This is a genomic window from Iodidimonas sp. SYSU 1G8 (assembly GCF_039655775.1).
In the GTDB taxonomy this organism is placed as follows: Bacteria; Pseudomonadota; Alphaproteobacteria; order SMXS01; family SMXS01; genus RI-34.
The window spans coordinates 790,387-1,235,973 of sequence record NZ_JBBYXJ010000002.1; the positions used below are offsets into that span (position 1 = coordinate 790,387).

At 64.9% G+C, this 445,587-nt stretch carries 449 protein-coding genes, 7 tRNA genes, 1 other RNA gene and 3 riboswitches (2 of these 460 cut by a window edge); of the genes, 254 read left to right on the forward strand and 203 right to left on the reverse strand.

The window, feature by feature from the left end:
* On the reverse strand, window positions 1–437 hold the 5' portion of the coding sequence (locus tag WJU17_RS14760) for an iron-sulfur cluster assembly scaffold protein (RefSeq protein ID WP_346328165.1). 31 nt of this gene lie to the left of the window's left edge; 437 of the gene's 468 nt are visible here — the first part of the coding sequence; the start codon lies at window positions 435–437; the stop codon falls past the left edge of the window.
* Between the two features lie 32 nt (window positions 438–469).
* Window positions 470–979 (reverse strand): molybdopterin-guanine dinucleotide biosynthesis protein B, encoded by a 510-nt coding sequence (mobB, locus tag WJU17_RS14765; protein WP_346328166.1) that lies wholly within the window; start codon window positions 977–979, stop codon window positions 470–472.
* A 46-nt stretch (window positions 980–1,025) separates the two neighbouring features.
* Here mobB and mobA point away from each other — a divergent pair, with 46 nt between their 5' ends.
* The 4 genes from mobA (at window position 1,026) to WJU17_RS14785 (ending at window position 3,556) form a co-directional block, all read left to right on the forward strand.
* Entirely contained in the window at window positions 1,026–1,640 is a 615-nt protein-coding gene (gene mobA, locus WJU17_RS14770) for a molybdenum cofactor guanylyltransferase MobA (protein WP_346328167.1), read from the forward strand.
* A 21-nt stretch (window positions 1,641–1,661) separates the two neighbouring features.
* Window positions 1,662–2,198, forward strand: coding sequence for a VOC family protein (locus WJU17_RS14775; protein WP_346328168.1), 537 nt, complete (start codon window positions 1,662–1,664; stop codon window positions 2,196–2,198).
* Between the two features lie 76 nt (window positions 2,199–2,274).
* The gene (locus WJU17_RS14780; protein WP_346328169.1) at window positions 2,275–2,613 is read left to right on the forward strand and encodes a hypothetical protein; all 339 of its coding nucleotides are present in this window, start codon (window positions 2,275–2,277) and stop codon (window positions 2,611–2,613) included.
* A 25-nt stretch (window positions 2,614–2,638) separates the two neighbouring features.
* Window positions 2,639–3,556, forward strand: coding sequence for an SMP-30/gluconolactonase/LRE family protein (locus WJU17_RS14785; protein WP_346328170.1), 918 nt, complete (start codon window positions 2,639–2,641; stop codon window positions 3,554–3,556).
* Window positions 3,557–3,891: 335 nt separating this feature from the next.
* Here the strand turns inward: WJU17_RS14785 and WJU17_RS14790 are convergent, their stop codons facing one another.
* Window positions 3,892–4,839, reverse strand: a complete 948-nt coding sequence (locus WJU17_RS14790) for an OmpA family protein (RefSeq protein WP_346328171.1) — start codon at window positions 4,837–4,839, stop codon at window positions 3,892–3,894.
* Window positions 4,840–5,041: 202 nt separating this feature from the next.
* On the opposite strand from WJU17_RS14790, the gene WJU17_RS14795 reads away from it, so the two are divergent.
* From WJU17_RS14795 to WJU17_RS14855, 13 genes are all read left to right on the forward strand, one after another.
* Window positions 5,042–7,210 (forward strand): molybdopterin-dependent oxidoreductase, encoded by a 2,169-nt coding sequence (locus WJU17_RS14795; protein ID WP_346328172.1) that lies wholly within the window; start codon window positions 5,042–5,044, stop codon window positions 7,208–7,210.
* 17 nt (window positions 7,211–7,227) lie between these two features.
* The gene (locus WJU17_RS14800; protein ID WP_346328173.1) at window positions 7,228–7,995 is read left to right on the forward strand and encodes a glucose 1-dehydrogenase; all 768 of its coding nucleotides are present in this window, start codon (window positions 7,228–7,230) and stop codon (window positions 7,993–7,995) included.
* Window positions 7,995–8,888 carry an SDR family oxidoreductase gene (locus tag WJU17_RS14805; RefSeq protein WP_346328174.1) on the forward strand — a complete coding sequence of 298 codons (894 nt, stop codon included), beginning with the start codon at window positions 7,995–7,997 and terminating at the stop codon, window positions 8,886–8,888. The genes WJU17_RS14800 and WJU17_RS14805 overlap by 1 nt, the downstream gene beginning before the upstream one ends.
* Window positions 8,881–9,669, forward strand: coding sequence for an SDR family oxidoreductase (locus WJU17_RS14810; protein WP_346328175.1), 789 nt, complete (start codon window positions 8,881–8,883; stop codon window positions 9,667–9,669). The genes WJU17_RS14805 and WJU17_RS14810 overlap by 8 nt, the downstream gene beginning before the upstream one ends.
* A gap of 70 nt (window positions 9,670–9,739) precedes the next feature.
* Window positions 9,740–10,621, forward strand: a complete 882-nt coding sequence (locus tag WJU17_RS14815) for an SDR family oxidoreductase (RefSeq protein WP_346328176.1) — start codon at window positions 9,740–9,742, stop codon at window positions 10,619–10,621.
* A 209-nt stretch (window positions 10,622–10,830) separates the two neighbouring features.
* Complete coding sequence (locus tag WJU17_RS14820) at window positions 10,831–11,907, forward strand: type III polyketide synthase (RefSeq protein WP_346328177.1); 1,077 nt, start codon at window positions 10,831–10,833, stop codon at window positions 11,905–11,907.
* 32 nt (window positions 11,908–11,939) lie between these two features.
* Window positions 11,940–12,389 (forward strand): isoprenylcysteine carboxylmethyltransferase family protein, encoded by a 450-nt coding sequence (locus WJU17_RS14825; protein ID WP_346328960.1) that lies wholly within the window; start codon window positions 11,940–11,942, stop codon window positions 12,387–12,389.
* A gap of 59 nt (window positions 12,390–12,448) precedes the next feature.
* Window positions 12,449–13,933, forward strand: coding sequence for a DHA2 family efflux MFS transporter permease subunit (locus tag WJU17_RS14830; protein WP_346328961.1), 1,485 nt, complete (start codon window positions 12,449–12,451; stop codon window positions 13,931–13,933).
* Between the two features lie 57 nt (window positions 13,934–13,990).
* A riboswitch (cobalamin riboswitch) is annotated at window positions 13,991–14,190 on the forward strand.
* Between the two features lie 179 nt (window positions 14,191–14,369).
* Window positions 14,370–16,337, forward strand: coding sequence for a TonB-dependent receptor (locus tag WJU17_RS14835; protein WP_346328178.1), 1,968 nt, complete (start codon window positions 14,370–14,372; stop codon window positions 16,335–16,337).
* Window positions 16,338–16,341: 4 nt separating this feature from the next.
* A complete protein-coding gene (locus tag WJU17_RS14840; protein ID WP_346328179.1) occupies window positions 16,342–17,193 on the forward strand; it encodes an ABC transporter substrate-binding protein in 852 nt (283 codons plus the stop codon).
* A complete protein-coding gene (locus tag WJU17_RS14845) occupies window positions 17,190–18,182 on the forward strand; it encodes an iron ABC transporter permease (RefSeq protein WP_346328180.1) in 993 nt (330 codons plus the stop codon). Before WJU17_RS14840 ends, WJU17_RS14845 begins: the two co-directional genes overlap by 4 nt.
* Window positions 18,179–18,958 carry an ABC transporter ATP-binding protein gene (locus tag WJU17_RS14850; protein ID WP_346328181.1) on the forward strand — a complete coding sequence of 260 codons (780 nt, stop codon included), beginning with the start codon at window positions 18,179–18,181 and terminating at the stop codon, window positions 18,956–18,958. The genes WJU17_RS14845 and WJU17_RS14850 overlap by 4 nt, the downstream gene beginning before the upstream one ends.
* 82 nt (window positions 18,959–19,040) lie before the next feature.
* Window positions 19,041–20,246, forward strand: a complete 1,206-nt coding sequence (locus tag WJU17_RS14855; protein ID WP_346328962.1) for a TIGR04063 family PEP-CTERM/XrtA system glycosyltransferase — start codon at window positions 19,041–19,043, stop codon at window positions 20,244–20,246.
* Window positions 20,247–20,298: 52 nt separating this feature from the next.
* On the opposite strand, the gene WJU17_RS14860 is transcribed toward WJU17_RS14855, so the two are convergent.
* Window positions 20,299–21,948: a TadE/TadG family type IV pilus assembly protein gene (locus tag WJU17_RS14860; RefSeq protein ID WP_346328182.1), complete on the reverse strand. Its 1,650-nt coding sequence runs from the start codon at window positions 21,946–21,948 to the stop codon at window positions 20,299–20,301.
* A gap of 354 nt (window positions 21,949–22,302) precedes the next feature.
* Here WJU17_RS14860 and WJU17_RS14865 point away from each other — a divergent pair, with 354 nt between their 5' ends.
* Both WJU17_RS14865 and WJU17_RS14870 read left to right on the forward strand, forming a co-directional pair.
* Window positions 22,303–22,821 carry a TadE/TadG family type IV pilus assembly protein gene (locus WJU17_RS14865; RefSeq protein WP_346328183.1) on the forward strand — a complete coding sequence of 173 codons (519 nt, stop codon included), beginning with the start codon at window positions 22,303–22,305 and terminating at the stop codon, window positions 22,819–22,821.
* A gap of 66 nt (window positions 22,822–22,887) precedes the next feature.
* The gene (locus WJU17_RS14870; protein ID WP_346328184.1) at window positions 22,888–23,448 is read left to right on the forward strand and encodes a TadE/TadG family type IV pilus assembly protein; all 561 of its coding nucleotides are present in this window, start codon (window positions 22,888–22,890) and stop codon (window positions 23,446–23,448) included.
* Window positions 23,449–23,545: 97 nt separating this feature from the next.
* Here the strand turns inward: WJU17_RS14870 and WJU17_RS14875 are convergent, their stop codons facing one another.
* Complete coding sequence (locus WJU17_RS14875) at window positions 23,546–23,701, reverse strand: Flp family type IVb pilin (RefSeq protein ID WP_346328185.1); 156 nt, start codon at window positions 23,699–23,701, stop codon at window positions 23,546–23,548.
* A 241-nt stretch (window positions 23,702–23,942) separates the two neighbouring features.
* Here WJU17_RS14875 and WJU17_RS14880 point away from each other — a divergent pair, with 241 nt between their 5' ends.
* Window positions 23,943–25,049 (forward strand): tetratricopeptide repeat protein, encoded by a 1,107-nt coding sequence (locus tag WJU17_RS14880; RefSeq protein WP_346328186.1) that lies wholly within the window; start codon window positions 23,943–23,945, stop codon window positions 25,047–25,049.
* Here WJU17_RS14880 and WJU17_RS14885 read toward each other — a convergent pair.
* From WJU17_RS14885 to WJU17_RS14935, 11 genes are all read right to left on the reverse strand, one after another.
* On the reverse strand, window positions 25,046–26,023 hold the full coding sequence (locus tag WJU17_RS14885) for a type II secretion system F family protein (RefSeq protein WP_346328187.1): 978 nt from the start codon (window positions 26,021–26,023) through the stop codon (window positions 25,046–25,048). The two genes, WJU17_RS14880 and WJU17_RS14885, sit on opposite strands and share 4 nt — an antisense overlap.
* Window positions 26,020–27,036 carry a type II secretion system F family protein gene (locus WJU17_RS14890; RefSeq protein WP_346328188.1) on the reverse strand — a complete coding sequence of 339 codons (1,017 nt, stop codon included), beginning with the start codon at window positions 27,034–27,036 and terminating at the stop codon, window positions 26,020–26,022. The genes WJU17_RS14885 and WJU17_RS14890 overlap by 4 nt, the downstream gene beginning before the upstream one ends.
* Window positions 27,033–28,457, reverse strand: a complete 1,425-nt coding sequence (locus tag WJU17_RS14895) for a CpaF family protein (protein WP_346328189.1) — start codon at window positions 28,455–28,457, stop codon at window positions 27,033–27,035. Before WJU17_RS14895 ends, WJU17_RS14890 begins: the two co-directional genes overlap by 4 nt.
* Before the next feature lie 3 nt (window positions 28,458–28,460).
* On the reverse strand, window positions 28,461–29,678 hold the full coding sequence (locus WJU17_RS14900; protein ID WP_346328190.1) for a cellulose synthase operon protein YhjQ/BcsQ: 1,218 nt from the start codon (window positions 29,676–29,678) through the stop codon (window positions 28,461–28,463).
* A 1-nt stretch (window position 29,679) separates the two neighbouring features.
* Window positions 29,680–30,375, reverse strand: coding sequence for a CpaD family pilus assembly lipoprotein (locus tag WJU17_RS14905; RefSeq protein WP_346328191.1), 696 nt, complete (start codon window positions 30,373–30,375; stop codon window positions 29,680–29,682).
* Between the two features lie 5 nt (window positions 30,376–30,380).
* Window positions 30,381–31,778, reverse strand: a complete 1,398-nt coding sequence (locus WJU17_RS14910) for a type II and III secretion system protein family protein (RefSeq protein WP_346328192.1) — start codon at window positions 31,776–31,778, stop codon at window positions 30,381–30,383.
* A 33-nt stretch (window positions 31,779–31,811) separates the two neighbouring features.
* Window positions 31,812–32,663 (reverse strand): Flp pilus assembly protein CpaB, encoded by an 852-nt coding sequence (gene cpaB / locus WJU17_RS14915; protein ID WP_346328193.1) that lies wholly within the window; start codon window positions 32,661–32,663, stop codon window positions 31,812–31,814.
* Window position 32,664: 1 nt separating this feature from the next.
* The gene (locus WJU17_RS14920) at window positions 32,665–33,153 is read right to left on the reverse strand and encodes a prepilin peptidase (protein WP_346328194.1); all 489 of its coding nucleotides are present in this window, start codon (window positions 33,151–33,153) and stop codon (window positions 32,665–32,667) included.
* Window positions 33,154–33,321: 168 nt separating this feature from the next.
* A complete protein-coding gene (locus WJU17_RS14925) occupies window positions 33,322–33,489 on the reverse strand; it encodes a Flp family type IVb pilin (RefSeq protein ID WP_346328195.1) in 168 nt (55 codons plus the stop codon).
* Window positions 33,490–34,077: 588 nt separating this feature from the next.
* Window positions 34,078–34,536: a MarR family transcriptional regulator gene (locus WJU17_RS14930; RefSeq protein ID WP_346328196.1), complete on the reverse strand. Its 459-nt coding sequence runs from the start codon at window positions 34,534–34,536 to the stop codon at window positions 34,078–34,080.
* A gap of 135 nt (window positions 34,537–34,671) precedes the next feature.
* Complete coding sequence (locus WJU17_RS14935) at window positions 34,672–35,592, reverse strand: sensor domain-containing diguanylate cyclase (RefSeq protein WP_346328197.1); 921 nt, start codon at window positions 35,590–35,592, stop codon at window positions 34,672–34,674.
* Between the two features lie 504 nt (window positions 35,593–36,096).
* Here WJU17_RS14935 and WJU17_RS14940 point away from each other — a divergent pair.
* From WJU17_RS14940 to WJU17_RS15005, 14 genes are all read left to right on the forward strand, one after another.
* A complete protein-coding gene (locus WJU17_RS14940; RefSeq protein WP_346328198.1) occupies window positions 36,097–37,326 on the forward strand; it encodes an EAL domain-containing response regulator in 1,230 nt (409 codons plus the stop codon).
* A gap of 51 nt (window positions 37,327–37,377) precedes the next feature.
* Window positions 37,378–40,131, forward strand: coding sequence for a PAS domain S-box protein (locus WJU17_RS14945; protein WP_346328199.1), 2,754 nt, complete (start codon window positions 37,378–37,380; stop codon window positions 40,129–40,131).
* 46 nt (window positions 40,132–40,177) lie between these two features.
* Complete coding sequence (locus WJU17_RS14950) at window positions 40,178–40,417, forward strand: hypothetical protein (protein ID WP_346328200.1); 240 nt, start codon at window positions 40,178–40,180, stop codon at window positions 40,415–40,417.
* A gap of 91 nt (window positions 40,418–40,508) precedes the next feature.
* A complete protein-coding gene (locus WJU17_RS14955; RefSeq protein ID WP_346328201.1) occupies window positions 40,509–41,963 on the forward strand; it encodes a 3-oxoacyl-[acyl-carrier-protein] synthase III C-terminal domain-containing protein in 1,455 nt (484 codons plus the stop codon).
* A gap of 2 nt (window positions 41,964–41,965) precedes the next feature.
* A complete protein-coding gene (locus WJU17_RS14960) occupies window positions 41,966–43,165 on the forward strand; it encodes an acetyl-CoA acetyltransferase (protein WP_346328202.1) in 1,200 nt (399 codons plus the stop codon).
* A 113-nt stretch (window positions 43,166–43,278) separates the two neighbouring features.
* Window positions 43,279–44,460, forward strand: coding sequence for a cytochrome P450 (locus WJU17_RS14965; protein WP_346328203.1), 1,182 nt, complete (start codon window positions 43,279–43,281; stop codon window positions 44,458–44,460).
* A 99-nt stretch (window positions 44,461–44,559) separates the two neighbouring features.
* A complete protein-coding gene (locus tag WJU17_RS14970; protein ID WP_346328204.1) occupies window positions 44,560–45,309 on the forward strand; it encodes an SDR family oxidoreductase in 750 nt (249 codons plus the stop codon).
* Window positions 45,310–45,425: 116 nt separating this feature from the next.
* Window positions 45,426–46,496, forward strand: a complete 1,071-nt coding sequence (pdhA, locus tag WJU17_RS14975) for a pyruvate dehydrogenase (acetyl-transferring) E1 component subunit alpha (protein ID WP_346328205.1) — start codon at window positions 45,426–45,428, stop codon at window positions 46,494–46,496.
* Window positions 46,489–47,469 carry an alpha-ketoacid dehydrogenase subunit beta gene (locus WJU17_RS14980; protein ID WP_346328206.1) on the forward strand — a complete coding sequence of 327 codons (981 nt, stop codon included), beginning with the start codon at window positions 46,489–46,491 and terminating at the stop codon, window positions 47,467–47,469. Before pdhA ends, WJU17_RS14980 begins: the two co-directional genes overlap by 8 nt.
* Entirely contained in the window at window positions 47,466–48,581 is a 1,116-nt protein-coding gene (locus tag WJU17_RS14985) for a dihydrolipoamide acetyltransferase family protein (RefSeq protein ID WP_346328207.1), read from the forward strand. The genes WJU17_RS14980 and WJU17_RS14985 overlap by 4 nt, the downstream gene beginning before the upstream one ends.
* A 98-nt stretch (window positions 48,582–48,679) precedes the next feature.
* Complete coding sequence (locus WJU17_RS14990; RefSeq protein ID WP_346328208.1) at window positions 48,680–49,243, forward strand: HPF/RaiA family ribosome-associated protein; 564 nt, start codon at window positions 48,680–48,682, stop codon at window positions 49,241–49,243.
* A gap of 84 nt (window positions 49,244–49,327) precedes the next feature.
* Window positions 49,328–50,329, forward strand: a complete 1,002-nt coding sequence (locus WJU17_RS14995; protein ID WP_346328209.1) for an LLM class flavin-dependent oxidoreductase — start codon at window positions 49,328–49,330, stop codon at window positions 50,327–50,329.
* A gap of 64 nt (window positions 50,330–50,393) precedes the next feature.
* Entirely contained in the window at window positions 50,394–51,614 is a 1,221-nt protein-coding gene (locus WJU17_RS15000) for an MFS transporter (protein ID WP_346328210.1), read from the forward strand.
* 178 nt (window positions 51,615–51,792) lie between these two features.
* Complete coding sequence (locus tag WJU17_RS15005) at window positions 51,793–52,548, forward strand: PEP-CTERM sorting domain-containing protein (RefSeq protein ID WP_346328211.1); 756 nt, start codon at window positions 51,793–51,795, stop codon at window positions 52,546–52,548.
* Window positions 52,549–52,651: 103 nt separating this feature from the next.
* Here WJU17_RS15005 and WJU17_RS15010 read toward each other — a convergent pair whose 3' ends face one another.
* Window positions 52,652–53,650 carry a UDP-glucuronic acid decarboxylase family protein gene (locus tag WJU17_RS15010; RefSeq protein WP_346328212.1) on the reverse strand — a complete coding sequence of 333 codons (999 nt, stop codon included), beginning with the start codon at window positions 53,648–53,650 and terminating at the stop codon, window positions 52,652–52,654.
* 383 nt (window positions 53,651–54,033) lie between these two features.
* Between WJU17_RS15010 and aqpZ the strand changes: the two genes are divergently transcribed.
* Window positions 54,034–54,726, forward strand: coding sequence for an aquaporin Z (gene aqpZ, locus WJU17_RS15015; protein ID WP_346328213.1), 693 nt, complete (start codon window positions 54,034–54,036; stop codon window positions 54,724–54,726).
* A gap of 30 nt (window positions 54,727–54,756) precedes the next feature.
* Here aqpZ and WJU17_RS15020 read toward each other — a convergent pair whose 3' ends face one another.
* On the reverse strand, window positions 54,757–55,410 hold the full coding sequence (locus WJU17_RS15020; RefSeq protein ID WP_346328214.1) for a glutathione S-transferase family protein: 654 nt from the start codon (window positions 55,408–55,410) through the stop codon (window positions 54,757–54,759).
* A gap of 263 nt (window positions 55,411–55,673) precedes the next feature.
* Between WJU17_RS15020 and phaZ the strand changes: the two genes are divergently transcribed.
* Window positions 55,674–56,891, forward strand: a complete 1,218-nt coding sequence (gene phaZ / locus WJU17_RS15025) for a polyhydroxyalkanoate depolymerase (RefSeq protein ID WP_346328963.1) — start codon at window positions 55,674–55,676, stop codon at window positions 56,889–56,891.
* A 616-nt stretch (window positions 56,892–57,507) separates the two neighbouring features.
* Here the strand turns inward: phaZ and WJU17_RS15030 are convergent.
* The 6 genes from WJU17_RS15030 to WJU17_RS15055 all read right to left on the reverse strand — a co-directional run bounded on the left by WJU17_RS15030 (window position 57,508) and on the right by WJU17_RS15055 (window position 64,409).
* Window positions 57,508–57,645, reverse strand: coding sequence for a hypothetical protein (locus WJU17_RS15030; RefSeq protein ID WP_346328215.1), 138 nt, complete (start codon window positions 57,643–57,645; stop codon window positions 57,508–57,510).
* 224 nt (window positions 57,646–57,869) lie between these two features.
* A complete protein-coding gene (locus WJU17_RS15035; RefSeq protein WP_346328216.1) occupies window positions 57,870–58,721 on the reverse strand; it encodes a crotonase/enoyl-CoA hydratase family protein in 852 nt (283 codons plus the stop codon).
* A gap of 62 nt (window positions 58,722–58,783) precedes the next feature.
* Window positions 58,784–60,949 (reverse strand): 3-hydroxyacyl-CoA dehydrogenase NAD-binding domain-containing protein, encoded by a 2,166-nt coding sequence (locus tag WJU17_RS15040; RefSeq protein ID WP_346328217.1) that lies wholly within the window; start codon window positions 60,947–60,949, stop codon window positions 58,784–58,786.
* Window positions 60,950–60,960: 11 nt separating this feature from the next.
* Window positions 60,961–62,166, reverse strand: coding sequence for an acetyl-CoA C-acetyltransferase (locus WJU17_RS15045; RefSeq protein WP_346328218.1), 1,206 nt, complete (start codon window positions 62,164–62,166; stop codon window positions 60,961–60,963).
* Window positions 62,167–62,193: 27 nt separating this feature from the next.
* A complete protein-coding gene (locus WJU17_RS15050; RefSeq protein WP_346328219.1) occupies window positions 62,194–63,984 on the reverse strand; it encodes an acyl-CoA dehydrogenase C-terminal domain-containing protein in 1,791 nt (596 codons plus the stop codon).
* The gene (locus WJU17_RS15055; RefSeq protein ID WP_346328220.1) at window positions 63,981–64,409 is read right to left on the reverse strand and encodes a MerR family DNA-binding transcriptional regulator; all 429 of its coding nucleotides are present in this window, start codon (window positions 64,407–64,409) and stop codon (window positions 63,981–63,983) included. The genes WJU17_RS15050 and WJU17_RS15055 overlap by 4 nt, the downstream gene beginning before the upstream one ends.
* Before the next feature lie 103 nt (window positions 64,410–64,512).
* On the opposite strand from WJU17_RS15055, the gene WJU17_RS15060 reads away from it, so the two are divergent.
* Window positions 64,513–65,400 carry a glycosyltransferase family 2 protein gene (locus WJU17_RS15060; protein WP_346328221.1) on the forward strand — a complete coding sequence of 296 codons (888 nt, stop codon included), beginning with the start codon at window positions 64,513–64,515 and terminating at the stop codon, window positions 65,398–65,400.
* On the opposite strand, the gene WJU17_RS15065 is transcribed toward WJU17_RS15060, so the two are convergent.
* On the reverse strand, window positions 65,401–65,625 hold the full coding sequence (locus WJU17_RS15065; RefSeq protein WP_346328964.1) for a sulfurtransferase TusA family protein: 225 nt from the start codon (window positions 65,623–65,625) through the stop codon (window positions 65,401–65,403).
* Between the two features lie 6 nt (window positions 65,626–65,631).
* Window positions 65,632–66,135 carry a flavin reductase family protein gene (locus WJU17_RS15070; protein WP_346328222.1) on the reverse strand — a complete coding sequence of 168 codons (504 nt, stop codon included), beginning with the start codon at window positions 66,133–66,135 and terminating at the stop codon, window positions 65,632–65,634.
* 128 nt (window positions 66,136–66,263) lie between these two features.
* On the opposite strand from WJU17_RS15070, the gene WJU17_RS15075 reads away from it, so the two are divergent.
* Window positions 66,264–66,830, forward strand: a complete 567-nt coding sequence (locus WJU17_RS15075) for a DUF2889 domain-containing protein (RefSeq protein WP_346328223.1) — start codon at window positions 66,264–66,266, stop codon at window positions 66,828–66,830.
* Between the two features lies 1 nt (window position 66,831).
* Here the strand turns inward: WJU17_RS15075 and bioD are convergent, their stop codons facing one another.
* From bioD to WJU17_RS15090, 3 genes are read right to left on the reverse strand one after another with little or no spacing between them, the layout of a single operon-like run.
* A complete protein-coding gene (gene bioD, locus WJU17_RS15080; RefSeq protein ID WP_346328224.1) occupies window positions 66,832–67,494 on the reverse strand; it encodes a dethiobiotin synthase in 663 nt (220 codons plus the stop codon).
* Window positions 67,491–68,645 (reverse strand): 8-amino-7-oxononanoate synthase, encoded by a 1,155-nt coding sequence (gene bioF, locus WJU17_RS15085; protein ID WP_346328225.1) that lies wholly within the window; start codon window positions 68,643–68,645, stop codon window positions 67,491–67,493. Before bioF ends, bioD begins: the two co-directional genes overlap by 4 nt.
* A gap of 33 nt (window positions 68,646–68,678) precedes the next feature.
* The gene (locus WJU17_RS15090) at window positions 68,679–68,837 is read right to left on the reverse strand and encodes a hypothetical protein (protein WP_346328226.1); all 159 of its coding nucleotides are present in this window, start codon (window positions 68,835–68,837) and stop codon (window positions 68,679–68,681) included.
* A 197-nt stretch (window positions 68,838–69,034) separates the two neighbouring features.
* Between WJU17_RS15090 and WJU17_RS15095 the strand changes: the two genes are divergently transcribed.
* From WJU17_RS15095 to WJU17_RS15115, 5 genes are all read left to right on the forward strand, one after another.
* Entirely contained in the window at window positions 69,035–69,508 is a 474-nt protein-coding gene (locus tag WJU17_RS15095) for a DUF2975 domain-containing protein (RefSeq protein ID WP_346328227.1), read from the forward strand.
* Window positions 69,509–69,518: 10 nt separating this feature from the next.
* Window positions 69,519–69,734, forward strand: coding sequence for a helix-turn-helix transcriptional regulator (locus WJU17_RS15100; protein ID WP_346328228.1), 216 nt, complete (start codon window positions 69,519–69,521; stop codon window positions 69,732–69,734).
* A gap of 124 nt (window positions 69,735–69,858) precedes the next feature.
* A complete protein-coding gene (gene bioB, locus WJU17_RS15105; RefSeq protein WP_346328229.1) occupies window positions 69,859–70,845 on the forward strand; it encodes a biotin synthase BioB in 987 nt (328 codons plus the stop codon).
* 8 nt (window positions 70,846–70,853) lie between these two features.
* Window positions 70,854–72,137 carry an adenosylmethionine--8-amino-7-oxononanoate transaminase gene (locus WJU17_RS15110; RefSeq protein WP_346328230.1) on the forward strand — a complete coding sequence of 428 codons (1,284 nt, stop codon included), beginning with the start codon at window positions 70,854–70,856 and terminating at the stop codon, window positions 72,135–72,137.
* A 70-nt stretch (window positions 72,138–72,207) separates the two neighbouring features.
* Entirely contained in the window at window positions 72,208–74,196 is a 1,989-nt protein-coding gene (locus WJU17_RS15115; RefSeq protein WP_346328231.1) for an aminopeptidase P family protein, read from the forward strand.
* Here the strand turns inward: WJU17_RS15115 and WJU17_RS15120 are convergent.
* From WJU17_RS15120 to WJU17_RS15140, 5 genes are read right to left on the reverse strand one after another with little or no spacing between them, the layout of a single operon-like run.
* On the reverse strand, window positions 74,193–74,957 hold the full coding sequence (locus WJU17_RS15120) for a hypothetical protein (RefSeq protein WP_346328232.1): 765 nt from the start codon (window positions 74,955–74,957) through the stop codon (window positions 74,193–74,195). The genes WJU17_RS15115 and WJU17_RS15120 overlap by 4 nt on opposite strands.
* A complete protein-coding gene (locus WJU17_RS15125; RefSeq protein WP_346328233.1) occupies window positions 74,954–75,868 on the reverse strand; it encodes a M48 family metalloprotease in 915 nt (304 codons plus the stop codon). Before WJU17_RS15125 ends, WJU17_RS15120 begins: the two co-directional genes overlap by 4 nt.
* Window positions 75,865–76,656, reverse strand: coding sequence for a hypothetical protein (locus WJU17_RS15130; RefSeq protein ID WP_346328234.1), 792 nt, complete (start codon window positions 76,654–76,656; stop codon window positions 75,865–75,867). The genes WJU17_RS15125 and WJU17_RS15130 overlap by 4 nt, the downstream gene beginning before the upstream one ends.
* 15 nt (window positions 76,657–76,671) lie before the next feature.
* On the reverse strand, window positions 76,672–76,932 hold the full coding sequence (locus WJU17_RS15135; RefSeq protein ID WP_346328235.1) for a hypothetical protein: 261 nt from the start codon (window positions 76,930–76,932) through the stop codon (window positions 76,672–76,674).
* Window positions 76,933–76,980: 48 nt separating this feature from the next.
* Entirely contained in the window at window positions 76,981–77,145 is a 165-nt protein-coding gene (locus WJU17_RS15140; protein ID WP_346328236.1) for a DUF1289 domain-containing protein, read from the reverse strand.
* 225 nt (window positions 77,146–77,370) lie between these two features.
* Here WJU17_RS15140 and WJU17_RS15145 point away from each other — a divergent pair, with 225 nt between their 5' ends.
* From WJU17_RS15145 to WJU17_RS15160, 4 genes are all read left to right on the forward strand, one after another.
* Window positions 77,371–77,658, forward strand: coding sequence for a hypothetical protein (locus WJU17_RS15145; protein WP_346328237.1), 288 nt, complete (start codon window positions 77,371–77,373; stop codon window positions 77,656–77,658).
* A complete protein-coding gene (locus WJU17_RS15150) occupies window positions 77,658–78,329 on the forward strand; it encodes a response regulator transcription factor (RefSeq protein WP_346328238.1) in 672 nt (223 codons plus the stop codon). The genes WJU17_RS15145 and WJU17_RS15150 overlap by 1 nt, the downstream gene beginning before the upstream one ends.
* A complete protein-coding gene (locus WJU17_RS15155) occupies window positions 78,313–79,665 on the forward strand; it encodes an ATP-binding protein (protein WP_346328239.1) in 1,353 nt (450 codons plus the stop codon). Before WJU17_RS15150 ends, WJU17_RS15155 begins: the two co-directional genes overlap by 17 nt.
* 112 nt (window positions 79,666–79,777) lie before the next feature.
* The gene (locus tag WJU17_RS15160) at window positions 79,778–80,251 is read left to right on the forward strand and encodes a glycine zipper domain-containing protein (RefSeq protein ID WP_346328240.1); all 474 of its coding nucleotides are present in this window, start codon (window positions 79,778–79,780) and stop codon (window positions 80,249–80,251) included.
* Between the two features lie 109 nt (window positions 80,252–80,360).
* Here the strand turns inward: WJU17_RS15160 and WJU17_RS15165 are convergent, their stop codons facing one another.
* Genes WJU17_RS15165 through WJU17_RS15175 form a run of 3 tightly spaced genes read right to left on the reverse strand, consistent with a single transcriptional unit; the run spans window position 80,361 to window position 81,945 of the window.
* A complete protein-coding gene (locus tag WJU17_RS15165) occupies window positions 80,361–80,561 on the reverse strand; it encodes a hypothetical protein (protein WP_346328241.1) in 201 nt (66 codons plus the stop codon).
* On the reverse strand, window positions 80,561–80,932 hold the full coding sequence (locus WJU17_RS15170) for a DUF423 domain-containing protein (protein WP_346328242.1): 372 nt from the start codon (window positions 80,930–80,932) through the stop codon (window positions 80,561–80,563). The genes WJU17_RS15165 and WJU17_RS15170 overlap by 1 nt, the downstream gene beginning before the upstream one ends.
* Window positions 80,929–81,945: an LLM class flavin-dependent oxidoreductase gene (locus WJU17_RS15175; protein ID WP_346328243.1), complete on the reverse strand. Its 1,017-nt coding sequence runs from the start codon at window positions 81,943–81,945 to the stop codon at window positions 80,929–80,931. The genes WJU17_RS15170 and WJU17_RS15175 overlap by 4 nt, the downstream gene beginning before the upstream one ends.
* 653 nt (window positions 81,946–82,598) lie before the next feature.
* Between WJU17_RS15175 and WJU17_RS15180 the strand changes: the two genes are divergently transcribed.
* Complete coding sequence (locus tag WJU17_RS15180) at window positions 82,599–83,594, forward strand: LysR family transcriptional regulator (protein ID WP_346328244.1); 996 nt, start codon at window positions 82,599–82,601, stop codon at window positions 83,592–83,594.
* On the opposite strand, the gene WJU17_RS15185 is transcribed toward WJU17_RS15180, so the two are convergent.
* Window positions 83,591–84,016, reverse strand: coding sequence for a PaaI family thioesterase (locus tag WJU17_RS15185; protein ID WP_346328245.1), 426 nt, complete (start codon window positions 84,014–84,016; stop codon window positions 83,591–83,593). The two genes, WJU17_RS15180 and WJU17_RS15185, sit on opposite strands and share 4 nt — an antisense overlap.
* Before the next feature lie 187 nt (window positions 84,017–84,203).
* On the opposite strand from WJU17_RS15185, the gene WJU17_RS15190 reads away from it, so the two are divergent.
* A complete protein-coding gene (locus tag WJU17_RS15190; RefSeq protein WP_346328246.1) occupies window positions 84,204–85,562 on the forward strand; it encodes an aromatic ring-hydroxylating dioxygenase subunit alpha in 1,359 nt (452 codons plus the stop codon).
* Window positions 85,563–85,638: 76 nt separating this feature from the next.
* On the opposite strand, the gene WJU17_RS15195 is transcribed toward WJU17_RS15190, so the two are convergent.
* The gene (locus tag WJU17_RS15195) at window positions 85,639–86,877 is read right to left on the reverse strand and encodes a nucleoside transporter C-terminal domain-containing protein (RefSeq protein ID WP_346328247.1); all 1,239 of its coding nucleotides are present in this window, start codon (window positions 86,875–86,877) and stop codon (window positions 85,639–85,641) included.
* 139 nt (window positions 86,878–87,016) lie between these two features.
* On the opposite strand from WJU17_RS15195, the gene WJU17_RS15200 reads away from it, so the two are divergent.
* The 4 genes from WJU17_RS15200 to WJU17_RS15215 all read left to right on the forward strand — a co-directional run bounded on the left by WJU17_RS15200 (window position 87,017) and on the right by WJU17_RS15215 (window position 92,244).
* A complete protein-coding gene (locus tag WJU17_RS15200) occupies window positions 87,017–87,787 on the forward strand; it encodes a tyrosine-protein phosphatase (RefSeq protein WP_346328248.1) in 771 nt (256 codons plus the stop codon).
* Window positions 87,788–87,988: 201 nt separating this feature from the next.
* Window positions 87,989–88,645 carry a hydrolase gene (locus WJU17_RS15205; RefSeq protein ID WP_346328249.1) on the forward strand — a complete coding sequence of 219 codons (657 nt, stop codon included), beginning with the start codon at window positions 87,989–87,991 and terminating at the stop codon, window positions 88,643–88,645.
* Between the two features lie 166 nt (window positions 88,646–88,811).
* The gene (locus WJU17_RS15210; protein ID WP_346328965.1) at window positions 88,812–90,665 is read left to right on the forward strand and encodes an amidohydrolase; all 1,854 of its coding nucleotides are present in this window, start codon (window positions 88,812–88,814) and stop codon (window positions 90,663–90,665) included.
* A gap of 1 nt (window position 90,666) precedes the next feature.
* The gene (locus WJU17_RS15215) at window positions 90,667–92,244 is read left to right on the forward strand and encodes an MFS transporter (protein WP_346328250.1); all 1,578 of its coding nucleotides are present in this window, start codon (window positions 90,667–90,669) and stop codon (window positions 92,242–92,244) included.
* 49 nt (window positions 92,245–92,293) lie between these two features.
* Here the strand turns inward: WJU17_RS15215 and WJU17_RS15220 are convergent, their stop codons facing one another.
* The gene (locus WJU17_RS15220) at window positions 92,294–92,992 is read right to left on the reverse strand and encodes a pirin family protein (RefSeq protein WP_346328251.1); all 699 of its coding nucleotides are present in this window, start codon (window positions 92,990–92,992) and stop codon (window positions 92,294–92,296) included.
* A gap of 105 nt (window positions 92,993–93,097) precedes the next feature.
* Between WJU17_RS15220 and WJU17_RS15225 the strand changes: the two genes are divergently transcribed.
* Entirely contained in the window at window positions 93,098–94,054 is a 957-nt protein-coding gene (locus WJU17_RS15225) for a LysR family transcriptional regulator (RefSeq protein ID WP_346328252.1), read from the forward strand.
* A gap of 8 nt (window positions 94,055–94,062) precedes the next feature.
* Here the strand turns inward: WJU17_RS15225 and WJU17_RS15230 are convergent.
* Window positions 94,063–94,137 (reverse strand) — tRNA-Thr (locus tag WJU17_RS15230).
* 40 nt (window positions 94,138–94,177) lie between these two features.
* Window positions 94,178–94,909, reverse strand: a complete 732-nt coding sequence (gene rlmB, locus WJU17_RS15235) for a 23S rRNA (guanosine(2251)-2'-O)-methyltransferase RlmB (protein WP_346328253.1) — start codon at window positions 94,907–94,909, stop codon at window positions 94,178–94,180.
* A 113-nt stretch (window positions 94,910–95,022) separates the two neighbouring features.
* Between rlmB and WJU17_RS15240 the strand changes: the two genes are divergently transcribed.
* The 54 genes from WJU17_RS15240 to WJU17_RS15505 all read left to right on the forward strand — a co-directional run bounded on the left by WJU17_RS15240 (window position 95,023) and on the right by WJU17_RS15505 (window position 138,476).
* Window positions 95,023–95,108: transfer RNA gene (locus WJU17_RS15240), tRNA-Tyr, on the forward strand.
* Between the two features lie 50 nt (window positions 95,109–95,158).
* Window positions 95,159–95,232 (forward strand) — tRNA-Gly (locus tag WJU17_RS15245).
* Between the two features lie 56 nt (window positions 95,233–95,288).
* Window positions 95,289–96,479 (forward strand): elongation factor Tu, encoded by a 1,191-nt coding sequence (gene tuf / locus WJU17_RS15250; RefSeq protein WP_346328254.1) that lies wholly within the window; start codon window positions 95,289–95,291, stop codon window positions 96,477–96,479.
* A 159-nt stretch (window positions 96,480–96,638) separates the two neighbouring features.
* Window positions 96,639–96,714 (forward strand) — tRNA-Trp (locus WJU17_RS15255).
* A gap of 52 nt (window positions 96,715–96,766) precedes the next feature.
* Window positions 96,767–96,964, forward strand: coding sequence for a preprotein translocase subunit SecE (gene secE, locus WJU17_RS15260; protein WP_346328255.1), 198 nt, complete (start codon window positions 96,767–96,769; stop codon window positions 96,962–96,964).
* 16 nt (window positions 96,965–96,980) lie between these two features.
* Complete coding sequence (gene nusG, locus WJU17_RS15265) at window positions 96,981–97,511, forward strand: transcription termination/antitermination protein NusG (protein ID WP_346328256.1); 531 nt, start codon at window positions 96,981–96,983, stop codon at window positions 97,509–97,511.
* A 117-nt stretch (window positions 97,512–97,628) separates the two neighbouring features.
* Window positions 97,629–98,057: a 50S ribosomal protein L11 gene (rplK, locus tag WJU17_RS15270; RefSeq protein ID WP_346328257.1), complete on the forward strand. Its 429-nt coding sequence runs from the start codon at window positions 97,629–97,631 to the stop codon at window positions 98,055–98,057.
* A 4-nt stretch (window positions 98,058–98,061) separates the two neighbouring features.
* Complete coding sequence (gene rplA, locus WJU17_RS15275) at window positions 98,062–98,757, forward strand: 50S ribosomal protein L1 (protein ID WP_346328258.1); 696 nt, start codon at window positions 98,062–98,064, stop codon at window positions 98,755–98,757.
* A 328-nt stretch (window positions 98,758–99,085) separates the two neighbouring features.
* Entirely contained in the window at window positions 99,086–99,601 is a 516-nt protein-coding gene (rplJ, locus tag WJU17_RS15280; RefSeq protein WP_346328259.1) for a 50S ribosomal protein L10, read from the forward strand.
* Window positions 99,602–99,641: 40 nt separating this feature from the next.
* Window positions 99,642–100,016: a 50S ribosomal protein L7/L12 gene (gene rplL, locus WJU17_RS15285; protein WP_346328260.1), complete on the forward strand. Its 375-nt coding sequence runs from the start codon at window positions 99,642–99,644 to the stop codon at window positions 100,014–100,016.
* Window positions 100,017–100,136: 120 nt separating this feature from the next.
* A complete protein-coding gene (gene rpoB / locus WJU17_RS15290) occupies window positions 100,137–104,231 on the forward strand; it encodes a DNA-directed RNA polymerase subunit beta (RefSeq protein ID WP_346328261.1) in 4,095 nt (1,364 codons plus the stop codon).
* Window positions 104,232–104,315: 84 nt separating this feature from the next.
* Window positions 104,316–108,518: a DNA-directed RNA polymerase subunit beta' gene (gene rpoC, locus WJU17_RS15295; RefSeq protein ID WP_346328262.1), complete on the forward strand. Its 4,203-nt coding sequence runs from the start codon at window positions 104,316–104,318 to the stop codon at window positions 108,516–108,518.
* Window positions 108,487–109,155 (forward strand): 2-hydroxychromene-2-carboxylate isomerase, encoded by a 669-nt coding sequence (locus WJU17_RS15300; protein WP_346328263.1) that lies wholly within the window; start codon window positions 108,487–108,489, stop codon window positions 109,153–109,155. The genes rpoC and WJU17_RS15300 overlap by 32 nt, the downstream gene beginning before the upstream one ends.
* 693 nt (window positions 109,156–109,848) lie before the next feature.
* Window positions 109,849–110,220 (forward strand): 30S ribosomal protein S12, encoded by a 372-nt coding sequence (gene rpsL, locus WJU17_RS15305; RefSeq protein WP_346328264.1) that lies wholly within the window; start codon window positions 109,849–109,851, stop codon window positions 110,218–110,220.
* Between the two features lie 12 nt (window positions 110,221–110,232).
* Window positions 110,233–110,703 carry a 30S ribosomal protein S7 gene (gene rpsG, locus WJU17_RS15310; protein ID WP_346328265.1) on the forward strand — a complete coding sequence of 157 codons (471 nt, stop codon included), beginning with the start codon at window positions 110,233–110,235 and terminating at the stop codon, window positions 110,701–110,703.
* 21 nt (window positions 110,704–110,724) lie between these two features.
* Complete coding sequence (fusA, locus tag WJU17_RS15315) at window positions 110,725–112,800, forward strand: elongation factor G (protein ID WP_346328266.1); 2,076 nt, start codon at window positions 110,725–110,727, stop codon at window positions 112,798–112,800.
* Window positions 112,801–112,826: 26 nt separating this feature from the next.
* Entirely contained in the window at window positions 112,827–114,017 is a 1,191-nt protein-coding gene (gene tuf / locus WJU17_RS15320) for an elongation factor Tu (RefSeq protein WP_346328254.1), read from the forward strand.
* 62 nt (window positions 114,018–114,079) lie between these two features.
* A complete protein-coding gene (rpsJ, locus tag WJU17_RS15325) occupies window positions 114,080–114,394 on the forward strand; it encodes a 30S ribosomal protein S10 (RefSeq protein WP_346323997.1) in 315 nt (104 codons plus the stop codon).
* Window positions 114,395–114,409: 15 nt separating this feature from the next.
* Window positions 114,410–115,156: a 50S ribosomal protein L3 gene (gene rplC, locus WJU17_RS15330; protein WP_346328267.1), complete on the forward strand. Its 747-nt coding sequence runs from the start codon at window positions 114,410–114,412 to the stop codon at window positions 115,154–115,156.
* Between the two features lie 5 nt (window positions 115,157–115,161).
* The gene (rplD, locus tag WJU17_RS15335) at window positions 115,162–115,782 is read left to right on the forward strand and encodes a 50S ribosomal protein L4 (RefSeq protein WP_346328966.1); all 621 of its coding nucleotides are present in this window, start codon (window positions 115,162–115,164) and stop codon (window positions 115,780–115,782) included.
* The gene (locus tag WJU17_RS15340) at window positions 115,779–116,084 is read left to right on the forward strand and encodes a 50S ribosomal protein L23 (RefSeq protein ID WP_346328268.1); all 306 of its coding nucleotides are present in this window, start codon (window positions 115,779–115,781) and stop codon (window positions 116,082–116,084) included. Before rplD ends, WJU17_RS15340 begins: the two co-directional genes overlap by 4 nt.
* Window positions 116,085–116,087: 3 nt before the next feature.
* Window positions 116,088–116,921, forward strand: coding sequence for a 50S ribosomal protein L2 (gene rplB, locus WJU17_RS15345; RefSeq protein ID WP_346328269.1), 834 nt, complete (start codon window positions 116,088–116,090; stop codon window positions 116,919–116,921).
* Window positions 116,922–116,931: 10 nt separating this feature from the next.
* Window positions 116,932–117,210: a 30S ribosomal protein S19 gene (gene rpsS / locus WJU17_RS15350; RefSeq protein ID WP_346328270.1), complete on the forward strand. Its 279-nt coding sequence runs from the start codon at window positions 116,932–116,934 to the stop codon at window positions 117,208–117,210.
* A gap of 1 nt (window position 117,211) precedes the next feature.
* The gene (gene rplV / locus WJU17_RS15355) at window positions 117,212–117,592 is read left to right on the forward strand and encodes a 50S ribosomal protein L22 (protein WP_346328271.1); all 381 of its coding nucleotides are present in this window, start codon (window positions 117,212–117,214) and stop codon (window positions 117,590–117,592) included.
* On the forward strand, window positions 117,592–118,290 hold the full coding sequence (gene rpsC / locus WJU17_RS15360) for a 30S ribosomal protein S3 (protein ID WP_346328272.1): 699 nt from the start codon (window positions 117,592–117,594) through the stop codon (window positions 118,288–118,290). The genes rplV and rpsC overlap by 1 nt, the downstream gene beginning before the upstream one ends.
* A gap of 24 nt (window positions 118,291–118,314) precedes the next feature.
* A complete protein-coding gene (gene rplP / locus WJU17_RS15365) occupies window positions 118,315–118,731 on the forward strand; it encodes a 50S ribosomal protein L16 (protein WP_346328273.1) in 417 nt (138 codons plus the stop codon).
* 13 nt (window positions 118,732–118,744) lie between these two features.
* On the forward strand, window positions 118,745–118,948 hold the full coding sequence (gene rpmC, locus WJU17_RS15370; RefSeq protein ID WP_346328274.1) for a 50S ribosomal protein L29: 204 nt from the start codon (window positions 118,745–118,747) through the stop codon (window positions 118,946–118,948).
* A 17-nt stretch (window positions 118,949–118,965) separates the two neighbouring features.
* Complete coding sequence (gene rpsQ / locus WJU17_RS15375) at window positions 118,966–119,202, forward strand: 30S ribosomal protein S17 (RefSeq protein WP_346328275.1); 237 nt, start codon at window positions 118,966–118,968, stop codon at window positions 119,200–119,202.
* Between the two features lie 22 nt (window positions 119,203–119,224).
* Window positions 119,225–119,593 carry a 50S ribosomal protein L14 gene (gene rplN / locus WJU17_RS15380; RefSeq protein ID WP_346328276.1) on the forward strand — a complete coding sequence of 123 codons (369 nt, stop codon included), beginning with the start codon at window positions 119,225–119,227 and terminating at the stop codon, window positions 119,591–119,593.
* Window positions 119,593–119,910 (forward strand): 50S ribosomal protein L24, encoded by a 318-nt coding sequence (gene rplX / locus WJU17_RS15385; protein ID WP_346328277.1) that lies wholly within the window; start codon window positions 119,593–119,595, stop codon window positions 119,908–119,910. Before rplN ends, rplX begins: the two co-directional genes overlap by 1 nt.
* Window positions 119,903–120,460 carry a 50S ribosomal protein L5 gene (gene rplE / locus WJU17_RS15390; RefSeq protein ID WP_346328278.1) on the forward strand — a complete coding sequence of 186 codons (558 nt, stop codon included), beginning with the start codon at window positions 119,903–119,905 and terminating at the stop codon, window positions 120,458–120,460. Before rplX ends, rplE begins: the two co-directional genes overlap by 8 nt.
* A 40-nt stretch (window positions 120,461–120,500) precedes the next feature.
* Window positions 120,501–120,806 carry a 30S ribosomal protein S14 gene (gene rpsN, locus WJU17_RS15395; protein WP_346328279.1) on the forward strand — a complete coding sequence of 102 codons (306 nt, stop codon included), beginning with the start codon at window positions 120,501–120,503 and terminating at the stop codon, window positions 120,804–120,806.
* 13 nt (window positions 120,807–120,819) lie between these two features.
* Window positions 120,820–121,218: a 30S ribosomal protein S8 gene (gene rpsH, locus WJU17_RS15400; protein ID WP_346328280.1), complete on the forward strand. Its 399-nt coding sequence runs from the start codon at window positions 120,820–120,822 to the stop codon at window positions 121,216–121,218.
* A 23-nt stretch (window positions 121,219–121,241) separates the two neighbouring features.
* Window positions 121,242–121,775: a 50S ribosomal protein L6 gene (rplF, locus tag WJU17_RS15405; protein WP_346328281.1), complete on the forward strand. Its 534-nt coding sequence runs from the start codon at window positions 121,242–121,244 to the stop codon at window positions 121,773–121,775.
* Between the two features lie 34 nt (window positions 121,776–121,809).
* Window positions 121,810–122,175, forward strand: a complete 366-nt coding sequence (gene rplR, locus WJU17_RS15410; protein WP_346328282.1) for a 50S ribosomal protein L18 — start codon at window positions 121,810–121,812, stop codon at window positions 122,173–122,175.
* Between the two features lie 31 nt (window positions 122,176–122,206).
* A complete protein-coding gene (gene rpsE / locus WJU17_RS15415) occupies window positions 122,207–122,785 on the forward strand; it encodes a 30S ribosomal protein S5 (RefSeq protein WP_346328283.1) in 579 nt (192 codons plus the stop codon).
* A 26-nt stretch (window positions 122,786–122,811) separates the two neighbouring features.
* Complete coding sequence (gene rpmD, locus WJU17_RS15420) at window positions 122,812–123,003, forward strand: 50S ribosomal protein L30 (protein WP_346328284.1); 192 nt, start codon at window positions 122,812–122,814, stop codon at window positions 123,001–123,003.
* 28 nt (window positions 123,004–123,031) lie between these two features.
* Window positions 123,032–123,514 carry a 50S ribosomal protein L15 gene (gene rplO, locus WJU17_RS15425; protein WP_346328285.1) on the forward strand — a complete coding sequence of 161 codons (483 nt, stop codon included), beginning with the start codon at window positions 123,032–123,034 and terminating at the stop codon, window positions 123,512–123,514.
* 30 nt (window positions 123,515–123,544) lie between these two features.
* Complete coding sequence (gene secY / locus WJU17_RS15430; protein ID WP_346328286.1) at window positions 123,545–124,879, forward strand: preprotein translocase subunit SecY; 1,335 nt, start codon at window positions 123,545–123,547, stop codon at window positions 124,877–124,879.
* Window positions 124,876–125,541: an adenylate kinase gene (locus WJU17_RS15435; protein WP_346328287.1), complete on the forward strand. Its 666-nt coding sequence runs from the start codon at window positions 124,876–124,878 to the stop codon at window positions 125,539–125,541. Before secY ends, WJU17_RS15435 begins: the two co-directional genes overlap by 4 nt.
* Window positions 125,542–125,626: 85 nt before the next feature.
* Window positions 125,627–125,995: a 30S ribosomal protein S13 gene (rpsM, locus tag WJU17_RS15440; RefSeq protein WP_346328288.1), complete on the forward strand. Its 369-nt coding sequence runs from the start codon at window positions 125,627–125,629 to the stop codon at window positions 125,993–125,995.
* A 12-nt stretch (window positions 125,996–126,007) separates the two neighbouring features.
* Window positions 126,008–126,397: a 30S ribosomal protein S11 gene (gene rpsK, locus WJU17_RS15445; protein WP_346328289.1), complete on the forward strand. Its 390-nt coding sequence runs from the start codon at window positions 126,008–126,010 to the stop codon at window positions 126,395–126,397.
* Between the two features lie 73 nt (window positions 126,398–126,470).
* The gene (locus tag WJU17_RS15450; protein ID WP_346328290.1) at window positions 126,471–127,490 is read left to right on the forward strand and encodes a DNA-directed RNA polymerase subunit alpha; all 1,020 of its coding nucleotides are present in this window, start codon (window positions 126,471–126,473) and stop codon (window positions 127,488–127,490) included.
* Between the two features lie 33 nt (window positions 127,491–127,523).
* Window positions 127,524–127,952 carry a 50S ribosomal protein L17 gene (gene rplQ, locus WJU17_RS15455; RefSeq protein WP_346328291.1) on the forward strand — a complete coding sequence of 143 codons (429 nt, stop codon included), beginning with the start codon at window positions 127,524–127,526 and terminating at the stop codon, window positions 127,950–127,952.
* 107 nt (window positions 127,953–128,059) lie between these two features.
* A complete protein-coding gene (locus WJU17_RS15460) occupies window positions 128,060–129,544 on the forward strand; it encodes a DegQ family serine endoprotease (protein WP_346328292.1) in 1,485 nt (494 codons plus the stop codon).
* Between the two features lie 24 nt (window positions 129,545–129,568).
* Window positions 129,569–130,897, forward strand: coding sequence for a replication-associated recombination protein A (locus tag WJU17_RS15465; protein ID WP_346328293.1), 1,329 nt, complete (start codon window positions 129,569–129,571; stop codon window positions 130,895–130,897).
* A complete protein-coding gene (locus tag WJU17_RS15470; protein WP_346328294.1) occupies window positions 130,894–131,775 on the forward strand; it encodes a hypothetical protein in 882 nt (293 codons plus the stop codon). Before WJU17_RS15465 ends, WJU17_RS15470 begins: the two co-directional genes overlap by 4 nt.
* On the forward strand, window positions 131,775–132,161 hold the full coding sequence (gene crcB, locus WJU17_RS15475; RefSeq protein ID WP_346328295.1) for a fluoride efflux transporter CrcB: 387 nt from the start codon (window positions 131,775–131,777) through the stop codon (window positions 132,159–132,161). Before WJU17_RS15470 ends, crcB begins: the two co-directional genes overlap by 1 nt.
* Window positions 132,158–133,126 carry an RluA family pseudouridine synthase gene (locus WJU17_RS15480; RefSeq protein ID WP_346328296.1) on the forward strand — a complete coding sequence of 323 codons (969 nt, stop codon included), beginning with the start codon at window positions 132,158–132,160 and terminating at the stop codon, window positions 133,124–133,126. The genes crcB and WJU17_RS15480 overlap by 4 nt, the downstream gene beginning before the upstream one ends.
* On the forward strand, window positions 133,119–133,796 hold the full coding sequence (locus WJU17_RS15485) for an HAD-IA family hydrolase (protein WP_346328297.1): 678 nt from the start codon (window positions 133,119–133,121) through the stop codon (window positions 133,794–133,796). The genes WJU17_RS15480 and WJU17_RS15485 overlap by 8 nt, the downstream gene beginning before the upstream one ends.
* Window positions 133,793–134,494, forward strand: a complete 702-nt coding sequence (locus tag WJU17_RS15490) for an ATP12 family protein (protein WP_346328298.1) — start codon at window positions 133,793–133,795, stop codon at window positions 134,492–134,494. Before WJU17_RS15485 ends, WJU17_RS15490 begins: the two co-directional genes overlap by 4 nt.
* 155 nt (window positions 134,495–134,649) lie before the next feature.
* Window positions 134,650–136,182 (forward strand): acyl-CoA carboxylase subunit beta, encoded by a 1,533-nt coding sequence (locus WJU17_RS15495; protein WP_346328299.1) that lies wholly within the window; start codon window positions 134,650–134,652, stop codon window positions 136,180–136,182.
* Window positions 136,183–136,203: 21 nt separating this feature from the next.
* Window positions 136,204–138,189 (forward strand): acetyl-CoA carboxylase biotin carboxylase subunit, encoded by a 1,986-nt coding sequence (gene accC, locus WJU17_RS15500; RefSeq protein ID WP_346328967.1) that lies wholly within the window; start codon window positions 136,204–136,206, stop codon window positions 138,187–138,189.
* Between the two features lie 32 nt (window positions 138,190–138,221).
* On the forward strand, window positions 138,222–138,476 hold the full coding sequence (locus WJU17_RS15505) for an acylphosphatase (protein ID WP_346328968.1): 255 nt from the start codon (window positions 138,222–138,224) through the stop codon (window positions 138,474–138,476).
* Window positions 138,477–138,485: 9 nt separating this feature from the next.
* Here the strand turns inward: WJU17_RS15505 and WJU17_RS15510 are convergent, their stop codons facing one another.
* From WJU17_RS15510 to WJU17_RS15525, 4 genes are all read right to left on the reverse strand, one after another.
* Entirely contained in the window at window positions 138,486–140,006 is a 1,521-nt protein-coding gene (locus WJU17_RS15510) for a lipopolysaccharide biosynthesis protein (protein WP_346328300.1), read from the reverse strand.
* On the reverse strand, window positions 139,969–140,784 hold the full coding sequence (locus WJU17_RS15515) for a glycosyltransferase family 2 protein (RefSeq protein ID WP_346328301.1): 816 nt from the start codon (window positions 140,782–140,784) through the stop codon (window positions 139,969–139,971). Before WJU17_RS15515 ends, WJU17_RS15510 begins: the two co-directional genes overlap by 38 nt.
* 164 nt (window positions 140,785–140,948) lie before the next feature.
* Window positions 140,949–141,593 (reverse strand): lipoyl(octanoyl) transferase LipB, encoded by a 645-nt coding sequence (gene lipB, locus WJU17_RS15520; protein WP_346328302.1) that lies wholly within the window; start codon window positions 141,591–141,593, stop codon window positions 140,949–140,951.
* 31 nt (window positions 141,594–141,624) lie between these two features.
* Window positions 141,625–142,050 (reverse strand): nuclear transport factor 2 family protein, encoded by a 426-nt coding sequence (locus tag WJU17_RS15525; RefSeq protein WP_346328303.1) that lies wholly within the window; start codon window positions 142,048–142,050, stop codon window positions 141,625–141,627.
* Window positions 142,051–142,288: 238 nt separating this feature from the next.
* Between WJU17_RS15525 and WJU17_RS15530 the strand changes: the two genes are divergently transcribed.
* The 7 genes from WJU17_RS15530 (at window position 142,289) to WJU17_RS15560 (ending at window position 147,453) form a co-directional block, all read left to right on the forward strand.
* Window positions 142,289–142,849: an NAD(P)-dependent oxidoreductase gene (locus tag WJU17_RS15530; RefSeq protein ID WP_346328304.1), complete on the forward strand. Its 561-nt coding sequence runs from the start codon at window positions 142,289–142,291 to the stop codon at window positions 142,847–142,849.
* On the forward strand, window positions 142,846–143,568 hold the full coding sequence (locus WJU17_RS15535) for a phosphoadenylyl-sulfate reductase (RefSeq protein WP_346328969.1): 723 nt from the start codon (window positions 142,846–142,848) through the stop codon (window positions 143,566–143,568). The genes WJU17_RS15530 and WJU17_RS15535 overlap by 4 nt, the downstream gene beginning before the upstream one ends.
* A 60-nt stretch (window positions 143,569–143,628) precedes the next feature.
* Window positions 143,629–143,715 (forward strand) — tRNA-Leu (locus tag WJU17_RS15540).
* Between the two features lie 79 nt (window positions 143,716–143,794).
* Entirely contained in the window at window positions 143,795–145,195 is a 1,401-nt protein-coding gene (gene mgtE, locus WJU17_RS15545) for a magnesium transporter (RefSeq protein ID WP_346328305.1), read from the forward strand.
* Window positions 145,196–145,205: 10 nt separating this feature from the next.
* Window positions 145,206–145,784, forward strand: a complete 579-nt coding sequence (locus tag WJU17_RS15550; RefSeq protein WP_346328306.1) for a hypothetical protein — start codon at window positions 145,206–145,208, stop codon at window positions 145,782–145,784.
* 75 nt (window positions 145,785–145,859) lie between these two features.
* Window positions 145,860–147,041, forward strand: coding sequence for an acetyl-CoA C-acyltransferase (locus WJU17_RS15555; protein WP_346328307.1), 1,182 nt, complete (start codon window positions 145,860–145,862; stop codon window positions 147,039–147,041).
* A gap of 7 nt (window positions 147,042–147,048) precedes the next feature.
* Window positions 147,049–147,453, forward strand: coding sequence for a DUF1489 domain-containing protein (locus WJU17_RS15560; protein WP_346328308.1), 405 nt, complete (start codon window positions 147,049–147,051; stop codon window positions 147,451–147,453).
* A gap of 27 nt (window positions 147,454–147,480) precedes the next feature.
* On the opposite strand, the gene panC is transcribed toward WJU17_RS15560, so the two are convergent.
* The gene (gene panC / locus WJU17_RS15565) at window positions 147,481–148,332 is read right to left on the reverse strand and encodes a pantoate--beta-alanine ligase (RefSeq protein ID WP_346328309.1); all 852 of its coding nucleotides are present in this window, start codon (window positions 148,330–148,332) and stop codon (window positions 147,481–147,483) included.
* Between the two features lie 138 nt (window positions 148,333–148,470).
* Here panC and WJU17_RS15570 point away from each other — a divergent pair, with 138 nt between their 5' ends.
* From WJU17_RS15570 to clpA, 9 genes are all read left to right on the forward strand, one after another.
* Window positions 148,471–149,232, forward strand: a complete 762-nt coding sequence (locus WJU17_RS15570) for a tetratricopeptide repeat protein (RefSeq protein ID WP_346328310.1) — start codon at window positions 148,471–148,473, stop codon at window positions 149,230–149,232.
* Window positions 149,233–149,367: 135 nt separating this feature from the next.
* On the forward strand, window positions 149,368–150,072 hold the full coding sequence (locus WJU17_RS15575; RefSeq protein ID WP_346328311.1) for a VWA domain-containing protein: 705 nt from the start codon (window positions 149,368–149,370) through the stop codon (window positions 150,070–150,072).
* A gap of 205 nt (window positions 150,073–150,277) precedes the next feature.
* Window positions 150,278–150,958, forward strand: a complete 681-nt coding sequence (locus tag WJU17_RS15580; protein ID WP_346328312.1) for a DnaJ domain-containing protein — start codon at window positions 150,278–150,280, stop codon at window positions 150,956–150,958.
* 135 nt (window positions 150,959–151,093) lie between these two features.
* A complete protein-coding gene (gene galU, locus WJU17_RS15585) occupies window positions 151,094–151,966 on the forward strand; it encodes a UTP--glucose-1-phosphate uridylyltransferase GalU (RefSeq protein WP_346328313.1) in 873 nt (290 codons plus the stop codon).
* 15 nt (window positions 151,967–151,981) lie between these two features.
* The gene (locus WJU17_RS15590; protein ID WP_346328314.1) at window positions 151,982–153,307 is read left to right on the forward strand and encodes a UDP-glucose/GDP-mannose dehydrogenase family protein; all 1,326 of its coding nucleotides are present in this window, start codon (window positions 151,982–151,984) and stop codon (window positions 153,305–153,307) included.
* The gene (locus WJU17_RS15595) at window positions 153,304–154,683 is read left to right on the forward strand and encodes a phosphomannomutase/phosphoglucomutase (protein WP_346328315.1); all 1,380 of its coding nucleotides are present in this window, start codon (window positions 153,304–153,306) and stop codon (window positions 154,681–154,683) included. The genes WJU17_RS15590 and WJU17_RS15595 overlap by 4 nt, the downstream gene beginning before the upstream one ends.
* Before the next feature lie 215 nt (window positions 154,684–154,898).
* Window positions 154,899–155,735, forward strand: a complete 837-nt coding sequence (locus tag WJU17_RS15600; RefSeq protein ID WP_346328316.1) for a phasin family protein — start codon at window positions 154,899–154,901, stop codon at window positions 155,733–155,735.
* Between the two features lie 198 nt (window positions 155,736–155,933).
* Window positions 155,934–156,260 carry an ATP-dependent Clp protease adapter ClpS gene (gene clpS, locus WJU17_RS15605; RefSeq protein ID WP_346328317.1) on the forward strand — a complete coding sequence of 109 codons (327 nt, stop codon included), beginning with the start codon at window positions 155,934–155,936 and terminating at the stop codon, window positions 156,258–156,260.
* Between the two features lie 14 nt (window positions 156,261–156,274).
* Window positions 156,275–158,590, forward strand: coding sequence for an ATP-dependent Clp protease ATP-binding subunit ClpA (gene clpA, locus WJU17_RS15610; RefSeq protein WP_346328318.1), 2,316 nt, complete (start codon window positions 156,275–156,277; stop codon window positions 158,588–158,590).
* 71 nt (window positions 158,591–158,661) lie between these two features.
* Here the strand turns inward: clpA and WJU17_RS15615 are convergent, their stop codons facing one another.
* The 6 genes from WJU17_RS15615 to WJU17_RS15640 form a co-directional block, all read right to left on the reverse strand.
* Entirely contained in the window at window positions 158,662–160,422 is a 1,761-nt protein-coding gene (locus WJU17_RS15615) for a flotillin domain-containing protein (protein WP_346328319.1), read from the reverse strand.
* A 19-nt stretch (window positions 160,423–160,441) separates the two neighbouring features.
* Window positions 160,442–161,098 carry a YqiJ family protein gene (locus WJU17_RS15620; RefSeq protein ID WP_346328320.1) on the reverse strand — a complete coding sequence of 219 codons (657 nt, stop codon included), beginning with the start codon at window positions 161,096–161,098 and terminating at the stop codon, window positions 160,442–160,444.
* Between the two features lie 12 nt (window positions 161,099–161,110).
* On the reverse strand, window positions 161,111–161,788 hold the full coding sequence (locus tag WJU17_RS15625; RefSeq protein WP_346328321.1) for a PspA/IM30 family protein: 678 nt from the start codon (window positions 161,786–161,788) through the stop codon (window positions 161,111–161,113).
* 5 nt (window positions 161,789–161,793) lie between these two features.
* The gene (locus tag WJU17_RS15630) at window positions 161,794–162,315 is read right to left on the reverse strand and encodes a hypothetical protein (protein ID WP_346328322.1); all 522 of its coding nucleotides are present in this window, start codon (window positions 162,313–162,315) and stop codon (window positions 161,794–161,796) included.
* A 76-nt stretch (window positions 162,316–162,391) separates the two neighbouring features.
* Window positions 162,392–163,546 (reverse strand): GNAT family N-acetyltransferase, encoded by a 1,155-nt coding sequence (locus tag WJU17_RS15635; RefSeq protein WP_346328323.1) that lies wholly within the window; start codon window positions 163,544–163,546, stop codon window positions 162,392–162,394.
* A complete protein-coding gene (locus WJU17_RS15640) occupies window positions 163,543–164,010 on the reverse strand; it encodes a RidA family protein (protein ID WP_346328324.1) in 468 nt (155 codons plus the stop codon). The genes WJU17_RS15635 and WJU17_RS15640 overlap by 4 nt, the downstream gene beginning before the upstream one ends.
* A gap of 117 nt (window positions 164,011–164,127) precedes the next feature.
* Here WJU17_RS15640 and WJU17_RS15645 point away from each other — a divergent pair, with 117 nt between their 5' ends.
* Entirely contained in the window at window positions 164,128–164,535 is a 408-nt protein-coding gene (locus WJU17_RS15645; protein ID WP_346328325.1) for an MAPEG family protein, read from the forward strand.
* Here the strand turns inward: WJU17_RS15645 and WJU17_RS15650 are convergent.
* The 4 genes from WJU17_RS15650 to rpmG are packed head-to-tail and all read right to left on the reverse strand — an operon-like array spanning window position 164,532 to window position 166,585.
* Window positions 164,532–165,416, reverse strand: a complete 885-nt coding sequence (locus tag WJU17_RS15650; RefSeq protein WP_346328326.1) for an ROK family protein — start codon at window positions 165,414–165,416, stop codon at window positions 164,532–164,534. The genes WJU17_RS15645 and WJU17_RS15650 overlap by 4 nt on opposite strands.
* Window positions 165,417–165,421: 5 nt before the next feature.
* The gene (locus WJU17_RS15655; RefSeq protein ID WP_346328327.1) at window positions 165,422–166,087 is read right to left on the reverse strand and encodes a hypothetical protein; all 666 of its coding nucleotides are present in this window, start codon (window positions 166,085–166,087) and stop codon (window positions 165,422–165,424) included.
* Window positions 166,088–166,091: 4 nt separating this feature from the next.
* Entirely contained in the window at window positions 166,092–166,370 is a 279-nt protein-coding gene (locus WJU17_RS15660) for a DUF3572 domain-containing protein (protein ID WP_346328328.1), read from the reverse strand.
* Between the two features lie 47 nt (window positions 166,371–166,417).
* Window positions 166,418–166,585, reverse strand: a complete 168-nt coding sequence (rpmG, locus tag WJU17_RS15665; RefSeq protein ID WP_346328329.1) for a 50S ribosomal protein L33 — start codon at window positions 166,583–166,585, stop codon at window positions 166,418–166,420.
* Window positions 166,586–166,810: 225 nt separating this feature from the next.
* Here rpmG and WJU17_RS15670 point away from each other — a divergent pair, with 225 nt between their 5' ends.
* On the forward strand, window positions 166,811–167,128 hold the full coding sequence (locus WJU17_RS15670) for a multidrug efflux SMR transporter (protein ID WP_346328330.1): 318 nt from the start codon (window positions 166,811–166,813) through the stop codon (window positions 167,126–167,128).
* Between the two features lie 4 nt (window positions 167,129–167,132).
* Here WJU17_RS15670 and WJU17_RS15675 read toward each other — a convergent pair whose 3' ends face one another.
* Window positions 167,133–167,333, reverse strand: a complete 201-nt coding sequence (locus WJU17_RS15675; RefSeq protein WP_346328331.1) for a hypothetical protein — start codon at window positions 167,331–167,333, stop codon at window positions 167,133–167,135.
* A gap of 10 nt (window positions 167,334–167,343) precedes the next feature.
* Entirely contained in the window at window positions 167,344–167,745 is a 402-nt protein-coding gene (locus WJU17_RS15680) for a hypothetical protein (RefSeq protein ID WP_346328332.1), read from the reverse strand.
* Between the two features lie 129 nt (window positions 167,746–167,874).
* On the opposite strand from WJU17_RS15680, the gene WJU17_RS15685 reads away from it, so the two are divergent.
* The 3 genes from WJU17_RS15685 to WJU17_RS15695 are packed head-to-tail and all read left to right on the forward strand — an operon-like array spanning window position 167,875 to window position 169,612.
* A complete protein-coding gene (locus WJU17_RS15685; RefSeq protein WP_346328333.1) occupies window positions 167,875–168,303 on the forward strand; it encodes a limonene-1,2-epoxide hydrolase family protein in 429 nt (142 codons plus the stop codon).
* A complete protein-coding gene (locus WJU17_RS15690; protein WP_346328334.1) occupies window positions 168,300–169,022 on the forward strand; it encodes an SDR family NAD(P)-dependent oxidoreductase in 723 nt (240 codons plus the stop codon). Before WJU17_RS15685 ends, WJU17_RS15690 begins: the two co-directional genes overlap by 4 nt.
* The gene (locus tag WJU17_RS15695; protein ID WP_346328970.1) at window positions 169,022–169,612 is read left to right on the forward strand and encodes a 2-hydroxychromene-2-carboxylate isomerase; all 591 of its coding nucleotides are present in this window, start codon (window positions 169,022–169,024) and stop codon (window positions 169,610–169,612) included. Before WJU17_RS15690 ends, WJU17_RS15695 begins: the two co-directional genes overlap by 1 nt.
* A gap of 110 nt (window positions 169,613–169,722) precedes the next feature.
* Here the strand turns inward: WJU17_RS15695 and WJU17_RS15700 are convergent, their stop codons facing one another.
* Window positions 169,723–170,481: an SDR family oxidoreductase gene (locus WJU17_RS15700; protein WP_346328335.1), complete on the reverse strand. Its 759-nt coding sequence runs from the start codon at window positions 170,479–170,481 to the stop codon at window positions 169,723–169,725.
* 83 nt (window positions 170,482–170,564) lie between these two features.
* Here WJU17_RS15700 and WJU17_RS15705 point away from each other — a divergent pair, with 83 nt between their 5' ends.
* The gene (locus WJU17_RS15705) at window positions 170,565–171,629 is read left to right on the forward strand and encodes a hypothetical protein (RefSeq protein ID WP_346328336.1); all 1,065 of its coding nucleotides are present in this window, start codon (window positions 170,565–170,567) and stop codon (window positions 171,627–171,629) included.
* A 4-nt stretch (window positions 171,630–171,633) separates the two neighbouring features.
* Here the strand turns inward: WJU17_RS15705 and WJU17_RS15710 are convergent, their stop codons facing one another.
* From WJU17_RS15710 to WJU17_RS15735, 6 genes are all read right to left on the reverse strand, one after another.
* Entirely contained in the window at window positions 171,634–172,707 is a 1,074-nt protein-coding gene (locus WJU17_RS15710; protein WP_346328337.1) for a sulfate ABC transporter ATP-binding protein, read from the reverse strand.
* 10 nt (window positions 172,708–172,717) lie between these two features.
* Window positions 172,718–173,575, reverse strand: coding sequence for a sulfate ABC transporter permease subunit CysW (cysW, locus tag WJU17_RS15715; protein WP_346328338.1), 858 nt, complete (start codon window positions 173,573–173,575; stop codon window positions 172,718–172,720).
* Window positions 173,568–174,410, reverse strand: coding sequence for a sulfate ABC transporter permease subunit CysT (cysT, locus tag WJU17_RS15720; protein ID WP_346328339.1), 843 nt, complete (start codon window positions 174,408–174,410; stop codon window positions 173,568–173,570). The genes cysW and cysT overlap by 8 nt, the downstream gene beginning before the upstream one ends.
* A gap of 97 nt (window positions 174,411–174,507) precedes the next feature.
* Window positions 174,508–175,887, reverse strand: coding sequence for a porin (locus WJU17_RS15725; RefSeq protein WP_346328340.1), 1,380 nt, complete (start codon window positions 175,885–175,887; stop codon window positions 174,508–174,510).
* 27 nt (window positions 175,888–175,914) lie between these two features.
* Window positions 175,915–176,925: a sulfate ABC transporter substrate-binding protein gene (locus tag WJU17_RS15730; RefSeq protein ID WP_346328341.1), complete on the reverse strand. Its 1,011-nt coding sequence runs from the start codon at window positions 176,923–176,925 to the stop codon at window positions 175,915–175,917.
* Window positions 176,926–176,997: 72 nt separating this feature from the next.
* Window positions 176,998–177,447, reverse strand: coding sequence for an Rrf2 family transcriptional regulator (locus WJU17_RS15735; RefSeq protein WP_346328342.1), 450 nt, complete (start codon window positions 177,445–177,447; stop codon window positions 176,998–177,000).
* Window positions 177,448–177,652: 205 nt separating this feature from the next.
* On the opposite strand from WJU17_RS15735, the gene WJU17_RS15740 reads away from it, so the two are divergent.
* The 3 genes from WJU17_RS15740 (at window position 177,653) to WJU17_RS15750 (ending at window position 180,533) form a co-directional block, all read left to right on the forward strand.
* Window positions 177,653–178,531 carry an LLM class F420-dependent oxidoreductase gene (locus tag WJU17_RS15740; RefSeq protein WP_346328343.1) on the forward strand — a complete coding sequence of 293 codons (879 nt, stop codon included), beginning with the start codon at window positions 177,653–177,655 and terminating at the stop codon, window positions 178,529–178,531.
* 106 nt (window positions 178,532–178,637) lie between these two features.
* Entirely contained in the window at window positions 178,638–179,618 is a 981-nt protein-coding gene (locus WJU17_RS15745; RefSeq protein ID WP_346328344.1) for an aldo/keto reductase, read from the forward strand.
* 129 nt (window positions 179,619–179,747) lie between these two features.
* Window positions 179,748–180,533: a PhzF family phenazine biosynthesis protein gene (locus tag WJU17_RS15750; protein WP_346328345.1), complete on the forward strand. Its 786-nt coding sequence runs from the start codon at window positions 179,748–179,750 to the stop codon at window positions 180,531–180,533.
* A 233-nt stretch (window positions 180,534–180,766) separates the two neighbouring features.
* On the opposite strand, the gene WJU17_RS15755 is transcribed toward WJU17_RS15750, so the two are convergent.
* Window positions 180,767–181,057 carry an HNH endonuclease gene (locus WJU17_RS15755; RefSeq protein ID WP_346328346.1) on the reverse strand — a complete coding sequence of 97 codons (291 nt, stop codon included), beginning with the start codon at window positions 181,055–181,057 and terminating at the stop codon, window positions 180,767–180,769.
* A 51-nt stretch (window positions 181,058–181,108) separates the two neighbouring features.
* Between WJU17_RS15755 and WJU17_RS15760 the strand changes: the two genes are divergently transcribed.
* From WJU17_RS15760 to WJU17_RS15770, 3 genes are all read left to right on the forward strand, one after another.
* Window positions 181,109–181,708: a pyridoxamine 5'-phosphate oxidase family protein gene (locus WJU17_RS15760; protein ID WP_346328347.1), complete on the forward strand. Its 600-nt coding sequence runs from the start codon at window positions 181,109–181,111 to the stop codon at window positions 181,706–181,708.
* A 64-nt stretch (window positions 181,709–181,772) separates the two neighbouring features.
* Complete coding sequence (locus WJU17_RS15765; RefSeq protein WP_346328348.1) at window positions 181,773–182,306, forward strand: VOC family protein; 534 nt, start codon at window positions 181,773–181,775, stop codon at window positions 182,304–182,306.
* A gap of 17 nt (window positions 182,307–182,323) precedes the next feature.
* Window positions 182,324–182,770 (forward strand): EthD domain-containing protein, encoded by a 447-nt coding sequence (locus WJU17_RS15770; RefSeq protein WP_346328350.1) that lies wholly within the window; start codon window positions 182,324–182,326, stop codon window positions 182,768–182,770.
* A 10-nt stretch (window positions 182,771–182,780) separates the two neighbouring features.
* Here the strand turns inward: WJU17_RS15770 and WJU17_RS15775 are convergent, their stop codons facing one another.
* On the reverse strand, window positions 182,781–184,073 hold the full coding sequence (locus WJU17_RS15775; RefSeq protein ID WP_346328351.1) for a hypothetical protein: 1,293 nt from the start codon (window positions 184,071–184,073) through the stop codon (window positions 182,781–182,783).
* Window positions 184,074–184,338: 265 nt separating this feature from the next.
* Here WJU17_RS15775 and WJU17_RS15780 point away from each other — a divergent pair, with 265 nt between their 5' ends.
* Window positions 184,339–185,532, forward strand: coding sequence for a hypothetical protein (locus WJU17_RS15780; protein WP_346328352.1), 1,194 nt, complete (start codon window positions 184,339–184,341; stop codon window positions 185,530–185,532).
* 113 nt (window positions 185,533–185,645) lie between these two features.
* Here the strand turns inward: WJU17_RS15780 and WJU17_RS15785 are convergent, their stop codons facing one another.
* The 4 genes from WJU17_RS15785 to gph form a co-directional block, all read right to left on the reverse strand.
* The gene (locus WJU17_RS15785; RefSeq protein WP_346328353.1) at window positions 185,646–185,993 is read right to left on the reverse strand and encodes a hypothetical protein; all 348 of its coding nucleotides are present in this window, start codon (window positions 185,991–185,993) and stop codon (window positions 185,646–185,648) included.
* A 159-nt stretch (window positions 185,994–186,152) separates the two neighbouring features.
* Entirely contained in the window at window positions 186,153–186,398 is a 246-nt protein-coding gene (locus WJU17_RS15790; protein WP_346328354.1) for a hypothetical protein, read from the reverse strand.
* A gap of 145 nt (window positions 186,399–186,543) precedes the next feature.
* Window positions 186,544–186,619, reverse strand: a tRNA-Val gene (locus WJU17_RS15795).
* A 264-nt stretch (window positions 186,620–186,883) separates the two neighbouring features.
* On the reverse strand, window positions 186,884–187,564 hold the full coding sequence (gene gph / locus WJU17_RS15800) for a phosphoglycolate phosphatase (protein WP_346328356.1): 681 nt from the start codon (window positions 187,562–187,564) through the stop codon (window positions 186,884–186,886).
* Between the two features lie 96 nt (window positions 187,565–187,660).
* Between gph and glmU the strand changes: the two genes are divergently transcribed.
* The 14 genes from glmU to WJU17_RS15870 all read left to right on the forward strand — a co-directional run bounded on the left by glmU (window position 187,661) and on the right by WJU17_RS15870 (window position 205,587).
* Window positions 187,661–189,004: a bifunctional UDP-N-acetylglucosamine diphosphorylase/glucosamine-1-phosphate N-acetyltransferase GlmU gene (glmU, locus tag WJU17_RS15805; protein WP_346328357.1), complete on the forward strand. Its 1,344-nt coding sequence runs from the start codon at window positions 187,661–187,663 to the stop codon at window positions 189,002–189,004.
* On the forward strand, window positions 189,005–190,828 hold the full coding sequence (gene glmS, locus WJU17_RS15810) for a glutamine--fructose-6-phosphate transaminase (isomerizing) (RefSeq protein ID WP_346328358.1): 1,824 nt from the start codon (window positions 189,005–189,007) through the stop codon (window positions 190,826–190,828).
* A gap of 107 nt (window positions 190,829–190,935) precedes the next feature.
* On the forward strand, window positions 190,936–191,232 hold the full coding sequence (locus WJU17_RS15815; protein WP_346328359.1) for a nucleotidyltransferase family protein: 297 nt from the start codon (window positions 190,936–190,938) through the stop codon (window positions 191,230–191,232).
* Window positions 191,233–191,591: 359 nt separating this feature from the next.
* Entirely contained in the window at window positions 191,592–192,986 is a 1,395-nt protein-coding gene (gene gor, locus WJU17_RS15820) for a glutathione-disulfide reductase (RefSeq protein WP_346328360.1), read from the forward strand.
* 84 nt (window positions 192,987–193,070) lie between these two features.
* Window positions 193,071–194,450: a 3-deoxy-7-phosphoheptulonate synthase class II gene (locus WJU17_RS15825; protein WP_346328361.1), complete on the forward strand. Its 1,380-nt coding sequence runs from the start codon at window positions 193,071–193,073 to the stop codon at window positions 194,448–194,450.
* Window positions 194,451–194,612: 162 nt separating this feature from the next.
* Window positions 194,613–196,304: an NAD+ synthase gene (locus WJU17_RS15830; RefSeq protein WP_346328362.1), complete on the forward strand. Its 1,692-nt coding sequence runs from the start codon at window positions 194,613–194,615 to the stop codon at window positions 196,302–196,304.
* Window positions 196,301–197,620, forward strand: coding sequence for a glutamate--tRNA ligase (gene gltX, locus WJU17_RS15835; RefSeq protein WP_346328363.1), 1,320 nt, complete (start codon window positions 196,301–196,303; stop codon window positions 197,618–197,620). Before WJU17_RS15830 ends, gltX begins: the two co-directional genes overlap by 4 nt.
* A gap of 106 nt (window positions 197,621–197,726) precedes the next feature.
* A complete protein-coding gene (gene cysS, locus WJU17_RS15840; RefSeq protein WP_346328364.1) occupies window positions 197,727–199,112 on the forward strand; it encodes a cysteine--tRNA ligase in 1,386 nt (461 codons plus the stop codon).
* Between the two features lie 114 nt (window positions 199,113–199,226).
* Window positions 199,227–200,837 carry a citramalate synthase gene (gene cimA / locus WJU17_RS15845; RefSeq protein ID WP_346328365.1) on the forward strand — a complete coding sequence of 537 codons (1,611 nt, stop codon included), beginning with the start codon at window positions 199,227–199,229 and terminating at the stop codon, window positions 200,835–200,837.
* A gap of 300 nt (window positions 200,838–201,137) precedes the next feature.
* On the forward strand, window positions 201,138–202,496 hold the full coding sequence (locus WJU17_RS15850; protein ID WP_346328366.1) for a porin: 1,359 nt from the start codon (window positions 201,138–201,140) through the stop codon (window positions 202,494–202,496).
* A 121-nt stretch (window positions 202,497–202,617) separates the two neighbouring features.
* Window positions 202,618–203,184 carry an N-acetyltransferase gene (locus WJU17_RS15855; RefSeq protein ID WP_346328367.1) on the forward strand — a complete coding sequence of 189 codons (567 nt, stop codon included), beginning with the start codon at window positions 202,618–202,620 and terminating at the stop codon, window positions 203,182–203,184.
* Window positions 203,181–203,759 (forward strand): DUF1285 domain-containing protein, encoded by a 579-nt coding sequence (locus tag WJU17_RS15860; RefSeq protein ID WP_346328368.1) that lies wholly within the window; start codon window positions 203,181–203,183, stop codon window positions 203,757–203,759. Before WJU17_RS15855 ends, WJU17_RS15860 begins: the two co-directional genes overlap by 4 nt.
* An 83-nt stretch (window positions 203,760–203,842) precedes the next feature.
* Window positions 203,843–204,376: a CoA pyrophosphatase gene (locus WJU17_RS15865; RefSeq protein ID WP_346328971.1), complete on the forward strand. Its 534-nt coding sequence runs from the start codon at window positions 203,843–203,845 to the stop codon at window positions 204,374–204,376.
* A complete protein-coding gene (locus WJU17_RS15870; protein WP_346328369.1) occupies window positions 204,376–205,587 on the forward strand; it encodes a CCA tRNA nucleotidyltransferase in 1,212 nt (403 codons plus the stop codon). Before WJU17_RS15865 ends, WJU17_RS15870 begins: the two co-directional genes overlap by 1 nt.
* A 1-nt stretch (window position 205,588) precedes the next feature.
* Here WJU17_RS15870 and hemF read toward each other — a convergent pair whose 3' ends face one another.
* The gene (gene hemF, locus WJU17_RS15875) at window positions 205,589–206,440 is read right to left on the reverse strand and encodes an oxygen-dependent coproporphyrinogen oxidase (protein WP_346328370.1); all 852 of its coding nucleotides are present in this window, start codon (window positions 206,438–206,440) and stop codon (window positions 205,589–205,591) included.
* Entirely contained in the window at window positions 206,437–206,901 is a 465-nt protein-coding gene (locus tag WJU17_RS15880) for a tRNA (cytidine(34)-2'-O)-methyltransferase (protein WP_346328972.1), read from the reverse strand. The genes hemF and WJU17_RS15880 overlap by 4 nt, the downstream gene beginning before the upstream one ends.
* A 179-nt stretch (window positions 206,902–207,080) precedes the next feature.
* Here WJU17_RS15880 and petA point away from each other — a divergent pair, with 179 nt between their 5' ends.
* From petA to WJU17_RS15910, 6 genes are read left to right on the forward strand one after another with little or no spacing between them, the layout of a single operon-like run.
* Window positions 207,081–207,638, forward strand: coding sequence for a ubiquinol-cytochrome c reductase iron-sulfur subunit (gene petA / locus WJU17_RS15885; protein ID WP_346328371.1), 558 nt, complete (start codon window positions 207,081–207,083; stop codon window positions 207,636–207,638).
* A 10-nt stretch (window positions 207,639–207,648) separates the two neighbouring features.
* Window positions 207,649–208,875 carry a cytochrome b/b6 gene (locus tag WJU17_RS15890; RefSeq protein ID WP_346328372.1) on the forward strand — a complete coding sequence of 409 codons (1,227 nt, stop codon included), beginning with the start codon at window positions 207,649–207,651 and terminating at the stop codon, window positions 208,873–208,875.
* A gap of 17 nt (window positions 208,876–208,892) precedes the next feature.
* Entirely contained in the window at window positions 208,893–209,702 is an 810-nt protein-coding gene (locus WJU17_RS15895; RefSeq protein ID WP_346328373.1) for a cytochrome c1, read from the forward strand.
* 32 nt (window positions 209,703–209,734) lie between these two features.
* Window positions 209,735–210,394, forward strand: a complete 660-nt coding sequence (locus WJU17_RS15900) for a hypothetical protein (RefSeq protein WP_346328374.1) — start codon at window positions 209,735–209,737, stop codon at window positions 210,392–210,394.
* Window positions 210,395–210,406: 12 nt separating this feature from the next.
* On the forward strand, window positions 210,407–211,300 hold the full coding sequence (locus WJU17_RS15905) for an S-methyl-5'-thioadenosine phosphorylase (RefSeq protein WP_346328375.1): 894 nt from the start codon (window positions 210,407–210,409) through the stop codon (window positions 211,298–211,300).
* Window positions 211,297–211,830: an adenine phosphoribosyltransferase gene (locus WJU17_RS15910; protein WP_346328376.1), complete on the forward strand. Its 534-nt coding sequence runs from the start codon at window positions 211,297–211,299 to the stop codon at window positions 211,828–211,830. Before WJU17_RS15905 ends, WJU17_RS15910 begins: the two co-directional genes overlap by 4 nt.
* 4 nt (window positions 211,831–211,834) lie before the next feature.
* On the opposite strand, the gene WJU17_RS15915 is transcribed toward WJU17_RS15910, so the two are convergent.
* The 9 genes from WJU17_RS15915 to lgt all read right to left on the reverse strand — a co-directional run bounded on the left by WJU17_RS15915 (window position 211,835) and on the right by lgt (window position 219,064).
* Entirely contained in the window at window positions 211,835–212,518 is a 684-nt protein-coding gene (locus tag WJU17_RS15915) for a dienelactone hydrolase family protein (protein ID WP_346328377.1), read from the reverse strand.
* Window positions 212,508–212,984: a MaoC family dehydratase gene (locus WJU17_RS15920; protein WP_346328378.1), complete on the reverse strand. Its 477-nt coding sequence runs from the start codon at window positions 212,982–212,984 to the stop codon at window positions 212,508–212,510. Before WJU17_RS15920 ends, WJU17_RS15915 begins: the two co-directional genes overlap by 11 nt.
* Before the next feature lie 6 nt (window positions 212,985–212,990).
* The gene (ychF, locus tag WJU17_RS15925) at window positions 212,991–214,088 is read right to left on the reverse strand and encodes a redox-regulated ATPase YchF (protein ID WP_346328379.1); all 1,098 of its coding nucleotides are present in this window, start codon (window positions 214,086–214,088) and stop codon (window positions 212,991–212,993) included.
* A 1-nt stretch (window position 214,089) separates the two neighbouring features.
* The gene (gene pth, locus WJU17_RS15930; protein ID WP_346328380.1) at window positions 214,090–214,677 is read right to left on the reverse strand and encodes an aminoacyl-tRNA hydrolase; all 588 of its coding nucleotides are present in this window, start codon (window positions 214,675–214,677) and stop codon (window positions 214,090–214,092) included.
* A 31-nt stretch (window positions 214,678–214,708) separates the two neighbouring features.
* On the reverse strand, window positions 214,709–215,320 hold the full coding sequence (locus tag WJU17_RS15935; protein WP_346328381.1) for a 50S ribosomal protein L25/general stress protein Ctc: 612 nt from the start codon (window positions 215,318–215,320) through the stop codon (window positions 214,709–214,711).
* Between the two features lie 90 nt (window positions 215,321–215,410).
* Window positions 215,411–216,343, reverse strand: coding sequence for a ribose-phosphate pyrophosphokinase (locus tag WJU17_RS15940; RefSeq protein WP_346328382.1), 933 nt, complete (start codon window positions 216,341–216,343; stop codon window positions 215,411–215,413).
* 72 nt (window positions 216,344–216,415) lie between these two features.
* Complete coding sequence (pgeF, locus tag WJU17_RS15945; RefSeq protein WP_346328383.1) at window positions 216,416–217,192, reverse strand: peptidoglycan editing factor PgeF; 777 nt, start codon at window positions 217,190–217,192, stop codon at window positions 216,416–216,418.
* Window positions 217,189–218,253, reverse strand: a complete 1,065-nt coding sequence (locus tag WJU17_RS15950) for an SAM-dependent methyltransferase (RefSeq protein ID WP_346328384.1) — start codon at window positions 218,251–218,253, stop codon at window positions 217,189–217,191. The genes pgeF and WJU17_RS15950 overlap by 4 nt, the downstream gene beginning before the upstream one ends.
* Window positions 218,237–219,064 carry a prolipoprotein diacylglyceryl transferase gene (gene lgt, locus WJU17_RS15955; RefSeq protein WP_346328973.1) on the reverse strand — a complete coding sequence of 276 codons (828 nt, stop codon included), beginning with the start codon at window positions 219,062–219,064 and terminating at the stop codon, window positions 218,237–218,239. The genes WJU17_RS15950 and lgt overlap by 17 nt, the downstream gene beginning before the upstream one ends.
* Before the next feature lie 100 nt (window positions 219,065–219,164).
* On the opposite strand from lgt, the gene WJU17_RS15960 reads away from it, so the two are divergent.
* The 4 genes from WJU17_RS15960 (at window position 219,165) to WJU17_RS15975 (ending at window position 221,793) form a co-directional block, all read left to right on the forward strand.
* Entirely contained in the window at window positions 219,165–219,431 is a 267-nt protein-coding gene (locus WJU17_RS15960; protein WP_346328385.1) for an accessory factor UbiK family protein, read from the forward strand.
* Window positions 219,432–219,567: 136 nt separating this feature from the next.
* Window positions 219,568–220,086 (forward strand): YbjN domain-containing protein, encoded by a 519-nt coding sequence (locus tag WJU17_RS15965; RefSeq protein WP_346328386.1) that lies wholly within the window; start codon window positions 219,568–219,570, stop codon window positions 220,084–220,086.
* A gap of 13 nt (window positions 220,087–220,099) precedes the next feature.
* Window positions 220,100–220,933 (forward strand): pyrroline-5-carboxylate reductase, encoded by an 834-nt coding sequence (gene proC, locus WJU17_RS15970; RefSeq protein ID WP_346328387.1) that lies wholly within the window; start codon window positions 220,100–220,102, stop codon window positions 220,931–220,933.
* 89 nt (window positions 220,934–221,022) lie between these two features.
* Window positions 221,023–221,793, forward strand: coding sequence for a glucose 1-dehydrogenase (locus tag WJU17_RS15975; protein ID WP_346328388.1), 771 nt, complete (start codon window positions 221,023–221,025; stop codon window positions 221,791–221,793).
* On the opposite strand, the gene WJU17_RS15980 is transcribed toward WJU17_RS15975, so the two are convergent.
* A complete protein-coding gene (locus tag WJU17_RS15980; RefSeq protein ID WP_346328389.1) occupies window positions 221,790–222,302 on the reverse strand; it encodes a MarR family winged helix-turn-helix transcriptional regulator in 513 nt (170 codons plus the stop codon). The genes WJU17_RS15975 and WJU17_RS15980 overlap by 4 nt on opposite strands.
* Before the next feature lie 93 nt (window positions 222,303–222,395).
* Between WJU17_RS15980 and WJU17_RS15985 the strand changes: the two genes are divergently transcribed.
* Window positions 222,396–223,274 (forward strand): branched-chain amino acid aminotransferase, encoded by an 879-nt coding sequence (locus WJU17_RS15985; protein WP_346328390.1) that lies wholly within the window; start codon window positions 222,396–222,398, stop codon window positions 223,272–223,274.
* Here the strand turns inward: WJU17_RS15985 and WJU17_RS15990 are convergent.
* From WJU17_RS15990 to WJU17_RS16035, 10 genes are all read right to left on the reverse strand, one after another.
* Window positions 223,222–223,656: a gamma-glutamylcyclotransferase family protein gene (locus tag WJU17_RS15990; protein WP_346328391.1), complete on the reverse strand. Its 435-nt coding sequence runs from the start codon at window positions 223,654–223,656 to the stop codon at window positions 223,222–223,224. The genes WJU17_RS15985 and WJU17_RS15990 overlap by 53 nt on opposite strands.
* On the reverse strand, window positions 223,653–224,102 hold the full coding sequence (locus tag WJU17_RS15995; RefSeq protein ID WP_346328392.1) for a molybdenum cofactor biosynthesis protein MoaE: 450 nt from the start codon (window positions 224,100–224,102) through the stop codon (window positions 223,653–223,655). The genes WJU17_RS15990 and WJU17_RS15995 overlap by 4 nt, the downstream gene beginning before the upstream one ends.
* Window positions 224,099–224,356, reverse strand: coding sequence for a molybdopterin converting factor subunit 1 (moaD, locus tag WJU17_RS16000; RefSeq protein WP_346328393.1), 258 nt, complete (start codon window positions 224,354–224,356; stop codon window positions 224,099–224,101). The genes WJU17_RS15995 and moaD overlap by 4 nt, the downstream gene beginning before the upstream one ends.
* Window positions 224,353–224,916, reverse strand: coding sequence for a CDP-diacylglycerol--glycerol-3-phosphate 3-phosphatidyltransferase (pgsA, locus tag WJU17_RS16005; RefSeq protein ID WP_346328394.1), 564 nt, complete (start codon window positions 224,914–224,916; stop codon window positions 224,353–224,355). The genes moaD and pgsA overlap by 4 nt, the downstream gene beginning before the upstream one ends.
* Before the next feature lie 37 nt (window positions 224,917–224,953).
* Window positions 224,954–226,795, reverse strand: a complete 1,842-nt coding sequence (gene uvrC, locus WJU17_RS16010; protein WP_346328974.1) for an excinuclease ABC subunit UvrC — start codon at window positions 226,793–226,795, stop codon at window positions 224,954–224,956.
* A 454-nt stretch (window positions 226,796–227,249) separates the two neighbouring features.
* Window positions 227,250–227,660: a dihydroneopterin aldolase gene (gene folB, locus WJU17_RS16015; protein ID WP_346328395.1), complete on the reverse strand. Its 411-nt coding sequence runs from the start codon at window positions 227,658–227,660 to the stop codon at window positions 227,250–227,252.
* The gene (locus WJU17_RS16020) at window positions 227,653–228,420 is read right to left on the reverse strand and encodes an SDR family oxidoreductase (protein WP_346328396.1); all 768 of its coding nucleotides are present in this window, start codon (window positions 228,418–228,420) and stop codon (window positions 227,653–227,655) included. Before WJU17_RS16020 ends, folB begins: the two co-directional genes overlap by 8 nt.
* Window positions 228,421–228,539: 119 nt before the next feature.
* Complete coding sequence (locus WJU17_RS16025; protein WP_346328397.1) at window positions 228,540–230,090, reverse strand: regulator; 1,551 nt, start codon at window positions 230,088–230,090, stop codon at window positions 228,540–228,542.
* Between the two features lie 36 nt (window positions 230,091–230,126).
* Window positions 230,127–230,789 (reverse strand): isochorismatase family cysteine hydrolase, encoded by a 663-nt coding sequence (locus WJU17_RS16030; protein ID WP_346328398.1) that lies wholly within the window; start codon window positions 230,787–230,789, stop codon window positions 230,127–230,129.
* Between the two features lie 62 nt (window positions 230,790–230,851).
* Entirely contained in the window at window positions 230,852–231,724 is an 873-nt protein-coding gene (locus WJU17_RS16035) for a hypothetical protein (RefSeq protein WP_346328399.1), read from the reverse strand.
* 460 nt (window positions 231,725–232,184) lie between these two features.
* On the opposite strand from WJU17_RS16035, the gene WJU17_RS16040 reads away from it, so the two are divergent.
* Complete coding sequence (locus WJU17_RS16040; RefSeq protein ID WP_346328400.1) at window positions 232,185–232,907, forward strand: GntR family transcriptional regulator; 723 nt, start codon at window positions 232,185–232,187, stop codon at window positions 232,905–232,907.
* Between the two features lie 18 nt (window positions 232,908–232,925).
* Here WJU17_RS16040 and hpxZ read toward each other — a convergent pair whose 3' ends face one another.
* The 7 genes from hpxZ to WJU17_RS16075 all read right to left on the reverse strand — a co-directional run bounded on the left by hpxZ (window position 232,926) and on the right by WJU17_RS16075 (window position 237,436).
* On the reverse strand, window positions 232,926–233,324 hold the full coding sequence (gene hpxZ / locus WJU17_RS16045; RefSeq protein WP_346328401.1) for an oxalurate catabolism protein HpxZ: 399 nt from the start codon (window positions 233,322–233,324) through the stop codon (window positions 232,926–232,928).
* Window positions 233,324–234,718, reverse strand: coding sequence for an AtzE family amidohydrolase (locus tag WJU17_RS16050; protein WP_346328402.1), 1,395 nt, complete (start codon window positions 234,716–234,718; stop codon window positions 233,324–233,326). The genes hpxZ and WJU17_RS16050 overlap by 1 nt, the downstream gene beginning before the upstream one ends.
* Window positions 234,715–234,912 carry a DUF4089 domain-containing protein gene (locus WJU17_RS16055; RefSeq protein ID WP_346328403.1) on the reverse strand — a complete coding sequence of 66 codons (198 nt, stop codon included), beginning with the start codon at window positions 234,910–234,912 and terminating at the stop codon, window positions 234,715–234,717. The genes WJU17_RS16050 and WJU17_RS16055 overlap by 4 nt, the downstream gene beginning before the upstream one ends.
* Before the next feature lie 93 nt (window positions 234,913–235,005).
* Window positions 235,006–235,641 carry a protein-methionine-sulfoxide reductase heme-binding subunit MsrQ gene (locus WJU17_RS16060; RefSeq protein ID WP_346328404.1) on the reverse strand — a complete coding sequence of 212 codons (636 nt, stop codon included), beginning with the start codon at window positions 235,639–235,641 and terminating at the stop codon, window positions 235,006–235,008.
* Window positions 235,641–236,576: a protein-methionine-sulfoxide reductase catalytic subunit MsrP gene (gene msrP, locus WJU17_RS16065; protein ID WP_346328405.1), complete on the reverse strand. Its 936-nt coding sequence runs from the start codon at window positions 236,574–236,576 to the stop codon at window positions 235,641–235,643. Before msrP ends, WJU17_RS16060 begins: the two co-directional genes overlap by 1 nt.
* A 74-nt stretch (window positions 236,577–236,650) precedes the next feature.
* Window positions 236,651–237,118: a Dps family protein gene (locus tag WJU17_RS16070; RefSeq protein ID WP_346328975.1), complete on the reverse strand. Its 468-nt coding sequence runs from the start codon at window positions 237,116–237,118 to the stop codon at window positions 236,651–236,653.
* A 75-nt stretch (window positions 237,119–237,193) separates the two neighbouring features.
* Window positions 237,194–237,436, reverse strand: a complete 243-nt coding sequence (locus WJU17_RS16075) for a hypothetical protein (protein WP_346328406.1) — start codon at window positions 237,434–237,436, stop codon at window positions 237,194–237,196.
* Between the two features lie 81 nt (window positions 237,437–237,517).
* Here WJU17_RS16075 and WJU17_RS16080 point away from each other — a divergent pair, with 81 nt between their 5' ends.
* The gene (locus WJU17_RS16080) at window positions 237,518–238,465 is read left to right on the forward strand and encodes a cobalamin-binding protein (protein WP_346328407.1); all 948 of its coding nucleotides are present in this window, start codon (window positions 237,518–237,520) and stop codon (window positions 238,463–238,465) included.
* Between the two features lie 12 nt (window positions 238,466–238,477).
* Here the strand turns inward: WJU17_RS16080 and rmuC are convergent, their stop codons facing one another.
* From rmuC to WJU17_RS16100, 4 genes are all read right to left on the reverse strand, one after another.
* Window positions 238,478–240,085 carry a DNA recombination protein RmuC gene (gene rmuC / locus WJU17_RS16085; protein WP_346328408.1) on the reverse strand — a complete coding sequence of 536 codons (1,608 nt, stop codon included), beginning with the start codon at window positions 240,083–240,085 and terminating at the stop codon, window positions 238,478–238,480.
* Between the two features lie 98 nt (window positions 240,086–240,183).
* Window positions 240,184–241,077 (reverse strand): hypothetical protein, encoded by an 894-nt coding sequence (locus tag WJU17_RS16090; protein ID WP_346328409.1) that lies wholly within the window; start codon window positions 241,075–241,077, stop codon window positions 240,184–240,186.
* Window positions 241,078–241,214: 137 nt separating this feature from the next.
* Entirely contained in the window at window positions 241,215–241,883 is a 669-nt protein-coding gene (locus tag WJU17_RS16095; protein WP_346328410.1) for an HAD-IA family hydrolase, read from the reverse strand.
* Between the two features lie 29 nt (window positions 241,884–241,912).
* Window positions 241,913–243,115 (reverse strand): pyridoxal phosphate-dependent aminotransferase, encoded by a 1,203-nt coding sequence (locus tag WJU17_RS16100; RefSeq protein ID WP_346328411.1) that lies wholly within the window; start codon window positions 243,113–243,115, stop codon window positions 241,913–241,915.
* Between the two features lie 233 nt (window positions 243,116–243,348).
* Between WJU17_RS16100 and uvrB the strand changes: the two genes are divergently transcribed.
* Entirely contained in the window at window positions 243,349–245,526 is a 2,178-nt protein-coding gene (gene uvrB, locus WJU17_RS16105) for an excinuclease ABC subunit UvrB (protein WP_346328412.1), read from the forward strand.
* A gap of 85 nt (window positions 245,527–245,611) precedes the next feature.
* Window positions 245,612–245,800 (forward strand): hypothetical protein, encoded by a 189-nt coding sequence (locus tag WJU17_RS16110; RefSeq protein WP_346328413.1) that lies wholly within the window; start codon window positions 245,612–245,614, stop codon window positions 245,798–245,800.
* Window positions 245,801–245,910: 110 nt separating this feature from the next.
* On the opposite strand, the gene WJU17_RS16115 is transcribed toward WJU17_RS16110, so the two are convergent.
* The 4 genes from WJU17_RS16115 to WJU17_RS16130 form a co-directional block, all read right to left on the reverse strand.
* Window positions 245,911–246,618: a helix-turn-helix domain-containing protein gene (locus WJU17_RS16115; protein ID WP_346328414.1), complete on the reverse strand. Its 708-nt coding sequence runs from the start codon at window positions 246,616–246,618 to the stop codon at window positions 245,911–245,913.
* Window positions 246,619–247,123: 505 nt separating this feature from the next.
* Window positions 247,124–248,011 carry a LysR family transcriptional regulator gene (locus WJU17_RS16120; protein ID WP_346328415.1) on the reverse strand — a complete coding sequence of 296 codons (888 nt, stop codon included), beginning with the start codon at window positions 248,009–248,011 and terminating at the stop codon, window positions 247,124–247,126.
* A 56-nt stretch (window positions 248,012–248,067) separates the two neighbouring features.
* Entirely contained in the window at window positions 248,068–249,036 is a 969-nt protein-coding gene (gene trxB / locus WJU17_RS16125; RefSeq protein WP_346328416.1) for a thioredoxin-disulfide reductase, read from the reverse strand.
* A 127-nt stretch (window positions 249,037–249,163) separates the two neighbouring features.
* The gene (locus WJU17_RS16130) at window positions 249,164–249,766 is read right to left on the reverse strand and encodes a peroxiredoxin (protein ID WP_346328417.1); all 603 of its coding nucleotides are present in this window, start codon (window positions 249,764–249,766) and stop codon (window positions 249,164–249,166) included.
* A gap of 219 nt (window positions 249,767–249,985) precedes the next feature.
* Between WJU17_RS16130 and WJU17_RS16135 the strand changes: the two genes are divergently transcribed.
* Entirely contained in the window at window positions 249,986–250,453 is a 468-nt protein-coding gene (locus WJU17_RS16135) for an Lrp/AsnC family transcriptional regulator (RefSeq protein WP_346328418.1), read from the forward strand.
* A 67-nt stretch (window positions 250,454–250,520) separates the two neighbouring features.
* On the opposite strand, the gene greA is transcribed toward WJU17_RS16135, so the two are convergent.
* The 3 genes from greA to carA all read right to left on the reverse strand — a co-directional run bounded on the left by greA (window position 250,521) and on the right by carA (window position 255,483).
* Window positions 250,521–250,994 carry a transcription elongation factor GreA gene (gene greA / locus WJU17_RS16140; protein WP_346328419.1) on the reverse strand — a complete coding sequence of 158 codons (474 nt, stop codon included), beginning with the start codon at window positions 250,992–250,994 and terminating at the stop codon, window positions 250,521–250,523.
* Window positions 250,995–251,072: 78 nt separating this feature from the next.
* Window positions 251,073–254,315 (reverse strand): carbamoyl-phosphate synthase large subunit, encoded by a 3,243-nt coding sequence (gene carB, locus WJU17_RS16145; protein ID WP_346328420.1) that lies wholly within the window; start codon window positions 254,313–254,315, stop codon window positions 251,073–251,075.
* Complete coding sequence (gene carA / locus WJU17_RS16150; RefSeq protein ID WP_346328421.1) at window positions 254,308–255,483, reverse strand: glutamine-hydrolyzing carbamoyl-phosphate synthase small subunit; 1,176 nt, start codon at window positions 255,481–255,483, stop codon at window positions 254,308–254,310. Before carA ends, carB begins: the two co-directional genes overlap by 8 nt.
* 238 nt (window positions 255,484–255,721) lie before the next feature.
* On the opposite strand from carA, the gene WJU17_RS16155 reads away from it, so the two are divergent.
* The 3 genes from WJU17_RS16155 to rpoD all read left to right on the forward strand — a co-directional run bounded on the left by WJU17_RS16155 (window position 255,722) and on the right by rpoD (window position 260,290).
* Window positions 255,722–256,177: a GatB/YqeY domain-containing protein gene (locus tag WJU17_RS16155; RefSeq protein ID WP_346328422.1), complete on the forward strand. Its 456-nt coding sequence runs from the start codon at window positions 255,722–255,724 to the stop codon at window positions 256,175–256,177.
* Window positions 256,178–256,248: 71 nt separating this feature from the next.
* Window positions 256,249–258,138: a DNA primase gene (dnaG, locus tag WJU17_RS16160; RefSeq protein ID WP_346328423.1), complete on the forward strand. Its 1,890-nt coding sequence runs from the start codon at window positions 256,249–256,251 to the stop codon at window positions 258,136–258,138.
* A gap of 157 nt (window positions 258,139–258,295) precedes the next feature.
* The gene (gene rpoD, locus WJU17_RS16165) at window positions 258,296–260,290 is read left to right on the forward strand and encodes an RNA polymerase sigma factor RpoD (RefSeq protein WP_346328424.1); all 1,995 of its coding nucleotides are present in this window, start codon (window positions 258,296–258,298) and stop codon (window positions 260,288–260,290) included.
* 7 nt (window positions 260,291–260,297) lie between these two features.
* Here the strand turns inward: rpoD and WJU17_RS16170 are convergent, their stop codons facing one another.
* Together WJU17_RS16170 and WJU17_RS16175 are read right to left on the reverse strand one after the other, a co-directional pair.
* The gene (locus tag WJU17_RS16170; protein WP_346328425.1) at window positions 260,298–261,761 is read right to left on the reverse strand and encodes a TrkH family potassium uptake protein; all 1,464 of its coding nucleotides are present in this window, start codon (window positions 261,759–261,761) and stop codon (window positions 260,298–260,300) included.
* A gap of 80 nt (window positions 261,762–261,841) precedes the next feature.
* Window positions 261,842–262,912 carry an LLM class F420-dependent oxidoreductase gene (locus tag WJU17_RS16175; protein WP_346328426.1) on the reverse strand — a complete coding sequence of 357 codons (1,071 nt, stop codon included), beginning with the start codon at window positions 262,910–262,912 and terminating at the stop codon, window positions 261,842–261,844.
* 237 nt (window positions 262,913–263,149) lie between these two features.
* Here WJU17_RS16175 and WJU17_RS16180 point away from each other — a divergent pair, with 237 nt between their 5' ends.
* The 4 genes from WJU17_RS16180 (at window position 263,150) to WJU17_RS16195 (ending at window position 268,246) form a co-directional block, all read left to right on the forward strand.
* The gene (locus WJU17_RS16180; RefSeq protein WP_346328427.1) at window positions 263,150–265,657 is read left to right on the forward strand and encodes a TonB-dependent receptor; all 2,508 of its coding nucleotides are present in this window, start codon (window positions 263,150–263,152) and stop codon (window positions 265,655–265,657) included.
* Window positions 265,658–265,774: 117 nt separating this feature from the next.
* Window positions 265,775–265,850: transfer RNA gene (locus WJU17_RS16185), tRNA-Ile, on the forward strand.
* Window positions 265,851–266,089: 239 nt separating this feature from the next.
* The gene (locus WJU17_RS16190; protein WP_346328428.1) at window positions 266,090–267,454 is read left to right on the forward strand and encodes an aromatic ring-hydroxylating dioxygenase subunit alpha; all 1,365 of its coding nucleotides are present in this window, start codon (window positions 266,090–266,092) and stop codon (window positions 267,452–267,454) included.
* A 3-nt stretch (window positions 267,455–267,457) separates the two neighbouring features.
* The gene (locus tag WJU17_RS16195) at window positions 267,458–268,246 is read left to right on the forward strand and encodes an enoyl-CoA hydratase-related protein (protein WP_346328429.1); all 789 of its coding nucleotides are present in this window, start codon (window positions 267,458–267,460) and stop codon (window positions 268,244–268,246) included.
* On the opposite strand, the gene WJU17_RS16200 is transcribed toward WJU17_RS16195, so the two are convergent.
* Genes WJU17_RS16200 through WJU17_RS16210 form a run of 3 tightly spaced genes read right to left on the reverse strand, consistent with a single transcriptional unit; the run spans window position 268,243 to window position 272,155 of the window.
* Window positions 268,243–269,292, reverse strand: coding sequence for an acyl-CoA dehydrogenase family protein (locus WJU17_RS16200; protein ID WP_346328430.1), 1,050 nt, complete (start codon window positions 269,290–269,292; stop codon window positions 268,243–268,245). The genes WJU17_RS16195 and WJU17_RS16200 overlap by 4 nt on opposite strands.
* Window positions 269,293–269,312: 20 nt before the next feature.
* On the reverse strand, window positions 269,313–270,497 hold the full coding sequence (locus WJU17_RS16205) for an acyl-CoA dehydrogenase family protein (RefSeq protein ID WP_346328431.1): 1,185 nt from the start codon (window positions 270,495–270,497) through the stop codon (window positions 269,313–269,315).
* Window positions 270,494–272,155: an AMP-binding protein gene (locus WJU17_RS16210; RefSeq protein WP_346328432.1), complete on the reverse strand. Its 1,662-nt coding sequence runs from the start codon at window positions 272,153–272,155 to the stop codon at window positions 270,494–270,496. Before WJU17_RS16210 ends, WJU17_RS16205 begins: the two co-directional genes overlap by 4 nt.
* 190 nt (window positions 272,156–272,345) lie before the next feature.
* Here WJU17_RS16210 and WJU17_RS16215 point away from each other — a divergent pair, with 190 nt between their 5' ends.
* Window positions 272,346–273,419: an AraC family transcriptional regulator ligand-binding domain-containing protein gene (locus WJU17_RS16215; RefSeq protein WP_346328433.1), complete on the forward strand. Its 1,074-nt coding sequence runs from the start codon at window positions 272,346–272,348 to the stop codon at window positions 273,417–273,419.
* 4 nt (window positions 273,420–273,423) lie between these two features.
* Here the strand turns inward: WJU17_RS16215 and WJU17_RS16220 are convergent, their stop codons facing one another.
* Both WJU17_RS16220 and WJU17_RS16225 read right to left on the reverse strand, forming a co-directional pair.
* The gene (locus WJU17_RS16220; RefSeq protein ID WP_346328434.1) at window positions 273,424–274,656 is read right to left on the reverse strand and encodes a cytochrome P450; all 1,233 of its coding nucleotides are present in this window, start codon (window positions 274,654–274,656) and stop codon (window positions 273,424–273,426) included.
* Window positions 274,657–274,679: 23 nt separating this feature from the next.
* Entirely contained in the window at window positions 274,680–276,947 is a 2,268-nt protein-coding gene (locus tag WJU17_RS16225) for a TonB-dependent receptor (RefSeq protein ID WP_346328435.1), read from the reverse strand.
* Window positions 276,948–277,219: 272 nt separating this feature from the next.
* Here WJU17_RS16225 and WJU17_RS16230 point away from each other — a divergent pair, with 272 nt between their 5' ends.
* Window positions 277,220–277,747, forward strand: a complete 528-nt coding sequence (locus WJU17_RS16230) for a nuclear transport factor 2 family protein (RefSeq protein ID WP_346328436.1) — start codon at window positions 277,220–277,222, stop codon at window positions 277,745–277,747.
* A 49-nt stretch (window positions 277,748–277,796) separates the two neighbouring features.
* Here the strand turns inward: WJU17_RS16230 and WJU17_RS16235 are convergent, their stop codons facing one another.
* Window positions 277,797–278,867, reverse strand: coding sequence for an enoyl-CoA hydratase/isomerase family protein (locus WJU17_RS16235; protein ID WP_346328437.1), 1,071 nt, complete (start codon window positions 278,865–278,867; stop codon window positions 277,797–277,799).
* Between the two features lie 205 nt (window positions 278,868–279,072).
* The gene (locus WJU17_RS16240) at window positions 279,073–279,504 is read right to left on the reverse strand and encodes a hypothetical protein (RefSeq protein WP_346328438.1); all 432 of its coding nucleotides are present in this window, start codon (window positions 279,502–279,504) and stop codon (window positions 279,073–279,075) included.
* Between the two features lie 438 nt (window positions 279,505–279,942).
* Between WJU17_RS16240 and otsB the strand changes: the two genes are divergently transcribed.
* The 4 genes from otsB to WJU17_RS16260 all read left to right on the forward strand — a co-directional run bounded on the left by otsB (window position 279,943) and on the right by WJU17_RS16260 (window position 284,385).
* Window positions 279,943–280,704 (forward strand): trehalose-phosphatase, encoded by a 762-nt coding sequence (otsB, locus tag WJU17_RS16245; protein WP_346328439.1) that lies wholly within the window; start codon window positions 279,943–279,945, stop codon window positions 280,702–280,704.
* Between the two features lie 175 nt (window positions 280,705–280,879).
* Window positions 280,880–282,349 (forward strand): trehalose-6-phosphate synthase, encoded by a 1,470-nt coding sequence (locus tag WJU17_RS16250; protein ID WP_346328440.1) that lies wholly within the window; start codon window positions 280,880–280,882, stop codon window positions 282,347–282,349.
* Between the two features lie 94 nt (window positions 282,350–282,443).
* Entirely contained in the window at window positions 282,444–283,736 is a 1,293-nt protein-coding gene (locus tag WJU17_RS16255; RefSeq protein ID WP_346328441.1) for an aromatic ring-hydroxylating dioxygenase subunit alpha, read from the forward strand.
* A gap of 106 nt (window positions 283,737–283,842) precedes the next feature.
* Complete coding sequence (locus tag WJU17_RS16260; RefSeq protein WP_346328442.1) at window positions 283,843–284,385, forward strand: nuclear transport factor 2 family protein; 543 nt, start codon at window positions 283,843–283,845, stop codon at window positions 284,383–284,385.
* On the opposite strand, the gene WJU17_RS16265 is transcribed toward WJU17_RS16260, so the two are convergent.
* Entirely contained in the window at window positions 284,386–285,624 is a 1,239-nt protein-coding gene (locus WJU17_RS16265; protein WP_346328443.1) for an MFS transporter, read from the reverse strand.
* A 104-nt stretch (window positions 285,625–285,728) separates the two neighbouring features.
* Between WJU17_RS16265 and WJU17_RS16270 the strand changes: the two genes are divergently transcribed.
* The 3 genes from WJU17_RS16270 to WJU17_RS16280 all read left to right on the forward strand — a co-directional run bounded on the left by WJU17_RS16270 (window position 285,729) and on the right by WJU17_RS16280 (window position 287,606).
* A complete protein-coding gene (locus WJU17_RS16270) occupies window positions 285,729–286,502 on the forward strand; it encodes a helix-turn-helix transcriptional regulator (RefSeq protein WP_346328444.1) in 774 nt (257 codons plus the stop codon).
* Window positions 286,503–286,594: 92 nt separating this feature from the next.
* Entirely contained in the window at window positions 286,595–286,750 is a 156-nt protein-coding gene (locus WJU17_RS16275) for a DUF3309 family protein (protein ID WP_346328445.1), read from the forward strand.
* 4 nt (window positions 286,751–286,754) lie between these two features.
* Window positions 286,755–287,606, forward strand: coding sequence for a MipA/OmpV family protein (locus tag WJU17_RS16280; protein ID WP_346328446.1), 852 nt, complete (start codon window positions 286,755–286,757; stop codon window positions 287,604–287,606).
* 3 nt (window positions 287,607–287,609) lie between these two features.
* Here WJU17_RS16280 and WJU17_RS16285 read toward each other — a convergent pair whose 3' ends face one another.
* A complete protein-coding gene (locus tag WJU17_RS16285) occupies window positions 287,610–288,875 on the reverse strand; it encodes a DUF445 domain-containing protein (RefSeq protein ID WP_346328447.1) in 1,266 nt (421 codons plus the stop codon).
* Between the two features lie 135 nt (window positions 288,876–289,010).
* Here WJU17_RS16285 and WJU17_RS16290 point away from each other — a divergent pair, with 135 nt between their 5' ends.
* Window positions 289,011–289,220 carry a hypothetical protein gene (locus tag WJU17_RS16290; RefSeq protein ID WP_346328448.1) on the forward strand — a complete coding sequence of 70 codons (210 nt, stop codon included), beginning with the start codon at window positions 289,011–289,013 and terminating at the stop codon, window positions 289,218–289,220.
* A 17-nt stretch (window positions 289,221–289,237) separates the two neighbouring features.
* Here WJU17_RS16290 and WJU17_RS16295 read toward each other — a convergent pair whose 3' ends face one another.
* A complete protein-coding gene (locus tag WJU17_RS16295) occupies window positions 289,238–289,750 on the reverse strand; it encodes a hypothetical protein (RefSeq protein WP_346328449.1) in 513 nt (170 codons plus the stop codon).
* A gap of 150 nt (window positions 289,751–289,900) precedes the next feature.
* On the opposite strand from WJU17_RS16295, the gene WJU17_RS16300 reads away from it, so the two are divergent.
* The gene (locus WJU17_RS16300) at window positions 289,901–290,632 is read left to right on the forward strand and encodes an SDR family oxidoreductase (RefSeq protein WP_346328450.1); all 732 of its coding nucleotides are present in this window, start codon (window positions 289,901–289,903) and stop codon (window positions 290,630–290,632) included.
* Window positions 290,633–290,644: 12 nt separating this feature from the next.
* Here WJU17_RS16300 and WJU17_RS16305 read toward each other — a convergent pair whose 3' ends face one another.
* The 5 genes from WJU17_RS16305 to WJU17_RS16325 all read right to left on the reverse strand — a co-directional run bounded on the left by WJU17_RS16305 (window position 290,645) and on the right by WJU17_RS16325 (window position 293,805).
* Window positions 290,645–291,136, reverse strand: a complete 492-nt coding sequence (locus WJU17_RS16305) for an arsinothricin resistance N-acetyltransferase ArsN1 family B (protein ID WP_346328451.1) — start codon at window positions 291,134–291,136, stop codon at window positions 290,645–290,647.
* A gap of 85 nt (window positions 291,137–291,221) precedes the next feature.
* Window positions 291,222–291,746 carry a lactoylglutathione lyase gene (gloA, locus tag WJU17_RS16310; RefSeq protein WP_346328452.1) on the reverse strand — a complete coding sequence of 175 codons (525 nt, stop codon included), beginning with the start codon at window positions 291,744–291,746 and terminating at the stop codon, window positions 291,222–291,224.
* 3 nt (window positions 291,747–291,749) lie between these two features.
* Window positions 291,750–292,199, reverse strand: a complete 450-nt coding sequence (locus WJU17_RS16315; RefSeq protein ID WP_346328453.1) for a cupin domain-containing protein — start codon at window positions 292,197–292,199, stop codon at window positions 291,750–291,752.
* Window positions 292,200–292,273: 74 nt separating this feature from the next.
* Window positions 292,274–293,179 carry a sulfotransferase domain-containing protein gene (locus tag WJU17_RS16320; protein WP_346328454.1) on the reverse strand — a complete coding sequence of 302 codons (906 nt, stop codon included), beginning with the start codon at window positions 293,177–293,179 and terminating at the stop codon, window positions 292,274–292,276.
* Window positions 293,179–293,805, reverse strand: a complete 627-nt coding sequence (locus tag WJU17_RS16325; protein ID WP_346328455.1) for a glutathione S-transferase family protein — start codon at window positions 293,803–293,805, stop codon at window positions 293,179–293,181. Before WJU17_RS16325 ends, WJU17_RS16320 begins: the two co-directional genes overlap by 1 nt.
* Before the next feature lie 193 nt (window positions 293,806–293,998).
* Here WJU17_RS16325 and WJU17_RS16330 point away from each other — a divergent pair, with 193 nt between their 5' ends.
* The gene (locus WJU17_RS16330) at window positions 293,999–295,081 is read left to right on the forward strand and encodes a LacI family DNA-binding transcriptional regulator (RefSeq protein WP_346328456.1); all 1,083 of its coding nucleotides are present in this window, start codon (window positions 293,999–294,001) and stop codon (window positions 295,079–295,081) included.
* On the opposite strand, the gene WJU17_RS16335 is transcribed toward WJU17_RS16330, so the two are convergent.
* Both WJU17_RS16335 and WJU17_RS16340 read right to left on the reverse strand, forming a co-directional pair.
* Complete coding sequence (locus WJU17_RS16335) at window positions 295,068–296,162, reverse strand: phytase (RefSeq protein WP_346328457.1); 1,095 nt, start codon at window positions 296,160–296,162, stop codon at window positions 295,068–295,070. The two genes, WJU17_RS16330 and WJU17_RS16335, sit on opposite strands and share 14 nt — an antisense overlap.
* Before the next feature lie 35 nt (window positions 296,163–296,197).
* Entirely contained in the window at window positions 296,198–299,020 is a 2,823-nt protein-coding gene (locus WJU17_RS16340) for a TonB-dependent receptor (protein ID WP_346328458.1), read from the reverse strand.
* 267 nt (window positions 299,021–299,287) lie between these two features.
* Here WJU17_RS16340 and WJU17_RS16345 point away from each other — a divergent pair, with 267 nt between their 5' ends.
* Window positions 299,288–300,199: an SDR family NAD(P)-dependent oxidoreductase gene (locus WJU17_RS16345; protein ID WP_346328459.1), complete on the forward strand. Its 912-nt coding sequence runs from the start codon at window positions 299,288–299,290 to the stop codon at window positions 300,197–300,199.
* Window positions 300,200–300,270: 71 nt separating this feature from the next.
* Here the strand turns inward: WJU17_RS16345 and WJU17_RS16350 are convergent, their stop codons facing one another.
* The 4 genes from WJU17_RS16350 to WJU17_RS16365 all read right to left on the reverse strand — a co-directional run bounded on the left by WJU17_RS16350 (window position 300,271) and on the right by WJU17_RS16365 (window position 305,960).
* Complete coding sequence (locus WJU17_RS16350) at window positions 300,271–300,765, reverse strand: 6,7-dimethyl-8-ribityllumazine synthase (protein WP_346328460.1); 495 nt, start codon at window positions 300,763–300,765, stop codon at window positions 300,271–300,273.
* Window positions 300,766–300,843: 78 nt separating this feature from the next.
* Window positions 300,844–300,990, reverse strand: a riboswitch (FMN riboswitch).
* Between the two features lie 66 nt (window positions 300,991–301,056).
* Window positions 301,057–301,617 (reverse strand): TetR family transcriptional regulator, encoded by a 561-nt coding sequence (locus WJU17_RS16355; RefSeq protein WP_346328461.1) that lies wholly within the window; start codon window positions 301,615–301,617, stop codon window positions 301,057–301,059.
* 83 nt (window positions 301,618–301,700) lie between these two features.
* Window positions 301,701–303,563 (reverse strand): nuclear transport factor 2 family protein, encoded by a 1,863-nt coding sequence (locus WJU17_RS16360; RefSeq protein ID WP_346328462.1) that lies wholly within the window; start codon window positions 303,561–303,563, stop codon window positions 301,701–301,703.
* 111 nt (window positions 303,564–303,674) lie between these two features.
* A complete protein-coding gene (locus WJU17_RS16365) occupies window positions 303,675–305,960 on the reverse strand; it encodes a TonB-dependent receptor (protein ID WP_346328463.1) in 2,286 nt (761 codons plus the stop codon).
* A gap of 284 nt (window positions 305,961–306,244) precedes the next feature.
* Between WJU17_RS16365 and ettA the strand changes: the two genes are divergently transcribed.
* On the forward strand, window positions 306,245–307,927 hold the full coding sequence (gene ettA, locus WJU17_RS16370; protein WP_346328464.1) for an energy-dependent translational throttle protein EttA: 1,683 nt from the start codon (window positions 306,245–306,247) through the stop codon (window positions 307,925–307,927).
* A 42-nt stretch (window positions 307,928–307,969) separates the two neighbouring features.
* Here ettA and WJU17_RS16375 read toward each other — a convergent pair whose 3' ends face one another.
* Window positions 307,970–308,647: a hypothetical protein gene (locus tag WJU17_RS16375; RefSeq protein ID WP_346328465.1), complete on the reverse strand. Its 678-nt coding sequence runs from the start codon at window positions 308,645–308,647 to the stop codon at window positions 307,970–307,972.
* 365 nt (window positions 308,648–309,012) lie between these two features.
* Here WJU17_RS16375 and WJU17_RS16380 point away from each other — a divergent pair, with 365 nt between their 5' ends.
* The 20 genes from WJU17_RS16380 to WJU17_RS16475 all read left to right on the forward strand — a co-directional run bounded on the left by WJU17_RS16380 (window position 309,013) and on the right by WJU17_RS16475 (window position 332,782).
* Complete coding sequence (locus WJU17_RS16380) at window positions 309,013–309,480, forward strand: division/cell wall cluster transcriptional repressor MraZ (RefSeq protein ID WP_346328466.1); 468 nt, start codon at window positions 309,013–309,015, stop codon at window positions 309,478–309,480.
* Entirely contained in the window at window positions 309,473–310,450 is a 978-nt protein-coding gene (rsmH, locus tag WJU17_RS16385; RefSeq protein WP_346328467.1) for a 16S rRNA (cytosine(1402)-N(4))-methyltransferase RsmH, read from the forward strand. Before WJU17_RS16380 ends, rsmH begins: the two co-directional genes overlap by 8 nt.
* A complete protein-coding gene (locus tag WJU17_RS16390; RefSeq protein ID WP_346328468.1) occupies window positions 310,447–310,851 on the forward strand; it encodes a hypothetical protein in 405 nt (134 codons plus the stop codon). The genes rsmH and WJU17_RS16390 overlap by 4 nt, the downstream gene beginning before the upstream one ends.
* Complete coding sequence (locus WJU17_RS16395; RefSeq protein WP_346328469.1) at window positions 310,848–312,536, forward strand: penicillin-binding protein 2; 1,689 nt, start codon at window positions 310,848–310,850, stop codon at window positions 312,534–312,536. The genes WJU17_RS16390 and WJU17_RS16395 overlap by 4 nt, the downstream gene beginning before the upstream one ends.
* Window positions 312,533–313,972 carry a UDP-N-acetylmuramoyl-L-alanyl-D-glutamate--2,6-diaminopimelate ligase gene (locus WJU17_RS16400; RefSeq protein WP_346328470.1) on the forward strand — a complete coding sequence of 480 codons (1,440 nt, stop codon included), beginning with the start codon at window positions 312,533–312,535 and terminating at the stop codon, window positions 313,970–313,972. Before WJU17_RS16395 ends, WJU17_RS16400 begins: the two co-directional genes overlap by 4 nt.
* Window positions 313,965–315,386, forward strand: coding sequence for a UDP-N-acetylmuramoyl-tripeptide--D-alanyl-D-alanine ligase (murF, locus tag WJU17_RS16405; RefSeq protein ID WP_346328471.1), 1,422 nt, complete (start codon window positions 313,965–313,967; stop codon window positions 315,384–315,386). The genes WJU17_RS16400 and murF overlap by 8 nt, the downstream gene beginning before the upstream one ends.
* A 10-nt stretch (window positions 315,387–315,396) precedes the next feature.
* Window positions 315,397–316,485, forward strand: a complete 1,089-nt coding sequence (gene mraY / locus WJU17_RS16410; protein ID WP_346328472.1) for a phospho-N-acetylmuramoyl-pentapeptide-transferase — start codon at window positions 315,397–315,399, stop codon at window positions 316,483–316,485.
* 5 nt (window positions 316,486–316,490) lie between these two features.
* A complete protein-coding gene (murD, locus tag WJU17_RS16415) occupies window positions 316,491–317,873 on the forward strand; it encodes a UDP-N-acetylmuramoyl-L-alanine--D-glutamate ligase (protein ID WP_346328473.1) in 1,383 nt (460 codons plus the stop codon).
* Window positions 317,870–319,003, forward strand: coding sequence for a putative peptidoglycan glycosyltransferase FtsW (locus WJU17_RS16420; protein WP_346328474.1), 1,134 nt, complete (start codon window positions 317,870–317,872; stop codon window positions 319,001–319,003). The genes murD and WJU17_RS16420 overlap by 4 nt, the downstream gene beginning before the upstream one ends.
* Window positions 319,000–320,166, forward strand: coding sequence for an undecaprenyldiphospho-muramoylpentapeptide beta-N-acetylglucosaminyltransferase (gene murG / locus WJU17_RS16425; RefSeq protein ID WP_346328475.1), 1,167 nt, complete (start codon window positions 319,000–319,002; stop codon window positions 320,164–320,166). Before WJU17_RS16420 ends, murG begins: the two co-directional genes overlap by 4 nt.
* Window positions 320,166–321,581, forward strand: coding sequence for a UDP-N-acetylmuramate--L-alanine ligase (gene murC / locus WJU17_RS16430; protein ID WP_346328976.1), 1,416 nt, complete (start codon window positions 320,166–320,168; stop codon window positions 321,579–321,581). Before murG ends, murC begins: the two co-directional genes overlap by 1 nt.
* A complete protein-coding gene (gene murB, locus WJU17_RS16435) occupies window positions 321,581–322,507 on the forward strand; it encodes a UDP-N-acetylmuramate dehydrogenase (RefSeq protein WP_346328977.1) in 927 nt (308 codons plus the stop codon). The genes murC and murB overlap by 1 nt, the downstream gene beginning before the upstream one ends.
* Complete coding sequence (locus WJU17_RS16440) at window positions 322,504–323,424, forward strand: D-alanine--D-alanine ligase (protein ID WP_346328476.1); 921 nt, start codon at window positions 322,504–322,506, stop codon at window positions 323,422–323,424. Before murB ends, WJU17_RS16440 begins: the two co-directional genes overlap by 4 nt.
* Window positions 323,412–324,383: a cell division protein FtsQ/DivIB gene (locus WJU17_RS16445; protein ID WP_346328477.1), complete on the forward strand. Its 972-nt coding sequence runs from the start codon at window positions 323,412–323,414 to the stop codon at window positions 324,381–324,383. The genes WJU17_RS16440 and WJU17_RS16445 overlap by 13 nt, the downstream gene beginning before the upstream one ends.
* Before the next feature lie 14 nt (window positions 324,384–324,397).
* Window positions 324,398–325,648, forward strand: a complete 1,251-nt coding sequence (ftsA, locus tag WJU17_RS16450) for a cell division protein FtsA (RefSeq protein WP_346328478.1) — start codon at window positions 324,398–324,400, stop codon at window positions 325,646–325,648.
* Window positions 325,649–325,676: 28 nt separating this feature from the next.
* Window positions 325,677–327,266 carry a cell division protein FtsZ gene (gene ftsZ, locus WJU17_RS16455; protein ID WP_346328479.1) on the forward strand — a complete coding sequence of 530 codons (1,590 nt, stop codon included), beginning with the start codon at window positions 325,677–325,679 and terminating at the stop codon, window positions 327,264–327,266.
* A 172-nt stretch (window positions 327,267–327,438) separates the two neighbouring features.
* The gene (locus WJU17_RS16460; RefSeq protein ID WP_346328480.1) at window positions 327,439–328,323 is read left to right on the forward strand and encodes an outer membrane protein assembly factor BamD; all 885 of its coding nucleotides are present in this window, start codon (window positions 327,439–327,441) and stop codon (window positions 328,321–328,323) included.
* A 39-nt stretch (window positions 328,324–328,362) separates the two neighbouring features.
* Window positions 328,363–330,036, forward strand: coding sequence for a DNA repair protein RecN (gene recN, locus WJU17_RS16465; protein WP_346328481.1), 1,674 nt, complete (start codon window positions 328,363–328,365; stop codon window positions 330,034–330,036).
* Window positions 330,036–332,117, forward strand: coding sequence for an NAD-dependent DNA ligase LigA (ligA, locus tag WJU17_RS16470; protein ID WP_346328482.1), 2,082 nt, complete (start codon window positions 330,036–330,038; stop codon window positions 332,115–332,117). Before recN ends, ligA begins: the two co-directional genes overlap by 1 nt.
* 29 nt (window positions 332,118–332,146) lie before the next feature.
* Window positions 332,147–332,782, forward strand: a complete 636-nt coding sequence (locus WJU17_RS16475) for an HAD-IA family hydrolase (RefSeq protein WP_346328483.1) — start codon at window positions 332,147–332,149, stop codon at window positions 332,780–332,782.
* Here WJU17_RS16475 and WJU17_RS16480 read toward each other — a convergent pair.
* The 4 genes from WJU17_RS16480 to WJU17_RS16495 form a co-directional block, all read right to left on the reverse strand.
* Entirely contained in the window at window positions 332,779–333,237 is a 459-nt protein-coding gene (locus tag WJU17_RS16480; RefSeq protein ID WP_346328484.1) for a GNAT family N-acetyltransferase, read from the reverse strand. The two genes, WJU17_RS16475 and WJU17_RS16480, sit on opposite strands and share 4 nt — an antisense overlap.
* A gap of 42 nt (window positions 333,238–333,279) precedes the next feature.
* Window positions 333,280–333,699 carry a GNAT family N-acetyltransferase gene (locus WJU17_RS16485; protein WP_346328485.1) on the reverse strand — a complete coding sequence of 140 codons (420 nt, stop codon included), beginning with the start codon at window positions 333,697–333,699 and terminating at the stop codon, window positions 333,280–333,282.
* Window positions 333,700–333,792: 93 nt separating this feature from the next.
* Complete coding sequence (locus tag WJU17_RS16490; RefSeq protein WP_346328486.1) at window positions 333,793–334,674, reverse strand: 50S ribosomal protein L11 methyltransferase; 882 nt, start codon at window positions 334,672–334,674, stop codon at window positions 333,793–333,795.
* Window positions 334,671–336,986, reverse strand: coding sequence for a UvrD-helicase domain-containing protein (locus tag WJU17_RS16495; RefSeq protein ID WP_346328487.1), 2,316 nt, complete (start codon window positions 336,984–336,986; stop codon window positions 334,671–334,673). Before WJU17_RS16495 ends, WJU17_RS16490 begins: the two co-directional genes overlap by 4 nt.
* Window positions 336,987–337,111: 125 nt before the next feature.
* Between WJU17_RS16495 and WJU17_RS16500 the strand changes: the two genes are divergently transcribed.
* On the forward strand, window positions 337,112–340,537 hold the full coding sequence (locus WJU17_RS16500; protein WP_346328488.1) for an AsmA family protein: 3,426 nt from the start codon (window positions 337,112–337,114) through the stop codon (window positions 340,535–340,537).
* Between the two features lie 13 nt (window positions 340,538–340,550).
* Here WJU17_RS16500 and WJU17_RS16505 read toward each other — a convergent pair whose 3' ends face one another.
* From WJU17_RS16505 to WJU17_RS16520, 4 genes are all read right to left on the reverse strand, one after another.
* Window positions 340,551–340,766: a ribbon-helix-helix domain-containing protein gene (locus WJU17_RS16505; protein ID WP_346328489.1), complete on the reverse strand. Its 216-nt coding sequence runs from the start codon at window positions 340,764–340,766 to the stop codon at window positions 340,551–340,553.
* Window positions 340,763–342,169, reverse strand: a complete 1,407-nt coding sequence (gene fumC, locus WJU17_RS16510; RefSeq protein WP_346328490.1) for a class II fumarate hydratase — start codon at window positions 342,167–342,169, stop codon at window positions 340,763–340,765. Before fumC ends, WJU17_RS16505 begins: the two co-directional genes overlap by 4 nt.
* 40 nt (window positions 342,170–342,209) lie before the next feature.
* Entirely contained in the window at window positions 342,210–343,820 is a 1,611-nt protein-coding gene (locus tag WJU17_RS16515) for a fumarate hydratase (RefSeq protein ID WP_346328491.1), read from the reverse strand.
* A gap of 68 nt (window positions 343,821–343,888) precedes the next feature.
* Window positions 343,889–344,380 carry a ClpXP protease specificity-enhancing factor SspB gene (locus WJU17_RS16520; protein ID WP_346328492.1) on the reverse strand — a complete coding sequence of 164 codons (492 nt, stop codon included), beginning with the start codon at window positions 344,378–344,380 and terminating at the stop codon, window positions 343,889–343,891.
* Window positions 344,381–344,527: 147 nt separating this feature from the next.
* Here WJU17_RS16520 and WJU17_RS16525 point away from each other — a divergent pair, with 147 nt between their 5' ends.
* A complete protein-coding gene (locus WJU17_RS16525; RefSeq protein WP_346328493.1) occupies window positions 344,528–344,848 on the forward strand; it encodes a metalloregulator ArsR/SmtB family transcription factor in 321 nt (106 codons plus the stop codon).
* Window positions 344,845–345,495 (forward strand): cation transporter, encoded by a 651-nt coding sequence (locus WJU17_RS16530; RefSeq protein ID WP_346328494.1) that lies wholly within the window; start codon window positions 344,845–344,847, stop codon window positions 345,493–345,495. Before WJU17_RS16525 ends, WJU17_RS16530 begins: the two co-directional genes overlap by 4 nt.
* Before the next feature lie 16 nt (window positions 345,496–345,511).
* Here the strand turns inward: WJU17_RS16530 and ssrA are convergent.
* Window positions 345,512–345,835, reverse strand: a transfer-messenger RNA (tmRNA) gene (gene ssrA, locus WJU17_RS16535).
* Between the two features lie 95 nt (window positions 345,836–345,930).
* On the opposite strand from ssrA, the gene WJU17_RS16540 reads away from it, so the two are divergent.
* The gene (locus WJU17_RS16540; protein WP_346328495.1) at window positions 345,931–346,725 is read left to right on the forward strand and encodes a thymidylate synthase; all 795 of its coding nucleotides are present in this window, start codon (window positions 345,931–345,933) and stop codon (window positions 346,723–346,725) included.
* Window positions 346,722–347,219 (forward strand): dihydrofolate reductase, encoded by a 498-nt coding sequence (locus WJU17_RS16545; protein WP_346328496.1) that lies wholly within the window; start codon window positions 346,722–346,724, stop codon window positions 347,217–347,219. The genes WJU17_RS16540 and WJU17_RS16545 overlap by 4 nt, the downstream gene beginning before the upstream one ends.
* Here the strand turns inward: WJU17_RS16545 and WJU17_RS16550 are convergent.
* Both WJU17_RS16550 and apbC read right to left on the reverse strand, forming a co-directional pair.
* On the reverse strand, window positions 347,189–348,172 hold the full coding sequence (locus WJU17_RS16550) for a glutathione S-transferase family protein (RefSeq protein ID WP_346328497.1): 984 nt from the start codon (window positions 348,170–348,172) through the stop codon (window positions 347,189–347,191). The genes WJU17_RS16545 and WJU17_RS16550 overlap by 31 nt on opposite strands.
* A 70-nt stretch (window positions 348,173–348,242) precedes the next feature.
* Window positions 348,243–349,337: an iron-sulfur cluster carrier protein ApbC gene (apbC, locus tag WJU17_RS16555; protein ID WP_346328498.1), complete on the reverse strand. Its 1,095-nt coding sequence runs from the start codon at window positions 349,335–349,337 to the stop codon at window positions 348,243–348,245.
* A 150-nt stretch (window positions 349,338–349,487) separates the two neighbouring features.
* Between apbC and hflK the strand changes: the two genes are divergently transcribed.
* The 4 genes from hflK to WJU17_RS16575 all read left to right on the forward strand — a co-directional run bounded on the left by hflK (window position 349,488) and on the right by WJU17_RS16575 (window position 353,298).
* Window positions 349,488–350,576 (forward strand): FtsH protease activity modulator HflK, encoded by a 1,089-nt coding sequence (gene hflK, locus WJU17_RS16560; RefSeq protein ID WP_346328499.1) that lies wholly within the window; start codon window positions 349,488–349,490, stop codon window positions 350,574–350,576.
* Window positions 350,573–351,445: a protease modulator HflC gene (hflC, locus tag WJU17_RS16565; RefSeq protein WP_346328500.1), complete on the forward strand. Its 873-nt coding sequence runs from the start codon at window positions 350,573–350,575 to the stop codon at window positions 351,443–351,445. Before hflK ends, hflC begins: the two co-directional genes overlap by 4 nt.
* A 6-nt stretch (window positions 351,446–351,451) precedes the next feature.
* Window positions 351,452–351,640 (forward strand): DUF2065 domain-containing protein, encoded by a 189-nt coding sequence (locus WJU17_RS16570; protein WP_346328501.1) that lies wholly within the window; start codon window positions 351,452–351,454, stop codon window positions 351,638–351,640.
* A 149-nt stretch (window positions 351,641–351,789) separates the two neighbouring features.
* Window positions 351,790–353,298: a DegQ family serine endoprotease gene (locus WJU17_RS16575; protein ID WP_346328502.1), complete on the forward strand. Its 1,509-nt coding sequence runs from the start codon at window positions 351,790–351,792 to the stop codon at window positions 353,296–353,298.
* Window positions 353,299–353,369: 71 nt separating this feature from the next.
* On the opposite strand, the gene WJU17_RS16580 is transcribed toward WJU17_RS16575, so the two are convergent.
* Window positions 353,370–355,706, reverse strand: a complete 2,337-nt coding sequence (locus WJU17_RS16580; RefSeq protein ID WP_346328503.1) for a S8 family peptidase — start codon at window positions 355,704–355,706, stop codon at window positions 353,370–353,372.
* 141 nt (window positions 355,707–355,847) lie between these two features.
* On the opposite strand from WJU17_RS16580, the gene WJU17_RS16585 reads away from it, so the two are divergent.
* Complete coding sequence (locus WJU17_RS16585; RefSeq protein WP_346328504.1) at window positions 355,848–356,303, forward strand: heme-binding protein; 456 nt, start codon at window positions 355,848–355,850, stop codon at window positions 356,301–356,303.
* 13 nt (window positions 356,304–356,316) lie between these two features.
* On the opposite strand, the gene WJU17_RS16590 is transcribed toward WJU17_RS16585, so the two are convergent.
* Together WJU17_RS16590 and WJU17_RS16595 are read right to left on the reverse strand one after the other, a co-directional pair.
* Window positions 356,317–357,165, reverse strand: a complete 849-nt coding sequence (locus WJU17_RS16590; RefSeq protein ID WP_346328505.1) for a phytanoyl-CoA dioxygenase family protein — start codon at window positions 357,163–357,165, stop codon at window positions 356,317–356,319.
* Window positions 357,155–357,550 (reverse strand): EthD domain-containing protein, encoded by a 396-nt coding sequence (locus WJU17_RS16595; RefSeq protein WP_346328506.1) that lies wholly within the window; start codon window positions 357,548–357,550, stop codon window positions 357,155–357,157. The genes WJU17_RS16590 and WJU17_RS16595 overlap by 11 nt, the downstream gene beginning before the upstream one ends.
* A 56-nt stretch (window positions 357,551–357,606) precedes the next feature.
* Between WJU17_RS16595 and WJU17_RS16600 the strand changes: the two genes are divergently transcribed.
* From WJU17_RS16600 to WJU17_RS16610, 3 genes are read left to right on the forward strand one after another with little or no spacing between them, the layout of a single operon-like run.
* Window positions 357,607–358,950 carry an aromatic ring-hydroxylating dioxygenase subunit alpha gene (locus WJU17_RS16600; protein ID WP_346328507.1) on the forward strand — a complete coding sequence of 448 codons (1,344 nt, stop codon included), beginning with the start codon at window positions 357,607–357,609 and terminating at the stop codon, window positions 358,948–358,950.
* Window positions 358,950–359,771: an enoyl-CoA hydratase/isomerase family protein gene (locus WJU17_RS16605; RefSeq protein ID WP_346328508.1), complete on the forward strand. Its 822-nt coding sequence runs from the start codon at window positions 358,950–358,952 to the stop codon at window positions 359,769–359,771. Before WJU17_RS16600 ends, WJU17_RS16605 begins: the two co-directional genes overlap by 1 nt.
* Window positions 359,768–360,082, forward strand: a complete 315-nt coding sequence (locus WJU17_RS16610; protein WP_346328509.1) for a cupin domain-containing protein — start codon at window positions 359,768–359,770, stop codon at window positions 360,080–360,082. Before WJU17_RS16605 ends, WJU17_RS16610 begins: the two co-directional genes overlap by 4 nt.
* Window positions 360,083–360,084: 2 nt before the next feature.
* On the opposite strand, the gene WJU17_RS16615 is transcribed toward WJU17_RS16610, so the two are convergent.
* A complete protein-coding gene (locus WJU17_RS16615) occupies window positions 360,085–360,795 on the reverse strand; it encodes an FkbM family methyltransferase (protein WP_346328510.1) in 711 nt (236 codons plus the stop codon).
* A gap of 31 nt (window positions 360,796–360,826) precedes the next feature.
* Window positions 360,827–361,852 (reverse strand): NADP-dependent oxidoreductase, encoded by a 1,026-nt coding sequence (locus WJU17_RS16620; protein WP_346328511.1) that lies wholly within the window; start codon window positions 361,850–361,852, stop codon window positions 360,827–360,829.
* 103 nt (window positions 361,853–361,955) lie between these two features.
* On the opposite strand from WJU17_RS16620, the gene ppk2 reads away from it, so the two are divergent.
* Window positions 361,956–362,741: a polyphosphate kinase 2 gene (gene ppk2 / locus WJU17_RS16625; protein ID WP_346328512.1), complete on the forward strand. Its 786-nt coding sequence runs from the start codon at window positions 361,956–361,958 to the stop codon at window positions 362,739–362,741.
* Window position 362,742: 1 nt separating this feature from the next.
* Window positions 362,743–364,248: a CHAD domain-containing protein gene (locus WJU17_RS16630; protein ID WP_346328513.1), complete on the forward strand. Its 1,506-nt coding sequence runs from the start codon at window positions 362,743–362,745 to the stop codon at window positions 364,246–364,248.
* 3 nt (window positions 364,249–364,251) lie between these two features.
* On the opposite strand, the gene WJU17_RS16635 is transcribed toward WJU17_RS16630, so the two are convergent.
* A complete protein-coding gene (locus WJU17_RS16635; protein ID WP_346328514.1) occupies window positions 364,252–365,520 on the reverse strand; it encodes an MgtC/SapB family protein in 1,269 nt (422 codons plus the stop codon).
* Between the two features lie 141 nt (window positions 365,521–365,661).
* Between WJU17_RS16635 and WJU17_RS16640 the strand changes: the two genes are divergently transcribed.
* Together WJU17_RS16640 and WJU17_RS16645 are read left to right on the forward strand one after the other, a co-directional pair.
* Window positions 365,662–366,816 carry an acyl-CoA dehydrogenase family protein gene (locus WJU17_RS16640; protein WP_346328515.1) on the forward strand — a complete coding sequence of 385 codons (1,155 nt, stop codon included), beginning with the start codon at window positions 365,662–365,664 and terminating at the stop codon, window positions 366,814–366,816.
* A gap of 11 nt (window positions 366,817–366,827) precedes the next feature.
* Window positions 366,828–367,868, forward strand: a complete 1,041-nt coding sequence (locus WJU17_RS16645) for an NADP-dependent oxidoreductase (protein WP_346328516.1) — start codon at window positions 366,828–366,830, stop codon at window positions 367,866–367,868.
* A gap of 6 nt (window positions 367,869–367,874) precedes the next feature.
* On the opposite strand, the gene WJU17_RS16650 is transcribed toward WJU17_RS16645, so the two are convergent.
* Window positions 367,875–369,416 carry a response regulator gene (locus WJU17_RS16650; protein WP_346328517.1) on the reverse strand — a complete coding sequence of 514 codons (1,542 nt, stop codon included), beginning with the start codon at window positions 369,414–369,416 and terminating at the stop codon, window positions 367,875–367,877.
* Between the two features lie 11 nt (window positions 369,417–369,427).
* The gene (locus WJU17_RS16655) at window positions 369,428–370,492 is read right to left on the reverse strand and encodes a histidine kinase dimerization/phosphoacceptor domain -containing protein (RefSeq protein ID WP_346328518.1); all 1,065 of its coding nucleotides are present in this window, start codon (window positions 370,490–370,492) and stop codon (window positions 369,428–369,430) included.
* Between the two features lie 187 nt (window positions 370,493–370,679).
* Between WJU17_RS16655 and WJU17_RS16660 the strand changes: the two genes are divergently transcribed.
* From WJU17_RS16660 to WJU17_RS16670, 3 genes are all read left to right on the forward strand, one after another.
* Window positions 370,680–371,714 (forward strand): NADP-dependent oxidoreductase, encoded by a 1,035-nt coding sequence (locus WJU17_RS16660; protein WP_346328519.1) that lies wholly within the window; start codon window positions 370,680–370,682, stop codon window positions 371,712–371,714.
* Between the two features lie 108 nt (window positions 371,715–371,822).
* A complete protein-coding gene (locus tag WJU17_RS16665; RefSeq protein ID WP_346328520.1) occupies window positions 371,823–372,332 on the forward strand; it encodes an EF-hand domain-containing protein in 510 nt (169 codons plus the stop codon).
* Between the two features lie 122 nt (window positions 372,333–372,454).
* Window positions 372,455–373,339 carry an alpha/beta hydrolase gene (locus WJU17_RS16670; RefSeq protein ID WP_346328521.1) on the forward strand — a complete coding sequence of 295 codons (885 nt, stop codon included), beginning with the start codon at window positions 372,455–372,457 and terminating at the stop codon, window positions 373,337–373,339.
* Window positions 373,340–373,342: 3 nt separating this feature from the next.
* Here WJU17_RS16670 and WJU17_RS16675 read toward each other — a convergent pair whose 3' ends face one another.
* The 7 genes from WJU17_RS16675 to WJU17_RS16705 form a co-directional block, all read right to left on the reverse strand.
* Window positions 373,343–373,864, reverse strand: a complete 522-nt coding sequence (locus WJU17_RS16675; RefSeq protein WP_346328522.1) for a hypothetical protein — start codon at window positions 373,862–373,864, stop codon at window positions 373,343–373,345.
* Window positions 373,861–374,277, reverse strand: coding sequence for a secondary thiamine-phosphate synthase enzyme YjbQ (locus tag WJU17_RS16680; RefSeq protein ID WP_346328523.1), 417 nt, complete (start codon window positions 374,275–374,277; stop codon window positions 373,861–373,863). The genes WJU17_RS16675 and WJU17_RS16680 overlap by 4 nt, the downstream gene beginning before the upstream one ends.
* A 20-nt stretch (window positions 374,278–374,297) precedes the next feature.
* Entirely contained in the window at window positions 374,298–374,987 is a 690-nt protein-coding gene (locus tag WJU17_RS16685) for a hypothetical protein (protein WP_346328524.1), read from the reverse strand.
* Window positions 374,988–375,063: 76 nt separating this feature from the next.
* Window positions 375,064–375,867, reverse strand: coding sequence for a TIGR03084 family metal-binding protein (locus WJU17_RS16690; protein ID WP_346328525.1), 804 nt, complete (start codon window positions 375,865–375,867; stop codon window positions 375,064–375,066).
* Entirely contained in the window at window positions 375,867–376,622 is a 756-nt protein-coding gene (locus WJU17_RS16695; protein WP_346328526.1) for a glucose 1-dehydrogenase, read from the reverse strand. Before WJU17_RS16695 ends, WJU17_RS16690 begins: the two co-directional genes overlap by 1 nt.
* Before the next feature lie 103 nt (window positions 376,623–376,725).
* On the reverse strand, window positions 376,726–378,357 hold the full coding sequence (locus WJU17_RS16700) for an FAD-dependent oxidoreductase (protein WP_346328527.1): 1,632 nt from the start codon (window positions 378,355–378,357) through the stop codon (window positions 376,726–376,728).
* A gap of 142 nt (window positions 378,358–378,499) precedes the next feature.
* A complete protein-coding gene (locus WJU17_RS16705) occupies window positions 378,500–380,944 on the reverse strand; it encodes a TonB-dependent receptor (protein WP_346328528.1) in 2,445 nt (814 codons plus the stop codon).
* Window positions 380,945–381,321: 377 nt separating this feature from the next.
* Between WJU17_RS16705 and WJU17_RS16710 the strand changes: the two genes are divergently transcribed.
* The 3 genes from WJU17_RS16710 (at window position 381,322) to WJU17_RS16720 (ending at window position 385,046) form a co-directional block, all read left to right on the forward strand.
* Window positions 381,322–381,954, forward strand: coding sequence for a helix-turn-helix domain-containing protein (locus tag WJU17_RS16710; RefSeq protein WP_346328529.1), 633 nt, complete (start codon window positions 381,322–381,324; stop codon window positions 381,952–381,954).
* A gap of 87 nt (window positions 381,955–382,041) precedes the next feature.
* Window positions 382,042–382,689, forward strand: coding sequence for a methylamine utilization protein (locus WJU17_RS16715; RefSeq protein WP_346328530.1), 648 nt, complete (start codon window positions 382,042–382,044; stop codon window positions 382,687–382,689).
* The gene (locus WJU17_RS16720) at window positions 382,686–385,046 is read left to right on the forward strand and encodes an EAL domain-containing protein (protein ID WP_346328531.1); all 2,361 of its coding nucleotides are present in this window, start codon (window positions 382,686–382,688) and stop codon (window positions 385,044–385,046) included. Before WJU17_RS16715 ends, WJU17_RS16720 begins: the two co-directional genes overlap by 4 nt.
* A gap of 3 nt (window positions 385,047–385,049) precedes the next feature.
* Here WJU17_RS16720 and WJU17_RS16725 read toward each other — a convergent pair whose 3' ends face one another.
* The 7 genes from WJU17_RS16725 to WJU17_RS16755 form a co-directional block, all read right to left on the reverse strand.
* Complete coding sequence (locus tag WJU17_RS16725; RefSeq protein ID WP_346328532.1) at window positions 385,050–385,454, reverse strand: group 1 truncated hemoglobin; 405 nt, start codon at window positions 385,452–385,454, stop codon at window positions 385,050–385,052.
* A 16-nt stretch (window positions 385,455–385,470) separates the two neighbouring features.
* Window positions 385,471–386,355, reverse strand: a complete 885-nt coding sequence (locus WJU17_RS16730; protein ID WP_346328533.1) for a DUF3034 family protein — start codon at window positions 386,353–386,355, stop codon at window positions 385,471–385,473.
* A 79-nt stretch (window positions 386,356–386,434) separates the two neighbouring features.
* Window positions 386,435–387,214, reverse strand: a complete 780-nt coding sequence (locus WJU17_RS16735; RefSeq protein WP_346328534.1) for an enoyl-CoA hydratase — start codon at window positions 387,212–387,214, stop codon at window positions 386,435–386,437.
* A 7-nt stretch (window positions 387,215–387,221) separates the two neighbouring features.
* Entirely contained in the window at window positions 387,222–388,406 is a 1,185-nt protein-coding gene (locus tag WJU17_RS16740; protein ID WP_346328535.1) for a CoA transferase, read from the reverse strand.
* 46 nt (window positions 388,407–388,452) lie between these two features.
* Window positions 388,453–389,364 (reverse strand): endonuclease/exonuclease/phosphatase family protein, encoded by a 912-nt coding sequence (locus WJU17_RS16745; protein ID WP_346328536.1) that lies wholly within the window; start codon window positions 389,362–389,364, stop codon window positions 388,453–388,455.
* A gap of 14 nt (window positions 389,365–389,378) precedes the next feature.
* Entirely contained in the window at window positions 389,379–390,017 is a 639-nt protein-coding gene (locus tag WJU17_RS16750) for an SOS response-associated peptidase (RefSeq protein ID WP_346328537.1), read from the reverse strand.
* A 10-nt stretch (window positions 390,018–390,027) separates the two neighbouring features.
* Window positions 390,028–390,714 (reverse strand): hypothetical protein, encoded by a 687-nt coding sequence (locus WJU17_RS16755; RefSeq protein ID WP_346328538.1) that lies wholly within the window; start codon window positions 390,712–390,714, stop codon window positions 390,028–390,030.
* Between the two features lie 377 nt (window positions 390,715–391,091).
* Between WJU17_RS16755 and WJU17_RS16760 the strand changes: the two genes are divergently transcribed.
* Window positions 391,092–391,538, forward strand: coding sequence for a hypothetical protein (locus WJU17_RS16760; RefSeq protein WP_346328539.1), 447 nt, complete (start codon window positions 391,092–391,094; stop codon window positions 391,536–391,538).
* A gap of 93 nt (window positions 391,539–391,631) precedes the next feature.
* Window positions 391,632–392,255 (forward strand): glutathione S-transferase family protein, encoded by a 624-nt coding sequence (locus WJU17_RS16765; RefSeq protein ID WP_346328540.1) that lies wholly within the window; start codon window positions 391,632–391,634, stop codon window positions 392,253–392,255.
* A 14-nt stretch (window positions 392,256–392,269) separates the two neighbouring features.
* Here the strand turns inward: WJU17_RS16765 and WJU17_RS16770 are convergent, their stop codons facing one another.
* Window positions 392,270–392,821: a VOC family protein gene (locus WJU17_RS16770; RefSeq protein WP_346328541.1), complete on the reverse strand. Its 552-nt coding sequence runs from the start codon at window positions 392,819–392,821 to the stop codon at window positions 392,270–392,272.
* 147 nt (window positions 392,822–392,968) lie between these two features.
* Between WJU17_RS16770 and WJU17_RS16775 the strand changes: the two genes are divergently transcribed.
* Window positions 392,969–393,598 carry a tetratricopeptide repeat protein gene (locus WJU17_RS16775; RefSeq protein ID WP_346328542.1) on the forward strand — a complete coding sequence of 210 codons (630 nt, stop codon included), beginning with the start codon at window positions 392,969–392,971 and terminating at the stop codon, window positions 393,596–393,598.
* Window position 393,599: 1 nt separating this feature from the next.
* Here the strand turns inward: WJU17_RS16775 and WJU17_RS16780 are convergent, their stop codons facing one another.
* Window positions 393,600–394,319, reverse strand: a complete 720-nt coding sequence (locus tag WJU17_RS16780) for a dienelactone hydrolase family protein (RefSeq protein ID WP_346328543.1) — start codon at window positions 394,317–394,319, stop codon at window positions 393,600–393,602.
* A 146-nt stretch (window positions 394,320–394,465) separates the two neighbouring features.
* On the opposite strand from WJU17_RS16780, the gene WJU17_RS16785 reads away from it, so the two are divergent.
* From WJU17_RS16785 to WJU17_RS16795, 3 genes are all read left to right on the forward strand, one after another.
* The gene (locus WJU17_RS16785; protein ID WP_346328544.1) at window positions 394,466–395,818 is read left to right on the forward strand and encodes an aromatic ring-hydroxylating dioxygenase subunit alpha; all 1,353 of its coding nucleotides are present in this window, start codon (window positions 394,466–394,468) and stop codon (window positions 395,816–395,818) included.
* Window positions 395,819–395,824: 6 nt separating this feature from the next.
* Window positions 395,825–396,340 (forward strand): DUF309 domain-containing protein, encoded by a 516-nt coding sequence (locus WJU17_RS16790; protein WP_346328545.1) that lies wholly within the window; start codon window positions 395,825–395,827, stop codon window positions 396,338–396,340.
* A gap of 94 nt (window positions 396,341–396,434) precedes the next feature.
* Complete coding sequence (locus WJU17_RS16795) at window positions 396,435–396,797, forward strand: hypothetical protein (protein ID WP_346328546.1); 363 nt, start codon at window positions 396,435–396,437, stop codon at window positions 396,795–396,797.
* Between the two features lie 4 nt (window positions 396,798–396,801).
* On the opposite strand, the gene WJU17_RS16800 is transcribed toward WJU17_RS16795, so the two are convergent.
* Both WJU17_RS16800 and WJU17_RS16805 read right to left on the reverse strand, forming a co-directional pair.
* On the reverse strand, window positions 396,802–397,392 hold the full coding sequence (locus WJU17_RS16800) for a peroxiredoxin (RefSeq protein WP_346328547.1): 591 nt from the start codon (window positions 397,390–397,392) through the stop codon (window positions 396,802–396,804).
* A 104-nt stretch (window positions 397,393–397,496) separates the two neighbouring features.
* The gene (locus tag WJU17_RS16805; RefSeq protein WP_346328548.1) at window positions 397,497–398,831 is read right to left on the reverse strand and encodes an aromatic ring-hydroxylating dioxygenase subunit alpha; all 1,335 of its coding nucleotides are present in this window, start codon (window positions 398,829–398,831) and stop codon (window positions 397,497–397,499) included.
* 174 nt (window positions 398,832–399,005) lie between these two features.
* Here WJU17_RS16805 and WJU17_RS16810 point away from each other — a divergent pair, with 174 nt between their 5' ends.
* Window positions 399,006–399,782 carry an enoyl-CoA hydratase gene (locus WJU17_RS16810; RefSeq protein WP_346328549.1) on the forward strand — a complete coding sequence of 259 codons (777 nt, stop codon included), beginning with the start codon at window positions 399,006–399,008 and terminating at the stop codon, window positions 399,780–399,782.
* Here the strand turns inward: WJU17_RS16810 and WJU17_RS16815 are convergent.
* The 3 genes from WJU17_RS16815 to WJU17_RS16825 are packed head-to-tail and all read right to left on the reverse strand — an operon-like array spanning window position 399,779 to window position 401,594.
* Entirely contained in the window at window positions 399,779–400,213 is a 435-nt protein-coding gene (locus tag WJU17_RS16815; protein ID WP_346328550.1) for a VOC family protein, read from the reverse strand. The two genes, WJU17_RS16810 and WJU17_RS16815, sit on opposite strands and share 4 nt — an antisense overlap.
* Before the next feature lie 23 nt (window positions 400,214–400,236).
* A complete protein-coding gene (locus tag WJU17_RS16820; RefSeq protein ID WP_346328551.1) occupies window positions 400,237–400,512 on the reverse strand; it encodes a MoaD/ThiS family protein in 276 nt (91 codons plus the stop codon).
* Window positions 400,512–401,594, reverse strand: coding sequence for a sialidase family protein (locus WJU17_RS16825; RefSeq protein WP_346328552.1), 1,083 nt, complete (start codon window positions 401,592–401,594; stop codon window positions 400,512–400,514). The genes WJU17_RS16820 and WJU17_RS16825 overlap by 1 nt, the downstream gene beginning before the upstream one ends.
* Window positions 401,595–401,731: 137 nt before the next feature.
* On the opposite strand from WJU17_RS16825, the gene WJU17_RS16830 reads away from it, so the two are divergent.
* Together WJU17_RS16830 and WJU17_RS16835 are read left to right on the forward strand one after the other, a co-directional pair.
* On the forward strand, window positions 401,732–402,139 hold the full coding sequence (locus WJU17_RS16830) for a MarR family transcriptional regulator (RefSeq protein ID WP_346328553.1): 408 nt from the start codon (window positions 401,732–401,734) through the stop codon (window positions 402,137–402,139).
* Between the two features lie 180 nt (window positions 402,140–402,319).
* Window positions 402,320–403,057, forward strand: coding sequence for a Crp/Fnr family transcriptional regulator (locus WJU17_RS16835; RefSeq protein WP_346328554.1), 738 nt, complete (start codon window positions 402,320–402,322; stop codon window positions 403,055–403,057).
* Window positions 403,058–403,063: 6 nt separating this feature from the next.
* On the opposite strand, the gene WJU17_RS16840 is transcribed toward WJU17_RS16835, so the two are convergent.
* The 9 genes from WJU17_RS16840 to WJU17_RS16880 are packed head-to-tail and all read right to left on the reverse strand — an operon-like array spanning window position 403,064 to window position 414,482.
* Window positions 403,064–403,378, reverse strand: coding sequence for a rhodanese-like domain-containing protein (locus tag WJU17_RS16840; RefSeq protein WP_346328555.1), 315 nt, complete (start codon window positions 403,376–403,378; stop codon window positions 403,064–403,066).
* 32 nt (window positions 403,379–403,410) lie between these two features.
* A complete protein-coding gene (locus WJU17_RS16845; protein ID WP_346328556.1) occupies window positions 403,411–405,318 on the reverse strand; it encodes a response regulator in 1,908 nt (635 codons plus the stop codon).
* A 1-nt stretch (window position 405,319) separates the two neighbouring features.
* Window positions 405,320–407,074, reverse strand: a complete 1,755-nt coding sequence (locus WJU17_RS16850; RefSeq protein ID WP_346328557.1) for a response regulator — start codon at window positions 407,072–407,074, stop codon at window positions 405,320–405,322.
* On the reverse strand, window positions 407,071–408,108 hold the full coding sequence (gene cheB, locus WJU17_RS16855; RefSeq protein WP_346328978.1) for a chemotaxis-specific protein-glutamate methyltransferase CheB: 1,038 nt from the start codon (window positions 408,106–408,108) through the stop codon (window positions 407,071–407,073). Before cheB ends, WJU17_RS16850 begins: the two co-directional genes overlap by 4 nt.
* Before the next feature lie 26 nt (window positions 408,109–408,134).
* On the reverse strand, window positions 408,135–410,246 hold the full coding sequence (locus WJU17_RS16860) for a response regulator (RefSeq protein ID WP_346328558.1): 2,112 nt from the start codon (window positions 410,244–410,246) through the stop codon (window positions 408,135–408,137).
* Window positions 410,247–410,279: 33 nt separating this feature from the next.
* Window positions 410,280–411,953 carry a methyl-accepting chemotaxis protein gene (locus tag WJU17_RS16865; RefSeq protein ID WP_346328559.1) on the reverse strand — a complete coding sequence of 558 codons (1,674 nt, stop codon included), beginning with the start codon at window positions 411,951–411,953 and terminating at the stop codon, window positions 410,280–410,282.
* Window position 411,954: 1 nt separating this feature from the next.
* Window positions 411,955–412,515 carry a chemotaxis protein CheW gene (locus WJU17_RS16870; RefSeq protein ID WP_346328560.1) on the reverse strand — a complete coding sequence of 187 codons (561 nt, stop codon included), beginning with the start codon at window positions 412,513–412,515 and terminating at the stop codon, window positions 411,955–411,957.
* On the reverse strand, window positions 412,516–413,973 hold the full coding sequence (locus WJU17_RS16875) for a CheR family methyltransferase (protein ID WP_346328561.1): 1,458 nt from the start codon (window positions 413,971–413,973) through the stop codon (window positions 412,516–412,518). It abuts the gene before it with no gap.
* On the reverse strand, window positions 413,970–414,482 hold the full coding sequence (locus tag WJU17_RS16880) for a chemotaxis protein CheW (RefSeq protein ID WP_346328562.1): 513 nt from the start codon (window positions 414,480–414,482) through the stop codon (window positions 413,970–413,972). The genes WJU17_RS16875 and WJU17_RS16880 overlap by 4 nt, the downstream gene beginning before the upstream one ends.
* A gap of 199 nt (window positions 414,483–414,681) precedes the next feature.
* On the opposite strand from WJU17_RS16880, the gene WJU17_RS16885 reads away from it, so the two are divergent.
* The gene (locus WJU17_RS16885) at window positions 414,682–415,251 is read left to right on the forward strand and encodes a hypothetical protein (protein WP_346328563.1); all 570 of its coding nucleotides are present in this window, start codon (window positions 414,682–414,684) and stop codon (window positions 415,249–415,251) included.
* Between the two features lie 4 nt (window positions 415,252–415,255).
* Here WJU17_RS16885 and WJU17_RS16890 read toward each other — a convergent pair whose 3' ends face one another.
* From WJU17_RS16890 to WJU17_RS16910, 5 genes are all read right to left on the reverse strand, one after another.
* On the reverse strand, window positions 415,256–416,521 hold the full coding sequence (locus tag WJU17_RS16890; RefSeq protein ID WP_346328564.1) for a cytochrome P450: 1,266 nt from the start codon (window positions 416,519–416,521) through the stop codon (window positions 415,256–415,258).
* A 32-nt stretch (window positions 416,522–416,553) separates the two neighbouring features.
* A complete protein-coding gene (locus WJU17_RS16895) occupies window positions 416,554–416,937 on the reverse strand; it encodes a hypothetical protein (protein ID WP_346328565.1) in 384 nt (127 codons plus the stop codon).
* A 120-nt stretch (window positions 416,938–417,057) separates the two neighbouring features.
* Entirely contained in the window at window positions 417,058–418,893 is a 1,836-nt protein-coding gene (locus tag WJU17_RS16900; RefSeq protein ID WP_346328566.1) for an asparagine synthase-related protein, read from the reverse strand.
* Window positions 418,894–419,020: 127 nt separating this feature from the next.
* Entirely contained in the window at window positions 419,021–419,254 is a 234-nt protein-coding gene (locus WJU17_RS16905; RefSeq protein WP_346328567.1) for a hypothetical protein, read from the reverse strand.
* Between the two features lie 81 nt (window positions 419,255–419,335).
* Window positions 419,336–420,169, reverse strand: a complete 834-nt coding sequence (locus WJU17_RS16910) for a type 1 glutamine amidotransferase (RefSeq protein ID WP_346328568.1) — start codon at window positions 420,167–420,169, stop codon at window positions 419,336–419,338.
* A gap of 68 nt (window positions 420,170–420,237) precedes the next feature.
* On the opposite strand from WJU17_RS16910, the gene WJU17_RS16915 reads away from it, so the two are divergent.
* The 3 genes from WJU17_RS16915 to WJU17_RS16925 all read left to right on the forward strand — a co-directional run bounded on the left by WJU17_RS16915 (window position 420,238) and on the right by WJU17_RS16925 (window position 424,861).
* The gene (locus WJU17_RS16915; protein WP_346328569.1) at window positions 420,238–421,254 is read left to right on the forward strand and encodes a DUF1206 domain-containing protein; all 1,017 of its coding nucleotides are present in this window, start codon (window positions 420,238–420,240) and stop codon (window positions 421,252–421,254) included.
* A gap of 111 nt (window positions 421,255–421,365) precedes the next feature.
* Window positions 421,366–424,047, forward strand: coding sequence for a DNA ligase D (gene ligD / locus WJU17_RS16920; protein ID WP_346328570.1), 2,682 nt, complete (start codon window positions 421,366–421,368; stop codon window positions 424,045–424,047).
* Between the two features lie 10 nt (window positions 424,048–424,057).
* Window positions 424,058–424,861 carry a Ku protein gene (locus WJU17_RS16925; protein ID WP_346328571.1) on the forward strand — a complete coding sequence of 268 codons (804 nt, stop codon included), beginning with the start codon at window positions 424,058–424,060 and terminating at the stop codon, window positions 424,859–424,861.
* On the opposite strand, the gene WJU17_RS16930 is transcribed toward WJU17_RS16925, so the two are convergent.
* Complete coding sequence (locus WJU17_RS16930) at window positions 424,858–425,724, reverse strand: Ku protein (protein WP_346328572.1); 867 nt, start codon at window positions 425,722–425,724, stop codon at window positions 424,858–424,860. The genes WJU17_RS16925 and WJU17_RS16930 overlap by 4 nt on opposite strands.
* Before the next feature lie 345 nt (window positions 425,725–426,069).
* On the opposite strand from WJU17_RS16930, the gene WJU17_RS16935 reads away from it, so the two are divergent.
* Complete coding sequence (locus WJU17_RS16935; protein WP_346328979.1) at window positions 426,070–427,149, forward strand: HD-GYP domain-containing protein; 1,080 nt, start codon at window positions 426,070–426,072, stop codon at window positions 427,147–427,149.
* On the opposite strand, the gene WJU17_RS16940 is transcribed toward WJU17_RS16935, so the two are convergent.
* The 7 genes from WJU17_RS16940 to WJU17_RS16970 form a co-directional block, all read right to left on the reverse strand.
* Window positions 427,115–428,701 (reverse strand): HD domain-containing phosphohydrolase, encoded by a 1,587-nt coding sequence (locus WJU17_RS16940; RefSeq protein ID WP_346328573.1) that lies wholly within the window; start codon window positions 428,699–428,701, stop codon window positions 427,115–427,117. The two genes, WJU17_RS16935 and WJU17_RS16940, sit on opposite strands and share 35 nt — an antisense overlap.
* A gap of 126 nt (window positions 428,702–428,827) precedes the next feature.
* Window positions 428,828–429,256 carry a hypothetical protein gene (locus tag WJU17_RS16945; protein WP_346328574.1) on the reverse strand — a complete coding sequence of 143 codons (429 nt, stop codon included), beginning with the start codon at window positions 429,254–429,256 and terminating at the stop codon, window positions 428,828–428,830.
* Window positions 429,257–429,381: 125 nt separating this feature from the next.
* Window positions 429,382–430,203 carry a flagellin gene (locus WJU17_RS16950; protein WP_346328575.1) on the reverse strand — a complete coding sequence of 274 codons (822 nt, stop codon included), beginning with the start codon at window positions 430,201–430,203 and terminating at the stop codon, window positions 429,382–429,384.
* Window positions 430,204–430,354: 151 nt separating this feature from the next.
* A complete protein-coding gene (gene flgH / locus WJU17_RS16955) occupies window positions 430,355–431,113 on the reverse strand; it encodes a flagellar basal body L-ring protein FlgH (protein ID WP_346328576.1) in 759 nt (252 codons plus the stop codon).
* A gap of 23 nt (window positions 431,114–431,136) precedes the next feature.
* The gene (gene flgA / locus WJU17_RS16960) at window positions 431,137–431,595 is read right to left on the reverse strand and encodes a flagellar basal body P-ring formation chaperone FlgA (RefSeq protein WP_346328577.1); all 459 of its coding nucleotides are present in this window, start codon (window positions 431,593–431,595) and stop codon (window positions 431,137–431,139) included.
* 5 nt (window positions 431,596–431,600) lie between these two features.
* Complete coding sequence (flgG, locus tag WJU17_RS16965) at window positions 431,601–432,386, reverse strand: flagellar basal-body rod protein FlgG (protein ID WP_346328578.1); 786 nt, start codon at window positions 432,384–432,386, stop codon at window positions 431,601–431,603.
* A gap of 35 nt (window positions 432,387–432,421) precedes the next feature.
* The gene (locus WJU17_RS16970; RefSeq protein WP_346328579.1) at window positions 432,422–433,165 is read right to left on the reverse strand and encodes a flagellar hook-basal body complex protein; all 744 of its coding nucleotides are present in this window, start codon (window positions 433,163–433,165) and stop codon (window positions 432,422–432,424) included.
* 88 nt (window positions 433,166–433,253) lie between these two features.
* Here WJU17_RS16970 and WJU17_RS16975 point away from each other — a divergent pair, with 88 nt between their 5' ends.
* Genes WJU17_RS16975 through WJU17_RS16990 form a run of 4 tightly spaced genes read left to right on the forward strand, consistent with a single transcriptional unit; the run spans window position 433,254 to window position 435,752 of the window.
* Window positions 433,254–433,835, forward strand: coding sequence for a flagellar basal body-associated FliL family protein (locus WJU17_RS16975; RefSeq protein WP_346328580.1), 582 nt, complete (start codon window positions 433,254–433,256; stop codon window positions 433,833–433,835).
* A complete protein-coding gene (fliM, locus tag WJU17_RS16980) occupies window positions 433,832–434,851 on the forward strand; it encodes a flagellar motor switch protein FliM (protein WP_346328581.1) in 1,020 nt (339 codons plus the stop codon). Before WJU17_RS16975 ends, fliM begins: the two co-directional genes overlap by 4 nt.
* Window positions 434,848–435,210, forward strand: coding sequence for a hypothetical protein (locus tag WJU17_RS16985; RefSeq protein ID WP_346328582.1), 363 nt, complete (start codon window positions 434,848–434,850; stop codon window positions 435,208–435,210). The genes fliM and WJU17_RS16985 overlap by 4 nt, the downstream gene beginning before the upstream one ends.
* Window positions 435,207–435,752, forward strand: coding sequence for a hypothetical protein (locus WJU17_RS16990; protein ID WP_346328583.1), 546 nt, complete (start codon window positions 435,207–435,209; stop codon window positions 435,750–435,752). Before WJU17_RS16985 ends, WJU17_RS16990 begins: the two co-directional genes overlap by 4 nt.
* Before the next feature lie 30 nt (window positions 435,753–435,782).
* On the opposite strand, the gene WJU17_RS16995 is transcribed toward WJU17_RS16990, so the two are convergent.
* Together WJU17_RS16995 and WJU17_RS17000 are read right to left on the reverse strand one after the other, a co-directional pair.
* A complete protein-coding gene (locus tag WJU17_RS16995; RefSeq protein WP_346328584.1) occupies window positions 435,783–436,481 on the reverse strand; it encodes a transglutaminase-like cysteine peptidase in 699 nt (232 codons plus the stop codon).
* 57 nt (window positions 436,482–436,538) lie between these two features.
* Window positions 436,539–436,630, reverse strand: a riboswitch (cyclic di-GMP riboswitch).
* 42 nt (window positions 436,631–436,672) lie between these two features.
* Window positions 436,673–437,074 carry a hypothetical protein gene (locus WJU17_RS17000; RefSeq protein ID WP_346328585.1) on the reverse strand — a complete coding sequence of 134 codons (402 nt, stop codon included), beginning with the start codon at window positions 437,072–437,074 and terminating at the stop codon, window positions 436,673–436,675.
* Window positions 437,075–437,154: 80 nt separating this feature from the next.
* Here WJU17_RS17000 and WJU17_RS17005 point away from each other — a divergent pair, with 80 nt between their 5' ends.
* Entirely contained in the window at window positions 437,155–437,382 is a 228-nt protein-coding gene (locus WJU17_RS17005) for a hypothetical protein (protein WP_346328586.1), read from the forward strand.
* On the forward strand, window positions 437,379–439,076 hold the full coding sequence (locus WJU17_RS17010) for a hypothetical protein (RefSeq protein ID WP_346328587.1): 1,698 nt from the start codon (window positions 437,379–437,381) through the stop codon (window positions 439,074–439,076). Before WJU17_RS17005 ends, WJU17_RS17010 begins: the two co-directional genes overlap by 4 nt.
* Before the next feature lie 38 nt (window positions 439,077–439,114).
* Here WJU17_RS17010 and WJU17_RS17015 read toward each other — a convergent pair whose 3' ends face one another.
* Genes WJU17_RS17015 through WJU17_RS17025 form a run of 3 tightly spaced genes read right to left on the reverse strand, consistent with a single transcriptional unit; the run spans window position 439,115 to window position 443,473 of the window.
* Window positions 439,115–440,023 carry a flagellin gene (locus WJU17_RS17015; RefSeq protein ID WP_346328588.1) on the reverse strand — a complete coding sequence of 303 codons (909 nt, stop codon included), beginning with the start codon at window positions 440,021–440,023 and terminating at the stop codon, window positions 439,115–439,117.
* A gap of 11 nt (window positions 440,024–440,034) precedes the next feature.
* Window positions 440,035–442,125, reverse strand: a complete 2,091-nt coding sequence (locus WJU17_RS17020; RefSeq protein WP_346328589.1) for a flagellar basal body rod C-terminal domain-containing protein — start codon at window positions 442,123–442,125, stop codon at window positions 440,035–440,037.
* Window positions 442,126–442,171: 46 nt separating this feature from the next.
* Window positions 442,172–443,473: a flagellar hook protein FlgE gene (locus WJU17_RS17025; RefSeq protein ID WP_346328590.1), complete on the reverse strand. Its 1,302-nt coding sequence runs from the start codon at window positions 443,471–443,473 to the stop codon at window positions 442,172–442,174.
* Window positions 443,474–443,613: 140 nt separating this feature from the next.
* Between WJU17_RS17025 and WJU17_RS17030 the strand changes: the two genes are divergently transcribed.
* The 3 genes in view from WJU17_RS17030 to WJU17_RS17040 are tightly spaced (at most 4 nt apart) and all read left to right on the forward strand, a layout consistent with a single transcriptional unit that may run on beyond the window.
* On the forward strand, window positions 443,614–444,018 hold the full coding sequence (locus tag WJU17_RS17030; RefSeq protein ID WP_346328591.1) for a flagellar biosynthesis repressor FlbT: 405 nt from the start codon (window positions 443,614–443,616) through the stop codon (window positions 444,016–444,018).
* A gap of 4 nt (window positions 444,019–444,022) precedes the next feature.
* Complete coding sequence (gene fliI, locus WJU17_RS17035) at window positions 444,023–445,348, forward strand: flagellar protein export ATPase FliI (RefSeq protein WP_346328592.1); 1,326 nt, start codon at window positions 444,023–444,025, stop codon at window positions 445,346–445,348.
* Window positions 445,345–445,587, forward strand: the 5' portion of a protein-coding gene (locus WJU17_RS17040; protein WP_346328593.1) for a hypothetical protein. 195 nt of this gene lie beyond the right edge of the window; only the first 243 of its 438 coding nucleotides appear in the window; the start codon lies at window positions 445,345–445,347; its stop codon lies beyond the right edge, outside the window. The genes fliI and WJU17_RS17040 overlap by 4 nt, the downstream gene beginning before the upstream one ends.

Sequence of the window (445,587 nt, forward strand, 5' to 3'; positions counted from 1 at the left end):
GCGACGCCGTCCTGTCCCGCGATGATGGCGGCGGCATCGATGGCTGCTTCGAAGGGCAGCATCACCGCGCCATGCCGCGTCTTGTGATCATGCACCGGCGCCAGGATGCCAAGGCTCGACCAGTCGCCATCCGGCGGAACGGCCCCGTCGACCAGCATGGCGCGCAGGGCGCTCGCCGTTTCCCGCAACTCATCCAGGGTTTTACCGACGATCTTCTCCGCCAGGATCGCGGCCGAGGACTGGCCCAGCGCGCAGGCGTGCACGTCCTGGGCATAGTCGCTGACGACGCCCTCCTCCATCTTGATGTCCACGGTGATCCGGCTGCCGCAGACCGGCGAGACACGGGTCACGGACGCGCCGGGCGTCTCCAGCCGGCCGATCCGGCTGATGGTGGCGGCGCGCCGCAGAACATCCTTGCTGTAGAGGGCATCAAGCATGGGTAGTTGATATAGGCGGACCGGCGAAGCCGTCAAACGGTTCCGAGGCCGAGATGCGCCATGATGAAATCCGCCACCTGCGCCGGGTCGGACCGGCTCAGCACGGGAACCGATACGGGCGGCAGCGCCGCCGCGTCGCTAGCGAGGGCGATGACATGCGGATCGTCCAGCGTCAGCAGCCGGCCCTCGAACGCCGCCGGGACGACCTCGATCTTGGCGTGGCGGTCCCGCTTGAAGCCTTCCACGAGCACGATGTCCAGGTCCGGCGACAGGCGTGGCAGCAGGTCGTCCAGTTCAGGCTCCGCCTCGCCGCGCAATTCGTGAACCTGAGCCCAGCGCGCGCCCGAGGCGACGATCACATCGGTCGCGCCCGCTTCCCGGTGGCGGTAGCTGTCCTTGCCGGGATGATCGATATCGAAATCATGGTGGGCGTGCTTGATGGTCCCCACCCGCAGGCCGCGCGCGGTCAGCAGGCGCACCAGTTCGACAACGAGCGTGGTCTTGCCGCTGTTCTTCCAGCCGACGATGCCCATTACGTGCATTGGCGCCGCTCCCCGCTATAGTTGGCCGGTATCTTAGGCGGCGGACATGGAAAATAAAGCTGCAAGCGGTGTGCTGGGCGTCATCCTCGCTGGTGGCCTCTCGCGCCGCATGGGCGGCGGCGACAAGGGCATGCTGCGTCTTGGCGGTCGGCCCGTGATCAGCCACGTCGCCGCCCGTCTGGCGCCGCAGGTAGACGTCGTGGTGTTGAGCGCCAATGGCGAGGCCGCCCGCTGGGCGTCGCTGGGGGTGCCCATCGTACCGGACGGCGTGGCGGGTTATCCGGGCCCCCTGGCGGGATTGCTGGCCGCCATGGAATGGGCGGCCGCGCCATCGCGACGCTTTGGCTGGGTCATGTCCGTGCCATGCGATTCGCCGTTTCTGCCATATGACCTGGTCGCGCGCCTCACCGACGCGCTGGATGGTGGGCCTGCCGCGATCGCCGCGTCCCGTGGACGGCGGCATCCGGTCACGGGCTTGTTCAGCGTCAACCTTCGCGATGATCTCTCGGACTTCCTCGCTGCCGGTGAGCGCCGGGCCGGGGCGTGGGGCGCACGGATCGGGGCGCGCGAGGCGCGTTTCGGGGGCTCCGGCATCGATCCCTTTTTCAACATCAACACGCCCGAAGAACTGGCAGAGGCCGAGCGGCTGGGCGTAGACTGAGGTGGAATCGGGGAGATTGTCATGACTGCTTTGCCGCTGGGCCTTCGGGTATTCCAGAACTCCTATGTCGTGCCTGACATCGACGCGGCGCTGCAGCGCTGGACGGGCAAGCTGGGCGTCGGACCTTTCTACATCTACCGCCATCTGGATCTGGGACCCGTGACCTACCGGGGCAGGCCGTCCACGCTCGATGCGTCCTTCGCGCTGGCGCAGGCGGGCGATATCGAGATCGAACTGATCCAGCAGCACAACGAGGCGCCCAGCGCCTATCGCGACGTGTTCGATGCCGACAAGGGCGGCTTCCATCATGTCGGCGCGTGGGTCGATGATTTCGACGCGGTGAAGGCGCACTACGAGAGCCTCGGCTATCCCGCGGTAACCACCGGCGGCGCCCCCGATATCGGGGGCCGATTCGCGTACATGGACGCCCGCGCCGATCTGGGCGTGATGGTCGAACTGGTGGAAAAGCGTCAGGACCTGCTGGATTTCCAGACCATGCTGATTCGGGAGTCGACCGATTGGGATGGTGTCGATCCCGTGCGCGAGGTCGCGCTCTAGCCTTGCTTGTCAAAGCGGCGGGGCTCGCCTAGGCTCCTGCCGAACCTTCACAGATGAATGAAACGGGAGAGACACCATGGGCAAGCTGGTACTGATCGGTCTGGTCGAGCCGAAGACGCAAGACCACGTTCAGGCGTTCAAGGACTGGTATCTGGATAATCACGTCGAAGACACCTTCAACTGTCCCAACGTGACCGCCGTACGCTGCTTCAAGGCGCTAAAGGGTTTCCTGGGCGAGCCGCCGGCCGGATACATCACGGTTTACGAGTTCGAGGGCGATGACGCCGTCGCGGCGCAGAAGATTCTCGATGCCTATCAGGCCGATCCCAAGGGCTGGGACAAGCGCCAGCCCAACAACCAGTCCATGAAGATCATCGGCGCGGGCTGGTACGAGGAAGAAGTAGTCTTCGGCTGATCGGCGAACACGGGAGGGGATGCACATGAATGTGACGGAAATCGCTTCGGGGCTGCGTTTCCCCGAAGGCCCGATCGCCATGCCCGACGGCTCGGTGATCCTGGTGGAAATCGAACGGGGCACCCTTTCCCGGGTTCAGCCCAATGGCGACATCGAGGTGATCGCGAAGGTCGGCGGCGGGCCGAACGGCGCCGCCATGGGGCCCGATGGCTGGATTTATATCTGCAACAATGGCGGATTCGCCTGGCATAATCTGCCCAATGGCGGGCTCATGCCCGGCAATCAGTCCGATGACTACACGGGTGGCCGGATCGAGCGCGTCAACCCGGAAACGGGCGAGCATGAGGTGGTCTTCACCGAATGCGACGGCGTGCCGCTGAAAGGTCCGAACGATCTGGTGTTCGACCGCAGCGGCGGCTTCTACTTCACCGATCTGGGCAAACGCCGCCAGTGGGACATGGATCTCAGCTCGGTCTACTATGCCCGACCGGACGGCAAGACCATCACCCGGCTCGTCCACGGCGTCATCACTGCCAATGGTTGCGCCCTGTCGCCGGACGAAACCGTTCTGTATTTTGCCGAGACCACGACCGGCCGCCTCTGGGCCGTCGATCTGGACTCGCCGGGCAAGGCCAGGAAGCAGCCGGGCGGCCAGCCGCACCGGCTGGTGCGCGGTCTTGATGGACATCAGCTGCTCGATTCCATGGCCGTCGATGCCGAGGGCAATGTGTGCGTCGCGACCCTGATCAATGGCGGCATCACCAGCTTCGCGCCTGATGGCTCGGGCATCGAACATTTTCCGTTCGACGATATCTTGGTGACGAACATCTGCTTCGGCGGCAAGGACCTGCGGACGGCCTACATCACGCTCTCGACGACGGGCAAGCTGATCAAGTGCGAGTGGCCGCGTCCGGGCCTCGCTCTGAACTTCCTGAACAAATAACATTTCTCTCGGTTTCTCGCGCCTGGCCGGGATCGGTATACGCCGGTTCCGGCCGTTGCCGTTGCGCCGCCGCTCGGATCAGCCGATGGCGGGCCTGTAGACCTCGGAAGCAATCCTGTCGAAGCCAGGGCGCCCTCTATGGGGGCGCCTTTTCGCATGCCTTCCCTGGGCCAAAGCTGGGCCCGATGCCGTGCTGCGCCGTGCAGGGTGCAACGATGCTGCCGGTCACCTCGCCCGCCACCGAGGCAGGGAGCCGCACCGGCGATCGCCCGCGCACAAAGAAAAAGGGCGCGTGCCGAAGCACGCGCCCTCGATCTTGGCGTCAGGACTGGATCCTAGCGGAAGATCCAGATGCCTTCCACACGGCGGTTCTGCGGTTCGCGAACACCGTCGGCAGTCGGGACGAGCGGATCGGATTCACCGCGTCCTTCAACCGTGATGGTCGAACCAGAGATGCCCTGCTTCTCAAGCTCGGCCTTGACCGCATTGGCGCGGCGCAGCGAGAGCCTGTCGTTGTAAGCCGGCGGACCCGAGCGATCGGCGTGACCGATAACCTGGATCGAAACGGCGCCTTCCTGCTTGGCACGGCTGGCGGCCTGCGCGATGACCTGGGCCGATTCCGGCGTGATGTTCGACTTGTCGAAGTCGAAGAACACGAGGAAGGGCTCGGGCTTCTCTTCCGCGGCAGCCGGCGGCGGCGGCGGCGGGGCAAGAGCCTGCTCGACTTCAGCCAGGGCATCGAGGAAGCCCTGACGGCAGCGCGCGATATCCTGCGGCTGGTAGTTCTCTTCCAGCTGCTCCAGCCAGCAATCGAAGTAGGTCTGCGCGCGAGCGGCGGCAGCCGGGGCCTTGTCACGGGCACCCTGATCGAAAGCCGCCATCAGCCGCGCACGGCCGTCGGTGGCTTCGGCAACCGCCTCACCGGGGATCGGACGCGAGTCCGGAACGGCGGTGCACGGTGCGGATTCCTGATCATCGCCACAGCCTTCCGGCGGCAGCGGTCCGGCGACGTTCGTCGGCAGAACGGTCTGACCGGCGGCCGAATCGATGGCCTTCTGCGAGTAGTAGTCACGATCGCGCGGATCGATCACATAGTCGCCGTACGGATTCTGTTCTTCCGTCGCGAGCTGAATGTAGCCATTGAAGAGGCCAACGTTGAACTCCGACCCAGACGGGGTCGTGCCTTTGGCTTTGTTGTAAAGATCGACATTATCTGTCGTTGCGCAGGCGGTGAGCGTCAGAGCGCCCAGCCCGAGCACGACATATTTTCCAATTCGGTTCATACGCACAACCCTCCTTGCGTTTCACCCATAGCCCAGCTCCGTTGATATATATCGCATATATGCGGCAAAAGATGAAAGTGTATTCGCAGCTTGCGACGTTTAGAGTCTTGGTTTCCTTCGGCCCTTGTCAAGGCCCCTGGCGCGTCGTACGCTCACCTTCAAGCTTGCATGTAAGCGTAGGGCCTGAAGCGGGGAGACGGTCATGGCTGAGACGCATACGGCGATATGCCGATTCTGTCACTCGTTCTGTGGCATCAAGGTCACTATCGAGGACGGCAAGGTCGCTAAGGTTATCGGCGACAAGGATAATCCGATGTATTTCGGATATTCCTGCGTGAAGGGGCGGCAGCTGCCGCAGCAACACTACAATCCGGAGCGCCTGCTGCACCCGCACAAAAAAGTTGGCGGCCATCACGAAACCGTGACCTCCGGCGAGGCGCTCGACGATATCGCCGCGACTCTTTCGGACCTGATCGCCCGGCACGGCCCGCGCTCCGTTGCCCTCTACACCGGCACCTACGCATTTCCCTATCCGGCCAGCAGCGCCCTGGCCGGCGCCTTCATGCAGGCCATCGGCTCGCGCATGAAATTCTCCTCCGGCAGCATCGACCAGCCGGGCAAGCCGCTGGCCATCGCGCTCCATGGCCGCTGGAACGCGGGGCCGCAGCCCTTTTCCGAATCCGATACCTGGATGCTCGTGGGCGCCAATCCGGTGGTGTCGAAGTGGGGCGGCATACCCCAGTACAATCCGGCCAAGCGCCTGCATGAGGCGCTCAAGCGCGGCATGAAGCTGATCGTCATCGACCCCCGCAGGACCGAGGCGGCGGAGAAGGCGCACATTCATCTGCAATGCAAGCCGGGCGAGGATCCCACCATTCTGGCGGGCATTGCCAACCTCATCATCGAGGAAGGCCTGTTCGACCGGGACTTCATCGAGCAGGAGGTCGACGGATTCGAGGCGCTGCGCCAGGCCGTCGCGCCGTTTACCCCCGATTACGTGGCCCGACGCGCCGACGTGCCGAGGGACCTGCTGATCGAAGCGGCCCGGACCTATGCACGGAGCACGCGCGGCATGACCACGGCCGGCACCGGCCCCAACATGGCGCCGCGCGGCACGCTGACCGAATATCTGGTGCTGGTCATCAACACCCTGTGCGGCCGCTGGCTGCGCGAGGGCGAGAAGATGCCCAACCCCTTCGTGCTGATTCCCGAGCGCCGCGGCAAGGCCCAGGCCGAGCCCAAGCCGCAGGGATGGGGCTACGGCGAGAAGCTGCGTGTCCGCGATCTCGGCGACAATGCGGGCGGCCTGACGGCGGCGGCGCTGGCCGACGAGATTCTTCTCGAAGGCGAGGGACAGGTGAAAGCGCTGATCAGCGTCGGCGGCAACCCCATGGCGGCCTGGCCGGACCAGCTGAAGACCTACGAAGCCATGAAGGCGCTGGCGCTCAACGTTACGCTCGACATCAAGATGTCGGCGACGGCCAAGCTCGCGGACTACGTCATTCCCTCCAAGCTCGGCCTCGAGACGCCGGCCATGAGCCAGCCGAACGAGTTCATCTGGTTCTACGGCTTCTCCACCGGCTATCCCGAGCCCTATGCCATGTATCAACCCAAGCTGATCGATCCGCCGGCCGGCTCGGACCTGATCGAGGAATGGGAATTCTTCTATGGCCTTGCCCAGCGCATGGGCCTGCAACTCGTGCTGGCTGGTGAGCCGCTCGACATGGTCAACAAGCCGACCACCGATGAACTGTTCGAGCTGCTGGCGAAAGGCTCGCGCATTCCGCTCGACGAGGTCAAGAAGTACGAGCACGGCCACATCTTCGACGATCCGTCGATCACCGTGCTGGCCAAGGACGCCGACTGCGCCGAGAAGCTGGATATCGGCAATGTCCACATGATGGACGAGTTGCGCGAGGTCATCGCCGAACCGGTCACCGATCATGCCGGCTACACCGCCATGCACTTCACCCATCGGCTGGTGAGCCGCCGCATGCATGACGTCTACAATTCCTCGGGCCGGGACATTCCGGCGCTGGTGCGCAACCACAGCTACAATCCGGCCTTCATGAATCCGGGCGACATCGCCGCCCTGGGACTGAACGCGGGTGACGTGGTCAAGATATCGTCCGATCACGCGTCGATCCTGGGCATCATCGAGGAAGCGCCGGATGTGAAGCCGGGCGTGATTTCCATGGCCCATTCCTTCGGCGACGCGCCGGAGTTCGACAACCAGGTGTTCTTCATCGGCTCCAATACGGGGCGGCTGACGAACGTCGAGAAAGACTATGACCCGCGTACCGGCATGCCGCGCATGAGCGCCATTCCGGTGAACCTGACGCGGGTCGACCAGAACATCGCAGCCCAATAAGACCAGGGGAGAAATTAATGGGAATGCACGAGCGGTTCCGCTTGGACGGGAAAGTCGCGGTCGTCACCGGCGGCGGCAGGGGTATCGGCAAGGGCATCGCCCTGGCCTTCGCGGAATGCGGCGCCGATGTGGTCGTCGTCGCGCGCCGCCAGGCGGATGTGGACGAGGTCGCGAGCGAGATCCAGCAGCGCGGCCAGCGCGGCCTCGGCATCTCCGCCGACGTGCTGGACTGGGACGCCATCCCGGCCGTGCTCGACCGGGTGGTGAAGGAATTCGGCCATCTGGACATCATGGTCAACAATGCGGGCGGCAATCTCGATCGCAAAACCTATCCGCTGCCCGAGATTCCGATCGAGAAGTGGGACGAGCAGATCGCCCTCAACATGAAGACCAAGTTCTGGGGCGCGCAACAGGCGGCCAAGCGCATGACCAATGGCGGCCGGATCATCAACATCATTTCCGTGGCCGCCCACAATGCCTCGCTCGGCTTCGGCGCCTATTCGTCGGCCAATAACGGCATGATCGCGTTTACCCGCACCATGGCGGTGGAACTGGCGCCCAAGAAGATCACGGTCAACTGCATCGCGCCGGGCATCATCGTGACCGACATGTTCAAGGAAACCCTGAACATGACCGAGGAACAGGCGCTGAAGATGGCCGCCGACGCGACGCCGCTGGGCCGCACCGGCTATCCGGAAGACGTCGCCGCCGCCGCCGTGTTCTTCGCCTCGCCGGCCGCCGAATGGACGACGGGCCAGTTCCTCGATGTGGCGGGAGGACGTTGATGAGTGTTTCGCTGAAAGGCAGGACGGCGATTGTCACCGGCGCCGCCGTCGGCATCGGCAACGCCTATGCCAAGGCTCTGGCCCGCGAAGGGTGCGACGTGGCCGTGATCGATATCCGCCCGGATATCGCCGATCTCCCCAAGGAGCTCGAGAAGAGCGGGATCAAATCCTTCGCCGTGCAGGGTGACGTGTCCGATGCCCCGACCGTGCGCAAGTTCGTCGATCAGGTCGCCAGCCAGTTCGGCGGCGTCGACATTCTGATCAACAATGCCGGCCAGTGCTGGGTCAGCATGGTGGATGACGACCTGGAGAAGTCCGAGAAGGACTATGACGGCATGGTCGGCACCAATCTGCGCGGCGAGTACCTGATGGGCCGCGCCGTGATTCCGCTGATGCTGAAGCAGGGCAGCGGCGAGATCGTCAATATCGGCACCGATCACGGCGTCACCTGCGGCTCGCCCAACGAGATCTGCATCCATGTGGACTCCACCTGTCCCTGGAACGAGACACCCCGCCCGACCGGCGGCGGCACCGTGCTCGACATCTATGACGCCAGCAAGTACGGCACCTACGCGCTCACCTTCGCGTGGGCCAAGGCGCTGAAGCCGAAGAATATCCGCGTCAATTGCATCTGCATGGGCGCGACCGATTCCCACATGATTCGCGGTTTCTTCGGCGAGCGCGCCACGCCCGAGGAAGTGGCCACCTGGATGACCGCCGAAAACTCGGCCCAGGTCGTGGTCGATATCCTGAAGGAAGGCCCGAAGGGCCGCACCGGCGAGACCATCAATCTGTGCATCGGCCGCCCGACCGTGCTCGAGCCGGAACGCAAGCCCATCTACGTGACGCCCGAGAGCGTCGGTTACAATGCGAGGGAGACCGTCGATGCTTAAGGGAAAGATCGCCATCGTCAGCGGCGCGGCTCAGGGCCTGGGTGAGGCCTTTGCCCGCCGCCTGGCTCACGAAGGCGCGACCGTTCTCGCCTTCGACGTGCAGGACAAGATCAAGGACGTGGCCACGAAGATTGCCGCTGAAACCGGCAGCAAGGTCGTCGGCATGAAGGCCGATGTCTCCAAGCGTGCCGACGTGGAAAAGGTGGTCGCCGCCGCCGCCGACCTGGGCGGCATCGACATCCTGGTCAACAATGCGGGCACCTGGAAGAAGACGCCGGTCGATACGTCCTGGGATCAGGCCGTCGCCGACTGGGACTTCATCATGGACACCAACTTCAAGGGCGTCCTGATGCTGACCCGTGCCAGCGTGCCACACATGAAGGCCCGGGGCGGCGACATCGTCAACATCAGCACCTATTACGTCATGCCGGCCCGCAGCGACGGCACCAACCAGCCGGACACGGACCTCTACAACGCGTCCAAATGGGCGCTGAACGGCTTCACCGATTCCTGGGCCAAGGCGCTCGAGGAATTCAACATCCGGGTCAACGCCCTGTGCATGGGCGCCACCGACACGCCCATGCTGCGCGGCCTGTTCCCTGACAAGCAACTCCCCGCCGACATGGCCAGCGTCGTGATGAAGCCGGAGCAGATCGCCCAGCAGATGATCGACCTTTTCAAGGACGGCCGCACCGGCGAGAACATCGGCGCCTGGGTCGGCTATCCGGTCGAGCTGGGGCCGCGCAAGGCGGCCCACAAGCGTATCTCGGGCGTCGCCTGAGAGTGAAGACGCCGCCGGCGGGGAGGGGATGCCCCGCCGGTGGATTTCAGAATTTGACGGGGATCGCGTGATGACAAATTCGCTTATCGGTAAGACCGCCATCGTGACGGGCGCCGCCATCGGTATTGGCCGGGCCTACGCAAAGGCCATGGCGCGCGAAGGCTGCAATGTGGCGGTCATCGACATTATGCCGGAAATTCAGGACTTGCCGAAGGAACTGGAGCAGCGCGGCGTCACGGCATTCGCCGTGGTTGGCGACGTGTCCGATCCCGCGGTGGTGCGCAAGTTCGTCGATGACGTGATCGCGCGGTTCGGCGGCGTCGACATCCTCATCAACAATGCCGGCAAGTGCTGGATCAGCTCGTCCCACGACGATCTGGACAAATCGCTCGCCGATTACGACGGCATGGTCGGCACCAATCTGAAGGGCGAGTACCTGATGGGGCGCGCGGTGATCCCGAACATGATCGCGCGGGGCGGCGGCAACATCGTCAACATCGGCACCGATCACGGCGTCACCTGCGGATCGCCGCGCGAGCTGTGCCCGAAACTGTCCAGCTGTCCGTGGGCGGACTCGCCCCGGCCGACCGGCGGCAGCATCGTCTTCGATCTTTACGACGCCAGCAAGTACGGCACCTATGCGCTGACCTATGCCTGGGCCAAGGCGCTGCGCCCGCACAACATCCGGGTCAACGGCATGGCCATGGGCGCCACCGATACCTCCATGCTCCGCAACTTCCTCGGCGATGCCGTCACCCCGGAGCTGGCCGCCACCTGGATGCGGCCCGAGGATTCGGCCCAGATCGTCGTCGATATCATCAAGGAAGGCCCCGGGGGTCGCACGGGCGAGACCATCAATCTGTGCCATGGCCGGCCGACCGTGCTGGAGCCGGAACGCGATCCCATTTACGTGACGCCGGCGAGCATCGGCTACGATTCGCGGCACGCCTGACTGGCCGGCGCTCGTCCGGAGCGCCGCTCGCCAGCAGGCCAGGCGGGCACGGGGATAGACCTGCGCGGGGCGACCGGCGTGACCGGTTCGCCCCCCGTTGAAACCGTGCGGCGCTGGAATACGTTTCACTCTGAGCAGGGCATGTTTTCCGTCCCGAATTGACTTAACAATCCTGTCGGCCGCTTGCGGCGCGCGGGCAAAGGCCGCTGATGACGAGATCGACCGGACTGCCGCGCATCGACCGGACCGGCCTGCTTTCGGTGGCGACGGCGGTCCCGCCGCATCTGCTGACCCAGGTCGATGCGGCCCGTATCGCCCGCACCCTTTTCGCCGCCCGTTACCCTGACTTCGACCGCCTGGAGAAAGTATTCGCCACGACCGGCATCCAAACCCGGCACCTGATACGTCCGGTGGACTGGTATCTGGAACAGCGTGGCTGGGGCGAGCGCACGGAAGGGTACCTGGACGGCGCCTGCGACCTGTTCGTCGATGCCGCGCGCCGCGCGCTCGATGCCGCGGGGTGCCAGGCTTGCGAGGTGGATACGGTCATCACCATCTCGTCCACCGGCATCGCCACGCCCAGCATCGAAGCGCGGGTCCACGGCCGCATGGGTTTCCGGCCCGATGTCCAGCGCGTGCCGGTCTTCGGATTGGGCTGCGCGGGTGGTGTTCAGGGCCTTGCCCTCGCCGACCGTCTGGCCCGCGCCGCGGCCGGTTCCACGGTATTGCTGGTCGCGGTCGAGGTTTGTTCCGCGGCCTTCCGCCTCGATACGCTGACCAAGGCCAATATCGTCGCCACCGCGCTGTTCGGTGATGGCGCCGCGGCCGCCGTGCTTCGATCCGGGGCCGTGGGACTGGCCAGCATCGAGGGCGCGGGCGAGCACCTGTGGGCGGATACTCTGGGCATCATGGGCTGGAGCGTGGACGAAGTCGGTCTCGGGGTGATCTTCGACCGCGAGATTCCACCCTTCGCGCGTGACAATGTCGGACCGGCCATCGACGAAATCCTCCGGCGGATCGGGGTCGAACGGAGTGCCGTCGGCCGGTTCGTCTGTCATCCGGGCGGCGCCAAGGTGGTGCAGGCCCTCGAGGCGACACTGGATCTGGGACAGGGCACGCTCGACCATGAACGCGCCGTCCTCGCGGCCCACGGCAACATGTCGGCCCCGACCGTGCTGTTCGTCATGGACCGCGTGCTGAAGGCGGGGATGCCCGGCCGCGCCGTCATGACGGCGCTGGGACCCGGCTTCTCGTGCGGCTGCGTGTCGCTGGAGCGTGCTGCGTGACCCTCGTCCTGGGCATTCTGGTTTTCGTGACGATGCAGCGGCTGGCGGAACTTGTCCTCGCCAGGCGGAACACGGCCCGGCTCATGGCGCAGGGTGCCATCGAAGCCTCGCCCGGCCACTATCCGCTCATCGTGCTGCTGCACGGCGCCTGGTTGGCCGGGCTCTGGTATCTGGCCGTCGGACAGGACGTGAATGTGGGCTGGCTCGCCGTGTTCGCCGCGCTGCAGGCGCTGCGGGTCTGGGTATTGGTCACGCTAGGCCCGCGCTGGACCACGCGGATCATCATCCTGCCCGGCGCGCCGCTGGTGAGGAAAGGACCCTATCGCTTTCTGAGCCATCCCAACTACTGCGTCGTCGCCGGCGAGATGCTGGTGCTGCCGCTGGTCTTCGGGCTGCTCTGGTATGGTGTTGTGTTCAGCCTGCTGAATGCCGCCATCCTCGCCGTGCGTATTTCGGCCGAGAACAAGGCGCTCGCGCGGTGAGCGTGCCGCCGGCCATGGAAAGACCGGTGTCGGTCGCGACATGGGTGGGCTTTGCCGCCATGTGCCTCGGCATGTTCATGGCGATCCTCGACATCCAGATCGTCGTCACGTCCATGCCGGCGATCCAGAGTGCGCTGGGTATTGCGCCCGAGCGCATGAGCTGGATCCAGACCTCCTATCTGATCGCCGAGATCATCGCGATTCCCCTAACGGGACTTCTGACACGCATGCTCACCATGCGGGTGCTGTTCGTGGCCGCGGTCTGTCTGTTCAGCGCCGCCTCGCTGGGCTGCGCGCTCAGTGACGGGTTCGCCGGGCTGATCGCCTGGCGTGTCGTTCAGGGCTTTGCCGGCGGCGTTCTCATTCCGCTGGTGTTCGCCGCCGTCTTCCTGCTGTTTCCCGCGAGGCTGCAGGGCATCGCCACCACCATTGGCGGCGTCCTCGCCGTGCTGGCGCCCACCATAGGTCCGCTGGTGGGCGGCTGGATCACCGAGACGTTCTCATGGCACTGGCTGTTCCTGGTCAATGTGGCGCCGGGGATGCTCGCCGCCATGCTGGCATTTTTCGCTCTGCCGCGTCAGCGACCCGACTGGAAGCATGCGGCCGTGATCGACTGGCCGGCGCTGCTGCTGATGGCGTCGGCGCTGGCCGCGCTGGAGATCGGGCTCAAGGAGGCGCCGCAACGAGGGTGGGTCTCGACCGTGGTCGTCGGATTGCTGATCCTGAGTGTCGTGGCCTCCATCACCTTCGTGCGCCGGACACTGAAGCGATACTGGCCAATCGTCGATCTCAGGACATTCCATGACCGCCTCTTCAGCGTGGGATGCGTGTTGAGTTTCGTGCTCGGCGTGGGCCTTTACGGCTCGGTTTACCTCATGCCGGTGTTCCTGGGATTCGTCCGGGGCTACGGACCGCTGGAGATCGGCACGGTCATGCTGGTAACTGGCCTGGCCCAGCTGGCGACCGCGCCTCTCGTGGTCTGGCTCGAACGGCGGGTCGACGCGAGGCTGCTGACGGCCTGCGGCTTTACCCTGTTTGGCATCGGCATGGGCATGAGCGTCTTCCAGACTCCGCAGGCGGGCTTCGACGAGATGCTTTGGCCGCAGATCGTGCGTGGCAGCGCGATCATGCTCTGCCTCCTGCCGCCCACGCGTCTCGCGCTGGGTCACCTACCGCCCGAGCGCGTGGCGGACGCCAGCGGCCTGTTCAACCTGATGCGCAATCTGGGCGGGGCGATCGGTATTGCCCTCATCGACACGGTGATCTACGGCCGCGCGGCGCATCATGTCACCCAGCTGGCGGCGGATCTGATGGCTGGCAGCCGCGACGCGGCGCAGTTCGTCGGTTTGCCGCTCAAATTCTTCAAGGGCGTTCCGTTGAGCGGCCTGGACAGCGGCGCCATCGACTTCGCCCGTCCGCTGGTCGAGAAGGCCGGGCTGGTGATGGCGATCAACGAGGCGTGGGCCATGCTGAGTGCGATCACTGTTCTGGCCGTGCTCGCCCTGCTGGCGGTCGCTCCGCGCCGTCGGCGCCCGCGCGGCTGATCCGGAACCGCACGGGAGATACGCCTTTCTCGGCAATTGTAATCCGCCTGTAAGCGGCGTAGGTTCCGCCGCGATGGTGCCCGTGAGGGCTTCAAAGGGAACACGGAAAGGCTGAAGCAGGCCCAGGCCGTGGCTGTCCCCGCAACTGTAAGCGGCGAGTTTCGATGCGATTGACCACTGAGGCCTTGTGCCTTGGGAAGGTGCATCGAGGCGGCGACCCGCGAGCCAGGAGACCTGCCATCGCGTCGTCCTTCCAGCTACCGGGGTAGTGGGTGGTGCGGGTTTCCGCTGTGACGACACCGTAACTGGGTCGCACGCTGGTGGAAGCCGTACAATGGGACGTTGCCTGTCCTTCCTTTCAAGACAAACGACGCGAAACGCGTCCGGCTCGCCGTGCCCGTTCGACCTCCTGACCTTGTGGCTGTGGAGGAAACCGATGCCAATCAATAGAACAAGCCGGCGCAACCGGACATTCGTCAGCGCGGTCGCGCTTTTCGCGGTCGCGACTGGTCACGCCGTCGCCGCCGATGGCGTGCTGCCCGGCGATACCATCGTGGTGACCGGGGCCATGACGCCCGCGCCCGCCTCGGAGCTGGGCTATTCCCTGTCGGTGCTCACCGAGCAGGATATCGTGCAGCGCCAGAATCCGGTCGTCTCGGATCTGCTGCGCAGCGTGCCCAGCGTATCGGTCAGCCGCTCGGGCGGCCCGGGACAGCTCACCCAGATCCGCATGCGCGGCGCGGAAGGCAACCATACGCTGGTACTGATCGACGGCGTCGAGGCCAACGAGCTGAACTTCAACGGCGAATTCGACTATGCCTCGCTGCTGGCCGTGGGCGTCGAGCGAATCGAGGTGCTGCGCGGTGCCCAGAGCGCGCTCTATGGTTCAGATGCCTTGGGCGGCGTCATCAACATCATCACCAAGGGCGGCAAGCCGGGCTTCCAGGCGGAAGGCTCGGTCGAAGGCGGCTCGTTCGGGCAGCGCCAGGTGACGGCGCTGATGTCCGGCGGCGTCGAACGCTTCTATGGCGCGGTCTCTGCCGGCTATTTCGGTACTGACGGCATCAACTTGTCCCGCATGGGCACGGAAAAGGATGGATCGCGCGTCTTCACGGTCAGCGGCAAGGCGACAGCTCTGCTCAGTGACAGCTTCCGGCTGGATGGCACCGCGCGGCTGGTCGACAGCCACAGCGAGACCGACCGGCAGGATTTCGATTTTCCGTCGACGCCGACCAACGGCCTGATCATTGATTCCAGCGACGAGCAGGACAATCGCCAGTTCTATGGCCGGCTGGGCGGCGAACTCTCGCTGTTCGAGGGCACGTGGATTCACAAGGCGGCGGTTCTCTATGCCGACACCGAACGTGAATACATCAACGACAGCAGCGATCTCACGGGCAACAGCGGCTCGCGGCTGAAGTTCGAGTACCAGAACACGGTCAACTTCCAGACCCCGTCCTTTCTCGACGCGGACCACCATGTCACTGTCGCGTTCGAGCGCGAGGAGCAGGATTTCCAGAACTACGGCGCCGTCCCGGACGCGCTGGAGAACCAGAAGCGTTCCGACAGCCAGAACAGCTTCATCGGCGAGTACCGCGTCGGCTTTGCCGAACAGGTGTTCCTGTCCGCCGGCGTGCGTCATGACGACAACGAACTGTTCGCCGACGCCACCACCTACCGCCTCGCGGCGTCCTGGCGGATTCCTGGCAGCGGTACACGCCTGCACGGCAGCCACGGCACGGCGATCACCAATCCCGGCTTCTTCGAACTGTTCGGTTACTTCCCGGATTTCTTCGTCGGCAACCCCGGCCTGAGCCCGGAACGCTCGAGCAGCTTCGACGTCGGTGTCGAGCAGAAGTTCTGGGGTGACCGGATCACCGTCGACGTGACCTATTTCGACGCCAATCTGCACGACGAGATCGTCACGGTATTCGACTCCAATACCTTCCTGACCTCGGTGGAGAATCTGGTCGGCAAAAGCCGCCGCAAGGGTCTCGAGCTGATGCTTTCGGCCAATCTGACGGACGAGCTGTCCATCGGCGGCAGCTATACCTACACCAGCTCCAGGCAGCCGGCCGGCGGTCGTGAAGTGCGCCGTCCCAAGCATCTGGGCAATATCAACGTGAACTACGCGTTCGCGTCCGGTCGCGGCAACGTCAATCTCGACCTGTCGTATAATGGCAAGCAACTCGACAATGAATTCGTCGATACGACGCCTGAATTCATGGTGACGCTCGACGATTACCTGTTGGTGACCCTGGCGGCGAGCTATCGCCTGACCGAAGCCGTCGAAATCTACGGCCGGGTCGAGAATATGATCGACCAGGATTACGAGGAAGTGTTCTCCTACCGCTCCCCGGGCATTGGCGCGTTCGCCGGCCTGCGGGTGAAACTGGGAGAGTAAAGGAATGAAGGCGGCGGGTTGGCATGGCGTTTTGTTCTGCCTGCTCGCCGCCTGTTTCTGCCTGCCCGCCGAGGCGGCGCCCCGGCGCATCGTCTCCATGGGTCTGTGCACCGACCAGCTCGTGATGATGCTGGCCGATGAAGACACCATCCAGTCGGTCCACTGGGTCACGCAGGAAGCGGATGACTCCGCCATGGCCGGACGGGCCGCCCGCTACACAGCCAATCATGGCCTGGCCGAGGAGGTGCTGCGCATGCGGCCGGACCTCGTCTTCGCCGATGGTACCACATCGCCCCTCGCCACCGCCCTGCTGCGGCGCCAGGGCATTCCCATCGTCACCGTGCCCGTCGCCGATACGTTCGAGGGGACACGACGTAACATCCGGCAGGTGGCGGCCGCGCTGGGACGGCCCGCGAAGGGCGAGGCGATGGTCGCCGACTTCGACGCCGCGCTGGTTCGCACGAAGGGCGCCTTGGCCGGCGAAAACAGGCGCGCCCTGGTCTATGGCGCGAACGGCTTCTCCGCCGGCGTGCCCAGCCTGTTCAACGACGTCCTGACCCATCTCGGCTTGACGAATATCGCGGCCAGGCCGGGCATGGCCGGCTGGGTCAGCATGTCGGTCGAGGATGTGCTGCGGGCCGATCCGGATCTGCTGATCCTGGGCGAATATCGTCCCGAAGCGCCCTCCCAGGCCAATCTGATGCTGGAGCATCCGGCGCTGCGGGCCTTGCGGCGTGACCGTCCCGTCGTCAGCGTGGCGACCAATCTCTGGAACTGCGGCACGCCCTTCGTGGCCCGCGCGGCCGCCGTTCTTGTCGAACAGGTGCGCGGCATCGACACGGTGGCGCGGCCATGACGGGGGCGCGCGTCATTCGGGGTCCGGTACTGTACGGGCTGCTGGGCGGCCTCGTCGTCGCGCTGTTCGTGCTCTCCATCATGATCGGGCGCGGCGGCGCGTGGCTTCCCGCGGGAAGCGGCCTCGATCCCGCGGTCGCCGATATCATCCTCTACGAGGTGAGGCTGCCGCGCGCCTTGCTCGGCGTGCTCGCCGGCGCGTCGCTGGGGCTTTGCGGGGCCGCGTTGCAGGGGTTGCTGCGCAACCCGTTGGCCGAACCCGGGCTGGTCGGCGCCTCGAGCGGCGCGGCGCTCGGGGCGGTGATCGTGTTCTATTTCGGCCTGTTCGGCGGCGTGCTCGCCGTGCCGCTCGGCGGGTTCATCGGCGCGCTGGGCGCCCTGCTGCTGCTGTACCTGCTGGCCGGCCGGGCGCCCGAGGCCATGACCCTCATCCTGGCGGGCGTTGCCATCAACGCCTTTGCCGGCGCGCTGACCTCGCTGGCCCTCAATCTCGCCCCCAGTCCTTGGGCGGCGCTGGAGATCGTCTTCTGGATGCTGGGCTCCATCGCCGATCGGGGCATGGAACATGTGATGTTCGCCGCGCCCTTCGCGCTGGCGGGCATGGCACTGGTGACGACGGCGGGCGGCGCGCTCGATGCGCTGAGCCTGGGACAGGACACGGCGCGCAGCCTTGGGTTCAGCCCGCGCAATACCACCATACGGGTGATCCTCGGGACAGGACTTGCCGTGGGCGCGGTGGTTTCCGTCACCGGCATGATCGGTTTCGTCGGGTTGGTGGTCCCGCATCTGCTGCGGCCGTGGGTCGGGCACCACCCGAGCCGGCTGCTGCTGCCGAGCGCCTTGGCGGGCGCGGCGGTGCTGCTGGCCGCGGACATTCTCGTGCGGCTGCCGCTGCGGGGGCCCGAGCTGAAGCTGGGCGTGGTGACGGCCCTGATCGGCGCGCCGTTCTTTCTCCACCTCATCCTCAAGATGCGGCGGATCGATCCATGACGTTGCTCGCCGCCCACGATCTCCATGTCTCGTTCGGTGCCTTGCCCGCGGTGCGCGGTGTCGGCTTCACGGCCGATGCCGGAACGCTCATCGGCCTGATTGGTCCCAATGGCGCGGGCAAGACCAGCCTCATCCGCGCCCTGGCCGATCTGGTTCCGTTCACCGGCGCCGTCGAGATCGACGGCCGAGCCTCCAGCCGTTTTGGCCGTCGGGCCTTCGCGCGGCAGGTCGCCTATCTGGCGCAGAACCAGCCGGTGCATTGGCCTTTCACGGTCTCCGATCTGGTGGCGCTCGGCCGTCTACCGCACCGCGCGCCATTCCAGGGCGCCTCGCGAGATGATCGCGCGGCGGTGGAACGGGCGATCGCGCTCGCGGCCGTCGGCGACCTGTCCGCCCGCCGCGTCGATGCGCTGTCGGGCGGGGAACGGGCGCGTGTGCTGCTGGCGCGCGCGCTGGCGGTTCAGGCGCCCATCCTGCTGGTCGATGAGCCAATCGCCTCGCTGGACCCATACCACCAGATCGAGATCATGGAGGTTTTGCGCGCCTATGCCGAGGCGGGCGCGCTGGTCATCGCCGTGCTGCACGACCTGACGCTGGCGGAGCGCTTCTGCCATCGTCTGCTTCTGCTGCGGGATGGCGAGCTGCTTGCCGATGGCCCGCCCGCGACGGTCCTGGTGGATGATAACGTGCAGCGCGCCTATCGGGTCGCCGTCATCCACCACGTCCATGATGGACAGAGGATCACCGTGCCGTGGCAGCGGGTGAACGCGAAATAACCGCGCCGGCAGCGCACGGCCGTTTCGGCCCGCGACGCGCGCCTGTATAACCGGAGGATCCTTCCCGCCCGTCATGGCCCGCATGCGCATCCTGCACGTCTTCGATCACTCCATTCCGTTGCACAGCGGCTACACCTTCCGTAGCCTGGCCATTCTCCGCCAGCAACGGGCGTTGGGCTGGGAAACCCATCATCTCACGGGCCCCAAACAGGGCACGGATGAGGAAGCGACCGAGGCCGTCGAAGGCCTGGTCTTTCATCGCACCCGGCAGCCACCGCCATGGACCCGCTCCCTGCCGCTCATCAAGGATCAGGCCATTGTCGATGTCCTGGCGCGACGTCTCGAGGCGGTGGCGCGCCAGATCCGGCCCGATGTGATCCACGCCCATTCCCCGGTCCTCAACGCCCGCGCCGCGCTGGCGGTGGGCCGCAGACTGGGCATCCCCGTCGTGTACGAGATCCGCGCGTTCTGGGAGGACGCCGCCGCCGCCCATGGCACGTTCCGCGCCAACGGGGCGCGCTATCGTATCGCCCGCCATCTGGAAACCATGGCGGTCCGTCAGGCCGATGCCGTGACGACGATCTGCGAAGGCCTGCGCCAGGATATCGTGGCGCGCGGCGTCCCAGAGGGCAATGTGACGGTGATTCCCAATGCCGTTGACCCCGAAGAATTCGCCCATCCGCTGCCACCTGATCCGGCGCTGAAGGCGTCACTGGGTCTCTCGGACGCGGTCGTGCTCGGGTTCATCGGATCGTTCTATGGGTACGAAGGGCTCGACCTCTTGCTCGAGGCCATGCCGGCAATTGTCGCCCGCGCGCCTCAGGTGCGCTTGTTGCTGGTTGGCGGCGGCCCGGAGGAGCAGTCGCTGCGGGCGCAGGCCGCGCGCCTGTCTCTTGGTGAGTCCGTGATCTTCGCCGGTCGTGTGCCTCATCAGGACGTGGCGCGGTACTACGCGCTGGTCGACGCCTTCATCTACCCGCGCCATCCCATGCGCCTGACCGAGCTGGTCACGCCGCTGAAGCCGTTGGAGGCCATGGCGCAGCGGAAGCCCGTGCTCGCATCCGATATCGGCGGGCACCGCGAGTTGATCCAGCATGGCGCGACCGGACTGCTGTTTCCCGCAGGCCGTCCGGACGCCGTCGCCGATGCGGTCGCGGACTGGGTGGCGCATCCCGCGCGCGCGGCCGCGCTTCTCGACCAGGCCTATCGTTACGTGACCGAAGTCCGGACCTGGGCGAACAGCGTCGGCCGCTACGCGCCGGTCTATGGCCGCCTCGCCAGGCCATGAAAAAAGGGGATGCGCGAGGCATCCCCTTTGATCTCGTCGGTCGTCTTCAGGCCTATTGAGCGATGCGCAGATTATTGATCTCCGTCGCGATGGCGATGAAGGCCGCTTCCAGTTCGTCATTTGACGGCGTGTCGAAGTACTGGTCCGGCCGGCCGGCGCATTCCAGGAAGGTTTGCTTGGTCGCCGCGTTGGGGCTGCCGAACGTGATCGTGTAGAGCGTCACGCCATTATCGCGCAGCTTGGTGCACATGCGTTTCATCTTGTTGTTCAGCACCGTCTGCGCCTGGCTGTTGCTGGTGGTGCCCAGACGGTTCTCGGCGATCCGGCCATAGGCGCCGTAATCCGTATTGTCGGGGACGTTACCCTGGACCACATAGGCGCTGCTGCTGGTCGAGAAGCCAGCCTTGCCGGGCAGGCCGTTGACCGGCGTCTTGCCGTCGTCGCCCTTGGTGCCATTGCCCTCCCAGTCGAACCATTCGTTGACGCCGTCGGTCAGCAGGATCAGGACCTTGTCCCAGTTCTCGGTATTGTAGTCGAGCGGGTACTCGGCCGGCGTGTCGCCGCCCCACAGCCCGCGCCATTCGGGCGACAGGGCGCGCCAGCCCCAGGCGAGGCCCAGATTGGACATGGTGCCACCCCGGTGCCAGGGCTGCATGTTGTTGATCGCGGCGATAGCGGCGGCCTTGGACTGCTGCAGCGGCATGATCGGCGGCGGGCAACCCAAATTCGGGCCGGTGCCGTTGTTCTGCGCGCTGTTGGCCTCGTTGATCGACGGCCAGTCATTGTCGCCCTTGATCGGGCTCCAGGTGCCGTTCTTCTTGACCTGCATCAAGGTGTTGTTCTTGTCCTTGTAGGTGACGTTCTTGGTCGAGGGCCACGACATGACTTCCCACTTCTTGGTCGAGGGCGTGTCGTCCGTTTCGTCATAGGGATCGGGACGCGCCATCACGCAGCCCTTCCAGGTGGTGCCAGCGAAATAGGTGCTGTTCGCCGCGCTGTTCCAGGTGCCGCCACCGGGCGCCTGGACCCAGTCGGTGTGAGTGTTGCCGATGTTCACCATGGCGGCGTAGGGCACCAGCGAGATGTAGAAGTTCTCGATGGTCTCCCGGTCGCCATACAGGATATCGACCAGTTTCTTGGCCGACGACTTCATGGACTCCATCATGCTGACCGACGAGCCGCTGAGATTGCTGCGCATCGAGCCCGTATTGTCCATCACGAGCACGAGCTCGACGCCGCGGCCGTTCCTGACCACGGTGGACGACGCGGACACGGTCATGGCTTCAATACCCAGCAATTGCATGAACGCGGTCGGCATGTCTGCCGAAGCGGTGACTACGACCTGCTGCGCCGTCGGCGTGACGCTGATCGTCGGTTCGGTCATGCCGTGCACGTTGTCGGGCATGTTCGCCTTGAAGAAATTCTGCGCCGCCGTCTTGGCGGCGGTTTCGCGCACGCTGAACGTGCCGGACGTATTCTCGTAGGCGCGGCCGCCCGCGAGAGCCGCGGAATCGAGCGCGTTCTGCATCTCGACCCTTCCGGAATGCATCCGCGCGTAATCCACCGCGACGCCGACGAATCCCAGAAGCGGCACGGCCATCAGGCCATAGATAATGGCCATGGCGCCGCGATTGTCGCTCGCCCACGACCGCACGAGTCTTGTCAGGCGCGTCGATGCCTGGCTCGCGTTGTGACCCACCATCTCACTTCCTCCATGGTATCTCGCACCGCTTTTTCCGCAGCGGTTGGAGCCGCGCCACCATCCGGCGTGACGTGCACGTCCTTTTCGCTTTGGCGGCGGAGTCATTACTATCAAAAAACTAAGTAACGGAGTAGATTTTTATGAAATTACTTAGATTAAAATGAGGTTAAACTGTGAATATAATTTAAATAAAATTTTATCAAAAAGTTAATAACTATTTTTTACTAGAGAATTCATTAATTGCTCGGTATTGTTCGGGCTCTAATGTTGGCGGATGCCGAGATGACCCCGCGAGTTATGCAACCCTTCAGGTCCTGGTTCGGGCGTGCCGCACGTGATCGGCGCGGCTCCGTCATGGTCGAGTTCGCGCTGGTCATCGGGCCGTTCTGTATCCTCGTCATGGGGGTGATTGAACTCGGCCTTGCGTTCTGGGCCAACAGCCTGCTGGACAGCGCGACCCAGGAAACGGCCCGCAAGATTCGCACGGGACAGATTCAGGCCGCCGCTGCCGAGGAAGATGCGCCAACGGCGGACGAGCTATTCAAGACGGAATTGTGCGGGACCCTAAAGGTGCTGCTCAAATGCGACAGCAGTCGTCTCGCCTATGACGTGCGGGAGTCCACGTCGTTCGGAACGGTGGATTTGAGCCCGCCGCCGACCGATGAGGAAGCGGGGGTGGTCATCACCCAGTTCCAGCCTGGAACCCGAGACGAGGTCATCCTCGTCCGCACCTACTACAAGTGGGGCTTGATCACGCCGGGCATGAGGCGCCTGTTGAGCAACCATACAGACGCCGATGGCAATCTTTTGTTGTCGTCGACGGTGGCGTTCCGCAACGAACCGTTCCCTGAAATCGCCAGCTCTGAGGAATAAGGCCGGAGTCGGATAATGTATCAGGTCGCACAAAAGGGCAGGAGCAGTCAGACACGGTTGCAGCGCATGGCCGTTCGTTGGCTGCGAGACCAGCAGGGCGTCGCCGCGGTCGAAATGGCGCTGATTCTGCCGATTCTGGTTCTGATGATCGTCGGAATGTCCGAGACCGTGGACATGATGATGGTCGACCAGAAAGTCACCACCATGACGAACACGACAGCGGACCTGGTGTCGCGCGTGGCGAAGATCGACAATCAGGGGCTGAACGATGTGTTCGCCGCGACCCAGGCGATCATTCAGCCATTCCCGACGACGGGGCTGTCAATAAAACTCACCAGCATCAACAAGAATTCGAGCAACCAGGTGAAGGTCCACTGGTCCGCCGCGACGACCGGCACCACGCCTTACACCAAGGGTGCCAACTATACCAAGGCGCTGCCGACGGGTGTCCTCGGCACCAACGATTTCGTGATCATGGCCGAGATCACCTATTCCTATGCCGGCCCGTCGACCGATTTCATCATCGGTCCCAGCACGCTCACCTCGACGTACTATTCCAAGCCGCGCCGCTCCCGCAGCGTGTTGCGCTGCGACAACCTTTCCCTGAGCGCGCCGACCTGTTACTGACAAATCCCGTGCACCGCCATCATGGCGCCGCGCACCCGCGTTGTTATTCCGTCAAATCCTGAGTTTACGTAAACAGCCTGTCTGGCTGTGGTCGCGTCTATAACGGCGCGGCGATGACCTGTTCGTAAAGCGCCAGCGTCCTCTGGCCAAGAACCTGGATCAGGAACGCGATGGCCAGTCCGATCAGACCGACAAGGAGCGCGTACTCGACGAGAGTCGCGCCCTGCTCGTTCTTGATAAAATGTTTTGTCACCTTGATCACGAAGGATCGCCCAAGCGTTACTAAATCCAGATTCTTATTACATCATGAGGTGGGGTGCGGAGCAATCGAATTACCGCCTCACCGGTCAATAATTCGCTCTGCTAACTGACTGATATTGGTGTTTTAATCCATCATCTTCCCCATGATGCCGGGCCGGTGCCAAGCCGCCTGCTTTCTTGTTCGCGGCAGCCGTAGTACGCTGAGCAGGCATCAGGGATGGAGAACGATTCTGTTGGGTATCGAGGGCTTCGACTGCTCGCGCGCGACTCGCGTCGGTCGGCGATTGATCCTGTGCGGCGCCGTCGCGGCGCTATCCGCCTGTCAGCACGATCGAGCCCCGGCGGCGGTGGATTTGGGGCCGCCGCCCGACACCGGTGTTGTCGCGATGATGGTAGCCGACGCGGCTGATCGGGCAGGCGACACGGCGTCGGCCGCCGATCTCTACGGCCAGGCCATCTCCGAGGGCAAGGCCGGACCACGCGCTTATCTGCGGCGCGGCGAAATCCTTCTATCCATGGGCCGCGCGCAGGATGCGGCGTCCGTGTTCCAGCAGGCGCTAAAGGGGGGAATCGATACGCCGGACATTCGCCGTGGGCGGGCGCGGGCGCTTCTCGCTCTTGGACAGGCGGGACCGGCCCTTCAGGAGTATGATTCGCTGCTGATAGCCGAACCGGCGGATGTCAGATCGATGAACGGGCGCGGGGTCGCGCTGGATATTCTTCAGCGCCACGCCGAGGCCCAGGCCCAGTATCGCGCGGCGGCCGACGCGGCCCCCGGAGACATGTCGGTCCAGAATAATCTGGCGCTTTCCTACGCGCTCACTGGTCGCACGGAGGAGGCCATCGATATCCTGGAAAGGATAGATGCCGCCGGCGCCTCGACCGTTCAGCACCGGCAGAATCTTGCTCTGCTGTACGGTCTGACGGGCCAGGTGCCGCGCGCCGAGGCACTGGCCACGCGCGATCTGGGCGAGGAGGCGGCGCGCAAGAATCTGGATGTCTATGCCCGCATGCGTCACCTGCTGCCTGGTCCCGTCGAGGCCGCATCCGGCAATCCCGTCGCGCCAGCGTTGCAAGACGCGAAGTCGCAGGCTTGGGTCATCGACCTTGGCGCCTTTGCCTTGCCTCAAGCGGCGGCCGACCACTGGAATGACATGCGCCGGATCTATCCGGAGCCGTTCGCCGGACTGGCGCATTATGTCGAGAAACAGGCGGACGAGAGCCATCTGGTCGCCGGCCCCTTCTGGAACGAGGCCCGGGCCCGCGAGATATGCGGTCGGCTCGAGGCCGATGGCCGGGTGTGCGTGATCCGTCTTTCCGACGCGCCGCCGCCAGCCTAGAACGCGGCCATGGACTGAATGATCGCTGGCCCGAGCAGGACGCCGAACAGGCAGGGCATGATGAACAGCACCATCGGAATGGTCAGGGTCGCGGGCAGGCGCGCCGCCTTTTCTTCCGCCTTAAGCATGCGCTGGTCGCGAAAATCGCTGGCGAGCACCCGGAATGACTGCGACAGCGGCGTGCCGTACCGTTCGGTCTGGCTGAGCGTGCTGACGACGGACTCGATGGCGGAAACGCCGGTCCGGTTCAGGAAATTTGTCAGGGCTTCCTGACGCTGCGGCAGGATGTTCAACTCCACGGACGTCAGGGTCAGTTCATCGGACAATTCCGGATGGCTTTCGACGATTTCACCGGCAACCCGGTCGAAGGCGGAATCCAGACCCAATCCGGCCTCGGTGCACACCACCATCAGGTCGAGCGCGTCCGGCAGGCCGCGCTCCAGCTTGGTCTGGCGGCTTTTCGCGATGCGGCCCAGGACATAGTCGGGGGCCTTGAAACCGGCGACGGTGCACAGAACGAAGACACCCAGCTTCATCAGCTGCGACTTCTCGGCGATCGCGGGGACTGTATAGGTCAGGATGAGGGCGCCCACGACCCAGACAAGGGGCGATATGGTGCGGACCATGACGTAGACACCCAACGCCTCGTTCGAGCGCCATCCGGCTTGGGCGAGGGTGAAACGGGATTTTGCCGCCTGCGCGCCCCGCGCGCGGCGAAGATCGGCGGCCACGCGGCTGAACAAGCTCTTCTGCTGAAATGGACGCCGCGTTTTGCCGCCCACCTGCGTATGGCGTTGACGCGCCCTGATCTGATCGCGGTGGGTCGTCATCGCCTTGACGCGCGACCTCATCGGGTCGCGCTCGATGACCGATGCCCACACCACGAAGATGACACTGACGATAATGATGCTGGCGCCGATGGGAATGAGTTCGGCGATGCTCGCCTCGGTGAAGAACTTGATGATCTCGTTCAAAAGTCGAACCTCACCATTTTGGCCATCACCCCGAAGCCTAGCGCCATGCTGAGGCCGGAAAAGTAGAGCACAGTATGGCCGGCATCTTCCTCGAAGAGCACGTTGATGTAGTTGGGGTTGAGGACGAGCAGCGCCGCCATCACGACGAAAGGCAGGGCGCCAATGATCAGCGCCGAGGCTCGGGCCTCCGACGACAGCGCGCGAATTTTCAGGTGCATCTGCTGGCGCGACCTCAGCAGTCGGGACAGATTGGACAGGGCCTCGCTCAGATTGCCGCCGGTTTCCTGGGTGATGGAGAGCGATACGGCCAGGAAGCTGTAATCGGTCAGACCCAGGCGCTGAACCGATTTGCTCAACGCGGCGTTGAGTGGAACGCCGATCTGGATCTGGTCGCTGATCCGCGTGAATTCATCAGCCGCGGGACCGCTCAGATCGCGCGCGATGGCGTGGATGGCCTCCGAAATCGGGAGGCCGGACTTCACGCTGCGCACGATCAGGTCGATGGCGTCGGGCAGGTCCTTGAGGAACAGCTTGGCCCGTCCCTTGCCTCGGGACGAGATGATCACGCTCGGCAAGGTGACGCCGATTGCCACGCCGCTGATCAGCGAGAGCAGGAAACTGAGATGGGCGAACCACATGATGGTGAATGTGGACACCAGCGCCAGACCGCCCGCGATCAGCAGCATGGCGGTCACGCTGATATCGAAACCGGCCCGTTCCAGCTTCAGCCGAAGCAGGCCCATGTTGGGCAGGATGCGGCTAAGCCGCTTGTCGCTGGCGGCCGTGCCGCGGCGACGATTCGCCACCGCGCGCAACGCGGGCGTGCTGGTCACGCCGCCTTCTTCCTTCTTCCCGGCCGCATTGCCCCCCGCCACCATGATCTCGTCGAGCCGCTTGCGCAGGCGGCGCTCGTTCGGCGAGCCATAGGCCATCAGGAATACGGTCGTGACGATCGCGGCGACGCAGAACGCGATGGGGATGATCGGGTGCTCGATGAGAAAATCCATCATCATGCGGCCTCGTTGAGCGCGGACAGCAGGGCGCGGTCGAGGCCAAAATAGGCGGCCTCCTTCAGAAACGCCGGCCGCAAGCCCGAATAGCGGAATTCGCCGACCAGGCGGCCATCCACGACCGCGCCGCCATATTCGTAGGTGAACAGGTCCTGCATCAGGATCACATCACCTTCCAGGCCGACCACCTCGGACACCTGGGTGATGCGGCGAATGCCGTCGCGCATGCGCTCGACCTGCACGATCATGTCGATGGCATTGGCGATCTGGGTGCGCATGCTGCGCTCGCTCAGCGAGTGGCCGCCCATGGACACCATGTTCTCGAGACGGATAAGCGCCTCGCGCGAGGAATTGGCGTGGATCGTGGACAGGGAACCGTCATGGCCCGTGTTCATGGCCTGCAGCATGTCAATGGCTTCGGCGCTGCGGATTTCGCCCAGGATGATCCGGTCCGGACGCATACGCAGCGAGTTCTTCACCAGGTCGCGCATGGTGATTTCGCCCCGTCCCTCGATGTTCGGCGGGCGCGTCTCCAGGCGGACAACATGCGGCTGCTGCAACTGCAACTCGGCCGCGTCCTCGATGGTCACGATGCGCTCGCCCACGTCGATCATGCGCGACATGGCGTTGAGCAGCGTCGTCTTGCCGGAACCCGTACCGCCGGAAATCAGGATGTTGAGGCGCGAGGCGGCGGCGACCTTCAGCACAGTGCACATGGCGGGAGAGATGTTCTTGGTCCGCACCATCACGTCGAGCGTGATCTTCTTCTTGGAGAACTTGCGGATGGAGATGGACGTACCGTCGAGCGCCAGCGGCGGCGCGATGATGTTGACGCGGCTGCCGTCGGGCAAGCGGGCATCGACCAGCGGCACGGATTCGTCGATGCGCCGGCCGACGCGGCTGACGATGCGCTGCGCCACGTTCATCACATGGGCGTTGTTGCGGAACACCACCTCGGTCAGGGTCAGCTTGCCACCCTTCTCCACGTAGACCTTGTCCGGGCCGTTCACCATGATGTCGGTTACCGCCTCGTCCGCCAGGAGTGGCTCCAGCGGGCCGAAGCCGATCATTTCGTCGACCAGCTTCTTGGTCAGCTCCTGCTGTTCGCGCTGACCCAGCACGATGCGGCGCTCCAGCAGAATTTCGCTGACCAACCCGCCCAGTTCTCCCTGCAGTTCCTCGCGCGACATGCGCACGGCGGCCGAGGCATCGATGCGCTCTAGAACCTCGGCCAGAATCTCGTCGCGGCTGTTGTCGGCGCCCTGACGTTTGCTCGCCTTCGCGCCCAGTGCATTCAGATCGTCGGCCGTGTCGGGCAGCGCCGAGATCTGATCGGGGGCGGGACGGGCCGGCTGCGCCACGGGGACGGGCGGCGCGCTGCGGCCGTTGATGTCAACCGAGGGAGACTGCCGGCGGCCGAACATGGGCTATTTCCTCAGGCGGGCGAACAGGGATTTGCGGCGCGGCGCCACCGTCTTCGGCGCGGGGCCGGCGAGACGCTCGGCGACCTGCTCAATGGAGCGCGCCGTGGCGCTTCGGGTTTCGATCAGCGGCTGCCCGAGATTCGCCGCTTGAAGCACGGCGTTGGGTTCGAAGCCGATCTTGAAGTCGATCTTGCGGCCGATCCCCTTCTCGAATTCGGCGACCGGAATTTCCGCCTTTGCGTTTTCGCCCGCGCGGTTCACTGCTACGATGATCTGGCCGCCCGGATTGCTTTCGGTGACGAATTTCAGCAAGCGGACCGTGTCGCGCATGCCAGCCAGCGACAGGTCCGACACGACGACCGTGGTCCCTGACAATTGAAGCGTCCGGTAGACCAGGTCGGACGCGGAGCGCGGCAGATCGATCAGGACAAAATGGAAGCTTCCGCGCAATTCACCCATCAGGGCATCGACCGCGAACCGGTCGACGCCGTTGAGGCCCTGGCTCAGGCTTTCCTCGCCGCCGACCACGAACAGCCGGTCGCCGCACGGGCTCATGACCCGCTCGAGGAACAGGCTGTCGATCCGGTCCGGCTGTTGCAACGCATCCGCCAGGCCTTCGCGGGGCTCGGCCCCCATCAGCAAGCCGAGGTTGCCGAAATGCAGATCCATGTCGACCATCGCGACCCGCCGCTTGCCGCTTCGCGAGATGGCCCAGCCGCAATTGCCGACAAGGGTGCTGACGCCCGTGCCGCCGCGCGTGCCGATGAACGAGATGACCTTTCCCGTTCGTCCGAGGTTGGAGAGGCCGCTGGTGGGATCCTCGAGCGCATTGATGGATCGTAGCAGGCTCTCCTGCTCGACAGGCTTCACCAGATAATCGGCGACCCCCATGCTTAGCAGATCGCGGAACAACGCTACGTCGTTGTCCGTGCCGATGGCGATGAGCCGGGTACCCAGTTCGCAGACATCGGCCAGTTTCATGATCTCGTCGAGCGGGTCGGTCGCGCCATCGATATCGATGATCAGCAAGCGGGGCGAACGGACGTGTTCAAGGTGGGCGCGCGCTTCGAAGATCGACCCCTGCCGGACCAGGTCGTCGGGCAGCAACAATGATTCGGCGATCGCCCGAACAATGGACTCGCTTGAAGCATCACCCACGAAAGCCAGGAAGGGGTCGCGCTGGGCGCTGCTTTCCTCGATGACGACGGGTTTCACCTGCATGCTATTTGGCCTCGCTGGTCTGATCGCGCTCGATTTCCTTGATCTTGTCGAGCCTGTAGCGCTGCACAGCGTCCGCTTCGCGATAGCCGGGACTCGGTGCCAGTTCGCGGTCGCCTGTCAGGTCGCGGGGATCGGCGATCATCAGGCCCAGGTTCCGCTCGTTGGCGCAGCCGAGGGCTCGCTCACCGACCGGTTCATCCGACCATCCCTGGATACCAGTCCGCTTCACGACCTCATGCCCGCAGTCCGGCAAGACTACGGTGTAGCGCAGCAGGGCGACCTCGACGATATCGCGCAACTGCGGCGTCTCGACCACCCGGATGCGCGACGGCGCGTATCCGCCGGCGACGAAACTGCGGTGCAGATCGTCCACGATCGCGCCATTGCGCTGAGGACCGGCCATCAGCGCGGTCCGGATTTCGATGTGGTCGCCTTCTTCCCTGCCCTGCATGGTCAGAAACTGGTTGAGCCGGTCGATCTGGGCGCGGCTCAGACGGGTTTGGACACGGTCCAGATCCATGCGGTGCTGTGACGTGGCCAACGACACCTCGTTTCGCGGTGTCGTGTCCACATAACCGTGACGCGGTGGAAAATAGGTGTTGGTGGTCCGATCGCAGGCGGCGAGAGCGGTGACCGTCAGGCTTGCCGCCAGGATCAGTCTCGCGGAACGGCATGCAATATCGCGGCTTGGTGTCATCGGCATTACTCCACCATGAACCCGACGGGCCCGGCGATCTGGCCGGTGGCGACGGGATTGGTTTCCGCTACCGGGCGCTTCATCTGGCCGATCAGCAATTTCTCGAACTGCCTGTCGGATACGGGCCGGTCCGTGGGCAGCGTCGGCTTCTTGCCCGCGCCGATCGGCCGGACGAGATAGGGGGTCGCGATGATGACCAGCTCGGTCTCGGCCGATTGATAGCGCTTTGACTGGAACAGCTTGCCCAGGATCGGAATGTCTCCCAGCGCCGGCACCTTGTTGATGTCGTTTGCCGTGCGGTTCTGCATCAACCCCGCGATGATAAAGCTCTGGCCGCTTGCCAGTTCTATGGTCGTTTCCGCCCTGCGCGTGGTCAGGCCGGGAATCTGGAAATCCTGCAGGATGATCGCGCCGGTGTCGCTCAGCTGGCTGACTTCCGGGCGCAGGCGCAGACTGATCCTGTTGCCGCTCAGCACGGTCGGGGTGAAGGAAAGGCTCACGCCATAAGGCTTGAACTCGATGCCGATGGTGTTGTCGTCGATCCCGATGGGGACCGGGAATTCACCGCCCGCGAGGAACGAGGCCGTTTCGCCGGAAATCGCCGTCAGATTCGGCTCGGCCAGCAGCGACACCAGGCCCTCTTTCTCAAGCGCCTCGATGGTCGCCTGCAGCGTGGCCGGCCCGAAGCGCTGGCCGATCGTCGCGAAATTGGATTCCGCGCCGGCGCTGGTCTGCGGCGGGCTGGCGATGATGTTGAACTGCGTGTCGCCCGTCAGATCCTGCGCCCGCCAGCTGACGCCGACGATTCGCAGCACTTCCTTGGAGATTTCCGCGAAGCGGATGCGCAGATTGACTTGGGTCGGCGCCGTGACGGATATCCGGTTGAGGACGGTTTCCTTGTCGCCTAGGAACCGTTCGGCGACGCGCTGGATTTCTTCCGCTTCCTGCGCGCTTTCGGTGACGCCCGATATCACCATGCCGCCATCCACCGATGACAGCGTGATCTCGGCATCTGGGGCGATGGCATCGATCAGCTTCTCGAGACGACTCAGATCGTGGCCGACCTTGATGGTGACGTTCACCAGCGGCTTGTCGTCGGCATCGAGGACGAAGAGCGAGGTTTCGCCGGACTTCTTGCCGTAGACGAAGACGGCCTTCTGCGAGCGGCTTTCCACATCCGCGATGCTGGGATCGGCGACGAACACCGTCGCCGCCGGTTGGGTGAGGTGCAGGACCGTGCCCTTGTGGACATCGACGTTCACCATCGTCTCGCCAGGGGAGATGGCGCGGGCCGGGACGGCGCCATAGGCCAGGACGGCGACGGCGCACGCCATGACGAGCATTGATCTGAGTTGACCGGCGAAGCGGCGCGCGGTGGGTGCCTTGGCACGTACGAAAATCATTCAGTAGCCCCCGGTGTGAACTGTCGCCAGTTCCTAGTTCTTGTTGGTCGTGCCGCCGCGTATCACGGCGGGCACGCTGACCTTGCTTGTTTCCGATCCCAGGGCCATCGAGGCATTGAAGTCCCAAGTGGCCATCCGCCCGTGATGATCGTTTTCCGTCGTCTGAATGCTGCGGAGCACCAGGGACAGTTTACCCATCTCTTCGGCGAGAGCGAGCAGTTGCGCATCCCGCGGCGTTACTTCGAGCGTCGCGGTCCGGCCGACTTCCGGCGCGGCGGGATCGCTGGTGATTTTCTGGTCCAGCGCCAGCAGGCGGACGTCGGAGATAAGAATTTCGCTGGCCTTGCGCTTCAGATCCTCTTCCTCGGTTTTGATCTCGATGGTCTGGGTCAGCAGCACGTCGACCCGGTCGCCGGGCAAAATGAGGCCGGCGCCGCTGGAGGACGCCGTAACCGAAATGGCCATGGCGCGCTTGTCGGGCTCGAGAATGGCGGCGAGAAAGCCGCGTTCGCCCGGTTTCACGATAAGGCCGGCGACGAGGGGCTGCCCCTTCGACAGGTTGAAGCGGACGACGCCGCCGACGATGGACGCTTCGGCCTCGGAGACTTTCGCCTCCTCGGTGTCCTTGGTCTTGCTGATGAACGCATCGGACAGATTGTTCTTGGGCCAGGGCGTCCACTCCACGTGGTTCGGCTTCAGCAAGGTGCCGGGAACCAGCGCTTCGGTCGCGGTCAGCACCTCCACCATTTCTGGCGGCGGCGGCATGTTGGCGTTCGCGTCGGTCTGCGTCTTGCTGTTCCTCGCCATCCAGGACTGGGTGAACAGAAGCACGCCCACCACCAGCGCGATGTTGATGGCAAGCAGGATGATGAAGCGCGCTTTCATCTCAGTTGGCCTTTTCCAGAACTGTTTGACCCACGGCTACCACGCTTCCGAAGGCGATGGCGATGCCGTATGGCACGGTGCGCGCGGTTTCGGGGACGGCGCTGGCGCTTTGCGTCGGCAAGCCGAGGCGAAGTGCCGCGAGGATGGTCACGGCGACGGCCGCTCCCGCGATCGCTGTGTAGAACACGAAGACATCGATCTGTCCCGTGCCGACCCACAGGCCCACGGCCGCGATCATCTTCGAATCGCCGCCGCCCATGACCTTGAGGCCGAAAAAGACAAAGCCGGCGACCAGAAAGATGGCCCCGGCGATCAGACCGCTCTGCCAGGACGCGAAGCCGGCGGCGGCATAGGGAATATACAAGGCGGCGATGGACAGGATTGCCCAGTGCGAGATGTTTCGCGACCGGCAATCCTCGATGGCGCAGCAGACCAGCACACCGAGAAATGCTGTCAGCAAGACGAGTTGTGCGCTACCGATGCCCGACATGAATGCGCCACCCTTCGACGGGGGTCTTGAACGTCACGTCGGACGGCAGCGGGTCGGGGAGAGCGCCAATTGTCAATGGGAGATGACCAAATTGACGCGTCCCGATCCGGTCTGCCGTCCGATCCTGATCTCCGAGAACTGGAATGCCAGGATGAGTGACGTCGATTATTAGAGCGCGACCTGGTTGCCGACTTCGTCGAACAGAAGATCGAGGTTGGTGCCGACGGTCTGCAGCGCCACGACGAGAACGACGGCGATCAGGGCGGCGATCAGTCCGTATTCGATCATGGTCGCGCCTTTGGTGTCGCCGATATAGGTCTTGATGAGATTGATCATTGTATAGTCCTCCAGTCCTTGGTTGCTTGTCCGTTTCGGCTGGTGCGTGTTCGCCTTGGTTCCGCCGAGACAAGTAATAAAAGCCACATCCAAAAGTACTTCGCAAAATATTTTTATTAATAAAAACAAATATAAAAATTGAAACAAATTATTGTCTTTGGATTGTTAAAGTATAGTTGGCGCCAGCGGTTCTGCAGGGGCGCCTGGGCCGGCTTTCGCCCCATTTGGCCGCGATCTGGTGCCAAATGTGGCCTGCTATATCCGCGATTATGACACAGGATCGCCACAATATATGGCGGAAAACCCCGGTTCTGACGGCGTCTCGGCGCGCGATGGAGGACTGCTCGCGGCAGCGGTAACGCCAGCCCGAAAGGCATAGGCCGAGGGGATGGGGCGAGGCGAAACAGGGGAGGCCGAGGGGAGATGGGCGGCGCCGCTACGAGGGCCGATCACCCGGGGTGACGGACTTCAGGTCATCATAAATGCGCCGAAAGCGGATTGCGGCGCGAATCGGGCGATGATCGCCTTCGATTCGCCCGAATCGGCGAATCGATCAACGGGAGATGGGACGTGATCGGGAAGGGCCGCTTAGCGGACGGGCATGGTGTGCCGCGAGGAAGACCAGAAGCTTTCCAGTTTCAGAAGAGATTCCCGCGTCTGGGTCAATTCCGCTTCCATCTGCATGCCATCGAAGAGTTGAGAGGAATGCCATTCGAACAGTTTTTCCAGGCGCAGGCAAATCTCGCGGCCGCGTTCCGAACTGCGGACGTGAAAGGAGCGTCTGTCATAGGGAGAACGCGTCTGGATGACGTAGCCGTTCTCGACCATCTTCTTGATGTTGTAGGAAACATTCGAGCCGAGATAGTAGCCGCGCTCGATCAACTCGCCCATCGGCAGCTCGCGCTCGCCGATGTTGAACAGGATCATGGCCTGCGCCGCGTTGAGGTCCCGGATTTCGTGGCGGTCGATTTCCGCCTTGATGACGTCCAGGCAGCGGCGATGCAGGCGTTCGATCAGTCCGATCAGATCAGCATAGGCGTCGGTCACGAAGCATTCCCTAGATGGCCTCCATTCAGGAGCAATGAGAATGCAGTTTTTGGCACGTTCCGCGCAAGTCTACAAGCGCTCGCGCCAGATATAACCGGCCAGTGATAAGGTAATAGCCGCTTCTCGCGGCCATGATCAGGATACGCGCTGGCGAATTTCCGGCATGAGTGTTTCGACCCGGCTCGGGCCGGTGCGCTTGGCCTGGTACAGAAGCGTGTCGGCCGACCGCAGGATCTCGCGCAAATCGGTTTCGGGCGTCATCGCCGAAATGCCGGCGCTGAAGGTCAGGCAGATAGTCAGGTTGTCCCGGTCCATGGTCAGGGTGCGGCTAAGCGAGGCAATCCGCTCCAGAGGCCGGGTTGCTTCGTCCACCGTGGTCTCGGGCATCAGGATCGCGAACTCGTCGCCGCCGATGCGGGCGACCACGTCCACCTCCCGCAGGGTGTTCGTCATCGTCCTCACGAATTTGCGCAGCACCTCGTCGCCGACGGGATGACCGAACGTATCGTTGATGCCCTTGAAGCCATCGATGTCGATGATCGCCAGCGACGCCGGCTTGCCGAAACGGGCGCTGCGCCGTAGTTCCGCGGTCGCGATGGCCTCGAAGCGGCGGACGTTCACCGCGCCGGTCAACGGGTCGGTCTCGGCGAGGCGCCGCAGCTTGTTCTCGGTGCGCTTGAATTCGGTGATATCGATCAGGATGCCCAGGACATCCCGGGTGCCGGTGCGGCCGTCGAACGGGCGCGCCGCCATCTTGACGTAACGGACGCTGCCATCGGCGCGAACGATGCGCGCGTCCAGCTGAAACTCCTCGCCGCGCAGGGCGGCCGCGAGCAGACAGTCCTCGACCAGGCCGCGGTCATCGGCATGCAGATCGCTCAACGCTTCCGCCCGGGGGATGTCGGTCTGCCGGCTCCGGCGTCCGTGGATCCGATAAACCTGCGGCGACCAGCTGAACGTGTCGTCCGCGGTGTGGAACTGCCAGTAGCCGACCTGACCGGCATCTTCGATCATGGCGATCAGGCCTGCGAGCTTATCCCTGTCCAGTTCGATCAAGGTGGTTCTCTCTAGCGTCCCGTATGCGGCGGCCCGGGGCTGCCGCGTCCATTGCTCAAGGTCCCCATTTTGGGGGGCGCCGCGTCCTCCGGGGAGGGCGGCGATGCGTGCCGAAGTCTCTGGTTGTCGCCTAAATTGTACTAGTCCGCAGATCAATTGCCCCCGCGTGCGTCCGGTTGCGTCTGATGCGGGCGGCGCGGGAGAGGTGACGCCCGCTTACCCATGCCAGACTATCGATTCCTGTATTCAGTACAAATCAATTTATTTGATCCAAATTTGACCGACAGAGCGGCCACTATTACTGACACGCAAGTAATATTGCGGATTTGAAATATTTCTCGTCTTTGACCGTAATAACCCGCGGTTTGCCTCATGCCGGCGGCGGAATTTCATGTTTTGCAAAATCAGTCGCAGCGGTTACGATGAGCCCGGATTAACACGCTTGCCGAGAATTTCTGACGTAAGTCGGGGCCGGTAGAACAATTGGCAAGGGGGGCCGTCCGGGTGGGCGACAAAACGCTCGTAGTTATCGACGATGACGATCTTGTGGGCCAACTCGTGGTCGAGGCGGCGCAGCAGGTCGGCTTTTCCGCGTCCGCGGTGCAGGATTTCGAAGCGCTGAAGCTCGTCGTCGATGCCAGCGAACCCGATGTCATGGTGCTTGATCTCGTGCTGCCCAATGTGGATGGCATCCAGGTGTTGCGGTTCCTGGCGGATCGCGGCTGCAAGGCCAAGATCTGGTTGCTCAGCGGTTTCGATCCCAAGGTGGTGCAGACGGCCGAACGGCTTGGCGTCTCGCTCGGCCTCACCATCGTCGGCGCGCTCAACAAGCCGGTCTCGGTGACCACGCTGAAGGACGAGCTGCGCAAGCACCTGCGCGAGTCCGGGGATTTCACCGTTCACGATCTGGAACAGGCGATCACCGACGATCACCTGTTCGTGCATTACCAGCCCAAGGTCCGGCTCGCCGGCGACCGGACGGGCGATTCCGGCGGCGACCTGCTGACGCTGACCGTCGACGATGCTCCTTACGAGGTGATGGGCTTCGAGGCGCTGGCCCGCTGGCGCAATCCGCACGGGGCCATGGTGTCGCCGGTCAAGTTCATTCCCGTGGCCGAGCACTCCCGCATGATCGAGCCGCTGACCCAGTCGGTCTTCCGCCAGGTCATCGAGGCGCTGGCCCACTGGAAGTCGCGCGGTGTCCGGCTCAATGTCGCCGTCAACATTTCGCCATCGACCCTCGCCGATCTAGACCTGCCCGACCGTCTGGCCGAGAAGGCCTATGCGGTCGGCGTCTCGCCCGACCAGATGATCCTGGAGATCACGGAAAATTCGGCGGTGACAGAAGACCCGCACTTCATGGATGTGCTCAGCCGTTTCCGCCTGAAGGGTTTCGGCCTGTCGCTCGATGATTTCGGCACCGGTTTTTCCTCGCTGATCCAGATCTACCGCATGCCGTTCACCGAACTGAAAATCGACCGGTCGTTCGTCAGCGAGATGGATCAGAACGACGAAGCCTTTACCATCGTCCGGTCGATCATCGATCTGGGCCATAATCTGGGCATGCGCGTCTGCGCCGAAGGCGTCGAAACCCTGTCGGCGGCCAACAGATTGATCGAACTGGGGTGCGACTATGCCCAAGGCTTCTATTTCAGCCGGCCTGTCGGGTTGCCGGACATCATGCGCCGGATCGGTACGGCGTCCGCGTTGGATGGCACCCGCAGGATATCATAACAGGCTCTGCCGGGACTCGTCCGGCGGCCTGGTCGCGCAGCGCCCCGCGCCATGAGGCGCCGAGGGGTTCTGGAACGGATCCTGCCGTCCATGGCCGCCAGCCAGCGACGTGAAAAGGAAGCGGCTGCGCTTCGCACCCTGTCGCACGCCCTGATCCGGCACGTTCCCGCCGCCATCGCCATTCTTGACCGTGAGCTGTGCTTCCTCGGCCTCAGTGACCGGTGGCGGGAGGAATATGGCCTTGGCGACGAGGATCTGACCGGCCGGCGCTTTTACGATGTCATGCCCGATTCCGAGGCGTTGTGGCGCGACACGCATGCCCGCTGCCTCAAGGGCGAAACTCTCTCGTCCGAAGACGTCTTCCTTCGCGCCGATGACCGCAAGGAACGGGTGCACTGGGAAGTGCGGCCGCTGCGCGACGAGACGGGGGAAGTGGCCGGGCTGGTCATGATGACGGAAGTCGTCACCCGCCGGCGTCGGACCGAGGAAGAGGCGCGTATCCGCCATGCCGCCATGGCGGCGGCGCTCACGCCTCTGGCGATGTTCGACCTCGATGGTGTTGTCAGCTATGCCAATGGCGCGTTCGCCGACATGCTGGGCTATGACAGGGCCGAGGACCTGGAAGGCCAGCGGACCGAGGCGCTCTGGGGCCAGCCCGGGGAAGCCGCGCGAATCTGGCAGACGCTGATGGATACGGGACGCTGGATCGGTGTCACCAGTGCCACCCGGCTCGACTCCAGCGTCCGCGTCGCCCAGGTTTCGGCCAGCCTGGTGCGCGGCCCGCAGGGCGAGGCCATCGGCGCCATCGCCTCCTGCGTCGATATCACCGCCCAGCGCGAAACCGAGAAGGCGCTGGGCGAGAGCCAGCGGCGTCTGGTCACGCTGATGGACAACCTGCCCGGCGGCTTCGCCTTCCGGTGCCGCAACGATTCGTTCTGGACCATGGAGATCATCTCCAAGGGCTGTTTCGAAGTGCTCGGCTATTCCCCCGAGGCGCTGATCGACAATCGACTGGTCGCCTTCGCCAGCCTGATCCACCCCGAGGACGACAAGCGCGTCCGCCGCGAGGTGCTCGAGGCCATCAATCTGGCGCGGCCGTTCCAAGTGAGCTTCCGCGTCGTCACCCGCAAGGGCGACGTGAAATGGCTGATGCAGCAGGGCACCCCGCAATTCTCCGGCAAGACCGAGGTCCAGGCGCTCGAGGGCGTCGTGATCGATATCACCGACCGGATCATCGCCACCGAGGACCTGCACCGGGAAAAGGCGCGGGCGGAGCAGTATCTCGACGTGGCCGCCTCGATCATCGTGGCGTTCGACCGGCAGGGCAAGGTGACCCGCTTCAACCGCAAGGGGTCGGAAGTCACCGGCTACGCGGAAGAGGAACTGGTGGGGCAGAACTGGTTCGACCTGCTGGTCGACGCGGCCGACCGCCAGGAGGCCAAGCGGGCCTTCGCCGAGATCGTCGCCGGCGACGGCGAGGAATTGCCCTATCTGGAAAACGAGATCCGGGCCCGCAACGGTCAGCGGCGCGTCATCGGCTGGAACCTGGCGCGGATCCGCGACCAGAGCGGGTACGTGATCAGCGTGCTCGGCTCCGGCGAGGATCTGACCGAACAGCGCGAGATCGAGCGGCAGTTGCTGCAGGCGCAGAAGATGCAGGCCGTCGGCGAGCTGACAGGCGGCCTCGCCCATGATTTCAACAATCTGCTGATGGCCGTGCAGGGCAACATCGAGTTCCTGCGCGAGGTGGTGGCCAGCGATCCTTCCGTCGATCGCTATGTCGCCGCGGCGCTGAAAGCGGTCGGCCGCGGCGCCGAGCTGACCCAGCGCCTGCTGGCGTTCTCGCGCAAGCAGCTGCTGAGGCCCGAGCCGACCTCGATCAACAAGCTGGTCGCCGACATGACCGAGCTGCTGACCCGCACGCTGGGGCCGCACATCCAGATTCGGAACGATCTGGCGGAAGACGTCTGGGATGCGCTGGTCGATCCGGCCCAGTTGGAGAACGCGTTGCTCAATCTGGCGATCAACGCGCGCGACGCCATGAAAGAGGGCGGCTCGCTGACCATCGAGACCTCGAACGAGACCATCAGCGAAATGGCCGCCATGCGGCATCCGACCCTGCCGCCGGGCCCTTATGTGGTGATCGCCGTCCGGGATACCGGGACAGGCATGACGCAGGATGTGCTCGACCGGGCGTTCGAGCCCTTCTTCAGTACCAAGGACTCGACGCGCGGCGGCGGCCTGGGCCTGAGCATGGTCTATGGTTTCGTCAAGCAGTCCGGCGGACACATCGAGATTCAGAGCGAGATCAACCAGGGCACCATGGTCCTGCTGCGCCTTCCCCGCGCCTTCCGGGCTGCATCGGCGGCGCTGGAGGAAGAGGATTCCATGGCCACCATCCTGGGCGATGGCGAAACCGTGCTGGTCGTCGAGGATGACGAGGAAGTGCGCAGCGTCATCGTCGGCGCGCTCAAGTCCCTCGGCTATGTCGTCCGGCAGGCGCCGGGCGCCGCCGAGGCGCAGACCATGCTCGATGAAGGGTTGCGCCCGCATTTGCTGCTGACGGATGTGCTGCAGCCCAATGGCAAGGACGGCATCCAGTTCGCGCAGGAGGTCAACGAGGCGTTCCCACAGTGCGCCATCCTGCTCATGTCCGGCTACACCGAGGACGCCATGGACCGGAATCGAAAGCTGGCCAAGCCCTTTGCCTTGCTGCGCAAGCCGTTCGGCAAGGCCGAGCTGTCGCGCCAGCTTCGCACCCAGCTGGACGCACGGGTCGAGAATATCCATCAGGCGACGGTTTAACGCGCGCGCGGCGGCGGTGGGTCGGTTATTCGAAGCGGGGAGCAAGATGCGTGAGAAAGTTTTTGTTCTCTACCACGTTCGTCCGGACGATGAATACGCAGACGACTTCAAGCTGATTGGCATATACAAAACGAAGCGCGGTGCGACGGCCGCGATCAAGCGCGTAGCAGATCAACCCGGCTTCCGAGACTACCCTCTCGGTTTCGAAATTCACCCTTACGAGCTCGGCAAGGATCATTGGACCGAGGGGTTTGGCTTTGTGTCGGACGACGAAATTTCAAACTGACCCACTACCTGTGCGGCGTTTTGGTTTGAAGCTTTCCGTGCGGCACCGTTAAGCTGCGTTCCCAGTCGGGAACAAGGGGAGGACTTACCGCATGGCGGGGATCACGTCGTTCGGCGCTTATATTCCAAGGCTGCGCCTGAACCGGGCCAGCATCGCGGCCGCTCACAAGTGGGCGATGCCCGGCCTGCGCGCGCTGGCGAAGGGCGAACGGGCCATGTGCAACTGGGACGAGGACGCCATCACCATGGCGGTCGAGGCGGCGCGGGACTGCCTGACGGACCGGCCGCGCGAGGACATCGACGGCGTGTACTTCGCTTCGACCACCCTGCCGTTCCTCGACCGGCAAAACGCCGGCGTGATCGCGGCGGCGCTCAATCTGGGCCATGGCATTTCATCTCTCGATGTCGCCGGCTCCCAGCGCGCCGGGACATCGGCGCTGATCGCCGCGCTGCGCGGCGCGAGCGAGGGCGAGACGCTGCTCGCGGCCGCCGACGCGCGGAAGGCGCGGCCGGCCAGCGCCAGCGAGATGCAGTTTGGCCACGGCGCGGCGGCGCTGACGGTCGGCAGCCAGAACGAGATCGCCGTGCTGCGCGGCAGCCACACGGTCACGACGGATTTCGTCGATCATTTCCGCGGTGAAGGCCAGGATTTCGATTATGGCTGGGAGGAACGCTGGGTCCGCGAAGAAGGCTATTCCAAGATCGTGCCGCAGGCGATCAAGGCGGTGCTCGACAAGACAGGCGTGCCGGCCAGCGGCATCGCCCGTTTCGTCATGCCCTGCACCATGAAGGGCATCCCGGACAAGATCGCCAAGGATTTCGGCATTCCCGCCGCCGCCGTCGCCGACACGCTGGGCGAGGTGTGCGGAGACACGGGCGCGGCTCATGCGCTGCTGATGCTGGTCGCGGCGCTGGAAACGGCGGCGCCCGGCGATCTCATCCTGGTGGCGTCGTTCGGCCAGGGCGCCGACGCGATCCTGCTCGAGGTCACGGATGCCATCACCGCGCTGTCCAAGCGGCAGGGCGTCTCCGGCGCGTTGGCGCGGGGCCGACGGGAAGACGACTACATGAAGTTCCTGTCGTTCCAGGACAATGTGCGCCTCGACTGGGGCATGCGCGGCGAAATGGACAACAAGACGGCGCTGACCAGCGAATACCGCAACAAGGACATGGTCACGGGCTTCACCGGCGGCAAATGCACGGTCTGCGGCACGGTGCAGTTCCCGCGCGGCCACTACTGCGTCAACCCGAACTGCCAGGCGCTGGATTCGCAGGAGCCCTATTCGTTCGCGGACTCGCCGGCCCGGGTCATGTCGTTCACGGCCGACTGGCTGTCCTACAATCCGAGCCCGCCCTTCTTCTACGGCCAGGTGCAGTTCGAAACCGGCGGGCGCGTTCTCATGGGCTTCACCGATACCGACGCTGGTCAGATCGAGGTCGGATCGGGCCTCAAGATGATGTTCCGCATCAAGGATTTCGACAAGGACCGGGGATATCGCCGCTATTTCTGGAAAGCGGCACCGCTTTCAACAGGCAAGGAGGCCTGATCATGGCACGGGGAATTCGCGACAAGGTCGCCATCATTGGCATGGGTTGCAGCAAGTTCGGCGAGCGCTGGGACGCGAACGCCGAGGATCTGATGGTCGAGGCGTTCAATGAGGCGCTGACCGACGCCGGCATCGAGAAGCGACAGATCGAGGCGGCATGGTTCGGCACCGCCTTCGACCGGGTGCATGTGGGCGCGTCGGCGTTGCCGCTGTCGACGACGCTGCGCCTGTCGAGCATTCCGGTGACGCGCGTCGAAAACATGTGCGCCACGGGCACCGAAGCCCTGCGCGGCGCGACCTATGCCGTCGCCTCGGGCGCCTGCGACATCGCGCTGGCGCTGGGCGTCGAGAAGCTGAAGGACACGGGCTATGGCGGCCTGCCGGCCGGCTCGCGCGGTCCGCTGCCCGATCTGTGGGTGCCGAACGGGTCGGCGCCGGGCAATTTCGCCCAGCTCGCCACCGCCTATTCGGCCAAGCACGGCGTCAGCGCCCAGGACCTGAAGGAGGCCATCGGCCACGTCTCGTGGAAGAGCCACCAGAACGGCGCCAAGAACGCCAAGGCGCACCTGCAGAAGGCCGTGCCCATGGAGACGATCCTGAATGCCCCGATGATCGCCGAACCGCTCGGCCTGTTCGACTGCTGCGGCGTCAGCGACGGGTCCGCCTGCGCCATCGTCACCACGCCCGATATCGCCAAGGGTCTCGGCAAGCACGACATCGTCACCATCAAGGCGCTTCAGCTGTGCCTGTCGGACGGCGTCGAGAGCGCGTTCAACACGTGGGACGGCAGCCATTTCGCCACCACGCGGGTCGCGGCCAAGAAGGCCTATGAGGAAGCGGGGATCAAGAATCCGCGCGAGGAACTCAGCATGATCGAGGTGCATGACTGCTTCTCCGTCACCGAGCTGGTGACCATGGAGGACCTCTACATTTCGGCGGAAGGCCAGGCGGTGAAGGACGTCATGGACGGCTTCTACGACGCGGACGGCCCGGTGCCGTGCCAGATCGATGGCGGCCTGAAGTGTTTCGGCCATCCCATCGGCGCGTCCGGCCTGCGCATGGTCTACGAGGTCTATCTGCAGCTGCTGGGCCGCGCCGGGCCGCGCCAGCTGAAGAACCCGAACTTCGGCCTCACCCACAATCTGGGCGGCGCGCCGCACCAGAACGTGTCGGCCATCTCGGTGATCGGCCGGTACAGCTGAACGTGCGCCGGGCCTGCGGCATGGTGCCGGGGGCCCGGATCTGAAGACCGTTCATGGAGCGAAGGGCCGATCGGCATCGAGGGCGTTGCCGCGGCAACTCTGGAGAAGATGGCATGACCGATCAGGCCTGCGACGCAGCCCAACTCGACTTCCTGGGGCGGGAGGAAATGGCCGATCCTGGCGTCGCCATCCAGCGCCTTTACGCCGGGGACCGCTGCCGCCTCTATGGGAAGTTCCGGCCGCCCTTTTATGTCGTCTCACGCTTCGAGGATGTGAACCACGTGCTCATGAACCCCACGCGGTTCCTGAGCGGTCATGGCCAGGGGCCGAACTTCGTGCCGCCCAGCGGCATCGTCTCCGACGCGCCGATGCACACCTTCTTTCGCCGCCTGGTGCAGGACGATTTCAAACCCGGCGCGATCGCCAGACTGCGCCCCCGGCTCGAGGGCATCGCCGATGAGCTGCTCGACGCGGTCGAAGGCAAGGAGACCTGGGACCTTCACGACGATTTCGCCTTCCCCTTGCCGGTCACGATCATCTGCGAGATTTTCGGCGTGCCGACCGACGATCTCCGGCAGTTCAAGAAATGGTCCGATACCTCGGTCGCGGCGCTCTCGGCGCAGGACCCGTCCGCTTACGCGGAAGAACTCATGCGCATGCGCGATTACCTCATCGACCTGATGCATCAAAGGCATGACGATCTCGGCGATCAAGGTCTGCTTGCCCGCATTGCCCGAGCCCGCCGGGACGGGGAGGAGCTGAGCGACGCGGAGGCGGTATCGCTGGTTCTGCAGCTGTTCGTGGCAGGCAACGAAACGACCACCTCGCTGATCACCAACGTGATGATGCGTCTGCTGGGCGACGGTTACCAATGGGCGGATTTCTGCGCCGGCAAGATCGATATCAAAAATCTGATCAACGAGAGCTTGCGGTATGACCCGCCGCTGCTCGCCATGTTCCGCACCACGGCCGATGACGAGACGATCGCGGGAACACGAATCCCCGCCGGCACCAAAATCATGATCCACTATGCGGCGGCCAATCGGGATCCCGAAATGTTCGAGAACCCCGACACATTCGATGTGTACCGTCCGATCCGAAAGATCATGTCCTTTGCCCTGGGTATCCACTTCTGCATTGGCGCGGAGCTGGCCAAGCTGGAGGCCGAGGTAATGCTGGAGGCGTTGCGGAAACGTTGCCCGACCCTGGAGATGATCGACGAGGGGGAACGGATCGGACCGTTCCTGTTCTGGGGACGGCGCAAGCTACCCGTCAAGGCCGCCCGCCCGCGCTAGTCATGTCAGGACCAAGCGCGAGGGATTGAGTCAACAGCCCGTTCGATACCGAGACAAATTGGGGAGGACATGATGGACCTGCGCAACAAGAGAATTATCGTGACCGGTGCGGCCCGCGGCATGGGCGCGGCCACCGTTCGAGCCTATGTGGGCGCCGGCGCCCACGTCATCGGCATGGATGTGAGGGACGACGCCGGCGTCGCCGTCGCCGAGGAGGCCAACGCCAGGGGTCCGGGCACGGCGGGCTATCTGCACGTCGACGTCTCCGACGAGCACAGCGTGACGACGGCGTTCGCCGAAGCGGTGAAACGTCTGGGCGGGCTCGACGCGCTGGCGCATCCGGCGGCGATTCAGCGCTCGTCCTCGGCCAGCGATGTCAGCGTGGAGGACTGGGACCTCATGTTCGCCGTCAACGTGCGCGGCACCGTGCTGACCAATCAGGCCGCGCATGGCTACATCAAGGCGGCGGGCGGCGGCGCCATCATCAATTTCGGCTCCATCTCGGGATTGCGGCCCGAACCGTCGGCGGCGGCCTATTCCGCCTCCAAGGGCGCGGTACACTCCTGGACGCGGACGGCGGCAGGCACCTGGGGCGCCGACAACATCCGGGTCAACGCCATCCTGCCGGCGATCGCGACCCCCATGTTCGAGGAAGCCGCGGCCCGCGCCACGGAAGACCAGAAGGCCGCCGGCTATTGGCTGAATGTGAGCACCATCGCCATGGGGCAGCAATATGGCGACCCGGACCGTGATCTGGGACCGGTGATGGTCTTCCTGGCCTCGGATGCCTCGCGCTTCATCACCGGTCAGCTGATTCCGGTCGATGGCGGCCAGACCAACGTCCGCTGATCCCGATCCTCGCGGTGCGTCCCTCTGGAATTTGATCCCGCGCAACCCATTATCAGAACCATGGGAATACGGTGCGCGTTGACGGAGATGGGACGAGCGGAAACGGGAGAGTGCGCATGACGGGTGATTGCCAGGGATATTCTCCGCCGCCCGTCATTGCGTATCTCGACAAGGCCGGCGCCGTTCTCGACTCCATTCCGGCCGAACTCGATGATCGGGACGTTCTCATCGGTCTATACCGGGCGATGGTGCTGACGCGGACCTTCGACCAGAAGGCGGTCTCGCTGCAGCGCACCGGGCGTCTCGGCACCTATGCGTCGTCGCTGGGCCAGGAAGCGGTTTCGGTCGGTCTCGGCGCGGCGATGCAGGCCTCGGACGTGCTGTTGCCCGCGTTCCGGGACCATGGGGCGATGCTGTGGCGCGGCGTCACCATGGTCGAGATCCTGCAATACTGGAGTGGCGACGAGCGCGGCAGCGACTTCAAGGGGCCGCGCGAGGATTTTCCCGTCGCCATTCCCGTCGCCAGCCAGACCACCCACGCCGTCGGCGTCGCCATGGCGTTCCAGTTGCGCGGCGAGGCGCGGGCGGCGGTGTGCGTGCTGGGCGACGGCGCGACCTCGAAGGGCGATTTCTACGAGGCGATCAATGCCTGCGGCGTCTGGAAGCTGCCGGCCGTCTTCGTCATCAACAACAATCAATGGGCCATCTCCGAGCCGGTCAGCATGCAGACGGCGGCGCCGACGTTGGCCCAGAAGGCGGTCGCCGCCGGCATCGACGGCATCAGGGTGGACGGCAACGACGTGATCGCCGTCCGGCATGTGATGGAGCGCGCGCTGGAGCAGGCCCGGCAGGGACGCCCGCAGGTGATCGAGGCGCTGACCTACCGGCTGGGCGATCACACCACCGCTGACGACGCACGCCGCTATCGCGACGACGCCGAGGTCAGCACCCGCTGGCAGGAGGAGCCGGTTCTGCGTCTGCGCCACTATCTGGTCGGCCGCCAGTGGTGGGCCAAGACGGACGAGGAAGCGCTGATCCGCGAAGTACGCGCGCAGGTGGACGAGGCCGCCGAGGCCTATCTCGCCCTGCCGCCGCAGCCCGCGACCGACATGTTCGATTACCTCTACGCGGCGCTGCCGCCCTCGCTCGCCGGACAGCGCGCGCTGCTGGAGGACGCCCATGGCTGAGATCACCCTGGTCGAGGCGGTGGCGCTCGCGCAGGCCCGCGCCATGCGGGACGATCCCTCGGTACTGGCCCTGGGCGAGGACGTGGGCAAGGATGGCGGCGTGTTCCGGGCCACCGATGGCCTGCTGGCGGAGTTCGGTCCCGCGCGCGTGCGCGATACGCCGTTGGCGGAGGGGCTGATCGCGGGCATGGCGGTGGGGCTGGCGGCGCAGGGGTTCCGGCCCGTCGCCGAGATTCAGTTCATGGGGTTCGTCTATCCGGCCGTCGACCAGATCGTGAACCATGCCTCCCGGCTTAGGAACCGGACGCGGGGGCGGCTGACCTGTCCCATGGTGCTGCGCATGCCGACCGGCGCGGGCATCAAGGCGCCGGAGCATCATTCGGAAAGCATGGAGGCCATGTTCGCGCACATGCCGGGCCTGCGGGTGGTGATCCCGTCCTCGCCGGCGCGCGCCTATGGCCTGCTGCTCGCGGCGATCCGCGATCCCGACCCGGTCATCTTCCTCGAGCCCACGCGACTCTACCGGGCGGTGAAGGAGGAGGTCGCCGACAATGGCGAGGCGGCGGCGCTGGACCAGTGCTTCACCCTGCGCGGCGGATCGGACCTGACCTTCGTGACCTGGGGCGCGATGACGCGAGAGACGCTCGCGGCCGCCGAGGCGCTCGCCGGGGACGGCATCGAGGCCGAGGTGATCGATGTCGCCACGCTAAAGCCCTTGGACGAGGCGAGCATCCTCGAGTCCGTCGCGCGCACCGGACGCTGCGTCATCGTCCACGAGGCGGCGCTGACCGGCGGGTTCGGCGGCGAGATCGCCGCGCTGATCGGCGAGAAGGCGCTGCTGTCGCTGGCCGCGCCGGTGCGCCGTGTGGCCGGTTTCGATACGGTCGTGCCGTTGCCGCGCATGGAGGATCTCTATCTGCCCAGCGTCGAGCGTATCCTGGCGGTGGCGCGCGAGACGGTGAGGTTCCAATGAGCCTGTTCAAGCTCCCCGATCTGGGCGAAGGGCTGCAGGAGGCGGAGATCGTCACCTGGCATGTGGGCGAGGGCGATCATGTGGTCGCCGACCAGCCGCTGGTGTCGGTGGAAACCGAGAAGGCGGTCGTCGAAGTGCCGTCGCCCTGGTCGGGCCGGGTGGCGCGCCTGCTGGCGGCAAGCGGTGACACGGTCGCCGTCGGCGCCGATCTGGTCGAGATCGAACGCGAGGCGGGCGCGGATACGGGAACGGTGGTCGGCCAGGTATCCGCCGCGCCCGCGCCACAGGCCGCGCCGGCGAGAACCGAGGCGCCGGTCGCTTCGGCCTCGGGGATCAAGGCGCTGCCCGCCGTGCGCGCGCTGGCCCGCGACCTGGGCGTCGATCTGGCGTCGGTCGTGCCGACCGGCGCGGAGGGGCACGTCACCCGCGCCGATGTGGAGGCCGCGGCAGGCGGGAGCGCGCCGACAGGCGCCGGTCCGGACTGGCGGCCGGTGCGCGGCGTGCGCCGGGCGATGGCCCGGAACATGGCGGCGTCGGGGCGCGCGGTCGTGCCCGCGACGCTGATGGACGAGGCGGACATCGAATGCTGGGCCGACGACGCGGACATCATGATGCGGCTCGTGCGCGCCATGGCGGCGGGCGTGGCGGCCTCGCCCGGTCTCAACGCCTGGTTCGACGGCGCGGGCGAGCGGCTCGCCGTGCACGACAAGATCCATCTGGGCATCGCCGTCGATACGGAGGACGGCCTGTTCGTGCCGGTGCTCAACGATATCGCGGGACGCTCGGGCGACGATCTGAAGGCCGGGCTGGAGGCGCTCAAGGCGGCCGTGCGCTCGCGCCAGATCCCGCTCGAGCATCTGCGCGGCCAGACCATCACCCTGTCCAATTTCGGAACGCTGGGCGGCCGGCATGCCCATCTGGTCATCGTCCCGCCGCAGGTGGCGATCGTCGGCAGCGGCCGGGTCGTGCACAAGGTGGTGCCCGCCGGTTACGCGCCGGCGGTGCACAGAATCCTGCCGCTGTCGCTGACGTTCGATCACCGTGTCGTCACCGGGGGCGAGGCCGCGCGCTTCATGCGCGGCGCCATCGAGGACTTGGAGAAGGAGGGCTGACAGGCGCATGATGAGACCGCCGACTTTCGGTCACAAGCAAAGCGGCGCGGGGAGGTGGATAAAGTTTTTTCAAGGTTGGCATGAAGGAGAGACGCATCATGGAAACACCGCTGGAGATCGCCTTTGAAGGCCTGGAGCCTTCCGAAACCGTGGCGGCCCGTATCCGACAGGAGGCGGCCAAGCTGGAGCACTTCTACCATCGCATCACATCGTGCCGCGTCGTCGTCGACAAACCCCATCAGCATCACGAGGGCAACGCCTTCAACGTCCGCATCCACGTGACCCTGCCCGGCGACAAGGATGTCGTCGTCAGCCGCGAGCCCGGCAACCGCAAGGCGCATACGGACGTCTACCTCGCCATCCATGACGCGTTCGCGGCGGCCAAGCGCCAGTTGCAGGACGCCATGCGCCGGCGCAAGAGCCGCATCAAGCACCACGAACCGGCGCCTCCCGGCATCATCGCCAAGCTGTATCCTTATGAAGGTTACGGCTACATCGCCGTGCCCGGCGGACGCGACCTGTATTTCGACCGGGCGAGCGTCTCCGACGACGCCTTCGACTCGCTGGAGGCCGGGCAGGCCGTCATGTTCGTCGAGGGTCAGGGCGAGAAGGGTGCCCTCGCGGTCTCCGTCCGCCCGCTCGCGCGCCAGCGACTCCACTGATCCAGGCGCGGCCTTTTCCCATGGCCAACGGGCGGCGAAGCCACTAGCCTGCCGCCCGATTGACCATGATGGCAGGAGAGGGCAATGGCGCTGAAGCAACGCATCGCGGTGACGCTTCCGGGCGGACCGAAGATACAGGATACGGTGGACCGTGTCCTCTGGGCCGAAGCCAACGGCTACGACGATGGCTGGTTCGGCGATGGCGGCGCGCCTGACGCGCTGACGACGCTGGCGGCGATCGCGCATCATACCACCCGTCTTCGGCTCGGCGTCGCGGTCACGCCGGTCTTCACCCGGACGCCCGCGGTGCTGGCGGCGACGGCCAACGCCATCGGGCAGGTGCTGCCCGGCCGTTTCGTCATGGGGCTCGGCGCGTCGAGCCAGAACATGATGGATGGCTGGCACGGCGTGCCGCTGCAGAAGCCGGTCACGCGGGTCAAGGAAACGGCGATCATGGTGAAGTCCATGCTGGCCGGCGAGAAGTCCAATTTCGACCTCGAGACGCTGCGCAGCCATGGATACAGCCAGCCGAAGCTCGATGTGCCGGTTCCCGTCTACATGGCGGCGCTGCGCTCGGGAATGATCGAGACGGCGGCCGAGGTGAGCGACGGGGTGATCTTCAATCTGTGGCCCAAGCGCGCTCTGCCGAAGATGATCGAGCATGTGAAGATCGGCGCCCGCAACGGCGGCAAGGATCCCGAGACGGTCGAGGTGGTGAACCGGCACATGGTGCTGGTGACCGACGACAAGGCCATGGCCCGCGACCGTTTCCGCGCCGCCTTCGCGCCCTATTACGCGACGCCGGTGTACAACAATTTCCTCGCCTGGGCCGGTTATGAAGACGCTGCCGCCGTCATCCGCGAGGGATGGGCGCAGAAGGACCGGGGCAAGACCACCGGCGCGATCTCGGACGAGATGGTCGACGAGATCGCCATAATCGGCTCGGAAGAGGAATGCCGCGAGCGTCTGCAATGGTGCGCCGAGACCGGCATCCATACCCATATCATCGCGCCGCTCGCCGGTTCGTCGGACGAGGAGAGCGCGCGGACCTTCGCCGCCTTCACGCCGGACAAGCTGAAGCTTTAGGAAACTGCCGGAACTTGTCGGCGGCAATACCGTTCGCGCAGGCATGACCGGGGACCGGACCAGCATGAAGGCAGTACTGCTTTCCATCACACCGCTCCTGCTGGCGGTGTTTCTGCTGGCGCTCGGTTCGGGTCTTCTGGGAACCTTGCTCAGCGTGCGCCTCGCCGTGGCGGCGGTCGATCCGATGACCGCCGGCGCCGTGATGTCGGCCTATTTCGTCGGCCTGTTCGCCGGGTCGATGATCATGCAGCGCTGGATCGTGTCGGTGGGCTATATCCGCACCTACGCGGCGTTCTCGGCGATTCTCTCGGCCGCCCTGCTGCTGCATCCGTTCGGGCTCGACCCGTTGGTCTGGTCGGCCCTGCGGCTCGTCGAGGGGTTCTGCATGGCCGGGCTGCTGCTGTGCGTCGAGAGCTGGCTCAACGTACGCTCGACACGGGAGAGCCGGGGCCAGATCCTCGCGCTCTATATGGTCGTTTTCTATGCCGCCAATGGCCTCGGGCAGCTGTTCCTGGCGCTCGACGACAGCGGCTTCGGCCTGTTCGTGATCGCGTCCATGATCGTCTCGGTCGCCGCCGTTCCGGTCGCGCTGACGCGGGTCGAAGCGCCGGCCACGGCCGCCTCCGGCAATTTCGGCATCCGGAAGCTCTACGATGTGTCCCCGACCGGGATCGTCGGCAGCCTGATGTCGGGTGTCGTGGTCGGCGCGTTCTATGCGCTAGGGCCGTTCTTTGCGATCGCGGTCGGCTTTTCCCCGACTCAGGCCGCCGGTTTCATGAGCGCCGCCATCTTTGGTGGGCTGGTGGCCCAGTGGCCGATCGGCCGGCTGTCCGACAAGTTCGACCGCAGACGGGTTATCATCTTCGTCAATCTGGCCACGGCGGCCGTCGCCGTGCCCATGGCCGTGCTCGGACCAGCCCACTACGTGTTGCTGCTGGTGCTGGTCGGCGCGTTTGGGGGTCTGGCGTTCACGCTCTATCCCCTCAGCGTGGCCAATGCCAATGACAATGTCGATCCGGCCGACGTGGTCGCGACGGGCCGAGGGCTTCTGGTCGCCTACAGCGTCGGCGCGTTTCTCGGGCCGCTGATATCGGCCGTCGCCATGTACAGCGTCGCACCGGGCGCCCTGTTTCTGTTCATGGCCGGAATCTGCGCCACGACATCGATCTATGTCTGGTGGCGAATCACCCGCAAGGCGCCTGTGCCCGACGACCAGCGCGTGCCCTATCAGATGCTGCCGCGCATGACGCCCGAGGCGATGGAAATGGACCCGCGCGCGGGTTGACGCCCACGGGTTGGATCAAGGCACAAGGCAAGTCGCGCGTCGGTTGTGCCATATCTGCCACACTACGCGCGGTGGTGGCGCTTAATTTCAATCATGGCGAAATCCAGTTGGAATTCTGTCCGCGAATCGGTATTTTAATTTCAAATTTGAAACGAAATTCCGTTCGGAAAGAGAGTTCATGCGCCCGTTCATCATCTCCAGTCGGGTCGTTCAGGCAGTCGCGGTCGCCGCCGCGATGCTCGTTTCTCTGCCGGCGTCGGCGGCCTACTTCCAGACGGATTTCGAAAGCGGCCTACCCAGCGAGATTACCGGCGCTGGCGTGATCGAGGGAACCCAAGGCTATAGCGCTTACGGGTTCGGCAACAATTTCCTGCGCAACACCACCGCGCCGGGGCAGCCGATCACGCTGACCCTGACCAACCTGCCCGCGCATACCAGCTTCAACCTGGATTTCCTTCTCGCCATCATCGACTCGTGGGACGGCAACGGCGACGGCGTCAATACGGTCGCGCCGGATTACCTGAACATTACCGTGGATGGCACGCCGATCTTCTCGCAGACCTTCGAGAACTCCTCGGCCGGCGGTTTCGGCACCGTCCAGTCCTATGTTCCGCCGTCGGGCGTCACGCTCGCGCGCTACGAGGATCTGGGCTTCACCACGGGGAATTACTGGGTCGACTCGGCCTATGACATGGGCCTCGATTCGCTGTTCGACAACATCGCGCACACCGCCTCGACCCTGACCATCCAGTTCTTCGCCAATGGCAGCGGCTGGCAGGGCGGCGCGAATGACGAGAGCTTCGCGCTCGATAATATCGCGATCACGCTGAACGGCCTTGCGACCGAGGTGCCCGAGCCGGCCGCCGCGGCGCTGTTCATGGGAATGGCCATGCTCGCCATGGGACAATATCGACGCCGCCGACGCATCAGCTAAGGCGGTAGATGGGGGCGCGGGGCCGGGCCCGCCTTAAACAATCCGGAAAAAAGGGGCGCCTCGCGGCGCCCCTTTCTTTATGGCCCTGCACCCTCGCAGGGGGCTAGGAAACGGCGCGGATCTCGGGTTCCGCAATGTCCGGCGAGCCGGCGGACAGCAGGGTGTCGAAATAGTCGATGGTGCGCTTCAACCCCTCGGCCAGCGGGACACCCGGCGTCCAGCCAAGGGTGGACTGGGCGCGGCTGATATCGGGCCGGCGTTGGCGGGGATCGTCCTCGGGCAGTGGCTGGAAGACCAGCCTGGAGCGCGATCCGGTCAGCGCCAGCACCAGATCGGCCAGCTCCAGCATGGTATTCTCGACGGGATTACCCAGATTGATCGGCCCGGTCACGCCGTCCGGCGTTTCCGCGAGACTCACCAGCCCCTCCACGAGGTCATCGACATAGCAGAACGACCGGGTTTGCCGGCCGTCGCCGAACACGGTCAGGTCTTCACCGCGCAGCGCCTGGACCACGAAGGTCGAGACGACGCGGCCGTCATTGATCTGCATGCGCGGACCGTAAGTGTTGAAGATGCGGGCAACCTTGATGTCGAGGCCGTATTGCCGCCGGTAGTCGAAGAACAGGGTTTCCGCGCAGCGCTTGCCCTCGTCATAGCATGCGCGCGGTCCGAGAGGATTGACGTTGCCCCAGTAATCCTCGGTCTGCGGATGAACCTGGGCGTCACCATAGACTTCGCTGGTCGATGCCTGGAGGATCGTGCACTTCAGCCGCTTGGCAAGCCCGAGCATGTTGATGGCCCCGTGCACCGACGTCTTGGTCGTGGCGACGGGATCACGCTGGTACTGCACCGGGGAAGCCGGACAGGCCAGGTTGAAGATGCGGTCCACTTCGATATACAGCGGAAACGTGACGTCATGCCGCATGAACTCGAAGCGCGGCTCACCGTGCAGATGGTCGATGTTGCGTTTGCTGCCGGTCAGAAGGTTATCGACGCAGACCACGTCGTGGCCCTTGCCGATCAGTCGGTCGATCAGGTGCGACCCCACGAAACCGGCGCCGCCGGTCACCAGAATCCGCTCCCTGCCCAGATCCACGCCCATTGATATCCCCCAAAGCCCCAGACACCGCGCCCCGGGGACCGCGGCATCCTGAATGTGATGCGTTAGAAATCGTCCGGACCGGCACGGAATATGGTGACGCCGAACGGTGGCCCTCGTGTCCGCCAGCTGACAAAGGTCTGGCTGGGACCGCATGCCGTGATCGCTACGCCATGCCCGGCAAGTCTACCGGTTTCCTTCTCCCGCGTCATCTCGCCCGTGAGTCCGAGCGGGCTTGCATGGGGTGCTTCCCGGTGTCACCTCCGGGGCCAGGGGCGCGTGATTGCGCTAACCAGCGCAAGGAGGCGGTGATAGTCTAGGTATTGAGGTACCATTGTTCTTGGGGAAGCAGATGGTGCCGCGTGGACCTTTGAGGGGGGACTTTCATGTTCAGGAAAATGGCTGCCGAGTTTTTCGGCACGTTCTGGCTCGTCTTCGGTGGCTGTGGATCAGCCGTGCTGGCGGCGAGCTTTCTCGATCTCGGCATCGGACTGGCCGGCGTGTCGCTGGCGTTCGGCCTGACGGTCGTGACCATGGCCTATGCGGTGGGACACATTTCCGGCGGGCATTTCAATCCGGCGGTCACCATCGGCCTCTGGGTGGGCGGCCGCTGTCCGACAGGTGATGTCGCGCCCTATATGGTCTCGCAAGTGCTCGGCGCCATCGCGGCCGCCGGGGTGCTTTACGTCATCGCCAGCGGTGCCGCCGGGTTCGACCTCGTCCAAGGCGGTTTCGCCAGCAACGGCTATGCCGAACATTCGCCGGGCGGCTATGGCCTGATCGCCTGCCTCGTGGCGGAGGTGGTGCTGACCGCGGGATTTCTCATGGTCATCATGGGGGTGACGGACACGCGGGCCCCTGCCGGTTTCGCCCCGCTTGCCATCGGCCTGGCGCTGACCCTGATCCACCTGATCAGCATCCCGGTGACCAACACATCGGTCAATCCGGCGCGCAGCACCGGTCAGGCACTTTTCGTAGGCGGCTGGGCGCTGCATCAATTGTGGCTGTTCTGGGTCGCGCCCATCGTGGGCGGGGCGCTGGGCGCGGGTCTCTACCGCGTGCTGTTCGCCAGCAGGTAGGCAGGCGGGCGGCGTTCCGGCCGCCCCTTGTCAGAACTCGACGTCCAGTTCTTCCAGTTCCTCGGGCTCGGCCTTGGCCGAGTCGAGCCATTCGACCATCAGCGGCCAGGCCAGGATGCGCTGGGCGTAGGCGGCGCATGCTTCGTCCAGCTTCACGTCATAGGTCTTGAAGCGCGTGCAGACCGGCGCGTACATGGCGTCGGCCACCGAGAGCTCGCCATAGAGATACGGGCCGCCATGGGTCAGCAGGCACTCGCGCCAGATGGTGACGATGCGCTCGATGTCCGCCTGGGCGCCGGCCCAAACCTTGAACCCGGGATAATGGGCCTTCAGGTTCATCGGCAGCGCCGCGCGGAGATTGGCGAAGCCCGAATGCATTTCGCCGCAGATGGAGCGGCAATGGGCGCGGGCGACGGGATCGGCGGGGAACAGCCCCGCCTCGGGATTGATCTCATGCAGATATTCGGCGATGGCCAGGGTATCCCACACGGAAATGCCCTTGTGGGTCAGCCGCGGAACCTGAAAGGAGGGAGACAGCAGCAGGAGCTCGGCCCGTGTGGACGGATCGTCGGCGGGCAGGATTTCTTCCTTGAACTCCAGACCGCCCATCTTGGCAAGCAGCCAACCTCGCAACGACCACGAGGAGTAGTTCTTGCTGCTGATCGTCAGTGTGGCTTTGCTCATCGCACTGCTCCGGGGCGTCACCGCCCGCCTGTTTTCCGCCGACTGATTCTGAGCGGTTCCGATGTCTTGTGCAAGTGCGAAAAGAAGGCAATCAATTACGGCTAAATATTGAGCGCCATTGCTTAAATTCAAAGCAATCCGAGCTTTGTTCCGGTGTGCAGAAGTCTCTCGCAGCGCAGCAAAAAATACATTAGCCTCGTCGGTGACGGTTCGCTTTTCGCAGGGCGTCCGTAATGATATCTCACCGGATCGGCTTCTCGCCCATGATCTATCTCGCCTACCAGACGTCCAGCGACCTCATGGCGCCGTTCCGTGCCGTGGCCCAGATGGCCAGCGCGGTGCTGAACCATCCGCCGGCGGGTCTGTCGCAGAACATGTTCTTCCGCACCATGGCGGCGTCGTTCGAGATGCTGGGCAGGACCCAGCTGACCCATGGCCGCCCCCCTTACGGAATCGACAGAGTCACGGTCGGCAACCGGGAGGTCGAGGTGGTGGAGGAAGCGGCGTTCAGCACGCCCTTCGGCACGCTGCTGCGCTTCAGGAAGGACGTGGATACGGCGCAACCGAGGGTTCTCGTCGTCGCGCCGCTCTCGGGGCATTTCGCGACGCTGCTGCGCAATACGGTGGAGACCCTGCTGCCGGAGAACGATGTCTACATCACCGACTGGCATAATGCCCGGGACGTACCGCTGTCGGCCGGCACCTTCGGCTTCGATGATTACGTCGACCATGTGATCCGGTTTCTCGAGGAAATGGGCGAAGGGTCCCACGTCATCGCCGTGTGCCAGCCCTGCGTTCAGGTTCTGGTCGCGGCGGCGGTGATGGCGCAGACGAATAATCCGGCCCAGCCGCGCAGCATGACGCTGATGGCCGGCCCGATCGACACGCGGATCAATCCGACGACCGTCAACGACCTGGCCACCACCAAGCCGATCGAGTGGTTCGAGCAGAAACTGATTTCGAAGGTGCCCTACGGCTTCGCCGGCGCCGGCCGCCGGGTCTATCCGGGATTCGTCCAGCTGACCGCGTTCATGAGCATGAACATGGACCGCCACGTGAAGGCCCATGTGGAGCTGTTCGAGAATCTGGTGAAGGGCGATCTGGACAAGGCCGGGGCGACCAAGACCTTCTATGACGAATACTTCGCGGTGCTCGACCTGCCCGCCGAGTTCTATATCGAGACCGTGCAGCGCGTGTTTCAGGAAGCCCTGCTGGCGCGCGGCCTGCTCGAATGGCGCGGGCAGAAGGTGGACCCCTCGGCGATCCGGCGGACGTCGTTGCTGACGGTCGAAGGCGAGCGGGACGATATCTGTGCCGTCGGGCAGACCATGGCGGCGCAGGACCTGTGCAGCGGGCTGCGTCCGTATCGCAAGCGGCACCACATGCAGGCCGGCGTCGGTCATTACGGCGTCTTCAGCGGCAAGCGCTGGCAGAACCAGATTTATCCGCTGGTGCGCAACACCATCCTGTCCTCCGAATAGTCAGAGGACGTCACACTCGTTGTCGGGCGCGACTCTCGTTTTCGGTTGATGTGGCGTGGGCCCGAAATAAGTGGGGCGGCACAGCTAGAAAATTAACTGTGCCGCCCCGCAACCCCAGTACTGGACCCGGCTATGGGCCGATAGCTCTCCGAGTCCTCACCGCAATAGTGCTTGGGCCGGCAAAACAGCGGTTTGGGTACAGGGGCTGACCAAATTCCTTAACTCCTGATACAGACCCCGCCGGTGTTCGCACCTGCCGGTAACCGGCGCTCAAGCGCCTGGCGTATCCTCGGTATCTTCCTGACGCGGGAGGTCCGTTGGCATCGCCCCTACCAGCAAGACGCGCTCTTGACGCGGTCTATACCCAATCCAAACATGCCGCGATTCCCCCGGTATCGCAAGAGGAGACACGTTCGCCGATGTCAAAAAAGGGCAAAGATAGGGCCGGGCGATGTCGACGAGGGTGCTTTTGCCAGGCGAAAGCGGCGGGCTGTCATGCGCAGCCTGACAATTCCGACAGGTTTCTTGTTCCTAATGACCAGCCATGATCTGCGGGATGTCTTGGCCCGACTGATTCGCCAACGGCGACGGAGAGCCGAAGCCTTGCCGCAGGCCGTCAGTCGCGAAGCATCACGCTGGCGGTAAGCAAATTGTCGTCGAGTGTTTCGTCATCAAGCGACTGGGCCAAAGGCACAGCCCAGAACCCCAGCATGAAGCCGGCCAGCAAGATGAGACCGATCGATTTGAATGGCATCCGTGACCCCCTAGCCCGCGAATAGCCTGTCTTGGCACGAAGCCCATGCTGGCCCGAAGCCCTTGCCCGGATCAACACAAAATAATCGCTTTCGAGGCCGGGCCGTCCGACATCCACTAAGATAAAGGGTGCAAAGAGGAAATCTGCCTGAATGACGGCCTGGGCGATGTCCGGGCGGCGCGGTCCTGACGCGCGCGCCTCGGACGGACGCGAATCGCCGGGACTCAGTCGCCGTGCGGCCGCCGGTTCCTTTCGACGGGAAACAGATTGTCATAGGCGGCATCGCGCTTTTCCCGGAATGCCGTCACGCCCTCGCGCAGGTCGCGCCCGCCGGGGAGGGTCGCGGCTGTCCAGATCGCCACGTAGTTGAGGCTGTCCGCCACGCTGTGGTCGCGGGCATAGTTCATCAGTTCCTTGGAGCCGTGGACGGCCAGCGGCGACTTGGCGGCGATGCCGCGCGCGATCTCCATCACGGCCGCGAGCAGCTCTTCCTGGGTGTCGAAGACGTTGTTGACGTAACCGACCTGCCGCGCTTCCTCGCCATACATGCGCCGACCCGTGAAGGCGAGCTCGCGGGCGATTCCGGCCGGAATCAGACGGGGCAGCCGCTGCAACGTCCCCAGATCAGGCGCCATGCCGATGTTCACTTCCTGGACGACGAAGAACGCGTCCCTGGTGCAATAGCGCATGTCGGCGCACACGGTCATGTCGAGACCGCCGCCGACGCAAGCCCCCTGGATGGCCGCGAGTACCGGATAGCGGCATTTCTCCAGGCGGCCGATGCGGTCGTGCAGGTCCAGCAGGTGGCGGCGGAAGGCCTCGCGCTTGCGTCCCTCGTCTTGGGTGCTCGGCGCGTTCAGGCTTTTGAAGGAGTTCAGGTCCAGCCCGGCGCAGAAGTGCTTTCCGGTCGACGAGAGCACGACGACGCGCACATCGTCCCGGGCCTCGATCTCGTCGAAGACGGCGGGAAATTCCACCCAGAAATCCGGGTTCAGGCTGTTGAATTCGTCCGGCCTGTTCAGGATCACGTGCGCGATCTGATCGGCGACTTCCAGTTTGACGGCCTTGCCTGTCATGGGGCGTTCCTCCAAGGGAAGGGCCGGCGCTTGGCGCCGGCCCCTGACGTTTCCGCGGTGGTTTATTCGGCGGCCTGACGGGCCGTGCGGCCGTAGAAGCTTTCGCCTTTCGCCGCCATGTCGCGCAGCAGTTTCGGCGGTGCGAAGCGGGCGCCATATTGCTGCGCCAGCCGGTCGCATTCGCGCACGAAGGCGTCGGCGCCGACGCTGTCGATCAGGCTGAACGGGCCGCCGGTAAAGGGCGCGAAACCCCAGCCGAAGATGGCGCCGATGTCGCCATCGACGGGATCGGTCAGCACGCCCTCCTCAAGACAGCGGGCGGCCTCGACGGCCTGGCGATACAGGAAGCGCTTCCTGACTTCCTCGACCGGCGGTTGCTCGGCGGCGGACGGCCAGTTCTCGGTGAGGCCCGGCCAGAGGTATTTCTTGCCGCCTTCGGGATATTCGTAATAGCCCTTGCCGGCCTTCTTGCCGAGGCGACCCAGTTCCATGAGCTTGTCGACAATGTGATCGCCAGGGGCGGGCTTGTAGGCGTCGCCCAGATCCTTCTTCGTCTGCTCGCGGACCTTGTAGCCCAGTTCGATGGACACGGCGTCGCCCACGTCCAGCGGGCCGACCGGCATGCCGGCCTGCTTGCCGCCATTCTCGATCAGCGCCGGGACGATGCCATCGGCCAGCATGGCGAGGCCTTCGGCTACATAGGTGCCGAAGCAGCGCGAGGTGTAGAAGCCCCGGCTGTCATTGACCACGATCGGCGTCTTGCGGATCTGGCCGACATAGTCCATGGCGCGGGCCAGCGTCTCCTGCGAGGTGTCCTTGCCCATGATGATCTCGACCAGCGGCATGCGGTCGACGGGCGAGAAGAAATGCAGCCCGATGAAGTCCTGGGGACGCGAGAAGCTTTTCGCCAGGCCCGAGATCGGCAGGGTCGAGGTGTTGGACGCGAAGACGGGCAGGGCGGGTATGGCGGCCTCGGTCTTGCGGGTGACGTCGTCCTTGATCTCGCGGTTCTCGAAGACCGCCTCGATGACGAGGTCGCACGCCTTCAGATCGTCATAGGCGGTGGTCGGCACGATCCGGTCGAGCAGCGCCTGTCCCTTCTCGGCGGTGACCTTGCCGCGCTGGACGCCCTTGTCGACCAGACCCTGCGAATAGGCCTTGCCCTTCTCGGCGGCGTCCATGGTGGTGTCGAGCAGGATCACCTTCATCCCGGCCTGAGCCGAGACATAGGCGATGCCGGCGCCCATCATGCCGGCGCCGAGCACGCCGAGTGTTTTCACCTGGAACTTGTCGACGCCCTGCGGCCGGCGGGCCAGCTTGTCGGCGGCCTGCTTGTTCATGAACAGCGAGCGGATCATGGCCTTTGAGGTCGGATCCAGCATGAGCTGGGCGAAATAGCGGCTCTCGATGCGCAGGCCGGCGTCGATGGGAACCTGATGGCCTTCATAGACCGCAGACAGGATGGCGCGGGGCGCGGGATAATTGCCCAGCGTTTCCTTCTGCACCATGGCGGTGGCGGCGGTGAAGGTCTGCACGATGCCCGGATTGTAGGCGCCTTCGCCGCCGGGAACCTTGAAGCCCTTCTTGTCCCAGGGCTGGACCGGATCGCCCTTTTCCCTGATCCATGCCTTGGCGCGGGCGACCACCTCGGCGACAGGCGCCAATTCGTTGACCACGCCCAGCTTCAGCGCCTGCTGCGGCGTCATGGAATCGCCCTTGATCATGTATTGCAGGGCGTTCTGGACGCCGATCAGGCGCGGCAGTCGCTGGGTGCCGCCGCCGCCTGGCAACAGGCCGACCTTCACTTCCGGCAGGGACAGCTGGATCTTCGGGTCGTCGGCGCAGACGCGGTAGTGACAGGCGAGGGTGATCTCCAGCCCGCCGCCCATGGCGAGGCCGTTGATCGCCGCCGCGAAGGGCTTGCCGCAGGTTTCCTGGCGGCGGCGCTGGCCGTTGCGCACGAACGCGGTATCGAACATGCCCGAGGCGTCGCTGCTGCTGCCGGCGAGCGCGCCGAGGGTGCCGAGGTCGGCGCCGGCGAGGAAAGCGGGCTTGCCCGAGGTGATCACGGCGCCCTTGATCGCGGGATCGCTGGCGACCCGTTCCACGAGGGTGTCGAGGTCCTTGCCCATCTGCGGCGTAATGACGTTCATGGAACGGTCGGGCAGGTCGATGGTCAGCAGGGCGATGCCGTCGGCGTCGACTTCGAACTTGATGGTCTCCGTCATGGTCCGGCTCCTCAGACGCGTTCGATGATGGTGGCGGTGCCCATGCCCGCGCCGATGCACAGGGTGATGAGCGCGGTGTTCAGGTCGCGGCGCTCCAGCTCGTCGAGCACGGTGCCGAGGATCATGGCGCCGGTCGCGCCGAGCGGATGGCCCATGGCGATGGCGCCGCCATTGACGTTGATCTTGTCATGGGGGATGTCGAGCACCTGCATGAAGCGCAGCACGACCGAGGCGAAGGCCTCGTTCAACTCCCACAGATCGATGTCTTCCTTGTTCATGCCGGCGCGCTTGAGCGCCTTTTCGGCGGAGAAGGAAGGACCCGTCAGCATGATGGTGGGCTCCGAGCCGACATCGGCGAAGGCGCGGATGCGGGCGCGCGGCTTCATGCCGGTGGAGGCCGCGATGCCGCCATTGCCGATCAGCACGGCGGCCGAGCCGTCGACGATGCCCGAGCTGTTGCCGCCATGATGGACATGGATGATCTTCTCCACCTCCGGATAGCGCAGCTGGGCCACGGCATCGAAGCCGAGCTCGCCCATATCGACGAAGGACGGCTTCAGCGAGGCCAGCGACTGCATGCTGGTGTCGGGCCGCATGTGCTCGTCGCGGTCCAGCAGGACGGCGCCGAGCTGGTCTTTCACCGGCATGATCGAGCGGGCGAAATAGCCGTTCTCCCAGGCGCGGGCCGCGCGCTTCTGGCTTTCCACCGCGTAGGCATCCACGTCGTCGCGGCTGAAGCCGTATTTGGTGGCGATCAGGTCGGCGCCGATTCCCTGCGGCGCGAAGTGCACCTTGGCGGCGACGGCCGGGTCCATGCTCCAGGCACCGCCCGACGAGCCCATGGGCACGCGCGACATGCATTCGGTGCCGCCGCCCAGGACCAGATCGGACTGGCCCGACATCACCTTCGCCGCGGCGAAATTGGTGGCGACGAGGCCCGAGGCGCAGAAGCGGTTGAGCTGGACGCCGGCGACGTCCTCGGAATAGTCGGCGTTGAGCGCGGCGACACGGGGGAGCACGGCGCCCTGTTCGGCGACCGGATCGACCACGCCCCAGATCACGTCGTCGACCAGCGCGGTGTCCAGATTGTTGCGGTCGCGCACGGCCTGCAGCACCTGGGTGGTCAGCGCGATCGGGGTGATCTCGTGCAGGCTGCCGTCCTTCTTGCCGCGGCCTCGCGGGGTGCGGACGGTGTCATAGATGAATGCGTCTGCCATGGGTCTATCCTCTGGAGATGAATGCGGTCAGAAGGCGTCGGCGGGGATCGCCATCAGGGAGTCGCTGCCAGCCTCGATCTTCTTCAGCAGGCTGCCGGTGTCGGGCAGCATGCGCTCGAAGAAGAAGCGGGCGGTCGCCAGCTTGTGTTCATAGAAGGCGGGGTTGTCGGCGCCGCTGGCGAGCCGGGCCTGCGCGGCCCTGGCCATGAGGCCCCAGACATGGCCCATGACGACCAGCGCCATCAGCCGCAGATAGTCGGCGGCGGCGGCACCGGCGTTATCCGGCTTGGTCATGCCGTTCTGCATCAGCCACATGGTGGCTTGCTGCTGGCGGCCCAGCGCCTTTTCGAGTTCGGCGGCCATCGGGCCGAGCACCGCGTCGGACTTGTTCGCGGCGACGAACTGGCCGACCTCGGCGAAGAATGCCTGGATGGCGCGGCCGCCATTCATGGCGAGCTTGCGGCCGACCAGATCCATGGCCTGGATGCCGTTGGTGCCCTCGTAGATGGGGGCGATGCGGCTGTCGCGCAGGAACTGCTCGACGCCATTGTCCTGGATGAAGCCGTGTCCGCCCCAAATCTGCACCGCCAGGCTGGCCACTTCAACGCCCATGTCGGTCATGTAGGCCTTGATGACCGGGGTCATGAGCGCGACGAAATCATCGGCCTTCTGGCGCACCTTTTCGTCGGGGTGGCGGTGCAGCAGATCGACCTGCAGGCCGGTGATCGCCGCCAGCGCGCGGGCGCCCTCGGTGAAGGCGCGGCCGGTCATCAGCATGCGGCGCACGTCCGGGTGGACGATGATCGGATCGGCCGGGCCATCGGCGTTCTTGGCGCCGCTGATGGCGCGGCCCTGCAGGCGGTCGCGGGCATAGGAGACGGCGTTCTGGTGGGCGACCTCGGCGATGCCCAGGCCCTGGATGCCGACCCACAGCCGCGCCTCGTTCATCATGGTGAACATGGCGGGCATGCCCTTGTTCACTTCGCCGACGAGCCAGCCGGTGGCGTCGTCATAGTTCATGACGCAGGTGGCGTTGGAATGGATGCCCATCTTGTGTTCGATGGAGCCGCACATCACGCCGTTGCGGGCGCCGAGCGAGCCGTCCTCGTTGACCAGGAACTTGGGCACCAGGAACAGGCTGATGCCCTTGGTGCCGGCCGGTCCGCCCGGGATCTTGGCCAGCACCAGATGGATGATGTTCTCGCTCAGATCGTGCTCGCCGGCCGAGATGAAGATCTTGGTGCCGCTGATCCGGTAGCTGCCGTCGGCCCGCGGTTCGGCGCGGGTGCGGATCATTCCCAGATCGGTGCCGCAATGGGGCTCGGTCAGGTTCATGGTGCCGCTCCATTTACCGGACACCATGTTGTGCAGATATTTCTGCTTCAGTGCGTCGGACGCGTGCGCGTCGATCGCCTCGACCGCGCTCTTGGTCAGGCCGGGATACATGGTAAAGCCCCAATTGGCGGCGATCATCATCTCCGACACCATGATGGCCAGCGTCTGCGGCAGGCCCTGTCCGCCATATTCCGGCTTGGCGGTCAGGCTTCCCCAGCCGCTTTCCACGTAGAGGTCATAGGCTTCCTTGAAGCCTTTCGGCGTCGTCACCACGCCATTGTCCCAGTGGCAGCCTTCCTGATCGCCGCTCTGGTTGATCGGGTGCAGTACCTCGGACGCGACCTTGCCGGCTTCTTCCAGAATGGCGTCGACCAGATCGGGCGTCACTTCCTCGAAGCCGGGGAGGTTGGCGTACCTGTCGAGGCCGAGCACATCGTTGAGCACGAATTTGAAATCGGCGATCGGGGCGGTGTAGGTGGTCATTTGGTGACGCTCCTCAGCTTGTCGTTGTGCCTGCGCCGGAGTTCGTCCAGCGGCATGCCGGCCTTCCATTCCTCCAGAAGGCGGCAGAAATTCCTCAGTTCGTCGATGGTGGCGTCGAGATCGTCGCGCTGGGCTTCCAGCGCGGCCAGCCGCTCGCGGCATTTCTCCAGGGTCACAACCCGCTGGGTCTCGCGCTCGTCGCCCAAATCGTAGAGGTCGAGCATCTCGGTGATCTCGGCGAGCGAAAAGCCGACGCGCCGGCCGCGCAGGATCCAGGCGAGACGGGCGCGATCGCGGGCCTCGTAGACGCGATTCTGTCCGTCGCGCTGCGGCGTCAGCAGGTTCTGGTCCTCGTAGAAGCGGATCGTCCGGGGCGTGACCCCGAATTCCTTGGCGAGTTCCGATATGGTCCAGGTCTGCGACACGAAGAGGTTCCCGTTTCGATTCGGTCGGTGCTGACTGTTATAGTTTACCTTTACGTAAACGTCAACTTTTGAGTCCCGCTTTCGTCCGAGGCGCGGCGCTGACATGATGCGCGACGGACCCGACACCGCCAGGCACCGCATGACCCGCTGTTCGCTCGCCATATTCGCTCACAATGAAGAGCGCGGCATCCTGACATGCCTTGAACATGTACCGGCCGGGCCGGGCGGCAACGACATTGCCGTTCACGTCCTCGTCAACGGCTCCACGGACGGAACGGCCGAGAAGGCACGCGCCTTCGCCGCGGGCCGCCCTGGGGTTCACGTCCACGAGATCGCCGAAGGCGGCAAGGCCAATGCCTGGAACCTGTTCGTGCACGAGCTGGCGGGCGAGGCGGATTTTTACGTCTTCCATGACGGCGATTGCTGGATGGCGCCCGAGGCCATCGACCGTCTCGGCGAGGCGCTGTCGGGGCCGCATGCGCCGAACGCCGCCGCCGCCTATCCGGCGACCGGCCGCAGCGCGGCGGCGTGGCACGCGAACCGTCATGGCGTCGCCGGCAACCTCTACGCCTTGTCGGGCCGCTTCGTCCGCCGCCTGCGCGACCGGAGCGTGCGCATGCCCAAGGGCTGGATCGGCGATGACGACTTCGTCGATGCGCTGGCCCAGTGGGACGCCGATCCGCCGGGTGAGATGCGGCGCGAGCGGGTGGTGCAATGCGTGGAGGCGGGTTTCGGTTTCGAATCGCTCAACCCGTTGTCGCCGGCGGACCTCGATCTCTACCGCAAGCGGCTGATCGCCTACAGCCTGCGCCGCTTTCAGGACCGCATGCTGTTCGCGGCCATGCGCGAAGACGGGCTGGCGGCGATTCCGCCGGATGTGGCGACGCTGTACCGGCGCGAGTTGGCGCGCTGCCGTTTGCAGTGGCGGGGGTCGGCGACGTTGTTCGACTGGATCGCGCTGCGGCGCATCAGGCGGATCGCGGCGGCGTGATCAGGTCTTGCGCAGCCTGAAACGCCAGACGCCGGCGGTCTCGGCGGACTCGATCAGCTGGTGGCCGGTCTGCTCGCAGAAGGCGGGAAATTCCGTCGCCGAGGCCTTGTCTGTGGCGAGCACCTCGAGAAGGTCGCCGGCCATCATGTCGCGCAGGGCTTTCTGCGCCTTCAGCACGGGCATGGGACACAGGAGGCCGGTGGCGTCGATGGTCTTCACGCGCAGGCTTTCCTACGCGCCGACCGGCGGCTCCAGCCGGACATAGGCGCTGCGGTGAAACAGCAGCGGCGGCACGTCGGGACCGGCGCCGGTGCGCAGGACCCGGCACAAGAAGATGACATGGTCGCCCGCTTCGACGCGCTCCTCGACGCGGCAGTCGAATACCGACAGCGCGCCGGGGATCACTGGTGCGCCGGTTTCCCAGACGTCGAAGGGAATATCCCCGAAGCTCTTGTCGCCCTGTTTCGAGAAGCGGTTGGAAAGACCGATCTGCTCTTCGGCCAGCACGTTCACCGTGAAGTTGGCGGCCTCCATGAAGTCCTCGTACTGTTCGGACTGTTTGCCGAGACTGAACAGGATCAGCGGCGGGTCGAGCGACACCGAGGTGAAGGAGTTCATGGTCAGGCCGATGGCCGCGCCCTGCCGGTTGAGGGTGCCCACGACCGTGACGCCGGTCGCGAAACAGGCGAATGCGCGCCGCAGCGCCCTAGGATCGATACCGTCGGTGTCGTGCATGTCTCTCCGCCCGGGATTCTCGTCAACGAGCCATTGATTTCAGAACTCGGCGGCAAGCGCAAGGCTTGCGGCGGTTGCGCACGCGCGGCGGCCTGCGCATATTGCAGCGCAAAGCAGGAGAAGAGCCGATGCCGCTGTCAGAGCCGAAACCCGGGCGCAAGCACCTTCACACCCGCACCATCCGCATGGACGCATTCTATCGCGAGGATGGCCTGTGGGACATCGAGGGCGAGGTGACGGACGTCAAGAACTATGCCTATGCCAGTCCGACGCGCGGCAACGTGGAACCGGGCGACCGGGTGCACGACATGTTCGTGCGCATGACGCTGGATGACCGCTTCACGGTGGTGGAGATCGAGGTGAAGATGGACATCTTTCCGTTCTCCATCTGCAATCAGGTCGAGCCCAATTTCCAGGATCTGGTCGGCCTCAAGGTCGGCTCGGGCTGGATGAAGGCGGTGCGCGAGCGGGTCGGCGGCAAGCATGGCTGCACCCATGTGGTGGAACTGTTCGGCCCCATGGCGACCGTGGCGTTCCAGTCCATTCCCAGCTACACGCGCATCCGCGACGCCGACAAGCCGAAGGATCCCGGCAAGCCGAAGCGCAAGCCCTTTGCCATCGGCGGCTGTTATTCCTGGGCCTATGACAGCCCGGTCACCAAGGAACTGGCGCCCGACTGGTACCGGCCCGACTAAATCAGGCGATCAGCGGCGTCAGGTCGGGCGCGTCGGTCCAGCTGGCGACGCGTGGCAGGCAGACAATCGGGATCGGTCCGGTGAAGCGCGCCATGCTGGCCTGGGTTTCCTGCAGAGGCACGGGGCTGTCCTCGGATTCCGAGATGACGATGCCGCTGACCGTGACGCGGCGGGTGGCGAGCGCGGCCACGGTCGCGATGGTGTGGCTGAGGGTTCCCAGATAGGAACCGCACACCAGAAGCGTGGGTATGCCCAGTTCGGCGATCCAGTCGGCGACCACATGGCCCTCGTTCAAGGGGACGAAAGCGCCGCCCACACCTTCGATCAGGACGTGATCGGCCGCGCGCGGCAGTTCGCAGAAGTCGATCAGTTTCAGGAAATCCACCGACCGTCCCTCCCGGATCGCGGCCATGTCCGGCGACAGCGGCGCCTCGAATCGCCACGGCGACACCCGGGCGATGTTCTCCGGTGTCACGGGGTCGCCCAAGGCGTCAAGGATGCGGGCGGTGTCGCTGTCGGCCAATGTCGCGTCGCTGATGCCGCTGATCAGGGGTTTGAGGGCCCGTACCGACTTCTTCTGGCGGCGAAGCTGACGAATCAGCACTTCGGTCAGCAGGGTCTTGCCGATCCCGGTACCCGTCGCCGTGATGAAGGTCCGGTTCATCCCGCCAGTCCCAACTCCCGCATGGCGGCGACCAAGCCGTCGATGTCCGCTGCCGTGTGCGCCGCCGAGAATGTCACCCGCAACCGGGCCGTGCCCTCCGGAACCGTGGGCGGCCGGATGCCCGTCACCAGAAAACCGCGTTCCTGGAGCGCGGTCGATGCCTCCATCACCCGGCGCGCCTCGCCCAGGATGACTGGGACGATCGGGCTGACAGGGACGGCGAGACCCAAGGCCGCGCAGAAGCGGGCGGCGTTCTCGATGGGCCGGGCGCACATGGCTGGATCGCGCTCGATGATCTCCAGCGCCTTGATCGCGGCGGCCAGCGTGCCGGGGGGCAGTCCGGTCGAATAGACGAAGCTGCGGCCCCGGTTGCGAATCAGGTCGATGACCGGCTGGCTGGCGCACAGATAGCCGCCATACGCGCCAATGGCCTTGGACAAGGTGCCCATCTGCAGGGGAACATCGGACTTCGCGGCGCCGAGAAAGCTGCTGCCGCGGCCGCCACCGACCACGCCGAGGCCATGGGCGTCGTCGGTCATGAGCCAGGCTTCGTATTCACGGGCGAGCGCCGCCAGTTCGTCGATGGGGGCGATGTCGCCATCCATGCTGAAGACGCCGTCGACGGCGATGACGCAGGTGCCGTGCGCGGCGCGGTGCTGGCGCAGGATCTGGCGCGCGTGGTCCACGTCGTTGTGGCGGAAGGTGTGCACCGCCGCGCCGCTGATGCGGCCACCGGCGAACAGGCAGGAGTGATTGAGTTCGTCCTGCATAATGAGGTCACCCTTGCCGGCAAGGCAGGGAATGACACCCAGATTGGTGAGGTAGCCGCTGCCGAAGACCATGCAGTCCTCGGTCTGCTTCCAGCGTGCCAGCGTTGCTTCCAGCGTGTCATAGAGCGGCGTGTTGCCCGAGATGAGGCGCGATCCGCCCGATCCGGTGCCATAGCGGGACGTGGCCTCGCGCGCCGCCTCGATCACCTCCGGGTGATGCGACAGGCTGAGATAGTCGTTGCAGCAGAACGAAACCAGGTCCCGTCCGCCGCGCCTCGCGCCGGTCTCGCTGAAGCGGTCGGTCAGGATCATGCGGCGGCGGAGGCCTTCGGTCTCCAGCCGGTCCAGTTTGGTGCGGGCAAAGTCGTCGAGCGATGTCATGGCGGCTGATGTATCACAGCCGGTCGGCGGGGCCTAGTCGCTGCCGGTGCAGGGCTTTTTCTGCTGGCGGCAGACCGATTCTATCCAGTTCTTGCCTGTGGCGCCCCAGTTCCAGTTGGTGCAGCCGCCCAGCACGGCAAGCACGACGATCATGGCGGCGGCCTTTGGCACGATGGTTGTTATCTTTGTCATGAAGTATCTCCGCGGCAGATTTTGACCCTGTAGCGCAGAAAATAATTATTGTACAACAATAATTTTATGGTAATGTCTCGTCATCACGACAGAGGTGAGTCATGCGAAACACATCCGCCGGATCAGAGGGCGATCCGCATCGAGAGGGTCGGATCAGCCGTATCCGGGTTCTTGCCAAGTGCATGTCGGCTTTGTGCATGGTGACGGCGATGTTGCTCGCCGCCGGCATGCTTGCTTACTGGTTCGCCACGCCCGCCGGTACATTGCTGGCGCAAATGGGTGTGCGGTTCGAGAGGGCCGGCGGCCTGGGCCTGGGTGTGCGGCTGATGGGGTTCGCCGTCTGCTTGATACCACTCGGGGTGTTGATTCACGGGCTCTTCGGCGCCCGCCGCTGTTTCCGGGCCTTTGCCTCCGGCCGCATCTTTTCGCCCGAGGCTGTGAGCGGGCTGAGGACGCTAGCGATCGCGGTGGCTGTCTCGACGATCCTGAAGCCGCTGGCCGGCGCCGCCCTTTCCATGGTTCTCAGCGGCGGTCCGGGCGGCAGGGTGCTCTCGTTCAACGTCGGCTCGGACACTCTTGTGGCGCTGATATTCGCCGGCACGGTCGCTGTCATCGCCTGGGTAATGGCCGAGGCGATCGAGATCGCCGACGAGAATGCACAGTTCGTTTGAGGCAGGCGAGATGACGATCAGGGTCAGGCTCGCCGTCATGTTGGCCGAGCGCAACGTGAAGTCGAAGGACCTCGCCGAATTCGTCGGCATCACCGAGGCGAATCTGTCGCTGCTCAAGCAGGAGAAAGTGAAGGGCGTGCGCTTCGACACGATCGACCGGATATGCCAGTTCCTCAATTGCCAACCCGGCGATCTCCTGCGCTATGAACCCGAAGAGGACGACTAGGCGGGCCATTGCCCATGCGGCATTTGTCACTGGACGGCCAAACTGAGAGACTGACATGTGGCGGCGCGGCTTGACAGAGATGGCGGCTGCGTGGAGGGTAGCCGCGAAATCCGGAGATATGCCGATGACCGACACCGCCATCCGTCACGACTGGACCCTGGACCAGATCAAGGCGCTTTTCGACCTGCCGTTCAGCGACCTGATTTTCCGCGCCCAGACGGTTCACCGGCAGAACTTCGACCCCAACAAGGTCCAGCTCAGCACCCTGCTGTCGATCAAGACCGGTGGCTGCGCCGAGGACTGCTCCTATTGCCCGCAGGCCGCGCGCTACAACACCGGCGTCGATGCCGGCAAGCTGTTGCCGCTAGAAGAGGTCCTGTCCGACGCGCGCCAGGCGCGCGACGCGGGCGCCTCGCGCTATTGCATGGGCGCGGCGTGGCGCTCGCCCAAAGACAAGGATCTGGACAAGGTGATCGAGATGGTGCGCGGCGTGCGCGCCATGGGCCTGGAAACCTGCGTCACTCTGGGCATGCTGAAGGCGGAACAGGCCAAGCGTCTCAAGGATGCCGGGCTCGACTATTACAATCACAACATCGACACCTCGGAAGAGTTCTACGGCGAGATCATCACCACCCGCGAGTATGATGACCGGCTGGAGACGCTGGGCCATGTCCGCGACGCCGGGCTCAATGTCTGCAGCGGCGGCATCGTCGGCATGGGCGAGTCGCGCGAGGACCGCGCCAGCATGCTGCTGACCCTGGCGAACATGCCCAAGCATCCGGAAAGCGTGCCGATCAACATGCTGGTGCAGGTGGAAGGCACGCCGCTGTTCGGGACCGAAAAGCTCGATCATTTCGAGTTCGTGCGCACCATCGCCGTCGCGCGCATCATGATGCCGGAGAGCTTCGTGCGCCTGTCGGCGGGCCGGGAGACCATGGACGACGCGCTGCAGGCGCTCTGCTTCCTGGCCGGCGCCAATTCCATGTTCTATGGCGAGAAGCTGCTGACCACGCCCAATCCCGAGAGCAACCGCGACGCCCGGCTGTTCCAGCGTCTCGGCATCTCGCCGCTGGGCACGGAAGACCTTGCGGCGCGCCACGCGGCGGAATGACCGCAACCTTGCCCCGATTGCCCAACACGGCGCCCGAATGGCAGCGTGACGGGTACCAGAACATCTGGATGCCCTATACCCAGATGCAGACCACGCCGCCGCCGATTCCGGTGACGAAGACCGATGGCGTGCGCATCACGCTGGCCGATGGACGCGAGCTGATCGACGGCACCGCGTCGTGGTGGACGGCGTGCCATGGTTACAATCATCCGCACATCGTCGCCGCCATGCAGAAGCAGGTGGCCGAGATGCCGCATGTCATGTTCGGTGGCCTGGCGCACGAACCGGCCTTCCGGCTGGCGACACGGCTGGCGGCGCTGACGCCGGGCGACCTGAACCGGGTGTTTTTCGCCGAAGGCGGCTCGGTGGCCGTCGAGGTCGCCATGAAGATGGCGCTGCAGTACTTCATCAACAAAGGCGAGCCGGGGCGGACCAAGTTCGTCAGCTTCCTGGGCGGCTATCACGGCGACACCTTCGCGGCCATGTCGGTCTGCGATCCCAATGACGGCATGCACACCCTGTTCAAGGACGCCATGCCCCGCAACTACGCCATGCCCTTGCCCGAGACGGCGGCGGCCATGGCCGAATTCCAGGACTTTCTCCGGGAAAATCGCGGGCATGTCGCGGCGGTGATGATCGAGCCGCTGGTGCAGGGCGCGGGCGGCATGAAGTTCCATGGCGCGGACTTGCTGCAAGGCATTCGCGCCGCCTGCGACGCGTCGGGCGTGCTGCTGATCTTCGACGAGATCTTCACCGGGTTCGGCCGGACGGGCGCGCTGTTCGCCGCCGGCGCGGCCGATGTGCTGCCCGACATCATGTGCGTCGGCAAGGCGCTGACCGGCGGCACGACGCCGCTGTCGGCGGCGATCGCCCGCGAGCATGTGTTCGAGGCGTTCCTGAGCGACGATCCGCAGGCCGCGCTGATGCATGGGCCGACCTTCATGGCCAATCCGCTGGCGTGCGCGGCGGCCAACGCGGCGCTCGACCTGTTCGAGGAGGAGCCGTGGGCTGAGAGCGTGGCGCGGATCGAAGCGCAGATGCGGCGGGAGTTGGAGCCATGCCGGGCGCTGCCCGGCGTGATCGATGTAAGGGTGATGGGCGCCATCGCGGCGATCCAGCTCGATGATCTGAGCGACAAGGAAATCCTGAAGGCCCGTTTCATGGAGGCAGGGGTGTGGCTGCGTCCCTTCGCCGACATCGTCTACCTGACGCCGCCCTTCATCATCGGCGAGGATGATCTTCGCCGGTTGACCTCGGCCATTGTCGCGGTACTCTCGGGGCGGGGCTACTAGGGCGCCGGAAAACCCTTTTCCGTTGCGCCCTCGAACCAATATAAATTGCGCAGTACCGGAAGGCGCCCCGATGGACATTCACGCCGACACTCAGCCCAGTCTCGAGGGGCATCTGCCCGCCGACCTGATCGATCGCGCCAAGGCGGTGGCGGCGGCGCCCGTCAGTCTCGTGACCGGCGTGGATGTCGCGCTGGTGACGGGAGAAGGCGGCGACGCGGCCGGCGTGAACGATTTCGTCATCCGCGCGGCGGACCTGTTCGACCGGCAGATCGGCACACGGCACGGCGCCGCACGGGTCGCGGCGCTGCGGGCGGAGCTGGCCCGCCGCGGCATCGACGGCTTCGTCGTGCCCATGGCGGACGAGTACCAGAACGAATTCGTGCCGCGCCATGCGCAGCGCCTGGCCTGGCTGAGCGGCTTCCTGGGTTCGGCCGGGACCATCATCGTGCTGCGCGACAAGGCGGCGATCTTCGTGGATGGCCGCTACACGCTGCAGGTCCGCGACCAGGTCGATCTGGCGGTGTTCGAGCCGTGCTCCTATCTGGAGGTCACGGCCTGGCTGGTCGAGAATTTGGGCGCCGGCCGGACGCTGGGCTACGATCCCTGGCTGCACACGGAAGCCGGTGTCGAGGCTCTCAAGGACGCCTGCGAGAAGGCGGGCGGGCTTCTGCAGCCGCTGGACAGCAACCCGGTGGACGCTGTGTGGGAGAACCGGCCGCCGCGCCCGCTGGCGCGCATCGTGCCCCATGATCTGCGCTATGCCGGCGAGCCGGCCGCCGAAAAACGGGCCCGCATGGCCACTTCGGTCAGGAACGCGGGCGCCAGCGCGCTGGCGCTCTCGACGACGGATTCCATCGCCTGGCTGCTGAATATCCGGGGCGCGGACGTGTCGCGCACGCCGCTGGCGCTGGCCTACGCGCTGCTGCATGAGGATGCGTCGGTCGATCTGTTCGTCGACGAGCGCAAGGTGGATGGCGCGCTGCGCGGGCATCTCGGCAATCAGGTCCGGGTCGAGCCGGAAGAGGCGCTGGCCGGCGCTCTGGCCGCGCTGGGCGGTGCCGGCAAGACGGTGATGATCGATCCCACATCCGCGCCGGCGTGGTTCGTCGCCCGTCTGACCGAAGGCGGCGCGGGTATCGTGCGCAAGACCAACCCGATCCAGAAGGCCAAGGCGCTCAAGAACCCGGCGGAGCTCAACGGCACGCGGGCCGCGCACAAGCGCGATGGCGCGGCGCTGGCCAAATTCTTCCGCTGGCTGGCCGAGAACGCCCCGAACGGCACGGTCGACGAGCTATCCGCCGTGGACCAGTTGCAGGCGTTCCGGCAGGAAGGCGACCTGTTCCGCGACCTGAGCTTCGATACCATCTCGGGCGCCGGACCGAATGGCGCCATCGTTCATTACCGGTCCAGCGAAGAGACGAACCGTGTACTCGGTAGGGGAGAGCTCTATCTGGTGGATTCCGGCGGGCAGTATCTCGACGGCACTACCGACGTGACGCGGACCATCGCCATCGGCACGCCCAGCGCGGAACACCGCGACCGTTTCACCCGTGTGCTGCGCGGGCATATCGCCCTGGCCATGGCCCGCTTTCCCAAGGGGACCACGGGACACCAGCTCGACGTGCTGGCGCGCATGCCGCTCTGGCAGGCGGGCCTGGATTTCAAGCATGGCACCGGGCACGGAGTCGGGTCGTATCTGGGCGTGCATGAAGGGCCGCACAGCATCTCGCCGCGGCCGTCCAGCGTGGCGCTCGAGGCCGGGATGATCGTCTCCAACGAGCCGGGCTACTATCTGGAAGGCGCCTATGGCATCCGGATGGAGAACCTGGTCGCCGTGGTGCCGGCCGAGCCGGGCGAGGATGACTCGCCCTTCTATGAATTCGAGACGCTGACACTGGCGCCCATCGACCGGGCGCTGATCGATCCGGCGGCGATGAGCCCGCGGGAGCTGCAGTGGCTCAATGATTATCACGCGCGGGTGTACCGCGAGGTGGGGCCGCAGCTGGACGACGCCACGCGCGCCTGGCTCGCCGAGGCGACGGCGCCGCTGCACGCTTAGTCCAGGGCGCTGGCGCGCCGCAGCGCGCGCCGTCCTTTCCGGATCAGGACCGCCGCGAGCATGCCGCCGAGGACGATCGCGCCGGCCAGGAACGGCCAGGTCGCGCGGAAGGGCCAGAGCAGGTCGAGATAGACCGTCATCAGGCCCAGCCAGAAGAACGCCAGACCCCAGAAAGCGATGCCGCCGACGCGCAGCAGCACGCCCAGCTTGCCGATCCAGAACGCGGCGACGCAGAAGACGATGCGGTAGACGACCGCGAGCGCGGGCCATGGCAGCAACGCGGCCATGGCGATGAGCTGCAGGCTGATCAGGATCACGAACAGCGCCGCGCCGGTGGCGGCGAATCTGGGCATGGCAACGAACATCTCGTCTTCCTGCGTGCGCTGCGAACGGCGAACGAGCAGGACGCAGCCCAGCACCACGATGGCGCCGAACAGGAAACCGAACCAGCGCGCCGCGGCGGGGTAGGCGGTCCACGCCCGCTCGATGGCGTAAGCGTCCGAGGCGATGTAGACCGCCGCCAGGCCCAGCAGCACCGCATAGCTCTTGCCTGTCCGCGCGAAGAGCCGCGTGGCGCGCCGACCCGCGAGCCGGGCCATCAGTTCGTAAAGAGCGGCGGCGCCGACCAGATAGACGCCCATCAGGGACAGCAGGTTGGGATATCCCGTGCGCCAGGCCGCGTGGATCGCCAGAGCGAGCAGGGGCGCCAGCAGCACATGTGCGGCGACCTGCGGGCCGCTCAGCCGGTTCCGCGATCTCATGGCGTGCCGCCCTCCGGCGTCGGCCGATAGTGGCGCCGGGTCGGGAACGCCAGTTTCAGTGAATCGAAGCCGGGATTGGCGGGCCATTCACCAGTGCCGGACGCGCTGGCGCGCAAGGCGGACACCCGCGCGTCGGTCTGGTCATGTCCGAGAAACAGGCAGGTGGTCCGCCGCGCCTGCGCCGGCGCGAGGGACGCGACCGAGACGAAGATCGACGCGCCGCGCGCGACATCGTGCCCCGTCACGGCGAACAGACGGGCGATCGCGGCGTCGGCGTCGGCCTCCCGTTGCGGGCCGTAGCCAGCGCGCACCGTGTCGAACACCGCCGACTCCAGGGCGCGGGCGATGACGGGGTCGAGCGGGCTGGCGCCGGACTCGCCGTCGAGGCGCGAGAGGATCGCCGCGACCTCGCGCGGGCCGAGCCGCTCGGCGAAGGCCGGCTCCCGCATCATCTGGTCGAGGTGACCGTTTTCGGCGTGTCCCATGCAGTGCGCCACGACGGCGGCCAGTTCATCGGCGGTGTCGATATAGCGTATCAGGCCCTTGTAGAGCGCGAGCCGTCCGCCGGGGAGAATCCACGCGCCGGGCATGTCGTTGTCGATGACCGTCGCCTTCCAGGGCAGCGATGGCCGCGCCGAGGCGGCGAAGAAGGGCTGCACGAACTCGGTGATGGCGGTCTGGACGAAATTGTTTGGATAGGCGCCGCCGGCCCGGGCGAAGAGGGAACGCTCAAGCTGTTCGCCGAAGGCTGCCTGGTCATGAAAGGACATATCGGGCCGCCGGAGCAGCCAGTCGTGGACACGGGCTCTTGCGCTCGCGGTCTCGGCGCGAAGGCCGCCGCTCGCCAGCAGCAGGCCGACGCAGGCCGCGCCCGTCATCACGCCGCGCCGCGTCGGACAGGCGAGGGTCATGGCGATCCGTCTCCGGCGGCGTGGAGCAGCACCAGGCCGTTGATCGGCGCGTTGGAATAGGTCAGGTCGGGGTCGAACGAGAAGACGGCTTCATAGATGGCGCCGTTATCGGGCACGGCGCGGATCAGATAAGGCCGCCCCTGCTGCAAGGGCGGCGCATCCTCGGGATAGCGCGCCGCGCCGCTGTAGATCTTCGCGGCCCAGACTTCGCGGGGCTCGGCATCGTCCAGCTCCGTCAGGCTCAACCGGGCGGCATCCCCGAGGCCGGCGGGCCAGCGGAACACGGGCTCGGCCGCGTTGACGGCGGTTTCCGCCCAGAGCGTCCGGTCGAACGGGCCTTCATCCGCGACGCTGCTGACCGGCGCGTCCGGCAGCAACTGGGGGAGCGGCCGGCATGACAGGGCGCGGCTGCGGACGCTCGATCCACGCCCGGCCTGCGGGCCCGACGGCATGACGCGCAGAACGCCGCCGGCGATGGTCTCCTCGCGGCAGGGCGTCAGGTAGGTCAGGGTGATTTCCCCCTGGCCGCCCAGATCGATCGTCTGCCCGGCACTGACGTAGCTGTAGAGGATGGCCGAGGGGTCGACAACGCCGCGCAGGCCGCTGATCCAGGCCACGGGGCCGTCCGAGGTCACGGTCTCGGCGGCCGGCGGTGGCGGGAGCTGTCGGAGGGACTCGCTTTCCCCGGCGAACAGGCCCAGCAAGCCCCGCGAGGACGCCGCCGTCGCGGGAAGCAGGAGAAGGGCCGCCGCCAGCAGAACGTACAGACCCTGCGACCGACGTTTCATGCCTCGGTTCCGGCGCTAAGGCCGCGTGATGAGAACGGAGTGGTACGGGGTGCCCAGCACCATGGGATCGTCGGTCCTGTAGCAGTCCGCGCGCATGGATTCCCCCTCCGCGAAGCCCTTCCGGACATCCGCGCCAAAGCCCTCGTCCTCGATCAGCCTCTCGCAGGCCAGCGTGGCCGGAATTTTCGCCTCACGCTGGAACGCGGTGTAGTCGCTCACGGTGTAGCTGACCAGATCACCATGCAGCAGGTAGAAGAACGCGATCACGATTTTCATTGGCGCCTCATTATGCCGCCATGGCGGCGCGCTGGCCAGACGCCAGCATCAGGTCGCGTTGGCGGCGACGCGGCGTCCCGGAAGTTGCGCCAGCACCGCCCGCTTCTCGTCGTCGGAATAGCTCGACCAGCCGCCGATTTCGCGAATGGTGCGAAAGCAGCCGATACAATGACGGTCGCCGATCCGGCACACGCCGATACAAGGGGATTCCATGCTCACGATCCTGCCCTTCACAGGCGTACTGGCTTAACATAGCCGGCAGCGGGTGCAAGCGGGAATCCCGATTCGCCGGCTGGCAGCGGCGCGCGGCGCGGCGCCGCCCAGACCCATCTCACGGGAAAAATGCACTATTTCGGCCAGACGCCATAAGTTCGCCGGGATTGTTCATTTGCGGTTTAGGTCCGTCTCGGTACAATCCGGCCCATGCGGTGGATGATCATGACAGTGGCGGTCGTAATGCTCTCGGGCGCGGCGCAAGCCCATGCCTTCAGTGAGCAGGACAGTGCGCGCGACGCCTATCAGCGCGGCGAGATCATGTCGCTGGCGGACATTCGCCGCAATGTGCAGCGCGATTTCAACGGCCAGATCATCGGCACGCAATTCAGGTCGTCCGACAGTCGCGGATACGTCTACAAGTTTCGCGTGCTGTCGCCCGATGGCACCATGATGAGCATCGATGTGGACGCCCGGACATCGAAAGTCATCGGCGTAAAGGGGCAACGATAATGCGCGCGCTCGTGGTCGAGGACGATCCGGATCTGATCCGCCAGCTTTCCGCGACGCTGCGGGATGAAGGCTATGCCGTCGATGAAGCGACGGATGGCGAGGAAGCGACATATCTGGGCGATGTGGAGCCTTATGACATCGTCGTTCTCGATCTCGGGCTGCCGGTCATCGACGGCGTATCGGTCCTCAAGTCGTGGCGGGCCAAGGGCCGCACCATGCCAGTGCTGATCCTGACCGCGCGCGGGCAGTGGAGCGAGAAGGTGGCGGGTTTCGATGCCGGCGCCGACGACTATCTGACCAAGCCGTTCCAGATGGAGGAGCTGCTGGCGCGCATCCGGGCGCTGATCCGCCGGGCTGCCGGCCACGCCTCGCCGGTCATGCGATGCGGCCCGGTCGAGGTCGACACCAACAGCGCGACGGTCCTCGTGAATGGCGAGTCCATCAAGCTGACCGGCCATGAATACAAGCTGCTGTCCTATCTGATCCACCACATGAACAAGATCGTCTCCCGCACCGAGCTGACGGAACATATCTACGATCAGGACTTCGACCGTGATTCCAACACGATCGAGGTCTTCGTCGGCCGGCTGCGCAAGAAGCTGGGCGTGGACGTGATCAAGACCGTGCGGGGTTTGGGCTACCGCATGGAGCCGGATGGTGAGGCGGCCTAGTTCCCTTACCCTTCGCCTCATCGTCGGCGCCGGTCTCTGGACAGTCTTCGCCCTCATCGTCGTCGGCGTGGTGCTGGTCTTCCTGTTTCGCCAGACCGTCGAGCGCAGCTTCGACGCGCGCCTCGACGTGCTCCTGGAAAGTCTGATCGTCTCGGCGGAATTTGACCGCAATCAGGGTGTCTATCTCAGCGGCCCGATGGCCGAGCCGCGCTTCGAGCAGCCCTATTCCGGCTGGTACTGGCAGATCACGCCGCGCCAGGGCCAGGTGCTGATTTCGCGATCGCTCTGGGACCGGGAACTGCGCCAGAACCTGGCGATTCCGGTGCCGCAGCCGCATCATTACTACACCATGGGACCGGACGATCAGGAAGTCCGGGTGGTCGAGCGCGACATCATCTTCCCCGATGCCGAGTCCAGCGTGCGCTTTGCCGTCGCGGCCGTGACCACCGAGAACAAGCTGGAAGTCACGCGCTTCGTGCGGGCGATCGTCATCGCGCTGGGGCTGATGGGGCTGGGCCTGATCGGCGCGGTGATCGTGCAGGTCCGCTACGGCCTGCGGCCGCTGCGCACGCTGCAGCACGAACTGGGCCGCGTGCGCTCGGGCGAGGTCGACCGGCTGGAGGGCCGCTATCCGGCGGAAATCTCGCCCGTCGTCGGCGAACTCAACAAGCTGGTCGAGCATAATTCGGAAGTGCTGGCGCGCGCGCGCACGCATGTGGGCAATCTGGCTCACGCGCTGAAGACGCCGCTCTCGGTGCTGATGAACGACAGCGCGTCGGAGGCGACGCCGCTGGCCATTTCCATCCGCCGCCAGCTCGAGGTCATGCGCCGGCTGGTCGATCATTATCTGGTCCGCGCCCGCACGGCGGCGGCGGGCCAGGTGATCGGCACCCGCACGCCGGTGCAGCCGGCGGTGCACAGCCTGAAATCGACGCTGGAGAAGATCCATGCGGGGCGCGGGCTCGCCATCTCCGTCACCGGCGGCGAGCGCCTCAACTTCCGGGGCGAACGGCAGGATTTCGACGAGATGCTGGGCAATCTCATGGACAATGCCTGCAAGTGGGCGGCGCATCAGGTGCGCGTGTCGATCGACAAGCAGGATTTCGAGCTGGTCTTTCTGGTCGAGGACGACGGTCCGGGTATCAGCGACGAGCAGATCGAAACCGTGTTCAGCCGGGGACAGCGTCTCGACGAGGCGATACCGGGCAGCGGCCTCGGCCTCAGCATCGTCCGCGACATTTCGGGCCTGTACGGCGGTGCCGTCACCCTGGGCCGCTCGGACCTCGGCGGGTTGAAGGCAACTCTCGTCCTGCCGGCCGCTGCCGACGCGTCCTGACCGACCGGAACAATCATCTCGGCGTTTCCGTTCAGGGACTGTTCAGCTTATCGGCGCCATAGTTGCGAACGACGCGGCTCAAGCGACCGAGCGGTCTATCGAGAGGTTCAAAGTGAAGAAAATCATCGCTGTTGTGATGTGTGCGGGCCTTCTGGCGGCGTGCGAAAGCGACGGTTACGGATCGGATAACGAGGCGGTCGGCACCATCGTCGGCGCCGGTCTGGGCGCGGCGCTCGGCTCGACGGCCCATGGCAGCGCGAAGGGTCCGACCATGATCTTGGGCGCGCTCGTGGGCGGCGCCATCGGCAATCGCGTCGGTGCGCGTCTCGATGAACGGGACAGGATGCGGCATGAGCGCGCCTCTTATCAGGCGCTGGAATATGGCCGCTCCTACGAGACGTCGGGCTGGTACGACCCGGACCGCGGCACCCGCGGCGCGATCACGCCGCGCCCGTCCTACCGGAACGACCGTGGCCTGCAGTGCCGCGAGTACCAGCAGGAAATCTGGATCGGCGGCCGCCGCGAGGAAGGCTATGGCACCGCGTGCCGGCAGCCGGACGGCAGCTGGCAGATCATGGGCAGTTAGCCCCGTCATTATCCCGCCGGACATTCGTGTCCTCGTCAGACTTCAGGTCCGGCGGAAAGAGTGGAGCGCAGCCGAATCCCCCCTCGGCTGCGCTCCATCTTTTTCGCGATCAGTAATCGGCTTCCGGCGCTGGGCGTTTGAACTTGATGGTGACCAGCCAGCTGTCGGCGCCGTATTCCGCCGACACGTTTTCGGCGGCGCCGGAGACCAGCAGCGCCCCTTTCGGCAGGGCCTCGGCGGCGATCTCCACCGCGGTCGCGGCATCCCCGGCGCTCACTAGGGATTCGAACGTTCCCCGCAGCCGCGACATCAGCGGTGTCCCCGGCCGAGAAACACGGCGATCCCGAGCAACGCCCAGCCCAGCATCAGCAGCGTCCCGCCAACCGGCGCCAGAAAGCCGAATCCATGGGGGCCGCCAAAGGCGCTGGCGTAAAGCGAGCCGCAAAACAGCATGCTCCCGAGCAGGAACGCCATCCCCGCGCCCTGGGCGACGATCGTACGGGCATGGCCGATGCTGAGCCCGGTGAGCACGAGAGCGATGGCGTGGAAGAAATGATACTGGCTCGCCGTCTCGAACAACTGGCGCGCGTGATCGTCCATGGGCACGGCATGCGAGCCCGCGGCGCCGAGCGCCACGGCGGTGAGCGCGAGGACGGCGCCGGTCGGTGTCCATAATCTCATGACGGCCTCGGCAGGTTGAAAATCTCGGACAGCAATTCGTAGGACCGCAGCCGCGCCTCGAAGTCGTAGCAGATGCTCAGGATCACGAGTTCATTCACGTCGTAGCTGTCCGCGAACGCCTCGAGCTGCTGCTTGACCTGTTCCGGCGCGCCAATGATCGAATGGCTCTTGCGGCGGCCGATCATGGCCCGGTCCAGGTCGGTGTAGGGATAGGCCAGCGCGTCCTCCGGCGAGGGATAGGCCGCGAGTTCGCCCTTCTCGAAGCGCAGGCGCCACAGGTCGCGGCTCGAGGCGATGCGCAGTGCTTCCTCTTCGGTATCCGCGCAGAGCACGAACACGCCGACGCTGACCTTGGGGACCCCGTAGAACCGTGACGGACGAAAATACCGCCGGTACTGATCGACGATCTCGCGGCCGCCATCGGGGGTGATGAAATGGGCGAACGAAAAGGCCAGGCCGAACTGGGCGGCGAGCGCCGCGCTCTGATCGCTCGACCCGAGCATCCAGACCTGCGGCACCGTCTTGGGGCGCGGCGTGGCCCGGACCGAGGACAGCGCCTGGGTCGCGGGCGGCGTGTCGGTCAGGAACGCCAGCGTGTCGGCGACGCGGGTGCCGAAATATTCCACGCCCACCTGCGAGCCATAGGCCAGCGCCGCCGATGTCATCTGGTCTCCGCCGGGGGCGCGGCCGATGCCCAGATCGATCCGGCCGGGCGTCATGGTCTCGATGACGCGAAAGTTTTCCGCCACCTTGAGCGGGCTGTAATGGCTGAGCATGACGCCGCCCGAGCCGACTCTCATGGTCGAGGTCTCGGCGGCGATGCGGGTGATCAGAATCTCGGGTGACGACCCGGCAAAGCCGTTCGTGCTGTGGTGTTCGGCCAGCCAGAAGCGGGTGTAGCCCCATCGTTCGGCTGCCTTCGCCAGGTCGATGGTCTCGCGGATGGCGTCGGCGGCGGTGCCGCCTTCACGGATCGGCGACTGATCGACCACGCTGAGCTTGAGCTGCGACATGATCCCCAAGGTCTGGTTGAAGCTGTCCTAGCACTAGGTAGCTTCCACACCGAACGCAAGGGGAAGGCGCAGGCGGCGGCGAGATGCGAGAGGAGCGCGCCGACCGTGGGCGCCTGCGCACGGCCAAAACAAAAACCGCCCGGCTCCATGGAAGCCGGGCGGTTCTCGCAACGTCCCTTGGGGAGAGGGAAGCGGTTTATCAGGCAAGGAAGGGGCTGGTGAACGTGGCGAACATGACGACGGCGAACACCACATAGGTCGCGACAGTCAGGACGGTCTCGGCTCTCAAGCCATTTTCGGTCGGGTACATCGTTCTGTTTCCTCATCGGCGGGCGGGATGCCCTCGGTGCCGTTGAGAGGAATATATTGCAGGTGCGTTGGTGTTGAAATCATCCGAAAATGCATAATAGTCGTGCATTATCGATCTCGATATGCGTCAACGCGTTGAGGCCCAATGCGGCTCAGGCTGGGTATAAATCCCAATTTGCTGTGCAAAAATAACGCGTAGAGCGCAATTTTCCCGGCATCGTGGAAATGCAAAAACGCCGTGTTTCTGCGGCTTTACGTTGCGATGCGGCATGCTTTCGGTGTGCGATATATTGCGAATGCGAGAGTGCTTCTATGATCGACACTTGCAGGGTAGCCGTGCATTAATGCGGTCTATGATCGACTGGGATGACATCCGCTACTTTCTCGCCGTCGCCCGTCGGGGCTCCATCACCTCCGCGGCGCGCGATCTGGGGGTGAATCATTCGACGGTTTCACGGCGTATCGCCGCCTTCGAGGACAATCTCGGAGTCCGCCTGTTCGACCGGGTCGCGACCGGCTACACGCTGACCGTGGCCGGGCAGGAAATGGTGCCGTCGGCGCAGCGCATGGAAGAAGAGGCGCTGGGGCTGGATCGGCGGCTTTACGGCCGGGATACCGAACTGAGCGGCCAGTTGCGCGTGACCACGGCAGGGGTTTTCGTCAACCCGTTCTTCATGGAGCAGGTGGGGCGCTTCCTGGCGGAATATCCCGGGATCGACATCCAGCTGACCGTGTCCACCGATCTGGCCAACCTGCATGCGCGCGAGGTCGATGTCGCGATTCGCGCCACCGACAATCCGCCTGACACGCTGGTCGGCCGCCGCATCGGCCGCCTGACCGCCATGCTCTACGGACGCAGCACGTTCATCGCGCCGGGTGAGCCGGGCGCCGCGCCGGCGGCCGCCGCGCCGGACGTGGTCGCGTTCGAGGAAGGGCCGCGGGACTTCGTCGAGGCAAGCTGGTTCCGCGACACCTATCCGAACGCGCGCACGCGCGTCAGGCTCAATAGCGTCGACGCGGCCTATCAGGCCATCAAGTCGGGTGTCGGCATCGGCATGCTGCCCTGTCACATGGGCGACACCAATCCCGATCTGCGCCGTCTGCCGCCCTATCACCAGTCGCCGGTCTTCGATGTCTGGCTGCTGACCCATGCCGATCTGCGCCGCACCGCCAAGGTCCGCGCCTTCATCAACTTCATGGCCAATGCGATCATGCCGCACAAGGACCTGATCGAAGGACGCCGTCCGCCGCAGTTCTCCTCCGGCGACCGGCTGGCCATCGACAATGGCTACGCCGCGGCGACCAGCGCCAGCAATCTGGTGGACGATCTGCCGATCTAGGCCTTGCGCCTGCCGAGCTTGGATGTGGACGACGCCGTGACCAGCAGGTCGCCGGCTTCGTTGAAGATGCGGCCCTCCAGAAAGATGATGGACCGCCCCTGGCGCACGATCTGGCCCTCGCCGATCACCGGCCCGATGGGGGCGGGGCCGATGAAGGTCGTCTTCATCTCCAGCGTCTGCACGATCTGGTCGTCCTCCAACCGCTGGACCAGCGCGCGCGACATGACGTTGTCGAGCATGGCGGCGAGAATGCCGCCCTGGATCAGTCCGCTGCCGTTCTCGAAGGCCTGGGTGCCGGTATAGCGGATGCGCATCCAGCCTTCCTGCGCGTTGCCTTCGAGAAATTCGGCGCCCAGCGTGTCGTTGATGCCGGCGCGGCGGCGGCTGGCCGGATAGCCTTCGTCAGGCGGGGTGTCGCTCATGGTGTTTCCTCCCGTTAGGTATCCGCTTCTAGAGAGGGTGCATCCCCCGCGTCAACGCGCCGTCGGAAACGGACCTATCAGAAATGATAGGCTGGACTATTAGAATCGATAGTTCGCGGGATTGCTGGTTTTCTGGTACGTTCGACGCATCTTACGGAACACCGTACGTCGTCAAGGGGAAGATATCATGGCAACCAAATTGAGAGATGTGAACGACTGGCGCAGCCAGCCGTCGCCCAAATGGGCCGAGCCCGAGCTGAAGGGCCACAAGATTCCAGGCTATCGCTACCATTCCGAAGAATTCTGGAAGCAGGAATGGGAGAACATGTGGACGAAGGTGTGGCTGCTGCTTGGCCGCGCGTCCGACATTCCCGAGGTCGGCGATTACCAGATGGAAGAGGTTGGTCCTGAATCCTTCCTCATGGTGCGCCAGGAAGACAATTCGATCCGCGCTTTCTACAATGTCTGCCAGCATCGCGGCGCCCGCCTGATCTTCAACGATCTGGGCACGGTCGACGCCTTCACCTGCCCGTATCATGGCTGGCGCTGGGAAATCGACGGCACCCTGACCTTCGCGCTGGATCCCGAGGATTTCCCCGAGGGCGACCCCTGCGGCAAGCTGACCCTGGAAGAAGTGAAGTGCGAAGAGTTCGCCGGCTTCATCTGGATCAACATGAATCCCGAAGCCGAAACCCTGAAGGAATATCTCGGCCCGATCTGGGACGACTGGAATTCCTACGGTTTCGACACCTGGAAGCGTTATCAGGCGATGCGTGTGCGTGCGCCGATCAACTGGAAGGTCGTGCTCGACAATTTCAACGAGTCGTACCATCTGCCGGCGGTGCATCCGGAATCGGATACGACCATCGAGGAAAACTACAAGTGGACCCAGTTCGACCTGTCGGATGAAGGCCACAACCGCATGATCATGAAGGCGGGCGTGCCGTCGCGTTCGCTGCAGGGCAAGAACGTGCCGCTGCTGCGCGAGCCGCTGATCTCGACCCTGAAGATGTGGGGCCTCGATCCTGCCGATTTCGAGGGCCGTGAATACGAGACCCGCGAAGCGATCCAGAAGGCCAAGCGCGAGGAAGGCAAGAAGCGCGGTTACACGCATTACGACAATCTGCGCGACGACCAGCTGACCGACGCCTATCACTACACGATCTTCCCGAACTTCGCCGTGACGGCCTGGGCGGATGGCTTCCACTTCCTGCGCGCCATTCCGCACCCGACCGACCCGACCAAGTGCGTGTTCGACAACTGGTGGTATGCCAGCCAGCCGGAAGGCGAGACCGCGCCGGTCTTCACCGCTGCTGGTCCGATTGATCGTGACGCCGAGGTCGATCTCGACGTGTTCGATTATGGCGAGAAGAGCCTGGGCTTCGCCATCGATCAGGACATGGGCGTGACCGCCGGCCAGCAGCTCGGCTTCCGCAGCCGCGGTTTCAACGGGGTCTACCTGTCCGGTCAGGAGCGCCGCATCCGCCGCTATCACGAAGTGATCGACGAATATATCGAGGGCAAGCGTCCCCTGAAGGGCAACTAAAGCCTTCCGGGGCCGAGGATCAAAGAGGGCGGCACGAGCGATCGTGCCGCCCTTTCCCGTTTCGGGGACTGCGGGATCAGGCGATCAGCCCGGCGATGGCCGCCGTCATGCAGGTGGCCATCGTTCCCGCGACGATGGATTTCAGGCCCAGGCTCAGGATGTCGCCCCGCCGGTCCGGCGCCATGGCGCTCATGCCGCCGATCATGATGCCGAGGCTGCCGAAATTGGCGAAGCCGCACAAAGCATAGGTCATGATCAGACGCGACTGCGGCGACAGCGCGCCTTCCGGCAGCGCGGTCATTTCCGCATAGGCGAGAAGCTCGTTGAGGATGACCTTGGTTCCGAGCAGCCCGCCGGCCGTCTGGGCTTCGCTCCAGGGAACGCCCATCAGCCAGGCCAGCGGCGCCATGCCCCAGCCCGCGATCCGCTGCAGGGTGAGGGGCGCGCCGCCCACATCGGGCAGCAGGCCGATGATGCCGTTGATCAGCGTGACCAGCGCCACCAGCACGATCAGCATGGCGATGATGTGCAGCAGCAGGGTGATGCCATTGGTCGTGCCGCGCGTGATGGCATCCATGTTGCTTTCCGCCTCGGACCGCGGCACGGCCAGCGTCTGGTCCTGCGGCCTCGCGGACGGCGGCACCATCAGCGCGGCGATCATGATGGCCGCCGGGGCGCTGACGACCGAGGCGGTCACCAGATGGCCCGCCGCGTTGGGCACCATCGGTCCGAGCATGGCCGCGTAAAGCACGAGCATGGTCCCGGCGATCCCGGCCATGCCGCCGACCATCACCAGGAACAGGTCGCCCCGGTCCATGCGCGACAGATAGGGACGGATCAGCATGGGCGCCTCGATCATGCCGACGAAGACATTGGCGGCGGTGCTGAGGCCGACGGGACCGCTGACGCCCAGGGTACGGTTGAGCGCCCAGGCAAAGCCGCCGACGATGACCGGAAGCACCCGCCAGTAGTAGAGGAGGGCGCTGAGCGCGCTGACCACGAGGACGAGGGGTAGGGCATTGAACGCGAGAATGAAGGTCGAACCGCTGCCCGTCGCCGCGAACGGCGATACGCCGCCGCCCAGATAGCCGAACACGAAGCTGGTCCCCGCCGTGGTCGCATCCTGCATGGCATTCACCACGCGGTTCACGCCAGAGAAGGCGTCGCGGGAGCCCGGGAGACGCAGGAACAGCAGCGCCAGCATCACCTGCAGCGCCAGCGCGCCGAGAACCATCTTGGCGCGAAAGGCGCGGCGATCCTCGCTCATCGCCCATGCGAGCGCGGTCAGCACCACGATACCCAACACTGCCTGCACGCCCGTTCCCCCTTGATGTCGGCCCATCCTCATTGGGGATGGGAGACGCGGGGCAGGCAAGGTTTTCTTTCCCCGCGACTTACTTTGTCACGTCCATGGGGTATAAAACCTGCACGCAAGAATGTAGGGAAAACGAGTGATGAGCACGACACAAGACCTGCCGCAACGCCTGGCGCCCCTGACCGGCGCCACCAATTTCCGCGATCTGGGCGGCTATGAAGCCGCCGACGGGCGGACGGTGAAATGGCGGCATCTGTACCGGTCCAATTCGCTGGCGGCGCTGACAGACGAGGATCTGGAGCATGTGGGCGGCCTCAACATCAGGCTGATCTGCGACCTGCGCCGGGACGAGGAGTGCACCGAGGCGCCGACCCGGCTTCCCAAAGTCAACGCACCCGAAATCCTGCAGCTCGCCATCGGGCCGGAGCGCAAGGATTCCAAGCTCTATGAGTATCTGGCGAGCGGCGACGCCACGGAATCGCAGATGCGCGCCGTGATGCAGGACATCTACCGTGAGTTCGCCATCAAGTTCGCGCCGCAATATGCCGAGTTCATGCGCCGGGTGGCCCGTGCCGACCAGTTGCCGCTGCTGTTCCACTGCGCCGCCGGCAAGGACCGTACCGGCTTCGCCGCCGCCCTGATCCTGGAGACGCTCGGCGTCTCGCGCGAGACCATCCTCGAGGATTACGCGCTGACCAATCAATACCTGAAGCGCAACGTCGCCGAGCGCTTCCCGCACCTGAAGTCGCCCGAGCTGTTCCACACCATGATGGCCGCCAATCCCGACTATCTGCTCGCGTCCTATGCCGCGGTGGATGACGCCTATGGTAGCTTCGACGGCTATCTGACGGATGGGCTGGGCGTTTCGGCTAAGACGCGCGAAGAGCTGCGCGGCCTGCTGCTCGAATAGGCAGCTGCCGCCCGCTGGCGGTGCGAAGCCGTCCGGGCAACCGGGCGGCTTTTTCATGTGTGACTTGTTGTTGTAATGGAAACAGTCGGTTTCAACCTTTTCTATTTTTAACTTATCACCAAAACGTCACTGTCATGGTGTCGCGGCGGTAGCACACTGGTCCGGGACGCGCTGTTCACATCCAACGAGGGAGTTCCGCCCATGTCCGTCACCGCAACCATCACGCCCGGCGCCACCCTGCTCGATCCGCAGGACCACACGCTGATCATGATCGACCATCAGTCGCAGATGGCGTTCGCCACCCATTCCATCGACGCCGTCTCGCTGCGCAACAACGCGGCGCTCGTCGCCAAGGCGGCGGCCGGTTTCGGCGTCTCGACCATCCTGACCACCGTGGCCGAGAAATCGTTCTCCGGCCCCATGTTCGATGAGATCGCCGCCGCCTTTCCGGGCCTCGGCGCGCTGGATCGAACCAGCATGAACGCCTGGGAAGACGCGGCCGTCGTCAACCGGATCAACGAGATCGGCAAGGGCCGCATCGTGCTCGCCGGCCTGTGGACCTCCGTATGCATCGTCGGTCCCGCGCTCAGCGCGCTGGACCAGGGCTTCGAGGTCTATGTGATCGCCGACGCGTGCGGCGATGTCTCCGCCGAGGCGCACGAGCGCGCCATGGACCGGATGGTGCAGGCGGGCGTGCGTCCGATGACGTCCCTGCAATATCTGCTCGAGCTGCAGCGCGACTGGGGCCGGGGCGAGACCTACGACATGACCACGGGGATCGCCAAGCAGCATGGCGGGGCATACGGCCTTGGCATCATCTATGCCAAATCCATGTTCGGGGCCCAGGAACACGCCTGAGTCGCCTTGGGCCACGGATTGCGCCGCGCCGCGATCCGTGGCCTGATTTTCCGGGAGAACGCTCATGTCGATACGTCTTACCCGGCGGCAGACTTTGGCGGGCGCATCCGCCCTCGGCCTCGCCGCCGCCCTCGGCCCCAGCTTCAGCCAAACAGGAAACGCCCTCATGCCCGATCGCGACCTGATCCTGGTCAATGGCAAGTTCACCACGCTCGACCGCGCCAATCCCCGCGCCGATGCCGTCGCCGTCCGGGCGGGCCGGTTCCTGGCGGTGGGCGATGAAAAGTCGGTGCGCGCCGCCGCCGCGCCCGATGCGCGGATCATCGATCTGGGCGGCCGGCGCGCTATTCCCGGCCTGATCGACAGCCACATGCACATCATCCGCGGCGGTCTGAACTACAACATGGAACTGCGCTGGGACGGTGTGCCGTCGCTGGCCGATGCCATGGCCATGCTCAAACGCCAGGTGCTGGTGACGCCGCCGCCGCAATGGGTGCGGGTCGTCGGCGGCTTCACGGCGCACCAGTTCGCGGAAAAGCGGCTGCCGACGCTGGACGAGATCAACGCCGCCGCGCCAGATACGCCGGTCTTCATCCTGCACCTTTACGACAGGGCGCTGCTCAACCGCGCGGCGCTGCGGGTCGTTGGCTACACCCGGGACACGCCCAATCCGCCGGGCGGCGAGATCGTGCGCGATGCCTCGGGCGAGCCGAGCGGCCTGTTGCTGGCCCAGCCGAACGCCACCATCCTCTATTCCACCCTGGCGAAAGGCCCCAAGCTGCCGCCGGAATACCAGCTCAATTCCACCCGACATTTCATGCGCGAGTTGAACCGGCTGGGCGTGACCGGCGTGATCGACGCGGGCGGCGGCTTCCAGAACTATCCGGAAGATTACGCGATCATTGAAAAGCTGCATGGCGACGGCCAGCTCACCGTCCGCATCGCCTACAATCTGTTCACCCAGAAGCCGAAGGAAGAGTTGCGCGACTTCGCGTCCTGGGCGGGACAGGTGGCGCCGGGCGATGGCGACGACACCTACCGTCACAACGGGGCGGGCGAGATGCTGGTCTATAGTGCCGCGGATTTCGAGGATTTCCGCGTGGAGCGGCCGGACATGCCGCCGAACATGGAAGGCGACCTGGAGCCGGTGATTCGCCTGCTGGCCGAGAAGCGCTGGCCGTGGCGGCTCCACGCCACCTACAACGAGACCATCAGCCGGGCGCTGGATGTGTTCGAGAAGGTGAACCGGGACATCCCGTTCGATGGCCTGCATTGGTTCTTCGACCACGCCGAGACCATCGACCAGCGCAATATCGACCGGATCGCCGCGCTGGGCGGGGGCATCGCCGTGCAGCACCGGATGGCGTATCAGGGCGAATATTTCGTCGAGCGCTATGGCGCCAAGGCCGCCGAGGCGACGCCGCCGATCCAGCGCATGCTGGCCTCGGGCGTGCCGGTCGGCGCGGGCACCGACGCGACGCGGGTCGCCAGCTACAATCCCTGGGTGTCGCTGTCCTGGCTGGTGACGGGCCGGACCGTGGGCGGGCTGACGCTTTACCCGGCCGCCAACCGGGTGGACCGCGAGACGGCGCTACGGCTGTGGACCGAAGCGAATACCTGGTTCTCCAGCGAGCCGGGCAAGAAGGGCCGGATCGAGGCTGGCCAGCTCGCCGATCTCGCCGTGCTGTCCGATGATTTTTTCAGCGTCGCCGAACCGGAGATCGCCCATCTTTCCTCGGTCCTGACGCTGCTCGGCGGCCAGGCGGTGCACGGCGAAGGGGACTTCGCGTCGCTGGCGCCGCCACTGCCGCCGCCCGCGCCCGACTGGTCGCCTGTCGCCACCTTCGGCGGCTATTACCGCCGCCCGGAGAACACCGCCCATCTGGCGGCGGCCTGCGGCTGTGGCACGGGCTGTGCCGTGCATGGCCACGATCACGCCGCGGCGCTGGGCGTCCGCGCGCCGGCGGCGGACGAGCGCAGCTTCTGGGGCGCGCTCGGTTGCGCCTGCTGGGCGGTCTGAGATGACCACCGCAGGCGAGACCGGACCCCTTCGCCTGCCGCTGTTCCGGGCGCTGTGGATCGCCACCATCGTCTCCAATGTGGGGACGTGGATGCACGATGTGGGCGCCGGCTGGCTGATGACGTCGCTGTCGTCGGACCCGCTGATGGTGGCGCTGGTCCAGGCGGCGACGACCCTGCCCATGTTCCTGTTCGCGCTGCCGGGCGGGGCGCTGGCCGATATCGTCGACCGACGCCGTCTGCTGCTGGCGGCACAGGCCTGGAGCCTGCTGTCGGCGGCGGCGCTGGCGGTGCTGACACTCCTCGGGCTGACCGACCCGCTTGTTCTGCTGGCGCTCACCTTCTCGCTGGCCACGGCGGCGGCGCTCAATGCCCCCGCGTTCCAGGCCATCGTGCCCGAGCTGGTGCCGCGCGAGACTCTTCCCCAGGCGGTGGCGCTGAACAGTCTGGGCGTGAATATCTCCCGGGCCATCGGGCCGGCTTTGGGCGGGCTGATCATCGCGGCGGCGGGACCCGCGGCGGTCTTCGTGCTGAATGCGGTCTCGGTGCTCGGCGTCATGCTGGTGCTGTACCGCTGGCGCCGCACGCCAGCGGCGTCCCACCTGCCGCCGGAACATTTCCTGGGTGCGCTGCGGGCCGGCGCGCGCTATGTGCGCCAATCGCCCGAGCTGCGTGTCGTGCTGGTGCGCAGCATCGCGTTCTTCCTGTTCGCCAGCGCCATCTGGGCGCTGCTGCCCGTGATTGCCCGGCGCGACATGGGGCTCGGCCCGGCGGAATATGGCGGCCTGCTGGCTTTCATGGGTGGCGGCGCCGTGACCGGCGCCATGCTGCTGCCGCGCCTGCGCCGGTATGTGTCCGCCAATGTCCTGACCATCGCGGCCAGCGCCGCCTTCGCGCTCGTCGCGATCGCTCTGTCGCGGGCGACGGACTACTGGATGGCTTGCGCGGTGATGGCCGTGGCGGGCATGGCGTGGATCGCCATGCTGTCCTCGCTCAACGTGGCGGCGCAGATGTCGGCGCCGGCCTGGGTCAAGGCTCGCGCGCTCGCCGTCTACATGGTGGTGTTCCAGGGCGCGATGACGGCTGGCAGCACGCTCTGGGGCGCGCTGGCGGCGCAGACGGACGTGCGCACGGCGCTGACGGTCGCCGCCGCCGGTCAGGTGCTGGCGCTCGCCGTCGCCTTCCGCTACCGGCTGGGCGGCGATGCGCGGCTTGACCTGTCACCCTCCATGCACTGGCCGGCCCCCGAGGTCAGCGGCGACGTGCGGCCGGACAGGGGGCCTGTGATGGTCACCGTCGAATACCGGATCGATCCGCTGCGGGTCCCAGAGTTCACGCGCGCCATGGGCGAGATGCGCCGCATCCGCCGCCGCGACGGCGCCATGAGCTGGAGCCTTTACGAGGACGCCGCTCGACCGGGCCTGATGATCGAGACCTTCGTTCTCGAAAGCTGGCTCGAGCATTTGCGCCAGCATGAGCGGGTGACCCATACGGATCACGCTTTGCAGGACGAGGTGCAGAAATATCATCTCGGACCGGACAAGCCGGTGGTGCGGCACCTGATCGCGCCGGAGACATGAAAAAAGCCCTCGCGGCGGCGTTCCGCGAGGGCTTCTTCCGTTCAGGCGGTCAGGCGCTGTCGACCAGCACCACTTCCGCGTCCTCGATGGCGGTGACGCGGAGCACGTCCACCTCATGGATCGCCGCGCCGTCCCGAGCGCCGACCCTGACGCCGTTGACCTCGACCGCGCCGGTTGAGGGCACCAGATAGCCGTAACGGGCGCCGCCCAGAGCGTATTCGGCCGTCTCGCCCGCCTTCAGGGTCGCGCCGAGGACGCGGGCGTCGGTGCGGATCGGCAGGGCGTCGGTGTCGTCCTCGAAGCCGCTGGCCAGAGCCACGAAGCGGCCCGACCGGTCACCCTTGGGGAAGGGTTTGGCGCCCCAGGACGGCGCTTCGCCCCGGCTGGTCGGGATGATCCAGATCTGGAAGATCTGGGTCTCGTCGCTTTCCCGGTTGTATTCCGAGTGGGCGATTCCCGTGCCCGCCGACATGACCTGGACGTCGCCCGCTTCGGTCCGGCCCTCGTTGCCGAGGTTGTCCTTGTGGGTAATGGCGCCCTTGCGGACATAGGTGACGATTTCCATGTCGGCGTGAGGGTGCGGCGGAAAGCCGCTGTCGGCCGCGATGGTGTCGTCGTTCCAGACACGCAGATTGCCCCAGTGGATGCGGGCGTCGTCATGATAGCTGGCGAACGAGAAGTGATGCTTGGCGTTCAGCCAGCCATGGTTGGCGCCGCCGAGGGTCTTGAATGGACGAAGTTCGATCATGGTCTGTCTCCTTCTGGCCGCATCGCGGCTTGCATGAGACCAAGATAGGTGTTTTTGTCGTTGCTTAAACAGGCATGATCGAAACTCATTGTTTCAGGAAACAGCATGACCAGATTGCCGGACTTCGAAGCCTGGGCCATCTTCGCCAAGGTGGCCGACATGGGATCGTTCTCGGCCGCCGCCAGCGATCTGGGATTGTCCAAGGCGACGGTTTCGAAGGCGGTGACCCGGCTCGAGCTCAGGCTGGGCGCGCCGCTGCTGCACCGGACGTCGCGCAAGCTGGCGCTGACCGATGGCGGCCGGGCCGCGCTGGAGCGGGCGTCGCGAATCCTCGCGGAGGGCGAGGCCGTTGAGCAGGAGATCACCGAGACCGCCGCCGTGCCGCGCGGCACGGTGAAGCTGGCGGCGCCCATGTCGTTCGGGATCGAGCATCTGGGCGATCTGTTGCCGGAATTCCTGGCGCTTTATCCGGAAGTGACCGTCGACCTGCATCTCAGCGACTACGCCATCGATCTGGTCGGGCAGGGGGTCGACGTGGCGCTGCGCATCGGCGCGCTGGCCGATTCGTCGCTGCGGGCGCGGCGCCTGTGCGCGGTGCGCCGGCCGCTGGTGGGCTCGCCCGCCTATTTCGAGCGCCATGGCTGGCCCGCCCATCCACGCGAGCTCGAATCGCACCGGGCGATCCTCTATTCGCATATCGCCTCGCCCAGCCTCTGGCAGTTCCAGCATCCGCTGCACGGCGACGTGACCGTGAAGGTCTCCGGCCAGTTGCTGACCAACAATGGCGACGTGGTCGTCCCGGCGCTGCTGGCCGGCACCGGGGTGGCGCTGCAGCCCGAGTTCCTGATCTGGCGCGAGTTGCGCGACGGCCGGCTGGTCGAGGCCTTGCCCGGCTGGCAGACCACCTCCATCGCGCTGCACGTGGTCACGCCGCCAGGAACATTGCGGCCGGCGCGAGTCACCGCGTTGATCGATTTCCTCTCGGCCCGATTCGCCCACGCGCCCTGGGCCCATGGCGGCGACGCGGGGACGGAGGCGGCGAGCGGCCGCGTGTCGGGATGATGAAGGAATGGTGCCGGATGTCGGACTTGAACCGACGACCTACCGCTTACAAGGCGGTTGCTCTACCGCTGAGCTAATCCGGCCGCGAACGCCGCCTTCGGATACGTCAAATTCGGCCGGTTGTCACGCGTCGCGCATCAGTTCGTAGAGGGCGACGGCGGCGGCGTTGGAGACGTTCAGGCTCTCGACTCGCGGCGAGATCGGCAGCCGGGCCAGGGTGCCGCACAGCTCGCGCGTCAGGTGCCGCAGGCCCTTGCCCTCGGCGCCCAGCACCAGCGCGGCGCGGCCGTCATGGGGCACGTCGCGCATCAGCGCGGGGCCTTCGGCGTCGAGACCGATGCTCAGGAAGTCGTGCTCGTGCAGTTTCTCCAGGAGGCCGGCCAGATTCTGGATCCGGATATAGGGCAGCACCTCGAACGCCCCGGCGGCGGCCTTGACCAGCACCGCGGTCTCCGGCGGCGAATGACGCCAGGTCGTGATCACCGCGCTGGCGCCGAAGGCGGCGGCCGAACGGAGAATCGCCCCCACATTGTGCGGATCGGTGACCTGGTCCAACACCAGGACCACGCGCGTCGCGTCGTCACGAAGCAGGGAATCGAGCCGGAGGTCTTCCAGCGGGTCGACGAGCAGGGCGACGCCCTGATGCACCGCATCGGCCGGCACCAGTCTGTCGATGGCGCGGCGCTCGACGATTTCGGCCTCGATCGTGGTCTCGCCGAGGGTCTGCGCGGCATTGCGCGTGGCCAGCAACCGCCGGATCCTGCGGCGCGGGTTGGCCAGGGCGGCCCGCACCGGGTGCATGCCGTAGAGCCAGTAGGCCTCCTCGTTCTGTCCGGGGCGCTTGTCGCTGTTCATGGGGTGCTCTGTGAACCTTTCGTCAGGAAAAGCGGTTTAACCCCATTTGCTGTTGACAGGATAGGGCAAATTCCCATAGTTCCCCGCACCGTCTTTCGGGGCTGACCCGTTATGGAGGGATGGCCGAGCGGTCAATGGCAGCAGACTGTAAATCTGCCGGAGTAATCCTACGTAGGTTCAAATCCTACTCCCTCCACCAAAGCCCCCGAAAGACCGGCACGAATCGAGGCGTCGCCATCCGGCGGCTGTGCGGGTGTAGCTCAATGGTAGAGCTCCAGCCTTCCAAGCTGGCTACGTGGGTTCGATTCCCATCACCCGCTCCATTGCAGGTAGGTCAGGTCAATCGCGCCCAGCCGGCGCATGAACAGAGGTCGAGCCCATGTCGAAGGGAAAGTTTGAGCGGAACAAGCCGCATTGCAACGTCGGGACCATTGGTCACGTTGACCACGGCAAGACGTCGCTGACGGCGGCGATCACGAAGGTTCTTGCGGAGACGGGCGGCGCGACGTTCCAGGCGTACGACCAGATCGACAAGGCACCTGAAGAGAAGGCGCGCGGCATTACGATTTCGACGGCGCACGTCGAGTACGAGACGACGAACCGCCACTACGCGCACGTCGATTGCCCCGGCCACGCGGATTACGTGAAGAACATGATCACGGGCGCGGCGCAGATGGACGGCGCGATCCTGGTGGTGTCGGCGGCCGACGGCCCGATGCCGCAGACGCGCGAGCACATCCTGCTGGCCCGTCAGGTCGGCGTTCCGGCGATCGTGGTGTTCCTGAACAAGGTGGACCAGGTCGACGATCCGGAACTGCTGGAACTGGTCGAGCTGGAAGTGCGCGAGCTGCTGTCGTCCTACGATTTCCCGGGCGACGACATTCCGATCATCCCGGGCTCGGCTCTGGCGGCGCTGGAAGACAGCAACCGCGAGATCGGCCATGACGCGATCCTGAAGCTGATGGCGGCGGTCGACGAGTACATCCCGCAGCCGCACCGCCCGATCGACCTGCCGTTCCTGATGCCGATCGAAGACGTGTTCTCGATCTCGGGCCGCGGCACCGTCGTGACCGGCCGCGTCGAGCGCGGCATCGTGAAGGTGGGCGAGGAAGTCGAGATCGTCGGCATGAAGGACACCCGCAAGACGGTGTGCACCGGCGTCGAGATGTTCCGCAAGCTGCTGGACCAGGGCCAGGCGGGCGACAACATCGGCGCGCTGCTGCGCGGCGTGGACCGTAACGACGTGGAGCGCGGCCAGGTTCTGGCCAAGCCGGGCTCGATCACGCCGCACACCCAGTTCCAGGCCGAAGCCTACATCCTGACCAAGGAAGAGGGCGGCCGTCACACGCCGTTCTTCTCCAACTACCGTCCGCAGTTCTACTTCCGCACGACCGACGTGACGGGCATGGTGAAGCTGCCGGAAGGCACCGAGATGGTCATGCCGGGCGACAACATCACCATGGAAGTCGAGCTCATCGTGCCGATCGCCATGGATGAAGGCCTCCGCTTCGCCATCCGTGAAGGCGGTCGTACCGTCGGCGCCGGCGTCGTCGCGAAAATCCTGAAGTAGGATTTTTACGGGAAGCTCACGGTTGACAATCGAGCCTGCTTCACAATAGAACGTGCGGCTCGAAACAAATCATGCGGCACCGGGGGCGGCAAAAGCCGTCCCCGGGTGCTTTATGGGCAGCGCAGGCGGCAAGCGATTCAAGACACATAGGATGCTCCTAGGAGTGTAGCTCAATTGGTAGAGCACCGGTCTCCAAAACCGGGGGCTGGGGGTTCGAGCCCCTCCACTCCTGCCACCCTATGATCTGATCGCCGGACGACGACGCAGAAACGGTACGCTGAGGCACAATGGCGCGGACGACACCAGTTCAGTTCATGCGGCAGGTCCGCCAGGAAGTCTCGAAGGTGGTCACGCCTTCGCGCAAGGAGACTCTGGTGACCACGCTGATGGTGTTCATCATGGTCGCGCTCGCGTCCGTGTTCTTCCTGCTGGTGGACATGGGCTTTGCTCAGCTCGTCAAGCTTCTCCTCCCCGGCCGCGGCTGATTGAAACGGGACCGATATGACTTCCAGGTGGTACATCATCCAGACCTATTCGAACTTCGAGAAGAAGGTCGCCGAGTCCATCAAGGAGCAGGCCGCCCTGCAGGGCATGGCTGACCTGTTCGAAGAGGTGCTCGTGCCCATGGAAGAAGTGGTCGAGGTTCGTCGTGGCCAGAAGGTCAATGCCGAGCGCAAGTTCTTCCCCGGCTACGTGCTGGCGAAGATGGAGATGACCGACGAAACCTACCATCTGGTGAAGAACATCCAGAAAGTGTCGGGTTTCCTGGGTTCGGGCAACAAGCCCATGCCGATCACGGACGCCGAGGCGAGCCGCATCCTGAACCAGGTTCAGGAAGGCATCGACCGGCCGAAGCCGTCGATCAGCTTCGAGATCGGCGAGCAGGTGCGCGTGACCGACGGTCCGTTCACCTCGTTCAACGGCCTGGTGGAAGACGTCGACGAGGAGCGCGCCCGCCTGAAGGTGTCGGTGTCGATCTTCGGCCGCGCGACCCCGGTCGAACTGGAATACGGCCAGGTCGAAAAGACCTGACGTCGATGTGCGGACGCCTTGCGCGTCCGTGGTGCGGGAGGTTTGCCATGACCGGACCGCGCATCCCTGGACCGCCCTGATATGGCGGTCCGCTCGTAACGAAAGGACGGGAGTTCCATGGCGAAGAAGATTACCGGCTATATCAATCTGCAGGTCAAGGCCGGCAGCGCGACTCCGTCGCCGCCGATCGGCCCGGCGCTGGGTCAGCGCGGCGTGAACATCATGGAGTTCTGCAAGGCCTTCAACGCGGCCACGCAGGAGATCGAAAAGGGGACCCCGATCCCCGTCGTGATCACGGTGTACGCCGACCGCAGCTTCACCTACATCACCAAGACGCCGCCCGCGTCCCACTTCCTGAAGCAGGCAGCCAAGATCAACTCGGGCTCCAAGACCCCGGGCAAGTCGACCGCCGGCTTCGTGACGCGCGACGACATCCGCACCATCGCGGAATCGAAGATGAAGAATCTGAACGCGAACGACGTGGACGCCGCGATGAAGATGATCGAAGGCTCTGCCCGTTCCATGGGCATCGAGGTCAGGGAGTAGTCCGATGGCAAAGTTGACCAAGCGTCAGAAGGACGCCCGCAAGGCCGTCGACAGCAACAAGAGCTACTCGATCGACGAGGCCGTCGCGCTGCTGAAGCAGCACGCCAAGTCCAAGTTCGACGAGACCATCGAGGTCGCCATGAACCTGGGCGTCGATCCGCGCCATGCCGACCAGATGGTCCGCGGCGTCGTGCTGCTGCCGAACGGCACCGGCAAGACCCTGCGCGTCGCCGTGTTCGCCAAGGACAAGAAGGCCGATGAAGCCCGTGCCGCCGGCGCGGACGTCGTGGGCGCCGAGGACCTGGCCGAACAGGTTCAGGCCGGCAACATGAATTTCGATCGCGTCATCGCGACCCCCGACATGATGGCCCTCGTCGGCCGTCTCGGCAAGGTGCTGGGCCCGCGCGGCCTGATGCCGAACCCGAAGCTGGGCACCGTGACCCCGGACGTCGCCGCCGCCGTCAAGGCAGCCAAGGGCGGTCAGGTCGAGTTCCGCGCCGAGAAGGCCGGTATCGTGCACAGCGGCGTCGGCAAGGCGAGCTTCTCGGACGAGGCCCTGGCCCAGAACATCCGCGCGTTCGCGGATGCGGTGGTCAAGGCGAAGCCGACGGGCGCCAAGGGCACCTATGTAAAGAAGGTCTCCCTCACCTCGACCATGGGTCCGGGGCTGAAGGTTGACGTGGCCAGCCTGACCGCCTAAGCGCGGGCCGGAAGGCCGAACGAGATGTTCCGGACGCTTCGGCGTCCGGAAACAGGACGGCGATCGTGCCGTCCGCCTGTCCAAGACCGTAGGCGCCATGAGAATGGCTTAATCGGATGCACCGGCCTGCACAGACGGGGAATCGAGACTTGAAGCTTTCGGTCCGGCCACGCCGGACCTCTCCTGGCAAGGAGGCCTCGCGGCGAGCGGCAGGTTCACGGCCCTGGGACAGGGGAACCGGGTCCAGACATCGGATGTCGATATCTGGACCTTAATGTGGGTTTGCGGAGCGGCACAAGCCAATCCGCGCTTACACTGGAGAGTGAAAGTGGACCGAGCCCAAAAGGCGGAACTGGTCACCGAACTCAAGGGTGTCTTCGAGCAGACGGGTCTCGTGGTGGTGTCTCACTACTCGGGTCTCACTGTTGCCGAAATGACAGCCTTGCGTGTGCAAATGCGCGATGTCGGTGCTCATTTCCGTGTCACGAAGAACAGGCTGACCAAGCTTGCTCTCGAGGGCACCAAGTGTGAGTCCATCGCTCATCTGTTCACCGGGCCGACGGCAATTGCCTATTCGGACGACCCCGTGGCCGCGGCCAAGGTATCGGTGGAATTCGCCAAGAAGAACGAGAAGCTGATCGTTCTTGGCGGCGTGATGGGCGAGACGGAACTGAATGCGGACGGCGTCAAGGCCCTCGCATCGCTGCCGTCGCTGGACGAACTTCGCGGCAAGCTTGTCGGCATGATTCAGACGCCGGCAACCCGTGTGGCGGGCGTGCTTCAGGCACCCGCCGGACAGCTTGCGCGCGTCTTTGCTGCCTATGGGAAAAGCGAGGCCGCCTGATCGGTGCTTACCGATATGGCCTTAATCTAGGAGATATAAAATGGCTGACTTGCAGAAACTGGTAGACGACCTTTCGAACCTGACCGTCATCGAAGCCGCCGAACTGTCCAAGCTTCTCGAAGAGAAGTGGGGCGTTTCGGCCGCCGCTCCGGTTGCCGTTGCCGCCGCTGGCGGTGCCGCTCCGGCCGAAGCGGTTGAAGAAAAGGACACCTTCGACGTGATCCTGACCGCCGCTGGCGAGAAGAAGATCAACGTGATCAAGGAAGTCCGTGCGATCACGGGCCTTGGTCTGAAGGAAGCCAAGGACCTGGTCGAAGGCGCGCCCAAGCCCGTTAAGGAAGGCGTGAACAAGGCCGAAGCCGCTGACATCAAGAAGAAGCTTGAAGAAGCTGGCGCCACGGTCGACGTGAAGTAATTCACGTGTGAATTGGACAGGCTCTCCACCTGGAGAGCCTGTCCGTTTTGGTTATTTTAGCGATCAATCGCCTGTTATTTTCACGGGCAGCGACACAGAGCGGTCAGAGAAGGATCAAGGATGGCAAACTCGTTCACCGGGCGTAAGCGGGTCCGCAAGTTCTACGGCAACATCAGGGAAGTCGCCTCGATGCCGAATCTGATCGAGGTGCAGAAAAACTCCTACGATCAGTTCCTGCAGAAGGATACGGCGCCGGATCAGCGCGACGATTCCGGCCTGCAGGGCGTGTTCAAGTCGGTCTTCCCGATTTCCGACTTCGGCGAGACCGCGTCGCTGGAGTTCGTTCGCTATGAGTTCGAGCAGCCGAAATACGACGTCGAGGAGTGCCAGCAGCGCGACATGACGTTCGCGGCGCCGCTCAAGGCGACCCTGCGCCTCATCGTCTTCGAAGTCGACGAGGATACCGGCGCCAAGTCCGTGCTCGATATCAAGGAACAGGAAGTCTACATGGGCGACATGCCCCTGATGACCTCCAACGGCACGTTCGTCATCAACGGCACCGAACGCGTCATCGTGTCGCAGATGCACCGCTCGCCGGGCGTGTTCTTCGATCACGACCGCGGCAAGACCCATTCCTCGGGCAAGTTCCTTTTCGCCGCGCGGGTGATCCCGTATCGCGGTTCGTGGCTCGATTTCGAATTCGACGCCAAGGACATCGTCCATGCCCGCATCGACCGCCGCCGCAAGCTGCCGGTCACCACGCTGCTCTATGCCCTGGGCATGTCCAGCGAGGACATCCTGGAATATTTCTACAAGCTGGTCACCTACAGCCGCGCCAAGGACGGCTGGAAGCGCCCCTTCGACGCCAAGACCATGCGCGGCGCCAAGCTGCCCTATCCGATCGCCAACGCCGACACGGGCGAGGTTATCCTCGAGGCCGACGAGAAGCTGACGCCGCGCGCCGCGCGCCAGCTCGAGAAGCAGGGCCTCACCGAGGTGCTCGTGCCCGCCAAGGATCTGGTCGGCCGCTACCTGGCCCGCGATCTGGTGAACGAGCAGACCGGCCAGATCTACCTGGAAGCCGGCGAGGAGATCACCGAGGCGCATATCGCCACCTTCGAGGACGTGGGCATCGAGGACGTGCCGACGCTCGACATCGACCACATCAATGTGGGCGCGCATATCCGCAACACCATGCTCGCCGACAAGGTCGAAGGCGCCGAACACGCGCTGGTCGAGATCTACCGCGTCATGCGCCCGGGCGAGCCGCCGACCAAGGAAACCGCCGAAGCGCTGTTCGATGGTCTGTTCTTCGATCCGGAACGCTATGACCTGTCGTCGGTCGGCCGCGTGAAGATGAACATGCGCCTGGGCCTCGAGGTCGAGGACACCGTGCGCACGCTGCGCAAGGACGACGTGCTCGCCGTCATCAAGACCCTGGTCGAGCTGAAGGACGGCAAGGGCGAGATCGACGACATCGATCACCTGGGCAACCGGCGCGTGCGCTCGGTCGGCGAACTGATGGAAAATCAGTACCGCATCGGCCTGCTGCGCATGGAACGGGCGATCAAGGAGCGCATGAGCTCGGTTGAGATCGACACGGTCATGCCGCACGACCTGATCAACGCCAAGCCGGCCGCCGCCGCCGTGCGCGAGTTCTTCGGCTCGAGCCAGCTCAGCCAGTTCATGGATCAGACCAACCCGCTGTCCGAAGTCACCCACAAGCGCCGTCTCTCGGCGCTTGGGCCGGGCGGCCTGACCCGCGAGCGCGCCGGCTTCGAGGTGCGCGACGTGCATCCGACCCATTATGGCCGTATCTGCCCGATCGAAACGCCGGAAGGCCCGAACATCGGTCTGATCAACTCGCTCGCGACTTTCGCGCGGGTCAACAAGTACGGCTTCATCGAATCGCCCTACCGGAAGATCGTCGACGGCCGCGTCACCGACGAGGTCGTCTACCTGTCGGCCATGGAAGAGGGCAAGTTCACCATCGCCCAGGCGAACGCCGAACTGGACGAAAACGGCCGCTTCACCAGCGATCTCGTCTCGTGCCGCGAGGCAGGCGAGTTCGTGATGGCCGCGCCGGACCAGATCACGGCCATGGACGTGTCGCCCAAGCAGCTCGTCTCGGTCGCCGCCGCGCTCATTCCGTTCCTCGAGAACGATGACGCGAACCGCGCGCTGATGGGCTCGAACATGCAGCGTCAGGCGGTGCCGCTGGTCCGTGCCGAGGCGCCGCTGGTCGGCACCGGCATGGAAGAGGTCGTGGCCCGCGATTCCGGCGTGACCGTGGTCGCCAAGCGCGATGGCATCGTCGATCAGGTCGATTCGACCCGTATCGTGGTGCGCGCCACCTCGGAAGTGGATCCGGGCTCCTCGGGCGTCGACATCTACAATCTGGTGAAGTTCCAGCGGTCGAACCAGAACACCTGCATCACCCAGCGTCCGCTGGTGCGCGTGGGCGATCTGGTGAAGAAGGGCGACATCATCGGCGACGGTCCGTCGACCGATCTGGGCGAACTGGCCCTGGGCCGGAACGTGCTCGTCGCGTTCATGCCCTGGAACGGCTACAACTTCGAAGATTCGATCCTGATCTCCGAGCGGATGGTCAGCGACGACGTCTTCACCTCGATCCACATCGAGGAATATGAAGTCATGGCCCGCGACACCAAGCTGGGTCCGGAAGAAATCACCCGCGACATTCCGAACGTGGGCGAGGAAAGCCTCAGCCATCTCGACGAGGCCGGTATCGTCTACATCGGCGCCGAAGTGAAGGCGGGCGACATCCTGGTCGGCAAGGTGACGCCGAAGGGCGAGTCGCCGATGACGCCGGAAGAAAAGCTGCTGCGCGCCATCTTCGGTGAAAAGGCCTCCGACGTGCGCGACACGTCGCTGCGCGTGCCGCCGGGCGATTCCGGGACCATCGTCGAGGTTCGCGTGTTCAATCGGCACGGCGTCGACAAGGACGAACGCGCCCGCACCATCGAACGCGAGGAAATCGAACGGCTCGCCAAGGATCGCGACGACGAGCTGGCGATCCTGGAGCGCAGCTCCTTCTCGCGTCTCGAGGATCTGCTGCTCGGTCAGCAGGTGGCCAAGGGCCCGAAGGGCTTCCGCGCCGGCGCCGACGTCACCAAGGACCTGCTGCAGGAGTTGAGCAAGGGCCAGTGGTGGCATGTGGCGGTGAAGGATGAGGGCCGCCAGGCCGACATCGAATCGCTGCGCAAGCATTTCGACGACGCCAAGGACCGCCTGCAGAAGCGTTTCGAGGAGAAGGTCGAGAAGCTGCAGCGCGGCGACGAGCTGCTCCCCGGCGTGATGAAGATGGTCAAGGTGTTCGTGGCGGTGAAGCGCAAGCTGCAGCCGGGCGACAAGATGGCCGGCCGTCACGGCAACAAGGGTGTCATCTCGCGGATTTCGAAGATGGAAGACATGCCGTTCCTGGCGGACGGCACGGTGGCCGACATCGTGCTGAACCCGCTCGGCGTGCCGTCGCGCATGAACGTGGGGCAGATTCTCGAGACCCATCTGGGGTGGGCGTCCGCCGGCCTCGGCCGTCAGGTCGCGCAGCTGCTGGAAGACGTCCAGCGTGCCGGATCCACCGAGAACCTGCGCAAGCGGCTGCATGAACTCTATGGCGACAAGCAGTATGACGAGGTGATCCGCGATCTGGACGATGCCCAGATCCACGAACTCGCCAAGAACCTGAGCAAGGGCATTCCGTTGGCCACCCCGGTGTTCGACGGCGCCAAGGAAGCCGACATCGTCGACGCGCTGGTCGCGGCCGGCCTCGATGGCTCGGGCCAGGTCACGCTGTATGACGGCCGTACCGGCGAGTCCTTCGACCGCAAGGTCACCGTCGGCTACATCTACATGCTGAAGCTGCACCATCTGGTGGACGACAAGATCCACGCCCGTTCCATCGGCCCCTACAGCCTCGTGACCCAGCAGCCGCTGGGCGGCAAGGCCCAGTTCGGCGGTCAGCGCTTCGGCGAGATGGAGGTGTGGGCGCTACAGGCGTATGGCGCCGCCTACACGCTGCAGGAAATGCTGACGGTGAAGTCGGACGACGTGGCCGGCCGTACGGGTGTCTACGAGGCGATCGTCAAGGGTGACGACACTTTCGAAGCGGGTATCCCGGAATCCTTCAACGTGCTTGTGAAGGAAATGCGGTCCCTGGCGCTCAATGTCGAGCTGGTCACCGTCGAAGACTGAACCACTTGACACAAGTGGTACACTAGGTCGCGAACATATCTTACCGAGCAGGACCCGTTCCGGGTCCAGTCGAGGAGCAGAAGCATGAACCAAGAGGTCATCAACCTCTTCAGTCCGCAGAGCAAGGCCCAGAACTTCAACGCGATCAAGATTTCGATCGCGTCGCCGGAGCGCATCCGGTCCTGGTCCTTCGGTGAGATCAAGAAGCCCGAGACGATCAACTACCGGACGTTCAAGCCCGAACGCGACGGCCTGTTCTGCGCGCGCATCTTCGGTCCGATCAAGGATTACGAGTGCCTGTGCGGCAAGTACAAGCGCATGAAGTATCGCGGCATCGTCTGCGAAAAGTGCGGCGTGGAAGTGACCCTGTCGAAGGTCCGGCGCGAGCGCATGGGCCACATCGAACTGGCCGCGCCCGTCGCGCACATCTGGTTCCTCAAGAGCCTGCCGTCCCGCATCGGCCTGCTGCTCGACATGACCCTGAAGGATCTCGAGCGCATCCTGTACTTCGAATCCTATGTGGTGATCGAGCCCGGTCTGTCTGCGCTGAAGAAGGGCCAGCTCCTCAACGAGGAAGAGTATCACGACGCCCAGGACACCTATGGCGATGACGCGTTCACCGCCGGTATCGGTGCCGAGGCGATCCGCAACATGCTGGAGAGCCTGGACCTGGCGATGATCCGCGAGGAAATCCGTCAGGAACTGGCCGAGACCAAGTCGGAACTGAAGCCGAAAAAGCTGATCAAGCGGCTGAAGGTCGTCGAGGCGTTCATGGAATCCGGCAATCGCCCGGAATGGATGATCCTGACGGTCGTGCCGGTCATTCCGCCGGAACTGCGCCCGCTGGTGCCGCTCGATGGCGGCCGGTTCGCCACGTCGGATCTGAACGATCTGTACCGCCGCGTCATCAACCGTAACAACCGCCTGAAGCGGCTGATCGAGTTGCGCGCGCCGGACATCATCGTGCGCAATGAAAAGCGCATGCTGCAGGAATCGGTGGACGCGCTGTTCGACAATGGCCGTCGCGGCCGGACCATCACCGGCGCGAACAAGCGCCCGCTGAAGTCGCTGTCCGACATGCTGAAGGGCAAGCAGGGCCGCTTCCGTCAGAACCTGCTCGGCAAGCGCGTCGATTACTCCGGCCGTTCGGTCATCGTCGTGGGTCCGGAACTGAAGCTGCACCAGTGCGGCCTGCCCAAGAAGATGGCGCTCGAGCTGTTCAAGCCGTTCATCTATTCGCGGCTGGATCAAAAGGGTCTGTCGACGACGATCAAGCAGGCCAAGAAGATGGTCGAGAACCAGCGTCCCGAAGTCTGGGACATCCTGGACGAGGTCATCCGCGAGCACCCGGTCATGCTGAACCGCGCGCCCACGCTTCACCGCCTCGGCATCCAGGCGTTCGAGCCGGTGCTGATCGAAGGCAAGGCGATCCAGTTGCATCCGCTCGTCTGCTCGGCGTTCAACGCGGACTTCGACGGCGACCAGATGGCCGTTCACGTGCCGCTCTCGCTGGAAGCCCAGCTGGAAGCGCGCGCGCTGATGATGTCGACCAACAACATCCTCAGCCCGGCCAACGGCAAGCCGATCATCGTGCCGAGCCAGGACATCGTGCTGGGTCTCTACTACATGACCCTGCAGTACGACAACGAGCCGGGCGAAGGCATGATCTTCGCCAATATCGGCGAAATCCGCCAGGCGCTGGACGCCAAGGTGCTCTCGCTGCACGCCAAGATTCACTGCCGTTACGACACGGTGGACGATGAAGGCAACCCGATCACCGTGCGCGTGGAATCCACGCCGGGCCGCATGATGCTGGCGCAGCATCTGCCGAAGAACCCGAAGGTGAAATTCGACGTCATCAACCGCACGCTCGGCAAGAAGCAGGTGTCGGAAGTCATCGACATCGTCTATCGCCACTGCGGCCAGAAGGAGACCGTGCTGTTCGCCGACGCGATCATGGGCCTCGGCTTCCGTCAGGCGGCGCTTGCCGGCATCTCGTTCGGCAAGGACGACATGGTCATCCCGGAAACCAAGACCAAGCTGGTCGACGACACCCGGGCGCTGGCGAAGGAATACGAGCAGCAGTACGCCGAAGGTCTCATCACCCAGGGCGAAAAGTACAACAAGGTGATCGATGCCTGGGCCCAGTGCACCGACCGCGTCGCCGACGAGATGATCAAGCGCATCTCCTCGATCCAGATCGACGAGGAAACCAAGCGCACCAAGCCGATTAACTCGATTTACATGATGTCTCATTCCGGCGCGCGTGGCTCGCCCGCCCAGATGAAGCAGCTTGCCGGCATGCGCGGCCTGATGGCCAAGCCGTCGGGCGAGATCATCGAAACGCCGATCATCTCGAACTTCAAGGAAGGCCTGACCGTTCTCGAGTACTTCAACTCGACCCACGGCGCCCGCAAGGGTCTGGCCGACACCGCGCTGAAGACGGCGAACTCGGGTTACCTGACCCGCCGTCTGGTCGACGTGGCCCAGGATTGCATCATCATCGAGCGCAATTGCGGCACCACGCGCGGCCTGACCATCAGCGAAGCCATCGAAGGCGGTGAAGTGGTCGATCCGCTCGGCGATCGCCTGCTGGGCCGTTCGGCGGCCGAGGACATCCTCGATCCCGTCAGCGGCGAAGTTGTCGTCGGGGCCGGCGAGACGCTGGACGAAATCGCGGTCGAGAAGGTCGAGCGCGCCGGCGTGTCCGTGGTGAAGATCCGTTCCGTGCTGACCTGCGAGTCCGTCGGCGGCGTCTGCGGCGCCTGCTATGGCCGTGATCTGGCCCGCGGCACCAAGGTGAATATCGGCGAGGCCGTCGGTGTCATCGCGGCGCAGTCGATCGGCGAGCCCGGCACCCAGCTGACCATGCGTACCTTCCATATCGGCGGCGCGGCGCAGTTCGCCGAGCAGTCGTCGGTGGAAGCGACCAGCGAGGGCACGATCCGGCTCGAGAACCGCAACGTGGTCGAAGACAGCCAGAAGCGCCTCATCTCCATGAGCCGCAACTGCGAGATCATCGTCACCGATGCCGGCGGCCGCCAGCGCGCCCGCTACAAGGTGCCGTACGGCTCGCATCTGCTCGTCGATGACGGCAGCGCGGTCAAGCGCGGCACCAAGTTGGCTGAGTGGGATCCCTACACCGTGCCGATCATCGTCGAGCGCGGCGGTATCGCCCGCTACGTCGATCTGGTCGACGGCGTGTCGGTCCGCGAAGTGATGGACGAGACCACCGGCATCTCGCAGCGCGTCGTCGTCGACTGGCGTTCGCAGCCCAAGGGCGTCGATCTGCGTCCGCGTATCACGCTGCGCGACGAAGCCGGCGAACTGGTGAAGCTGTCGAACGGTCTTGAGGCCCGCTACATGCTCTCGGTGGACGCGATCCTCACCGTCAATGATGGCGACGATCTCCATGCCGGTGACGTGGTCGCGCGTATCCCGCGTGAAGCGGCGCGTACCCGCGACATTACGGGTGGTCTGCCGCGCGTGGCGGAACTGTTCGAAGCCCGCCGGCCCAAGGATCACGGCATCATCGCCGAAAACTCGGGCTATGTGGAGTTCGGCAAGGATTACAAGAACAAGCAGCGGATCGTGATCAAGCCGAAGGACGGCGACGGCGAGCCGGTGGAGTACCTGATCCCGAAGGGCAAGCACATCAGCGTGCGCGAGGGCGACTTCATCGAATCCGGCGAGTACGTGCTGGAAGGCAATCCGGTGCCGCACGACATCCTGCGCGTGCAGGGCGTCGAAGCGCTGGCCAACTACCTGGTGAACGAGATCCAGGAGGTCTATCGACTGCAGGGCGTGAAGATCAACGACAAGCACATCGAGGTGATCGTTCGCCAGATGCTGCAGAAGGTCGAGATTCTCAACCCGGGCGACACGACCTTCCTCAAGGGCGAGCAGGTCGACAAGACCGAGTTCGACGAGGTCAACGCCAAGGCGGAGAAGGAAGGCGGTCGTCCCGCGACGTCCGAGCCGGTTCTGCTGGGCATCACGAAGGCGTCGCTCCAGACCCGCTCGTTCATCTCGGCGGCATCGTTCCAGGAGACCACCCGCGTCCTCACCGAAGCGGCGGTCAACGGCAAGATCGATCACCTTTACGGTCTGAAGGAAAACGTGATCGTCGGCGGCCTGATCCCGGCCGGTACCGGCAACATGATGAACCGGATGCGCCAGATCGCGCATCGCCGGGATCGGGAGTATCTCGATGCCCAGCGGAGCGAGCAGCCCGAAGTGGCCGGGATGATCCCCGATGCCGGTTCGGCGGCGCCTGCGGCTGAGTAAGATCGAGGGGCCGGTCCTGGGTAATCAGGTCCGGCCCCGTCTCGATTTCTGGTACGAGTTCGCCAGCACCTACTCGTATCTCACCGTATCCCGGATAGAAGAACTGACGACAACGGCCGGCATCGAGCTTCGATGGCGGCCCTTTCTGTTGGGGCCGATCTTCGCGGCTCAGGGCTGGCACACGTCCCCGTTCAGCATCTATGAGGCAAAGGGGCATTACATGTGGCGCGACGTCGCGCGCCGTGCTGATCGATACGGCCTGCCGTTCAATAGACCCGCGACGTTTCCACAGAACGGCCTGCTCGCGGCGAGGCTGGCGCTGACGGGCGTCAGTGCTGGCTGGTGTGGCGACTTCTCCCGTCTGGTCTACCGCGCGCAATTCGTCAATGGGGCGGACATCTCGGATGGCGCCGTGCTCGCGGCGATTCTTCGTGATCTGGGCATTCCGGATGTCCCGGCCATGCGCGCCGCGTCGTCGGATCACAACAAGCAGGCTCTTCGCTCGCAAACGGAAGAGGCCATGGCGCTCGGGATTTTCGGCGCCCCGAGCTTCGTCGCGGACGGCGAGCTCTTCTGGGGAGATGATCGGCTGGAGGACGCCCTGGCGTGGCTCTCGGGTCCGGCCAGCGTGATCTAGAGCCGGCGAGCGTCCCGCATCGGGCGCCCAGCTTCTTCCTCGAATCGGCAATGGTACCCTGGGCGCACGCCTCCCTGGTGAACCGGCCGGGCTGACGCGATTCGGGCGATGTTCCGCGATCCCGCGGGGAGCGCGCCAAGGCGCCGGCTCGTGGGAGCCGCAGGTGGGCGCCAGAGCGTGTCCGGGGATAATTCGCGGCCCGGCGTGTAGAAAGGCGCCTATTCCGGTGATCACACGTGAAGAGGGATCGCCTGTTGTGACAAGAGAACTGATCCTGTTGAGCTACTGCCAATAGAGTACCGCGGCCATCCAAGATGCCATTGTACGCAACACTTCCGGATGCCGGGGAAACACCTCTTCCGCGGCCGCGCGCGAAAGACACGGCGCGGCGCAACACTGCATGAAGCTGGTATTTCTGGCGATAAGGCCCGCATGCCAAAGGTGTCCATAAAGTGTTATCTAACGCTTGACGGGGCGGCGGGGCGCTCGTATGTTCCGCGCCTCTCGAGGGTGCAGGCTGTAGGCTAATTCCTAGACGCTGCGCTGTGACAGTCCCGGTAGTGGATGTCAGCCTCCCCCATCACCCCGAGAACTGAACAGCGGCAACCGTCATGGACGAGGTGCTGTTGGTTTTGTGCTAGTTGAACGCGGCCTCGGTCGTACGCAGTTGAGTCTCGACGCTAAAGGGTAGTCATGCCGACGATTAACCAGTTGATCCGTAAGCCGCGCCAGCGGCCCATCAAGCGGAATAAGGTTCCGGCGCTTGAAGCATGTCCGCAGAAGCGCGGCGTGTGCACGCGTGTCTACACGACGACGCCGAAGAAGCCGAACTCGGCGCTTCGTAAGGTTGCCCGCGTCCGTCTGACCAACGGCTTCGAAGTCACCAGCTACATCCCGGGCGAAGGCCACAACCTGCAGGAGCACTCCGTTGTGCTGATCCGCGGTGGCCGCGTGAAGGATCTTCCCGGTGTCCGCTATCACATCCTGCGCGGTGTGCTCGACACGCAGGGCGTCAAGGATCGTCGCCAGCGTCGTTCGAAGTACGGCGCGAAGCGGCCGAAGTAAGGAGAGCAGTCAATGTCGCGTCGTCGCGCTGCAGAAAAACGTGAAGTTCTCCCCGACGCCAAGTATGGCGACGTGGTGGTGTCCAAGTTCATCAACAACCTGATGTTCCACGGCAAGAAGTCCGCCGCCGAAGACATTGTCTATGGCGCCTTCACCCGTATCGAGAAGCAGGGCAAGAACGAGCCGATCCGCGTCTTCCATGATGCGCTCGACAATGTTCGCCCGCAGATCGAGGTTCGCTCCCGCCGCGTCGGTGGTGCGACCTATCAGGTTCCGGTCGAGGTTCGTAGCGAGCGTGCTCAGGCCCTGGCGATTCGCTGGCTGATCGACGCCGCGCGCAAGCGGTCGGAGAACACGATGGAAGAGCGCCTGTTCAAGGAGCTCCTGGAAGCCAGCGACAATCGCGGCTCGTCCGTCAAGAAGCGTGAAGACACGCACCGCATGGCGGAAGCCAATCGCGCGTTCTCGCATTACCGCTGGTAGGCCAAGGAAGGCTGTTTCAAGATGTCTCGTACTACGCAGCTCGATCGCTATCGCAACATCGGCATCATGGCGCACATTGATGCCGGCAAGACGACCACGACCGAGCGAATCCTTTACTACACCGGCCGCAGCCACAAGATCGGCGAAGTCCATGATGGCGCCGCCACCATGGATTGGATGGAGCAGGAGCAGGAACGGGGCATCACGATCACCTCGGCCGCGACGACCTGCTTCTGGCGCGACCACCGTGTGAACATCATCGACACCCCCGGCCACGTGGACTTCACCATCGAAGTCGAGCGCAGCCTGCGCGTGCTCGATGGCGCGGTCGCGGTGTTCGACAGCGTCGCCGGCGTGGAGCCGCAGTCCGAGACCGTGTGGCGCCAGGCCGACAAGTACGGCGTGCCGCGGATGTGCTTCATCAACAAGATGGATCGCACCGGCGCGAATTTCGAGCGGACGCTCGGCATGATTCGCGACCGTCTGGGCGCGACGGCGCTGGTCATTCAGCTGCCGGTCGGTTCGGAAAGCGACTACAAGGGCCTGATCGATCTGGTGAAGAACAAGGCCGTGATCTGGCGGGATGAGTCGCTGGGCGCCGAGTTCGACTATGTCGACATTCCGGATGATCTCGCCGATGCCGCCGAGGCGGCGCGTCTCGAAATGATCGAGCTGGCCGTCGAACAGGATGAAGCTGCTCTCGAGGCCTATCTCGATGGCAACGAGCCGGACGAAGAAACGCTGAAGCGCTGCATCCGCAAAGGCACCATCGCCGGCGCGTTTGTTCCGGTGTTGAACGGCACCGCGTTCAAGAACAAGGGTGTCCAGCCGCTTCTCGATGCCGTGGTCGATTTCCTGCCGTCTCCGCTGGACGTGCCGGCCTATGAAGGCCTGCTGCCCGACAGCGACGAGACCGTCCAGCGCCATGCCGACGATAGCGAGCCCTTCTCGGGTCTGGCGTTCAAGATCATGAACGATCCCTTCGTGGGCTCGCTGACCTTCGTTCGCGTGTATTCGGGCGTCGTTGAAAGCGGCACCCAGACCCTGAACTCGGTGAAGGGCAAGCGCGAGCGCGTCGGCCGCATGCTGCAGATGCACGCGAACCACCGCGAAGACGTCAAGGAAGCCCGCGCGGGCGACATCGTTGCCTTCTGCGGCCTGAAGGAAACCACCACGGGCGACACGCTGTGCGATCCCGTGAAGCCGGTGATCCTGGAGCGCATGGAATTCCCGGAACCCGTCATCGAGGTGGCGGTGGAGCCGAAGACCAAGGCCGACCAGGAAAAGATGGGCGTCGCCCTGCACCGTCTGGCGCAGGAAGATCCGTCCTTCCGCGTGTCCGTCGATCACGAAAGCGGCCAGACCATCATCAAGGGGATGGGCGAGCTGCATCTCGAAATCATCGTCGATCGCATGCGCCGCGAGTTCAAGGTCGAGGCCAATGTGGGCGCGCCGCAGGTTGCGTATCGCGAAACCATCACCAAGCGCGCTGAAGTCGATTACACGCACAAGAAGCAGACCGGCGGTTCGGGTCAGTTCGCTCGCGTGAAGATCGTCCTCGAGCCGGGTGAGCAGGGTTCGGGCGGCGTGTTCGAGTCCACCATCGTCGGTGGCTCGGTCCCTCGCGAATATATCCCGGGTGTCGAAAAGGGTGTTCACAGCGTCGCCGAGACCGGCGTGCTGGCGGGCTTCCCGGTCATCGACTACAAGGTCCAGCTGATCGACGGCGCCTACCATGACGTCGACTCCAGCGTCCTGGCGTTCGAAATCGCGTCGCGGGCCGCGTTCCGTGAAGCGGCCCAGAAGGCCGGCATCCAGCTTCTCGAACCGATCATGGCCGTCGAGGTCGTGACCCCGGAAGATTACGTCGGCGACGTGATGGGTGACCTGAACAGCCGTCGTGGTCTCGTCGAGGGCACGGACATGCGCGGCAACGCCAACGCCATCAAGGCGTCGGTGCCGCTCGCCAACATGTTCGGTTACGTCAACACGCTGCGGTCCATGACCCAGGGCCGCGCCCAGTACACCATGCAGTTCTCGCACTACGCGCCCGTTCCGAAGGCCGTCAGTGACGAGGTTGTCGCGAAACGCGCGTAAGCAGATAGAGCGGAAGGAAGACTCCCATGTCGAAGGGAAAGTTTGAGCGGAACAAGCCGCATTGCAACGTCGGGACCATTGGTCACGTTGACCACGGCAAGACGTCGCTGACGGCGGCGATCACGAAGGTTCTTGCGGAGACGGGCGGCGCGACGTTCCAGGCGTACGACCAGATCGACAAGGCACCTGAAGAGAAGGCGCGCGGCATTACGATTTCGACGGCGCACGTCGAGTACGAGACGACGAACCGCCACTACGCGCACGTCGATTGCCCCGGCCACGCGGATTACGTGAAGAACATGATCACGGGCGCGGCGCAGATGGACGGCGCGATCCTGGTGGTGTCGGCGGCCGACGGCCCGATGCCGCAGACGCGCGAGCACATCCTGCTGGCCCGTCAGGTCGGCGTTCCGGCGATCGTGGTGTTCCTGAACAAGGTGGACCAGGTCGACGATCCGGAACTGCTGGAACTGGTCGAGCTGGAAGTGCGCGAGCTGCTGTCGTCCTACGATTTCCCGGGCGACGACATTCCGATCATCCCGGGCTCGGCTCTGGCGGCGCTGGAAGACAGCAACCGCGAGATCGGCCATGACGCGATCCTGAAGCTGATGGCGGCGGTCGACGAGTACATCCCGCAGCCGCACCGCCCGATCGACCTGCCGTTCCTGATGCCGATCGAAGACGTGTTCTCGATCTCGGGCCGCGGCACCGTCGTGACCGGCCGCGTCGAGCGCGGCATCGTGAAGGTGGGCGAGGAAGTCGAGATCGTCGGCATGAAGGACACCCGCAAGACGGTGTGCACCGGCGTCGAGATGTTCCGCAAGCTGCTGGACCAGGGCCAGGCGGGCGACAACATCGGCGCGCTGCTGCGCGGCGTGGACCGTAACGACGTGGAGCGCGGCCAGGTTCTGGCCAAGCCGGGCTCGATCACGCCGCACACCCAGTTCCAGGCCGAAGCCTACATCCTGACCAAGGAAGAGGGCGGCCGTCACACGCCGTTCTTCTCCAACTACCGTCCGCAGTTCTACTTCCGCACGACCGACGTGACGGGCATGGTGAAGCTGCCGGAAGGCACCGAGATGGTCATGCCGGGCGACAACATCACCATGGAAGTCGAGCTCATCGTGCCGATCGCCATGGATGAAGGCCTCCGCTTCGCCATCCGTGAAGGCGGTCGTACCGTCGGCGCCGGCGTCGTCGCGAAAATCCTGAAATAAGAAAACAAGCACGGGCCGGTCTGGCCTTCGTCGGACCGGCCTAATTATTTGGTGAGAGTGGCATGGACAATCAAAATATCCGCATTCGCCTGAAGGCGTTTGACCACCGCATCCTCGACCAGTCGACTGGCGAGATCGTGGGGACGGCCAAGCGGACCGGCGCGCGCGTGCGCGGCCCGATCCCGCTGCCGACCAAGATCGAAAAGTTCACCGTGCTGCGCTCGCCCCACATCGATAAGAAGTCGCGCGAACAGTTCGAAATCCGCACCCACAAGCGGCTGCTGGATATCATCGACCCGACCCCGGAAACCGTGGACGCGCTGATGAAGCTCGACCTGGCCGCCGGTGTCGATGTCGAAATCAAGCTGCAGGCTTAAGGCAGGAAGAATCCAATGCGTTCGGGATTGATAGCACAAAAGGTCGGCATGACCCGCGTGTTCGCCGAGGACGGGGCCCATGTGCCCGTGACCGTTCTGAAGGTGGACAATTGCCAGGTCATCGCCCAGAAGACCGAAGAGCGCGACGGCTACACGGCCGTCCAGCTTGGCGCCGGCAAGGCGAAGCCGAATCGGGTCAGCAAGCCGCAGCGCGGCCACTTCGCGAAGTCGAACGTGGAGCCGAAGAAGCGGATCGTCGAGTTTCGCGTCGCCGAAGACGCGCTGATCGACGTCGGTGCGGAACTGACCACCGATCACTTCGTGGTCGGCCAGCTCGTCGACGTGGTGGGTACCACGATCGGTAAGGGCTTCGCCGGTGTCATGAAGCGCCACAACTTTGGCGGTCTGCGTGCATCGCACGGCGTGTCCGTGTCGCATCGTTCGCATGGTTCGACCGGTCAGCGTCAGGATCCGGGCAAGGTCTTCAAGGGTAAGAAGATGGCCGGCCACATGGGTGCAGTGCGTGTCACCACGCAGAACCTGAAGGTCGTCGCCACCGATGCCGAACGCGGTCTGCTGCTGGTGCATGGCGCCGTTCCCGGTCCGGCCAGCGGCTGGGTCCTGGTGCGCGACGCCGTCAAGCGCAAGCGCCCGGACAACGTTCCGTATCCGGCCGGCTTGCGCCAGTCGAACGCCCCGGCCGCCGAACAGGCTGCCCCGGCTGAAGAAACCAGCGGCGATGCCGCCGAGAACCAGGAGTGATGTCGGTGAAGGTAGACGTCATTACCCTTGAAGCGGGCAACGCCGGATCGGTCGATCTGAGCGACGCCATCTTCAGCCTGCCGGCCCGTCAGGACCTGCTGCAGCGCACCGTGCGCTGGCAGCTGGCCAAGCGTCAGGCCGGCACGCACAAGACCAAGGGCCGTTCCGAGATCGCGCTGACCGGCAAGAAGTTCGTGAAGCAGAAGGGTTCCGGCGGCGCCCGTCATGGTGACCGCAAGGCGCCGCAGTTCCGCGGCGGCGGCAAGGCCTTCGGTCCGGTCGTGCGCAGTCACGAACATGATCTGCCCAAGAAGGTTCGCAAGCTCGCGCTGAAGACCGCGCTGTCGGTGAAGCAGGCCGAAGGCAATCTGGTGGTTCTGGATCAGGCCTCGCTGGCCGACCCCAAGACCAAGGGCCTGGTCGGCATCCTGGCGAAGCTGGGCTGGTCGAACGCGCTGATCATCGACGGCGACGCGGTCGAGCAGAACTTCGCCCGCGCCGCGGCCAACATTCCGCACATCGACGTGCTGCCCAGCCAGGGCGCGAACGTCTATGACATCCTGCGCCACAACACCCTGGTCCTGACCAAGGCTGGCCTGGAGCGGCTCGAGGAGCGTCTGAAATGAGCAAGATCAAGGCGAAGAACAAGCACTTCGATCTGCTGCTGAGGCCTGTCGTCACGGAAAAGTCGACCCTCGGTGTGGAGAACAACCAGGTTACCTTCCGGGTGACGCTGGATGCCACCAAGCCAGAGATCAAGGAAGCGGTCGAGAGTGTGTTCGGCGTGAAAGTCAACGCGGTCAACACCCTGCGTCAGCAGGGCAAGGTCAAGCGGTTCCGCGGCGTTGTCGGCAAGCGTCCCGAGTACAAGAAGGCCATCGTGACCCTCGCCGAAGGCGAGACGATCGATATCACGACGGGAGTCTAACCGATGGCGCTCAAGTCATATAATCCGACGACCCCGGGCCAGCGCGGCCTGGTCCTCGTCGACCGTTCCGGCCTCTGGAAAGGCAAGCCCGTCAAGGCGCTGACCGAAGGTCTGAGCAAGAAAGGTGGCCGCAACAATCATGGCCGCGTCACGGCGTTCGGCCAGGGCGGCGGTCACAAGCGGTCCTATCGTCTGGTCGATTTCAAGCGCCGCAAGTTCGACGTGGCGGCGACGGTCGAGCGGCTGGAATACGATCCGAACCGTTCGGCGTTCATTGCTCTCGTGAAGTACGAGGACGGCGATCTGGCCTACATCATCGCGCCGCAGCGCCTGAATGTCGGCGACCAGGTCGTGTCGGGCAAGAAGGTCGACGTGAAGCCGGGCAACGCCATGCCGCTGGGCTCCATGCCGGTCGGCACGATCGTGCACAATGTGGAGCTGAAGCCGGGCAAGGGCGGTCAGATCGCACGCGCCGCGGGCACCTATGTGCAGTATGTCGGTCGCGACGGCGATTATTCGATCCTTCGTCTGGCGTCGGGCGAACAGCGCATCGTTCACTCGAGCTGCATGGCGACGGTGGGCGCGGTGTCCAACCCGGACAACCAGAACACCAATCTCGGCAAGGCCGGCCGCAATCGCTGGCTCGGCAAGCGCCCGTCGGTTCGTGGTGTCGCCATGAACCCGGTCGACCATCCGCACGGCGGTGGTGAAGGCCGTACCTCGGGTGGCCGTCATCCGGTCACGCCTTGGGGCAAGCCGACCAAGGGTAAGAAGACGCGGTCCAACAAGTCCACGGACCGGTTCATCGTTCGCTCGCGCCACGCGCGGAAGAAGTAGGAGACAGAGCGTGCCACGTTCAGTTTGGAAAGGCCCGTTTGTCGACGGCTACCTGCTCAAGAAGGCGGCGACCGTTCGTGACAGCGGCCGCGGCGAGGCGATCAAGACCTGGTCGCGTCGGTCCACCATCGTCCCGCAGTTCGTCGGTCTGAACTTCGCCGTTCACAACGGTCACAAGTTCGTCCCGGTGCACATCGCGGAAGAAATGGTCGGTCACAAGCTCGGCGAGTTCGCGCCGACCCGTACCTACTACGGCCACGCCGCCGACAAGAAGGCGAAGAGGGGCTGAGATGAGCAAGAAAGCCAAAGAGCGCGCTCTGGGCGAAAACGAAGCGAAGGCGATCGCCACCTCGCTTCGGACCAGCCCGCGCAAGCTGAACCTGGTGGCGGGCATGATCCGTGGCCTGAAGGCGGAACAGGCGCTGCACGCGCTGACGTTCTCCAAGCGCCGCATCGCCGTCGAAGTGAAGAAGGTGCTCGAGAGCGCCATCGCGAATGCCGAGAACAACCATCAGCTCGACGTGGACCAGCTGGTCGTCGCCGAAGCGCATGTGGGCAAGGCTCTGATCATGAAGCGTTTCCACGCCCGCGCCCGCGGCCGTGGCGCCCGGATCGAAAAGCCGTTCAGCCGGCTGACGATCGTCGTCCGCGAAGTCGAGGAGGCCGCGTAATGGGTCAAAAAGTAAATCCGATCGGTCTGCGCCTCGGCGTCAACCGGACCTGGGATTCGCGCTGGTACGCGAACCGGGACTTCGCGAAGCTGCTGCACGAAGACATCAAGATCCGCGATTACCTGCAGACCAAGCTGTCGGCCGCCGGTATCTCGAAGATCGTCATCGAGCGCCCCGCGAAGAAGGCTCGTGTGACCATTCACTCGGCGCGTCCGGGTGTGATCATCGGCAAGAAGGGCGCCGACATCGACAAGCTCCGCAAGGAGATCTCGACGATGACGGGTTCGGAAGTGCACCTCAACATCGTTGAAGTGCGCAAGCCGGAAATCGACGCCAAGCTGATCGCCGAGAACATCGCGCAGCAGCTCGAGCGCCGGGTGGCTTTCCGCCGCGCCATGAAGCGCGCGGTGCAGTCGGCCATGCGTCTCGGCGCCAAGGGCATCCGTATCAATTGCGGCGGTCGCCTTGGCGGCGCCGAGATCGCGCGGATGGAATGGTACCGTGAAGGCCGCGTTCCGCTGCATACCCTGCGCGCTGACATCGATTACGGCGAAGCCCGCGCGAACACCGCCTATGGCGTGTGCGGCGTGAAGGTGTGGGTGTTCAAGGGAGAGATCCTGGCCCACGACCCGATGGCGTCGGAAAAGCGGTCTCTGGAGGCGCAGCAAGGCGGCTCCGGCAACCGGTCGATGAACTAAGCGCTGAACTGAGAGTACAAGACCATGCTTCAGCCGAAGAAAACCAAATTCCGGAAGGCCTTCAAGGGCCGCATCCATGGCAAGGCCAAGGGTGGCACCGAACTCAATTTCGGCGCCTTCGGCCTGAAGGCGACGGAACCGGGCCGTATCACCGCGCGTCAGATCGAGGCGGCCCGCCGCGCGATCAGCCGCCACATGAAGCGTGCCGGCCGCGTCTGGATCCGGGTGTTCCCGGACGTGCCGGTCTCGAAGAAGCCGACCGAAGTCCGCATGGGTAAGGGCAAGGGTTCGCCGGAATACTGGGTGGCGCGCGTGAAGCCGGGCCGCATCATGTTCGAGATCGAGGGCGTGTCTGAAACCATCGCTCGCGAAGCATTCGACCGCGCCGCCGCCAAGCTGTCCATCGCGACGCGCCTGGTGTCGCGTCCGGGCGAGCACTAGGAGATTTGAAGCCATGAAGGCGTCGGAAACCAGGGGCATGACCCTCGATCAGCTCACGGACAAGCTCGCCGAGCTGAAGCGTGAGCAGTTCAACCTTCGTGTTCAGCAGGCCACCGGCCAGCTGGAGAAGCCGTCCCGTCGCCGTCAGGTTCGGCGCGACATCGCGCGGATCCAGACCATCATCGGCGAGAAACAGGCCCCCGGGGCCAGCGCTTAAGGCGGAGTACGCGAGATATGCCGAAAAGAATTCTGCAGGGCGTGGTCGTCAGCAGCGCCAACGAAAAGACCGTGGTGGTCCGCGTCGAACGTCGCGTGAAGCATCCGGTTCTGGGCAAGGTCGTGCGCCTGTCCAAGCGCTACCATGCCCATGACGAAGAGAACGCCCGCCAGGTCGGTGACGTGGTGCGGATCGAGGAATGCCCGCCGATTTCGCGCTTGAAGCGCTGGCGGGTGATCGCCGAACAGGCTTGATGAACGCACCGGGAGATACGCCATGATTCAAATGCAGTCGAATCTGGATGTTGCCGATAACTCGGGTGCGCGCCGTGTGCAGTGCATCAAGGTACTCGGTGGCTCCAAGCGGAAGACCGCTTCGGTTGGCGACGTGATCGTCGTCAGCGTGAAGGAGGCCATTCCGAGGGGGCGTGTGAAGAAGGGTGACGTGCACCGTGCCGTCATCGTTCGCACCGCCAAGGAAATTTTCCGGCCGGATGGCTCAAGCATCCGCTTCGACCACAACGCGGCCGTGTTGATCAACAAGCAGGGCGAGCCGATCGGGACCCGCATCTTTGGCCCGGTCACCCGCGAGCTGCGTGCGAAGGCGATGATGAAGATCATCTCGCTGGCGCCGGAGGTGCTGTAATGGCCGCGAAGATTAAGAAGGGCGACCAGGTCATCGTGACCAAGGGCCGCGACAAAGGCAAGAAGGGCGAGGTGCTTCGCGTTATCCCGACGGATAATCGCGCCGTCGTCCAGGGCGTGAATGTGGTGAAGAAGCACAAGCGTCCGAACCAGTTCGATGCGGGCGGTATCAAGTCCGAAGAAGCGCCGCTGGCCCTGGCGAACCTGGCCATCGTCGATCCCAAGACCGGAGAGCCCACCCGCGTCGGCTTCAAGATTCTGGAAGACGGCCGCAAGGTCCGTTTCGCCAAGAAGTCAGGAGATGTGATCGATGGCTGAGTCTGCTGAAAAGGCTCGTTTGCAGGACCATTACGAAGAAAAGGTCCGGCCGCAGCTTATGGAAACCTTCGGGTTGACCAACCGCTATTCGGTGCCGAAGCTCGACAAGATCGTCATCAACATGGGCGTGGGTGAAGGCACCCGCGACGCCAAGAAGATCACGATCGCCGCTGAGGAACTGACCAAGATCGCCGGCCAGAAGCCGGTGGTGACCAAGGCCAAGAAGTCCATCGCCGGTTTCAAGCTGCGCGAGGGCATGCCGGTCGGTTGCAAGGTGACCCTGCGCGGGAAGCGGATGTACGAATTCCTCGACCGCCTGATCACCATTGCGCTGCCGCGCGTCCGGGACTTCCGCGGCGTGTCGCCGAAGAGCTTCGACGGCAACGGCAACTATGCCCTTGGCCTCAAGGAACAGATCGTGTTCCCCGAGATCAACTATGACCAGATCGACGAGATCCGGGGCATGGACATCATCATTTGCACGACGGCGAAAGACGACGAGCAGGCCAAGGCCCTGCTTACCGGTTTTCAGCTGCCGTTCCGGAACTAAGGCGTGTTTGCGCTGGAGCAGGTCTCAGGAGGACTTGATCGTGGCTAAGAAGAGTTCGATTGCTAAGAACAAGAAGCGTGAGCGGCTGGCCGTCCAGTTCGCCGGCAAGCGGCGCCAGCTGAAGGCTGCCGCCAAGGATGAGACGCTGTCGCCGGAAGAGCGGTTTCGTGCTCGTCTGAAGCTGGCGGAGCTGCCGCGGAACGGTGCGGCGATCCGCATCCGGAATCGCTGCGAGCTGACGGGTCGTCCGCGCGCCGTGTACCGGAAGTTCAAACTGTCACGAATTGCATTGCGCGATCTTGGGTCGATGGGGCAAATCCCCGGCCTGGTAAAGTCGAGCTGGTAACGGAGCAACGCCCATGGCGATATCAGATCCAATCGGCGATATGCTGACCCGTATCCGCAACGCCCAGCTGCGTCGCAAGTCCACGGTTCGCGTACCTGCCTCGAAGCTCCGCGAGCGTGTGCTCGAGGTGCTGAAGTCCGAAGGCTACATCCGTGCTTACGAGCGCGTGGAGCTGGACAGCAACAAGGCTGAAATCGAAGTGTCCCTGAAGTACCACGAGGGCGAGCCGGTGATCCGGACCATCGCCCGCGTGTCGACGCCGGGTCGCCGCGTGTATTCCTCCGTTGGGGATTTGCCGCGCGTGGCCAACGGTCTGGGCATCTCGATCATTTCGACGCCCAAGGGCGTCATGTCCGACAACCAGGCCCGCGCGGCCAATGTCGGCGGCGAAGTGATCTGCACGGTCGTCTAGGCCGAAGCGTAAGGAACGAAACGATGTCACGTATCGGAAAAAAGCCTGTCAGCATCCCCAGCGGCGTCAGCGTCGATCTGAGCGGATCCTCGCTGTCGGTCAAGGGGCCGAAGGGTCATCTCGCGATGACGCTGGTCGACGACGTGGTGGCGACGCAGGAAGACGGCAGCATCGTCGTTAAGCCGCGCGGCAACACCAAGCGCGCCCGGTCCATGTGGGGCCTGCAGCGGACTCTGGTCAGCAATCTGGTGACCGGTGTGTCGCAGGGCTTCACCGTGAAGCTGCAGATCACCGGCGTCGGTTATCGCGCCGCCGTCCAGGGCAAGACCCTCACTCTGCAGCTTGGCTTCAGCCATGACGTAGTGTATCCGATCCCCGACGGGATCGAGATCAAGACGGCGACGCCGACGGAGATCGAGATTTCCGGCATCGACAAGCAGAAGGTCGGTCAGATCGCGGCGGAAATCCGTGAATGGCGCAAGCCGGAGCCCTACAAGGGCAAGGGCGTTCGCTATGCTGGCGAATTCATCTTCCGCAAGGAAGGCAAGAAGAAGTAATTGCCGGATACGGCACTACGGTGGGTTTGAAGCCATGAACAAGAGAAAAGAGCTGTTTCTTCGCCGTCAACGGCGGGTGCGCAACGCGCTGCAGAAGAACTCGACCGGGCGCGTGCGCTTGGCCGTGCACCGCAGCGGCAAGCACATCTACGCGCAGGTGATCGACGACAGGGCCGGCCGTACGCTGGTCGCGGCTTCGACCCTGGACAAGGAATTTCGCGGTGACGGCGGCAAGTCCGGCGCCAACGTGGACGCGGCCCGGGAAGTGGGTGTGTTGATCGCCAAGCGCGCGGTCGATGCGGGTATCAAGGACGTGATGTTCGATCGCAGTGGCTTCCTCTACCACGGCCGGATCAAGGCCCTGGCGGACGCCGCGCGCGAAGGCGGCCTGAACTTCTAAGCCGAATAACGGAATCGAATAGGAATACGATATGGCACGGGAACGGTCAGAACGGTCGGAGCGCTCGGAGCGGTCGTCGGAACGGCAGCAGGAGAGCGAATTCATCGATCGCCTGGTGCACATCAATCGCGTCGCCAAGGTGGTGAAGGGCGGCCGTCGTTTCGGTTTCGCCGCTCTCGTCATCGTCGGCGACCAGAAGGGCCGCGCCGGCTTCGGTCACGGCAAGGCGCGCGAAGTGCCGGAAGCGATCCGCAAGGCCACCGAATCGGCCAAGCGCAACATGGTTCGCGTGCCGCTGCGCGAGGGTCGTACGCTGCATCATGACATCGACGGCCGCCACGGCGCCGGTAAGGTCATCCTGCGGACGGCTCCGGCCGGTACCGGCATCATCGCCGGCGGTCCGATGCGCGCCGTTTTCGAGGCACTGGGCATTCACGACGTGGTCACCAAGTCGACCGGTACGTCGAACCCCTACAACATGGTGCGCGCCACGTTCGACGCGCTGAAGAAGCAGATGTCGCCGCGTATGGCCGCCTCCAAGCGGGGCAAGAAGGTGAGCGATATCCTCGTTCGCCGGCCGGAGCAGGCGGGCGAAGTTGTCGAGGGCTAAAAGCCCTTAGCGGAAGGTCAAGAATCATGTCCGAGAAGATGCTGAAGGTTACCCAGATCGGCAGCCCGATCCGCCGCCAGGCGGATCAGCGCGCGACGCTGATCGGGCTCGGCCTGAACAAGATGCACCGCACCCGCGTGCTCGAAGACACGCCGTCCGTGCGCGGCATGGTGAACAAGATTCACCACCTGGTGCAGGTGGAAGAGGTGGACGTTTAATCGTCCGCCCTGAAGGAAGGATACCAAGATGCGGCTGAATCAGATTAGTGACAATCCGGGCGCGACCAAGACGAGCAAGCGCATTGGCCGTGGTATCGGCTCGGGCAAGGGCAAGACCGGCGGTCGCGGCGTGAAGGGTCAGACCTCACGCTCGGGCGTGGCGATCCACGGTTACGAAGGCGGCCAGATGCCGCTGCATCGCCGTCTGCCGAAGCGCGGTTTCAAGAGCATCAACCGCAAGCAGTACGCATCCGTCAACATCGGCCGCCTCCAGGCCGCGATCGACGCGGGCAAGCTGAAGGCCGGAGTCATCGACGGCGCCGCGCTGGTTGCCGCCGGTGTCGTGACCCATCTGCGCGATGGCTTCCGTCTGCTGGCCAAGGGCGAGCTGACGGCCGCGATCGAGATCACCGTCAACGGTGCGTCCAAGACGGCCATCGAGGCGGTTGAAAAGGCGGGCGGTAAGGTCCACTTCGTTGCCGGAGCGACGCCGACGGACGGCGCCGAGTAAAAGCGCTCACGCGCGGAATCGGGAAGACTCATGGCGTCGGCCGCGGAACAACTCGCACAGAGTTTCAACCTCAGTGCCTTCTCGAAGGCGACTGAACTCAAGAAGCGCATCTGGTTCACACTAGGTGCGCTTATCGTCTATCGACTCGGCACCTACATCCCGCTGCCGGGTGTGGACCCGGTTGCCATGTCCCAGCTGTTCTCCGCCCAGGGCGGCGGTCTGCTCGGCATGTTCAACATGTTCGCCGGCGGCTCCATCGAGCGCATGGCGATCTTCGCGCTGGGCATCATGCCCTACATTTCCGCGTCGATCATCGTGCAGCTGATGACCAGCGTCTCGCCGTCGCTCGCGCAGCTGAAGAAGGAAGGCGAATCGGGCCGCAAGCGGCTCAACCAGTACACCCGCTATGGCACGGTCGCGCTGACCATCGTGCAAGGCTACGGCATCGCCGTCCTGCTGATCGGCCAGAACGTGGTACTGGATCCCGGAATATTCTTCTACGTCAGTACCGTGACCACCCTGCTCGGCGGCACCATGTTCCTGATGTGGCTGGGCGAACAGATCACGGCGCGCGGCGTCGGCAACGGCATTTCGCTCATCATCTTCACCGGGATCGTGGCGAACCTGCCCCGTGCGCTGGCGCAGCTGTTCGAGCTGAGCTGGAACCAAGGCCAGATCAGCACATGGTTCCTGCTGTTCCTGTTCATCCTCGTCGTCGCCGTCACGGTCCTGATCGTGTTCGTCGAGCGCTCGCAGCGCCGTCTGATCGTTCAGTATCCGAAGCGCCAGGTGGGTAACCGCGTGTTCCAGGGCGACAGCTCGCACCTGCCGCTGAAGCTGAATACCGCCGGCGTCATTCCGCCGATCTTCGCGTCCTCGCTGTTGCTGCTGCCGCTGACCATCGTTCAGTTCTCCGGCGGCAACATCGAGAATGAATGGCTGGCCGGCACCATCGCCATGCTCAATCACGGGCAGCCGCTCTATCTCGCCTTCTACATGGCGATGATCGTGTTCTTCTGCTTCTTCTACACGGCCGTCGTGTTCAATCCGCAGGACACCGCCGATAATCTGAAGAAGCATGGCGGCTTTCTGCCCGGCATTCGGCCTGGCGAAAAGACGGCCGAATATATCGACTACGTTCTGACCCGGATCACCGTCGTCGGCGCCGCCTATCTGGCGCTGGTGTGCCTTATCCCGGAAATCCTGATCTCGCAGGCCGGCATCCCCTTCTACATGGGCGGTACGTCGCTGCTGATCATCGTGAACGTGACCATGGACACCGTTACGCAGATTCATGGACATCTGCTGGCTCATCAGTATGAGGGCCTCATCAAGAAGTCCAAGCTGCGCGGGAGGAAGGGTTGAACATCATTCTTCTAGGCCCGCCGGGTGCCGGCAAGGGCACTCAGGCCAAGCGGATCGAAGAGCGCCACGGCATGGTTCAGCTCTCGACCGGCGACATGCTTCGCGCCGCCGTCAAGGCTGGCACCGAGGTGGGCAAGATCGCCGACGGCATCATGAAGAGCGGCGCGCTGGTGCCGAACGACGTGGTCGTCTCGATCATCGCCGATCGCATCGATCAGCCGGACGCGCAGAGGGGATTCATCCTCGACGGCTTCCCGCGCAACGTGGCGCAGGCCGAGGCGCTCGACGCCATGCTGGACAAGAAGGGCCTCAAGCTCGACCACGTCATTCAGATGGAAGTGGACGACGAGGCCCTGGTGGAACGTATCACCGGCCGCTATACCTGCGGCAATTGCGGTGCGGGCTATCACGACACGTTCAAGCCGACCAAGGTCGAGGGCCAGTGCGATGTCTGCGGTTCGCATGACATGGTGCGCCGGGCCGACGACAATGAGACCACCGTTCGGTCGCGTCTCGACACCTACTACAAGGAAACGGCGCCGCTGCTTCCCTACTACAAGGAGCGCGGCAACCTGGTGCAGCTCGACGGCATGGCGCCGATGGACCAGGTCACCGAAGAGATCGAAAACGTCCTGGCCGCGGAACAGCGCCTGGGCGGTTGACTGACAGCTACAGCTTTCTATAATCCCGCGTTCCGCGAATCAGGGCGGTTCAGCGCGGAAACGGACGCCTAAGGAGACACACGTCGTGGCACGTATTGCTGGTGTAAACATACCGACCAATAAGCGGGTCGAGATCGCGCTGACCTATATCCATGGGATCGGGCACACGCGCGCGAAGGAAATTTGCGCCAGGCTCGACATTCCCGGCGAGCGTCGCGTGAACGAGCTGACCGATTCGGAGGTCATCCAGATCCGCGAGACCATCGACAGCGATTTCGTCGTCGAAGGCGATCTGCGCCGCGAAGTGGCGATGAACATCAAGCGGCTGATGGACCTGGGTTGCTATCGCGGCCTGCGCCACCGTCGTGGTCTGCCGGTGCGTGGTCAGCGGACCAGCACCAACGCGCGGACGCGCAAGGGCAAGGCGAAGCCCATCGCCGGCAAGAAGAAGTAAGGAAGAAGCGCAATGGCAACCGATACCGGCCGCGTCAAGCGTCGCGAACGCAAGAACATCACCTCGGGCGTCGCGCATGTCAGCGCCACGTTCAACAACACGACGGTGACCATCGCCGATCACCAGGGCAACACCATTTCCTGGTCGTCGGCCGGTGCGCAGGGCTTCAAGGGCTCGCGCAAGTCGACGCCATATGCCGCTCAGCTCGCTGCTGAGGATGCTGGCCGCAAGGCGCAGGAACACGGCATGAAGACGCTGGAAGTCGAAGTCAGCGGTCCGGGTTCGGGTCGCGAATCGGCTCTGCGTGCGCTGCAGTCCGTGGGCTTCACGATCACGTCGATCAAGGACGTGACGCCGATCCCGCACAATGGTTGCCGTCCGCCCAAGCGTCGCCGCGTCTAAGCCTTAAGGCACGCGGAACATCAAGGAGGAAGGCGCCCCGTTGGGGCGCTTGACCTTAACAAGGGGTCTTACGGTGGTAGTACAGAAGAACTGGCAGGAACTGATTCGGCCGAACAAGCTCGAGGTCAAGCCGGGCGTCAACGCGAAGACCAAGGCGACCATCGTCGCCGAGCCGCTCGAGCGTGGATTTGGCCTGACCCTGGGCAACGCGCTGCGGCGCGTGCTGCTGTCGTCGCTGCAGGGCTCCGCCGTCACTGCCATCCAGATCGATGGCGTGCTGCATGAGTTTTCGTCGATTCCGGGCGTCCGGGAGGATGTCACGGACATCGTCCTGAACATCAAGTCGCTCGCCCTGAAGATGCATGTCGAAGGTCCCAAGCGCCTGTCGCTGAAGGCCAAGGGTCCGGGCCAGGTGACCGCCGCCGACATCAGCGAGCACGCCTCGATCGAGATTCTCAATCCCGATCTGGTGATCTGCACGCTCGACGATGGCGCGGAGATCAACATGGAAATGACCGTCAACAACGGCAAGGGCTACGTGCCGGCGGACCGCAACCGTCCGGATGACGCGCCGATCGGCCTGATTCCGATCGATGCGTTGTACAGCCCGGTCGTGACCGTCGCCTACAAGGTCGAGAACACCCGCGAGGGCCAGGTTCTCGATTACGACAAGCTGACCATGGATGTGGTGACCGACGGGTCGATCAGCCCCGAGGATTCCGTCGCCTATGCGGCCCGCATCCTGCAGGACCAACTGCAGCTGTTCGTGAACTTCGAAGAGCCCCGTGAAGTCGTCCGCCGCGAGGAAGAGAAGGAACCGGAGTTCAACCGGAACCTGCTCCGCAAGGTCGACGAGCTGGAGCTGTCGGTGCGTTCGGCGAACTGCCTGAAGAACGACAATATCGTCTACATCGGCGATCTCATCCAGAAGACCGAGGCGGAGATGCTGCGCACGCCGAACTTCGGCCGCAAGTCGCTGAACGAGATCAAGGAAGTGCTGTCCTCGATGGGCCTCAAGCTCGGCATGGAAGTGCCGAACTGGCCGCCGGAAAACATCGAAGAGCTGGCGAAGAAACTGGAAAGTGAATACTGATCGGCCCTAGGCCGTTCATTCGGGAGATGCGCGATGCGCCATGGTATGTCGGGACGGAAACTCAACCGCGATTCTTCGCATCGCAAGGCTATGTTGCAGAACATGGCCACGGCGCTGATCAAGCATGAGCAGATCAAGACCACGCTGCCCAAGGCGAAGGAACTGAAGCCTTACGTCGAAAAGCTGATCACGCTGGGCAAGACCGGCAGCCTGCACGCGCGCCGTCAGGCCCTGTCGAAGATCCCGGAGAAGAAGATCGTCGACAAGCTGTTCTCGGCCATCGCCGAGCGGTATGCCGACCGTCCGGGTGGGTACACCCGCGTCCTGAAGGCCGGTTTCCGCTATGGCGACGCCGCGCCGATGGCGATCATCGAGCTGGTCGATCGCGATCCGTCCGCCAAGGGCACCGACGCTGGCCCGACCGCCGACGAGCGCGAGGACGACGAGGACATGGCTGCATAAGCAGCCTGTTCCGGAGTTTGTCGAAGGGCAGCCCTCGTGGCTGCCCTTTGCGTTTGTGCGTTTGACGCCTAAATAGAACGCGAGGCAATCGAAGGGGAAATCGGCGAATGAGCAAGCGGTTCACGGGATGGCGCATGGCGCTGGCGGCAGGCGGGATTGCGGTGGTGGCGGGCGCGGTGGCCATCGGTCACGCCCAGAACGATCAGCCCGCCCGGCTCGCGGCACAGCCGCCCACTGTGCTCGAGCCCGCGCCGGCTGCCCCGAAAGTTGTACCCCAGACGCCTGCGGTCGTTCAGTACTCCTATGCCCCGCTGATCAGGAAGGTGGCGCCCGCGGTCGTCAATATCTACACGACTCGGACCGTGAAGAACGCCGGTCCGCTGATCTTCAACGATCCCTTCTTTCAGCAGTTCTTCGGCGACCGCTTCGGCCAGCCGCAGGAACAGAGACAGCAATCGCTGGGGTCGGGCGTGATCGTGCGTTCCAACGGCGTGGTGGTCACCAATCATCACGTGGTGAAGGGCGCCGACGAGATCGTCGTCGTGCTCAATGACCGTCGTGAGTTCAAGGCGAAGGTCATCATGGCCGACGAACGCTCGGATCTGGCCGTGCTTCAGGTCGATCCGGGCAAGGCCGACCTGCCGGCGCTGGCGTTCCGTAATTCGGATACCATCGAGGTCGGCGACGTCACCTTCGCCATCGGCAACCCCTTCGGTGTGGGTCAGACCGTAACGCACGGTATTGTCTCGGCCGTTGCCCGCACTCAGATGGGCGTCAGCGACTATGAATTCTTCATCCAGACGGACGCGGCGATCAACCCCGGTAATTCGGGCGGTGCGCTGGTCGGCCTGGACGGCAAGCTGTTCGGCATCAACACCATGATCCTGTCGCGCTCCGGCGGCTCGCAGGGCATCGGCTTCGCCATTCCCGCCAACATGGTCGCGCGGGTGGTCGATGCCGCGCTGACCGACGGCAAGGTCGTGCGCCCCTGGTTCGGCGCGACCGGCCAGGAAATCACCGGCGACCTAGTCGAATCCCTGGGGCTGGATCGCCCCGGCGGCGTACTGGTCAACGGCATCTATCAGGGCGGCCCCGCGGAAAAAGGCGGGCTGAAGATCGGCGACGTGGTGCTTGAGCTCGATGGCCGCCCCGTGCTCGATCCGGCCAGCATGGTTTCGCTGCTGGCCAGCCGGCCCGTCGGCGGCAAGGCGGACATCCTCGTCCAGCGTGACGGGCGCGAGCTCAAGCTGACGGTTCCGCTGGTCGCCGCGCCCGAGGTTCCCAAGCGCGACGAAACCGTTCTGCCGCGCGGACACCTGTTCGCCGGCGCCAAGGTCGCCAACATGTCGCCCGCCCTGGCAGAGGAACTGCACCTGAGCCCGCTCGATAAGGGCGTGATCGTCACCGGTCTCGAACGGGGAAGCTCCGCCCACCGGGCCGGTCTGCGTCCGGGCGACTACATCCTGGCGATCAACAACAAGGATGTGCGCTCGGTGGCCGATCTGAACGCCACCTGGACCGGTTTCACAGGGCCCATGACCGTCAAGGTCAAGCGCGGCGGCGAGGTGATCACCGCGACCTTCCGCCAGTAGGGCAGGGAGCCTAAAGTACCCGGCATGACGGACCTTTTTCACAATGCCGGGCTCGAGGCGGGCGCGCCCCGTCCGCTGGCCGAGCGGCTTCGGCCGGCGCGGATCGAGGATGTGGTCGGGCAGGATCACCTGCTCGGGCCCACGAGCCCGATCGGACGCATGCTCGGCGCGGGCCGCATGGCCTCGCTAATCCTGTGGGGACCGCCCGGCACGGGCAAGACGACCATCGCGCGCCTGCTGGCCGATCACGTGGACCTGCATTTCGAGCAGGTCTCGGCGGTGTTCTCCGGCGTCGCCGATCTGCGCAAGGTTTTCGAGACGGCCAAGGCGCGGCGGCGCGACGGCAAGGGCACGCTGTTGTTCGTCGACGAGATACACCGCTTCAACCGGTCACAGCAGGATGCCTTCCTGCCCTATGTGGAAGACGGCACCGTCATCCTGGTGGGCGCGACCACGGAAAATCCGTCGTTCGAGCTGAACGCGGCGCTGCTATCTCGCGCGCAGGTGATGGTGCTCAACCGGCTGGACGATGCGGCCATGGAAATAATGCTGAACCGGGCCGAGGCGGAACTGGGCCGTCCGTTGCCGCTCGATGCGGATGCCCGGACCGCGCTCAAGGCCATGGCCGATGGTGACGGGCGGTTCCTCTACAACATGGTCGAGGAGATCGAGGCGCTGGCGCCCGAGACCGCGCCGCTCGACACGGCGGCGTTGGCGAACCTGGTGCAGCGCCGCGCCCCGGTCTACGACAAGGCGCAGGAAGGCCACTACAATCTGATCAGCGCGCTGCATAAAAGCCTGCGCGGCTCGGACGTGGACGCGGCGCTCTATTATCTGGCCCGCATGCTGACGGCGGGCGAGGATCCGCTGTACATCACCCGCCGGCTCGTGCGTTTCGCGGCCGAGGATATCGGCATGGCCGATCCGCAGGCGCTGGTCCAGGCGCTGGCGGCCAAGGACATGTACGATTTTCTCGGCTCTCCCGAGGGCGAGCTGGGCATCATGCAGGCGGTCGTCTATCTGGGCACCGCGCCCAAATCGAACGCGGTCTATACGGCGGCGAAGATGGCCAATGCGGCGGCGCGCGAGACCGGCTCGCTGATGCCGCCCAAGCACATCCTCAACGCGCCGACCAAGATGATGAAGACGCTCGGCTACGGCAAAGGCTATGAGTACGATCACGATGCGGAAGGCGGTTTCTCCGGCCAGGATTACTTCCCCGAGGACATGCCCCGGCGCCAGTTCTACCGGCCGGTTGAACGGGGCTTCGAGCGCGACATCCAGAAGCGCCTGGAATACTGGGCCAAGCTGCGCGCCGAGCGACGGGCACGCGAGACCGGCGAGCCATCATGACCGCTTTCGATCTGTTCGTCGGCATCGACTGGTCCGGCGAACGCGGCACCAGACTGCGGCGCCTGCAGGTCGCGGTTTGCGCGCCCGGCGATGGCGCGCCGGTACTGGTGGCCAATCCGCGCGGCGGGCCCTGGTCCCGCCCCGATGTCATCCACTGGCTGCTGGCGCGGTCCTCGGCCGCCCGGGTGCTGTGCGGCCTGGATTTCTCCTTCAGCTTCCCGTGGCAGGATCACCGGGCCTATTTCCCCGGTTTCGCCGACGACCCGGCCGACTACGCCGCCTTCTGGGATCTGGTCGAGGCCATGTGTTTCGACGACGAATGCCTGTTCGGCGGCGCTCTGGCCGATGTCGAACCGTTCGCCGATCATTTTCGCCGGGGCATCATGACCGGAGAGGCCTATCGCCGCCGGCTGCGGGAAACGGAAAGACAGGCGCAGGCCGGCGGACGCGGGACGCCCGAATCCGTGTTCAACATGGTCGGGGCGCGTCAGGTGGGGAAAGCCGCCCTGTCGGGCATGCGGGCGCTGCGCTGGCTGAACTCCCATGACGGCGTCGCCATCTGGCCGTTCGAGCCGGCTGACGACGCGCGGCTGGTGGCGGTCGAGGCATTCCCGACCGCCTTCGTGCGCCTGGCCGGGGAAGGACCCGGCAAGGTGCGCGACCTTTCCCGGCTTGACCGGGTGCTCGCGCATTATGGGTCTCGGGGCGTCGGGGAAGCGTGGGGCGGCGAGGGCGCGGGCCTCACCGACGACATGACGGATGCGCTGGTCGCGGCCGCCGCGTTGCGGGCCCTGGCGGCCGATCCCGCGATGTGGAATCCGCCGGGCTTATCGGATAGTGTGCGCCGCAGCGAAGGCTGGACGTTCGGGATCCTGTGATGAGCAGCTATTATACCTATATGGCGGTGGCGGCCGGCGGCGCGGCGGGCAGCCTCGCGCGGTTCATGCTGGCCGGCCAGGTCATGCGCTGGACCGGACCCGGTTTCCCCTGGGGCACGCTGACGGTCAATGTGCTGGGCGGCCTGATCATGGGCATTCTGATCGAACTGTTCGCCGTGAAATTCTCTCCGTCGCCGGCGCTCCAGGCGGGGCTGACCGTCGGCCTGCTCGGCGGCTTCACCACCTTTTCATCCTTCTCGCTGGAGACCGTGCTGATGATTCAGCGGAACGAGGTGTTTCCCGCGCTCGCCTATGTCGCCGGCTCGGTCGTCCTGTGCGTCGCCGCCGTGTTCTTCGGCATGTTCCTTGTGAGGTCCATCCTGTGAGCATTGTCGAAACCCGCACCGTCAAACCGGCCGATGCCGACCAGCGCCTCGACCGGTGGTTCAAGCAGCATTTTCCCGCGCTGTCCTTCGGTCATCTGCAGAAGCTGCTCCGGACCGGCCAGATCCGCGTCGACGGCAAACGCGCCAAGGCCGACTATCGGCTCTCGGCCGGCGACCAGATCCGTATCCCGCCCATGGGCGACATGGCGCTGCCCATGAAAAAGGCCGCGCCGCCGCCGATCCGCGACGCCGATGCCCGTCTTCTGCAGGATGCCGTGCTGTTCCGGGACGAGCACGTGATCGTCATCAACAAGCCGCCGGGGCTCGCGGTGCAGGGTGGCACCAGCATCGGCAAGCATCTCGACGGCATGCTGGACGCGCTGCGTTTCGGCGCGTCCGAGCGGCCGCGCCTCGTGCACCGGCTCGACAAGGATACCAGCGGCGTGCTGGTGCTCGCGCGCTCCCGGCTCGCGGCCGCGGCGCTGGCCAAGTCTTTCAAGGACCGGACCACCAAGAAAACCTACTGGGCGCTGGTCATCGGCGTGCCGTCGCCGAACGAGGGCGAGATCACCTCGTTCATGGAAAAGGACGGCGAGGAGGACGAGCGCGTCCGCCCCGGCGACAAGGGGCAGAAGGCGATCACCGAATACAAGGTCATCGAGGCGGCGGGCAACGCCATGTCGTGGCTGGCGCTGCGGCCGGTGACGGGCCGGACGCATCAGCTGCGCGTGCATTGCGCCCAGCTCGGCACCCCCATCGTCAGCGACGGCAAGTATGGCGGCGAGGATGCCTTCCGCGACGGCGTATCGGCCAAGCTGCATCTGCATGCGCGTCACATCGCCATTCCGCATCCCGTGCGCGGCATGATCGACGTGACGGCGCCGCTGCCGCCGCATATGCGCGAGACCTGGTCGCTGTTCGAGTTCGACCCGAACATGAAGCAGGACGTGTTCGACGATGACTGATCTGCGTCTGGTCGTGTTCGATTGCGACGGTACGCTCGTCGACAGCCAGCACGTCATCTTCGCCGCCTTGAGTCATGCGTTCGACGGTCACGGCATGACCGTGCCCGATCTCGACGCCGTCCGCCGCGTGGTCGGGCTGGGCCTGGTCGAGGCGGTGGAGACGCTCGTGCCGCATCTGGACCGTGCCGCCCATGTCACCCTGGCCGAATCCTACAAGAACGCGTTCGGTCTGCTGCGCCATGATCCGCTCCATGCCGAACCGCTGTTTCCCGGCGTGCGCGAGGCGCTGGCCACGCTGGCCGATGCGGGCTACCTGCTCGGCGTCGCCACCGGCAAATCCCGCAAGGGCTTGGCCGCGACGCTGAAAATGCATGATCTGACGGACATGTTCGTCACGCTGCAAACCGCCGATGATGCGCCGGGCAAGCCCCATCCGGGGATGCTGGAGAACGCCATGCGGGCCACCGGCGCGCGGCCCGCCGACACGGTCATGGTGGGCGATACGGTGTTCGACATCCGCATGGCCGGCAATGCCGGCACCCATGCGCTGGGCGTGTCCTGGGGCTATCATCCGCCGCACGAGTTGACCGCCGCCGGCGCCCGCCACGTGCTGGCGGGATATGACGGCCTGTCGCCCTGGCTGGAGACGCTCTGGGAGCCCGCGGCGTGAAGCGCTTCTACAAGCATGTCGCCGTGGAGCCCGCGCCAGGCGGTTTCGCCGTGCATCTGGACGGAAAGCCGATCCGCACGCCGGCCAAGGCGCCGCTGGTGCTGCCGTCCCTTGCCCTGGCCAGACAGGTCGCGGCGGAATGGGACGCGCAGGAGACCGAGATCCGGCCTCACCTGATGCCCATGACGGGGCTCTCCAACGCGGCGCTGGATCTGATGCGCCTGCGCCGGGGCGATATCGTCGCCAACACGGCGGCCTATGCGGCGACGGATCTGCTGTGCTACCGGGCCGAGGCGCCGCAGGGCCTGAGAGCCCGGCAGGACCAGAGCTGGCACCCGCTGATCGACTGGGCGCAAGGCGCGCTCGGCCTGCGCTTCGTGGTTACCCAAGGCATCATCCCGGTGGATCAGGAGCCCGGCCTCGTCGAGACGGTCCGGCTGCTGCTCGATGCCTATGATGATTTCACCATGGTCGCGGCCCACAAGCTGACCCACGGCACCGGGTCGGTTGTGTTGGCGCTGGCCGTGGTCGAGGGCCGGTTGACGGCGGCGGAGGCTTTCGACATCAGCGCGATCGACGAGTTCTGGCAGGAAGAGTTCTGGGGGATCGACGAGGAGGCGGCCGAACATCGGGCGCTGCGCCGTCAGGATATTGTCGACGCGGCGGAATTCATGGCCCTGGCCCGCGCCGAGCCGTGAATTTTCGCGCGGCCCGGCCCCAGTAAAGGGCCTGTCACGCAGCTGCGAGATTCTGTTACAAAGGCCGTAACCTTGCTATATGGTCGCACCCGAATTGCCGGTCGCCGGACCGGTCTCTCCATTAATGAACAAACAATCGTTGGGGGTATCCCACCATGCAGGAAATCTTGCACGAGTTGGAACAGCGCCGCGCCCGCGCCCGTCTGGGCGGCGGAGAGGCCCGCATCGAGGCGCAGCACAAGCGCGGTAAACTGACCGCCCGCGAGCGCCTCGAAGTGCTGCTCGATCCCGGTTCCTTTGAAGAATACGACACCTTCGTCGAGCATCGCTGCACCGACTTCGGCATGGCCGAACAGAAGATTCCCGGCGACGGCGTGGTCACCGGACACGGCACCATCAATGGCCGCCTGGTCTTCGTCTTCTCGCAGGACTTCACCGTGTTCGGCGGCGCCCTGTCCGAGACCTTCGCCGAGAAGATCTGCAAGGTGATGGACATGGCCGCCAAGGTCGGCGCGCCGGTCATTGGCATCAACGATTCGGGCGGCGCCCGCATCCAGGAAGGCGTTGCGTCGCTGGCCGGCTATGCCGACGTGTTCCAGCGCAACATCGAGCAGTCGGGCGTGATCCCGCAGCTGTCGCTGATCATGGGCCCGTGCGCGGGCGGCGCGGTGTACTCGCCCGCCATGACCGACTTCATCTTCATGGTGAAGGACACGTCCTACATGTTCGTGACCGGGCCGGAAGTGGTGAAGACCGTCACTCAGGAGACGGTGACCCAGGAACAGCTCGGCGGCGCCATCACCCACACGACCAAGTCGTCGGTGGCGGATCTGGCGTTCGAGAACGACGTGGAAGCCCTGCTGCAGACCCGCCGCTTCTTCGACTTCCTGCCGCTGAACAACCGGGAAAAGCCGCCGGTCCGCGAGACCTACGATCGCGCCGACCGCGTCGAGATGTCGCTGGATACGCTGATCCCCGACAATCCCAACAAGCCCTACGACATGCACGAGCTGATCTCCAAGATCGTCGATGAAGGCGACTTCATGGAGATCCAGCCCAAGTTCGCCGGCAACATCATCACCGGCTTCGGCCGCATCGAGGGCTCGAGCGTCGGCATCGTCGCCAACCAACCCATGGTGCTCGCCGGCTGCCTCGACATCGATTCCTCGCGCAAGGCGGCCCGTTTCGTCCGCTTCTGCGACGCCTTCAACATTCCGATCGTGACCTTGGTCGACGTGCCGGGCTTCCTGCCGGGAACGGCGCAGGAATATGGCGGCATCATCAAGCACGGCGCCAAGCTGCTGTTCGCCTTCGGCGAGGCGACGGTGCCGAAGGTGACCGTCATCACCCGCAAGGCCTATGGCGGCGCGTATGACGTCATGAGCTCCAAGCACCTGCGCGGCGACGTGAACTACGCCTGGCCGACGGCCGAAATCGCCGTCATGGGCGCCAAGGGCGCGGTGGAGATCATCTTCCGCAAGGATCTGGGTGACCCCGAGAAGATCGCGGCGCACACCAAGATGTACGAGGAGCGGTTCGCCAATCCGTTCGTCGCCGCCAGCCGCGGCTTCATCGACGAGGTGATCATGCCGCACTCGACGCGGCGCCGGATCGCCCATTCGCTGCGCATCCTGAAGAACAAGGACGTGCGCAATCCCTGGAAGAAACACGACAACCTGCCGCTCTAAGGCCAGGGGAGGAAGCCCATGCTGTTCGACAAGATCCTCATCGCCAATCGCGGCGAAATCGCCTGCCGGGTCATCAAGACCGCCCGCAAGCTCGGCATCAAGACGGTGGCCGTCTATTCCGATGCCGACCGTGAAGCGCTGCATGTGCAGATGGCCGACGAAGCCGTTCATATCGGCCCGCCGCCCGCCGCGCAGTCCTATCTGATCATCGACAAGATCCTCGATGCGATCCGCCAGACCGGCGCGCAGGCAGTGCATCCCGGCTACGGCTTCCTGTCCGAGAACATCAAGTTCGCCGAGGCGCTGAAGGCCGAAGGCATCGCCTTCATCGGTCCGAACCCGCGCGCCATCTTCGCCATGGGCGACAAGATCGAATCCAAGAAGCTGGCGGCCGCGGCCAATGTGAGCACGGTTCCCGGCTACATGGGCGTGATCAAGGACGAGGCGGAAGCGGCCAAGATCGCCGCCGACATCGGCTATCCGGTCATGGTCAAGGCCTCGGCCGGCGGCGGCGGCAAGGGCATGCGCATCGCCTATAACGACGCCGAAGCCCGCGAAGGCTTCACCTCGGCGACCAACGAGGCGCGCTCCAGCTTCGGCGACGACCGCGTGTTCATCGAGAAGTTCATCGAGGAACCGCGCCACATCGAGATCCAGGTTCTCGGCGACAAGCACGGCAACGTGATCTATCTGGGCGAGCGCGAATGTTCGATCCAGCGCCGTCACCAGAAGGTCATCGAGGAGGCGCCGAGCCCGTTCCTGACCCCCGAACTGCGCAAGGCCATGGGCGAGCAGGCCGTGGCGCTGGCCAAGGCGGTGGATTACGACAGCGCCGGCACGGTCGAGATGATCGTCGATCCGCAGGGCGGCTTCTACTTCCTAGAAATGAACACCCGTCTGCAGGTGGAACATCCGGTGACGGAGTTGATCACCGGCGTCGATCTGGTCGAGCAGATGATCCGCTCGGCCGCCGGGCTGCCGCTCGAGCTGACCCAGGACGACGTGAAGCTGACCGGCTGGGCCGTGGAAAGCCGCATCTACGCCGAGGACCCGCTGCGCAACTTCCTGCCGTCCATCGGCCGCATCACCCGCTACCAGCCGCCGGCCGAGACCGATGGTGTCCGTATCGACACAGGCATCTACGAAGGCTCGGAAATCAGCATGTTCTACGATCCCATGATCGCGAAGCTGTGCACCTATGCGCCGACCCGCGACGAGGCGATCGCCCGCATGCGGCTCGCGCTGGACGAGTATTATCTGCGCGGTATATCACACAACATCAGCTTCCTGTCGGCCGTGATGGCGCATCCGCGCTTTCAGGAAGGCCGCCTGTCCACCAACTTCATCGCGCAGGAATATCCCGACGGTTTCCTGGGCGCGACGCTCTCACCGGCCGCCCGTGATGGTCTGATCGGCGTCGCGGCCGTCGTGCATACGCTCTCGAGCGCGCGCGAGGCGACCATTTCGGGCCAGCTTCCTCACTGGAAGCCCGCCGATGTGAAGGATTGGGTGATCGCCCTCGATGGCGAGTCCCATGAGGCGCGGATCGCCGATGCGACGGCCGGATGGGACATCTTCCTTGATGGGCGTTTCGTCAACATCCAGTCCAACTGGAAGCCCGGCCAGCTCGTGTTCAAGGGCCTGCTGAACGGCGCGCCCTTCAGCGTCGAGGTCGACCGTCTCGCCGATGGTTACCTGCTGACTCATGACGGCGCCTTCCTGAAGGCGGTCGTGCAGTCGCCACTGGTGGCCAAATACGCCGCGCTCATGCCGGTCAAGGTGCCGCCGGATACGTCCAAGTTCCTGCTGTGCCCCATGCCCGGGCTTGTCGTGTCCATCGCGGTCGCCGAAGGCGACGAGGTGTTCCCGGGTCAGCCGCTGGCGGCGGTCGAGGCCATGAAGATGGAGAACATCCTGCGTGCCGAGAAGCAGGCCAAGGTCGCCAAGATCCACGCCAAGCCGGGCGACAGCCTGGCGGTGGATCAGGTGATCATGGAATTCGAATAGGCCGTGTCCTGAGCAGAACCGTCAAATCGACCATCCGGGGCCGCGTCCAGGGCGTCGGCTTCCGGATGTGGGTCCAGCGCGAGGCCGCACGGCGCGGCATTCGCGGCTGGGTGCGCAACAAGCCCGACGGCAGCGTCGAGGCCGTGTTCAGCGGCAGCAACGACGACGTCATCGACATGATGATGGCCTGCTATCTCGGGCCGCCCGGCGCAAAGGTCATCGAGGTGGTGTCCGATCCCTGCAAGGACGTTCCCGGCGATGGCTTCGAGGTTATCGAGACGGCCTGAGGCCTGTCCTCAGACCTCTTTCCAGAAGCGTCTGGCCAGCAGGGTCCGGTTGGGCCAGAGCCACAAGCCGACGATCAGTCCCACGCTGAACACCAGGTAGGCGCAGCGCAGCGCCACGTCCAAGGCGCCCTGAACATGAGCGCCGTGCAGCAGTTCGTAGATCGCCGGCACCGCCATGAGCGCGATGCCGAGGACCGCGTCCCGCGCGGTGAGCTCGTTCGGCTCGCTTTTCGACACCGCGCGCCAGAATAGCAGCAGCCCGACGATGTTGACCACCGGCGCGCCCCAGGCGACGCCGACAAGTCCGAACGCCAGGATCAGGAACGGCGCCGCCGCCAGCATCAGCACCATGGTGGTGACGGAGATCATGGAAATGGTCGCCGTGCGCTTCAGGAACAGCAGCTGGCGCGCCTGGAACTGTCCCAGCAGGGCGATATAGGACGCGAGCAGATAGGGCGCGAGCAGCGGCAGCGTATCGGCGTAGCGGTCGGGCAGGATCAGCTCCACCACCGGCGGCAGGAACAGGATCGCCGCCAGATAGCAGGGTGTGATCGCCGCCAGCAGCATCTGCCGGATCAGGCGCAGCCGGCGCAGCAGACTCTCGCCGCCGCCCGCCATGCGGGTGCGCATGCGCATGTAGACCGGGTTGAACCACATCTCGAACGAGGTGATCAGCAGGCCGAGCGGCGCGATGATCGAGGCGGCGAGAAACAGCAGCCCGACCTGGGCCATGGGCAGGAAGTTCGCCACGATCAGCCGCAAGGCCAGCGTCCGGCCCCAGTCCGCCAACTCGCGCGGGATCAGCGGCACGCCATAGGCCAGCAACTGCCCGATCTCGCCGCGCGGCAGTCTGCCAACCCGCTGCGGCAACAGCCCGGCGATGCTGACGCCGCGAAACACGGCGCCGATGATGGCCGAGAGCACGTTGGCGAGCACGGCGCCCAGGATGCCCATCTCCAGCCAGAACACCAGAACGCCGGACAGGGCCGCGAGCGCGATGACCTGCACGATCCGATAGACCGCGAACTTGCGCGGATGATCGAGCGTGCGCACGACCGCGTCGAACAGCTTGCTCGACCGGTAGACATAGGCGAGCACCAGCACCAGCGGCAGGAACGGCCACAACGGTACCTTGCCGCTGACCAGCGCATCCCAGCCCAAGAGCAGGACGACACCGACGACGGCGAATGTCGCCAGCGCCAGCAGACGGGCGGTGAACACCACGCGGCTGAGATACGCCCGCGCGCCACCTTCCGCCGTGTCCTGGTCGAAGTACCGGCGCACGATGGCATGGGACACACCCAGATCGGCCAGCACGTCGGCCAGCCCGACAAGGCTCATGAAAACGGCGAACACGCCCAGTTCGGTGGGCGACAGCTTGAACGCATAGAGCAGGGTGATGATGCCGCCGATGGCGCGAGCGAAGGCGTTCGTGCCGCCATAGGTCAGAACGGACCGTACGGCTTGATGACGCAGCAACGCCGTGAACGGATTACCCGGCATGGCCGCGCCGTTCGAGGAGGCGCGCACGCCGCCGTTGCCGAACCGTTTCGCGCACGAGGCGCGCCAGCACCCATAGCCAGTCGGCCGGATTGCCGCCCCTGCGCCGGATCGCCCGGACCTGGACCCTGATGGACGAGCGTACATAGCCGCTGGCGGCGGCGAACTTCTGGCCCCCATGGTACCGCTTGGCCAGGCGCACGGCGCTGGTGACGCCCAGGGACCGGCCGGCCAGCATGAGCCGTACCCAGAGATCGTAATCAAAATTGTCGGTGCGTGCCGCGTCATAGAAGCTGACGGCGGCCAGCGCCTCACGGCGGATCACCGAACCGGAATGACAGATCGGGTTGCCGCGGCCAAGCCGCGCCGTGACGTCCCGGGGCGGTGTCATACCGCTGTCCGCCGGCCATTGGGCATCGCCCTGGCCGTAGATGTAGACCCGGCCGCAGCCTATGGCCGCATGCCGAGGATGCGCGGCCATCAGGGCCACCATGTCTTCGATCCATCGGGGATGGGCGATGTCGTCTGCGTCCATGATGGCGAGCAGCGGCGCGTGCGACTGCTTGATCCCGTGGTTGAGGGCGCGGCCACGGCCGCGGATGGGATTGCGCAGAGACACGATCCGGGGATCGGCCGCCGCGGCCCGCTCGGCGATGGTGGCGCTCTCGTCTGTGGAGCCATCATCGACCAGCAGGATCCGGATGCGCGCCTCGGTCTGGCCGGTGAGCGCGTCGATCGTCCGGGGCAATGTGCCCGCCGCGTTGAAGAAGGTGCAGATGATGTCGGCGAGGACCGGCGCGGCGCTCATGCGGTCGCCACCATGACTGCGCGCCTCGCGGCAGGACGCCGACGCAGGTCGCGGATGGCGCAGGATGACTGCATGGAAGGTGGAGTCCGGTTGGCCCTGGATCGGTTCCGCAATCTAGCCGTTGCCCCGCCGGAAGGAAAGGCCGCCGCGCATCGGCGACCCCGTCAGGCGATGGCGCGCGTCTCGTCGAAGACACGGGGGAAAGTGGTGCGCAGCGCCCGGTCGAGATCATCCATCGTGGCGCTCAGCCCCAGATCGGCCAGCGACGTCACGCCGTGCTGGGAAATGCCGCACGGGACGATGCCGGTGAAGTGCTCGAGCGCCGGATTCACGTTGATGGCGATGCCGTGATAGCTCACCCAGCGCCGGACGCGAACGCCGATCGCGCCGATCTTGTCCTCGCGGCCGCCGCCGCGCGCGACCCAGATGCCGACCCGGCCCTCGCGGCGTTCGCCGGAGACCCCGAGCAGGGCAAGGCTGTCGATGATCCATTGTTCGAGGGAGGCGATGTAGCGCCGCAGGTCACGGCCACGCCGGTTCAGGTCCAGCATCACATAGGCCACGCGCTGGCCGGGTCCGTGATAGGTGTATTGGCCGCCGCGCCCGGTCTCGTAGACGGGAAAGCGCCCCGGCATCAGCAAATCGTGGGGATCTGCGCTGGTGCCGGCCGTGTAGAGCGGCGGATGCTCCAGCAGCCAGACCATCTCGGGTGCTGTCCCGTCGCCGATCCCGGCGACGCGCTGTTCCATGAAGGACAGCGCGTCCGGATAGGCGACGGGCGCAGGCGATATCTTCCAGTCGGGTTCCATGCCCGTAAGGATAGAACGCGACCGGCCGCGATCAATCCGCCTGGATGCGCGTGCCGCGCGGCACCAGCTTGTGGCGGGAGATCTTCCACTCGCCATTGACGCGCTTCATGTCGCTCTCATAGGTGGCCCACAGCGTCAGCGTGGTGTTCGGCTTGTCCTTAAGATAGTGCAGGGCCTGCACGTCGGTGCGGCAGTGGGCGGTGTCGCCATCGACGGTCGCCAGTTGCGGGCCGAGCATGTGCTGGGTCGGGCCATAGGCCTCCAGCGCGGTCTTGACGTATGCGGTCCACGCATCCCCGCCATGATAGGTGTCGGCGCCGAAGCCGACCACGTCGACGTCGTCGGTGAACACCGAGCGGTAGAGCGCCATGTCACGGTTGTCCACGCCCTTGGTGTACTTCAGCATGACGTCCATCAGCGCGATGCGGTCCGCCACATACTGCACGTTATCAGCCATTTTTTCTCCCCTTCCGCGGTTCAGTGAGTAGTCCCAGAGGCGCCAGAATAGGGACAGCTCCGGCCCACATCCACCACAACGTCGGCCGATCGGTGGAAGAATCTGATTAAACATAGAATTTATGTATTATATTGGGTTCTACATGTTCCCTTGAGATTTTATCCGTTATCACTAATATATGACGGACAATTAATGGCGCGGTATGCCGTGCCGGTACGAACCGAAGCGGGACTGGCGCATGATACCACTCATGATCGATCCGGCGATGGTGGCGATGGCGGTGGCCGGGAACGGTCCCGCCGCCGAGCGCCGCGTGACCCAGCTTCGCGATGGCGGCGCCCGGCAGGTCCCGGTATTCGCGCCGGGCGAGGTCGATCGGTTTGGCCTGTTGACCGATGGCGCGGTGCATGACCGCCTGCCGGAAATGGCGGATCTGACCGGGATCGGTGTGTTGTATGTAGCCGGCCTCGACCGCGACGCCTCGGCGGCGCTGGCCCTGATGGCCCGGGAGCACGGTGTTCTGGTCAATGTCGAGGATGTCCGCGAGTTCTGTGACTTCCATGTTCCCGGCATGGTGCGACGCGGCGATCTGCTGATCACCGTGGCGACCGGCGGTCAAAGTCCGGGATTGGCGCGTGCCTTGCGGCGCCGCCTTGAAAGCGAATTCGGGCCCGAATGGGCCGAGAGGCTTCGGACGCTGTCGGCGCAGCGCCGGAAGTGGATCGAGGAAGGCGCCGATATGGCGACGGTCGCGCAGCGTACCGATGCCCTGATCGAGAAAAGCGAGTGGTTGATATGACTGCGGCGACACAATTGAAGCAGCAAGGCGGCGTCCCCGACCTGACGTGGTTGCAGGCCGAATACGGCCACCTCGACGGCAAGGATCTGCTCGAGGTCATGATCAAGAAGGTCTTTCCGGGGCGGATCGCGCTGGTCTCGTCGTTCGGTTCCGAATCCGCGGTGCTGATCGAGATGGTGGCGCAGGTCGATCCGTCGACGCCGATCCTGTTCCTGGATACGGGCAAGCTGTTCGGCGAGACGCTGCGCTATCGCGATACGCTGCGCAGCCGGTTCGGCCTGACCGACCTGCGGTCGATCAAGCCTGACGTGGAAGAGGTGAAGGCCGAGGACAAGAATGGCCTGCTGTGGACCCGCAATCTCGACGCCTGCTGCGACCTGCGCAAGACGCGGCCGCTCGACAAGGCGCTGGAGGGCTTCGATGCCTGGATCACGGGACGCAAGCGCTTCCAGACCAGCACGCGCGCGGCGCTGCCGCTGATCGAGGAGAGCGAAGGCCGGATCAAGATCAATCCGCTGGCGAATTTCGGCCTGGAAGACCTGCAGGCCATCGCCAACGAAAAGGACCTGCCGCGCCATCCGCTGGTGGCCGATGGCTACCTTTCGATCGGCTGCATGCCCTGCACCAAGCGCGTTCAGCCGGGCGAGGATTACCGGGCCGGACGCTGGGCCGGGACCGACAAGACCGAGTGCGGAATCCACGTCGCAGAAAACATCTGACGTGAAGGCCCGTTCTGGCCTTGCGGGGCGCAACCGTTTTTGCTACTTGAGCGCCTCACTGCGGTCGTGGCGGAATTGGTAGACGCGCAGCGTTGAGGTCGCTGTGGGCGAAAGCCCGTGGAAGTTCGAGTCTTCTCGACCGCACCAAGTTTTATGGACCTGCAGGTAACCTCAATGCCTGCAGGTCTTTTTTCTTCTGCTATCCTGTAACCGACAGGGGGTGCCCGTGCAGAACGAAGAGGCGGATTTCGACCAACGCCCCGTCGCCGAGGCTCCCGAACCCTCGCCTTATCGCGTGTCCGAGGACGAAGTCGCCCAGGTCGCCGAAGCGCTCCGGACCGACGACACGGCCTTCATCCACGCGCTGCTCGAGGAATATCACGCGGCCGACCAGGCCGATCTCATCGAGCAACTGTCGTCGAAGAACCGGCGCAAGCTGATCGAGGTCGCGCGCGACCTGATCGAGCCGGAAGCGCTCACCGAGCTCGAGGAAACCGTCCGCGACGAGGTCATCGAGCTGCTGGAGCCGCGCGAGATCGCCGCGGCCATGAGCGAACTGGAAGCCGACGATGCGGCGTACCTCATCCAGGATCTGGACGACGAGGACCGGCGTCAGGTGCTCGATGCCATGCCGGTGGACGAGCGCGCCGATGTCGAGGCGGCGCTGGCCTATCCGGAAGAGACGGCGGGCCGCCTCATGCAGCGCGATTTCATCGCGGTGCCGGCCTACTGGACCGTGGGTCAGACCATCGACTACATGCGGGACAACGAGGACCTGCCCGAGGATTTCTACGAGATCTTCGTCATCGACGCCAAGATGAAGCCGATCGGCTCGGTGCCGCTCAACCGTCTCCTGCGCGCCAAGCGTCCGGTGAAGGTCGAGGACATCATGGAACTCGATCCAGTGCTGATCAACGCGACCACCGACCAGGAAGAAGTCGCCTACCTGTTCAAGCAGTACGATCTGATCTCGGCGCTGGTGGTGAACGAGGACAACCGCCTGCTCGGCGTGATCATGGTTGATGACGTGGTCGACGTGATCCATGACGAGGCGCAGGAAGACATCCTGCTGCTCTCGGGCGTGTCCGACGCCTCGGTCCACGAATCGGTGCTGTGGACCGTGCGGACCCGCTTGCCCTGGCTGGTGGTGAATTTGTTCACGGCGGCCATGGCCGCCTCGGTGATCAAGATGTTCGACGCGACCATCGAGCAGATGGTGGCGCTCGCGGTGCTGATGCCCATGGTGGCCAGCATGGGCGGCAATGCGGGCACCCAGGCGCTCACCGTGGCCGTGCGGGCGCTGGGGACCAAGGAACTCACATCGGCCAACGCGCTGCGCACCATCGGCCGCGAAGCGGCGGTGGGCAGTCTCAACGGCGCGGTCATGGCGCTGATGATCGGCACCGCCGTCGGACTGTATTTTTCCAACTGGATGCTCGGCCTCGTCATCGGCAGCGCCATGATCGTGAACCTGATCATCGCGGCCTTCGCTGGCGTCATGGTCCCGCTTGGTCTGACGAAGGCGGGTGTCGATCCCGCCGTCGCCTCGGGCGTGTTCGTCACCACCATCACCGATGTGGTCGGGTTCTTCGCCTTTCTGGGGCTCGCGGCACTCATCCTGTTGTAGGCTGGGCGTCATGGACCTGGTTACGGATGCCCTGAAGAATCGCTATCGCGAGCCACAGCGCCGCTATCATACCTTGCAGCATATCGAAGAGCTGCTGGGGCTGCTGGACGCACATGCCGTTGTCCTGGCGGATCCGGAAGCCGTTCGTCTGGCGATCTGGTATCACGACGCGGTCTATGATCCCAAGGCCGCCAAGGGCGAAAACGAGAGGCTCAGCGCCGCGCTCTTCGATTCCGAATGGCACGCGGCGGGCAAGGCGGAAGACGACCGGTTTCATGCCGTTCGCGCCATGATCCTCGCCACCATCGATCATGACCTGGCGCGCAGCCATCCCCCAGATAGCGCATGGTTTCTCGATTTCGACATGGCGATTCTCGGCGCCGCGGATGCACGCTATCGGCAATATGCGGGGCAGGTGCGGGGTGAATATGAAACGGTGCCGGACGAGCTCTACCGACAAGGGCGAAGCGCGTTCCTGCGCGGTGCGCTGGCGAAACCGGTTCTCTACTGCACCGATGCATTCCGCGATGCGTGTGACGCACGGGCGCGCCGCAATATGACGTGGGAGCTTGAGTCGCTTCTGGGTTGACTCGACGCCCGGTGGCGCAAGACAACTGCGTCCTGTCAATTCGCCGTCCACGGCGCCGCCATGAAGGGAACCTCAATGTCCGCAGATTCGATCGTCATCACCGGTATCGGCCGCACGCCCATGGCCACGTTCCAGGGCGAGCTGTCGTCGCTGACCGCGCCGCAGCTCGGCGCGATCGCCATCGCCAAGGCCGTCGCGGAAACCGGTGTCGCCGGCGCCGACTATGACGAATGCATCATGGGTTGCGTGCTGCCGGCCGGTCTCGGCCAGGCGCCGGCCCGTCAGGCCAGCCTGGGCGCGGGCATTCCCGACACCGTGGGCGCGACCACCGTCAACAAGATGTGCGGCTCGGGCATGAAGGCGATCATGCAGGGCCACGACATGATCGTCGCGGGCGCGGCCGGCATCGTCATCGCTGGCGGCCTCGAGAGCATGTCCAACGCGCCGTATCTTTTGCCGAAGGTCCGCCAGGGCCTGCGCATGGGCCATGGCGAGGTAAAGGATCACATGTTCACCGACGGCCTGGAGGATTTCCGCCACGGCCGCCTGATGGGCACCTATGCCGAGGCGACCGCGCAGCGCTACCAGTTCACCCGCGAGGAGCAGGACGCCTTCGCGGTCACCTCGCTGACCCGCGCCCAGACCGCCAATGTGGATGGCACCTTCCGCCGCGAAATGGCGCCGGTCACGGTGAAGACCCGCAAGGGCGAGGTGGTCATCGATTCGGACGAGCAGCCCCGCACCGCCGACCATTCCAAGATTCCGAACCTGAAGCCCGCGTTCGCCAAGGACGGCACGGTGACTCCCGCCAATTCCAGCTCCATCTCCGACGGCGCCGCCGCCGTGACGCTGATGGCACGCTCCAACGCCGACAAGCGCGGCGTGAAAGCGCTGGCCCGCATCGTCGGCCAGGCGACCTTCGCCCAGGAGCCGGAATGGTTCACCACGGCGCCGGTTGGCGCGGTGAAGAAGGTGCTGGACCGCGTGGGCTGGAAGGTGTCGGACGTCGACCTGTTCGAGGTGAACGAAGCGTTCGCGGTGGTGCCGATGGCGGTGATGCGCGATCTGGGCATCAGCCACGACATCATGAACATCCATGGCGGCGGTTGCGCGCTCGGCCATCCGGTCGGCGCGTCGGGCGCCCGCATCATCGTCGGCCTGATCAACGCGCTGGAAAAGCACGGCCTGAAGCGCGGCGTCGCGGCGATCTGCCTCGGCGGCGGCGAAGCGACGGCGCTCGCCATCGAACTGGCCTGAGCACCCGATGACGGTGCATCTGCTGCGCCCGGCGGTCGGGGTCACGGACCTCGACCACCTGCGGCAGGTGATGAAGTCGCGCGGGGACGAGCGCAGCATTCATACGCGCAACATCCCCAAGCGCGCCGACGAGTTGCTCGACGGCGGCTCGGTCTATTGGATCATCAGCCGCAAGATCCTCGCCCGCCAGCGTCTCACCGGTTTCGAGAGGCTGGAGGACGAGGCGGGCAAGGCTTACTGCCGGCTCTATCTGGATGGCGAGGTGGTGGCGGTACAGCCTTGGCCACGCCGGCCGCATCAGGGCTGGCGCTACCTGAAGCCCGAAGACGCGCCGCCGGACCTGCGCGAGGGTGATTCGGGCGACATGCCGCCCGAGATGATCGCCGAGTTGCGGGAGCTGGGGCTTCTCTAAGCGCCCGAGGTCTCGAGCGCGATCCGCTTACTCAATGGCCCAGTTGTCGATGAGCCGGGTGCTTCCCAGCCGCGCCGCGCCGAAGACCCTTGCCGGCCTGCCGGGCTCGGTCACCAGCTCCAGCGACCAGGGATCGCGCACCTCGACATAGTCGACGGCGTCGAAGCCGGCCTGGAGGATGTCCTCGCGCGCCTTCGCCGAGGCCGCCGCCGGATCGTCGCCGCTCCTTACCGCATCGCGCACCATCCGCAGCGCCACCGACAAGGCCACGGCCGTCTGGCGCTGTTCCGGCGACAGATAGCGGTTGCGCGACGACAACGCGAGGCCGTCCGCCTCCCGTTCGATGGGCGCGCCCATGATGCGCACGGGAATGTTCAGGTCGGCGGTAAAGCGCCGGATGATCTGAAGCTGCTGGTAGTCCTTCTCGCCGAAGATCGCCACATCGGGCAGCGCCGACGTCAGCAGCTTCACGACGATGAGCGCCATGCCGTCGAAATGGCCCGGACGGTGCGCGCCGCACAGAACGTCGCCGAGCCGCTCGATATGCACTCTGGTGGCGAAGCCTTCCGGATACATCTCGCGCACATGGGGCACGAAGGCGGCATCCACGCCGACTGTCGCCAGCTTGGCCACATCCTCGGCTTCGGTACGAGGATAGCGCTCGAAATCCTCGCCCGGCCCGAACTGGGCCGGATTGACGAAGATGCTGGCCACGACCCGGTCGGCCTGGGTGGCGGCAAGCCGCATCAGCGACAGATGGCCATCATGAAGGGCGCCCATGGTGGGAACCAGGGCGATGGACTGACCATCGCGGCGCCAGGTGGAAACCATGGCGCGCAGCTCGGTGACGGTGCGGATAATGTCAGGCCGGTTCAGCATGGCGCGCACCTTACGCAAGCGCGCCGGGCAAGGCAGCAAAAAATCGTCGGCGGCCTATGGAGAAGCAGCACGTGTTGGCAATCGTGACGGTGCTGGGGTATTAAGGACACAAGGTTAATTTCAGCGCGGGATATGCCGATGCCGGCCCTGCTCATTATCTCCATCGCCGCCCAATTTGCCTGCGGACTGCATGCCGTCAGGACGAATCGTGTCAGTCCTTGGCTTTACATCATTGTCTTCGTGCCGGCGATCGGCTGCGCCATCTACGTCGTCACCCAGATGCTGCCGGATTTGCTGCACAGCCGTGCCGGACGTCAGGTCGCCAAAGACATCACGAAGGTCGTCGACCCGCAGCGCGACCTGCGGCGCAGGATGCGGAACCTAAGCGTCGCCGACACGATCGAGAACAAGCGCAGGCTCGCGGAAGAGTGCCTGTCTCTCGAGATGTACGACGAAGCGGCCGAACTCTATGAAAAAGCGCTCACTGGCCATTACGTCACCGACCCTACATTGATGATGGGCCGCGCGCGGGCGCTGTTCGGTCAGGGGCGCTACGATAGCGTGGTGGAAGTGCTCGATGATCTGCGCGCCGCCAATCCGGACTATGCCTCCGCCGACGGCCACCTGCTGTATGCCCGCGCGCTCGAAGAGGCCGGCCATCACGACCTGGCCAAGATGGAATATGCCTACCTGGTCGAGTATTTCCCCGGCGAGGAGGCCCGCGCCCGCTATGCGCGGCTGCTTGACCGAACTGGCGACAGCGTCAAGTCGCGCGAGATGTACCAGAAGGTCGTCGATTTCGTATCGACGGCGCCTAAGCATTATTACCGGGCGCAGCGAGATTGGTACGACATGGCCCGTCAGCGTCTGCGCGAGATGGACCTACCGCCCGGCGCTTAGGACACCGTTCCATGCCTGACCGGATCGTCCGTCCAGGGCATTCGCGGCCTTTCGCCACATCGCCCTTGTCCGCGGAGGTCGGAGACGCCACGTAAACCGACGGGTTCATTGGGCATTACGGGACGATACTCAAGCATGGTGAGCAAGACACCGAAAATTGTCGGCGGCTCGGGCGAGGTCGATGCGTTTCTGCGCACGCTGGCCGTCACGCCGGTGCCTGATCGTGGGCGCAGGGGCCGCCTGATCTTCGCGCTCGACGCGACCATGAGCCGCCAGCCGACCTGGGATCGCGCCTGCCAGATTCAGGGTGACATGTTTCGCGAGGCGGATGCGGTGGGCGGCCTCGATATCAAGCTGGTGTTCTTTCGCGGCTATCGGGAATGCAAGGCCAGCGCATGGTACGGTCAATCGGCCCCGCTGCTGCGCGCCATGACCTCCATCGCCTGCCAGGGCGGCTATACCCAGATCCAGCGGGTGCTGAAGCGGGCCGTCAAGGAAGCGCGCGAAGGCACGGTCAGCGCGCTGGTCTATGTGGGTGACAGCTGCGAGGAAGAGGTCGATCCCATTTGCGCCGTCGCGGGCGAGCTTGGCGTGCTGGGCGTACCCGTCTTCATGTTCCAGGAAGGCGCGGACCCTTATGCCGAGACCGTGTTTCGGGAGGCCGCGCGTCTGTCGGGTGGCGCATGGTGCCGCTTCGATGAAGCCAGCGCCGACCAGCTGCGCGACCTTTTGAGCGCCGTGGCGGTGTTCGCCGCCGGCGGGCGCAAGGCGCTGGCCGACTACGGCAAACGCAAGGGGGGACAGGCCGTCCGCCTGGCAGGCCTGATCGGCGCTCGGTGACCGGTCGTAACGTTTCCGTGACGATGCTGGCTTGCGTCACCTCCATGGGACATTATTTCCGGAAGCAGGGCAGGCCGGGTCGTGCCGTAGGGGAGAGGTGAATGCGCAGGGAAGCACTCGTTCGCGCCATTGAGGCCGTGACACTTGCGCCGGGCCGCCCCGCGCGCCACACTCGGCATCCTGTAAGCGATAGGCGGTAGATCAAGTGCCCTGGCTCTTTCTAGGGGCGATCCTCCTCGTCCTGCTCCTTCTCCTGATCAACTGGGCGTCGAAGGCCGACGCGACATCGGTGCGGCGCGTGGCCCGTTACTTCGGCGCGTTCCTGCTCGTCGTCCTTGCCGTGTTTCTCGCGATGCGGGGGCTGTTCGGACCGGCCGGCGCGGTCGCGCTGGGGGCGCTCGCCCTGGCATCGCGTAAGGCGATCCCCTTCCTTGGCGGGACGAGCAAGTCGAAGGCCCAGCAGTCGCAGGTGGATACCCCATATCTCCGGGTCACGCTGGATCACGATTCCGGCACCATGGAGGGGGTGATCCTGGCTGGCCGTCATGCCGGCCAGCGGCTCGACGAACTGACCCGCGAGGAGCTCGGTGCCCTCTATGACGAACTGAAAGTCGCGGACCCGGAAGGCGCCAGGCTCCTGGACGCCTATCTGGCGCGGACGTTCGAAGGCGAGTGGCAGGAAGATGCTCCTCGCGCCGAGCCGGCCGACGGCCCCATGACCCGCGAAGAAGCCTTTGAGGTTCTCGGGTTGAAGCCTGGCGCGACCGTCGCCGACATCAAGGCGGCCCATCACCGGCTGATGAAGAAATTCCACCCCGATCAGGGAGGCTCCACCTATTTCGCCATGCGCATCAACGAAGCCAAGGATCTGTTGCTGAAGTCGTGAGTTTACGGGCCGCCACCCCGGGTGCAGTGTGCACTGCAACACACTTTCGCCAAGGTTGTCCGATATACAGCAACGCCCCTTCGGGCATACACTCCACCCATCCTGCTACCACCCCAAACAGCAAAAAACGAGCTCATGATCAGACCAGTTCGCAAGGCCGTATTCCCCGTCGGTGGCATGGGAACCCGCTTCCTGCCGGCCACCAAGGCGATGCCGAAGGAAATGCTTCCCGTCGTCGACAAGCCCCTCATTCAGTATGCCGTCGAGGAAGCCCAGGCGGCGGGGATCGACGAATTCATCTTCGTCACCGGCCGCGGCAAGACGGCCATCGAGAACCACTTCGACCGGTCGACCGAGCTCGAGGCGCTGCTCGCCGAAAAGGAAAAGGACGACGCCCTGCACGAGCTGCTCGGCTCCATGCCCAAGGCCGGTCAGGTCTGCTACACCCGGCAGATGGACCCGTTGGGGCTGGGTCACGCGGTGTGGTGCGCGCGCAATCTGGTCGGCAACGAACCCTTCGCGGTGCTGCTCGCCGACGATCTCATCCAGGCGGGCACCGCCTGCCTCAAGCAGATGGTCGATGCCTACAATGACGTGGGCGGCAACATGGTGGCGCTGATGGACGTGCCGCACGAGCACACCTCGCGCTACGGCATCGTGGCGCCAGGCCAGGTGGAAGGCCGGCTGACGGAAGTCAACGGGCTGGTCGAAAAGCCGAAGCCGGCCGACGCGCCGTCGGATCAGGCGGTGGTCGGCCGCTACATTCTGCAACCGGAAGTGTTCCAGCACCTGGCGGGCCAGCAGAAGGGCGCGGGCGGCGAAATCCAGCTGACCGACGCGCTCGCCCGCATGATCGGCGGCGCGCCGTTCCACGGCTACCGGTTCGAGGGCACGCGCTTCGATTGCGGCGACAAGGTCGGTTTCCTCGAAGCCAATCTGGCGTTCGCGCTGGAGCGCGAGGACCTGCGCGACGGCGTGACCTCGTTCATCAAGAAGCTCGGCCTCTAGCACCGGATCCGCCTGATGCACATTACTATGATCGGAAGCGGCTATGTCGGCCTGGTGTCTGGCGCCTGCTTCTCGGAATTCGGCCATGACGTGGTCTGCGTCGACAAGGACCCGGCCAAGATCGGCGCCCTCGAGCGAGGGGAAATTCCCATCTACGAACCCGGTCTCGACGATCTGGTCGCCCGCAACGTGGCCGCCGGCCGCCTGACCTTCACCACCGATCTCGCCTCGGCCGTGCCCGGCTCGGACGCCGTGTTCATCGCGGTCGGCACGCCGTCGCGGCGCGGCGACGGTCACGCGGACCTCACCTATGTGTTCGCCGCCGCGCGCGAGGTGGCCGATGCCCTGAAAGATTATGCGCTGGTCGTGACCAAATCGACGGTTCCCGTCGGCACCGGCGCGCGGGTCCGCGAGATCATCGGCGAGCGGCTGCGCGAGATCGGCTCCGACCTGACCTTCGATGTCGCGTCCAATCCCGAGTTTCTGCGCGAGGGGTCGGCCATCGATGATTTCATGCGGCCCAACCGGGTCGTGGTCGGCTGCGACAGCGCCGAAGCGCGCTCGGTGATGCAGCGTCTCTACCGGCCGCTGTCGCTGCGCGAGACTCCCATGCTGTTCACCGATATCGAGACGGCCGAGCTGACCAAATACGCCGCCAACGCCTTCCTGGCGACCAAGATCACCTTCATCAACGAGATGGCCGATCTGTGCGAGCGCGTCGGCGCGGACGTCCAGGACCTTGCCCGCGGCATCGGCCTCGACCAGCGCATCGGCGGCAAGTTCCTGCATCCAGGCCCGGGTTATGGCGGCAGCTGCTTTCCCAAGGACACCCGCGCCCTGCTGGCCACGGCCGAGCAGGCCAACGTGCCCATGGGCATCGTCAGCGCCGTGGTGGCCACCAACGACCAGCGCAAGATCGCCATGGCCGAGAGGATCGTCGCCGCGTGCGGCGGTTCGGTGGCCGGAAAGACGCTCGCGGTGCTCGGGCTGACCTTCAAGCCCAGCACCGACGACATGCGCGAGAGTCCCAGCCTCGACATCGTCCCGGCGCTGCAGAGGGCGGGCGCGACGATCCGGGCCTATGATCCCGAGGGCATGCGCGAGGCGGCCAAGCTGCTCGACGGCGTCGTGTTCTGCGCCGATGAGTACGACGCCATGGAGGGCGCGGACGCGGTAACGATCATCACCGAATGGAACCAGTTCCGCGCGCTCGATCTCGAGCGGGCCCGCGGTCTGCTCAAGACGCCCGTGATGATCGACCTGCGCAACATCTACCGCCCCGAGGAAATCGACGGGACGGGCTTTACCTATCACTCCATCGGCCGGGGGGCACCGCGATGACCGCTCATCAATTCGATCCGACGGTGCTGCGTGAATACGATATTCGCGGCATCGTGGGCAAAACCCTGTCGGAAGCGGATGCCCGCGCGGTCGGGCGTGGCTTCGGCACCCTGGTGCGGCGCAATGGCGGCACGCGCGTGTGCGTCGGCTATGATGGCCGGATCAGTTCTCCGGCCCTCGAAGCGGCGCTGGTCGATGGCCTGAAATCCACCGGGCTGCATGTGATGCGCGTCGGCCTCGGCCCCACGCCCATGCTGTATTTCTCGGTCTATCATCATGACGCCGATGGCGGCGTGATGCTGACCGGATCCCATAACCCGCCGGACTACAACGGCTTCAAGATGATGATCGGCAAGAAGCCGTTCTTTGGCGAACAGATCCTGGAGCTGGGCCGGCTCGCGGCGGCGGGCGATTTCGAGACCGGTACCGGTGATGCCGAGGAGGCGCCGGTATTCGACGCCTATATCGACCGGCTGCTGCAGGACTACACGGGCGGCCCGCTCAACGCGGCCTGGGACACCGGCAATGGCGCCGCCGGTCCGGTGATCGAGGCGCTGACCAAGCGGCTCGGCGGCCGGCAGGTGGTGATCAACACCGAGGTGGACGGCACCTTCCCCAACCATCATCCCGATCCCACCGATCCGGAGACGCTGCACCAGTTGCGCGCCGCGACCCTCGACAACAAGCTCGATCTGGGGCTGGGCTTCGACGGCGACGGCGACCGTGTCGGCGCGATCGACGGGGCCGGCAACATCGTCTGGGGCGATCAGCTTCTGGCCCTGCTGGCGCGGGACGTGCTCAAGGACGTTCCCGGCGCGACCATCGTCGCCGACGTGAAGTCCAGCAAGGTCCTGTTCGACGACGTAGCAAGCCATGGCGGCAAGCCGCTGATGTGGCGCACCGGCCACTCGCTGATTAAGCAGAAGATGGCCGAGACCGGCGCGCCGCTGGCGGGCGAGATGAGCGGTCACATCTTCTTCGCCCATCGCTGGTATGGCTTCGATGACGCCATCTACGCCGCCCTGCGCCTGCTTGAGGCCATCGGCAATGCCGGCCAGAGCCTGCAGCAGCTGCGCGAGGGCCTGCCGCAGATGATGAACACGCCCGAGTTGCGTTTCCCGTGTCGGGAGGACCGCAAGTTCGCGGTGCCCGGCGAGATTCGCGAACGGCTGGTCGCCTCGGGCGCGGACGTGAACGATATCGACGGCGTCCGCGTCACCGACGCGGATGGCTGGTGGCTGCTGCGCGCCTCCAACACGCAGGACGTGCTGGTGGCCCGTTGCGAATCCGAGACCGCCGAGGGACTGGAGCGCCTCAAGGCCTCGCTCGTTTCCCAGCTGAAACAGAGCGGGATCGAGCCGCCCGCCTCGCTTTAGGGACCGAGGGCGGCCCCGCCGCTCCTTTCATCGAAGCTCTATCACGCGCCGTGGAGCAGTTTTTGCTGCTCTGCGGCGCGTTTTGTTGCAGTGCACAAAAAATTCCTTGACCCTCGCGGGAGCCGTACCCATACTTAAGTTACGTTGCGCTGCAATATCCCTCTCCCCAGGTCCCCGGCAGCGCTGCGTCAGACTTGAGCTATAGAGTGAGGTTGATGATGGCTACCACCCGCAAGAGCACGCCGAAGGCCAAGGCTCCGGTAAAAGCGGTCTCCCCCGCCGCCGAAGCGGCTGCCACCCCGGTCGCCAAGACCGTGAAGGCCGCCGCGCCGAAGTCCCGCGCCAAGGCTGCGACGCCCGCGGCAGCCGTCAAGGCAGTCCCCGCGACCGTCGAGAAGATCGTCGAAGAGACCGCCGCGAAGATCGAGACGGCGGCGGCGAAGGCGGCTCCGGCCGCCAAGGCCGCCGCCTCCGAGATCGAAAAGACCGTCGAGAAGACGGTTGCCGAGGTCAAGACCGAGACGGCCAGGAATGTAAAGGCCGCGGAAGCCGGCATGCAGGCCATGGGAGAGCAGATCGCCCAGACAGCGAAAGCCGGTCAGGAGACTGCCGAGACCGTGGCCAAGGCCGGTGCCGAGACGATCACCCGAAACGTCGAGCACGCGTTCGCAACCAGCAAGGAAAAGTACGAGACTGTCATGCAGAACTTCAGCGATATCTCCGCCGTCGGGCGGGAAAACATGGACGCCGTCGTGACCGCCGGCACCGTATTCGCCAAGGGCGTCGAGGCGGTGAACGCCGAGATCGCCGCCATCTCCAAGCGCAATCTGGAGGACACCATCGCGGCCGTGAAGGCGCTGACCGCCGCCAAGACTCCCAAGGAGTATTTCGAGCTCCAGTCGGACCTGATGAAAACCTCGTGGGATCACATGGTCTCGGATACCACCAAGATCGGCGAGATGCTGGGTGAGTACTCCAAGGATGCCATGGCGCCGATCCAGAGCCGCATCACCGCGGCGATGGAGAAGCTCTCCAAGCCCGTGACGCTGTAGAGCGCAGGAGCGGAAAGATGGAGAAAGGGCCCGGCACAGAGACTGTTCCGGGCCTTTTTATTTGGAAAACCGCCAGAAACAGGCGCTGTAAAATCGCCTTTGAAACAGACCGGAATTGCCTATTTAATAGAGCCGTCAGCCGCTGCGCACCGCAGCCCCAACATCGGCGCGGCGGCAAGAAGAGCGGAAACGGTCTGTATGAGCAACGAGAACGAAGGCGGGAGTGGGGGCACCGGCACGGGCGTGGTCACGAAAGCCAAGCCCAAGACCAAGAAGCCGTCACTCTACAAGGTCCTGCTGCTGAACGACGACTACACCCCCATGGAATTCGTCGTCCATGTGCTGGAGCGCTTTTTCAACAAAAATCGCGAAGAAGCGACCCATATCATGCTGATGGTCCACCAGAAGGGAATCGGTGTCTGCGGCGTTTACACGTTTGAAGTCGCTGAAACCAAGGTGACCCAGGTCATCGACTACGCGCGGCGGCATGAACACCCGCTGCAGTGCACTCTCGAAAAAGAGTAGAAGAGGAACAGACCGTGCCAGCCATTTCGCAGAATCTCGAGAAGACCCTTCATGGCGCTCTGGCGCTTGCCAATGAGCACCAGCACGAATATGCGACGCTCGAGCACCTGCTGTTCAAGCTGACCGAGGATCAGGACGCCATCGCCGTCATGCGCGCCTGCAGCGTCGATCTCGACAAGCTGCGCCAGACGATCCTCGATTATTTCGAGCGCGAACTGGCCAGCATCCACGTGTCGGACAAGGTCGACGCCAAGCCGACCGCCGGTTTCCAGCGGGCGATCCAGCGCGCCATCATCCACGTGCAGAGTTCGGGCCGCGAGGAAGTGACCGGCGCCAACGTGCTGGTCGCGATCTATTCCGAGCGCGAGTCCCATGCCGCCTTCTTCCTGCAGGAGCAGGACATGACACGCCTCGATGCGGTCAACTACATCTCGCACGGCATCGCCAAGGCGGCGAGCCGGACCGAGAGCCGCCCGCCGCGCGGCGCCGAGGAGGAACAGGAAGCCGCGCCTGCGGCGAAGGGCGGCGAGGCGCTGTCCACCTACTGCGTCAACCTCAACAAGAAGGCGCGCGACGGCAAGATTGATCCGCTGATCGGCCGGCACCACGAAGTCGACCGTGTCATCCAGATTCTGTGCCGCCGCCAGAAGAACAACCCGCTGCTCGTGGGCGATCCCGGCGTCGGCAAGACCGCCATCGCCGAAGGCCTGGCGCGCAAGATCATCCGCCATGAAGTCCCCGAGGTGCTGCAGAGCGCCACCATCTTCTCGCTCGACATGGGCGCGCTGCTGGCCGGCACCCGCTATCGCGGCGACTTCGAGGAACGCCTCAAGGCCGTCGTGAAGGAGGTCGAGGAACACGACAACGCGATCCTGTTCATCGACGAGATTCACACCGTGATCGGCGCCGGCGCCACCAGCGGCGGCGCCATGGACGCGTCCAACCTGCTGAAGCCCGCGCTTCAGTCGGGCGGCCTGCGCTGCATCGGCTCGACCACCTACAAGGAGTTCCGCTCCTACTTCGAGAAGGATCGCGCCCTGCTGCGCCGGTTCCAGAAGATCGACGTGAACGAGCCGTCGGTGGAAGACGCCATCAAGATCATGAAGGGCCTGAAGCCCTATTTCGAGGAGCATCACAAGGTCCGCTACACCAACGACGCCATCAAGACGGCGGTGGAGCTGGCGGCCAAGTACATCAATGACCGCAAGCTGCCGGATAAGGCCATCGACGTCATCGACGAGGTCGGTGCCGCGCAGATGCTGTTGCCGGAGAGCCGCCGCCGCAAGACCATCGGCGTGCGCGAGATCGAGGATGTGGTCGCCAAGATCGCCCGCATCCCCCCGAAATCCGTCTCGCGTGACGACCGGGCGGCGCTGGCGAACCTGGATGGCGAACTCAAGCGCGTGGTCTACGGCCAGGACAAGGCCATCGACGCGCTGGCGTCGGCGATCAAGCTGTCGCGCGCCGGGCTGCGCGAAGCGGAAAAGCCGATCGGCTCTTACCTGTTCTCCGGGCCGACCGGCGTCGGCAAGACTGAGGTGGCGCGCCAGCTGGCGACCATCATGGGCATCGAACTGGTCCGCTTCGACATGTCCGAATACATGGAGCGCCACAGCGTCTCCCGCCTGATCGGCGCGCCGCCCGGCTATGTGGGCTTCGACCAGGGCGGCCTGCTGACCGATGCGGTCGACCAGCACCCGCACTGCGTGCTGCTGCTCGATGAAATCGAGAAGGCGCATCCGGACGTGTTCAACGTGCTGCTGCAGATCATGGATCACGGCAAGCTGACCGATCATTCCGGCAAGTCGGTCGATTTCCGCAACGTGGTGCTCATCATGACCACGAACGCGGGCGCGGCCGAGCTCAGCCAGACCTCCATCGGTTTCGGCCGGGGCACCAAGGACGATGCCGACGACGAGGCGATCAAGCGGATGTTCACGCCTGAATTCCGCAACCGGCTCGACTCGGTCATCGCCTTTGGCCACCTCAGCGCCGAGATCGTCAGCCGCGTGGTGGAAAAGTTCATCATGCAGCTGGAGGCCCAGCTCAGCGACCGTCACGTGACGTTCGAGCTGACCCAGGAGGCCATCGACTGGCTGGTGCGCAAGGGCTACGACCGCCTGTACGGCGCGCGTCCCATGGGCCGCGTCATTCAGGAGCACATCAAGAAGCCGCTGGCCGACGCCCTGCTCTTCGGCAAGCTGGCCAAGGGCGGCCATGTGAAGGTGAAGGTGGTCAAGGACGAACTGGACTTCGAGCTGACGCCGCTCGCGCACACGCCGAAATCCTCGTCCGACAAGGAAACCGACGAACCCGCCCTGGCCGACTGAGCCTGAGGCGACAGGTAAAAGAAAGGCCGGCGGGATGACCGCCGGCCTTTTTCGTTGGCGGTGGATGTCGCCTACGCTGCGCCGTTCTTCTTGTCCAACTGCGCTGGCTGGGCGAGACCCGCGAGAGTCTTGCCATCGATGCCGAGTTCGCCGAGCAGCGAGTCGACCAGCGGCGCCTGCGCTCTGTATCGCAGCGCGCCCGACACCATCTGGTCGGCGAGATTGCCGTCGGTCTGGCCGCCGTTGCCGTCATGGCCACCGCCACCGCCCGCGCCGGTGATGCCGTCCACCTGGATGATCTTGATGCTGTCGATATTCTCCATGGGCTTCACGCTCTCGCGGATGATCTGGTCCAGATGCTCGATCAGCTTGATCCTGATCTGCATGGCGACCTGCTCGGCGGACAGCATGTTCGCGGCCTCGTTGATGGCGCGCTTGCCCTCGGCGTCGACCCGGTAAGTGATCTCGGCGGCGGCGGCACGCGCTTTCTGGGCTTCCGCCTCGGCTTCCGCATTGATCTTGATCTGGTCGGCATGGGCTCGGGCCTGCTCTCGCACTGCCTCGGCCCGGTCAGCGGCGGCCAGCTTCTCTGCTTCGGCCGAGACACGGACCGCGATCGCTTCGGTTTCGGCCTGCTTGGCCGCTTCGATCAGGTCGATCTGCTTGTCGCGGGACGCGATTTCGGTCTCGCGCGCGGTGATCACCTGTTCGGCTGCCTGAACCGCCTTGGCGCGCGCGAAATCCGCCTCGGTCGCGGACTCCGACTGGGCCTTCGAGCGTTCGGCAATGGCGATGGCGCGGTCCTGCTCGGCCAGTTCGACCGTCTTCTTGCGCTCTACCTCCTGGGTTTCGATGGTCCGCTCCTTCTCGATCTCACGCTCGCGGATCTGTCGTTCCTTGGTGATCCGTTGTTCCTCGAGCGCGCGTTCGGCGGTGATCTTGGAAGCCTCGACCTGCTGCTTGGCGACGATGCGCGCCTGTTCGGCTTCCTGTTCCTTCGACGCCTGTTCGCGGGCGATCTCCGTGGCCTGCTGGGCGCGCCGGATCTCGATCTCCCGCTGCTGTTCCATGCGCGCATATTCCTGGTCGCGCAGGATGCTCAGTTTCAGCTTCTCGGTTTCCAGATTCTTGTTCTCGATCTGAACCGACGTATCCTGCTCGATGTCGTTGCGGATTTTCTTCCGGCGCTCGATCTCGTCGGTCAGGCGAGTGAGGCCCTCCGCGTCGAAAGCGTTGTCCGGGTTGAAGAATTCGCGGCTCGTCTGGTCGAGCCCGGTGAGCGAGACAGACTCCAGTTCGAGGCCGTTCTTGAGCAGGTCTTCCGTGACCGCCTGCTGTACCTTCTGGACGAAGTTGGTCCGCTGTTCATGCAGCTCGGTCATGGTCATCTCGGCGGCCACGGAGCGTAGCGCATCGACGAACTTGCCCTCGACCAGATCCTTCAGTTGATCCGGCATCAGGGTCCGCTGACCCAGGGTCTGGGCCGCCGCGGCGATGGATTCCACCGACGGCTGCACCCGGACATAGAACTCGGCGACCACGTCCACGCGCATGCGGTCGCGGGTGATCAGCGCCTGATCGGTGGCCCGGTTCACCGCCAGGCGCAGCGTGTTCATGTTGACCCAGATGATCTCGTGCAGCACCGGCAGCACCAGCGCGCCGCCATTCAGGATCACCTTCTGGCCGCCGAAGCCGGTACGGACAAAGGACACTTCCTTTGACGCCCGCCGGTACAGGCGGGAAAAAATCAGCCCGACCGCGAACAGGCCGATGATGATGGCCAGCGCGATGAAAATAATCGTCATCAATCCGACGCCGTCCTCGAAATTCATGCTCAAATCCCCCTCTGCTTCAGTTCAGTAAATTCTCGTTGATCTCGCCAATGGCGAAAAATGTCCCTCCGGCGCGCCGCACAAGCAGCACCTGCTTGCCCTGTGGAAATTCCTCGCCGTCATTGTCGGGCTCGACCATGACGTAATGATCCTGCTGAAAGGCGTCGCGCACCTTGGCCTGGGCCGCCGACCCGTTGCGCGCCGTGCCCAGGACGATGGTCGCGACCCGGCCGACCAGACTGTCGCGGGAGACTGCGCTGGTTTCGTCCTTGGGCATGATCCGTCCGATCACGCCGCCCAGCCCGCGCACGGTGGGCAGGCTGAGCAGGAAGGCGGGAATGACGGCGATCCAGCCGGGCCAGAGAAATCCCAGCGCATCGCTGGTGATGCTCTGCAGCGCGAGGCCGATCACACCGAACGAGGTGAGGAAGATCACCAGCAGGATCAGGATCGGCACTTCGCCCACTCGCAGCCAGGACAGCAGCGCGCCAAGCGTATCGTGTCCGTCGGCGCCGGCATCGACCGAGATGTCGCTCTCCGGGAAAAGCCCCTCCAGGGCCGACGAGATGCCGCTTCCGAAGAAGAATCCGATGGCTTCGGCGAGGGCGATCAGAGTCATGACGCCGAGCGCGACGGTGAAGGGCAGGGTCTGCCAGGCAGTCAGGAATGTCCACATGACCGCATCGGGTCAGGACTGGCGGTTGGACTTGATGCTCGCCAGCCGCTCCTTTACCCGGTTCTCCCGCGCCAGCTTTTCCAGTTCCTGGAGCTGGGCGGCGTTCGCGGTCGACGCCGTGCCGAGCCCGGGCACGCCGCCATTCTTTTCGAGCACACGGTCGAAGGCCGAGCTGGCCTTGTCGATGGCGCGGTTGACCTTGTTGCCCGTATGAGGCGCGCCGTCGGCGCCGGTCTCGCCCGCGGCAATCCGGCGGGAGTCGGCAAAGCGCTTCAGTTCCTCGCGCATTTCCCGGCGCTTGGCCTGGAGGGCGGCGATGAAGCCTTCCAGCTCCTTCTCCCGCTCCTGGCATTCCATGATCGTCTGCTCGAGCACGGGCATCTGGGCCTCGATGTCCAGCTGGCTTTCGACGGCGACCTGAGCGAGGTCCTCCCGTCCGCTGTCCAGGGCGATCTCGATTTTTCCAGCTAGGTCTTCGTGCGCGGCGTTCTTTTCGGCCAGGCGCTTGTTCGCCAGATGCTTCGCCGCGGAAGCGCGGCCCAGTTCCTGGCGGACGTCGTCGATGGCGACGTCGATCTCGCGAATCGCCTGGTCCATCACGGTTTCCGGCGCGGCGCCCTCGACGGCGTCCAGCAATGCATTGACGCTGCCGCTGATGATGCGTCCCACCCGGCTTGCAATCGTATCCATGAGTATCAGACCCCCTTGGTAACTTGACTTGAATGATTGATCGCCGCCGCCAATTCCACGATCGGCCGGGCTTTATCCTTAATAAGAGTCTCGTCGTAGCAGGGCGCTACCCTGGTTATGCCCAACCTTAGCAAACTGGCGAACAGGCGAAAACAGCGTTCGGCCATGCCGGCCTCCAGCGCCACGAGGTCGTTCCTCCGGCTGGCTGGCCGAATACGGCTGGACAGATAGAACGCCAGCATCTCGGGCAAGGCGTGAGCGGTGGCCGCCAGCAGTTCGGACCGCGTCTTTTCCTCATGCTCGGCGATGCGGATGTCGGCGGTCGCGGCGGATGTAAGGTCCTCGGCCAGCCGCAGCCCGTCCGCGTAGCTGGCCGGGCGCTCGCCCCGCTCGCGGGCCAGCCGGATGATGGCGCGCACCTTCTCGCTCGGCGTCACGGCGTCCGGTGCGGTGAAGCCCGCGATGAAATCCGCTTCGTCCTGGGTCAGGCGAACACTGATCTGTACCGACTTGGCCACCGTCATCAACCCTCATCCAGTCTCTGTCGGGGATGATGGTTTCTTTTGAATACATTTGTCAACAGATGTGTTCGAAGTGCGCCGCTCAGTCGTCCTCCGCCTCGCCCACCTTCCTGAACGGGCCGTGCGCCGCCAGGGCTTCCTGGTCGGCGTCCACATAGGCGCCTTCTTCCTTCAGGAAGTGGGCGACGGCGTCGCGGAAGCCGGGATCGGCGATCCAGTGGGCGGAATAGGTGAACTGGGGCAGGTAGCCGCGCGCCAGCTTGTGCTGGCCCTGCGCGCCCGCCTCGACCCGGGACAGGCCGTGGGTGATGGCGAACTCGATGGCCTGGTAATAGCAGGCCTCGAAATGCAGGCAGGGATGATCCTCGATGCAGCCCCAGTTGCGGCCGTACAGCGCGTCGGTGCCCAACAGGTTGATGGCGCCGGCGATATAGCGCCCGCCGCGTTTGCACAGCACCAGCAGGATCTTCTCGGGCATCCGCTCGCCGATCAGCGAGAAGAACCGGCGGTTCAGATAAGGCCGGCCCCATTTGCGCGACGAGGTATCCACATAGAACTGGTAGAAGGCGTCCCAGTGCTCTTCCCTCAGGTCGCCGCCGGTCAGCAGCTCGATGGTGACGCCGTTCTCCACCGCCTGCATCCGTTCCTTGCGGATGTTCTTGCGCTTGCGCGAGCTCAGCGCCGCGAGGAAATCGCCGAAATCCCGGTACCCGGCATTGCGCCAGATGAACTGCTGGTCCTTGCGCAGCAGCAGGCCCGCATCACCCATTTCCTTCCACTGCTCGAAATCGGGAAAGGTGACGTGCAGCGACGAGACGTCCATCTTGTCGGCGATCTGGACGCAGGCACTGAGCAGCAGCGCGCGGGTTTCCCGATCCGGGGCCAGCAGGCGCGGCCCGGTCACCGGCGAGAACGGCACGCTCACCTGCAGCTTGGGGTAATAGTGCCCGCCCGCGCGCTCCCAGGCATGGGCCCAGCTGTGATCGAACACATATTCGCCCTGGGAGTGGGACTTCAGATACATGGGCACGCAGCCGGCCAGCCCGCCGCCCTCCCGCTCGATGGTCACGTAATAGGGTGACCAGCCGGTGCCCGGGCCGACGCAGCCGCTGTCCTCCAGCGACGACAGGAAGGCATGGGACACGAAGGGATTGTCCGATCCCGCGCAAGCATCCCAGTCGGCCGCCGAGACGGCACTGAGCGACGGGATGGCGTTGGCGGTGACGGGCGCGCTCACGTGAAGGCCACGACCGCGTCCACTTCGACCGCCATCCCCAGCGGCAGGGCGTTGACGCCGACGGCGGCGCGCGCATGACGGCCCTTGTCGCCAAACACATCCACCATCAGCTCCGACGCGCCGTTGACCACCTGCGGCTGTTCGGTGAAGCCGTCGATGCAGTTGACGAACCCGCCCAGCTTCATGATCTGCTGGACGCGGTCCAGCTGCCCGTCCAGCGCCGCGTTGAGCTGGGCGAGGATGTTGAGGGCGCACACCCGCGCCGCCTGCTGTCCCTGCGCCACGTCCAGATCCTGGCCCAGCTTGCCGCGAAAGCTGGCCCCGCCGGGCGCGGCCGACACCTGGCCGGAAATGAAGATGAGATTACCGGCGATGGTGAACGGTACATAGGCGGCGACCGGCCGGGGCGGATCGGGCAGCACGATGCCCAGTTCTTCAAGCCGCGCCGCGATCTGTCCGCTCATGCCGTCTCTCCTGTGTTTCCTGCCCAGAGTTTAGCAGACGGCGATGCCGTTCCAAGCGACAGGGCCATGCATTCCTGATTATGCTGATGTGGGGACGATACGAGGGAGAACCAACCGATGACGCCGACACTGCTGGCCATGTTGGGCTATGCGCTCTGGACACTGCTGCTGACCCTGACCATCGCCACCACGCGCACCGTCCTGGTGATGCGGGGCGTGCGCGCGGCCAACGAGTTTTCGCCCACCGGCGAGGATGTGGGCGGTTTTTCGCGGCGGCTTGCCCGCGCCCACGCCAATTGCTACGAGAACCTGCCGGTGTTCATCGGCGTGGTGCTGGCCGCCATCCTCAGCGGCCACAGCGCCGTCGCGGACCAGTACGCGCTGTGGATCCTGTATGCGCGAATCTTCCAGTCGTCGGTGCACATGGCCTCGACCAGCATACTGGCCGTCTATTTGCGTTTCATGTTCTACGGCGTCCAGGCCGCGCTGCTGGTGCTGATCGCGGCGAAGTGCTTCCTGGCCTAGCGTTCGTCCCAGAGCCGCGCCGCACCCCTGACGCCGCTGGAATCGCCGTGGCGCGCCCGCACTATCGGTGTGGCGACGCCGTCGGAGAAGACGAAGCGCGGCAGCAGCGGCGGCACGATATCGTACAGCCGCGCGACATTGGACACGCCGCCGCCCAGCACGATCACGTCCGGGTCCACGATATTGATGATTGTCGCCAGCGATTTCGCCAGGCGCAGGCCATAGCGGTCGATGGCCGCGCGCCTTTCCGGCGTGTCGGCCAGCGCGATAACCTCGCCCGGGGCGTCCTGGCCAGTCACCTCCCGATAGGCGAGAGCGAGGCCCCTTCCATTCAGAAAGGTTTCGATGCATCCGCGCAGCCCGCAATAGCATTCGGGGCCGGGCCGCTCGTCATCCTCGGGCCAGGGCAGCGGATTGTGGCCCCATTCGCCGCGCGTGGCATTGGGGCCGGCCTTCGGCAACTGCCCGTTGATGACGAGGCCCGCGCCGACGCCGGTGCCCAGGATCACCCCGAAGATGGTGCCTGCTCCCGCCGCCGCGCCATCGGCGGCTTCCGACAAGGCAAAGCAGTCGGCATCGTTCGCCATGCGAATCGGACGGCCCAGCGCGCTGGCCACATCATGGTGCAGCGGCCGGCCCGACAGGTTCTCGGCGTTCTGCATGAGGCCTGTATGGGGCGAGACGGACCCCGGCGTGCCGAGTCCCACTGTGCACGGGGTACCGGCGGCCTGTTCGGCCTCGGCGGCGAGGGCCGCCACCGCGCGCACCCGCTCGTCATAGGCGGCGGGCGTGGCGACACGCTTGCGGAAGGTTTCGGCGCCGTCCGGGTCCAGCACGATCGCCTCGATCTTGGTGCCGCCCAGATCGATGCCGATGCGCATGGCGTCTAGTAGCCCAACTCGGCCATGTGCCCGGTCAGCCAGGCGGCCGCGTCGGGCCAGTTGTCGGCCCGGTGCCGGCTGTGCTCGGCCGGCCCGAGCAGGCGGCCCAGCCGTTCGTCGGCGACGAAATGCAAGCAATGCACCCGCTCGCACGCCTGGGCGACCGAGGTGATGTTGGGCGGGATGTCGTCGATGAAGTAGACCGGCGCCTCGACCTTGTCGGCCAGGTGCTTCACGATCGCGCCCTTCAGGCCGACATTGGCGATCAACGGATAGTCCATCCCCAGCTTCTTCAGGGTGCGCACGCGGGCGTCGCGCTGCTGCAGAGGCACGTTGGTGACGATGATGATCTGCGCCTTTTCCGACAGGGCGCGCAGCGCCTCGGGCGCGCCCGGCACGGCGGGCTGAACCTCGGTCTTCTCGACGAAGAACTGGCCGATCAGGGCGCTCACTTCCTCGGCGCTCACCGCCACGTCATCGGCACGGCGCTTGATGTTGCCGGTCAGGGCGAAGGTCGCCATGTCCAGATACATCTGGTTCTCGTGCAGGAACTCCTCGAGCACCGAGGCGAACTGGAGAATCACCTCGTCGGCGTCGGACAGGATGAGGGGGCGCGAGGGATCAAGGTCGATCCGGTCCGCCTGGGCGAGCACGTCGGGATGTACGATCATGCGCTCAGGTATAATGGGGGATATCGCCGCCCGGCAAGTAGGCGCGGGCGCGGGTCGGCTCTTCCGGACGGATGGCGGCGGCCTCGCAGAAGGCGAGCAGCATCGCCTCGTCCTGCAGCAGGTAGTCGAGCACGCCCGCCAGCAGCTCCGGATTGGCGGCGGCGGCGCGGATATCGGGAAGGTCGAGGCCGGTCAGACGCAGAAAGCCGGCCAGCGCCTCTTCGTCGCCTGCCAGGAACCCGAGGGCCTGGAGGGCGATGATCTCGGCGCGGTCGGCGTTCATGAAGCTCCGCTCGAAGGCCGGCGCTCAGGCGCCGGCGGCAGGGAAGATTATTTAATCTTCCCTTCCTTGAACTCGACGTGCTTGCGCACGACCGGATCGTACTTCTTCACCTTCATCTTCTCGGTCATGGTCCGAGGATTCTTCTTGGTGACGTAGAAGTAGCCGGTGCCCGCGGTGCTCTCCAGCCGGATCTTGATCGTGGTCGGCTTCGCCATGGTGACAACTCCTGTTGCGCGACGCGCATCGATTTGAAGGGCGCGACCATAGCGCCAAGCTTTTCTAAGTCAAGCGGGGAGTCTGTTCCGGAGGGCGGCCATGACGAGCCCCGCCTCTGCTTGCTCCCCGCGCGGCGCCGGACTATCTATTCTAGCGACCGGGACGGCCCGGGTCTTTCGGAAAATCGGTGGGGACGGCCCCGCCACAGATCATGGAGGTCTGTGATGGGATGGGTCTATCTTGGCCTGGCGGGCCTGTTCGAAATCGGCTGGGCGCTGGGGCTGAAGGAATCGCGCGGCTTCACCCGGCTGTGGCCCACGCTCTTCACCATCGCCAGCATCATCGTCAGCCTGGGTCTGCTTGGCCTCGCGCTGCGCAGCGTGCCGCTCGGCACGGCCTACGCGGTCTGGAGCGGCATCGGCATCATCGGCACGGTGGTTCTCGGCATCCTGCTGCACGGCGAACCGGCGACGGCGCTGCGGCTGGGCTGCATCTGCCTGATCGCCTGCGGCATCGCCGGGCTCAAGCTGGTGTCGCCGTGACCGCTCAGGCGTAAATCCGCACGGCGGTATAGACCAGCATCACCGTCATCGCCGCGCTGCCGCCGAGCAGCACGACGCCGAAGAAACCCGCGATCCGGCCATACATGCCGGTCATGTGTTCGGCGTTGCGCCGCCGGTACAGGATGAAGCCATAGGCGCCGCACAGCGCCGCGACGAGAGCAAGCTGCAGGATATGCATCAGCACTGGGTTGCTCCTACAGCGGCGCGGGGCCGAGCGCCGGGTCCGATTCGCCGGGCTCCGGCGCGGTCCAGCAATCCTGCATCGCGCGGTCGATGGCTTCCCAGTCGTCGCAGTCGATCGGGCCGGCGCAAATCTCCGGGTCCGCCTGCAGCGCCGCCAGATCCGCCGCGGTGTTGCCGCCCACCTTGGCGCGGCCGCTGCGGCTGTCGATCAGCGCGGCGGTCTCGTCACCCCCGTGCGGAATGACGGCGAACTCGCCACCGGGGAACAGCAGCATGTCGCCGCCCTGGCACGACACCTCGCCGTTCTGATCCCAGGCGCCGAGCGGTCCGGCGCGGTAGGTCCCCGCCTCGGCGACGGCCGGCGCGGCGCAGATCAGGGCGGTCAGAATCCAGAACGTCGCGTTTCGCGTCATTTGCCGTCTCCTCCCTTCGGCCCGCTGGACTTGCGGGCGCAAGCCTTCCTATCATGCGCGCTCACGCGCCGGACGGGAAGGGGAGTGCACCGCGCATCCCGCCGGCACCCAAACGGAGGACCGAGAAAAATGCCGCCCAAGGATCCCAAGGCGCTGACCAATCTTCGCATCATCATCGCGCTGTTCAAGGCGTTCGAGGGCGGCACGCGCCAGCACGTCTGGGACGGCTACGACCTCTATCTGTCCGAGGAAGGCGTCTACAACCTGACCGGCTTTCCCGCCATGACCAAGGCGCAGGTCAAGGAAATCCTGTTCAGCGACATCGGCGGCAATGCGCCTGTGGTGAAGATCGTGCCGAAGCTGGGCACCCAGGAAGCCATTGACGATCTGGTGTTCGTCGAGCACGTGGACAGCTACCGCGACAAGGACGGCAAGGAAGTGCTGAAGCTGCCGGTGTGCAGCGTGTTCCAGCTCAAGGGCGGCAAGATCCGCAAATGGACCGACTATTGCGACCCGCGCGGCCTGCTTGAGCTGTACGGCGACCGGCTGCCGTCATGAACCCGGTCGCGCTGGTCGTCGGCGCCGGCGTCGCCACGGGCGGCGCCATCGCCAGGCGGTTCGCCCGCGCCGGCTACACCGCCTGCGTCGCCCGCCGCAACGAGGAGAAGCTGAACCATCTGGTCGGCGAGATCGTCGCCGAGGGCGGCACCGCCCATGCCTTCGGCGTCGATTCGACGCAGGAGGACCAGATGGTCGAGATGGTCGCCCGCATCGAGCGCGAGATCGGCCCCGTCGAGGTCGCGGTGTACAATGCCGCCATCGGCACCCATTCGCCGATCGCCAGCCATTCCGCCGCCGATTACGAGCGCGTCTGGCGCGTTAACGCGTTCGGCGCGTTTCTGATGGGGCGCGAGGTGGCCAAGTTCATGGAGCCGCGCGAGAAGGGCACCATCATCTTCACCGGCGCCACATCGGCGCTGCGCGGCAAGGCCAACCTGGCGGCCTTCTCGGGCTCCAAGCACGCCCTGCGCGCCCTGGCTCAGTCCATGGGCCGCGAGCTGTTTCCGAAAAACATCCATGTGGCCCATGTGATCATCGACGGCCCCATCGACACGCCGCTGATCCGCAAGATGATGCCCAAGGTGTTCGAGGAACGGCCCGCCGACGGCGTGCTGGCGCCCGAGGCCATCGCCGACGCCTATTACGCGCTTCACGTGCAGCACCGCAGCGCCTGGAGCCACGAAACCGAACTGCGTCCCTGGAAGGAACCCTGGTGATGGCCAAGACCCTCGAATTCTTCTTCGATTTCATGAGCCCGCCCACCTATCTGGCGTGGACCCGCATCCCCGGCATCATCGAGCGCACCGGCTGCGCGGTCGTCTGGCGCCCGATGCTGACGCTGGGCCTGTTCCAGGCAACCGGCAACCGGCCGCCCATGACCGTGCCCAACAAGGGCAAGTATTCCGGCATGGACCTGCAGCGCTTCGCCCGCCGCTACGGCGTCACGCTCAACCCCAATCCGCATATGATGGACCTGAAGATCGTGCCGCCGCTGCGCGGCGCGTTCGTGGCGCAGGAGCGGGGCGAGTTCGACGCCTACGCCCGGGCCATGTTCGAGGGCATGTTCCTCAAGGGCCTGAATATCGGCGCCGACGATGTCTGGCCGAAACTGCTGGAGGACGCCGGCCTCGACGCCGCCGCCTATCAGGCCGGCATCGCGCGCGAGGACATCAAGGACAAGCTGAAGGCCAACGTCCAGGAAGCCGCCGACCGCGGCGCGTTCGGCGCCCCCACCTTCTTCGTCGACGGCGAAATGTTCTGGGGCCAGGACCGGCTGGATTTCGTCGAAGAGGCCCTGAAGCGGTAGAAAATAGTCGTCATTGCGAGGAGGCGACGCCGACGAAGCAACCCAGTCCTCGGTTCAGCGGCACGGCCGGTTCTGGGTTGCCGCTGCGCTCCCCGCAATGACGGGATGGATCAAACCCCCGCCAGCCCATCCACGTAAATCCGCTCCCCCGTCACATAGGAATTCTGCTCCGATACCAGCCAGCGCACCACGTTGGACAAATCCTCGGGCTGGCACACCCGCCCGAAGGGCGCCGTCGCGTCGGCGTCGCGCGGGTCACTGACGCCGCGGGCCTTCAGCAGGCGCTTGCCCATGTCGGTCTCGACCACGCCGGGCGCGACCACGTTGACCCGGATGTTGTTGGCCCGTTCTTCCTTGGCGACGCCGAAGGCGATGGCCTCGATGCTGGCCTTGCCCACATTGTAGGGCGCGCCGTTCGCCATCCAGCGCCGCGTGGCGGCCGACGACACCATGATGATGTCGCCGCGCGGCCGCTTGCGCAGATGCGGAATCACCTCGTGGGTGGCGTAGAACGTGCCGAAGGCATGGGTGCGCACCACGCGTTCGAATTCCTCGGGATCGGTGTCGGCGACCGAGCGGCCCTTGCTGGCGATGCCGGCATTGTTCACCAGGATGTCGATCTGGCCGAAATCGGCGGCGACCTTCGCCACCATGTCGCGAACGGCGGCGTAATCGTCCACGCTGGCCTGATACAGTTCGGCGCGCACGCCCAGCGCGCGGATCTCCGCCAGCGTCGCCCGCGCCTCGTCCTCGTTGCCGCGATAATTGATCGCCAGGCTGGCGCCGTCCTGCGCCAGGCCCAGTGCGATTCCCTTGCCGATTCCCCGGTTGCCGCCCGTGACGATGGCGACACGTCCCTGCAATGACATGCTGATCCTCCCTGTTCCGGCCGGATGATAGCAGCGTTTTCGCGCCGAGGGCGATAGACTGCCTGAAACAGGGGAGACGCGACATGACACGATGGCTTGCCGTCCTCGCGGCGGCATTTCTCGCGGCCAGCACCGCGCACGCCGAACCGATCGACTTCAGCCCGACCAGGCAGGGCGACCCGCTGCGGGAACTGCCCGAAGGAACCCGCCTGCTCAGCGGCTTCGGCGAACGCCCGGTGTTTTCACCCGATGGCACCAGGATCGCCTTCATCGGCAAAAGCTACGGCGATGCGTTCGAATACGACATCGCCAGCGGCAAGGTCCGCAATCTCACCGGACACACCGCCCATTCGGGCTTCCTGCGGGTGCACTATCTGCCCGATGGCTCTTTCCTGCTGCTCGGCCCGCGCCGTATCGAGGCGGACCGGCAGGCCATGCGCATCAGCCGGATCGAGATATGGTGGATGGACAAGCACGCGCAGGGCGCGGTGCTGCCGCTGAACCAGCACGTCTCCGAGGGGATCGCCGTCTCGCGCACGGGCAGCCGCGTCGCCTGGGCGATCCTCCACCCGGAAAGCAGCAAGCCCGAGGATGTCGTCGACGAGTACACCGCCATCATGACCGGCGATATCGAGATGGAGAACGGCATACCGGTCCTCGCCAACGTGCGGGAACTGATGCGCCGGCCGGGCAGTGAGTGCATCCTGGAAGCCCAGGATTTCCGCGACGGCGACCGCGAGGTCACGGCCAATTGCTACGATCTGGGCGGCATCCGCCTGTCGCTGGGCAAGTTCGGGCATATCCGGCACAGCGCCATCCTCGGCGCGCGCGACGACGGGAGGGTCATTTCCTATCACGACGTGCGGGACGGCACCTTCAACGAGATCGAGGGCATCGCGCCCTCGGGCGACTGGTCACTGGTCGATTGCGGCCCGGCCTACGGCAAGGGCCTCGAACTCTGCCGGCTGGAGCTGACGCCCGGCGGTGCCTTGACGCGGGTCACCCGGTTCATGGACTACGGCAATCACCGCATCTCCAACGGCGTCGTCAGCCCCGACGGCAAGTGGATCGCCTTTCAGTTCGGGCGCGGCGGCGACGAGGCCGGCGTCGGCGCAGGCATTCTGCTGATGCCCATGCCGACATCCTGAAGCCTTAGACCTGCGGGAAAACGCGAGCGTTCGTCGCCCGCACGAATATCCCGGCGTTGACCTCGATCTCGCCCGCCTCGAAGAAGGCGCGGGGCACCTCGGCCTGGACAGGCGTGTCGTACCCCTCGACCGCCAGCTCGACCCGGATCGCGCCGCCGAAGGGGAAGACCGCCCGCACGATGGCGGGGATGCCTTCCAGCCGCTCGCGCGACAGCAGCTCGATCTCGTGCGTGCGCACATAGGCGACCGCGGGCCCGTGACGGCGCTGCGGGCCGCCGGTGTCCGGCTGGTCGACCATGGGGAACTCGTTGCCCAGCACGTCGGCGATGCCGTCGTTCAGCGTGCAGGGGAAAGTGTTCACCTCGCCCAGGAACTCGCTGACGAACGACGTCGCGGGATCATCATAGACCTCGGCCGGCGCGCCGACCTGCTCGATCCTGCCCTTGTTCATCACCACGACCCGGTCGGCCAGCTCCAGGGCTTCCTCCTGGTCATGGGTAACGAAGATGGTGGTCAGGCCCAGCCGGTCGTGCAGCTGGCGCAGCCAGCGGCGCAGTTCCTTGCGCACCTTGGCGTCGAGGGCGCCGAACGGCTCGTCGAGCAGCAGCACGCGCGGCTCGATGGCCAGCGCCCGGGCCAGGGCGACGCGCTGGCGCTGCCCGCCCGACAGCTGCGACGGGAACCGGTTCTCCAGTCCGCCGAGCTGCACCAGGTCCAGCAGCTCCAGCGCCCGGCGGCGGATTTCCTCCTTGGCGGGCCGGGTCTTGCGCGGCCGGACCTTGAGGCCGAACGACACGTTCTTCAGCACGGTCATGTGCCGGAACAGGGCATAGGACTGGAAGGCGAAACCGATGCGGCGCTCGCCGACCGAAAGGCCCGAGACGTCCTCGCCGTCAAACAGGATCTGCCCCGACGAGGGATGCTCCAGCCCGGCGATGGACCGCAGCAGGGTGGTCTTGCCCGAGCCCGACGGGCCGAGCAGGGCGACCAGCTCGCCGGAGCCGATTTCCAGGGAAACGCCGTCCAGCGCCGGGAAGCGCTCGAACTGCTTGGTAAGATCGTTGATCGTGATACGCACGCTGGAACTCCTAGTGTCGGCGGCCTGAGGCGAGCTGGTTTCCGTAACGCCATTCCAGGAGTGCCTTGACACCGAGGGTGACGAGGGCGAGGAGGGCAAGGACCGAGGCGACGGCGAAGGCGCCGACGAAACTGTACTCATTGTAGAGGATCTCCACATGCAGGGGCATGGTGTTGGTCTGGCCGCGGATATGGCCTGAAACGACGGACACGGCGCCGAACTCGCCGATGGCGCGCGCGGTGCACAGCAGCACGCCGTAGGCCAGCGCCCAGCGCACGTTGGGCAGGGTCACGTGCCAGAAGGTCTGCCAGCCGCTGGCGCCCAGGCTCAGCGACGCCTCCTCGTCGGTCGTGCCTTGTTCCTGCATCAGCGGGATCAGTTCGCGGGCAACGAAGGGGAAGGTCACGAACATGGTGGCGAGCACCAGCCCGGGAACGGCGAACAGGATCTGGATGTCGTGTTCCTGCAGGAACGGGTAGAGGAAGGAATGCGTGCCGAACAGCAGCACCCAGACCAGGCCCGAGATCACCGGCGAGACCGAGAACGGCAGGTCGATCAGCGACAGCAGCAGGTTCTTGCCGCGGAAGTCGAACTTGGCGATCGCCCAGGACGCGGCGAGGCCGAACACCACGTTGAACGGCACGGCGATGGCGGCGACGGTGACGGTCAGCCTCAGCGCCGACAGGGCGTCCGGCTCCACCAGCGCGTCGAAATAGGCGTCCACGCCATTGCGCAGCGCCTCCACGAACACCAGCACCAGCGGCAGGATCAGGAACAGCAGCAGAAATGTGACCGCGATTCCGATCAGCAGGACGCGGGTGCCCCGGCTTTCATTGACGGGATTGGGACGTGTAAGGGTATCAGCCATTGCCGTACCTCCGGCGTGTCCAGGCCTGCACCGAATTGATGAAGATCAGCAGGGTGAACGAGATCATCAGCATCAGGGTCGCGACCGTGGTGGCGCCCGCGTAACTGTACTCTTCCAGCCGGATGATGATCAGCAGCGGCGCGATTTCCGACACATAGGGAATGTTGCCGGCGATGAACACGACCGAGCCGTACTCGCCGATGGCGCGCGCGAAGGCGAGCGCGAAGCCGGTGATGATCGCGGGCAGGATCGCGGGCAGGATGACGCGGCGAATGGTCGCGAAGCGGCCCGCGCCCAGGGTGGCGGCGGCCTCCTCGACTTCCTTGTCGATGTCCTCCATCAGCGGCTGCACCGTGCGAACGACGAAGGGCAGGCCGATGAAGGTCAGGGCAATGACGATACCCAGCGGTGTATAGGCTGCCTTGATGCCGATCTGGTCGAGGAAGGAGCCGACCCAGCCATTGGGTGAATACAGCGCGGTCAGCGCGATGCCCGCGACCGCGGTGGGTAAGGCGAAAGGCAGATCGACGGCGGCATCCAGGAAGCGGCGTCCGGGAAAGCGGTAACGGACCATCACCCAGGCGACGAGAACGCCGAAGGGTACGTTGATCAGCGCGGCGACCAGGGCGGTCCACACGCTCAGCCACAGGGCGTTGATGGTGCGCTCGTCACTGGCGATGCGGTACAGTTCTTCCCAGCCCAGCCCCGCGCTCGTGACCAGCAGGCCGGCGAGCGGGATGAGAATGATCAGGCTCAGATAGACGAGGGTGAAGCCGAGGGCGATCCCGAATCCGGGAATCACGTTCCTGCGGCGTGAAGTGCGGGCGGCACTCATGAAGTTTTATTCCCCAATGACTTACGGGTTCCTGTCGGCGAAAGGACAGGGGAGCTGCATGCGCAGCCCCCCTATTTGAACTATAAAACCGATAGGATTACCAGTTCACTCCGACACGGAAAGCGAAGGCATCGCCGGCCGTCTGGACACCCTGTCGCTTGGCGTCGAACCGCACGTAGTTGAACGAGGTGCGCAGGTTCGGATTGATCCACCAGTTCAGGGCGACGGTGATGTTGTCTTCCTTGCCGCCCAGGACCGTCAGGTCGTTCAGATCGATGAAGCTGTACCGCGCGGCGATCTGCCAGGCGCCCCAGCCACCGCCCGATGGCGAGAAGTTGGCTTTCGGCTTGATACCCTCGACGACGCCGTTCTTGTAGCTGACCGTTTCGCCGGTGATCACGTAGGACAGCGCGACGTAACCGCCATCGAACGAGACCTTCGGGCCGGCCGTGCGGTCGACCCAGGTCGACATGTATTCGCCCTGGACGCTGAAGGGACCGAACGCCGCCGCCGCTTCCGCGCCGGCGAAATAGTAGCTGTCGGCGGCCACGTTGCCGGTATCGACCGTGCGGACGTTGTCCACGCGGACTTCCGGCCGGTCGCCGAAGCGGATGGCCTTCTGGCCCTTGGTGTCGCGGTAGTAGCCCGACGCACCCAGATGGATCCAGCGGGTCTCTTCCTGGATCGGTGCCCAGGTCACGCGTGCCGCGACGCCGTAGCTTTCGTCCGGGATCGCGGTGGCCCCGACGGGCGCGCCGCTCAGGGCCAGGTTCTGGCCAAACACGCCGGCCGTCGCCGTCCAGTTGGCGCCCTGATAGGTGTAGGAAATACCGAATTTGCGGTCACCGCCGGCCGTGCGGCGATCCAGGAAGGCGCCAGAGGCGTTGGAGCGCTCCAGGAAGGTGAGGTTCGGGCTGGAGGCAAGCTGCTCTAGGCCGTTCGGGGTCTTGTGCTGACCGATGGTCACGAAGTAGCTCGCATCCTTCGGGGCGTAACGGACATAGGCGTCGTTGATGTCGACTTCCTGCGTGTTGCTGTCGTCACGGCCCGCGCCGGCGAAGTCCGCTTCCAGGCGGTACTGCCAGTCGGAGAACATGGTGCCGTCGATGCCCAGGCGTGCGCGGCGCAACTCGGTGCCGCTGTTGAAGTCGCGCGGACCCTTGCGGATGTTGAACGCCGCATAGTCCATTTCGGCGCGGCCGCGCAGACGGAAGCTGAACTTCTTGTCGTCGGAGGTGAAGCGCGGGGCGGGCTTCAACTCGAAGGTGCCGCCGGGCTTCTTGTTCTTCTCCGCGTCCAGTTCGGCGATGCGCTGCTGGACGGCGGCTTCCTTGTATTGGGCAAGCTCGGACTCCAGGATGAGGAGGCGTTCCTCAAGAGCCTGCAGCCGTTCGGCCGGGGTCTGCGCGAAGGCGATGGTGGGGAGGGCGGTGAGGGCCAAAGCGACCCCGCCGCCCAGAATTGCTAGGCGTTTCATTGTTTCCTCCTGGATTTTTTGTTTGGTTTAGCGGCCGGGCTTGTAGATCTGGTCGAAGATGGCGCCCTCGGCGAAGAACTTGGCGCGCGCCTTGGTCCAGCCCCCGAAATCGTCACGAATGTTGACGAGGGTCAGCTTCGGAAAGCGCTTCAGGTCTTCGGCGGTCACCAGCTCCGGCTTGGCGGGGCGGTAGTAGTGCTTGGCGATCAGCTTCTGGGCCGGTGCGGTGTAAAGGTTTTCCAGATAGGCCTGCGCCACCGCCGTCGTGCCGCGGCTCTTGGCGTTCTTCTCGACCACGGCGACCGTCGGCTCGGCCAGGATGCTCAGGCTCGGAACGACGATCTGGAACTTGTCCGGACCCAGTTCCTCGATGGCGAGGAACGCTTCGTTCTCCCAGGCCAGGAGGACGTCGCCGATGCCCCGCTGGACGAAGGTGGTCGTCGAGCCGCGCGCGCCGGTATCGAGCACGGGGACGTTTCTGTAGAGCTTGGAGACGAATTCCTTGGCCTTGTCTTCGCTGCCGTACTTCTTGTTGGCGAAGGCGTAGGCGGCCAGCAGGTTCCACTGGGCTCCGCCAGAGGTCTTGGGATTAGGCGTGATCACCTGGATGCCCGGTTTCACCAGATCATCCCAATCGACGATCTTCTTCGGGTTGCCCTTGCGCACCAGGAAAACGATGGTCGAGTGATAGGGGCTGCTGTGCAGCGGCAGCTTGTTGACCCAGTCGGTCGGCAGCTTCTTGCCAATGGTGGCGACCTGGTCGATATCGCCTTCCAGCGCCAGGGTCAGGACATCGGCGGCAAGACCGTCGATCACGGCGCGTGCCTGCTTGCCCGATCCGCCATGCGATTGTTCGACGGTGACGGTATCGCCGGTCTTCGCCTTCCATTGTGCCGCGAAGACGGCATTGTATTCCTTGTAGAATTCCCGCGTCGGGTCGTACGACACGTTAAGCAGCTTGATATCCTTGGCGGCGGCGGGCGCGATGGCGGCGCCAAGCGCGACGGCGGTGGCCACGGCAAGGGTGCGGATGTTCATTGAGGCGGCTCCTTAGTCAATAGGTGAGATAATTCCTATCGAATAAGTAGTATATATCAACAAAAAAATAGCTCAGGCGCTAAGTGATTGGTTTTCAAGGTTATCGAGGTCCTCGATCGACATATCCGCGAGCGACGTGCCGTCGAGAATCTCCGCGGCGGCATCCCGTACCCGGCGCATCATGATTCGCACCGCGCAGGTCTTCTCATTGCGGCAATCCGCGCATTTGCGGTAACCGGTCAGGCTGGCGCAGGGAATGGGCGCCAGCGGGCCGTCCATGGCGCGGACCACCGCGCCGAAGCTGATCTCGGCGGGGGGCGAGGCGAGCATATAGCCGCCGTGCTTGCCGCGCTGGCTGTGGACGATGCCGTGCTTCTTCAACTCGAGCATGATGAGTTCGAGGAACTTGCGAGGAATGTTCCCTTGCTCTGACAGATCGGCGACCTGAACCGGCACCCCCGGCGCGCGTTCGGCGAGAACAAGGAGCGCCTTCAGCGCGTATTTGGCCTTCTGAGAGAGCATCTAATTCCCAAGTGTTCCAATAGACAATAGGCTGTATTCTCCTACCGTCAAGGGAATGTGTTGCATATCCTCACTCCGGCCATTTGTTGAGTGGTATTTTTACGCATCGGCGTTCCGCCCTGAATTCCTGTCGCCAAGGCAATGCTTGACAGGACCACCACGCGCTCTGAAAAATAGATCGTGCATCAAAAATGGGGAGACCATCATGCGTGTCGGCGTCGTATTTCCGCAAACCGAGATCGCGCCCGACCCTGCCGCGATCCGTGACTGGGCGCAGGCCGTCGAGGGGCTGGGGTTCGATCATCTGATTGCCTATGACCATGTCATGGGCGCCAACACGGCCAGCCGGCCGGACTGGAACATGCCCTACACGCACGATACGCCGTTCCACGAGCCGATTACCCTATTCAGCTTCTTGGCCGGCGTCACGCGGACGCTGGAGCTGGCGTCCGGCATCATCATTCTGCCGCAGCGCCAGGCGGCGCTGTTCGCCAAGCAGGCGGCCAACGCGGATGTGTTCTCGGGCGGCCGTTTGCGGCTCGGCTTCGGCATCGGCTGGAACCAGATCGAATACGAGGCGCTGGGCGCGCCCTTCGCCCAGCGCGGCGCGCGGCTCGACGAGCAGGTGGACCTGCTCCGCAAGCTGTGGACCGGGCAGCCGATCACCTATGACGGCCGTTTCCACAAGGTGACCGACGCGGGGATCAATCCGCCGCCGGTCAGGAAATCCATCCCGGTCTGGTTCGGCGGCACCTCCGAGGCGTCGAAGGACAGGGTGGCGAACACCGGCGACGGCTGGATTCCCGTGTTGCCCGCCGACCGCGCGCAGGAGGCGGTGGCCGACATGCGCGAGCGGGTCACCCGTGCCGGCCGCGATCCGGACAGCGTCGGCATCGACAACATCATCTTCGTCGGCGCGACGCTGGGCGGCCCGGTCCGCACGCCCGAGGACGCCGCCGCCGATCACGCCCAGTGGCGCCAGGCCGGGGCGAGTCACGTCACGCTCCATACGATGGGGGCAGGGCTGAAAACCGGCGACGCGCATATCGAGTACCTTCGGCGCTTCAAGGCCGCCATCGGGTAAGGCGGCACCGCGCGCAGGATTAAGCACGCCCGCTGTTTGGTGGACACTGGTGGGCCCGCATGGCATCGTGCGGGCCACCAGACTCGCAAAATAGGGGAGACCGCAAATGGAATACCGGACGCTGGGCAATTCCGGCCTGAAGATTTCGACCGTCAGCCTTGGCACCAACAATTTTGGCGGCCGCTGCGACATGGCGCAGACCCAGATCGTCGTCGATAAAGCCCTCGAGGCCGGCATCACCATGTTCGACACCGCCGATGCCTATCCGCCGACGCCCGGGCTGCTGGGCAAGTCCGAGGAATTCCTTGGCAAGGCGCTGGGCAATCGCCGTAAGGACGTGGTCATCGCCAGCAAATGGGGCATGGCCATGGACGAGGGTCCGTACATGTCGGGCGGCTCGCGCCGGTACATCTTCAACGCGGTCGAGGCCAGCCTGAAGCGCCTGGGCACCGACTATATCGACCTCTATCAGATGCACTTCCCCGACGCCTCGACCCCGATCGAGGAGACGCTGCTGGCGCTGGGCGATCTCGTGCGTCAGGGCAAGATCCGCTACATCGGCTGCTGCAACTTCAAGGGCCACCAGCTGGTCGACGCCGCGCACAAGGCCAAGCAGCTCGGCGTGCCGCAGTTCATCTCGGTGCAGAACTTCTACAACATCCTGCGCCGCGACGTGGAAGACGAGCGTCTGCCCGGCGCCCGCATGGCCGGCGCCGGCTTCCTGCCGTACTTCCCGCTCGCCAGCGGCATGCTGACCGGCAAGTACAAGCGCGATGAAAAGCCCGCCGCGGGCACCCGCTTCGGCGAAGGCAGCAACATGGCCGGTCTGGGCGGCCTCGAAATGACGCCGCGCAATTTCGACCTGGTCGAGAAGATCGAGGCGTTCGGTAACGAACGCGGTCTCAGCGTGCTGGAAATCGCCGTGGCGTGGCTGCTGGCCCAGCCGGGCGTCACCAGCGTCATGGCCGGCGCCACCAAGCCCGAGCAGATCGACCAGAACGTCGCGGCGGCCGGTGCCGTCCTGTCGGCGGACGACGTGAAGACGCTGAACGACATCACCAAGCCGCAGGGCGGCCTGCCGTTCTGATGGCAGGCTAGTCTTCCGCCCCGTCGCGGGCGAAGACGCGTGAGTTCGGGAGCCGCCCGCCGTTCCGCCACTGCCCTTCGGGGCCGGGCCGGAGCGGCAGGCGGCTCTTTTTATTTTGGGAGAGATCCGATGAAGCTGCCCCTGTTTCAGGTCGATGCCTTCACCGACACCGTGTTCGGCGGCAATCCGGCGGCCGTCTGCCCGCTCGAGGCGTGGCTGCCCGATGGCGTCATGCAGGCGATCGCGGCCGAGAACAACCTGTCCGAGACCGCCTTCATCGTACCTCGCGGCGATGACTACGACCTGCGCTGGTTCACGCCCGCCGTCGAGGTGCCGCTGTGCGGCCATGCGACGCTGGCCAGCGCCTTCGTGGTCTGCCGGCACCTTCATCCGGGCCACGGCGCCGTCACCTTTCATACCCAGAGCGGCCCGCTGCGGGTCCGCGCCGGCGACGGCGGCTTCACCATGACCCTGCCGCGCTGGTCGCCCGAGCCCGTGGCCACGCCGGCGCTGGCCAAGGCGCTCGGCGCGCCGCCGGAGGCCGTGCTGGCGACGGCGCGCGACTATGTGGTGGTGTTCCCGTCGGAGGCGGCGCTGCTGGGTCTCGTCCCCGATTTCCCGGGTCTCGCCGCGCTCGATCGCGATGGAATCCTGGTCACCGCGCCCGGCGACCGCCACGACTTCGTGCTGCGCTATTTCGCGCCCAAGGTCGGCGTCAACGAGGATCCGGTCACCGGCTCCGCCCAGTGCTCCGCCGCGCCCTACTGGGCACGGCGCCTGGGCAAGGATACGCTGGTCTCGCGGCAGATCTCGGCGCGCGGCGGGTTGCTGCGCAGCCGGGTGCTGGACGATGCCGTCGCGGTGACGGGCGCGTGCGCGCTGTATCTGGAAGGAACGATCAGCGTTCCGGACTGAGGCCTTGGCCTAGTACCAGAACACCAGAGTGACAGTCGCGCCAAGAATGGCGACCGCATTGAAGAGTCCGAACAACTTGATCATGTATCTCAAAGCCCCAGACCAGTGCGACAGCACCGGTATCCCTCGAGCGTGTAGATGATCCTGCCGGGCCGGTTTCGCAACAGGAGTCAGGGGGTTCTCCCCTGAATGGGGGAGATGCAGGAAATGCATGACCATTTTGTAAGCTGGCGTCAGCGCCGCCGCGTGCGGGCCGTACGTGTCGCCGCGTGGAAATCCGCCGGCTTGCCCGCCAGCCAGTCGGTGAAGCGCACGATCTCCGGATGCACCCGGAGCGCGGCGATGCTGGCATACGAGCGCGCCAGTTCCGCTTCCGAGAACAGGGCATGGATCTTGCGGTGGCAGATGGGATGGATCGTCACCGTTTCCCGGCCGCCCTTGAGGCGCGGCACCAGATGATGCCGTTCGCGCCGCCGCCCCAACGGCCGCTCGCACAGCGGGCAGATCTCGGTTTCGGTGTCCATCGCCCCGCATTAAGGTCCGGCGACGAGGCACCGTCAATCGGGGAGCGGACCATGACCGGCACGTTGAGCGAGGTGGCACAGGCCTGCTGGGCCGATCTGGCCGCGGCGGCCGCGTCGCGGGAAGAGCCGTTCCGGACCCCGGTGCTGTCCACCGCCGGCCTCGACGGGGCGCCCGAGGCGCGCACGGTCGTGCTCCGAGCGGTCGATCCGGCGCGGCGCGCGCTCACCCTCTTTACCGATTCGCGCTCGGCCAAATGGGCGGAACTGGCCGCCGATCCCCGCGCCGGTCTGGTGTTCTACGATCCGGCCCGCCAGGTCCAGCTTCGGCTCGCCGGCACGGCGGCGCTGCACCGGGACGACGAGACCGCGCGCGCGTACTGGCTTGCGGCGCCGCCCGCCGTGCGGCTGCCCTATCTCTGCCAGCCCGGCCCCGGCGCCGCCCTCGATGCCGCCGGTCCGGGCATCGCCCCGCCCGTCTTCGCCGGCCCGCTGGGCGAGGACACGCTCGCGCCGGGCGCCGCGTTCTTCGCCGTGATCGTGTTGTCCATTCACCGGCTGCAGTGGCTGTCGCTGCGCCGCATGGGCAACATGGCCGCGCGCTTCGACTGGGACGAACGCGGCGCGCTCACCGCCGGCTGGATCGTGCCCTGACGCTTGCCGGGCCCGGCGTCCGGCCTTACGCTGACCGGATAGTCGGAAACGGGAGAGATGTCCGATGAGCAAGCTGTTCGGTCCCATGATCCAGCAGGGATACATCGTGCCCGATCTTCAGGCGGGCATGGCGCACTGGCTGGCCCGCGGCGTCGGCCCGTTCTACGTCATCCCGCCCTTCACGCTGGAGGCGCAGCATTACGGCCAGCCGACCGAATGCCGCATCACCGCCGCCTTCGCCTGCTCGGGCGACCAGCAGATCGAGCTGATCGAGCCGCTCGCGGGCAGCGGCCCGAACATCTATGACGACTACCTGAAGGAGCATCCGGAAGGCGGCTTGCAGCATCTGGCGTCCTGGTCGGACGATGTGGACGCCCAGCTCGCCGACCTGACCGCCCGCGGCGTCGACTACGTGCTCGCCCAGCGTTATCCCGGCTCGCATGCCTATCTCGATCTGCGCGCCGCGCCCGGCGTGATGATCCAGCTGATGCCCACGCTGCAGCGCTATCTCGACCTGTTCGACGTCGCCCAGGCCGAAGCCATCGACTGGGACGGCAGCCACCCGATCCGCGACATGGACTGGACCCATCCGGTCTGACGAGAGGAAAGCCTGCCATGACCCCGATCCGCCTTCTGCTGGTCCTTCTCGCCGTCCTTCTTGCCGGCGCACAGCCCGCCGCGGCCGCCGATTCCTCCTGCGCCTCGGGCGAGCCGCGCGCGGGCATCAAGACCATCACGCTCCTCGCCCGCAAGCCGGGCACCTCGCTGGAGGATTTCAAGCGCCATTACGAGACGGTGCACGTCCCTGGCGCCCGCGCGCGCATTCCGGCGCTGGCCCGCGCCGACTACCGCCGTAACTTCATCGGCGAGGCCCGTCCCGGCGCGCCCATCGATTTCGACGTGGTGACCGAGATGCGCTTCGCCAGCGAGGCCGAATACGCCGAGATGCGCAAGACCACCTCAGATCCGGCCGTGAGCGCCTGGATCGTCGCCGACATCGTCAAATTCGCCGACCCGTCGAAGACCCGCACCTATGTGGTCGAGGAGTGCGTCTCCAAATAGCGCGCCGCCGTCACAGCGGCACCAGGTCGCCATTCGGCAACCCGGCGTCTCCGAGCACGGCCTTGGCCGCCGCGCGGAACGCCGGGAAGTCGCCGATCACCACCAGCCAGGTGAACACGCGCGCCACCCCGTCCACGTCCCGCTCATAGGGCGAGAAGCCCAGCGGCATCACCGCGAACGGGCCGTCCGTGTCGTTGGGCAGATGGGCGGCGCAGAAATCCTGGAAGGCGTCGTACTGGTCCAGCCGGATCAGCTCGAAATACGGCACGGCGTCGCGGCGCGCCTTGTTCACCCGGCGCAGCACCTGCGTCGGGAACAGGCCCGCCGTCCAGCGCGGGTTGATCTCGGTCACCACCACCTCGCCATCCGGGCCGATGAAATAGTCGATGCCCATGCAGTCGCCGGTCTCGCTGCCCAGGCCGAACTTGCGGGCATAGGCGCCCACCTTCAGCAGCTCGGCCGTCTGCGCGTCGGTCAGCGGCGGGTCGGCATGGATGAAATTGCCGATCCACAGCCCGTCGGTCACCAGGATGCGCCGCACATTGTCCAGCGTCACCGCCTTGTCGGTGACCAGCAGGTCGGCGGTCCACTCCACATAGTTTTCCAGCTTCAGCCGTTGCTGCACCAGCACCGGATCGGTCGGGCGATAGGCCTTCAGATACTCGTCGGCCTCGGCGGTGCTGGACACGGCCTTGACGCTGCGCGCCCCCGGCTGGCCGGTCATCTTCAGAATGATCCGCCCCTCGTGCCGGGCGAAGAAGTCCTCCACCGTGTTGTTCCCGCTCAGCGGCTGCTGGGCGATGATGGTCTCGGGAGTCGGAATGCCGAAGGCGGGCGCGTTCTCGGCGAAATGGAACTTGGAATTCAGCTTCAGCATGCGCTCGATGGCGCCCTGGTCCTTGTGCAGCACCTGGTTCGACCGGCTCATCATCAGCAGCGTCAGCAGCGCCACGTCCGGCAGCATGCCCGCGATGGTCTCGTAGTAGGTCTCGACCGGTGCGTAGAGCAGATGATCGAGCGGCACCATCTCGGCGCCGGCCTTGGCCGCCATGGCGTGCTGGCGGCGCAGAAAACCGTCCCACGGCGCGCGCGCGAACGCATCGAACAGCGCCACGTAATCGGCCGGCTTGCTGATCGACAGCAGCGCCGATTGCAGCATGGCCAGCAGCTGGTTCTGCTCGTAATGGTCGGCCTTCTGTTTCTCGGTCAGCGCGTCCATGTCGAAGTGCAGCGGCAGATCGTCGGCCGCCATGGCGTACAGCGTCGGCAGCGGCCGGTCGGGAAAGAACGAGCCGATCTTCATCGTGCGCGTCCCCCGTGGCGCGCGGCCGACTCGGCGTTTTCCGGGCGCGGGGCCCGTGCGTTTGAGCGTGGCATGTGATCCTCCCCAGGACAGTCTCCGCCGCGATCATTCCCGCTCGAACGGGCGGTTGCAAAGGGAATCCGACACGCCCGCCGGTTATTTTCGGCGGTGATGATTGATTTACCGCAATGCTCGGGTTAGACGAATTGGGGAAGGTTTGAACGGGCGGTACGGTCATGCTGCCATTTGCGGGAGAGGATCTGCCATGAACATCGAAGTGAAGACGGCTAAGGCCCAGGCGCAGACGCCGACCAAGGAAGAGATGATCGCCCGCGCCGAGGCCCTGCTGCCCCAGCTGCGCGAACGCTCCGCCGAGGCCGAGAAGAACCGCCGCCTGTCCGACGAGACGGTGCAGGAGTTCCGCGACGCCGGCTTCCCCAAGATTCTCCAACCCAAGCGCTTCGGCGGCTACGAGCTCGGCCCCGACACGGCCACCGAGGTGATCCGCACCATCTCCACCGCCTGCGGCTCCAGCGGCTGGGTGACCAATCTGTTCGTCGTCCACACCTGGCAGGCCAGCCTGTTCCCCATCGAGGCGCAGGAGGAATACTGGGCCGGCAGCGACGACAAGCTGTGCTCCACCGCGTCCTTCGCCATGAACAGCAAGATGGAAGAGGTAGACGGCGGCGTTCGCCTCACCGGCCGCTGGAAATTCTCCTCCGGCTGCGACTTCGCCGACTGGTTCATCATCATGAAGCCCAGCTCCACCTGCTTCGACTGGATGATGATCCCGCGCGAGGACGTGACCTTGGTGGACGACTGGTTCGTCTCCGGCCTGTCCGGCACCGGCTCCAAGGACATCGTGCTCGATAACGTGTTCGTGCCGGCGCACCGCCGCGTGTCGATCATGGACATCGCCACCGGCCAGACCCCGGGCATGAAGGAACTGCAGATCCCCATGGGCCGGCTGCCTTTCGGCTGGCCGGCGATCTGGGGCATTCCCGCCGCGCTGATCGGCATGGCCGAAGGCATGGCCGCCGCCGTGCAGAAAACCCTGATCGGCAAGAAGGCGCTGTTCACCGGCGAAGTGCAGGTGGAACGCGTCGCCAACCAGATGAAGCTGACCGAGTGCTTGACCGACATCCACGCCGCCAAGCTGATCATGCGCAACCGCATGGCCGAGCTGAACGAGTGGGCCGCCGCCGGCGGCGCGCCGAACCCGGCGATCGACGCTTACGTCTCGCACCGCGACGCGTCCTATGTGGCGCGCATGATGGGCCAGACCGCCCTGAAACTGACCCAGATGGCCGGCGCCACCTCCGTCTATCTCGGCAACCCGATCCAGCGCTTCCAGCGCGACATCAACGTGGGCGTCACCCACGTCTCGCTGGTCTGGGAAGAAGCCGCCGAAAATTACGGCCGCGCGGTGTGGGAGCTGGGGCCGAAGCAGCGGGGTTAGTTCCGAAAATATCTTTTGGCATGGCGCCTTAACCATGCCGAACCAGAGCTTGATGGACGTAGGCTGTGCCGGCACCCGCGCCAGATTTGGCGCGGACCGTCGCAGCGTCCCGGTTACTGGATGTTGTTCATACCGCTGCCCCCGCTCCCTTTCGGCTCCGTGTCCGGTTCCTTCTCGGGCGGGGCTGGTTTCTCCGCCGGTTCCGTCTTCTCTGGCGGTTCGGGCTTCTCGGTTGGTTCGGTTTTCTCCGGCGGCGCGGGTTCGGCTCGTGGCGGGTTGCCGTGAAGCTCGACCGGGTCCAGCTCGCAGCGGTTACATTGCGGACTGTCCGGCGACGACGGTAAGCGCCCGCCATCGCCTTCGCCCGTCATCGGCGCGCCCCCGAACAGTTGCCCGCCATAAGCCGGCAAGGCGAGGATGATCAGAACGGCAAAGATGACGGCTGCGTTGGCTCGGTTCATCGGTCTCACCCCAATGTGATGTGCCTTTGGGGTATTATGGTACGCCTGAGGAGCCGCGTTCGATACAGCAATGAAGGTCTCGGCCCTCTGTTTCGCACCGCCATGCTGCTGCTCAACAAATTCCCCCTGCGACGCCTGCCTTCCTCTCGGGGGCAGGTGCTAGTGGGTAGTGCAGGGCGGCAGCTCGCGGGTGATCTCCTGCGCCAGTTGCAGAAACAGCCCCTCGACCCGTTCGGCGCCATAGGCCGACACCAAGCGGGGCAGGATCTCGGTCAGCACGGCGGACAGGATCGAATCCTCGCCGATGCCACGTTCGCGGCACAGCCGGAATGTCACGCGATATGCGTCCAGCGCCTCGTCGAAGCCTTCGGGGCGCGGCTGTTCCGCGTCGGCGTTCTGGTGCATCGGTCTTCCCCCTGACATGGCGCGGCCTGATGAATATAAATGTTATAACATAACATTTTGAACCAGCAAGGCCGTTCAGGCGCGGCTGTCACCCCTGTCTCGGGAACAGGCGGCGCTAAAAAAATCGGTCTGTGCAGGGGAAGGATGGTGGGCGAAGAGGGACTCGAACCCCCGACATCCACGATGTGAACGTGGCGCTCTACCAACTGAGCTATTCGCCCCTCGTCGCCGAGGACGCGTCGTAATACGGTTCTGGATGGCGGGTGTCAAGCGGGCGCGGTGGCCATTCCTTCTGTTGTCCCCCCGGACCCGTTCCGGGACCTGTGCTGGTCCGGGAATGACCGTTCATGAGAGCGCCCCGACGCTGGCGGGCATGCATCACCATCCCGCATGGCCCAGCGGCAGGCCCCGGAACAAGTCCGGGGTGACAGGGAAGAGAAGGGAACCGAGGAAAGGAGTGAAAAGGGAACCAAACGGAAAACGCCCTACCCCCGCGCCCCCATCAACCCCTCCAGCGCGGCGGGCAGTTCGTTGAAATCGTCGATCAGCTGGTCGGCCAGCAGATCCGCGGCGGGTACGGTGGAATAGCCGAAGCTCACGGCGACCACGGGCGTACCGGCGTTGCGGGCGGTGTCCACGTCGGTCTGGCTGTCGCCCACCATCACGGTCGAATTCAGGTCGCCGCCCAGCCGCTCCACCGTGGCCACCAGATGGCCGGCATGGGGCTTCTTCTCCGGCACCGAATCCGCGCCGACGATGGCGCCGAACCAGTGGGTCAGGCCCAGGCTCTCCAGCAGCTGGTCGGTCAGGCGCTGGGGCTTGTTGGTGCACACGCCCAGCTTCACGCCATGATCGCGCAGCAGCCCCAGCGTCTCGATCACGTTGGGAAACGCCGTGGTGCGGTCTGCCACGTGCTGGCCGTAATAGCGCAGGAACACCAGCAGCGCGGCGTCGAATTCGTCATCGGGCAGGGTGGTGCCCGCCGCCGTCAGCGCCTTCTGGATCAGGGCGAGGGCACCGTGGCCCACCATGTGGCGCACGTCGTCGTCGGCGACCTCGGGCAGGTTCAGCGTGCGCATGGTGTGGTTCAGGGCGCCGGTCAGGTCGGGCGCGCTGTCGACCAGGGTGCCGTCCAGGTCGAAGATAACGGTTCCGGGAAAACGCATGGGCCAGGCCCTCCATCCGGCGGTGGCAAACGGGCAGCCTTTGTGGCAGGTTTCGCCGGTAAAGCAAAGACCTGCGCGGAAGCGAGATTGCCCCTGATGACAGCCCGCAAAACCGCCGTCGTCGTCCTTGCCGCGGGCAAGGGAACACGGATGAAGTCCAGCCTGCCCAAGGTGCTGCACCCCATCGCGGGGCGCGCCATGGTGCATCACGTGCTGCATGCGGCGGCCGGCCTGTCGCCCGAGCGCACGCTGGTGGTGCTGGGCAAGGGCATGGAGCCGGTGGCCCGCGCCGTCGCGCCCGCGCTGGTCGCGGTGCAGGACCCGCCGCTGGGCACCGGACACGCCGTGCTCGCCGCCGCCGAGGCGCTGGACGGCTTCGACGGCGACGTGGTCGTGGTGTTCGCCGACACGCCGCTGGTGACGCTGGACACCTTCCGCGCCATGCTCGATCGCCGCCGCGCCGAGGACGATCCCGCTATCGTCGTGCTGGGCTTCCGCCCCGCCAATCCCGGCGCCTACGGGCGGCTGGTGGTCAAGAAGGGCAAGCTCAAGCGTATCGTCGAGGCCAAGGACGCGGACGAGGACGAACGCGCCATCGGCCTGTGCAATGCCGGCCTGATGGTGATCGACGGCCGCCATGCGCTGGACCTGCTGCGCGCCATCGGCTGCGAGAACGCCAACGGCGAATATTACCTCACCGACATCGTCGCCATCGCCCGCGAGCGCGGTCTCGATGCCGCCGTGGTCGAGGCGGCCGAGGACGAGGTGATGGGCGTCAATTCCCGCGCCGAGCTGGCCCGCGCCGAAGCCGTCTGGCAGGCGCGCCGGCGGCTGCATTTCATGGACGAGGGCGTCACCTTGACCGATCCGGCCACCGTGTTCTTCAGCGCCGACACGGTGCTGGGGCGCGACGTCACCATCGGCCCGAACGTGGTCTTCGGCCCGGGCGTGAGCATCGAGGACGGCGTGCGGATCGACGCCTTCTGCCATATCGAGGGCGCGCATGTGGCCTCGGGTGCGCGGATCGGCCCGTTCGCCCGGCTGCGGCCCGGCGCCGACATCGGCGAGGACGCCCATATCGGCAATTTCGTCGAGATCAAGAAATCGGTGATCGGCAAGGGCGCCAAGGCCAATCATCTGGCCTATATCGGCGACGCGCGGGTTGGCGCCCAGGCCAATATCGGCGCGGGCACGATCACCTGCAATTATGACGGGTTCAACAAACATCTGACCGAAATCGGCGAAGGGGCCTTCATCGGCTCCAATTCGTCGCTGGTCGCGCCGGTTAAGATCGGCGACGGTGCGCTCGTGGGGGCGGGGAGCACCATTACCAGCGACGTGGACGCGGACGCCATTGCCGTCACGCGCGCGCCGCAGAAGGCACTCCCCCAGGGCGCGGCGAAATTCCGTGCCCGCAACGCCAGGAAGGTCAAAGGCTGAATGTGCGGCATCGTCGGCATCGTCGGACGGGAAGCGGTCACGCCCCGTCTGGTTGAGGGATTGCAGCGTCTGGAATATCGCGGCTACGATTCCGCGGGCGTCGCCACGCTGGTCGGCGGCGGCATCGACCGGCGGCGCGCGGAAGGCAAGCTGTCCAATCTGCGCAAGGTGCTGGACGGCAATCCGCTGCCCGGCCATGTGGGCATCGCCCATACGCGCTGGGCCACCCACGGCGCCCCCAACGAGAACAACGCCCACCCGCACGCCACCGACAAGGTGGCCGTGGTGCACAACGGCATCATCGAGAATTTCCGCGAACTGCGCGAGGAACTGACCGCGCAGGGCTACACCATGGTGACCGAGACGGATTCGGAGGTGATCGCCCATCTGATCACCGCCGAGATGGACCGGGGCGCGTCACCGCAGCAGGCCGCCTCGCGCGCGCTGAAGCGGCTGGACGGCGCCTTCGCCATCGGCATCCTGTTCGCCGGCCACGAAGGGCTGCTGATCGGCGCCCGGCGCGGCAGCCCGCTGGTCGTCGGCTATGGCGATGGCGAGATGTATCTGGGCTCGGACGCGCTCGCCATCGGGCCGCTGTCCAACCGCATCTGCTATCTGGCCGAGGGCGACTGGGTCGAGCTGACCGCCGACACCGCCGTGATCCACGACGAAAGCGGCGCCGTCGCCCACCGCGAGATCAAGCTGGCCAAGCTGACCGGCGGCCTGATCGAGAAGGGCAACTACCGCCACTTCATGCTCAAGGAGATCTACGAGCAGCCCGCCGTGATCGGCGACACGCTCGGCACCTACTACAACCAGCTCAGCCGCGAAGTGGTCATGCCGGCCATGCCGTTCGACATCGCGTCCGTGCCCAAGATCACCATCGTCGCCTGCGGCACCGCCTTCTACGCGGGCATGGTCGCCAAGTACTGGTTCGAGCGCGTCGCCCGCGTCAGCGTGGAAATCGACGTCGCCTCCGAATTCCGCTACCGCGAGGCGGCGTTGCCGACCGGCGGGCTGGCCATCTTCATCTCCCAGTCGGGCGAGACCGCCGACACGCTGGCCGCGCTGCGCTACTGCCGCGAACAGGGCCAGCACATCCTCAGCGTCGTCAACGTGCCGGAAAGCTCCATTGCCCGCGAATCCGACGTGGTGCTGCCGACCCATGCGGGGCCGGAAATTGGCGTCGCCAGCACCAAGGCGTTCACCTGCCAGCTCGTCGTGCTGGCGTGCCTCGCCGTGGCGACGGCGCGCGCACGCGGCGTCATCGACGGCGCGCGCGAGGCCGAACTCACCCACGCCCTCGTCGAGCTGCCCATGGCGGCGACCGAGGTGCTCAAGCATGACGACCGCATCGAGGTGATCGCCGCCGACATCGCCAAGGCGCGCGACGTCCTTTATCTGGGCCGCGGCGCGCTCTATCCGCTGGCGCTGGAAGGCGCGCTCAAGCTGAAGGAAATCTCCTACATCCACGCCGAAGGATATGCCGCCGGCGAAATGAAGCACGGCCCCATCGCGCTGATCGACCCCGCCGTGCCCGTCGTGGTGCTGGCGCCCAGCGACCGGCTGTTCGCCAAGACCGTGTCCAACATGCACGAGGTGATCGCCCGCGGCGGCCGCATCCTGCTGATTACCGACGTGGCCGGCCAGAAAACCGCCGGCGACGGCGCCGCCTGGACCCTCGTGCTGCCCGACATGCACGAATTCGTCGCCCCGATCCTGCAGGCCATCCCCGTCCAGCTCCTCGCCTACCACGCCGCCGTCAGCAAGGGCACCGACGTCGACCAGCCCCGCAACCTCGCCAAATCGGTGACGGTCGAGTAGCTCAAGATTTCATTTTTGGGTGTCACCCCGGACCTGTTCCGGGGCGACTGGAGAAGGCGCGCTTCCCACCAGTTGAGTTAATCGTCGTCCGACGCCATATTGCGGACATGGACAAGGAAACGGTCATCAGGGTGTTGCGGGACCACGCGGATGAAATCCATGCGCGCGGCGCGGCGGCGCTTTACCTGTTCGGTTCCACCGCGCGCGATGAGGCGGGTCCGGATAGCGACATCGACCTGATGATGGAGATAGGCGAGAGGAAAAAGTTCTCGCTTCTGGATCAGGCCGGGTTGCAGGGCTTCCTGAGCGACATCCTCGGCATCGCCGCGGACCTCTCCATCCGATCTTCCATCCATCCGCTCATCAAGGAGAACGTCGAGGAAGACGCGATCAGGGTGATCTGATGGGCAAAAGGAATCCCTTGCTCCCGCTTGTCCACATTCGGGAGTCCATCGAGAAGATCAACGCCTACGTGTCGGAGAGCGGCAATCTGTACGAGCACCTTGGTGCGGGCCATGTCGGTAACGGTTAAGTAAGTTGTTCGTCTAATCTCATTGTCACCCCGGACTTGTTCCGGGGCCTGTGCTGATATCAGCAAAACCGCATGAAGACGCCACCCGGCGTCCACATCATCACCCCGATCCGTCACGCGGAAACGCAGGCCCCGGAACAGGTCCGGGGTGACAAGATAAGGAGGCACCTCCCGGTGGTTGAGTAATCCCGGCCACCTCTCCATATTGGCGGCAACGGTTGGAGAGAATTCATGGCTGACTACGATTACGATCTGTTCATCATCGGCGCGGGCTCGGGCGGGGTGCGGGCCGGGCGGATGGCGACGTCCTACGGCGCGCGGGTCGGGATCGCGGAAGACAGCCGGGTCGGCGGCACCTGTGTCATTCGCGGCTGCGTGCCCAAGAAGCTGCTGGTCTATGCGTCGCAGTTCGGCGAGGAATTCGAGTGGGCGCACGGCTTTGGCTGGACCGTCGAGGGCGCGCGCTTCGACTGGCAAACCCTGATCGCCAACAAGGACAAGGAGATCGACCGCCTGAACGGCCTCTATCTCCAGACTCTCAAGAACAACAACGTGGTGCTGCACGAGGCGCGCGCCGAGATGGTCGACGCACACACGGTCAGGTTGGTCAAGAACGGCGCCGAGGTCGAGCGGGTCACCGCCGACAAGATCCTCATCGCGACCGGCGGCTGGCCGGCCATGCCCGACATTCCCGGGATCGAGCACGCCATCTCCTCCAACGAGGCCTTCCATCTCGAGGAGTTTCCCAAGCGCGTCGTCATCGCCGGCGGCGGCTACATCGCGGTCGAGTTCGCCGGCATTTTCAACGGCCTCGGCGCGCAGGTGGTGCAGCTCTATCGCAGCGAACAGATCCTGCGCGGCTTCGACCGGGACATCCGCGACACGGTCGCCAACGAGATGCGCAAGAAGGGCATCGACCTGCGGGTCAATTGCTCGCTGATCGCGCGCATCGACAAGCAGGCCGACGGCAGCCTGCTGGTCACCCAGGAAAGTGGCGAGACCATCGAGACCGACGCCGTCCTCTACGCCATCGGCCGCCATCCCAAGACCACGGGCATGAACCTGGCCGAGATCGGCGTGGCGCTGAACGAGATCGGCGCCGTCATCGTCGATGACGATTTCCGCACCTCGGTGCCGAACATCTTCGCGCTCGGCGACGTCACCCACCGGTTCCAATTGACCCCGGTCGCCATCGCCGAGGCCATGGCCTTCACCGCGACCCAGTTCGCGGGCCGTCCGACCAGCATGGACTACCGCGACATCCCGACCGCCGTCTTCACCCAGCCGCCGATCGGCACCTGCGGCCTGACCGAGGAGGAGGCCCGCGCGCGGTATGACGAGATCGACATCTACAAGGCCGATTTCCGTCCCATGAAACACACGCTGGGCGGCGCGTCGGAGCGGACCATGATGAAGCTGATCGTCGACGCGAAAACCGACCGGGTGCTGGGCGCGCATATGGTCGGCGCCGACGCGGGCGAGATCATTCAGGGCGTCGGAATCGCCATCAAATGTGGCGCAACCAAGGCACAGTTCGACCAAACCGTGGCGATTCACCCCACGGCGGCCGAGGAATTCGTGACCATGCGCACGCCGGTGCCCCGGATGCAGCAGGCGGCGGAATAGGCCGGGATTCTAAAAACTGGCCAAAACCGGCCACCGGGCGTATATCAGGCGCCCTCGAATGACTCTAAACTACAAGGCGACGCCATGACCAAGAAATGGTCGCCGGACAGCTGGAGAGCGCTGCCGGCCAAGCACATCCCGACCTACCCGGACCCGGCCGCTTTGGCCGAGGTGGAGACGACTCTGAAGTCGTATCCGCCGCTGGTGTTCGCGGGCGAGGCGCGCAGCCTTAAGCAGGAACTGGCGGAAGTGGCCGCGGGCCGCGCTTTTCTGCTGCAGGGCGGCGACTGTGCCGAGAGCTTCGCCGAGTTCCATCCGGACAACATCCGCGACACGTTCCGCGTGCTGCTGCAGATGGCCGTTGCCCTGACCTGGGCGGCGTCGTGCCCGGTGGTGAAGGTGGGCCGCATCGCCGGCCAGTTCGCCAAGCCGCGCTCCAGCGACATCGAGGAAATCGATGGCGTCACCCTGGAGAGCTACAAGGGCGACAACATCAACGGCATGGAGTTCACGCCGGAAGCGCGCCGTCCCGATCCGCAGCGCCTGGTGCGCGCCTATTCCCAGTCGGCGGCCACGCTGAACCTGATCCGCGCCTTCGCCCAGGGCGGCTATGCCGACCTGCACCGCGTTCATGGCTGGATCCAGGGCTTCGTCGCCAATTCGCCGGCCGGCTCGCGCTACCAGGAACTGGCCGACCGCATTTCCGAGGCGCTGGCCTTCATGGAAGCGTGCGGCGTCACCTCGGAGACCGCACCGGTCCTGCGCCAGACCAGTTTCTACACCTCGCACGAGGCGCTACTGCTCGGCTTCGAGCAGGCCATGACCCGCGTCGATTCGACGACGGGCGACTGGTACGACACGTCGGCCCATATGCTGTGGATCGGCGAGCGCACCCGTGGGCTCGACGAGGCGCATGTGGAATTCATGCGCGGCATCAAGAACCCGATCGGCTGCAAGGTCGGCCCGACCATGCATCCGGACGACCTGATCCGCCTGATCGACGCGCTGAACCCTGAGAACGAGGCCGGCCGCCTGACGCTCATCACCCGCATGGGCGCTGAGAAGGTGGGAGACATCCTGCCCGCGCTGGTGCGCAAGGTGAAGCAGGAAGGCCGTCAGGTCGTGTGGTCGTGCGATCCCATGCATGGCAACACCATCAAGTCGACCAGCGGCTACAAGACCCGTCCGGTCGACCGGGTGCTGGCGGAGGTGCGCGGCTTCTTCGGCGTGCATCAGGCCGAAGGCACCTATGCCGGCGGGGTCCATTTCGAGATGACCGGCCAGGACGTGACCGAGTGCATGGGCGGCGCCCAGGCGATCACGGCCGAGGGTCTGAAGGATCGCTATCACACCCATTGCGATCCACGGCTCAACGGCAGCCAGGCGCTCGAGCTGGCCTTCATCATCGCCGAAGGTATCCGCAAGGAACGCGGCGGCATCGCCCGCGTCGCCGCTGCTTCCTGACCGTTCTTCCGTCATCCCGGTCACTCCGGGAGGCGGTCGAAGGCCTGAAGTGCCGCAGCCATCGCATGATCCCGGCTGGCCCGGGATCATGGCTTTACTTGGTGTGGCCGCCGGTCCAAAACGTCTTGCGGAACCGGCTTCCTCTCGACGGATTTACGTTGCATGACCGACAGTCTCACCATCGCGCTGGCGCAGCTCAATCCCACCCTTGGCGATGTCAGCGGCAACATGGCGAAAATCCGCGCCGCGCGCCGTGACGCGGCGGCGGCGGGCGCCGATCTGGTGGTCTATTCCGAACTGGTCGTGGCCGGCTATCCGCCCGAGGACCTGATGCTGAAGCCGGCCTTCCAGGAAGACGTGGAAGAGGCGGTAAAGGCACTGGCGCGCGATACCGCCGATGGCGGTCCGGCCATGCTGATCGGCACCAGCTGGCGCGAGGACGGCAAGTCGCACAATGCTGCGCTTCTGCTGGATGGCGGCGAGATCGCGGCCCGACGTTACAAACATCATCTCCCCAATTACGGCGTGTTCGACGAAATCCGGATCTTCGAGGCAGGGCCGTTGCCCGGGCCGATGAATTTCCGCGGCGTGCGGCTCGGCGTCATGGTGTGCGAGGACATGTGGTTTCCGGATGTCACGGAATGCCTGCAGGAAACCGGCGCCGAAATCCTGGTCGTGCCCAATGGTTCGCCGTTCGAGCTGGGCAAGATGGATCGGCGCACCCAGCTCGCGGTGCAGCGGGTCACCGAGAGCGGCCTGCCGCTGATCTACGTCAACCAGGTGGGCGGCCAGGACGAGATCGTCTTCGACGGCATTTCCTTCGTCATGAACACCGACCGCACGGTGCCGGTGCGCATGGCCGGCTGGCAAGAGGGCCTGACGCTCACGCGCTGGCGGCGTGACGGGGCTTCGTGGCGCTGCGAGGCCGGCGAGAAGACCCGCTATCCGGAAGGCCTCGAGGAAATCTACCACGCCATGATGCTCGGCCTGCGGGACTACGTGAACAAGAACCGGTTTCCGGGGATCGTGCTGGGCATGTCGGGCGGCATCGACAGCGCCTTGTCGGCGGCTGTCGCCGTCGATGCGCTGGGCGCCGACCGCGTGCGCTGCGTGATGATGCCTTACCGCTACACCAGCTCGGAAAGCGTGCGCGATGCCGAGCTGTGCTCGCGGGCGCTGGGCGCGCAGCATGAGGTCATTCCCATCGAGGCCGCCGTGAACGGCTTCCTTTCCATGCTGGCGCCCGCGTTCGAGGGCCGGCAGGCGGACACGACGGAGGAAAATCTTCAGGCCCGCGCCCGCGGTATCACCCTGATGGCCCTGTCCAACAAGTTCGGTCACATGGTGCTGACCACCGGCAACAAGTCGGAAATGTCCGTCGGCTACGCCACGCTCTACGGCGACATGTGCGGCGGGTATTCGGTGCTCAAGGACGTTTACAAGACGACCGTCTTCGAGCTGGCGCGTTGGCGGAACGCCCATCTCCCCGAAGGCGCGCTGGGATCGGCCCAGATCGTCATTCCCGAGAACATCATCACCCGGCCGCCGTCCGCGGAGTTGCGGGAAAACCAGACCGACCAGGACAATCTGCCACCCTATGACGTGCTGGACGATATTCTCGAGTGCCTGATCGAGAACGAAATGGGCTTCGAGGACATCGTGGCGCGCGGCCATGACGCGGCCATCGTCCAGCGGATCGAGCATTTGGTCTATGTGGCGGAGTACAAAAGGCGGCAGGCGCCGCCGGGCGTCAAGATCACCCGCCGCAATTTTGGCCGCGACCGTCGCTATCCGATCACCAACGGCTTCCGCGACGCGCGGCCCTCCAGCCGACACCGTGAGTTCAGCGCATGAGCGTGCGGCTTCGTTTCGCGCCGAGCCCGACGGGTCATCTCCACGTCGGCAACGTTCGCACCGCGCTGGTCAATTTCCTGTTCACCCGGCAGCAGGGCGGCATCTTCATGCTGCGCATGGACGACACGGACGCGGAACGCTCCACCGGGGCCTTCGCGGATGCCATCGAGGAGGACCTGCGCTGGCTCGGCCTGAAATGGGATACGTCCGCGCACCAGTCGCACCGCACCGAGGCCTATGACGCGGCGGTGGCGCGGCTGAAGGCGTCGGGCCGCCTCTATCCGTGCTATGAAACCGCTCAGGAACTGGAACTGCGCCGAAAGGTTCTGCTGTCGCGCGGCCTGCCGCCTGTCTACGAGCGCACCGCATTGGCGCTGACGGCCGAGGACAAGGCGCGCCTCGAAGCCGAGGGCCGCCGGCCGCACTGGCGTTTTCTGCTCAACCGCGAGCCGGTCACCTGGCAAGACGGGGTGCGGGGCGCTGTGACGTTCGATACGGCGACCCTCTCCGACCCGGTGCTGGTGCGCGAAGACGGGACCCTGCTCTACACACTGCCATCCTGCGTGGACGATATCGACTTCCACATCACTCACGTGTTCCGGGGCGAGGACCACGTCACCAACACGGCGGCCCAGATCGAGATTTTCCGGGCGCTCGGCGGTACGCCGCCACAGTTCGCCCACTTCGCCCTGCTGACCGGCGCCGGCGGCGAGGGTCTGTCGAAGCGGGCGGGGTCGCTGGCGATCCGCGATCTGCGTGCCCGGGGCATCGAGCCCATGGCCATCAACAGCCTGCTGGCGCGCATCGGGACCTCCGAGCCGGTCGAGCCCTTCGCCGACCTAGCGCCGCTGGTCTACAGTTTCGACATGGCCACGTTCGGCCGCTCGGCGGCGCGGTTCGACCCGAACGACCTGGAGTTGCTGAACGCCCGTATCGTGCACCAGCTGCACTATTCGGCTGTCGCCGACCGGCTGCCCGGCGTGACCGAGGCGCTATGGGACGCCGTCCGTGCCAATCTGGGCAAGGTGAGCGACGCGCTGGAGTGGCTGCGGATCGTCGAGGGCCCTATTTCCCCGGTCGTCGAGGATGCGGACTACCTGCGCCAGGCCGCCGAGTTGCTGCCGCCGCTGCCGTGGGATGCATCGTCCTGGGGCGAATGGACCGCCGCCATCAAGCAGGCGACGGGCCGCAAGGGCCGCGACCTGTTCCATCCGCTGCGCCTCGCGCTGACCGGCAAGGAACAGGGGCCGGAGATGAAGCTGCTGTTGCCGCAGATCGGTCCCCGGCAGGTGCGGGAACGGCTTACATCGTCCTGAACGTACCGTCATTTCGCCGGTGGCGCGGCATGACGGGCGGCAGCCATGACTTGCCGCTCTCCGTACAGTGCGTTATAGCCCCCGAACCTGATTTGTTGGCGGACCCATGGACCTGATCCTCTACAACACCCTGGCGCGCGAAAAGCAGCGCTTCGAGCCGATCGACGAGACGAATGTGCGTCTCTATGTCTGCGGCCCGACGGTCTATGATTTCGCCCATATCGGCAATGCGCGCCCCGTGGTGGTGTTCGACGTCCTGTTCCGCCTGCTGCGCGATCTGTACGGCGACGACGCCGTGACGTATGTGCGCAACATCACGGACGTGGACGACAAGATCAATGCGCGCGCCGCCGAGTCCGGCGAAACCATCCGCGAGATCACCGAAAGGACGGCGGCCGCTTTTCACGAGGACATGGATGCGCTGGGCGCGCTGCGCCCGACCATCGAGCCGCGTGCCACCGAGCACATCGCGCAGATGATCGCGATGATCGAAAAGCTGATTGCCCGCGGTCACGCCTACGAGGCGGAAGGGCATGTGCTGTTCTCCGTCGGCAGCGACCCGAACTACGGCACGCTGTCCGGCCGGTCCATGGACGAGATGATCGCCGGCGCCCGCGTCGAAGTGGCGCCCTACAAGAAGGACGCCGCCGACTTCGTGCTCTGGAAGCCGTCCACGCCCGACCTGCCGGGCTGGGAAAGCCCATGGGGTCGCGGCCGTCCCGGCTGGCATATCGAGTGCTCGGCCATGGGCGCGGCGCATCTGGGCGAGGTGTTCGACATCCATGGCGGCGGCATCGACCTGATCTTTCCGCATCACGAGAACGAGATCGCGCAGAGCGCGTGCGCCCATTCGGGTCAGCCGCATGCCAATTACTGGATGCACAATGGCTTCCTGATGGTGGAAGGCGAGAAGATGTCCAAGTCTCTGGGCAACTTCTTCACCGTGCGCGACCTGCTGGCCGACTGGCCAGGCGAGGTGCTGCGCTACACCATGCTCGCCAGCCATTACCGCCAGCCGCTGGACTGGACCAAGGTCGGCATGCAGCAGGCCCGCGAGAGCCTGGACCGGCTTTACCGCACGCTGAAGGCGTTCGAGGATATCGATACCGTCGAGGCCGATGTGCCCGACTCCGTGCTCGCGCCGCTGCTGGAAGATCTGAACACCCCGCTGGCGCTGGCGGCGCTGCACGAGCTGGCGACAAAGGCCAACAAGGCCAAGAACGACCCGACGCGCGGCAAGTACAAGGCGCTGCTGCTCGCGGGCGGTAAGTTCCTCGGCCTGTTCGGCAGCGAGCCGGATGACTGGCTGAAGCGCCGGACCGGGCAGGAAACGGGCCCGTCCGAAGGCGAGATCGAACAACTGATCGCCGACCGCATCGCCGCGCGCCAGAACAAGGATTTCGCCGAGGCGGATCGAATTAGAGGCACCCTTGCCGATCAGGGCATCATCCTGGAGGATGGCCCTCAAGGGACCACTTGGCGGCGGGGTTAGTTTCTGGTCCAAGGCCCCTTCGGGGGTAAACGGAAGCGAGGCGGTGGTGTAAGCTGCCGCCCGTGCCGGGAGGCTGACGGCCTGTCGGCACACGGGGACGAGAAAGACACGAACATGGCCCGCGAGAGGCTTTATCTATTCGACACCACTTTGCGTGATGGCGCCCAGACCCAGGGCGTGGACTTTTCGGTGCACGACAAGCACCGTATCGCGGCGGAACTGGATGCGCTCGGCATCGACTATATCGAAGGCGGCTGGCCCGGCGCGAACCCGACCGACACCGATTTCTTCGCCAGCCCGCCCGCGCTGAAACGCGCCACCTTCACCGCCTTCGGCATGACGCACCGTCCTGGGCGCAGCGCCGCCAACGATCCCGGCCTGTCCGACCTGCTCGACACGACGGCGCCAGCCGTGTGCATCGTGGGCAAGAGCTGGGACTATCAGGTCGATGTGGCGCTGGGCATCCCGCGCGAGGAGAACGTCACGATCATCGGCGCCAGTATCGCCGAGATCCGGAAGCGCGGCCGCGAGCCCATGCTGGACGCCGAGCATTTCTTCGACGGCTACAAGGCCAATCCCGACTATGCCATGCAGTGCGTGCGCGCGGCCGCCGAGGCCGGCGCCCGCTGGATCGTGCTGTGCGACACCAATGGCGGCACCCTGCCGCACGAGGTATTGCGCATCGTCCAGGAGGTGACACGGGAAATCCCCGGCGACCGGCTGGGCATCCATACCCATAACGACACCGAGAACGCGGTCGCCAACACGCTGGCCGCCGTTCTGGGCGGCGTGCGCCAGCTTCAGGGCACCATCAACGGCCTGGGCGAGCGCTGCGGCAATGCCAATCTGATCTCGCTGATCCCGACCCTGATGCTGAAGCCGGAATTCGCCGAGCGGTTCGAGACGGGCATTCCGGCCGAGAATCTGCGCAAGCTCAAGCACGTCTCCCACGTGCTGGATGAAATCCTCAATCGCGCGCCGAACCGGCACCAGCCTTACGTCGGCGACAACGCGTTCGCCCACAAGGGCGGGCTGCACGCGTCGGCTGTCGCAAAGGACCCGCATACCTACGAGCATGTCCCGCCCGAAGCGGTCGGCAATGCGCGCAAGATCCTGGTCTCCAACCAGGCGGGGAAATCCAACATCGTCCAGCGGCTGACCGAACTGGGAATCACGATCCCTGGCAATCATCCGGGCATCGGGCGGTTGCTCGACGAGGTGAAGGAAGCCGAAGCGCAGGGCCTGTCCTATGACGGCGCGGAGGCCAGCTTCGAGCTGCTCGCCCGGCGCGCGCTGGGTCTGCTGCCGCGCTATTTCGACACACAGAGTTACCGGGTGCTGGTCGAGCGCCGATACAATGCGCATGGCGAGCTCGTCACCATGGCCGAGGCCACGGTGAAGGTCTCGGTCGATGGCGAGAACCTGATTTCCGCCGGGGAGGGGAATGGTCCGGTCAACGCGCTGGATCAGGCGCTGCGCAAGGATCTGGGCCGCTACTCCTCGTATATCGAGGATTTGAGGCTGATCGACTACAAGGTGCGCATCCTCAACACGCGCGGCACGGAAGCAACCACACGGGTGTTGATCGAAAGCGGCGATTCGAAAGGCAACCGGTGGTTCACGGTCGGCGTTTCGCCCAACATCGTGGATGCGTCCTACCAGGCCCTGAACGACAGCCTTGTCTATAAGCTGCTGCGTGACGACGCGCCGCCGGCGACAAAATAGGCGGGGCGCTTCCTTTCCATCCAGTGACATGGGCCGGGACTGCGGCGTTTCCGGAACATGGTGTGTTGCGCCCGCGCAACAGCCACCGGCCCTGTCATCAAACAGTCATCATCCATTCACCAAGCAGTAACCTGCCACCCGTAGAGAGGCATGGCTAAACGATGCGGCGCCCGGCGCTTGGGGGAGTCCTTGCAACAGGGGCACCGCATCGATCCATCCACTCAGGGAGTAGGTTCAGCAATGCTAACCGGGAAACGCGCGAAGACGCTGGTAACAGCCGGTCTCGTAGCCGCGGGGACGATGTCCGTCGCGGGCGCCGCGCAGGCGCAGTCCAATGAACAACTGCTACGCATGATTCAGCAGCTGAACGAACAGGTCCAGAGCCTGTCGCAGCAGGTCGAAACCGCCAACATGAAGGGCGAACAGGCCGTCCTGGCGGCGGCGGATGCCTCGAAGAAGGCCTCCAGCGGCGAAGTGAAGTGGAAGTGGGGCCCGAGCCCGACCATCCAGAGCGGCGACGGCAAGTTCGAAATGCACGTCCGTGGCCGCATGCTGATCGATTTCGGCCACCTGTCCGACTCCGCCAACAAGCAGGATCGTACGGGCACCGAATTCCGCGCCCTGCGCCTCGGCATCGAGGGCAAGGCCTGGAAGGACTTCAAGTACAAGATGGAAATCGACTTCGCGACCAATGAAGTCGACATCACCGACGCCTATCTGGAATACGCCGGCTGGGACCCCTTCTATCTCCTGGTTGGTAACGCCAAGACCCCCAACTCGCTGGAAGAGCTGACCAGCTCGCGCCACACGTCGCTGGTCGAACGCGGTGGTTTCACCGACGCTTTCAACTTCGAGCGGCGCCTGGGTATCCAGGCCGGTATCGTGCAGGATTGGTGGCGTGCCGACGCCGCCGTGACGGGCGCCGTGCTGGGTGCTCCGGACTCGAACTTCAACGACGAGGGTTACGCCATGGGTGCCCGCGTCGCCTTCTATCCGGAAATTGGCGACGGCAACATCATTCATGCCGGCGCGTCGGTACTGTACCGCAACTACAATAACGACATCGACACCCGCGAGGTCCGCTACCGCCAGCGTCCACATTCGCACCTGTCGGGCATCCGCTACATCGACACCAACACGCTCGACGCGGGCAGCGACATGTTCTTCGGCGTCGAACTGGCCGCCGTGTTCGGTCCTTTCTGGGCAGAATCCGAGTATAGCTGGCTGAAGGTGAAGGACATTTCCGGCCAGCTTCAGAGCAAGGCCACCTTCGAAGGCGGTTACTTCGGTCTCGGCTGGTACCTCACCGGCGAAAGCCGCGGCTATGACGAAGGCCAGTGGGACCGCATCAAGAAGGTCAACAACCCGGTCTTCGAAGGCGGCTGGGGCGCTTGGGCGCTGGTCGGGCGTATCGACTATGTCGACCTGAACGATGCAATCCCGGGCAGCACCTGTGTCGTCGCCGCTTCCGGTATCTGCGGCGGTAAGCAGCTCACCTACATCGTCGGCGTGAACTGGCACCTCAACCGTCACGTGATGATGAAGTTCAACTACGCGCACTCCGACATCAGCGACGCGTTCGACAATCTGGGCGATACCTTCCCGGACGGAAAGAACAAGGTCGACAGCTTCGTCGCCCGTTTCCAGGTCGATTGGTAAGCATCTCTCCAGGGACTATTTTCGTCCCGCGACGGCCCACCGCGAGGTGGGCCGTTCTGTTTTGGGGGCGGCCCGAGGCGAAATGTTTGGGTTGGGCCGATTTCCTGTATATTGACGGCCCATGATCAGAATTCGTCCCCAGCGCGAGGCCGATCCGGCCGCGGTCGAGCTGCTGCTCGACAAATCCTTCGGTCCCGACCGCTCGAAGAAGACGGTCTACCGCCTTCGCGAGGGCGTGCCGCCCCTGCCCGAACTCTGCTTCGCGGCGTTCGATGGCCGTGAATTGCGCGGCAGCCTGCAATTCTGGCCGATCCAGGTCCGCCCCCTGAGGTCGGATGGCGCGCCCGTGCCGGCGCTGCTGCTGGGACCACTCGCCGTCGATCCGGACTATGCGGGGCGCGGGATCGGCGTCGGCCTGATGCGCGTCGGTCTGCAGAAGGCGGCGGCGCAGGGCCACCGCATCGTCATTCTGGTCGGCGATCTGCCCTACTACGCCCGCGTCGGCTTTGGCCGCAAGGGCGCGGAAGGGTTGCGCCTACCCGGGCCGGTCGATCCGGACCGTCTGCTGATCCGTGAACTGGTCGAAGGGGCCGCGACGGGGCTCGAGGGGCTCATCGAAAAGCCGGCAGCCGAAAAGGCCGTTGCCGATCCGGCCTCCGGCGCCACCAAACGGGAAGCTGCCCCATGACCGACACGCCTGCCGCCCCGCTCAACCTGGCCGACATCATGTCGCGCCTCCAGGACAAGAAGCTGCCGCCGGTCGAGAAGTGGAATCCGGATTTCTGCGGCGATATCGACATGCGCATCGCCCGCGACGGCACCTGGTACTACATGGGCTCGCCCATCGGCCGCAAACGCATGGTGAAACTGTTCTCCACGGTGATTCGGCGCGACGGGGACGATTACTTCCTGGTCACGCCGGTCGAGAAGCTGGGCATCACGGTGGACGATGCGCCCTTCGTGGCGGTCGAGGCCGATCTGGTCGGCGACGGGGATGCACAGGCGGTGGTGTTCCGCACCAATGTGGACGATGAGGTGATCGCCGACGCGGATCATCCAATCCGGGTGGAGACCGATCCCGAAACGGGCGAGCCGTCACCCTATGTCCTGGTGCGGCGTAATCTCTGGGCGCTGATCGCCCGTCCCGTCTTCTATCAGCTGGTGGACGCGGGCGTGGAGCGCCGCATCGACGGACGGACGGTGCTCGGCCTGCCCAGCCGCGGGGAGTTCTTCGTCATAGGCAGCCTCGATTCGGCAGGCTGACCGTGGTGCGGGCGCTGTTTCAGGGCCGTCTTCTGGACGTGCCGCACACCAACGGCGCCGTCGCGGGGGCGAGCGATTACGACATGAATCCGGAAGTGCGCGCCGCGCTCGCTCCTGATCGCGTGCTGCGGCCCGCCGCCGTGCTCGTTCCTGTCATCGAGCGCGAAACCGGCCCCACTATCCTGCTCACACAGCGGACCGACCATCTCAGCCACCACGCGGGGCAGGTCGCCTTTCCCGGTGGACGGGTCGACAAGACCGATGCCGGCCCTGTCGATACGGCGCTGCGCGAGACCGAGGAAGAGATCGGGCTTGATCGGTCCTACATCGACATCATCGGGGCGCTCGACACTTATGAGACCGGGACCGGGTTTTCCATCACGCCCATCGTCGGACTGGTCCGCCCCGGCTTCACCTTGACCCTGCAGGCCGAGGAGGTGGCGCTGGCGTTCGAGGTGCCGCTGGCGTTCTTCCTCGATCCCGCCAACCATACGCGCGAAAGCCGGGAATGGCGCGGCGCGCTGCGCCATTATTACGTCATGCCCTATCAGGGGCACCACATCTGGGGCGCCACGGCGGGCATGCTGGTCAATCTCTACGAAAAGCTCAGGCGCTGATGGAACCCAGCGGCATCGTTATCGATCAGCCCTGGCTGGCCGCGGACGGCGCCGACCGGATCATGCGGGCGCTAACTCAAGGTGGCGGCGTCGTGCGCTTCGTCGGCGGCTGTGTGCGCGACGCGCTGGCGGGCCGGCCCGTGCGCGACATGGACATGGCCACCGACCTGCTGCCCGACGAGGTGGTGCGGCGGCTGGTGGCGGCGGACATCAGGGCGATTCCCACCGGCATCGACCATGGCACGGTCACGGCCGTCGCCTCGGGGCGCCCCTTCGAGGTGACCACGCTGCGCGTCGACGTGGAAACCGACGGCCGCCGCGCCGTCGTCGCCTTCACCGACAGTTGGAAAGAGGATGCGGGCCGGCGCGACTTCACCTTCAACGCGCTCTACTGCGATCCCGATGGCACCGTCTACGATCCGACCGGCGGGATCGCGGACCTGAAGGCGGGGAGAGTCCGGTTCATCGGCGACCCGGCCCAGCGCATCGAGGAGGACGCCCTGCGCATCCTGCGTTTCTTCCGCTTTCATGCCTGGTATGGCGCGGGCGCGCTGGACGCGGACGGGCTGGCCGCCTGTGTCGCGCGGCAGGCCGATCTGGACCGGCTGTCCGTCGAAAGGGTTCGCGCCGAGATGCTTCGTCTGCTGGAGGCGCCGGACCCGTTGCCGACCTTGCGCGCCATGGCCCATGCCGGTGTTCTGGCTCGTGTCCTGCCCGAGGCCTCAAGTCTTCACTGCCTGGAGAGACTGATCGGCATCGGCGTCTCGGCGCCGTTGCTGCGGCTGGCGGCGCTGACCAGCCGGCGGGCCGATATGCTGACGACGCTGGCGGACCGCTGGAAGATGTCGTCGCGCGAGAAGGCGCGGCTGCGCGGCATGGCCGCCGGCGAGGCCTCGGCGCCGGCCGGTCTGCCGGAGGCCGAGGCGCGTCAGCAGATCTATTGGCTGGGCCGCGACCGGTTCCTCGACCTGGTCTGGCTGGACTGGGCGGCGGATGGGCATGACCGCCGGGGTCTGGTCGATCTCGCCGAGGATTGGGCGCCGCCGGCCTTTCCCGTCAAGGGCGCCGACCTGCTGGGCGAGGGGATTGCCCCGGGCGAGCGCATGGGCGCGCTGCTGCGGGCGCTGGAGCGGCAATGGGTGCAGGAGGGGTTCGAGCCGAGCCGGGCCGAATTGCTCGCCCGGCTCGATACGCTTGATCAGGCGCCGTGATTCAGGGCCACTTCACCTCGGGCGGCAGCGACATCAGGATGGCGTCCACGTTGCCGCCGGTCTTCAGCCCGAAGGTCGTTCCCCGGTCGTAGAGCAGGTTGAACTCCACATAGCGGCCGCGGCGGATCAGCTGGTGCTCGCGGTCGGCCGGGGTCCATTCGTCGTTGATGTGACGGCGCACGATCTTGGGATACACGTCGAGGAACGCGCGGCCGACATCCTGGGTGAAGGCGAAATCGGCTTCCCAGTCGCCGGTATTGATCGAATCATAGAAGATGCCGCCGACGCCGCGCGGCTCGTTGCGGTGCTTCAGGAAGAAGTACTCGTCGCACCATTCCTTGAAGCGGGGATAGTAGGCGGGGTCGTGCCTGTCGCAGGCGTCCTTCAGGGCGCCGTGGAACTGGTCGGTGTCCTCGTCATCCGGGAACATGGGTGTCAGGTCGGCGCCGCCGCCGAACCAACCGCGCGTCGTGATGATGTGGCGGGTGTTCATGTGCACGGCGGGCACGAACGGGTTCTGCATGTGCGCGACCAGCGAAATGCCGCTGGCCCAGAAGCGCGGGTCCTCGTCGGCGCCGGGAATGTTCTTGGCGAAATCGGGCGAGAACTCGCCCTGGACGGTGGACACGTTGACGCCAACCTTCTCGAACACGCGCCCCTTCATGACCGACATCACGCCGCCGCCGCCGCCGGGACGCAGCCATTCGATCCGCTCGAAGCGTCCGGCGCGGCGGTCCGAATGCTGGCCGCGCAATTCGTCCTCGATCATCTCGAACGTCGAACAGATCCGGTCGCGCAGGCTGTGAAACCACATTCTGGCCCGCACCTTGTGATCGTCGGAAACGTAGCTCATCGGTCCTCTCCCATTCGCGGAAATCCGCCGGTCTGCCTCAGTGCCTCGCCCAGTACCATCGCCGCCGCGACCGCGACATTGAGCGAGCGCAATCCTTGCGCCATGGGGACGGCGACGCGGGCGTCGGCCCTGTCGTGCACGCCATCGGGCACGCCCGCCGATTCCCGTCCCAGCAACAGGGTGTCACCGGGCGCGAAGGTGAATGCCGTATAGGGCGTGGCGGCGCGGGTCGTCAACAGCACCAGGCGAGGCGGCGGCCGGCGCAGAAAATCGTCCCAGCTGTCGTGAAACGCCACCTCGGCCCGGTCAAGGTAATCCATCCCGGCGCGCTTGAGGGCGCGCTCGCCGAGTGGGAAGCCGCACGGCCCGATAATGTCCACGGCGACGTTGACGCAGGCGGACAGCCGCAGCAGGGTGCCGACGTTCGGCGGGATGTCGGGCTGATAAAGGGCGAGCCGCATGGCGCCGACGTTGGGCGTATCGGGCCGTGCCGTCAAGCCGCCGCATCGGCGTCTTCGGGAGCGCAGATTTGCAAGCGTCATGACTGGACAATTGGCGTTGATGGTGCCAAAACACGCCCTGCCATATCAGGGGCGGGGATGCCCCACGACCAAAAAAGAAGCAGAACAGGTGGGTGTGAATGTCCACGACTGATTCCAAAACGGATCATCACGGTGAAGGTGTCAAACGGCGCGATTTTCTGTTCGTTGCCGCTGGAGGGTTCGGTGCCGTCGGTGCCGCGATCGCGGCGTGGCCGCTGATCGACAACCTCAATCCGTCGGCCGACGTGCTGGCTTTGTCGACTGTCGAAATCGATCTGTCCAAGATCGAGGTCGGGCAGGCGATCCGCGTCAAATGGCGCGGCAAGCCGGTCTTCGTGCGTCATCGCACGCCGGAAGAAGTGGCTGCCGCCAAGGCCGTGCCGCTCTCGGACCTCGTGGACCCGCAGACCGATGAGGAGCGCACCAAGCCCGGCCACGAAGAGTGGCTGGTGATGGTCGGTGTCTGCACCCATCTGGGCTGCATTCCACTCGGCGTGAAAGCCGAGGACACCAAGGGTGATTACGGCGGGTACTTCTGCCCGTGCCACGGGTCGCACTATGATACGGCGGGCCGTATCCGCAAGGGACCGGCGCCGAAGAATCTCGAAGTGCCGGTGTACACGTTCCTGAACGATACACGCGTCCGCGTCGGCTGAGGGTAAGGTCATGAGCGCAACACGTTCCTTCGAGCCGAAGAATCCACTCGTTCAGTGGATCGACCGGCAGCTCCCCATTTTCTCGCTGATGCACGGTACGCTCGTCGCGTATCCGACGCCGCGGAACCTGAACTACTGGTGGAGCTTCGGCTCGCTGGCGGGCTTCATGCTCCTCGTGCAGATCGTCACCGGCATCATCCTGGCCATGCACTACACGCCGCACACCTCGATGGCCTTCGCGTCGGTCGAGCACATCATGCGCGACGTGAACTATGGCTGGCTGCTGCGCTACGTGCACGCCAACGGCGCATCCTTCTTCTTCATCGTGGTCTACATCCACATTTTCCGCGGCCTTTACTACGGATCGTACAAGGCGCCGCGCGAGCTGCTGTGGATGCTCGGCCTGATCATCTTCATCCTGATGATGGCGACCGCCTTCATGGGGTACGTGCTGCCCTGGGGACAGATGAGCTTCTGGGGCGCGACGGTCATCACCAACCTGTTCAGTGCCATCCCGGTGGTCGGCGGCGATATCGTGACGCTGCTCTGGGGCGGTTTCTCGGTCGATAATCCGACCCTGAACCGGTTCTTCAGCCTGCACTATCTGCTGCCCTTCGTGATCGCCGGCGTCGCCGTGCTGCACATCTGGGCGCTGCACATTCCGGGCTCGAACAATCCGCTCGGCATCGACGTGAAGGGGCCGCAGGACCAGATCGATTTCCACCCGTACCACACGGCGAAGGATCTGTTCATGATCTCGCTGCTGATGGTCTTCTTCATGGGTTTCGTCTTCTTCGCGCCGAACTATCTCGGTCATCCGGACAACTACATTCCGGCCGATCCGTTGGTCACACCCGCGCACATCGTGCCCGAATGGTACTTCCTGCCGTTCTACGCGATCCTGCGTTCGGTGCCGGACAAGCTGCTGGGCGTCATCGCCATGTTCGCCGCGATCCTGGTGCTGTTCGCGCTGCCGTGGCTCGACAAGCACAAGGTCCGCTCGGGCACCTTCCGTCCGATCTTCAAGCAGTTCTACGTGTTGCTGATGATCGACGTGGTGGTCCTGACCATCGTGGGCGGCAAGCCGGCGGAGGGCACCTGGGTGCTGGTGGGCCGCATCGCGACCATCTATTACTTCGCTCACTTCCTGATCATTCTGCCGATCCTGAGCCGCATCGAAAAAGCCCGGCCATTGCCAGAGAGCATCTCTCAGGCAGTGCTGACCAAACACGCCTGAGCGTCAGGGAGGTGACAATGAACAAGAAGAACATCCTCGCCGGCATCGCCCTTCTCGCGGGCCTCGCGGTTCCCACGCTCGCCCTCGCGGCGGGTGACGGCAAGCATCCCGAGGCGCCCGCCAAGGGCTGGCCGCACGAGAAGATCATCGGCGCCCATTTCGACCGGGCGGCGGCGCAGCGCGGTTTCCAGGTCTACAAGGAAGTCTGCGCCTCCTGTCATTCGCTGAAGTTGGTCGCGTTCCGCACCCTGACCGGCATCGGTTTCAGTGAACCCGAAGTCAAGGCGATCGCCGCGGGCTTCACCGTTCCCGGCGAACCCGACCCGGATACGGGCGACGTCAAGGATCGGCCCGGCAAGCCGTTCGATCACTTCCCGTCGCCCTATGCGAACCCGGAAGCGGCGGCGGCCTCCAATGGCGGCGCCATCCCGCCGGATCTGTCGCTGATGGCCAAGGCACGGCCCGACGGGTCCAGCTACATCTACTCGCTGCTCCACGGTTACCGGGACCCGACGGCCGAGGAACTGGCGGCGCTTCCGGGCGGCAAGCTCGCCGCCAATGCGCACTACAATCCCTACAAGTCGGGCCACGTCATCGCCATGGCACCGCCGCTCCAGGACGGGATCGTCACCTATGGCGAGGGTCAGCCTGAAGCGACGGTCGAGCAGATGTCCTACGATGTCGCGACCTTCCTGTCGTGGACGGCGGAACCGAAGCTGGAAGAACGCAAGCGGACCGGCTTCTTCTTCATGACCTTCCTGCTGATTATCTGCGGGTTGCTTTTCGCCAGCTACAAACGCATCTCTAAGCGGGTGCTTGGCCACTAGGGGCCGAGCCCGTCCCCCGGGGAGAGGCCGCCGTGATACGCCAGACGCTTTGCGCCACCCTAGTGGCTGCCCTGACGATCCTTTCGTCAGGGCAGGCCGGCGCCGAGACGATTGCCGCGCCTGAGGATCTCAAGGCCGGCACGCCGTTCGCCGAGTTCCTCAAGGGCAAGCAGCACAGCCAGGCCAAGGCGGCGATCGCCCGCCTCGAGGACCGCTCGGTGGGGCGCGAATGCGCCGACGCCTATGCCCTGGGCAATTACATTCTCAAGATCATCACCCCGATCGAAATGGCGAAGGACGCCGTGGTTCCTTCCGCCGGACAGTGGATCGAGCGTTATCCGGTCACGCGTTGCGGCCGTCAGTCCATCTTCAATGCGCTGTTCGCCGTTAACGAGAAGGGCGTGCTTCAGGTCCGCGCGGTCGCCCCGGGTGAAACCGGCCAAAGCGCGCAGCTGGTGCTCGATCTGCGCCCCGTCATGATCAAGAACGCCAAACTGGGCCAGTGCGACAAGCGCGGTCTGCTCGACACGGCCAGAGGCGTGCCCGAAGGCTATGAGGCCAAGGTTCCGGACGGCATCTACGAGACCTGGACGGTTAGCGGCTGCGGCAAGGATGTGGATATGGTCCTGTTGTTCACGGCCACGGAGAACGAGCAGGTCAACGTCCAGGTCGAGAAACAGATTCCCCGATAAAGAGGGCGGCTCGTGGCAGATCAAGCGGCGCGGCCGGTACTCGGCATTATCGGCGGAAGCGGCCTCTACGAGATCGACGGTCTGGAGGACGCCCGCTGGATCGACGTGGAAACGCCGTTTGGTCAGCCCTCCGATCAGTTCTTCACCGGGACCCTCGGCGGCACCGCATTGGTCTTCCTGCCGCGCCACGGCCGGGGCCACCGCATTCCTCCCAGTGACATAAACTATCTCGCCAATATCGACGCGATGAAACGCCTGGGGGTGACCGATATCGTGTCGCTCAGCGCCTGCGGGTCGTTACGGGAAGAGTTGCCGCCGGGCAGTTTCGTGCGTGTCAGCCAGTTCATCGATCGTACCTTCGCCCGTACCAAGAGCTTCTTCGGGACCGGTCTCGTCGCCCATGTCTCCATGGCCGATCCGGTCTGCGGCCGGTTCGGCAATTTGATCAACGCGGCGGCTGCTTCGGCGGACATCAGCCTGCATCAGGGCGGCACCTACCTGGTGATGGAAGGCCCGCAATTCTCGTCGCTCGCCGAATCCAATCTCTACCGGCAGTGGGGCTGCGACGTGATCGGCATGACCAACATGCCCGAGGCGAAACTGGCCCGCGAGGCCGAGATCTGCTACGCGACCGTCGCCATGGTCACGGATTACGACTGCTGGCATCCCGACCACGCGCATGTTCAGGTCAGTGACATCATCCGCGTCCTCGGCCAGAACGCCGACAGGGCGCGGGCCCTGGTGAAAGCGCTGGCGCGGCAGATGATCCATTCGGTACATCCGTGCAGCCAAGGATGCGACCGGGCACTGGACACGGCGCTGATCACCGCGCCCTCGGCCCGGGCGCCCGCCATGGTGAAGAAACTCGATGCGGTGGCCGGCCGCGTGCTAGGGGGAAATTCATGAGCGATTGGGTCAAGTCGCGTATCCGCAGCATCCCGGACTATCCCAAGCCGGGCATCATGTTCCGCGACATCACTACCCTGCTGGGCGACGCCCAGGGGTTTCGCAAGGCGATCGACGAGATGGTCCAGCCCTATGCCGGCTGCGGCATCGACAAGGTGGCGGGCATCGACGCCCGCGGTTTTATCCTGGGCGGCGCGGTGGCGCATCAGCTGTCGGTGGGTTTCGTGCCGATCCGCAAGAAGGGAAAGCTGCCGTGGCAGACCTTCGGCCAGGACTACGCGCTGGAATATGGCTACGACAAGCTAGAGATCCACCAGGATGCCGTGGTGAAGGGGCACCGCGTGCTGATCGTCGACGATCTGATCGCCACGGGCGGTACCGCCGAAGCGGCGGTGAAGCTGCTGCAACGGGTTGGCGCGACCGTGGTCGGCTGCACCTTCGTCATCGATCTGCCGGAGTTGGGGGGCACCCGAAAACTCGAGGCGCTGGACGTGCCGGTGAAGGCGCTCTGCGCCTATACGGGCCACTGATTCCCTATAGAGCCTGCTCGGCCATATGCCGATCGAGGAACGCGAGCGTGCGTTGCTGCGACAGGGCGATGGCGTTGTCGTCGTGATTGGCGGGGCGGTCTGACCAGAAGCCGTGCTCGGCCTGGTAGATGTGGACCTTGACTGCGGGATGCGCTTCCGCCGTGGCGCGGACGCCGTCCAGCGGGATGCTCTTGTCGCGGCTGCCGAAGTGCAGCATCACCGGGCACAGAGGCTGCAAGTCCAGATGCTCGGGGATCAGGCGGCCATAGAAGCCGACGGCGCAGGCCAGCCCTTCGACACGGGCGGCGGCGACCCAGCTGAGCGAGCCGCCATAGCAGAAGCCGGTGATCGCGACCGGCCCCTTCATGCGCAGCGCGTCGGCGCAGGCCTGGATGTCCAGCATGGGGGTCTCGACACCGGAGGTGCCCGCCAGCTTGACCGAGGCCTGCATCTCGTCCGGCGTATAGCCGGCGGCGAAGCCGCGCTCGTAGCGGTCGAAGATCGCCGGCGCCCAGGTCTCGTAACCCAGCGCGGCGAAATGGTCGCACAGCTCCCTGATGTGCGCCGTGACGCCGAAGATTTCCTGAATCAGGATCAGGCCGCCCTTGCGCTCGCCCTGGGCAGGCGCCTGATAGACGGCGAACTCGTGGCCGTCGATGGCCTTCAGCGTGGTTTCGTTACCCATCATTCGTCTCCCCGGGATGCCTGCGACCGAACATGGTGACGGCCTGGAAGGTCATGGCCAGCTCGCCATGCTGGTTGAACACCTTGTAGCTCATGTCGACGGAGCCCCGGTCCGGCTTGCTGCGCGACGCCTTGGCGGTCAGCACCTTGCCTTTCAGGGTCAGCGTGTCGCCAGGGCGCACCGGCCGAATCCAGCGGAGCTGGTCGAGGCCGGGCGAGCCCATGCTGGATGCCTTGAGCATCAGCTCGTCGCAGAGCAGGCGCATGACCATGGCGCCCGTGTGCCAGCCGCTGGCGATCAGGCCGCCAAAGATGGAGGCCTTCGCGGCCTCCTCGTCGATGTGGAAAGGCTGTGGGTCATAGCGGCGGGCGAAGTCGATGACTTCGTCCCGGTCGACGGTCACGGCGCCGAACTCGATCTGCTGGCCTTCGAAGAAGTCCTCGAAAAAGATCGTCGGTCCGGCGGTCATGAAGCCTCAGTTGTTGAAGCGGAAATGCAGGATGTCACCATCCTGCACCACGTATTCCTTGCCCTCAAGCCGGGCTTTGCCGGCCTCCTTGGCGCCGGTTTCGCCATTGTGGGCGACGTAGGCGTCATAAGCGATGGTCTCGGCGCGGATGAAGCCCTTCTCGAAATCCGTGTGGATCACGCCCGCGGCCTGCGGCGCCTTGGTGCCCTTGGCGATGGTCCAGGCGCGTGCCTCCTTCGGGCCGACGGTGAAGTAGGTGGCAAGGCCGAGCAGGTCGTAGCCGGCGCGGATGATCCGCGACAGGCCGGTTTCGGTGAGGCCGATCTCCTCGAGAAACACCGACCGTTCCTCGGCGTCGAGCTGGGCGATTTCGGATTCGATGGCGGCGGAAATCACCACGCAGGGAATACCTTCGGCGGCGGCCTTCTCCGCGACGCGCGCGGAAATCGCGTTACCAGTGGCGGCGGCCGCTTCTTCGACGTTGCACACGAAGAGCACGGGCTTGGCGGTGATCAGCGACAGGCGCTGGAAGGCCAGCTGCTCGTCCTCGTCCAGTTCCACGGCCCGGGCCGGCTTGCCTTCGCGCAGCACCACCACCGCCCGCTCCAGCAGCGCCAGATCCCGCTTGGCTTCCTCGTCATTCCCCTTGGCGCGCTTTTGCAGCGCCGGGATGCGGCGCTCGACGCTGTCGAGGTCGGCGAGCATCAGTTCGGTCTCGATGGTCTCGGAATCCGCCAGCGGATCGACGCGGCCGTCCACATGGGTGATGTCGTCATCCTCGAAGCAGCGCAGGACGTGGATGATGGCATCGACCTCGCGGATATGGGCGAGAAACTGATTGCCCAGGCCTTCGCCCTGGCTGGCGCCGCGCACCAGGCCGGCGATGTCAACGAAGGTCAGCTGAGTCGGGATGATCTGGGCGGACTTGCCGATGCGCGCGCAGTTTTCCAGACGTGGGTCCGGTACCGGCACCACGCCCACATTCGGCTCGATGGTGCAGAAGGGAAAGTTCTCCGCCGCGGCGGCGGCGGTCTGGGTCAGCGCGTTGAACAGGGTCGATTTGCCCACGTTCGGGAGGCCGACGATGCCGCACTTGAAGCCCATGTCAGTTTCCGTCCTTGTGCGTGTCCTGGGTCAGTTGTGCGACCCGGGTCATGAATTTTTCGTCCTGGCCGGTGGCCAGATGGGGCGCCGCGTCGGCGATGGCGTCGAGCAGCGGGTCGAGCCAGGAATCTTCCGAATTGGCGAAATCGGAGAGGACGTAATTGGTCACCCGGCTCTTGTCGCCGGGATGGCCGATGCCGATCCGCACCCGTTTGAAGTTGGGACCCATGTGGCGCTCGATGTCCCGCAGGCCGTTGTGTCCGGCATGGCCGCCGCCCTGCTTCATGCGCAGCTTGCCCGGCGGCAGGTCGAGTTCGTCATGGAAGACGACGATGTCCTCGGCGGACAGCTTGTAGAAGTGGGCGGCCTGACTGACGGCTTGTCCCGACCGGTTCATGAAGGTCTGCGGTTTCATCACCATGACCTTGCCGATCCCCAGCAGGCCTTCACTGACCTGGGACTGGAACTTGGCGCGCCACGGGGGAAAACGATGGCGGCGGACGATCTCGTCCACCGCCATGAAGCCGACATTGTGCCGGTTATCGAAGTACTGGTCGCCCGGATTGCCCAGGCCGACGAGCAGCAGCATGATCTTTCGAGGAAAGGAACCCTAAGGTTCCTTATTCGCCCTCGCCCTCTGCGGCTTCTTCTGTCTCGCCGACGCCGCCCGACGGGGCCGCGATGGTGGCGACGGTGAAGTCGCGGTCGGTGATGCCCGGGGTGACGCCCTTCGGCAGGGGAACGGCGCTGATGTGGACGCTGTCACCAATCTCGAGACCCGTCAGATCGACCTCGACGAATTCGGGGATCGATTCGGCCGGGCAGACCAGCGGCACGTCATGGCGCACGATGTTTAGCACACCGCCGCGCTTCAGGCCCGGCGAGGCTTCTTCGTTCACGAAATGAACCGGCACGTCCACTTCGACCTGCGCGTTGCGATCAAGGCGCAGGAAATCGATGTGGATGGGGAAATCCATGACCACGTCGACCTGCACGTCGCGCGGGATCACCCGCTCAACGGTGCCGTTCACGTCCAGATTGAAGAGGTGACCGGTAAGACGGCCGCGCTTCAGTTCCTTCAGAACGACGTTGAAGGGCAGGGTGATGGAAACAGGGGGTTTGCCCAGGCCATAGATCACAGCCGGGACCAGTCCGTTACGGCGCGCTGCACGGGAGGACCCCTTACCCACCCGATCGCGAGGTTGCGCCACGAGAGTGCCGATTTCTGACATTTCATTCTCCGTCAATAACAGCACAGCGTCCCGCCTCCAGGGGTGCGGGTCCGCAAGATCGCGGGGTTTTAGCGGAAACCCCGGTGAAACTCAATCAAACAAACTGGAGACCGAACTTTCATCGTTGATCCGCTGCATCGCCTCGGCGATGAGCGGCGCGATGGTCACGGTGCGGATGTTGCTGGCCGCTTTCACCGCCTCGGTGGGGCAGATCGAGTCGGTGATGACCAGTTCCTTGAGGACCGATCCCGTCACCCGTTCCACCGCCTTGCCAGAGAGGACGCCGTGGGAGACATAGGCCGAGACCGAGGCCGCGCCGGCTTCCATGATCGCCTTGGCGGCGTTGCACAGGGTGCCTGCCGAATCGACGATGTCATCCACCAGGATACAGTCGCGGCCTTCCACGTCGCCGATGATGTTCATGACCTCGGACACACCGGCCTTCTCGCGGCGCTTGTCGACGATGGCGAGGTCGGCGCCCAGGCGCGAGGCAAGGCGGCGGGCACGCAGGACGCCGCCCACGTCCGGCGACACGAACATCAGATTCCGGTCGTCGTACTGTTCCTTGATGTCGCGCAGCAGCACCGGCTCGGCATAGAGGTTGTCCGTCGGGATATCGAAGAAGCCCTGAATCTGTCCGGCGTGCAAATCCATGGTCAGCACACGGTTGGCGCCGGCCCCGGTGATCAGGTTGGCGACCAGCTTGGCCGAAATCGGGGTGCGGGGACCGGGCTTGCGGTCCTGCCGGGCATAGCCGAAATAGGGTAGCACCGCCGTGATGCGGCGGGCGGACGCGCGGTGCAACGCGTCGATGGACACCAGCAGTTCCATCAGATTGTCGTTGGCCGGATAGGAGGTACTCTGGACCACGAAGACATCCTGGCCGCGCACGTTCTCGTGGATTTCGACCCAGACTTCCTCGTCGGCGAAGCGCTTCATGTCGGCCTTGCACAGGCTCATGCCAAGATAGTCGGCGATATCGGAACAGAGTTGCGGGTTGCTGTTCCCGGCCACGATTTTCATGGGGCGCTTACTCCGTGGATAGTGGTCTTGCCGCTGCGCGAGGCTCGGCGGCTGATTCCGCCGAATTCACTATCAGGACGTCCCACGGGCCACAAGGGCTATCGCCGACAACTGCCGCCCGTAGTCCGGTTCGCCACGATGTGTGGTGCGCCGGTAACTATAGAAATGTTCGGGATCGCTGTAGGTGTCCCGGTTCAGCCGCTCGATCTGGGTCAGCCCGGCTTCGCGCAGCCGGAACTCGACGAAGCCTGTCAGGTCGAACAGAAAATGTCCGGCCCGGCCCGATGGCGCGAAGAAACGCTCGAACGCCTCGTCGCGGCCGAGAAACCGGGTGTGGAAGTCCGGCCCGACCTCATAGGAAGGCTGGGCAATACACGGACCGATGGCGGCGCGGATCGACGGTGCCTTGGCGCCGAGGCGCATCATGGCGCGCACCGTGGATTCGATGACGCCCTTGAAGGCGCCCTGCCAGCCCGAATGGGCCGCGCCGATCACCTTTGCGGCAGGGTCGCAGAACAGGATCGGCGCGCAATCCGCCGCCAGCACGCCAAGGGCGATACCCGGCGCGCGGGTCACCATGGCGTCGGCCTTGGGGCGGGTCGTCGCGGGCCAGGGCTTGGTGACGAAAACGACGTCCTGCCCGTGTACTTGGTGAACCGTGCAGAGCATGGCGTCGGGGACGCCGATCAGGCCGGCGGCAAGCCGACGGTTCTCCGCGACATGCGCCGGGTCGTCGTCCGATCCCACGCCGCAGTTGAGGGATGCATAGATGCCGGTGGAGACACCGCCCTTGCGGGTGAAGAAGCCATGCTCGACCTGCGGCACGCTCAGGGTGTCGGCGCGAATCATGAGGCGAATCCCGTCGGCTGCGGCATGGAAGGATCGGTGATGGCCAGCACCTTGAACAGCGTGCCCATCTGGTCGGGCGCCGTCAATCGGTGCGCGCCCAGGTCGATTTCGCGCGCCTGGGCCTGTGTCGCGTTTCGCTTGAGCGCCTGGGCGCGGTGGAACAGGCCGATGGCGTCGAGAAACAGCGATTGCGGCACCGGGCCGTGCACGGCCGCGCCGCTATCGCGGGCCGCCGCCGCGAGCGAGGCGAAATCCACATGCGCCGTCAGGTCCGCCTCGCCGGGCGCGTCGAGGGGATCGGCGTACTGGTGGCCGCGAACCGCTTGCAGGCTGTCGCCGGTACGGCTTTCCACGCTGCCATAATCGATGAACAGCGCCGCGCCGCCCTGCGCGGAGAGACGGGCGGCGATCTGGCGCACCAGCGCCAGCGCATCGGGGGCGGTCTCAGCGATGGTGCCGGGCGCCGCCTCCTCGAACGCGGGCGCCGTGCCCTCGGCAAGTCCGTCGGATACGGTCCAGGTCAGGGTCTCGCCATCCGGTGACAGGCCGATCATGCGCTCGTGCCAGCCATCTTGCTGACGCACGAACTGGCGGACCGGCAGGGCGTCGAGAAACTCGTTGGCGATCAGTACCATCGGGCCGTCGGGCACCTCGTCCAGATCGTCCACCCAGTGGCCAGCCACCCGGCGCTGCTGGACGGCGCGCAGGGCGGGGCTGGCCTCGACCAGGTAAGGTTCGGGGAGCATGGCCGGCGCGACCTTGAGGGTGCGCAGGATATCGGCCATCAGGGTACCGCGGCCCGGGCCGAGTTCGACGATCTTCAGATGCCGTGGCCGTCCCATGGCGTCCCAGCAATCGGCGATCCAGACGCCGATCATCTCGCCGAACAATTGGCTGATTTCGGGCGCCGTGGTGAAGTCGCCGCCGGCACCCAGCGGGTCGCGGGTGATGTAATAGCCGTGCAGCGGATCGGTCAGCGCGATCCGCATGTACTCGTCGAGACGAAGCGGTCCGCGCTGGCGGATCCGTTCGGCCAGAATGGATCTAAGCGGGTTGCGCACTGGCCGGCAGTGTCTTGCGCGAGCGGGCGATCAGCCAGACGCCGAACAGCACCATGGGGATGGACAGCAACTGGCCCATGCTGGCGCCCATCCACAAGAAACCCAGGAAATCGTCCGGTTCCCGGAAGAACTCGACGGTGATGCGCGAGAGCCCATACCCGATCCAGAAGCAGCCGCACAGGGCGCCCGGGCGAAAGCGCAGGTCGGTACGGGTGAACAGCAGGCGCAGCACGACAAACAGGATCAGGCCTTCGAGCAGGGCTTCGTACAGCTGGCTGGGATGACGGCCAATCGGACCGCCATGGGGGAAGATGACGGCCCACGGCACGTCGGTGGTGCGGCCGTACAACTCGCCATTGACGAAATTGGCGACGCGGCCCAGGCCAAGCCCGATGGGGACCGCGCATCCCGCGAGATCGCCGATGCTGAACATGGACCGCTTCTTGGCCAGGGCGTAGAGGATGATGACCAGTGTCACGCCGACCAGGCCGCCGTGAAACGACATACCGCCTTGCCAGACCTTCAGGATTTCAAGCGGGTGGGCCAGGTATTCGGCGGGCTTGTAGAACAGGACGTAGCCGAGGCGGCCGCCCAGCACCACGCCGAGCATGCCCCAGAAGACCAGATCCTCGGCCTCTTTCTTGCTGACGGGCGGTCCGCCGGGCCACCATTTGTCGGCCAGCATGCGGTTCAGATACCACCAGGCGAGCAGCAGCCCGCCAATATAGGCGAGGGCATACCAACGGACCTGGAAGAAACCGAGATCCAGCGCGACCGGGCTGAAACCCGGGAAGTTGATGGCGGCGGTCAGCATGCGCCTAGAAGCCCCGCTAAGGTGGAATCTGTCAAGCGTCTTGGAAAAGGGTAACGGGATCGCCATATTGGCCGAGCAGCCATGAATGGAGACGGCCATGCAGACGGAAAACCGGATTCTAAACGATTTGGGCAAGCTCGCAACGGGCGCGGCCGGCGTCTTCCAGTCGATCCGCGACGAGGTCGAGACCATGGTCCGCCAGCGTCTGGAACGGGCGATCGCCGATCTGGACGTGGTGACGCGCGACGAGTTCGAGGCGGTCAAGGCCGTCGCCGCCGCCGCGCGCCAGGATGCCGAGCGGCTCACCGCGGAGAACGCGGCGCTGGCCGAGCGGCTCGCCGCCCTCGAGGCCCGGCTGGGCTGAGGCGGCGCGCCCGTCACGGCAAAATCACCGGCACGGCCATTACACTACATCTAGGTACTTGAACCGGCCTAATAACAATGGCAGGCTAGATTTTGTGCTGCATTGCGATGCGGCACTCTAAAAGGAGGACCGAGCTATGACCCAACTAAGCTCCGACCACGACCTTGCCTCCGGCGATCCCCTTGACCTGATCGAACAGATCGTTTCCGCGAACGAATGGCCGTATGACCGCCAGAGCGATCAGGAACTGACGGTGTTCGTGGCCGGTAACTGGGCCGAGTACAATCTGCATTTCGCCTGGAATGGTCCCCATTCGAATACCGACTTCGGTGGCCTGCAGCTGGTCTGCGCGTTCGAGGGCCGCGTGCCGAAGGGCAGCAAGGCTCCCCTCTACGAACTGATGGCCAAGATCAACGCCCAGATGTGGCTCGGCCATTTCGATCTGGTCGAGGACGAGGGCCTGCTCATGTACCGGCACGGTGTCCTGATCTGCGAAGGCCAGACCGCGACCGCGCTGGAATGCGAGAATCTGATCGAGATCGCGATCACTGAATGTGAACGGTTTTTCCCTGCTTTCCAGTTCGTGCTCTGGGGTGGTAAGACACCAGCCGAGGCCATGGAAGCCGCGTTGTTCGAGACTGTCGGCACGGCCTGACGGAAAGACTGTAGTGACCGATTTCGGGGCTGTTGCCGCCAGCGCGCCGCTGGTGCTGGTGGGTGGTGGGCGAATGGGGTCGGCGATGCTCGCCGGCTGGCTGGCCGAGGGCATGGCGGCGGATGCCGTCGTCGTTGTCGAGCCCGACGAGGAATCGGCGGCCCGGCTGCGGCATTATCATCCTGGCGTCCGGCTTATCGCCGATCTGGCCAGCCTCGACGCTGATCCGTCCGTGGTGGTGCTCGCGGTGAAGCCGCAGATCATGAACCAGGTCCTGGCGGCGGCCGCCAGCTATCCGGGTGCCCTGTTTCTCTCCATCGCCGCCGGCAAGACCATCGGGTATTTCGCCGAAGCGTTCGGTCCTTCCGCCGCGATCGTTCGCGCCATGCCGAACACGCCAGCCGCGATCGGCCGGGGCATGACCGTGTGCGTCGCCAACACTCATGTCACTCCGGCCCAGCGCCTGCTCTGCACCGGATTGCTGGAGGCCGTGGGCACTGTCGCGTGGATCGACAATGAAAAGCTCATGGACGCGGTCACCGCGGTGTCGGGCAGCGGGCCTGCCTATGTCTTCTATCTGATCGAGTGCATGGCCGCCGCCGGGCAGGCGGCCGGGCTTCCCGCCGAACTCGCCGACATGCTCGCCCGCCAGACGGTGTCAGGGGCCGGCGCCCTGGTCGAGGCGTCGGAGACCGAATCCGTGGGTACGCTGCGGCGGAACGTCACCAGTCCCAACGGCACCACCGAGGCGGCGATGAACATCCTGATGGGCGAGAACGGCCTCGCGCCGCTGATCCGCCATGCCGTCGAGGCGGCATCCCGCCGTTCCAAGGAACTGTCTGCCTGACCGCGGCGAGGGTGCCGGATCGTTTCCCATGGTGATGGCGCATCGTGCTCGCTAAGGTGCGTCGGACGTATCCTGGGGAGGACACACGCATGGACGGCAAGGTCGTCATCGTCACCGGCGCCACATCGGGGATCGGCGAGGCCGCGGCCGTGCTGCTCGCCGGTCAAGGCGCGAAGGTCGTTGCCGCCGGCAGGCGCGAGGCGCGGGGCACCGCCGTTGTCCAGCGCATCAGGGACATGGGCGGTGAGGCGATGTTCGTGCGCGCCGACATGGCGTCCGATACGGATATCCGTAACCTGGTCGAGACAGCCGTCCGGACCTATGGCGGCCTCGATTGCGCCTTCAACAATGCGGGCATGGGCGGCCAGCAGCAACAGCTGCACGAATATACCGATGAGAACTGGGACGCGCAGATCGCCGTCAATCTGACCGGTGTCTATCGCTGCATGAAGTACCAGATCGCGGCCATGCTCGAGTCGGGCGCCAGAAAGCCTCGCGGCGCGGCCATCGTCAACACGGCCTCGACGCTCGGCCACCGCGCCAGCCCTCTCTCGGGACCGGCCTACACGGCGAGCAAGCACGCGGTGATCGGCCTGAGCAAGCAGGCCGCCATTTCCTATATCCGCCAGAATATCAGGGTCAACGTGGTGTCACCCGGCGCGACTCGCACGGAACTGCTCGAGCCGCTGATGGCCATGGGGCCGGACGTGGTCAAACAGGTCAATGAGATTAATCCCATCGGCCGCATGGCGACGGCGGAGGAAGTCGCGCAGGCGGTCGTGTTCCTGCTGTCGGACGCGGCGGCGATGATCACCGGTCATGCGCTGCCCGTGGATGGCGGGCAACTTGCCAAGCTTTAGGGGGCGGCGTGCGCGCTGTTATGGACCAGGGCAAGGACCAGGTCGCGCTCATCCTCGTTGATCAGGTGCAGCAACATCTCCCGGAACGAGCGCGCCGCGTCGGGGCCCGCCTTTTCCAGCACGCGTCTGAAACGGGCGCGCTGGGGATCCGACAGCGCGGTTTCGAAGGCGCAGCCCTTTTCGGTCAGGTAAAGCAGTCTCTGCCGTGCATCCTCGGGACCGCGCTTCTGCTCGATGAAACCCTCGTCGATGAGTTGCCGCAACACGCGTGCCAGGCTTTGCTTGGTAATCTGCAGGATGGCAAGCAGTTCCGCGACCGTCATGCCCGGGTTGCGGCCAACGAAGTGGATCACGCGGTGATGCGCCCGGCCCAGCGACGCGTTGGGAATTTCGTAGGCGGCGAGAACCTTGTCCGGATCGGCCACGAAGTCCCGATACGCGAAGAACATCAGCTCGATCGCCTGGCTCACATCGTCGTCGCTGGGGAACCGCTTATTTATGTCAGTCATGTTGACATACTTTAGACAGAATGTTACTCAGTGCAACCTTCAAACGTCAGATTATTCCGCGCCACCGCCATCTCCGCTCAAGGATAGATCGCCATGTCACTCATTCCGTTCAACGACCGCGACGGCTTCATCTGGTTCAACGGCAATCTCGTGCCCTGGCGCGAGGCCCAGATTCATGTGCTGTCCCATGGCCTTCACTATGCCAGCGTCGTCTTCGAGGGACAGCGTGCCTACAATGGCGAAATCTTCAAGTTAAAGGAGCATACGTCGCGGCTTTTTAACTCGGGCCGGATTCTCGATTTCGAGATTCCCTATTCCGAGGACGAGATCAACGAGGCGGCCAAGGCGGTGATGAAGGCGAACAATCTGCCCGACGGCTATTGCCGTCCGGTGGCCTGGCGCGGTCCGGAGATGATGGGCGTCGCGGCGCAGGCCACCAAGGTGCATGTCGCCATCGCGGGCTGGGAATGGCCGTCCTATTTCGATCCGATCCTGCGCGACAAGGGCATCCGGCTCGACGTGGCCGAATGGCACCGGCCCGCGCCGAACTGCGCGCCGACCGCCAGCAAGGCGGCGGGTCTTTACATGATCTGCACGCTGTCCAAGCACGCGGCCGAGCGCAAGGGCTACAATGATGCCCTGATGCTGGATTATCGCGGCCAGGTCGCCGAGGCGACCGGGGCGAACGTGTTCTTCATCAAGGAGGGCAAGATCCATACCCCGAAACCGGACTGCTTCCTCGACGGCATCACGCGCCGCACCGTCATGGGCCTAGCCCACAAGCGCGGCATCGAGATCATCGAACGGGCGATTCAGCCGGAGGAAATGGAAGGCTTCGAGCAGTGCTTCCTGACGGGCACGGCGGCGGAAGTCACGGCGGTGGGCGAGATCGGCCCCTACAACTTCGTCGTCGGCGACATCACCAAGTCGCTGCGAAGCGATTACGAACAACTCGTGCGCGGGAACGGCTGAGCCGTTCGGACGGCCGCCAGGGACCGTCGGGCAGCCTGCTGCCTGCCGGTGGCAGGCGGTTGTAGATGTAGACCCAGGCCGACAGCGCCGGCGCGGCCAGCCAGACCGGGCGGCGCAGATATTCCGAGTGCTTGGGCCGCCGGGGCGCGTATGCCTCGAAACCGTCGAGCAGTTTCAGAACTTTCCGGTCGATGATCCGGTACAGCGTCCCTTCGGCCAGCCCCTGGCCGGGACGCAGCGCCGGATAGGTGCCCAGATCATGCAGCCTGCCCGGAATCCGGCAGGGGCCGACCAGTTCCAGCGCCTCGCCGAGACGAAAGGTCTCGAAGGGTCCGTGCCCCGGGTTGAGCAGGCCGTAGAACGCGATGTGGTTCGGGATCATGTGCGCCAGCGGTCGGCGGCGCGATCATCGTCGGCCTTGGCGTCCACCCAGTGCTCGCCCTCGGGCCCGTCTTCGCGCTTCCAGAAGGGCGCCTTCGTCTTCAGCCAGTCCATGAGGAACTCCGCCGCCTCGAACGCCGCCTTGCGATGGGCGCTGGCCGTGATCACCAGCACGATCCGGTCGCCGGGGCGCAGCGTTCCGTAACGGTGCACGATCAGGCTGGCATCCAGTGGCCAGCGGCGGCCAGCCTCCTGTTCGATGTCCGCCAGCATGCGCTCGGTCATGCCTGGATAGTGCTCCAGTGTCATGGCGCCGACCCGGGCGTCGCCCGCGAAGTCGCGGACAAGGCCGGTGAAGGTGACGATGCCGCCGATATGGGTCTTGCCGTCGGTCAGCCGGGCGAGTTCGGCGCCGACGTCGAAATCCTCAGCCTGGACCCGGATCATCCGCGTCCTCCGGTGACAGGCGGGAAGAAGGCCACTTCGTCGCCTGGGGCGACCGATGTGGCCGCTTCGGCGAAGTCCTGATTGACCGCCGCCCGGATGGCGGTGCGGTCCTGGAAGGCGAGGCCATGGCCGGGACTACGGGTCGCCAGCCAGTCCATCAGAGCGCCTACCGTCGTGACGTCGTCCGGTGGGGTCACGCTCTCCTCCCCCGTCCCGATCCGCTCGCGCAGCCAGGCGAAGTACAGCACGTTCATGGCGCGCGCGGTCCCGTCAGGTGCCGCAGTCCGGCCCGCAGGTAGTCATATCCCGTGTACATGGTCAGCACGGCGGCGATCCAAAGGCCGATGATGCCGATATCCACGGCTGGCAGCCATTGCGGGGCATCGCCGGCAAGCAGGAAGGCGATGGCGACGATCTGAACCGTCGTCTTCCACTTGGCGAGCTTGCTGACCGGCACGCTTACCTTGATGTCGGCCAGGACCTCGCGCAGGCCCGATACCAGGAACTCGCGGCACAGGATGATCACGGCGGCGATCAGGTGGACGCCGTCGATCGGCCCCATCGCCGCCAGCATGAACAGCGCCGCCGCCACCAGCAGCTTGTCGGCGACCGGGTCGAGGAACTGGCCCAGCTTGGACTGCACGCCCAGCGCCCGCGCCACATAGCCGTCGAAGAAGTCGGTGATGCCCGCGGCGACGAACAGACCGAGCGCCAGCCAGTTGGCGAGCGGTGCCTGGAGATAGAAGCTGCCGATCAGCGCGGGAATCACGAGGATGCGCGAGAGCGTCAGGAGATTCGGTATCGATGCGATCATGGGTCTCGTCGATGATTTTCGGGACTATAGCGCGGCTTCAACGTTCTGCGTGGAAATAGTCGTGAATGCGGCGCGCGACAGCCTTGCTGATGCCGTCCGCGGCTTCGAGGTCTTCCAGTGCCGCGCCGGCTACCGCGCGGGCGGAGCCGAAATGTGCCAGCAGCGCCTTCTTGCGGCTCGGCCCGATTCCGGGCACCTCGTCGAGTTGTGATTTGCTCATGTTGCCGGCGCGTTTGGCGCGGTGCGTGCCGATGGCGAAGCGGTGCACCTCGTCGCGCAGACGCTGGAGGTAGTACATGACGGCGCCGCGCGGATCGAGCGTGAACGGCTCACGGCCCGGCATGAAGAAACGCTCACGCCCCGCGTTGCGGTCAGGACCTTTGGCGATAGCGACGATCGGCAGGTCCTCGATGCCCAACTCGGCCAGCACGGCCTCGGCGGCGGAAAGCTGGCCGGCGCCGCCGTCGATCAGCACGAGGTCAGGCCATTGCCCGCGGGATCGTTCGGGATCTTCCTTGACCAGCCTTCCGAAGCGGCGCGTCAGCACTTCGCGCATCATGCCGTAATCGTCGCCCGGCGTGAGATCGGCATTGCGGATGTTGAACTTGCGGTAGCTGTTCTTGATGTAGCCATCGGGACCGGCGACGATCATGGCGCCGATGGCGTCGGTGCCGGAAATATGGCTGTTGTCATAGGCTTCGATACGCTTGGGCGGCCCATCCAGGTCGAAGATGTTGGCGAGTTCGGTCAATACCTGTTGCTGCGAGGCGCTTTCGGCCATGCGCAGCGCCAAAGCGTCCTTGGCGTTACGCTGGGCGAGGGCGACCATCCTGGCCTTGTCGCCGCGCTTGGGCACCAGCAGCGAGATCTTGACCGGCGAGCGGAGCGATAGCGCCTCTTCCATCAGCGGACGCTCGGCGAAATCATGGCTCAGCAGGATGGTCGCGGGCGCGGGGCGGCTGTCATAGAACTGCCCGATGAACGCCTCGAGTACTTCCTCGAGGCTCTGCGAGGAATCGTGCTTGGGGAAATAGGCGCGATTGCCCCAGTTCTGTCCGGCACGCAGGAAGAAGACCTGGACGCAGGTATGCCCGCCCTGCTCGTAGGCGGCGATCACGTCCGCGTCCTCCACGTCGCCAGCAGTGACACCCTGATGGCCCTGGATGCTCGCCAGCGCCTTGATGCGGTCGCGGATAGCCGCGGCACGCTCGAACTCCAGCGCCTCGCTGGCGGCGGCCATCTGCTCGGACAGGACGCGCTGGATGCGCTGGCTCTTGCCCGTCAGGAACTGACGCGCGTCATCGACGAGCGATTGGTAGTCCTCCGGCCCCACACGATCGACACAGGGCGCCGAACAGCGCTTGATCTGGTGCAGCAGGCAGGGCCGCGTCCGCGCGTTGAAGACCCCGTCCGAGCAGGAACGGAGCAGAAAGGCGCGCTGCAGCGTGTTGAGGGTGGAATTGACCGCCCCGGCCGAGGCGAACGGGCCGAAATAGTGGCCCTTGATGTTCTGGGCGCCGCGGTGCTTCTTGAGCTGCGGCCATCTGTGATCGGTACGGATCAGGATGTAGGGGAAGCTCTTGTCGTCGCGCAGCAGCACATTGTAGGGCGGCATGTAGCGTTTGATGAGCTGCGCTTCCATCAGCAGCGCCTGGCTCTCGGTGTCGGTGGTGACCACGATCAGGTCGTGCACCCTGCCGATCATCCGCGTCACCCGATTGGTGTGCGCCTTGCCGCTGGCATAGGACGAAACCCTTGCCTTGAGATTGCGCGCCTTGCCCACATACATGACGTCGCCGTGCTGGTCGATCATCCGGTAGACGCCCGCGCCGGTGGGCAGCTTGCGCGCCTTGTCGCGAATCAACGCGCGACCGACGATCGGCGCGACCAAGGCCGGATTACCCGATTCGGGTACTTCCGTGCTGGAATTCGCGTCGTTTTTATCGTGGCCGCTTGACGTCATTTGTTCAGGTAACCCGGTTAAGCAACTGGACTCTAGGACGGATTGGGGAACCGCTCAAACAGCTCCGTCGGCAATCCAGGCAGGCCTTTCGGCCCGGTTTGGCAATATCCACGGAATCTGTGGATAACTCTGTGCAAAACGTCAGGGGAAAAGCGCGTGACCCGCAGAACCCTTGGAGTCTCTACGGGTTGCTCAATATTTATGCAAATAATTTAACCCATTGATAGTAAATAGGTTTTTATTGAGGGAGAGTCACGGAAGCGTCACGGTGCTGTAATGGGACGAGAGTCAAGCCCAGCGTGGCGGTGGTGTGCACAACTTTGTCGGGTTTTGCCGCTGCGGCGCGGAATTCCGCGATCCCCAGCGGATTTCAGGCACTTGTCCGTTCAATTTCAACGCCGACGCTAGCCACATTCGCAAATGCGTCGAGCTTCTCCACCCGGACCCGAACCGTGATCACCTGATTGTTACCAAGGATGGTCTGGGCGATCTCTTCCGCCAGCGTTTCCACCAGGTTCACGTGACCCCGGTTCACGACCGCCGTCGTCGCCTCGACCACCTGCTGATAGCAGACCACATGCTCGATCTGGTCGGCCGGCAGCGGATGGTGGTCGCTGACCGAAAGATCCAGGTTGATGCGCAGCCGCTGACGCACGCCCTGTTCGTGGGCGTGAATTCCGATGTGTCCGTCGAGCATCAGATCGCGCACGAAAACGTGGCGAATCCGGCGCGCCGCGTCGGCGATCCGGAACGGAACGACCGTATTGTCCGCCTTACTCATCCACACCCACCACGTCAGGCGTTTGCCAGGCCAGATGCTGTCCCCCGTCCAGTGCAATCATTTGCCCGGTGAACGAGCCGGCCTCAAGGATAAACGCGACCGTGCGGGTGAATTCTTCCAGCGAGGGGTTTATCTGCAACGGTATCGCCGCGACCTGCCGTTCGAAATCCGCCGCTGACTGGCGCGGACTGGGCAGCGTCGGACCGGGGGCGATGGCGTTCACGCGCACCATCGGCGCCAAGGCCTGCGCCATGGTCTGGGTCAGGGTCCACAGCGCGGCCTTGCTCAGCGTGTAGGACGTAAAAGCCGGGGTCAGACGCCAGACCCGCTGGTCGATCAGGTTGATGATGTTGCCGCGCTGGCCCCGGGGCAGCATGCGCGCCAGATCCTGCATCAGCACGAAGGGGGCGCGCAGGTTCGTGTCCAGATGACGGTCCCAGCTTTCGCGCGTTGCCGTCAGGGCGTCGTCGCGTTCGAACACCGACGCGTTGTTCACAAGGCAGGTGATGGGGCCAAGGACGTCGGTCGCGCGCGCCATGAGGGAGGAGACGTCGCCTTCGCTCGAGAGATCCGCCGCGACCGTCGCCGCCCGGACCCCGCGCCGTTCCACGTCGGCCGCCGTGGCCTGGGCCGCGTCGCCGGACAGGTGATAGTGGATCGCTACGGACCATCCGGCATCGGCCAGGCCCAAGGCGATGGCGCGGCCGATACGCGCGCTGGCGCCGGTGACCAGCGCGGTCTTGATGGGAATGTCACTCATGGGGCCGAGTCGCCGATCCGTCGTTCAGTGTCGCCGGAAGCTATATAGGAAGAATGCCCCGCATTGGAACCCCGCGGGTCGGGCCGCCCCCCGGCGGCCCGACCCTTGCCGGCCCCCCTCTAAACCGTCTCGGTCTTCTGCTGGTAGTGAAAGGCGACGCAGACCAGCGCCACCATCACATAGCCCAGTGCCACCGGCGATGAGTTGCCGAAGCCCAAGGCGGTGCCGTTGATGAAGCCAAAATAGGCCATTACCGCCGCCGCCGCCGAATAGCCGGCCGCTTTCAGGAAACTGCGGTCGATGATGAAGGCGGCGATCGCGCCCAGCATCATGCCGGCCAGCACGGCGCCGCCGCCCAGCAACTCCATGCCATGATAGATGACGCCCGATGCCGCCAATTTTTCGGCGCCCACCTGGGCCGCGGTTGTCCCCGCCGCGTTCAGCGCGCTGTCGACCAGATTGTGCGCCCACGCCGCGATGTTGGGGAGGATGGCCAGAACGACGGCGGGCGCATGCTCGCTCGGCGTCGCCTGGAAGGACTGGGCGCCGATCACGAGGCCGATATAAAGCAGGATCGGGACGATCACGACCAGAGGCACGACAGCCAGCAGCAGGGCGGTCAGGCCGAGGAAGCAGACGATGGCGATCACCACGCCGGTCGCCAGCGAATAGCCGATCCGCCCGCCAACCGCCTTCCAGCCCGGATGGCCGATATAGACCGCGGGCGGGAACGGGCTGCCGAGCGCGGCGCCGACCACAGCGCCCAGACCGTCGGCGATCAGAACCTTGCGCAGGTCGTAATCATCACCGGCCGCCGAGGCGCTCTCCACGTTGTTCATCCCCTCGGTGAAGTTGTAGATGCCCAATGGCACGGCGGTGACCAGCAACGGGCCGATATCGGCGAGACCGGTGAGGAACGAACCCGTGGGGATGGGCGGGTGGATGCTGAACTGGGCCAGCGAGGCACCGACGGCCGAAGGCTCCATCACGGCCTGGATGCCGCTGATCGTCGCGCCCCAGGCGAGCAGGGTGCCAAGCACGACGGCGACCAGACCAGCCGGCGCGTTCCAGGGCAGTCGGACATTGGCGGTCCAGCAGCCCAGGATGATGGCGAGTGTCAGAAAGCCCAGCCAGGGAGTTTCCCAGGTCTGAAACGCCGGCCGCATGGAGATGAAGGCGATGGAGATGCCCGCCAGGGTGCCGAGCATGGCCGCGCGCGGCGTCCATTTGCGGATGGTCGGGCCGGCGAAGGCGCCGAGGAAGACGATGATGCCGATGACGAAAGCCCAGGCAAGACCGGCTTCCCAGGCGATGATCGGGTCGCCGGTCTTGAGATAGACGGGCAGCATGATCAGGAAGACGACGATGAACATGTGCGGCACGCTGGGGCCGTAAGGCAGGGCGGTCACGTCGTCGCGCCCGGTGCGCTGCGCCAGCTTGTAGGCCAGATAGGCGTAGAACAGGTTGCCGATCGGCAGCGCCACGCCCAGCGCGGGCAGGATGCGGCCGAAGACGATGTCGTCCGGCAGCTTGACGACGCCGAGACAGAGCCCGGTCAGCACGATGACGTTCAGCACCACGTTGGTGAACAGCCCGAAAAAGCCGTTCCAGTCGCCCGACACCCACCATTTCGGCTTGTAGCCGGGGGCGCCCATGCTCAGCGTAGACATGTTCCCTCTCCTTGTTATGAACCCTTGCGGGACGGCTCAGGACAGAACGGCGACGACGGCGGGGGACCGGGCCACCCAGCCGAAGATGCCGCCTTGTGCCTTGATCATGCGCAGGCCCATTTCCTGGAATTCGGGGAAGTAGGAGCCGACGCAGTCCTCGAGCACCAGGCAGTCGAAACCGCGATCATTGGCCTCGCGCACCGTGGTGTTGACGCAGACTTCAGTGGTGACGCCGCAGACGATCAGCTTGCCGACGCCGCGATTGCGCAGCACGGAGTCGAGGTCGGTGGCGTGGAACGCGCCCTTGCCGGGCTTGTCGATGATCGGTTCGCCGTCGATGGGCGCCAGTTCGGGAATGATGTCGTGGCCGACCTCGCCGCGCACCAGGATGCGGCCCATGGGGCCGGGATCGCCTATGGTGACGGGAAACCGGCCGCGCCGTTTCTTGGCGGGCGGGAGATCGCCCAGATCGGGGCGGTGCCCCTCACGCGTGTGGACCACCAGCATGCCGGCCGCGCGGGCCGCTGCCAGCAGCGTCCGGGTGGGCTCGATCGTCCCGCGCAGCAGGGAGACATCGTTGCCCAGCGCCTCGCCGAACCCGCCGGGTTCCAGAAAGTCGCGCTGCATGTCGATGATGACGAGTGCCGTACCTGGCACGTCAAAGTCGAAGGTATAGGGGTCTGCGTCGACGCTTAGCATGGCGCGCTCCTGACTGGATTGCATACAATCCTGAATGTCTTGCAATAATCGCGCCGCATGGCTCAGAACCCGAATCCGACGCTGAACGAGCCGACCACGACCTCCTTGTGACCCGGGTCCAGAGGCCCGACCGCGCCGGTCAGGGCCTGCGCATCGCGCAGCTTCCGGTTGAGCAGGTTGTAGTATTGGACGCCAAACGCGGTGTACCAGTTGCCGTATTTGGGCGGGATGAACTGCAGCGGCAGTTTCAGGTTGAGGCCGGTGGTAAAGACGCCGAAATTGGAGGTGCCGCCCCAGTAGGACTTCGGTCCGACCGTCACCCAGGTCGGGGCGCTCAAGGTGGCGGGCGCGCCTAACAGGTCGAAGCTGATGTTCGGCTTCGCGCCGATCTCGACATCGAATGTGTTGCCGCGCTTGCCGGTGACAACGGTGGAATCGCCGGAGATCGCCCAGAAGACCTTCACATAGGGCTGGAGCGAGAAGGCGCGGTCCTTGACGCCGTCATCATAGGACAGCGTGAATTCCATGTTCCGTTCGGTCTTGAAGTAGTTGGGAGGACTGATGAACTCGACATACTGCGCGCCCAGGGTCCAACGGTCGCCAAGGCTGAAATTGGCGCCCACGAACCAGTCGAACTCGTTCCAGGCGCCGACATTGGTGGCTTTCTGCTCGGTCGCGATGTCGTTCCACGTGCCGAAGACCAGCGAGATACCCTTCAGCGTCTCGTCGGGCGCGTCGTACACATTGATGACGAGGCCGTTGAGCACCTGGATGGTGGCGCCGTCATCGACCACCAGCAGACCGCGCGGCGTGATGTAGGCGTTCTTGAGCGAGACATCGACGAAGCCGTGGATGGCCGAGCCGTCCGCGCGCGCCGCGCCGGTTCCCACTACGAGGCCGGCGATAACCAGTAATCCAGCGAAAACTCTGTTCATCCGTTCAGCTCCCGAAATGGTGGCGTCCACGTCCCAAGCAGGCGGCGGTGGCGAAGCGAAGAAGCGGGGCCGCTCCGGAAAAGCGGCCCCGAGGTCCACCCGAGGCAAATATCCGCATGCATTTTAGGACACAAAATTGCATACAAAATTGTATTAGCAATTCGCGTGCCAGTTTCCGGCGTCGGCCGATGCGTGGCCGGGCCGGAGCCAAAGCCATTGCGAGCACGGCATTTAGCGGCCGTCCTTTTGATCGAGGCGCTTGGTCGGCAGGACAGCCGCGACCGAAGTGACGCAGGAAGCGTCAAAATGCGCCTAATTATTGTGCGACTGCGAAGGATGGATAAAAATCAGGCGGAACAAATTTAGCCGTGGCGAGACACAGCCGGTCCACCCGTCCGGGCATTCATGCTACCGTGGAACGTCAGACCTTACCGGGGAGAGGGCTGGAGACAGCCGCCAGATGTCCAATCGCCAGACAGGCCGGGTGACCGGCACCGCGCCGCGAGCACCGCGCGCGCCGCGACGCAGCAAGCCGGCCGCGCCGCCGCCGCGCGGTTCGCTGGTCGACGACCTCATTCAGCGGCTGATCGCCGAGATCGTCGATCGCCGCCTGCTGCCGGGCGTCCGTCTGGAGGAAGTGACCCTGGCGGAACGATTCGGCGTATCGCGAACGCCGATCCGCGAAACCCTGCGGCAACTGGAGACCATCGGCCTTGTCCAGCGACGGCCCAATCGGGGCGTGGTGGTGACGGCCATGCCAGGCGAGCGGCTGGCGGCCTTGTTCGAGACCCTCGTGGAACTCGAGGCGTCCTGTGCGCGCTTCGCGGCCGCGCGGATGCCGATCAAGGACAAGAAGCGTCTGCGCGAAGCGCACCTTCGGGTGCTGGAGGTCGTGCCCGTCGACGACCGTTCAGGCTTCGAGGCGGTGAACGGCGACCTGCACCAGCTGATCTGGGCGGGTGCCCTGAATGATGAACTGGTGGCCCTGGTCAAGACACTGCGGCAGCGGCTCGCTCCCTACAGGCAATCCCGGCTGGCTGCCGACGGGCGGTTGAGCGCGTCGTTCGAGGAACATGAGGCGGTGGTGGAGGCGATCATTTCAGGCGATGGCGACGCCGCGGCCGAGGCCATGCGCGTGCATCTGCGCAGTGCCGGGGAAACCTCCTGGCGCTTCCGGTATTGAACGCGCGGTACGTTCCGCCTAGCTGGTTTCACCGAGCAGCGAGACATGGGCGGAGACGATCCGCCATCCTTCCGGAAATCTGACCCAGGTCTGGCTCTGCCGGCCCAGCCGGTCCGTGTTGGCGCGCTGGAACTCGGTATTGGCGACGCCGAAATCCCGCCCGAAGGTGGTAATGGAGGTTTTCCCCAGCACGCGGCGCGGTGCGCCGCCCGCGCGGTTGGCACGGAACGCGGCGATTTCGGCGTGCCCGTACAGGATCTCGCCGACGCCGTAGCGCAGCGTGTGTGGGGAGGCCCAGAACATGGCGGTCAGCGCGGCCGTGTCGTTGGCCATCAGGGCCTGTTCATAGCGTCGGAACATGGCCGTCACTTCCGCCAGGGTGTCGGGATCGTTCACGATGGTCGTGTCGACGGTCATCATACCTCCGCTAGCGGCGCGGCCACCACGCCGCACCGTTCGAGATGGGCCGCGACCCGCAGCGCCAGCGATTCCTGCCATGGCGCGGCGATGATCTGCACGCCAACCGGCAACGCGGTGGAGGACGGCACCGGTACGGCCACGACCGGCAGGCCGATGAAGCTGATGGGCTGGGTATACACGCCGATATTGGGCCGTGTTGGTACATCCTGACCGCCCAGCCGGATCGTTGGCTGGCCGATCAGCGGCGCCGGACAGGGTGTCGCCGGGGCGAGCACGACATCCACGTCCCGGAAGACCCGCGCGACCTGGTCGCGGAACCAGCGGCGCAGGCGGTGCGCCTGTACGAGGACGGTCGAGGGCAGCAGTGCTCCGGCCAGCAGACGGTCGCGCACGGCGGGATCGAAATCGTCGGCGCGGGTTTTCAGGTTCTCGAAATGCAGATTGGCGCCCTCGGCCGCGGTGATGCAGAACGCGGCGGCGCGGGCCTCGGCCGCGTTATCGAGGGTGATGCTCCGCTCCGCCTTCAACGCGTCCGCGACGAGGCCGACCGCAGTGAGCGCCTCCGGGCCGGCGGTGTCGCGGAACCAGCCGTCCAGCACGGCGACGCGCAGGCCGTCGATGGGCTGCTCCAGGCGCATCAGCGTCTGCTCGATCGGCCGGTTGGCGCAGGCGGGATCGCCCGCGTCCCAGCCCTGAAGCGCGTCGTAGCACAGCGCCAGATCAGCGACGGATCGCGCGAAGGGGCCGAGATGATCGAGGTCGTGAACGAAGGGAAAGCTGCCGGTGCGGGGCAGGCGCCCGAAGGTGGGCTTCAGTCCGAAGATGCCGCAGAAGGAGGAGGGGACGCGGATCGAGCCGTTGGTGTCCGATCCCAGGCTGACCGGACCCAGTCCGGCCGCCACGGCGGCGGCGGATCCGCCCGACGATCCACCGGCGACATGCGCCATGTCGCGCGGATTACGGGCCGGGCCGTAATGGGCGTTCTCGGTAGTGAAGCCGTAGGCGTATTCGTCCATGTGCTGGCCGCCGAGCAGCACCGCGCCCGCCGATTTCATCCGTGCGACCAGCACGCCGTCGGCCGTGGCCGGCGGCAGGTCGCGGTTGATCTTCGAGCCCGCGAGCGTGGGCAGCCCCGCGATATCGAACAGGTTCTTCACGCCGAACGGCACACCGGCCAGCAGTCCGGGCGCCTGACCGTCCGCGAGGCGGGCGTCGACCTCTGCCGCCGATTCCATGGCACTTTCCGCCAGGATGTCGGTGAAGCAGTTGAGCACGGGGTTCAGCCGTTCGACATGGGCGAGTGTGTCGCCCGCAACTTCCACGGCAGTGAAGCGCCTCTCGCGGATCCCGGCCGCGATTTCCGTGGCCGTCAGGCGGTGCAGGTCCGTCATGGCGTGAAGAGGGAGGCCGGTTCGACATCGGCGGGCAGCGGCACCGCCATGACCAGTTCCGCCTGCTGCATCAGCCGGGCCAGGTTTGTCGCCACGCCCGCGCGGTGTTCGGGAATGATCTCCAGGCCGATCAGCGTGGCCATGGCACGGGCGGCGGCCAGTGCATCCTTATCGGGAGCGGGGGGATGAGACATGGATTGAATGAACCTCGATGCGATGCCCCGTCACTGTCCCTGCCGCGCCCGCGCGTGTCAATCCGGCGAATGAAATATTGTATACAATATTGCTCAGAGGTTCGCGGCGGTCTCGGCCGGTCTTTTGCGCGGCCTTTGTCTCAGCGAGCGGAGCGCGCGGTAGCCCAGCAGGATCGCGAGGATGCCGGCATAGATCAGCGGCTCGGTCACGTCGGCCTTCACCATCATGTAGTAGTGCAGCACGGCCAGAGCGGCGGCCGGATAGACCAGCCGGTGGAGCGCCTGCCAGCGCTTGCCGCCGAGCCGGCGCATCATGCCCTTGGTCGAGGTGATGGCGAGCGGCAGCAGCAGGAGAATGGTCAGCATGCCGACGGTGATGAAGTTGCGCTTTACGATATCGGCCCAGATACGCGCCCAGTCGAACAACTGGTCGAGCGCCACATAGGAGCTCAGATGCAGGAAGGCATAGGCGAAGGCGAACAGGCCGATCATGCGGCGAAACCGCATGATGTCGTTCCAGCCGGTCAGCCTGGCCGCGGGCGTGACCACCAGCGTGATGAGCAGGAAGCGCAGCGCCCAGTCGCCCGTGTAGCGGTTGATGGTCTCCACCGGGTTGAACCCGAGATCGTCGGGATAGCGCAGTCCGAGCAGAATGAGCGGCAGCAGGCACAGAAGAAAGGCGACCGGCTTGGCCGCGCCGTGGCGCAGGATGCGGGACGCGGCGCGCATCAATAGTACTTCTTCAGGTCCATGTTGGCGTAAAGCGCGGCGACCTGTTCGCCATAGCCGTTGAACATCAGCGTATCGCGGCGGCGCAGTTCGCCGATCCGGCGCTCGGTGGCCTGGCTCCAGCGCGGATGATCCACCTTGGGATTAACGTTGGAATAGAAGCCATATTCCCGCGCATTGGCGATGTTCCACGCGGTTTTGGGCTGTTTCTCGGTAAAGCGGATCGCGACGATCGACTTGATGCTCTTGAAGCCGTATTTCCACGGAACGACAAGACGCAGGGGCGCGCCGTTCTGATTGGGCAGCGTCTTGCCGTAGAGGCCCACGGCCATCAGGGTCAGCGGATTCATCGCCTCGTCGATCCGCAGCCCTTCCTGATAGGGCCATTGCAGCACGTCGCGTTTCTGGCCGCGCATCTCGGACGGACGGACCAGCGTGTCGAACTGGACGTATCTTGCCTTGGAGTTCGGCTCGAAGCGCCTCAGAAGGTTGGAGAGGACGAAGCCATTCCAGGGGATCACCATGGACCAGCCCTCGACGCAGCGCAGGCGATAGATGCGCTCCTCGATCGTCTGGCCTTTCAGCAGGTCTTCCAGATTATAGGTGCCGGGCTTGCCGCACTCGCCCTCGACCTTCACCGACCAGGGACTGGTCGTCAGCGCCTTGGCGTATTTGGCCGGATCGCCCTTGTCGATGCCGAACTCGTAGAAATTGTTGTAGCCGGTGACCGCATCGAGCGGCGTCGGCGTCTCGGTCGTGCTGAACCGGCTCTTGGGGGCGGCCGAGTAGAGATCGGCCCGGGCACCGAACGGGATGGCGGCGAGTGCCGCGCCCGCACCGGCGCCGATCATCAGCTGCCGCCTGTTCAGGTAGACGGATTCGGGGGTCACGGCCGATTCCGGCAGTGTCCAGTTCGGGCGTAATCGGGTCAGCATGCGGCGCTCCTGTACGAGGTCCTATGATCCTCATACGTTCGGAGCGCCGATTAGGTTACAGAAAAATCCCGGGATCAGGCCAGCAGGCTGCGCAGCATCCAGGCGTTCTTCTCCGATACCTGCATGCGCTGGGTCAGCAGATCGGCGGTCGGTTCGTCATGGGCCGCATCGGCGATGGGAAACACCGAACGGGCGGTGCGCACCAGCGTCTCGTGCGCCGACACCAGATTGCGGATCATGTCCTCGGCCTTCGGGATGTCGTCTTCCTCGCCGATGGCGCTCAGGCTGGACAGAGCCTTGTAGGTGCCGGGGGCGTAGACGCCCAGCGCACGGATGCGCTCGGCCACCAGATCGACGGCCAGCGCCAGTTCGGTGTACTGCGTCTCGAACATCAGGTGCAGCGTCTGGAACATGGGGCCGGTCACGTTCCAGTGGTAGTTGTGGGTCTTCAGATACAGCGTATAGGTGTCCGCCAGCAGGTGGGACAGACCCTCCGCGATGGCCTTGCGCTGGTCTTCAGGAATGCCGGTGTTGATTTCCATTGCCATGACGGGGTGCCTTGTTTGCCGATGTGGAGCGTTCCAAGATAAGGTCCCCCAGTACCAAAGCAAGCGGGTTCAGCCGTCGGCTGGCTTGCCCTGGGGTTGTCTGCGACGCATGAAGCGGTGGAGCGGACCGATCACGCGCGGGAAGCGTCGTTCGAGCCTGACGAAAATCTTCCGTGCCGTGTAGGACTGGCTCAAAATCAGGATCAGACCGGCCGCGACGATGGGGATACCGCCCGGCCCAGGCAACAGGCCGACAAGCGGGCCGATGACCAGCAACAGCCAGCCGATCGCCATCAGGAGAACTTTTTTCACCGGGACTCCGATCGGCGGTTGTGTCGCTGCTGGGTCATGGAGAGAATCTGGTGTCGCTCACCTCATGGAACAAGCAAAGATATGGCACAACCTGTCCGCGAAAAACGAGTCGTCTCCCTGATCGCCAGCGCCACCGAGATCGTCTGCGCGCTTGGCAAACGGGACTGGCTACTCGGCCGCTCCCATGAATGCGATTATCCCCCTTTCATCGAGAGCCTGCCGCGCCTGACGGAACCCAAGCTGGACGTGCATGGCAGCTCCTACGAGATCGACCGCCAGGTCAAGACCCTGCTCAAGGACGGGCTGTCGGTCTATCGGGTGGATGTGGATATGCTGCGCCAGATCGATCCCGACGTCATCGTCACCCAGGACCAGTGCGAGGTCTGCGCCGCCAGCCTGGCGGATGTGGAGGCGGCCATGTGCAACTGGACAGGACGGGATGTGGATATCGTCTCGCTGCGCCCGGATGCCTTGGCCGATGCCTGGACGGACATCGAGCGCGTCGCGGCGGCGCTGGACTGCGCCGAGGATGGGGCCGCGCTGATCGCGGGTCTGAAGGCGCGCATGCAGGCGGTCGTGGATCGCTGCGCCGGTTTGCCCAAGCCGCGCGTCGCCAGCATCGAATGGATCGATCCGCTGATGGCGGCGGGCAACTGGATGCCCGAGCTGGTCGCCATGGCCGGCGGCGACAATCTGTTCGGCGAGGCGGGCAAGCACTCGCCGTGGATGACCTGGGAGCAGTTGCGCGCGGCCGATCCGGACGTGATCGCGATCCTGCCCTGCGGTTTCGATATTCCCCGGGTGCTCGAGGAAATGCCGCTGCTCACGGGCAAGCCCGGCTGGGCGGACCTCAAGGCCGTGCGCGAGGGCCGCGTCTACGTCACCGATGGCAACCAGTATTTCAACCGCCCTGGGCCGAGACTGGCGGAATCGCTGGAGATCATGGCGGAAATCCTGCATCCCGGCCGGTTCGATTTCGGCCATCGCGGCACCGGCTGGATTCCCTTCGAGCGCGAACTGGTGGGGTAGTCCGTTCCAGCGCTATTCCGTCTCGCTTTCGGAATCTTCCAGGTTCTCTTCCGAGAACACCGCGCCGAGCAGGGTCTGCGCGTCGATCCCCGGCAGGGTTTCCACGTCGCGCAGCTTGCGGTTCATGGCCCGGGTGCGCACGCCCAGCTTCTCTACCGAGCGGGCGGCGGTTTCCAGTTGGCTGCTCAGGCGCTTGACCACGTCGTTGTAGTTGCCGAACTCGCCCTTGATGGCGCCCAGCACCTGCCAGACCTCGCTGGACCGCTTCTCCAGCGCCAGCGACCGGAAGCCCATCTGCAGCGCATTCAGCAATGCGCCAAAGGTCGTCGGGCCGGTCAGCGTCACCCGGTAGTCCATCTGCAGCCGCTCGAACAGGCCGGGCTTGCGCAGCAGCTCGGCATAGAGGCTTTCGGTGGGCAGGAACAGGATGGCGAACTCGGTGGTGCGCGGCGTCTCGATATATTTCTCGCTTATCGACTTGGCGAAGGCGCGCACCCGCGTCTCCAGCGCCCGGCTGGCGGCGTTGACGGCCTCCAGGTCGCCGGCTTCGGCGGCGATCACCAGCCGTTCGTAATCCTCCTGCGGGAACTTGGCGTCAACGGGCAGCAACACCTCGTTCTCGCCGTCGCGGCCGGGCAGGCGGATGCAGAATTCGACCCGCTCGGCGCTGTTTTCCTTGATCTGCACGTTCTTCATCAGCTGTTCCGGCGACAGGAACTGCTCCAGCAGCATGGCAGCCTGAACCTCGCCGAAGGTGCCGCGCACGCGCACGTTGGACAGAACCTTCTTCAGGTCGCCGACGCCCGAGGCCAGGGTCTGCATCTCGCCCAGGCCGGTGTGGACCCGTTCCAGCTGCTCGACGACCCGGTTGAACGACTCGCCCAGCCGCGTGTCGAGCGTGGTCTGGAGCTTCTCGTCCACGGTGGCGCGCATCTCGTCCAGCTTGGCGGCGTTTTCCGAGCGCAGGAAATCGAGCCGCCCCTCGACGGTCAGGCGCAGCGCCTCCTGCGCGCCTTCCTGGCGCTGGGTCAGCGCCGCGAGCGCCCCGGTGACGTTCTCCAGCCGCTCGCGCTGCTGCGTGGCGTGGCCTTCCAGCGTCTGGCCGATGGCCGCGCCGAGCTGGCGGAAGCCGCCCAGCATTTCCTCGCGCAGGTTTTTCGCCGCGGTTTCCTGGCGGACGGCCGCCGCTTCAAGCCTGGTGTCGATGGTCTTGTGCAGGGTCTCGCGGCCGGCGCGGGCCTCGTCGCCCATGCGGGCGATGTCCTGGTCCAGTTTCACGCCGATGGCCCGGGAGCGCTCGTCGATCTGGGCGAGGCCCTTGTCCAGGCTGGCGCCGAACTCCTTCACCTGCGCGCCCAGGCTGTCGCTCAGGTCGCGGAACGAGCGGGTCATGGTTTCCTGGAAGGTCATCAGACTCTGGCCCAGCTCCAGCCGCACGCCTCGCAACTGCTCCTCGGCCGAGCGTGTCTGCCGGTCGGTCTCCTCGCGCAGCATCCCGGAAATCTGGTCGCGCGACAGGTCCGTGCCGCCGCCCTTGCCGGCGCGCAGAAAGGCCAGGAACGCGAACAGCGCCGCGAGAGCGGACAGGATGAGCGCGATGACGGGCAGGGCGTCGGCCATGGAATATCCTTGAAGATGACGATGTTCCGGGGCGCGGCCTCGGGGAACGAAACATAAACAGTTGCGTCCCTCGGGGCAATGACGCAGTGCCTCCGGCTTCAGCGGGGATCCGGCCAGTCGAACTCGGCGACCAGCGTCCTGATGTCGTCCGGCTCGAATTCGCCCGCCGCGTGGGCCGCGCGAAGACTGATGTGGACCGGCCCGGCGGCGACGAAGAAGGTTTCGATCCCCCAAAGGGTGCCGTCCCTTTTCAGGTCCGGCCACCTGCGGCGAATGCCGGTGTACCGTCCTGCCGGAAACGTCGCTTCCCGATAGGACGCGTCGCCCAGTTCCATCCACCAGACGACCTCGTCCGCCAACTTGTGCAGCCCCTCCTTCGGGGATCTATCGGTAACGCATATCCTGACGACGACTTCGGTACGGTTAGGGGCGGGTACGTCGTAGAAGACCATGCCGTCGCTGCCGTCGGTCACCTCGAAGCTCAGATAGCGGCGGCGATAGTTTCGGAACGACGGTGGAAAGCAGACGCCGGTTACCCGGTGAATGGCGTCGCCGGTTTCCTCGTCGAACTCCCACGCTTCGCCGGGAATCCTGGCCGTCACATCGAGATGCCGTTGCCGGACCGGTGCCGCTGCGGCCCGTTCAAACCGCATCTCGAGGCTCTTGGCCCACATGTTCAGCGGACTGACCATGCGCGGCAGATCGCCGAGCGCTTCCGCCAGTCGCGCCGTCTCTTCAAAGAGGCGTTCGGCGCCAAGATGGTCGCCCGTATCAAAGGTCGCGGTGGCGAGGAAGTACAGCGTCTGCAGGCGCTCCTCATCCGGCATGTCATCGGTCAGGCACACACTGAACCAGGATATCGCCCGCCATGGCTTGCGCTCGAGCAGGTCATGGCCCGCCGCCATGTACTGTTCCCAGCGATCCCGCTCGAACGCCACCATCGGGGCCGGTTCGCTCCGCCTCAGGATCGATGAAATGAATTTCCTGAACATGAAGTCCCCCAAACAGGCTGCACATTATCGATAGAACGTTTGCAGAACATCGGGGAGTAATCAAGAGGGTGCGAAAGCCGCGCTTGCCGGTGGGCAAGGGAAAGTCTCCGACGGGAGTACGGATCGTCTCGAGAACCCTAAGAATTCAGGCTCAGTAGCCCAGGCACGAGCCGCATGTCGTCGAACGGATGGCCGCCCGAAAGGTCCGCCGGGGCATGCGCGGCGTGGGCCACGTAGGCCATGGCCTTCATGCCGGCGGCCTGCGCCGCCTTCAGGCCGGCGGCGCTGTCCTCGATCACCACGCAGTCGGCGGGCGCCGCGCCCATGGTGGCGGCGGCGTGCAGGAACAGGTCGGGAAACGGCTTGCCCCGTGGCATGTCCTCGCCGCTGAACAGGACGTCGCGCAGCAGCGGCAGCAGGCCGGTAAGGCCCAGGCTCATATGCATCTTGGCAATGGTGCCGTTCGAGCCGACGCAGAAGGGGATGTGCGCGTCACGCAGGGCCGCGAGGAGCTCGGGCACATGGGCGACGGGTCTCAGGTCGCGGCGGAACGCGAGCTCGGTTGCCTCGTGCATCTCGGCGATCCAGTCCGATCCCAGATGAACGCCTTGGCTGTCGGCCACCCGGTCGATCACGGCGGGAATGGTCAGGCCGATGAAGGCGGCGACCACGTCGGCCTCGCTCATCATCACGCCGCGCCGGGCGAGCATGTCGGCGAGCACGGCGTTCTGCAGCTTTTCGGAATCCACCAGAACGCCGTCGCAGTCGAAAATGACCAGCTTCGGCGGCGACAGGAGCGGGAACACGGGTTCCCGCTCCGTCAGGCCATCAGTCGTCAGGACAGGGCCGCGCAGGCGCGCTGGATGCGCCGGCAGGCTTCCTCGAGCGCTTCCGTCGAGGTCGCGTAGGAGATGCGGAAGTGGGGCGACAGGCCGAACGCGGCGCCGAACACCACGGCGACGCCTTCGGATTCCAGCAGATAGTTGGCTACGTCGGCGTCGTTGTTCAGCACGAGGCCGCCCGGCGTGGTCTTGCCGATCATCCCGGCGCAGCTGGGATACACGTAGAACGCGCCTTCCGGCGTCGGGCAGGTGATGCCCTTGGCCTGATTCAGCATGGACACGACCAGGTCGCGCCGTTCCTTGAACACGGCGTTCCGTTCGGCGATGAAGTGCTGCGGGCCGTTCAGCGCCGCCACCGTCGCCGCCTGGCTGATGGACGACGGATTGGACGTGCTCTGCGACTGCATCTTGGCGATGGCCTTGATCAGCGACGCGGGGCCGCCGCCATAGCCAATGCGCCAGCCGGTCATGGCATATGCCTTGGCGACGCCGTTCATGGTCAGGGTGCGGTCGAACAGGGCAGGCTCGACCTGGGCGGGCGTGTAGAACTTGAAGTCGTCATAGACCAGGTGCTCGTAGATGTCGTCCGCGAACATCCAGACATGCGGGTGACGCAGCAGCACATCGGTCAGCGCCTTGATCTCGTCATAGGTATAGGCAGCGCCCGACGGGTTCGACGGCGAGTTGAAGATCAGCCATTTGGTGCGGTCGGTGATCGCCGCCTCGAGCTGGGCGGCGGTCATCTTGAAATTGGTCGCGATGCTCGCCTCGACGATCACCGGCGTGCCGCCGCACAGCTGGATGATGTCCGGATAGGAGACCCAGTACGGCGCGGGGATGATCACCTCGTCGCCGGGGTTCACGGTCGCCATCATGGCATTGAAGATGGTGTGCTTGCCGCCGCAGTTCACGGTGATCTGGTCGGGCGTGTACTTCAGCCCGTTCTCGCGCTCGAACTTGGCGCAGATCGCCTCCTTCAGTTCGCGCGTGCCGTCCACATCCGTGTATTTCGTCTGGCCGTCCCGGATCGCCTTGATGGCGGCTTCCTTGATGTTGTCCGGCGTGTCGAAATCCGGCTCGCCGGCGCCCAGACCGATCACGTCCAGACCGGCTGCCTTGAGTTCACGGGCCTTGGCCGTCACCGCGATGGTGGGCGAAGGCTGGATGCGTCCAATGGCATCGGAGAAGAAGCTCACTGCTCGACCTTTCTTGTTATGGAGCGGGTCGCAAAACGGCCGGACCGTACGCTTGGAAGCGTTCGGGTTCAAGCGGCCATCGCGATCCGGTGAAACTTCCGCGGCCATACTGACGGAGTTTTGAGCCGTGCATCAAACCCGCCTGTCGCCGCCGTATGATCTGTAATGGTGCTCATCGGATATGCTGTCGCCGGGACTCGCAAAAAGGCTCTCTCCGACCATATAACCAATCCATGTCCGATCAGATGCTCGCCGATAACAGCTACCCGTTCGACCCGCCCAAGGTGGCGCGGCCGCCGAAGGGGCAGGGCGGTATTCCGCTCAAGGTGGAAAGCCCGTTCGTGCCCGCCGGCGACCAGCCGCGCGCCATCGCCGAACTGGTGGCTGGCATTCGCGGCAACGAGAAGGACCAGGTGCTGCTGGGCGTCACCGGCTCGGGCAAGACCTTCACCATGGCCAAGGTGATCGAGACGACCCAGAAGCCGGCGCTGATCCTGGCGCCCAACAAGACGCTGGCGGCCCAGCTCTATGGCGAGATGAAGGCGTTCTTTCCGTCCAACGCCGTGGAATATTTCGTTTCTTACTACGACTACTACCAGCCGGAAGCCTATGTGCCGCGCACCGACACCTTCATCGAGAAGGAGTCGAGCATCAACGCCCAGATCGACCGCATGCGGCATTCCGCGACGCGGGCGCTGCTGGAGCGGGACGATGTGATCATCGTGGCGTCGGTGTCGTGCATTTACGGCATCGGATCGGTGGAAACCTATTCGGCCATGACCTGCGAGGTCAGCATGGGGCAGGTCATCGACCGGACCAGCCTGCTGCGTCGCTTCGCCGAGCTGCAGTACAAACGCAACGACCAGTCGCTGGTGCGCGGCACCTTCCGGGCGAAGGGCGACGTAGTGGAGATTTTCCCGAGCCATCACGAGGATCGCGCCTGGCGGATATCGCTGTTTGGCGACGAGGTGGAAAGCATCGTCGAGTTCGATCCGCTGACCGGCGAGAAGACGGCCAAGCTGGAATCGGTCAAGGCGTACCCGAGTTCGCACTACGTCACGCCGCGTCCGACGCTCGATCAGGCGATTCGCCAGATCAAGACGGATCTCGAGGTGCGGCTGGAAGAGCTGCGCGGCGATGGCCGGCTGCTCGAGGCCGAGCGGCTGGAGCAGCGGACCCGTTTCGACATCGAAACCATGGCCGCGACCGGCGTGTGCGCCGGCATCGAGAACTACTCCCGTTACCTGACCGGCCGGCCGCCGGGCGCGCCGCCGCCGACCCTGTTCGAGTATCTGCCGCCCGAGGCGCTGGTGATCGTGGATGAGAGCCATGTGACCATCGGCCAGCTCAACGCCATGTACAATGGCGACTTCCGGCGAAAAACCACCCTGGCGGAATATGGCTTCCGGCTGCCGAGCTGCATGGATAACCGGCCGCTGAAGTTCGAGGAATGGAACGCCATGCGACCGCAGACGGTGTTCGTCTCGGCGACGCCAGGTCCCTGGGAAATGGAGCAGACGGGCGGCGTGTTCGCCGAACAGGTCATTCGGCCGACCGGCCTGACCGACCCGGACATCTTCATCCGTCCCGTGGAAAGCCAGGTCGATGACCTGATCGCCGAGTGCAAGCTGGTGGCGGCCAAGGGCCAGCGGATTCTCGTCACGACGCTGACCAAGCGGATGGCCGAGGACCTTACGGAATATCTGCACGAGAACGGTCTGCGCGTGCGCTACATGCATTCCGATATCGAGACGCTGGAGCGCATCGAGATCATCCGCGATCTGCGCCTGGGTGTGTTCGACGTGCTGGTCGGCATCAATCTGCTGCGCGAGGGTCTCGACATCCCGGAATGCGCGCTGGTCGCCATCCTGGATGCGGACAAGGAAGGCTTCCTGCGCTCGGAAACCGCGCTGGTGCAGACCATAGGCCGTGCCGCGCGCAACGTGGAAGGCCGGGTGATCCTGTATGCCGACAAGGTGACGGGCTCGCTCAAGCGGGCCATCGACGAGACCGAACGGCGCCGCAGCAAGCAGGAAGCCTACAACCGGGAACATGGCATCACGCCGGAAACCATTCGCCGCGAGATCAGCGACGTGATGCAGAGCGTCTACGAGGCCGACTATGTCACCGTGGATACGGGCGACAGCGACGTGGCGCATCTGGTGGGCCACAATCTGAAGGCGCATCTGGAGGACATGAAGAAACGCATGCTGGATGCGGCGGCGAACCTGGAGTTCGAGGAAGCCGCGCGGCTTCGCGACGAGGTGCGTCGGCTGGAGGCGAGCGAACTTGTGGTGGCCGGCGATCCGCTGGCGCGCTCGACGGGTTTCGAGGCCTCATCGGGCAAGGGGCGTTCCATGTCCGGCCGTCCCGGCACCCGGCAATGGCGCGGCAAGGGCAAACGGCGCTAGAACTTTCGGGGTTTTGACCCTGATCAATGGCCGGCCGCGTCGCCGGGGGCATGCTCGCTCCATCGTCCAACCGATGGAGCCGAACATGCCGCACGCTGAAATGGTCCTCGTCATTCCCGTTCTGATCTTCACCTTCGCGGTGATGGGCTGGATCGTCTCGGTCTTCCGCCGTTACCTCAAGCAGCGCGAGGCGATCGTTGCCTCTTGGGCGCGTCAGCCCGCGGCCAATGTCAACGAGGCCGTGCCGGTACCCGAGCACGCCAGGGCCGCCTGAGAGCTTCCGACAGGCGCCGTCCGGCCAGAGAGGCCAGGACGCATGGTGTTGTATAAAAGCCGGGCTCGTCGCGACGAACCCGGCTTTTGCATGGGTGAAGCTCCTCGCGGTCAGGAAATCCGCAGAGTCGTCAGTCGTTGCTGAAGCTCCAGCAGCAAGGCCTGGGTTCGCTCGCGGCTGTCGCCCTTGAGCACCGGGAGCAAGGTCTTGCAAGCCGAATATTTCTGGGCATCCGCCAGATACTCGTCGGGAATGACGCCATTGGCCCAATAAAGCCGGGTGCTGCCTGAATCCAGGATCAGGTCGCGCAGGATGAAGTCGATGTCCGTGCTGTCGAGCAGGTCGCCCTGACGCTGGATATCCATGATCGCCTGCCGGTGAAACTTCTGCCAGATCTCCTCGATCGAGAACTTGCCGGGATTGGGAAACAGGATCGGCTCCAGCGCCCGGGCCAGATTGGGAATTTCCAGGATCGCGGAGGCGGACCGTTCGATCATGTCCATCAGGCGATCGAAACCCGTCTTGCCCGTGGTGCTTCTGTCGATGGCCTCGAACACCAGACGCAGCCGTTCCTCTATGGCCTTGCCCAGCAGGTTGTCCTTGCTGCCGTAGAGGTCGTAGAGGCTCTTGTAAGCCACGCCGCTCTTCTCGGCGAGTTCGCGCATGGTGACGCCGGCATAACCCTTTTCGGCAATCAGTTGACGCGCCACCGAAAGAATATTGGAGCGGCGGCGCAGTTGCCGTTCGGTCAGGCGCTTCAGAATGGCGGCTCTCCCTTTGATCCCGGACGCTGAATGAATCGACGTATTTTTCAGCAAGATTGCGCATCCCGCCGGTGCGAGTCGAGCAGGAATGAAGGGGCGGGCGTGACGGTCCCAAAAAAGAATGCCGGGCTCTTGCGAGCCCGGCAGTATAGGGAAGACTTCACGTCTTGGGGAGACGATGAATGGGAGGACCCTAGAAACGGGGAGGAAATAGGGCCAGCTCCCACGAAAGCCTCAATATGAGGAGGCCTTCGGTGCCGCCACGCTGAACCGTTGCTTCGTGGCGACAAAAATGAAATTAGTTGTGCGCTGCACCACGGTCCAGCAGGAAACCGTCAGATCAGGCATGTTATTTTTGCATATCAAAAAAACAACCTCTTTCTACTCAAGGGCTTATATGGGGCGCGCCTGAAATATGCGGTATTTGTGCGGCGCAACATCGTGGGTGATGACCGTATCGGCGGGCATAGGAGCACGCGTGACCAAGACAACGCAGATGGATCCGCGCGGTCTTGACTTCAAGAGTGACGAGTGACGATCGTGTACGCCGCCGGACGGCTCAGAACTTGCCGCTGCGGACCTGATCGACCAGGAAGTCGCGGAAAACGGTGATTCGGGTCACGTTGCGCAACTCTTCCGGATAGACGAAATAGACCTTGAAGGTTGGCCCTTCGAGATCCGGGAGCACCTGCACCAGATTGGTGCCTGGCGTGGCGATGTAGTCCGGCAGGGCCGCCAGACCCAGACCGCTCTCGACGGCCTTCAGGATACCGTAAATGTTGTTCACGGCGAGCACCGGCTCGCGCACCCGATCGCCCGCGCCCGCGTGGATGATCCAGTTGAGATCCTGCAACGGCCTGGGCGCTTCGGGGCCATAGCTGATGATGGCGTGGTCATCCAGTTCCTGGGTGGTCTTGGGAGCGCCGTGCTTGGCGACGTATTCCGGCGACGCATAGATGTGGTAGTGAACCGTCATCAGCTGCCGCTGGATCAGGTCGGGCTGGTGCGGCGGATGAAAGCGGATCGCCGCGTCGGATTCGCGCATGGCGATGTCGATTTCCGAATCCGACAGCAAAAGATTGATGCCGATATCCGGATAGGCGAGCTGAAACTCCCTCAGATGCGGCACGAGCCACGTGGAGCCGAACCCGACGGTCGTGGTGACGTTCAGCCTGCCGCGGGCCGCCGTGCGGCTGTCCCGCAGGATCGCCTCCGTGCGTTCCAGCTTAACGAAGACCTCGCTGACCGTCTCGAACAGGGTTTCGCCCTGCTCGGTCAGGATGAGGCCACGCGGATGCCGGTGGAACAGCGAGAAGCCAAGGCTTTCCTCAAGACCGGAAATCTGGCGGCTGATGGCCGACTGGCTCAGGTTCAGCTCGTCGCTGGCATGGGTGAAGCTCCCCGCCTTGGCGACCGAGTAGAAAGTGCGCAGCTTGTCCCAATCCATGGCCATCCCCCGCTGATGATGCCGACTAAGGAGAGATCGTCTCTCTCCTTCTATGCTTATTCTGCCGCCTGCTTGCTACGGACCTCATGGGCGGCGATGAACTTTTCCGCCTCAAGCGCGGCCATGCAACCCATGCCCGCCGCCGTAACGGCCTGACGATAGATCTTGTCGGTCACATCGCCCGCCGCGAATACACCCGGCACCGAAGTCGAGGTGCTGTCCGGATTCTTCAGGATATAGCCGCCGTCGTCGAGCGGAAGCTGGCCCTTGAACAGCTCGGTGGACGGCGAATGACCGATGGCGATGAACACGCCATGCGCGGGTACTTCCGAGAGAGCGCCCGTCTTGGTGTCGCGCAGACGCACGCCGGTCACGCCGAGCGGGTCGGTGCCGCCCAGAATGTCGTCAATGGCCGCGTTCCAGATCACCTCGATCTTCTCGTGGGCGAAGAGGCGCTGCTGCAGCATCTTTTCCGCCCGTAAATCGCCCCGACGATGGACCAGGGTCACCTTGGTGGCGAAATTGGTCAGGTACAGCGCTTCCTCGACAGCGGTATTACCGCCGCCGACCACGATCACTTCCTTGCCGCGATAGAAAAAACCGTCGCAGGTGGCGCAGGCGGAGACGCCAAATCCCTGGAACTTCTGTTCGCCGGGGATGCCCAGCCAACGGGCCTGCGCGCCCGTCGCGATGATCAGGGTCTCGCCCACATATTCGTCGCCGCTGTCGCCAATGGCAACGAACGGTCGGCGCGACAGATCGACGCTGACGATGGTGTCGGAGATGAGCTGGGTGCCGACATGTTCGGCCTGCGCACGCATCTGTTCCATCAGCCAGGGGCCCTGGATGACGTCGGCGAAACCCGGATAGTTCTCGACATCGGTGGTGATGGTGAGCTGGCCGCCGGGCTGGATACCCTGCACCATGACGGGTGAAAGGGCGGCGCGGGCGGCGTAGATGGCCGCCGTATACCCGGCCGGACCGGAGCCGATGATGAGAACCTTCGTCTCGATGCGTTGTGCCATGCCTGTTCTCCGCTGGCGGCTGCCGCGCCTGCCTGGTGGGCGTATCGCGGCGCCTCATTTCGCAATTGCACTCTAGAGTGGTTCTCGGTGTGAGGGAATCGAAGAACCACCCCGTTCGTGAAAGTATTTAGAGCGCTTCATGGTGCTTGGCGAGATACTCCGCGACGCCCTCTCGGGTCGGCGGCATCCCGGCGTCGCCTTTCCGCCATCCCGCCGGACAGACATCGCCATGTTCTTCATGGAAGCGCAGTGCCTCGACGATGCGCAACGCTTCATCGGCGTCGCGGCCCAGCGGCAGGTCGTTGACCAGGGCCTGACGGATGGTGCCGCGCCGGTCGATCAGAAACGTCGCGCGCAGAGCGACAGAATCGTCGATCAGCACGCCATAGTCGCGGGCGATCTGTTTGGTGATGTCGGCCACCATGGGAAACTTCACGGGACCGAGGCCGCCCTCCCCGACGGGCGTGTTGCGCCACGCGTAATGGCTGTACTGGGAATCGACGCTCACGGAGATCAGCTTGGTGTCCAGCGCGGCCAGCGCATCCGCCCGATTGTTGTAGGCAAGGATTTCGGACGGGCACACGAAGGTGAAGTTCAGCGGATAGAAGAATAGGATTCCGTAGTGGCCATCAAGGTAACGGTAGAGGTTCAGCGCTTCCTCGATGTCGCCATCGGGCATGACGGCAGCGCTGGTGAAATCGGGCGCTTTACGGCCGACGAGACTGGTCATAGGGGGATGCTCTCTCCGCTGGAGTGCAGGATTGTGGGATTCTCCGGACCACCTCGAGCAAGGGCGCTGCAGGCGTCCGCGGCACAGGAACGCTCGCCGCGCCTTGCGGTTCACGCGTCTGATGCCGACCGGATTTCCTTTTCAAATGTTCCCAACCTTTGTAATTTAATTTCCCGCCGGCAATGGCCGGATCGCCTTTCATTTCATGACGGATGCCCGATGAAGCTGGACGAGATCGACCGGAAAATCCTCCGGCTGCTGCAGGACAATGGCCGCATGACCAATGTGGATCTGTCCCGGCAGGTGGGGATTTCGGCGCCGCCGTGCCTGCGCCGCGTGCGTGCGCTGGAGGAGAACGGCTATATCGAGGGCTATCACGCCAAGCTCAACGCGACCGAACTGGGGTTCGGGCTGACCGTGTTCGCGATGGTCGGTCTTCATTCACAGGCGGAAGCCGACCTGCAGGCGTTCGAGGATCGCGTGAGGTCGTGGCCGATGGTGCGTGAATGTCACATGCTCAATGGCGAGATCGACTTCATGCTGAAGATCGTCGCGCGCGACCTCAACGAGTTCCAGACATTCCTGACCTCGCAACTGACGCCGGCCCCGAACGTGGCCAGCGTCAAGACGGCCCTCACCATCCGCAGCGCCAAGAACGAGCCCGGCGTCCCGTTCGGGATGGCATGAAACGACGAGACCCCGGCATGTGCCGGGGTCGACGCGAGCGGTCCGGGATATCCGAGGGTCGCGGGGCCTAGATGAACCGTACCTTGAGCACCTCATAGGCGCGGTGGCCGCCCGGCGCGGAGAAATCGACCTCTTCGCCTTCGGATTTGCCGATCAGGGCGCGGGCGAGCGGCGAATTGATGGACAGCAGCCCGGATTTGATATCGGCCTCGACCTCACCCACGATCTGGTAGGTGCGCTCCTCGTCCGTATCGACATCGACCAGCGTGACGGTCGCGCCGAATTTCACGGTCGTCCCCGACAGCTTGGAGATATCGATGACCTCGGCCCGGGAGATCATGTCCTCGAGTTCGGCGATCTGCCCTTCGATGAACGCCTGGCGTTCCTTGGCCGCGTGATACTCGGCGTTCTCCGAAAGATCCCCGTGCTCGCGCGCTTCCGAAATCGCGCGGATCACCGCCGGCCGCTCCTCGTGCTTGTAACGCCGAAGATCGCCTTCGATGCGCTCCAGCCCGCTGGCCGTCATGGGAATCTTTTCCATTCTCGTTCCTTTTGGTCGCAGTACCGCAAAAACAGGCAGCCCGGGCGGGATCGACCGACCGGCTGACTGCCTTCAAGACTACTTAGAATAGGATTGCAGGCTCGCGACTTCAAGGCTGCCGGACGCCAGGCTTTCGATCGCCAGCACAGCGGCGATTGCACCGGCCAGCGTCGTGTAATACGGCACCTTTTCCGTCAGTGCCGTCCGGCGGATGGAAAAGCTGTCCTCGATGGCCTGCGCGCCTTCGGTGGTATTGATGACCAGTTGGACATCGCCGTTCTTGATTTCGTCGACGATGTGCGGGCGGCCTTCCAGTACCTTGTTCACGCGGCTGACAGGCAGCCCCTGATCCTTCAGGAAGGTCGCGGTCCCCTTGGTGGCGATCAGCTTGAAGCCCATGTCGATAAGGGTGCGGCAGGGACCGATGATGCTGTTCTTGTCGGCATCCTTGACGGAAATGAAAACGGTGCCCTTCAATGGCAGATTGGTGCCGCTGGCCAGTTGGGACTTGGCAAACGCCTTGCCAAACGTCCAGTCCAGTCCCATGACTTCGCCGGTCGAGCGCATCTCCGGCCCAAGCAGCGTGTCGACGCCGGGGAAGCGCGCGAAGGGGAAGACGGCTTCCTTGACCGCGACGTGCTGGATGCGGTGTTCCAGCAGGCTGAAGCTGGCCAGCTTTTCGCCGGCCATCACCCGCGCCGCGATCTTCGCCAGCGGAATGCCGATGGCCTTGGCGACGAACGGTACCGTACGGCTGGCGCGCGGGTTCACTTCCAGGATGTAGATGGTTTCGCCCTGCACGGCGAACTGCACGTTCATCAGGCCGACGACGTTGAGTCCCTTGGCCAGCGCCTCGGTCTGTCGCTTGATGTCCTCGATGACGTGGGCGGGCAGGGAGTAGGGCGGCAGCGAACAGGCGCTGTCGCCCGAATGCACGCCGGCTTCCTCGATATGCTCCATGATGCCGGCGACAAAGACCGTCTCGCCATCGGCGATGGCGTCCACATCGACCTCGATGGCATTGCGCAGGTAATAGTCGATGAGCACCGGGCTGTCGCCGGAGACCCGGACGGCTTCCGTCATGTAGCGCTCGAGGCCCTGCGCGTCGCCGACGATCTGCATGCCGCGGCCGCCGAGAACGTAGGACGGGCGGATCACCACCGGATAGCCGATACGGGCAGCGATGTCCTTGGCCTCGTCGAGCGAGGTCGCGGTGCCGTTGTCGGGCTGCTTCAGGCCAAGTTCCTGCAGCAGGGCCTGGAAACGCTGGCGGTCTTCGGCGAGGTCGATCGCGTCGGGCGAGGTGCCCAGGATCGGCACGCCCGCGGTCTCCAGCGCGCTCGCCAGCTTCAACGGGGTCTGGCCGCCGAACTGCACGATCACGCCCTTCAGCGTGCCGCGTGACTGCTCCTTCCGGATCAGTTCGAGCACATGCTCTTCGCTCAGCGGCTCGAAGTACAGCCGGTCCGAGGTGTCGTAATCGGTCGACACGGTCTCCGGATTGCAGTTGACCATGATCGTCTCGTAGCCGGCTTCGGCCAGCGCATACATGGCGTGCACGCAGCAATAATCGAACTCGATCCCCTGGCCGATCCGGTTCGGTCCGCCGCCCAGCACGATGACCTTTTCGCGGTCGCTGGGATTGGACTCGCATTCGCCACCGTCGAACCCGACCTCGTAGGACGAGTACATATAGGGCGTGCGCGCCTCGAACTCGGCACCGCAGGTGTCGATGCGGCGGAAGCAGGGATGAACACCGAGCTCCTGTCGCTGTTCATAGACGTCCTCGGCCTCGATGCCGCACAGCTTGGCGATGCGCGCATCGGAAAAGCCCATGGACTTGTAATAGGCCAGTTCCTGGGGATCGGCGGGCAGCCGGCTTTCGCGCAGCTGGTTCTCGGCGCGCACGATCTCTTCGATCTGGGCCAGGAACCACGGTTCGTAATGGGTGGTCTCGTTGATCTGCGCGAGTGTCAGGCCTTCGCGGAAGGCCTGGGCGATATAGAGAATCCGTTCCGGCGTCGGTCTTGCGATGGCGGCGAACACGGCATCCTTGCCGTCATCGTCGGGGTCGTAACCCGGTATCTCGATCTCGTCGAGACCGGTCAGGCCGGTCTCCAGCGAATACAGCGCCTTCTGCAGGCTCTCGGCGAAGGAGCGGCCGATGGCCATGGATTCGCCAACCGACTTCATCGCCGTGGTCAGGCTCGGCTCGCTGTTCGGGAATTTCTCGAAGGCGAAGCGCGGCACCTTGGTGACGACATAGTCGATGGTCGGCTCGAACGACGCGGGCGTCACGCCGGTGATGTCGTTGGTCAGTTCGTCGAGCGTATAGCCGACGGCAAGGCGGGCGGCGACCTTGGCGATGGGGAAGCCCGTGGCCTTGGAGGCCAGGGCCGAGGACCGGGAGACGCGCGGGTTCATCTCGATGACGATCATGCGGCCGTCCTTCGGGTTGACCGCGAATTGCACGTTCGATCCGCCGGTTTCCACGCCGATCTCGCGCAGCACCGCCAGCGAGGCGTCGCGCATGATCTGGTATTCCTTGTCCGTCAAGGTCAGCGCCGGCGCGACGGTGATGGAATCGCCGGTGTGCACGCCCATCGGATCGATGTTCTCGATGGAGCAGACGATGATGCAGTTGTCCGCCTTGTCGCGGACTACCTCCATCTCGAATTCCTTCCAGCCGAGCACCGATTCCTCGATCAGCACCTGGGTGACCGGTGATGCGTCCAGGCCCTGGCGGACGATGGTCTCGAATTCCTCGCGATTGTAGGCGATGCCACCGCCCGTGCCGCCCATGGTGAAGCTGGGGCGGATGATGGCGGGCAGGCCGACGACGGGGAGGGCATCCAGCGCTTCCGCGAACGTCGAGACCATGCGGCTGGCCGGACAACTCAGTCCGATCTTCTCCATGGCCTCGCGGAACAGCAGGCGGTCCTCGGCCTTGGCGATGGCTTCCTTCGACGCACCGATCAGCTGGACGCCGAATTCCTCCAGCGTGCCGTTCTCGTCCAATGCCAGCGCCGTGTTCAGGGCGGTCTGGCCGCCCATTGTCGGCAGCAGCGCGTCCGGACGCTCGGCGATGATGATCTTGCGCACCATGTCGGGCGTGATCGGCTCGATATAGGTGGCGTCGGCCACTTCCGGATCGGTCATGATCGTCGCCGGGTTCGAGTTCACCAGAATGATCCGGTAACCCTCTTCCTTGAGCGCCCGGCAGGCCTGGGTGCCCGAATAGTCGAACTCGCAAGCCTGACCGATGATGATCGGGCCGGCGCCGATGACGAGAATGCTCTTGATGTCTGTCCGCTTAGGCACGCTTGGCCACCATGTCCATGAACCGGGTGAAGAGGTAGTGGCTATCCTGCGGGCCCGGCGACGCCTCGGGATGATGCTGTACGGAGAAGATCGGCTTGTCCTTGACGGCGAGCCCGCAGACGGTGCCATCGAACAGCGAGACATGGGTGATGTCGACGCTGGCGGGCAGGCTGCCCGCATCCACGGTAAAGCCGTGGTTCATGGACGTGATCTCGACCTTGCCGGTACGCAGATCCTTGACCGGGTGATTAGCCCCGCGATGCCCCTGGTGCATTTTCAGCGTCGTGCCGCCCATGGCGAGCGCGAGCATCTGGTGCCCGAGACAGATACCGAATATCGGCAGCCCGGTGTCGATCAGGTCCTTGATCACCGGGACGGCGTACTCGCCGGTGGCAGCGGGGTCGCCGGGGCCATTGGACAGGAAGATGCCATCAGGCTTATGCGCCATGATCTCTTCGGCGGTCGCGGTGGCCGGGACGACGGTCACCCGCGCGCCCTCGGTCGCCAGCGAGCGGGCGATATTATGCTTCAGGCCGTAATCGACGGCGACGATATGCGCCACGGGCGCTTCCTGCCGGCCATAGCCGCCCTCCAGGGACCAGCGGGTCTGGTCCCAGCTGTAGGTCTGCGTGCAGCTGACATCCTTGGCCAGGTCCATGCCTTCCAGGCCGGGCCATGCCCTCGCCTGCTCGTACAGGGCGCGGATGTCGAAATTGCCGTCCGGTGCGTGGCAGATCACCCCGTTGGGCGCGCCGCCGAGACGAATGCGTCGGGTCAGCCGGCGCGTGTCGACGCCCGTGATCGCGATGAGATTGTGGCTGGCGAGCCAGTCATTCAGATGGCTGACCGCGCGGAAGCTGGACGGCTCGGTGATACGCTCGCGCAGCACCAGACCTCGCGCGGCGGCGTTCTGCGCCTCCACATCCTCGAAATTGGCGCCGACATTGCCCACATGGGGGAAGGTGAAGGTGACGATCTGCGCCGCGTAGGACGGGTCGGTCAGGATTTCCTGATATCCGGTCATGGCGGTATTGAAGCAGACCTCGCCGACGGCGCTGCCGGTCGCGCCCGCGCCGTAGCCCCAATAGACAGTGCCATCATGAAGGACCAGAGCCGCCGTGATCCCGCGATGGGGCGGCGCGTCTGGTAGAATGACGTTTTCAGGCATCGTGGTCTCCGGGCTGGGCCTGCGCGGGCGGCAGCGTGGCGGGCAGCGCGCAAATTTGCGGGAACATAAGCGTTGCGGCCGGATGGGTCAAGCGAAACGCGGTCCTAAAAAATCCTTTAGTATCAAAGGTTTAGATCTTCCGAGCCGGTTTGCCATCCGATTGCCTTTGCTATAGAGTCCGCAGGTCCCGGCGTCCAGAGGCCAAATTCACGGCGTCGGCAAGCGAACGAGGTGACACATGCTCCGCGATCAACTTTCCGAGGCGCTCAAGAACGCCATGCGCGCCCAGGAAAAGCGCCGCACGACGACCCTGCGCCTGATTCTCGCCGCCATCAAGGATCGGGACATCGCGGGTCGTGAAAACGGCAGCCGTGATCTGGTGGGTGACGAGGAAATCCTGCAATTGCTGCAGAAGATGGTCCGCCAGCGCCGCGAGTCCATTGAAACCTTCGAACAGGGTGGCCGTCTGGAGCTCGCCGAGCAGGAACGCGAGGAAATCGCGATCATCGAGGACTTCCTGCCCAAGCAGATGAGCGAGGCCGAGATCGTCGCCGCCGTCGACGCGGTCGTGGCCGATCTGGGCGCCGCCGGTGTCAAGGACATGGGACGGGTCATGGCGACGTTGCGCGAGCGTTATCCTGGCACCATGGATTTCGGCAAGGCCTCCGCCGCGGCCAAGCAGCGGCTCTCCTGATCCGGATGCGCGGCCCGGTCGCCCAACGCTCCGCCGTTTCGCGGCGGAGCCGGGCGCGTTAGACTGACGGGATGCGTTTTTCTCCCGAGTTTCTCGACGAACTGCGGCTGAGGACCCGGCTGACCGATGTGGTCGGCCGCAAGGTCAAGCTCGTGCGCAAGGGGCGCGAGCATGGCGGGCTATGCCCGTTCCATAATGAGAAGACGCCGTCCTTCACGGTCAATGACGACAAAGGCTTTTATCATTGCTTCGGCTGCGGCGCGCATGGCGATGTAGTGAAGTTCGTCATGGAGACGGAGGGGCTGGGGTTTCCCGAGGCGGTGGAGCGACTGGCCAGCGAGGCTGGCCTGGCATTGCCGGCGCATTCGGAGCAGGACCGCGCGCAGGACGACCAGCGCAAGACCCTGCACCAGGTGATGGACGCGGCGGCGTCCTGGTTCCAGAGCCAGTTGGCGGGCGCCGCGGGCCGCGAGGCGCGCGAGTATCTCGCGCGGCGGGGACTGAACGCCGACGCGGTCAAGGCCTTCCGGCTGGGGTACGCGCCCGAGTCACGGACCCAGCTCAAGGACGCCTTGCTGGCGCGCAAGCTGACCGAGGCACAGCTGATCGACACGGGCATGCTGATCAAGCCCGAGGATGGCGGCGCCAGTTTCGACCGTTTCCGCCACCGGGTGATGTTTCCCATCGCCGACGCCCAGGGACGGATCGTCGGTTTTGGCGGCCGTGCTCTGGGCGACGCGCCGGCCAAATACCTCAACTCGCCCGAGACGGTGCTCTTTCACAAGGGCCGGCTGCTTTACAACATGACCATGGCTCGTGCCGCCGCGCGCGCCGCCGACCGCGTCATTGTCGCCGAAGGCTACATGGACGTCATCGCGATGGCACAAGCCGGACTGAAGGAAGCGGTGGCGCCGCTCGGTACGGCCGTCACCGAGGACCAGCTTGCTCTCTTGTGGCGCATGGCGCCTGAGCCCATCTTCTGTTTCGATGGCGACGCGGCGGGCCTGCGCGCCGCCGAACGGGCCATGGTGCGCGCGCTGCCGTTGCTGAAGGCGGGGCAGTCACTCCGGTTCGTGGCGCTGCCGAAGGGCGAGGATCCGGATACGCTGATCCGGAACCAGGGTGTCGGCGCGATGCGCGAGATGCTGGACGCCGCCCGGCCGCTGATCGATGTGCTGTGGGACGTGGAACTGGCGCGTCTGCCGACCGATACGCCCGAGCGCCGGGCCGGCTTCAAGGCGCGGCTGCGGGAGCGTTTGAGCGAGATCGCCGATCCGGATGTGCGGGGCTTTTACAAAGAGGAATTCGATGCTCGAATGCGGTCCCTCTGGCAGCCCAAGCAGGATTTCGGCCCATCGAACCGGTTCCGCGACGGGGCGCGCCGGCCGCCAGGCAAGGGGCGGGGGCGTTACGACGCGCCCATTCCCGTCAGCCGGGAATTGCTGCGGACGCCGTTGGCTCAGGGCGCCGGGTTTACCAATCACCGCCGCGAACGGCTGATTCTGATGACTGTCCTCAATCACCCGGAACTTCTGGACCGCTATCAGGAAGAGTTCATGGCGGTCGACCTGGACAGCGACGAGCTTGACAAGCTGCGTGCCGCGATCATACGAATTGCCGCAAGCTGCCATCAGTCTGATGACAAACTTGAAAGTTCAACCGTCCGGAACCACCTGTACCAGGAAGGTTTCGGAAGGGCCGTGCAACGTTTGGAGGGGGATAAAGGGTTGGTGGGCGATCTGTTCGCTAAGCCCGATGCTACAGCCGACTCCGCCGAACAGGGCTTGCTGTCGCTCATGCAGGCAAGCCAGTTGCAGTTGCTGCACACGGAACTGGAAGCGGCCGAAGTGGATGCACTGTCCGACGACATTGACGAGGCTGAACGGGCGACTCGCAGGGCGCGCGACCTTCGCGCGCAGATCGAGTCGCTCGTCGAACGTTTGGCTGGGGTGGAGCGGTAGAAGCAAGGACGGCGGGGCAGGTCTCGCCGGGAGCGGAATTAGATGAACCCTTTGGGCGCTTGATCGCGTACTGAAAGGGCCTACTTGGACACGAATTCAGACAGCGCGGCCGCGCAACACGTTCGGCAAGCGCCTGTCGCAGAGGAGCAGAACGTTCATGGCAAAGGACGCATCCGAATCGGTTAAGGACCGCGACGAGTCAGAGGAACTGGGCGACAGCCCGCTCGTCGATTCGTCCGCCGAGGCCGTCAAGAAGATGATCGCCGCCGCGAAGGAACGCGGCTACGTCACTTATGACGAACTGAATCGGGTGCTGCCGCAGGATCAGCTCTCCTCGGAGCAGATCGAAGACATCATGGCCATGATGTCCGAGATGGGTATCAACGTTATCGAGAACGAGGAGGCCGCCGACGACGTCGAGGAAGTCGACGAGGTGGTGCCCGCCGACGATGATGGCGAGCCGACGGCCCGAACCAAGGAAACCGAGGTCGACCGAACGGACGATCCGGTGCGGATGTATCTGCGCGAAATGGGCAGCGTGGAATTGCTGTCCCGCCAGGGCGAAATCGCCATCGCCAAGCGCATCGAGGCCGGCCGCAACGCCATGATCGACGGCCTGTGCGAAAGCCCGCTGACCTTTGCCGCCATTACCGAATGGCATGACCAGCTGATCAACCAGCAGCTGCTGCTGCGCGACATCATCGATCTGGACGCCACTTATGGCGCCGGCCCGGGCAATGGCGGCCTTCCCGCCGAACTGGGTGGCGAAGACGAAGTTCCTGAAACCGAGGCGAGCGCCGAGGAGGAAGAGGAAGACGAGGAAAGCGCCGCGCCGCCGCCCGGCGTGAGCGGCGAGGAAGAAGAGGAAAATCCAGACGAGGCGGCCGTGTCGCTGTCCGTGATGGAAGAGCGGCTGAAGCCGGAAGTCATCGAGAAATTCGAGCTTATTTCGGCGACCTACAAAAAGCTGGAGAAGCTGCAGCAGGCCCGTCTCGACGCCCAGTTCGGCCAAGGGTCGTTCTCGGCCGCGCAGGAAAAGAAGTACCGCGCGCTGAAGGACGAGATCATCGCCCTCGTCAACATCGTTCATCTGAACAACACCCGCGTCGAGACGCTCGTCGAGGAACTCTACAACTACAATCGCCGTCTGCTGGGCCTTCAGGGCCAGTTGCTCCGCCTCGCCGAGAGCAACAAGGTGAACCGCACCGAGTTCCTGGACCAGTACCGCGGCCATGAACTGGATCCGGACTGGCTGCAGAACGTGGCGAAATTGCCGGGCAAGGGTTGGAAGGCCTTCGCCGAACGCGAGGCCACCCGTGTCGAGGCGATCCGACAGGAAATCGGCGAAATCAGCCAGATCAGCGGCCTGCCCATCGGCGAATACCGCCGGGTCGTCCAGACCGTGCAGAAGGGCGAGAAGGAAGCACGCCAGGCGAAAAAGGAGATGGTCGAAGCCAATCTGCGCCTCGTGATCTCCATCGCCAAGAAATACACCAACCGCGGCCTGCAGTTCCTCGACCTGATCCAGGAAGGCAATATCGGCCTGATGAAGGCGGTGGATAAATTCGAGTATCGGCGCGGCTACAAGTTCTCGACCTACGCCACCTGGTGGATCCGGCAGGCGATCACCCGTTCGATCGCCGATCAGGCGCGCACCATCCGTATTCCGGTGCACATGATCGAGACGATCAACAAGCTGGTCCGCACCTCGCGCCAGATGCTGCACGAGATCGGTCGCGAGCCGACGCCGGAAGAATTGGCGGAAAAGCTGTCCATGCCGCTCGAAAAGGTGCGCAAGGTGCTGAAAATCGCCAAGGAGCCGATCAGCCTCGAGACGCCGATCGGCGACGAGGAAGACAGCCATCTGGGCGACTTCATCGAGGACAAGAACGCCATCCAGCCGCTGGACGCGGCCATTCAGGACAATCTGCGCTCGACGACGACGCGGGTTCTTGCCTCGCTGACGCCGCGCGAGGAGCGCGTGCTGCGCATGCGCTTCGGCATCGGCATGAACACCGATCACACCCTCGAAGAGGTTGGTCAACAGTTCTCGGTCACCCGCGAGCGTATTCGCCAGATCGAGGCCAAGGCCCTGCGCAAGCTGAAGCACCCGAGCCGCAGCCGCAAGCTCCGCAGTTTCCTGGACACCTGAGCGGGCGTCAGACCCGCCAGAAGCGGGGCGTCATCAGGACGAGCACGGTGAACAGCTCGAGGCGCCCCAGCAACATGCCGACGCTCATCAGCAGCTTGGCCGTATCGGAGAAGCTCGAGAAGTTTCCGACAGGGCCGGCGATGTCGCCCAGGCCTGGACCGACATTGGATACGGCCGTAGCGGCGCTGGACATGGCGGTGACGAAATCCAGACCCGTCATGGTCAGGCCGAGGCCGATGAGGAAGATCGTCACCATGAACAGGAACATGAATCCCATCACCGAGGCCAGCGTATCCTCGCTGACCGGTATCTGATTCAACTTCAGGTTCATCACGCCGTGCGGCGTGATCATCCGGAACAAAATGCGCCTGATCGCCTGGATCAGCACCTGATAGCGGAAGATCTTCACCGATCCGGTGGTGGAGCCCGTACACCCTCCCGTGAAATACAGCGCGAAGAACACCATCGTCGCGCCCGCGCCCCATTGCATGTAATCGATCGAGACGAAGCCGGTCGTGGTGATGACCGAAATCACGTTGAAAGTCGCCTGTCGCAGCGCCAGCGGCAGCGGCGTCTCCGTCGTCGCGAAAACCCAGGTCGTCATTGCCAGGGAGGCGACGGCGCAGAGCAGCAGGAAATAACGGATCTGGTCGTCGAATAGTCCCGGGAGCGCCTTGCGGGTGAATTTGCGGCTGGTGATGGCGATGTAAACGGTGAACGGCAGCGCGCCGGCCAACATGAATATGATGGCGACGATCTCCAGATACAGGCTGTCGAAGACCGCGAACGAGGAATCCGAGTTGGCAAAACCGCCCGTCGAGACCGTCGAGAGCGCATGGCAGATCGCATCGAGCAGACTCATGCCGCCCATCAGATACGCCAGCGCGCAAAGGGACGAGAGCGCCAGGTAGACCTTGGTGATGGCGATGGCGAGTTCACCCGTGCTCGGCAGCAGCTTCTGGCTCTTGTCGGATGATTCCGTGCGGAAAAGCTGCATGCCGCCGACGCGCAGTACCGGCAGCAGGGCGAGAGCCACGATGATGATGCCGACACCGCCCATGGCATGCAGCAGGGCTCGCCAGAGCAACAGTCCTGGCGGCATGGAATCGAGGCCGACGATGACCGTGGCGCCGGTGGTGGTCAGGCCCGACATGGTTTCGAAGAAGGCATCCGCGTAACTCAGCCGCGAATGGCCGAACATCATGGGCAGCGATGCGAAGGCGCTGACCGCGATCCAGGTGAGCACGGTCAGCAGGAAGGCCTGACGCACGCCCAGCTCTGCCCGGTGATATCCACGGTTGCTGATCCAGATCAGCGCGCCGGCGAAGCCGGTGATCGCCGCGGACCCCGCGAAGCCATAGCTCTCCTGATGGCCATAGGCGAGATCGACGACGGCGGGAATCAGCATGGTCACAGCGAGAATGCTGAGCAGGATGCCGATGACCTGAAGGATGGGGCGTATGTCGATCACGCCTCGTTCCTTACGCTGCCTTTATCCCGTCTTCAAGGGAGATGGCGGAAAGCATCGGCGATGCCCTCCGCCACGCGATGCTATTCTGCGGCAACCTGCTCTTTGGTGCCGGCGATGTCGGCCATCAGGTGCAGCGCCTCGGTCTGGCGGGTGGAGATGGAGATGCCGGTGGCGCCGGAATCGGCCCACGCCGCCCAGTTCTGCCGGATACGCTTCTCCGGACCGACCAGGTTCTGCTCGTCGACATACTCGTCCGGCACGGCGGCAGCCGCTTCTTCCTTACGGCCCGCCAGGTACAGTTCCTGAATCCGGTCGGCGGCCTCGCCATAGCCGAACTTGATCATGCGGTCCTTGTGGAAGTTCTTGTCCTTGTGGCCCATGCCGCCGGCATAAAGGGCGATCACGGGTTTCAGGGCGTCGAGACCGGCCTTCACGTCGTCGGTGATGTTCACGCCCAGACCGGCCTGGATTTCGAAATTGTCGAAGCTCTTGCCATTGCCGGCCTTGGCGAAGCCTTCCTTCAGCCAGTCGCCATATAGCTCCATGCCGCGCGGAGTCCAGCCCAGCGGCAGCCATCCGTCGGCGAGCTGCGCCGTCAGCTTGACCATGGTCTCGGTGCCCGATCCCGTCCAGATCGGGATATTCGGATTGGTGTGCAGAATCGACTTCAGCGGCTTGCCGATACCCATCGCGCCCGGATAGTCGGCCGGCAACGGCAGCGTCAGCTGCTGGCCGTCATGGGTGACGGGCTCCTCACGCGCGAATACCTTGCGCATGATGGTGATGTAATCCTTCATCCAGTGATAGGGCTTGCCCCACGGACGGCCGTACCAGCCTTCGACGATCTGCGGGCCGGACATGCCGATGCCGGCGATGAAACGGTTGCCGCCGGCCAGCGCGTCCACGGTCGCGGCCTGCATGGCGGCCATGGTCGGCGAGCGGCCGGCCATCTGCATGATCGCGGTGCCCAGGCGAATGCGCTTCGTGTTCGCGGCGATGTAGGCCAGCGGCGTCACCGCGTCCGAGCCATAGGCTTCGGCGGTCCAGACGGAATCATATCCCAATTCCTCGGCCAGCTTGATCTTGTCCATGGGCAGGTTCATCTGCGGCCCCGAATAGCCGATCATCAGGCCCAGCTTGATACGCTTCATGTGGTGTCTCCCTTGTTGCGCCGGCGTGTCCGACACTCGCCTTGTTGCCGAAAGCTAGCGCCTTGGATCACGGGGCGCAACGGAAGGTGTTACCATTCAGTAAGGGCCTGATGCCGACCGGCGACTCCTGGTGTTCGTCCCATTTTTGCTGGTGGCCTCGTTACATAACAGGTGTAAGGTTTTTTTATCGGTTTCATTTTCACGACCGACTTTGGCTCATTTCTGGGGAGGAATGCCATGAACCGCCACCAGGCTGCCCGGCGCGCCGTGTCCACCTTGAACCGGGTGCTGTTCGCTACCGTTCCGCCGGCCCTTTTGTTGACGTCGGCCGCGCTGTCACCCGCCCTCGCACAGATCGAACAAGTGGTCGTCCAGGCCCGCGGCCAGGAAGAATCCGTGCGCGACATTCCGGTCGCCATTACGGCGGTGGGCGAAGAGCAGATGGAGAAATTCGCGGTCAAGAGCTTGGAAGACATCGCCGCCATCGCGCCGCAGCTGACCATCGTGCGGGGAGGATCGGGCAGCGGGGCGAGCATCTCGATCCGCGGTATCCAGTCGAACTCCACCAGTATCGGTATCGAACAATCGGTCGCCGTCATTCTGGATGGCGTCTACTACCCGCAGGGCCGCGTGATCGACGAGGGCCTGTTCGACGTGCGGCAGGTGGCGATCCTGAAGGGACCGCAGGCGCTGTACTTCGGCAAGAACGCCACGGCCGGCGTGCTGTCCATTGAAACCAACGACCCCGGCTCGGAATTCGAATCGATGGCCCGGATCGGTTATGAGCTGGAGCAGGAGCGTCTCGCGGGCGAGGCGATGATCTCGGTGCCGATCACCGATAAGTTCGGCGTCCGCCTCGCGGTGCGGGGCACGAAGATGTTCGGCGGCTACATCGAGAACAACGCGGGCCCGACGACCTATACCACCACCGACGCGGCGACATTCCAGCAGACCGTCCATCCCAATGACGGGCCGACGGAGGACCGGTTCCCGGCCGAGGAATCGATCTATGCGCGCCTCACCATGAAGGGCACGCCCAGCGATCGCTTCACTTACACGCTCAAGGGCTCGTTCGCGGACTACCGGATCTCGACCACCCAGGGCACCGAACTGTTCGCCTGTCCGGCGCTGAACGGGCAGCCTCACGCCAGCGTGGCCGACCCCAACAATCCCGGTTTCAACATGCCGGTACCCAATCTGGACGCGGAATGCGTGCCCGATTGGCGCGGCGCCCAGAATCCCATTCCGCCGGATATCGCCGCGACCGATCCGCTGCTCAGCTGGTTCGGCAACCAGCTGGGCGAGGAGTACCGGTCATGGGCGGTGACCGGCAAATTCGATTTCGACCTCGACCCGGTCGATGTCACGGCGGTGGTCAATTATCACCGGCAGCGCACCAACTGGGTGGGTGATTTCGATGGCGGCGGCGCGACCTCGACCTTCGCGGGCGAGCACAGCACGTTCCAGAACTTTTCGACGGAAGTCCGCGCGGTCACCAAGTTCGACTTCCCGCTGAATGCGGTCCTCGGCGTCTATTATCAGGATACGCACCGGTTCTTTAACCAGGACGTGATCTTCTCCGGCGCCGAGAATTCCGCGGTCACCGACCCGACGCGCCGTTTCGTGGCCTACGACAAGTTTTCCGAGACCGATGGGGAGACGATTTCGGTCTATGGCGAGCTGATCTGGGATATCACGGACCGGTTGCAGCTGACCGGCGGCCTGCGCTACCTGCACGAAACCAAGGATTCCTATTTCATTCAGCCCTATGTGAATCCGTTCTTCACCGGCATTTTCTACCAGGGCTATATGCTGGAGGCGGACCAGACGTTCAATGACGCGTCGCCCGAGGCCACGCTGCGCTGGGAGCCGACCGACAATTTGACGCTCTACGTGGCCTACAAGGAAGGCTTCAAGTCCGGCGGCTTCTCCAACAGCGCCATCCACAGCACGCTCACCATCGTGAATAACGACCCGTCGACCTCGCTGCCCGATTTCGTCTTCGCGCCGGAACATGTGAAGGGGTTCGAGGGCGGCGTGAAGGCGGCGCTGCTGGATGGCACCCTGAACCTGGAGTTCGAGGCCTATCACTACAAGTTCAAGGACCTCCAGATCGACTTCTTCAACTCGCCAACCTTCGCGTTCATCACCGAAAACGCGGGCGGGGCGAAGACCGACGGCGCCGAGCTGCAGTTCACCTGGACGCCGCCGGCCATGACGGGCCTGACCCTGACCGGGTCGCTGGCTTACAACATCGCCAAATACACGGACTTCATCGCTCCGTGCTACGCCGGCCAGAAGCCGTCGGAAGGCTGCGACCTGCCGATCAGCCCCGGCGAGGTCCCGAAGCAGCAGCTGGGCGGCCAGCAGCGGGCGCTGGCGCCGAAATGGGCGGGATCATTCGGCGTGGATTACGAAACCCCGGTCGGCGACGGCTTCCTGATCGGCCTCTCGACCAACGTCAAGTTCAAGACCAAGCACCGGCTTGGCGGCTTCAACAATCCGTACGACGTCCAGGGCAGCTATGCGACGCTCGATGCCTCGGTCCGCTTCGGCAATGAAGGCGGCAACTGGGAATTCGCCGTCATCGGCAAGAACCTGACCAACAAATACGCGCTGCTGTCGGCCGGCGACACGCCCGGCACCGGCGGCAATACGGGCTTTGCCAACGGCTTCGTCGCCGACCGCTACGGCACGCCCATCGTGGGCCGGACCATCGAGTTCCAGTTCACCTGGCGCTATTGACACGCCTCACCGGAAAGGCCGGGCGCGCCACGCGCGCCCGGCCTTTTTCACGTCCTGTTCGCAGGGTCTTTGGCAAGCGCGCCAATAATGCTATCAGAAGCCGTCCTCGCGCTCCGGGGGCCTGTAGCTCAATGGTTAGAGCCGGCCGCTCATAACGGTCTGGTTGCAGGTTCGAGTCCTGCCGGGCCCACCACTCAGTTTGTCGCTGAGCGTAAGCTCAAGGCAGACGCCGGATACCCCGTATCGCCGGCATGCCCGCCCCCTGCTTCTTCAATCCCCGTGCTCCGTCGCCTCGACCAGCGGCGAGGTCGCTCGCCCCGTCGGATTTCTGTCGCTGGATAAGCCAAAATTGTCGCGGCATATCAAGATCGCGGCCCCTGTTGGTCTCTAGTTTGTCCCTGATGTGATGACCGGCCTGACTGGAGAACGCTCATGAGCGACGGCGCCGCGCGCTATGCCGCCGATGAAGTCCGCGATGATTTCGTTCCCAAGGAGGCCTATTTCGCTAGGGACTTCGCCGAGCTCGAGGCTGACCGGCTGTGGCCGTTCGTCTGGCAGGTCGCGTGCAGGCTGGAGGAGATTCCCGAGGTCGGCGACTATGTCACCTACGACATCGTCGACGACTCCATCATCGTCATCCGCACGGCCCAGGACCGGATCAGGGCCTATCACAACGTCTGCCCGCACCGGGCCCGGCGCTTGCTGTCGGGATGCGGCAACACGCGGCAGATCGTGTGTCCGTTTCACGGTTGGCGTTACGGGCTGGACGGCCGCAACATCAAGGTGATCGACAAGGCGGACTGGGGAAACTGCCTCGATCCGGACGATATCCGGCTGTCCGAGGTGCGCTGCGATCATTGGGGCGGCTTCGTCTTCATCAACATGGATGCCCGCGCTGAACCGCTGATGGATTTTCTCGCGCCCATGACCGGGTATTGCGAGAAGTTCGAGTTCGAGAAACTGCGGTATCGCTGGTACAAGACCGTGGTGATGCCGGCTAACTGGAAGACCGTGCTCGGTTTCTTCAACGAGTTCTATCACGTGCAGCAGGCCCATCCCCAGCTGCTGGAATTCACCAACGATTATTCCCGCAGCGGCGAGTTCGGCCGGCACGCTCAGATGTGGTTCGAGGCCGACGGCGCCATGCCGTTCAGCCGCTCGCCGCGTCTGCCGCCGCGTCCCGAGCCGCCGATGAAGGACCACATCGTCGCCTTCGCCGAGCACTACAATGTCGCGCTCAAGGCGATGCTGTCCGAGCGCAACTATGCCGCCGCCATGCGCGTGCGCGATGAAGTGCCGCCCGAGACGCCGCCGCTCGACACCCTGGCCAAATGGGTCGAGTTCCAGGTCGAGGCCGCCATGGAGGACGGTGCCGGCTGGCCGGCCGACCTGACGCCCGAATACATCGAGCGCTCGGGTCTGGACTGGCACGTGTTTCCCAACACCATCTTCCTGCATGGCCTGATCGACGGCGTGTTGTGGTATCGGATGCGGCCCAACGGGCGCGACCCGGAAAGCTGCATCTTCGACGTCTGGTCGCTGGTGCGTTATGCGCCGGGCAAGGAGCCGACGCTCGAGCGCCAGTTCTTCACCGACTGGCGCGACGGTGACTGGGGGCTGATCTACGAACAGGACTTCGCCAACATTCCCGAGGTCCAGAAAGGCTATCACTCGCGCGGCTTCAAGGGCGAGCGGACCAATCCGGTACAGGAGCGCGCGATCTCCAATTTTCACCGGGTGCTGCGGCGATTCATGAAGGATCCCCACGACAACCCACCGATCACCCGGCAACGCTGAGCCATGTATGGCGACTATCGGCATATGGTCGCGAGCCGGCGCGGGCGAATTCTTACCCTGACGCTGGACAACCCGCCGCTCAACGCGGTGAACCGGGCGCTGCATGACGAGTTATCCACTGTTTTCCAGGACGTCGCGCGCGACGACGGCTGCGACGTCGTCGTCCTGACCGGCGCGGGCAAGGCGTTCTCGGCCGGCGCGGACCTGGAAGAGATGAAGCGCGCCACAGAGGACGCGGCGCTGCGCTCGGCGCTGATGTCCCGCGCGCCCCACATCGTCCACGCCATGCTGTCGCTCGACAAGCCGGTGATCGCTCGTCTCAACGGCCATGCCATGGGACTCGGCGCCACGCTGGCGTTGCTGTGCGACGTGGTGATCGCCGCCGACACCGCGCGCATCGCCGATCCGCATGTGGGCATAGGTCTGTCGGCCGGCGACGGCGGCGCGCTGATCTGGCCGCGCTTGATCGGTTATGCCCGCGCCCGACATCACCTGCTGACCGGTGAGCCGCTGACCGCGACCGAGGCCGCCGCCATCGGGCTGATCCAAAAGGCGGTCCCACCCGAGTCGCTGGACGAGGCGGTGAACGCCTATGCGGACCGGCTCTCGGGCGGCGCGATCCTGGCGATCCGCGCCACCAAGCGGTCGATCAACATGGCGCTGGGCCGAGACGCCGTCGCCAGCGCCGAGGCCCATATCGGCCTCGAGGCATTGACCATGGCGTCGAACGACCACCGCGAGGCGGTGATGGCCTTCCTGGAGAAACGCGCGCCGGTCTTCACCAGGACTTAACCGTTCATATACCGCTCCAGGTGAAACTCCACGTCGCCGAAACGGCGCTCGGAAACGATGGCCCGGCGCAGATAATGCCCGACGCGGTATTCGGTGGTGAAGCCGATGGCGCCGTGCAGGTGCACCGCCATGCCGGTGACGCGCTTGGCCGTCTCGAAGGTATTGACCCAGCAGGCCGAGACCGCCTTCTGGCGCTCCACCCTCCCGCGGCTGAACGCCGGAATCGCCCGCAGCACGCTGGAGCGGACGCTGTCGGCATCGATGAACAGGTCGGCCACGCTGTGTTGCAGCGCCTGGAAGCTGGCGAGCTTCTGGCCGAACTGGGTGCGGGTCTTCAGGTATTCGGCGGTCATCTCGATGGCGCTGTCCATGCCGCCCAGCATGTCGGCGCACAGGCAAAGCCGCGCCTCGTCGAGGGCGTCTTCCACGGCATCCAGTGCCTTGGCCGACAGCAGCCGGTCGGCGGGGATCGTCAGGTCCAATCGGAAATCGGCGCAGTCCCTGCCGTCGACCGTCCTGTACGTCCGGCAATCGATACCCGGTTGCTCACGATCCACGAGGAAAAGGCCCACGCCGCCCTCCAGTGACGCCGTGACCAGCAGGCCGTCGGCGGCCGCGCCGTCCATCACCAGCACCTTGGTGCCCGACAGGCGGTAGCCAGCGCCGACGCGCGCTGCGTGGGTGCGGGGCGTCAGCTGGTAGCGGATGCCCGGTTCGTACAGTGCCGGCACGAGGCGCCGTGTGCCGGCGATCATCTCCTGCAGCAGCGCCCCCCGCGCGTCGCTTGCGGCCAGTCGATCGACCAGCCTTGTCGCCAGCACGGCGCCGTCGATGAACGGACCGGGCGCCAGCGCCCGTCCCATTTCCTCGGTCAGGATCGCCAGCTCCGCCATGCCGCCGCCCAGACCGCCCGCATCCTCTGGCGCGGCGATGCCCAGCCATCCCATGTCGGCATAGCCCTGCCAGGAGGCGCCGCCGGCCTGTGCCAGATACCGCCGCGCGCTGTCGCGCAGCATGGACTGTTCGCTGTTCAGGGTGAAATCCAACCGCGCCTCCGACTTCCGCCTCAGCGGTACAGCGTGTTCCAGATGATGGTGCGCTGGACCTCGTCGGACCCGCCGAAGATGGTCGCCGCCCACCAGTACAGATATTGCGTCGAACGGCCTGCCGCGGCCGCCGGCGCGAGGGCTGGCAGCGGCGTGCTGTCTTCCGGCCGAAACGCGGGCGCCACCTGGGGCCCCAGGATCGCCAGCTCCAGATCCGCCGCGTGCAGCAGGCACTGGGCGCCGCGCACCGCCAGGGCCGACGCCGCCGCGCCCAGCGCCGGTCCGGGCTGTCCCGCCAGCACCCGCAATACCGACCATTCCAGCGCTTCCACGTCGATGGCCAGCCGGGCGTGGCGGCGTCGGTATTCGGCCGCCTGCGCCTCCGGCAGCCCATTCGACCGCTCGGCGTCGATCAGCGCCGGGATCCGCGCCATATAGCGGCACAGCATGCCGGCATAGGCGTTGTGCGTTCGCTCGTGCTCCAGCAGGAACTTGGCCTGCGTCCAGCCGCTGTTGGGCTCGCCGATCAGATTGCCCGCCGGCACCCGCACATTGTCGAGGAACACCTCGTTGACATGGTGGTCACTGTCGAGGGTCTCGATGCCGCGCACCGTGACGCCCGGCGCGTCCATCGGCACGATGATCATCGACAACCCCGCCTGCGGCTTCACCGCCGGATCGGTGCGCGCCAGACAGACCATGAAGTCCGCCATGTGGGCGTCGGTGGTCCATATCTTGTGGCCATCGATCACCCAGTCTCCGCCATCGCGCACCGCGCGTGTCCGCAGGCTGGCCAGGTCGGACCCGGCCTCCGGCTCGGAGAAGCCCTGGCAGAACCAATACTCGCCGCTGAGAATCGGCTGCAGAAAACGCTCACGCAGCGCCGGCGATCCAAACCTGCACAGCACCGGCCCGACCATGGACAGGGCGATCAGGCAGATCTCCGGCACATTGGCGAGGCCGCACTCCCGCTCGAAGATGTAGCGTTGCACTGGCGACCAGCCGGTACCACCGAACTCGACCGGCCAGCCCGGTGCGGTCCAGCCGCGGCGGTATAGCGCCGTTTGCCAGGCCGTGACCGTCGCGCGGTCGTTATGGAAGCCCATGGCCTCGCGCCGCGCCAGCGTGGGCGGCAGATTGGCGGCGATGAAATCGCGCACCTCCTGTCGGAAGGCCTCGTCCTCGGGCGAGAAGTCCAGCTTCATGCCATCGCTTTCCGTTCGCGGGAATGAGCCGCGGCCATGTCGCGCAGTCTGTCCTTGCGGACCTTGCCGGACGCGGTCTTCGGCAGCTCGGCCACCAGGATCACGCATTCCGGAGTCTTCTGCCTGGCCAGCCCCGCGTCGCGCACCAACGCTGCCACAAAGGCGAGGTCGACGGACGCACCCGCCACCGGTACGACAAAAGCGCAGATCGCCTCGCCGGTGCGGGCGCTGGGCATGGAGACGACGGCCACCTCGGTGATCGCCGGGTCGCGGAACAGCACGTCCTCGATCTCCCGGGCGCTGATGTTCTCGCCGGCCCGGATGATCAGGTCCTTCTTGCGGCCGGTACACACCAGATGGTCGCCCTCGACCAGCCGGCCCAAATCGCCCATTCGGAAAAACCCGTCCGCGTCATACGCGTCCTGATTGTCTTCCGGGCGGGCATAGCCCAGCGCCATGCTGGGCTCGCGCGAGAGGATCTCACCTTCCTCGCCGTCTCCCGAGGGCGCGCCGGATACCGGATCGACGATGCGCACCTCGCAACGATAAAGCTGCCCGTCGGTCTCTGCCGCCAGCGCAAGATTTTCCCGCGACGACGGCCCTCGCGTCATGGTCGGCGCCTCCGTCGCGCCGAACACCCGGAACGGGATGCAGTTGGGGAAGCAGGCGGCTGCCTCGCGGATCAGGCTGGGCGGCACGGACGCGCCGCCGCACAGAAAATAGCGCAGGCTGTCCAGCGTCTCGCCGCGCTCGCGTGCTACCGCCACGAGGTCCTGCATGAACGGCGTCGCGCCCAGCATGAACGAGCAGCCGTGACGGCGGATCGCGTCGAACGCCTCGGCGGCGTTCCAGACGTCGGTCATCACCACCGGCACGTCGCAGGTCCACGGCGCGTTGAGCGCCCACAGATAGCCGCTGATATGGGTAAGTGGAGACGGCGAGAATGTCCGATCCTCGGGGCCCAGACCCATGGCGGCCGTCATCTTCACCGAATCCGCGTTCAGCGTATTGTGGGAGTGCAGCACGCCTTTCGGCCGCCCGGTCGTCCCCGAGGTGTACATCAGCAGCTTGACCGCGTCAGGATCGACCGTGCGCGTCTCGGCGAGCGGTGCGCCGCTCAGCAGGTCGTCGAAGCACAGGAAGCCGTCGGCCCGGTCGCGCACCGTGACCAGCAGCGGCGCCGCGTCGAACGACGGTGCAAGCCGCGCCATCATCGCCGCATGGTCGAAATTGCGGAACAGGCGCGGCACGAACACCACGCGGGTGCGTGCCTCGTTCAGCATGTAGCCGACTTCGGCGTCCCGGTAGATCGGCACGATCGGATTGACCACAACGCCGGTCATCGCCGCGGCCAGGTTGATTACCGCCGCTTCCCACCAGTTGGGCAGCTGGAACGAGATCACCGCGCCCGGCGCGAGGCCGATAGCGTCGAACCACCCGGCCAGCCGCAGGGCGCGATCGTGGAGCTGGCCGCGGGTCAGCGCCAGGCCGTTGTCGATCATCTGGATCCGGTCCGGCGCCGCATGCACCAGCGCGGCGGCATCGGCGGCGATGGTGCGGTTCAGCCAGTCGCCCGACCGCACCCATTGCTCGGCCAGCGCGCCGTTCCAGCGCACGGTCCACCCGCCAGCATCACGCCGCGATGTCTGCTCGTTCACCCGCCTGCGCTCCCCGCAAATGCAGTCTCCGGTACCCTGATCCTATGGAGGCTGTCCGGCAATATCTTGATATTTGACGACAATCCCCGGATATTCGGCGGCAGGGGTGCGCTCGAGCGTTCATTTTCGCGCTCGCGACGTGGTTCTCAAAAAGGATGCCCGGAATCGGGACCAGCGGGGAGCTATACCAATGCCTACTGTCGCCGTTGATGATCGAGGCCCTGATGTCCATGCCGCGGATGCCAATTCCAGGGCTGCCCTGGTCAGGATCGAATCGCTGAGGCTCTATCCCGAGGTGGTGCGCCGCTTGGGCGGCAACCCGGAGGTGATCCTGGCGCGCGAGCCGCTGGACATCGCGTTGCTCGACCAGCCCGGCACGATGATTCCCTACCGCAAGATGATCCGGCTGCTGCACCGCACGGCCATCGAGCTGGACCGTCCGGATTTCGGGCTGGTATTCGCGTCCCGCCAGGGCGGTGCCGCGGTTCTGGGACCGCTCGAGGTGGCCATGGCCAACGCCGCGACCCTGGGCGACGCCTACCGCTATTGCGCCCAGCACCTGAATGCCTACAGCTCGGTTGGCGACCTGAACATCGATATGGATTCCGACGGGCGCGTTGCCATCAGCTGGGGCATTCATCTCGATCGGCTGCTGCACCATGAACAGGCCATCGAGCACGGTATCGCGCTGATGCACCACGCCATCCTGACCATCTCCGGCGGGGCGGTGCGCGCGAAGGAAATCTGGTTCGCACACGACCACATCTCGCCGCCCGAGCGCTACGCCGGCTATTTCGGCGCGCGGGTGGAGATGAACGCGCCGTTCAACGCCGTCTTCCTCAACCGCAGCGACCTGGCCGTGCCGATCGCCAACCGCAGCCAGCAGCTCTACGAGATGGCGACCTCGTTCATCGATACCCAGTTTCCCGATGCGGCAAAACCGCTGTCAGCCAAGGTTCGGTCCATTGCCACCCGGCTGCTGCCCCATGGCGGCTGCCTGCACCTGGAAGTGGCGTCGGCCCTTGGCATGCACCCGCGCACGCTGCAGCGCCGGCTGCGGGACGAGGGCGTGAACTTCGAGGAGATCAAGGACGAGGTCCGCCGCGATGCCGCGCTGCGCTATCTGGGCCAGCCGAGCATCCCGCTGACCCGCGTCGCCGCGATGCTCGGCTACAGCGAGCCGTCGGTGCTGACGCGCAGCTGCTACCGCTGGTTCGGCAGCTCGCCGCGCAAGTACCGCAAGGCCATCGCCGGCACCGAGTAAGCCGTCACAGCTTGTCGAAGGCGATTTCCAGGCGGCTCGGCCCATAGGCGAAGAAGTGGGTCTGCCAGCCGATGCCATCCTCGCCGCGCGCCAGCCGCAGATTGCCCATGCGCTTCAGGATGCCCGCGATGGCGACCCGCAGCTCGCCGCGCGCCAGCTGGTTGCCGACGCAGAAATGCGCGCCGGTGCCGAACGCGAAATGCTTGCGGGCGTTGCCCCGGTTGACGTCGAGCGTGTCTGGATCGGGAAACACTTCCGGGTCGCGGTTGCCGGCGCCGTAGCGCAGCACGATGATCGCGCCTTCCGGGATCGGCGTGCCGCCGATTTCGGTGGCGCGCGTCGCCCGCCGCCAAAGTCCCTGCACCGGCGCGTCGAGCCTCAGCACCTCCTCGACGAATTTCGTGATCAGCGACGGGTCGGCGCGCAATTGCTGCTCCAGCCCGGGCGTGGTGACGATGCGGTACATGGCGCTGGCCAGCGCGCCCACCGTGGTGTCGCTGCCCGCCGGCAGCATTTGCTCGACGATCTGGATGATCTCCTCGATCGACAGCCGCCTGCCATCGACCTCGGCGTGGACCAGGTCGCTGAGGATGCATTCCCGCGGTGCCGCCCGGTATTCCTCGGCGCGGGCGACGATGAAGTGCTGCAACTCGCAGATGGTATGCGTCAGCTCGATCTGCCGCGCCTCGCCATTGTCCGGGTCGTTCTCCTGCACGATGGCATCGGCCCAACGCTTGAAGTCGGCATAGCGCTCGCGCGGCAGGCCGATCTGGTCCGACAATACGTGGTTGGGAATCTTCACCGCGAGGTTGAAATAGAATTCCACCTCGCCGTCATCGATGATCTCGTCGATCATCTCATCGACCACGCCTTCCAGATATTCCTCCATCCTGCGCACGCGGGTGATGGTGAATACCTTGTCGACCAGGGCGCGGTGGATGGTGTGGATCGGCGGGTCGGACGCCACCAGCGCGGTTACCGGCATATAGCCCTTCTCGCGATAGATGGCGTCGATCTTCGCCTGATAGGGCGCGTTCTTCACCATCAGCTGGCCGGTGACGTTGGAGAAGGTCGCCGGATCGCTGGCCGCCTTTCGGATCTCGTCATAACCGGTGACGATGTAGAAGCCGCTGCGCGGGTCCAGGTAGACCGGCCCCGCCTTGCGCACCTCGGCATAGGCGGCGAACGGGCAGCGCTGGATTTCCGGATCGCTGAAGCTGATCGGTGCCGATGACATCCCCGTCTCCCTGCCCATGTCAGCTAGAAGTCATAATCTATCGTGAGGCCGATTTCGCGCGGTTCTTCATAGGACACGCGCGCCGCGCCCGCCGAGATGGTCGTCGAGCTGTAGGACTTGGTGTTGGTCAGGTTTCGTCCCCACAGCGAGAAGCGCCAATTGCTGCCATCGGGCTGGTAGCTGATCTCGGCCGCCACCCGCGCATAGCCGCCCTGGACCAGCACGCCGAATGGATCGTAGGGCAGGTATTTGCTGGTGTAGTAGAGGCTGGGCGCGACGGTCAGTTCGCCGCCGGGCACGCTGGCCACGTAGTTGAGCGACAGCACGGCGCTGATCTTCGGCGCGCGCATCAGCCGGTCGCCGCTGACGTCACCGATAATGGCGCCGAGGCCGCCAAGCCCGATTGGCGGGCCGAAGCCGGCCGCGTTGGGGAAGTCGGTGAAGTCGGCTTTCGGCATCCAGGTCAGGCCCGCGCGGACCGACAGCCCTTCGGTCAACTGCGCCGTGCCATCGAACTCCAGGCCGTAGATCCGCGCCGAGGCGGCGTTGGTCGGAATGATCGCGGTGCCGGTGAACGACTGAATCTGCAGGTTCTTGTAGTCGTAATAGAAGCCCGCCAGGTTCAGGCTGTAATGGGCCTGGGCCGTCTTGAAGCCGACCTCGTAGGCGGTGACCGTTTCCGGATTCACCGCTGGGCCCACCGTCAGGATTGGCAGGATGCCGCTCTTGAAACCCTTGGAGAACGTGGCATAGACGTTGGTCCGGTCGGATATCTCATAACGGATGCCGACGCGCGGCGTGACGCTGTCCCAGTGCGGGTCGGCGAATTCGAAATACGGCGCGCCGAAAAAGGTGACGAAGCCGGTCTTGCGTTCGTAGCTGTAGCGCACGCCCGCCGTCAGCGTCAGCCCGTCGACCACCTCGTAATCGCCCTGGGCGAAGATGCCGTAGGCCTTGGTCTTGACCTTCGTGGTAGCAATGAGCAGCGGCGGATAGACCACCTGCGGCGCGCCAGGCAGCGCGCCATTGGTGAAATCGTTGATCCATGCCGGGATCTTGCCGTTGCTGATGAACACGTTACCGCCGACCAGGAACGTCATCCGTCCCATGCGCTCCGACGTGAACAGGAAGTCCTGGAAGAAATTGTCGTTCGGCTGTTCGTCCTTGAACGCCAGGCAGGCGAAGGTGAACGGCGCGGCCGCCAGGCACTGCGGCGAATACGCGGCATCGACGTCGACCCGCTCCTGGTAGCGGCTGAGCGTATAGGCGCTGGTCGAGGTGAACGTGCCGATGCCCGTGTCGATGTCGATCTTCAGGCTGCCGCCATAGTTCTGGATTTTGGTGAGCGGATCGGGCGCGTCATACGCGTATTGCCACGGCCGCGTGCCGAAGATCGCGTCCGGGTACAGCGACGCCGCGGTCAGTCCATCGGACGGCAGGCCGACGCTGCCGTGGTCCGTCGAGCGCTGCATGTAATAGGCCGTCGCCAGGATCGTCACCCGGTCGCTGGGCGTGAACAGCAGCTTGCCGCGCAGCGTGTACGAGCGCAGCCAGTCCATCCGGTCGCTGTCGTAATTGTTACCCACCGCCGGCAGTACGCCGGGCACGATGTTGCGCGAATAGCCGTCCACGTTGCGGTAGGCGAACGAGAAGCTGGCCGCCACCTTGTCGGCGACCAGCGGCCCGCTGATGAAGCCTTTGACGCCCAGGTCGTAGGATGACCGGCTCGTCCCCGCGCCGTCATATAGGCCGGCGGTGGCGCTGACGCTGCCCGTGGTCTCGAAACTGGGTGAGCGGGTGAAGATCTGAATCGCGCCGCCGGTCGCGTTGCGCCCGAACAGCGTGCCCTGCGGTCCCTTCGACACCTCGATGCGATCGATGTCCGGCAGGTCGATGGACGCGCCCGCCTGGGTACCTTCATAGACGCCGTCGATATAGAGCGCGATCGGGTTGTCCGAACCCGGGCCGGTGACCAGCGTGGTGATACCGCGCAGGGCCGGCTGGACGAAATTGCCCTGTGCCTGCAGGGTCAGGCCCGGCGTGACCAGCGCCAGGTCGCGCAGGTTGTCGACGCCCGCCGCCTCGAGCTGCGCGCCGGTCTGCACGGTGATCGAGATCGGTACGTCCTCCTGCCGCTCGGCACGGCGCTGCGCCGTCACCGTGACCTCGCCCACGGCCGAAGGCGCCGCCGCCGCAACGGGTGTGCCCGGTGGCGGCGCATCCTGCGCCCAGGCCGGTGCTGCGGCCGACGCGCACAGCATGGCGACCCCCGACAGGTAAAGATGTCTCATTGTCACGCTTCCCATGGCACCCATCCCCTCGTTTCCCCGCAACGCCGCTTCTGTTCCCCGAAGCCGCGATCCCTGGCGTCAGGCAAATAATGGGTGCCGGGTTCGGCGCGCGTCTTTATCTTTGACGACAATTATCCCGGCGGGAGGCGGCGGCTGGCGCGCCGAAGGCGGCGGATTCTGTCGTTCCGAGCACCTGTTTTGTCGCCGCCGGTCAAGATGCCGGCGTGACCGCCGTGATAGGCACGAACCAATGTCCGGGGAGGGACGCGCCGATGCAGGACACGCTCAACGAGGTCATCGCCCATCACTGCATTCGCCAGGTCCTGGAGCGGTATTGCCGCGGCATCGACCGGCTCGACGCGGCCCTGATCGACAGCGTCTACTGGGAGGATGCCACCGACAATCACGGCATCTATGTCGGTCCCGGCAAGGATTTCTCGGCGTTCATCATCTCAATGCTGCGAGACGCGTTCACAGCCACCATGCATTTCATCGGCCAGTCCAACATCGCTGTCACCGGCGACCGCGCCGCGGCCGAAACCTATTTCGTCGCCTACCACACCAGAAACGAGGACGCCGGCGCGGTCGTTGACGTCGCCGCTGGCCGCTACGCTGACATGTTCGAGCGACGCGGCGACGAATGGCGCATCCGTGACCGCACCGTGGTGATGGATTGGGTGGAAACCCGCCACGGCCTGGACCGCGCGGCGCTGGCCCTGGGCAGCTTCACCAACGGGACGCGGGACACGGCCGATCTCAGCTACCACGCCTATGGCTGGGCGCTGAAACAGGATCGGTAACCGGAAGGACGCGCACGGAATGGCGTTTCCGATGTCTACGGCGGGTCGTTCAGGCGTGCGCCTCGATGCCGTCGATGAGGCCCCAGGCCAAGGCTTCCATGGCGGTCAGCGGCCTTCCTGACAGCCCTAACCAAGCGGTGCGGTGCCGGCCGATCCGCCGCCGGATGGTGACGGTGCCGCCGGCACCGGGGATCAGGCCCATGTGCACTTCGGGCAGATAGAAGCGCGCGTCGGGCGCGGCGACCACCGAACGTGCCGCCGCCGGAATCTCGATGCCGGCGCCGAAGCACGCGCCGTGAATGTGGGCGGACAGAGCGTCTCCGCAATCCTGCACCATGCCGGCGACCGACTGTGCCAGACGAATGCCCTGCTCGGATGGCCGGTCCGTGGCGCTACCGAACTCGGCGAGGTCGCCGCCGCTGCAGAATGACGGGCCTTTGCCGTCCAGCGTGATACGTTCGATGGCCGGATCGGCCGCCGCATTGCGCAACGCCTCGGCCAGCTGATGCCCCATGGCGTCGTTGAGCGCATTGTGGAGATGCGGCCGGTTCAGGGTAATGCGCAGGCTGTGTTTGCGGCGCGACAGTGTCACCAGCGTGTCGACGTTCGGGGCGCGCGTCCTGGGCGGATTGGCCTCGCGCCAGCGGCGAAATTCGGCGCCCGTCAGAAGCGCCGAGTACCCGACGGATTCGAGAACGAGGCCGTCGGTGAATGGCAGGCGTTCGCTCAACCGCAAAACCCTCGCGAAGACCGAGGCGGCAAGCGGATTGGCGAGGGCCCGCCGATGCAGTCTTTCTGCCTCGAGCGGTAGTGCCTCGGGCACCACGCTTACCCATTCGCGGTTGGGGCAGGGATGGCTGGTCATCAGCACGTCGAAAATCCCGCCCAGTCCTTCCGGTACCTCGCCGTCTTGGTCGATGCCGATCAGCACGCCCGATCGGGGCGCGGCGAGTCGTGTTTCGGCAATCTCAGGCCGCCACGACCCATCGAGTTTGACAACGGTAACCGTTGTAGCGTCGGCGGCCGAGAGATGCTCGCCCGTGTGAGGATCGACCAGCAAGTCGAGAAGCTCGATCAGCGATGGAAACCCGGTAACGGTCGGTGGCTCGCGATCGCTCACGGCGCGGTCCAGGCGATATGTCTGACACCCCGTTCGGTCCCGTGGTCTTTCGATGTGCCCGTTAGGGGATTGCGCACCCGGATGTCACCTCTGCCGTCCGAAGCACAGCGTCGCGGTCCTCGGTCCAGATTTCAAGTCCGAGAACGCCAAAAGGTGGAACGGTGCCCGATTTCACGCGGCGGCGTTCCCGCCGCCGTCCAAGGCGCTACTGGGATGAATAGGTCGCGCCGTTGTAACGATACCGGTCGTCATCGTTCAGCATGATGTCGAGCCAACCCGCGGTTTTCGTATCGGTGAGCCTGACGGTCTCCACGCCGGGAACGCTGAACATCACGTCGAACTTCCCGTTGGCGGACGACATCACGAAGAAGCATGGGCCGCTGCGGCCACACAGATATTCGGAATTGAGTTCGCCGAGAATTTCCGGCTTTCCATCGGCATTCAGGTCGTGCTTCAGGGCGCGGATACTGACCGAGGCGCCAGCCTCCTTGGCCTCGGCGATGGATTCTTGCCAAGCGGTTTCCGCCAAACCGACGGCGTCCGGCTCGCTTTTGGAGAAATCAATAGTCGCGCTCAGTGCCGGGGCGGCGACCGCCCAGACGAGCACGAACAGTCCCGCGCCTAGATACGTTTTCATGGCTCCCCCCATAACGCATCGGAAAACACGCCTAGCTTATCACAGGATAGTCACTCATTGCGATATCAGTACAGGAAAGTGGTCAGGACAAATTTCCCAGCGGAAAGTTCACCAAGTCCAATTTTGTGTCGATGACCAGCGTTGTTCTGGTCTTCCTTCGGGATATTCCCGCCGTAGGAACGCGATCAATTTCTCCCGGATTTGGCATCTCAGGTCCAAGCCTTGGGAGAGGTGCTTGCGCTTACAGGGACGCGAAGCTTCATGGCATCGTGAAGACTTTCGGTGATCTGAAGGTTAATGACATGCCTGTCTCAAAAGGGGCTGGCCTGAGGGAGATCCCTCGAGTTCGCGGCGAATGACTTCCCTCACACGCAACCGGGTTCCTAACCGCAGTCCAGGCATGCAGGAACCACGACGCGGCACTGGAGTTGGCTAGTCATGCGTGCTCCCGACTGCAAATCGGTTCCGGATTCTGCTTGTGTAGCCTTGCCCCAGCCGCCCGCGTTGACCGGGCGCGAGGCGTTGTTTCTCGACTTCGATGGAACGTTGACCCCAATCGCGAGCACACCGGACGCCGTCAGGGTGGATGCGGCGCTTCCTCCGCTTCTTGAGCGACTATCCTGCCGGCTCGGCGGCGCATTGGCGTTGCTGACCGGTCGTCCCTTGGCGCAGGTCGACGACCTCCTCGGCATGAGGCTGCCCGGTGCCGGCGTCCATGGATTGGAGTTCAGGGCGTCCTCCGAGGGGCCGATCAACTATCTCGGTCCACAATGGCCACTGAAGCCTGTCGAAAACGCTCTCGCCCCTGTCCTGGAGGCGGATACGCGGTTGTTGCTCGAGACCAAGCCCGGCTCGGTAGCGCTACACTATCGTGCGGCGCCCGAACGGGCGGAGGAACTCGCGGCGGTGGCTTTGGATGTGGTCGGCCGCCACCGCGACTTGACGCTATTGCACGGTGATTGCGTGCTGGAAATCAAGCCGGTCGGTTTCGACAAAGGACGGGCGATGGCCATGTTCCTGGGTCTCGAACCGTGGTCCGGACGTCTTCCGGTGGCGGTGGGGGACGATGTCACCGACGAGGACGCATTCCGGAAGGCGGCGGCCATCGGCGGTTACGGGATCAAGATCGGTCGCGCGGCTACACAGGCGCGATATCGTCTGGCAACGACGATATCGCTCGCCGCTTGGTTGCGACTGTAACCACCAGAGTTGCGACAACGCCGAGAGAGTGCGGTTTGTTGCGGTATCGATACGACGCATGTGTCGGTTTCGCCACGGCCTCGGAACAAAGGTGACGTCTTCAGGTTCTAATTCTTGTGGCCTTTGGGGGCAGCGGCGGGTGAGAACCCGGTAACGTCCAAATACTGGAGGTAACGTGTCCAGATTAGTGGTGGCTTCCAATCGCGTAGCGGTTCCCCAAGGCGAAGGGGCGATGCCTGCGGGCGGCCTAGCTGTCGCCGTTGATGCGGCGCTCAAGGGACGCAAGGGTCTCTGGTTCGGATGGAGCGGCGAAATATCCCAACGGGAGGCTACCGGCGTTCACATGATCGAGCAAGGTCCGGTGACCTATGCGCTCCAAGGCCTCTCCAGCGACGACTACGACGCGTACTACAACGGCTATTGCAACAGGGTGCTGTGGCCATTGTTTCATTATCGTATCGATCTGATGAAGTTCGACGAGGGCCAGATGGAGGCCTATCTCAGGGTGAACCGTCTGTTCGCGCAACGTTTGGCGGACATGATCCGTCCGGATGACGTGATCTGGGTGCATGACTATCATCTGATTCCCATGGCACGGCTCCTGCGGGAACGCGGGCTTCGCAACAAGATCGGCTTCTTTCTTCACATTCCGTGTCCGTCGCCGGACATCCTCGGTACGCTGCCTCATCATCTCGAAGTGATTGGCGCGTTGGGTCACTATGATCTGGTGGGATTCCAGACCAGCGCCGATCGCGACAATTTCGATCGCTACGTCGAGCGCTATTTGCCGGATCGTGCCGTCAAAACGGCGGTATTTCCCGTCAGCATCGAAACCGAAACCTTCACGCTGCAGGCCGAGGAAGCCGTTCATTCCGATTTCGTGCAGGAAATCCGTGACAGCCTCGGTGGCGGTCAGCTCATTATCGGCGTCGATCGGCTTGATTACTCGAAGGGGATTACCAACCGGCTGGAAGCCTTTGAATGGCTGTTGGAGCACCATCCGGAATGGGAAGGCAATGTCACCTATCTTCAGATCGCGCCGAAGAGCCGCTCGGCCGTGCCGGAATATCTGGAGATGGACCAGTTTATCAGCATGAAGATGGGGCAGTTGAATGGTCGCTTCGGCAGCCCCTCCTGGACGCCGCTTCGCTATGTGAACCGTAATTTTTCGCGAGAGGTCCTGGCGGGTCTCTACCGGGCCTCGGACGTAGCCCTGGTCACGCCGTTCCGAGACGGGATGAACCTGGTGGCGAAGGAGTTTCTCGCCGCGCAGGATCCCGAGGATCCGGGGGCTCTGGTCCTGTCGGAATTCGCCGGTGCCGCCGCCGAGCTGGAAGCGGGGGCGTTGATCGTCAATCCCTACGACACCCATGCCATCGGTCGGTCCATCGACATGGCGCTGCGCATGTCAGTGGCCGAACGCAAGCGCCGCTTTGTCAAAAGCATGCAGGCCCTGGAAGGTAACGATATCCATGCGTGGTCGGAACGCTTCCTGACGGTGCTGGAAGACAGGCGTCCCGAGACGGTCGTACCGTTGCAGGAACGCAAGGCGGCGGGGGCGAGCAACAGCGGAATAGCGTACGAGACGCCGCGTCCGCGGATCGCTGCCAGTGCGTCCCAGGGTGTCCGCGCGGAACAGGCGTAAGGCGCCCATCCGACGATCGTCGGCGACGATTTCATCAGAACCGATTTTCACACTGTGATATACCAGCACTGCTGGTTGCATGGGGAGATGAGCCGTGGTCGCCGTCGTCAGGGTACAGGATGATTGCTGGATTTCCGCGCGCAAGGCGCCCGAACCCGATATGGGCACGGCTCTCATTCCCAGTGACAGATACACCTCGTCCGCCTTCATGCGGCTCGAATGGGAGCGCATGTGGTCCAGGGTCTGGCTGGTCGGCTGCCGCGAGGAAGAAATTCCCGACACCGGCGACTACATCACCACTGAGATTGGCAGCGAATCCCTGCTGATCGTGCGCGGTGAGGATCGCAAGTCGCGCGCCTTCTTCAATGTCTGCAACCACCGCGGCAATCAGGTGAAGTTCGACAAGTGCGGCAATTCCCGCACCCTGCAATGCGCCTATCATTTCTGGGAATACGACCTGACCGGCAAACTCGTGAACGTGCCTGACGAGGAAGATTTCCATCAGGGATGCCCCAAGGACCTGCTCAGCCTGAAGGAGATCAGGACGGACGTCTGGGGCGGCTTCGTCTGGTTCAACCTGAATCCGGATGCCGAGCCGCTGATGGATTATCTGGGAGTCATCCCGTCGCACCTTGATGCCTACGGCTTCGACCGGATGGCCATGACCCAGAACTTCACGGTCGAATGGGACTGCAACTGGAAGACCTCGGTCGACGCCTTCAACGAGGTCTATCACGTCCAGTGCATCCATCCGGAACTGCTCTACAACAATGACGATGTTGACGTGCAGATCGACCTCTATGAGCGGCACAGCCGCTATCTGGTGCCGTACCAGACCCACAGCCCGCGCCTGGGCGCGGTTGAGGAGGTGCCTGAGATCGTGGTCGAATACATGCGGTCCATCGGCATGGATCCCGAACCTTATCAGGGCCGGGTGCCGGAGATACGGCAGGCGATCAGCCGGTTCAAGCGCGAGCATCAGGATCGGCTCGGCTATGACTATTCCCGTCTGAACGACGACCAGGTCGTCGATGACTACCACTATTACATCTTTCCCAACATCACCCTGAACATCTTCGCGGAATGGGCGCTCTTCTTTCGGCAGCGGCCGCATGACAGCGATCCCAACAAGATGTTTTACGACGTCCAGTTCTACACCACGGTGCCCAAGGGCCAGCCGCGCCCGCCACTCCCCGATCACGACCAGTTCCGGCACGGCGAAAAGTCGCTGGGGCTCGTGCTCGACCAGGATTCGGTGAACCTGCCGCATGTCCAGAAGGGCAACAACTCCTCGGCGTTCGAAGGGCTGTGGATCAGCCATCAGGAGCGGCGCATCCGGCACATGCACCAGACACTGACGGATTATATCGACGGGAAGCGTCCCTAGCCCGACGCGGCGTCGGCGACCCTTACGGTATCCCGATTGCGGTGGCGCGCCGTCCCCCTCTGCGACTACATTACCTGCGCCTGTGACTTAAAAGGGGAGATGGGTAATGAGCGTCGAAGCCGAACTGAAGGCGCTGCGCGCCGAAATCGAACAACTGAAATCCCGCGAACAGATCCGCCAGCAGATCACCCGTTATGGCCGTGGCCAGGAATGGCTCGACGGGTCGCTGATGGACGAGGTGTTTTACGATGACGCTCATGTGGATTTCGGTTTCTTTGTCGGCGAGTGGAAGGACTACAAACCGGTCCTGATGGAGATCGAGGCCCATGGCGAGACCACGTTCCATCTGTGCGCCGCGCCCCAGATCGAATTCGAGGGCGAGAACAAGGCCTACGCCGAAGTCTATGGCATCGCCGGCGGCCGCGGCCATGACGGCAAGACCAACGTTTTTGGCGGCCGTTACTTCGACGTCTGGGAACGCCGGGAGAAGACCTGGAAAATCGCCCGGCGCATCTTCAAGCTGGACTGGCACATCGACCACCAGTTCCCGCAGGGCGAGGCCGTGATGCACCCCGAACTGGAGCCGGCCAAGCCGCGCTCGCCCCAGAACCCGCTGTTCCGCCGCATGGGCGCCGACGTCACGGGCTGATCATTCCGCCGGTTGGGCGGCCGCCGCGAGTTCGTGCTCGCGGCGGCGCATGTCCGCGAGCAGCGCCGTCAGCAGGCCGATAGCCGGCAGGAACGCGCAGAGGCTGTAGACGAACCCGATGCTGGTCTTGTCCGCCAGCACGCCCAGGACGGCGGCGCCGATCCCGCCCATGCCGAAGGCGAAGCCGAAGAACAGTCCGGAAACCATGCCGATGCGGCCCGGCATCAACTCCTGCGCATAGACCAGGATGGCCGAGAAGGCGGACGCCAGGATCACGCCGATGACTGCGCTGAGGATGCCGGTCCAGAAGAGATTGGCGTGCGGCAGCATCAGGGTGAAGGGCAGGGCGCCGAGGATCGAGAACCAGATCACGTATTTTCGGCCAAAACGATCGCCCAGCGGGCCGCCGGCGAAGGTCCCGACCGCGACGGCGCCCAGGAAGATGAATAGATGGATTTGCGCCGCCTGCACCGACACACCGAAGGTCTCGACCAGATAGAAGGTGAAGTAGCTGGTGATGCTTGCCAGATAGAAATATTTGGAGAAGATCAGGGTGAGCAGGATCGCCACGGCGCCGGCGACCTTGCCGCGCGGCAGCGACAGGTCCGCATGGCCCTGAGCCGCGGCCTTCAGTTTCTTTTGGCCTTGGGTGCCGTACCAACGTCCGACCTTCCACAGGATGATCATGCCCAGCATGGCGGCCAGGGAGAAGATGGCGATGGAGCCCTGTCCGAGCGTCATCACCACCAGAGCCGCCAGCAACGGTCCTATGGCCGAGCCGAAATTGCCGCCGACCTGAAACAGCGACTGGGCGAAGCCATGCCGTCCGCCTGACGCCATCCGCGCGACACGCGAGGATTCCGGGTGGAAGACCGAGGATCCCATGCCGATCAGTGCCGCAGAGAGCAGCACCAGCGGAAAGCTGTGCGCCACGGACAGGAGCAGCAGGCCGGAGAAGGTGAAGGCCATGCCGGTCGACAGGGAATAGGGCATGGAGCGCCGATCGGCCATGTAGCCGACGATGGGCTGCAGCAGCGAGGCCGTGATCTGGTAGACCAGCGTGATCAACCCGATCTGGGTAAAGCTCAGATCGAAATCGGATTTTAGGATCGGATAGATCGCCGGGAGCAGCGACTGCATCATGTCGTTGAGCATGTGGCAGAAGCTGATGGCGATGAGGATCGTCAGCGTGGCGCGGCCGGCGGTCGGTATGCTCGAACCCTTCAATTGCGCACTCATACCCTGTTCCCCGCGTCATGACGCTGTTGCCGAATGGCGGGAACAATATCAGATTGGAGGGGCCCCGCTTTCGGCGCTGGGTCTAGTTGTATCGCGGGTGGGCCATGGTCCGGAATGTCATCGTCGATGCGTATGAAGGGGTGGCGCGCCCGTTGCTCGCCTATGGCAATGACTATCCTCCTGACCACGAGGTCGCGCCGCACCGGCATCTGCGCTCGCAATTGCTGCACGCGACCACCGGGGTCATGGTGGTCGAGGCGGCGGAGGGCACCTGGGTGGTGCCACCGGAGCGCGCGGTCTGGATTCCGGCGGGCGTCCTGCACCAGGTCAAGACCATCGGCGCCGTGGCGACGCGCGGGCTGCTTGTCGATGCGTCCGCCTGTGACGGCCTGCCGGCCCGGTGCGAGGTGCTCGCGGTGTCGCCGCTGATGGATGCCCTTCTGCGCGAGGCGGTGGATCTGCCGCCCGAATATGCGGCCGAGAGCCGGGACGGGCTGATCATGGACCTGCTGCTCGAGGAAACACGGCGCGCGCCGGTGCTCGCGTTCTCGCTGACCTTTCCCAAACATCCGGCATTGTCCCGGCGCTGCCGCGACTTCATCGCCGCGCCGAACCCGCATGAGACCATTGATGAGTGGTGCGCGGCCCTCGGCATGAGCAGGCGAAGTTTCACCCGGATTTTCCGCGCGGAAACCGGCATGAGTTTCGGTGAGTGGCGTCAGCAGGCCTGTCTTTTCGCCGCCTTGCCGCGACTGGCGGCAGGCGAATCCGTCACCGGTATCGCGCTCGACCTGGGCTACGAAAGCCCGGCTGCATTCACCAGCATGTTCAAGCGGATGATGGGCGCACCGCCCAGCCGCTACCTCGGGCCGCAATAAGACGCGAGAAAGCCACGAGCCGCGAAACTAATCCATGAAGCCGACGTTTTATTGCCATAGATAATTGTAAAAACCGGCCAAGGGAGCGAAACATGCTCGGCACGATTCTCCTGATCATCCTGATCCTGCTGCTGATCGGCGCGTTGCCGGCCTGGCCTCACAGCCGCAATTGGGGCTATGGTCCCACCGGCGGCCTGGGGCTGGTCGTCATCATTCTGATCGTTCTTCTTCTCATGGGGCGGATATAAATTCGTGACACTAGGTCTTCGCGCTGCCGGCGTCGGCGTTCTCGGCTTTCTGGTAACCCTGTTCGGCGCGCCCGCGGCCAAGGCCGACAGTTCTCTGTTTGGTCTGGATTTCGGCCAGATGGACTTACTGGACGACGTCGGCGATTTCTGGGCGGAACTGGATGATGACGTACGCTTCAAGCTGGGGGCCGGCGTTTCCGTGGCGCCCCGGTTTGAAGGGTCGGACAGCTACAAGGCGCGGGTCATGCCCAAATTCGCCTTTCGCTACAAGAATACGTTCGCGCTCAACAATACGCGGGCGCGCTTCTTTCTGATCCATAACGAAAAGTTCGTCACTGGCCTGCAGGCCCGTTACCGTTTCGGTCGGTCCGAGAAGAATTCGCCGGACCTGACCGGCCTCGGCAATGTCAGCGACGCCATCGAACTGGGCGGTTTCGCGGAATGGCGGCCGGGCTGGGCCATTGTCGGCATTGAGGTCGGCCAGGATGTGGCCGGTGGGCACAAGGGCCTGATCGCCGCCGCTTACGCCGGCTCGCAGCTTCCCCTCGGGGGCGGCTTCTACCTGGAAGGAGGCGCGCAGGTCACGTGGGTCAGCGAAAACTACATGCAGCAGAACTTTGGCGTCACCGCGGCGCAGAGCCTTGCCAGCGGCTTGCCCGTGTTCGACGCGGGCAGCGGTCTGAAGGATGTGGCTGGCCGGATTGGCATCCGCTTCAAGAAGTGGGAAGACTGGGACTTCGCCAGCTACGTGGCCTATGCGCGGCTGATGAGCGACGCGGCAAACAATCCCCTCGTCGAGTTGCGGGGGAGCCCGAACCAGTTCATGTGGTCGATTTCCGGTGTCTACCGGTTCTGACCTTCAGGCCGCCAGCAGCGACAGCAGGTAAAGCGCGCACCCGACCAAACCGCCGACAAGGGTGCCGTTGACCCGGATGAACTGAAGATCGCGGCCCACCGCCAATTCGGCACGCTCGGTCAGCGTCTTGGGATCCCAGCCGCGCACCACGTCGGTGATGAACGTGCCGATCTCGCGGCGGAAAGGCACGATACCCGTGCGGACCGCCTCATCCAGCCAGCTGTTGAACCGGTCCCGCATGTCCGGTGTCTCCACCAGCGTTCGTCCGATGGATTGCAGGCCATCGGCCACAGTGACCCGCAGGGATTCGGCCTCGGGACCACTGCTGTCGGCGATCTGCTGGCTGATGTGGCGCCACAGGTTGGCCAGATAATCCTGGGTCGCGTCGCTATCGAGAATTTGCGCCGCTAATCTTCGGACCTGTTCCTGCGTCGCGGGCCGCGTCCGAAGGTTTTCAATCAGCTTGTCGACGGCTTGGTCGAACTGCCGGCGCACCTCGTGGTCGCGTCCCGAGAGGTCGCCGAGAAACTCGGTCACGCCGGAGATGATGGCGGTCGCCACCTTGCGGTCGACGCTGCGCGGAATCCACCATTTGCTGCGTGCATCGACCTGATCGTAGATCGTGTCGCCATGGTCCTCCAGGTAACGGCGCGCCACGGCCAGCGACTGGTCGAGCAGGGCGTGATGCTGGTCGCTGTCGCGCAGGAGCGCGAGGACGTTACCGAGCACGACGGGCAGATTCAGCGACTCCAGTTGCCGGCTCAGGGCGCGCTGGAAGAAGCCGCGGACTTCCGCGTCGCCAACCGTCGCCATCAGGCGAGGAATGGCGCCGACGATCTTGTCGGCTAGGCCGCGCGCCACCGCTGGATCGCTCAACCAGCGCCCCAGCCGCGAGGCGACGTTGACCGAGCGCAGCTTGCCGGCGACCGTATCCGGGTCGAGGAAGTGCCGTTCGACGAAGGCGCCGAGCCCTTCGCCGATCCTGTCCTTGTTGTTGGGCAGGATCGCCGTGTGGGGAATGGGAATGCCCAGCGGATGCCGGAACAGGGCCGTGACGGCGAACCAGTCCGCCAGACCGCCCACCATGGCCGCTTCCGCGCCGTTGTGCACGAGCCCGGCCCAGAAGCCTCCGGCGGGCCAGAACAGGGTCGCGAGGTAGATCGCCGCCATGGCCAGCAGCAGTAGAGTAGCGCCCATGCGGTAGCGGGTCAGGGCGCGGCGCTGGGTGTGTTCCCAGTCGAGCGTCGGGTCCGGGGAAGAGGCGTTCAAAGGCAGGCTCCTTTCGACAGTCGCGCGCACTCTGGGGCAAGGCCGCGCTCGTGATCGGCTCCCGCAATATTACGGGAAGGATACATTCCGGGGCGGTAGCATGGTATCGTCCCGTGATCGTTGGAGGAGTCTTTCGTGCAAGAAGTCGTCGTGCCGTGCCCAGCCTGCGGCGAAACCGCCTATCAGGCCCCGGAGCGACCGCCGACCATGGCTGAAATGGTCGGATCCGCCTGCCCACATTGTGGCTACCAGCTGACCAAACCCGACCTTCAGAAACACTTTCAGAAGCTGATCCTGCAGGAGGCGGCGGCGCTGCTGTCGCGCATGCCTCAACGCAAGTTCTAGCTCCCGGTCGAGCCGGCTCAGCCGAACAGCAGCCGCCCGAAACCATCGCTGACGATCCAGTTGCCGGCGCCTGCCAGAAACAGGAAAATCATCACTGACGCCATCACGATGTTGCGCAGCGCCGCCGCGAAATGGCCGATGAAGGCGGTGAAGGCAAGGTGACCGATGGCCTCGCGCAGCGGCGCGGGCGCCGTCTCGTTGATCTTGGCCCCCATCGCCATCGCATCATCGCGGTTGCGCAGGTGGGTGATGAAGCCGCCGAGGCAGATCGGCAGCAGCAGCAGGGCGCCCACGCGCGGTTCGATCCCGACCAACACCGAAACGGCACCCGCATACATGGCGATCAGCGCGACGACGGCCAGCGCCTTGACATGCGCCGGGCTCGACAGAGGCGTGCCCCGAACCAGGATGCCGGTGTCGACGATCAGGCCGTGCCATCCCTTGGGGCTGCTGTGGACGCCCGCCGCGAGCAGGAACACGGCGGCGATGTTCAGCCGCAGGACCAGAAAGCCCACATCCGCAACGTCCATTCGGTAATCCTCCCTTGTTGACCGGGGGTTACTCTGTGGTAAGCGGGCGGGCGGTGCAAGGAAGCTTGTCCCTTCACCCTTGCATGTTTTGCGCTGGACCCAGTGAGCCCGAGCGTGTCAGATCGCACCGGACCTTCAGGGAGAGACCAGATGCTGAACAACCGGACGATCCTCGTCACCTCCGCGACTCATTGGGCGGGGCCTGAAATCTGCGCCGGCCTGGCTGTCGAAGGAGCGCGGGTTGTTTGTCAGGATCCGAACTTCGCCGACAAGGCGGTGGCCGATGCCTTCGTCGCGGCGCACCCGGCGCTTACGGCAATCGCCGAGGAAAAGCCCGCCGAGATCGTGGCGTCCGCGCTGGAGGTTCTGGGCCATCTGGATGTCCTGGTGAACAATGACGCGTTTCCTGCCATTCGGGCGCCCATCGAGACCGCCGACCCGCAGGATTTCCGTGACGGCATCGAAGCGCTGCTGGTGTTTCCATTCATGATGGCGGGCGCGGTCACCCCGCACATGAAGGCGCGCAAGGCCGGCAAGATCCTGTTCCTCACCTCGGCCTCGGCGCTCAATGGCCTCGCGAACTATTCCATGTACGCGGCGGCGCGCGCCGGGGCGAATGGCCTGGCGAAGTCGCTGGCCCGCGAGCTCGGCAAGGACAACATCCAGGTCAACGCCATCGCGTCCAACTACATCGAGAACCCGGACTATTTTCCGCCCGAATTGCTGGCCAACAAGGAAGCCTACGCCAAGATGGTGAAGAATATTCCGCTCGGCCGTCTGGGCAAGCCGCAGGAAGCGGCGCATCTTGTGGCGTTCTACTGTTCCGACCGCAGCGACTTCATCACCGGCAATATCATGCCGTTCTCGGGTGGCTGGGCGTAGGACGAAGCAGGTTCATCGCAAGATCATCTGCCACCAGCCCACATCATGAAACTTGTCGAACTTGAAACCTACTTCACGGTAGATTCCGACCGATGAAAAGCCGACGCGCTCATGAAGCGCCACGCTGCCCTCGTTAGGAAGGGCAATGCCGGCAAATGCAGCGTGATAGCCCTGACGTTTCAGATGAGGCAGCAGAGAGCCATAAAGGGCGGTTCCTACGCCTGCCTGACGGTCATCTTTGTCGATGTAGACCGATACGTCGACGGAGGTGCGATAAGCGGCCCGCTCCCGGTGGGGGCTGGCATAGGCATAGCCGATAACTGTTCCATCGCGTTCCGCCGCAAAGAACGCATGAGCCGTTTCGATCCGCCGCGCCATTTCCGCGACCGTCGGGACTTCGTTTTCAAACGAGATCACCGTGTTCTCGACGATCGGAGCATAAATCCCGCGAACCGCGACCGCGTCAGCGGCGGTAGCCAGTCTGATACCAAGCGGGTTCGGCAATAAGTCCCCCGGCTAATCGGAGCACACCAAGGTCGCGCTGTATCTCTGAACCATGGAAGAGGGACAATCGCCCATTCCGTCGACGTCAGGCTGCTCCGGATTCCGCTTTGGCCGCGGCCCGTAGGTTCGCCATCAGGCTGCGCATGTTCGGTCCGGAGACGATTTCCACCCAATAGCCATCGGGATCGGCGATGAAGGCGAGGCCTTTCATGGTGCCGTCCTGTGGCCGCTTCACGAAGGTCACGCCGCGCTCCTCGAAGCGGGCGCAGGCGGCGTCCACGTCCGGCACGGTCAGGGCGATGTGACCGAAGCCGCGTGGATCGGTATTGCCATTGTGATAGGAAGAGGCCGGGTCGCTTTCGGTCCCCCAATTGTGGGTCAGCTCCAGCAGGGCGGGCTGTTCGAACAGCCACTGCACCCGCTCGTCCGCGTCCTCGGGAACTGGCCCGTCCGGATAGCCCAGGAAATAGAGCGAGAACTTTCCCGCCTCGAAGTCGAAGCGGTCGATCAGGGTCATCCCCAGCGTGTCGCGATAGAAGCCGAGCGAGGCTTCCGGATCGCGCACGCGCAGCATGGTATGGTTCAGGCGGAAACCGGCGGCGGACTGCATCGGTTATTCCGCGGCCTGGTCCGACGGGGCCGCGGCCGACCGGCGCATCTTTTCCATCTCTTCCCAGCTTTTGTAACTGGTAAAATGCTCGTCGTCATAGAACAGGATCGCCCCGTTGCAGATGAACAGATATTCCGTGTCCTCCAGCGCCTCGGTGGCGCCGTGCAGCACGCCATTGGGCTCATAGACATAGTCGCCCGCGTTCAGCACGCCGTCGCGCACCTTCAGCTTGCCCTTCAGGATAAAGGTGTGGGATGCGCTCAGATGCTTGTGCGGCGGCGCCACGTAGCCCTTCTTCCAGCGGAACAGAACCGCCCAACTGCCGGTTTCGGCGCCGGTATACAGCACTTTGGTCGCCGATAACGGCGTCTGCTCGATCCACGGAATCTTCGAGGCTTCCACCAGCGTGTCCTGGAGGTTGCCGTTGATCGGACGAATATCTTGCATAGGCATGTTCATCTCCCCGTTTGCCCAAGGCTAGATCGCCGCCGGGCCACCGTCAACGGAGACGGCCGCCGGAGCCGGCGTCAAGCGGGCAGATCGCCCGTGGCCAGCCATCGGGCGCAGGCCGCGCCCAGTTGCTCCTGAGCCATGGCCTCGTAGCGTGCGAGGTCCTCGGCCGTCAGCGTGTCGCGCCACCGGCCATTGGTGCCCTTGTTGATGAAGGTCTCGGCGCCGCCGTCCCAGAAAACGCCGCCCAGCGGCGCGGACTTTTCGGCATGGGCTTTCATGTAATCGAAGGTGCAATGTTCGACGATGGCCGGGAAGCGGTCCTCGTCGATGGGAATGTCCAGAAAGCCGGCGATACGGCGGATTTCGCCCGGCATGTCGCGTTTGAGGGCGCCGAAATGGACCAGCAGCACGTTGGGAAGGTGTCGGATTGTCCACCAGGAGCCGACATTTTCCCAGAACGGCCAGAAGGGGTAGCCGTTGCCCCCGAGCCAATCGAGAAAATACCGCCGGATCGACGCAGGCGGTTTGTCGATCGCGGGACCCACGCGGCCCGGGCTATCGTTCAGCATGGCATACCAGGCGTCATTGGCATGCGCATGGTGATTGTAGAGGCTCCAGACCACATCGCGGCCATCCCGGGCGACATAGATGTATTTGGCCTGGGGCGAGAACACCAGGGCGTCGACCGGCAGATGGGTCTTCAGGAAACGACGGTGGGTCTGGGCCTCGATGGCCGGCAACTTGATGTCCGCAGGCGGAACCCGCAGGTCCACCCAAGGCGACAACTCTCCCACATTCACATCCTCCGCCCCGCCGAACACGAGCTGGCCGACAATCTGCTGCATCCAGGTGGTGCCGGATTTCGCATAGGTACCGATGATGATGTCATCGGGACGGAACCGGAAATCGTTCCAGACGGTGGAATCGAAATGATGGTTGTGAAGTTCCCGGCGCTTGCTTGGCCAGACGATGGCGCTCATCAGGCCTTCGCGCTCTCGCGCGTGCTGACGGCCGCGTACCAGCGCTTCAGATTGGCCTGATCGTCGCCGATACCGGCCTTGATCGTGCGGGCAAAGTCGATGGTCACCAGCGCGGTGATGTCGGCAATGGCGAACCGCGCGCCGCTGACGAACTCACTCTCACCCAGTCGCTGTTCCAGCAGCACCAGGAAATTGGCAAAGCGTGCCTTGCCCCGTTCCGCCAGTTCCGGAATCTGCGGGAAATCCGCCGGTCCCGTGACGCTGCGGTCCTTGAAGACGGGGCTGCTGTTGCGAAAGCCCTCGGCGACCGCGGCGAAGCCATGCTGTTCAACGCGCCGATCCCACATCATGACCTGCGCGCGCTCCAGCGGATTGCGGCCGACCAGCGGCGGATCGGGATAGACTTCCTCCAGGTAACGGCAGATCGCCGTGCTCTCGGTCAGGATAGTGCCATCGTCCAGCTCCAGCGCGGGTACCTCGGCCAGCGGATTGAGCTGGCGGTAGTCGCCCAGCTGGGCGCGCGTGCCGAGATCGACCTCGAACTTCTCGATGTCGAGACCTTTCTCGGCGATGAACATGCGTACCCGGCGCGCATTCGGCGCCATCTTGAAGTCGTAGAGCTTCATCGTCGGTCTCCCAGAGGTATCCCATGCTTATGCCGCCACGCTCGGGGAGGCGCAAGATTGTTAGATACGCCATGGGGCATCGAGGCCATCGGCCGCTGGTCGCGGCCAGCATTAGGCGATACCATCATTCTCACGGTTGCGGTCTGGGAGGAAAGGCCGCACGCTGATGAGTAGCCGTTGCCGGACAACACATATGAGCCAAGCGCCGCGTCCGGGCCCCCGGAAGCTGACCATCAACGATATTGCCAGCGAGGCAGGCGTCTCGAAGAAGACCGTGTCCCGCGTGATCAATGGCGAGAAATACGTCAACGAGGAAACGCGGGCCAAGGTGATCGAGGTCATGGCCGCGCTGCATTTTTCGCCCAATCCGCAGGCGCGCAGTCTGGCGGCGCGGCGCTCTTTCCTCCTGGGAATGGTCTATCCGCGCGTGGCGGCGAGTTTTTCCGATTTCATGCCGTATGTCGTTGGTGTCCAGGAAGGCGTGCTGAGCTATTGCCGCGCCAAAGGCTATGAACTGGTCGTACATCCCTGCGACTACGAGCATGCCGATGTCGCCTCGGAAATTGACGCTTTCCTGAAACGCGCCGAACCGGCGGGCGTCGTGCTGTTGCCGCCCGCGTCCGAATTTACCGATGTGCTTGACCTGCTCGATAGGAACGGACGCAAGTTCGTGCGGATATCGCAGCAGCTCGACGGCCATCCCTCGCCAGGTGTGGGCTGTGACGTGCGCAAGGCGACGGAGGCCATGACCGTTCATCTCATTGGCCTCGGCCATCGCCGCATCGCCTTTGTCGGCGGCCAGACCAGCTTCAGCCAGAGCGAGGCTCGCCGGAGCGGCTATCGCGATGCGCTGGCACGCTACGGCATTCCCGTCGACGATACCCTGATCGTCAAGGGCCTGTGGTCGTTCGACAGCGGCAAGGAACAAGGCCACCATCTGCTCGCCATGAATGAGCCGCCCACGGCGATCTTCGCGAGTAGCGACGAAATGGCGGCAGGCGTGCTGATGGCCGCCCACGAACGCGGTATCGACGTCCCCGGTGCGCTCTCGGTCGCCGGATTCAACGACATGCCCATTGCCACACGGGTCTGGCCGCCGCTGACCACCATTCGTCAGCCCGTCTACGATTTTGGCCGGGTGGCCGCCGAGGCGCTGATCGAGTTGATCGAGGACCCCGTCGGCACGCAGCCCGGCGTCAATCGCGCGGTCCCGTTCGAGCTGATCTCCCGCGCCTCGGTCGGGCCGGTGCCGCGGGTCGGTGTTACTTCAGCTTGAGCGCCTTGGCGATCGCGTCCCACGATACCAGCTTGAAGTTCTGGTTCGCATCGGGGTCGGTGTTGGTGCCGTCCTGTGCCACGAACAGCCCGTGGGGGAAGTCGGTGCCCAGCGCCGCGCTGGTGACGTCGATGCCATCGGTTTCCGAAACGCCGTCCACCGCGCCCTTGGCGATGGTGAAGGATCCCTTGTAGGCATTGGCGTTGCCCAGATCGAACAGGGCAAAGCTGTTGTTGCCCTGGCTCGAGGCGATCAGGTAGCCGCCTTCTTGCCCTGCGCGGTAGATGGCAAGGCCTTCGATATCGGCGGCCATTTCGGGGCGCTGTGCCAGCATGGCGACGGTCGTGGCGGTCGCCGGCTGATCGGGTTCGGCGGGAAAAGCCCAGATGCCGACATTTTCCTCGGCGACATAGACCGTCGCGGTCTGGTCGTCCGCGACACAACCTTCCGACTGCGTGGCCAGCGGCAGATCGCGGACCTTCTCCACGGTCACGGTGCCATCCGCCGCGCCATCGACGCGCCACTGGGCTCCGCCTTTTTCCTTGTCGGTCATGAACACATAGAGCTTGTCCGTGCTCAGGCTGTGATAGAGGCACAGGCCGTAAGGATCGGCGAAGGTGCTGGCGTGCCGGCCCATGGGGCTCAGTTGGCGGGTCGCGGGGTCGAGCTTGTAGAACGCCAGACCCTTGTTGTCCCTGTCGCTGGCGGCGACCACCACGGTCTTGTCCATGGCGCCGCCGAGGCGCACGCTGCGGATATCCACATTGTTCAGCCGGCCCTCCGGCAGGAACTGGATGGTCTTGCCGTCGAGTCCGTAGACGTACAGCCCCGATTTCTTTGCTGTTCCCAGAATGACGCTCTGCGCCGGGTCGGCCGGATTCACCCAGATCGCCGGATCGTCGGCGGCATCCTCGCCGGTGTCGACCGGGTCGGTTTCCCGGACCGCGGTGACGGCGTTGCCGGTCGCGGCCTGGGCAACGGGCGCGTCCGAAGCAGCGGGTGCGGCAGGCGCCGCCGGCTGGTCGCCACAGGCGGCGAGGCCGATGAGAAGGGCGCCGGTGAGGGGAGCAATGCGGTTCATTTCATGTCCTTGGTGAGTGTGCCGGTGGGAATGCGTCAGAACGTCGCCTTGGCGCCGAACTTGCCGGTCCAGGAATAACGCTCGTACTGCAACAGGCGGTCGCGTCCGGGGCCGCGTTGGAACGCGACATAGGGAGCGTCGTTCAGGTTCACGAACTCGGCGAACAACTGGATATTCGGGGTAACCCTGTACTTTACGCTGACGTCCAGCTGGAAGTGATCGCGGACGTAGCGGTCCTCCTCGGCGTCGCCGCCCAGCTCGTCCAGATAGATGTCCCGGTAGGTGCCCGCCACGCGGATACTGAACGGGCCCTTTTCATAGCCGATCATGGCATTGAAGGTGTTCTTGGCCGATGACGGCAGCGAGATGATCCGGCCGTCGACCTCGCCCTTGGCGTCGGTGTAGGTGTAGTTGGCACCCAGCAGCAGGCCATCGAACGGCGCGGGCAGGAAGGTCAGCGACTGCTGGTAGCTGATCTCGAAACCCTTCACCTCCGCCGTCTCGCCATTCACGGGAATGATCGCCTCGCTGGCGAACACGCCGTTGAAGGTGATGTCCTCGAACTCCTGCCGGACGATGAAATTCTTCACGCGCTTGTAGAAGAAGCCGCCCTGCAGCACCGCGTTGTTGGCGAAGTACCATTCGGCGCTCAGGTCGAAGTTCCACGCGCGGTATGGCTCCAGGTCCGGGTTGCCGAATTCGCCTTCACGATCGCCCTCGTCATTGGCCTCCACCAGGAAACGCGGCGCGATATCACCGATATTGGGCCGGACCACGCTGCGCGAGACCGCGGCGCGGAACACCAGCTCCTTCTGCGCCTCGAAGCGCAGGTTCAGGCTCGGCAGCCAGTCGGTGTAGTGGCGCTTGAACGATGTCGGCGTGACGAAGAGCGTGTCCTCGTCGAGAACCTCGCCCTCGTATTCACCGCCTTCCTCGATCAGTTCGACAATGTTGCCGATCACCGTGTTGCGGGTGTGCTCCATGCGCACGCCGCCGACCAGGCGGAGCGCACCATTGTCGTAGCGGCCCAGCAGATAGCCCGCGTAGATGTCCTCGGAGACGTCATAGTCGCCGACGATGGATTCGAAATCGGAATCAATGTCGCTCCGCTCGAACAGGTCGCGATTGGCATCGAAGAAATCGCGGATCTTTCGCGGGTCGCCCTGTGGCGATACATCCGCGAGGCCATAGCTTTGCTGTCCGAGCACATCGGCCAGCGTATAGTCACCGTCGAAGCCGTCATAGATGTCGGCCGTCAGGTCATAGGTCTTTCGGCGCATCCGGACCTTTCCGCCGGCCTGAACCTCGAGAGAGCCTTCGGCCAGGGCGAATTCGCGCTTGATGTCGAGTTTGCCGGCCCATTCCTCATCCTCGGACAGGCCGAGCACGGCGCCTTCGACGGAGTCGAACTCATAGCTGGACGGGTCGAAGAAGGTTTCTGAGCCAGCGGTGATGGTGTAGGCGGGACGCACCATATCGGCGTAGTCGAACGTGACGCCGAAAGCGCCCGGGTCCTCGAAGCCCAGCTCGAACGCCGTCGGGTCCAGCGAGTTGACTTCCTTCTCGCGCGCGATCGAGTAGGAGCCCTGGTAGTTGAAGGTCCACGGCCCCGCGAAGGTTTCGCCGCCGAACACCAGCGAGGTGATGGTCTGGCTCTCGAAGCGGTCCTTCACGTCGCGGACGATGGTGATCTCGCCATCGTCGGACAGGAAAGACGCGCTGTCGCCGTCACCGGCGCTCGGCTCCTCGTCGAATTCGAAGATCAAATTCTTGCGGGTTTCCTGATCCTCGAAGCGGCTGTGCAGGCCGCGCGCGAACAGCTTGGTATTGTCGGACAATTTGTAGTCGAGGGACAGCGAGCCGGCCATGCGCGTGCGCTTCACGTCGTAGTCGCGGTACTCTACCGTGTCGGCGAAGGCGATGCCGTCATCGGTTTCATCCCAGCCGTCCATTTCCACATTGTCGGTGGAAAAATTGCGCTTGTAGTAGGAAAGTCCGCCCGCAATGCCCAGCCGCTCGCCGACGCGTGTGGCGAAGTCGATGGCGCCCTTGGGCGACACGTTGCCGTTCAGATTGTTGTACGAGCCTTCGGCGGTGATCGACACAAACGATTTTTCCAGGTCGAAGGCGCTGGTCGTGTCGATCTCGATGGATGCGCCGATGGTGTCACCGTCCATGTCGGGGGTCAGGGTCTTCTTGATCTCGATGGATTCGATCAGTTCGGACGGCAGGACATCGAGCGCCACCGAACGGACGTCCGCTTCCGGCGCCGGCACCCGGACTCCGTTGATGGAGGCGCTGTTCAGATTCGGGTCCAGACCGCGTACCGAAATGAAACGCCCTTCGCCCTGATCGTTGAGCACGTTGATGCCTGGCGCGCGGCGCGTCGCCTCGGCGACGTTCTGGTCGGGGAACTGCCCCATCGCGTCACGGGTCAGGACGTTTTCCACCGTGTCGGACGCGCGCTGGCGAGAGATGGAACTGGCCAAATTCGCCTGTTGGCCCGTGACCAGTACACTTTCGAGGCTGGTGTTGGCGTAAGGGGATAGGGCAATTTCCGTGTTGGTGCCCTGATCCGGAACGCTGATCGTGGTCTCCACCGTTGCCGCGCCGGCATAACGGACCCGCAGGGTGTAAGCGCCCGGCGCCAGATCGGCGAAGCGGAACGTGCCATCCGTATCCGTGCGGGCGCTCCGGTTCAGCTCCAGGAGAAGGAGTTCCGCGCCGCCCAGCGACCGGACGCCGGTGCTGTCGATAACCTTGCCGGACAGGGTCGCGGCGGCGGCTGGACCGGCCAGGACGCCGCCCGCAAGAGCTGTTGCGGCAAGCAACAGGGTTTGAGGCGACATGTTTCGCATGATGATCCCCTCCCGCGGCTCCGTGCCGCCTGTTGGCGCTGCATATCGTTGGCGCGTTGCAGAAAGGTTGAGGTTCTGTGAAGTTCTGAAGGCGAGGCGGGAGCCGGCGACATAACGCGTTGGAATCGTTCGTGGCGATCTGGACAGCGCATGGGGCGTATGACGAAAACGCCAAGCGCGGACCTGGACTAATGGTCAAAGTTTGGGCTTTCGCGGCCCGGACCCTGTGGTAACAATGGCCGCGGATTCATAACGGGAGGTTTTCATATGGCCATCAGGTTCGACGGCAGGGTTGCCATCGTCACGGGTGCGGGCGGCGGCGTTGGCCGGGCCCATGCGCTGGAATTGGCGCGTCGCGGCGCGAAGGTCGTGGTCAACGATCTGGGCGGCGCCATCGACGGCAGCGGCGGCTCGAGCGCACAGGCCGAGGCGGTCGTCGCCGAGATCAAGGCGGCGGGCGGCGAGGCGATTTCCGACGGCGGCAGCGTGACCGATCAGGCGGGCGTCGACAACATGGTCAAACGGACCATGGAGCAGTGGGGCCGTATCGATATCCTCATCAACAATGCCGGCATCCTGCGCGACAAGACGTTCTCCAAGATGGAGATCGCGGATTTCCGCGCCGTTCTGGAGGTCCACCTGATGGGCTCGGTGATCTGCACCAAGGCGGTGTGGCCGATCATGCGGGAGCAGCAGTACGGGCGCATCGTCGTCACCACCTCGGTGACGGGCCTCTACGGCAATTTCGGCCAGACCAATTACGGGGCCGCCAAGGCCGGTCTCTACGGCTTCATGAACGTGGCCAAGATGGAAGGCGCGCGGGACAATATTCGCATCAACACCATCTCGCCCTTCGCGCTCACCCGCATGACCGAGGGCATGATCACCGGCGAGCGCGCCGCCATGTACGGACCTGAGCTTGTGTCGCCTGCCGTGATGTATCTGGTCAGCGAAGACGCGCCGACGGGCATCATCCTCAGCGCCGGCGCGGGCACGGTGTCGCGTGCGGCGATGGTCGAGACCCAGGGCGTCAATTTCGGCATGGGTATCACGGCGGAAGACGTCGCCGCGCATTTCGACGAGATCAATGATTTCTCGACCGCCAAGCCGCTGCGCGATGCCGGTGAGCAGAGCGCCAAGAACGCCGAGACACTGGCGAAGACGCCGCTGAAAGGTTAAGCGAACGAGGGCGCCGGCGGCGGCAAGGTCGCCGCCGGTTCTCCTCCTGTCGGCATTGTCCCGTGGACGGCTCAGGCCGCCGCGCGGACGGCCCCCTGCTTCAGCTTGCGCATATTCTCGATGGTCAGCGCGCAGGCGGTGGCCACTTCGGTGCCCTTCACCACGAAATGTTCGCGGAAGAAGCGCTGGTGTTCTTCATGCTCGTGGAAGTGACGCGGGGTGAGGACGGCGGACAGCACCGGCACGTCCAGATCAAGCTGGACCCGCATCAGGCCGTCGATGACCGCGCTCGAGACATACTCGTTGGCATAGATTCCACCATCTACCACGAAGCCCGAGGCGACGATGGCGCTGTAGCGTCCCGACGCAGCCAGGATCTTGGCGTGCAGCGGGATCTCGAAGACGCCAGGGACTTCGTGAAGGTCGATGAGGTCTTGGGAAAATCCGCGCCGGGTCATTTCGACTAGGAAGGCGTCGCGGCAGCGGTCGACGATGTCGCGGTGCCATGTGGCCTGGATGAAAGCGATCCGGCCGGTGTCGGTGGTGTTCTGGTTGCTCTGATTCATGGTGCTCCCTTTCGCAAAGCAAGAATCAGGGCGCACGGGCCAAGAACGGCGAGGCGCACAGCGCCGCCGCACTGGGAAACCCGTTCTCTTTCATCCGGACTGTGACCGTCGGCTTCGGAGTTGCACCGAATCTGCTGACCCCGGCGATCTCCTGCCGGGCGCTCGCGGGCTTGCGCTGGCGCGCTTACCGCCGGTGGGGACTTTCACCCCGCCCCGAGAACGTTACCGCCCGGACGGGATTGTCCGGCACGGCAGTCTGTTTCTAGCGAAGACGGAACGCCGGTGCAACGGTCAGCCTGCTTCGTCAATGATGACCGACGCGGCGCGCTTGGCCTGCCGCGCGGCGATGGGAGCGCCGAACTCGTGGGCGACCGCGATGGCGCCTTCGTGCAGGATCAGGATCTGCTGCGCCAGATTGCGCGGGTCCCTGAGACGCGCGGATTGCGCGTTCTCCAGGATGTAATCGAAAACCGCGCGCTTCTGGGCCGCGGCCGTGGTGTGCACCGGATGGTTGACGGGGCCGTACTCGCAGGCCGCCTTGATGAAGACGCAGCCATTGAAGTCTTCCTTCTCGAACCATTCCTCAAGCGCGTCGAAGATGGCGAGCAGGCGATCGGCCGGCTCTTCCGCCAGCGCGTCGGCGCGGGTCCGCAGCCAGGAGACATAGCGCGCACCTTCGGCCTCAAGCGCCGCGACGATCAAATCGTCCTTTGATTTGAAGTGGTTGTAGAGGGTCATCTTGGCGACCCCGGCCTGGGCGAGAATGGTGTCGATACCGGTGGCATGGAATCCGTCGCGCGAGAACATGGCGGCGGCGGTATCGACAAGATGGTCGCGTTTGGGGCTGGGCATGGCGTGCGTTCAACTCGGCTATACAGGTCTGTTTAAGAGTAAGTAGTAACAGACAGCCGCGCTGGCAACAGAATTGGTCGGGTTCAGGCCCGCCCGGCCAGCATGGACGAGAACAGGTCGGTCATGCGCTCGGCCACTTGGGTGTAATCGTCCGCGCCGATGGTCTCGGGGATGAGCTGTCCCTCGATCAACAGCATGGCGGCGCCCTGGACGAGGGACCAGGCCGTGACCGCCGCCACCTTGGGGTCGATCTCGCCGCCGCCCCGCGCACGTACAACGTCGCTGACCGCCGCGCCCAGCAACTGGGCGGCGGCAATGCGGGCCTGCATCAACTCGCGTGAAGCCTCGTTGCCGATGAATTCGCCGCTGCTGATGAGCCGGAACAGGCCGGGATTGGCGACCGCGTACTTAATGTATCCGACGCCCAGCGCCCGGTGTCGGGCGACCGCGTCCTGCGCGCCGCGAGCCTCCGCCTCCATGAATTCGATCATGGTCCACAGGGATTCGCTGGCGACGGCCATCAGCAACGCCTTCTTGTCGGCGAAGTAGAAGTAAGGTGCGTTGTGCGACACGCCGACGGCCCGCGACACCTCGCGGATGCTGACGCCCGCCTGGCCCGTGCGTTCGATCGTCTCCATGGCCGCCTTGATGAGCGCGGTCCGCACGCCCTTGTCATGCGCATCCTGAGGCGGTTGGGACGGGCTCGTGCTCAGCGCCCGTCGGCCCGCAGGCCCGAGGATGTCCAGCACCGCGCCCTTGGTCGATCCGGCCGGTGCCGGGGGCAGCGGCTCGCGGCGATGCCGCTTGATGTCGTCCAGGGTAATGGTCGATCCCGCGGCTTCGCTCGCGGCCTGAATCTCCGGATCGAGGAAGGGGGCCGTGTCGAAATAGTCGGCGGCGTAGACGATCCAGCCATCCTTGTAGCGCCGCACGCTCGCGCCGCGCGTCATCACCACCCGCTTGCCGTCGGGCAGTACGGCCACCTGACGCCACTCGCTGTAGGAGACGTCGCCATCGAAGATCGGGGCGCGAAGGGGTTCGAATTCGATGTGGCCCACCTTGGCCATGATGTCGCCCAGCCAATCGCGGATCGCCTGCTGGCCGCGCACCTCGCCGAAGATCGGGTCGATGTAGACGGCGTCCGTCGGATGCATGAGGTCGGAGGTCACGGCGTAGTAGTCCGCCGGCCGGCTGATCTCGAAGGCCACTTCGTGCAGTTCGCGATTGGTCAGGCCCGATGGCCGCGAGACCAGCCCGTCCTTGGGCTTGCCGGCGCGCGCCGTCAGCCATGCCTGCACGTTGGGCGAGGGCAGCGCTGCCGGCGGCTTGGTCCAGGCGGTGGTTGGCACCCGCGGCCAGGCGGGCAGCGGCACGACCCGCTCGCCCTTCGCCGCGGCAGCCGCCAGTCCAATGCGAATCGGCGTCGAGTCGAAATAGTCGACCGCGTAGGTGATCCAGCCATCGCGATACTCCCGGACGCTGATCCCCTTGACGATCGGTTTCCACGTGCCATCGACAGGCTGGACGAGCTGCCATTCATCGATGGAGGTTCCGCCTTCACCATCGTCCATGAATTCGGCTGGGAATACCGGGTCGAAGCTGGCGCCGCCGCCCTGGCCGGACATGATCGGCACCAGCCAGGCGCGGATTTTCTTCTGGCCATGCAGGTCCCCGAAGATCGGATCGATATAGGTCGACTTCGTGGGGTGGAGCATGTCGCAGTGCAGCTCGAAGAAGCGCTCGCCCAGTGACCGGTCGTTGATGATGGAATGAATGTCCGGATGCGACAGGCCGCTGGGCGTTGCGACGAAGCGGCGCGCGTCGAGCGGCTTGCCCGACATCTCCCGCATATAGGTGTCGAGATAGGCCTGGGCCGCGGGCGAATGGGTCGGCCGCCACAGTGTCTTCTGGCGTTCGAGGACCGCGTTGGCTTCAGGTTTCTTCATGGGGTCTCCTTCGGGCGCCTCCGATCGCACCGGTCCGCTCGCGGCGAGGATGAGGCTAGTGGCAAACAGGGCGCGGAGCATCCGTTTTGATGGCATCGGCGTGGCCCCGGTTCAGAATTTGTAGCGGACGAGCACGCCGTAGGTGCGCGGCGCGCCCGGTATGCCCAGATAGGTGCCCACAAGCCGGTTCAGACCGGGACCGCCGCCCAGCGCCGAGCCGATCTGCGCGCAACCGACCAGATATTGTTCGTCCGCCAGATTCTTGGCCCAGACCTGAACATCGATGCGGTCGTCATCCGTACGAAAGCCCGCGCGGGCATTGATCAGCGTATATGCCTTCTGCCGGCACAGGGGATCGGCGCCCAGGTCCAGATCCTGCCGGCCGGTATACAGCGCATCGATGCCCACATAGAACGCACCGCCCATGCTTTCGACGGGGAGGGTGTAGTTCGCCGAGCCGGCGAGCTGCCATTCCGGCGCGTTCGGCAGAACATCGCCGGTGCGATCGCCGAACTGACCGCCGGGAAGCGGGCCATTCGGATAGTCGGTGTATTTGGCCTTGTTGTAGCCGGCGCTGGCGAGCAGGGAGAAATTGTCGGTGACCTGCGCGAAGGCTTCGAGCTCGATGCCGGTGCTCCGGGCCTTGGCGGCGTTCGTGGTGCGGATTTCCGGCGCGTCGAAAATCGTCACCTGCAGATCGCGGAACTGGATCAGGAAAGCCGACAGATTCAGCGATACGCGTCGGTCGAGCAGGAAGGTCTTCGCCCCAGCCTCGAAATTCCTTGCCGATTCCGGGCCGAACTCCAGCCGGGAAGGATCGAGCGAGATAGCGCTGCCACTGAGCCCGCCGCCGTTGAAGCCGCCCGACTTCGCGCCTTCCGAATAGGTGAAGAACAGATTGGTGGCGTCGTCGATCGAATAGACCACGCTGCCCATCAGCGACAGGTTGTTCTCCGAGCGCTTGAACAGGGTCGGCGGGAACGGCTGGAACCCGATCAGGCCACCGAACAGCGCGCCGACCTCCTGGGAGATCAGCAGGCTGCGGCCCTCGCGGTCGATGCGCGCGCCGCCGGTCAGCTCGATCTGGTCGGTGATGTGCCAGGTCAACTGCCCGAACAGCGCCTGACTGTTTACATCCAGGTCGTGATAGTGGACCTGCTGCACGCCCTGCAGGCCCGGCGGCAAGCCGAGCAGGGTCGAATCGTCCACATTGGTCTGCAGGTCGCTCTTCAGATTCGACCAGTAGAAGTAGGCACCGACCAGATAGTCGATCGGGCCCTCGCTGTCCGAGACAAGGCGCAGTTCTTCGCTGAGCTGCCACTGCTGGTTGTCGCGTCCTGAACGGAAGAACGCCTCGGCGCTGTAATCCAGATCGAGGAAGTTCTCGCTCCTGAAGCCGCGATAACCGGTCAGCGACGTGAGAACGGCGCCGCCCAGATCGTAGTTCATCTCGATGGAGCCGCCCCAATTGTCGACCGAATTGCGTTCGGCGTCCGGCGTCTTCTGTACGTCGCGGTCGAACACATTGCCCGGCGTCGGGACGGGGTAGGGCGGCGGCAGGAACAGGAACGCCGGCTCGAAGCCGACCAGCAGGAGGTCGCCGATGGTGCTGTTGCTCTTGTCGCTCTGGTAATCACCGGAAATGGTGACGTCGAAATCATCGCCGGCCTGGGCGTGGAATTTGCCCCTCAGGCCGAAACGCTTCACATCCGCCACCGCCGAACCGTCCACGGTGTTGCGGCGCAAGCCACTATCGTCGGCGTAGTACGCTGACAGGGACATGGCGGCGACACCTTCGACCAGCGGCACCTCGATCCCGCTGCGCAGTCGCAAGGCGTCGTAATTGCCATACTGGGCATCCGCCGTCAGGTGGAACTCGGTCAGCGAGGGCTTGCGCGTGATGATATTGACGGCGCCCACGGTCGAGTTCTTGCCATACAGCGTGCCCTGGGGACCGCGCAGCACCTCGATCCGCTCCAGATCGACCAGCTCGGTGTTCAGCTGTTCCGGACGCTGCATGTAGATACCATCCACATAGAACGACACGTTGGGGTCGATGCCCGGCTGGGTGTTGCGGGCGGCGCTGGTCAGGCCGCGTATGGTGACCCTGTTGTCTCCAGCACTGCCCTGGCCGAAATCGATGCGCGTGTTGGGCACGAACCGGGCGAGATCGTCCAGCGACGCGATGTTGCGTTCCTCCATGAAGGATTCGCCGAAGGCCGATATGGAAATCGGCAGTTCGGACAGCGTCTGTTCGCGCTTCTGAGCCGAGACGATGACTTCCTCGATGCGCGGCCCTTCCTGCGCGCTGAGCGCGAATGGACCAAGCGCCATCGCGATCGCGGCGCTCGTCAGGACAAAGTGGTGGTGTCGTCGCGCTGGCGCGGCGTTGGTCATGTCTGCCTCCCCAAAATCGGCATCGGCTTCGACGCCGGTCTTGTGCGCCGGCTGTGACGGAAGGATGCCTGCTCCGTCGCTTGACACTGTCAACCTAATTGATTGACAGTGTCAAGCGACAAAGAAGCTTGGTGGTGCTGGTCTTGAAACGGTCTGGTTGAGGTACACCTCTGGGCAATCGACGGTCGCTGAGAGGCCGCCGGCGATTTCTCCGGCCCGATCCCCTCGACGAAGCGGCCTTGCTGCCGCTATAAACCGGGCCAGCAGACAACAGGAGTTTTCCCGTGGCTTCGTACCAGTACGTCTATGTGATGAAGGGCCTGTCCAAGAGCTATCCGGGCGGCCGGACGGTCATCAAGGACATTACTCTGCAGTTCCTCCCGGGCGCCAAGATCGGCGTACTCGGCGTGAACGGCGCGGGTAAGTCGACCCTGCTCAAGATCATGGCCGGGCGTGACACCGAGTTTCAGGGCGAGGCCTGGGCCGCCGAAGGCATCAAGATCGGCTATCTGGAGCAGGAACCGTCGCTGGATCCGAACAAGGACGTATTCGGCAACGTCATGGACGGCGTCTATCACACGCAGTCGCTGATCGACGAGTTCAACGAGGTTACCGGCAAGCTCGGCGACGAGATGTCCGATGACGACATGGCCAAGCTCTACGAGCGCATGGGCGAGTTGCAGGAGCGGATCGACGCGGTCGATGGCTGGAACCTGGACCGCCAGGTCGAGATCGCCATGGACGCGCTGCGCTGCCCGGCGGGTGACGCGGACGTGACCAAGCTGTCGGGCGGCGAGCGCCGCCGCGTCGCGCTGGCCCGGCTGCTGCTGGAAAAGCCCGACATGCTGCTGCTCGACGAACCGACCAACCATCTGGACGCCGAGAGCGTTGCCTGGCTCGAGCACTTCCTGGCCGAATATCCGGGCACCGTGCTGATGGTGACCCATGATCGCTACTTCCTCGACAACGTCACCAGCTGGATTCTCGAACTGGATCGCGGCCGGGGCATTCCTTACGAGGGCAATTATTCCAACTGGCTGATCCAGAAGCAGAAGCGGCTGGAGCAGGAAGGCCGCGAGGACGTCTCGCGCCAGCGCCAGCTCGCCGAGGAACTGGAGTGGGTGCGCCAGTCGCCCAAGGCCCGCCAGGCCAAGTCCAAGGCCCGTCTCAAGGCCTATGACGAGTTGCTCGACAAGGCCAATGAGCGCCAGACCACCGGCACCGCCAAGATCGTCATCCCGCCGGGTCCGCGCCTCGGCAATGTGGTCATCGAGGCCAAGGGGGTTTCGAAAGGCTATGGCGAGAACCTGCTGATCGACGATCTGAGCTTCCTCATGCCGCCGGGCGCCATCGTTGGCGTCATCGGGCCCAACGGTGCCGGCAAGACGACGCTGTTCCGCATGATCACCGGCCAGGAGACCCCGGATTCCGGCACCTTCAAGGTGGGCGAGACCGTGAAACTGGGTTATGTGGACCAGTCACGCGACGCGCTCGATCCCAACAAGAACGTCTGGGAGGAAATCTCCGGCGGCGTCGACGTCCTGCATCTGGGCAAGATCGACGTTCCCAGCCGCGCCTATACCGGCGCCTTCAACTTCAAGGGAACCGACCAGCAGAAGAAGGTCGGTATCCTGTCGGGCGGCGAGCGCAACCGCGTCCATCTTGCCAAGATGCTGAAGGAAGGCGCGAACCTGCTCCTGCTCGACGAACCGACCAACGATCTGGACGTCGATACGCTGCGGGCTCTGGAAGAGGCGCTGGAGGAATTTGCCGGCTGCGCCATTATCATCAGCCATGATCGCTGGTTCCTCGACCGCATCTGCACCCATATCATCGCCTATGAGGGCGAGAGCCAGGTGGTGTGGTTCGAGGGCAACTACCAGGATTACGAAGCCGACCGCAAGCGCCGCCTGGGCGCCGAGGCCGACCAGCCGCACCGCCTTCGGTTCAAGAAGTTCGCCGCCTGATCCATACGGAGCGGTCGTTTACCGGCCGCTCCACCATCCGGCTCAGTCCTCGGGGATCGGCACCACCAGCGCGGGATGGGCGCCGAAGCCCTCCTGGGCCACGTCCGAGTCCGCCGAGGCCAGGTGAACGGCGCGGCTGGCGGCATCCCAGTAGCCGTAGCCGGTGCCGCCATCCTTCATCAGCGTATCGAGCAGCCACATGGGCTGGCCCATCGGACCCTTGCGATCAAAGCCGTGATCTCCCGTGCGGGTCGCGCGCACGCGCTGGATGGCCATGTATTCGAACGCGGTCAGCGAGACCCAGCCGCGTTCGGAAAACAGCGGACGCAGGTCGTTGGGGCTTTTCCCGCGGGTTTCGGCCGGATAGGCGCCCGACAGCATGAAGAGACAGTAGGGACCTTCGGGCCGGTTGAGGGTCTGGGACTGTTTGAATGCATCGACGCTCTCCACCAGCGGCGCGGCATATTGCAGGTCGGCGCTCACATCCTCGAGCGGTTCGCTCAAAAGTTGCACGACGCCCAGGTGAAAATCCAGTTGCTGACGCTTGATCGACGGGAACATCAGCGCCGAGGTAAACCCGGCGCCCAGCGCCCGGTTGGCCACCCGCTTCATTTCGTCGGTGACCTCGATGGACATGGGCAGATAATCGGCGATGCGCGGCAGCAGCACATCGTCGAAGAAGGCACGGCTGTTTTCCAGGATTTGGTCGAAGGATTCCATGTCGCCTCTACCTCGGATACACTTCAACCGTTAGCGGCCGAGCTTCCCCGAAGCGCGGAATCCGGCGGTTGAAAGTGAACAAAAAATGAACAGTGTGCGGCGTCGATAGCATCTGCGCCCACCGGCTGGAAGGATCGACTCGACTGCCTCATCTTCTTTAGCCTCATAGAATTGGCGTGTCACGAACCCTCTGAATTACTTGTTTCGGATGCGTTTGAAGGCTCCACGCCCATTGATTCCCAAATTTGCCCATGATATCCCATAGGGACCCATCGAATGACGGGTCGGACTGGGGTGATTCGATCCACAAGCAAGCGAGCGGGGCCAAGGGTGTGAAACGCAGGTAAAGATCGTGAGGGGCGGCCGTGCCGCTGTTTCTGTCAACTTACGCGAACAAGATCGACAAGAAGGGGCGGGTTTCCGTGCCCGCGTCGTTTCGCGCCGAGTTCGACAAGGACGATCCCAAGTTTGTCGCCTTTCCTCACACCGGCGAACGCTGCATCGAGGGCTGGGACCGCGCCCGTATCGGGCAACTCACTGACGCCATGGATCGCTATCCCCCGCTATCTTCCGAATATAATGCGCTCGGCTATCTGCTGGGTCAGAGCCGCGAGATGTCGGTCGATCCGGAAGGCCGCATCACGCTGCCGCTCTACCTGCTCGAATATGCCGGGATCACGGACAGCGTCGTGTTCGTTGGCCAGGGTAAATCGTTCCAGATATGGAGCCCGGAAAACTACGAGGAATTTGGCGGCCGGATGCGCCCCGTCGCCGCCTCGGTCCACCGCACGCTCGCACTCGGCCCGCTTGCGGGCGGAGGCGCCCATGGGTGATCTTCAGCGCCACGCCCCTGTCATGCTGGACGAAATCGTCGCCGCCATCGCACCCCGGGACGGCGATGTCATCGTCGATGGAACATTCGGCTGGGGCGGCTATACGCGAGGCCTGCTCGAGGCGGCCGACTGCACTGTCCTGGGTATCGACCGCGACCGGTCGGCACGGGACCGTGCTGATGTTCTCGCCGCCGAATTCCCGGGCCGCTTCACTTTCCTGCCGGGTCGGTTCGGCGACATGGAGTCGCTGATCGCCGGGGTCGATACGTTGCAGGGCGTGGCGCTCGATCTGGGCGTTTCCTCCATGCAGCTCGACGATCCGGAACGTGGCTTCTCGTTCCAGAAGGACGGCCCGCTCGACATGCGCATGGCCGGCGCGCAGGAGGCAGATGCCTCCGCCGCCTCGGATGTGGTGAACGGCGAAGAGGAAGCCGAGATCGCCCGGATCATCTGGCTCTATGGCGAGGAGCGCAATTCGCGCCGTATCGCCAAGGCCATCGTCGCGGCGCGCAAGGTCGAGCCGATCACGCGAACCCTGCAACTGGCCGAGATCGTCGCCCGCGCCAATGGCGGCGTCCAGCCGCACAAGATGCATCCGGCGACGCGCACGTTCCAGGCGCTGCGCATCCACGTCAACGACGAACTGGGCCAGCTCGAGGCCGGGCTGCGCGCGGCTGAAAGGCTGCTCGCGCCCGAGGGTCGCCTGGCCGTCGTTTCGTTTCACTCGCTCGAAGATCGTATCGTGAAGACTTTCCTGCGCGAACGCGGCGGTTTGGCACCCGACAGCTCCAGACACCTCCCGGCGTTGCCGAACCGCCGTTCGCCCAGCTTCCGCCTGATCTCGCGCGGCGCGATCAAGCCATCCGACGCGGAAGTCGACCGCAATCCGCGGGCCCGGTCGGCGCGCTTGCGCGCCGCCATCCGCACGAGCAACGCGGCGTGGCCCGAGGACGGGAGGAACGCCGCATGAAACGCTCAATCACGTTCCTCACGCTGCTGATCCTGATCGTCGTCTCCTACGGTCTCTACAACCTGAAATACGAAGTCGAGGACCTGCAGGACCAGGCCAACGCCTACAAGGCGCAGATGGAAGAAGATCGCCGCGCCATCAAGGTATTGCAGGCCGAGTGGGCCTATCTGACGCGTCCGGATCGGTTGCAGCGGCTGTCGGGCAAGTTTCTCAGCCTGGAACCGACGGTCGCCAAGCAGGTGGGTGGTGTCGCCGACCTGCGGTTGAAAACCATCGACGGTCTTGAGGCGGCGGAACCAGTCATCGATACATCGGATGCGACACTCCCGGCCGCGCCTTCGGCGCAGGCAAACCAATTGCCGGTCTCGAATACGGGCCCGGCGCTGGGAGCGTCCAGATGAGGCGCATCACCACCATTGAATTCGATGGCGCCGGCAAACGTGCCGTGGACAATGCCCGGGGCCGGGTGCGTGTCGCGATGGTCGTTTTCGCCCTGTGCTTTACCGCGATCGGCGTGCGCCTCGTGGATCTTGGCGTGCTGAGCGGCGCCGCGACCGATAAGCCGAACACGATTGCGGCCGAGGCGGTGGCGCCGCGCGCCGATATCCTGGACCGGAACGGCGTTTTGCTGGCAACCGACCTGACGGCGATTTCGGTCTATGCGCAGATCCCGCGCATTCTCGATCCGCGCCAGTCGGCCCTGAAGCTGGCCTCGGTCCTGCCGGGCGTCTCGGCGGATACGCTCGAGCGCAAGCTGTCTTCTGACTCCAAGTTCATCTGGGTGAAGCGCAAGGTGACGCCCGCCGAATACGATGCGGTCAATCGTCTCGGTCTGCCCGGCATCGGCTTCCAGCGCGAAATCGAACGCGTTTATCCGCATGGCAATCTGGCGGCCCATCTGGTCGGCTACACGAATGTCGACGGTCATGGTCTGGCCGGTGTCGAGCGCTTCTTCGACGACAAGCTGCGCAAGGAAGGGCCGCGGGGCGAGCCGTTGACGCTGTCGATCGACATCCGCGTCCAGCACGCGCTGCGTAACGAAATTTCGGGGATGGTCGAGGAGTTCCGTGCCCTTGGAGGCGCCGGTCTGATCCTCGATATCCACAGCGGCGAAATCGTGGCCATGACCAGCCTGCCTGATTTCAATCCCAACGAACCGGGCCGTATCGCCAATAATCCCGAACTGATCAACCGCATGAGCCACGCGGTGTTCGAATGGGGCTCGACGTTCAAGACCTTTACCATCGCTCAGGCGCTCGAGGAGGGCACCACGTCCTTCACCGGCGGTTATGACGCCTCAAGCCCGATCCGTGTGGCGCGCTTCACGATCAATGACGATCACCCCAAGCATCGCTGGTTGAGCACGCCGGAAATCTTCATGTACTCGTCGAATATCGGCACCGTGAAGATGGCGCTCGCCTTCGGCACCGAGAAGCAGAAGGCTTTCCTCGGCAAGCTGGGCTTCTTTGGCCGTCCCCATGTGGAACTGAAGGAAACCGGCGCACCGCTTGTGCCGGCGCAGTGGCGCGAAATCAATACCATGACCATTTCGTTCGGTCACGGTCTTTCCATTACAGGCCTTCAGCTGGCCGCAGCCTACGCGGCCGTCTCCGGTGACGGTATCCTGCATCCCGTGACAGTCCTCAAGACGCCGGACGGCTATCGTCCGAAAGGCGAGCGGGTCGTTTCTGAAGAAACCGCCCGCAAGGTGCAGGGCATGTTGCGGCTCGTCGTAGAGCGCGGCACCGGCCGCAAGGCGGATGCGCCGCATTACCTGGTGGGCGGTAAGACGGGAACCGCCGAGAAGGTGGGCGGCGGCGGATACAAGAAGAAGTCGCTGGTCTCCTCGTTCGTTTCGATCTTCCCGTCGATCAACCCGCGATATGTGGTGCTGGTGATGGTCGACGAACCGAAGGGCAACGCATCGACCTATGGTTACGCGACCGCCGGCTGGACCGCCGCGCCGACCACAAAGCGCGTCATCGAGCGTATCGCGCCGATGCTGGGCGTCGCGCCCAGCAATGAGCCGACCCATCCCGTGACGCACGAGATCATGCAGTACATCCAGCCGGAGCTGCGCTCATGAGGCTGTCCGACCTGATCGGCGGCAACGGCGCCGCGTCCGGCATCGAGATTCAGGGCCTGTCCTGTGACAGCCGCACCGTCTCGAGCGGATATCTGTTCGCCGCCCTCGCTGGCACGCGCGCCCGCGGCGCCGACTTCGTCGCGCAGGCAATCGAGCGCGGTGCCGTGGCGGTCCTCGCGGAACCGGACGTGGCGGTGCCGGCGGCGGGGGTATACCTGGTGCCCGACGTCAACCCGCGTCGTCGGCTGGCGCACATGGCGGCCCGCTTCTTCGCCGCCCAGCCCGAGACCGTCGTGGCCGTGACCGGAACCAACGGCAAGAGCTCGGTTGCCGATTTCGTCCGCCAGATCTGGGCGCGGGCGGGCCTCAAGTCCGGCTCCATGGGCACGCTCGGCGTTCGCGCCGCCGGCATGGCGGCGGTACCGACATTGACCACGCCGGATCCCATCGAAATTCATGCCCGCCTCGCCGATATGAAGCGGGCCGGTGTCGAGCATGTGGCGATCGAGGCCTCAAGCCATGGGCTGGCGCAGTACCGGCTCGACGGCGTGAAGCTCAAGGCGGCCGCGTTCACCAACCTCAGCCGCGACCATCTGGATTATCACGCCGATTACGACGACTACTTCCTGGCCAAGCTGCGCCTGTTCGGCGAAGTCCTCCAGCCGGGCGCGGTGGCCGTCCTGAATACGGAAACCCACGTCTACGAGGAATTGGTCGATATCTGCTGGGGGCGCGGGCTCGGTATACTGTCCGTCGGCGACGGCGGTGAGCTTCGGATCGTCTCGCGTACCCGCACCGCGCGCGGCCAGGAACTGGACGTCCGTTTTGAAAAGCAACGCTTCGACATTTCCCTGCCGCTGATCGGTGATTTCCAGGCGTCGAACGCGCTGGTCGCCGCCGCGCTGGTGATCGGCACTGGCGGCGACGTGGCCGAGACGCTCGCCGCGCTGGAGTATCTGGAGCCTGTCCCTGGCCGTCTCCAGACCGCTGGACGCACCCAGGCGGGCGCGGCGATCTATGTTGACTATGCCCATACGCCGGACGCCCTGCGCACCCTGCTCGAGACCCTCCGCCCTTACACCGAAAGCAAGCTGCACGTCGTGTTTGGCTGCGGCGGCGACCGCGACAAGGGCAAGCGACCCCAGATGGGCGAGATCGCCATCGCGCTTGCCGATCGGGTGATCGTGACCGACGACAACCCCCGCGGGGAGGACGCGGCCCGCATCCGCGCGGACATTCTCGCGGCCGCTCCGGGCGCCGTCGAGATCGCAGACCGCCAGTCGGCGATCAGTGCTGCCGTTGCCGCGCTTGCGCCGGGCGATGTCCTCGCCGTGGCGGGCAAGGGGCATGAGCAGGGGCAGATCGTCGGCGATACGGTTCTTCCGTTCGATGATGTCGAGGCTGTTCGGGTTGCCTTGGGAGGTGCCCGTGGTTGAGCCCTTGTGGACCGCGAATCAAATTGCTGCCGCGGTCTCTGGTGCCGCGAGCAGGGATTTCGACGTTTTCGGCGTCGCGATCGATAGCCGCGAAGTCCGGTCCGGCGACCTCTTCGTTGCCTTGAAAGGCGACAATCAGGACGGCCATCGCTATGTCGCCGCGGCCATCGACAAGGGCGCGGCAGGGGCGCTTGTCGAACATTCGGGCTCATATCCGTCCGGTGCGCCCGTCGTCGCGGTTGACGACGCGCTCGCCGGTCTTCGCGCTCTGGGCGTGGCCGCCCGCGACCGGCTTCAGGGCAAGGTGATCGGCGTGACCGGCAGCGTCGGCAAGACCGGGACCAAGACAGCCATCGCCGCGGCGCTGGCGCGCAGCGGCGCGACCTATGCCAGCGAGCGCAGCTTCAACAACCATATCGGTGTGCCCCTGACACTGTCGCGCACGCCGCCCGCGACCCGCTATACGGTGCTGGAAATGGGCATGAACCACGCGGGCGAGCTTCGCGACCTGACCCAGGTCGCGCGGCCGCATGTGGCGGTGGTGACCACCATCGCCGAAGTCCATATGGAGTTCTTTGCCTCCATCGCCGAGATCGCCGACGCCAAGGCGGAAATCTTCGAAGGGCTGCAGCCGGGCGGCACAGCCGTGCTGAACCGCGACAATGCCATGTTCGAGCGGCTGGAAGCACGGGCGCGCTCGGTCGGCGTGGAGCGCATCCTGGCATTCGGCGAGCACAGCGACGCCGATGTGCGTCTGGTGAAGTCGCGCCTGCACGAGGATTGCAGCACGGTGACCGCCGACGTGGCGGGCATGCTCGTCACCTACAAGATCGGTGTTCCCGGCGAACATTGGGTTGCGAACAGTCTGGCGGTGATGGCGGCCGTCTTCGCCGTCGATGGCGATCTGGGCCTTGCCGGCCTTGCGCTGGCCGAAATGCAGCCGCCGCGCGGGCGCGGCCGTCGGCATCAGGTGGAATATCGCGACGCCGAGATCGTCGTGATCGACGAAAGCTACAATGCCAGCCCGGTCGCGACGCTGGCGGCGATCCGCGGACTCGGCCGCAGCAAGCCGGCGCGGCGCGGACGGCGTATCGCCGTGCTTGGCGACATGCGCGAACTGGGCGATCAGGGCCCTCAGCTTCATGCCGGCCTGCGCCAGCCGTTGCGCGAGGCCGGTGTGGATCTGGTGATCGCCGTCGGGCCGCTGATGCAGGAGATGGCGAACGGGTTGGGCCTTACGGTCCAGGTGATCAACTGCGCCAACGCCCAGGAAGCCTCGCGACAGGTGCTCGAGGCCGTGGTGCCGGGCGACGTGATCATGGTGAAGGGCTCGAACGCCATCGGCCTTTCGAGCGTGGTCGATGCACTGCTGGCCTTGCCGGACCAGCCTTCTGTGCGCCGCGTGGCAGGGTAAGGGGACACACATGCTGTATCATCTGCTAGTTCCCCTGAGCGGCGAGTTCCAGATCCTCAACGTCTTCCGCTACACCACCTTCCGCAGCGGCGGCGCGGTGCTGACCGCGCTGTTCATCTGCCTGATCTTCGGCCCGCGCCTTATCAACTGGCTGCGTTCGAAGCAGGGGAAGGGCCAGCCGATCCGCGAGGACGGGCCGCAGAGTCATATCGTGACAAAGCAGGGCACGCCGACCATGGGCGGCTTTATGATCCTGATCGGTCTGAGCGTCGGTACCCTGTTGTGGGCGGACCTTTCAAATCCCTACATCTGGATCTGCTTTCTGGTGACTCTCGGCTTCGGCGGTGTCGGCTTCATCGACGACTACCTGAAGGTGACACGCCGTTCCAGCAAGGGTATCGCGGGCAAGATGAAGCTGGTGCTTCAGTTTTCCATCGCGATCGCGGCGGCGCTTGCCGTCAGTCATTTTTCCAGCGATCCGCTGACAAACCGACTTGCCGTGCCGTTCGCCAAGCACGTGCTGATCGATCTCGGCTGGGTCTTCATCCCCTTCGCCATGCTGGTCATGGTGGGCGCCTCCAATGCGGTGAACCTCACGGACGGGCTCGACGGTCTCGCCACCATGCCGGTCATCATCGCGGCTGCGACGTTCGCCCTGCTTGCCTATCTGGTCGGCTTCTCCACCTTCGCCGAATATCTCCAGATCCACTACGTGGTGGGCGCGAGCGAGCTGGCTGTATTCATGGCCGCCCTGATTGGCGCTTGTCTGGGCTTCCTCTGGTTCAATGCGCCGCCGGCCATGGTGTTCATGGGCGATACCGGCAGCCTTGCCTTGGGCGGCGCGCTGGGTGCGGTCGCCGTGGTCATCAAGCACGAGCTGGTGCTGGTCATCGTCGGCGGATTGTTCGTCCTCGAGACCGTTTCGGTGATCGTTCAGGTGATCTCGTTCAAGACCACGGGCAAGCGCGTGTTTCGCATGGCGCCGCTGCACCATCACTACGAGCAGAAGGGCTGGGCCGAATCCACCATCGTGGTGCGGTTCTGGATCATCGCCCTGGTGCTGGCGCTCATCGGTCTCTCCACCTTGAAGCTGAGGTAGCGCGCATGATCCCCGTCACCGCATATCAGGACCGGGCCGTGGCCGTGTTCGGTCTTGCGCGCAGCGGAATCGCCGCCGCCCGTGCGCTGATGGCGGGCGGGGCATCCGTCACGGCCTGGGACGATGGCGCGAAGGGCCGGGACGCGGCGCAGGCCGCTGGCGTGGCGCTGGCCGATCCGGCGACGCTGGACTGGAGCCGCCAGACCGCTCTGGTGCTCAGCCCCGGCGTGCCGCTCACCCATCCCCAGCCGCATCCGGTGGTCGTTGCCGCGAAGGCCGCAGGCTGTCCGGTGATCGGCGACATCGACCTGTTTGCGCAGGCCGAGCCGTCATTGCCGCGCCACGACGTGGCGGTCATCACGGGCACCAATGGCAAGTCGACGACGACGGCGCTTCTGGCGCATCTCGTGCAGGCATGCGGCGGGACCTCGGTCGCTTGCGGCAACATCGGCACACCGATCCTCGACCTGGCCCCGCTGCCGGAAGGGGGCGTCTACGTCATCGAGATGTCGTCTTACCAGATCGATCTGACGGCCCATCTGAAGCCGGCGGTCACCATTCTTCTCAACACGACGCCCGATCATCTGGACCGTCACGGCGACATGGCGAATTACGTCGCCGTCAAACGCCGGATTTTCGGCTGGCAAGAGCCGGAAGGCGTGGCCATCGTCGGTATGGACGACGAGTACGGACCGGGCGCGGTGGCGCAGTTGCGGCAAGCGGGGCGCAAGGTCGTCCCGGTCACTGTAACGGGACGAGCGGCGGACGGCGTCTCCGTCGATGCGGCCGCGCTGTACGACGCCGAGTTGTCCGCCGAACCAATCCTGTCCCTCGCCGGTATCGAAAGCCTCCGTGGCCGTCACAACTGGCAGAATGCCGCGGCGGCGTATGCGGCGGCCCGGGCGCTCGGTTTCGCGCCGGCCGCGATCGCCGCCGGGCTGCGCAGCTTTCCGGGTCTCGCCCACCGGATGGAAGTGGTCGGCACGGTAAGCGGCGTCCGATACGTCAACGACTCGAAGGCGACCAATGCCGACGCCACCGAAAGGGCGCTGGATTCCTTCGAGCGAGTCCATTGGATCGTGGGTGGTAAAGCAAAGGACGGCGGCATCGATAGCCTCGCGCCGTGGTTCCCGCGTGTCACCCGCGCCTATCTTATCGGCGAGGCGCAGGACGCTTTCGCATTAGTCCTAGAGGCCGCCGGCGTCGCCGTCGAGCGCTGCGGCACACTGGACAACGCCGTTACAAGCGCGTCCCGACACACCGGCGAGGGCGACGTGGTGCTGCTGTCGCCGGCCTGCGCGTCTTTTGACCAGTATCCCAATTTCGAAGTGCGCGGCGATCGCTTCCGCGCGCTTGTCGCCCAACTCGCGTCGGAGACCGCCGCATGATGACGTTCGGCCGCACCGACAACAGTATCGTCAGCCGCTGGTGGTGGACCGTCGACCGCTGGCTGCTCGCGTCCATCGTCATGCTGATGGCGGCTGGCGTTCTGTTTGCGATGGCTGCCAGTCCGCCCAAGGCGCTGGGACTGGGCTTGCCCGCGTTTCACTTCGTGCTGCGCCAGCTGTTCTTCGTGCCTCTCGCGCTGGCCTTGCTGGTCGGTTTCTCTCTGATGACGCCGGTGACCACCCGGCGCGTGGCGATCATCTGCTTCGGTTTGTTCTATCTGGCGACCCTGTCGACGCTGGTGTTCGCGCCGGAGATCAAGGGTTCTCAGCGCTGGCTGCATGTCGCCGGCATGGCCATCCAGCCATCCGAGTTCATGAAGCCCATGTTCATCGTCACCAGCGCCTGGATGTTCGCTCAAACCAAGCGCAAGGAAGGCTTCCCCGGCACTCAGATCGCCATTGGCCTGTGCGTGGTGGTCATGGGAACGCTGCTGCTTCAGCCAGACTTCGGTCAGGCCATTCTGTTGTTCACCGTGTGGGGCGCCCAGTTCTTCCTCGCCGGCCTGCCGCTGTTCATGATCGGTGTGCTGGCGGTGGCGGGCGTCGGTGCGGTGATCGGCGCGTATGTACTGCTGCCGCACGTCGCCAGCCGTATCGACCGGTTCCTCGATCCGGCCAGCGGCGACAGTTATCAGGTCAACACCGCCATGGACGCATTCACCGCGGGAGGCTTCCTTGGCCGTGGTCCGGGCGAGGGCGTGGTCAAGCGGATCCTGCCCGACGCCCACACCGACTTCATCTTCGCCGTGATCGGCGAGGAGTTCGGTCTGATCGCGTGCCTGATCCTGGTGGGCGTGTTCGCCTTCGTCGTGATCCGGGGCTTTCTCAAGGTGATGCGCGAGGAGGATCCTTTCCTGTTCCTCGCCAGCGCTGGCCTGATCGTGCTGTTCGGCATGCAGGCGATCATCAACATCTGCGTGAACATCCAGCTGATGCCGGCCAAGGGCATGACCCTGCCGTTCGTCAGCTATGGCGGCTCGTCGCTGCTGTCGCTGTCCATGGCCATGGGCATGCTGCTCTGTTTCACCCGCCGCAACCATTACGGCGATGCCAGGAGGCCGGCGCCGTGATCGCTGCCCTTCCACGCATCGTCCTCGCCGCTGGCGGCACTGGCGGACACATGTTTCCGGCGCTCGCCGTCGCCGAGGTGCTGCGTCAGCGCGGGATCGAACCCATATTGGTCACCGATGATCGTGGCGAGCGCTATGCCGCGCCGTTTGGCGATACGCGCCGCTATGTGCTGCCTGCCGCCAACGTGACGCGCGGAAAGATCTCGGGCGGCATCAATCTCGTGCGCGCCACCTTGGCCGCGCGCCGTCTGTTCGCCGAAATCCGTCCGCTGGCCGTCATGGGTTTCGGCGGTTACGCCACCTTGCCGGCGCTGCTCGCCGCGCGGATGCGCGGCACGCCGTGCTGCGTCCACGAACAGAACGCGGTCCTGGGACGGGTCAACCGTATCGCCGCCGGGTTCATCGACCGGATCGCTCTCTCGTTTCCTGAAACCCAGCGGTTGGCCAAGGGTTATGCCAGCAAGGCGATCCTCACCGGTAACCCGGTTCGGGCCGAGGTCGTGGCGCTCGCGGATTCGGACTACGCGCCGCTGAGCGCCACCGTGCGCCTGCTGGTTCTTGGCGGCAGCCAGGGGGCTTCCATCCTCAGTGACGTGGTGCCTCCTGCGCTGGCGTCTCTGCCCGAAGACCTGCGCCGCCGGCTGCTGGTGACCCAGCAATGCCGCGCTGAAGATCTGGAAAAGGTTGGTCAGCTCTACGCCGGCGCCGGCATCGCCGGTGATCTGGCGCCATTTTTCACCGATGTGGCCGCGCGTCTCGCCTCGGCCCATCTCGTCATCGCCCGCGCGGGCGCCTCGACGATCAGCGAACTGGAAGTGGCGGGGCGTCCCGCCATTCTGGTTCCGCTGCCCGGCGCCATGGATGATCATCAGAGCGTCAACGCCGAAGGCCTCGCCGCGGCGGGTGGCGCGTGGGTGATGCCGCAAGGCCAGTTCACGCCGCAGGCCCTTGCCGAGCGGGTGCGCGCGTTGATCGAGGGGCCCGAAGCTCTCGTGGCCGCCGCCGCCGCCTCACGCGGGCAGGCTCGGCCCGATGCCGCCGAACGCCTCGCCGATCTGCTCGCCGATCTGGTCCGCGAACGTTCGGGCCAGACTCTCGGGCCGGCAGTCGCCGCGCCGCAACACCACGCCATGTCCGCCGGCGACGAATGGAGGACCGCATGATGAAGACCCTGCCGTTCGACATCGGCACCATCCATTTCGTCGGGATCGGCGGCATCGGCATGAGCGGCATCGCCGAAGTGATGCGCAATCTGGGCCACACGGTCCGGGGCAGCGACCTGTCGGAGAGCGCCAATGTGAAGCGCCTGCGCGGTCTTGGCATCGACGTCGTGATCGGCCACGCGCCGGAGAACATCGCCGATGCGAAGGTTATCGTGATCTCCAGCGCGGTGAAGGCTGACAACCCGGAAGTGAAGGCGGCGCGCGCCCGGCTGATTCCGGTGGTCAAGCGGGCCGAGATGCTGGCCGAGCTGATGCGCCTGAAATGGTGCATTTCCATCGCCGGCACCCATGGGAAGACCACGACCACGTCCATGATCGCCGCCGTGCTGGATTCCGCCGGATTTGATCCGACCGTGATCAATGGCGGCATCATCAATGCCTACGGAACCAATGCGCGTCTCGGTGAAGGCGAATGGATGGTGGTCGAGGCCGATGAGTCCGACGGCACCTTCGTGAAGCTGCCGGCCATGCTCGCCGTGGTCACCAATATCGATCCAGAGCATATGGAGCATTACGGCACGTTCGATGCGCTGCGCGATGCGTTCAAGCAGTTCGTCGAGCGCACGCCGTTCTATGGCAGCGCCATCCTGTGCATCGATCACCCCGAAGTGCAGACGCTGGTCGGCCGCATCTCCGACCGCCGGATCGTCACCTACGGCATGAGCGCCCAGGCGGATGTGCGGGCACGTAACGTGTCCTATGCCGAGGGCGTCGCCCATTTCGATGTGGAGATCGCCGACCGCGCTACCGGCTCCATCCGCCGGATCGATGGTCTCAGCCTGCCCATGCCGGGACGTCACAACGTGGTCAACGCACTCGCGGCGGTTTCCGCGGCGACGGTCCTCGGTCTTCCCGACGATGCCGTGCGCAACGCGTTCCAGGGCTTCTCGGGGGTCGGCCGCCGTTTCACCAAGGTCGGCGAGGTCGGGGGGCGTACCATCATCGACGACTACGCGCATCACCCGGTCGAGATCGCGGCGGTGCTGTCGGCGGCCCGCGAGGCCTATCGCGGCCGTGTCATCGCCGTTGTCCAGCCGCACCGCTATACCCGGTTGCAGAACCTGTTCGAGGGTTTCTCCACCTGCTTCAACGACGCCGATACGGTTGTCGTTACCGATGTCTATCCGGCGGGCGAGGCACCCATCGAGGGGATCGGCGGTATTGAACTGGCGCAGGGCATCCGCAGCCGCGGCCACCGCCATGTGCTGCATATCCCCGGCGAGGCCGAACTGGCCGCGACCGTCGCCAGCATTTCCGAGCCCGGTGACGTGATCGTGTGCATGGGCGCGGGCAGCATCTCGGCATGGGCCAATGGCCTGCCCAAGCGCCTGACGACGCTGGGAGGGGGCGCATGATGGCGGCTGCCCTGAAGCGGGAAAGCCTCGTCGAGCGGCTGCCAAGCGTGCGCGGCACTTACGAGCAGGACGTGTCGCTCGCCAATTTGACGTGGTTTCGCGTCGGTGGGCCGGCCGAGGTACTCTTTCGCCCGGCCGATGAGGATGATCTGGGCCACTTTCTGTCGAACCGGCCTGCCGGGGTGCCGGTGACGGTCATCGGCGTCGGCTCGAACCTGCTGGTGCGCGATGGCGGCGTGCCTGGCGTGGTGATCCGGTTGAGCCGCGCTTTCGCCCGAGTGAGTGTGTCCAGCGGTAAGGTGACCGCCGGCGCCTCCACGCCCGACGTCAACGTCGCGCTGGCGGCCCGTGATGCCGGCCTGTCCGGTCTTGAATTCCTGCGCGGCGTGCCGGGGACCATTGGCGGCGCCGTGCGCATGAACGCCGGCGCCTATGGCCGCGAGATCGCCGATGTGCTGACCGAGGCGGTCGCCTACGACGCAAGCGGCACCTGCCACGTACTCACTTCGTTCGATCTGAATTTCACCTACCGCCACAGCGCCCTGCCGGAAGACTGGATCGTGACCTCGGCCACCCTGCGCGGGACGCCCGACGACGTGGCGGCCATTACAGCGCGCATGGAGGACATCGCCGGCCAGCGCGAGGCGACGCAGCCCAAGTCGCGCACCGGCGGCAGCACCTTCAAGAATCCCGTTGGCCGGAAGGCCTGGGAACTGATCGACGCCGCCGGTTGTCGCGGTCTCCGCGTGGGCGGTGCCCAGATGTCGGAGTTGCACTGCAACTTCATCATCAATACCGGCGACGCCACTGCCGCCGACATCGAAGGCCTGGGCGAGGAAGTGCGCCGCCGGGTACTGGAAACCTCGGGCGTCAGTCTGGAATGGGAAATCAAGCGCATCGGCGAGCCGGCCGGAGGTGCCCGATGAGCGCGCATGTCGCCGTGATCATGGGCGGCTGGTCCGCCGAGCGCGAGGTGTCGCTGGTGTCCGGCGCTGCGGCCTCGAAGGCGCTTGCCAGTCGTGGTTACCGCGTCACCGAGATCGACGCCGATCGTGACCTGTCCCGTCGTCTGGTCGAGCTGAAGCCGGACGTCGTGTTCAACGCGCTGCACGGACGCTGGGGCGAGGACGGCTGCATCCAGGGCATTCTGGAAGTGCTCGAGATTCCCTACACCCATTCCGGCGTGATGGCGTCGGCCGTCGCCATGAACAAGCCCATGGCTAAGCGCGTCGTCGCGCAGGCGGGCGTACCCGTGGCCGAAGACAAGGTCGTCGCCTCCGCCGACCTGTTCATCGCCGATCCGTTGCCGCGTCCCTATGTGGTCAAGCCGCTGGACGAGGGATCGAGTGTTGGCGTCGTCATCCTGAAGCCGGGCGACAACAGTTTCGGGCCGGACGTGGATGGTCCATGGCGCCAAAACGATCAGGTCATGGTCGAGCGTTACATCGCCGGGCGGGAGTTGACCTGCGCCGTCATTGGCGACCGGGCGACCAGAGGCGTTACCGAGCTTCGTCCCAAGCGCGGCTTCTACGATTACGAGGCTAAGTATAGCGACGGCGTCACCGAACACGTCATTCCCGCGCCGGTACCGGACACCATCTACGAACGTGTCCGCGCACTGGCGCTGGCCGCGCACAACGCGCTGGGGTGCCGCGGCGTCAGCCGGTCCGACTTCCGCTATGACGACACCGAGGGCGGCACGGGCGAACTGATCCTGCTGGAGGTGAACACCCAGCCCGGCATGACGCCATTGTCGCTGGTGCCGGAAATGGCTGCCCATGAAGGCATGTCCTTCGAGGACCTGGTTGTCTGGATGGTGGAGGACGCGTCATGCCGTCGTTGACCCCGGATCGAATCGCGCCGGAGAGCCGGAGCAAGTCCGGCCGCAAGGCATCCGCGCCGCGCGCCGACAAGGGCAAGCGCGCCGCCCGCCCGCAGATGACCGACCGCGAGGCGCAGGCTGCGTCGTTCACGCGCCGCCGCCGGGTCCAGGCGATCCGCCGCATCTCTACCGCGGTCGGGACCAGCGTCGTGGTCATTGGCGGTCTGTGGCTCTGGCAGGCGGGCCAATTCCCGGTGCTGGCGGCCGCCGCCAGCGACATGGTGCCCAGTGTCTCCGACCTGTCTGGCCTCACCGTCAACGAGGTCGAGGTCACCGGGACGAAAAACCTGGAGCTCGAGGAAGTGATTCTCGCATCGGGCGTCGAAGACGGTCAGAAGATCGGCGACATCGACCTCACGGTGGTCCGGGAACAGGTCGAATCCATCGGGTGGGTCCGCAAGGCGCGGGTCTCCCGTATTTTGCCTGGGACCATCCAGATCGATATCAGCGAGCGCGTGCCCTACGCTTTTTGGCAGGACAACCGGAAGCTGCGGCTGATCGACCGGGAAGGCGTCGAAATCACCAAGGAAGGTTTGGCCCACTTCGCCAAATTGCCGCTGGTCGTGGGCGAGGGTGCGCCGCGTCACGCACGCAGCCTGTTCGAGATCATGGAAAGCGAGCCGTCGCTCGCGGCCCGCGTGCAGGCCGCCGTCCGCGTCGGCAACCGTCGGTGGGACCTGCGTTTCGACAATGGCGTGAATGTCCAGCTGCCCGAGACCGATGCGGACAAGGCGTGGCATCGGCTGGCGGCGCTGGACAAGAACGAAGGTCTTCTTTCGCGCGATGTCGCCACCATCGACATGCGTCTGGCCGACCGGATGACGGTACGCCAGACGCCCGAGGCGGCACAGGCGCGCAGGGATGCGGAAGCCGCGGCGGCGAAGGCCGCCAAGGCACTTAGAGAACAGAAGAAGAGCTAGAGGAGGCATAGCGTATGTCGTCAGGTAAGGGCGGTCTGGTTGCTGCACTCGATATCGGGTCCACGAAGGTCTGTTGCTTCATCGCGCGGATCGACGATGACGGCCGCATCAAGGTCGAGGGTATCGGTCACCAGGTGTCCGAGGGCATGCGTTGCGGAGCGGTCGTCGATATCGACGCCGTCGAATCGTCGGTACGCGCCGCCGCCGACGCGGCCGAGCGCATGGCCGGCGAAACCATCCGCCGAGCCTTCATTAACGTCTCCAGCGGCTTTCCCAACTCCGAGGCGATCCATGTGGAAGTCAAGATCGCGGGCCATCAGGTCGGCGAGAATGACATTCGCCATGCGCTGGACGAGGCCCGCCGCAAGGCCGAACTGCTGGAACGCGAGGTCCTGCACACCATTCCGGTGACCTACTCCATCGATGGCTCGCGCGGTATCCGTGACCCCCGCGGCATGTATGGCGACCGGCTCGGCGTCGATATCCATGTCGTGACCGCCGCGACCGGCCCGCTGCGCAACCTTCAGCTGTGCATGGAACGGGGTCATCTTGGCATTGCCGGTCTGTGCGTCTCGGCCTATGCCTCGGGCCTGTCCTGCCTGGTCGAGGACGAACGCCAGATGGGCGTGACGCTGATCGACATGGGCGGCGGCACCACCACCATCGCCGTCTTCATGGACGACGCCCTCGTCTATACCGACGTGGTGCCGATCGGCGGTCAGCACATCACCAACGACATCGCGCGCGGCCTTTTGACGCCCATCGCCGACGCCGAGCGCCTGAAGACCCTGCATGGCAGCGCGCTGCGCGGCTCGTCGGATGATCGTGAGATCATCACCATCGCCCAGATGGGCGAGGCCGAGCGCGATCACAGCCAGACCGTGCCCCGCTCCATGCTGACCGGTATCATCCAGCCGCGCGTCGAGGAAATTTTCGAGGCTGTGCACGAGCGCCTCATCTCGTCCGGCTTCGATCAGGTCGCCGGCAAGCGCGTCGTCCTCACGGGCGGCGCCAGCCAGCTTCAGGGCGTGCGCGAGCTCGCCACCCGCATTCTCGATAAACAGGTCCGCTTGGGCCGTCCGCTGCGCGTGGACGGTCTTGCCGAATCAACGGTCGGACCCGCTTTTGCCACCTGTGCAGGTCTGCTGGCCTACGCGGCACAGGGGTTTGTCCGCAAGGGCACCATGACGACCACCATGCTGGCTCCCACCGAGTCCAGAAGCACCATGGCCCGCGTAAGCCAGTGGATCCGTGAAAACTTCTAGCCTGGCCCCCAGCCAAAAGGAGACCGAAATGCCCATTTCTCTGAGTATGCCAGCGATCACCGAGCTTAAGCCGAAGATCCTGGTTGTCGGCGTCGGCGGCGCCGGCGGCAATGCCGTCAACAACATGATCCGTTCCAAGCTGGAAGGCGTCGAGTTCATCGTCGCCAACACCGACGCGCAGGCGCTGGCCAACTCGCTCTGCGAGCGCCGCATTCAGCTCGGCGTCCAGATCACCCAGGGCCTCGGCGCGGGCGCCCGTCCCGATATCGGGGCGGCTTCGGCGCAGGAAGCCATCGACCATATCCGCGAGCCACTCGCCGGCGCGCACATGGCGTTCATCACCGCCGGCATGGGCGGCGGCACCGGCACCGGAGCGGCGCCCGTCATCGCCAAGATGGCGCGTGACCAGGGCATCCTGACGGTCGGCGTCGTGACCAAGCCCTTCCAGTTCGAAGGCGCGCGGCGCATGACCATCGCCGAGGAAGGCGTCGAGGAACTGCAGAAGTACGTCGATACCCTCATCATCATTCCGAACCAGAACCTGTTCCGGCTCGCCAACGAGAAGACCACCTTCGCCGATGCCTTCAACATGGCGGACAACGTGCTTCACTCCGGCGTGCGTGGCATCACCGACCTGATGGTCATGCCCGGTCTCATCAACCTCGACTTCGCCGACGTGCGGACCGTGATGATGGAAATGGGCAAGGCGATGATGGGCACCGGCGAGGCCGAGGGCGACAGCCGCGCCATCGAGGCCGCGGAAGCCGCTATCTCCAACCCGCTGCTGGACGAAGTGTCCATGAAGGGTGCCCATGGCGTGCTGATCAACATCACCGGCGGCCAGGACCTGACCCTGTTCGAGGTGGACGAAGCCGCCAATCGCATCCGCAGCGAAGTGGATCCGGACGCCAACATCATCGTCGGCTCGACCTTCAGCGAGCACATGAATGGCAAGATGCGCGTTTCCGTGTTCGCCACCGGTATCGAGGCCGAAGCGGCGCGCGTGTCCAACACGGTTATGTCGTTTCCCAGCATCCCGGCGGCCCAGCCGCGCACCCTTGGCGTCGCCACCGGCGGCTACAATGGCGGCGCCGCGACGGCCATGAACCTCCAGCAGCGCCCCATGCCCACGCCCGCCATGATGGCGCAGCCGACCGCGCAGATGGCCCAGCCGGAAATCGCCGAGGAGCCGCTGACCCTCGACATGGCCGACATGGTCGAAGAGGAAGCCGCCGCCGCGCCGGCGATCACGCCGCGCCCGTCGGACATCGTCGCGCCGACCCGCGACGCCGACTCCTTCTTCGCGCCGCCCAAGCCGATGGAGGCCGATCGTGCCACCGAGCAGGAAAGCCGCTACGTCCGTCCCGATCCGTTCGCGGAAGCGGCGATGGCCAATGGCAATCCTCCGGCGAAGCGTCCCAGCCTGTTCGAGAAGCTGACCGGTCGCGGCCCGAAGGCCGAGCCGGCTCCCGATCACGGCCGAGGCCCGCGCATGACCGCACGGGACGAGGCGCCGATGACCCTGCGCAACCCCGGCCAGCGTGCCGAAAGCGCCGGTTCCTCGGGCAGCGAGGACCAGATCGACATCCCGGCGTTCCTGCGCCGGCAGGCGAACTAAAACGCCCTTCCGGCAAACAGGGACGTGCGGACATCGGATGGCTTGCTTATCTACTCCTAGGCTTCTTAGAATGCGCGACCTCGCGGATTTTGACGGGGCCGGGTGTTCGTGCTAAGCAGCCACCGGCGTCGGTAAGCCCATGACGTCCTTGTGAGCCTGGAAAGGTGCCTGTGTGACCGTTGATCGCGTTCGTCCCGGAACCCTGAAGCCCCTGTCGGTCTCCCGGGGGCTGAAGTCCGCCAGGCTGAAGATTGCTGTGGCCGCCGTAGTGCTTGCGGCGGCCATGAGCGCCTGTGGGGGCGACAAGATCGAGTACGCCGACGCGGATGTCGGCACTCTCTATAACAAGGCCCACGAATTCATGGCCGGCGGTCAGTACCGCTTCGCCGCCGTGATGTTCGACGAGGTCGAGCGCCAGCATCCCTATTCGGTCTGGGCGCGGCGCGCGACGCTGATGTCGGCCTACAACCACTACCTGTCCAATGATTACGATTCGTCGATCCTGGCGGCCCAGCGCTTCCTCGCGCTGCATCCGGGCAACCGCGACGCGCCGTATGCCTACTACCTGATCGCGATCTCCTATTACGAGCAGATCTCGGATGTGGGCCGCGACCAGAAGGCGACGCAGCAGGCCCTCGACGCGCTGAACGAAGTGATCCGCCGTTTCCCCGGCACCGACTATGCCGAGGACGCCCGTCTGAAGGTCGAGCTGACCCGTGACCATCTGGCCGGCAAGGAAATGACCATCGGTCGCTTCTATATGGGCCAGAAGGAATACATCGCCGGCATCAGCCGCTTCCGCAAGGTCATCAAGGATTTCCAGACGACCAGCCAGACGCCCGAGGCGCTGCATCGCCTGGTGGAGTGTTATCTGGCCATCGGCCTCAATCTCGAAGCCCAGAAGGCCGCCGCCGTGCTCGGCTATAACTTCCCCGACACCAACTGGTTCAAGTACAGTTACGCGTTGCTGGAGGGCAAGGGCCTGGAGCCCTTGGATCTGCCCGAGGGACAGGGGCCGGATGGCGAGGCGAAAAACTTCTTCGATTGGCTCTTCTGATTCGGGCCGGCTGAGGCCGGACCGGCTCCCGGGGGCCGCATGCTGACCGCGCTCTCCATCCAGAATATCGTTCTCATCGACAGGCTCGCGCTGGAGTTCCGGCCGGGCCTCAGCGTGCTGACCGGCGAGACGGGCGCGGGAAAGTCCATCCTGCTCGATTCGCTCGGGCTGGTGAGCGGCGCGCGCGCCGACAGCGGCCTGGTCCGCACCGGCAGCAGCGGCGGCACGGTCACCGCCGAGTTCGATATCCCGTCCACCCATCCCGTCTATGCGGTGCTGGCCGAACAGGGCCTCGACGCAGGCGGCGGCCCGATCCTGCTGCGCCGCCAGCTGACGCCCGACGGGCGCAGCCGCGCCTTCGTCAACGACCAGCCTGTCGGCGTCGCGCTTTTGTCCCGGGTGGGCGGACTGCTGGTGGAAATTCACGGCCAGCAGGGTCAGTTGGGCCTGCTCAACCCCGCCAATCACCGCGCCCTGCTGGATTCGTTCGGCGGTCTGACGCCCCAGGTGTCTGGGATGCAGGCGGCATACAAGATTTACCGCGACCTGTCCGCGGAAGCGGAGGCGGCGCGCGCCCGGCTCGCCAAGGCGCGCACCGACGAGGACTATCTGCGCCACGCGGCCGAGGAACTGGCGGCGCTGAACCCGCGCCCCGGCGAGGAAGAGGAACTGGCCGATACGAGGACCGCCATGATGCATGGCGAACAGATCGCCGGTGAGCTGGATGACGCCATGAAGTCGATCTCGGGCGACAAGGGCGCGGAGCCGTCTCTGCGGGTCGGCATGCGCCGGCTGGAGCGTGTCGCCGACAAGGCGTCGGGGCGCCTCGATCCCATCATCGAGGGTCTGAACCGAGCGTTCACGGAGATCGAGGAAGCCTCCCGCGCGCTGGAAGCGGTGGCCCGCGACCTGGAGTTCGATCCCCGCGTGCTCGAGCACACCGAGGAGCGCCTGTTCGCGCTGCGGGCGGCGGCGCGCAAACACAACTGCACCGTCGAGGATTTGCCCGCCATGCGCGAGGCGATGATGGCCCAGATCCAGGCGCTGGACACCGGCGAGCAGGGGCTCGTCGATCTGGAACGGCGATTGCGCGAGGCGGAAGCCGAGTTCGCCACCCTGGCGGAGGGGCTGAGCGCCGCGCGTGGCGAGGCCGCCGCCCGGCTCGACGCCGCCGTGATGGCCGAGCTGCCGCCCCTTAAACTGGAGCGGGCGGTGTTCCACACGGCGGTCAACCGGCTGCCGCGCGACAAATGGTCGGCGGCCGGCGCCGATGACGTGCAGTTCGAGGTGGCGACCAATCCGGGCTCGGCCATGGGGCCGCTGTCGCGCATCGCCTCTGGCGGCGAGCTGTCGCGCTTCGCCCTGGCGCTCAAGGTGGTGCTGGCGGAAAGCGACCATCCGGTGACGCTGATTTTCGACGAAATCGACCAGGGCGTGGGCGGTGCGGTGGCGGCCGCCGTTGGCGCCCGGCTCGCGCGGCTCAGCGACCGGGCCCAGGTGCTGGTGGTGACCCACTCGCCGCAGGTGGCCGCGCGGGGCGGCCAGCATCTGCGGGTGGGCAAGATTGTGGAAGAGGGCGTGACGCTGACCCGCGTCGAGATACTGCCTCCGGACGAGCGGCGCGAGGAGATCGCCCGCATGCTCGCCGGCGCGCAGGTCACGGACGAGGCGCGCGCGGCGGCGACCCGATTGCTGGAAGGCGTGGAGGCATAGTGGAGCGGCCGGTCGACGATTTGACACTGGAGGAGGCCGGCGGCGAACACGCCCGTCTGGCGGACGAGATTCGCGCCCATGACGAGCGCTACTATAACAAGGACGCGCCCACGGTCTCCGACGCCGACTATGACGCGCTGCGTGCCCGGCTGCTGGCCATCGAGGCCAAGTTCCCCGACCTGATCACGCCCGACAGCCCGAGCCAGAGAGTAGGCGTCGCGCCGACGTCCGGTTTCGCCAAGGTGCGGCACGCGCGCCCCATGCTGTCGCTGGGCAACGCGTTCGATGACCAGGACGTGACCGATTTCATCGACCGGGTGCGCCGGTTCCTGGGACTCGCGGCGGACGAAGCGGTGGACATCGTCGCCGAGCCCAAGATCGACGGCCTGTCATGCTCGCTGCGCTATGAAGGGGGCACGCTGGTCATGGCCGCCACGCGGGGCGACGGCCAGGAAGGCGAGGACGTCACCGCCAACGTGCGCACCATCGGCGACATTCCCCACACGCTGAAAGGCGAGGGCTGGCCCGATATCCTCGAGGTGCGCGGCGAAATTTACATGACCAAGCCGGATTTCCTGAAGCTGAACGAGGCGCAGGACGCCGCTGGCAAGCCGCGCTACGCAAACCCGCGCAATTCGGCGGCAGGCTCGCTGCGACAGCTCGATCCGGCCATCACCCGGACGCGCCGGTTGCGCTTCTTCGCCTGGGGCTGGGGCGATGTGTCCGCCGTGCCAGCCGAGCGCCAGAGCGGCATGATGGGGTCGATCGCCTCATGGGGCTTTCAGGTCAACGAGGAACTGAAGGTCTGCGACACCATCGACAAGGTGCTGGAGGTCTATCGCCGCATCGGCGAGATTCGCGCCTCGCTGCCCTATGACATCGACGGCGTCGTCTACAAGGTCGACCGGCTGGACTGGCAGGAGCGGCTCGGCATGGTCAGCCGCGCGCCGCGATGGGCAATCGCCCACAAATTCGCGGCCGAACAGGCCCAGACCGTCGTCAACGGCATCGACATTCAGGTCGGCCGCACCGGCGCGCTGACGCCGGTCGCCAAGCTTGAGCCAGTCACCGTGGGCGGCGTTGTCGTGCAGAATGCCACCCTGCACAACGAGGACGAGATCCGTCGCAAGGACGTGCGCGTGGGCGACACGGTGATCGTGCAGCGCGCCGGTGACGTCATCCCACAGATCGTCGCCGTGGTGCTGGAGAAGCGCCCGGAGGATGCCGCGCCCTATGAGTTCCCCATGGTCTGCCCGGTCTGTGGCTCCCACGCCGAGCGCGAGGAAGGCGAGGCGGTGCGCCGCTGCACCGGCGGCCTGATCTGCGAGGCCCAGCGCGTCGAGCGCCTGCGTCATTTCGTCTCGCGCGACGCGTTCGATATCGAAGGGCTGGGCGAAAAGCAGATCGCCGCCTTCTGGCGCGACAAGCGCATCGACGCGCCCGCCGACATCTTCCGCCTCGCCGAGACCGAGAAGACTTCGCTGAAGCGGCTGGAATTCACCGAAGGCTGGGGCAAGACCTCTGCCGCCAATCTGTTCGCGGCCATCGACGCGCGGCGCACCATCGGCCTCGACCGCTTCCTCTATGCGCTGGGCATTCGCCATATCGGGCAGGAAAACGCCCGTATCCTGGCGCGGCACTATCTCTCCATCGGCGCGCTTCTGGATGCGGTGAAGGCGGCGCAGGACACGGAAAGCGAAGCCTGGCGCGACCTGCTCAACGTGGACGGCATAGGCCCGAAAGTGGCCAAGGCACTGTTGGATTTCTTCGGCGAGGACCACAATCTGGCCGTGGTGAACGACCTGCTGGGCGAGATCACCGTCACCGATTTCGAGCCGCCGCAGAGCGAATCCCCTGTCGCGGGCAAGACGCTGGTATTCACCGGCACGCTGGAAAAGATGAGCCGCGACGAAGCCAAGGCCCGCGCCCAGGCCATGGGCGCCAAGGTCGCCGGTTCCGTCTCGAAGAAAACCGATTTGGTGATCGCCGGCCCAGGCGCCGGCTCGAAACTGGCGCAGGCCCAGAGCCTGGGCGTGGAGGTCATCGACGAGGACGCGTGGATCGCGCTGGCGGGCCTTTAGGGCCACTGATCTTCGTGTCGATGGAGGGTATGACGACGTCGCCGAGGTGCCTGATATTCGACCTGGACGGAACGCTGGTCGATAGCGAACCTGCGTGCAATCAGGCGTTTCTGGATCTTATTCCGGACCTGGATCTCCAACTCGAAGAGCTTGTACGGCGCTACCGTGGGAGGAAACTCGCCACGATCATCGACGACATCGAAACTCATCTTGGCTCAACGCTTCCGCCGGACTTCATCGCAGCCTATCGGGCAAGGGTCGCGGTGCTTTTCGAAGACCAGCTTCTTCCCATGCCGAACGCCGCCGAAACTCTCGCCGCCCTGACCTGTCCCATCTGCGTGGCCTCCAGCGCGCCGGTTTCAAAGATCACGCATGCGCTGCGGCTCACGGGTTTGGAGCCGTATTTCGCCGGACAGATGTACAGTTCGTACGAGGTTGGCCACTGGAAGCCTCATCCTGGCCTGTTCCTGCACGTCGCCGAGGCCATGGGCTTCCAGCCGGCTGACTGCGCGGTCGTCGATGACAGCGAAGTAGGCATCCAGGCAGCCGTCGCCGCCGGCATGGCCGCCTACCAGTTCATCCCTGACGGTGGACCGCTGGAACCGGGGGCGACGCCGATCTCGGACCTGAAGGATCTGCTGCGACTGTTTCCAGCAGCTGGCTAGAGATTGAGCTTGTAGCCGACATGCGAGGGCTCGAAGCCAAGCCGCTCATAGAAACGGTGAGCATCGGTGCGTGACCTGTCCGTCGTAAGCTGCACCAGCCCGCAGCCTTCGTCGCGGCAACGGGAAATCGCCCATTCGACCATGGCCTGCCCGACGCCCGCGCTTCGCCGATGCCGCGCGATCCTCACTGCTTCGATCTGGCCCCGCTTCAGTCCGCCACGCGCAAGTCCCGAAATGAAGGTCAGTTGAAGCATGCCAATGAGCGCCCCGTCTTCCTCGACAACCAGGAGATACTGGTTGGGATCACTATCAATCTCGTGAAAGGCATCCCTGAAGGGCCTCTGGTCTTCCGCCTCTCGCAGTTCTCGTCTAGAGCCCAACTCATCATCCGCGAGCAGGCGGACAAGCTCAGGAAGATCTGCCTCGACGGCGCGGCGGTAGTGTCTATTGGCCATGATCTATCGTGTCGACGTCATGAACATGGCAAACTCAGTCCGCTACAGAGGTTTGCGCAGGAAGAACCGCTTATGGCCGATGGGGTGGTCGTCCAGCGTGCCGAACAGTTCGAAGCCCAGCTTCTCGTAGAATCCTCGGGCTTGGAACTCGTAGGTGTCGAGCCACAAACCGACGCAGTCATTCGCGCGGGCGATCCGTTCCGCCTCGTGCATGAGAGCGGTTCCATGGTTCTGCCCGCGATGCGTCTCGGGCACGGCGAGAAGTTCGATGAACAGCCAGTCATAGGCGCAGCGGCCCCAAAGACCGCCGACCCGTTCGCCCTGCTCGTCGGTCAGCAAGATGGCGACGGGCCGGATGCGCGGGTCGCCCGCCCGGCTGATGTTGTAAGCGCGTAGCGGCGCGATAACCGCCTCGCGATCGGCCTCGGACGGATTTTCAGGGATGGTGATGCGCAGGGTCATCCAGCGAGGATATCGCAAAGGCGCCGCTGTTCAACGGTAGCTGTCAGAACAATGGCGCCCGTGGCGAGAAGCCCCGAAAAGCTTCTGACTGTCCTACCTCTTCCCCAGCACCAACGTCACCCATTGCCCTACCAGATAGCGCTTCAGCAGGCGCATGCCGCGATGGCGGTAGGCGGCGAACACGCCGGCTTCCTGCTGCTTGAGGAAACCGGACAGGACCAGCACGCCGCCCGGCTCCAGCGCGCGGGTCAGGTCGCCGGCCAGCTGGATCAGCGGCTTGGCGAGGATGTTGGCGGTGATCAGGTCGTACGGGCCGCGTTCGCGGATGACCGGATGGTGCAGGCCGACGGCCGTCACCACGTCCATGCGGCCGCCCACGCCATTGTCGCGGGCATTGGCGATAGCGACGGTCACGGCTTCGGGATCGATGTCGCTGGCCAGCACCTTGACCGGCCAGGCCTTGGCGATGGCCATGGCGAGGATGCCGCTGCCCGATCCCACGTCCAGCGGATTACGGGCGGTGCCGGTACGCGCCAGCATGTCGATGGCGCGCAGGCAGCCCGCCGTCGTCTCGTGCTGGCCGGTGCCGAAAGCCATGCCCGCGTCGATCAGGATCGACCAGCGGTCCAGCGCCGGCTTGGGGTGATGGCTGCCATACACATAGAACCGCCCGGCGCTGACCGGCTGATGGTGTTTCAGGGATTCGGCGACCCAGTCGACCGGCGCCAGCTCCGTCACCTCCAGCGCGGCCGGGTCCATGCCCAGGCGCACGAGCGTGTCGTTGACGCGCGCGGCCAGCGCTGCCTCGTCCACCGGCTCGTCCAGCACCACGTCGATGCCCCACAACTGATCGTCGACGATCTCGAAGCTCATCACCACGGGCGGCTCATCGGCGCCGCCGAGCGTGCTGAACAGCGCCTCCAGCGCGGCCACCGCCTTGCGCGGGGCTTCCACATGGACCTGCCAGGCGGTCATGCCGGCTCCACGAAGGAGTCGAGGACGCGCTTGATCCCGGCTTTCTCGAATTCGATTTCCAGCTTGTTGCCCTCCACGTCGACGACGCTGCCATAACCGAATTTCTGGTGAAACACACGCTCGCCGATGGCGAAGTGGGACGGCGCGGTCTGGCTGACGACGATCTTGTCGGCCTTGGCGATGATGGTGCGCGAGGCGTATTGCGACGCGGCGCGCCGCTCACCCAGCGACCGGTAGTCGCCGCTGGCGAAACTGCCGCCGGGCACGCCGCCGCCATAGGCGTTGTAGTTCTGGTAATCGAACCGATTGCCCTGATAGAGGCCGGGAGCGGCCTCGCGGTCCACGTGCTCTTCGGGCAGTTCCTCGATGAAGCGGGACGGCATGGACGATTGCCACTGGTTGTAGACGCGCCGGTTGGCCGCGGCGGTGATGAAGGCGCGCTCGCGGGCGCGGGTGATGCCCACATAGGCGAGGCGGCGTTCCTCCTCCAGCCCGGCATTGCCGCTCTCGTCCAGCGCGCGCTGGTTCGGGAACACGCCTTCCTCCCAGCCGGGCAGGAACACGGCGCGGAACTCCAGACCCTTGGCGCTGTGCAGGGTCATGACGTTGACCTTGTCGTCGTCGGCCATCTCGTCGACATTGGTCGCGAGCGCCACGTGCTCCAAGTATCCGCCCAGATTTTCGAACGGTTCCATGGCGCGGATCAGCTCGCGCAGATTGTCCAGCTTGCCGGGCGCCTCGATGGAACGGTCCATCTGCCACATTTCCGTATAGCCGGATTCGTCCAGGATCATCTCGGCCAGCTCGGTGTGGGGAATGCTGTCCAGCAGCTTGCGCCAGCGCCCGAAATTCTCCACCACCTGCCGCAGCGAGGCGCGCGCCTTGGGACGCTGATCCTCGCTTTCCGACAGCATGCCGGCGGCGACGATCATCGGCACCGCCTGCTGGCGCTGCACGTCGCGCATGGCCTTGATGGCCACGTCACCCAGGCCGCGCTTGGGAACGTTGACGATGCGCTCGAACGCCAAGTCGTCGTCGGGCTGCTGCACCACGCGCAGATAGGCGAGGGCATCGCGGATTTCGGCCCGCTCGTAGAATTTCAGGCCGCCGAGCACGCGGTAGGGAATGCCCACCGTCATGAAGCGTTCCTCGAACTCGCGGGTCTGGAACCCGGCGCGCACCAGCACGGCCATGTGGTTGTAATGCATGCCGTTGCGGTGCAGATCCTCGGCGGTGTCGCCGACGACGCGCGCCTCTTCCTCGCCGTCCCAGACGCCGATCACGCGAATCTTGTCGCCCCTGTCGGTCTCGGTCCACAGCGTCTTGCCCAGACGGCCCGCATTGGCGGCGATCAGGCCCGAGGCGGCACCGAGAATGTGCGGCGTCGACCGGTAATTCTGTTCCAGCCGGATGATTTTCGCGCCGGGGAAGTCCTTCTCGAAGCGCAGGATGTTCCCCACTTCCGCGCCGCGCCAGCCATAGATGCTCTGGTCGTCGTCGCCGACGCAGCAGATGTTGTGGTGCTTCTGCGCCAGCAGCCGCAGCCAAAGATACTGCGACACGTTGGTATCCTGGTACTCATCCACCAGCAGGTACTTGAAGCGGCGGTGATACTCGCCCAGCACGTCGGGATGCTGGGTGAAAATGGTGATGTTGTGCAGCAGCAGGTCGCCGAAATCGCAGGCGTTCAGCGTCTTCAGCCGTTCCTGATAGGCGCGGTACAATAGGCCGCCCTTGCCGTCGAAGGAATAGATGTCCTCGTTCGGCATGCGGTCGGGCGTCAGGCCCTTGTTCTTCCAGCCGTCGATCAACCCCGCGAAGACGCGGGCGGGCCAGCGTTTGTCGTCGATGTTCTCGGCCTGCAGCAACTGCTTGATGAGGCGGATCTGGTCGTCGGTGTCGAGGATGGTGAAGTTGCTGCGCAGGCCGACCAGCTCGGCGTGGCGGCGCAGGATGCGGGCCGCCACCGAATGGAAGGTGCCCAGCCAGGGCATGCCCTCGACCGCCTGGCCGATCAGCTCGGCGACCCGGTGCTGCATCTCGCGGGCGGCCTTGTTGGTGAAGGTCACCGACAGGATCTGGCCGGGCCACGCCCGGCCGGTGGTGATGATATGGGCGAGCCGCGCGGTCAGCGCCTTGGTCTTGCCCGTGCCGGCGCCGGCGAGGACAAGGACAGGGCCGTCCAAGGTGGTGACGGCCAGCCGCTGCGGTTCGTTGAGTCCGCGCAGATAGGGTGGCTCGGCGCCGAAACCGGGCTGGTTCAGGGGGCTCGGATCGGCCGGGAAATCGTCGAGGTCGAAAGGATCTGACATGGTCGTCGCGTTATAGCACGGAGGATTTGGCGGTCAGCAGTTTTCCCTGTGGCATGGGGCGCGGACGGTTAAGGTCTATATATAAACCGATAGACGCTCGTGCGAGGGCGGGAACGGAGCTGTCGTTGAAGAGGGCATGGATCTGGGGTTCGGGCGCGGCCGCCGCGATCATCGTGGCCGGCTTTGCCGTGCCGCGCATGATGGACTGGAGCGATTACAGGAGCGTCATCGAGGGACAGATCGAGGCGGCGACCGGCCGCGAGGCGCGGATCGGGGGGACGGTTCATTTCGCGCTGCTTCCCTACCCGTTCTTTACCGTCCGCGACGTGCGCGTCGCCAATCCCGAAGGGGCCACTGAGGCCGACTTCATCACCGCCGAGTCCGTGGATATCGACGTGGCCCTGCTGCCGCTACTGTCAGGCAAGATGTGGCCCACCGATGTTACTCTGCACCGGCCCAGGATTGCGCTGGAGGTGCTGACCGACGGCGGCAAGAGTTGGGTGTTCTCAAAGGCCGACAGGGCGCGCAAGCGCGACCGGGCCGGCCGACGGCCGCTGTCGGTGCGTGACTTTCGTGCCCGCGACGCCACCATCGTCTACCGTCCGCGCCGCGGCGAACCGCTGGTGCTGGCGGGGGTGAATATGGCCCTTTCGGCGCCGTCGTCCTCCGGCCCATTCGAGATCAAGGGCAACATGCGTCGCGGCGGCGAGCGCCTCGAATTCAAACTTGCGACGGGAACGCTGGGCAACGCACCGGCGCCGTTCGATCTGCGACTGAATGCCCCGGGAAAGACTGTCCTCAAATACCGGGGAAAGGCCTCGCTCGGCCTCGCCGAGCCCGCCATCGACGGAACGCTGGATCTGGTGTCCCGGGATGCGAATGCCCTGCTGGTGTTCCTCGGCGGCCGCGAGAGGCCCGGTCTCGGCGGTGTCAGGCTCGGCGTTAAGGGGACCGTCACCGGGGGGGGCGATGCCTTTACGGCGCGCGGTCTCCAGATCGCTCTCGGCGACACGTCAGCCACGGGAGAGGCCGAGCTGCGCCTCGGCGATGACGCGCATCTGGACCTGCGGCTCGACGCCCAGACCATCGACCTCGATGCCGTGCTCGCGGCCGATACCGACGAGGCGGAATCGGAAAAAACGGCCGCCCTGTTGCCGGGAACCGCGAGCGCGCGGCTTCGCCTCAACGCCGATACGGTGCTCTATCGTCAGCAGGCGCTGCGCAATATCGTGCTGGACGCCCGAGTTGGGAACGGACAGCTGCAGGTTCCCGCCCTCTCGGCGGAGCTTCCGGGCCGCACCTCGCTGACATTCAAGGGCGGTGAAGATGCGGGCGAGAGCCTGAGCGGCACTTTGCGGCTGGTGGCGGGCGACCCGCGCGCTTTCCTCGCCTGGGCAGGCCTCGACCTGACCGACGCGCCGGACGACAGGCTGAAGACGCTGACCGCATCTGCGGATGTCTCCGGTGACACCGGCCTGATCAAGCTGGACAATCTGCTGATCAAGCTCGACGGCACCACGATCGACGGCTGGATCGACCATGGCTTGAAAACGCCTGTCTTCGTGACGGCCGACTTGCAGGCTGACCGTCTCGATCTGGACGCCTACGCGTCGCGCAAGGACCGGGAACAACCATTCGATTGGAGCCGTTTCGCCTTCCTCGCGGACTGGGATGCCGATATCCGCGTGGGCGTAACCCGGCTCGGCGTCGCGGACGCCGCGCTCAATGGGGCCGTCGCCGAAATCGCCCTCAAGGACGGCGTGATGACGGTGCGCCGCGCGGGCGCCCAGGGCGCCGACGGCGGCTCGCTGGCGCTCGAGGGTACCGTCACCGAGTTTGGCCGGCCGCCGCGCTGGAAGCTGATCGGCACTCTGACGGCCGAGCGCCTCGGTGATATCGTCAGCCTCGGCCATGGCAACGATGCGCGCCACGGATTGATGGACAGCCCCGTGGCGCTGGCGTTGACGTCTGAAGGCAATGCCGAGACGGCGACCTTTTCGGCGACCGGTACGGCAGGTGGGACGGACGTCTCCCTTTCCGGCGAGCGCAAGACCTGGAACAAGGAGACTGCCGAGCTGGTAACGCGGCTCGAGTTGAAGAACGGTAGCTGGGCGGCGTTCGCACGGCAGGCCGGTCTGGCGTGGCTCGCGCCCCTTGATGGTCATGATGGTCCGTTCTCGATGAAGGGCACGCTCACCGCCACGGGTGACGTCTACAAGGCCGATCTGGTCGCCGAACTGGCCGGCGGGCGGCTGTTGCTGGCAGGGCCATTCTCGCTGGCCGAGAATGCTGGATCGTATGAGCTGACGATGACGGCACAGGCCAATGACGCGGCGCGCTTCCTGCGCGCGGTCGGGGTCGCGTTCCGGCCGGATCCAGGGGGCGCGGCCGGCGGCTTCATGGCCAAGGGAGCGCTCAAGCGTGACGGCAAGACATTGACGGTGGCTGACCTGCACCTGGAAACAGGCGCCGCCAGTGTCAACGGACGCCTCAGCTGGGACGAAAGCGGTGCGCGCCCCCGCGTCGAGGCCAGCATCGAGGCCGGATCCATCGACATCGATCAGTTCCTGCCGCCGCGTGACGCTGGGCCCGATCTGGTGCGTGAACCGGGCGGTGCGCGCTGGTCGGACGAGCCGTTCGCCTTCGAGGGTCTGCGCGGCGTGGATGGGCGGATATCGGTCAAGGCCGAGCGCATCGCCTATCGCCGCTATGCTTTCGACAAGCCGGCACTGGACGCGGTGCTGGACCAGGGTGTCCTGCGGGTCGGGAAATTCGATGCCGGCCTGTTCTCAGGCAGACTAAGCGCTAGCGGCTCTCTCGACCTGCGCGCGGCGCCGGCCGTGAACCTCGATCTCGCAATTGAGGATGCCTCGGTCGGAGAGGCGCTGGCCGCTGCGGCGGACGTGGATTTCGCCACGGGCCGCTTTGCCATGAAAGGACGCTTCGCGGCACGCGGCGCCAGCGAGCGCGACATGATCGCCACTTTGAATGGCACCGCGACCCTTGAAGCCCAGCACGGTGTCGTGCGTGGCTTCGATCTGCCGCGGCTCAGCAACGAACTACTCGGCCTCAAGCGATATGGTGACTTCATCGACCTGGCCGACGCGGCGCTAAGCGGCGGTGAGACGGCATACACAAGAGCGGGCGGCAGCCTCAACATCCGCGAGGGCGTGGTCCGGACGGATGACCTGACGGCGGCCCTGGCCGCCGGCGAGGCCAAGGCAGCGGCGACAGTCGATCTTCCCGCCTGGACGGTGGATGCCGAATTGGCGCTGGGATTGACCGGGGCGGAACACGTCCGCACGCCCGGTGTCGGCATCCTGCTGACCGGACCGATCGACGATCCACGTCAGAAAAACCGGCTAGGTGCGTTGGGTAAGCATGTCGGCAAAAAGCTGGCCGGGACGGTGCTGCGCGATGTTCTGGGGGACGAGGTCGATGATCCTGACGAAGATCCCGCCGAGCGGCGCGGCAAGACCAAACGTGTGCTCAACAAGCTGCTCGACAAGCTGGAGAAACGGGGCAGGAGCGACGATCCAAGCGGATACTGACGGCCAAGCGTGATCAGCTCGCGGTCTCGCGCAGACGTTCCACGAGCCACGTGCGGATGGCGCTGGAAAGATTCGCGGCGCGGCCTTCGTCGATGGATGTCACGAGGCCGCCGATGCTCTTGCCTTCACGTTCGGCCGCCTCGGTCAGCAGCGTCCAGAACACGGGTTCCAGCGACACGCTGGTGCGGTGTCCCGCGATGGTAATGGATCGTTTGACTGGTCCGCTCAAAGATCGTCCTCCGATGGTCCTAACATCCGTTCGGGCCGCACGGCGCGGTCGAATGTTTCCTCATCCACATAACGCAGGGCGAGGGCCGCTTGTTTCAGCGTCAGGCCATTCTTGTGGGCGTATTTGGCGATTTCCGTCGCCTTGTCATAGCCGATCACCGGCGTGAGCGCGGTGACCAGCATCAGCGATTTGTCGACCAGTTCGGCAATCCGGCCCAAATTGGGCTCTATTCCGGACAGACAACGAGTCCGGAAGCTTTCGCAAGCATCGGCCAATAGTCTGACCGATTGCAGAACATTGTGAGCGATCACCGGCTTGAAGGCATTCAACTCGAAATGCCCTTGGGAATCCGCGATGGTCACGGCGGTATGATTGCCCATTACCTGAACGCAGACCATGGTCAGCGCCTCGACCTGGGTCGGGTTGACCTTGCCCGGCATGATGGACGATCCAGGCTCGTTCTCCGGCAGAGACAACTCGCCCAGTCCCGCCCGCGGGCCGGAGCCGAGCATGCGGATGTCGTTGCCGATCTTGAGCAGCGCCGCTGCCAAGGCGGTCAGCATGCCGGAGAGGGCGACGAAGCCATCATGGGCCGCGATTCCGGCGAACTTGTTCGGCGCGACGCGAAAGGGCAGGCCCGACAGCGCCGCGATCTCCTTCACGATCGCTTCATCGAAGCCGGGCGGCGCGTTGAGACCCGTTCCCACCGCCGTGCCGCCCTGCGGCAGATCGTGCAACTCGGGCAGGCACGTCTTGATGCGGACCAGTGACGCCGCGATCTGCTGGGTATAGCCGGAGAATTCCTGCCCCAGGGTCAGCGGGGTCGCGTCCTGCGTATGCGTGCGGCCGATCTTGATGATGTTGGCCCAGGCGCGGCTCTTGGCGTCGAAGCTCGCCTCAAGGCGCTCCAGCGCGGGAACCAGCTTGTCGCTCAGCAGGCGGCAGACCGCCACATGCATGGCGGCCGGAAACGTGTCGTTCGACGACTGGGCGCGGTTGACGTGGTCGTTCGGGTGCACCAGCCGCTGCTGGCCGCGTTCGCCGCCCAACAATTCGCTGGCCCGGTTCGCGATGACCTCGTTGGCGTTCATGTTGGTCTGGGTGCCGGAGCCGGTCTGCCAGACCACCAGCGGAAAATGATCGTCCAGATCGCCCGCCGCCACTTCCGCCGCGGCGGCGGCGATGGCGACACCAAGTTCGGACTCGAGTCCGAAGCCGGTATTGACGATGGCGGCCGCCTGCTTGATCAGCCCGAGGGCGTGGATCAGGCCAGCCGGCATGCGCTCATGACCGATGGGAAAGTTCTCCAGCGACCGCTGGGTTTGCGCGCCCCAATAGCGGTCAGCCGGAACCTCGATGTCGCCGAAGCTGTCGCGTTCGATCCGTGTCCCGATGCCGCTCACTGTCACTCCTTGTGCGCGGCCTCGACGATGGCGCCGCGCGTCAGATGTCTTCGAAGAAGTCGTTGCCCTTGTTGTCAACGACGATGAACGCCGGGAAGTTCTCCACATCGATCTTCCAGACGGCTTCCATGCCGAAATCCTCGAAGTCGAGAACCTCGACCTTGCGGATGTTGTTCTGCGCCAGGATCGCGGCCGGACCGCCGATGGAGCCCAGGTAGAAACCGCCGTTCTGGGCGCAGCTGGACGTTACCTGCTTGCTGCGATTGCCCTTCGCCAGCATGACCATGCTACCACCAAGCGGCTGGAATTGGGGAACGTAGCTGTCCATGCGTCCGGCGGTGGTCGGGCCGAACGAGCCGCTCGCATAGCCGTCGGGCTTCTTCGCCGGGCCGGCGTAATAGACGATGTGGTCCTTCATGTATTGCGGCATGGGCTCGCCGGCCTCGATCTTTTTCAGGATCGCGGCATGGGCCAGATCGCGGGCGACGACGATGGAGCCTGTCAGCGACAGGCGCGTCTTGATCGGATACTGGTTCAGCGTCCGCAGAATTTCGGCCATGGGCTGGTTCAGGTCGATCTGCGCCACCTCGCCGTCCAGATCGCCTTCGCCCGGCTCGGGCAGATACTGGGCGGGATCTGTCTCCAGCTGTTCGAGATAGATGCCGCTGTCGGTGATCTTGCCTTTGGCTTGGCGGTCGGCGGAGCAGGATACGCCGATACCGATCGGCACGGACGCGCCGTGGCGGGGCAGGCGGATGACGCGCACGTCATGGCAGAAATACTTGCCACCGAACTGGGCGCCGATGCCGGTCTTGGCGGTCAGCGCATGGATCTTGGCTTCCATCTCGATGTCGCGGAACGCGTGGCCGCCCGGACCGCCTTCGGTTGGCAGGTTGTCCAGATCGCGCGCCGAGGCCAGCTTCACCGTCTTCAGCGTCATCTCGGCGGACAAGCCGCCGATCACCACCGCGAGGTGATAGGGCGGACAGGCCGAGGTCCCGAGCGTCTTGATCTTCTCGTCGATGAACGGCAGCAGCTTGTCCTCTCGCAGCAGGGTGGGCGTGCCCTGATAGAGGAAGGTCTTGTTGGCCGATCCGCCACCCTTGGCCATGAAGAGGAACTTGTAGGCGTCGCCGGGCGTCGCGTAGATGTCGATCTGCGCCGGCAAATTGGTCTTGGTGTTGACCTCCTCGAACATCTTGAGGGGCGCCATCTGCGAATAGCGCAGATTGGTGTTGGTGTAGGTGTCCAGCACGCCGCGCGACAGCGCTGCCTCGTCGTTCTCGCTGGTCCAGACATACTGGCCCTTCTTGCCGACAACGATGGCCGTGCCCGTGTCCTGGCAGCTGGGCAGCACCATGCCGGCCGCGACGTTGGCGTTCTTGAGCAGCTCAAGCGCCACGAAGCGATCGTTCGCCGATGCTTCCGGGTCGTCCAGGATCTTGCGCAGCTGGGCCAGATGTCCCGGACGCAGCAGATGCGCGATGTCGCGCATGGCGTCGCGCGCCAGCAGGGCGAGTCCGTCGCCATCCACGGTCAGGATCGACTTGCCGCCGATCGTTTCACGGCCCACGAAGTCGCTGGTCAGCTTCTTGTAGGGCGTGGTGTCCTCGCCCAGCGGGAACATCTCTTGAAAGGCGAATGCGTTCATCGGGACCCTCGGTGTTTCGGGGCGCCAGCCGGCTGTCGTGTGACGCCGACTCGGCGGTCGGCGGCGGATTATTGTTTGCGGAAGATATCCAGGGCAATCACGTTGTTGCCGCCGTCTTCGGCGGGCTGCCCTTCGGCTTTCGCGGGCTTCTCGGCGGGCGCCGGCGCTTCCGCCTCGGGTGCCGCCACCTCGCGGAACTGCAGGGCGAACTGCACGCTCGGGTCGAGGAAGCCGACCAGGGCATCGAACGGGACGGTCAATTTCTCGGCCTTGCCGTTGAAGCTCAGCTTCACCGAGAACATGTCCTCGGTCACCGTCAGGTCCCAGAACTGATTCTGGAGCACGATGGTCATGTCCTTGGGATGCAGCGCCCGGAGATATTCGGGGATGGCGACGCGCGGATGCGTCGTGCTGAACGCCAGGTAAAAATGGTGGTTGCCGATCAGGCCGCCTTTGGCGGCGTCGGCCAGCAGGTCGCGTACCACGCCGATCAGCGCGGCGCGGATCAGCGCGTCATAATCGATGGACCCGCCATCGGATGTCTTTTGTCCGGAAGTCATGGTGCCTCAGCCTAAACGCGCCGTCACAGGAGTCAATTATGCGCCCCCGGGTTATACGTCAATTCTGCGCTTGCGCCGGAATTGTTTATTGACGCAATCGTGTATCGATTTAAGATATGAATATCTGTTCAAATGTACTGGTATGTAATGCCCGATCGCGAACACCTCCTCCCTCAGGTGGCCGACACATTCAAGCTGATGGGTGATCCGTCACGCCTTGCCATTCTGATCCGCTGTCTTGATGGCGCCGTGGCCGTGGGCGAGATCGCCGAACGGCTCTCGCTTTCGCCATCGCTGGTCAGCCATCACCTTCGGCTGTTGCGCGCGGCGCGGCTCGTACGGGCTGAGCGACGCGGCAAACAGGTCTTCTATGAGGCAGAAGATCATCACATCCGCTGCATCGTCGCGGACATGATGGAACACGCGGCCGAGGAAGCGGGCCTCGATACGGACAGGAGCGCGGCATGAGCGGGTGTTGCGGCGGCCACGATCACCACGGACATTCGCACGACCATGACATGACCGGTGTCTACCGGAACATCCTGTGGATCGCCTTCGGCATCAACGCGGCCATGTTCGGCGTCGAGGCGATTGCCGGCGCGGTCGCCGGATCCGTGTCTTTGCAGGCCGATGCGCTCGATTTCCTGGCGGATGCCGCCAATTACCTGATCGCGCTTTTCGTGCTCAACCGCACCATTCAGTGGCGCGCGGGCGCGGCCCTCGTGAAGGGCGGCGCCATGGGCATGTTCGGACTCTACGTGCTCGGGTACTCGGTCTACACCGCGACGACGGGCGGTGTTCCCGAGGCGCCGATCATGGGTGTGGTCGGCGCCATGGCGCTGGTGGCCAACGTGGCGACGGCGATCATGCTCTACCGGCACCGCAAGGGCGATTCGAACCGGCAGTCGGTCTGGCTGTGCAGCCGCAACGACGCCATCGCCAATGTGGCGGTGATCGGCGCGGCAGGCCTCGTCTACCTGACGCAGAGTCATTGGCCTGATCTGGCGGTGGGGTTCTTCATGGCGGCGCTCAGCCTGCACAGCGCCTGGCAGATCATTCGCCAAGCCCGAGGCGAGCTGCGCGAGGGTCGGGCACATGGTCACCCGGCGGAATAGACTAGCTGGAGAGTGAAGTGACGGGGCTTCTGTTGCCCGGTGCCCCGCCGAACCGCGCTTAAGCATGCTTATTAGGCAGCTACTGCGAATGCCTCATTATCGTTGGCATTTGTACAATCGGCCCGATAACGGCGGCTACCATACCGAGCGAAAGACAGGTCTTTACCACGCACGTCGATCCTATTTCGCCCCCATGAACCCAACCTCTCGGAGGGTGAATGGTGGAGGCGCCGGGTACCGCCCCCGGGTCCGTAACGCTTATTCCACAAGCCGTTTATCGCCATAGTCGGGTTGCCCCGACAGACCCTATATAGGCCGTTCCCACCGATTGTTAAAGAGGGGCGAACTGCGGTGGGACGCCGTCATTTGGGGGAGGTCTGTCATGACCGGACAGAATCGGGTTATAAAACGCCAGATGCGAACCCGGAGCAGCCCGTGAAACAGTATCTCGACCTCATGCGCCATGTCCGTGACCATGGCACCGTGAAGACGGACCGGACGGGCACGGGCACGAAAAGCGTGTTCGGCTATCAGATGCGCTTCGATCTGGCGGAGGGCTTTCCGCTCACCACCACCAAACGGCTGCACCTGAAGTCCATCGTGCACGAGTTGCTGTGGTTCCTCACGGGCGAAACCAATATCCGCTACCTGAAGGAAAACGGCGTCAGCATCTGGGACGAGTGGGCCGACCAGAACGGGGATCTTGGCCCGGTCTATGGGCATCAGTGGCGCAGTTGGCCCACGCCGGACGGTCGGCACATCGACCAGATCGCCAATGTCATCGAGCAGATCAAGCTGAAACCCGACAGCCGCCGCCATATCGTCAGCGCGTGGAACGTGGCCGAGGTGGACGAGATGGCGCTGCCGCCCTGTCACTGCCTGTTCCAGTTCTACGTGGCCGACGGCAAGCTGTCTTGCCAGCTCTACCAGCGCAGCGCCGATATTTTCCTCGGCGTGCCGTTCAACATCGCCTCCTATGCGCTGCTGACCGTCATGATGGCGCAGGTCTGCCGGCTGCAACCCGGCGAGTTCATTCATACGTTCGGCGACGCGCACCTCTATCTCAACCATCTCGAGCAGGCCGACAAGCAGCTCCGACGCGAGCAATTGCCTCTTCCGACGCTGCGGCTCAACCCGGCCATCACCGATCTGTTCGCCTTCACCTATGACGACATCGTCATCGAGAATTACCAGGCTCACGGCCACATTCCCGCGCCGGTGGCGGTATGACCGTCTCTCTGGTTGTCGCCATGGCCGCCAACCGTGTGATCGGCAAGGCCAACGGCATGCCGTGGCGCCTGCCCGGCGAGCAGAAATATTTCAAGGCGGTCACCATGGGCAAACCCATGATCATGGGCCGCAAGACCTACCAATCCATCGGCCGTCCGCTTCGGGGCCGCGCCAACATCGTGGTGACGCGCACGGGTGAGGTGGATGCCGAGGGCATCACCGTGACCCATGATTTTCACGAGGCGTTGCTGCTTGCGCGGGTCATCGCCGAGGGGAACGAGACCGACGAGGTCATGGTGATCGGCGGCGGCAACATCTACGAACAGGCGCTGCCGCTGGCCGACCGGATCTACCTGACCGAGATTCACGCCGACTTCTACGGCGACACGTTCTTTCCGCCGCTGGGCGACCAGTGGCACGAGGTTTCGCGCCTGCCGGGCACGCCGCCCGAGGGCGGTCCCGCCTATGACTTCGTCGTGCTGGAGCGCGCCTGAGCGCCGATCCGGCCGCGCCCGTGCGGCGCGTCGAAATTGAGATCCGGGCCGATGGGCACGATGCCGGTCGGGTTCACCTTGGGATGACTCTCGTAATAATGGTGCGCGATATGGTCGAAATGCACCGTCTCGCGGATTTCGGGGATCTGGTAGATCTCGCGGGTGTAGCCGAGCAGCGACGGGTAATCGACCAGGCGCCGGCGGTTGCACTTGAAGTGTCCGTGATAGGCCGTGTCGAAGCGGATCAGGGTCGGGAACAGCCGCAAATCGGCTTCCGTCAGCGCGTCGCCGCAGAGATAGCGCTGCCGCGATAGCCTGTCTTCCAGCTCGTCCAGCATCTCGAAGACGCCGGCGACGGCTTCGTCATAGGCGTCCTGGCTGGTGGCGAAACCGGACTTGTAGACGCCGTTGTTAAGGCTGTCGTAGATCCGGGCCGAGATCCCGTCGATCTCGGGCCGCAGCGGCTCGGGGTAATAATCGTCCGGCGCCGCGCCGATTCCGTCGAAGGCGCTGCCCAGCATGCGCAGGATGTCGGCCGACTCGTTGTTGACGATGCAGTTCTGTTGCGTGTCCCACAGCACGGGCGTCGTGGCCCTGCCCTTGTAGTCGGCCGAATCCGCCCGGTAGACGTCCATCAGGTGGCGGGCGTTCAGCAGCGGGTCGGCGATGACCCCGGGTCCGGCATCGAAGCTCCAGCCCTCGGGCCCCATGTACCAGTTCACCACCGAGATCGGAATCATGTCCTTGATCCGTTTCAGGGCGCGGATGATCAGCGTGCGGTGTGCCCAGGGGCACGCATAGGCCACGTAAAGATGATAGCGGCCGGCTTCGGCCTTGAAACCGCCCTTGCCGGTGGGTCCTGCGGCGCCATCGGCCGTGATCCAGTGACGAAAGGTGGAGTCCTCGCGTTCGAAGCGTCCGCTCTTGCCTGTCCGGTTGTCCTGCTTGGCCATGATCTGCTCCCATTGCTGAGAGGAGAACGGGATGAGTCGGCGGGTGTTCCGTTTTCGCCGCTGGCCAGCGTCAGTTGAACGAGATGCTGGGACCCTTGCGCCCGCCGCCGGCGCCGATCTTGGCCGCGATCTTGCTGGCGATTTCCAGATAGGCTTGCGCATGGGGGCCGTTCGGTTCCTTGACCACGATCGGCGTACCCGCGTCGGCGCTTTCGCGGATCGCCATGTGCAGCGGCACCTCGCCCAGAAAGTCCACGCCCAGCTTGCCGGCTTCGGCGCGGGCGCCGCCATGGCCGAAGATGTGAGATTCATGGCCGCATTGTGGGCAGATGAAAGTGCTCATGTTCTCGACGATACCCAGCGTCGGTACCTTCACCTTCTCGAACATGGCAAGGCCCCGGCGCGCGTCCAGGAGGGCGAGATCCTGTGGGGTGGACACGATCACGGCCCCGGTCAGCGGCACGCGCTGGGCGATGGTCAGCTGCGCGTCCCCGGTGCCTGGCGGAAGGTCGAGCACCAGCACGTCCAATTCCCCCCAGGCCACGTCGCCCAGCATCTGGGTGATGGCGCTGACCACCATGGGGCCGCGCCAGATCATGGCGGTTTGTTCGTCGACCATGAAGCCCATGGACATGCACTTCATGCCATAGTTCTCCATCGGCAACAGCACCTTGCCGTCGGTCTTCGGCCGGCCGGTCAGTCCCATTAGCCGGGGCACGGACGGGCCGTAGATATCCGTGTCGAGCAAGCCGACCTTGAGGCCGAGCGCCTGCAGCGCAAGGGCGATGTTCACGGCGGTGGTCGATTTGCCCACGCCGCCCTTGCCGCTGGCCACGGCGATGATGGATTTGACCTGATCGATGCCCGCGCCCTTTTTCGTGCCGTCCAGCGACGTCGGCTTGCGCGCTTCCTCGCCGCGTTCGGCGGTGAGCACCGCGGTGACGGCGGTCACGCCGGCCAAGGCTTGCACGGCCCGTTCGGCCGCATGGCGCAGCGGTTCCTGCTCGGGGCCTTCACCCGGCCGCACGGCGAGCGCGAACCGGACCCTGCCGTCCTGCACATGGACCCCCTGCACCCGTCCGTCGCTGACGATGTCCCGTCCGGTCGCCGGGTCGCGCACCGCGCGAAGGGCGTTGATGACGTCGGATTCCGTGATCGAGGGCATGGTCGGACACTCCAGAAGGCGACTTCATATAGAACGTTGCAAACAACTTGATAAGAGGTTCTGGTCTACCGAGCACCCGTTCCTATATAGAGGGACAACCAGAGCCCCCGGATTGTGCGGGGCCAATCACTGACGGAGGAAGATCCGCCGATGCCTTGGCAGAACAATCCCGGTGGCGGTCGAGGCCCTTGGGGCCAGGGGCCCCGCCAGAACGGTCCGACGCCCCCTAATCTCGATGATCTGTTCCGGCGCGGCCAGGACCGTATGAAGACCATGATGCCCGGCGGCTTCGGCGGCAAGAAGGGCATTATCATCGGCGTCGGCGTCCTTTTCATGCTTTGGCTTCTGAGCGGCATTTACCGGGTTGTCCCGGGCGAACAGGGCGTCGAACTGATCTTTGGCCGTTGGGATGGCACGACCAAGGCGGAAGGCCTTCACTGGGTGCCGCCGGCGCCGATCGGCAAGAGCTTCACGCCGCGCGTCGCCGAAGTACGGCGCCTGGAAGTCGGGTTCACCACCGGCGAGGGCGCGCGGACCAATGCCGCCGAGCGTAACGCGCCGACCGAAAGCCTTATGCTGACTGGCGACGAGAACATCATCGATATCGACTTCGAGGTGTTCTGGCAGATCAAGGACGCGGGCCTTTACCTGTTCAACATCCAGGGACAGGAAGAAACCGTGAAGGCCGTGGCCGAAAGCGCCATGCGCGAAGTGGTCGGCAGCCGCCCCCTGGAGACCGCATTGACCCGGGGGCGTCTCGAGGTCGAGGAAGAAACGCAGGAGATGATGCAGCAGATTCTGGACAGCTATCAGGCTGGCGTGCTGATCACCGACGTCAAACTGCGCAAGGCCGATACGCCGCCAGAGGTCATCGACGATTTCCGCGATGTGCAGGCCGCCGGCGCCGACCGCGAAGCCCGGATCAACGAAGCGCAGCGCTACCGCGCCGAGGTTGTCCCCGCTGCCCGAGGCGAGGCCGCCCAGATCGTGCAGCAGGCGGAAGCCTACAAGGCCGAGGTCGTTGCCCGCTCTCAGGGTGAGGCGGCGCGCTTCACGTCGGTCTACAACGAATACCGGCAGTCGCAGGACGTGACAAAGCGCCGGATGTATCTGGAGACGATGGAAGAGATTCTGCGCAACGTGAACAAAGTCGTCATCGACAGCAAAGGTGCCTCGGGCGTAGTGCCCTACCTGCCGCTGCCCGAAGTCCAGAAGCGTCAGCAGGGAGCCGGCCAGTGAACCCGAAATACACCGTCGCCGGTCTGGTCCTGGGCGGCATCGTCCTGGTCCTCCTCTTTACCTCACTCTTCACCGTGCAGGTCACCCAGCAGGCGCTGATCCTCCAGTTCGGTAGTTATGTGCGGACAGTTCGCGAGCCGGGCCTGCATATCAAGGCGCCTTGGCAGGACGTCACCTACATGGACAAGCGCGTGCTTGCTCTCGATCTGGCGCCGCAGGAAGTCATCGCCTCGGACGAGAAGCGCGTCGTCGTCGATGCGCTGGTACGTTTCCGCATCAACGATCCCCTGCAGTTCTACAAGACGGTGCAGGGTGACGAGCGGATCGGCCGCGCCCGTCTGGGCACCACGGTGGTTTCAGCCATGCGCCGGGTCCTCGGCAGCGAAGACTTCAATGTTTTGCTGACCGATCGCCGCAGCGAATTGATGAACCGCATCCGTGACCTCGTGGGCGAGGGCGTGAAGCCGCTAGGCGTCGAGATCATCGACGTGCGGCTCAAGCGCGCCGATCTGCCCCCCGAGATCAGCCAGGCGATTTTCGAGCGCATGCAGAAGAACTACAACGAGCAGGCCGCCGGCCGCCGCGCGAGCGGCATGGAGGAGGCCCAGCGCATCCGCGCCGAGGCGGATCGTGAAAAGGCCGTCATCATCGCCGAGGCCAACAGGCAGGCCCAGATCCTGCGCGGCGAGGGCGATGGCGAGGCGGTGAAGATCTTTGCGGAATCATTCGGCAAGGATGTGAACTTCTTCGAGTTCTATCGCTCGATGCAGGCGTACCGTGCCACGATCGGCAAGGAGGACACGCTGGTCCTGTCGCCGGATAGCGACTTCTTCAAGTACATCCGCGACATGAACGCCACCGGTCGCTGACGCGGCATGTGGGCCGATCTGGCTGTTGCGTTCGGGTTGATGCTGGTGATCGAGGGCGTGCTGTATGCGCTCGCCCCCGGCACCATGCGCCGGGTGATCGAAGCGGTGACGGCGTTGCCCGAGCAGACCATGCGCTTTACGGGTATCGCCGTCGCCATTGCCGGTCTTATCATCGTGATGTTCGCGCGCGGCTAGATGCGCGAGGCACGCAGGGGACCGTTTTCTTGAAAGCGAAGGTTGGTCTGCTTAATTTCTCCTGTGCCCCGCCCTGCGGGCGCAATTCGGCGGAGGCCAACCGCCGTTGAGGTTCCCCTCTCGCTAGGTCAAGGAAAAGGAGCGGCTTCGTGAGCCCAAGACATGACATGCCGGAACCCACTCAACTCCGGCGGAACGGCGTTTTCCAGCGTTTCCTGATGGTAGCCCTGCTCGCGTTTTTCTCGGCGGCCACTATCGCCCCGGCGTCGGCGCGCCCCGCGCCCGAAGGCTTTGCTGACCTCGCTGAGCGGCTGCTGCCCTCGGTGGTGAACATTTCGACCACCCAGGAAGTCGGAAGCCCCTTCGGCGAAACCGGCGAGGACGGCGAGCAGCAGCAATTGCCGCCCGGCATTCCCGATTTCTTCCGCGACTTCTTCGAGAACCGGCGCATTCCGCCACAGGAAGCCCACGCCATGGGCTCGGGCTTCATCATCGATCCCAGTGGCGTGATCATCACCAACAATCATGTGGTGGATGGCGCCAACAAGGTGGTCGTCATCCTGAACGATGGCACGGAACTGGACGCCGAGGTTCTGGGACAGGACCGGCGCACCGATATCGCACTGCTCAAGGTCAGCAGCCCCAAGCCGCTTCCCGCGGTGCAGTTCGGCGATTCCGACAAGCTGCGCGTCGGTGAATGGGTCATCGCTGTCGGCAATCCTTTCGGCCTCGGCGGTACGGTGACCGCCGGTATCGTCTCGGCGATCGACCGCGATATCAACGCCGGCCCCTATGATGATTTCATCCAGACCGATGCGGCCATCAATCAGGGCAATTCGGGCGGTCCGCTGTTCGACATGGACGGTAACGTCGTCGGCGTGAACAGCGTCATCATCTCGCGGACCGGCGGCAATGTGGGCATCGGCTTCTCGATCCCGTCGCGGCTCGTCCAGCGCGTCATCACCGATCTGCGCAAGTATGGTCAGGTGCAGCGCGGCTGGCTCGGCGTCGGTATCCAGCAGGTGGATCAGGCCATCGCCGACAGCCTCGGGCTGAAGGAAGCCAAGGGCGCCATGATCACCAACGTGGTGGAGGGCGATCCGGCCGAGAAGGCGGGCATCAAGAGCGGCGACGTGATCCTGCAGTTTGACGGCAAGGAAATCGCCGACACCCGGGCCCTGCTGCGCGCGGTCGCCGACACCCCCGCCGGCCAGAAGACCCCGGTCATCGTATGGCGTGATGGCGCGCGCAAGACCCTCAGCGTGGAGGTCGGCCAGATGCAGCCCGACGACGAGAAGCCCGCTGCCGGAACCGAGAAGGCCGAGCAGCCGGCAACGCCGGCGGGAAGCTCGGTCGATGTGCTCGGCATGACGCTGGCGGCCATTGACGACGCCGCCCGCAAGGAACTGCAGCTGCCGGAAAAGGCGACGGGTGTCGTCGTCGCCAAGGTCGATCGCGTGAGCGAAGCGGCCCAGAAGGGCATCAAGCGCGGCGACATCATCGCCCGCATCGGTGACCGGGATGTCAAGACCCTGGCCGAGGCCAAGGCGGCGGTGGCCGCCGAGAAGAAGTCCGGCAAGGCCACGACCCTGCTGAGGGTACGCCGGGGTGACAACTTCCTCTTCATCGCGCTGAAGGCGAAGGAAGAGAAAAAGTAGAGACCCGAACGCCGGGTTCTCCGGCTGACGGGAAACGGGGCGGTCCGGCGACGGGCCGCCCTTTTTCGTGCCTAGAAGCGCATGTCGGCGCGGAGCAGGACCATCAACGCGTCCGCGGCACTCGCCACGTGATTGGGGTTCATCCGGTAGATCAGGTTGCTCTGGAGGCTGACCAGCCCACCGTCCCAGAAAGCGTGGCTGATTTCGACATCGACCTCTCGTCCGGTAGGAGCGAGGTTGAGCATGTGACGGTCGAACAGGACCGCATCGGTTTCGGCGTCGCGGCCGGTCGGCACGTCCAGCGTGGCGCGGCCGGTCTCCACACGGAGCGGCTGGGAAATGGCGAAGCCGATGCTGTGTCCGGCGAGCGGCGTCCGCCAGACGGCGCCCAGGCTGTAGGATGAGGTCTCGATGCCCGAATAGGAATGTAGAAGCGCCGAACCCTGCTCCGCGACACCCGTCCAGCCGCGGCCGGCATTGGCCACCAGGGTCACGTCGCCAAGCCGATAGGTCGCCGACAGCGTCACGAACCGGGTGGTGGCGCCCTCGATGCCGTCGAACGCGCCGGTCGCCACCGTGTCGAGCAGCGTTCCTTCCTCATGCAGCACGCCGAACTGGGCGCCGATGGCAAGGGCGCCGCCCACCGCATGATCGATCTGGAGGGCGGCCAGCTCGCGCTTGACCGGTTCCATGCCCTCGAATGGTTCGAACCGGCCTGTGTTGGCCGCGAACCCCAGACTGGTATACGCGCCCAGTTGCTGGCGCAGCGCAATTCCGGTGCCGTCCTCGGTGAACTGCAGATACGCCCCGCCCGGCTGCGCTGACCGCAGCATGGCGGTCTCGGGAGCCATGTCGAATGTCTGCGCAAAAGCGCCGCCATGACTGACGCCAATGACCGTGCCGGGGGCTAGGGCGTGGACGAAGCTAAAGGACATATCCTCGAAGCGGCGGTCCATTCCCAGATTGGGAAACAGGGCCGTCTCGTCCAAAACGCCCCATTCATCGGTGAATGACATCTGGAACGCGCCGATGCCGGGCACGTAGCCGCTGGTACCGCGCCGGTAGACGCTGGACCGTGCGAAGCTGGCCATGTCGAATCGGCTGTCGGTCATGCTGCCGATACTGGTGTTGAAGTTCGCCACATACGCCCTGTCGTACTTGTCGATGACGATGGTGCCCTGCAGCAGGGCCGAGGCGGTCTGGTCGCCGGTGATGGAATCGCCGAAGGCCGCGCCGAAGGAAATCGTGCTGTTCTGGGCCGCGATGCCGCCAGCGCTGGTCGGCACGGACAGGATCCCCTGTGGCGAAAGAGCCGCCTCGATATCCAGAAGTCCGGCGCCATAGACCGCGTCGACGCCCGCCGCGCCGCGGTCACGCGCCGTGTCGAGCAGGATCTGAACCACCTCTGCGCCATCCAGATTGGGAAAGCTCTCCAGCATGAGCGCCACGGCGCCGGCGACGATTGGCGCCGAGAACGAGGTACCGCTTTGGGTGACGACGGTCGACCCTGCGTCGGTGGTTTGAACGGCGGCACCGGGGGCGACCAGGAAGATTCCGCTGGCAGTCCCCGCGCGGTTCGAAAAGCCGGCAATGGTATCGCTCGAAGTGCTGGCGCCGACGATCAGCGACGTCCCCAGCGCCTCGGGTGACAGGGCAAAGCCAGTCGAGCCGGTGGGATTGGCGCCGCCATCGTTTCCGGCTGCGAAGACGAGGACGACGCCGGCGGCCGCGGCGCGCTGCTGTGCCGCGAGAAGATCACCTGTGGGCGCGTTGTCGCCGCCATGCGACAGGTTGATCACCCTGGCGCCATTGTCGATGGCATAGTTGATGGCCGCCGCCAGGTTGGTGTTGTTGAACGTGCAGGAGGGGTTGCAGCTGCCGGGGGTATCGGCCCGGACCATGAGCAGCGTGGCGTCGTAGGCGATGCCATGAATGCCGACGCCGTTCTTCTCGGCCGCGATCAGGCCGGCGACATGGGTGCCATGCATGGAATCCGGCTGCAAAATGCCTCGGCCGACCACGACGTCCTGGCTGAGGGGCGACAGATTGGCGCCAAACTCGGAATGCGCTGGATCGATACCCGTGTCGACGACGGCGACCACGATGCCATCGCCGGTTATGCCCGCCTCGTACGCCGCAAGCGCATTGACCCGGCCAAGTCCAAAATTGCGACGGTATTCCGAGGTGTTGAACGGGCTAGTCGGCGTCGGGGTGGGGGTGGGCGTCGGCGTCGGCGCGGGAGTGGGAGTGGGAGCGGGCGTCGGCGTCGGAGCGGGAGTCGGAGTCGGACTGGGCGGTGCCGGCGTCAGACCGCCGCCACCGCCGCCGCCACAGGCCGTCAGCATCACGGTCGTGGCCACGATGGTACCCAGCACGGGCGCACTACGAGTCAGGTTTCTTATGCTCATGATTGCCGCCCCCCAGCGACGCCGGAATCGTCAGCGTTCATCGTCCTTTAACCAACAAGCCAATGCAACCCCGAGACGGCAGGTTGCGGAAGGGCGGTCAGGGCGGATAGTCTCGTGGCCTTCTAAACAGGGGGACGATCCATGGCCGATTCCAAACCGACGCCCACACTGGCATCCAAACAGGTCCTGACGCTGGAGCTTGCCAAGCTGATGGCCGAAGGCGCCGAGGCGTATGGCGCGGAAAAGGGCTTGCCGCCGCTCGGCATCGCCATCGTCGATGATGGCGGTAATCTGGTGCTGTTCCACCGTCAGACCGGCGTGGTCGAGGGCGGTGCCCGTTATTCGCGCCTGAAAGCACAGACCGCCGGCCTCCTGGGCAGCAGCACGCGCTTCATTGGCGATCTGGATTTCGCCGATGCGAACCGGCCGTTGGGGATCGGCCAGGTCGAACATTTCACCGTAACCCCCGGCGGGTTCCCGATCCGCTCCGGAGCGGGCCAGCTGCTCGGCGGAATCGGCGTCTCGGGCGCCGCCGCCGAGGATGACGAGGCTGCGGCGAAGGCGGGAATCGAGGCGGTCAAAGCCTATCTTGGCTAGATCCGCCCCGGTCTCAGTGGTCCAGCAGCCTTAGCGGGCTGCGGCCTTCGACGAAACCCATGGCGGCGCCCACGACCCACCATCCGGTCAGCCGCTGCAGGACGCGCGGCATCTCGCGGACCGTCTCGCGCGGCACCGCCAGATACTGGTTCTCCTGCTGACGCAGCCAGGCGCGGCAATACAGGATGATCACCCCCCGGCGGATACTGTCGGCGCTGACATTGGCGCCGCCGCCATGCCAGAGCGCGCCGGTCCAGAGCAGCACCGATCCTGCCGGCATCTCCACGTTGATGGCCTTCTGCGCCGGTTCGCTCTCCGATGGCGGATTATGCGAACCGGGAATCACCAGCGTCCCGCCATTCTCTGCGGTGAAGTCGTCGAGCGCCCAGATCGTCGAGACGGACAGCGGCGCGTGCGGGTCGGGCAGGTTATAGAAGCCATCGTCGCGGTGCAGGGTCTGGGCCGGCTGCCCAGGATGGAGCGTCGCCGCCGTCAGGCTCGAAAGCTGGATCTGGTCCTCCATATGCGCTTCGCTGATGGCCACCACGTCGGGATGCGCGGCCAGCGGCCAAACCGACCGGGCCTTGCCCAGCAGGCCATAGGGGCGCTGGGTCTTCTCGCCCAGGAAGGCGCTGCGCGCGAAGCCGGTACCGCTGTTCACGTCATCCAGGCCGTTGCGAATATCCTCCAGCTGTGCCGGGCTCAGCGCATTCTTCACGATCACATAGCCATGTTCGGCGAGATGACCGATCTGCGGCGCCAGCCGCTCGCGGTCGGCGTCCGTGGATATCCGGTCGCCATACTCGGCTTCCTGAACCGACTTGCCAAACGGATCGCGGCCATAATCGCCATCAGCGCGCATGCGACGTCTCTCCTAACGCAATGATCTCCCTTTCCTCATTGTACCAGAGCGGCGACTGGGCAAGGTCGATGAACTTGCGCTCGTCCTCAAGCAGCACGCGGCCTGCTTCGCGCCCGGCGGGATCGCGGCCGACGGCCTCTATATCCTCGCGGCTGTCCCAGTACAGCTCGGCGATGCCATCGAACGGCTCGGGCGCGCCGCGGCTCAGCGCCAGGCCGGCGGACAGGGCGGCGTCGCCGAGCGAATGGGTCTGCACGTAGCGGCGGACCCGCATCGCCTGCATGAAGCTGCGCACCAGCGGCCCATGGTGGTTCAGCCAGTAGTCCTGGAATTCCTCGCGCGACAGATGGGGCAGGCGGCGCAGGCAAAAGGTCAACTTAATCATATTGAATCTTTCCCCCCGTTTTTTATGCTGCGTCAGCATAGCGGGGAGACATGCGGATGGCTACGAAGGCCGAGGATGTCGTGGGGCGGACGCCGCCTTTCGATCCGGCGAAACCCTTGCCTGATCTGGGAAGCGAGCCAATCTCCGGCGAACGGTTTCATTCCCGGGACTGGATGGACAAGGAATGGACCCGCATGTGGCGCAGGGTCTGGAACATGGCCTTCCGCGCGAGCGACGTGCCCGAGCCGGGCGACACCTTCACCTACGAACTCGGCAAGGAGAGCTTCGTCTTCGTTCGCGGCCATGACGGCCGGATCCGCGGCTTCTACAATGTCTGCCAGCACCGGGGAAACCTGCTGATGCTGAATGGCGAGGGCTGCGGCCACGTGGAGAGCTTCCATTGCGGCTATCACGGCTGGCAGTGGAACCTGGAGGGTGTGCTGCAGCACATTCCCGATGTGGAAACCTATCCCCAGTTCCGCGATGGCGTGCCTGCCCACACGCTCGGCATGGAGCCGGTCGAGACCGATATCTGGGGCGGCTGGGTGTGGTTCAAGATGGATCCCGGCGGGCCAAGCCTGCTGGAGTTCCTCGACCCCATTCCCGCCCACCTCGATCCCTACGAAATCGAAAAGTGGGACATCATCGATTACAAGACATTCGAATGGCGCTCGAACTGGAAGGCCGTGTGCGACGCCTTCAATGAAAGCTACCATTTCCAGGCGCTGCATCCGCAGATGATGCAGTGGTCGAACGGCATGGCCACGGTGGAACTGCTCGGCATCCACAGCCGTATGGTCAACGAATATGGTACCGTGGATCCACGCTATCACGACCAGAAGGATCCAGGGCCGGAAATGCGCCAGTTCATGGGGCTGCTGGGCATCGATCCCGATACATTCGACCGGCCGCCACAGGAAGTCCGGCTCGAGCTGCAACGGCTCAAGCGCTCCGTCCAGGACAAAACCCATCTGCCGTATCGGAAGCTGCGCGACGACCAGCTTTCCGATACCTACCACTACACGATCTTTCCGAACGTCTCGTGGAACGTCACGTCCGAGACCATCAACGGCTTCCGCTACCGGCCGCACCCGAGCGACCCCAATATTTCCTACTACGACCTGATCATCATGCGTCACGCGCCGCCGGGCGTGCCGAAGATGGACTACACGCACCGGGTGATCCCGGCGGACAGCATGCCCCGCTCGTACCGGGACGTGCTCGACATGGACATGCATCCGATCATCTCCAAGGTGCTCGAGCAGGACGGCGCCAATCTGGGCGCGGTCCAGCGCGGCCTCAGTTCCGACGGGTTCCGGGGCATGGTGCTGTGCGACCAGGAATTGCGGGTGCGCCTGTTCCATCAGGTCGTCGAGGATTATGTGGAGGGCAGGCGCTGATGGCCTCGGTGGTCTCGTTGGAATGGCCGTCGGACGGCGTCGCGCTGGTCACCATGACCAATCCCGCGATCAACAATCACGGCTCCTGGGCCGGCATTCACGAGCTCTGGCAGACGCTGGTCGCCGCTCGCGAAGCCGGGGCGCGCGTCGTCGTGCTGGCTTCGGGCGTGCCGGGACACTGGTTCGAGCATGCCTGGCTGCGCGACCTGTCCAACATGTTCCAGCGCAAGGAGCTTTCCGGTCCGTCCGACGGCTGGTTCGGCTGCCTCACCGAGCTGTCCAAGACTGACATGGTGTCCATCGCGGCCATTTCGGGCGACACGTCCGGCGGCGGCTGCGAGATCGGCTGGGCGTGCGACCTGCGCGTCGCCGAGGAGCAGGTGCTGTTCAGTCAGCCGGAAGTGCGCATCGGCGTCGGCACCGGCATCGGCGGCACCAGCCGTCTGGTGCGGCTGATCGGACGCACCGTCGCCGCCGAGATGGTGCTGGACGGGGCGCCGGTGACCGCGCGGCGTATCCATGAACTGGGCGGCGTGAACAAACTCGTGCCGACGGGGAAGGCGGTCGAGGTCTCGCTGGCTTGGGCGATGCGCCTTGCCTCCCATCCCGCCGATGCGCTGGCGGGCATGAAGCGCATGCTGGCCCAGTCGGAGGAGCATCCGCTGACCGAGGCGATCATGAATGACCAGAAGATATTCCAGTCGTTCTCCGGCAAGCCGGACGCCATCGCCAGGATGGAGGAGGTGCAGGCCAAATTCGATGCGGGCGCCACCATTCGCGATACCTACTGGCCGGACGAGATCGGTGAGGGCAAGCCATGAGCAGCCTGTACTCGGCGCGGAACAGGGAATGGCGCGCAACGCCCTTTCCGGGCATCGAGATCTGCCCGATGGGCGGTGGTGACGCGGTCAACAGCGCGGCGTATCGGGTCGCGGCGGGCGTCGTCCTGCCGCCGCACCAGCATCCTGTCTGGGAACTGGTGACCGTCTTGTCGGGAAGCATCCGACTGGGCGATGCGGTGATGAAGCCGGGCGACGTTCTGCACACCGGGCCGGGTGAAACGCACGACATCGAGGCGCACGAGGAAAGCGTGTTCATTGTGACCGTCGGGCAGGACCGGCAACTGGGCTGAACTCAGGGACGGCGCATCAGCGCGTTCAGTTCGCAAAGGGCGCCCGTCCTGAAACGGCCGACCACGGACAGGTTCTGCAATGCGAAGCCGGCGTCCTCGTAAAGGCGCAGGGCGTCGAGATAGTGGGGCATGCCGGCATAGATCGCCTTGACCGAGACTTCCGACTGCAGGCCCAGCACCTGGTCCATGCAGCCGCTCGCGCCGCGGAAAACCTCGAGGTCATAGCCCTGCGTATCCATTTTCAGGAAAACGCGCGGCGCGTCGACACCGGGAAACAGGCCGGCGAAGCACTCATCGAGACGGCACACCTGCACCTCCTCCGCATGGGTCGTGGCAATGCCATGCACGGGCTCGAGCAGCGAACTCATCACGGAATTGTCGGCCACGTTCATGGTCATGGCCTCGTTGCGGCTGCCGAGCGCCATGTTGTAGCCGCGCCATAATCTGTCGCCGGCCATCGCCCGCTGCATGGCGGCGAATTCGCTGGGCACCGGCTCGAACGACGCGATATGGCCGGCAAAGCCGATGGCCCGCAAATCCTGGGCGAACTGACCCCGATTGGCGCCGACATCGATGACGCAGTCGATCTTCAGATCGGTCAGCACTTTTCGCAGTTGCCGGAACTCGAGATAGCGGTCGATCGGAGACGCCGGCACGGGGATACCGGCCCTGATGAGGCGCATGGCCAGCGGCCGGATGAAACCTGATAGCATTGACGTATCCCAGGCCGGGATGGCCCTGCCCCTAACCGGAGGCACCGTCGAGGCGAACCATCAGCTTGCCCGTATTCGTACCATCGAACAATGCCCGGAAAATCGCCGGCATGTTCTCGAAGTCGGTTCGGACGTCCTCGCGGGCATCCAGCGCGCCGGCGCGATACCAGGCTTCCAGCCGCTCCAGCGCGGGATCGATGTTGGCGGCGAAATCCGGCAGCAGGAATCCTTCGATAGAGGCGCGTTTCACCAGCAGGTTCCAGAGATTACGCGGGCCGGGACGGGGGTCGATGTCGTTGTATTCGGCGATGGAGCCGTTCATGACGATCCGGGCGTGCAGGTTAATGTTATCCAGCACGGCCTCCAGCATGGGGCCGCCCACATTGTCGTAATAGATATCGATGCCTTCCGGGCACACGCGCTTCAGCGCCGCGGCCAGGTCGGCCTCGGCCTTGTAGTCGACCGTGGCCGCGAACCCCAGTTCCTGCTCCAGGTACCGGCACTTCGCCGCACCGCCGGCCGAGCCGACGACCCGCAGCCCCATCAGCCTGCCGATCTGACCGGCGATGGTGCCCATGTTGCCCGCGGCACCCGAGATGAACAGGGTTTCGCCGGCTTTCGGCTTGCCGATCTCTTCCAGCGCGATCAGCGCGCTGCAGCCCATGCCGCCCAGAAGGCTGTTGAACTTGGGCAGCGGGATGTCGTGATCCGCCGGCAGTGTGCGGAACACGAAGCCGGCGCCCAGCAGGGAATAGTCCGACCATGATCCGATGGCGTAGAGCCGCTGGCCAACGGGGAAGTCGTCATTTCGCGAGGCGATCACCTCGCCGATGATCCCGGCGCTGACGGGCGCGCCCAGCGGGATCGGCGGGAAGTAATTACCGCCTTCGTCCATCCAGCCCCGCTGCGCGGGATCGACCGACAGGATCAGGTTCCGGGTGACGAATTCACCCTCGCCCGGGACGGGTACAGGCGAGTGCACGAGCGCGAAATCCGCGTCGGTCGGCACACCTCGCGGTCGCCGTGCCAGTGTCCATTGCCGATTGAGTGCGGTCATCGCGTCTGCCTCTGCGTTGCCGGGTGATCAGGCTCCCGGTTCTGTGCCATACTTTTCACGCGGTTTCACGATAACATGACGCCGTCAACCGAGGGCAGGGTGCATGGCAAAGAACGACCACGGCAAGGATCCCGACCTGGGCAGCTATCGCAAGAGGTTGCACGCGCTGCAGATCGAGCTGGTCAAGCTGCAGAGCCATACCATCGCCCACGACGAAAAGATCCTCGTCATCGTCGAGGGCCGCGACGCCGCCGGGAAAGACGGCGCCATCAAGCGGATCACCGAACATCTCAGTCCGCGCGAGACCCGCGTGGTCGCGCTCGGTAAACCGTCCGACAGGGACAAGACCGCGTGGTACTTTCAGCGCTGGGTGGCGCATCTGCCGGCCGCCGACGAGTTCGTCCTGTTCAATCGCAGCTGGTACAACCGCGCCGGTGTGGAAAAGGTCATGGGGTTCTGTACCGATGACCAGCTGCGCGAGTTCTACGAGACAGTATTGCCATTCGAGCAGATGTTGATCCGCTCCGGGATCCATTTGTTCAAGTACTATCTCGATATCTCGAGGGATGAGCAGAAGAAGCGCATGAAGGAACGGCGGCGCAATCCGCTCAAGCAATGGAAGATCAGCCCGATCGATCAGGTGGCCGAGAAAAAATGGAAGGAATACAGCGCCGCCCGCAATGACATGTTCACCCATACCCATAGCCCGCTATCGCCCTGGAGCATCGTCAAGGCGGACGACAAGAAGCTGGCCCGTGTCAATCTGATCACCGACATCCTCAATCGTCTGGAATATGACGGCAAGGATGCTCGGATGCTGCTCAGTGATCCCCAGATCGTGTTCGGGTTCGACCCCGCCTATGTCGAAAATGGCCTCATCGCACCCTGACATGGAAACCGAGATCAAGCTGAAGCTGTATCGGGGCGACCTGTCCGCCCTGCTGGTGGCGTTGAACCAGACGGCATCCATCACGGCGCCGGCCCAGGTCAAGATGCTGGACAGCCGTTACTACGACACGCCCGACCGGCAGCTCGGCGCCAAGCGCATCGCCCTGCGGGTGCGGCGCACCGACGCGGGGTTCATCCAGACCGTAAAGACCGAAGCGCAGGGCGAGAGCGTTCTGTTCGCACGCGGCGAGTGGGAAACACCGGTGCCCTCCTTCGTGCCGCGGTTCGAGGGGATGGACACGCTGGGCGAAATATTCGCGACCGAGATCGAGCGGCGCAAGCTGATCGCCCTTTATCCGCCCGGCAGCGCGGCGGCCACGCGGATCGAGGTCGCGATCGACCAGGGCCTGATCCGGGCCGGTTCAAAGGAAGAGTCCGTCAGCGAGGTCGAACTCGAACTGTTGGACGGGCATCCGGCCGATATTTTCGACATGGGTGCCCGCCTTTCCGAACAGGTGCCGTTGCAGCTATCCATCGACAGCAAGTCGGCTCGGGGCCATCGGCTGGCCGCTGGCGAGCCGCCCCGGACAACCAAGGCGGACAAGCTGGAATTTGACGCCGATGTCTCGCTGGAAGCGGGAATGCGGGCCAGTCTGCGCGCCTGCGTCCAGCACTGGTTCGCCAACCAGGCCGCCGTGATCGACGGCCGGGATAGGGAAGGCGTGCATCAGATACGCGTCGCCTTGCGCCGCCTGCGTTCTGCCATCGTCTTCTTTCGCCGCTATATTCCCGATCCGCCCCTGACGGAATTCAAGGATCAGGCGAAATGGGTCGCGAGCAGCCTTGGACCTGCACGGGACTGGGACGTCTTTCTGACGGAAACCCTGGATCCGGTCATGTCCCTCTGGCCCGAGCATCGCGGATTGCGTGCCCTTGCCTCGGCCGCCGAACACAAACGCCGGGCCGGTTATACCGAGGCCCGCATGACCATCGCCTCGCCGGCCTATACGGTCTTCGCGCTGCGGCTTGCCGGGTGGATTGAACGTGCGGGTTGGCGCGCCGGTCTCGATGCGGAACAGATGGCGGCGTTGGAGCGGCCCATGACCGAACTCGCGGCGCCCTTGCTGGACAAGCTCTACGAGAAGGCGCTGAAGGCGGGGAAGCACTTCGAGACGCTGGATGTGCATGAAAAGCATGAGGTGCGTATCGCGCTCAAGAAGCTGCGCTATGCGGGCGAGTTCTTTCGCAGCCTCTACCCCAAGAAGGATGTGAAGCGATTTCGGGATGCGCTGACCGACACGCTGGAGTTGCTCGGCAAATTGAACGACCTAGCGGTCGCGCGCGAGCTCTGCGGCCGGCTCATGGACGCGGGCGAGGATGGCGGTCAGATGGAGACGGGGACCGCCGCGCTTCTGGACTGGCACGAACGCCAGGGCCACGTCTCCGATGACGCGTTGGCGAAGGCGTGGGACGGTTTCCGGGATGCCGAGCCGTTCTGGCGCGGTTGAGCGTCAGCGGACCAGCCACCAGGCCAGCGCGCCGGCAGGCAGGGCGGCCAGCAGGCCGGGCGCGACACGTGCCGCCATGTCCCTGCCGCCTGTCCAGGCGATGATCGTGAACTTGGCCAGGATGTTGACCGCCACGGCGATCAGGATAGCGAGTGCTCCCGTCGCGGCAGGCAGACCCCGTGCGACGCGTTCGGCGGCGGTCAGCGTCGGGGCATCCACGTCGGTCAGGCCGGCGATGCCCGAGACCAGCAGCAATCCCGCGTCGCCCAGCCAGGACTGCAGGCCTGCGGAACTCACCATGACCACCGCGAGCACGGCGGCGAATTTCAGTGGGACCGACAGGCTGAAGGGCTTCATGCCGTGAAGGTCTTCGCCCGCGCGCGCCGAATCCCGCGCGTCCGGTCGGCGCGGCCACATGATGATGATCACGACCAGCCCGGCAAGAGCCATGGCGCCCAGGATCGGCGCCAACCGTCCCGCGAGCGTGGGGGAGAATGCCGCCGATACCGCCAGCAGCCGGATATAGACGACGGTGGAACTGGCGACGGCGGCCGTCGCGGCGGCAGGCCGCACCGTTTCGCTGCCTCTGCCGAGCCGCGCCATGCTGACCGCCACGGCCGTCGAGGAGGCGAGGCCGCCCATGATACCGGTCACGATGAGGCCAAGGCGGGGGCCCGCCCATTTCACCGCCATGTAGCCGGCGAAGGACAGGGCCGAGATCAGGACGACCATCAGCCAGATCAGATACGGGTTCAGCGCCTGCCACGGTCCAAATCCTTCATTGGGCAGAACCGGCAGGATCACCAGCGACATCACCAGCAACCGGATGGCGCCGTGGATCTCCGGCCTTTCCAAATTCTCGACCCATTTATGCAGCGGCGGTTTGAACGCCAGCAGGACGGTCGTGACGACGGCGGCGGCGGCGGCGATGCTGTGCTCGCCATACCCTGCCGTCGCGCCCAGGGCGAAGGTCAGGACGACCGCGATTTCCGTGGTGATCCCGCGGTTGCCGGCATCGTATGGAGTACGCACCAGCGATGCGACGACGATGAGACCGACCAGCGCCGCAAGGGCGATCAGGACCCAGATCCCCTGTTGCTGCGACAGATAGGCGGCCAAGCCCCCCAGCAGGCCGATCAGGGTGAAGGTCCGCAGGCCCGCCATGCGCCCGCCGTCGGGCTTGTCGCGCTGCGACCAGCCGCGTTCCACGCCGATCATCAGGCCGATGCCGAGCGCGGAGGCGAGATCGAGCAGCGGCTGATGATCGAGCATGACGGATCCTTGAGGGTCGTTTCGCCCATGTTACGCCCTCCCATGTGGAAATTCACGACACGTGCGGGTTTTCGGCGCTTCAGTAACGCACTATAAGCGTCGGCGAGTTCGCCCAGCCGAGACAAGAAACGGGAACATGCCATGATCCGCGACCAGGAAATTTTCAATCAGCTCCGTGACACCATTCGTCGCTTCGTCAACGAACGCCTGATCCCGGCGGAAGACCGGGTGGTCGAGGACAACGCCGTACCCGCCGAAATCCTGCGCGAGATGCGCGAGATGGGCCTCTACGGCATGACCGTTCCGGAGGAATATGGCGGGCTGGGCCTGACCACCGAGGAAGAAGCCTACATCATCATGGAACTTGGCCGCGCCTCGCCGGCGTTCCGGTCCAAGATCGGCACCAATAACGGCATCGGTTCTCAGGGCATCGTCATCGACGGCACGCCCGAGCAGAAGGAACGCTTCCTGCCCAAGGTCGCGGCGGGAGAATATGTCGCCTCCTTCGCGCTGACCGAGCCGGACGCCGGCTCCGACGCGGCGAGCATCCGCACCACCGCGATCCGTGACGGCGACCATTACGTGGTGAATGGCACCAAGCGCTACATCACCAACGCGGCCGACGCTTCGATCTTCACCCTGATGGCGCGCACCGATCCGTCGAACAAGGGCGCGGGCGGCGTTTCGGCCTTCATCGTCGAGAAGAACAGCCCCGGCCTGACCGTGGGCAAGCCCAACAAGAAGATGGGCCAGTCGGGCGCCAATGTGTACGACGTCATCTTCGAGAATTGCCGCGTGCCGGCCGAGAACCTGATCGGCGGCGTCGAAGGGCAGGGCTTCAAGACCGCCATGAAGACACTCGATCGCGGCCGTCTGCACATCGCGGCGCTGTGCGTGGGCGTGTCCCAGCGTCTGGTCGAGGAATCCGTGCGCTATGCCGTCGATCGCAAGCAGTTCGGCCAGGCCATCGCCGACTTCCAGCTGGTGCAGGCGATGCTCGCCGACAGCCGGACGGAATCCTACGCGGCCCAGTGCATGGTCCTGGACGCGGCGCGCAATTACGACGCGGGCAACCGTAATGTGGGCGACATCGCCGCCTGCAAGTACTTCGCTTCGGAAATGGTCGGCCGCGTCGCCGACCGGGCGGTGCAAATCCACGGCGGCGCGGGCTACATGTCCGAGTACCCCGTCGAGCGCTTCTACCGCGACGTGCGTATCTTCCGTATCTACGAGGGCACTTCGCAGATCCAGCAGCTGCTGATCGCGCGGAACCTGATCAAGGAATACCGGAACTAAGGGGAAAGCCGATGAGCGCGAACGACATCAACCGCCAGTGGCTGTTGAACGGACGGCCTGAAGAAAACAACCCGGTCGTCCTCGACGAGCACTTCAAGTACAACGAGGCACCGCGCCCGGAAGTAGGTCCCGGTCAGTTTCTCGTCCGTTCCATGTACCTCTCCATCGACCCGGCCATGCAGGGCTGGATGCGCGAGCTGGCCGATTACATGGCGCCCATGAAGATCGGCGACGTGATGCTGGGGCGCGCGGTGGCGCGCGTCGTTGAATCGCAGCATCCGGGATATCAGGTCGGTGATCTGGTCTACGGTGTGTTCGGCTGGCAGGACTACTACGTCTCCGACGGCCGTGATCGGAACGGTATTCCGGTCAACAAGCAGCCGAAGAACGCGCCGCCCACGGCGGTGCTCGGCGCGCTGGGCACCACCGGTCTGACGGCCTATTTCGGCCTGTTCGATGTGGGCCGTCCCGTGCCCGGCGACGTTGTGCTGGTCTCCGGCGCCGCTGGCGCTGTCGGCTCGCTCACGGGCCAGCTCGCCAGGCTGGCGGGCTGCAAGGTGATCGGCATCGCCGGCGGCCCCAAGAAGTGCGACTGGGTGGTCAAGGATCTGGGCTTCGATGCCTGCATCGACTACCAGACGGAGAAGGTCGCCGACCGCATCGCGGCGCTGGCGCCCGGCGGCATCAACGTGTTCTTCGACAATGTGGGCGGCTCCGTGCTGGAGGCGGGCCTCGCCAATCTGGCGATGAACGCCCGTGTCGCCCTGTGCGGCGGCATCGCCGGCTACACCAAGATCATCCCCGGCCCGGCCAACTACATGCAGCTCATCATGAAGCGCGCGCGCATGGAAGGCTTCATCGTGGTCGATTACATGAGCCGCTGGCCGGAAGGCATGGCCCGCCTCTCGCAATGGATCGCGGAAGGTAAGCTCAAGGAGACCGTGGATGTGGCGGACGGCTTCGACAAGACGCCGAAGGCGCTGATCGGTCTTTTCAGCGGCGCCAACATGGGCAAGCAACTGGTGAAGATCGGCGACGATCCCTTCTCCTGAGGGCGCTTAACCCGCCAGAACCTGGCGCACCTTGAGCGCCAGATCGATCTTGCCGAACGGTTTGGCTATGAATCGCGTGGTGTCGTCGTCGGCAGGCCCGTCGGGAAACGTGCCGGCGGTATAGCCGGACATGAAAAGGACTTTCATGTCTGGCCGCTGGCGTCTGGCCTCGTGGGCCAGCGCCATGCCACTGATGCCCTTTGGCAGCACCAGATCGGTCATCAACAGATCGATGGGCTGGTTGCCGCGCAGGATTTCGAAGGCCGTGGCGCCTTCTTCCGCCTCGATGGTCTTATATCCCAGGGACATCAGCATCCGGAGAACCAGCTTGCGGACCATCGCGTCGTCCTCCACCACCAGAACCACCTCACCTTTGGCGGCGGACGTGTCGGCGACAGGCGTGGGCGGCGCGACCTCCGCCAGATCGGCTTCGATCGCCGGGAAATAGAGGTAGACCGTGGTGCCGTGGTCCGGGCGGGTCTCGATCTTGAGGCCACCCTGGGATTGGCGAACGAAGCCGAGCACCTGACTGAGACCCAGGCCCGTTCCCTTGCCCAGCGGCTTGGTGGTGAAGAAGGGCTCCAGTGCCTTGGCGACGATGTCGTCCGGCATGCCTGTTCCGGTGTCACCGACGGCCAGCGCCGCATAGGCACCCGCCTGCATCTCGCCATGAATGTCCGGATCAGGGGCGGTGATATCCGCGTTCATGCCGCTAATGGTCAGGGTGCCGCCACCGGGCATCGCGTCGCGGGCATTGACCGCCAGATTGAGCAAGGCACTTTCCAGCTGACTTTGATCGGCGCGAATCTTCCACATCCCCGAAGGCATTCTGGTGTGGATATCGATGGTTTCGTCCAGCAGGCGCCGGAGCAGTTTGGTCAGATCCGCGACCAGCGCGGGCAGGTCCAGCACCTGGGGCAGCAGCGGCTGCCGGCGTGAATAGGCCAGCAGCTGCTGGGTCAGGCTGGCGCCGCGCGATGCCGCGCGCAGCGCGTCCTGAATCATGTCGGAGAGCTCGGGACTGGGAGCGAGGTCCTTCATGAGCTCCAGATTGCCCTGTATCACCGCCAGCAGATTGTTGAAGTCGTGCGCCACGCCGCCTGCCAGTTGGCCGATCGCCTCCAGCTTCTGGGTCTGGTGCGTCCGTTCTTCCTGTTCGCTTCTCGCGGTCTCGGCCTTCTTGCGCTCAAGCGCCATCTGGATGGTCGCGTGGAGCTCCCGTTCGGAAAACGGCTTCAGCAGATAACCATGGGGCTGGGTCTCCCGCGCCCGCGCCAGCGTCGCCTCCTCGGAATACGCCGTCAGATACACCACCGGGATGGGATTGTCGGAGGGCAGCCGCGATGCGGTTTCGATCCCGTCCATGTCGCCGTCGATCTTGATATCCATCAGGATCAGGTCGGGACGCTCCCTGCCGACACGGTCCAGGGCCTGCTGGCCCGAGGAGACGACGGCGGGCACCTCGTAACCCAGCTTTTCCAGCTGCTGCCGCAGGTGCAGGGCGACGATTCGTTCATCTTCGACAACCATGATCTTGGGCATATTCATCGAGCGCCTCGTTACTTGGAATGAGGGAGCGTCAGCGTGAACCGTGTCGGGTTCGATCGCTGAAGCGTGAGGTGGCCACCCACCTGATCGGCGAGGAGTGTCACCAGTTGCAGGCCCAAGGTCGGCGTGGTGTCGATATCAATGGTCTCCGGCAGACCGATGCCGTTGTCGGCAACCCAGATCGTGATGTTGTCGTCGCCATCCTGCGCCAGGCCCACGACGATACGGCCTTCCGATTGGCCGGGAAACGCATGCTTGAGCGCGTTGGAAAGCAGTTCATTGACGGCAAGCCCGCAGGGAATTGCCGTGTTGATGGGGAGCGCGACGGGCTCTGCTTCCACCGAAACCTGAATCCGTCCCGCGTCGAGGCCGTAGGAACTGGTCAGGGTCTGGGCAAGAGAGTCGATGAAACGGCTGAAATCGACGCGCGCGAAATCCTCCGACTGGTAAAGGGTCTGGTGTATCAGCGCCATCGAGCGGATGCGGTGCTGGCTCTCGCGCAACATGTCCGCGACGGCGGGGTCGTCCAGTCGCATCATCTGCAGGTTCAGGAGGCTGTCGATGATCTGCAGATTATTCTTTACCCTGTGATGGACTTCACGGAGCAGGACGTCCTTTTCCTTCAGGGCGGCCTCGATCCGCTGTTCCTTCTGTTTCCGGTCGGAAATGTCGACGATGGCCGACAGCACCATCTTGCCATCGGCCATCTCGATTGGGTTGAGACCGATCTCCACGGGAAATTCGGTGCCGTCCTTGCGCAACGCGTAGAGGTCGCGGCCCGCGCCCATGGGCCTTGACTCCGGATGGGCGTAGAACAGCTCCCGCAGGGGAGGGTGGTTGCCGGCAAAACGGCCGGGTACCAGCATTTCCACGGGTTGTCCCAGCATCTCGGCGCGGGTATAGCCGAACACGCGTTCTGCCTGCGTATTCACCATTTCGATCCGGCCGTGGGTGTTGATCATCACCATGGCACTGGGCGCGGCCTCCACGACCCGACGGAAACGCTCCTCACTGCTGCGAAGAACATTCTCGATCTGCTGGAGGCGCAATTCCTCCGACTGCATGGGTTCGGGCATTATGAGCGCATCTAATATTCGCCTGAGTCTGGCGGGCGCGATCCGGTAATACGGGCCGGAAAGCCAAGGGGTTCATGGACATAGTCTAGACCACATGCCAGCGGCGCACCATGGCAGGTTTTGCCGGTCCGGGCGGTGTGCTTCGCCCGTGCATGTAGTAGGCTTGCTGAAAATGAGGGAGGGCAGGATGACCGACATGAACCGGCAATGGTGCGTTGCCGACGCGCCCGGCGGCAGCGGATTGGGGCTGACTCACGAGCAGTTTGAGTACCGCGAGGCGGCCATTCCGGAGCCGCGTGACGGCGAGGTCCTGATCCGCAATGTCTATTTCTCGTGTGATCCCATGAACCATGCCTGGGTCAAGGGGATGGAGGAACGGTTTCGGGCCATTCCCATCGGTCAGCCCATGTGCGGCGGCGTCGCGGGACGCGTCGTGGCATCGCGCCATCCGGATTTCAAGCCGGGGGACGCGGTGACCGGCTTTCTCGAGTTCGCCGATTACGTCACCACGGGCGCCTTCGACCGCACTGGTACACCGCTGCAGCGTATTCCTACGGACTTTTCGCTGGCGTCGGGCCTTGCGACGCTGGGCATGACCGGCCTGTGCGCCTATTTCGGTCTCGCGGACATCGGCAAGCCCACGCTTGGTGACACAGTCGTGGTTTCCGGCGCGGCGGGCGCCATCGGCACCATCGCGGGCCAGCTCGCGAAGCTGAGCGGCGCCCGGGTCATCGGCATTGCCGGCGGCGGGTCCAAATGCGCCATGCTGACCGGTGAACTGGGCTTCGACGCGGCCATCGACTACAAGGCCGAGGATGTGGCGGCGCGCATGGCGGAATTGGCGCCGCGCGGCATCGATGTCTTCTTCGACAATGTGGGCGGCGGCATTCTGGACGCGGCGCTGGCCAACATGGCCCATGGCGGGCGCATCGTCATCTGCGGCGGCATCGCCGGATACAACGCGCAGGCGCCGGGTTTGCATAACCACATGGCGCTCGCCATGCGCGGCTGCACCATGGCGGGATTTTTCTTCTTCGATCATGTTGGGCGGTTCGCCGAGGGCGTGGCCCGGCTCGCCGACTGGATGCGGGGTGGTCATATAAAGGAAGTCCTCGATATCGCCGATGGCTTCGACAAGGTTCCGGAAGCGGCGCTGGGTCAGTTCATGGGCGCCAACCGGGGTAAGCAGCTCGTCAAGATCGTCGAAGATCCTGGAACATGAACGCCAGATAAACAGATGCCGATAGAATTATTTGAAAAATCTCCGAAGGGTTTTCCGAAGAGCTGCGTTAAAGGCAAGGTCTAACGAAGACGATCACGGAGAGAAAACATGGCTAATAAGGTTCTGATCACGGCGCTGGTCACGGGTTTCGCAATGACGTCCGGTGTGGGCGCGGCGTTTGCCGGTTCTCATGAGGGCCATGGTCCCGGCGGGCACAAGACCAAGATGCTCGAGATGCTGGACACCAACAAGGATGGCTCCATCAGCAAGGCGGAATTCGAGGCCAAGCGCGGCAATGAATTCTCGGCGGCCGACGCCAACAAGGACGGCGCGGTCACGCCGGCTGAACTCACGGCCTATCACGAAAAGAAGATGGAAGAGCGCAAGGCCGAACGCCAGAAGCGCATGTTCGACCGCCTCGACACGAACAAGGACGGCAAGGTCTCCAAGGAGGAGTTCGCGGCCGGCGGCATGTTCGAGCGGATGGACAAGAACAAAGACGGCAAGATCACCGCTGACGAAATGCAGTGGAAGGGCAAGCGCGGTCACGGCCACGGCGGCCATGACAAGGACGGCCCCGACAAGGACGGTCCTGACGGGGACGATGCCGCTGAATAATCCGGCATTGCCGTGACGGAATCGGGCGCCCGGCCATGGCCGGGCGCCCTTTTCGTTTGTGCGCTCGCTTGGTCCGGCGGCGCGGGCGTGGCATCCTCTCGCTTCATCGCAGGAGACGCTTCATGCCACGGATTACCGCCAACGGCCTCGCCATCGAATATGACGAACGCGGCCCGGCCGACGCACCCGCCATTCTGTTGGTCATGGGGCTCGGCGCGCAGATGCTGCTCTGGCCCGACCGGTTCTGCAGTGGGCTCGCCGAGCGGGGATACCGGGTCATCCGCTTCGACAACCGCGACATCGGCCTCTCCCAGAAGCTGGACAGCGCGGGCATCCCCGATCTGGCGGCCCTCGGCAAGGCGCTGGCGGCGGGCGAGGCGGTGAGCGTGCCCTATCTGCTCGCCGACATGGCCGCCGACGCGGCCGGTGTTCTGGACGAGCTCGGCGTCGGCAAGGCGCATGTGGTCGGCGCCAGCATGGGCGGCATGATCGCCCAGCTCGTCGCGGCCCGATATCCCGGCCGGGTCCGTTCGCTGACTTCCATCATGTCGACCAGTGGCCGCCCCGGTTTGCCACCCGGCGCTCCCGAGGCGACGGCGGCGCTCATGTCGCGACCGGCTGGCTTCGACCGCCAATCGGTGGTGGATCATGGCGTCAAGCTGGCCAAGGTCATCGGAAGTCCCGGATATCCGGTCCCGGACGAGATCGTCCGTTCGTTCACGGAAAAACTCTACGACCGCTCGTTCTATCCCCTAGGCATGCTACGGCAATATGCCGCCATCATGGCGTCCGGTTCCCGAGAGACGGTGCTGCCCGGCATCGCGGCGCCGGCGCTGGTCATACACGGCGATGCCGATCCGCTGCTGCCGCTCGCCCATGGCGAGGATACCGCCCGACTGATCCCCGGCGCGAGGCTGGAGGTGATCGAGGGCATGGGGCACAATTTCCCGCCGCAGCTCAATGACCGGCTGGCCGATCTGATCGCCGCTCACGCCGGGGCGGCGTGACGGCTACAGGCCGGCGGTGGCGGCAAGTCGGGCGACGAGGTTCCTGAGCTGCCGCATCCCGCATTCCGTCCCGGCCTCGCCGGACATGCCATCGCCGTCGGCATCCTGTCCCTGGTCGAGCTGAGCAAGGCGTGCGGCGATGAGCTGATGGTCGGCGCCGGGCGCGCGGGCAAAAGCCGCGAGTGCCAGCGCCCGATCGACCATGCCGTCGGCGCATGCCTCTGCGCGGACCGCTGTGGCCTTGAGGCCTTCCGCGCCCTTGCCTTGAGCCGCCAGAGCGGCATTCGCCGCGATGGCGGCCACGGAGCGGACAAAACCGCCATCGTCGGCGTCCAGTTCCGCCGCCGCGTTTTCCGGTTTGGCGATGGCGGCCCGCAGGTGACTTTCCGCCCGATCCAGCAGTGCGAGACCGCCCGGGGTCGCGGGCGACCCGCGCACTATGTTGATGATGGGCTGCCGGTCAATTTCCTGCGCCATGGCCGCCTGCGGGAGCAGGAGAAGGGCGATGAGCGGGAGTCGGGTCATGCGCCGATCACATGCAACGCGACCTCGCGCCGGTGCGGCCGGTCACGGTGTTCGAACACGTAGATCCCCTGCCAAGCGCCCAGTACCATGCGGCCCTTCGACACAGGAATGGACAGCTGCGTTTGCGTCAGCGCTGCGCGAATATGCGCGGGCATGTCGTCCGGCCCTTCGGCATCGTGGCGATAAGGCACCGCCCGGGGCGCGATCCGCGCGAAGAAATCCTGCAGGTCACGCAACACGTCTGGATCGGCGTTCTCCTGGATCGTCAGCGAGGCGGAAGTGTGCCGGATGAACAGGGTGAGCAGACCATCGGACAAGGGCTGGCCAGAGAGCCAGCCCTTGACGGGGGATGTAATGTCGATGAGGCCGGGACCCGGGGTCGGGATCGTCAAACTGGTCTGGAACTGCTTCACCCGGAACCCCGGCGCTGCCTCTACTGGGCGGCAGGGTGCGACATGGCGCGCAGGGTGTCCAGCACCCATGTCTCGCGCGCGGGGTCTTCCGGCGAGGCGAACGATACCGCGAGAACGTCGCTCGTTACCGTCCCGGTGACGACGGGAGTCGCCAGCACGTTGCGGTCCAGCAGGGTGGCGATCTGGCGGCCGGCGTTGGCGTTGGTCAGGGCCGCGACCATCTGGCTGCCTTCCGGGCTCAGCTTCAGCATCAGGGCGGCGGCGCCGCGGTTGTTCTGCGCCTCTGAGACCGCCTCGATCTTGTCGGACAGATCAATGGACGTGCCCACCGCCCAGATATCCACCCTGTCAGGCGCTTCCAGCGCGTCGATCTCGTCCATGGCCACGCCGCTCTCCACCAGCGGGATCAGGCCGGCGTCGGCATAGAGGTCTTCGTCGGGGGAAACTTCGCGGAGCACGCGGTTGCCGCGCACGATCAGCAGGGTATCGCCGTCATGGGCGTCGAGAAAGGTCTCGAGCCTTCCTGTATCCACATCGCCGGGACGCGCGACCGGGCCAAGTTCTGCCTCGTTGCCGGCAAGATCGAGCTGGCCGGGCGTGAACGAGAACATGCCTTCGACAGGCGCCATGTAGAGGCGGTTTTCCTCGGCATGGGCGGCGGACATGGAGGCCGTGCCGAGAAGGACGACGGCGAGAAGGGTGCGGATCATGGCGCTACTCCAGAAGGGATGGCTGCTGTCTGAACGTCTTCCATGCAGCCAAGTTCCGCCGGCGCAACGATCCATCTCAGCGCTGGAGGAACCGCGTTCCCGGCGGCGGCGGATCTTCCGGCGCGCCCGCGAAACACTGCGCCATGGCCATCCAGCGCCCGGCGGTGTCCCCCGTTGTCCTCAGGCCGGTATCAGCCACGTTCCGTACCTGGGTGACGACCTGACAGAAGTCGGTGGCTTCGCCCTCGATCCTGTTGTCCTCGCTCGGCTCGTGCCATTCCCAGATGTCGCCGGAAGGCGCCGTCAGACGAACGTAAGGCGGGTTGGCGGGCGGCTCCAGGCCCCGGTTGACGAAGGTCCAGCCATAGGTGTTGATGCCGATGACGGCGATGTTCCGGATACGATCCGTATCGATCCGCTCGACACCGAGCACATCGTAAACGGCCTGGCCATGCGCCCATGTTTCCATGAGGCGGGCGGTGATGCTGGAGCGCACAGACATGTCGGGGCCGCCCCACTTCACCCGTTTCTTCGGGTCCGCCTCGGCAAACTGTCCGGCGATGTCGCGGGTGAGGTCCCGCCACTGGTGCAGCAGTTGCTGGTTCTTCACCCCGGCCAGCCAGTCATGGTTGAACTGCAGATGGCTGCCGCCCGCCTTGATGACGTCGCCGATGCGGGCGCGGAAGGCGACGAAGCCATCGCTGTCGCGCAGGGTCAGGCCGGCGGCGAAGTTCCATAGATGGAGATGGGCGATGACATCGTTGATGGTCCAGCCCTTGAACTGGGTGACCGTCGCCCAGTCCTCCTCCGCCAGCGGCTCCAGCAGCGCGTAGAGCGCCTCGCTTTCGTCAAGGAAGTCCTGGGCCTGTTCGATGGTCATTACGCCGCGCTCCAACCGCCGTCGATGGGCATCTCGATGCCGGTGATATAGCGCGCCAGGTCCGAGCAAAGAAACAGGGAACCGTGCGCGATGTCCTCGGGCTCGCCCATGTCGCCCATGGGGATGGCGGCCTTGATCGCCGCGTCCAGCTCGGGCGTCAGATTGCCGAGAATGGGCGTGCGGATCTGGCCCGGATGAATGGAGTTCACGCGGACGCCGCGCTTGACGTATTCCAGCGCCGCCGATTTCGACATCAGCCGCACCGCGCCCTTGGTCGCGTGATAGGACAATGAGCCTGGGCTGCCGACAAGGCCATAAAGCGACGAGATGTTGACGATGGCGGCGTTCCCCGTCTTCAGCAATTCGGGCATCGCCGCCTTCATGCCGAGCCAGACCGAGGTCTGGTTGATCGCCACCATCCGGCTCCAGCCTTCCTCGGTCTCTTCCTCGACGCCGCCGGGGTGATAGATGCCGGCATTGTTCACCAGCGTCGTCAGCCGTCCATACGCCGCGATGGCGACGGCGACGGCGTGTTGCCAGTCGGCCGGGCTGGTGACATCGAGGCGCACGAAGCGCGCCTCGCCGCCGGCCGCATTCACCGCCTCGACGACCGCCTGGCCCCTGTCTTCCTGGATATCGGCGGCGATGACACGGGCGCCCGCGCGAGCGAACACCTCCACATGCGCCTTGCCGATGCCGCTGGCCGCTCCGGTCACCAGTGCGGTTTTGCCGGCGAGCATTTCCTTGATGTCCATGTCTCGTCCTCCCCGGCCCAAGCGTAGCGCAACCGGGGACGGCATGCATCAGACGACCGACCCTAATATCTCAGGACCACCCGCCCGATGCCCACCTTAACGTCTAGCGGTTGGTTCGGCGTTCGGCGGCGTGCTTGCCCGACAGATAGCCGAATACCATGCCCGGGCCGAGCGTGCCGCCCGGGCCGCCATAGGTCATGCCGAAGGGGGACGCCATCACGTTGCCGGCCGCGTAGAGGCCGGGGATCGCATTGCCGTCGATGTCGACCACGTTGCCATGCACGTCCGTCTGCGGACCGCCCTTGGTGCCCAGCGCGCCGCTGCGCACCTCGACGGCGTAGAATGGGCCGCGATCCAGCGGGCCCAGCGTCGCGTCGCGCTGGCCCTTGCGGTAGGGGTCGCCCCACCAGCAATCGAACGCGCTGTCGCCGCGCCCGAAATCCGGATCGCTGCCGCCGGCGACGTTCTCGTTCCATCGCGCGACCGTCTTTTCCAGTTCATCGGCGGGAATCTCCAGCGTCTCGGCCAGCGCCTGCAGGGTCGGTGCCCGGATCACCCAGTCAGGCGCCTGGCCCGGCCCGGCGGCAAGCATGCCGAAACCATAGGTTTCCAGATATCCCTGGTCGAAGATGAGCCAGCTGGGGATGTTGGCATATTCGAACTTCGCCACGTCCTCGACGTGGAAGGCCGCGCCGAACGCGTTGTAGTTGGCGGCCTCGTTGGTGAAGCGGCGGCCGCGCTTGTTGACCATGATCGAACGCGGCATGGTGCGCTGACCCATGATCATCATGCGCTCCATGGGGTTTTCCTCCACGGGGACGGAGGCGACCGGCGTCCACCAGGCCTCGCGCATGTTGCCCAGCATGGCCCCCGCCTTCATGGCCATCTTCAGACCGTCACCCGTATTGGTCTTGATCGAGACCTGATGGGTGAGCGGGCCGCGCAGGAAGGCGCGTTTCAGGTCGTCATTCCATTCGAAGCCGCCGGTGGCCAGGATCACGCCCGTGCGCGCGCGGACCTTTAGTTCGCCATCCGGCGTATCGAAGATCACGCCGACGATGGCGCCGTCCTCCAGGATCAGCTCCCGGGCCGCGCATTCGGTCTGCGGTTCGATGCCGCGGTCCAGGCAGCCCTTCAGCAGCCGGCCGATCAGCGCCTGGCCGCAGCCACGTTCGTTGCGAATCTTGCGGCGGGCGATTTCCTCGGCCGAGGGCGGCTGCGGCACGGATTTGCCCAGCGGCGTCTCGCTCATGGTGATGTGCGGATTGGGATAGTAGGGCGAGGGCGTGACCCGGTCGGCCCACGCGCCCAGTTCCTCATAGGCATAGATCGGGCATTCGATGGTGCGCCCGCCTTTCGGACTGCCGCCGGGAAACTCCGGATGATAGTCGGGCATGTCCTTGACCGAATAGAACTGCACCGGCGTGCGCGACTCCAGGAAGTTCACCATCTCGGGGCCGGCGTCCACATAGGCCTCGGTCAGGTCCTGTCGCATCAGATCGCGCGAGAGCGACATCATGTAGGTGATCGCCTTCTCGCGGCTGTCGTCGATGCCGTGATCCTTCATGTGCGGATTATTCGGAATCCATACCTGGCCCCCGGACCATGCGGACGTGCCGCCGACCTTATCGGCCTTCTCGAACACGCCCACCGAGGCGCCGCCTTCGGCGGCCGTGATCGCGGCCGTCAGGCCAGCCGCGCCGGTGCCCAGCACCACCACATCGAATTCCAGCATCGAACACTCCCCGGTATTTTGTATCCATTGTTATATTATCTCTGCGTCCCAGCGTCCAGACGGTTTGCCGGCATAAAAAACGGGCGGTGTGGGAATGTCCCGCACCGCCCGCCAGGGTTATCCGAAGGGATCGGATTCTGTTCTAGAACCTGTAGGTGACCTGGATCTGCACCTGCCGCTTGCGCTGGGTCGCGGCGAAGGCATCCGCGCGGATGCCGGCGCCGACGGACCCGGCAGGACGTCCGGCTGGTCCGCCGGTCAGAGGCCGCTCGGAGCTGTTGAGCAGGATCACTTCATTGGTCAGGTTCCGGCCGATCAGCGCCAGTTCCCAGCGATCGTTCAAGCTGTAGAGCCGGGCCACGGCATCGACGGTGATGTAACCATCCTGGAAAAGGTCGGGCCGGTTCTCCGGCAGCAGCGGATAGGAGCTGACATAGCGGACGTCCGAGGCGATGGAGAAGCCCAGATAGTTGCTCAGGTTCCAGTCATAGGTGAAACCCAGGCTCAAATTCCAGTCGGGCGAGATCGGCGGGTGCTTGCCCGACAGATCCTGCGACGTCGGGAATCCGGTATTGGGATTGACCAGCTGGTTGCAGCCTTCTTCCTGCGTCTGCCCCGCGAAACAGGGACCGAGGAAGTCGCGGTAGCGGGCCCGGTTGTAGGCCACGTTGCCGCGCAGCTGAAGCTGGTCGGTCGCCACGTAGATCGCGTCCAGTTCCACGCCGGTCGTCCGGGTACGGGCCGCGTTCTCGATGGTGAACGAGGTTGTCTCGGCGTCGAACGCGCTGACCTGCTGGTCCTTGAAATCGTAGCGATACGCGGCGCTGGACAGCTGCAGGCGGCCATCGAGCAGGGTCGCCTTGGCGCCGATCTCGAAGCCTTCGACCTTCTCGCTGTCGAAGGTCAGCCGGTCGAGATTGATCCCCTGAACCAGCACGGCGGTGTGCGAGAACCCGCCGGCCTTGAAGCCGGTCTTGTACGCGCCGTAAAGGGTCAGGTCGTCCGTCGGCTTCCAGGTCAGCGTGGCCTGCGGCGAGACGTTCGAGTCCAGGAATGTGTCGTCGAAGCGCTGTCCGGTGAGTGCCCCAGCAAGCAGCGTGTGAATATAGGCGTTCTGGACGGTGGACACCTTGCGTTCGTTGGAATAACGCGCGCCGGCCGACAGCTCCAGTTGCGGCACGATCTCCCAGATCACCTCGCCGAACACCGACCAGCTGCGGCCATCCTGGCGCGATGGCCGCCGGAACGAGAAATAGCTGCCCGTGACCGGATCGGCGGGCAGGGGCGCGATATCCGCCTGTAAGTCGTAATCGAAATTGCTGTCCTGATAGAAGGCGCCCAGCATGAAGTTCAGCGGTCCCTCGAAGTCGCTGAGCAGGCGCAACTCCTCGCTGAACACCTCGTACTCCTCGATCTCGCTGGCCCAGATCTGGCCCGCCGCCGAGTAATCCTGATTGTCGCTGGACGCGTTCTTGTACCAGTTCCAGCCAGTGACCGAGGTCAGCGTGACGCCGCCCATGTCATAGTTCACCAGCAGCGAGCCGTTGTAGGATTCGTAGTCGGTGAAGGGTACGCCGCCGCGGAAGTCGAAGGGCGCGTTGGCCGCAAGCTCGGGGGGCGCGTCGCTCTTGGATATCTTGAAGTCGGGCTTGCAATCGTCGAACGGGTCCGGCACGCCAAAAACCGGTTGCGGCGTACCACCCGGACCCTGGCAGCCGATCTTCTGGTTCATGGTGTTCTGACCGGCATTCTTGGTGGTGTTGCCTTGGAATTTCAACGTGGCATCGAAATTGTCGGTCGGCGTCCATTTGGCGGTAATACGGCCGGTGAACTCCTCGGACGAGTTGTAAAGATGGGCAGGACCCGGAATGACCGGGAAACCCTGCGGATCGACGCCGAACTGGGACTGGGCCACGTTCTTCATCCAGCCGCGCATGTCGGTGAAGCGTGCCGCGATGCGGACGCCGAACTTGTCGGACAGCGGCATGGAGGCCATCGCCTCGCCGATCCATTCCCGCGCCTCGATCTCGTAGGACAGCCGCGCGAGTCCCTCGAACTCGTCGCCCGGATCGGCGGTGGTGACGATGACCACGCCGGCGGGCGTGTTCTTGCCGAAATAAAGCGCCTGCGGCCCCTTGAGGACCTCGATGCGCTCCATGTCCATGAAAGCCTGCTGCATCCAGCGGGCGCGATTGTAAAAGACCCCGTCGATCACCGTGCCGACCGTCTGATCGAAACCCAGATTGCCACCGGAGCCGATACCACGCAGATACAGGATGGCGCCCGCATTCGAGCCGCCGGCGTTGATGGTGAGTTGCGGCGTCATCTTGGCGGCCGAGACGAGGTCGCTGACTGCGTAACGGTCGAGGCTGGCTTTATCCAGCGCGGTTACCGCGACCGGTACGTCCTGCAGGCTTTCCTCGCGTTTGCGGGCGGTGACCATCACCTGATCGATCTGCCGGTGAACGGTGGGTGGTGTGGCTGGCCCGGACTGTGCTGTCGCGGTTCCAATGGCGCCACCAAACGACATGACGCAGGCGAAGCCCGAAAGCCCCAGCAGGCCGTACGATGAAAGTCTTTTCCCCATGATCCTCCCCTGTTCCCCGCGCTTGGCGGATCGTCCCCGGTACGTCTGCTCCCCAGCGACGTATCGGGTGGATACCGGTGGTCCCCGGGATCCCGGGCGGTATCGGAGATAACGACAAGCGACCCTGACTTTTTTTACTTATACGCCTCCGCTTCCATCACTATCAAGCAAACAATTACTTATTTTTGCGCTCCGCTAGGGTTGTGTCGGGAGGTGTTCTATAATAAAGTAATCACTTACATTTAAATCAGTGGGGTGTCAGGCTGACGTCATCCTCGGCTTTCTTGCGCAGGTTCCGTCGCGGAACTCCGTATCGAGTTTAGCGTCGAACGGGCGTAAGGTCGCCAGGTCAACGACGTGGCCAAGGCGTGGGGACAATGACCGACAGCAAGCAGAATACCGCCGAACCGGGGGGGCGCCGGCGCCGTCTTTCGGCACCCGAACGGCGTCGCCAGATCATCGCGGCCGCCCAGGAGGTCTTTATTCGATCGAGCCTGAGCGGGGCCCGGACCCGTGAAATCGCGGCGGAAGCCGGAGTCAACGAAGCCACGCTGTTCGCGCATTTCGAGTCCAAGGAAGCCCTTTTCGAAGCCGCCGTGCTCGAACCCCTGCGCGAGGCCGTGAGCGAGCAGGTCGCGATCGCACGTGCCCGCGCGCCGCAGGACCAGCCAGCCCGTGACGCCAGCCTGCAGGCCCATGACCGCTTCCTGCGCACCATGCTCAAAAGCTATCCGCTGCTGGTCACGGCTCTGTTCTCGGAGAGGGCCGCCGGCGAGGAGATGTACCGAAAGCACATCTTCCCCATGATCCGCACCCTTGCCGATATCACGCGCGAGCGAGCCGGCGAGGACCGCCTGAAACATGTGGATGTGGAGTTGATGACCCTGATGGGTTTCGGCGTGCATCTGATGGTCGTGATGGATCACCATTTTCGCGGCACCGAGATGGACGTGGAAAAGACCGCTGCCGCGATCACCGCCATGTTCGATCACGGCCTGCGGCCTGATTGAACGAGCCCCCCGCCAGTCCACGCATACCGGTTTGTTTCGGGGCTGGTGTGAACTATGATCCGTGATGACGAGAGCTTGAGGGGCCGCATGAAGCGTCTGCGCCGCGCGTTATTGTGTTACCTGTCGGTATGCGGTGCCGTCCTCGGGCAGACCGGGCCGGCGGCGGCCAACGAGGTGACCGTTGCCGTGGTCGATGATACGGGCGCCGCGGTCCCCGATGCCGTGGTCAGTTTCACATCGCCGGACCCGGCGTTGAATGTCGCCGCTGAACGCCGTCAGGCAATCATGGTGCAGCAGAACAAGGAGTTCGCGCCTCATATATTGCCGGTGCGTACCGGCGCCACCGTCCGGTTTCCGAACCGGGATGAATTCCGGCATTCGGTCTATTCCTTTTCCAAGCCGAAAATATTTCAGTTCAACCTGTATGGCGGCGACGAGGAAAAGAAGGAGGTATTCGACAAGCCCGGTGTCGTCGCCCTTGGGTGCAATATCCACGACAACATGCTCGCCTACATCTATGTCCTTGATACGGATAATTTTGCTCAGACTGGCGAGGATGGCGCCGCGGGCTTCGGCACGCTTCGGCCCGGTCGGTATAACGTGGCGGTCTGGCATCCCCGCCAGCGTGCCGAGGTGCCGGCACAGGATGTCGCCCTCGTTGCCGGCCAGGCGCTGACGGTCTCGTTCCGTCTTCCGCTCAAGCCTCCGGCGCCGCCCCGAGGCGTGCCACAGTGAGATTGCCCGCCCTGAACAGGTTTCAGACCAAGCTTGTCCTGCTATTCCTGTCGCTGTTCATTCTGGTTCAGATCGCCACCTATGTGGCCGTCTATCTGGTGACGGTCCGCAACCTCGACCGCGAGGCGATCCGGCATCTGTCATATTCCGGCGAGATATTCACCCGCGCCATGCAGGAACGCGCCGACATGCTGGCCGATGGCGCGGCCGTGCTGTCCAACGATTTCGGCTTCCGCGAAGCGGTCGCCACCGATGACGACCCGACCATCATATCCGCTCTGTCGAACCTGGCCGGGCGGATAGGGGCCGACCGCTCCTTTCTCATCGGGCTGGACCGTCTGGTCCGGGCCGATACTGGAACCAGCGCGCCGCTGGTCGGCCAGTCCTTTCCCATGTCCGGACTGCTCGATCACGCCGAACAGCACGGGCGCGCCGTCGCCATTCGTGAACTGGACGGCCAGCTTTACGATTTCGTCGTCATGCCGGTTCTGGCGCCCGTCACCATCGCGTGGGTCGGTCTCGGCATCCGGCTCGACGATGCCGAGGCCCGGGCCGTCCGCGACCTGATGCCGCAAGGCATGGAGGTGGCGTTTCTCGATGCCTCCGGCAGCGGTCCTCAGGTGCTGGCGTCCAGCATGCCTCTTTTGGCTCCGGATATTCCCGCGGTGCTTCCCCGCGGCGGCGGTCCGGCGAGCCTCGATCTCGCGGGCGGGGAGTATCTGGCGCGAGCGATCGATCTGCGCAACGATGATGGGGTGATTGGCGCCACGGCGTTTCTGCAATACTCGATGGATGTGGCTTTTGGTCCTTACCGAGCGCTGATCTACGCGTTGCTGGCCTTGCTCGCGGTTGGCATGGCCGTTCTTGCCTGGAGCAGTACGCTGGTCGCCGGCAGTGTGTCGCGCCCGCTGCGGCTGCTCGCCGACGCGGCCGGGAAGGCGTCGCGCGGCGACTACCAGCCGGTAGCTCTGATGCCATCGCGTGATGAAATCGGGCAGTTGACCGACAGCTTCAATCGTATGGTGACGAGCATCGAGGAACGCGAACGCACCATCACCTACCAGGCCGAACACGACAGCGAAACCGGTCTGCCGAACCGCCGGAAGTTCGAGGCGCTGCTCAACATGTTCATCGAGACCTCTCCGCACCAGAGCATCAGCGTGGTTGTGGTGACGGTGGAACGGGTCAACGAGGTCCGGAATACGTTCGGCTTCGCTACATGGGAAAGGTTGATCGGCCTGATCGGTCCCCGTCTCATCGACAGCGCTTCAGGCGCCGGCATGATCGCGCGGCTGAGCACGGTTTCCTTCATCATCGCCTTTCCGGGACTGGACGTCGCCGCGGCACGGCGGGCGGCCGAAGACCTTCGCAACGGTTTCGAGCAGCCCTTCACCATTGATGCCTTCACCATCGATTCCAATGCGCAGATTGGCATCGCCAATTATCCCGACCACGCATCGACGGCTGAGGGATTGGTTCAAAAGGCCAGTATCGCGGTGATGCAGGGACAGACTGGCGGCGCCACCGTCAGCGTCTATGACCCCGAACGGGATTCCCACACCGCCGAGCGCCTGTCGCTGATGGGCGATCTCAAGAAGAGCCTCGCCGCCGGCGAGGTGCTGTTCTACTACCAGCCCAAGATCGACCTGAAGCGGGGCGTCATGAGCCATGTCGAGGCGCTCGTTCGCTGGCGCCACCCCAAGCTCGGCTTCATCCCGCCCGATGAATTCATTACCCTCGCGGAGCAGACCGGACATATCGGCCATCTCACTGCATGGGCGTTGGAAAGCGCCATCCGCCAGTGCGGCGCCTGGCACGAAGCGGGCCATGCCATCCGCACCGCCATCAATCTTTCCGCGCGTGACCTCGCGGATCGCACCTTGCCATTCGTCATTGCAAGGCTGCTCAAAAAATACGCCGTCAATCCTGGATGGATTGTGCTTGAAGTCACCGAGAGCGCGGTGATGCAGGATCCCGGCCAAGCGATTGACGTGCTCGATGAGCTCAAGCGCATGAAGCTGACGCTTTCCATCGACGATTACGGCACCGGTTATTCCTCGCTCAGCTATCTGAAGAAACTGCCGATCGACGAGCTCAAGATTGATCGCTCTTTCGTCACCAGTCTGGCGACCAGCGCGCAGGATCAGATACTGGTCCGTTCCACCATCGACATGGGGCACAGCCTGGGGCTGAAGGTGACCGCGGAGGGCGTCGAGGACGAGGCATCGGCCGATCTGCTGCGGGCGTTTGGCTGCGATCTGGCGCAGGGGTATTTTTTCAGCCGGCCCATACCGGTCGAGGAACTGGACCGGTTTATCCAGGTCTCGCCTTACGGCAAGGTCGCCGCCGTCGAATAGCGCCTATTTTTCCACCACGTCACGGTGCATGGGCGCGAGCAGGGCAAGCAGGCGGTTCTGGGTCGCGCTGGGAATGCCTGCCTCGCGCATGGCCTGCTGCAGCACCTCGACGAGCGCATTGAAGTGCAGGCTGGTCAGCCCCAGTCCCTGGTGGGATTTCTTCATGTCGACGCCGGTATAGGTGCACGGGCCGCCGCTGAGCGCGCAGAACTGTTCCGAAATCATCTTCTTGAGATAGTCGGGCTTGGAGTTCTTGAAGGTGTGCGCGATGCGTGGATCGGTAAAGGACAGGTCGATCGTCCGTCCGACGAACGCAGCGATTCCCGCCTTGCCGCCGAGCTCGTCGTAGAGGCTTCCGGCGAAAGCGGCTGGCGCGGCAAGGGCAAGCCCGGCGGCCAACAGAAGCATGCGCGCGATCTTCATCTCAGAACCCCGCCTGTATGGATGCGTAGACGCCCTGCTGCCGCCCTTGCAGCGCGATCGGTCCGAGATCAACGCCCGCCAGGGTAAGGGAAAGGTGCTTGCTCGGAAACCACGCGACATAGATGGCCTTGGCATCGCCTTCCCGCGCGAAGGCCAGATTGTCCGGCTTGGTGCGGTAATCGACGCCCGCCACGAGGCGCCGGCTGATCAGATAGACCGCCGAGAACTCCCATTGCAGCCGGTAGTCGGCCCCGGCGGCGCTGCCGAAGCCGAGCAGGCCGAAATGATTGGCCTTGGTCATGCGGGCCGTCGCGCTCAGCAGCACGCTCTGGCTCAGCAGCAGTTTGGTCGCGGCCAGATAGAAATCCACGCCGTCATTCCCGCCCGCGCCGACCGCCGCCAGGATCGGCGCCTTGCCGGCACGCTTGTACTGGATACCCGCCGCGATCTGAGGCAGCCAGCGGTCCTGATCATAGACCGCGTCGCCGATCAGACGCACTTTCGCGCCCACGATATCCTGTGAAAAGGTGAAGCCGTTCCCCAGCCCGAGCGCGCCGCCGGTCTTTCCGGTATCGAACGATTGCCGCGTATAGGAAATCTCGAGCCTGTCGAACAGGCCGACGGAGACACCGCTGCCGTGGAACGTGAAGTCATCGAGCACGGCGGAGGTATGATGCGCGTTGATGCCGACGCCCCGGTCGGTGCCATAGCCCGAGATCACGGCCCATGTGCTGAGACCGGCGCCCGCCGCGCCCTCGACCTGGCTGACGCCGCCGGTGGCCAGGAGCTTGCCCCTGTCGAAGAGCGCCTCGGCCTGGGCGGTCTGCCCCGATGCCAGCACGCTGAGGATGGCCATCAGGCGCGAGGCCCATTTTCCAGATATCACTTCGTGGCTCCCCCAAGCCTTATCAGCCGTACAGGCGGATTAATCTTGCATATTCCTGCAAGACTAAGAGGGTATCATATTACCGGCCGTTGAAGATCGGTTTGCGCTTCTCCATGAAAGCCCGGCGCGCGTTGCGAAAATCCTCGCTGTCGGCGCAGGCGGCGACGGCACGGGCGCTTCGTTCGGCGTCCGGCGTCTCCTTCAGCAGTTCCGAAATGACGATCTTGGCCGCGCGCTGCGTCAGCGGCGCGTTGCCGGCGATCCCCTCGGCGTAATCCTTGACGAAGCCTTCCAACTCTGCGGACGCCACCACCCGGTTCACGAGGCCGATGGCGCGTGCCTCCTCGGCGGGATAGCGCCGTGCCGTGTACAGAAACTCCTTTGCGACGGCGGGTCCGACCAGATCGGCCAGCAGTTTGACGAAGTCCGCCGAATAGCCGATGCCAAGCCGCGCCGCCGGCACGCAGAACACGCCATCGTTGGCCGCGATGCGCAGGTCGCAGCAGGTGGCGAGGGCTACGCCGCCGCCGAAGCAGATTCCCCGGATCATGGCGACGGTCGGTTTCTCCACGTCGCGCAGGGCAAAGAACATGCGGGTCGTGGCGCGGGCATACTCGTCCGCCTTGGCGGAATCGCTGCGGCGTTTCTCGAATTCCGAGATGTCGGCGCCGGACACGAAGGCCTTGCCGCCCGCGCCGGTTACCACCAGCACCCGTTCGTCATCGGCCGCGGCGAAGGTCTCGATGACCTCGAGGGCGGCGGCGGACATGTCGAGCGACAGGGCATTGTGCTTTTCGGGCTTGTTGAAAATCAGCCAGCGAACGGCACCGTCCCTGCGGGTCTGGACGTGATCGGTCATGGCGTCCTCATACGATGTTGGCGCCGCGCAGGGCGGCGATGTCGGCGGCCGAATACTCCAGCCATGCCAGGATTTCATCCGTGTGTTCACCGCATTCCGGCGCGGCGGCGGCGATCCTGCTGTCCGTGCGGCTCAGATGCACGGGCTGGCCGACCAGCCGGATTTCGCCGAGCGCGGGCGAGGCCACCGCTTGCGCGATCCCCAGATGCGCGACCTGCGGATCGGCGAAGGTCTGGTCGATGGCGTAGATCGGCCCGCAGGGAATGCCCGCGGCGTTCATGATGTCGATCCAGTAAGCGCTGTCGCGGGTCACGGTCACGGCCTCGATGGTGCTGTTGACGAGCGCCCGGTTGGCGCGGCGGTTGGCCATGGTCGCGAAATCGGGGTGGGCCGCCAGGTGCCCGATCCCCAGCGCCTTACAGAACTTGGCCCATGCGCCGGGCATGGGCGCCATGTTCACATGGCCGTCCGCCGTGCGGAAGCAGCCCATGGGCACGGCGGTGGGGTGATCGTTGCCGGCCTGTCCCGGCACCTCGCCCCTGATCAGCCAGCGCGCGGCCTGGAAGTCGAGCATGAATATCTGGGACTCCAGCAGCGACGTCGTCACCCACTGCCCTTCGCCGGACACCTCCCGCTCCAGCAACGCGGTCAGCGTTCCGTTCGCGGCCAGCAGCCCTGACGCCATGTCCGACACCGCGATGCCGGCCCGCATCGGTCCGCGTCCGGCCTCGCCGGTGATCGACATCATGCCGCCCATGCCCTGCGCGATCTGGTCGAGTCCCGGGCGGTCCGCATAGGGACCATCCTGGCCGAAACCGGAAATGCTGACATAGACGAGGTGCGGATTATCCGCCTTCAGCGTCTCGTAGTCGATGCCCAGCCTGCGTTTCACGTCGGGCCGATAATTCTCGATGAGCACGTCCGCCTTGCACGCCAGGCGTCGCAGGACGGCGACGCCGTCGGGTGCCTTCAGGTCGAGCGTCAAGCTGCGCTTGTTGCGGTGCAGATTCTGGAAGTCCGGGTCGTGCCGGCTGGCGAAATCGGCAGGCTCTCCCGCCGAAGGCGGCGCCTCTACCCGGATCACATCGGCGCCCCAGTCGGCCAGCTGCCGCGCGCAGGTCGGCCCGGCGCGGGCACGCGTCAGGTCGATCACGGTAAAACGGGACAAGGCGGACGAGGCGCGGACATTCATCGATAACTCTCCCCGCCGCGAGTGTGGCCGCAGCGGCGGGGCCGGGTCAAGGCATGGTCCGGGGTGCGAACCGAGCGGCGATCGGGAAATGATCCGAGCCGATGTATGGAAGGGTCCTGAAGCGGTCGCTCTTTGCGCCTCGGACAAGAATATGGTCGATTTGGATGCCGAGCGGCCTGAACCCGGTAGGCCATGTCCAGGCCATGCCGGTGCGGTTCGCGGGAGAAAAGCCAGCGCTGATCAGAGGCTTCATAGTGTCTGCCCAGAGCGTGGTGTTCAGGTCGCCGGCAATGATCATGGGCTTGCTGGTAGCCTCGGCCAAATACAGGATCTCCCGCAGATAGCGCTTCTGGCTATCCGCACCCTGCCGGCCAAGGGGCGGCGGGGGATGGGCTGCGATCAGGACGAACGAGCCGAAATCCAGATGGAAAAGTGGAACGCTTCCGGGGTCAACCCGAATGACCCTGCCTTGAAAAGGTCGTTTCGAAAGGACCGCCATGCCGAAATTATCCAGTCTCGGATAACTGAGCTGGTGCGGATATTGCGCGTCAGCAAACCTGAGTGCGTCGGTCCACTCGTGGTCTGCCTCCAGCGCGACGAAAATGTCCGGGGCCTCCCGCTGGATCATGGCGCGAACGGCCTGATGGTCGTTGTTGGAGGACAACAGGTTCGCGGAGATCAGCGATACGGGTTCATCGGATACAGTCTGGGGCTGACTTTGGACAGTCAGGAGACGTGTCGCGATCAGTCCGCCATTCAAGAGCAGGATGAGACATGCCAACACCACACCCGTCCGGTATCTCAGAGCAACACCGAAAACGAGGAGGGTAAGACCGGCGACCAGCGCCTGGGGCCTGAAATGATTGAACAGGTCGAAGAACCAGTGCGAGCTGCCCAAAAGGCCGGTGAGGCTGCACACTCCTGTGAGCGTGGCGAGAGCCAGAACAATACCTTGCAAGACCGATCTCATCGCTACGGATTGTCCGGCAATGTGCCTGGACGGTTCAGCGCGGGCGAGGCGGGTTCGATCCGGAGCGGCGCGGCCGATGGCGCGAGCAGCGCTTCGTCCGGAGCCTCGAGCCAGCGGTCGATGGCGTCCGCCTCGAGGATCACGGGCATGCGGTCGTGGATCGGCTGCATCTGGTCATTGGCCGTCGTGACGATCACCGTGCAGGACAGCGTTCCCAGTGCCAGGTTGCGATCCCACAGCCCCGCCAGGGACAGCGGCTCTCCATCGGCCCGCGAGATGTTCATGGGCACCCGCGCGCCCTTCTCGCCGGTCCATTCGTAGAAGCTGCTGGCGGTCACCACGCAGCGGCGATGGCGCAGCGGATCGCGCCACATCGGCTTGTCCCCGATCCCCTCGGCGCGCGCGTTGAACGTCGCGGCCTTGGGCATTTCGCCGGCCCAGTGCGGCACCAGACCCCATCGCATCATGCCCGCGTGACGGCCGATATTGCAATGCTTGTCACGACCGCGCAGGACGACCAGCACATCCTCCGTCGGGGCGATGTTCAGGCGGACCTGAAGGTTCAGCGGCTTGGTGAACAGCAGCCGGTAATAGTCGGCGACATCCGTCCAGGTCAGGGTGCTGGCAAGGCGGCCGCACATGGGTGCGCGCTCAGCGCCACTCGCCCAGAACCGCCTCGAACGGCGCGGCGCCGCGATTGGTCAGCCGCTGGCGGACCGGCCCGTCGTGCCAGATGGCGTCGCCCGGCGAAAGCGACAGGGTGCGGGCTCCGTCGGCGCCGGCGATCTCGATCACGCCGCCCGAGATGACGATCAGCAGGCCCGAGAACGCGCAGGCCATGTCGCCGGTGGAGGCGTCAGGCTCCAGCACGACGGTATAGGTGCGCACGCGCGGCTTCTCGCTCGCCAGGGTCAGGCCGGGCGCGGACAGGGCGGTCTCGGCGACGACGGGCGGCGAGGCGAGGATTTCCGCGCCGATCAGCCGCATGTCCGCGTCGCCTTTGTTGGTGACCTGATGCACGATCGGCTTCGTGCGGTGCGGCATCACCATGATGGTGCCCTTAGCGACGTCGCCGATCTGCGCGTCCTGGCCCAGCGGCTGGTTGCACACATGGGCGCCCGCGATGGCGACGTAAAGCGTGTCCTCGTTGTGGCTGTGATACAGCGTGACATCGGCGGGCGGGATCAGCACGTCGTAGACATAGGCGTGATCATTGCGGAACCGGAACCGGTGGCGTGGTTCGTCATGAACCGATACGACGTCTGGCGGTGCATCGGTCATGGCGCGTTCTCCTGTCGCGGGATACGGAATCTGGACGTCCGGATACCGTACTCGCATGCGGCTCCTCAAGCGATATGTGGCCTCCGGGTCTCCCGCGCCGGCTTAACAATTCTTCACACAATGGCCGTTGCCGTTGCCGGAGGCATGACCGACATCTCCTCTCGATGGCGGTTCGTCAACCGCGTGACAAAACCCATGCAGTCGAGAATGACGCCAGCCGCGATAGCTGCGTCGTCGACATACCGGAAGCGGTCTTCACCCCCCTCGGAGACCGCGGCCGCGTCAGGGGCCGGGCTGGAGGCATTATGGCTCCGCCCGGCCCCGTCCACTCCCGTGATATCAAAGAGATCTCCGTAATTTGCTTGTTGCCGGACCGTCCGCGGCCGACAATCGGTCTGGCGCGCCGGCGCTCCCCGCACGAGAAGGACGAGGCAATGAAGTTCGAGACCAGACGGCCCAAATCGCGCTTTGCCGTTCAGATCGAGTTGCAGGGCATGCACGCCGGCGATCCGTTGCGCGGCAACGTGTTCCTCGATCATGGCGACATTCTTGAAGACGTCATTGATTCCGATGCTGCCTTTCTTGTCTTCGAGGATGAGAGCGGCAGCATGCAGCTCATTCAGAAGACCCACATCAAGCGGATCGTCTCGCTGAAGGACGAGAGGATCGGGCTGTTGGTCCAGGAACGGCGCGAGGAGCCGGTCGCCATCGTGATCGGCGGCGAGAAGCGCACCGGTCGGCTGCTGCTGACGACCTATCAGCGCGTCTCCGATCACATGAACAAGGGCGGCATGTTCACGGCGTTCGCGCCCGATGGCGAGAGCCTGGAGTTCATCAACAAATCGATTATCGACCGGGTCATCCTCACCCCGAAAGAATGATGGTGCACAGGAAAGCAATTGCGGTCTCGCATGCCGGATGACAGCGTGCGGTGTCACGCTAGGCCACTGCAGGCATCACGGGGAGAATCGACGATGAGCACGATCAAGATCTATGGCACGCCCGGTTCGCGAGCGATGCGCACGCTGTGGATGGCGGAAGAACTGCGGCGGGAGGTCGGCCTCAGCTACGAGCTGGTGCCGACCCATTTCATGAAGGACGCGAAGCAGCCCGCTTTTCTGGCCATTAATCCCAATGGGCGGGTGCCGGCCATGGACGATGATGGCTTCGTGCTGTTCGAATCTCTTGCCATCAATCTTTATCTGGCGAAGGCCAACCCGGTCAGTGTCCTGGCGCCGCGAGACCTGCGCGAGGATGCTCTCGCGACCCAGTGGAGCATGTGGGCCCTGACCGAGCTCGAGGACAACATCATCGCCCTTGTCGCGCGCCATCCGAACATCGCCATGCTGCCGCCGGACGAAAAGATCGAAGCCGAGGCGCAGGCGAAACTGGCCCGGCCGCTCAAGGTGCTCGATCAGCACCTGTCCTCCCGTGACTGGCTGGTGGCGGAGCGATTCACCGTCGCCGACCTGAACGTGGCCGGCGTCATCGCCCTTTCCACGTTCATTCAGTACGACCTGTCGCCCTATCCGGCGGTGAAGAAATGGTTCGAGGCCGCCACCGCGCGTCCGGCGTTCGCCGCCGTCCGCGCGATGTAGCCGGAACGCCGCCTTCAGGGCACGCGGTAGCCGTCTTCGGTGATGATGCGGACGGGGTCGCTGCCATCCCAGTCCATGGCGGCGCGGCGGACCATGTCGTTGCGGGCCATCAGGATCGGCGCCTGGCTGATCACCTCGGTGAAGATGTCGAAATCCTTCCGCGTGTCGAAATAGGCGAACTTCACCACGCCGTCGGGCGAGCCGCCTTCCATGGCCGTCGGATAGCCCGCCGCTTCGAACACCGCTTGGTCGGATTTGAAGTCATGCGTGTAGACGCACACATGATGAAAGCCGCTCCGGCCCTCGTCGATCATGTCGCGATAGACGCTGGGCCCTCTGTTGTGTTGCTGGATCAGTTCCACCTGGACAGGACCCGCCTGGGCAAGCCCGACGGACAGAACCAGCTCCGACGGCGCGCCGCGATACAGCGTACCGGTGAGGTCCAGATGATCGAGCACATAGAATGGCCCGACGCCGTAGAAATCGGTCCACTTCTTCATGGCGGCGGCGAGGTCGTCAACCACCCAGGCGTTCTGGAATATGGTCCTGTCGGAAAGCAGCGTCATGTGGGGTCCCGTTTATTGGAGTGTGTCGCAGGTGCCGGTTCCGCGCCAGTGTGTGGGTCGGATGGCACGGCGGCAAGACCGATCGGTTGGCGCTGGGGTCGCGATACACTAGTTTCATCGTCAGCGGGCGACATCAGGGGGCGATCCATGCGGCGGCGGCTGATACACGGAACATTTGCGGCGATCCTGGCGCTGGCGGCGTCTGGCCCGGCATGGGCCGGCGCCTACGAGGAAGGATTGTCCGCCTATGAACGAGGGGACTTCGCCACGGCCGTGGAGCTCTGGCGGCCTCTGGCCCATCGGGGCGACGCCGAGGCCGAGGCGGGAATGGGCTTGCTGTTCTCCACGGGCGAGGGTGTGGCGCAGGACTACAAGGAAGCGGCGCGCTGGCTCCGCTCCGCGGCCGATAAGGGTGATGTGAACGGTCTGCGGACGCTAGGCCACCTCTACAGGCTCGGCCAGGGCGTCGACAAGGACGATGCCAAGGCCGCCAATTATTACGGGCTGGCCGCGCAGCAGGGCGATCCCGAGGCTCAAAACAGCCTTGGACTGATGTTCGCGCAGGGGCTCGGCGTGCCGCGTAACTTCGTCGAGGCCTATACATGGTTCGCGCTCGCGGCGGCGGGTCATTCACCCGAGAATGCCGCCGCGATCGCTTCCGCCGAGCAGAACCGGGATAAGGCCGGCGGGGAACTCACGCCGGCTCAGCTGGCCGAGGCGCGCAAGCGCGTCAAGGAGTGGCGGCCCCGGGACTGGGCGACGCTGAACGCCCGATAGCTTACTTCAGCGTGCGCGCGAACAGGTCCAGCAGCCGTTCCCAGTGGCGCTCGGACATGGCCTCGTCATAGACGCTGAGACCGGGCACCGTGAACCCGTGCTGGGCGCCGGGATAGATTTCCACGGTGTGCTTGGTGCCTCCGGCCTCCAGGGCCGATTTCAGGCGTTCAGTCTCGCCGGGTTCCAGCCACGGGTCGATTTCCGACACCCCGACATAGATTTCCCCCTGCATTTCGCTGGCGCGTCGATGCGGGCTGTCTGGCTCGTCGATGGCGAGGCGACCGCCATGGAACGATGCCGCGGCGGCGACGCGGTCGGGAAAGGCGGCGGCCGCCGCCAGGGCAGGAGCGCCGCCCATGCAATAGCCGACGCAGCCGACCTTGTGCCCCTGGACAGCCGGATGATCGCCGAGAAAGTTCAGAAAAGCCTTGGTGTCGCGATTGGCGGTCGTCGGCGTGATCGTGGCGACCATTGCCATCATCCGGTCGTGATCGGTCGCCAGGTTCAACGGCTCGAAAGGGTTGAAGCGGTAATACATGTTGGGAAGCAGCACCGCGTAACCATTGGCCACGAGGCGCTCGGCCATGGCGATATACTCGGGACGCAGGCCCAGGCCGTCCATGAAGATGATGATGGCGGGCGCGGGTCCGTCCTGCGGGTGGAGGAAGTAGCCATCGGCGACACCCTCCGATGTCTCGATAGCGGTGGTCTCCGTCGGCATGGTCTTCCCTTCCATCAGTTCAAAGCGTCAGTTTATCACGCTCCCGAAGAAATTCAGCACGTGTGCTGTATTGTATCGATCGAGTTGCCGGACTATGTTCCGGGCTTACGGGACGCCCAGTACGCGATGAGATCGGGAGACGGTAGATGAATATTCAGAATCCGGACGCGCTGAAGCCCGGCGAGGCCCGGACACCGGGCCAGAGCACCAAGGACATCATCCTGCGCGACCCGAAGGCGGCGCCGGTCCCGCTGGTGACGGAACAGTACGAGTTCCTCGGCAGCGAGGACATCCCCTTCGACCGCTACACCTCGCGTGAGTTCTTCGATCTTGAGATGAAGAAGCTCTGGCCGAAGGTCTGGCAGTGGGTGTGCCGCGAGGAACATATTCCCGAACCCGGCGACCACATGGTCTACGAGATCGGTGACTATTCCTTCATCATCACCCGCACCGACAGCGGCGAGGTGAAGGCCTACTACAATTCCTGTCTGCACCGCGGCACCCAGCTGCGCCCCGGCGCGGAAGAGGAAGGTTACGCCCTCTCAGGCAATGATTTCCGCTGCCCCTTCCATGCCTGGACGTGGAACATGGACGGCACGCTGAAGGATCTGCCCTGCGACTGGGATTTCCCGCACCTCGACAAGGAAAAGCTCTGCCTGCCCGAGGCCAAGGTCGGTCTGTGGGGCGGCTTCGTGTTCATCAACATGGACCACGACGCCAAACCGCTGGAGGAGTATCTCGAAGTGCTGCCCGAGCACTTCAAGCACTTCTTCCCGCTGGACCGGCGCTATGTGGAAGTCCATCTTCGCCGTACCCTGCCGTGTAACTGGAAAGCTGGCCTCGAGGCATTTCTCGAGGCGTATCACGTCCGTGAAACCCATATGGGCGGCGATCCGATCGGCAATGCGCAGACCAACGCCCAGTACGATATCTTCGGCGACAATGTGAACCGCTTCGTTCACACCATCGGCTATCTGGCGCCGAAATGGCCCGAGCCGGAGACCGAGGAAGACATCGCCAATTCCATGGCGGCGCGGATCATGGCCGCGCAGAAGAACCGCGAGAAGCTCGGTGAGAAGTACGGTGTCGATCTGACGAACTATTCCGAGAGCGAGATGCTCGATTCCATCGAGTATTTCGTGTTCCCGAACATGTTCATCTTCCCCGGAATCACCCTGCCGATGATCTACCGTTTCCGGCCCGCCGGGACCGACGTCGATACCTGCTGGTTCGACCTGATGTTCCTGCGTCCACTCAAGGAGGGCGAGGAACATCCCGAGCCGCCGCGCGTGGTCAAACTGGGCGTGAACGAGACCTATGATACGGTGCCCAACATGGACAAGCCGCTCGCGGCGGTCTACGAGCAGGACACGTCCAACCTCGAGCGACAGCAGCGCGGCTTCAAGGCCTCCGCCAAGAAGGCCGAATCCCTGGCCAATTACCAGGAAGCCCGCATCCGTCAGGTTCATATCACGCTGGACAAGTATCTGAAGGCCTGAGTACCCGTGACGTCACCGGCAGGGCAGCCGCCGCGCCTTTTGGCCGGCGGAACCCTGCCTGCTTATGCTCATCTTCCCGGCGTCACGCCGCATCCGGTTCGCGATCCCGCGGGCCACTCCCATGGTCTGGATGAACCCGATCCACCGCCACCGGACCCCGCGTGCTGGCGTGACAGCAGAGCCTATCTCCGCGGAATCGATCTGTTTAATCACGGTTATTTCTGGGAAGCGCATGAAGCGTGGGAATGTCTCTGGAACGCGTGTGGACGAACCGGACGTACCGCTCTGTTCCTCAAAGGGCTGATCGCGCTCGCAGCGGCGGGACTGAAACGACGCGGGAAAGCGCCGGGCGGGGCCCGCCATCATGCCGCGCGGGCGCGCGGCCTGTTCCTCCAGGCCGATCTGGCGTCGGCCGGGACCTTCATGGGCCTCTCATTGGCGGATTTGCATCGCGTGGCGGACAAGCTCGAAGACGAGGGAGCGCGCGCAGACCACCTCGTTCTCCGTCCGGTCGACGACTGATCCGGAAAAAAGATGTCGCTGCAGTGGATTACCCTTTCCGTAGCCCTGGAATGCCCGGATAATTTCCGCGCATGGGTTACGGAGGGAAAAGGTCATGCATCGTTACATGTTGATCTTTGTCGCTGGCATGATGTTGGCGTCGGTCGCCGCCGCGCAGACCCGCGCGGATGTGGACGCCGCGGTGAAGTGTCGCGGGCTGGTGAGTGCGGCTGCGGCAACCCACCGGATTCAGCCGGACGCGGCGAAAGCCGCCGGCCTACCGTTACCGCCCTCGGGCCTCGATATTCGTTACCTCATGGAGATAGACCGACGCGCCAAGGCCGCGAAACTGCCTGAAAGCGAGGTCAATACGCTGCTTGCCAGCGGTGTCGCGCGTGTGCTCGCCAACGCAGACGCCATGAAGGCCGCGGCGCCGGACGTCCAGCGTTGCATAGACGAGGCGCCGAAGCGCCAATAACACCCTATCGCTTCAGGCCGCGGACGATTTCCAGCGCCTTGCTGGCATGATCCACGGGCGCGATCTTGTCGTCCGCCGAGGACAGGGTGGCCGCGATCGTGCCGTCGGCGGCGATGACGAAGGTGGTTCGCTCGGTGAAGTCGTGATCGATGGCCTGGCCGCGCGTGTCCTTCATGCCCGGCTTGGCCGACATGGTCTTCAGCTCATAGGCCTGCGAAATCTTGCCGCCTGCATCGGAGGCGACCGGAAACTTGCCGGCGCAGTATTCCGGGTCGGCGGAGAATTCGTTCAGCTCGGCGATGCTGTTCTGAGACACACCGACGATGGAGGCGCCGGCCGCGGCGAACTGGTCCGCCTCCTCGGCAAACGCCCGTGCCTGAACGTTGCAGCCGCCCGTGTAGGCCGACGGGTAGAAGTAGACCACGACAGGGCCCTTCTTCAGCGCGCCCTTCAGCGAGAAATCGAACGCCTTGCCGGCCAGCGACGCCTCGGCGGTAAACTCCGGTGCACTCTGGCCGGGCTGCAGGGCTGCTACAGCAACGGCAGGCAATGTAAGAGCGCTACAGATCAAGGCGCTCAGAACAAGATGCTTCATGGTTTCGCTCCCCACGGACACACGGCATCGAGCCGCGACGCTGCGAGCATAAATCATTCCGCGACGTCTGGCCTGCTCTTATGGTCGCGGCCTGCGGCCCTGCGTTATCGGCGACCCTCGATATAGTCGTTGAGCACCTCATGCCAGCGCCTCACGCGGGTCTCCTGGCCTGACAGATAGGCGTCGTCATAGCCTTGCGAGCGCCAGCCGCGCTGTTGTCCCTCCGCCAGCATCATGTCCTGGAACACGATCTGGCCGTGCATCTCCGGCACGCCGCGGCCTTTGTCGAACACCTTGCGCTCGAACTCGGCTTCCTCGACCTTGCGGCGGCCGCCCATGGTCTCGACCTCGGTGACGCCCTCGACGGGGAACACCATGTGCCACAGGTCGAAGGTGCACTTGTTCGGATCGTCCGGATGCGGTTCCGTGCGAAAGAAGATCACGTCGTCCGGCAGCACCGACAGAGTGACGTTGGGGAACAGCACATTGTGCGGGCTGTCGGTCAGCTCGGTGGGCGTCATGTGCTCATAATGCAGATAGCCCTTCTCGCGCCACAGCCGCTGCTTGGCTTCCTGCAGGTCCAGCCATCCCTGCATGACCTTGGTCTCGTAGTCGGGGTACTGGTGCGGATCGATATCCCAGGGGACCAGAAAGTCGTCGAACGGGTGCGGCTCGCCCTCGGCCGGCCGGTCGCGCAGGGATGGGCGGCCCGGCTGGACGATACGGCCGTGGCCGTTGGGGAACATTTCCAGCACCGAGGTCCAGTGGTCCTGGTCGATCCAGGCGGGCACCTGCGGATGGGCGGTGCGCGTATGATAGGATTCGCTGAAGTTCTCGCTCGCGAACTTCCAGTTGCACTCCAGCTCGACCTTCAGATTGGTCACCCGGACCAGCTTGTCCCAGGGCCAGTTCTTGTAGAGCTCGGGAATGGGCTCCAGATACTCCATCAGCGGCGGCGCGTTCGGGTCCATGCTGTACCAGACGAAGCCGCCCCATGTGTCGCACTGCAGTTCCTTGAGGCGCAGCTTGCCGCAGGGGTCGCCCTGCGGAAAATCGTCGGGATCGGGGACGTCGTTGAGCAGGCCGTCCTTGCCCCAGACCCAGCCATGATAGGCGCAGGTGAAGCTCTGTTGATGCCCATTGTCCCAGACCAGCCGCTGCCCGCGATGGCGGCAGGCGTTGTAGAAGGCACGGATCGCGCCATCGTCCTGCAACACGCAGATCACCGATTCATGCATGAAATCATGGATGATGTAGTCGCCCGGCTCCTGTATCTCGTTGACCCGTCCGGCAACGTGCCACACGCGCTTCCACATATGGTCCCATTCCTTCTGCGCGAATTCCCGGGACCAGAACCGGTCGCCCGTGATCGGGTCGCCCCGGACGTTGCGCGCGTCGCCGCCGTCGATCGCCTGCGGATGTGTGACCGGTAATCCCATGCTTCTCTCCCGTCGTCGCGCCGGGCCGTCTGCGGCCGACTCTGAAATACTGACAGTAATGTTAGTTTAAGAACGACCTGATCGGCAATGACTCCGTGCCGCCGCGCGATTTCGCTGGACCCTGACCGACCGGGGCGGAACAATGCCGCGCCAGTTCCATGGAGAAAGCATCCCATGTCCGACCCCGTTCTGCTGATCCAAAAATCCGGCGAGGTGGCGACCGTCACCCTGAACCGCCCCAACGCCATGAACGCCCTGTCGCGCGAGTTGCGGGCCGAGATCGCCCGCGCCGTGGATGCGCTGGAAGCCGATCCGGAGGTGCGGGTGCTGATCCTGACCGGTGCCGGTCGCGCGTTCTGCGCCGGACTCGATCTGAAGGAACTGGGCGCGAAGGGGCTCGCCAGCCCCAATGACGCGGTGACCAAGGACGATCCCGTGCGGTCCATCGGCCGCTTCAGCGGCCCGGTCATCGGCGCGATCAACGGTGTCGCTGTCACCGGCGGTTTCGAACTGGCATTGGCCTGCGACGTGTTGATCGCCTCGAGCGCGGCGCGCTTCGCCGATACCCACGCCCGCGTCGGCGTCATGCCCGGCTGGGGGCTCAGCCAGAAGCTCAGCCGCGCCATCGGCGTGTACCGGGCAAAGGAACTGTCGCTGACCGGCAATTATCTGTCGGCTCAGCAGGCAGCCGATTGGGGCCTGGTGAACCGGGTGGTCGAACCCGATGATCTACTGCCCACATGCCGGGCTCTCGCGCAGGACATGCTTTCGGTGATCCCCGAGATGCTTGTCGGCTACAAGCGTGTCATCGACGAGGGCTTCGCCCAATCCTTTGGCGACGCCATGGAAACCGAGGCGCGAACCGCGCGCGCGGCCAACGCGGCCGTCTCGCCCGAGGAAGTGGAAGCCCGCCGCGAGGCGATCCGCTCGCGCGGCAAGGCTCAGGTCTAGGCGTCCATCCGTTCGTTCGCCGGGACGACGGTGACCATCCACGATACGCCGAAGCGGTCGGTGAGGCTGCCGAAGCGGGACGAGAAGAAATTGCTCTCCATGGGCGTATCGATGGTGGCGCCGTCCGACAGCGCGGCGAACACGCGCTCGGCCTCTTCGTCGCTTGCCGTCGCGATGGACAGGGTAATGCCCTTGAAGCCTGGCTTTCCCGAACACATGCCGTCCGACGCCATCAGATGCGTGTCGCCGACACGGAACGAGGCGTGCATCACCTTGTCGCCAAAATCAGCCGGCATGCCCGGATGGTCCAGAGATTCAGGGTGATCCCTGAAGCGCAGCATCATGTCGATGCGGGCGCCGATGGCCGATTGGTAGAAATCCAGGGCTTCTTCGGTGCGGCCGTCGAAGAACATGTAGGACTGGACGTACATTCTCGTCTTCCTTCTCAAGCGGGTCAGCCGCCGCTGATCGCGGTCAGTACCGTCACGTCGGTGCCGGGCGGCAGGCGGGTTTGCAGGGTGGCGCGCTCGCCATCGACGAACACGTTGATGTGGCGGCGGATGCGCGGCGTGGAATCGCAGAGCCGGTCCCGCATGCCGGGCCACCGGTCATTGAGACCGTTCATGACGTCATCGACGGTATCGGCCTCGATCTCCACCTGACGCGGAGCGCCGGGAAACAGCGCCACGAGGGCGGCAGGTAGCCAGACGGTCACGGTCGTCGCGCTCATCAGGCATCGACGACCAGGGTTTCGACCGACAGGATGGCGGGCAGATGCCGCGCCGCACAGCTCCAGGTGTCGCCTTCGTCGGCGCTGGCATAGACCTCGCCCGAGCCGGTGCCGAAATAGACGCCCGCCCGGTCCAGTGTATCCGTCGCCATGGCCTGGCGCAGGACGCCGAAGAAGGCGTTCTGCTGCGGCAGGCCTTCGCGCAGATCCTGCCAGCTGTCTCCGCCGTCTCGGCTGCGCCAGACAGCGGCCTTGCCGTCCGGCACGTAGCGTCCGGCGGAATCGCCGTTCAAGGGCAGAAGGTAAAGCGTGGATGGATCCCTCGGATGGGCGGCGGCCGGAAAGCCGAACGAGGAGGGCAGGCCGTTCTCGATACTCTGCCAGTGCTTGCCGCCATCGTCGCTGCGATACATGCCGCAATGGTTCTGCTGGTAGAGCCGGTCGGACATGCCGGCGGCCATGGCGATGGAATGAACGCACTGGCCGAATTCGGGATATTTCTGGCCCTCGGGCAGATAGTCGCAGCGCGTGCCCTGGTTGCGCGGCTCCCACGTGTCGCCGCCATCGGCGGTGTGAAACACGCCAGCGGCCGAGATGCCGACCCACAGGCGTTGCGGGTCCCTGGGGTCCGGGATGAGCGAGTGCAGGATCAGGCCGGCGCCGCCCGGCTGCCAGTCGGGACGGGTGGGATGATCGCGCAGCCCCTTGACGTGCGTCCAGGATTGGCCGCCATCATCGCTGCGGAACAGACCCGCGGGTTCCACGCCGGCATACAGCGCGCCGTCTCCTGCCGCCAGGCTCCAGACGGACTTCACCGGCTCCTCGCCGGCCGGATAGGACAAGCCTTCGCTGGAATGGCTCCAGGTCGCGCCCAGATCGTCCGACTTCCAGACGGCGGGGCCGAACCATTCATTGCCGCCGCCAGCATAGATCGTGCCGGTATTGGGGTCGGCGACCACATGATTCAGCGGCCACGTTTCACAGAATGGCCCGCGTAACTCCCAGGTGCGACGCGCCCCGTCGCTTTCCAGAATGAATGCCCCCTTTTTCGTGCCCAGCAGAACCAGAACTTTTTGTGCCATGGACTCTTCCCATCGACTCATGTGCGCGTGTTGCCTGAAACGGCGGATTCCAGCCATAAAGCGCTGGACAATTAAGTTGATATCAACATAATGGGGGAATGTCAAATCAAGACGAGCCATCCTTCTCGACCACGCTCATGGTCCGGGACGCCTGCCTGTGCCTTCACGTTCAACGCGCCGCCCGCGCCCTCGCGCGGCGTTTCGACGACGCCTTGCGTCCCGTGGGGCTGACCAGCGGTCAGTTTTCCCTGCTGATGTCGCTGAATCGGCCGAAGCCGCCGACCATGGGCAGCGTGGCCTCCTTGCTGGCGATGGACCGCACCACCTTGACCGCGAATGTGAAGCCGCTGGAACGTCGCGGCTTCCTTGCGGTCACGCCCGATCCGTCGGACCGCCGGAGCCGCCTGTTGACCCTGACCGACGCGGGCCGCGCCGCACTGCGCGCCGCAGTGCCTATCTGGAAACGCGAGCATGAGGATGTGGAGCGCCTTTTGACCGGGGCGGATCCGGAAACCTTGCGGGCCGATTTGCGCGCGCTGTCTTGAGCGACCGAGTCGTCTGAGGAGCCCGCGCGAACTCGCAAGAAAAAGCACCCAATTCAGTTTCCAGAGTAACCCATGTTAACCGGCCAGCCCCGGCCATCTTCTACTGTTGGCGCGCGTCAGGATCGACATCACGTCATACCAAACCAAGAAAAACTGCAGAAGCGGTCGAGCAGCATATTAATGGATCTGAAGAGTGGGACCGCCTCCGAGGTGCTGAGGCTGAAATTTCGGTCGATTTACCCACTGACCGCCGACGAGATCGCAGCACTTGAGCGTGCATGTACACGGACATATAGCCTCGCCCGCAACCAGGATGTTATCCGGGAAGGCGACAGGCCGGACAGCTGCAACCTGCTGATCGATGGAATCGTCTGCCGTTACAAGATACTGCCGGATGGACAGCGCCAGATTCTGTCCTTTCAGTTTCCCGGCGATCTATTCGACTCCCAGAGTTTCCTGCTCGATGCCATGGACCATGGTATCGCCACCATCTCGCCCTGCGTCATCGCGACGATTCCGCACGCGGCCATGGCGGCGCTGACCAGTGAACATCTGCGGCTGGGACGGGCTTTGTGGAAGGATACTCTCGTGGACGCGGCCATATTCCGGGAATGGCTGACCAATGTGGCGCGGCGTACCGCCTACCAGCGCATCGCGCACCTGTTCTGCGAGACCTTTATCCGCGTTAGGGCCATCGGCATGGCGCGCGGCGACACCATCGACTGGCCGATCACCCAGCGGGATATCGGCGACGCGCTCGGCCTGACCGTGGTTCACGTCAACAGGACGCTGCGAGACATGCGGAACGCGCATATCATCAGCCTGCAGTCCTCGACCTTGCGAATCCTGGACTGGCCCGCGCTGGCCGATGCCGCCCAGTTCGATCCGGCCTATCTGCAGATCCGGGACGCGGCCTGACGGCGTTCAGTAGCGGGCCATCTCCGGATCGACGGCCACTGCCCAAGCGTCGATGCCGCCGCGCAAATTCACCGCCTGATCGAAACCCCGCTCGCGCAGGAAGCGCGTTACCATGCCGCTCCGGGAGCCGTGATGGCACAGCACCACGAGCGCCATGTCGGCCGGCACGTCGGCCAGACGCGCGGGCACCTGCTGCATCGGGATATGAACCGCGCCGTCGATACGACATATGGCGATCTCGTCCGCCTCCCGGACATCGAGGATCGCGTGGGGTTCGCCATTGTCGCGCAAGGCCTTGAGCGTCAGTACGTCGATTTCCATCAGGTCTTCCGTTGCAGTGTCATCTCGGGCGTTCAAGCCGGGCCGGCGGGACGGGCCACCCGCGCCCGACCGTCGAGAATGACGGCGATGCGCGCGGCCAGTTCGCTTTCGTCGCAGGGTTTCATCAGCACGGGCACGTCGTCGGGTATCCGCACGAAATCCGTGTGGCCCGAGACCAACAGAACCGGCAGATCCGGCCGGTCCGCGCGCGCCTGCAGCATGAGTTCGAGGCCGGTCATGCCGGGCATCGCGAAGTCGGCGATGAGCAGATCGAACTGGTCCGGTCCATTGAGGATGTCCAACGCCTCTTGGCCGCTCGAGGCGGCAACGGCGCTATGGCCCAGCTCCGAGAGATATTCGCACAGCACCTCGCGGACGCCGTCATCATCATCGACCAGCAGCACATGAGCGGGCGCGATCGCGGGAACGTTGCCGCCCTCGTGCAGTATCCGTGCGATCGCGTCCGCCTGAGCACGCGGCAGGTACAGCTCGACGAGCGTGCCTTCGCCCCATGCGCTCTGGATCGTCAGCGCGCCGCCAAGCTGTTGCGCGACGCCATAGGCCATGGACAGGCCCAATCCGGTACCCTTGCCATCCTTGGTGGTGAAAAAAGGCTCCAGCGCCCGGCGCAGTACATCGGGCGACATGCCGGTACCGGTGTCTCCGACGCCCAGAACCACATACTCGCCGCTGCCCAGGCCATCGACCTGGCCGACATCGATCCGTTCGTTGCGCGCGGTCAGGGTAATGGTGCCGCCATCGGGCATGGCGTCGCGCGCGTTGATGCACAGGTTCAGGATCACCAGCTCGAGCTGGTCGGCATCGGCGGTTGCCGCCCACAGATCGCTCTCGATGCGCTTGTCGAGGACGACGAGTCCTCCGAGGGTGCGCGCCAGCAGGTCGTCCATGCCGGCGACCAGATCATCGACATCCACGGCCTCGGCGGTCAGGCCCTTGCGGCGACTGAAGCTCAGGAGCCGCTGGGTCAGGCCGCTGCCCCGCTCGGCGGCCATGGCAGCGTTCTCGATCTGCCGCCGGAGGCGCGAGCCCTCGGGCACCGCCTTGCGGGCGAGATGGAGGTTGCCCAGCACCGCCGTCAACAGGTTGTTGAAATCATGCGCGACCCCGCCCGCCAGCGTTCCGAGCGCCTGCATCTTGTCGGCCTGGCGCAGCCGCTCCTCCAGATGCCGCTGCTTGGTCACGTCCCGCTCTATCACCACCAGGCGAGCGGGAGACCCTGGCTGCGTCAGGGGAATGCGGCTGACCGCCAACCAGCGCTCACCGTGCTCCGTGTCGTGCCGTTCTTCGAGGGACTCGGACGGCTCGCCGGTCGTCATCGCCGCCTGGTCCGCTTCGGTCGCCGCCGACGCGGCATGGTTCTCGCGCAACGCGTCCTCGGTTTTCCCGAGGCAAGCCTCGACCGGCAGGCCGAACGTGCCCGCTTTGATGGCGTTCAGTCGAATGAAGCGCCCTTCGGCATCCTTGAAGGAGACGGCGTCGCTGGTGTTGTCCAGCAAACCATGGAAGAGCGCGCGTTCCTGGTCGAGCGCGCGCGCCAGACGATATCGTTCGTAGGCGCCGCCGACCATGGCGCGAAGCACCGCGGGATCCCACGGTTTCGGCGCGTATCCGACGATGCCGCCCCGGTTCACCGCCGCCGCGACCGCTTCGATGTCCGCGTAGCCGGTCAGGAGGATGGCCTCTGCCTGAGTGAGTTCCCGCGCTCGGGCGAGAAACACGTCGCCTGTCATCTCGGGCATGCGCTGGTCGGAGATGATCACCCAGACATCCTCGCCTGATTTCAGCAGGTCCAACGCGTGCTGCGGAGACGTGGTCGTGATGACCCGGTAGGAGGATTCGAAGAGATCCTCCAGCGCGACCAGGATCTCTGCCTCGTCATCGACGATGAGGATGCTGCCATGAGCGGAGCGAACGGTCATGTCACTCATGGGTCTTGTAGGGCACGCGGACGATGAAGCGCGTTCCGCCGCCGGGACGATCGTCAATCTCGATGACTCCGCGGTGAGCATCGACGATCCGATAGGCAATGGACAGACCGAGTCCGGTACCCGCGCCGACTGGCTTGGTGGTGAAGAAGGGCTCGAAAATGCGTTCACGAATGTCCTTGGGAATCCCGGGTCCTGTGTCGCTGACTTCGATCACGTAGTCGTTGCCCGCGATGCGTGTCTCGATCCCGATCACGCCGCCGCCCTGCAGAGCGTCGATCGCGTTGCCAACGATGTTCATGACAGCCTGGTTGATAAGTGCCGGCGCGCAGAAAAGTTCCTCGGGTGCCTCCAGCCGGCGCTCGATTTTCACGTCTTCGCCCAATTTCGTCGACGCCAGGGCCACGACCGTGTCCAGCGCCTCCGGAATGTTGATGCGCTGGAACTCGCCTTCGTCGAAGCGCGAGAACTTGCGCAGATTGAGGACGAGATTCTGAATGCGCCCCAGCCCCAGCCGCATGGACCGCAGCCGGTCGCGGGCCTTCGCGCCGCGTGCTTCGCGATCCGCTAACGGCATGTCGGGCGTCACCTCGCCCAGAACGCGTTCCACCGTGTCCTGATGGGCCAGGATGAAGGCGAGAGGATTGTTGATCTCGTGGGCGATGCCCGCGACCAGCTCGCCCAGCGAGGCCATTTTGGCGGACTGTACCAGCTGCGCCTGGGTTTCCCTCAGCTTGTGATTGGCGGCCTCGAGATCCTGGTTGGCACGGGCCAGCGCCTCGGCCAGGGTCGCCTTCGCTTCGGCGGCGGCGGCCTCCGCACGGGCGCGCTCCAGCGCCGTTTCCCGGTCACGGTGCTCGCTGGATATGCGCTGGTTCTCGTCCGTCAGCAGCTTGCGCCTGACGAGCGAACGGATACGGGCTTTCAGGATGTCGCGATGGGTGGATTTGGCCAGCACGTCGTCGACGCCGGCATCGAAGGCGCGCAGGAATATGTTCTTGGCCGCGCCCTCCTTGTCGTCGCTGCCAAGAGCGACGATCTGGAACTGGGCGCTCTGCACGGCCGATGCCGTCTCCCGCCTGACCGTGTCCAGCCGGGCACACAGGCTGATGCCGTCGAATCCCGGGCTGAGTACGTTGACGACGACCGCGTCGCAGTCCTCACCCGAGGCACCAATCGCCGCGACGGCCGCTTCGGCGGTCTGCACGGCGGTCACCTCGTAGCCTTCCAGGGTCAGGATTTCCCGCAGATAGGCGGTGAAGGTCGGGCTGTCGTCCACCACCAGGAGACGGGCGCGCCGGAACGGTGTAAAGGCGGCCGAGGCGTTCTCCCGGTTGATCTCGACAGCCCCGGTCTTTGCCTGCTGGCGCAGCAGCGCGCGGATGCGCGGCAGGATCAGTTCCTGGTCGGCCGATTTCGGCACATAGGCGTCGACGCCGCTTTCCAGCCCCTGTCTTTCGCGCTCCGGCGCCAGTTCCCCCGTCAGCATGATGATGGGGATGGCGCGGGTACGCATCTTCAGTCGCAGCTGCCGCGACAACTCGTCGCCATTCATGCCGGGCAGGTGATAATCGGCGATCACCAAGTCGGGCAGGTGGCGGTTCAATTCTTCCAGCGCCGCCTCCGCCGTCGGGACGCATTCGACCATGTAGCCGTTTCGCTCCAGGGTGCGGCGGAGCTGGAACGCCTGGGTCGCGGAATCTTCGACGACCAGGATACGCGTTGTCTCTGCCGGGCTGGGCAAGGTCATGCCTTGGCGTCCCGTCTCAGCATGGTGGCGACACGCGGTCCAATCAGGTTAAGCGGCAGTGACAACGATGCCGCCCCCAGTCTCACGGCGGCTGCCGGCATGCCATAAACGACGGCCGTGCTCTGGTCCTCGGCGATGGTGCGTCCACCCGCGCGGCGCAGCTCCAGCAGACCCTCGGCGCCGTCCTCACCCATCCCGGTCAGCACGATGCCGAGGCCCCGCGCACCGTAGTGCTCGGCGATCGACTTGAACAAGATGGTCGCCGACGGGCGCTGACCGCGCAGGGGCGCGCTGGCATTCAGACGAAGCACGCCGCCCGGCCTGACTTCGAGATGCCTGTCGCCCGGTGCGACGTAAACCGTGCCGGGGCGGGCGATCTCCTGATCCTGGGCCAGCTTCACGCGCTGGGGAACGACACTGTCGAGCCAGGATGCGAAGCCTTCCATGAAGACCGGACCCATGTGCTGCACGATGGCAACGGGTGCGGCCGGCTCGGCCGGCATCCCGGCGAGGAGCTTGGCCAGCGCGGGCGGTCCGCCTGTAGAGGCCGCGATGCCGACCATGCTTGGCGGACCGATTTCCACATCGGGCGCGGATGACGTCGCGCCACTGCGCCATTCGCCGCCGATCACCCGGCGCCGCACCACGGCAACCTGACTCATGATGTAAAGCTGGGTACAGATGGTACCGGCGACATCCAGATATTTGCCATGACTTTCGCCGACCGGCTTTTCCACGACCGACAGGGCGCCGGCGCGTAGCGCGTTCATGGAGATCTGGAGCGAGCTGTCTTCCAGGTCGCCCGCGATAATGACGATGGGCGTCGGAAATTCCGTCATGATCTGGCGCGTCGCGTCGAGACCGTTCATCCCGGGTAGACGCACATCCATGGAAATGACGTCCGGACGGACCGTAGGCAACTGCTGCAGCGCTTCCTCGGCCGTGCTGAAGGCGGCCGCGACGGTCAGGCGCGGATCCTGCTCGATGATATGCATCAGCAGATGACGCACCACCGGCGAATCCTCAACCATCATCACTCTGACGGGTGCGGCGTTCTTCTTCATAGCAATTGGGTGATCGCCGACAGGAGTTCGCGCTGATCGAACTTCTGCTTGGTGATGTAGGAATCAGCCCCCAGGTCCAAGCCCCGGCGCATATCCTCGGGATCGGCGCGCGAGGTCATCAGGATCACCGGAATGGTGGCCAGATCCGCGTCGTTCTTCATGGCTTGCAGCAGCGAGAAACCGTCCATCCGCGGCATCTCGATATCCGTGATCACGAGGTCGATGCCGGTGCCACCGCGCAGCACGGAAAGAGCGTCGATCCCGTCCATGCTGAGGATGACGCGGTAACCTTGGGATTCGAGGATGCTTTTCTCGAGTGTTCGCGTGGTTATTGAGTCATCGACCACCAGAATGGTCGGTGGCGTGGCGGGGGTGGCGACGCGGTCGAGCAGGCCGGTCTCATAGGCGCCGGCGAAGCGGCCGCTGCGGCCCCATCGTGCCAACAGCTCGGCTGGATTGAGCACCAGCACCGGACGCTCATCGTAGAGCAGCGAACCGTTCACGAGGTGGGGATCGCTGCTCAGCACCGCCGTATCCGTCACGATGGCATTGCGGGATTCGATCAGCCTGTCCACCACGAAGGCGCAGCGGTAGGCACCCCAGCGCACCAGCACGGCGCTGACCATTCCATTCTCCGCCGGTATTCCCTTGTCGCCCATGTTCAGCAACGCCCCCAGTCCGACGATCGGCACGATGATCTCGCTTCCGTCCAGCGTAACCGGAACGACCGCCGATCCACCCATGCTGTGAATATCCGATGTCTTTAAACGCAACAGACTTTCGATAGGATGCATGGGGAGGGCAAATATATTCGGGCCCGCCTCCACGAGCAGCACGTTATGGCGGGCTGCCACCAGAGGCGCGGCGATCACGATCTGCGTGCCGTAGGGGGTGGCGGGGTGGATGTCGATGGAGCCCTGGAGACGGCGCACCGTGTCATGAACGATGGCCAGGCCCATCCCGCGGCCCGACAGCCGGTCTACGGCGCCGGCGGTGGAAAATCCCGGCGAGAACAGCAGGCGGGCAAGTTGCTCGCGGCGCAGGGCCGGTGCGTCGTCCATCTGGGGGGGGAGGATGCCTGCCTCACCCGCCACGGCCGCGATGCGATCAAAGTCCAGGCCTCTGCCATCATCCCGGACCGTAAGTACCAGCATCCCTTCATTGGCGGCCGCCTCCACCGAAATGCTGACGGTTTCCGGCTTGCCTGCCGCCCGTCGTTCCGCGCCGCCCTCTGCCCCGTGGCTCACGGCGTTGCGCAGAAGGTGCATCAGCGGGTCCTTCAGGGCCTGCAGGACCCGCCGGTCGGCATGCAGGGAAAATCCCCGGTCTCGGAAGGTGACGTCACGATCGTTCTCCCGTGCCAGTTCCCGGACCATGCGGCCGAAGCCGCCGAAGACGCTTTCGATGGGCACCAGCGAGAGCTCGGCGATGTCGTCGCGCAGCCGGGCCGCGGCCTGGTCCAGGTTCCATGTACCTTGCCGGCGCTCGCGCATCGCGCTGCCGACATCCCGCGCCAACTGGAGCAATTCGTGCTCGAATGCCGCGCCGGCATCGCTTTCCTCTGCCCGGCGGGCACGGCGCCAGCGCTGATCCAGGCTCTTGAGACTCGCCTGAATCTGGAGCAGGGCGGTTTCGGCCCGGTCGCGGCGCTGCAATTCTTGGGACAGTGTTTCCATGGAATGCAGCGCGCGGTCGACCTGCGCGGCGGGAATGCGCAGATAATCGACCCCGCCAGCGCTCTGTTCCGTCGCGGGGACTTCCACAGCGGCATCGTTCGGCGCCGCTTCGGGCGCGGCGATCCGCGCCATGTCGCCCGCCTCGCCCTCGATCGCATCAAGGAGCCGCTCCATCTCGGCCAGCCCAGGAGCCGCCGCGCCGGTCGCGGGCGCGTCCGAGAGCAGCGCCTCGAGATCGTGCGCCAGGCTTTCGATCGCCGGATTGTCGACCGCGCGCGCGGCGCCTTTCAGGCTGTGGGCGCGGCGAAAGGCATCGATGAAATCGGCGTCGCCATCTTCCCTCGCGGCGAGGAGGACTCGGCGAATCTCCGACAGATGTTCGCGCACTTCGTCGCGAAAGATCGCCAGCAGTTCCTGTTGCAGGTCGGTCATTGGCGACTGTGCCCCATTGCCCGAAGACGCCGGTTACAGCCGGTAGCGTTCGGTCAGCGACACCAGCTGTTCGGAAAGCTGCGTCAGGTTGGCGGCGGCCTGATCCAGCTGCCGGGTTCCGGCGGCCGTCTGCTGACTGCCCTGCCGGATATTCTGCAGCGCACCCATCACCTGCTCGATGCCCAGCTGCTGCTGGTTGGTCGACGCGACGATCTGCTGGAAGGTATGCACGCTCTCCTGCACGCGGCCGCTGATTTCCTCGATGGTTCGCTGGGTGGTCTCGGTTTGCTGCTTGCCGGCCGAGACACGCTTCACGGCTTCTTCGGTCAGCATGACCGACGAGTTGATGCCGCGCTGGATATCGCCCAGGATGGCTCGGACCTGCACGGTCGCCTCCTTGGCCTGATCGGCGAGCATCTTCATTTCCGAGGCGACCACCGCGAAGCTGCGTCCTGCCTCGCCGGCCGCGGCCGCTTCGATGGCCGCGTTCAGCGCCAGCAGATGGGACCGTTCCGATACGTCGTTGACCGTCAGGATGATCTCGCCGATCGCCTGGGTCTTTTCGCTTAGCGCCACGATGTTCTCGGCCACGGCTTCGGCCTGGTCGCGGATGGAATCCATGGCATGCATGGCGTCATCGACCGCGCGCAGGCCCGCATTGCTCGTCTCGGCGGTCATCTGCGCGGTGGCGATGACTTCTTGCGCCCGCTTCCCGATCTGTCCGCCCGCATGGGTGATTTCGTCAACCGTCGCGGCGGTTTCCTGCACGGCGGCCAGCTGTTCCTCGACGCTGGCGGCTTGTTCCTGGGTCGAGGCACGGATTTCCGCCGCCGCTGCGTTCAGATTTTCTGTCGCTTCCCTGCTCTGCCGCGTGAGCTGACGCAGCCCGTCGACCATTCCATTCAGAGCCTGGGCCAGGCGCCCCATTTCATCCGTACTCTCCGGCGCCCGTTCCGCCAGATCGCCGCGTCCGACCCGCTCGGCGAACTGCGAGAACCGTTGCAGTTGCGAGGTGATGGACTGGCGGATCAGGAAACTGATGGCAATGGCGGCCAGCGCCGCGACCACGATGGCGGCGATGATCGCCGTTTGGCTGGTGGCGTAGATTTCGGCCGTCCGGGTCCTGCCGACGTCGATGGCCATGTCCACGGCTTCCCTTCCATCGTCCAGATTGGCGAAGAAACGGGCGCGGTGATCGTTGATTTTCGCCTCGGACGCGGACACGCCGGCATAGTTGCCGGTTCTGACCGCTTCGAACTGAACCAGTGTCTCGGCGCGGATCTGACGTTCATCCCCACGCGCCTTCTCCAGCGCTTCCGCCAGCTTGCGCCAGGACTGAGACCGCTGCGCGCTCGTCGCGGTCGAGCTGAACTGCCGGGCCGACGCGGACATTTCCGACAGCAGATTGTCCAGGGTTTCGCTGTTGCGCTGCCACTCCGCGACGGTGTCCTCGCCTGATGGCGGTGCCCGGTCGATAATTCCCAGCAAGGCGTTGATCACCGTCTGCTCTCGCATCTTGCCCTGGTCCCGCTCGGCGGTCTTGATGCGGTCGAGATGAGACAGAGCGGCGATGTCGCGCGATACCGTCGTTTCGGTATTGTCCTGCACCTCGCCCATCTGCACGAGCATATACACGCCGACGCCGATCAGCGCGAAGGTGATGATGGCGAAGCCGAGAAGGATTCGGTTTGCAATGGAAAGGCCCACGTCAGGTCGCTCCGGCAATTGATGAGGGTTCAAGCAGCGGTATCAGCAGAGTGTCGATATCGAGCAGGCCAAAGCCTTGGCCGGCCTCGGGCTCGCGCAGAAAGTCGGTGACCGCGTCGGGCGCGGCGGGCGGCCTTTCGCCGGCCATGGCCGGCTCATAGGCATGCGTCACATGCAGGACATTGTCCACCAGCAAGGCGACGCGCGGCCGCTGATGGCGCAGCAGCAGCAGGGTCCCGCCGGTACGGTCCACGGCCGGGCGGCCGAGCAGAATGGCGAGATCGACGGCGTTGTAGACGATGGCTTTCTCGGCGATCAGCCCCAGCACGCCAGAAGGACTTGCCGGGATCGCGGACGGGCGGCGCCACGGCACTACCGCCACCACGCTATCGAGGGCGATGCCATAATGCTCCGGCCCGATGGCGCAGACCAGCAGCGGTGTGGTTTCCGTGGCGGCGACGTCCCGCGCGACACCCCGGCGTGCCAGTTGTTCCGTGCGGGCGTCGAGGATCGACTGCACCGCGTCGTCCTGCATTTCGGGCAGGTGATTTTGTGCCATCATCTATGCCACGTCCGAAAAAGCGGACGCGATCGGCGTCCTCAAACCCATGATGTCGAGCTGCAAAGCAATGCCGCCGCTCAATTCACCGGCGGTCAGGCCGTCGCCCTCTGGCACCACGGTGCCCGAGGGCTGCGCCGCCGCGAGGCGAAGCGCGTTGGTCAGGGCGCGCCGGGCATCGCGCGGTTGACGGCGGCCAGCGAGTAGCAGGCCGAGATGGTAATGGGCCGCAATGAACGTGCGGTCGAGGAAGATGGCTCTGCGAAACGCCTGTTCAGCGTCCGTCTCGCGCCGAAGGGCGTGTAGGCACAGCCCGCGCCTGAAATGCAGCAGCTTGTTTTCAGGTTCCTGGGCGAGAAGGATTTCGCACTGGCCGAGGGCTTCGGCAGTCTCACCGGCTTCGATCAGCGCGGCCAGCGCGGCCAGCGAATCCGGCCCTGCCACCGCGGTTTCGCGAGGTGGCAGCGATGCCGTTTCGGGGCGCCGGCGTGCCGGGGCAGTCGGCTCTGGCCGGGGCCGGTAACGGACCGCGGCAGGGGCGGGAGGAGGGGCGATGCTGGCCTCGGCGGCTGGAGCAGCCGGTTGCGCCAGTGCTTCCACGCGGCGGTAGGCGGTGGCGCCGGGAAAAGCGCGGGTTTCGAAGACCGAAGCCAGCGCCGGATTGGGTTCGGCGTTGCCAACGAGGAGCCATCCGCCATCGACCATGGTATCACGCAGGCCGCGAAGAATCCGCTCGCCCGTCTCGTAATGAAAGTAGATCAGCACGTTACGGCAAAGCACGAGGTCGAAGTCGCTGAACTGGAGCGGAGAGGTCCCGTCCAGCAGGCTGAGCAGATTGTGCCGCTCGAAACGTGCCATCGCTCGATATTCCGACCGAAGCTGGAAGGACCGATTGCCGGCTTGCGGTGTAAAGTACCGAGCGATCAGATCGTCGGGCGTCGAGCGCAAGGCCCACCGGCCGAAGATTCCCTGGCGCGCCGTATCCAGCGCCGCCTCGTCGATATCTGTGCCAATGATGGAGATGCGCCAGTCGGCGATCCGTTCGCCCAGCAGATCACGCAGAATGATGGCGATCGAATAGGGCTCCGCTCCGGTCGAGCAGCCGGCGCTCCAGATCCGGATCGACCGGCTTTCGGCATTTCTGGTCAGAATTTCCGGCAGGATCGTCTGGCGCAGCGCGTCGAACTGATCGGCGTAGCGGAAGAAATAGGTCTCGCCGATGGTGATCTCTGACTCCAGCGCGGCCCATTCCTTCACGCCGAGCACCGGATCGCGCAGGCGTCGGAGATATTCGGCGCACGAGACCATGTCGCCTGCCCGCATCCGCCGGCTCACCCGCTCCCAGAGGACGTCGTCCTTGTCGTGATAATAGAAGTGCCCGGTGCGCGAGATGATGATGTCCTTCAGCGCCGGAAAGGACGCATCGGGCAGCAATGTCGTCGGCAGGGCCGGGGGACTCATGGCGTGACTGCCGACCATTCGGACAGCCGGCTCTGGGCCATGCCGTACAAGGCATCCAGCGTGTCGCGTTCTTTTGCCATCAGGATGCGTTCGACGCTCAGCACGTGGACGAGGGCGCCATCGATGGAAATCTCGAACTCGACGCAACCATTCAGCGTGCGGGTCTCGTCCACGGCCAGGAACCCGTCGGATGGCGCCGCCGTGATGTCGCGCACCCTGTCGACGAGAAACGCGACCTGGCTCGATCCCTGGACGCGGGGCAGGACGAGGTGGCGATAGATGGTCTCGGGGGCGTCCGTGGCGGGAAGTCGGAAGAGCCGGGCGAGCGCCAGCACTGGCACGGCGCTGCCGCCGAGATTGAAGAAGCCTTCCACCGGAGCGGGCAGTTCGGGCGGTCGCCACAAATTCGGCAGGGGCAGGATGGCACGTACATCTTGGCGTGCCAGCGCGCAAACGGCGCCGCCGGTCTCAAAGATAACAATGTCGGCGGTGCCGGACTGCGCGATCAATTCCCTTACCCTGCTCCGGATAGTCGGGGCGCTTGCGGACAACAAGCCGAAGGGAGGAGTGTAATACATCCTGACGGGACAGCGTTAACTTTGATCAGCTTCATATCAGGGTTCTTGTCGGAGGCGCGTCTCCCGGCTGGATTGGAACCGAAATCCTGCCGGGTGGTTTCTGGTCCTGAACCCATCTCAGGAGGCCCGCATGGTCAAGACCGGCAATGATGCCAACATCGTCTCTACCCTTTCAGATCGGCATGGCGTGTCCGAGGATGCCGTGCGTACCGTGCTGAATGCGCTGCGCTCGGGGGGCGGGCGGATGGCCCAGTTCTCCCATCCTGATTTCGGCGGCATGGCGCAGTGGTCCTCGGGCATGACCATGGTCGGTGACATGTTCAACGATCGTATGAAGGCGACACTCAACGCCTTGGCGAGCGATCTCGTGGACTATCTTCGTGACGCCCCGGCGCCCGAGGGGGCATCCAAGGGAAACGATGATGTCAGCTATCGGTCGAGCCGGTCGCCTTCCGACTGGTGGCCCGATGGCCTCGGCTCACCGGCATCCAGCGGGTCACAGAATCACATGCGCTACGCCATCTTTCCCAACAGTTCGCGCCTGGTCATAGATGATGGCGGCCGTGTCACCGTCTACGATACCGGAGACCACCGGATATCCGGCATCTCGCAGGCCCAGAGCACCGACTCGCGGCTGACCTTCACCAGCCAGAATGGGCTGGTGAAGGTGTCCGAACTGGAAATCGTCGAACGATCCTGATCCGTCAGGCCGCATCGAACTCGAGCGGCAGGTGCCAGGGTTCGATGCGGATGGCGATGGGCGTGGGGTTGGAGCCCGGCTTGAATCGTGGGTTTCGGATCACTTCCATCAGCAGCTGCGTGCCGATGACGGTCTCCGCGCGGGCAAGCTGATAGCCCACGCAGAAATGCGCGCCCAGACCAAACCCCATATGACCGGCCCGGCCATTCTCGTGATAGCCGGACCGTAGTTCCTTGCCGAAATACAGGTCCTCGCGGGACAGGTCGAACCTGTCGGGATCGCGGAACACGCGCTCGTCGCGGTTCGCGCCGTAGAGCGACAAATGGACATAGTCGCCTGCGCGAATGACTTCGCCGTGCAACTCCACGTCACGGACGGCCCGGCGCGTCTGGATTCCCGCGGGTCCGTGAATGCGCATCATCTCGCTGAAGGCGCGGTCCAGAAGCTCCGGATCCTTTTGCACCGCTTCCCACTGGCTGGGATTGGCGAGCAGCTGATACCACAGATTGGCGATGGCCTTGTCCGTGGTCTCGGCGCCGGCCACCAGGATCAGGCTGGCGAACGACTTGATCTCCTGCTTGGTCATGCGTGCGCCGTCCACCTCGGCGACGGACAAGCGTGACAGCAGGTCATCCTCCGGCGCCTTGCTGCGGGCCTCGATCAGCGGGTCCAGATAGGCGTGATATTCCGCGTTCGCCTTCTGGCCCTTGACGCGCAGCTCGGGCCCGCCATTGATGCCGTTCATCATGGCGGGATACCAGTCATGGAACATCTCGTGCGCTTCCTGCGGCAGGTTGAGCACGTCGAGAATGACGTTCAGCGGCAGGCGGGTGGCGAAATCGTCGACGATGTCGATCTCGCCGGTGGCGGCGGCCCGCTCGGCGATCAGCCGTGCGTGCTTTTCGGTGAACTTGCGGATCAGCTCCATGGCGTTGCGCTGGATCGTCGGCAGCAGCGTCTTCAGCTTCAGGCCGACGAACTGGGGCGCGACGATGTTGCGCAGCTTGGTGTGGTCCTCGCCGTCATACTCCATCAGCGTCGGACCGAAGACCGCGCCGATGTGCTCGCCATTCGGCGACGCCGAGAAATTGATGTTGTCGCGGAACAGGTTGGTGACATCCTCGTAACGGGTCACCATCCAGTGACCCGTGCGGGGGTTGCGATAGGCGGGGTAATGATCGCGCAGGATCTTCAGCGTCGGGTACGGATTGGCCGCGTAGGCGGGACTGGTGAAGATCGCGGGATCGACAACAGGCTTGGTCGTGGTCATGGGAGTGGCTCCCTGAAAAGGATCGCGGACGTTCAGCCCTTGGCTTGGGGGCCGTCGAACGACTTGAGCAGCTCGTACCAGCCCGAGCCCTTCACCGCGAGCGGCATGCCGTCGAAGCGTTCGGCCGTTTCCAGGTGGGTGCGGCGGCCTTCCCACGCATTAGGATCGCGCTGCCATTCGTTCAGCACCCGTTCCGCCTCTTCGTAGCTCGGCGCCTCGACTTCATAGAGCGACAGGTAGCCGGAGACGGTTTCGCTGCCGAGGTGAGGCCCCGCCAGTTTGAACACGCTGCCCCGGATGAAGTTCGGGCATTTGGCGGTGTCTTCGATGTGCTGGTCGACGAACCATTCGTCGAATTGCGCCTGTTTGTCGGCGCTGGGCGGCTCGCAAAGTCCGATGAGAACGAAACGCGGCATGGCTTGGTGTCTCCCCTTTCCAAACATGTAGGCGTGAAGGTAACAGCTTCTCGCCCCGGTTCGGATGGGAAAAATCCATCGCTTCGCCACATTTTTCGGGCGATTTCGCCCGTCCGACGCTCAGATCGCGTGCGCCGCGGCAGGGATAGCGGTGGCCGGCGGCGGGGCAAGGGGGTGATCATCGTCCGGCCCCGCGTTCTCGCGCCAGCCCATCCGGTCGAACAGCATGGCGAGGTAGAACAGCCGCAGGAATAAGGCCGGCCGGCCGACCCCGGTGCTGAACTTGGTCCACACCCGCCGCTGCACGGCATTGGTGAGGGCCGCGGGCAGCAGTTTGCGCCGGACGATCATCTTGCCCAGCGCGAAGGTCCCCGTACGCAGGGCCGAGGGCCGTTCGCCATCGGTGCGCACCAGCTCCAGCGCGGCCAGCAGAGTGTCGGGGGTGAAGCGCCCGCCGCTGCCGCCGAGGGCGCCGATGGCGGCCGTCAGACGGCCCGTTCCGCCCAGGATCGTGGCGGAGATATCCGGCTGGGATTGGCGGGTCCGGGCGCGGCGAATGCGGAAGAGGTCTGGCAGATTGCGCGCGGCCGCTGCTTCGAACAGCGCCTTGTCCACCCGGATATGGCTGGGCACGTGGCGCGCCATGTCGAGCACCCTCAGATCGAGATAGGGCAGGGCGAACGGCGTGTGCGGGCCGATCAGGGCGGCGCGGATCCGCACCATGTTGGCGATCAGGAAGGTGTCGAGGAACAGGCTGTCCATGATGTCGTAGCGGCTGGCGGCCGCGGGCATTTCGGCGACGAGGTCGTCATAGGACTGGCGCAGCGACCGGACCAGCCGCGCCGCGTCGCCGGCGGGCAGGGCGGCGGCGATCTTTTCGATCAGGCGCGGGTTCTTGAGTGTGATCGCGCCCAGCAATTCGTCCGGTTCCTCGAGGCGCAGCGCGCCCTGGCCGAACGCCTCGTCCCCGAAGAGCAGCAGGGGATTCCGCCAGCGTTCCCTGGCATCGGTGGCGGCCCGGTGATAGGCATCGATCTCGTAGCAGGGCTTGCGCATGAATGCGCCGTGCCGCAGGTGGGTCTCCACGAGGTCCACGGGATCGAGGGCCTGGGGAAGGGTGTAGACCTTGTGTTCGATCCCGAGGAACGCGGCCTGTTGCCGGGCGACGTCGGCATCGCTGCCGGGCTTCGGCGTTCCCGTGGCGAACGAGAAGGTGCTGACGCGCGCGCCGGCCGCGTGGAGAATCCCTAGCAGCGCCGAGGAATCATATCCGCCCGACAGCGCCAGGACCGAATGACGGCCCGCGGTATGCGCCGCCGCCGAGGCGGTGACCCGGGACCACAGCTCCCGCTCCATGGCGGTCCGGTCCGCCCACGGGTCGGTGCCCGGCCGGTGGCGCCAGTACCGCGCGACCGCCATGTCGCCGCCGGGCGCGATCCGGGCGATGGCGGCGGGCGGCAGACCGCGCACCCGCGCGAACAGCGTGCGCCCGCGCAGCATGATGCCGGTGGCGAGGAAGCTGGCGACCATGGCATCGTCCACGCCCGGCGCCAGTTCGGCCAGCAGGCCGGGACCATCGGAAACGAGATGGGTGCCGTCGATCACCGCGTGATACAAGGGCGAGATGCCCAGATGATCGGTCCACAGCACCAGTTCGCCGGCTTCGTCGAGCCAGAGATAGCTCTGGTGCTGCCGGGCGGTGTTGCGCAGGCCTACGGGCGCCGATGCTGCGTCGATCATGGCGAGCGGGATTGGGATCTCGTTGCCCCGGCTCGCATCGAGGGTGATCAGGGGGTTCTTGTCGAATGACGCGGTTTGCCAGGCATACAGGGTCAGCCAGCCGCCGGGCAGGGCAAGCCGGGTCACACAGGCTGGCGCATGGCGGCTTTCGATCGCCTCGACTACAGAATTACTGACCGCAGTGCTGACCACCGCGATGAATGTTGCCGTCCGCACAGAGCAGGCCCCCAAGCCGCGTCATAAGCCGTTCTCGCTCATGCGTTTATGCCGCAGTGGCGGCAGACCGCAAGCGCGATCACACGGCCGGCCGCCGATAGTTCCACCCGGAGGTAGCGACGTGCCGCTAGGCCTGTACCAGCTGCGCCTTGCGGATTTCCAACTCGGCGTTACAGGCTTCGCAAGTCACGGGCCACTCTTCGGCCCGGCTGCCATTGGGCGGCGTCTGGACGCCGCACAATGTGATGGCGACCGGCACCTTGCGGTCGCCGACCTTGAGCCATTCGCATTTGTGGATGGTGCCGTTGGCATCCGCCCAAACCTTGCGCGGACGTGCCTCTGATCTGGCCGATTCAGACATTGGTGTCTCCCCTGACCTTTGCCGACCCCATCACGCTAGACCCAATCGACGGGCCGCGCCAGTCTCGCGGGAAACGCGGGGTTATGACCGCGTCAGTCTTTCGACCCGCGCCAGCCAGTTGCCCAGTTCTGCGGTCCGCTCCTTCGGGTCGATGACGGGGCGGAAGGCCGGCGGCGCCTCGGCCGGCTCCGCGGCGCGTTTCGTGAGGTCGTTCATCTCGTCGACCAGCTGAGCAATCCGTTCGTGGTCCATCGCGCCTGTCTTCAGGATGCTTTCCCGAAAGCCGCCGACCAGCGCGGCCACTTCCGCGCCATCGAACTCCAGATGGTACTGGGTGGCCCAGAATTCGCCTCCGCCGCGCCGCAGGATGGCCGCCTGCACCGGCGAATGCGCGTTGCCCGCCAGGAGTACGGCGTCGTCCGGAAGCCGGGTCACGGCATCATTGTGCCAGCACAGGGCGTCGAACCGCCCGGCCTTGCCGGCATACATGTCGTGGGCGCGGCCCTCGCCAGTCAATGTCACGTCGCGCGCCCAGCCAATCTCGGCGCCGGCCGGGCTCGCCTCGACCGCGCCGCCCGAGGCCACGGTGGCGAGCTGGAGGCCGTAGCAACAGCCGAACTGGGGGATGCCCCGGTCGAAGAGCGCGCCGGCCATCTCGATCTGGGCGTCGATCAGGGCATTGCGGCGATGGATCGTCAGGTTCGAGCCGCTCCAGATGACTCCATCGAAACTCTCCAGCGGCGCCGGAAGCTCGGGCGCGTCGTTATCGAACGTCATGACCGAAATCTCCGCGTCCGGACGGTGGATGTCGACCGCGCGGGTGAACATGTCGCCGGCGCGGGATCCCCCTGCGCCGACGATGCCGGCGCGCCCATTGGCGGTGTAGGCATCGCAGATCAGAAGTTTCAGGGACATGGCATCAACCTCCTGTCGTTCACCGGGCGTCCGCGCCTGGGCTGCGGCTCGTCCATCCATATAAGCCGATGGGCGCCGCAGGGGCGCATCTGGTCCGTCTGGTCTATATCGACCGGATCGCCATTGTCATGGCCTTCCTCGCGGTCCCGGCTTCCAGCGTGCGGCCGCGCCCTGCATCGGAACAAGGCGGGATGCTGCTCGTTAGCGGTGGGCGAAGGCATGTGAACCGGCTCGACACCCAAGCCTCCATTCGTTCCATGGGCTTCAAACTCCCAGTCGTGCCGGAGATCAGCCCAGTTTCTTTTTGTGGGAGGGAGCTTGTGGATAGTCGGCCATTGCTTGTCGCGACCCGGGTGGGATTCGCGGCACGAGGCGTGATGTACCTGCTCGTCGCGTATTTCGCGCTGACGTTCGGTCTGGCGCAAGACGGCTCGGAGGCGCTCGAGCATCTGGAGAGCGGCCTGGGCCGTGTCCTGTTGGGTATCATGGCGCTGGGCTTCGCCGCGTACGGGGTCTGGCGGCTCCTGGAAGCGTTCATGGACAGTGCGGGTCACGGGACATCCGCCAAGGGACTTGCCAAACGCATCGGCGGCGGCGTCAGCGGTCTTATCCATCTCGGCTTGAGCTTTTCGGCCTGCAAGCTGGCTCTCGGACTCGGTGCGGAAGGCGGCGACAGCACCGAGGCGGGCGCCTCGACGGCGCTGGGAATGGCTGGCGGTGAATGGGCCCTCGGCATTGCGGCGGTCGCCGTGATGGCGGTGGGGCTCTACCAGTTCGTCAGCGCGATCAAACTCGGGTTTCTCAAGCATCTCGAACCGCGCGTCGCGGGGAAAGCGTGGATCAAGTGGGCGGGACGCGCCGGCTTCGCGGCGAGAGGCGTGGTGTTCGTCCTGGTCGGGATCTTCTTCTGGCGCGCCATGATAACGGAGAGCGCCGCGCAGGCGGGCGGCATGGGGGACGCGATCGCCGCGCTGCCCGCCACGGCACAGACCGTGGTCGCGGCCGGCCTGTTGATGTTCGGTATCTTCAGCCTGATCGAGGCCCGCTACCGGTCGATCGACAACCCCGCCCGAAGTGGGCGGTGAGACGAGGGCGGCCTCAAGTCTCCGGAGCATCCCGTCGGCGGGAAACGGACCCGTGGAACCATCGTCCGGCGCGGGTGTTCGCGGAGTCAGTCCTGGAGGTAGCCGATGGCCATGAAAATCCGAGGAAAGGCTGACACCGAGCCGGCGAAGCAAAAGCTGGGCAAGTACCAGTCCATGCGAGATTTCAGCGTGACGGCTGAGCCGAGCGGCGAGTCGGCCGTGAAAGGCTCGGACCGTCTGCGTTTCGTGATCCAGAAGCACGCGGCGACGCGTCTTCATTACGACCTTCGGCTCGAACTGGATGGCGTCTTCAAATCCTGGGCTGTGACCAAGGGACCGAGCCTGGATCCGCACGACAAGCGTCTCGCGGTCGAAGTCGAGGACCACCCGCTGGACTACGGGGATTTCGAGGGCACGATCCCGAAGGGCCAATATGGCGGCGGCACCGTCCAGCTCTGGGATCGGGGATTCTGGGAACCGGAAGGCGATGGCTCTCCGGCACGGGCGCTGCAGAAGGGCGAACTCAAGTTCACGCTCTCCGGCAAACGTCTCGGTGGAAGCTGGGTGCTCGTGCGTCTGCGCAAGGACCGGGAGCGGAGCAAACGGAACAACTGGCTGCTGATCAAGCATCGTGACGACGCCGCGCGCGAAGGCGCCGGCGACGCCGCGCTGGTTGAGGAGAAGTCCGTCGCGTCGGGCCGTTCCATGGCGCAGATCGCCGCCGGCAAGGGCAAGGCGCCAAAGCCATTCATGCTGGACACCGGGACCGAGATCGCGGCGGCAGATGCGGTGTGGCATTCGAAGGAGAGCCCCGGCAGCACCGGAGATCCGGCAAAGCAGGCCAGGGCGCCCAAAACGGCGAAGGCCAAGCGCACGGGGGGCAAGTCGCCCTTCTTCGTGGAGTTTCAGCTCTGCAAGACCGTCTCCCGTCCGCCCGAAGGCGACGATTGGGTGCACGAGATCAAGTTCGACGGATACAGGATCCAGATGCACGTGTCGGACGGCAAGGCGGTGCTGAGAACGCGCAAGGGCCTGGACTGGAGCCGCAAGTTCAGTGCCATCGCCAAGGCCGGCGCGCGCCTGCCAGACGCGATCATCGATGGCGAGATCGTCGCGCTGGATGAATATGGCGCGCCCGATTTCCCGGCCCTGCAGGCGGCCATTTCGGAAGGCAAGACGGACGACCTGGCCTATTTCATGTTCGACCTGCTGTTTCTGGACGGTGAGGACCTGCGGGACAAACCCCTGGTCGAGCGAAAGGCCGCGTTGGAAAAAATGCTGGCCGCACAGAAAGCCGAGCCTCGCCTGAAATATGTGGAGCATCTGGAGACCACCGGCGACGCGGTGCTGCGGTCGGCCTGCAAGCTCGATCTGGAGGGCATCGTCTCCAAGCGCGCCGACGCGCCTTATCGATCGGGCCGGACCGACACCTGGACAAAGGCGAAGTGCCGGGGCGGCCAGGAGGTCGTCATCGGCGGCTGGACCGAGACGAATGGCCGGTTCCGCTCGCTGATCGTCGGCGTCCACCGCGGCGACCACCTGGTTCATGTGGGCCGCGTCGGCACGGGCTATGGCGAGGCCAAGGTCCGCACCCTGCTGCCGCGGCTGAAAGCCGTTGAATCGGAGACCAATCCCTTTGGCGGCAAGAACAAGCCGCGCAATGGACGCGGTATCCACTGGACCCGGCCCGAACTGGTCGCGGAAATCGCCTTCGCCGGCTGGACCGGTGACGGCAGTGTACGCCAGGCTTCGTTCAAGGGATTGCGCGAGGACAAACCCGCCGCCGAGATCGAGGCGGAACTGCCGGCCCCGGCCGACACCGCGCCAGCCAAGCCGGCCATCGTGCGCAAGCACGGCCGGGCCGAGGTGATGGGCGTGGTGATCTCGCACCCCGAAAAGCCTTTGTGGCCCGCCGACGACAAGGGGCCGCTGACCAAGCTCGATTACGCGACGTACCTGGAAACGGTGGCGGACCGGATGCTTCCTCACATCAAGGGGAGGCCGTGCTCCATCGTGCGCGCGCCCGACGGGATCGGCGGCGAGCAGTTCTTCCAGCGGCACGCCATGCCCGGTGCATCCGCCCTGTTCAGCATGGTCGAGGTGTCCGGCGACAAGAAGCCGTATCTTCAGATCGACCGGGTCGAGGCGCTGGCGGCCTTGGCGCAGCTTGGCGCCATCGAACTTCATCCCTGGAACTGCCAGCCGGGCGCGCCGGACGTGCCGGGCCGGCTGGTGTTCGATCTCGATCCCGCCCCCGACGTGGACTTCAAGGCCGTCGTGAAGGCTGCCCTGGAGATCAAGGAGCGGCTCGAGGCGCTGGGCCTTTCCACGTTCTGCAAGACGACGGGCGGCAAGGGACTGCATGTGGTCACACCGCTTACCAAGCCGAAGCGCGGCGGCCTGACATGGGCGGAGGCGAAGGCATTCGCGCAGGACGTGTGCCGCCAGATGGCGCGGGACGATCCGGACCGCTACGTCGTCAACATGGCCAAGAGCAAGCGTACCGGCCGGATATTCCTCGACTATCTGCGCAATGACAGGACCGCCACCGCCGTGGCGCCGCTTTCGGCGCGCGCGCGGGACGGCGCGACCGTGTCGATGCCGATCGGGTGGAGCCAGGTGCGCGCGACGCTCGATCCCCAGCGGTTCACGATCAGGACCGTCCCGAAACTGTTGAAAAAGAGCGATCCCTGGGAAGGATACCGGGATGCCGAGCGGCCCCTGCTCGATGCCGCGAAAAAGCTGCAGAAGGAACGCGGCGCCACGGACCGCGTTAACGGCGGATCAATATAGGGAGCGCATCATGCCACCGCGTTCATTCTGGAAGGGTTACCTCAAGCTTTCGCTGGTTACCTGTCCGGTGGCCATGACCCCGGCCGTCACCCAGGCCGAGCGGGTCAGCTTTCACACGATCAACGCCAAGACGGGCAACCGCATCCGCAGCCAGTACATCGACAGCGTCACGGGCGACGACGTGGATCCGGGTGACGAGGTGAAGGGCTTCGAAGTGGCCGACAGCAAGTACGTCATGCTGGAGGACGAGGAACTGGACGCGGTGGCGCTTGAGACGACCCACACGATCGACATCGAGAAGTTCGTCCCCAAGGACGAGATCGACAGCATCTGGCTGGAGAACGCCCATTACCTGACGCCGGACGGCGAGGTTGGGGAAGAGGCGTTCAGCGTCATCCGCGAGGCCATGGCCGAAACCGGCATGGTGGGCATCTCGCGTCTCGTACTGTACCGCCGCGAGCGTGCCGTCATGCTGGAGCCGCGGGACAGCGGCATCATCCTCTGGAGCCTGCGCCAGGCGGATGAGGTTCGTGATCCGGAGGCGTATTTCGGCGAGATCAAGGAGGGCAAGTCCCGGGCAGACGCCCTGAAACTCGCGCTTTCGGTCATCGAGGAACGCACGGTGACGTGGGACACGGCGCTACTGGGCGACCGCGTCCAGCAGGAGCTTCTCGACCTGATCGAGGCGAAACAGAAGGGTAAGAAGCCGCGCAAGCCCAAGGCCGAGAAGGCGCCCGCGGACGGCAACGTGATCAATATCATGGATGCGCTGAAGGCAAGCATCGCCAAGGAAACGAAGGCGAAGAAGCGTTAGCTGGCCTTGCGGCGGGCTGGCGCCTTCGCCGCCCGCTTCGGCGCGGGTTTCGCCTTCGCGGCCGGCTTGGCCGGTTTCGGATTGGGGGCAGCCTTGCCGGCGCTCTCGCGCAGGGCATCAAGCAAGCTGACGACGTTGCCTTTCTTCGGCGGCGCCGGCGCCTTGATCTTGCGGCCCGCCTGCTTGGCCTTGATCAGATCGGCCAGCGCGGTCTCGTAGCGGTCCTCGAACTCCTCGATGTGGAAGCTGCCCTTCTTGGTGTCGATGATGTGTTCGGCCAGTTCCAGCATTTCGCCGGTCACCTTGCTGGCGGGCACGGTCTCGAACACCTCGGCGGCGGGGCGTACCTCGTAGTCGAAGCGCATCAGCCTGACGAGGATACCGTCATGCTCGGGCCTGATCATCAATACGCGGTCGCGTCGGAACAGCACGGTCCGTGCGATGCCCACGACCTTTCTGGCCCGCATGGCGTCGCGTATCAGGGCAAAAGCCTCCTGCGCGGGCTTTCCAGAGGGGGCCAGGTAGTACGGGTTGCCCATGTAGGTATCGTCGAGCTCATGGCAATCGACGAAGGCCTCGATGTCGATGGTCTTGGTGCTTTCGGGAACCGCCGCGTCAATCTCTTCCTGGGTCAGGATGAGATATTCGTCCTTGTCGATTTCGTAGCCCTTGACCTGCTCATCCCGCTCGACGGGCTTTCCTGTCGCTTCGTCCACATATTCCCGTTTCACCCGATGGCCGGTCGCCCGGTTGAGGGTGTGGAGGGAGATGCGATCGGATTTGGAGGAGGCCGTGTACAACGCGACCGGGCAGGTCAGCAGACCGAGCTTCAGGAACCCCTTCCATTGCGCACGTATCGCCATGATTTCCATTCTCCGGACACCGTCGATAACGGACGGCCAAGGCGGCGGTTCCATTCGGCGGCCTGCTCTCCCCCATGCCCAGCGAACAAGGTAGCCGGATACGCCGATCCGACCGGACGCAACAGTGGTGTCAGATTACCGGAGTTATGTTCTGACGATCGATGCGGTACGCGCCAACTCCCGCCTATGATAAGCTGACCTTAGGAAGCGAGGGGACGCGGACTGGCCATTCACCTCTATATCGACCTGATCGGGGTCGTCATTGCTTTCTTCGCCGCGTTCGTGGTGGCGGACGCGCTGGCGCGTCGGTTCGATCTCCTTCAAGGTCGACCGTGGCATCAGGCCGTGTTGTATTCGGCCATGCTGATCCTGGCGCTGATGACCGGCGTCGAAGCCGCAACAGGCGTGTTCATCGATGCGCGCGGCGCCGTCATCGCGGTGGCGACCGTGTTTGGCGGGACGGTGTGGGTGGGTTTGGCGACCAGCCTGGCCGGCGCCGCCGCGCGCCTGCTGATGGGCGGCGAGGGGGCTTTGGCCGGCGCGGCCGGCATGTTGCTGGACTGGGCCGCCTGCTACGGGGTGGTTGCGGCATTCGCGCGGTGGCGGCCGGTGCAGCGGGGCGATTGGGGCCAGCTTGGGGTGGTCGCCCTTGTCGTCGGCATGATCGAGGCGCTCTCTCTGTTCTTCGTCGGAGGCGCGAGCGGCTTCGAGGTGACCCGGGAAGTCGATGTCGGCATATTCGGCGTACAGGTCGTCTCCACCTTCCTCCTCGGGGCGTTGATGTCCCTGTATCTGACGCGTGAGGCCGCGCTGCGCGCCGCGCTAGATGGCCGCAACCGGTTGAGCGGCGTGCTGAAGCAGGCGGTTCGGGCCCTGGGCGAAGTGGTCATGCAAAGGGACATGCCCACGGCCGAGCACCAGCAGAGGGTGGCCCACCTCGCGGTGGCGATCGGCCGTGACCTGGGCCTGGAGCCGGCTCAAGTCGAAGGACTGGAACTGGCAAGCCTGGTCCATGATATCGGGCAGATCCAGGTGCCCGGAGAAATCATCTCCCGTCCGGGACCGCTCAGCAGCGCGGAGTTCGATCTGGTGCGCATGCATCCGGAGACCGGCTACGAGATCCTCAAGACCATCGATTTTCCGTGGCCCGTCGCCGAGATCGTCCTGCAGCATCATGAAAATGTCGACGGCAGCGGTTATCCCGGGGGGCTGGCCGGCGAGGAGATCCGTATCGAGGCCCGAATCCTGAGGGTCGCCGATGTCATGGATGCGCTGACGTCGTTCAGACCCTTTCGGGCGCCGCTTTCCGTCGGACCGGCGCTGGAGGAACTGCGCGCGATGGCGGGCACCAGCCTCGATCCGCGGATCGTCGACACCTGCATCGGCCTCTTCACGCGGGGTAGCTACGCGTTTCCACGTCCGTAGCGCCGGCGGCAAGCGGGGCGGCCGAGGTGTCACCGAACACGTCGATGGCCGCGGCGACCACGTCGGGGTCCAGTTTGGCGCCGGCCTGCCGCCGAATCTCGGCCAAAGCCGCTTCCATGCCCAGGGCCTGGCGGTAGGGACGATCGGTCGACATGGATTCGACGATGTCGGCGACGGCCAGAATCTTTCCTTCCAGCAACAACTGATCGCCCTTCAGGCCGAGCGGATAACCGGACCCATCCATCCGTTCGTGATGTTGGGAGGCAATCTCCGCAAGCGGCCACGGCCAGTCGATTTTCCCCAGAATGTCCAGGGTCGCCTTCGCATGACGGCGGATGATCTGCAATTCAACCGGCTTCAACCGGCCCGGTCGCGTCAGCAATTCGACGGGCACCTGTATCTTGCCGATGTCGTGCACCATGGCGGCGAGCCGCAGCACCCGCCGTCGCTGCGGCGCCAGATCCATCCGGACGGCGATCCGGTCGGCCATGTCAGCGACACGCCGCTGATGATCGGCCGTATACGGATCACGTCCGCTCAGCGCCTCGGACAGGGTTTCGACCGCCTGCTCCAGGGCCCGTTCGATCCGCTCCGCCGCTGCCTCGTTCTTGGCAACCTGATCGGCATAGGCACGCTTCGCCTTGAGGCCACCCAACGCGGTCATATGCGCCGCGGCAAATTGCTGGAACAGGTCGATCTCGCCCGAGGTGAAGGCATTGGGATGCTTCGATCCAACCGTAAAGGCACCAATCGCGCGCCCGTCCTCCATGAGCGGCATGGACAGCAGCGACCGGATGCCATGCTGCAGCGCATGGTCTCGCCATGGGCCGTAACCAGTGTCGGCAAGCACATCGTTGGTAATCTGAAACCGGCCTCTTCTGATGGCCGTGCCTGCCGGACCCCGGCCCATGGGAACATCAGCCCATGACAGTTCCAGTCCCTCCACATAGGCGCGAGAGGCGCCGGCGGCCGCCGCCACCCGCACCGACATGTCCTCCTGGTCCGCCCAACCGATCCAGCAAAGCGCGTAGCCGCCGGCCGACACCACGCCCTCGCAGGTCACCCGGTCGAGATCCTCGAGCGTATCGGCGCGCGCGCGTTCCTTGGTCGCTTCGTACACGGCGGTGAGGGCGAGGTTGAGACGGTCCGCCTCATCGTCTTCGCTCAATCTTTTCAAGGTGTGGTGAAGGCTCGTCACGACGGTCGGGCCTCGCCCGAGATGGAGGACTTCGCTGCTGGTAACATCGACGGGAAGCAAGACCCCGTCCGCTCGCGCGATGTGGCGCCGGAAGGCGAAACCGGCATTTTCATCCGCCGCCGCGAAAACCGCGGCGGCTGCTTCACGCTGGGTCAGGGGATGAAGATCGGCCTGGGGCATACCGATCAGCTGGTGCAGATCGATGCCCGTCATATCCTCGGCCTTGCGGTTGGCGTCGACGATGATGCCGGTTTCGGCATCCGTCAGCAGAAGCGCTTCGCCCACATGATCCCAGACGGCGCCGAGCAGCTCCATGCCATCGGCAAATCGCGTCGGCGTGCTTCTACGAATCATCGGTCGGGCGCCCTCACCTGCAGCGGAACATGACGCGCCTGGAATATGGCGCGTGCGTTAAGGGTCCCGCCGCGTCACCTATCCTAGCCGATCGATCCACGTGTTGCAGACCACATTTCCGCGAGGTCAGTGAAGAACCCGGAACCCGCTCTGGGGCGAGGGAGTTGCCGCCGCATGGGCCCGTACCCTTGGGATCAGCAGGCATAATTCGGCATAAAGCCTGTCCCAGAACGCGAAGGGAAGGGCAATGCTCCGGCCTGCCTCGGTCTGGCGGACCAGGATGATATGGTCGATGTCCTGAAGAAGACTGAGTTCGGCGGCCCACAGGCCATCGACCTGTTCGGAGCCAAGGGCATCCGGCAGAGCGAGGCGGGCCGCCATGATGTAGCCGGCGAGCATCTCCGCGCCATAGGCGTCGAGAACGGCGGATTGCGGCGCCGGCAGGTCCGGTCGTTCCAGGACGACGACAAGGCCGCTCCAGCTATCGTCGATGCTGACCCGGATTCTGACGCCCGTCGTGTCGCTCAGTTCGCGAATACGGGAATGCGATAACATGCCCGGTGCTCCTTTGGGGCGCGGCCTTCTGGCGCGGGGCGGAAAAAACCGGGACGGGCGTGGCCCGCCCCGGTCCTTCCGGCATGGTTCCCTCCGAGGGGGGGGAGAAGGGAACCCTGTCGCTCTTAACGGAAGAGCGACATGATGCTCTGCGGCGCCTGGTTGGCGATGGACAGAGCCTGCACGCCCAGCTGCTGCTTGACCTGCAGGGCTTGCAGTTTCGCCGACTCCTTGGCCAGGTCGGCATCGACGAGGTTGCCGATGCCGCCTTCGATCACGTCGGACAGCTTGCTCACGAAGGAGGCCTGTCCGTCGATCTTGCGCGACGCCGAGCCCAGCGTGCTGAGGCTGTTCTTGACGTCACTGGCGACCGTGTCCAGCGTGCCGATCATGGTCTTGGCGGTGGCCGCGTCCGTGAACGTCGCGCCGATGGCGGTGATCACCGAGGCATTGAAGTCCTGGTTGGCTACGTCCAGCGTCGCGCCGGCCGTATCCAGGGACTGCAGCGCCTTGACTTCGCCGCCGCCGGCCTTCAGCAGATTGGTGCCGTTGAACTCCGAGGAGTCCACGATGGTCTGGATCTGCGCCTTGAGAGCGTCGAAGTCCTTGCCCATCGCGTCACGGCTGGCCGTATCCACGCCTTCGTCGGCGGCTTCGTAGGCCTTGGCCTTCATCTGGTTGACGAGGTCCGAGATCTGTTCCGCACCGGCAACAGCCACGTCGGTCGCGCTCTTGGCGCGGCTCAGCGAGGAGCCGACCGACTTCAGGCCGCCCAGGTCGCCGCGAAGCGTCTGGGCGATGGTGAACGATGCCGAGTCATCCTTGGTCGAGGCCACGTTCAGACCGGTATTGATCCGGCTCTGGACGGTGGACATGCCGCGGTTGGTGTCGGCGAGGCTCTGGAGGGCAGCCATCGCACCGGTGTTGGTATTTACAGAAAAGCCCATAGTCGTTTCCTTTCTAGGATAAGGGGTCGCATTCTCGCGCCCTGGGCCAGAAGCGCTGGCCCTCGACGCCCGATGATTATCGGATCGTAATTATTTTATAGGAAAAATTGAGGCGCCACCCAAACGGTCCGGCGAGTTTTTCGCCATGGCATCAGAAGGGGAACAGGGCGTCGTAGATCTGCTGGCCCCAGCGGGCCTGCTGGGCATCGGTCAGCTGGCCGCGGCCGCCATAGCTGATGCGTGCCTCGGCGATCTGGCTATGGGCGATGCTATTGTCGCGGGCGATGTCCTCCGGCCTGACGATGCCGGTGACGATGACCTCGCGCAGCTCGAAGTTCACCCGGACTTCCTGGCGGCCCCGGATCAGCAGATTGCCGTTGGGCAGGACGCCGGTGACGATGGCGGCCATGGTCATGTCGATCTTCTCGCTGCGCGACATGCTTCCCGCGCCGCCGGATTGGGATTTGGTGCTGGTATCGACCAGTTTCGATGGATCGACGCTGCCCGGCAGCACCTTGGTGATCTGCGATTCCAGGCCAAGGAGCGCGCCGAGATCGGCGGTTTCCGAACCGGAACGCGAACGGGTGGTCGAGTTGCCCACTTCGGCCTTGTCCGAGATCTTGATCCGGACGGTGAGGATGTCGCCAATGCGCGAGGCGCGCTGGTCGTGAAAGAACGCACCGGCGCCGGTCCGGAACAGCGAGGCGCTGGTGGCGGGAACCGGCGGCGGCGCGGCGGCGCCGGTCCGCGCGGCGGCGCCCTGCATGGCCAGCGAGGCTTCGACGACCGGGACTTCGGATTGCTCGGGCGCGGTCATCTTTGGCGCGCGGCCGACATTGGAGAGCTGGGATGCGACGCTGCAGCCCGACAGAAGCGCGGCAGCCGAGAGAATGAGAACGGCGCGGTTCATGAATGTGTCCTTTCCCGGCGCGATCACGGCGCCATGATGTTGACGACGCCCGGTCCGGAAACCGTCGCCTCGAGCGTGCGGTTGGTGCTGGTGCTGACGACGCGGACCTGATCGCCGACGGCGCCGCCCGACAGGGCGCGGCCCATGGCGGAAATCGACAGTCCGCCCCGGGCGACCAGGATGTTGACGGGTTCGCCGCGCCTTACCATCTGGGGCGGCATGACGTCGCTGGCCCGCAGGACGGCGCCGACATTCAGCCTTCGCCTTGCTTCCATGCCGACGGCGGCAGACAGTGCCAGCGCGCCCCTGACTTCGTTGGGCCCGCGCTGTTCGCTGGTGAAGTCGGCTTCCTCTAGGGTCTCGCCCTTTTCGACGGCCCGCGCGAGGACGGGAACCTCGACCGGCTCGGCGGGGACCGGGCTGGCGACGGCGGGGCCGGCCAAGGCGATGAAAACAGCGGCGCAGATCAGGAACCGGGGCATGGCGCTTACCGGAGCTGCGTGGTCGTGGCGAGGAGCTCGTCGACCGTCTTGACGACGCGGCTGTTCATCTCGTAGGCGCGCTGGGCCGTGATGAGGGCGGTGATCTCGGACACCGGATTGACGTTGGAGGCTTCCAGGAAGCCCTGGGTGAGACCACCAAAGCCGGGCTCGCCGGGCGAGGCGACCGTCGGCTGCCCGGAGGCCGGGGTTTCCTTGAACAGGCTGGATCCCATGGCCTCGAGGCCGGCATCGTTGACGAAGGTGGCGAGCTGGATCTGTCCGACGGTCTGCAGATCGGGAGAGTCGGCCAGTTTCACCTGGACCTCGCCCGTCTTGGAGACGATCACATCGACGACACCCTGGGGCACGGTCACGCCGGGCTGAACCCGGTAGCCTTCATTGGTCACCAGCTCGCCCTGATCGGACACCTGGAACGAGCCCGCCCGGGTATAGGCGGTCTCGCCGCTGGGCAACTCGACCTGGAAATAGCCCTGACCGTCGATCGCAAGGTCGTACCGGTTGGAGGTCTGGGTCAGCGCGCCCTGTTCGGCGATCCGGTAAACGCCGCCGGTCTTCACGCCAGCGCCGATCTGAATGCCGGAGGGAGTGAGGGAATCCGTGCCGCCTGCCGCCGCGCCCGGCCGCTCGACCTGCTGGTAGAGCAGGTCCTGAAATTCCGCCCGCTGGCGCTTGAACGCGGTCGTGTTCATGTTGGCGATATTGTTGGAGATCACGTCCACGTTGGTCTGCTGCGCCAGCATGCCGGTCGCCGCGATTGAGAGGGAGCGCATGGTGTTCCTTTCCTGAAACGAATGGTGGGCGCCGGTCAGTTGACGCGGCCAAGCCTGTCGATGGCGCGCTGGCGCATGTCGCCGAGGTCCTGCGACATGCGCGCGCTGTTCTGGTAGGAGCGGAGAATCTCCACCATGGCGGTGGTCTCGGCCACGGGCTGCACGTTGGAGCCTTCGACGCCGCCCGCCTTGAGCCGCGTTTCCTCGGCGGGGAGCACCGTCCCTCCGGTACCGGCCAGCAGACCGTTGCCCCTTTCCTCGAGCCCGCCATCATTGGCGAAGCGGGTGACGGTCAGCCTGCCCAGGGATCCTTGTGGCCCCATCACGGTGCCGTCGGCGCCGACCGAGATCTGGTTCACCTGATCGGGCGGAATGCTGATGGGCTGGTCGCCTTCGCCCAGCAGGCGCTGTCCGCCGGCGGTTCCCAGCTCGCCTGTCGAGAGGACACGGACGAAACCGGCCCGCGTATAGAGCGGCGTCCCGTCCGGACCCTCGACACTGAGATAGCCGGGGCCTTCGATCATGACATCGAGAGCATTGCCGGTGGACTGGAAGCCGCCCTGCGTCAGGTCCTGCACGGTGCCGTAGTCGAGCACGAAGGATGTGTTGCGCGCATCCTCGACCACGGCGTCGGGGCTGGTCTCGACATATTCATGAAAGACGGCCTGTTCACGTTTGAAGCCGACGGTGCCGCTGTTCGCCAAATTGTTGGAGACGACATCGAGGCGCCGGCGCAGGGCCTGCTCCTGACTGAGGAGTACGTAGGATGAGATGTCCATTCGCGCGTTATCCAGAAATTCCACGATCTAGCCGCACTAGGCAGTTTTTGCCGTGCGGTTATCCTATAATAGGAAAAAATGCGGAAAGATGATCGCGCCGACGCCTTCGAATGACGCAGGCAGGCCGACGGAACTGGAACGAGGCATGACAACTGAAGATCTGGACCGCGAGGACGCCGAGCCGGCCGCAGTTCCGACGGCGGCCAAGCCGGGCAAACGCAAGAGGCTGATCCTGACAGGTGCCGCGGTGGTTCTGCTCGCCGCAGGCGGCGCGGGCGCCTTCTTCGTGCTGGGCGGCCCCACACCGGCAGCGGAGGGGCACGAGGATGCGGCGGCCCCGCCGGCCGAAGACCACGCGGCGGAGCCCCCCATTTACGTGGATGTCCCGGCGATGGTGGTGAATCTGCGCGGCCTGGGCGGGCAGCCGGGATATCTGAAGCTGCATTTCGTCATCGTCGCGGCGGATGCCGAAAAGGGCGCCGAGATCACCGCCCGGCTGCCCTCGATCCTCGATGCCCTGCAGCCTTTCCTGCGGGAGCTTCGCCCGGAAGACCTTGCGGGTTCCGCCGCAGTCTACCGGCTCAAGGAAGAAATGCTCGCCCGGACGGCTACACAGGTCAGCGCCGGCGCGGCTCGTGATGTGCTGATACAGGATCTGATCCAACAATGAGCGACGATTTTGACGACATCGCACTGCCTGAGCCGCACGCCGCGGCGCAGGATGGTCCTGAAAGGTTCGATCAGGCCGGTATCGACGCCTTGTTCGACTTCGACTCCGTGGCGCCCGTCAGCCCGAAAAAGGGCTTGCGCGCCGTCATAGAATCCGACGTGGTCAGCCACGAAAGGTTGCCCATGCTCGAGGTGATCTATGACCGCATGGTCCGGACCTTCGCGACCAGCCTGCGGAACATGACGTCGGATTCCATCGAGGTCACGCTGGAGGAAATCACCTCCATGCGGTTCGGGGAGTTCATGAACCGTGTTTCGCTGCCGGCGATGATCGCCGTGTTCAGCATCCCGGAGTGGGACAATTACGGCATCATCACCGTGGATTCCAACCTGATCTATTCGGTGGTCGATGCCCTGCTGGGCGGTCGCAAGGGAAATGCGCCGCTGCGGGTGGAGGGACGTGCGTTCACCACCATCGAGACCGCTCTGGTCGCCCGCATGGTGCGTCTGGCACTGAACGACCTGGCGGTCGCCTTCGAGCCCCTCTCGCGTATCCAGATGGTTCTTGACCGGATCGAGACCAGTCCCCGCTTCGCCGCCATCGCCGGCCCGAGCAATGTGGCCGCCGTCGCCAGTTTCCGCGTCGACATGGATGCGCGGGGCGGCACGTTCAACGTCCTGTTGCCGTATGCCACGCTGGAGCCGGTGCGGGAAAAGCTGCTCCAGCGGTTCATGGGCGAGAAGACTGGCAGGCTGAACATCTGGGAAAGCCACATGGTCAACGAGATCCGCCGCACCGAGGTCACGCTGGACGTGGTGCTGGGCGAACGCCTGATGTCGCTGGAGTCGCTGATGAAGCTGGCTGTCGGCGACGCCATCCGCTTCGAGGACGGTCCGGACGAGCCGCTGGAGGTGCGCTGCGCCGGGGTGCCGCTCGGGCGCGCCTTTATCGGCCAGCGCTCTGGCAACGTCGCCGTTTCCATGACCAACGATATAGCCAAGGGGCATGCGCAATGAGCTACGCCGTCATCACCAACGTATTCACCATGCTCTTGTGCGGGGCCGTCCTGATCCAGAGCGCGAGGCTGATGCGGAACCTCAAGGCGCTGCGCGAGGCGGGTTTGCGCGACATGGTGGACTCGCTCGACCGGTCCACCGCCGAGGCGCGCGGGGTTCTCGGGCGCCTCAAGGAGGTGCTGTCGCACGAACTGGCCGAGAGTAACCGCACCGTCGCCGAGGGTCTCGAGATGCGCGAGGAACTGACCATCATGGTCGGTATCGCGAACGCGGTGGCCGAACGCATCGTTGAAGCGGCGAACGTGACGGCGCGGGCCGCCTTGCCCGAAGTGGCGGGCGAGGAAGAGATGATCCCATGAAGCGGCCCTATCTGCTCGTCGTCACGGCGCTGGGCGCGGGCGCGTCCATGATTGCCCACGGCATGGCGCTGACCACCGACAAGGTTGAACCGCCGGCGCCGACGCGTCTTGGCGTATCCATCCAGGAGAGTATCGCCGACCGCGACCGAAAGGCGGCCGAGCAGCAGCGGGCCCTGGAGTTGCGAGAGAAGGCGGCGCAGGCGCTGGAAGCACGGTTGCTGGCGCTGCAGCAGGCACAGCCCGATCCCGCCGCCGCGCCGCAGCCCGCAGAGGCGCCGGACAAGGAAGAACAGTTCGACAATCTCGCCCGCATCTATCAGACCATGAAGCCCGCCAAGGCGGCCGTCGTCTTCGAGAAGCTGGACATGGAGGTGCAGATGAAGGTCTCCCAGCGCATGCGGGAGCGATCGATGGCCATGATCCTCGCCAGCATGACACCCGACGGCGCCGCCGCGCTGAGCATGTCCCTGGCCAATCGCCGACCTGCCACGATCGAGGCGCGCGTCGAGGATCCCGCCGCGAAACCGGTGCTGGTGCCCTAGGCCGCCGCGAGACCGGCGGCGTGCCCTGGGTCAGCGCGCAGAAAGCTGGATTTTGTCCGGCGCGTTCCGGGCCGGCGCGAGCAACCAGCCGCCGCGTTCGCTGAGCGAATAGACCGGCCGATATTGAGGCCACTCAGATGGCGCCGCCGGTTCCAGTTCGATGTTATCCAAGAGCACGGCCGCGTCGCCGACCATGACCAGGGTCAGCATATGGGGCTGGTCGTCATGCGACACCATGTCGAGACGCACCTGATCATCCGGAATACCGACGGCCCGCAGCAGAAAATATTTGAATGCCGCGAAATCCTCGCAGTCGCCTGCGCCGCGATGGAACATCTCTTCGGGCGTGGCCCAGTGATCCGCCTGAGCGTAAAGGCTGGAATCGGGAGCATAGGAGAGGTGGTTCACCAGTTCGTTGACGCGTCGCAGCTGTTCGCTGCGCGGGAGCGGCATCAGGGCGGCGACCGTCTCGCTCCAGAAGGAGGCGAAACAGGCGTCCGCCGCCGTATCAGGGCAGGGTGCGGGTGCGGCAAGCGACGCGGCATGCCGCGCCAGCAGCTCCTTCCATTGGACCAGATCCTCAAGCGCGAGCGGCATCACGGAACGGACGCCCAGCGGGACGGCGAGTGGATCGCCGGTCAGGCCGGTGCTGCTCAGGACGGGGTGTTCCCCGGCGTGCTCAGCGGCGGCGCAGGGATTGGCGACTGTGCAGAGAGTAAGAATGGCCACGGATGCCGTGAGCGCGCGCGGAAGTAGGCGAGAGGAATGGGGCATCCTGGGTATCCTTTCGGCGGTCCCGCTGCCCGCGCGGACGAAAATCCGCGGGTGGGCCGGTGACTTTGCGTCCCGCCGTTTCCGACGGTTTGCCGTTATCGAGGCTTATCCTATAATTTATAGGATAATTTTTCCCAGTACGGTGGTCAGGACGGAAAAGCACCCACTTCCAGGATCAGCACCTTGCCGACGCCCGGAGTGACGCGTTGCAGGGCGCGCGTCAGACCAGCCCGCAGCCGCTCGGAATTCACCGGCTTGAAACCGGACGCCTCCAGATGCGCGTACTCGATCACGGCCGCCAGCGCCGCCGCCCGCAGCAAGGGAAGGTGCAGCGTCAGTAGAGCCGCGGCGGCGGAGTCGGCCGGCTCGATCGCCAGCTTGACCCGGATGACGCCGTCGATGGACGAAGAGTCGATGATCGGCGTCCTGATCTCCTCGAGGGTGAGGAAGGCGCTGGCGGTATCGGCCGTCTCCGATGCCGCGGCCGTACCGGCCGGCAGGGCCAGGGCCGCGAGCAGGAACATGGCGATGACGGGCGCTTGTAACATGGAGGCTCTCCGTCCGGCGGGGGGCCGGTGATGAATGTGTTCATCCTATAATAGGAGATGTGCAAGCCTCGGAGGTGTCAGTGAGCCGCGATCAGAAACCAGGCCGCGTGAAAGTCGTCAACGGAAGCGCCGGCGGCGCCTCGAAGCCCCAGACGATCAGTCCAGCGGCATCGGCCGGCGTGGCGCCCGTCGAACGACCGGCCTCGCGCACGGCAGGTCCGGCACTTGCCGTGCTGTATCTGCTCGCCTGCCTGTTCGGCGGTGCCGCCGTCGCCCTTTGGGCGTCGATCGAGGGATGGCAGCCATGAGGGCCGCGCTTCTGTTTTCGACGGCGCTGGCATCGGTCATGCTCCCACAGCCGGCGGCACTGGCATCGGAGGTGCCGGTGGCCGCCGTGATGGAGCGCGCTCTGGAATGGCGCGTGACGCCGCCGGCGCAGGCCTGGGCGGCGCTGGTCGGGACGCCGGCCCCGCAGCGGCAGGAGGCGCGTTGGACCTATGCGCTCAGTCTGGTCAGCGCGGGCCTGGGGGCCGAGGCGATCGGCATGCTGGACCTGATGCGCGAGCAGGACGCGGGGGTAGAGACGCTCGCCCACTACCGCCTGGCCCGGGGCATGGCGCTCGTTCAGATGCGCCGCCATGCCGAAGGCGTGGCCGCCCTGGAGCTGCCCGCGCTGGCTGAGCGGGCTGAGGCATGCGCCTGGCGTCTCGTGGCCTTGTCCGCGCTGTCCTCGGACAAGGCGCTGGATGAGGTGGAATGCGCGCTTCCCGCGGTCAAGGCTTTGCCGACCGATCGGCGCGCGCCGTTCATCAGCGCGCTCGCGGCGGCGGCGATTCAAGGCGACAAACCCGGCGTGGCGCTCGACTGGCTGCGCCTGCTCGATCAAGAGCTTCCGTTGACCCACCTGCTGCGGGCGCAAGCGCAGGCCAAAAGCGGGCAGTATGACGCGGCGGAAAAGAGCCTCGAAAACGTGAGCCGATCCGGTGACGCCGAGCAACGCGCCCAAGCCCAATTGATGAAGGTGGTCATTGGCCTGGATCGGGGCGTCCTGGACCCTGTCGCGGCGGGCAAGGCGCTCGATGCGCTCAGGTTCGGCTGGCGCGGCGGCGAGGTGGAGAAGCAGGCGCTGTTGCTGAATTACCGCGTCGCGGTGCAGACCAAGGACATTGATCGTGCTCTGGCGAACGGCGCGGCGCTCGTGCGGTACCACCGCCTGGATGACGAGAGCGCGTCGGTCATCACGGCGGTGCGGGGGTACCTGACCGCGGCGCTGGACCCTAAAAGCGGTCTGCCTGTCGATCGCGCGGGCGGCCTCTACTGGAATTATCGTGATCTGGCGCCGACGGGGGCGGAGGGAGATCTGCTGGTCAGCCGGCTGGCGGCTCGTCTCGAGGAGGCCGGCCTTTACGACCGGGCGGCCGAACTGCTGGAGCATCAGCTGTTCGCGCGTGCGCGAGATGTGGCGCAGGGGCCGGTTTCGATCCGGGTCGCGACCCTTTTCCTGCGGGCGGGCCACCCGGAGCGAGCCGTCCGCGCAATCAGGAACAGTGAAGGCCCGGCCTATCCGGGCGGCATGACAGACGACCGCAAGAGGGTTCAAGCCATCGCCCTGGCCCGGCTTGGCAAGACCGACGACGCCGTCGCCGTCGTCGAAGGGTTGCCGGACAGTGCCCGGCTGAGGGCGGAGTTCTATTGGAAAGGCAAGAACTGGCAGGCACTGGCGGATGCATTCCCGGGGGTCGAGCCCAACGGGAAGACCCTTGACGACCAGGAACAGATCATCGTGCTCCGCCAGGCCATCGCGTTGGGGATGCTGAACAAGAAAGCCGAGTTGCAGCACTTGCGCGCGCTTTATCAGGCCCGCTTTCGGGACCTGGGGGCGGCTTCATCCTTCGAGATGCTGACCGCACCGGTCGAGACACTGGCCTCGGAAACCATCGGCAAGGCACTGGCGGTCATGCCGTCGGCAAGTCCCGCAGGCGCGCTCGGCGATCTGCTCTGATCGAGGCCTGCGACTGCCGGACCAGCGGCAGGGCAGGCCTAGCTGAAAAAATTGACCAGACTCAGTCCCGAGAGTTTCGCGAAGACCGAATAGGATGCGTCCAGCGCCGTCTTCTGCTGCGCCAGGTTGATGGCGACCTGCGCCAGGTCGACGTCTTCACTGTCCGAGATGATGGTTTTCAGGATGACGCCGCGCGCCTCCGCATTGTTGGCCAGCGTCTCTACGTGCGCCTGCTTGCGACCGTTCTCCGCATTGGCGGTCTGGATGGCGCCGATGCCCTTGTCCAACTGCTCGATGGCCTGTTTCAATGCCGCTTTCTGTGCGTCAGTCGGCATTTCGCCGAACGGGCCTGCAGCCGCCAGGGTGCGGAACGCCTCAAGCGCATCGCCGCCGATGGTGTGCGCGCCGACGCCGAAGCGAACATCGAGTCCATCGCCCAGGCGCGCGGTCTGCTGACCGTCGTCGCTGGCGAACGCGGCGTTGCCCGCGAGGCTCAGGGTGTCGGCGAGGCTGCCGACCTTGAACGGGGTTTCGCTGGTGCGCGAGCCGGCGAACAGGGGGACCCCGCCTTCCGTCGCGTTCAGGGTGTTGGCGAACGCGTCGAAGGCAGACTCGATCGTCGATTGCAGGCCCAGCGTATTGCCGCGGCCGAGCGCCGTGAAGAGATCCTGCCGCAGCGTCGACGCGGTGCTCTCCGCCTGGGTGAGGTTGGCGTCGTAGAGCGACAGGGTCGTGGCGGTACGGGCCGCCACCGTTGCATAGGCTTCGGTCCTGCTCAGCATGGAGCGGGCCGAGATGCTTCTGACCGTATCGCCGCCCAGACCGGCATAGGTCGATGCCTTCTTGCCGCTGGCGACCTCCTGCTGGGTCGTGACGAGCTGCGCCTGGGCGCGCTGGATAGAGCCGGAAAGAGCTTGGTGAAAAACGGGGGTCGCGACGCGGTTCATGATCTGGACCTTCAGCGCATCATGTTGAGCAGGGTGTCGTACATATCGTTCGCCGTCGCGACGACGCGCGCGGCGGCGGAGTAGCTGTTCTGCAGAATCACCAGCTGGGCCAGTTCCTCGTCCACATTGACCCCCGAGAAGCTGTCACGGCGGCTCACGGCGTCGTCGAGGCGCGCGCTTGCGCTCGCGCGAGCGTCTTCGGCGCGCGACGCCTCGGCCCCCGCGCTGCTGATCAGCCGTGCCGCGGCCTGCCCCACGGTGGCGCTGCCGTACCGTCCCAGCGCGACGGGCGCGGCCAGTTGGTCGACATAGGCATTCGCGCCCTGCTTGTTCCCGGCGCCGATGACGGTTTGGCCCAGCACGGCGCCGGCCGGAACGCGGGCCAGCGGCAGGCGCGCGGGGGTGGCGGCGATATCCGCTCGGACGGACATCGAGGACACGGGACCCCGCGCGAGACCCAGCAGGCCCGAAAGGGATTGGCCCGTGCCCAGACGGTCGGTGGTGTCGCCGGTGACCGCCAGGGTGACGCCGCCGCCCGCCGCCGATGGCTCGAACGCGAGCCGACCGGACTCATCCAGGGAGAAACCGCCGAAGCGGGACAGCGGACCCGCGTTCAATTCGCCCAGCATGTCCGCCAGGGCCGGCCCGGACGTACCGGTGACGTACTGGCTGGCGAGAATTCTGCCGCCGCCGTCGCGCAGTTCGAGGCCGAGCGACTGACCCGGCGCGATGCCGTGGGCGTCGGATGGCTGGAATCCGGGCGGAACCAAGGGGGCTTCCGACCGGATGAGATCGTTGAGCCCGAAGAAGTGCGAAAAGCTCATGCCGGCGCGCACGGCCGGCATTGCCGGATCCTGGGCGACCGACACGCCGTTACCCGGGGCCGTCGCCCGCAGCGTGAAACGCCCGTCCGAAAATGACGCGGTCGCGGCCCCGCCGAGCCCGGTATTCATGGCGGCCAGCGCGTCGGCGATGGTGGCCGCCGGTCCAAGGGACGAGAAGTCGATGCTGGCAGCGGCGACGAGGGTGCCCGCTCCGTCGGTGACCGAGAGGCTGGCCGTTCCGGAGAAACCGAGCCGGTCGGCCGTCACGAGGCCTGTATCGCGGCCCGCGAGCACGTTGGGCGCGGGTACCGCCGTGGCGGCATTCGATGCCGCGTTGAGCGAGTATGCCAGGGCGTCGCCGATGATACTCAGTTGTTCGCTGAACAGGGGCAGAGCGCGGTCGCGCATGTCGAGCAAACCGCCCAGCTTGCCGCCGACTTGGGGCGAGACGATCACATCTCCGGTCGACGGCCCTTGTTCGCCCGCCTCGCCGGAGAAGCGGACGCCGATCGCCGGTGACCCGGTCTGCAACCCGCTTCCCGAGGCGGCGGGATAGGTGAGCTGGCGCAGCCGCCGGTCGAGCAGCACGGTCCCGTCCGCGGCATCGATGGTGACCCGGCCATCCGGCTGATCGCGCACCGTGATCCCGATCAGACCACCCAGATCGCCAATGGCCGACATGCGCTGGCTGGCCAGCGCCGCGGTGCTGCGACCCATGCCTTCCGAACGGGCGATATTGTCGTTCAGATCGTGGATCCGGGTCAGCAGTCCGTTTACCCGGGTAACGGTGTCCTCGATTTCCGCCGCCGCGTTTGCCCGCAGGGCCGCAACGTCGTCGTCGGTCTGGCGGAGTGTCTCCAGCATGCTGGAGACATCGCCGACGAACACGGCGGCCGCCTCGGGACTGGTGCTGGACGCCGTCATGGCGATGGCGGACGACGTGAGCGCGTCGAGCCGCGCGGGCAGCGTCGCCGCCGAACCGGGCTGACCGATGGCGGCCTGTAACTGGTCGAGATAACCGGCGGTCACGTCGGCCCGGCCGGACATGGCCGCCCGGCCGTAGACCGCCGCCTCGAGAAACCGGTCCGCGATACGCTGGGACTCTCCGACCAGGACGCCGTTCGTCCGGCCGCCCGTGACGCCCGCCGACAAGGCGACACGCTCGCGCGCGTAGCCGGCGGTGCCCACATTCGCGATGTTGTTCGAGGCGGCGCCCATGCCGGCCTGGGACGCGGCCAGGCCCGACATGGCGGAATTGAGGATGCTGTTGAGCGACACGGAAGATCCTTACGGCGGGAAGAACGGCCTGTTCAGGCCGGCGGCGTCAGCGCTTCAGATTGTTGACCTCCTGCAGCATGTCATCGACGGTGGTGATCACTTTCGACGAAGCGCTGTAGGCGCGCTGGAAGCGGATCATGTTGGTGAATTCCTGCGCCAGATCCACGTTGGATGCCTCCAGCGCGCTGCTGACGATGCTGCCGGAGCCAAAGCTGCCGGGAGGGTTGATCGTCGGGCTGCCCGATTCGTTGGAGATCGAGTAGGCGTTGCCTGAAAGCCGGGTCAGTCCGTCCGGGTTGGCGAAGGTCGCCAGTGGCAACTGGAACACGGCGCGGGAGGTGCCGTCGTCGAAGATGGCGCTGACGAGGCCTGTCTTGGAAATATCGATCGAGGCGATGTTGTTGAGCAGGCCGCCGTCGAGCGACGAGGACAGCAGGGCGGATTCGCCGCCGAACTGGGTGAGACCGTTCACGGCCGCATCGCTTCCCAGATTGAGGGCGATCGGGCTCGAGCCCGCGCCATTGGTCCAGGTCACGGACAGCGGACTGAACAGCGTGCCGGTGGAGCCGGCCAGATCAAGGCTGCCATCGGCGTTGAAGGCGATGGCGCCGCTGGCGAGCAGGCCGCCCGCCGCGGTCACGTCGGTCGCCGGATCGGCGTAGATTTCGCCCGCCCACTGATTCACGCCGGTCTTGGCGAAGCCCATGGTGACGCGGTGCGAGCCGCCCTGGGCATCGAAGATGTCGAGCGAGCGCGTGAAGTCGGGGACCATGGTACCGCTGGCGAGGTCGCCGACCGCATAGGCCGCGGTCTGGACCGGCGTCGTCGACTGCAGGTTGGCGCGGATCGTGATCGCGGTGGTCGCGGTCGCGGTGCCGTTGAGATCGCCGAGACCCACGGGCTGCAGCTCGTCCAGATTGCCGGTGTTCACGTAGCCGCCCGCGCCGTCCAGCGGCCAGCCCTGCAGATAGTAGCCGCTGGTGTTGCGAAGGAAGCCTTCGGCGTCGGGCGAAAACGATCCTGCCCGGGTGAACGACACGGTGCTGTCGGGGGCCTCCGTCGAGCGGACGACGAAGAAGCCGCTGCCGTCGATCCCCATGTCGGTCTGGTTGCTGGACGTCTGCAGCAGGCCCTGTTTCGAGATCAGCATTTGCGGCGATGCCGCGACGCCGCCCGCCGTGTAGCTGCTGCTTGCCTGGCCGTCGACGACCAGCGACTTGAACTCGGTCTGCACGCCCTTGTAGCCGACGGTGTTGATGTTCGCGATGTTGTCCGCGACGCCCGCCATGGCGCTGGACTGGGCGCCGAGACCGGACACGCCCGCATAGAGAGCTGAATAGAGGCTCATGGTGTTCTCCGTGGATGGCTTGGTGCAGATATTATAGGAACATTCCTTGGGAACAGTTCTACACGGCAATTTTTGCCTAGCGTTCCCTTGGTTTCGAACTTCTTTCCTATAATAGGAGGAGCATAACCAAGGTGAGACCCATGGCCCTGAGAATTTCCCTGCGTGATGGAGAGAAGGTGATCGTCAATGGCGCCGTGCTGCGCGCCGTCGGCCGCATGACCCTCGATGTGGAGAATGGCGCCGCCGTCCTGCGCGGACGCGAGCTGATGCAGCCCGACGAGGCCCGCACGCCGGCCAGCCGCGTGTATTTCGCCTGCATGATGGCCTATATCGATCCCGAGGGGCGCGCCGCGTATCAGGAGTCCCTGGTGTCCCTGATCGGCGATCTGCTGGAGGCGCTGCAGGCGCCGGACGCGCGGGCGTGCTGCATCAGGGTCGCCCAGAAGGTGGCGTGCCGTGACTTCTACCGGGCGCTGACCGATTGCCGCTGGCTGATGCGCTACGAGGCCGACGCGATGGCGCGTCTGCTGCCAGAGGCGGTGTGAGATCATGTCGCCCTTGTCGGCCGCCGCCGCCGCCCTGCGCGGAATGCCCGCCGAGCACCGCTTCGGTCAGGTCGCCGCCGTGCGCGGCGCCTTGATCGAGGTCGATGGCCTGGGCGGTGCCGCGCGGGTCGGATCGCGTCTCGACATCGCGACGCGCGCGGGTACGCTCGCGGCGGAGGTCACGGGCATGGACCGGGGCGTCTGTCACTGCATGCCGTTCCAGGACCCGCAGGGCGTGGGCACCGGGATGCGCGCCGATCTGGCCGCCGGCCAGTTCGTGCTGCGGCCGTCTTTTGGCTGGCTGGGGCGCCTGGTCGATGGTCTCGGCAACCCCATCGACGGCAAGGGCCCTCTTCAGGCCGGCGCGCATCCGCAGCCGATCCGCGCGGCGGCTCCGCCCGCCGCGACGCGCGCCAGAGTCGGCGCGCGCATCGAGACGGGGGTGCGAGCCCTCGATCTTTTCGCATCGCTGTGCGTCGGACAGCGGCTGGGCCTGTTCGCCGGTTCGGGCGTCGGCAAGTCGGTGCTTCTGTCCATGCTGGCGCGCTGGACCGCGTGCGACATCGCGGTGATCGGCCTGATCGGTGAACGAGGGCGCGAAGTCCAGGAATTCGTCGAGGACGATCTGGGGGCCGAAGGTCTCGCCCGGAGCGTCGTGGTGGTCGCGACCGGCGACGAGCCGGCGCTGATGCGGCGCCAGGCGGCCTGGACGACCATGGCCATCGCCGAGCATTTCCGCGACCAGGGCCATCACGTCCTGTGTCTCATGGACTCGGTGACCCGCTTCGCCATGGCACAGCGCGAGATCGGCCTGGCCAGCGGCGAGCCGCCGGCCACCAAGGGATACACGCCCACGGTCTTCGCCGAGCTTCCCCGTCTGCTCGAGCGCGCGGGGCCGGGACTGCCGGGCCAGGGATCCATCACGGGCGTGTTCACGGTGCTCGTCGATGGTGACGATCATGACGAGCCGGTCGCCGACGCGGTCCGCGGGATTCTCGACGGTCACGTGGTGCTGTCGCGGCGCATCGCGGAACGCGGGCGGTATCCCGCCATCGACATCCTCAAATCCGTGTCGCGGACACTACCACGCGCGCAGACGGACAGGGAAAACGCGCTTCGGCTCGAGGCCCGTGGCAATCTCGCGCTCTATTCGGACATGGCGGAGATGGTTCGGCTTGGCGCCTATAGTACCGGTTCCGATGCACGGGTGGATCGGGCCGTGGCGCTTGAGCCGCGTATCGAGGCGCTGATCGGGCAGGGCAAGAATGACCGGGGGCGGCTCGACCAGGCCTTCGCCGATCTCGAAATGATCCTCGGCGGTGCGGCATGACGACGCCCTATGACCCGGCGATTCGCATAAAGCGGCGGCAGGTCGACGATATCGCGCGGCAGATCGGCGACGCGCTCGCGCGCGTGGCCTCGCTGGATGAAGGGGTCGAGCAATTGGCAGGGGACGCCAGACGCGAGGCCATGTGCGGCGCGGAGGCGCCGATGGTGTCCTCTCATCACTATGCCGCGCGCCTGCGGACGCGCCGGGCCGGCCTCATGGAAGAACGCGCGTTCACGCAG

What these genes read in the sequence shown, in the direction of transcription:
- mobB (WP_346328166.1), bottom strand. Translation starts at nt 979, where the DNA reads ATGCACGTAATGGGCATCGTCGGCTGGAAGAACAGCGGCAAGACCACG.
- mobA (WP_346328167.1), top strand. Translation starts at nt 1,026, where the DNA reads ATGGAAAATAAAGCTGCAAGCGGTGTGCTGGGCGTCATCCTCGCTGGT.
- WJU17_RS14775 (WP_346328168.1), top strand. Translation starts at nt 1,662, where the DNA reads ATGACTGCTTTGCCGCTGGGCCTTCGGGTATTCCAGAACTCCTATGTC.
- WJU17_RS14780 (WP_346328169.1), top strand. Translation starts at nt 2,275, where the DNA reads ATGGGCAAGCTGGTACTGATCGGTCTGGTCGAGCCGAAGACGCAAGAC.
- WJU17_RS14785 (WP_346328170.1), top strand. Translation starts at nt 2,639, where the DNA reads ATGAATGTGACGGAAATCGCTTCGGGGCTGCGTTTCCCCGAAGGCCCG.
- WJU17_RS14790 (WP_346328171.1), bottom strand. Translation starts at nt 4,839, where the DNA reads ATGAACCGAATTGGAAAATATGTCGTGCTCGGGCTGGGCGCTCTGACG.
- WJU17_RS14795 (WP_346328172.1), top strand. Translation starts at nt 5,042, where the DNA reads ATGGCTGAGACGCATACGGCGATATGCCGATTCTGTCACTCGTTCTGT.
- WJU17_RS14800 (WP_346328173.1), top strand. Translation starts at nt 7,228, where the DNA reads ATGGGAATGCACGAGCGGTTCCGCTTGGACGGGAAAGTCGCGGTCGTC.
- WJU17_RS14805 (WP_346328174.1), top strand. Translation starts at nt 7,995, where the DNA reads ATGAGTGTTTCGCTGAAAGGCAGGACGGCGATTGTCACCGGCGCCGCC.
- WJU17_RS14810 (WP_346328175.1), top strand. Translation starts at nt 8,881, where the DNA reads ATGCTTAAGGGAAAGATCGCCATCGTCAGCGGCGCGGCTCAGGGCCTG.
- WJU17_RS14815 (WP_346328176.1), top strand. Translation starts at nt 9,740, where the DNA reads ATGACAAATTCGCTTATCGGTAAGACCGCCATCGTGACGGGCGCCGCC.
- WJU17_RS14820 (WP_346328177.1), top strand. Translation starts at nt 10,831, where the DNA reads ATGACGAGATCGACCGGACTGCCGCGCATCGACCGGACCGGCCTGCTT.
- WJU17_RS14825 (WP_346328960.1), top strand. Translation starts at nt 11,940, where the DNA reads ATGCAGCGGCTGGCGGAACTTGTCCTCGCCAGGCGGAACACGGCCCGG.
- WJU17_RS14830 (WP_346328961.1), top strand. Translation starts at nt 12,449, where the DNA reads ATGTGCCTCGGCATGTTCATGGCGATCCTCGACATCCAGATCGTCGTC.
- WJU17_RS14835 (WP_346328178.1), top strand. Translation starts at nt 14,370, where the DNA reads ATGCCAATCAATAGAACAAGCCGGCGCAACCGGACATTCGTCAGCGCG.
- WJU17_RS14840 (WP_346328179.1), top strand. Translation starts at nt 16,342, where the DNA reads ATGAAGGCGGCGGGTTGGCATGGCGTTTTGTTCTGCCTGCTCGCCGCC.
- WJU17_RS14845 (WP_346328180.1), top strand. Translation starts at nt 17,190, where the DNA reads ATGACGGGGGCGCGCGTCATTCGGGGTCCGGTACTGTACGGGCTGCTG.
- WJU17_RS14850 (WP_346328181.1), top strand. Translation starts at nt 18,179, where the DNA reads ATGACGTTGCTCGCCGCCCACGATCTCCATGTCTCGTTCGGTGCCTTG.
- WJU17_RS14855 (WP_346328962.1), top strand. Translation starts at nt 19,041, where the DNA reads ATGCGCATCCTGCACGTCTTCGATCACTCCATTCCGTTGCACAGCGGC.
- WJU17_RS14860 (WP_346328182.1), bottom strand. Translation starts at nt 21,948, where the DNA reads ATGGTGGGTCACAACGCGAGCCAGGCATCGACGCGCCTGACAAGACTC.
- WJU17_RS14865 (WP_346328183.1), top strand. Translation starts at nt 22,303, where the DNA reads ATGGTCGAGTTCGCGCTGGTCATCGGGCCGTTCTGTATCCTCGTCATG.
- WJU17_RS14870 (WP_346328184.1), top strand. Translation starts at nt 22,888, where the DNA reads ATGGCCGTTCGTTGGCTGCGAGACCAGCAGGGCGTCGCCGCGGTCGAA.
- WJU17_RS14890 (WP_346328188.1), bottom strand. Translation starts at nt 27,036, where the DNA reads ATGATGATGGATTTTCTCATCGAGCACCCGATCATCCCCATCGCGTTC.
- WJU17_RS14895 (WP_346328189.1), bottom strand. Translation starts at nt 28,457, where the DNA reads ATGTTCGGCCGCCGGCAGTCTCCCTCGGTTGACATCAACGGCCGCAGC.
- WJU17_RS14900 (WP_346328190.1), bottom strand. Translation starts at nt 29,678, where the DNA reads ATGCAGGTGAAACCCGTCGTCATCGAGGAAAGCAGCGCCCAGCGCGAC.
- WJU17_RS14905 (WP_346328191.1), bottom strand. Translation starts at nt 30,375, where the DNA reads ATGACACCAAGCCGCGATATTGCATGCCGTTCCGCGAGACTGATCCTG.
- WJU17_RS14910 (WP_346328192.1), bottom strand. Translation starts at nt 31,778, where the DNA reads ATGATTTTCGTACGTGCCAAGGCACCCACCGCGCGCCGCTTCGCCGGT.
- cpaB (WP_346328193.1), bottom strand. Translation starts at nt 32,663, where the DNA reads ATGAAAGCGCGCTTCATCATCCTGCTTGCCATCAACATCGCGCTGGTG.
- WJU17_RS14920 (WP_346328194.1), bottom strand. Translation starts at nt 33,153, where the DNA reads ATGTCGGGCATCGGTAGCGCACAACTCGTCTTGCTGACAGCATTTCTC.
- WJU17_RS14925 (WP_346328195.1), bottom strand. Translation starts at nt 33,489, where the DNA reads ATGATCAATCTCATCAAGACCTATATCGGCGACACCAAAGGCGCGACC.
- WJU17_RS14945 (WP_346328199.1), top strand. Translation starts at nt 37,378, where the DNA reads ATGAGGCGCCGAGGGGTTCTGGAACGGATCCTGCCGTCCATGGCCGCC.
- WJU17_RS14950 (WP_346328200.1), top strand. Translation starts at nt 40,178, where the DNA reads ATGCGTGAGAAAGTTTTTGTTCTCTACCACGTTCGTCCGGACGATGAA.
- WJU17_RS14955 (WP_346328201.1), top strand. Translation starts at nt 40,509, where the DNA reads ATGGCGGGGATCACGTCGTTCGGCGCTTATATTCCAAGGCTGCGCCTG.
- WJU17_RS14960 (WP_346328202.1), top strand. Translation starts at nt 41,966, where the DNA reads ATGGCACGGGGAATTCGCGACAAGGTCGCCATCATTGGCATGGGTTGC.
- WJU17_RS14965 (WP_346328203.1), top strand. Translation starts at nt 43,279, where the DNA reads ATGACCGATCAGGCCTGCGACGCAGCCCAACTCGACTTCCTGGGGCGG.
- pdhA (WP_346328205.1), top strand. Translation starts at nt 45,426, where the DNA reads ATGACGGGTGATTGCCAGGGATATTCTCCGCCGCCCGTCATTGCGTAT.
- WJU17_RS14980 (WP_346328206.1), top strand. Translation starts at nt 46,489, where the DNA reads ATGGCTGAGATCACCCTGGTCGAGGCGGTGGCGCTCGCGCAGGCCCGC.
- WJU17_RS14985 (WP_346328207.1), top strand. Translation starts at nt 47,466, where the DNA reads ATGAGCCTGTTCAAGCTCCCCGATCTGGGCGAAGGGCTGCAGGAGGCG.
- WJU17_RS14990 (WP_346328208.1), top strand. Translation starts at nt 48,680, where the DNA reads ATGGAAACACCGCTGGAGATCGCCTTTGAAGGCCTGGAGCCTTCCGAA.
- WJU17_RS14995 (WP_346328209.1), top strand. Translation starts at nt 49,328, where the DNA reads ATGGCGCTGAAGCAACGCATCGCGGTGACGCTTCCGGGCGGACCGAAG.
- WJU17_RS15000 (WP_346328210.1), top strand. Translation starts at nt 50,394, where the DNA reads ATGAAGGCAGTACTGCTTTCCATCACACCGCTCCTGCTGGCGGTGTTT.
- WJU17_RS15005 (WP_346328211.1), top strand. Translation starts at nt 51,793, where the DNA reads ATGCGCCCGTTCATCATCTCCAGTCGGGTCGTTCAGGCAGTCGCGGTC.
- WJU17_RS15010 (WP_346328212.1), bottom strand. Translation starts at nt 53,650, where the DNA reads ATGGGCGTGGATCTGGGCAGGGAGCGGATTCTGGTGACCGGCGGCGCC.
- aqpZ (WP_346328213.1), top strand. Translation starts at nt 54,034, where the DNA reads ATGTTCAGGAAAATGGCTGCCGAGTTTTTCGGCACGTTCTGGCTCGTC.
- WJU17_RS15020 (WP_346328214.1), bottom strand. Translation starts at nt 55,410, where the DNA reads ATGAGCAAAGCCACACTGACGATCAGCAGCAAGAACTACTCCTCGTGG.
- phaZ (WP_346328963.1), top strand. Translation starts at nt 55,674, where the DNA reads ATGATCTATCTCGCCTACCAGACGTCCAGCGACCTCATGGCGCCGTTC.
- WJU17_RS15030 (WP_346328215.1), bottom strand. Translation starts at nt 57,645, where the DNA reads ATGCCATTCAAATCGATCGGTCTCATCTTGCTGGCCGGCTTCATGCTG.
- WJU17_RS15035 (WP_346328216.1), bottom strand. Translation starts at nt 58,721, where the DNA reads ATGACAGGCAAGGCCGTCAAACTGGAAGTCGCCGATCAGATCGCGCAC.
- WJU17_RS15040 (WP_346328217.1), bottom strand. Translation starts at nt 60,949, where the DNA reads ATGACGGAGACCATCAAGTTCGAAGTCGACGCCGACGGCATCGCCCTG.
- WJU17_RS15045 (WP_346328218.1), bottom strand. Translation starts at nt 62,166, where the DNA reads ATGGCAGACGCATTCATCTATGACACCGTCCGCACCCCGCGAGGCCGC.
- WJU17_RS15050 (WP_346328219.1), bottom strand. Translation starts at nt 63,984, where the DNA reads ATGACCACCTACACCGCCCCGATCGCCGATTTCAAATTCGTGCTCAAC.
- WJU17_RS15060 (WP_346328221.1), top strand. Translation starts at nt 64,513, where the DNA reads ATGATGCGCGACGGACCCGACACCGCCAGGCACCGCATGACCCGCTGT.
- WJU17_RS15070 (WP_346328222.1), bottom strand. Translation starts at nt 66,135, where the DNA reads ATGCACGACACCGACGGTATCGATCCTAGGGCGCTGCGGCGCGCATTC.
- WJU17_RS15075 (WP_346328223.1), top strand. Translation starts at nt 66,264, where the DNA reads ATGCCGCTGTCAGAGCCGAAACCCGGGCGCAAGCACCTTCACACCCGC.
- bioD (WP_346328224.1), bottom strand. Translation starts at nt 67,494, where the DNA reads ATGAACCGGACCTTCATCACGGCGACGGGTACCGGGATCGGCAAGACC.
- bioF (WP_346328225.1), bottom strand. Translation starts at nt 68,645, where the DNA reads ATGACATCGCTCGACGACTTTGCCCGCACCAAACTGGACCGGCTGGAG.
- WJU17_RS15090 (WP_346328226.1), bottom strand. Translation starts at nt 68,837, where the DNA reads ATGACAAAGATAACAACCATCGTGCCAAAGGCCGCCGCCATGATCGTC.
- WJU17_RS15095 (WP_346328227.1), top strand. Translation starts at nt 69,035, where the DNA reads ATGGTGACGGCGATGTTGCTCGCCGCCGGCATGCTTGCTTACTGGTTC.
- WJU17_RS15100 (WP_346328228.1), top strand. Translation starts at nt 69,519, where the DNA reads ATGACGATCAGGGTCAGGCTCGCCGTCATGTTGGCCGAGCGCAACGTG.
- bioB (WP_346328229.1), top strand. Translation starts at nt 69,859, where the DNA reads ATGACCGACACCGCCATCCGTCACGACTGGACCCTGGACCAGATCAAG.
- WJU17_RS15115 (WP_346328231.1), top strand. Translation starts at nt 72,208, where the DNA reads ATGGACATTCACGCCGACACTCAGCCCAGTCTCGAGGGGCATCTGCCC.
- WJU17_RS15120 (WP_346328232.1), bottom strand. Translation starts at nt 74,957, where the DNA reads ATGAGATCGCGGAACCGGCTGAGCGGCCCGCAGGTCGCCGCACATGTG.
- WJU17_RS15125 (WP_346328233.1), bottom strand. Translation starts at nt 75,868, where the DNA reads ATGACCCTCGCCTGTCCGACGCGGCGCGGCGTGATGACGGGCGCGGCC.
- WJU17_RS15130 (WP_346328234.1), bottom strand. Translation starts at nt 76,656, where the DNA reads ATGAAACGTCGGTCGCAGGGTCTGTACGTTCTGCTGGCGGCGGCCCTT.
- WJU17_RS15135 (WP_346328235.1), bottom strand. Translation starts at nt 76,932, where the DNA reads ATGAAAATCGTGATCGCGTTCTTCTACCTGCTGCATGGTGATCTGGTC.
- WJU17_RS15140 (WP_346328236.1), bottom strand. Translation starts at nt 77,145, where the DNA reads ATGGAATCCCCTTGTATCGGCGTGTGCCGGATCGGCGACCGTCATTGT.
- WJU17_RS15145 (WP_346328237.1), top strand. Translation starts at nt 77,371, where the DNA reads ATGACAGTGGCGGTCGTAATGCTCTCGGGCGCGGCGCAAGCCCATGCC.
- WJU17_RS15150 (WP_346328238.1), top strand. Translation starts at nt 77,658, where the DNA reads ATGCGCGCGCTCGTGGTCGAGGACGATCCGGATCTGATCCGCCAGCTT.
- WJU17_RS15155 (WP_346328239.1), top strand. Translation starts at nt 78,313, where the DNA reads ATGGTGAGGCGGCCTAGTTCCCTTACCCTTCGCCTCATCGTCGGCGCC.
- WJU17_RS15165 (WP_346328241.1), bottom strand. Translation starts at nt 80,561, where the DNA reads ATGTCGCGGCTGCGGGGAACGTTCGAATCCCTAGTGAGCGCCGGGGAT.
- WJU17_RS15170 (WP_346328242.1), bottom strand. Translation starts at nt 80,932, where the DNA reads ATGAGATTATGGACACCGACCGGCGCCGTCCTCGCGCTCACCGCCGTG.
- WJU17_RS15175 (WP_346328243.1), bottom strand. Translation starts at nt 81,945, where the DNA reads ATGTCGCAGCTCAAGCTCAGCGTGGTCGATCAGTCGCCGATCCGTGAA.
- WJU17_RS15180 (WP_346328244.1), top strand. Translation starts at nt 82,599, where the DNA reads ATGCGGTCTATGATCGACTGGGATGACATCCGCTACTTTCTCGCCGTC.
- WJU17_RS15185 (WP_346328245.1), bottom strand. Translation starts at nt 84,016, where the DNA reads ATGAGCGACACCCCGCCTGACGAAGGCTATCCGGCCAGCCGCCGCCGC.
- WJU17_RS15190 (WP_346328246.1), top strand. Translation starts at nt 84,204, where the DNA reads ATGGCAACCAAATTGAGAGATGTGAACGACTGGCGCAGCCAGCCGTCG.
- WJU17_RS15200 (WP_346328248.1), top strand. Translation starts at nt 87,017, where the DNA reads ATGAGCACGACACAAGACCTGCCGCAACGCCTGGCGCCCCTGACCGGC.
- WJU17_RS15205 (WP_346328249.1), top strand. Translation starts at nt 87,989, where the DNA reads ATGTCCGTCACCGCAACCATCACGCCCGGCGCCACCCTGCTCGATCCG.
- WJU17_RS15210 (WP_346328965.1), top strand. Translation starts at nt 88,812, where the DNA reads ATGCCCGATCGCGACCTGATCCTGGTCAATGGCAAGTTCACCACGCTC.
- WJU17_RS15215 (WP_346328250.1), top strand. Translation starts at nt 90,667, where the DNA reads ATGACCACCGCAGGCGAGACCGGACCCCTTCGCCTGCCGCTGTTCCGG.
- WJU17_RS15220 (WP_346328251.1), bottom strand. Translation starts at nt 92,992, where the DNA reads ATGATCGAACTTCGTCCATTCAAGACCCTCGGCGGCGCCAACCATGGC.
- WJU17_RS15225 (WP_346328252.1), top strand. Translation starts at nt 93,098, where the DNA reads ATGACCAGATTGCCGGACTTCGAAGCCTGGGCCATCTTCGCCAAGGTG.
- rlmB (WP_346328253.1), bottom strand. Translation starts at nt 94,909, where the DNA reads ATGAACAGCGACAAGCGCCCCGGACAGAACGAGGAGGCCTACTGGCTC.
- tuf (WP_346328254.1), top strand. Translation starts at nt 95,289, where the DNA reads ATGTCGAAGGGAAAGTTTGAGCGGAACAAGCCGCATTGCAACGTCGGG.
- secE (WP_346328255.1), top strand. Translation starts at nt 96,767, where the DNA reads ATGGCGCGGACGACACCAGTTCAGTTCATGCGGCAGGTCCGCCAGGAA.
- nusG (WP_346328256.1), top strand. Translation starts at nt 96,981, where the DNA reads ATGACTTCCAGGTGGTACATCATCCAGACCTATTCGAACTTCGAGAAG.
- rplK (WP_346328257.1), top strand. Translation starts at nt 97,629, where the DNA reads ATGGCGAAGAAGATTACCGGCTATATCAATCTGCAGGTCAAGGCCGGC.
- rplA (WP_346328258.1), top strand. Translation starts at nt 98,062, where the DNA reads ATGGCAAAGTTGACCAAGCGTCAGAAGGACGCCCGCAAGGCCGTCGAC.
- rplL (WP_346328260.1), top strand. Translation starts at nt 99,642, where the DNA reads ATGGCTGACTTGCAGAAACTGGTAGACGACCTTTCGAACCTGACCGTC.
- rpoB (WP_346328261.1), top strand. Translation starts at nt 100,137, where the DNA reads ATGGCAAACTCGTTCACCGGGCGTAAGCGGGTCCGCAAGTTCTACGGC.
- rpoC (WP_346328262.1), top strand. Translation starts at nt 104,316, where the DNA reads ATGAACCAAGAGGTCATCAACCTCTTCAGTCCGCAGAGCAAGGCCCAG.
- WJU17_RS15300 (WP_346328263.1), top strand. Translation starts at nt 108,487, where the DNA reads ATGCCGGTTCGGCGGCGCCTGCGGCTGAGTAAGATCGAGGGGCCGGTC.
- rpsL (WP_346328264.1), top strand. Translation starts at nt 109,849, where the DNA reads ATGCCGACGATTAACCAGTTGATCCGTAAGCCGCGCCAGCGGCCCATC.
- rpsG (WP_346328265.1), top strand. Translation starts at nt 110,233, where the DNA reads ATGTCGCGTCGTCGCGCTGCAGAAAAACGTGAAGTTCTCCCCGACGCC.
- fusA (WP_346328266.1), top strand. Translation starts at nt 110,725, where the DNA reads ATGTCTCGTACTACGCAGCTCGATCGCTATCGCAACATCGGCATCATG.
- tuf (WP_346328254.1), top strand. Translation starts at nt 112,827, where the DNA reads ATGTCGAAGGGAAAGTTTGAGCGGAACAAGCCGCATTGCAACGTCGGG.
- rpsJ (WP_346323997.1), top strand. Translation starts at nt 114,080, where the DNA reads ATGGACAATCAAAATATCCGCATTCGCCTGAAGGCGTTTGACCACCGC.
- rplC (WP_346328267.1), top strand. Translation starts at nt 114,410, where the DNA reads ATGCGTTCGGGATTGATAGCACAAAAGGTCGGCATGACCCGCGTGTTC.
- WJU17_RS15340 (WP_346328268.1), top strand. Translation starts at nt 115,779, where the DNA reads ATGAGCAAGATCAAGGCGAAGAACAAGCACTTCGATCTGCTGCTGAGG.
- rplB (WP_346328269.1), top strand. Translation starts at nt 116,088, where the DNA reads ATGGCGCTCAAGTCATATAATCCGACGACCCCGGGCCAGCGCGGCCTG.
- rplV (WP_346328271.1), top strand. Translation starts at nt 117,212, where the DNA reads ATGAGCAAGAAAGCCAAAGAGCGCGCTCTGGGCGAAAACGAAGCGAAG.
- rpsC (WP_346328272.1), top strand. Translation starts at nt 117,592, where the DNA reads ATGGGTCAAAAAGTAAATCCGATCGGTCTGCGCCTCGGCGTCAACCGG.
- rplP (WP_346328273.1), top strand. Translation starts at nt 118,315, where the DNA reads ATGCTTCAGCCGAAGAAAACCAAATTCCGGAAGGCCTTCAAGGGCCGC.
- rpmC (WP_346328274.1), top strand. Translation starts at nt 118,745, where the DNA reads ATGAAGGCGTCGGAAACCAGGGGCATGACCCTCGATCAGCTCACGGAC.
- rpsQ (WP_346328275.1), top strand. Translation starts at nt 118,966, where the DNA reads ATGCCGAAAAGAATTCTGCAGGGCGTGGTCGTCAGCAGCGCCAACGAA.
- rplN (WP_346328276.1), top strand. Translation starts at nt 119,225, where the DNA reads ATGATTCAAATGCAGTCGAATCTGGATGTTGCCGATAACTCGGGTGCG.
- rplX (WP_346328277.1), top strand. Translation starts at nt 119,593, where the DNA reads ATGGCCGCGAAGATTAAGAAGGGCGACCAGGTCATCGTGACCAAGGGC.
- rplE (WP_346328278.1), top strand. Translation starts at nt 119,903, where the DNA reads ATGGCTGAGTCTGCTGAAAAGGCTCGTTTGCAGGACCATTACGAAGAA.
- rpsH (WP_346328280.1), top strand. Translation starts at nt 120,820, where the DNA reads ATGGCGATATCAGATCCAATCGGCGATATGCTGACCCGTATCCGCAAC.
- rplF (WP_346328281.1), top strand. Translation starts at nt 121,242, where the DNA reads ATGTCACGTATCGGAAAAAAGCCTGTCAGCATCCCCAGCGGCGTCAGC.
- rplR (WP_346328282.1), top strand. Translation starts at nt 121,810, where the DNA reads ATGAACAAGAGAAAAGAGCTGTTTCTTCGCCGTCAACGGCGGGTGCGC.
- rpsE (WP_346328283.1), top strand. Translation starts at nt 122,207, where the DNA reads ATGGCACGGGAACGGTCAGAACGGTCGGAGCGCTCGGAGCGGTCGTCG.
- rpmD (WP_346328284.1), top strand. Translation starts at nt 122,812, where the DNA reads ATGTCCGAGAAGATGCTGAAGGTTACCCAGATCGGCAGCCCGATCCGC.
- rplO (WP_346328285.1), top strand. Translation starts at nt 123,032, where the DNA reads ATGCGGCTGAATCAGATTAGTGACAATCCGGGCGCGACCAAGACGAGC.
- secY (WP_346328286.1), top strand. Translation starts at nt 123,545, where the DNA reads ATGGCGTCGGCCGCGGAACAACTCGCACAGAGTTTCAACCTCAGTGCC.
- rpsK (WP_346328289.1), top strand. Translation starts at nt 126,008, where the DNA reads ATGGCAACCGATACCGGCCGCGTCAAGCGTCGCGAACGCAAGAACATC.
- rplQ (WP_346328291.1), top strand. Translation starts at nt 127,524, where the DNA reads ATGCGCCATGGTATGTCGGGACGGAAACTCAACCGCGATTCTTCGCAT.
- WJU17_RS15460 (WP_346328292.1), top strand. Translation starts at nt 128,060, where the DNA reads ATGAGCAAGCGGTTCACGGGATGGCGCATGGCGCTGGCGGCAGGCGGG.
- WJU17_RS15465 (WP_346328293.1), top strand. Translation starts at nt 129,569, where the DNA reads ATGACGGACCTTTTTCACAATGCCGGGCTCGAGGCGGGCGCGCCCCGT.
- WJU17_RS15470 (WP_346328294.1), top strand. Translation starts at nt 130,894, where the DNA reads ATGACCGCTTTCGATCTGTTCGTCGGCATCGACTGGTCCGGCGAACGC.
- crcB (WP_346328295.1), top strand. Translation starts at nt 131,775, where the DNA reads ATGAGCAGCTATTATACCTATATGGCGGTGGCGGCCGGCGGCGCGGCG.
- WJU17_RS15485 (WP_346328297.1), top strand. Translation starts at nt 133,119, where the DNA reads ATGACTGATCTGCGTCTGGTCGTGTTCGATTGCGACGGTACGCTCGTC.
- WJU17_RS15495 (WP_346328299.1), top strand. Translation starts at nt 134,650, where the DNA reads ATGCAGGAAATCTTGCACGAGTTGGAACAGCGCCGCGCCCGCGCCCGT.
- WJU17_RS15515 (WP_346328301.1), bottom strand. Translation starts at nt 140,784, where the DNA reads ATGAGCGCCGCGCCGGTCCTCGCCGACATCATCTGCACCTTCTTCAAC.
- lipB (WP_346328302.1), bottom strand. Translation starts at nt 141,593, where the DNA reads ATGGAACCCGACTGGAAGATATCGCCTGCGCCCGTCGCCTATCCGGAC.
- WJU17_RS15525 (WP_346328303.1), bottom strand. Translation starts at nt 142,050, where the DNA reads ATGGCTGATAACGTGCAGTATGTGGCGGACCGCATCGCGCTGATGGAC.
- WJU17_RS15530 (WP_346328304.1), top strand. Translation starts at nt 142,289, where the DNA reads ATGATACCACTCATGATCGATCCGGCGATGGTGGCGATGGCGGTGGCC.
- WJU17_RS15535 (WP_346328969.1), top strand. Translation starts at nt 142,846, where the DNA reads ATGACTGCGGCGACACAATTGAAGCAGCAAGGCGGCGTCCCCGACCTG.
- WJU17_RS15550 (WP_346328306.1), top strand. Translation starts at nt 145,206, where the DNA reads ATGGACCTGGTTACGGATGCCCTGAAGAATCGCTATCGCGAGCCACAG.
- WJU17_RS15555 (WP_346328307.1), top strand. Translation starts at nt 145,860, where the DNA reads ATGTCCGCAGATTCGATCGTCATCACCGGTATCGGCCGCACGCCCATG.
- WJU17_RS15560 (WP_346328308.1), top strand. Translation starts at nt 147,049, where the DNA reads ATGACGGTGCATCTGCTGCGCCCGGCGGTCGGGGTCACGGACCTCGAC.
- panC (WP_346328309.1), bottom strand. Translation starts at nt 148,332, where the DNA reads ATGCTGAACCGGCCTGACATTATCCGCACCGTCACCGAGCTGCGCGCC.
- WJU17_RS15570 (WP_346328310.1), top strand. Translation starts at nt 148,471, where the DNA reads ATGCCGGCCCTGCTCATTATCTCCATCGCCGCCCAATTTGCCTGCGGA.
- WJU17_RS15575 (WP_346328311.1), top strand. Translation starts at nt 149,368, where the DNA reads ATGGTGAGCAAGACACCGAAAATTGTCGGCGGCTCGGGCGAGGTCGAT.
- galU (WP_346328313.1), top strand. Translation starts at nt 151,094, where the DNA reads ATGATCAGACCAGTTCGCAAGGCCGTATTCCCCGTCGGTGGCATGGGA.
- WJU17_RS15590 (WP_346328314.1), top strand. Translation starts at nt 151,982, where the DNA reads ATGCACATTACTATGATCGGAAGCGGCTATGTCGGCCTGGTGTCTGGC.
- WJU17_RS15595 (WP_346328315.1), top strand. Translation starts at nt 153,304, where the DNA reads ATGACCGCTCATCAATTCGATCCGACGGTGCTGCGTGAATACGATATT.
- WJU17_RS15600 (WP_346328316.1), top strand. Translation starts at nt 154,899, where the DNA reads ATGATGGCTACCACCCGCAAGAGCACGCCGAAGGCCAAGGCTCCGGTA.
- clpS (WP_346328317.1), top strand. Translation starts at nt 155,934, where the DNA reads ATGAGCAACGAGAACGAAGGCGGGAGTGGGGGCACCGGCACGGGCGTG.
- WJU17_RS15615 (WP_346328319.1), bottom strand. Translation starts at nt 160,422, where the DNA reads ATGAATTTCGAGGACGGCGTCGGATTGATGACGATTATTTTCATCGCG.
- WJU17_RS15620 (WP_346328320.1), bottom strand. Translation starts at nt 161,098, where the DNA reads ATGTGGACATTCCTGACTGCCTGGCAGACCCTGCCCTTCACCGTCGCG.
- WJU17_RS15625 (WP_346328321.1), bottom strand. Translation starts at nt 161,788, where the DNA reads ATGGATACGATTGCAAGCCGGGTGGGACGCATCATCAGCGGCAGCGTC.
- WJU17_RS15640 (WP_346328324.1), bottom strand. Translation starts at nt 164,010, where the DNA reads ATGAGCGGACAGATCGCGGCGCGGCTTGAAGAACTGGGCATCGTGCTG.
- WJU17_RS15645 (WP_346328325.1), top strand. Translation starts at nt 164,128, where the DNA reads ATGACGCCGACACTGCTGGCCATGTTGGGCTATGCGCTCTGGACACTG.
- WJU17_RS15650 (WP_346328326.1), bottom strand. Translation starts at nt 165,416, where the DNA reads ATGCGCATCGGCATCGATCTGGGCGGCACCAAGATCGAGGCGATCGTG.
- WJU17_RS15655 (WP_346328327.1), bottom strand. Translation starts at nt 166,087, where the DNA reads ATGATCGTACATCCCGACGTGCTCGCCCAGGCGGACCGGATCGACCTT.
- WJU17_RS15660 (WP_346328328.1), bottom strand. Translation starts at nt 166,370, where the DNA reads ATGAACGCCGACCGCGCCGAGATCATCGCCCTCCAGGCCCTCGGGTTC.
- rpmG (WP_346328329.1), bottom strand. Translation starts at nt 166,585, where the DNA reads ATGGCGAAGCCGACCACGATCAAGATCCGGCTGGAGAGCACCGCGGGC.
- WJU17_RS15670 (WP_346328330.1), top strand. Translation starts at nt 166,811, where the DNA reads ATGGGATGGGTCTATCTTGGCCTGGCGGGCCTGTTCGAAATCGGCTGG.
- WJU17_RS15680 (WP_346328332.1), bottom strand. Translation starts at nt 167,745, where the DNA reads ATGACGCGAAACGCGACGTTCTGGATTCTGACCGCCCTGATCTGCGCC.
- WJU17_RS15685 (WP_346328333.1), top strand. Translation starts at nt 167,875, where the DNA reads ATGCCGCCCAAGGATCCCAAGGCGCTGACCAATCTTCGCATCATCATC.
- WJU17_RS15690 (WP_346328334.1), top strand. Translation starts at nt 168,300, where the DNA reads ATGAACCCGGTCGCGCTGGTCGTCGGCGCCGGCGTCGCCACGGGCGGC.
- WJU17_RS15695 (WP_346328970.1), top strand. Translation starts at nt 169,022, where the DNA reads ATGGCCAAGACCCTCGAATTCTTCTTCGATTTCATGAGCCCGCCCACC.
- WJU17_RS15700 (WP_346328335.1), bottom strand. Translation starts at nt 170,481, where the DNA reads ATGTCATTGCAGGGACGTGTCGCCATCGTCACGGGCGGCAACCGGGGA.
- WJU17_RS15705 (WP_346328336.1), top strand. Translation starts at nt 170,565, where the DNA reads ATGACACGATGGCTTGCCGTCCTCGCGGCGGCATTTCTCGCGGCCAGC.
- cysW (WP_346328338.1), bottom strand. Translation starts at nt 173,575, where the DNA reads ATGGCTGATACCCTTACACGTCCCAATCCCGTCAATGAAAGCCGGGGC.
- cysT (WP_346328339.1), bottom strand. Translation starts at nt 174,410, where the DNA reads ATGAGTGCCGCCCGCACTTCACGCCGCAGGAACGTGATTCCCGGATTC.
- WJU17_RS15725 (WP_346328340.1), bottom strand. Translation starts at nt 175,887, where the DNA reads ATGAAACGCCTAGCAATTCTGGGCGGCGGGGTCGCTTTGGCCCTCACC.
- WJU17_RS15730 (WP_346328341.1), bottom strand. Translation starts at nt 176,925, where the DNA reads ATGAACATCCGCACCCTTGCCGTGGCCACCGCCGTCGCGCTTGGCGCC.
- WJU17_RS15735 (WP_346328342.1), bottom strand. Translation starts at nt 177,447, where the DNA reads ATGCTCTCTCAGAAGGCCAAATACGCGCTGAAGGCGCTCCTTGTTCTC.
- WJU17_RS15740 (WP_346328343.1), top strand. Translation starts at nt 177,653, where the DNA reads ATGCGTGTCGGCGTCGTATTTCCGCAAACCGAGATCGCGCCCGACCCT.
- WJU17_RS15745 (WP_346328344.1), top strand. Translation starts at nt 178,638, where the DNA reads ATGGAATACCGGACGCTGGGCAATTCCGGCCTGAAGATTTCGACCGTC.
- WJU17_RS15750 (WP_346328345.1), top strand. Translation starts at nt 179,748, where the DNA reads ATGAAGCTGCCCCTGTTTCAGGTCGATGCCTTCACCGACACCGTGTTC.
- WJU17_RS15755 (WP_346328346.1), bottom strand. Translation starts at nt 181,057, where the DNA reads ATGGACACCGAAACCGAGATCTGCCCGCTGTGCGAGCGGCCGTTGGGG.
- WJU17_RS15760 (WP_346328347.1), top strand. Translation starts at nt 181,109, where the DNA reads ATGACCGGCACGTTGAGCGAGGTGGCACAGGCCTGCTGGGCCGATCTG.
- WJU17_RS15765 (WP_346328348.1), top strand. Translation starts at nt 181,773, where the DNA reads ATGAGCAAGCTGTTCGGTCCCATGATCCAGCAGGGATACATCGTGCCC.
- WJU17_RS15770 (WP_346328350.1), top strand. Translation starts at nt 182,324, where the DNA reads ATGACCCCGATCCGCCTTCTGCTGGTCCTTCTCGCCGTCCTTCTTGCC.
- WJU17_RS15775 (WP_346328351.1), bottom strand. Translation starts at nt 184,073, where the DNA reads ATGAAGATCGGCTCGTTCTTTCCCGACCGGCCGCTGCCGACGCTGTAC.
- WJU17_RS15780 (WP_346328352.1), top strand. Translation starts at nt 184,339, where the DNA reads ATGAACATCGAAGTGAAGACGGCTAAGGCCCAGGCGCAGACGCCGACC.
- WJU17_RS15785 (WP_346328353.1), bottom strand. Translation starts at nt 185,993, where the DNA reads ATGAACCGAGCCAACGCAGCCGTCATCTTTGCCGTTCTGATCATCCTC.
- WJU17_RS15790 (WP_346328354.1), bottom strand. Translation starts at nt 186,398, where the DNA reads ATGCACCAGAACGCCGACGCGGAACAGCCGCGCCCCGAAGGCTTCGAC.
- gph (WP_346328356.1), bottom strand. Translation starts at nt 187,564, where the DNA reads ATGCGTTTTCCCGGAACCGTTATCTTCGACCTGGACGGCACCCTGGTC.
- glmU (WP_346328357.1), top strand. Translation starts at nt 187,661, where the DNA reads ATGACAGCCCGCAAAACCGCCGTCGTCGTCCTTGCCGCGGGCAAGGGA.
- glmS (WP_346328358.1), top strand. Translation starts at nt 189,005, where the DNA reads ATGTGCGGCATCGTCGGCATCGTCGGACGGGAAGCGGTCACGCCCCGT.
- WJU17_RS15815 (WP_346328359.1), top strand. Translation starts at nt 190,936, where the DNA reads ATGGACAAGGAAACGGTCATCAGGGTGTTGCGGGACCACGCGGATGAA.
- gor (WP_346328360.1), top strand. Translation starts at nt 191,592, where the DNA reads ATGGCTGACTACGATTACGATCTGTTCATCATCGGCGCGGGCTCGGGC.
- WJU17_RS15825 (WP_346328361.1), top strand. Translation starts at nt 193,071, where the DNA reads ATGACCAAGAAATGGTCGCCGGACAGCTGGAGAGCGCTGCCGGCCAAG.
- WJU17_RS15830 (WP_346328362.1), top strand. Translation starts at nt 194,613, where the DNA reads ATGACCGACAGTCTCACCATCGCGCTGGCGCAGCTCAATCCCACCCTT.
- gltX (WP_346328363.1), top strand. Translation starts at nt 196,301, where the DNA reads ATGAGCGTGCGGCTTCGTTTCGCGCCGAGCCCGACGGGTCATCTCCAC.
- cysS (WP_346328364.1), top strand. Translation starts at nt 197,727, where the DNA reads ATGGACCTGATCCTCTACAACACCCTGGCGCGCGAAAAGCAGCGCTTC.
- cimA (WP_346328365.1), top strand. Translation starts at nt 199,227, where the DNA reads ATGGCCCGCGAGAGGCTTTATCTATTCGACACCACTTTGCGTGATGGC.
- WJU17_RS15850 (WP_346328366.1), top strand. Translation starts at nt 201,138, where the DNA reads ATGTCCGTCGCGGGCGCCGCGCAGGCGCAGTCCAATGAACAACTGCTA.
- WJU17_RS15855 (WP_346328367.1), top strand. Translation starts at nt 202,618, where the DNA reads ATGATCAGAATTCGTCCCCAGCGCGAGGCCGATCCGGCCGCGGTCGAG.
- WJU17_RS15860 (WP_346328368.1), top strand. Translation starts at nt 203,181, where the DNA reads ATGACCGACACGCCTGCCGCCCCGCTCAACCTGGCCGACATCATGTCG.
- WJU17_RS15865 (WP_346328971.1), top strand. Translation starts at nt 203,843, where the DNA reads ATGAATCCGGAAGTGCGCGCCGCGCTCGCTCCTGATCGCGTGCTGCGG.
- WJU17_RS15870 (WP_346328369.1), top strand. Translation starts at nt 204,376, where the DNA reads ATGGAACCCAGCGGCATCGTTATCGATCAGCCCTGGCTGGCCGCGGAC.
- hemF (WP_346328370.1), bottom strand. Translation starts at nt 206,440, where the DNA reads ATGAGCTACGTTTCCGACGATCACAAGGTGCGGGCCAGAATGTGGTTT.
- WJU17_RS15880 (WP_346328972.1), bottom strand. Translation starts at nt 206,901, where the DNA reads ATGCGGCTCGCCCTTTATCAGCCCGACATCCCGCCGAACGTCGGCACC.
- petA (WP_346328371.1), top strand. Translation starts at nt 207,081, where the DNA reads ATGTCCACGACTGATTCCAAAACGGATCATCACGGTGAAGGTGTCAAA.
- WJU17_RS15890 (WP_346328372.1), top strand. Translation starts at nt 207,649, where the DNA reads ATGAGCGCAACACGTTCCTTCGAGCCGAAGAATCCACTCGTTCAGTGG.
- WJU17_RS15895 (WP_346328373.1), top strand. Translation starts at nt 208,893, where the DNA reads ATGAACAAGAAGAACATCCTCGCCGGCATCGCCCTTCTCGCGGGCCTC.
- WJU17_RS15910 (WP_346328376.1), top strand. Translation starts at nt 211,297, where the DNA reads ATGAGCGATTGGGTCAAGTCGCGTATCCGCAGCATCCCGGACTATCCC.
- WJU17_RS15915 (WP_346328377.1), bottom strand. Translation starts at nt 212,518, where the DNA reads ATGATGGGTAACGAAACCACGCTGAAGGCCATCGACGGCCACGAGTTC.
- WJU17_RS15920 (WP_346328378.1), bottom strand. Translation starts at nt 212,984, where the DNA reads ATGACCGCCGGACCGACGATCTTTTTCGAGGACTTCTTCGAAGGCCAG.
- ychF (WP_346328379.1), bottom strand. Translation starts at nt 214,088, where the DNA reads ATGGGCTTCAAGTGCGGCATCGTCGGCCTCCCGAACGTGGGCAAATCG.
- pth (WP_346328380.1), bottom strand. Translation starts at nt 214,677, where the DNA reads ATGCTGCTGCTCGTCGGCCTGGGCAATCCGGGCGACCAGTACTTCGAT.
- WJU17_RS15935 (WP_346328381.1), bottom strand. Translation starts at nt 215,320, where the DNA reads ATGTCAGAAATCGGCACTCTCGTGGCGCAACCTCGCGATCGGGTGGGT.
- WJU17_RS15940 (WP_346328382.1), bottom strand. Translation starts at nt 216,343, where the DNA reads ATGAAAATCGTGGCCGGGAACAGCAACCCGCAACTCTGTTCCGATATC.
- pgeF (WP_346328383.1), bottom strand. Translation starts at nt 217,192, where the DNA reads ATGATTCGCGCCGACACCCTGAGCGTGCCGCAGGTCGAGCATGGCTTC.
- WJU17_RS15960 (WP_346328385.1), top strand. Translation starts at nt 219,165, where the DNA reads ATGCAGACGGAAAACCGGATTCTAAACGATTTGGGCAAGCTCGCAACG.
- WJU17_RS15965 (WP_346328386.1), top strand. Translation starts at nt 219,568, where the DNA reads ATGACCCAACTAAGCTCCGACCACGACCTTGCCTCCGGCGATCCCCTT.
- WJU17_RS15975 (WP_346328388.1), top strand. Translation starts at nt 221,023, where the DNA reads ATGGACGGCAAGGTCGTCATCGTCACCGGCGCCACATCGGGGATCGGC.
- WJU17_RS15980 (WP_346328389.1), bottom strand. Translation starts at nt 222,302, where the DNA reads ATGACTGACATAAATAAGCGGTTCCCCAGCGACGACGATGTGAGCCAG.
- WJU17_RS15985 (WP_346328390.1), top strand. Translation starts at nt 222,396, where the DNA reads ATGTCACTCATTCCGTTCAACGACCGCGACGGCTTCATCTGGTTCAAC.
- WJU17_RS15990 (WP_346328391.1), bottom strand. Translation starts at nt 223,656, where the DNA reads ATGATCCCGAACCACATCGCGTTCTACGGCCTGCTCAACCCGGGGCAC.
- WJU17_RS15995 (WP_346328392.1), bottom strand. Translation starts at nt 224,102, where the DNA reads ATGATCCGGGTCCAGGCTGAGGATTTCGACGTCGGCGCCGAACTCGCC.
- moaD (WP_346328393.1), bottom strand. Translation starts at nt 224,356, where the DNA reads ATGAACGTGCTGTACTTCGCCTGGCTGCGCGAGCGGATCGGGACGGGG.
- pgsA (WP_346328394.1), bottom strand. Translation starts at nt 224,916, where the DNA reads ATGATCGCATCGATACCGAATCTCCTGACGCTCTCGCGCATCCTCGTG.
- folB (WP_346328395.1), bottom strand. Translation starts at nt 227,660, where the DNA reads ATGAGTAAGGCGGACAATACGGTCGTTCCGTTCCGGATCGCCGACGCG.
- WJU17_RS16020 (WP_346328396.1), bottom strand. Translation starts at nt 228,420, where the DNA reads ATGAGTGACATTCCCATCAAGACCGCGCTGGTCACCGGCGCCAGCGCG.
- WJU17_RS16025 (WP_346328397.1), bottom strand. Translation starts at nt 230,090, where the DNA reads ATGTCTACGCTGAGCATGGGCGCCCCCGGCTACAAGCCGAAATGGTGG.
- WJU17_RS16030 (WP_346328398.1), bottom strand. Translation starts at nt 230,789, where the DNA reads ATGCTAAGCGTCGACGCAGACCCCTATACCTTCGACTTTGACGTGCCA.
- WJU17_RS16035 (WP_346328399.1), bottom strand. Translation starts at nt 231,724, where the DNA reads ATGAACAGAGTTTTCGCTGGATTACTGGTTATCGCCGGCCTCGTAGTG.
- WJU17_RS16040 (WP_346328400.1), top strand. Translation starts at nt 232,185, where the DNA reads ATGTCCAATCGCCAGACAGGCCGGGTGACCGGCACCGCGCCGCGAGCA.
- hpxZ (WP_346328401.1), bottom strand. Translation starts at nt 233,324, where the DNA reads ATGACCGTCGACACGACCATCGTGAACGATCCCGACACCCTGGCGGAA.
- WJU17_RS16050 (WP_346328402.1), bottom strand. Translation starts at nt 234,718, where the DNA reads ATGACGGACCTGCACCGCCTGACGGCCACGGAAATCGCGGCCGGGATC.
- WJU17_RS16055 (WP_346328403.1), bottom strand. Translation starts at nt 234,912, where the DNA reads ATGTCTCATCCCCCCGCTCCCGATAAGGATGCACTGGCCGCCGCCCGT.
- WJU17_RS16060 (WP_346328404.1), bottom strand. Translation starts at nt 235,641, where the DNA reads ATGCGCGCCGCGTCCCGCATCCTGCGCCACGGCGCGGCCAAGCCGGTC.
- msrP (WP_346328405.1), bottom strand. Translation starts at nt 236,576, where the DNA reads ATGCTGACCCGATTACGCCCGAACTGGACACTGCCGGAATCGGCCGTG.
- WJU17_RS16070 (WP_346328975.1), bottom strand. Translation starts at nt 237,118, where the DNA reads ATGGAAATCAACACCGGCATTCCTGAAGACCAGCGCAAGGCCATCGCG.
- WJU17_RS16080 (WP_346328407.1), top strand. Translation starts at nt 237,518, where the DNA reads ATGGCACAACCTGTCCGCGAAAAACGAGTCGTCTCCCTGATCGCCAGC.
- rmuC (WP_346328408.1), bottom strand. Translation starts at nt 240,085, where the DNA reads ATGGCCGACGCCCTGCCCGTCATCGCGCTCATCCTGTCCGCTCTCGCG.
- WJU17_RS16090 (WP_346328409.1), bottom strand. Translation starts at nt 241,077, where the DNA reads ATGTTCAGGAAATTCATTTCATCGATCCTGAGGCGGAGCGAACCGGCC.
- uvrB (WP_346328412.1), top strand. Translation starts at nt 243,349, where the DNA reads ATGTCCGATCAGATGCTCGCCGATAACAGCTACCCGTTCGACCCGCCC.
- WJU17_RS16110 (WP_346328413.1), top strand. Translation starts at nt 245,612, where the DNA reads ATGCCGCACGCTGAAATGGTCCTCGTCATTCCCGTTCTGATCTTCACC.
- WJU17_RS16120 (WP_346328415.1), bottom strand. Translation starts at nt 248,011, where the DNA reads ATGGATTGGGACAAGCTGCGCACTTTCTACTCGGTCGCCAAGGCGGGG.
- trxB (WP_346328416.1), bottom strand. Translation starts at nt 249,036, where the DNA reads ATGGCACAACGCATCGAGACGAAGGTTCTCATCATCGGCTCCGGTCCG.
- WJU17_RS16130 (WP_346328417.1), bottom strand. Translation starts at nt 249,766, where the DNA reads ATGACCAGTCTCGTCGGCCGTAAAGCGCCCGATTTCACCAGCGCTGCC.
- WJU17_RS16135 (WP_346328418.1), top strand. Translation starts at nt 249,986, where the DNA reads ATGAAGCTGGACGAGATCGACCGGAAAATCCTCCGGCTGCTGCAGGAC.
- greA (WP_346328419.1), bottom strand. Translation starts at nt 250,994, where the DNA reads ATGGAAAAGATTCCCATGACGGCCAGCGGGCTGGAGCGCATCGAAGGC.
- carA (WP_346328421.1), bottom strand. Translation starts at nt 255,483, where the DNA reads ATGCCTGAAAACGTCATTCTACCAGACGCGCCGCCCCATCGCGGGATC.
- WJU17_RS16155 (WP_346328422.1), top strand. Translation starts at nt 255,722, where the DNA reads ATGCTCCGCGATCAACTTTCCGAGGCGCTCAAGAACGCCATGCGCGCC.
- dnaG (WP_346328423.1), top strand. Translation starts at nt 256,249, where the DNA reads ATGCGTTTTTCTCCCGAGTTTCTCGACGAACTGCGGCTGAGGACCCGG.
- rpoD (WP_346328424.1), top strand. Translation starts at nt 258,296, where the DNA reads ATGGCAAAGGACGCATCCGAATCGGTTAAGGACCGCGACGAGTCAGAG.
- WJU17_RS16175 (WP_346328426.1), bottom strand. Translation starts at nt 262,912, where the DNA reads ATGAAGCGTATCAAGCTGGGCCTGATGATCGGCTATTCGGGGCCGCAG.
- WJU17_RS16180 (WP_346328427.1), top strand. Translation starts at nt 263,150, where the DNA reads ATGAACCGCCACCAGGCTGCCCGGCGCGCCGTGTCCACCTTGAACCGG.
- WJU17_RS16190 (WP_346328428.1), top strand. Translation starts at nt 266,090, where the DNA reads ATGAGCGACGGCGCCGCGCGCTATGCCGCCGATGAAGTCCGCGATGAT.
- WJU17_RS16195 (WP_346328429.1), top strand. Translation starts at nt 267,458, where the DNA reads ATGTATGGCGACTATCGGCATATGGTCGCGAGCCGGCGCGGGCGAATT.
- WJU17_RS16205 (WP_346328431.1), bottom strand. Translation starts at nt 270,497, where the DNA reads ATGAAGCTGGACTTCTCGCCCGAGGACGAGGCCTTCCGACAGGAGGTG.
- WJU17_RS16215 (WP_346328433.1), top strand. Translation starts at nt 272,346, where the DNA reads ATGCCTACTGTCGCCGTTGATGATCGAGGCCCTGATGTCCATGCCGCG.
- WJU17_RS16220 (WP_346328434.1), bottom strand. Translation starts at nt 274,656, where the DNA reads ATGTCATCGGCACCGATCAGCTTCAGCGATCCGGAAATCCAGCGCTGC.
- WJU17_RS16225 (WP_346328435.1), bottom strand. Translation starts at nt 276,947, where the DNA reads ATGAGACATCTTTACCTGTCGGGGGTCGCCATGCTGTGCGCGTCGGCC.
- WJU17_RS16230 (WP_346328436.1), top strand. Translation starts at nt 277,220, where the DNA reads ATGCAGGACACGCTCAACGAGGTCATCGCCCATCACTGCATTCGCCAG.
- WJU17_RS16240 (WP_346328438.1), bottom strand. Translation starts at nt 279,504, where the DNA reads ATGAAAACGTATCTAGGCGCGGGACTGTTCGTGCTCGTCTGGGCGGTC.
- otsB (WP_346328439.1), top strand. Translation starts at nt 279,943, where the DNA reads ATGCGTGCTCCCGACTGCAAATCGGTTCCGGATTCTGCTTGTGTAGCC.
- WJU17_RS16260 (WP_346328442.1), top strand. Translation starts at nt 283,843, where the DNA reads ATGAGCGTCGAAGCCGAACTGAAGGCGCTGCGCGCCGAAATCGAACAA.
- WJU17_RS16265 (WP_346328443.1), bottom strand. Translation starts at nt 285,624, where the DNA reads ATGAGTGCGCAATTGAAGGGTTCGAGCATACCGACCGCCGGCCGCGCC.
- WJU17_RS16270 (WP_346328444.1), top strand. Translation starts at nt 285,729, where the DNA reads ATGGTCCGGAATGTCATCGTCGATGCGTATGAAGGGGTGGCGCGCCCG.
- WJU17_RS16275 (WP_346328445.1), top strand. Translation starts at nt 286,595, where the DNA reads ATGCTCGGCACGATTCTCCTGATCATCCTGATCCTGCTGCTGATCGGC.
- WJU17_RS16295 (WP_346328449.1), bottom strand. Translation starts at nt 289,750, where the DNA reads ATGGACGTTGCGGATGTGGGCTTTCTGGTCCTGCGGCTGAACATCGCC.
- WJU17_RS16300 (WP_346328450.1), top strand. Translation starts at nt 289,901, where the DNA reads ATGCTGAACAACCGGACGATCCTCGTCACCTCCGCGACTCATTGGGCG.
- gloA (WP_346328452.1), bottom strand. Translation starts at nt 291,746, where the DNA reads ATGCAGTCCGCCGCCGGTTTCCGCCTGAACCATACCATGCTGCGCGTG.
- WJU17_RS16315 (WP_346328453.1), bottom strand. Translation starts at nt 292,199, where the DNA reads ATGCCTATGCAAGATATTCGTCCGATCAACGGCAACCTCCAGGACACG.
- WJU17_RS16320 (WP_346328454.1), bottom strand. Translation starts at nt 293,179, where the DNA reads ATGAGCGCCATCGTCTGGCCAAGCAAGCGCCGGGAACTTCACAACCAT.
- WJU17_RS16325 (WP_346328455.1), bottom strand. Translation starts at nt 293,805, where the DNA reads ATGAAGCTCTACGACTTCAAGATGGCGCCGAATGCGCGCCGGGTACGC.
- WJU17_RS16330 (WP_346328456.1), top strand. Translation starts at nt 293,999, where the DNA reads ATGAGCCAAGCGCCGCGTCCGGGCCCCCGGAAGCTGACCATCAACGAT.
- WJU17_RS16335 (WP_346328457.1), bottom strand. Translation starts at nt 296,162, where the DNA reads ATGAACCGCATTGCTCCCCTCACCGGCGCCCTTCTCATCGGCCTCGCC.
- WJU17_RS16340 (WP_346328458.1), bottom strand. Translation starts at nt 299,020, where the DNA reads ATGCGAAACATGTCGCCTCAAACCCTGTTGCTTGCCGCAACAGCTCTT.
- WJU17_RS16345 (WP_346328459.1), top strand. Translation starts at nt 299,288, where the DNA reads ATGGCCATCAGGTTCGACGGCAGGGTTGCCATCGTCACGGGTGCGGGC.
- WJU17_RS16350 (WP_346328460.1), bottom strand. Translation starts at nt 300,765, where the DNA reads ATGAATCAGAGCAACCAGAACACCACCGACACCGGCCGGATCGCTTTC.
- WJU17_RS16355 (WP_346328461.1), bottom strand. Translation starts at nt 301,617, where the DNA reads ATGCCCAGCCCCAAACGCGACCATCTTGTCGATACCGCCGCCGCCATG.
- WJU17_RS16360 (WP_346328462.1), bottom strand. Translation starts at nt 303,563, where the DNA reads ATGAAGAAACCTGAAGCCAACGCGGTCCTCGAACGCCAGAAGACACTG.
- WJU17_RS16365 (WP_346328463.1), bottom strand. Translation starts at nt 305,960, where the DNA reads ATGACCAACGCCGCGCCAGCGCGACGACACCACCACTTTGTCCTGACG.
- WJU17_RS16375 (WP_346328465.1), bottom strand. Translation starts at nt 308,647, where the DNA reads ATGGAATCCTTCGACCAAATCCTGGAAAACAGCCGTGCCTTCTTCGAC.
- rsmH (WP_346328467.1), top strand. Translation starts at nt 309,473, where the DNA reads ATGGGTGATCTTCAGCGCCACGCCCCTGTCATGCTGGACGAAATCGTC.
- WJU17_RS16390 (WP_346328468.1), top strand. Translation starts at nt 310,447, where the DNA reads ATGAAACGCTCAATCACGTTCCTCACGCTGCTGATCCTGATCGTCGTC.
- WJU17_RS16395 (WP_346328469.1), top strand. Translation starts at nt 310,848, where the DNA reads ATGAGGCGCATCACCACCATTGAATTCGATGGCGCCGGCAAACGTGCC.
- WJU17_RS16400 (WP_346328470.1), top strand. Translation starts at nt 312,533, where the DNA reads ATGAGGCTGTCCGACCTGATCGGCGGCAACGGCGCCGCGTCCGGCATC.
- mraY (WP_346328472.1), top strand. Translation starts at nt 315,397, where the DNA reads ATGCTGTATCATCTGCTAGTTCCCCTGAGCGGCGAGTTCCAGATCCTC.
- murD (WP_346328473.1), top strand. Translation starts at nt 316,491, where the DNA reads ATGATCCCCGTCACCGCATATCAGGACCGGGCCGTGGCCGTGTTCGGT.
- WJU17_RS16420 (WP_346328474.1), top strand. Translation starts at nt 317,870, where the DNA reads ATGATGACGTTCGGCCGCACCGACAACAGTATCGTCAGCCGCTGGTGG.
- murC (WP_346328976.1), top strand. Translation starts at nt 320,166, where the DNA reads ATGAAGACCCTGCCGTTCGACATCGGCACCATCCATTTCGTCGGGATC.
- murB (WP_346328977.1), top strand. Translation starts at nt 321,581, where the DNA reads ATGGCGGCTGCCCTGAAGCGGGAAAGCCTCGTCGAGCGGCTGCCAAGC.
- WJU17_RS16440 (WP_346328476.1), top strand. Translation starts at nt 322,504, where the DNA reads ATGAGCGCGCATGTCGCCGTGATCATGGGCGGCTGGTCCGCCGAGCGC.
- WJU17_RS16445 (WP_346328477.1), top strand. Translation starts at nt 323,412, where the DNA reads ATGCCGTCGTTGACCCCGGATCGAATCGCGCCGGAGAGCCGGAGCAAG.
- ftsA (WP_346328478.1), top strand. Translation starts at nt 324,398, where the DNA reads ATGTCGTCAGGTAAGGGCGGTCTGGTTGCTGCACTCGATATCGGGTCC.
- ftsZ (WP_346328479.1), top strand. Translation starts at nt 325,677, where the DNA reads ATGCCCATTTCTCTGAGTATGCCAGCGATCACCGAGCTTAAGCCGAAG.
- recN (WP_346328481.1), top strand. Translation starts at nt 328,363, where the DNA reads ATGCTGACCGCGCTCTCCATCCAGAATATCGTTCTCATCGACAGGCTC.
- WJU17_RS16475 (WP_346328483.1), top strand. Translation starts at nt 332,147, where the DNA reads ATGACGACGTCGCCGAGGTGCCTGATATTCGACCTGGACGGAACGCTG.
- WJU17_RS16480 (WP_346328484.1), bottom strand. Translation starts at nt 333,237, where the DNA reads ATGGCCAATAGACACTACCGCCGCGCCGTCGAGGCAGATCTTCCTGAG.
- WJU17_RS16485 (WP_346328485.1), bottom strand. Translation starts at nt 333,699, where the DNA reads ATGACCCTGCGCATCACCATCCCTGAAAATCCGTCCGAGGCCGATCGC.
- WJU17_RS16490 (WP_346328486.1), bottom strand. Translation starts at nt 334,674, where the DNA reads ATGACCGCCTGGCAGGTCCATGTGGAAGCCCCGCGCAAGGCGGTGGCC.
- WJU17_RS16495 (WP_346328487.1), bottom strand. Translation starts at nt 336,986, where the DNA reads ATGTCAGATCCTTTCGACCTCGACGATTTCCCGGCCGATCCGAGCCCC.
- WJU17_RS16515 (WP_346328491.1), bottom strand. Translation starts at nt 343,820, where the DNA reads ATGAACGCATTCGCCTTTCAAGAGATGTTCCCGCTGGGCGAGGACACC.
- WJU17_RS16520 (WP_346328492.1), bottom strand. Translation starts at nt 344,380, where the DNA reads ATGACTTCCGGACAAAAGACATCCGATGGCGGGTCCATCGATTATGAC.
- WJU17_RS16525 (WP_346328493.1), top strand. Translation starts at nt 344,528, where the DNA reads ATGCCCGATCGCGAACACCTCCTCCCTCAGGTGGCCGACACATTCAAG.
- WJU17_RS16530 (WP_346328494.1), top strand. Translation starts at nt 344,845, where the DNA reads ATGAGCGGGTGTTGCGGCGGCCACGATCACCACGGACATTCGCACGAC.
- WJU17_RS16545 (WP_346328496.1), top strand. Translation starts at nt 346,722, where the DNA reads ATGACCGTCTCTCTGGTTGTCGCCATGGCCGCCAACCGTGTGATCGGC.
- WJU17_RS16550 (WP_346328497.1), bottom strand. Translation starts at nt 348,172, where the DNA reads ATGGCCAAGCAGGACAACCGGACAGGCAAGAGCGGACGCTTCGAACGC.
- apbC (WP_346328498.1), bottom strand. Translation starts at nt 349,337, where the DNA reads ATGCCCTCGATCACGGAATCCGACGTCATCAACGCCCTTCGCGCGGTG.
- hflK (WP_346328499.1), top strand. Translation starts at nt 349,488, where the DNA reads ATGCCTTGGCAGAACAATCCCGGTGGCGGTCGAGGCCCTTGGGGCCAG.
- WJU17_RS16570 (WP_346328501.1), top strand. Translation starts at nt 351,452, where the DNA reads ATGTGGGCCGATCTGGCTGTTGCGTTCGGGTTGATGCTGGTGATCGAG.
- WJU17_RS16580 (WP_346328503.1), bottom strand. Translation starts at nt 355,706, where the DNA reads ATGAGCATAAGAAACCTGACTCGTAGTGCGCCCGTGCTGGGTACCATC.
- WJU17_RS16585 (WP_346328504.1), top strand. Translation starts at nt 355,848, where the DNA reads ATGGCCGATTCCAAACCGACGCCCACACTGGCATCCAAACAGGTCCTG.
- WJU17_RS16590 (WP_346328505.1), bottom strand. Translation starts at nt 357,165, where the DNA reads ATGCGCGCTGATGGCGATTATGGCCGCGATCCGTTTGGCAAGTCGGTT.
- WJU17_RS16595 (WP_346328506.1), bottom strand. Translation starts at nt 357,550, where the DNA reads ATGATTAAGTTGACCTTTTGCCTGCGCCGCCTGCCCCATCTGTCGCGC.
- WJU17_RS16600 (WP_346328507.1), top strand. Translation starts at nt 357,607, where the DNA reads ATGGCTACGAAGGCCGAGGATGTCGTGGGGCGGACGCCGCCTTTCGAT.
- WJU17_RS16605 (WP_346328508.1), top strand. Translation starts at nt 358,950, where the DNA reads ATGGCCTCGGTGGTCTCGTTGGAATGGCCGTCGGACGGCGTCGCGCTG.
- WJU17_RS16610 (WP_346328509.1), top strand. Translation starts at nt 359,768, where the DNA reads ATGAGCAGCCTGTACTCGGCGCGGAACAGGGAATGGCGCGCAACGCCC.
- WJU17_RS16615 (WP_346328510.1), bottom strand. Translation starts at nt 360,795, where the DNA reads ATGCTATCAGGTTTCATCCGGCCGCTGGCCATGCGCCTCATCAGGGCC.
- WJU17_RS16620 (WP_346328511.1), bottom strand. Translation starts at nt 361,852, where the DNA reads ATGACCGCACTCAATCGGCAATGGACACTGGCACGGCGACCGCGAGGT.
- ppk2 (WP_346328512.1), top strand. Translation starts at nt 361,956, where the DNA reads ATGGCAAAGAACGACCACGGCAAGGATCCCGACCTGGGCAGCTATCGC.
- WJU17_RS16630 (WP_346328513.1), top strand. Translation starts at nt 362,743, where the DNA reads ATGGAAACCGAGATCAAGCTGAAGCTGTATCGGGGCGACCTGTCCGCC.
- WJU17_RS16635 (WP_346328514.1), bottom strand. Translation starts at nt 365,520, where the DNA reads ATGCTCGATCATCAGCCGCTGCTCGATCTCGCCTCCGCGCTCGGCATC.
- WJU17_RS16640 (WP_346328515.1), top strand. Translation starts at nt 365,662, where the DNA reads ATGATCCGCGACCAGGAAATTTTCAATCAGCTCCGTGACACCATTCGT.
- WJU17_RS16645 (WP_346328516.1), top strand. Translation starts at nt 366,828, where the DNA reads ATGAGCGCGAACGACATCAACCGCCAGTGGCTGTTGAACGGACGGCCT.
- WJU17_RS16650 (WP_346328517.1), bottom strand. Translation starts at nt 369,416, where the DNA reads ATGAATATGCCCAAGATCATGGTTGTCGAAGATGAACGAATCGTCGCC.
- WJU17_RS16655 (WP_346328518.1), bottom strand. Translation starts at nt 370,492, where the DNA reads ATGCCCGAACCCATGCAGTCGGAGGAATTGCGCCTCCAGCAGATCGAG.
- WJU17_RS16660 (WP_346328519.1), top strand. Translation starts at nt 370,680, where the DNA reads ATGACCGACATGAACCGGCAATGGTGCGTTGCCGACGCGCCCGGCGGC.
- WJU17_RS16665 (WP_346328520.1), top strand. Translation starts at nt 371,823, where the DNA reads ATGGCTAATAAGGTTCTGATCACGGCGCTGGTCACGGGTTTCGCAATG.
- WJU17_RS16670 (WP_346328521.1), top strand. Translation starts at nt 372,455, where the DNA reads ATGCCACGGATTACCGCCAACGGCCTCGCCATCGAATATGACGAACGC.
- WJU17_RS16675 (WP_346328522.1), bottom strand. Translation starts at nt 373,864, where the DNA reads ATGACCCGACTCCCGCTCATCGCCCTTCTCCTGCTCCCGCAGGCGGCC.
- WJU17_RS16685 (WP_346328524.1), bottom strand. Translation starts at nt 374,987, where the DNA reads ATGATCCGCACCCTTCTCGCCGTCGTCCTTCTCGGCACGGCCTCCATG.
- WJU17_RS16690 (WP_346328525.1), bottom strand. Translation starts at nt 375,867, where the DNA reads ATGACCATCGAACAGGCCCAGGACTTCCTTGACGAAAGCGAGGCGCTC.
- WJU17_RS16695 (WP_346328526.1), bottom strand. Translation starts at nt 376,622, where the DNA reads ATGGACATCAAGGAAATGCTCGCCGGCAAAACCGCACTGGTGACCGGA.
- WJU17_RS16700 (WP_346328527.1), bottom strand. Translation starts at nt 378,357, where the DNA reads ATGCTGGAATTCGATGTGGTGGTGCTGGGCACCGGCGCGGCTGGCCTG.
- WJU17_RS16705 (WP_346328528.1), bottom strand. Translation starts at nt 380,944, where the DNA reads ATGGGGAAAAGACTTTCATCGTACGGCCTGCTGGGGCTTTCGGGCTTC.
- WJU17_RS16710 (WP_346328529.1), top strand. Translation starts at nt 381,322, where the DNA reads ATGACCGACAGCAAGCAGAATACCGCCGAACCGGGGGGGCGCCGGCGC.
- WJU17_RS16715 (WP_346328530.1), top strand. Translation starts at nt 382,042, where the DNA reads ATGAAGCGTCTGCGCCGCGCGTTATTGTGTTACCTGTCGGTATGCGGT.
- WJU17_RS16725 (WP_346328532.1), bottom strand. Translation starts at nt 385,454, where the DNA reads ATGCTTCTGTTGGCCGCCGGGCTTGCCCTTGCCGCGCCAGCCGCTTTC.
- WJU17_RS16735 (WP_346328534.1), bottom strand. Translation starts at nt 387,214, where the DNA reads ATGACCGATCACGTCCAGACCCGCAGGGACGGTGCCGTTCGCTGGCTG.
- WJU17_RS16740 (WP_346328535.1), bottom strand. Translation starts at nt 388,406, where the DNA reads ATGAATGTCCGCGCCTCGTCCGCCTTGTCCCGTTTTACCGTGATCGAC.
- WJU17_RS16750 (WP_346328537.1), bottom strand. Translation starts at nt 390,017, where the DNA reads ATGTGCGGCCGCCTTGCCAGCACCCTGACCTGGACGGATGTCGCCGAC.
- WJU17_RS16755 (WP_346328538.1), bottom strand. Translation starts at nt 390,714, where the DNA reads ATGCGAGTACGGTATCCGGACGTCCAGATTCCGTATCCCGCGACAGGA.
- WJU17_RS16760 (WP_346328539.1), top strand. Translation starts at nt 391,092, where the DNA reads ATGAAGTTCGAGACCAGACGGCCCAAATCGCGCTTTGCCGTTCAGATC.
- WJU17_RS16765 (WP_346328540.1), top strand. Translation starts at nt 391,632, where the DNA reads ATGAGCACGATCAAGATCTATGGCACGCCCGGTTCGCGAGCGATGCGC.
- WJU17_RS16770 (WP_346328541.1), bottom strand. Translation starts at nt 392,821, where the DNA reads ATGACGCTGCTTTCCGACAGGACCATATTCCAGAACGCCTGGGTGGTT.
- WJU17_RS16775 (WP_346328542.1), top strand. Translation starts at nt 392,969, where the DNA reads ATGCGGCGGCGGCTGATACACGGAACATTTGCGGCGATCCTGGCGCTG.
- WJU17_RS16780 (WP_346328543.1), bottom strand. Translation starts at nt 394,319, where the DNA reads ATGCCGACGGAGACCACCGCTATCGAGACATCGGAGGGTGTCGCCGAT.
- WJU17_RS16785 (WP_346328544.1), top strand. Translation starts at nt 394,466, where the DNA reads ATGAATATTCAGAATCCGGACGCGCTGAAGCCCGGCGAGGCCCGGACA.
- WJU17_RS16795 (WP_346328546.1), top strand. Translation starts at nt 396,435, where the DNA reads ATGCATCGTTACATGTTGATCTTTGTCGCTGGCATGATGTTGGCGTCG.
- WJU17_RS16800 (WP_346328547.1), bottom strand. Translation starts at nt 397,392, where the DNA reads ATGAAGCATCTTGTTCTGAGCGCCTTGATCTGTAGCGCTCTTACATTG.
- WJU17_RS16805 (WP_346328548.1), bottom strand. Translation starts at nt 398,831, where the DNA reads ATGGGATTACCGGTCACACATCCGCAGGCGATCGACGGCGGCGACGCG.
- WJU17_RS16810 (WP_346328549.1), top strand. Translation starts at nt 399,006, where the DNA reads ATGTCCGACCCCGTTCTGCTGATCCAAAAATCCGGCGAGGTGGCGACC.
- WJU17_RS16815 (WP_346328550.1), bottom strand. Translation starts at nt 400,213, where the DNA reads ATGTACGTCCAGTCCTACATGTTCTTCGACGGCCGCACCGAAGAAGCC.
- WJU17_RS16820 (WP_346328551.1), bottom strand. Translation starts at nt 400,512, where the DNA reads ATGAGCGCGACGACCGTGACCGTCTGGCTACCTGCCGCCCTCGTGGCG.
- WJU17_RS16825 (WP_346328552.1), bottom strand. Translation starts at nt 401,594, where the DNA reads ATGGCACAAAAAGTTCTGGTTCTGCTGGGCACGAAAAAGGGGGCATTC.
- WJU17_RS16830 (WP_346328553.1), top strand. Translation starts at nt 401,732, where the DNA reads ATGGTCCGGGACGCCTGCCTGTGCCTTCACGTTCAACGCGCCGCCCGC.
- WJU17_RS16835 (WP_346328554.1), top strand. Translation starts at nt 402,320, where the DNA reads ATGGATCTGAAGAGTGGGACCGCCTCCGAGGTGCTGAGGCTGAAATTT.
- WJU17_RS16840 (WP_346328555.1), bottom strand. Translation starts at nt 403,378, where the DNA reads ATGGAAATCGACGTACTGACGCTCAAGGCCTTGCGCGACAATGGCGAA.
- WJU17_RS16845 (WP_346328556.1), bottom strand. Translation starts at nt 405,318, where the DNA reads ATGACCGTTCGCTCCGCTCATGGCAGCATCCTCATCGTCGATGACGAG.
- WJU17_RS16850 (WP_346328557.1), bottom strand. Translation starts at nt 407,074, where the DNA reads ATGACCTTGCCCAGCCCGGCAGAGACAACGCGTATCCTGGTCGTCGAA.
- cheB (WP_346328978.1), bottom strand. Translation starts at nt 408,108, where the DNA reads ATGATGGTTGAGGATTCGCCGGTGGTGCGTCATCTGCTGATGCATATC.
- WJU17_RS16860 (WP_346328558.1), bottom strand. Translation starts at nt 410,246, where the DNA reads ATGACCGACCTGCAACAGGAACTGCTGGCGATCTTTCGCGACGAAGTG.
- WJU17_RS16870 (WP_346328560.1), bottom strand. Translation starts at nt 412,515, where the DNA reads ATGATGGCACAAAATCACCTGCCCGAAATGCAGGACGACGCGGTGCAG.
- WJU17_RS16875 (WP_346328561.1), bottom strand. Translation starts at nt 413,973, where the DNA reads ATGAGTCCCCCGGCCCTGCCGACGACATTGCTGCCCGATGCGTCCTTT.
- WJU17_RS16885 (WP_346328563.1), top strand. Translation starts at nt 414,682, where the DNA reads ATGGTCAAGACCGGCAATGATGCCAACATCGTCTCTACCCTTTCAGAT.
- WJU17_RS16890 (WP_346328564.1), bottom strand. Translation starts at nt 416,521, where the DNA reads ATGACCACGACCAAGCCTGTTGTCGATCCCGCGATCTTCACCAGTCCC.
- WJU17_RS16895 (WP_346328565.1), bottom strand. Translation starts at nt 416,937, where the DNA reads ATGCCGCGTTTCGTTCTCATCGGACTTTGCGAGCCGCCCAGCGCCGAC.
- WJU17_RS16905 (WP_346328567.1), bottom strand. Translation starts at nt 419,254, where the DNA reads ATGTCTGAATCGGCCAGATCAGAGGCACGTCCGCGCAAGGTTTGGGCG.
- WJU17_RS16910 (WP_346328568.1), bottom strand. Translation starts at nt 420,169, where the DNA reads ATGTCCCTGAAACTTCTGATCTGCGATGCCTACACCGCCAATGGGCGC.
- WJU17_RS16915 (WP_346328569.1), top strand. Translation starts at nt 420,238, where the DNA reads ATGGGCGCCGCAGGGGCGCATCTGGTCCGTCTGGTCTATATCGACCGG.
- ligD (WP_346328570.1), top strand. Translation starts at nt 421,366, where the DNA reads ATGAAAATCCGAGGAAAGGCTGACACCGAGCCGGCGAAGCAAAAGCTG.
- WJU17_RS16925 (WP_346328571.1), top strand. Translation starts at nt 424,058, where the DNA reads ATGCCACCGCGTTCATTCTGGAAGGGTTACCTCAAGCTTTCGCTGGTT.
- WJU17_RS16930 (WP_346328572.1), bottom strand. Translation starts at nt 425,724, where the DNA reads ATGGCGATACGTGCGCAATGGAAGGGGTTCCTGAAGCTCGGTCTGCTG.
- WJU17_RS16940 (WP_346328573.1), bottom strand. Translation starts at nt 428,701, where the DNA reads ATGATTCGTAGAAGCACGCCGACGCGATTTGCCGATGGCATGGAGCTG.
- WJU17_RS16945 (WP_346328574.1), bottom strand. Translation starts at nt 429,256, where the DNA reads ATGTTATCGCATTCCCGTATTCGCGAACTGAGCGACACGACGGGCGTC.
- WJU17_RS16950 (WP_346328575.1), bottom strand. Translation starts at nt 430,203, where the DNA reads ATGGGCTTTTCTGTAAATACCAACACCGGTGCGATGGCTGCCCTCCAG.
- flgH (WP_346328576.1), bottom strand. Translation starts at nt 431,113, where the DNA reads ATGAACCGCGCCGTTCTCATTCTCTCGGCTGCCGCGCTTCTGTCGGGC.
- flgA (WP_346328577.1), bottom strand. Translation starts at nt 431,595, where the DNA reads ATGCCCCGGTTCCTGATCTGCGCCGCTGTTTTCATCGCCTTGGCCGGC.
- flgG (WP_346328578.1), bottom strand. Translation starts at nt 432,386, where the DNA reads ATGCGCTCCCTCTCAATCGCGGCGACCGGCATGCTGGCGCAGCAGACC.
- WJU17_RS16970 (WP_346328579.1), bottom strand. Translation starts at nt 433,165, where the DNA reads ATGGACATCTCATCCTACGTACTCCTCAGTCAGGAGCAGGCCCTGCGC.
- WJU17_RS16975 (WP_346328580.1), top strand. Translation starts at nt 433,254, where the DNA reads ATGATCGCGCCGACGCCTTCGAATGACGCAGGCAGGCCGACGGAACTG.
- fliM (WP_346328581.1), top strand. Translation starts at nt 433,832, where the DNA reads ATGAGCGACGATTTTGACGACATCGCACTGCCTGAGCCGCACGCCGCG.
- WJU17_RS16985 (WP_346328582.1), top strand. Translation starts at nt 434,848, where the DNA reads ATGAGCTACGCCGTCATCACCAACGTATTCACCATGCTCTTGTGCGGG.
- WJU17_RS16990 (WP_346328583.1), top strand. Translation starts at nt 435,207, where the DNA reads ATGAAGCGGCCCTATCTGCTCGTCGTCACGGCGCTGGGCGCGGGCGCG.
- WJU17_RS17000 (WP_346328585.1), bottom strand. Translation starts at nt 437,074, where the DNA reads ATGTTACAAGCGCCCGTCATCGCCATGTTCCTGCTCGCGGCCCTGGCC.
- WJU17_RS17010 (WP_346328587.1), top strand. Translation starts at nt 437,379, where the DNA reads ATGAGGGCCGCGCTTCTGTTTTCGACGGCGCTGGCATCGGTCATGCTC.
- WJU17_RS17015 (WP_346328588.1), bottom strand. Translation starts at nt 440,023, where the DNA reads ATGAACCGCGTCGCGACCCCCGTTTTTCACCAAGCTCTTTCCGGCTCT.
- WJU17_RS17025 (WP_346328590.1), bottom strand. Translation starts at nt 443,473, where the DNA reads ATGAGCCTCTATTCAGCTCTCTATGCGGGCGTGTCCGGTCTCGGCGCC.
- WJU17_RS17030 (WP_346328591.1), top strand. Translation starts at nt 443,614, where the DNA reads ATGGCCCTGAGAATTTCCCTGCGTGATGGAGAGAAGGTGATCGTCAAT.
- fliI (WP_346328592.1), top strand. Translation starts at nt 444,023, where the DNA reads ATGTCGCCCTTGTCGGCCGCCGCCGCCGCCCTGCGCGGAATGCCCGCC.